Origin of the sequence: Parabacteroides distasonis ATCC 8503 (assembly GCF_000012845.1) — a bacterium.
GTDB lineage: Bacteria > Bacteroidota > Bacteroidia > Bacteroidales > Tannerellaceae > Parabacteroides > Parabacteroides distasonis.
In genome coordinates this window covers 1,127,915-1,589,287 of record NC_009615.1, presented here as the reverse complement: position 1 = coordinate 1,589,287, position 461,373 = coordinate 1,127,915, and the positions used below count along the sequence as shown (strand labels likewise).

Genomic DNA, 461,373 nt, shown 5'->3' with positions numbered 1-461,373 from the left:
TAGAAACTACCGGAGACGAGCCATTCGCAAAGTGTCCGTACGAGCCGGGGAAGTGAAGGTATCAGCTCCGGTTGGTTGGCTATAACGGCGAATAGTTGCCATCCCGCCAAGAGGATAGCGGTAGCGACTATCGTAGTGATTGTTTTTCGCAATCTCATTGTTTTTCGGGGATAAATCCGGCATCGGGAAGCCTCCCGCCGACGGCCTTGGGTTCATACTGTTCGATGAGACGTAGGAAACCCATGACGGCGTCTTTCGCCTCGATAGCTGATAAATAATAGATTTTACACCGCTCGATACTCTTAGGAGTTAAGGCCCCTTGGGCGAAGATTCCATGTTCTTCCAAAGAATGGATGGTCTCTTTCGGATATCGTACGGCTTTTTGGCAGGAGGCTCGTAAGGCATCCTCAAAAGCGATACGATATTTCTCCATCGTCGGGGTGTATACGACCGCTGTTTGGGCGAATCCGAGGGTATCGTTGTCTGTTAAGTGATTCAAGTCCGCGGTTATTCGTAAGCTGCTGTCTTTCCGTAAAGCGATGCTTAGAAACGGTTCCCCGAGCACGGCACGATTTACTTTTCCGGCTAAGATGCCTTGGGTGATTTCCCCGGCGGTATTGAAGGCGTAATTCAAAGGATAATCTAATCGTTGGCGGCCGAGATAGTACCGGGTAAGGATATCGGGAGTCGTACCGTTGCCGAATACATACAATGCCGGTTCTTTCAAGGGAGTTTTCTCAACGAGGTAAAGGGTTCCCCAGATCGGGCACCCCGCTAGTTTGATCTTGATCCCTTTATTGTACAAGTTCGCCGCATTGATCATGGGGAGTACGGCTATGTCGGTCTCCTGCTTGATCAGTAAGGCTTGCGCCAGATCAGGCGAGTCTACCACTTTTACTTGTACTTTTTTGTTATCTATAATTGGAGGATTCTCAAGCCAATCGGCGAATGCGATAACGGATGGACCACGAAGTACCGAAACCTTGATTACGGTATCTTCCGTTTGTGCGTGCCGGCAACCGGAGCAACAAAGTATGAATAGTAGAAAAATGTATTTAATCATATCTAGACCTCTATAAAACAATTAAGGATTGCCTCCCGGCAACCCCTAACCAACTTTGTTAACCTTAAATCTAATACTATTATGAAAAAACCACAGTGCAAATGTACTGTTTTCTATATATCTGTCAATAGAATAAATGCTAATTAGTGTTTTGAGGTTCATAAGAAAAGCTAAAAAGCCTTCTTTTGAGTCGCTAGGCTAACCAAAACAATCGTTATCGCCGATAATGGCAAAGCAAATAAGATCGGATCTATCGCATGCCACGGATATACATCGATCAAGACGTCTTGTCCGAATAAAGCCTTGCAAAGTCCTACCGGAGCCGCTTCCGCCTTATGAAGGAACAACATGGCGAATAAACTGGCCAAGCCTCCTACCCATAAGCTGGCCAAGGCCCCTTGCCGGGTAGCCCCTTTCCAATATAACGAGCAGAAATAGGTAGGTAGGAATGTAGCCGCGCAAATACCCATGAACAAGGCGGTGCCTCGTGCGATAATACTCGCGCTTAGCGTATAGCAGATAACGTAGCTGACCAAGATAGAGCATAGCACGCCGATACGTACACCTAATGTAGAGTTCGGATTTTTGCTACGTCCTAGTTTGGGGAATGCGTCTGCCCCGAAAGCCGCTCCCATGGTATGAAATTGTGCGCTAAGGGTAGACATACTGGCAGAGAGAATACAAAGCATGAAAACCGCCCCGAACCACTCCGGCATCGCTTTATTGATAAATAGGGGGATGATCTTGTCCATATCTTTTACCGCCTCGGAGGCGACTACACCTTCCGTCTTGAGGAAAAACAAATTAGACAAGGCTCCCACGTGATAAATCGCCCCTACCGTGACAATCAAGAACACGCAACCGATCAATACGCCCCTGTTGAGTTGCTTGGTACTTTCCACCATCATGAAGCGTACGACTAGTTGTGGCTGCGCTAAGCAACCGATTCCTACGCCAAGGATCAATGAGGTAACCAATGTATACCATTGTGAAGAGCCTGAGATGGGCATAGCTGTCCATCCTTGATGTCCCAAGGCCTTGAAGCGTTCGGGCACCATGGGGGCGATATCCGTCAACTTCTGGTTTGCCTCGATAAAGCCCATGTCCATGATATGGTAAAACCAAAATAGCAGGAATAGCATACAAGCGAACATGATAACCGCTTGCAACGCATCCGTATAAAGTACTCCCTTGATTCCGCCCGTAATCACGTAGGCCGCTACGATCAAGGTGAAGATCAACAAGGCCAGATGAAGGTCGATGTGAAACATCTGTTCGATGAAGACGGCTCCTCCCTTCATCACCACGGCGGTGTAGAGGGGCATGCCGATGAAAATGATCGAGGCGATGAAGATCTGTATAGACCGGGACTTATAGTGTAATCCCAATAATTGCGGGAAAGTCCGTGCGTTATGTGCCTCGCCTAACTTCCGGGTCCTTCGTCCGAAAAAGATAAAGGCTACCACTACGCCCATGAACATGTTCAATAAGCAAAGCCATTGAATACCCATGCCGAACGTAGCGGCTACGCCACCGAAACCAACGATCGCCGATGCCGAGATAAAGGTCGCCCCGTAAGACAGGGCCATGATAATGGGGTTTACTTTTCGTCCGCCTAATAAATAATCACTGGCGTTTTTCGTCTGCCTGTATCCGAGATACCCTAACCAAGCGATTACAAACATGTAAATAATGACAATAATGCCTAATGTTAGCGTACTCATTTTCGTGATTCTTTAGTAGGGTTTGTTTTTTCGTCGTCTTCTTTATTCCAAGTGGTTATCCCGAACCAAATAGAAAATAGGAGGCAGGCGAACGCTAGAAGGTAAGCCAGCCAAATACCGGGGTCGCTGATTCCGAACATATATCCGTGCCTATTAAAGTTTTATTAGATCACTTTCACAGATATACTCGAGATTCTGATGGCGGATTACCTCACGGGCGCTTTCCCGGTTGTTCGTACGCAAGATCAAGATCGCTTTTTCCCGGATGGAGAAACAATACATATATTCTATGCTGATGCCCGCTTTCGTGAAATAAGATAATGTATTGGCAAAACTTCCGGCGCATGAGCTGGTTACGATCGCTAATACGTCGGTCAGGTTTGCGCTGACGTTGTTTTCTTTTAATATCTTGTATGCCTTCTGGGGATCGCTTACGATGATACGAAGGATTCCATACTCGGAGGTGTCGGCTACGGTGGCTGCGATGATGCGGATGCGCTCTTCCGCCAATAACGCTAATATCTCGCTTAATTTCCCGTACTTGTTTTCTAGGAAAATAGAAATTTGATTGACTGTCATAAGGTGTTATTTTAATTGTTTATTTAACAAAGCTTGCGATGATCTTTCACTCGTACCGCCTTGCCATCTGTGGTTGGCAAAGATCCCTTGGCTACCAGCTTGATACGTGGTGTAAGTAATAATTCGTCCTTCAACTGACGGGTGATACCTTTCGTCAAACGCTGTAAGGCTGAATAATCATCGGTGAATAGGTCGCTCAACTCTACCTCGATCAACATCTCGTCGCTGTTGCCGATCGTTTCGAGGGTGATCAAGTAATTGCTGCCCAATTCCTTGAATTGCATCAATATCTTTTCGATTTGGATGGGGAACAGGTTCACACCCTTCAAAATTATCATATCGTCGCTACGTCCTTTGAAACGGGCTAGGCGTTTATGGGTACGTCCGCAAGGGCAATCGCCCGGTAAGATACAAGTAAGGTCACGGGTACGATAACGGAGTAAAGGCATCGCCTCCCGGTTGATGGTGGTTAATACCAATTCTCCGACCTCTCCCTCGGGCACCGGTTGCAAGGTAACCGGGTCTACGATCTCTACGATCACGTTGTCTTCCCAGATATGCAAGCCGTTCTGCTCCGTACATTCGAACGCTACACCCGGCCCGTTCATCTCCGACATACCGAAACAGTTGTAAGCCTTGACACCCAGAAGCTGCTCGATGCGTTTACGTTGTTCTTCCGAGTGAGGCTCGGCACCGATACATACGGTGTGTAGTTTGGTATCCTTTCTGGGGTCTATTCCCTCCTCATACATAACCTCGGCCAAACGAGTGGCATAGCTCGGTATGATATGTAAACAGGTGGTGCCGAAATCGGTGATGAACTTAATCTGTCGTTTGGTATTACCGGCCGCCGCAGGCACTGTCAACGCACCTAATTTTTCTGCTCCATACTGGAAACCGAGGCCACCGGTAAACATGCCGTAGCCGGATGTATTCTGGAATACGTCCGTATCCCTTAGCCCTACCATATACATGCAACGAGCTACTTGGTTAGCCCATTGGTCCAAGTCCTTGGCGGAATGTAAGACAACGGTAGGATTACCTGTCGTTCCACTGGAAGAGTGGATACGTACGCATTTCTGTAATGGGATGGCAGCCAATCCGAACGGATAGTTATTTCTAAGATCATCTTTCGTTGTAAACGGAAGTTTTTGTAAATCCTCCAAGGACTGAAAACTGTCCGGGGTAATTCCTTTCTCTTTGAATATCTTATGGTAAAAAGGGGAGTTGCCCGCTAGTTCTATGGTTTGTTTCAGTCGTTCCAGTTGGAATTTTACCAGATCTTTACGATCCATGGTTTCTATTTCTTTCTGCCAATACATCATCGTTTTTTCAATTAGAGTGTGTTTAATTCATGAAATTAGATTGCAAATGTATCTTTTATTTTGGATAACGCCATGCTTTTGTGTCAAAATATTAGTAATGACCTTTTGAAAATAAGAATTATTAGGCGGTAAGCCGTTGTAAATAAAAAAATAATAGTTATTTTTGTCCATTACGCAATTTAACTTTATGTATGGGCCATGGGAAAATATGACCACCTTTCCAAAGAAGAGTTGATTCAAAGGATTGAGAGACTGGAAGCCGATCTGGAAAAAGCCACTTTGACACCATCCGCGAGCGATAACGAACTTGAGATGCGCCAAAGCCAGCATACGATCAACTTCTTAAATATCTTGATGGATACGATCTTGTCGAACGTATTTGTGGAGATCACGGTGAAAGATATTTTCAACGGTTTCCGGTATATCTATTTTAATAAGGCGGCGGAGGAATTTACGGGGGTCAAGGCGGAAGATATCTTAGGGAAGACGGATTTCGAGCTTTTCCCTGATTCCCGGCGGGCGCATGAGATCTGAACGGAAGATTACCATACGATCAAGACGGGACGTATGGTAAAGGAAATGGTCGAGTATGAGAAACCGAATGGAGAGGTGAGAATCGTAAATATCGTACGTTTACTGATCACGAATCCGGACCCGGGAGCCTCGCCTCTGTTATTGGTCATGCTGAATGATATCACGGAGCAGCGTCAGGACCAGTTGGCGCTGATGAAAGTGCAAGAGGCGGATAAGATGAAAAACGCTTTTATCGCTAATATGAGCCATGAGATCCGGACTCCGCTGAATGCTATCGTTGGCTTTGCCCATCTCGTGACGGAAACGACTAATGCCAGTGAGCAAAGGGAATACTTTTCGATTATAAATAAGAATTGCGATTTATTGTTGAAACTGATTAACGATATCTTGGATTTGTCGAAGATCGAGTCCGGTCGGTTAAACTATAACGTGTCGGAAGTTGAGTTGAGGGATATTTGCCAAGAGGCCTATGTGGTACAATCCTTGAAGATGACTTCCGATGTGGCATTATTATATAACTCGGTCGCCATGCCTTCTGTTCGTCTGTGGATCGATCCGCACCGGGTAGAACAGGTCTTGTTAAATCTCTTGTCTAATGCCATTAAGTTTACTTCCAAAGGTTTTATCTCGCTTTTTTATGAGGTGGAAGATATGTTCGTACGTGTCTCTGTCATGGATACCGGAATCGGGATATCAGAGGAAAAGCTGGAGTCTGTTTTCGAGCGTTTCGTGAAATTGGATGATTTTTATCAAGGGGCTGGTTTGGGACTACCGATCTGCAAGATGATTGTAGAGCAGTTGGGTGGTGAGATCGGTGTGCGATCTGAGCTTGGCAAAGGTTCCACTTTCTGGTTCACCTTACCATTGGTTGTTACGGATAAGGCTGTTGTGGAGAAGGATGATCCTTCTGTTTTAAGTGAATGTCAACTATATTAAATAAAAAAGAAATGAAAAATGCGGTTGTCTTTTTAGCGACAGGCTTTGAGGAAATAGAGGCCTTGGGTACGATTGATGTCTTGAGGCGTGGTGGTGTACGGGTTATGATGGTATCTATTACGGGTGACCGATTGGTGATAGGAGCTCATGATATTCCGGTAATGGCTGATTATCTGTTCGAGGAGGCGGATTTCAGTTGCGTCGATGCCTTGATCTTGCCGGGTGGAATACCCGGAAGCAACCACTTAAATGCGCATGCCCATTTGAAAGAATTAGTCAAGGAGAAAACGGAGGAAGGCGTATTAATCGGTGCTATCTGTGCCGGACCGATGGTTTTAGGTGGTCTTGGATTGCTAAAAGGGAAAAGGGCTACCTGTTTTCCTTTCTTCGAGCCAACAATGGTAGGCGCTATCCCTACGGATAATGGAGTAGAGCAGGATGGAAATATCATCACAAGCAAGGGGCCGGGTTTTATGTTTGAGTTTGGTTTGACGATCTTGAGGAATCTGAAAGACGAGGAAATCGCTTTGGAAGTGGCGGATGCCTTATTATATGACGCTTTGTTGCATGGGACAAAGCATTAATGTGCTTGAAATTAAAATCCCTTGAGAGAATGTCTCTAAGACATTCTCTCAAGGGATTTTTGTTGTAAAGAGTTTTCCCTTTCCTAAATTATTTCTGGAAAGATTTTTTCATACGTGCGATATCTGTCAAATAGTCTTGCAGATCTTGCTCGTGTTCTTCTTCCTCAGCTAAGATATGCTTAGCGATATCACAAGTCGTGAAGTCGATGCCGTCCGTGAATTTAGCGATTTCTTGATAACGCAAGATGGCGCAACGCTCGGAGGCGACATTCTGGTTCAGAAGGCTTACTACGTCAAAGTCTGTCGGTGAATCATATTTGCATCGGGCTAATTCAAACCATTGTTTCGGATCAAGTACCGGAACTCCTTCCAATTCGATGATCCGGTCTGCCAATAATTGGGCGTGATGCCTTTCTTCCTCGGCATGTTCCTCGAATTCACCTTGTACGTCGGAACGCATGGCTCCTTCAACGACCAAGGCTCCTACCCAATATTGATAGTATGCTAGCCATTCTTCCGCTAACGCGGCGTTTAGTTGAGATAATAAATTGTCGACATCCAATTTCCCTCTTAAAATTTTGACGCTTTCTTTTGCCATAGCTGTATTAATTTAGAATTAAACGTATTGTTCGTTTTTTATAGTTCTAACAAGCTTACTAGGGCATTGTTTATTGTTTGTCAAAATTTTAACGTTATGCTGCGATTGTTACAATTTAGGTAATTCCCAAGGTGCCCGGTAATAGGCTTTCGACAAGGCGGTAGCCTCGTTATCGCCGACAAACAAATTGTTTTTATCATCCCAATGAACTTCCCGTTGAACCCGGCAGGAGATATTCGCCAGATGAGCCATCTTCGCTACACGGGCACCGATAGCGACATCGGCGTTCGGAAGCTCACGGCTTTTAATGCAGCTCAACATGTTTCCCACATGATTATAAAGTCCTTTGCCTTCTCCTTTCTTGAAAGGAACGGCTTCCATGCGGGCTACGTTATTGGATACGACTGGTATGACTTCCCAACCGGCCCTGTCGAGTACCATCGTACCATTCTCCCCATAGAACGCTAATCCTTCCTTACGGTTATAGAGTCCGTGATTGATTCCACAGGCGTGATCCCAGATGATATTAAAATCATCGTAGGCATAAGTCGCCATTAAAGTATCGGGTGTCTCCATAGCGTCGTTCGGATAGGCGAACTTGCCACCGCCTGAGAATACACGGCTGGGAAGGCCCGCGTTCATACCTTCTAGGGCATAATCCAGTAAATGTACACCCCAGTCCGACATCAAGCCTCCGGCATAATCCCAGAAAAAACGGAAATTATAATGAAAGCGATAAGGATTGAACGGACGTTTAGGAGCCGGGCCTAGCCACATATCGTAATCCACACCGGCGGGAGCGTCGCAATCCGGTTTAACCGGAAGTGTCGGCTTGCCGTCTTGGTAAGCCCAGACCTTGACCGTACGGATCCGTCCGATATTTCCGGCTTTCAAGAAATTAGCCGCCTCGTCCCAATGCGGGTCGCTACGTTGCCATTGGCCTACCTGTACGATCCGGTTATATTTACGGGCGGCTTTTTCCATCAGGTTACATTCCTCGATCGTATTGGAGAGCGGCTTCTCTACATATACGTCTTTTCCCGCTTGGCAAGCCCAGACCGTCGGAAGGCAATGCCAATGGTCCGGCGTACCGATAATGACTACATCTACGTCTTTATTATCGATTACTCGTCGCCAGTCCTTATATAAGTGAGGTACTTTTTTCCCTGTTTTCTTCTCAACGTCGGCAGCCCGTTTGTTTAACCATTCGTCATCGACATCGCAAAGAGCCACGCATTCCGTCTCCGGATAATCAAGAAAAGTATTCAAATCCCCGTATCCCATGCTACGGCATCCTATGAGGGCTACCTTTACTTTGTTGCTAGGGGCGGTTTGTCCGTATATGGAGGAATACGATTTACCGATAAGCGGCGATAAAGTAAGTCCGGACATGATAAGTCCGGTTTTTTGCATAAAAGTACGTCTGTTCATGATATTAGTTTTTAATACTGTTATAAATATATTCCATATCCACGTGCTCCCTTACGAGGGCGGCGAGTTTATCATACTGCTCTTCCTTAAAAGCGGCATAATCGAAAGGGCCTGTAGTCGTTTCCGTGTCAAAGCCCTCAGCTAAGTTGTCCAATACGGCCGGATTATCAAGGATACCATGCATATAACTTCCCCAGCATCGGTTGTTGAGGTAATATCCGTCCGTTCGTCCGTCTTCCAGTCGGGCTACGGGCTGTTCGGGGGCGTCGCCCAATAAGGTGGTTCGTCCCATATGTATTTCGTATCCTTTACAATCCTTATTCTCCGAGGAGGGGAGGAAAGCAAAGTCGCTTTGTCTCGTGATCTTCTCCTGCTCGATGACTGTGCATTGAGGCAGAAGACCGAGACCGGGAATCGCCGGGATATTTCCCTCGATACTTTCCGGATCTTCCAAGCGGACTCCCATCATTTGATAGCCACCGCAAATACCGATCACCTTTTTACCCGCTTTATGCGCCCGGATAATCGCCATCGCTATCCCATTGGCCCGCAGGCTTTGTAAGTCCGATAACGTATTCTTTGAGCCGGGGAGCAGGATGATGTCGGCTTTCTCTATCTCATCGATATTGTTGGTATAATACGGATTGAAACGGGGGTCCATCTCCAATACATCAAAATCCGTGAAATTAGACATTCGTTTCAGCAGGATGATAGCTACATTGATTTTCCCGTCTTTATAAGTGTTATTTTTCATATCCAACGCTACGGAATCCTCTTCCTCTATCTTGATATCCCGAAACCATGGAATTACGCCGACCACGGGAATCCCAGTCAATTCCTTTAATAGGCTCCGTCCTTCTTCGAATAAAGAGGCGTCTCCACGGAACTTATTGATGATAACCCCTTTCATTAACACTCGTTCCTCCGGTCGTAATAAAGCGATCGTTCCATATACAGAGCCGAATACGCCCCCACGGTCTATATCCGCAACTAAATAGGTAGAGGCTCCGGCAGCGATCGCCATACGCATATTGGTGATATCCCGGTCTCGCAGGTTTAGTTCGGAGATGCTTCCGGCTCCTTCCAATACGATCGGGTTATAGCGAGCTTCCAGACGCTTGAAGGCTTCGATGGCTTCCTTAAATAGCTCCTCCTTCTGGTTTTGTATCCCGAAATAATCCTTGGCGGACATATTGCCGACTGGCTTTCCGTTTAATACGACTTGCGAGCTTTTATCATTTGTCGGCTTTAGTAATATCGGGTTCATATCCGTATGCGGGGAAATACCGCAGGCCTCCGCTTGTACGACTTGCGCCCGGCCCATCTCGCCGCCTTCCGGGGTAGAGTAGGAATTGAGGGACATATTTTGTGCCTTGAACGGTGCCGGTTGATAACCATCTTGCTTGAAAATACGGCAAAACGCCGCATTGATAACGCTTTTACCCGCATCAGAGCAGGTTCCGACAAACATAATCGGTCGTAGGTGTTGCTTCATCTGTATAGATTTTATTTACACAGTGTACAAAGGTAGTATTTTTGGCCTTTTTATTAAGGAGAAGATATGAAAAAAGAAGAAGATTTTGTTATGGGCCTGTCCATCTACATGGCTTGTCTGCGTGAGAAAAAACGGTATTCCACGGCGAAGAGTTATCAAGATGCCTTGAACTCGTTCAAGTGCTTTTGCGGTATGGAGGCGATTCCTTATGCCTATATTAATAGGAACAGGCTTTTGTGCTATCAGTCATGGTTGTTGGACAAGGGCCGTTCGTTGAATACGGTGTCTACCTATATGCGTCGGATTCGTCACATTTATAACTTGGCCGTGGAGGCGAACGAGGCTCCCTTTGTACCCAACCTGTTCAAAGATGTCTTCACGGGCGTTGAAAGCAAGCGGAAGAAGGCGTTGCCGCGAGAGATGCTGGAGCGTATGTTTAACGCCCCGTTGGAGGATCCGTCCTTGCGGCGTGTACAGTTGACCGTTCGGTTGATGTTCGCGTTCAGCGGGATAGCGTTTGTGGATCTCACGCATTTGAAATGGGAGAATATCCGGGATGGGATATTGCAGTATCACCGACAAAAGAGCGGGTCTCTCATACAGCTGGAGATTCCCTCCGGGGCGTTGCGGCTGTTGGATGAGTTGTCCGCTTGTACGGCAAAGGAATCCCTTTATTTATTTCCTTTTTTGAGTGGAAGGAGAACCGGTGAGGCGGCCTACAAAGAATATAACAGGACCTTGTCCCGCTTTAACCGTGACTTGAAGTTGTTGGCGAGATCGACAGGCGTTACGCTTCCGGTCACCTCATATACGATCCGTCATTCATTCGCCTCGTTCTTGAAGGAACAAGATGTATCGATCGAGGTTATCAGTGAGTTGTTGGGGCATAAGTCTATTAAGACAACACAGATCTATTTGAAGAGCTTCTCGTTGGAACGTTTGTCGACAGTGAACCGGAATTGTTTTGAGAGCGTGTGTAAACCGATACCCAAAGTGGGGTAAGAGGCTTGCTACTTGGGAAGTAGCGTATTCTTTCACGGCGCAAAAGTAATAAAAAATAACAAATAACAAGCAATCATAAGGCTTAGTTTGTTCATTAGTTTGTGCTCCGACCTTGATTCTCCTTAAATCTTCGTTCTTATTCCTAGTGCATAGACATGGCAATAGAGACGAAATGATCTCGTATTTCCTACATCATCACGTCCCTCCTAAAAATCGAACATACATTCTTGTAGAGACGGGGCGTGCCCCGTCTCTACAACTGGGTAATAACCATTCTCCTACCTTTTAGGCTACTTCCCAAGTAGCTTAATATTTCAAGCGATGGTGATTTTCAGAAAAGCCATTTTTTAAAACATAAAGTGTTGTTTATCAGGAGTAAATAGGGCGCTCTTGGTAGGGCTTTGAATTGTCGTGAGGCTTGAGTGGAGATCTTGATATAATCTTAGGAAAAGATAATCATAATGATGAATGTTTTGAGAGACGGTTGCTCGGAGAGGGGTACGGCGCGAGTTGGCAAGCATCATGACTTGAAGACTGTACGCTGGTACGTGCTCACGCTTCCTACTACGGGTGTGGCGCGACGTGACAAGATCAGCCCCGCTAAAAGCTTGGATGCCGAGCTTTCCCGGCGCAAGCGTCGTGGGGAGACGTTGTTCGAGTATTTCGCCCCCTCCTATGTGGAGGTGAGGAAAGTGGATGGCAAGATGGTCAACACGAAGCGGCCCCTGCTGTTCAACTACGTGTTTATCCGGTCCTCGGTGGAGGAGATCTTCCAGATGAAGCGCACGCTTCCCCTATACAATTTCCTTCCCCGGGTCTCTTCCGGAGGCATGACTCATTTCCCTTATCTCTCGGATAGTGAGATGGGAAACTTGCGTTGGGTGGCGGAATCTTATTCCAACGAGCTTCCGGTGTATGTGCCGGACAGCAATCGCCTGCTAAAAGGTGATCGCGTGCGTATCACGTCCGGTTATTTTACCGGTATGGAGGCGGAGGTAGTGATCCAGCCGGGTGGCGGGCATAAAGATGTGATGGCGCGTATCCTCGATTGCATGTGGGTCCCCTTGTTGGAGGTGAAGCCGGGCGAGTATGAGCTGATCGAGCTGAACACCAAGGGCAAGCACGCCTATACGCACCTGGACAACGACCGCTTGCGGGAGGGCTTGCACGACGCATTGGGCCGTTATCACACCTCCGGTAGCGTGGCTGAGGAGGATACCCGCTTGGCGTGTGAGGTATTGAGATCCTACGGTTCGCTCCGTGCGGAGACGGACGTGATGCGTTGCAAGATCTACTCATTGCTTCTTTCTGCCTACAAGTTGTTGGGCGATGAGGAGGAGTTCACACGTTTACATGACACGATGCGTGGTATGCTCCCGGTGGTGAAAGCTCCGCAATCCCGTGCCTTGTTGCTGGTGACGCTCTACGGTTGCACGGACAGCGCCCTTTACCGGCAGATGGCGCATGAGGTGGTGGATCCTTGGCGAGGTGAGTCCTCGCCCAAGAAAAGCAAGTTATCCTTGATCCGCCGGCTGGACGATTGCGATCGCTGGCTGAGACATAATGAATAATGAATAATGAATAATGAATAATTCAAAAACCATGTCTTCCCTTCCTTCTGGCGTTCGTTTGGTGGCGTTGCTGAACGAGCATTTGGGTGATATCATGAGCCGCGAGCGAACGAACACTGCTTCCATCCATTTGTATTGCACGGGTCCTTATTGGGTGGCGTTCGAGTGCTCAGCCTATCAGTTGCGCCGTGCGTTCCCGGACAGCGAGGTTACGCCGATGCGCTTGTTCGGCTACCCGTTTCCTGTGGTGATGGTTTCCGTGACGGATCGTTCGCTCCGTGCGTATGCCCGCAAGCACATCTTGCGAAGAGACGATAAGGATTACAAACAGTTGACCGTCCCCGGGTTTTCCCTGTCTGATTACCAAGGCTGGCATAAGAGAGAGGTGGAGGGATTGCCATTGCTAAGCGAGACCGTATGAGTGTGGCATACGTATAAGGGCATCGTTTTACACGTATATCGACGTCGCCCCACACATATATCGGTGTAGGCCTATACGAACGTAGGCGTGAGTCGATGCCGATATACGTACGGGATGGAACCGATGCCGGGGAAAACAGGTGCAAGTAATGCAAGTAATGCAGCACCTTTTTCCCACACACGCACGTGTACATTATATATGTCGAATCAAACTTTCATACGGCTATCCAGCGTTTCTCATCCGGATCGTTCCATGCCTTGTTTGCGATCGTTTAGTGTAAAATTCTTGTTCTATATCTTGTTTTATATAATGTACGCACGTGTGTGGGAAACAGGTGCTGCATTACTTGCATTACTAGGGCCTATCCATAAGGACATAGATGTATAAAAATAATAACAAACCAGACATGTATCACAGACAATCATTTCCCCGTTTGGGCGATTACATCGCCACGGTTTTACAAGTCACCAGACTGACCAAGTCCATTATCCGCGTAAGCGGAGGCATTGGCAGTGACACTTACAATTCTTTTAAAAAGGCAAGGACATGCACTTTAGCGTTTACTATCGTTTGGTAGATCTCCTTTGGGACCATCTGTCGGACGAGGAACTTTTCCGCCGTCTGGCACGTGAGGCCTTGGAGCGGTATATCGATTACAAGAAAGAGGAGGAGAAAAATAGAGGAAAGGAATAAATTAAGCCATGCTTATAAAAGAGAGTGTTGATAAATCTACTGATTTTATCCCGGATGGGATGACCGCCTTCGAGCGTAACGTGAAGCGTATAGGGGATTGTCTTTTGGCCTTTATCGCCTTGGTCGTATTCTCCCCCTTGTTCTTGATCTGCTACATCGCCGTGAGGCGCGAGGATGGCGGCCCTGCCATTTTCAGGCAGGAGCGGATTGGCCGTTTCGGCCATCCGTTTCATATCTATAAGTTCCGCAGCATGCGTTTGGACGCAGAGAAGTTCGGCCCCGCCCTTTACAAGGGAGGCGCTGATCCCCGTATGACGCATGTGGGCAAGTTCCTGCGCGAGCATCATTTGGACGAGCTTCCCCAATTATGGAATGTATTCATCGGTGATATGGCCTTCATCGGTCCCCGTCCGGAACGGAAGTTCTACATCGACCAGATCATGGAACGTGATCCCCGCTATCGTTTCTTGTACCAGATCCGTCCAGGGGTGACCTCTTACGCCACGCTCTACAACGGCTATACGGATACGCTGGAGAAGATGCTCCGCCGCTTACGCTATGACTTGTTCTATCTGGAGCACCGCTCGTGGTGGTTCGATTTCAAGATATTGGTGAAGACGTTCTTGAACATTGCGTTCGGGAAGAAATTCTAGATAAGGATAACCGAGGAGAGCAATTCTGCCCTCCTTTAAATCAAGAATACCATGAAGAAAGTATTGAAAGGCTGGCTTATCGACAATTCGGTGACCACTGACAATAAGACCGATAAGATCTTGTTATTGGCTTCGGCCGGAAGTTTAACTTTGGATGATGTGCTGGAGGAGATGTACAAGCAAGACACGGGGTTGCGCCCGGAGACGCTTCACCATTCAGTGACGCTCTATCACCGTGTGCTGATGGACTTGATTTTGAACGGTTACAGTGTGAACACGGGCCTGTTCCGTGCCGTTGCCCAACTGACCGGCGTGATCGAGGGCGGTGTGTGGAACAAGGAGAGAAACTCCATCTACGTCTCTCTCACGCAGGACAAAGTGCTGCGCGAGGAGATCGCCAAAACCTCGGTTGAGATCCTCGGCGAGAAGTCGAACATCATGTACATCCTCGAGACTGAGGATAAGAAGACGGGCTTGAAGGATGGTAGCGCTACGGCGGGCCGCAACTTCTTCGTGCGCGGCGCCATGCTAAAAGTGGTTGGCGACGACGAGTCGGTAGGCGTTACGCTGACCAATGCGGCGAAGGCTGTCACAAAATTAACGGACGATCTGATCACGATCAATAATCCCTCCTCGCTCACGTTGCTCCTGCCGGCTGATCTGGCGGAAGGTGAGTATACGCTGACGGTGACGACGCAGTATTCCACATCAAACCGTCTCTTGAAAACGCCCCGTAGCGTAAGCGTGCCGGTCTGGATCGGTGGTCGCCCTGCTGATGGCGGTAGTGATAGCGAGAGTCCGGACGAGATTTAAAGGAAGGGGCACGGCGAGCCTTCTCTCTTCATAAAAAGGGATTGGCTCGCTGTATGATCCCTTCTCCAGCCTTGTATAACCATCTTATGCAGTGCTGTATGAAGCCCTTATGCAGGGTTGAATGATGGGATTATACAAAATAGGTTGGTGTAGATGTTTCAAGTAACTTGCTCTAAATAAAGAAGTGCTTTATGTTATAAGGTGTTTTTATTGGAACAAATAGGAGATATAGTGATTATATGTCAGAATCCATAAAAAAGAAAGCATTGCGAGGTGTCGCATGGAGTGCTGTAGAGAAATTCCTTCGGCAAGGTCTCATGACATTGTTCTCAATCCTTATTGCTCGTCAATTATCACCGTCTGATTATGGTTTGGTTGCGATGCTTACAATTTTCTTGGTGGTGGCGCAGGTCTTTGTGGATTCTGGTTTCGTGGAGGCTCTTATTCAGAAACAAGACAGGACAGAGGTTGATTTTTCCACGACGTTTTGGTTCAATATAGGGGTATCATTATTGATATATGCCGTATTGTTTTTGTGCTCACCCTTCATCGCCAGTTTTTATGATGAGCCTCTATTGGAGGAATTATTGGTATGGATGGCCTTGATATTTGTTATCAATGCGTTCCGTACGGTGCAACAAGCGAAATTGAATATAGCGATGGATTTTCGTAGACAAGCTTGGATTTCTATTATCGCCATATCTGTGAGCGGATGCGTGGGGATTTGGATGGCTTATCATGGTTTCGGTGTCTGGACATTGGTGTGGCAACCGCTTTTACAGAATTTCTTGAATGTGGCGTTGCTTTGGGTATCGGCGGGTTGGATGCCCTCATTCGTTTTCTCCATCCGTTCCTTTAAGGGATTATTTGGTTTTGGATCGAGATTGTTGATGAGTCGGACTTTGCATGCTATTTATGCGAATGGAAGTTTTTTGTTGATAGGAAAGTTTTATTCATCAGCAGCGACAGGTTTGTATAGCCAGTCCACACAGATGACAAGTTTTGTCCCGACGGCTGTTAACGATGTTGTAGCCCGTGTAGCCTATCCGATAGAGTGTGAGCTGCAAGATAATGAAGAGGAGTTGCAACGGCGTTTTTTCCAGATGCTGCGCATGACTTGTTTCGTCCTTTTCCCGTTGATGATGGGATTGGCTGCCCTGGCGGAGCCGGTGGTGCGATTATTGTTGACGGACAAATGGATAGAGACTGTTCCCTTGATACGTATTCTTTGCTTCGCTTGGATTTGGTGGCCGGCCTCGAACATGAGCTGGCAGTTGTTGAACGCAAAGCACAGGAGTGATTATTGTCTGAAGGCAGAGATAATAAAGAAAGTGATCGCTATCTCTATCTTGGTATTTTCCCTCTTTTGGGGTATCAAGGTGGTTTGCATAGGAATGTTGCTCTATTATGTGGCAGATGTCTATGTGATCACTGTATTTTCGGCACGTGTACTGCCCGGAGTGACCTTCGCATCTGAAATGAAGTCCATGCTGCCGATACTGGCGTATGCGGCGGTCATGGGTACGGGCGTTTACCTGTTAGACCATATGATAAGCTCCGATGCGGTGTCGCTCGCCGCGGGAACAGCCGCAGGGATCGTGCTTTACATGGCGGTAACGTTGCTTACCGGATCCCGGGAGGCTTGGTATCTATTGGAAATGATAAAGAAAAGGCGATGATATACCTGATTGTTTTCATTTACCTGCTGTATCTGTCTGTCCGCTATGATATTCTTGGGCGGGAAGATTATAGGTGGACGCATTACAGGATAGCTGTAACTCTGCTGATACTGGTGGCGGGGCTTCGCTGGAGGGTAGGCTCAGATACGGTTTCGTATGCGTCTGATTTTTATTTTAGTCATGACTTGTTCCATTTGGAATGGAGCGATTTTGAATCAGTGATGAAAATGCCGCTATGGGTTCTGTTGCAAGCGACCTGCAAGACGATTTGGAACGATTTTTTACTGTTCCAATTTGTTGTGGCGGCTTTCGGTATAGGGATGATAGCATATTTCATAAAAAAAGTGTGTCCCTCTCTATGCTTTTTCATACTTCTCTGTTTTTTCATAGGCCGTTATACGGCTACGAGTATGGAACATATGAGAGGATCCTTATCCATCATTTTTTTCTTGTTGGGTATATTAGCCGTCAATGACGGGAAAACCAAGAAGTTCCTGCTATATTTCTTGGTTGCAGTCCTGTTTCACGTGTTCACGATTTTCGCGGTTTTCCTGTTTGTTATCGGTTACTACCTAATTCCACGAAAGCCTGCTATTTACTGGCTCCTTTGTGTAGCGATGATTGTCCCGATACTTGTCGGAAAGGATTTTATGACTCCTATAGCAGAGGGTGCGTCATTGTTTCTCCCCAGTGAAGATATGGCTTCACGTATAACAGCGTATGCCACAAGTGAGTGGTTTGGAAACAAAGACTTGAGTATAATCAACTATGTGTGGATGGTTGCGCAGTTGATCGTTTATGTATTCATGCTTCATAAAACGCAGGTGATATATCCCCAGTATATCCGCTTGAAGCAAGATCTGTTTCAAACGTGTGTATGTATAGCTCTCCTATTGGTATGTGCAAGATACAGCCTTATGATCCTGTATAGAATGGTTGATTATTTCTATTTCTTCACGCTTTTCTTATCCGTCATGTTCGCCAAAGGGATATTGATCGACCGTATTGTACGCAGACAGAAAATCCTTGTTTTCTGTGTATTACTCCTATTCCCTCTGTTTTTTGGAGCTAAAGCTTGGTTGAATGAAGATATTATAGGAGGAAGCTACACTTATTCACGTTATTATCCATACAGTTCCGTATTTGATAAGTCCCTTGATCCTGAAAGAGAAAAACATCATCAGTTAAGAGGGAGTGGATGGTCGGTGGAAAATGATTATTAGATTATTTTTTAATAATGTTGCGTTTTATTTTATTAGATAGTGTTGTTCTTGTATTTATTATAAAGTGATTATGACTAGAAATGTTGCGATAATATTATCCGGTGGATCTGGATCTCGTATGGAGTGTGATATACCTAAACAATATTTGAAGATACATGGAAAAATGATAATATCTTATAGTTTAGAATGTTTTGTGTGTAATAAGCACATAGATGGCCTTATTATCGCTATAGATCCGAAATGGAAACGAATTCTGGAAGATGAAACTAATAGTTTTGATATCCCTATTCATTTTGCTATTTCAGGAGAAAGTCGGCAATATACGATATTCAATGCGTTAAAGGTGGCAGAAATGTTTTATGCCCCATCTGATATTGTTATTATTCATGATGCAGCACGCCCACTTGTAACAGATGTACTTATTGATGAATGTATCAATGTATGCCAAAAATATGATGGGGCTATGCCTGTTTTACCAATGAAGGATACGATATATGAAAGTTATGATGGACTGAGCATATCTTCTGTCCTTAATAGAGATATATTATTTGCAGGACAAGCTCCTGAAGCTTTTAAATTAGGGAAATATATAAATGCTTGTAAGTCTATGAATAGGGAAGAATTGTTACTGGTGAGAGGAAGTGCAGAAATAGCTTATAAGGCAGGAATGAAAGTAAAGTTAATAAAAGGTGATGAACGAAATTTTAAAGTAACGGTACCGGAGGATTTAGTTCGTTTAAAATTATTGTTGGAAAAATGAAAGCAAATGTGTTATTTGGTATAGGTGATTTAAAGTATACGAATATACCACTGCCTAGATTAAAATCAGATGAAGTATTAGTTAAAGTTAAGGCGGCTGGGATTTGTGGATCGGATATTGCTAGAGTATTTAAAACTGGAACATATCATTTTCCTACTGTTATAGGTCATGAATTTTCAGGTGTAGTTAGTGATATTGGAAGTTCAACATATTTATCTTGGTTGGGTAAGCGAGTGTCTGTTTTCCCTTTGAAACCTTGTTTTAAGTGTAATAATTGTAAAAATAAGGAATATGAATTATGTTCGAATTATGATTACTTAGGATCAAGATGTAATGGGGGTTTTGCGGAATATGTTGCTGTTCCTGTTTGGAATCTCTTGGAGATTCCGGATTGCGTTTGTTATGAAGAAGCGGCTATGCTAGAACCAGCAGCGGTTGCCTTACATGCATTAAAACGATCTGGTTTTAAAAAAGGAGATACAGTTGTTGTTATCGGTCCAGGAACAATTGGGATGATATTATCTCAAATGGTAAAACTTTTGGGAGCATCAAAAGTGGTATTAGTAGGTAGGACTCAAACAAAGTTGGATTTTGCAAAGACTTATGGGGTAGAGAATATCTGTAATTCTACTACTTCAGATGTATCTGAATGGGTATCAAGGAATATAGATAGCTCCGGAGCCGATATTGTTTTTGAGGGGACTGGGGCATCTATGTCGTTCAATACTAGCTTGAAAATAGTGAAATCTTCGGGTACTATTGTTGCTTTAGGTAATCCAATTGATGATATGACTTTAGAGAAAGATTTTTATTGGAAACTATTGCGAAAGCAATTGCAGATTTATGGTACTTGGAACTCTAGTTTTGGCATCAATGATAATGATTGGACTCAAGTTTTATATTGGTTGGAGAATGAAAAATTGGATCTCAAAAGATTGATTACCCATCGTTTGGATTTTAGCCAGTTAATGGAAGGCTTGATGCTTATGCGTGATAATTCTATTTATTCAAATAAAGTAATGTTGGTAGATCATGAATAGAATATCTAAATTATCCGTTTCGCTTATGTGTGCTGACTTGGTAAACTTGGAGCGTGACATCCATATTTTAGAAGAAAATGGAGTTGATTATTTACATGTAGATATAATGGACGCTGCATTTGTCCCAAATCTTACATTTGGTCCTGATGTGGTTAATTCTATTCGAAAGATTACGGGTCTTCCAGTTGATATTCACTTGCTTATGGAACATCCTCGTACAATTATCCGTTCAATGGACATTAGAGATGGGGATATTGTATCTATTCATAGTGAATGTAAAGAAAGTGTTTTGGAGAATGCGGCTTTTATTAAACAGAGGGGTGCGAAATTTGGATTAGCCTTAAATCCGGATACTTCTATAGATGAGGTACGTAAATATCTCCCTTATGTTGATGTTATATTATTGATGCTTATTGTACCCGGATTTGCTGGAACAATGATGATTCATGGAATGATGGAAAAAGTAGGTGAAACTCGTCAATATTTGGATCAACATAATTATGGAAATGTAGAAATATGTGTAGATGGAAGTGTCAGTACTGAGAGAGCGAAATATATGCGTCAATTGGGAGCCTCTATTTTCGTGGGAGGAACAGCCGGAATTTTTAAACAAGGATGTATTCTACAAGATACGATTCCTTTATTTATGTCATATATAAAATAGTAATTTATGATACTTAAGCTTTGTGTAAAAGAAGTCTTACGATTTCTCTTGCGTGTATTCTATGTGTTTAGAGTAAAGTCAAATAGGGTGTTATTTGAAAGTTATTCAGGTGAAAGAATTTGTTGCAATCCATTTTATATTTATGATAATATTGAGAAAATAGTAGGTAGTAATGTTGAGATTGCTTGGAGTGTTAAGCCGAAATGCAATAATGAATATGCTGATATTAAGTGTGTTAAGAGATTTTCTTTAAGTTATTTTAAATATTTAATGACTGCAAAAGTTTATATAACAAATATTGGAGGATATGATTATATTCCTTTTCGAAAGACCCAAATAGTTATTAATACTTGGCATGCAGGAGGAGCGTATAAGAAAATAGAAAAAGATTTTTATGACATTGGAAGATGTCAGTGGTTATATAATAGATCAATTTTGCATTTCTCTAAGGCTACTTCTTATTTTTTATCATCGAGCTATTCTACTACAAAATGTATGAGTTCTGCGTGGAATTTGCATGAGGATAAATTTGTTAAATTAGGATTACCTAGAAATGATGTGTTTTTTAGTGCTCAAAAAATGAATGAATTGTCAAATTGTATTCGTGATAGATTTAATATTAAACAATCTGATTTTGTCGTATTGTATGCACCAACTTTTAGAAACACGACATCAAGTCCGTCTTATGATTGGAGTTTGAAAGAAAATGAATTATTGGAAGCTGTAAAAAAACGCTTTGCTGCAAAAAGAGTCATTCTATTTTTAAGATATCATATGTGTTTATTTAATAGTCTTTCGTTTAATTCAAAAATGCATGAATATACGTCCACTGTAAGAGATGTTTCAGACTATCCAGAAATGCAAGATTTGTTATGTACTGCAGATATGTTAATAACAGACTATTCATCGAGCGTTTGGGATTATTCATTTACCTATCGCCCTTGTTTTCTTTTTACTCCTGATTTAGAAGAATATAAGAAAAAAACAGACTTCTATACACCTATAGAAGAGTGGGGATTCCCTATTTGCAAGACAAATGAGGAATTGAGAAAACAGATAGAGGCTTTTGATGAGAATAAGTTTAAGCAAGCTATGATACGACATCATGAAAATCTAGGTTCTTATGAGAAAGGGACAGCCACAGAGGAGGTCGCTAAAATTATACTTTCACATATTGATCACTAACTTTATTATGAGAGTTAAAGAATTATTACAAAGTGTCCTTTGTAGATGTGTGATAGAATCGGATCTGAATCGGATAAAGAAAGCGATCAATAAATACTCTGTGATTTCTTTTGATATTTTTGATACTCTTTTACAAAGGAAAGTATCAACTCCTTCAGATGTATTCGACCTAGTGGAAAAAGAATATAATAAATTGAGTTCAATTCCGATTCGGGGCTTTAAGCAAATAAGAATAGAAGCTGAATTGAAATCCAAAAAACAATCTTTAACTGAGGAAACGAATATCTATTCCATTTATAATATGCTACCTTACGATAAAGAGGTAAGAGATTTGTTGCTCCAATTGGAATTGAAGATAGAACGCATTGAGCTTTCAGCAAGGCAGGAAATAAAAGCCTTATATGATTATGCTGCCTTTTTAAGGAAAGAAGTTATTATTATTTCGGATATGTATCTTCCTGTTGGTTTTATAGAAGAAATATTATATGCCAATGGTTACCGGTATCATTCTAAATTATATGTTTCATCTGCTACTGGTGTATTGAAATCTACAGGTAATATGTTTCGGTTTGTTTTGAAAAATACAGGCTATAGAACTCAGGATGTTCTTCATATAGGAGATAATATATTGGGAGATTATATTTGTCCTAAATCATTAAAAATTAAATCTATATGTATTTAAAGTACTTTACGTTGTTCTGCGTCCCCTTGGTCTATTTGTTTCGGACAAGGCCTCATGCGGTCGTATCGTTGTTTTTTACCCATCTGCTGCCCATCGTCTTTTTGTACGGAATGCAAACGGGTTTTACCGTTCAGACGTTGGCTTTGTCATTATCAACGCTGCTAATAGTAGAATGTGTGTATGAAATAGGCTATATTCAGAATGATACGGAGACAGTCAAAAGGGATGACAGTCCGACATGGAGACTCAACGGGACGGAACTGGATTTTTATTATCAGCATAAGCGAGTGGTGTATATTTCCCGTATTATCCAGACAATTGCATTTTTAACGATGCTCCATTTCTTTTTCCCCCATGCGCACACTATCTATTTTGCCGTGGGGTTATTGGTGTTGCTCATCTCGTTCTTGCTGTACAATAGTCTTAGTGGATATGTAAAGATGTTTTTGTACTTCATTCTTTCAAGTTTGCGTTACATTATCCCTTTCCTGTTGTTTCCCGAGAACATATCCGTTTCTCTATTAGTGTTATTATTGCTGATACATTCATTTGTACGAACATTAGAGTTTAAATCGTCCAAGCCTCCTTATATAACAACCAATATTTGTTTTCGGAAATATATTATCCGCTACGATGTATCCAGATTGTATGGATTCAGAGTCATCGCTTATTTTCTGCTGCTTTTGGTTTCAGCTGTTTTGTATAGAATCTCATTCTTCCCTTTTTACTATTTACTGATTATGCTTTATGTTCTGTCATTCAGAACAGCGATATATATGTTTAACAAACTAAGAACCCGATAGATTTATTATGAACATCTATTTCATCAATCCCCCTTTCAAAGCCGAATTCGGGAAGTTCTCCAGAGAATCCCGTAGTCCGGCAATTACGAAAAGTGGGGCTTTATATTATCCTCTATGGCTGATTTATGCGGCTTTGTATTCAAGCAAACAGGGACATAATGTCTCTTTTTTGGATGCTCCAGCTAAACAGTTAAATGAGGAACAGTCTTTAAACATTATTCGGAAGACGGATAATGAGCATTCATTGTTTGTTTTAGATACAAGTACGCCTTCCATTAAAAGTGACGTTGCTTTTGCCGGGAAGCTGAAGGCATTGTATCCTCACTCGTTTGTCGTGCTTGTGGGGACTCATCCTTCGGCTTGCGCAGAAGAGACGTTGGGTTATTCGAATGCGGTGGATGCGGTCGCTATTGGGGAATATGATTGTATCGTGAATGAGCTAGCGAATGTTCTGGACGCAGGAAAGGATCTGCGGGAGGTTCGAGGGCTTTGTTTTTGGGACGGGAAGGAGTTTGTACGAACCGCGCCTATGCCACCGATGAAGAATTTGGATGATCTTCCTTTCGCTTCTCAATTTATCAAGGAACATTTAAATGAGAGGGATTACTTTTTCGCTGCTGCCACATATCCCTCTATCCAGATATTTACCGGGCGTGGATGTCCCTTCCGTTGTAATTTCTGTGTCTACCCGCAAACGATGCATGGGCATGCTTTTCGGGCACGATCCGCAGAGAATGTGGTGGCCGAGTTCGAATACATTGCCGCTAATTTCCCAGATGTGAAGGAGGTAGTAATCGAGGATGATACATTTACAGCCAATAAGAAGCGAGTATTGGACATTTGTCGTTTGTTAGTGGAAAAGAAATTGAATAAACGGCTGAAATGGTTATGTAATGCTCGTGTGGACCTTGATTTGGAAACGATGTTGGCTATGAAAAAGGCCGGATGTCGTTTGATTATTCCGGGTATAGAGAGTGGTAGCCAACAGATATTGGATAACATCAAGAAAGGAACGAAGGTGGAATATTTCTATCAGTATGTTGCCAACGCTAAAAAGGCGGGCTTGTTAATACATGCTTGTTATATGGTCGGTAACCAAGGCGAAACCCGGGAAACCATGGAAGAGACTCTTCGGTTAGCGTTAAGGTTGAATACGGATACCGCCCAGTTTTTCCCGTTGATACCTTATCCCGGTACGGAGGCTTATCAGTGGGCGAGGGAAAATAACTATATAGAGACGGATTATGAGAAGTATTGTTTGCCGGATGGTACACATAACACCGTATTGTCTTTACCGGATCTTTCCGCAGGGGAAATGGTTGATTTCTGTAATAGGGCACGGAAGAAATATTATTTACGTGCCAGTTACATTTTACACAGGCTGAGAGTCGGTTTGCGTAATCCTTCAGACTTGAAACGTTCGCTTAAGGCATTCGCTAAGTTGAAACGTTATTTATTTAAATAATCATTTGTATTTAACGTGTTGCCTCTTGTATCCATTATAACCCCGTGTTATAATGCGGCTCCTTTTATATCCCAAGCGATTGAGTCCGTATTGGCTCAATCGTTTGGGGATTGGGAGATGATTATTGTGGATGATTGTTCTAGTGATGATTCACTCTCAATCATTCAAAAGTATGCGAGAATAGATTCCCGTATTCGATATTTACGGACGGATAAACCATCCGGTTCGCCTACGTTACCCCGTAATATGGGAATAAAGGAAGCGAAAGGACGGTATATTGCTTTCTTGGATAGCGATGATATATGGTTACCGAATAAGCTAAGCGATCAGTTAAAAGTCTTCGAGAAATCCGAGGTCGCTATTGTTTTCTCTAACTATGAGAAAGTAAGTCTAGGCGGAGAGCGATGCGGGCGTGAGGTAATAGCTCCTTGTGAGGTTGATTATCGTTTGTTGTTGAAAGGGAATTGTATAGGATGCTTGACAGCCATGTATGATTCAGCCTTGACGGGAAAGATATTTTTCAAGGAAATTGGGCATGAGGATTATGTATGTTGGCTTTCTATCTTAAAGCAAGGGTATAAAGCGCAGAACACAAATACGGTGACGGCTCTTTACCGAGTTAGTGACCATTCGGTCTCTTCGAATAAATTAAAAGCCATGCGTTGGCAGTGGAACATTTTGAGAAATGAGATGGATTTGCCGGTGTATAAGGCTGTTTATTATTTTATTCATTATGCGATTAGAGCTTTTGCTAAGGCTATGAGGTGATCTTACTCAGTGAAATATTTGTATGCCTTAGATCTAGTGCTTACTCATAGACAAACTGTCTTGTAAAATAGAGGGCGATATTCTACTTCCAGCTTATGGAAAGTAAAATATCGCCCTCTATTAGTGTAGAAAAAATTGAGTATTTCATAGAGTGAAAGCTAAAATCGGAGACTTGTTCCGGAAAAAAGTTCTATCTTTGTTCGACAACAGGTGTAGTAAGAAAAAAGGTTATGACGACTATGCGTAAATTACCGATAGGAATACAGAGTTTCGAAAATATTCGGAATGAGAACTATTTATATGTGGATAAGACTGCCTTGATTTACCAATTGGTGACGAAAGGTAAGCCTTACTTTCTGAGTCGTCCTCACCGTTTTGGGAAAAGTTTATTGATATCTACGTTAGAAGCCTATTTCCAAGGGAAAAAAGAACTGTTTAAAGGATTGGCTATCGATCAGCTAGAGCAGGATTGGAATGTTTATCCGGTATTGCATTTGGATTTGAACGCACGCAAATATGAGTCGGAGGCAGATTTGGTGGCTATATTGAACCAATATCTTGAAATGTGGGAGGCTGTTTACGGCGATGAGATGAAATTGCGAGCTCCGGAAGAACGTTTTTTTTACGTGATTCGTCGTGCATGGGAACAAACGGGCAGACAAGTAGTAGTCTTGATTGACGAATATGATAAACCTCTTTTGCAAACGATTCATAACGAACCCTTGCAAGAGGCGTATCGACATATCATGAAAGCGTTTTATGGAGTGCTCAAGAGTGCGGATCGTTATTTACGTTTTGTCTTTCTTACCGGAGTTACCAAATTTGCGCAAGTGAGTGTTTTCAGTGATTTGAACCAACTCAATGATATAAGTTTAGACTATGACTATGCGACACTTTGCGGGATTACCCATGCGGAGTTGGTCGATAATCTAACACCGGAATTAGAGCAGTTGGGACAGATGCAGTCCTTATCAAGGAAAGAGACCGTGGAGACAATGGTGCGGCAATATGACGGGTATCATTTTCATCCGAGTCGAGAAGGTGTCTTTAATCCATTCAGCGCATTGAGTGCCTTGCGGAAGAGAGAGTTTGGCGATTATTGGTTTCAGACCGGTACGCCTACGTTTCTTGTCGAATTATTAAAGAAAAGCGAGTTTGATCTGCGTATCCTGATTGATGGCGTAGAGACACAAGCTTCGGCCTTTACCGAATACTGTGCGGAACGGAATAATCCGATCCCCCTTCTTTATCAGAGTGGATATTTGACCATAAAGGAGTATGATCCCCGTTTTAAACTTTATAAACTCGAATTTCCCAATGAAGAGGTTCGCTATGGTTTTCTGAACTTTATAACTCCTTTTTATTCATCTATATCTGATGAGGAAAGAAGCGTACGCTGAAAAACTGGAGGCTAAATGCGAGGGGAAAGATTAGGAGCGTCTTTTATGTCAAATCCCATTCGTATGTAAGTGAGTTTGAGTATATTTGTGTTGACTTTAAATGTAAATAGATTATATGGAAAAACAAAAACAACAACCCCAGCGGTTGCAATCATTGGATGCCCTTAGGGGTTTTGACATGCTCTTTATTATGGGCGGTGCTTCTTTATTTGTCGCTTTGGCGACATTGTTTCCGAATCCTTTTTTTCAGGCGATAGCCGGGCAGATGGAACATGTGGAATGGAACGGATTGGCGCATCACGACACGATCTTCCCATTGTTCCTCTTTATTGCGGGTATCTCGTTTCCGTTCTCACTAGAGAAGCAACGAGGAAAAGGTATGACGGAAGGGGCGATTTATAAGAAGATCGTCCGTCGGGGGATTACCTTGGTTTTCTTGGGATTGGTATATAACGGGCTATTGTCGTTCGAATTTGACCACCTGCGTTGTGCGAGCGTGCTGGCGCGTATCGGGTTGGGATGGATGTTCGCAGCCTTGTTGTTTGTCCGTTTCGGTTGGAAAGTGCGTGCGGGGATAACGGTTCTTATTTTGGTTGGCTATTGGCTGGCGATGGCTTTTGTGCCTGTGCCGGACGCCGGTGGAGCGGGGCCATTCACGCTCGAGGGAAACTTGGTAGGGTATATTGACCGCCTGTTTCTTCCCGGACGTTTGCACGAGACTGTTTTTGATCCGGAGGGTTTATTCTCCACCGTCCCTGCGATTGCCACGGCAATGTTGGGTATGTTCACTGGTGAATGGATTAAGTTACGGAAAGAGGGGCTGACCGACCGAAATAAAGTGCTTTGTTTAGTAGGAGCGGGAGCTGTATTGTTGATCGTCGGCTTGTTATGGAGCTTGGTCTTCCCTATCAATAAGAAGCTATGGACAAGCTCTTTTGTCTGTGTGGTAGGTGCTTATTCCGTTTGGATGTTTGCTTTGTTCTTCTATATCATAGATGTATTGGGGTGGCGTAAATGGACCTTGTTTTTTACCGTGATCGGCATGAACTCTATTACGATCTATTTGGCACAGCGTTTCATCCGTTTCTCCTATACTTCCGAGGCTATATTCGGAGGGTTGGCGAAATTGATGCCCGAGACCGCCCAGCCTTTGGTTAGCGCTATCGCATATATCGCTGTTTGTTGGGGATTCTTGTATTTCTTATATCGCCAACGTATTTTCTTGAAAGTATAATAGACGGATGGAGAAGAAGAAATTAAATCGGTTGGAGTCATTGGACGTACTCCGTGGCTTCGACCTTTTTTGCTTAGTGGTGTTGGAGATGGTGTTGCATCCGCTGGCCCATGCGATTGATATGCCTTGGTTTAATTCTTTTATGTGGGGATTCTCGCATGTGGAATGGGAGGGATTTTCTACGTGGGATCTCGTGATGCCCTTATTCTTATTCATGGCGGGAGTTTCCATGCCTTTCTCTTTGTCTCGTTATAAGGATATGCCCGATAAGATGGCGGTATATCGGCGGATCGGGAAACGGGTGCTACTGCTTTGGGTCTTCGGTATGATGTGCCAAGGTAATTTATTGGCTTTGGACCCAGACCGGGTTTATCTGTATTCAAATACTTTGCAGTCGATCGCTATGGGGTATTTGATTGCTTCCTTGTTATTCTTGTATGTAAGGATACGGGTACAGATCGGTATAGCGGCGGCTCTTTTATTAATCTTTTGGGGAGCGATGGAGTTTATTACGGTCGGTAACTATGGGGGAGGTTCGTACACACCGGATAGTAATTTGGCCGAATGGATCGATCGCACCGTACTGGGACGTTTCCGGGATGGGGCGACGGTGGAGAACGGGGAGGTGATATTCGCTACTTGGTATCGTTATACATGGATACTGAGCAGCTTGAATTTCGGGGTAACCGTGTTGACCGGGTTGTTCGCCGGATATATCCTAAAGAACAAATTATATTCCGAGCGGCTCAAATTACGGATGTTATTCGGTATTGGTCTGGGTATGGTTATCGCCGGATGGCTTTGGGGTATCGAGCTTCCCGTTATTAAGAAACTGTGGACCAGTTCGATGGTATTGGTGAGCAGTGGGTACTGTTTCTTGCTTATGGGGTTGTTCTATTATTGGATCGACTATAAAGGGCATCGAAAGTATACGACTTGGCTGAAAGTGTACGGCATGAATTCAATACTGGCTTATATGCTTACTAACGTGGTAAGTTTTAGGTGTATCGGCGAATCCTTGTTTTTCGGAACCCAGCAATATTTAGGAAATTATTATCCGGTGCTCATTGCCATGTGCAATGTATCGGTAATTTATGTACTTTTGTATGCGTTTTATAAACATAATATTTTCCTTAAAGTATAGAAACAAGAAAACTTAGATCGAAGAAAGATGGAATCAATCAAACAAATATACCGGATGGGTCATGGCCCTTCAAGTAGTCATACTATGGGGCCGATGCGTGCGGCACAAATGTTCTTGGAACGTAACCGGGGCGCTGTTCGTTTTAACGTAACCTTATATGGTAGTCTGGCGGCTACGGGAAAAGGCCATATGACGGACGCGGCTATTCTTGAGGTATTACAGCCGGTCGCGAAGACAAATATTACTTGGGAACCCAAGACTTTCTTGCCGTTCCACCCGAACGGGATGTTGTTCGAGTCGTATAATGAGAGTGGCGAGGAGCTGGATACGTGGACCGTATATAGTATCGGCGGGGGAACCTTGGCGAACGAGTCTTTCAATGAGTTGAGGACGGAGCAAGTATACGATATGCATACGATCAAGGAGATACAGGCTTGGTGTGAGAAGACTGGCCATTCCTATTGGGAATATGTCGAGCAGCACGAAGGCCCTTCTATCTGGGATTATCTGGCTGAGGTATGGGAAGTGATGCAGGATGCGGTTCGTCGTGGTCTGGAAGCGGAAGGCATCTTGCCGGGAGGTTTGGGCATTCGTCGTAAGGCTTCCGATTATATGATCCGTGCGAAAGGTTATGGCAGCAGTATCAAGAGCCGGGGAATGGTGTATGCCTATGCCTTGGCGGTGTCTGAGGAGAATGCGTGCGGTGGGAAGATCGTGACCGCTCCGACTTGTGGTTCTTGCGGTGTAATGCCTGCGGTCCTTTATCACTTGAAGGAGACGCGTGAGTTCCGTGATTCCCGTATATTGCGTGCGTTGGCTACGGCAGGCTTGTTTGGAAATGTGGTGCGTACGAATGCCTCCGTATCGGGGGCAGAGGTAGGTTGCCAAGGTGAGGTTGGCGTGGCTTGCGCTATGGCTGCCGCTGCCGCCAGTCAGTTGTTTGGTGGTACGCCCGCGCAGATCGAGTATGCCGCCGAGATGGGATTGGAGCATCACTTGGGATTGACTTGCGATCCTGTTTGTGGCTTGGTACAAATCCCTTGTATCGAGCGAAACGCTTTTGCCGCCGCCCGTGCACTTGACGCGAATACGTTCTCGAACTTCTCCGACGGAAAACACCGGGTAAGTTTTGATCAGGTGGTTGAGGTGATGCGCCAGACAGGTAATGATTTGCCCAGTCTTTATAAGGAGACCTCGGAAGGTGGTTTGGCGAAGAACATGGAGAACTCGAATAATTAAAAGATACTATTTGATTTACTAATAAATAATCTACTATTGATGATAAACGGAAAGAAAAGCCTGTTTTACACAGTATTGATGGCCGGTGCCTTGATGTCCTGCGGGGGTCCTAAACAGGCTCCAAGCGAAGAGGTAGCGAAGAGTGGTAATCCTGTATTCGAGGGTTGGTACGCCGATCCGGAGGGAATTATTTACGGGGATACCTATTGGATTTACCCGACTACGAGTGATTTATATGAGAAGCAAACCTTCTTCGATTGCTTCTCTTCCAAGGATTTGGTGAGTTGGACTAAGCATACCGCCATTCTTGATACGGCAGAGGTGAAATGGGCGAAGATCGCTATGTGGGCTCCTTCAGTAATCAACAAGGACGGTAAGTATTATCTTTTCTTTGGGGCGAATGACGTGCACGAGGGAGAGATCGGAGGTATCGGTGTTGCCGTGAGCGATCGTCCGGAAGGGCCTTATAAGGATTTGCTGGGTAAGCCGCTGATCAACGAGATCGTGAATGGGGCGCAGCCGATCGACCAGTTTGTTTTCCACGACGCTGACAATGATGAGTATTATATGTATTACGGTGGTTGGAAGCACTGCAACATGGTACGCTTGAATAAAGACTTTACCGGACTTATACCGTTTGAGGACGGAACGATTTATAAAGAGGTAACTCCCAAGGATTACGTGGAAGGCCCGTTTATGTTTAAGAAGAATGGTAAATATTACTTCATGTGGAGTGAGGGTGGCTGGACCGGACCGGATTACAAGGTCGCTTACGCCATCTCCGATTCTCCTTTTGGCCCGTTCAATCGTATCGGGGAGGTCTTGCGGCAAAATTTCGATATGGCAAACGGAGCGGGTCACCACTCGATCATGCATGTGCCGAATTCGGAAGATTACTACATCGTGTACCATCGCCGGCCGGCCGGGGTCAAGACACGTGACCACCGGGAGACTTGTATCGAGAAGATGACGTTCAACGAGGAGGGATTGATCAATCCCGTGGAGATTACGACCGAAGGAGTTGAGGCTCGCACGATCCAATAATTACTTCCGATAGAAATGAAAGGCGGGTTCGAAGGGAATCCGCTTTCCTCTCGAAAGGAATCGTATTTCCTCTCGAATGAAAAAAAGAAGGATTACATAGCAAGAAAACTTAGGTTTTACTTGCTATGTAATTTTTTTATACTATTTTTGACGCATGTGTCAAACAATAATGACAAACAATGGTGACAAAACAAAAAATAACATTTTATTATGGAAGCGAAAGATATGAATGAGATGGAGCCTCGCATCATAGAAGCGGCGAAGCGAGTGTTTGTCCGAAAGGGGTACGAGGCGGCTACTATGAGTGACGTGGCGGCAGAAGTGGGTATTGGCAGGACGGCCTTACATTATTATTATAGGACGAAAGAGATTCTGTTCGACGCTATTTTCGGGCAATTGCTTTCTTCATTGTTGCCGAACATCGATCGGGTTTTGGATGAGAAGAGTACGATGCTGGAGAAAATGCCGGTGATCGTTGATCTGTATATGGGAATTGTTCGTGCAAACCCGATGTTCCCGAATTTTGTGGTGGGCGAGTTAAACAGAGATCCAGAACGTTTATTCCAGACCGTGCTGAAAGATCCGAAAAAAATACAGCCCATCTTGCGTCTTCGTCGTCAGATAGAGGAGGAGATGGACAAGGGGCTTCTACGGAAGATGCCGGTCATAGATTTGGTTTCGACCTTGGTGAGCCTAGTGGTCTTCCCGTTGTTGATCCGCAAGCCACTAGCGGCGGCTTTTTTGGATAACGATATGGGGCGGTTTGAGGAATATATGGATAGGCGCAGGGATTTGATCGTCGAGGTAATAACCCAGCTGATGGTCCCGGATGCCAGATGATGGATTTGTTCAATTTAATAAACATATCATAGAGTATATGAGAGGTGTATATGTATTATTGTTAATTAGCCTGTTGGGTTATGCCGGAAGGGTTAGCGGACAGGAATCGGTCACGATCACCCAATGTTACGAATGGGCGAGGGCGAATTATCCACAGATTCATCAAATGGGTTTGATCGATCAGACGGAGCGTTATAGCTTGAGCAATGTGGGCAAGGCTTGGCTTCCCCAGCTCTCGGTAAGCGGTAAGGCAAGCTATCAGAGCGACGTGACGAAGTTGCCTTTGGATGGCGATAAGATCTCCTCGCTTCTTCCCGGCTTTGAGATCCCGAGCTTGAGCAAGGACCAGTATCAAGTCGTGGCGCAGGTGGACCAGACGATTTGGGACGGCGGTAGCACCCGTTCGGCCCGTGCCTTGACTCGTGCCGAGGCGATCGCCAACCGGGAACAATTGGAAAGTGAGTTGTATGCGCTGAACGACCGGGTGAATCAAATCTACTTCGGTTGCCTGCTGCAAGACGAGTTGATACGTCAGAACGCTTTGCTTCAAAAAGAGTTGCAGGTCAATATCGAGCGTATCAAGGCGATGATGGAGAATGGCGTGGCGAATCAATCGGATCTGGAAAGTATGGAAGTGGAACTGCTGAATGCCCGCCAAAATGAGATTGAGCTAAAAGCGTCTCGTACGGTATATCGGCAGATGTTGGCGACCTTTATCAATAAACCACTGACGGATCAAGTCGTCTTGAAGACTCCGGAGTCACCCGAGCGTTCATTGTCCACGCAAATCAACCGTCCGGAATTACGGGCCTTGGATGCTAAGAGCGAATGGATCGAGACGCAAAACAAGCAGGTAACGGCGGGCTTGATGCCTCGTATCGGAGCTTTCGTACAAGGTGGTTACGGCCGGCCGGGCTTGAACATGCTGGAGGATAGTTTCGAGCCTTATTATGTGGCCGGTGTCCGTCTTTCTTGGAATCTGGGGAAGTTGTACACGCTGAAGAACGACCGGAGGAAGATCGAGGTAAGCCGTCGCCAGATTGATGTGCAACGGGAGACCTTCTTATTCAATACCCGCCTGCAACTTTTGCGGCAAAACACGGAGATAAAGAAAATGACGGACCTGATGCGTGCCGATGACGATATCATCCGTCTGAGAACAAGCATCAAGCAGGCAGCGGAGGTGAAGCTGGAGAATGGCGTGATTTCCGTCACGGACCTGATCCGGGAGATCAACGCCGAGGACATGGCCCGGCAAACCGCCGCGGCGCACCGTGTACAGCGCTTGATGACCATTTATAATTATATGTATACAACGAATTAAATAGAGTATGACAAATACAATTGATTTATGAGACATTTGATTTTTATCAGCTTATGCAGCCTTCTATGGACGGCTTGCGGTAATACAGACAATGATTTTGACGCTTCCGGTACCTTTGAGGCAACCGAGATCTTGGTATCTTCGGAAGCCAACGGAAAGATCATGGAACTGAATATCGAGGAGGGCGATCGCTTGGATGCCGGCGCCATCGTGGGTTACGTGGATAGTACCCAGCTTTTTCTGCGGAAGATGCAACTCTCTGCCAGCCTTCGCTCAGTAGATATTCGCAAGCCGGATATCCGCAAGCAGATCGCCGTTCTGGAACAACAAATCGCCACGGCCAAGACCGAGCAGCAGCGACAAGAGAACTTGGTGCGCGCCAAAGCGGGTAACCAAAAGCAACTGGACGATATCGTGAATAACATCAAATATCTCCAGAAACAACTGGATGCCCAATACTCCTCTTTAAGCAAGACGACGGGAGGTGCCGACGCCGAGGCGGAAGGCCTGCAATACCAGATCATGCAATTGGATGATCAACTGATGAAAAGCCGTATCCTCAATCCCCAGACCGGTACGGTATTGGTGAAATACGCCGAGCCGGGAGAGGTGACGGCGGCAGGCAAACCGCTTTACAAGATCGCCGATACGGACTTGCTTTATCTCCGCGCCTATGTGACGGCGGATCAGTTATCCCACCAGAAACTAGGGCAATCTCTCAAGGTCTTCGCCGACTATGGGAATGATCGCCGGGAATACCCCGGTACGATCACGTGGATCTCCGATAAATCCGAGTTTACCCCGAAAGGTATCCAGACGAAGGACGAACGGGCTAATTTGGTATATGCCATCAAGATCGCCGTCCGCAACGATGGTTATCTGAAGATCGGGCAATATGGGGAGATTAAATATGAATAATGAGATTCATATAAATCATATCACCAAGCGTTATGGCGATGTCGAGGCCCTGCGGGATCTGTCGCTGGAGATCGGCTCTGGTGAGTTGTTCGGGTTAATCGGTCCGGATGGGGCGGGAAAGACCACCCTGTTCCGTATCCTGACCACGTTGTTGCTGGCCGATAGCGGTACCGCCTCTGTCTGCGGCTTGGACGTGGTGAAAGACTTGAAGGAGATCCGTCGGCGGGTAGGATATATGCCCGGCCGCTTCTCGCTCTACCAAGACCTGACAGTAGAGGAGAACTTGAACTTCTTCGCTACGGTCTTCAATACGACGATCGAGGAGAACTACGATCTGGTACGGGATATCTATAGGCAGATAGAGCCGTTCAAGCATCGGCGGGCGGGGAAGCTGTCCGGTGGTATGAAGCAGAAGCTGGCTTTGAGTTGCGCTTTGATCCATCGTCCGGATGTCTTGTTCTTGGATGAGCCTACGACGGGGGTCGATCCTGTCTCCCGCTCTGAGTTCTGGGATATGCTGGATCGTCTGAAACGGCAAGGCATTACGATACTTGTCTCTACACCTTATATGGATGAGGCCTCCCGTTGCGACCGTATCGCTTTGGTGCGTTCTGGGGAATGCCTGTCTATCGATACGCCGGTAGGTATCCGTACCTCATTCGATAGGCGGCTATACGCGGTGCGATGCGCATCGATGTATAAGTTGTTGGGAGACTTGCGGGAGTTCCCGGATACAAACTCGTGTTTCGCTTTTGGAGATGCTCATCATCTTACGTTGAGGAGGGATGGGGAGGATGTCATGAGGCGATTACAGGAATATCTGAAAGGCAAAGGTTACGCAGATGTAAGCATCGAACGCCTTGAGCCAAGCGTTGAGGATTGTTTCATGGCCTTGTAAGAGAGGGGATGTGTCGCATTTCCCCAAGATTCGACCTCGCGTCGGGTGCGAAGTCGAATCTCGGGAAAATGCGGGGCTTGCGTCAGGCGCGAGGTCGAATCGCGGAAAAATGCGAGGCCTCGCGTTGGGTGCGAGGTCGAATCTCGGGGAAATGCGGGGCTCGCGTCGGGTGCGAGGTCGAATCTCGGGGAAATGCGGGGCCTCGCGTTGGGCGCGAGGTCGAATCTTGGAGAAATACGGCATTGTAATTATGAAATAAGGATAAATAATGAAAGCGATAGAAGTAAAACAACTGACCAAACGTTTCGGCACCTTCACCGCCGTCGATCATATCAGTTTCGAGGTGGAGCCGGGCGAGATATTCGGCTTCCTCGGGGCAAACGGGGCAGGGAAGACCACCGCCATGCGTATGCTCTGCGGCCTGTCGGTCCCGACATCCGGCGAGGCCCGGGTAGCCGGTTTCGATGTCTACCGGGAGAGCGAGTCCATCAAACGGAATATCGGATACATGAGCCAGAAATTCTCCCTATACGGCGATCTAAAGGTATGGGAGAATATCCGTCTCTTCGGCGGTATCTACGGCTTGTCTAAACGGCAGCTGTCCCAGAAAACGGATGAGTTGCTGGATATCCTCGGGCTGGAAAAGGAGCGGAATACCTTGGTCGATTCCCTGCCCTTGGGGTGGAAACAGAAGCTATCCTTCTCCGTGGCGATCATCCATGATCCCAAGATCGTTTTCTTGGATGAGCCTACCGGAGGCGTCGATCCCGTCACCCGCCGCCAGTTCTGGGAGTTGATCTATGAAGCGGCTGCCCGGGGGATCACGATCTTCGTCACCACCCATTATATGGATGAGGCGGAGTATTGTAACCGTGTCTCCATCATGGTAGACGGAAAGATCGAAGCGTTAGACAGTCCCTCCGCCTTGAAGCGGGATTTTAAGACAACGAATATGAACCAAGTCTTCCACGCCTTGGCTCGAAAAGCAACGAGAGGAGAATAAACGATGAAACAATTCATATCCTTTGTTAGAAAGGAGTTCTATCACATTTTCAGGGACGCACGCACGACAATGATCCTCTTGCTCATGCCCGTCATCCTGATCATCTTGTTCGGATATGCCATCACGACCGAGATCAAGCGTGTGCCGATCGCTATTTTCGACCAAAGCCGGGATGAGCTGACACTGAAGATGGCAGACCGCTTGAATGCCAGCGAGTACTTCGAGCTGTATACGACCGTCGATAGCTATGAGGACGCCGGGGCCTTGTTTCGGCAAGGAAAGGTACACGTCATAGTTGTCTTTCCCCCTCAATACGCTTCCACGGCCGATGCCCAAGTACAAGTCTTGGCGGACGCTACCGATCCGAACGAGGCGACTCAGCTAATCGCTTATTGTTCGGCGATCATCGCGGAGCAGTTGAAAGGCGAGTCGGCGGTTGAGAGTAAAGCCGTGACCCCGGTTACCACTTTGCTCTACAACCCTCAAATGAAAGGCGCCTACAACTTCGTGCCCGGCGTAATGGGTTTGATCTTGATCCTTATATGCGCCATGATGACCTCGATCGGCATCGTGAAAGAGAAGGAGATGGGAACGATGGAAGTCCTGCTGGTCTCCCCGTTGAAACCCATCTACATCATTCTGGCCAAGGCGATCCCATACCTATTGCTGAGTATGGTGAATATCGCTACGATCTTGCTGCTATCCTATTTCCTGCTGGACGTTCCGATAAAAGGCAGCCTGCTGTTGCTGGTTTCCGTGTCCATCCTGTATGCGATCGTATCCCTCTGTCTGGGCCTGCTGATCTCCACGGTAGCCGATACCCAGCAGGCGGCTATGTTGATCAGCGGTATCGCCTTGATGCTTCCGATCATGTTGTTGAGCGGCATGATGTTCCCGATAGAGAATATGCCGGATATCCTGCGATGGTTCTCCCATATCGTTCCGGCCAAATGGTATATCATCGCCGTGAAGGACGTGATGATCAAGGGGCTTCCCGCCGTGTCGATCTTGAAGGAGATCGGGATACTGTCGTTCATGGCGGTCGTGCTGGTATTCTTGAGTGTGAAACGTTTTAAAATACGATTATAAGCTATGTTACGATATTTGTTAGAGAAAGAGTTCAAGCAGATCCGTCGGGACCGGTTCATGCCGAAGATTATCTTCATCATCCCGATCATGCAGTTGATCATCTTGCCTTTCGCCGCTAATTTCGAGATGCGAAATATTAACCTTAGCATCGTGGACAATGATCATTCCGTCACCTCCATGCAATTGGTAGATAAGGTACTATCCTCCGGATATTTCCGCCTGACAGACCGGTCGGATCGTTACGACGAGGCGCTGACCTCGGTGGAGAGCAATGAGTCCGATATCATTCTGGAAATCCCCTCTGATTTCGAGCGGGACTTGGGGAAGGAGGGCAGGGCGGACGTGATGATCGCCGCTAACGCCGTGAACGGAACCAAGGGCGGCTTGGGTAGCTCCTACCTCTCCTCGATTATACAGGATTTCAATAGGGAGAAAGGTTTCGCCTCTATGGGATCGGGCAGGGGAGTGGCTTCGATTAACCTGTTCAATCCCCACTTGAGCTACAAGATCTATATGGTTCCCGGCATCATGGTATTCTTGCTGACGATTATCGGGGGATCGATCTCCGCCTTGAATATCGTGAGCGAGAAGGAGAAAGGGACGATCGAGCAGATAAACGTCTCGCCCGTACCCAAGTCCCTGTTCCTGCTGTCGAAGCTGATCCCTTTCTGGGTGATAGGCTTTGTCCTGCTGACGGTGGCGATCCTCATCGCTTGGCTGATCTACGGCTTGGTGCCGGAGGGGAGTTTCGGGGTGATCTATTTGTTCGCCGCCGTATATTTGATCGCTTTTACGGGATTTGGCTTGGCGATCTCCTCCTTCTCGTCCACGCAGCAACAAGCGATGCTTACGGCGTTTTTCTTCTTGATCATTTTCGCCTTGCTAAGCGGATTGTTCACGCCGATCAGCAGTATGCCGGAATGGGCGCAGAAGATCACGCTGGCGAACCCGGTGCGTTATTTCGTGGAGGTGATGCGTATGGTCTATTTAAAGGGGAGCGGCTTTGCCGATTTACGGGGACATTTTGTGATTGTCTGTCTATTTGCTGTTTTTTTTAATCTGTTAGCGGTAATTAGTTATCGTAAAAAGGGGTAGTTCGGAAATAAATGTTTTCTTTGTATCCCGTTTACGGATTATAAACTAATACAGCGAAAAAACATGTCATTTATCATTGTCGTACTTTGTTTGGCCTTATTGATTGTCTTGATATCCTACTTTAAGGTGGATGCTTTCATCGCGTTTCTGATCTCCTCTATCTTGGCGGGCATCGCTTTGGGCATTCCGTTGGAGAAGCTGCCGGACTCGGTGAATAACGGTATCGGGAGTATCTTGGGTGGGTTGACGTTGATTATCGTATTAGGCGCTATGCTAGGCAAGTTGGTGGCCGAGAGCGGAGCGGCACAGAAGATCGCTTCCGTGATGGTGTCGCTTTTTGGTACTAAGCATATACAATGGGGGCTGATGGTGACAGGCTTTGTCGTGGGTATTCCGTTATTTTATGGGATCGGATTTGTGTTGTTGGTGCCATTGATCTTCTCGATCGTGTATAAATACAAGCTTCCGGCGGTCTATATCGGGTTGCCGATGTTGGCGGCGTTGTCCGTGACGCATGGATTCCTGCCCCCGCATCCGTCTCCGGTAGCCTTGGTGGTACAGTTCAACGCAAATATCGGCCTTACGCTGATCTATGGCTTGTTCTTGGCGATTCCAGCTATCATTATCGCCGGGCCGGTGTTCGGCAGTCGGTTGAAACATATAAAATCCGGTCCGGTCACGTTGTTCGAGCAGAAAGAGGATAGCGGGAGATATAGCATGCCGGGCAAGGCGAATAGTTTTATCAGCGCTACGTTGCCTGTCTTTTTACTGATTATCGTGACGGTTATTCCTTATTGCTTTAAGGATATGGGCGAGATGGCGAGCGGGATAGTCTCTTTTATTGGTGCTCCTTCCATTGTAATGCTGATCGCCTTGTTGTTCGCTACATATACGCTGGGCATCCGGCAGGGACGTAGTATCAAGTCGGTTATGGCAGTCTATGGGGAGGCCGTGAAAGATATCTCTATGATCCTTTTGATCATCGCGGGTTCCGGTATCTTCAAGCAGATCATGGAGGATAGCGGGGTAAGCAATGAGCTGGCGACAAGCCTAGAGCAATTGCCCGTTCATCCGTTGATCTTGGGTTGGTTGATCTCTGCCGTGATCCGTTTGTGCGTGGGATCGGCTACGGTGGCGGCGTTGACGGCGGCGGGCGTGGTGATGCCTTTAGTTACGCAAACGGGTGCGAACCCGAACTTGATGGTTTTATCTTTAGGAGCGGGTAGCTTGATGTTCTCGCATGTCAACGATTCCGGTTTCTGGATGTTCAAGGAATATTTTAACCTAAGCATAAAGGATACGATCTGCTCATGGTCTATCATGGAGACGATCGTGTCGGTCGTAGGATTGATCGGGGTAATGATCTTAAATATGATTGTATAATAAAAGAATGATTGAGCAATGAGAAAGAGATGGCTGCTTAGTATCGTTATTATGCTTTTCCCTTTCGTCGCCTCGTTTGCGGCGGACCCGGAGGAAGGTACTTATCCAACGGTCGGGAGGCTTTTTCATATAGCACGAAGCGTGAATAAGAACTTGGTTTGTTACGATGTGAATCTGAGGGATGGTAAGCTGGATACACATGATCCCTTGAACGTTTATTGGGTCAATCGGGAAAAGCATCCGGGGGAAACCAATGGCTTGAGCTATATCCAACGGAAAATGGCTTATGGGTATAAACTGATCTCGGCGAGTGATAATGCTTGTGTATGCTCATTGACCGCTTATCCCTCCCGCCAGTTGACGATTACCAAACGTGATTCCCGCTATGTATGCTACATAACGATCAACAACCAACAGGCGATTCTCCAATCCCTCTACGTTAAAGCCAGCTCCAAGAATCCTTTAAGCGTCGAGTATGTAGAGCTACAAGGAATCTCTGTCGCCACGAATCAACCGGTAACGGAAAGAGTCAGGAAATAGATCAATATATTTTTTTACTAACATATAAATGAAAGAAATTATGAGCATGATTAACGCAGATGAGAATTTTGAGAAATTAGGGTTGACCTTACCTCCCGCACCGGCTCCGGCCGGAGTTTACAAGCCTTGTGTGATAGATGGCAAATACCTGTATCTTTCCGGTCACGGGCCTGTGCGGAATGATAAGTCCTTGATCATCGGACGTATCGGCAAGGACTTGACGATGGATGAAGGCAAACTCGCCGCCCAGCAAGTAGGACTTACCATGTTGGCGACCATCCAGGCGAACCTTGGTAGCTTCAACAAGATAAAGAGAGTGATCAAGGTATTGGGTATGGTAAATTGTACGCCCGATTTCGGAAAGCATCCTTATGTGATCAATGGCTGTAGCGAGTTGTTCGCCGCCGTATGGGGGCCGGATAACGGTGTAGGTACCCGTAGCGCCGTAGGATTCGGTTCTCTTCCCGATAATATTCCTGTAGAGATAGAGGCTTTGTTCGAATTATACGAATAAGCCATGGACGATTGGTACGTCATAAGTAATGTAGACCGGATAGACTCGCCAGCCTTGGCGTTCTATCCGGATCGTATTTCCGGCAATATCGAGTTGGCCAAGAGGATCATAGGCGATACGAACCGGCTTCGTCCGCACGTGAAGACGAATAAGGCGGCTGAGGTATCCCGCATGCTGCTGGATGCCGGAATCCGGAAGTTCAAGTGCGCTACGATTGCCGAGGCCGAGATGCTGGGGCATATGAATGCCCCAGATGTATTATTAGCCTATCAGCCGGTAGGTCCGAAGATTTCCCGCTTATTAGATTTGATAAAGGCATATCCCGCCACCCATTACTCCTGCTTGGTAGATCAAGCGGAGAATGCCCGTGCGATCTCGGCTCTTTGCGAGGCCGGGAATATCACCTTGGATGTCTTTATCGATCTGAACGTGGGAATGAATCGTACCGGAGTCCTCCCGGAGAGAGCGGAGGCGCTGGTGGATGCCATTCTGCCGCTGAAGTCTCTGCAGATTATCGGGTTGCATGGCTACGACGGACATATACATGACGCGGAGCTATCGGTACGTTGCCAAGGCGCGGATGCAGCGTACGCCTTGACCGAACGTGTGTTCCGGGAGATATCCCGCAAGTTTGCCTATCCATTGGTAAAGGTGATGGGAGGTACTCCTACATTCCCGATGTACGCGAAGCGGAAGGATTGCGAATGCAGTCCCGGCACGTTTGTGTTCTGGGATTGGGGGTATGGAAACGCTTATCCGGATATGCCGTTCAAGGTAGCTGCCTTATTGATAACTCGGGTCATTTCCGTGCTGGATGAGCATCATGTTTGCGTAGATCTTGGTTACAAGGCGGTAGCCTCGGAAAGTCCTTTGCCCCGTGTGTTTTTCTTGAACCATCCGGAGGCGAAACCTATCTCCCAGAGCGAGGAGCATCTGGTCTTGGAAGTCCCGGACAGTCGGCTCTATCCATTAGGTTCCGTATTCTATGGCATTCCCGTTCATATTTGTCCTACGGTCGCTTTATACGACAAGGCTTATGTGATCCGGGATCGTGAGGCGATCGGCGAATGGCCTATCATTGCCCGTTCACGTCGCATCACCTATTAACGGTAATCAAATTTTCAATTATCAATTATCAACTCTCAATTAATAAAATGAATAAGCCATTTATTATCGACGCTCATCTCGACCTTAGCATGAACGCTTTGGAGTGGAACCGGGATTTGCGTCAACCCCTAAAGGAAATAAACCGGAGAGAAATCGGTATGACCGATAAGCCCGACCGTGGAAACGCCACTATATCGTTTGAGGAACTGCGTAAAGGAAACGTCGGGTTGGTAGTCGCCACCCAGATCGGTCGCTATGTAGGGCCGGATAATCCACTTCCCGGTTGGCATTCCCCGGAACAAGCTTGGGCGCAGACCCAAGGCCAACTTGCTTGGTATAAGGCGATGGAAGAGGAGGGCCAGATGGTCATGATCCGGGATAAGAAGGCCTTGGATACGCATCTGGCTCTTTGGAAAGACGGTGAACCCGCCGACAAGAAGCCGATCGGTTATGTATTAAGTATCGAGGGAGCCGACTCGTTCATCACGGTGAATCATGTGGAAAGGGCGTATGCTTATGGCTTGAGGGCGGTTGGCCCGGCACATTACGGCCCCGGAAGATATGCCAACGGTACGGATTCTACCGGTCATCTGAATGCCATGGGGAAAGAGTTGTTGCGTACCATGGATCGCTTGGGTATGATTCTTGACGTGACCCATTTATGTGATGAGGCTTTCTGGGATGCATTGGATTTGTATAAGGGACCGATTTGGGCGAGCCATAACAACTGTCGGGCCTTCGTAGATCACAACCGCCAGTTTAGCGACGAGATGATCAAGGCGTTGATAGAGCGTGGCGCCGTGATCGGTATCGCCCTAGACGCTTGGATGATGGTACCGAACTGGGTGCGAGGCGAGTCTACTCCAAGAGGCATGAACTGTGGTATGGAGATTATGGCGAACAATATCGATCATGTCTGCCAATTGGCCGGAAACGCGAACCATGTGGCTATCGGCAGTGATCTGGATGGTGCTTTCGGTACGGAGCAATGCCCGTATGACCTAGTAACGATCGCCGATCTCCAAAAGATATTCCCGATCCTTCAATACCGTGGCTTTACGGACGATGCTATCAACCGTATCGCCTCTGGTAACTGGATTGAGTTCTTACGGAAGCATTTGCCGGAATAAGCTACCGCAACCCGGGTTGCAGTGATACCGCGATGTGGATGCAGTGTTACTGCAACCCGGATTGTAGCGTCACTGCATCCGCATCGCGGTAAAAAGACAAACAAAGTGAGTCTATTTTATATCTGCAATACCAAGACGAACCGGCATCCCTTCTTATATTCCTTATCGATAGATAGGGTTCCGTTTAATTTACTAGCCATCAGTGCGCAGATGGGTAATCCCAAACCATCGCCTTGTGCTAGATCCTTCGCCTCATTGAATGGCTTGAATAAGTTCTCTTTTAGATCATCTGGTATGCCTGTACCATTATCGGTAATGATAAATTGGCAAACATGAGCGCCTTTCCGTTTAAATTCCAGACGAATGTTACCGCTGGAAGTATATAATGCGGCATTCTTTAACAAATGCAATAAGACTTGTTCCAGATGCTCGGCGTTCGTCTTAATCTCCAATTGGGGCACGTCTGTTACGAGGTTGACCTCCGGCTGAATATCCCCTTTAACCTTCTCCACGATTTTCTTACTGAAGTTTCCTACATTAAAAGAACTAACCTCATACGGTTCCATCAACGTATTCTCCAAGGAGGAAAGCTCTTGGATATGAACCGTAAACTGTTTCAAAGCCTCTACCCGTGTCCATACATCCTCGGCCTGCTTCGGAGCTACCGCCTGTAATTCCTTGGCGGATGCGCTAAGCTTGTTCAAGGTAGGCTCCATCTGAACCGATATGTTTTGGATGAATTGGGCTTGTTGTTCGCTATGCTCGTTTGTCGTCTGGATGATTTTCTTTAATTTCTTGTTCAGCACGATGAAGCGCAGCAAAAGGAATCCTAAGAAAAGTAAGGCGGCTATAAGGATTACCACGAATGTAATAAGTCCAACAATCATATATTGCTTAACAGACAATTTATCGTCTTTCTCCTGTATTGTCTGTAGGCTCTGATCGTATTTTTGTTGTAATGCCCCTAGCTTATCCTCTGCCGTAAGAGCCTTTACGGAATCCGTCCATACGATGTATTTGTCGTAGGTACGTTCCATCAGTGGGGCGTTGTTTGCCTTACGAGCGATAGAGATCAGGTTCCGGTAGCAATCGTTCACCTTGTCGTATTCTTTTTTCTCCTTATACTGGTTGATCAGTTTCTGGAAAGCAGCGTCCCCCTGCTCGTTTTGCCCGAACGTATAATAATAACCCGCTTGGGTATATAATAAATTGTTCGATAACTTCTCATCACCCGCTTGGCTGGCCAGATTATCTAATGTATTGAGTTGAACTTGCGCTTGGGCGGCGTTCTTTAGCTTAATATACATTTCCAACCGCTCTTTCGTTACTTGGAAGCGTTGCTCATAGAGCGATTTTTGCAACTTCAGTTCCTCGGTTAAGATGAATTGGTTCATCTGGCGGCAAAGATCGAATGCCTCTTGGTAATAATTCTCGCAATAATATAGATAAGCCGCCTGCGTACCGGCATCGATTGCCTGTTTGTAATCACCTTGTTGGGATAAGCTCTTGTAAGCTTGTAAAAAAAGATAACGAGCTTTGGTGTAGTCTTTTTTTTCCAGGCTGCTTTGTGCCTGTTTCATAAATTGATTCGTCGTATTTTGCGCCTGCATGACCGGACAGAAACAAAGCATAAAAGATAGTAAAAGATAAATGACCCTCATAACTTAAATTTTTTTTGAAGTAAAAATATGTATTTACTGGGATTCATACAAAATATATCAGGGGAAAAATAATAGATATTTTATTTTAAGATACGATTTGTGTGTCAATATTCATATTTATTTTGTCAATTCTGAAAGTTCTGAACAAGTGGAATGTGCTATCTTTATCACATTTATTAACTTTAAGAATTGTGTTTATGAGTATATCCGTATTAACAAAAGGCATGTCGTGTCTATTCTTTTGTTTTTGTGTTTGTTGTATGAATGCGCAAGTAAGAAACACTGATCCTGTACGTCACTTGAGGATATCCGGTTATTTGGGGCAACGGATCGACGCTTGTATCGAGTATCGAGTGAAAGCTCAAGATGTGGATCATTTGGTGGAACCTTTCCGGCATAAGGAAGAGACCTTGCGCTGGCAATCGGAATTTTGGGGAAAATGGATACAAGGGGCGATCGCCTCATACCGTTATGATAAAGATCCTGAGTTGTACAAGATTATTAAGAATGGAGCGGAGTCGTTGATGGAAACCCAATTACCGAATGGGTATATCGGTAATTATTCCGAGGAAGCGCAGTTGAACCAGTGGGATATATGGGGGCGGAAATACACGGCTTTAGGTTTGATCGCTTATTATGACTTATCCGGGGATCGAAAAGCTTTGGATGCCGCCTGCCGGGTGATCGACCATTTGATGACGCAGGTGGGACCCGGAAAAGTGAATATCGTGACGACCGGTAATTATATAGGAATGCCAAGCTCTTCGGTACTTGAGCCGGTGATGTATCTGTATAATCGTACCCGGCAAGATAAATATCTGGATTTTGCCAAGTACATCGTAAAGCAATGGGAGACTCCGGAAGGCCCTCGATTGATTAGTAAGGCGATTGCGGATATTCCTGTCGCCGGACGTTTTCCACATCCAAAGGTTTGGTTCTCTCCGGAGAATGGACAAAAAGCATATGAGATGATGTCTTGTTATGAGGGCTTGTTGGAACTTTACAAGGTCACTAAGAATCCATTATATTTATCTGTGGTGGAGAAAACGATGAATCATATTATCAATGAGGAAATCAATGTGGCTGGTTCCGGTAGTGCGTTCGAGTGCTGGTATGGGGGCAAGGCGTTACAAACTTATCCTACTTATCATACGATGGAGACTTGTGTGACGTTCACGTGGATGCAGATTTGTGACAGGATGCTCGGACTAACCGGAAATTCCTTATATGCGGACCAGATCGAGAAGGCTATGTATAACGCTTTACTAGCCTCGCTGAAAGCGGATGCCTCTCAAATAGCGAAATACAGTCCGTTGGAGGGCTGGCGGCATGAAGGAGAGGAGCAATGCGGTATGCATATCAATTGTTGCAATGCGAATGGACCTCGTGCTTTCGCGATGATTCCGCAATTCGCTTATCAGATAAACGGCAGACGTATCGATGTCAACCTATATGCGGCTTCGAGCGTGGAGGTAGAGTTGGATAAAAAGACGAGGGTGTCGATGACACAGGAGACGAACTACCCGATAGACGGGCAAGTCCGGATTGTGGTGGAACCGGAGAAGACGAGTGATTTTACGATCGCCTTGCGTATCCCGGCGTGGAGTGAGCGAACTGTGGTGTCTGTCAATGGTGAGCCTTTAACGGATCTGTTGGCTGGAGCATACCTACCGATTCATAGGACTTGGGAGAAAGGGGATGAAATTACGGTGGAGTTGGATATGCGGGCTCGCTTGGTGGAGCTGAACGAGGCTCAAGCGATCGTAAGAGGCCCTTTGGTGCTGGCTAGAGATAGCCGCTTTAAGGATGGAGATGTGGATGAGGCTTCCGTGATCGTCAGCAAGGATGGTTATGTGGAATTAACTCCGGTACAAGCCCCCGATTTCGCTTGGATGGCTTTTACCGTTCCTATGGTTTTAGGAACGGATTTGGAAGGAAACGGCAAGGCTCGCCCGATTCATCTGTGCGATTTCGCATCAGCTGGTAATACGTGGAATCAGGCAGAACGTTATAGAGTGTGGCTACCAAAAACATGGAATGTCATGCGTACGCCTTATAAACCTTATTGAGCGGTTCACTCCAGCTCAATGCGTCCGATCCCTGAATTCCGAGGGTGTAACCCCTTCTTTCTTCTTAAAGAATGTGGAGAACTGGCCGGCATTCTCGAAATGCAGGCTATAGGCGATCTCGGAGATCGTCAAAGGGGTGCTAGTCAGAAGCTCTTTCGCACGAAGGAGCTTCTGTTGTAATTGATATTGGGCGGGGGAGACGCCGGTGTATTCCTTAAACATCCGGCGAAACCATGAATAACCTAAACCAAGACGGGCAGCGATCTCTTCCGGACTTAATGGGTCCTCGATGTTCTCCTTCATTAATATACGTGCCTCGTTGATTTTATCTACGACATAGGTGTTCGTGAAGGAGTTGTTCTTTTCCTTATAATATACGGAGCCTAATATATGAAGCACGATACTGGAGATCATCTGTTGGTAACCGGATTTCTCCTCCGAGGCGAACTTCAGTATATCCTCATAAAGTCCGACGATCGTAGCGCTCAGCCCGATCCGGTGTAGCGGCTCTTCCTTGGTAAAGAATTTCTTCTCCACACGTTTATCGATATGAATACCCCGAAAACCTACCCAATACTCATCCCATCCCGTTTCCCGGTCCGGATAATAACTATGCCATTCCCCGGGGAAAAGGAGGATCATCGTCCCTGCGTTTATCTTTTGCGATTTACAAGACTGGGAGGAAAAGTACCCGCTACCTTTCGTTATATATACCAATTGATACTCATTCAGGATGCGCCCGGTCTGAGGCTTGAAATTATACTTCTCCGGATGCCGGGAAAGTGGATAGGCGCAACCCGGCGGGATGAATTGATATCCGACCGTCGTGACGACGATTCCCCATTCCTCATCCGTAGCGCTGATCGTCAAGTAACGTAGTAAATCATTCCGCAGTTCGTTCATGTCAGATTTGAAAGGTTTAAAATCATTTTCGTAAGCAAATATAGCAATAATGCTTCTACTTTTGCTTTCGTCAAACAAATAACTTTGTTAAGCCATGAAGGAATATAATTTTCTAGCCTTTGATATAGGGGCTACCAGTGGACGGGCCGTGCTCGGGACCTTAAAGGATGCCAAATTTGAAATGAAAGAGATCCATCGGTTCCCGAATCCGATGGTGGAATTACACGGACGGTTTTATTGGGATATCTATCATCTTTATACTTCTCTTATAGAAAGCTTGACGATATGCGCCCGGCAAAGAATCCGGTTGCACTCGATCGGAATAGATACATGGGGGGTGGATTTTGGGTATGTGGCTTTGGATGGCTCTTTATTGGGCTTACCTCGTGCTTACCGAGATCCTTATACGGACGGCGCTCCCGAGGACTTTTTCAAACGGATTCCCAAGGAAGAGGTCTATAAGCGGACAGGTATTCAAGTGATGCCGTTTAATAGCTTGTTCCAGCTTTTCAGGGCGGGGCAAGACTCGTTTATACCGCAGGAAGTGGCGGAAAAGATATTATTCATACCGGACCTTTTGGCTTATATGTTGACGGAGCGTATGGTATGTGAATATACGATCGCTTCCACGTCTCAATTATTGAACCCGGAAACCCATAAATTCGATTACAAGCTCTTGGAGGCCGTAGGTGTATCTCCTACTTTGATGTGTCCGGTGGTGATGCCGGGGACGTTGATCGGGCGGTTGAGCGAGTCGATCGCCCGTAAGACAGGAATCGGGGAAATCCCGGTAATCGCCGTGGCTGGTCACGATACGGCGTCGGCGGTAGCCGCTGTTCCTGCTTCTTCTCCTAATTTCGCTTACTTGAGTAGTGGTACTTGGAGCTTGATGGGTATCGAGGTGGAGAAGCCGATCATCAACGAGGTATCTTTCAAGAATAATTTCACGAATGAGGGGGGTATCGAGGGTACGACTCGCTTTTTGAAGAATATTACAGGTATGTGGATCTTGGAACGTTGCCGGGAGCAATGGAAGCGGTCCGGATTGGATTATTCGTACGATGATATGGTTCGGATGGCGGAGTTGAGCGAATTTACTTCTTTGATCAATCCGGATGATCCTCGTTTCGCCAATCCTGAGAGTATGCTACGTGAGATCACGGCCTATTGTGAGGAAACCGGACAGGCTGTTCCCGCTTCGGACGCCGATTATGTACATTGTATATTTTATAGCTTGGCGAATCGTTATAAAGAGGTGCTGGAAATACTCAAATCGATGTCGCCACATCCGATTGAACGATTGCATGTGATAGGTGGTGGCTCTCGGAACGATCTGCTGAATCAGTTGACAGCCAACGCTATCGGTATTCCCGTATTGGCAGGCCCGTCTGAGGCGACTGCCATTGGAAATTGCTTGATACAGGCTAAGTCGGCAGGATTACTGACGGATTGTTGGGAGATGCGAAGACTGATAGCCACCGCATTCCCTCCCAAGGAATTTTATCCGGAAAGGTGATACACTTTCAAATCATATAAATTTAAAAACATCATACCATGACAAAAGACAGTTTAATTCAACAGGCATTTGAAGTAGCGGCAGAACGCTATGCGGCCGTAGGTGTAGACGTTCGTAAAGCTTTAGAGGATATGAAGAAAATATCCCTATCCCTGCATTGCTGGCAGGCCGATGACGTAAGCGGTTTCGAGAACCAAGGCGGCTCCTTGACTGGTGGTATACAAGTGACCGGCAATTATCCGGGACGTGCCCGTACTATCGACGAGTTGCGCCGGGATGTATTGAAGGCGAAATCCTATATCCCCGGTAATCATCGGCTTAGTCTGCATGAGATCTACGGGGATTTCCAAGGGGAGAAAGTAGACCGTGACGAGGTAGAACCCCGTCATTTCGAGAGCTGGATACAATGGGCGAAAGAGAATGATTTCAAGCTAGACTTCAACAGTACCTCTTTCTCGCACCCTAAAAGCGGAGATTTGACCTTGGCGAACCCCAGCGAGGATATCCGTAACTTCTGGATCGAGCATACGAAGCGTTGTCGCTGGATCAGCGATGAGATGGGCAAAGCCCAGAACGATCCTTGCATGATGAACCTTTGGATACATGACGGGAGCAAGGAAGTACCGGCCAGCCGCTTACGTTATCGCCGTATCTTGGAGGAATCGCTGGATGAGATATTCGCTACCGAATATAAATGGATGAAAGATTGTATCGAGGCGAAACTCTTCGGTATCGGTCTGGAAAGTTATACGGTAGGTTCCTATGATTTCTATTTGGGTTACGGGGCGAAAAAGAACAAGATCGTTACCTTGGACACCGGCCATTTCCATTTGACGGAAAGTATCGCCGACAAGGTTTCCTCGTTATTGCTGTTTACGCCCGAGATCATGTTGCACGTAAGTCGTCCGATCCGTTGGGATAGCGATCATGTCGTGATCTTGAATGACGATGTGCAGGATTTAGCCCGTGAGATCGTGCGTTGCGACGCCTTGGACCGGGTACATATCGGTTTGGATTATTTCGACGCTACCATCAATCGTATCGGTGCTTATGTCATTGGTAGCCGTGCTACGCAAAAAGCCTTTATGCTCGCTTTGCTGGAGCCGATCGCCTTGCTTCGCCAGTACGAGGATGAGGGTAAGTATTTCCAGCGTCTTGCCTTGCAGGAGGAAGCGAAGAGTCTGCCTTGGGGGGCGGTTTGGGATATGTATTGTCTACAAAGTGGGGTCCCCGTAGGAGAGTCTTATATCGCTGAGATCGAGAAATATGAGTCCGACGTTACCTCAAGACGGCAATGATAGAGATCGGGATCGGGTTGTTGATCATCGCGATCGGCAGTTTCGGGCAGAGTAGCTCGTACGTGCCGATCAATAAGATCCGGGATTGGAGTTGGGAAAGCTTTTGGTTGGTGCAAGGTATCTTCGCTTGGTTGGTTTTCCCTTATCTCGGGGCGATGTTGGCGGTACCGGAAGGGAGTACCTTGCTGGAGCTATGGTGTTCGCCGGGTAGCTTGGGAGCGGTTATCTATGGCATGCTCTGGGGTGTCGGCGGGTTGACTTTCGGGTTGAGTATGCGTTATCTGGGCGTAGCTTTGGGACAGAGCATCGCCTTGGGTACATGCGCCGGTTTTGGTACGCTCTTCCCGGCTTTGTTCGGTGGAACGAATCTGTTTGAGGGAACCGGATTGATCCTGTTGACCGGTGTTTGCATTACCTTGGCAGGTATCGCCGTGATCGGTTACGCCGGAAGCCTGCGGGCCCGGAATATGAGTGAGGAGGAGAAGAAAGCGGCGGTGAAGGATTTTGCCTTGACCAAGGGCTTGGCGGTAGCCTTGCTTGCCGGCGTGATGAGCGCCTGCTTCAATTTGGGTTTGGAATCGGGAAACGAGGTGCTGGCGAAAGCGAAAGAGGCGGGAGCTAGCGATCTGTTCGCCTTGAACCCCGTGATACTGTTGGTTACTTTGGGCGGCTTTTGTACGAACGCTGTGTATTGTATTTTCCAGAACGTGAAAAACGGGACGGGCAAGGATTATTTCTCGGTATCGGGAGGTACATTGCTGAATAATGTCTTATTTTGCGCTTTGGCAGGCGTGCTTTGGTACTCGCAGTTCTTCGGGCTGGGGATGGGAAAGAGCTATTTCTCGGATTCCCCGGTTATGCTGGCTTTCTCGTGGAGTATCCTGATGTCGTTGAATGTTATTTTCAGTAATGTCTGGGGCATCTTATTAAAAGAATGGAAGGGCGTGGATCGCCGGACGATCGTGGTATTGATTACCGGCATGTGTATCTTGATCCTTTCCTTATTATATCCGAATATAGTTTAATTAAAATAGACATGATAATACTAAGAAACAATGAACGCCTGATGGCGGAAATAGATCGTATCGCCGAGGTCGCCGGCTATTTGTGGACCAAGGGTTGGGCTGAGCGAAACGGCGGGAATATATCGGTGAACCTGACTACTTTATTGAGCGAGGAGGAGAAGGCGTTGCCGGCTTTGGTTTCCTCGATTCCCTTGCAAGAGGCGATGACGGCCTTATGCGGGCACGTCTTTTATGTGACGGGTACCGGAAAACGGATGCGTTACGTGGCGAAAGATCCTTTCGCCAACGGCTCTTTGATCCGTATCGCCGCCGATGGGAAATCGTATGATATCCTAGCGGAGCAACCGATCCAACCGACTTCCGAGTTGCCTTCCCATTTGTTGATGCACAATTTCTTGCGTGCGAAGGGACGGGATAACCGGGTGGTATTGCATACGCATCCGACGGATATTATCGGCATGACGCATTGCAAGCCATTCTTGGATTCGGACAAGATTACCCGCACGTTATGGAGTATGATTCCGGAATGTCGGATTATCGTGCCGAAAGGGGTCGGTATTGTTCCTTACGAGATACCGGGCACTTTGGCGTTGGCGCACGCTACGATCCGTCAGTTAGAGGAGCACGACGTGGTGTTCTGGGAGAAGCACGGTATCCTTGCCGTCGGTGAGGACCTGATCGAGTGCTTCGATGCGATTGATACGTTGAGTAAATCCGCCCAGATCTATTTCAGTGCCCGCATGACCGGTTACGAGCCGGAAGGTATGACGGATCAGCAATTGGATGACTTGGTTCCGGCTTTTGGACTCTAGCGTATGCGAAAGAAATTAATCATTCTATTCATAGGGATCGGTTCGTTCACGTTGTTCGCCCAGCAGCGAGACCATCGGACACGGGAGTATATCGCTCCGGTCCGTATTGTCTGGCAGCAAGATAGTTCGCGAATTACGGGAGCGAACCATTTGCTTGTTCCGGGCAACGGACAGTCGGATTTGGCGAATAATCGGTTGTGTGTGTTGAAAAGTACGCCAACCGAACATCCCGCTTTGCTGCTTGATTTCGGGAAGGAGTTGCAAGGCGGCCTTCAGCTGGTGACCGGTATGCCGCCGTCTCACGATCCGGTTTCCGTGCGGGTTCGTTTCGGCGAGTCCGTTAGTGAGGCTATGTGCGAGATAGATGGCGCGAACGGGGCGAGCAACGATCATGCGATGCGGGATTTCGTGGTATCGCTCCCTTGGCTGGGCGTGCAGGAGATCGGTAATTCCGGTTTCCGTTTCGTGCGTATTGATGTATTGGGTGATTCTACGGAGTTGCAATTAAAAGAGGTCCGTGCGATCTCCACGTTCCGGGATATTCCTTATCTGGGCTCTTTTCGTTGTAATGACGAGCGGTTGAACCGGATCTGGAAGACAGGTGCGTACACGGTCCACTTGAATATGCAGGAATATCTATGGGACGGCGTAAAACGGGATCGTCTGGTCTGGGTGGGGGATTTACATCCGGAGGTAATGACGGTCAGTACCGTCTTCGGTTATAATGAGGTGGTTCCTAAGAGCTTGGATTTGATTCGGGATATTACGCCGCTGCCTAGTTGGATGAACGGTATCAGTTCGTACTCGATCTGGTGGTTGTTGATTCAGCGGGATTGGTATTATTACCAAGGGAATCTTGCGTATCTACAAGAGCAACGCTCTTATATGACTGCTTTGCTGCGTCACTTGATATCGAAGGTTGACCCAAGCGGAGAAGAGAGACTGGATGGGAACCGTTTCTTGGATTGGCCTTCCAGTGAGAATACACCCGCTATCGATGCCGGCCTTCAATCGCTGATGATACAAGCCATGCGTGCGGGAGAGGAGTTATGTACCGTTTTAGGCGAGGATGCGTTGGCCTCGGAGTGCCGTGCGGTAGCTTCCAAAGCTATTGAGTTTTCCCTTCGGAAGAAATCCCGGTTCCCTTCGGAGAAAGATCGGATTACGCCCGGGGATAAACAGGCCGCCGCCTTGATGGCTCTGGCGGGTATCATGGATGCTAAAGAGGCGAACGAGCGTTGCTTGGCAGTGGACGGGGCGAAAGGCTTCTCTACGTTTTACGGGTATTATATGCTACGGGCGATGGCGTTGGCTGGTAATTACCAAGGTGCGTTAGATGTGATCCGTACGTATTGGGGAGCTATGCTGGATGTAGGCGCTACGACGTTTTGGGAGGATTTCAATATGGAATGGCTTCCTGACGCAGGGCGTATTGATGAGCTGGTCCCCGCCGGAAAGAAAGACATTCATGGGGATTATGGGGCGTATTGCTATCAAGGTTTCCGCCATAGCTTGTGCCATGGATGGGCTTCGGGCCCCACATCGTGGTTAAGCGAGTACGTATTGGGCGTACAAGTGGTGGAACCGGGTTGCCGTACGGTACGTATCATCCCACATCTGGGAGATCTCGAATGGGTGGAAGGTACGTTTCCCACGCCTTACGGGGTGATCGAGATCCGACATGAGAAAGGTGCGGACGGTAAGGTGATAAGCTATATCAACGCTCCTGAAGAAATCCGTGTTTGTATGGATTAAAACCAAATATGAATAATAAAATAAACGATGCTACTATGCGAATAAAACAGTCTATTTATATCTACGCTTTCGCCGCCCTCTTATTAGGCGGTTGCAAAAGCAATAATGAATTAACGATACCTACGAATCTCCGTACGGAATACCTTACGGAGCCTATCGGCTTGGATACTTCGTCTCCTCGCTTTACATGGGAATACTCCGGAAATGAGGAGGGCTTTAAGGCTTCCCGCTATGAGGTACGGATCGGTACGAGTCCGGACGACTTGCGGCCCTATGCGGAGGGAATGGCCCTGAAACCTCATACCCGTTATTACTGGAATGTTACGGTATGGGATGGTGAAGGGCGTCCGTGCGCTACCTCGGAGACGGCTTCTTTCGAGACCGCTAAGTTCGATCCCTCGGATTGGTCCGCCTCTTGGATTACCGATCATAAGGATAAGGAGTTCGAGCCTGCCCCTCTGTTCCGCAAGTCTTTCCCGGTAGGCAAGGAAGTGAAGGATGCCCGTGTGTACGTAGCATCCGCCGGGTATCATGAGCTATTCATCAATGGCGAGCGGGTCGGAACGAATTATCTGGACCCGGGGTATACGCATTTCGATAAACGTATCTTGTACGTGACGCATGATGTTACCTCTTTGCTGAAGCAAGGCGACAACGCCGTGGCCGCTGTTCTGGGAAACGGCTGGTACAATGAGCAGTCCGTGGCGGTCTGGAATTTCCATGAGGCACGCTGGCGGGATCGTCCCCGCCTGCTATGTGAGTTACGTATTACCTATACGGATGGTACGACGGAGGTGATTGGCTCGGACGAGACTTGGAAGACTTCCACCGGGGCCTATACCTATAATAATATATACAGCGGCGATAAATTCGATGCCCGGCTGGAAGAGGCCGGATGGAAAACCGCTCATTTCGACGATAGTAAATGGGAAGCGGCACTTCCGGCGCAGGCTCCGGCACCTCTGTTGGTAGCCCAGCAAATGCCGGGAATCCGTATCACGGAAGAGGTGAGACCCGTGTCTATGAAACGTTTCTCCGATCAATTATACGTATATTCTTTCCCGAAGAACATGTCCGGCCTTTGCCGCTTAAAGGTGAAAGGCGAGGCGGGAACCCGTATCACGTTAAAACATGGTGAGTTGTTGAAGAAAGACGGTCGCTTGGAGCAAGGCAATATCAATGTATATTATCATCCGGTCAAACCGGACGAGGTATTCCAGATGGATGTCTTTACCTTGAAAGGTACGGGAGAGGAGGAGATCTTCATGCCTTCCTTCTCTTATCACGGTTTCCAATACGTGGAGGTGGAGAGTAGCCGTCCCGTTACTTTAACGGAAGAGAACTTGACCGGCTTGTTTATGCATACCGATGTCCGTCCGTCCGGTTCCTTCGCTTGTTCGAATCCTCTATTGAATAAGATATGGGAGGCTACGATGCAGGCTTACCGCAGTAACCTGCACAGTATCCCGACCGATTGTCCGCAACGGGAGAAGAATGGCTGGACAGCCGACGCACATATCGCGATCGACCTCGGTTTGCTGGGCTTCGATGGTATCACGCTTTATGAGAAATGGATGGATGATATTATCGATAACCAGCGTGAGGCGGGTGAGATTTCCGGTATCATTCCTTCCAGCGGTTGGGGATATGGCGAGTGGCCGGGTCCGGTTTGGGACGCTGTCATGTTCATCATACCGAACGCCTTGTATGATTATTATGGCGAGTCTCGCAGTATAGAACGCTTATATCCTACGATGCTGCGATATCTGGATTATTTGAAGACGAAAGAGAAAGACGGTTACTTGCCGTTTGGCTTGGGTGACTGGGTGTATTGGAAAGCTACGACGAATAATGAATATACCTCTACCGCCTACTATTATCTGGATTATAAGTTGATGGCTCGCTTCGCCTCTTTGCTGGGCAAGGACGCCGCTCCTTATCAAGAGAAAGCGAATACGCTCAAATCCTTGATCAACCAGAAGTTCTTCAACGCCGAGACCGGTGTGTATGCCGAAGGAACCCAAACGGCGCAAGCCTTGGCCTTGTATCTGGGACTTGTACCGGAAGGAAAGGAACAACTTGTGGCGGATAAGCTGCGTGAGGTGGTAGCGGGAAATAACTATTTCTTGGATTTTGGTCTATTAGGCAGTAAGACCGTTCCGGCCATGCTTACGAAATATGGCTATATCGAGGATGCCATGAAGATGATCACGAAGACCGAGGCACCTTCTTGGGGATATTGGGTAGAGACGATGGGTTATTCCACATTGCCGGAGACGTGGACACTTAGTCCGAAGTTTGCCGACGCTTCCTTGAACCATGTCTTTATGGGAGATGTCTCCGCTTGGATGATGAACCAGCTGGCCGGTATCAATCATGACGACTCGGCTCCGGGCTTCCGTCATATCCGTATCACGCCTCATTTCGTGAAAGAACTGGATTGGGCGAAAGGTGAGTACCATTCCGTACGCGGCCGTATCGCCAGCGAATGGAAACGGGAAGGGGATAAGGTTATGCTTACCGTGACGATTCCGGCTGATTGCTCCGCCGATATCGTGGTAGGCGATCAGACCGAGACCGTATCCGCCGGTACGCATACATTTACATATCCCGCTTAATATACTTAGTTGTAGAGACGGGGCGTGCCCCGTCTCCCACCGGCTAATAGTATCTTTAAGTTACCTTTTGGGGGGATGAGACGGGGCACGCCCCGTCTCTACAACCAGATAATTATAAACTGTTGAACTTTAAAGATTAAATTTATGAATAAGCTACTCATTGCCTTCTTTTTGTTCCTCTTGCCTTTCGGCTGGATAAAGGCGACAGCTTCATCTCATCCCGAATCCTTCCCTTGGAAAGCCCAATGGATCAATACCGAGCGTTGCCAAAGCGCTACGAATACTTGGTTGATCTACCGTAAATCATTCGCTGTGACGAATGTCCCGAATCAACTCATCGCCCGTATCGCCGCCGATTCCAAGTATTGGCTTTGGATCAACGACCAACTGGTTGTCTTCGAGGGGGGCTTGAAAAGAGGACCTTCTCCTTCCGGGACTTATTACGATCCGGTAGATATCGCCCCTTACCTGACAAAAGGCTCGAACACCATCGCTATCTTGCTCTGGCATTTCGGGAAAGACGGTTTCAGTCATATCAACAGCGGGAAAGCTGCCTTATTGTTCGAGGCGATCGCCCCGGGGTTGGAGATCGTCTCCGACGCGAGCTGGCAGTGTGCCTTGTATGAGGCCTATCAGAATACCGAGGCCCCTTTCCCGAATTACCGTATGCCGGAGAGTAATATCCGCTTCGATGCCCGTCAAGCGATAACAAACTGGAACCGTACGAGTTTCGAAGGTTCCCTTCCGGGGGCGGTCTGCGTCGGTAAGGCGGGGAAAGCTCCTTTCGGGGAGCTGGTGGAACGTCCGATACCCCAGTGGAAAAACAGCGGCCTGTTATCCTATGTATCCGTCCGGGAATCCTTGAGAGGTGATACCCTGTTCTGTCGTTTGCCCTATAATGCCCAGATCACTCCGTATCTAAAAGTAGAGGCGGAAGCCGGGAAGACTATCCACATCCGGATGGATAATTACGAGGGAGGAAGCGAGCGCAACGTACGTGCCGAATATATCACCCGTGAGGGTGAGCAGGAATACGAAAGCTATGGCTGGATGAACGGCCATGAGGTTTATTACATCATCCCCGAGGGCGTGAAGGTGCTGGATGTGAAATACCGTGAGACCGGTTACAACACGGACCTCGCGGGCTCTTTCCATTGTGACGACCCGTTCTACGACGAGCTTTGGCAACGTTCTGCCCGCACCTTATACATAACGATGCGTGATAATTATATGGACTGTCCGGACCGTGAACGTGCCCAATGGTGGGGTGACGAGGTGAATGAGCTAGGCGAGGCTTTCTACGCCCTTTCTCCGTCCGGGCAGAAACTAGCCGTAAAAGGCATCCATGAATTAATGAATTGGCAGCGGGAGGACGGAACGCTCTACTCTCCGGTTCCGGCGGGTAATTGGGATAAGGAGCTTCCTTTACAGATGTTGGCGTCTATCGGTTGGTACGGTTTTTATACGCAATATTATTATAGTGCCGACAGTAGTTTCGTTCCGGTGATATACGACCGGATGCGCCGTTACCTGCACGAGGTCTGGCAAGTCGATAAGAGTGGCTTGGTGATCGAGCGTCAAGGCGCTTGGAGTTGGGGCGACTGGGGCGAGCACGTCGATATGGGTGTATTGACCAATTGCTGGTATTATCTGGCCTTGAAAGCGGAGCGAGCCTTCGCCCTGCAACTCGGCAGGGATAAGGATGCCGATGAGATCTCCCGGATGATGCGTAGCATAGAACGTTGTTTCGACACGAAGTTCTGGACAGGTTCCGCCTATCGCTCCCCCGGCTATAAAGGGGAGACGGACGATCGCTCCCAAGCCATGGCGGTTGTTTCCGGGCTGGCCTCGAAAGATAAGTATCCGGCGCTGACGAAGGTACTTAAAAAGGAGTATCACGCCAGCCCTTATATGGAGAAGTATGTCCTAGAGGCCCTTTTCCAGATGGGCGAGCCGGCGTTTGCCTTGGAACGGATGAAGCAACGTTACACCCGTATGCTGGATTATGCCGAATACACGACCTTGTTCGAGGGATGGGGCATCGGAGCCGAGGGCTTCGGTGGCGGCACGATCAATCACGCTTGGAGCGGTGGCCCGCTTACCTTATTGAGCCAGAAGGTCTGCGGTATCGAGCCAACCTCTCCCGGCTTCCGTACCTTTAAGATCTCGCCTCAATTGGGTTCCTTATCGGAAGCCTCTGCCAGCCTAGAGACTCATTATGGAACCATCCAAGTAAGTATCAAGAAGAAAGGCAAGCGAATGAAGTTCGATCTCCAAATCCCGGAAGGCACCTCCGCCGAACTGATAAAGCCAAATGGTACCCGCAAGCATCTCGGCCCGGGGCACCATCAAGTGGATTAGTGATCTGTGTGTTTGTTATATTTCTCAAAAACAGAAGCAAAGAATAAATATTTTGGTAAAGAACGGAATTTATCCTACATTTGTAATATATAAGTATTATATCGAAGGATATGGAAAAAGAGAAAAATAGCAAGATTACCAGAGAAGAGGCTTTGCGTCGGTTGGAGACCGCACGGAAGCTGAAGCGAGAGTATGTAGCTAAACTGGAAAAAGAGATGAAAGAAGAGTTTAAGAAACGTACAGGGCAAGAAGCTACTTATTTTGAAGTATGGTAAGCCTTAACCTTGAACGTATAAATTCTAATTCTCCTTATGCGGTAACAGCTCTTAGGGATTCTATGTGTTTCCGGTTTGTTACGGACTTTGGTGTGATTTATTATGCAAGCAGAGTATGCGCAATCGCCTTTTTGAGTTTTGGTTTCATTCCTCGCCGCGTAAATCTGATTTCGCTTTCATGTCTGCGGACATCCGAGATGCAGATGGGATACAGAATTATGCGGCGATTATTATTCGACTCGATAATCCCAATTTGAAGTCTATAGTCGCGGAGTTTACTGAAACAATACAAATGCTTAGTCAAAAGCCGGAGTAAAATGTATGTGTTTTCTCCGGCCCGGGGCACCATTGGGTGGATTAGCGATCGCCCTCTGTTTTCCTGCGGACATACACCCGGTGGCTTCCATAACCCGATATGGTGAGCCCACTCGCCGGATCGCTGCTGAGTCGTAGTAGCTCCCGGTTCGCACTACTGCGTTTTAGTCCGGTGATAGCCATGTAGTCTTGTATGCGCAAGAATGGGTGTTCGTGAAGGTAATCCAATGCCCGCATCCGGCGCTCCTCTTCGGTGAAGGGCGATTTCCATACACGGCTGATACCTCCCCGTCTTAAGTCGCAACGCAGGTTAGTTTCCCGTACCAGTTCCTTGTCGGCCCGGTAGTTGATGCCATTCACCTCGATGCTCCGTGCGTTACGCTTCGGTTCGTCACCATCCAGCGAGTCGATCTCCTTGTCCTTCGCTACGCCTAGGCGGGGCGTGAACGTACCGATGCCATCCAACGTGACCGACTGCCCTTCCGCCATGCAATAGGCCAGATGTTCCGCTACTGTCGTCATCACCTGTATTACGCTACCCCTGCTCAAGCCCGATCCGGGGTAGGTGATCCGTTCCACGAAATCCTCCATATCCATGTTCCGTTGTATCTTCATCCGATAATACACCGGCTTTTCCCCCGTCCCGTTCAGGTCGCACATCTCTTGCTTGATATATTCTGCCATAACTGCTACTAGGTATAATTGTTCGTATCTTCAAGTTAAAAACATTCTTCTTACTATATACAAATATACTTATTACTTGATCTATTTCCAAATTATCACTGTGGAATGTATAGACCGCGTCGTGATTTGTATATTCCACGTCTTGATCTGTACAGACCACGTCGTGGTTTGTAGAATTATACAGTATGCGAACAAGAATTCATCTGCTACCGATAAGGTATTTATGCGGTATCGGAGCGTTATTTACTTAGGGAGAAGCGGGCAACCCTCACGTTTCCTCTGCCAAGTACGTCGACCAACCCTGCGGGATTCTCTATCTTCCCTAAACGGGTATAGCTGTAAGACGAGGAAAAGGTCTCGTAGAAAAGGACTACCGTATTCGCTCCCCATAGAAGTAGGTCGCTTGTATGGATTATACCCGAACGTATTGGTCGCGATCAAGAGTATTATACTCGTTTTCCCTGCTCGTATGCTTGCCTCAAGGTCGGGTTCCCTTCGATCTCGCCCACGTGCCACACACCACCACAGAATAGCGTTCCTTTCACGGTCGGGTTCTCCAGACAGTCGAGGAATCCCATAAAGTTGGCCACAATGCGATCCATGATGCCGTTATCTTCTTCAGCGGCCGTGGCGATGAAGTAAAACTCCTTGTTTTTCATTTCGGTATAAGGACCGCAGCAACGGTCTATCAGCGTCTTCATCTGTGCGCTCATGGCATAGAAATAGACCGGCGTAGCCATCACGATCACATCGGCGGCAAGCATCTTTCCGATAATCTCTGCCGCGTCATCTTTTTGTGGACAAGGCTTCTTGTATTGGCTGCACACGCCGCATCCCGTGCAGGGGTGAATGGTCTTGTCTCGCAGAAAAACCTTTTCCACACGATGACCGCTTTCGATCGCCCCTTGCATAAACTCATCGCATAGCGTATCGGAATTGCCTCCACGACGGGGGCTGGAAGATAAAATCAATACATTTTTCATGTTTACTGTTATTTATTAGGTTCTACATTCATTTTTAGGATACAAAAATAGCGAGATAATCCCTATCTTGCGGTAGACAAATTACGGATGTTATGACCCTAATTACATAATAATACGGAAGAATGATCACAACGGACTCCGGTGAGCAAGTCGAGGCACTTGCTCCCATCATCATTTCGGCCAGCCGGTCAACGGATATTCCGGCCTTTTATGCCAAGTGGTTCTTTAATCGTTTGGCCAAGGGGTATTGTGTTTGGTATAATCCGTTTAATCGGCGGAAGATGTATGTGTCGTTTGAGCGGTGTAAGGCAATCGTGTTTTGGACAAAGAACCCGAAGCTGATATTGCCTTATTTGCATGAGTTGGATAGGAGGGGTATCCATTATTATTTCCAGTTCACGTTGAATGACTATGTGAGCGAAGGCTTTGAGCCGAATGTGCCGAGCGTTACGCAACGGGTGGAGACATTTCGGGAGTTGTCGGAAATGATAGGGAAGGAACGGGTGATCTGGCGATTTGATCCGTTGATTATGACTCCATCTATCACGCCTCGTGTCCTGCTTAGCCGTATTTGGAAGATCGGCAATCTGTTGAAAGGATATACTGATAAGCTCGTGTTCAGTTTCGTAGATGTAAAGGCGTATCGTAAGGTACAGAATAACCTTATAAAAGAGACGAATTGCTTTACGAAAGAGGATGTGGAAACCGCTGAGATGAATGCGACGCAACGTCAAGAAACTGTAGAGGGATTGGTGAAGTTGAGGGAAATTTGGGCTTCTACTGGTTGGAATGTGACACTCGCTACTTGTGCCGAGGATATTGACCTTACGGTTTATGGCATTGAACATAACCGGTGTATCGACGGTGATTTAATGGAGCGTGTGTTTGAGGAGGATTATGAATTGGTTTATTATCTTCGAACAGGCCAATTACCTGAACCGGATCTTTTTGGTACGTTTCCCGCTTTACCCGACAAACGCAAAGACCTAAAAGACAAAGGCCAACGGAAAGCCTGTGGTTGCATGATAAGCAAAGATATCGGTAGGTATAACACTTGCCGCCATTTCTGTGTCTATTGTTATGCCAATACAAGTAGGGAATGCGTACAAAAGAATGCGGTACACTATTCGGACGATAGTGAAAGTTTGATTCGAAGTTAGATTTGAAAGCAAGGTCAAATTAAGCGGCGTATTAAATTAAGCCGTCTTTTATAGTAATCGAGACCAATACTATCCTAGAATTGTGTTGTATAACATGCCGGATTTATCTATTTTTGCGCCCAATACGAAAGGTTAAGAATAGGAAGTTTTAGGTATGGCAAAAAAGAAAGGTAAGCCTCAACCCCGGAAAAGCAAGAAGAAGCGGGCATCATCATTCATGTCTTCTGTAAAGAAGATGCTTCTTGGCGTTTTTGCGGTAGTTGTTTGTTTTATCGGTGTATTATTCATATATAACTGGTTTTATCCGGTATCCAAGACACGGCTTGTAGAGAAGAAACAGGATCGGGCGGAGGCAATAGTCCGTCCGAAGATCTCGGACAAAGGCGGCTCCGGAACATCGGGTAAGAAAGCCGCACAAGCGACGAAAAACAAGCAAACGACGAACCCAAAGAAAGAGACCTCCGCTTATACTTTTCAAGGGGGAGCTGAGATACCGAGACTAAAGAATAAACAAAAAGAGCAGGTTATAAAGCATGAGGGCTATACGGTTTCTTATAATTCCGATTATAAGATCGCCAATTGGGTAGCCTATGAACTGACCTCGAAAGAGGCGACAAGTAAGAAGAACGAGCGGTCTAATAAGTTCGTCTCGGACCCCATGGTGAAAGGGGCTAGCGCCACGAACGAGGACTATACCCGTTCCGGCTATGACCGAGGACATATGGCGCCTGCCGGCGATATGAAATGGTCCGCCAAGGCCATGCGGGAATCGTTCTACCTAAGTAATATCTGTCCGCAAAAGCCCGGCTTGAACCGGGGTATCTGGAAAGATCTGGAAGAGCAGGCTCGTTTGTGGGCGAAAGAGAATGGCTCTTTGTTGATCGTGACCGGCCCGGTGATCACGGACGACCTGAAACGGTTAGGCAAGAATCGGGTGGGAATCCCGAAGACCTTTTATAAGGTAATCTGTACGATAACGAACGGTAAACCGGAAGGGGTAGGTTTTCTGTTTGATAATAAAGACTATGGAAAGACTCCGTTGAAATCGATGATGATCCCTATCGATAGCGTTGAGAAGGTTACCGGAATTGACTTTTTCCCTTCTTTGCCTGATTCGATAGAAAATCCGATGGAAGCATACGTGAATGATGGTAGTTGGTCTTTTTAAGGCACGTTATGCTCAACAATCTCTAGGCGAGAATGTTTTATATTTACTGTGAAGAAAAAGAAATCATAATTAAATAACAAAATGCAAGTTATCATGAAAGGAAAATTAATCCCTGTGTTTGTTTTGGCAGCATTGGTTTCCTGTAGTCAACCACCCGTTAAGGAGCAAGGTCCTCGTCCAGTTAAATTGGCGGACGTTACTTCGCTGAACATGGTTGAGAAATCATTCAGTGGAGTGGTATCGCCCGATCAATTCAGTGATTTGGCGTTTAAGATGTCCGGCCCGCTGATCTCATTAAACGTGGACGAAGGCCAGAAGGTCCGTACGGGACAGATCGTGGCCGAGATCGATCCGCTGGACTTTAAATGGGAATATGAGGCGAAGAAAGCGTCTTTCCAGACCGCTGAGGCGCAATTGCAACGTGCGAAGAAGTTATTGTCCAAGCAAGCTATCTCCAAGCAAGAGTATGAGTCTACGGAAGCCTCTTACTCAAATGCCAAGGCGGCTTTCGAGTATGCGCAAAACACATTGAACCAGACAAAGCTTCGTGCGCCGTTCGATGGATTTATCCAGAAGAAATATGTGGAGAATTACCAGAAGGTACAGGCCGGACAAGGAATCGTTTGCTTGATCAACCCGAATAAGTTACAGGTCGTGTTTACGATGCCGGAGAGTAATATCAATTACTTCTCTTCTCCTTATTCTGTTTATGTGGAATTCGATAATTACAAGGGCGTTCGCTTCAAGGCGAAGGTGAAAGAATACGTGGAAGCCTCTCCGGATGGTTCCGGCGTTCCCGTATATCTGTATATCGACGATCCGAACTTTAATTTAGAGAAATATAAGGTAGCCGTAGGTTTCTCTTGCCGTGTGATCTTGAACGTGGATAGCGAGAGTTTCACGCAAGGCGCCGTATTGGTTCCGCTAGCCGCTGTCGTGGCTGACGATGCCAATAGCGATAAGTATGTGTTTGTTTATAATGGGCAGTCTCAAAAGGTTGAGCGTCGCAAGATTACCGAGTCTATGCTGATCGGCAAGGATGGCGTGATCGTAACGGATGGCTTGCGACCCGGCGAACAGGTTGTCTCAGCCGGAGCCACTCGTTTGGTGGATGGACAACAGGTAAAAGTATTAACAGATTAAGAGATAAACAATGAATATTCCAAAATATTCCTTAGAGAATCAGAAGATTATATACTTTTTCCTAGCGGTCATGCTGATAGGAGGTATATATTCTTTCTTTAAATTGCCGAAGAAGGAAGATTCTCCCTTCGTGATCAAGCAAGCGGTTTTGGTTACCCAATATCCGGGAGCGACACCTCAGGAGGTGGAGAAGCTGGTGACTGAGCCGATCGAACGGGAGATTCAGGCTATGTCGGATGTGTTCCAGATCAAATCTGAGTCTTATTTCGGTATGTCCAAGATTTCTATTGAGTTGCAGCCTACCTTGTCTCCGGATTATATGCCGGTCAAGTGGGACGAGTTGCGTCGTAAGGTGGCGAATATACAGCCCCGCCTTCCGTCTGGCGCCTCCTCGATATCCGTTAGTGATGACTTCGGTGACGTATTCGGAATTTATTATGCCTTGACGGCCGATGAGGGATATACTTACGACGACCTGCGTAATTGGGCGCAAAAGATCAAGACGGAGCTATCTCCTGTACCGGGTGTACAGAAGGTCTACCTATTCGGTGAACAGACACAAGTTGTCAACGTAAAGATCTCTATCCCGAAACTGGCTAACCTAGGTATCGACCCGAACGCTATCCAGCAGGTGATGCAAACGCAGAACTTGTTGGTGAATACGGGAGATATCAATACCGGTAATTATCAATTGCGTTTGCGTGCGGAAGGTACGTATAAGGATATACAAGATATCCGGGACCAATTGATCGTGACGAAAAGTGGCGGTGAGGTTCGTTTGGGAGATATCGCTACGGTAGAGCGTGGTTATATGGACCCTCCCTCGAACCTGATGCGTGTGGACGGTAAGCGTGCCATCGGTATCGGTGTCGCTACCGGTTCGAAAGACGATGTGGTTGCCGTGGGTAACGCCGTGGCGGATCATTTAGCGGAGATGGAGCAGCTGTTCCCGGTGGGTATGGACCTGAAAACGATTTATCCGGAGAACAAGATCGCGGATGAGGCGAACAACGGTTTTATCTTGAACTTGATCGAGTCGTTGTTGATCGTTATCGTGATTATCTTTATCGTGATGGGGTCCCGTGCCGGTATGTTGGTCGGTAGTTCGTTGTTGTTCTCGGTAGGTGGTACCTTATTGATCATGTTGATCTGGGGTGTCGGCTTGAACCGAACCTCGTTGGCGGCCTTTATTATCGCTATGGGTATGTTGGTGGATAACGCTATCGTGGTGACGGATAATGCCCAAGTCGGTATCAAGCGGGGACTTTCCCGTTATCAGGCGTTGATCGATGGCGCGACGAAACCGCAGTGGGCGTTGTTGGGCGCTACCTTTATCGCCGTATGTTCTTTCTTGCCGATGTACTTGGCACCGGCATCCGTGGCCGAGATTGTGAAACCGTTGTTTATCGTATTGGCGGTATCCTTGGGATTAAGCTGGGTCTTGGCCTTGACGCAAACGACTACCTTCGGTAATTTTATTTTGAAAGAGGCGAAACCGGGTGAGAACAAAGACCCGTACGATACGAAGCTGTACCATAAATTTGAGTCGGTATTGGGCCGTTTGATCAAGCGTAGATATGTAACGATCTCTACCGTGGTAGCTACGTTATTCCTTTCCTTGTTCGTGATGAGCATCATGCCGCAGAGTTTCTTCCCGATCATGAGCAAGCCTTATTTCCGTGCGGACTTGATCTTCCCGGAAGGATATAGCATCTACGACGTGGAGACGAACGTGAAGAAGATAGAAGAGGAATATCTCAGCAAGAATGAGAATATCAAATCATACTCGTTTACCTTGGGAGGTTCGCCGGTACGTTATTACTTGGCCAGTTCTTCTATCGGCCCGAAGCCAAACTTCGCCAATGTGTTGATCGAGACACAAGATCCGGAGGATGCGCAAGCGGAAGAGGGTAAGTTCTACGATTATATGGTCGCTAACTATCCGAATATATTGACCCGTTCGGCTTTGTTCGCCTTGTCTCCGGTTCCGGATGCGGCGATCGAGATCGGTTTTATCGGCGATAACGTAGACACGTTGGTTGCCTTGACGCAAAGGGCGCAGGAGATCGCCCGGAATTATGATCAGGTGATGGAGGTTCGCAATAGTTGGGGTAACAAGGTTCCGGTATGGAAGCCGCTATATTCCCAAGAGAAAGGTTTGCGTCTGGGTATTACCCGTCAACAGGTGGCTTATTCCTTGCGTTCGGCTACGAATGGCGTACCTTTGGGTGAGTATCGTGAGGGCGATGTGTTTATGCCGATTTTACTGAAAGATGCGGATAAGGATTCTATCAGTCTGAATGATATAAAGACTTTGCCGGTTTATAGCGCTAAAGGCCGTTCGGTAAAAGTGGAGCAGGTGATCGATGATTTCTCGCTGGATTATGAGTTTAACGTAGTGAGACGATTCAACCGTGAGCCGTGTATGCTTATGCAGTGTGAGCCGAAGCGTGGCGCCAATACGATGGCTGCTTTCAGTCATTTGTGGAAAGAGGTACAGGAGAAGATTCAGGTGCCGGAAGGATATAAGATGACGTATTTCGGTGAGCAATCCGAGCAAGATAAAGGTAATAAGGCGATCGCCGCTAATATCCCGTTGATGTTCGGTTTGATTTATGTCACCTTGTTATTCTTATTCCCGAAATATTACCGGAAACCGGTATTGATCATGGCGATGCTGCCGTTGATCTTCATTGGTGTGGTATTGGGATTGTTGGTGTTCGGTAAGTCCCTCGACTTCTTTGCTATGCTGGGTCTGTTGGGCTTGATCGGTATGAATATCAAGAATGCGATCGTGCTGGTGGACGAGATCGGTTTACAATTGAATGCAGGCTTGTCTCCGGTGAATGCCGTGATAGAGGCAACGAAAACCCGTATCGTTCCGGTGACGATGGCTTCCGGTACGACGATCTTAGGTATGTTGCCGTTGTTGGGTGACGCTATGTTCGCCGGTATGGCGGCTACCATCATGGGTGGTCTGTTCGTATCTACGATCTTGACGATCTTCGTGCTTCCGGTTACTTATTGTGTTTTCTTTAAGATTAAATCAGAGTAAAAGGTATGAGAAATAAAATAATCATAGGTTGTTTATTGTTGGGTGCCTTGTCCGCTAAAGCGCAAGACACCCGGCTATCGGCTGTGGAATATAAGGAACGGGTCCTTGAATACAGCCGTCAGATCAAGCAAAGCTCTGAGGAGCGTATCGCTATGCAGCATGCGATCAAGGCCGCTAAGACCGGTTTCTTCCCTTCGGTGGACTTCTCCGGCAGTTATCAGTATCGTATCAATAAATATGATTTGGATTTCGGACCGGGCATGTCCGTAGAGATGGACCATAATACGTATAGCCTAGGCGCTACGGTGAGCCAGCCCATCTATGCCGGTGGACAGATCTATAATAACTATAAGGCAGCTCAGGTACAAGGCAAGATCACCGAGCAAGCAGAAGAATTGACAACGGATAATATCGTTTATTCCGCCGATTTGAACTATTGGACGGCCGCCGCACGTAAAGGTATGTACGATGTGATGTGTCAGTATGTAGACATTGTCGGGGAGTTGGCGAACGTGTTGACGATCCGTTTCAATGACGGCCAGATCAGCAAGACCGATTTATTGCAAGTGGAGTCCCGCTTGAAAGAAGCGGAATTGAATAAAAGCTCGGCTTATAAGGAATATCAGATCGCGTTACAGAACCTGAACTCATTGATGGGTGTGTCTCCGTTAGACCCGATCGAGGTGGAAGATTCCATTACGACCTATCTGGCTTTGCCGTTGCAAGTAGGAGAGGATGTAGCTCTTCGGAATCGTCCGGACTACGCTATTTCCGAGTTGAACATAGAGTATCAAAAGAGACAGATCAATTTGTCGAAGGCGAAATATAACCCGTCTTTGGCGATCGGTTTTCAAGGTACTTGGGGTACGCCGATGTTGAACGTGAAAGGTTCGGACCAGTTGTGGACTCCGGCCGTCTTCGCTTCCTTGAAGATACCTTTGTTCCGTTGGGGAGCCCGTTTCAAGGAGGTAAATTCCCAGAAGGCCATCCTTCGTAGTAAGGAATACGCCTTGGACAATACGCGTGATAAGATCGCTCAAGAGGTAGCGAACGCATGGACAAGCCTAACCGAGTATACGAAACAAATTACCGTCGCGGAAGAGGCTTGTAAGATTGCCGAGGAGAACCTTGATTTGAATACCTTCAGCTACAACGAGGGTAAACTACCGATCTTGGATGTGCTCTCCGCCCAATTGTCATGGATTCAGTCTTACAGTAGCTTGATCCAGACTTGGTATCAGCAAAAGGCTTCTTTAGCCCAATATAACAAGGCTATAGGTATCCGGCGTTTGCAGTAAAAGAAACATATTTATACTTAGAAGACAAGGTCCCTTATTTTGGAAACGAGATAAGGGACCTTCTTTATGAAATAAAACATCCTTTATTCCGTTAGGTAAACTGAAGATTGCTACATTTGCATACAATCTCGTCTGTTTGGGACACTCCTTGGAACCCGGACTTTTAAGTAGAATGATGAAATAATAAGATGTATACAAAGTTACTAGATAAACAAACGAAACTTGCCCTAATCGGACTAGGATATGTCGGGCTTCCTATCGCGATGGAATTCGCTAAACATGTTTCCGTTATCGGATTTGATATCAACGAGGATCGCTTGGACAAGCTTCGGAACTGTATTGATCCGTGTGGTGAGCTTCCTACTGAGGTATTTGAACATAAAGATATCACATTTACTTCTTCTATAGAAAAGTTGCGGGAGGCTTCCTTTTACGTTATAGCTGTTCCTACCCCGATAGACAGCCATAACGAGCCGGATCTATCCCCTTTGTTGGGTGCGACCCGCACGGTAGGCAAAGTCCTTAAACGAGGCGATTATGTAGTATACGAATCTACCGTATATCCGGGATGTACGGAAGAGGATTGCATCCCGATCTTGGAGGAGGTTTCAGGGTTGAGAGTAGGAGAGGACTTTAAGGTTGGATACTCACCGGAACGAATCAATCCGGGTGATAAGGTACATACCTTGGTAAATACCGTGAAGATCGTTTCCGGCTGCGATGCCGAAGCTTTGGAAACGATATCGGAAGTCTATAAGCTGGTCGTTCAAGCGGGGTTGCACCGTGCGCCTAGTATCAAGGTAGCCGAAGCCGCCAAGATTATCGAGAATACCCAGCGTGACGTGAATATAGCCCTTATGAACGAGCTTTCCATTATTTTCGATCGAATGGGGGTAAATACGTTTGATGTATTGAAAGCCGCCGGAACGAAATGGAATTTCCTGCCTTTCTCTCCCGGATTGGTAGGTGGGCATTGTATAGGGGTAGATCCTTACTATCTGGTGCATAAAGCCAAAGAATTGCAATATCACACGAAGATGATCAACTCCGGTCGCTACGTGAACGATTCCATGGGACGGTATATCGGAAAGAAGGTCGTGAAAAAGATTATCTCGCAGGGGAAAAATATCCTAGGAGCGCATGTGTTGGTGATGGGTATGACTTTTAAGGAAAACGTATCGGATATACGTAACTCGAAAGTAGCCGATATTATCAATGAGTTTAAGGACTTCGGAGCCGAGGTCGATGTGATGGATCCGTTCGCTTCCCCTTTGGAAGTATTGCAAGAGTACGGTATCCGGTTAGTAGAGAGGCCCGGGAAGAAATATGATGCGGTAGTGGTAGCTGTCGCTCATACGACTTATTTGAAGCTGGATGAGTCCTACTTCATGTCGATCACGAATGAACATGCCGTGTTGGCGGACGTGAAAGGAGTCTATCGAGGTAGCATCCATCAGATGATCTATTGGAGTCTGTAATTGTTAAAAAGTAACACAAGCTGCAAAGAAGTTTCGATAAACTTAAAAAAATGTGTTGTACAATATCTTTTTTTATTTGCTCAATTATATTAATTAGCCCATCTTTGCATGCAGATAACCTAAACAATCTTTTTGCCTTAAAGACTAATACCTATTAAAAACCTATAAAGAGAGCCTTTGCGAAAAGGCTCTCTTTATGATTTTCAGGGGATTAGTAGTTCGTTTCCTCTATCTTTGAGGTGATTCTGCTAATAGCCTCATTCAGTTTGTCTTCGGGTAATATTACGTTAAAATCTCCCCAGAAACCCTCGTCGTAGTTGAAGTGAGTATCCGAGAAAACCGTGCGGGTTGGAAGGGATTCAATGCGTGAGAAGCGGTTCACATTGGCTGTATCTATCTTACAGGTAACCATTTCGAACCAAGTATGTAAAATATTTGTGTTAAAAAGTTGTCTTCTTTTTTTAATTTTAAAATGCAGATCTCCCCGGATATGGTTAATGTAGTAGGTGCCATTCCATTGCTTGTAAGATACCGTATAGGCTACTTTCTGGGGCGTGATCCGTAAATTCCGGCTTTTTCTCTCGACGAACATGCCGGCCGCTTGCTCGATATATTGGGGATTGACCTCAAAGTCCACCCTTAATAAGGCATTATTTTCCATGTCGATATATATCTGTCCCCGATAAAGCGGTTCATTGATACTCTTTCGTTGCTCGAAAGAGATGACGTTAGCAAGTCGATCATCCACTACCGTGATGTCGGTATGGGCGTATGTATAGGGTGAATCCGGGCTAGGATCCAGAAACTCCGGTAACTGTTTCATCAAGTCCAAGACAAGGCAGGAGTAGATACCCGACTTCATTTTTGTGATCAACGTGTCCTTTTCCTGCTCGTTACTAATGCGGCGCATCTTTAGTAGTTTCACTTGATCGGCCAAGGCATTGCTGTGGTAAGATGCCTTATATACCTTAAAAACAGCCTCGGTCAGTCCTACGAGTCCTTTTTTACGTTCAACGCCTTCTCTGTAAAATGTGGTAAGGTAAATCGGGTGCTGGGAATAATTGCTTCTTCTCTTGTCCAGCATCTCCTGTAATAAGCGTTTCGGATTGGTTAGACGCACGATAACTTCTTGGATAGAGATTACTTTAGGCTCTAGAGATAAGACGGTATGTTTATCTATTAACTCCCGACTATCTATCTCTTGGGGAAGATAGCCGATATGAGAGAAACGTACCTTGGATAACCGGAGTGAGTCCGGTAATTTCAATCGGAACTCTCCATTCTGGTTGGTGATGGTGCCAATAGCGGCCTCACCGATTCCTACCGATCCGAATGCGATTGGCTCATGGGTATATTGATCCTGTAAAGAACCTTCTATCGAGAAATAGGTTTGTATGGAATCGGGAGTTACGGATGCGCTTTTAGGAGCGGAGGGACTCTCTGGCAGATAAAGCAAGAGATGGTTCTCTATCGCACGGATCGCCAGATTTTTATTACCGGTAATAGCGTATATAGCTTCTTGTATCGTATAATCTCCACCTTTTATCGATGTTGTTTGTTCATTATCGATAATCTTACTGTCGTATATAAAAAGATAGCCGGAACGTTCCGTGACGAGTCCCAGCAATTGGTAGATATTTCCTTTTGATTTAGGCAATCGTATGACCTGTCCCAGTACGTTACCATTCTGGGCATTCATAGGGATGAGAGCTACGAGTAACAGCAACCATCCTACGATCAGCTGTCTCAAGGTTCGGAAATCATCCATATATTATTTTGTTGCGTACATTTTAGTTTTAACGCCGCGCAGATCAGTTCAGCCATCGTTGCGGGTGAGTTATTATAGAAACTAACGGTCAGCCGTCTATTCTCTAAATCAGCCGTTGTCTTCAATGGCATCATCGGATACTCTAGATTAATTACATGCAAGATATCTCCTAAGCGCTCATCCTTAAACTGGATACGGCGGGTGTAATCGGAAAATTGTTCGTTATCTTGAGTCGGAGCTACTTGTAAACGGTTGGAGAATAAGGATACGGTTTGACCGGCCTTTACCAGCGTTTGTTCTCCGTTCTTCTTGAGTGTCACTTTCACTAATCCCCGGCGAACGGCCAATTCAAAGGCGCTTTTATCCGAGCTTTTGATATTGAATGAGGTTCCCAATACCTCGATCCGGGCCTGCTCTGTCTCGATTAGGAAAGGACGTTCCTTATTCCCGCTTACATCAAAAAGGGCGTTTCCTAGTAGAGACACCTCTCTTTTTTCTCTTTGGAAATGTTCCGGATAGCTTAACTGACTGTTATCGGCCAGATAAACGATAGACCCGTCTTCCAAAGTCGTGACCAAGGTGGTGGAAGCCTCGTTATTATGCAGGGTGAGCAGAGTGGTTTCCGGTGTCCGTTCTTGTCCAAGGAAAATAGCCGTAGCTACCGATACACAGAGTATAACGATAGCGGCGGCCCATTTCATAAGTCCGATCCGGTATGGGATTTGTGTACCGGAAATTGGCTTATCCAGCAGCCCGTCTTGCTCCAAGCGAGTGTATAATTGTTCCCATGCTTGGTCTGTCTTCAATTTATTTTTTTCTATTTGATTCATAACTGTTAGGTATAATTCTCGATTTCTTTTCTTAGTGTTTGTAGTGCCTTGGTCATTTCCGCTTCTACTGTCTTTATGGACAATGAGAGGCTGGAGGCTATCTCCGCGTATTTCATTCCTTCGAAACGGTGCATCCGAAAGATCCGGAGGCGGCGTTCGGGCAATTTACCTAATGCCCGGTTGACCAAGGATTGCAATTCTTTGTACTCAAGTTGATCTTGCGGGGTATACGATTCGGATTCCGGATTCTCTCCGGCTAAAACCGTATTCCGGTATCGGTATCGTACTTCCCGATGCTCCAGATATTGTAAGGACCGGTTCCGGGTAGCTCCATAAAGGTAGTTCTTGATGGAACGTAAGATTGGAAGAGATTCTCTTTCTTTCCAGAATACATAAAACAAGTCCTGAACTATCTCCTCTGCGACTTCCTGCTCTCCTGTTATACTGGTTGCGTACAGGCAAAGAGGGGTATAATAAAGCCTGAAAATACTTTCGAATGCTTTAATATCCCCTTCCTTGATCTTTTTGAGTACGAACAAATCCATAATAATTTGGTTTCAACAGATAATTGATAATAGACAAAGATAATGATTTGTCCATATCATTGTCGATAGTATATTTACACGGTCAATTTTTATGTTGCTTCTTTAATTTATATACCGCATTCTCCAAAGACTCGGTAGGCTCGATAATGTTGTAAGCTCCCCAGAAGTTCTCGTCGGCGAAGTCCGATACCTTGTCGGATAGAGACTGATCCGCTTTAAAAGACATCCGGTAGGGGATGGAGTTATTTTGTTCTTTACCATCGGTAACGACCATCTCGGATACGATCGTGTAGTTGGTAGAGAAAAGTTTTCGTTTCCAGTCGCATTTAAAGCGAACCTCATTGCGGATATAACTCAGATAGCTCATGCCGTCACGTTCTTTGTAAGTTACGAGGAAAGCTACCTCCACGGGTTTAAATCGCAAGCCAAAAGGCTTTTTGCGGAGGATGGCCTCGGTAGCCTTATTCCGGTCATCCATGCTGAGGGCGAATTCCGCACGGCTGAAGGAAAGCCGTTCCTTATCGATATACAATTTACCGTAATATAAGGCGTAAGGCAAGATCGCTTGAGGTTGGAAACTGATTACGTAATGCGGTCGGTCGTTTAACATCACGCTTTCTTCCATACGGAAGGCGTAATAAGGTAAGATATTCGGGTCGAGCAATAAATCCGGATTCTTCACCACATCCACGTAAACGGATAGGTTAGGGCCTCCCAATAATTTCACGGCTAATGTGTCGCTAGCCTTCTCGCTCAATAATTTACGTCCTTTATAGATCTGTACCCGATCCCGTTCCACGTTCCTGTCCTTATAGGGAGTTTTGTAAACATCGATAACCGCTTCCGATATATTGATATAGCGACGGCCTTTTTGTGCGGTCTCCCGGTAGAACCCAGTAAGCATGCTACCCGTGGTAATGTAATTCTTATTTACTTTCTCAATCGCTTCCTCTACGATATATCGAGGATCTCCGGCCCGGATAATGACTTCGCTGAGCGTATTCATGTTCGGTTCGAGTAATACCGTACATTCTAATATGTCCTTATCGTTTACGGGGATCAAGCCATTCAAATATCCGATATGCGATACTTCTACTTGTCTGGCATGGAGGCCGTTTTTCACTTTGATAGAGAACTCACCGTCATTATTGGTGATCGTTCCCACGTTGGTTCCCGGAATAGAGATATTTACGTATTCCAGTTTTTTTCGTGTTTGCTTGTCTTTTACTACACCGCTGACAGTGATAAACTCATCGTCTGCGCTATCCTGTGCCTTTATAGAGGTTACACCGCAAGCCAACAGTATCATCAGGATAAATCCCATAGTTTGTTTACAGAGCGCTTTCATATTTGTATTGTTTTAATGGTAAATAATCACTTTGTACTTATATGATCGCCCAGGAAAGAAATACCCTATGGGATTTATCAAAAAAATCACACAACCTTTTGTCCGGGCTGCAAAGTCAACATTTCTTTAGGTACCGCTTTCTTGATGCTCTCTATTAAAATACCCGCTACGGTATGCCGGATAAAATCTTTACGGGTGACAAAGACGATCTCCCGTGTCGGCTTGGGAATGGCGAACGGACGTACCAATTCTTTCTGCTCTTTACTTAACTGCAGGGTAGCCAATTCCGGGATGAACGTAATACCGTTACCGCTTTCCACCATACGCATAAATGTCTCTAGGCTACCTAAACGGTAAGCGGCTTGGCGAACCTTTACCTTCTCCATCTGGCAGAAACGCATCAGCTGGTCACGGAAGCAATGTCCCTCGTCCAACAGCCACAACCGCTCGTCGTTGATATCGGCGGTACGGATCAAATCCTTTTTGAATATAGATTCGTTGTGAGCCACGTATCCGAAGAATTGCTCATAATATAATATATCTCCTTGTAAATTGGATTCAGTGGGTTGGTTCGCTATGATAGCGGCGTCGATTTCCCCGTTTTGCAGGGCGGCCATAGTGGGAGCGGTTTTCATTTCCAGCATACGGATGTCAAGATCCGTATGCTTTTCCGATAATTGCTGGAAAAAGCGAGGTAGTAAATAAGGGGCGATAGTCGGTAGCACCGCTAAGCGGAACGTACCTTTCAATGACTGTTCCTCCTCGTTCACGATATCTTTGATAAGAGAAGCCTGATAGAGGACATTTCTCGCTTGCTCAATAACCTTACGTCCGGCAGGTGTGGGGCGAACGGGTTGTAGGTTTCGATCGAACAATTTAATACCTAGTTCGTCTTCCAGCTTTTGGATCATCATACTCAATGTCGGTTGTGTCACCCTACAATGCTCTGCTGCCTTTGCGAAATGACGATAAGTATCCACCGCTAGGATATATTCGAGTTGCTGTATATTCATAGTACTTAATTTTACAAGCGTTAGAAATTAATGAAGACAAACTTACGGAAAAACGCTGGAATAATCGAATAAAAGTGGAAGAATAAAGCAACTTAATTTGAGTATTAGGCATTTAGGGGGAAATCGGGGAAGTTGGGTGAAAAGCCAAAATACATTTGCTTATCATGGAACAGACGAATGGGCTAACTGGATGATAGATTTACACAGAAAAAATATGTAACTTTGGAGAGTAATTTACAAATGGTTTACAGTCGTATATATAATGAGCTAAAAATTAATTGATTAAAGTATATGTCAGACAGTATCGTCATTATTCCTACATACAACGAGAAGGAGAATATTGAGAATATCATTCGTGCCGTGTTCGGGCTGGAGAAAGTGTTTCATATCTTGGTGATCGATGATGGCTCTCCGGATGGGACGGCGGCTATCGTGAAGGGCTTGCAGAAGGAGTTCCCGGAGCGTCTTTTTATCGTGGAGCGTAAAGGGAAGCTGGGATTGGGTACCGCTTATATCCGGGGTTTTAAATGGGCTATCGAGCATAAATATGATTTTATTTTTGAGATGGACGCCGATTTCAGTCATAATCCCAATGACCTGCCGAAGCTATACGCCGCTTGTACCGGGCAGGGTGCCGACGTAGCCATCGGGTCGAGGTATTGCAACGGGGTGAATGTGGTGAACTGGCCGTTGGGCCGTGTGTTGATGTCTTATTTCGCCTCGGTGTATGTCCGTATCGTCACGGGTATGAAGATACAGGATACGACGGCGGGTTTTAAATGTTACCGCCGTGAGGTGCTGGAGACGATCGATCTGGACCGTGTCCATTTCAAGGGATACGCCTTTCAGGTGGAGATGAAGTTTACGGCTTATAAGTGCGGCTTTAAGCTCGTGGAGGTGCCGATCATCTTTATCAACCGTGCCTTGGGTGTCTCCAAGATGAACTCTTCGATATTCGGGGAGGCTTTATTCGGCGTCCTTCAATTGAAATGGTGGAGTTTCTTCAGGAAGTATCCGAGGAAACATGCGAGCCATGCCTAATGAAAACAGAGTTTGACAATTTATAATAGGATAAGAAAGATGAATAAAATATTAATCCAAAATCCGAGAATCATCAACGAGGGCCGTTCTTTTATCGGCTCGGTGTTGGTGGAGGGGGATAAGATCGCGGCGGTGTTCGAGGGGGAGGTTCCCGGGAACGTGCGTGCCGAGGCGAACCAAGTGATCGACGCTACGGGGAAATGGTTGATACCGGGCGTTATCGACGATCAGGTGCATTTCCGGGACCCCGGGCTTACCCATAAGGGGGATATCGGGACCGAGAGCCGTGCGGCCGTGGCCGGTGGCGTGACGACCTTCATGGATATGCCGAACACGAAGCCACAGACCACGACGATCGCCGATCTGGAATGGAAATTCAACCGTGCCGCCGAGGTCTCCCGTGCGAATTACTCCTTCTTCTTCGGTGGGACAAACGATAATATGGACGAGATCCGCAGGCTGGATCGTAGCCGTGTGCCGGGACTGAAACTCTTTCTCGGCTCGTCTACGGGAAATATGCTGGTGGACAAGAAAGACTCGTTGGAGCGTATCTTTGGCGAGGCCGGTATGCTGATCGCCATCCATGCGGAGAAAGAGGAGGTGATCCGGCGTAATATCCAGTATTACACGAACCTGCATGGCGAGGATCTGGATATCTCTTTCCATAGCAAGATCCGTAGCGAGGAGGCCTGCTACCAATGCTCGGCCGAGGCGGTTGAACTGGCTACCCGCTTGGATTCCCGTTTGCATATCCTGCATCTCTCCACGGAGAAGGAATTATCGTTGCTCAGTAACCATCTTCCCTTGAGCGAGAAAAAGATAACCGGCGAGGTCTGCGTGCACCATCTGTGGTTTCATGACGGCGACTACGCCCAATTCGGTAATCGTATCAAGTGGAATCCTTCTATCAAGACGATCGAGGATCGCGCGGCGCTGCGTGAGGCGGTCAATAACAATACGATCGATATCGTGGCTACCGACCATGCCCCGCATCTACCGGAGGAGAAGCAAGGCTCTTGCTTGAAGGCGGCTTCCGGAGGACCGCTTATCCAGCACTCCTTGATCACGATGTTGGAGCTGGCGATGGAAGGCCGTTTCACGTACGAGAAGGTGGTCGAGAAGATGGCGCATATGCCGGCGGAGCTGTTCCGTATCGATAGGAGGGGATACATCCGTCCCGGATACTACGCCGATATCGTATTGATCGATCCGGAGAGGACTTGGACGGTATCGAAGGAGAATATCTTGTACAAATGCGGTTGGTCTCCTTTCGAGGGCTATACGTTCCACCATGGTGTATGGAAGACTTTCGTGAATGGCGAGTTGGCCTATGGCGATGGAGAGGTGAATGACGCCGTGAGAGGTAAAGAAGTCCGTTATCTATAGCAGTAGAGACGGGGCATGCCCCCGTCTCATCCTATCTATTGGATATCGATCAGTTTATGGGTTTGCAGACTTAGTCTCCACCGGGGATGCCGGAGGATGTAATCCACTACCTCTTTCGTATTTTGGCAGGAGCAGGGTTGCAGGAAATGGTACCGTGCGGGGATTTCGGCGTATGCGGACAGGTCTTGCCCGGTATAAACCACCTTTATCTCGTCGACTCTTTCCAATACCACCGGGGCGTTCTCCTTGGGCGAGCAAGTCACCCAGTCGATGCCGTCGGGCAGGGGGCGTGTGCCGTTGGTCTCGATACAGACCTGTTTCCCCGCCTCACGCAAGCGGGATATGAGCGACTTGTCGATCCAGAGGCTAGGTTCTCCTCCCGTCAGGATCACCATCCGTGCGGGAAAGGAAGATACCTTCTCCACGATCTCCTCGTCCGTCATCATCACGCCCTCCTCGTGGCGGGTGTCGCAGAAGCCACATCTCAGGTTGCAACCGGAGAAGCGGACGAATACGGCGGGAGTCCCCGTATGGAACCCTTCGCCTTGCAAGCTGTAGAATATCTCGTTAATCTTCCTCATAGATCGCCGTATTACCCTCAGACTCTTTTACCTCTACCTTGAAACAAGACGGGATCTGCTCGTATACCCAAAAGGCTATGTTCTCCGCCGTCGGGTTGAAAGGCAAGATATCGTTCAAGTTCTGGTGGTCCAACAGGGATTTCACCGATCTCTTGATATGGCTGAAATCGACTACCATGCCATCGGCGTTTAATTCCTTGGAGCGGCAATAAACCGTGATCATCCAATTGTGACCATGTAGATTCTCACATTTGCTGGGGTAGGACAATCTCAAGCTATGGGAAGCGGAGATCTCCATACGTTTAATTACGGTATACATACGATAATAATGTTTATACGATAAATAATAATGTACCTAATGTCACCTCGGCACACAAAAAAATCCCGGATATTAATCCGGGATGCAAATATACGAAATATTTAGTTTGTTTGTACGACACTTGTCTACGATCGGTAGGGACAGGCGGTACGTCGATCGGCTATGCCTCTTGGTTCAGCGCCTTCATCGAGAACAGGAAGGTCGTTCCTTTGCCCTCGCCCTCGGACTCGAACCAAAGCTTTCCTCCATGAAGCTCCACGAAGTCCTTGCAAAGCATCAATCCCAGACCGGAGCCTTTCTCGTTCTTCGTCCCGTAGGTCGTGAAATGCGAGTCTTGTTTCAAGAGCTTGTCTTGATCCTCTTTCTTGATGCCCTTGCCGGTATCTTTCACGCTAACGGTTACGAAATCCCCCTCGGAGCGTGAGGATAAGGTGATCGTGCCCCCCTCGAAACTAAACTTCATGGCGTTAGAGATCAGGTTACGGATAATCGTCTTGAGCATATCGATATCGACCAAGCCTACCAGCTCTTTATCCAGATTTTCTAGGATAATCTTCACGCCTTTTTGCGCCGCCATCGGGACATACATCTCGGCGGTACTGTCGATGATACTGTTTATGTCGGTCTGTTGCTTATATACGTGCTGCTTGTTCAAGCGGTTCTTGGCCCATTTCAGCAGGTTGTCCAGCAAGAGGAAGATCTCCTCGGAGGTCTTGTTCATCATCTGGATCATCTCGTACACCTCGTCGCCTACCCGCTCCTTGTCCACCATCATCAAGATGGCGTTATTCATCATTTTCAACGAGCCTAGCGGGGAACGCAGGTCATGGGCGATAACGGAGTATAGCGTATCCCTAGACTCGATCGTGTTCTCCAGCTCGGCCTTGATGCGCTTGATGCTGTAAAGCTCGTAGCGGTGGGCCACCCTCTTCACCAGCTCCTCACGTTGGAAAGGCTTTGTGACGTATTCGGTGGCGCCCAATTGGTAACCTTTCACGATGCTTTGCATATCGCTTAGGGCGGACATGATAATCACGGGTATATCCGTAGTCTCGGGATTGCTTTTCAGATGCTGGAGGACCTCATATCCGTCCATCTCAGGCATCATGATATCGAGTAATATCAGATTTGGGTGTTTCTCGTTAGCTATGCGTAGTGCTTTTGTCCCGCTGTCGCAAGTCAAAAGCGTATATCCCTCTTTCTTCAGTATGGCTTGTACTAGCATGACGTTTGTAGGGACATCATCTACGATAAGAACTTTATACTCTGAGGCCAATTTATCCATTGTATCTAAATTGTGTTCTAGTTTTCTTGATATTCAAATAGTATCAATAGCGCAAAAGTATTAATTAAAGTCGACATATAACGACTATTTATCCATCTATTTTTTTATTTTTTTATCCCGCGCCTCGTTTGGCTTTTTCCCAAGCGCCTGTGCCTTTATGCTTAGCGAGATAGCTATACCCTCGTATGACATTGATATTCATGAATAAAAAGTAATAAGGAATGAATAATAGCTTGTTCCGGATGTTCCGTTTTTCCATTTTATACCCCAAGTATCCCAGCAGGTAAAACGCTAATTGCAGGGCAAGGATGACCGTGTAAAGGGTATGCCCGGTACAGGCTAGGAGAAGGTTGAGGGGCAGGAGGGCGAAGAGCACGACCGGCGTCAGCGTCCAGCGCAGTACCCGGTGGCTGATGTATTGGAAGCTCAGTATCCCGTACCGGAAGATATTCAATAATCCCCGTAGCCGCCATACCGATTGCAATCCTCCGGCCGATATGCGTACTTTACGTTTCTCCTCCTCCCGCATGTTCAGGGAGGCGCTCTCGAGGGCGTACGCCTCTTTGCTGTAGGCGATCTTGTAGCCTCTCATCGCTATGCGCAGGGAGAGGATGAAATCGTCCAGCAGGGTATCCGGGGGCATCTGCTCGAAGAGGGAGGTACGGATGGCGAAGAGCTCGCCTGCCGCTCCGACGGTGGAGTATAACCGGTAGTCCAGTCGCTTGAGGGCGGACTCGTATTTCCAGTATATGCCTTCTCCGGCGGTGGCTCCTTGCTCGGCTTGTATCTCTACCCGTTTCTCTCCGGCCACGCAGCCTACCCGCGGGTCGCTGAACTGGCGTATGATCTCCTTGATGGCTCCCTTGTTCAGCATCGTGTTGGCGTCGGTGAAGATCACGTAGGGGGTCTTCACGTAGGGGATGGCCCGGTTCAAGGCGGCTGTCTTGCCTTGTCGCCGTGGTTGGTACAGCACGGTGACCTCCGGGTACTCTTTTAATCTCTCATTCGTGTTGTCATTGCTTCCATCGGTGATCCAGACCAGTCTCAGCTTATCCGCCGGATAATCCAGTTGTCTGCAATTCACCATCTTGCTCGCCACGATCGCCTCCTCGTTGTAGGCGGCTATCAGCAACGTGGCCTCCGGCAGCGGCTCTGGAAGGCGGGGGGACCGGGGTTTTACGAACAGCTCCTTGATCTTGACCATAAGGTATAATACGATCCCATACCCCAGATAGGTATAGAAAACGATCCCGATCCCGATCCAGAAGAGGATCTCAATGACTTGACAGCTCTTTTCCATAATTCATATCCTTGTTGATTGCGATTAATCCGTTTATTAATCCCTTGCCTAGCGCCCCGATCAGCCGGAATTTCCCTTTTACGAGATAGATCGAGAGGCGTTTCGGGAAAGCCACTAGGGTTTGGTAGATGTATGCGTAAATCCTTTCATCCCTTTTATCGATCGATCGTTTGGCGAATAAAAGGCGGTTGCGGGTATGATAATAGACCTGAAGCGGACTTTGTTTCCCTACGCTCATGCTCTCCTTATGATAGACGGTGGAGGTAGCCTCGTACCAGATTTTCAGCCCGGCCCGCCTTATTTGCACGCACCAGTCCAGCTCCTCGTAGTAAAGGAAATAAAATTCCGGCATCATCCCGAACTTCTTGATATCCGTGGTCCGGATCATCATGGCCGCGCCGTGGGCGAATGCCGTATAGCGGGATTTATTGAATTGTCCCGTGTCGGTTTGACCGAATCCGATATTCTCGTTGCGGAGGGTAACCGGGCTCATCGGGGTGGAGCCTGAGTACTGTAGCTGCTTCTTCTCAGGCCAGCACGCTATCTTGGGGGAGACACATCCTATTTGCGGATTGTTGTCGAGAGCCCTTGCTAGGTTCTCTAGTATCGGTTGGTTGATGATCGTGTCGTTGTTGAGAAACAGGATATAATCACCGTCGGCGTATGGAATCCCTAGGTTGTTCCCGCCGGCGAACCCGAGGTTCTTGTCGCTGCGAATCACTATTGGCTTGGGGCTATATTTACTGAGTACATGGTGTTCGCCGTAATTTTTCGAGCCATTATCGATGATGATAATCTCATAAGGATAGGTTTCGTACCGACCGAACGACTCGATTAGGTCTACGGTATCATCCTTCCCATTGTAATTGATGGTGATGATGGATACTTTTTTAGCCATTATTTTCTTTATTTTTTATCGTTATGTCATGAGGAGTACTCTGGAAGCTGGTGTCCTTCTCCTTCACCCGGCGCAAGGAGGCTATATATCCTTTTATCAAGACGCAAAAGAGAAAAGGGAGCCTCGACAGATTCCTGTAAAGTTTCCGTGTATGCATCTTGCGGGGAATGGCCAGCGTATATGTCAAGATGCTGATTAATATCAGTCCATACCATTTCAGGGCAAGCGGGAAAGCCGTGAGACTCCATGCCAAGGCGAGGATGAGTGGGATGATCAGTTTTAATATTCTTGGGAGCGGGAACCATTGGACCGCCTTGTCTATATAATTCCAGTTGAGGGTACGGAGGTCAAGATGCCGTATGATCAAAGAGAATGCCAGCAGTTGGGCGTGGAACCAGCGGGATCTTTGCCGTGCCATGACCTCTTGGCGTGAGGTCTTCTCGTCGTACACGAGGATGTCCTCGGCGTAATCGACAAAGATATTTTCCGTGGCGAGATAGATCTCCAGCTCCTTGTCCTCGGCGAAAGTGCCGCATTGGGGCATGTGGGATTTCAGCCATCCGAAGTCGAATACCATGCCGGAGCCTATCAAGGAGGAGGAGATCCCGACATTGACCCGCCCCTTGCGGAAGATGGTGTTGTTGATCTCCTCGGAGATACCGTCCCATACCGCTATCGGCGTATTGTCGTTCTTGAGGGTACGGTGCGCTTGCAGGGCGATGTTGTCTTGCGTGATATCGTTGATCCGGGTCAGGAAATCCGTATCCGTGAGGTTGTCGGCATCGAGGATGACGACTTTATCGATTCCCTCTTTTAGGTATTCCAAGGCGTAGGTGATGGACTTATGTTTCATGCTATGCTCGAAATCCGGCGTGAGGAGCTCGATCGGGAGCTTGGCGAGCGCTTGGTTCGTCTCCTCCCGCATATGGTCCGATACCACGATCACCCGGTATTTGTCCGCCGGATAGTCTTGCAGGAGGATGCGCTCCACGGATTCCTGTATGACTTGGTCTTCCTTATAGGCGGCGAAGATGACGGCGAACTTCTGGAGCCGTATGCTCCGGTGTTTCCGGTGCCTCCTCCGAAAAAAGGACGCCAACGTAAAAAATAGGTCATAGCCTATGAAAAAGGCGATGAAAATGAATAGGGCGATATCTATGTAGATTAACAAGTGCATTCGCTTTTTTTTACAAAAGTACTTATAATTTTCAATAAGAGTTTGATTCTGCCGTTTTTTTCTCACCTAAGGAGGCCATATCTTTCCCAGCGAGCTCAGCGCCGCCGAGAGTATCAGCCCCCAGCCCAGCAGGTTCAAGGGGCCGGGCGAGGGGTGGACGAGAGCGAGAGTATCGCCCCGATAGCCGCCAGCGCTGCCTCCCGCATGTCTAGCAGGAGGGAGAGTGCCGCCAGCAGGAAGAGGCTGGCCAAGGCGAGCAGGCGGAAGTGGGGGAAAGGGGGGCGTGGGCTCCGTGGGAGTGTCGGTCGTGTCATGGGGCGGTTGTTTTTGGGGCGTGTGAGATCCTAGGTTTAGCAAGAAATCCAGCAGGCTGCGGACGAAGGCAAGTATTTGTCGTATCTTATTCATATCAATTGTTGTTTTTTAGGGATGAGTAAATCGGTTCGATCTCGTGGCAGAGCTGTACCAGCGTCTCCCGGTAGCGCTCCCGGTTGTCGCCGTTCAGCTCGCTGATGTAGGGGCTGTAGGCGATGGCCTTGGCGTAGTCGGCGGGGAAACGGCTCATGGCGGCGGCCTGCGGGTAGGAGCAGACGAGGAGGCGGGCGAAGTCGAGGTAGGAGTTGCGTGCCGAGTCGTAGCGGCGGAACAGCAGCTCGCCCCGCTTGTATCGGGCGATGACACGGCCCCCGTGCCAGAAGGCGTTGCTCGCCCCGTAGCCGGTGATGCCGAAATGGTTGTTGGCCTCACGGGCTAGGCGGGAGGTGCCCCAGCCGCTTTCTAGGGCGGCTTGGGCAAGGAGGATGATGGGGTTTAGGTGGAAGCGGGCGCCGGCGGACTGGGCGTCGGCAAGGTGGGTGGAGATATAGGCTTGTTTCATGATATATACGATGAATTATGGTTTGATTTTTCTTGGAAAATTAATATTAAATTACTATCTTTGAATAAGTTAATAAATAAACAGCATCAGTATGGAAAAGCGGGAGACCGGTGTCGGCGCCTATTATTTTTGTGATATAGCGATGAGTTATTTTCCCTTATTGTCGAAGAAGAAAGCCTCGGATAAGCTGTCCCGGTGGATACGTGTCAGCGGGAAGTTGATGGAGCGGCTGGAGGAGTGCGGATGGCATCCCCGCCAACGGATCTTATCGCCCCGCCAGCGGGAGTGCATCGTGTCGCACCTAGGGGAGCCCTGATTTAGATTTCGTCGGGGGATTCGCTGTCGCTTCCTCCCGGGGCGGGTGCGTCGGGCACGATCTTCTCGAACTTGACGAGGCTGGTGACGCTCTTTAGCGTCACGCTCGGACGGAAGACGATCCGAGGACGTTTGATAAGGGAGGCGTTGAAGTCGGACTCCAGCTTGGTGCCCTTGCTGCCGATCACGGCTTGGAAGTGGCCGAGATCGCCTAGCTGGACGGTCTCCCCTTTCTGGAGGCGTTGCTTGAGGATGTAGAGGAGGCCGTCTACCACGACGTGCACGTCGCCCCGGGAGGCGGTGCTGCGGTCGGCGATCTGGTCGCACAGCTCCTCGAAATCGCAGGTGCCGGTGGACTTGTTCACGGCGTAATACAACTTGGAGTCGGCGGCGGCTCCCTTGGTCATGTCTTTTCGTAAGACTAATCGGTACTTGATCGGCATAATGTCTGGTGTTTTTTTGATTACGTTGTAAAGGTACGACATGCCGCCGGTGGGATTCCGGTTAACGGGGACGAAGGGGGGCGAGGTCGGGTGAATGGGGGTAAAGAGTTGGATTTAGGGGGGATAATGCTTGTTTGTCAAGAAAAATAACCGTATGTTTGCCTTATCAAAATTCGATTGACATGAAAAATTTACGGTATGAAAGAGAAAGACAAGCGGCGAGACGTGAGAGGTGAGTCCCGTGAACGGGCGAAGTGCCAGCGTGAGACGTTGGGCAAATATTTTTATGATTTGTCAAAACTGACGTTCACGGCGTTGGTGCTGGGAGGGGCGTTGACCTTCTTCCAAGGGTATGAGTTCAATGCTACGGTAATAGGGATGGTCGTTTTCGGAGTCGCTGTTTCGCTGGCATTGGTCTGGTTTGGTAATAGAATCTTAAAATGAGATAATTATGAATGCGGGATTATTTATCTGGGGAACTTTAGCCTTCATTTCCGTAGGCTTGGTTATTTGGTCGTACACGCCATCCGGCAAGCGTTGGTTGGATAGCATGAAATAAAAGGACTATCGTGTTTCCGGTCCGAACACTACTGTGTTTGGCTTCGGATACTACTGTGTTGGCCTCCCGACACAATAGTGTTCGGTGCCAAGCACAGTAGTGTTTTTTTGTGGGCGGCTGATGGTTGGCGGGTCAGCCCTCCACCCGCCTCACGCTCTGGCTTCCCAGCGCCCTCCCGATCCGGTCGCTCAAGGCGAAACAATCCCTCAGTTCCTTCAGGCATGTCGCCCGCTCATCGGTCGAGGTAGCGGAGCGGAGGTGTGCGGCCGTGCGTTGTAGCCGGTCGTGTATGAAAGGCTCGGCGTAGAGGAAGAGCTGGCGTTCGGCCTCGTCGGGCAAAAGTTCGTCGGGGAGCCTTTCCGGCGGTCCCTCCTCCGGGTAGGAGGAACGGAGGGAGAGGATGAGGGCGGAGAGAGACTCGTCCGTGATCCCGTCCGGATGGCCGCTTCCCGAGAGGAGAGCCAGCAGGTCGAGATGGGCGGGTTCCGTCAGGGGCATCCCGCCGGCGGACAACTCGGAGGCGACCCATGCCGGGAGGGAGATACCGCTACCATCCCCGGCGTAGAACATCCGGTCGTGGTTGGCGAGGCAGAAACGCAGCAAGGCCCTTTCCCGGAGGCGTGCGGGAGGGAGGCCCGTCACTACTTCCGCCGGCCCTGTCCGGACAGGCTCGCCGGGAGAGGCGGACAACTCCTCACGCAATACGTCGAGGGGGATACCCGTAGCCTTGGAGAGTTCCTCCACCCGCTGGTACACGGCCAGCGGAGAGCCTACGAGACGGATCTCCCCGAGCACCTCCCGTATCCCCCCGGCGTCGGGTCCGCCTTTCCGCCCCGCCGCCTTCCGGATGCGGTGGCTCAGGTAATCCACCGCCTCTGTCCGCACGAGCCTGCGCAGCGCCTCGGCCCCTTGCCGGCGGAACATCTCGTCCGGGTCCATGCCACCGGGCAGGGGAAGGAGGCCCACCTCGCATCCCTGTGCCAGCAAGAGACGGGCGGAGCGGAGGGTGGCGGCCTGTCCCGCCGGGTCCGGGTCGAGGGCGAGCGTGACGTGCCCCGTCAGCCTCCGTATCATCCGCACGTGATCCTCGGTGAGCGCCGTGCCGCAAAGCCCGGCGGCGTGACGGATACCGGCGGCGTGGAAGGCGATCACGTCCTTGTAACCCTCGCACAGCAGCACGTCGCCCTCGGTGCGGACGGCCCTCACCGCCTCGTACAGGCCGTAGAGGATACGTCCCTTGTTGTACGCCTCGCTGTTGTCGGAGTTGACGTATTTGGCTGTTCCCGCCCCCTCCGTTCCCCGGTACCGCCCGGCGAAGCCCGCTATCTGTCCCCCGGTGGTCCTTACCGGGAAGACAAGCCGCCTCCGGAAGCGCCTGAAGCCCTCGGGGGCGTCGGGCGGGCAGATACCTACCCCGAAGTGGGAAAAGGCTTCACGGAGCGCCCTGCGGTCTTCTTCGCCGTTCTCGTCCTTACCAGTTATCCCCTCGGCGGGATCGTAGGGAAGGAGGGAGCGGGCGAAGTCCTCGTTGCCGCGTAAGATCGCCTGTCGTGCCTCGTGCCGTCCGGCCTCCTCCGTGCCCCGTTCCTCCTCCACCTCGATGCCATACTTGCGGGCCAGCAGCCGCACGGCCTCCTCGAAGCCGCATCCCTCCATGTGGCGCACGAGGCGTATGGGGTCCGCTGCCTCGCCGCAACTGAAGCATTTTCCGATATTGAGCGCCGGGCTGATCCGGAACGAGGGGTGACGCTCGTCGTGGAAAGGGCAGAGCGCCACGAGACCCTTGCCGGAACGCCGTAGTGTGAGGTACCCGGCCGCTACCTCGTCGATGCGGGCGGTTTCCCGTACCCGCAGTAAAGTGTCATGCGTGATCATCCGAACAGGTCTTTATCCAGTTCTGCTTTCGCCGGTCTGCGGTCGTTCGGCACCGGCGTGCGGTCATCGGTGAACCGGGTTACCCCCTTGTTGTGGCAGAAACGCACCTCCCCGGACTCCCCGTGCCGGTTCTTGGCGATCGAGAGGGTACCCCGGCCCTCGGTGGAGAGACGGGTCTCCGGGTCCTCGTCGATGTTCATCACGGAGAGGCGGCGGAGGAAGAATACCGTATCGGCGTCTTGCTCGATGGAGCCGGAGTCACGCAGGTCGGACAGCATGTTCTTCAGCGTGGGTCTCGCCTCGCAATTCCGGTTCAGCTGGCTCAGCAGCACGACGGGGATGTCGTTCTCCTTGGCGATCAGCTTTAGCTGCCGGGTGATGGCCGATATCTGGTCGTTCGTGCTCTTGCGGTCCTCGGAAGGCGAGAGCATCAGTTGGAGGTAGTCCACGATCACCATCTCGCACCGCCCCTGCTTCCGCCGGAGCGAGATCTGGTAACGCAGGTCGGCCACGCTCAGGTCCGTGCGCTCGTCGATCCATATCGGCAGTCGCTCCAGCTCGTCGGAGGCCCTTTGTATCCTCTTCATCTCGGGGGCGGAGAGGGTCCCTTTCAGGATCTTGGAGGGCTCTATGTCCGCTATGCATCCCAGCAGCCTGAACACCAGCTGCTCCTTCGACATCTCTAGGCTGTAGAGGCAGACCGGGTGCCCGTTCCTCGCTGCGTTCAGCGCCATGAAGAGGGCGAAGGCCGTCTTGCCTACCCGGGGGCGTGCGGCGATCACGTTGAGCGTGCCCGGCATCATGCCGCCCGTCATCCGGTCCAATCCCTCCAGGCCGGTATGTATGCCCGGCGTGCGTCCTTCCGTCACCCTGCGTTGTATCTCCAGCATGCGCTCCTTGGCCAGCAGGGTGGCTTCCTTCATGCCTATGCTGTTCGTGGCGTGCGAGAGCCGTTCCATCAGCCGGCCCACGTGCGAGTCCATCTCCTTCAGCAAGGCCTCCGTGTCACGATCCGGCCGTGAGGCTTTCAAGGCCGAGTCGTAGCAGCTCAGCATGAACTGCCTCGCTACGTAGGCCTCCCGCAGGTGGCGTGCGTGGGTAGGCATGTACTCGTCGCCGGTTTCCAGATACCGTCCGCCCAGCGCCAGCTGGTACAGGTCGGTGGCCAGCGTCTCCTTATCGGGCGCTATCCTCCGCAGCTCCTTCTCCACGGAGAGGGCGTCGGCGCTCTCCCCCCGGTTGTAGATGTTCAGGTACGCCTCGAAGGCCATCGCCACTTGCGGTAGCGTGAACATCTCCGGCAGCAGTTGCGCCGCCAGCGTGGGCATATGCCGATGGGAGGCCATAAGCCCCGATAAGATCGCTTTCTCGATCTCCTGCTCCTGCGGGAGGGCGAGGCCGTCGGGCAGTGTCGCCGGGCGGTCGTTCTTGTTTTTGCTCGTGTTTGCCATGCTTTACTCCTGTTCTTGTTTGTCGTTATCTTTCTGTATCTTCTCCTCCTTGATGAAGAGGGACTTGTAGAAGGGTACCTTGATGGCGAGGCCGTTTCCTGCCTTGATCTTATGGATCATGTTTTCCTCGGCCAGCTCGTTCAGCGCTTTCCTCGCCGCGTATAAGGAACATCCCAATGCCCTGGCCATGGTCGTGATATGGATGATGCACTGCCCCTCGTAGATAGATACCCGCTTGCCGCCGGCGTATCGATAGTTGTAAGGCTTGTTGGCTAGTTTACCGAAAATGTATATGAACACGCCGATCTTAAGGCGTGTTTTGTTCTTCGGATAGTAATCTTGCAGTAATAGGTCGATAAATAACCTCGGAAAACGTGTGTAACCTCCACTTTTTAACTCTTTGACGCTAACTGTCTGTTTCATTGTACTTTGTATTGTTTTGAATGGTGAAAATAAAGAATCGAACCTAGTTTCGAACCCCCGATCGAATGGGGGGTTTAAGGATTAACAATCTGTTAAATAGTGGTTTGTCTTGAATAGGTGTCTATTTTTCGAATGCCCTTTTTAACGTCATTTCGCACTATATAAGATATAAATAGGTATTTATAATAAAAATAAAAGAATAGAAAACGAAACGTTTCCTTCTTTTTTTGAATTAATAATTATTTATTTTGTATCTCATTAAATCAACTTATTTGTATTTCCTACTTTCTTTACAAAGGTAAGGTTATGTTTTGGTTTATGCAAGCATTATTATTGGTTAATTATTTTGTTTTATAACATGGTATAATTTTTTCTAATGTAGGTTTAAATGATTAATTTGATTCTTTATTATGACTAGATTGGGGTGAGTAACCTTTTGCTTAAAAATGAATTTATTATCTTTAAAAAATTATGTTTGTTATAGAGACGGGGTATATCCCGTCTCTTATTATATGATAATGTTACTTATTTAATTAAATTAGATTCCTCGTCTTGATACTTTTCTTGTTTGGTGAAAAGCTGGTGTATGTTCCTTAACGCTTTGTATACCCTTACTTTTAGGCTATTGAGCAAGGAGCCGTCTTGACCCACCGTTCCGTACCCTGTGACGGCCCTCGCCTTGCGATCGTGAATGAATACGATCTTACCTACTTCTCTTAGATGCATGGCTAATGTACCGTCTTCTCCTCTTTTTATATCTACCCGAATCCCGATTCTCCGGGCCGGCTCTGTATGATAGGCGAAAACGAGCCCTCTTACGCTTAGTTCCGGGCGCTTGAATGATAGAAAGTATAGATAGATATCCCGTGACAACTCGTAGAAGAACAGGTCGAGCCTTGAGTGTCGCTCATCCGGGATATAGCTCCATGAGGAGCAGCAGGCTACGTTTCCCGGAATCCGCAAATGATCTACTAGGATCTGGACGTATAGGGGAGGGTACATGGTATCTGCGTCGATATTGATATGGTACCTGCCTCGTGCGTGGTCTAGTCCGCATTGGCGGGCATATCCACAACTATGTCGTTTTTCCAAATAATGCGGGAGGCCTACGAGACGGAATATCTCACCGGTCCTATCGGATGAATCATTGTTTACGCCGATGATCTCCACGGGATATTCGCATCTCATCTCACTCAGCGCCCATAGGCAAGGCAATAAATGCCTCTCCTCATTGTAAGCTATGACGGATACGGTAACCACGGGCTCGTCGCTTTGTACCTTCGCTAGTTTTTGCTTGATTTCTTGAATGATCCCCTCCTGGACGTTGTCTAGGGGTTGATTGTATATGGATATGTATTTTTTTGCCCATTTCATGATAATTATCGTTTTAATAGCATCTTCTCCAAAGACCTTACGGCCTTGTATCCGAATATCTTGATGAATAATGTCCGTGTACGGTAGTAGGCGAAAGCCTTATGCGAAAACCATGAGTTTTGGTAATGATGAATCGCATGGGTCTCAGGGGTGAGGAATACCTCTCTCGAATCGAATACCTTAGGCGAGAAGTATTCCTTGGGCAAGACATAGACAGCCTCTCCTAGGTCTTTTTTCTTCAGATCGTCGATATTGCTACCGCTGGGCATGTTTATGACGGGCTTTAGACGGAGTATGGTCTCGTTCAGGATCTCCGGTAGCATACGGATATCATAACTTCCGTCTTCACGTATGAAATTTCGTCCTTCATAATAATCCAAGCAGCATTTGATCCAGTCACAACCTTTTTCGGCTCCTAATATGGCCGCCTCAATCGTACCGGAAGTTTCCGCCCCGACGAAATAGGGCAGCTCAAGAAAGTTATCGAGGCTCTTCAGTATCTCCACGTCTGAGTCTAAGTAGATTCCTCCATGGTGGTAAAGAGCGTACAACCGGATGTAATCGGCGGCGAACGCATATTTCTTGGTGTTGAACGCTTGCTCTACCCATGGGACTTCGTGGATGTTAAAACGTTTCGTGTCCCATAAAATGATCTCGTAGCTAGGAAGGTGTTTTTTCCAGCTATCAAGGCAGTCTTGTATTTTCCGTGGATATGGATCACCACTTAACCAACAGAGATGTATGATTTTAGGAATCATGGCTTATTCTATTTTTTGTTTTCTATATCAATTTCACTTAATACTTTACTCATTTGGCTCTCCCACGAAAGCGATAGGACGGACTCCCTGATCTGGCAGGGAGATAGCGTTTGCCCCCTATGAAATTCCAGGATAGCGGGAATCTCGATCGGGCTTTCATCTGCTTTGGCTTTCAGTATATAAGGCTTTCCCTCGAAATCACTGTCCATCTCGGAGTAAATGAAAGGGAGCCCTCTTGCTGCGTACTCTCTGTTTTTCAGTGTTTTGATGTGGGTGATGCCGCTTCTATGGCGTGCGAGGCTCCCTATGCCCATATCGGCCTGTTCGAAGAGCTCATCCAATTCTTCCCCGTGTCTCATCCCGTGTAGGATCACATATCTCTCTAAGTTATATTTCTTGATGAGTGGGAGAATATCGTTCTCTTCCCGTTTCGCCGCGAAATTGCCGACGATGTGGAAATATACATTATATCCGGAGTTTGCTTGGTAATAATTGACTAAGCCTTTTACTAGGCGGTCGAAGCCATGCCAGTAATGGATTTCCGCCACCCCGATCAAGTGGAGCTCATGGCTCGTGTCGTTTATGTGTTTCTTTAGCTTGATTTGTTTGAAGTCTATCCCGTTCGATATTTGTATGGTACGGCTACCGAATATTGTTTGGTAATCGGAAAAGGTGATGACCCCGCTTAACCGCTTAGCTAACGTATGGCGGAAGCATTTGTCGATAAGCAGCGTTGCCTTACGGGAGAAACCGATATATTCTTGATCATAGGGGTATGTAGGTATCTCCATGACCACTTTCACGTGGTTTTTACGCATCTGCCATACCATGTGGAGCGTGAAAGGGTTCGCGTTATTGTTTGAGCGCATATAGACGAGGTCGATACCTTCTTTCCTGACGTATTCCACTATAGAGGAATACTCGATTCTTTTAAGGATCTTGCCTTTTATGCCAGTTCCGTAATCCCGTAAAATCTCGGAGTCGATCATGCGTAGTTTCCTGCCAGCTGGTTCTCGCATGTAGCAAAGCCTTGTATCCACTCCGCATGCCTGTAAAGCGTCTACTTGATATTGTATCTTCTTGCTGATCCCGTTCGCCGGGTTAAATCCATGGAATATAAGGAATAGGGCTTTCATCTTTTTATCTTTGATTTTAGGAAGTTAATTATGTTATATACGCCACTCAATTGAATATATATGCAGGAGATGAGAACGGCAATAACCGCTTTTATGAACAAGTTTGCCAGCTCCGGTAATATAATGGATGATTGGTGGATAGACCATAGGCATACTATCAATATACCCACGAGCGGAGCCGGGGAAATAAGTTGTCTGATTAAAGACGCTAGGCTGCGTTTTAGCGTCACTTTATACATCCATACATAACATTGTATGAAATTGATGGCGAAGGTCGCACATATACACCATGCGACAGCTTCGAGGCTCTTGAATATGAATATGCCAGCGAGGATGCCTGATACGTTCAATAGGGCTGAGAATACGCCACATATGAACAGGCTTTTCGTATCGTTGGCTGCTTGGTAGATGGAGCCGGAGGTGGACAGGATGATCTGTATGCCTACGGATAAGGATAGGATCTGAAATACGGGAACGGATGGCAGCCATTGGTCTCCGAATAGGATGAGCGTAATCTCCTTGGCGCAAAACCATAATAATACTGATAATGGGAACCCGATGAATGCTAGGATGCGGATGACTTTCTCGTAGGAGAGGGCTAATTTAAGCGGATCATCTTGAAAATTGGAGAAGACGGGATGCATGACTGGTGATATGACATGTGTTATGTTTTGCAACGGGAGCATCATCAAGCGGTACGACTTCTCGTAATATCCTAAGGAATTCATACTCATATACTTTCCTATTAATAATTTATCAAGGTTTCTGCTGAAGTAATTTATCACATTAAACATGAATTGATATGCGGAATAACTGAATATCTCATGAATGGATTTTGATCCAAATGTGTATTTTAATTTCTGGGGCTTTTTTCTTATGGAAATAATGAATATAAGGATGCTTGAGAATATAGGATTGATAATTAAGGCATATAATCCAGCTCCTGATATAGCTGCTAAGATTGCTATGATTCCTCCAATGCATTGAACAAATAAACTCCTGTATGCTATAAATTTAAATTCTTTGTCCTTGAATAATAGTGCGTTTGGAACGATGTTGGCTGAGGCAAAGAATAAGTTGAAAGATAATAAATGACATATGGATAGCAATGAACTCTGTTTGTAAAATAAGGAGATTGGCCATGATGACAAGAAGAATAAAATGGAGATCCCTATCCCGGTCCATAGTGTAAAAGAGAATATATCGTTAAGTTTATCCTCTGTTAAATGCTTGTTTTGAATGATAGCTGGAGCGATCCCTAAATCACTGAAAATACTGAAAAATGAAATGATGACGGTGGCGATCGCTACGACCCCGAATTCCTCTGGATCGATCAGCCGGGCCAGTACACCTGCCACGGCTAAAGAAATGATGATTCCTGAGTATTTTGATATAGCTGTATAGATTATTCCAGATGCCAACTCTTTTTGTATTGATGCCATATTTTTCTAGTAGAGGTGTATTATTCTCCTAATAGGCAAATATATGTTTTTTATTTAAATTATTCATGAGGTGTTCCTTATTTTCGATAAAAATACATACCTTTACATTAAAACAATAAAATTAAATGAGAGTCCTATTTGTCTATAAAGAGAAAAATGGGGATAATTTATTTGTTCCCGTGATTCGAACGAGGCTTTCTGTTCATGGAATAGAGGCTATCAGCTCAGTTGATGAGTTTTGGAATCCATCCCGGTCTTATGATATCATCCACATTCATTGGCCTGAGGAAGTGGTGGGATGGAATGTGAATGACGTGGATATCGATAAGCGGCTGGAGACCCGGCTGAGATATTTTAAGGAGAAGGGCTCTCGGGTTTATTATACGTGCCACAACTTATCCCCTCATTATGGAAGTCCTTTGCATCAAGCTTGCTATAGAGTGGTAGAGAGAATGGCTGATTGCATGGTACACCTCGGTAACTATAGTCTAGGCAAGATGGCCGGTCTATATCCTGATTGTAGGCATGTCCTAATTCCTCATCCGATTTATCTGGGCGCTTATGACGATACTCTGACGAGAGAGGCGGCAAGAGAATATTGGGGCATTGACCGGAGGACTTTTGTGGTTACGGCGTTTGGCAAATTCCGGAGGAGAGATGAGGTCTGGATGACGTTGAAAGCTTTTTTCTCTTTGCCTCGAAGGAAGAAGCTCTTGCTGGCCCCAAGAATGCTTCCGGGGAGTTATCCGAAGCCTTTATTGTCCGTAATACGTTGTTTATTACATCTTTTAGGGGTACGAACGGAGAATAATGAGCGGATTATATCAGATGAGGATTTACCGTATTATTTTGCGGTGTCTGATGTTGTCTTTATACAGCGTTGCGTTATCCTTAATTCCGGAGTAGTTCCGATGGCTTTCTTGTTCGGGCGGGGTGTCGTTGGCCCTGATAGCGGGAATGTGGGTGAATTACTGAGGGTGACAGCGAACTTGGTCTTTTCCCCCTCGGATCAAGGGTCTGTCAATTCAATGCTTCGCTCTGCCATGAATATGGATTTGGACGATTTAGGAGCTAAGAACCGGAGGTATGCCGACAAGTATCTTCATCCCGATAAGATAGCCGGTCTTTATGCGAAATGTTATCATTTTGAGGAATCGCATTGATCCCTTTTATCGGGTTCGTTTCCATTGCTGTCCGCATGGGTCATAATGTTTGACAACTTTAGCAGGATTGCCTACGGCCACAGAGTAATCTGGTATATCTTTTGTGACGACACTGCCCGCGCCGATCACGCAGTGCTTGCCGATATGTACGCCTGAGGTAATGACCGTGTTCGCTCCTATCCAAGTCTCATCTTCTATGATCACAGGGGAGGTAGTTATGCCTTGTTTTACGATTGGTTTAGAAATATCATGGTATGTATGGTTGAGCCCGGATATAGTGATGTTCTGAGCCAAGATAACTTGATTCCCAATAAAAACGGGACCGATGATCGTATTATGTATGCCTATGCGTGAATGATCACCGATGTGTACGTGGCCTACCCCGTTGTCTATCGTGACGTAATGCTCAATTATACTTTCCTGTCCAAGTATGAATGAGTTAATGGGACTGACATTCATTATAGCAGATCTTCTGATCTTGCTCCGTTTTCCATAGGTTAACATAAATGGATTGACAAACCATTTAACCCATAATCTAGGGCAAGAGCCTCTTTGATTCATTATTAAGTAATGAACCGTTCTCTTTAATCTGTCATTTTTCTTTATCTTTTGTTTAAGATCGCTGATATTCATTTCTTTAAGGATTGAATGACTTCCATATAAACTTGCAATAGTTTCCTAGCCGTATGATTCCATGAGAATAATCGGGATCTTTGTAATCCATATTTTATTTGTTCATCATGGAATGCTTGATCTTCTTCTAGCCGCAGCAATAAGGAAGCTACTTCTTCTTCGTTGAAAGGATCTGCCAATAATCCTCCCTTTCCGGCGATCTCAGGCATGGCCGAGGTATTCCCCGTTATCACGGGTGTACCGCATGCCATAGCTTCTAGCATGGGGATACCGAAGCTTTCCCTTAGGGAGGTGTATAGGAAGACGAAGGCCCCATTGTACAAGTATGCCAAATCCTTGTTGGAGATGTAACCTGGGTAAGACAGGTAAGGCTTGATTTCCTCTATATGCTGCTCTCTCAATATCATATCCAGCTTGTCTTCGCGTAAGTCCGCTATTAATAGAGGACGCTTTCTTGATGAGCGCTTGAGATACAGACTGTATGCCTTCAAGGTGCGGGGTACATTTTTCTTAGGGTCCGTATTTCCTAGGAAGAAAAGGTAATCGTCCGAATGAATGTATTTATGGGTGATGGCGGATATGCCTGATAGGGGATGAAAATGCTGGCTGTATCCATTGTAGATCGCCATGATTTGTTCTTTGGGCAGACATAAGGCCTCTCGAATCCGATCACGTTCAAAATGAGATACGGTAATGATTCTCTTACACTTAGGGAGTATACGGGGAACTACTAAACGTCGGTAGTGCCAACCCATGTTTTGGTACCATGATGTATTACCTCCCTGCTTGGGCTCAAGGAAGATGATGTCGTGCAAGGTCAATACCAATGGGACGGGGCAATGAATCGGAGCCGTGTTACTCGTACAATGCAATAGGTCTGGCCTTATCTTGGCTACAGCCCGTGGCAACGCCACCTGCTCCCAAAGGGGGTAGGTGGGGCATTTTACCTCCACGATGTGCGTATTGCTTGTTTCTTCTAGGCAATGATCTTCTCCCGGACTTACGAATATGAAATATTCATTTTCCTTGTCGATTTTCTGTAGCTCTCGAATGCTCTCGAGCGCTACAAAATCCATCCCGTGCTTATTCGTACGGAAAATTCGCTGGGCTTCAATGGCTATCTTCATGATTTGGAGAATGTTTGGTGTGAGAGAATGTATGCTTTTTCCCTATTCGGAACGTGTTTAGGAACATGAGGAAGAATAGGATGGGAACACTGGCGATCGCCTTCCTGAATTTTTGGTCCACTAAATAGTCTGGAACCGCTACGCTAAAAGTGATGCCTAGCCATATCAAGAGGAACCACCATTTAATGGAGATTATGATATCAAGTGGACTTAGGATGGCGGCAATTAACGTGATAAACCCTAGCAATAAGACACGAGGGGGCATCATCCATTGAAATAATTTATCGCAATAGTCCCAATTTCCTTTTATTAGTGCTCCCGGTATCTGGAGAATCCCTGAGAGTAAGTTGTGGAATTGTGTGGCAAGCCAGCGCTGTCTTTGATTATAGAAGTCTTTCTTGCCTCTTACTTTCTCGTCGTATGTATAGACATCTTCAAGATATTCGATATATATATTTTGGAGTAACAGTTTTCGCTCCATGTACTTATCTTCCCCGATATCGTTGCAACCTTGTATGATATTCTTGAAAAGACCGTATTCGAAAGCCATACCCGAGCCACTTAAGGCGGACGAGAAACCTAGGCGGGTATGTCCTTTCCTGAAAATAGAGTTGTTGATCTCCTCGCTAACGGCGTCGAGCACCGCTATGCTGCTATCTCTGTTCTTGGCTACCCTATGCGTCTGTATGGCTGAACAACCTGCATAAATAGCATCGTTTATTTTCTCTATATAATTGTTTTTTACGATATTATCGGCGTCAAGGATAATCACGTTGTCATATTTTGTTTTTCCTTCTTCAATGTAACGGATGGCTGCCTTGAGGGCCTCTATTTTGGTACTTTGTGGGTTCTCCATTTTTATAATCTTTACGGATAATGACTTTAGCCTATCGAGGGTTTCCTGACGCATTTGGTTGGCTATCACGATAATATCATATAATTCTCTTGGATAGTCTTGCTGAAGGAAACTTTTGACGGAGTCTATAATTACCTCATCCTCCCCATAGGCCGGAAATAAGGCCGCAAAACGGTATTTTTTCATAGTCGTAGGGTATTTATAAGTCGATTTCCTTTTAGAGTAAACGGCGAATACGAATAAATACAGTACGCATACCATAAAACATAGGAATACGATGGCGTCTATCAATTGAAATAGATACTCCTCCTTGTCTATCCAATTTTCTCCTATTTGAAAGAATTGCTCAATCATGGTGTTTTATATTTGAATCAGTTGATTTTTTTTCTTGTATTTCTTGATCTAGATAGGGTCCTACCATTATAAAAGTAAGTCCCGTAAAGGAAATTACCATTGTCGGGAATTGTCCCCAGAAAGAGTTCCCGTATGCATTGATAAACATTCCGAATATGCCACAAAGTAACCCTGTCAGTAGCCCTTTCAGCTCCGGATCTCTGAGCCGCATGGCTATGATCCATCCTCCCCATCCAATGGATAGAAAGATCATGCTTAGGTAAAGTGTCAAGCCAACCGCTCCTGTCTCCACCCAGATTTTGACATACCATGAATCTGTTGGAATGGAGGTGGTAAAGCGTTTTGATATTCTCTCTCCAGCCCTGTCACCTGATAATCCCAGCCCTTCTCCAAAAGGCTTGTATTTCATGTAGGATGCCAATTTCTTTTGATTTTCTTTTCGAACATTGAATGAGGCGTCTTCTGTCGGGGTGAATGCGGTACGCATCCTTCGGATGGTAGCGTTGCTATTTCCTATAGTAGTAAGGGCAAAAAAAACATAAGTAAGCAATAATAAGGTCGAGCTTGTGATAATGGTTTTGGTTTGTTTACTGACGAATGTATAAAGTGCCAATCCTGCTAATGGAACGATCATGGCCCCTCTTGTACCGGAAAGGAACATCGCGTAAATGGCTAGGATAGCTATGCTTAAATAATATATTCTACATAAATAGGAGCGCATGTGGAATGCTGCGATCCCAAAGAACATAGTGGCGGCTCCCATATTCGCCCCCATATTGCTAGCGTCGGTGAAAAAAGAGAAATAGCGGACTCCGGACCATATGATATGAGTCGTAGCTCCCCCTTCATTAAGCCATTTGGTCTCGAAACTGTCAAATCCAATATATTTTTGCATGAAGGTTTTAGTTATAGCTAAAAGGGTGAATAGGGATAAACAAAATATCAAGGATTTTAAAAAAGAGTAACGAGTGCATAATAACGATGTAATAATAACAATGATAAACCCATTGAATATCAGTCCTCTTGATAATATCCAAGCCTCAAGTACTCCGGAGGGGTTAGCGATTTCAAAGATACAATATCCCATCCATATACAGCACATGACGCTTAAGGGGTGAATTGCTCTTTTCCATTCGATGTTCTGATAAAGGGCCGCATGAATGGATAGTAATACTAAGGCTGTTACGTATAGGATATCCATGATTACGCTAACGCCTTCTATTGGAATATATCGGGTAATACCCAATATGAAATAGTTGATCGTAAAAATGACAAATAGTATGAACCAAGGATATTTCAATAATAGGATACAGGTTATACATAACAAAGGCAAAGCTATTATCATCCCGAAAAGAGGGATGTTATTAAATAGTAAAGCTCCTCCTATTCCTACTAGTCCTATGACAAGGATTAATAGGGTCATATTGAAAGAAGAATCCTCTTTTATCTCTCTTGAAGTATCCATGAGCTTCGCTATTTTATGGCCGAATTGGTTGCGGTTAACCCCATATACATCATACGGTTCGTGAAAGAGCGCATGGAGGTCTGAGGGGGCAATTGCCCGGTGAAATCTTCTACGGCTTCTCGTGAGGCGTTATTCAAGTATAAATACAAAGATGTATTTTTAGTTATCTCACGCAAATAACTAACAAATTCCTTATCGCTATTTTTCCATACTCTGCGTACATTAGCTATTAGAATATTAACTTGACTTGAGCTTAGCAAATGTGGAGGCACACTGTTTCCTTGAATGGAAGGATATTCGATTAATACAATGTCTGGTTGACTTTCGGCTTTAATATACTCTTCTATATTTTCTGTGGTGAATAGTGACGATTCAATGTTTATCTCTTCTCCGATCCTTATATATCGTACTTGGAAACCTAGCTCTTCCCAACGTTCTTGAAAATATTTGGCAACGAATGTCTTCCCTTCTCTTTCTTCTATACTTAATATATTTATGTATAGAGTCTTATTTTTTTGCAAATAAGGAGCCAACCGATTGCAAGCGTATGCGGCTGATATTCGGTTACAGGTCTTTACAAATCCCCTGTATTTCAATTGGGAGTTGCGTCCGTTGAAGGCTCCTAATATATTCATTCCTGTGAGGCGTTTAGCCCGTTCTGCATCCCGGAGGGTACGGTCTAGTAATTCAATGACCAAATTTAGGGCTATAATGAAAATTAAACTACCGATAAAAGCGGCTATGACTAAAAACATGCGCTTACCTTTGTCACTAAACAATGGATAAGCGGCCTCTGAGATAGTTGTTAAGTTTGATGAGGTTAATTGTAAGTTCACCTGTTTCATCTTAGCCATATTTAAGGCATGGAGAACTTGTAGATAAGACTGTTCAGTGACATTGATCTCTCGTTCTTGCTGGTTGATCTTAGTCCCAATGGGAGAATAATTCTTATACTGCTCCTCGAAATCGTGCTTTCTTTTGTTTAAAATCTCTAAGTCTGCCTTGGATTTCACTTGTATCAAGGTCTGTGACAACCATTCTTGTACTAATCCGTCAATAGCGATTCCTTCTTTACTTTCTTTATAGCTATTAATTTTATCTGTCAGTAATGCTATTCTCTTCTCGACATCTTTCAGTTGATCTTGATATCGTGTTAATTCTGTATCCTTGTTTAATGCGTTTTCAGAGGTGAAAGTCTCTATCTCGGTGATTTTACCACTGATGCGGGAAACATCTTCCAATGCGTTGATAAACTCTTCATTCGTTTTGACAAGTTTAGTACGAACTTCCATATATTTCTCTAACTCGTTGATGATTTTGGTTGAGCTCTCGTAACTTCGTTGTGTTTCTTCGTAACGGTTCTCAAAATCAGCAAAAGAGTTTGCGATAGATTTTGTTTGTTCTGTATAATTTATGACGCTGTTTTGTACGTTATAATTTGTAAGATCATTTTCTTGTTGATTGAGTTTTGTCCTTAATTTATTCAATTCCTGCTCATAATATTTTACGATATCATTTGCTGTTTTATATTTTAAATTATCGTAAGAATATTTCATTTCTTCGCTGACTAACTTAACCGTATTCCATGTGATTCCGGGATCTGAGCTAGTGTAGGCTATCTCTATCAAATCGCTATTACCTTGGCGTCTAATAATTATGCTGGATAAAGCTGCGTAGCTATAGAATGCAGCTCCTCCGTTGAGCAATTCATGCAAATAATTGCGGCTATCAATGTTTTTATATTCTTTAAATCTGTTTATAGTGTTATCGAGAGAAGCCGTGTCTATTAAATTTATTATTTCTTCAGGTATAGATGCTGTTAATTTCTTGTAATTGTCAGCTGTTATATAGAGATTATCTATTTCAGGATTTCCTTGTGTTAGGTTTAATGCTAATAATTTTAGTGATACGTTTTCTAGGGTTCCTCTTGATTTTGTTAAATTAACCAAGTTATCATATGTGTTGTTTACTGCCTGCCAATCAGGTTTTGTCTCTTCATCTAAACCCGTGTTGGAGGTAATACCTGTGTAGATCGAAGTTGTCACGGTGTATTTTTTCTCCATGAATTGACTGAAATAGGCAACCAATGCTGTTACAATAAGCGTTCCAAATATCAGTTGGTGACGAATTCTATATAAAAAACGGGATATGTATAGTGTAATATCCATAAATTATCGATTTATGATTTTTACATTTGTAAGCATCTCTAATAGGGTTACCGCATTGTGTAAGGTAGCTCTACCCTCTTGATAAGAGATTACGGCTCCAGAACGACGTCCTCTTTCCATGGCCAAAGTCGTAATGTCAATTTTACCGTTGATGAAGTCTTGTTCCGATATTTTCATTTGGGCGTTGTAAAGGGCAGCAGCGTCTGATTTAGCTTTCAAAGTAGCTAAAGCTTGCAATACGTTATTATAAGCTTCCAATATTTTTAATTTCCGTTCTTCTATTGAGATCTCATATTCATAATCTAATTGCCGGAAACGAGCTTTCCGAGCTCGTACCTTTTGGCCACGGCTAAATAGGTCACCAAATGGGATAGACACCGATATGCCTGCGCTATAAGTATGTTGATTACTACCCAGACTTGTGAGATATTCAGGATATTCTACGGTTTCATGAGAGGATAGCTGCACTAATCGTCCATATTGGTACTGTCCGTATACCCTGAAATAATCTAGCCATTCTCTTTTGGTCACTTTCATTTCAGCATTAGCTTCATCTTTCTTAGCTTCGTAAATCTTGATCGAAGGGTGATCATATACTGATTCTAAAAAAACAGATAAAGGTGGTAATTGGATACGTTCATAATCATCTAGCATCGCTTGAATAGAGTCTGAGCCAGATGTTACTTCCACGGTTGTAGCTTTATCGAAATAGGTTTTCTTTTTCTGAGCTATAGCCGAAAGGATACTGAATATGAATAGGATGATAAATAAGTTCTTCATACGATTTATTAATGGATCTATACGTCCTCTTTCTGTACGAACGCCGTAAAGGTCTTAATGATGATCTTCATGTCCAGCCAGAAAGAAAATGTATGAGCGTATTTAATATCTAATTGTTTACGTTCCTCGGCGGACATACTACCAGAATTGCCACGTTTCTCTACTTGCCAGAGGCCTGTAAGGCCGGCAGGAGCCATGAAGCGTTGTATGTATTCGTCACTGGTCAGTAGCTCAGCCTCGTATATGGGAAGAGGGCGGTTACCAACTATTGACATGTCTCCTTTTAATATATTGAATAGCTGGGGGAGTTCGTCAATGCTGTATTTCCGGATAATATGGCCGATCTTTGTTATACGGGGATCATTCTCTAATTTGATGAAAGCGTTGGAACGTTCGTGACGTTTTACTTTTAAATAGTCGTTTTCAGGAGTAGCGTCATTATCAGAATATAAAATGATATTTTGTTTATTCTCTTTAAAAAAAGAGGTCGCATTCTGTGAATTCACAGAAGTTGCTGAAGAGGCTACAGCCTCTTCAGCAATAGATTCCGTATACTGATTAAGCTTTTTATACTCTGTTATGCGCTTGTCCGCGTCCATATACATAGAGCGGAACTTATAAAAATCGAAAACCTTATAGTTGCTGCCTACTCGTTTCGACTTGTAGAAAGCGGGGCCTTTGTCCTCCAGCTTGATCCAAATCACCGTGATGATAAAGATAGGGGAGAGGCAGAGGAGCGCCATGGATGAGAAAATGATGTCGAAGACCCTTTTCCATAAAGGCAGCTTGAAAATGGCGAGATCAGGCTCTTTTATTTGAGGCTTACGCGCTTTTTCCATTCTCTTGCATTTCTCGGCGATACTCAGTAACTTCACTAAATCTTCCTTAGAGGTGGATTCGGAGATGACACAGTCCGTTCCGGCTTGCAAATAGGATATTTTCTCCTCCCGGGTCATTTCCGGGGCGATTAATACGATATAGATATTTTGAAACGTCTTATGCAAATGCATGATCGCAGGAATGTTTAACGTAGGATCTGTTTTCTCGATGAATACACAATAATCCATTTCCTCGGCAGGAAGAAGCGTGTTTTTCATCTGCAGAAGCGTTATACATTCTATGACCCCGGTGCCTAATGCCTTACGTAAACGTTCGGCCAACGGCACGTTATTACCGAAAAAGACATAATTCATTATCTTAATATTCGTTTTACCCTTACCCTTAATTCCTCTGGATTGAAAGGCTTCAAGATAAAGTCTTCCGCCCCTTCCTCAAACAAACGTATTCTATTTGAGCTGCTCTCTACGCTCGATAGGATCAAGACCGGTATATGGCTGAACATATCGTTCGCTTTTAAATAAACCAAGAATTCCTCTCCGGACATTTCTGGCATATTCAAGTCAGAGATGATCAAATCCGGTAAATTGCCTTCTTGAAGCCAAGCGATCGCTTTCAAAGGATTTTCTTTATAGGATACCTTGTAAGTACTTGATAAATAAAGCATGATTATCTTTGCGATTTCTTGCTTGTCATCCACTAAAAGAACAGATTTCTCCATAGAGTCGTATAATATTGTCGTCTTTTGTTTTATCTATTATGTAAATTTAGGATATTAAATTGAAAAAATCTATGTTTTTCAATTGTTTTTTTGAAAAAACAGTTCGGACTTTGAAAATAGGGGAAACTGCGATTTTTTGATTAAGTTTGTACGCACATAAATGAGATGAGTATTCGAAGATGCGTTGGAGGAAATATATAGATTTTGATGTTATTCATTTATTGGTTGGCGCTATTGTCGGGATGGGCTTGTCCTCTTGCCAGCCGGAGATGCCGGTGATCTCTACGATAACCGTGGAGGCGGATGGCCTGACGGTTCCCGTGAACCCGGATCTGTATGGTTTGACCATTGAGGAGATTAACCATGGGATCGATGGGGGGCTGTACGCCGAGCTGATCCAGAACCGGAGCTTCGAGGATGGCGTGCCACCTTTGAACTGCCCTTACGACGCCGCCCGGAACGTCTTGATTACCCCGAATGGATGGACGATCCCTTTCATGCGGGGAGATTCCGTACCGGGATGGAGGCGGATCGTCCCTAATACACAGATATACCCGGATATGAAGGAGCTGGTGAATGATAAGAACCGGCGGTCGTTGCTCGTGGCCGTATCGACTTCCGGGGAGTCGGGGCGCGGAGGCGTGATAGCCGAGGGATACCGGGGGATACCGATCCGGAAAGGGGAACGATACGATCTATCGTTTTTCGCCAAGGGGGCGAATATGGTGCCCCGTACCATCCGGGTGGCCTTGGAGGACTCGATGGCTAATACGGTCTTGAGCGATGTGTTTCAGGTAGCGCCGCTATACGAGTGGAAACGATACAGGCATACGTTTACGGCTACGGAGGACGCGCCGAACGCGGTCTTGACGATCACGGCCGATACCTCCGCCGTGTTTTGGCTGGATGTGGTATCGCTCTTCCCGGAGGATACGTGGAAGGGACGGAAGAACGGGCTGAGACCGGACTTGGCGGCGCTGGTCGATTCCTTGGCCCCTCGTTTTATCCGTTTCCCCGGAGGCAGTTTCGTGGAGGGGTATACGGCGGGTACGTACCCTATCTGGAGGGAGACGCTGGGCGATATCTCGGAGCGTAAGCATTTCTGGAACGTATGGGCCTATGGTACGACGAACGGCATGGGCTACCACGAGTACTTGCAAATGTGCGAGGATATGGGGGCGGAGCCTATCTACGTTATTAATAGCGGGATCACGAGCCAAAGCCGCCGGCCCCGCTACGAGGATATCACGGCGATGGATAAGCTCACGGGAGATGCCTTGGACGCTATCGCCTACGCGAACGCCCCGGCGGATTCCCTGCCGGGCGCCCTGCGTGCGAGGAACGGGCATCCGGAACCTTTCAACTTGAAGTATGTCGAGATCGGCAGCGAGAACTATGGCGGGGAGTATTTCAGGCGCTTTGAGCTTTTCCGCAAGGCGATCAAGGAGGCCTATCCGGAGATTACCGTTATCAGCAGTTCGCCCCTCACGAAGCGAGGCCGTAGCGAGTGGGTGGATTCCCATTATTACGCCGGGGAGAATTTCTTCCTATCGAACTCCGGCCGGTTTAATAGCGACCGGTATTCCCGACGTTCGCCGGCGGTGTTTATCGGGGAGTTTGGGACGACGGAGCGACCCTTGGCCGGTACGCTCCGGGCGGCGGTGGCCGAGGCCTGTTTCTTGGTCGGCGCGGAGGAGAACCCGGATATGGTACGCCGCTTGGCGTATGCCCCGGTATTGGGCAACGCCGGGTTCGAGAACCAGCGCCATCCGTTGATCTCTTTCAACACCCATCAGGCGGTGGTCTCTCCTTCCTACCATTTATTAAAGATGTTTACCCGCCATCGGGGGGATGAGGTGCTGAAGACGATCGTGGATACCTACGAGAAACCACAGGTACGTACGGGCCGGGCGGGCGTAGAGATGTTTGATAATAGCTATGAGTTCAAGGACGTGCGGATCGACGGCGTGCCCGTATCGGATATATCCGTGATGAGCGGGGGATGGAAGGTCCCGGAGGCTGGTACGTTGGTGCCGGAGGCCAACCGGTGGAACCATGTATTGTTCGGCGACTCTACGAGCTACGCCTATGAATATACGGCTACCGTCCGGCGTACGAAAGGTAGCGGGCAGATACAGCTTCGCCTCCGCGACAACGGGTGGACGGGCGAGCAGGCGGATTATATCGCCCTGACGATCGGGGCGGGAACGAGCGAGCTGTACCATCAGGTAGGTGGCGTGAAGGATAGCTTGGTCTCTCCCGTGCGCTTCCCTTTTGAGAGTAACCGGTGGTATACGGTTCGCATGACGTGCGAGTACGAGCGCGTCCGTTGCTATGTGGACGGCGTATTGCTGCATGAGGTGGATATGCGTCCGATCCCGTCGTTGGTATCCGTCGCTACCCTCGACAAGGAGAACCGGGTGATTTACTTGAAGGTCGTGAATACGACCCGCCACGAGGAGAAGACCTCTTTGCGTATCGAGGGAGTGAATATCCGTAACGAGGCGGAGCTGATCCAATTGAGAGGGGAGCCGGAGGCTCGTAATACGTTTGAGAACCCGGGGGCCGTAACGCCTGTCACCGAGCCTATCGTATTCCCGATGAGCGGCCCGTTTATCTATAATTTCCCGCCTAATTCAGTGACGATCTTGAAATTATACATGGAGTAGGTCAGATAGGGCAGGAGGGCCGGTACACTTTATCTGTATTTATCCTAACTTCGCGGCGACTTTAACAAAAAAAATGTGTTATGGAACCAATGCATAAGATAAACAAGGTAGAGCTCCGGAGCTTGCAGCTTGAGGACTATACGCAGTTGTCGCAATCTTTCAAGAGGGTATACGCCGACAAGGATGTTTTCTGGACCCGCAAGCAGATCGAGACGTTGATACGGATATTTCCCGAGGGACAGGTCGTGACGCTGGTGGATGACCGGATCGTAGGATGCGCCCTCTCCATCATCGTGGATTATGACATGGTGAAAGGGGATCATACCTACGCCAAGGTAACGGGTAACGAGACGTTCAACACGCATAACCCGAACGGGAATATATTATATGGTATAGAGGTGTTCATCCATCCGGACTACCGGGGCCTCCGGCTGGCCCGCCGTATGTACGAGTACCGGAAGGAGCTGTGCGAGAAGTTGAACCTGAAGGCGATCATGTTCGGCGGACGTATCCCGAACTATTATAAATACGCCGATCATATGCGTCCGAAGGAATACATCGAGAAGGTGCGCTCACGTCAGATCTACGACCCGGTGCTCACCTTCCAGCTCTCCAACGATTTCCACGTGCGGAAAGTGATGATGAACTATTTGCCGAACGACGAGGAGTCGAAGCATTGCGCTACCCTGCTGCAATGGGATAATATCTATTACCAGCCGCCTACGACGGATTACGTGGATAAGAAGACAACCGTGCGTGTCGGTCTGGTACAATGGCAGATGCGGCCTTATAAGACACTGGATGACGTGTTCGAGCAGGTGGAGTTCTTCGTCGACGCCGTGTCCGATTACAAGAGCGACTTCATCCTTTTCCCCGAGTATTTTAACGCTCCGCTGATGGCTAAGTTCAACCATCTGGGGGAGGCGCAGAGCATCCGTGGGCTGGCCCAGTACACCGAGGAGATCCGTGAGCGATTCGTGAACCTTGCCATCAGTTACAATATCAATATCATCACCGGTAGTATGCCTTTGCTGAAGGAGGACGGGGCGCTATATAACGTGGGATACCTGATCCGTCGTGACGGCTCCTACGAGATGTACGAGAAGGTACATGTCACCCCGGACGAGCAGAAGAGCTGGGGACTCTCGGGCGGGAAGATGGTGAAGACGTTTGACACGGATTGCGCCCGGATCGGCGTGCTGATCTGTTATGACGTGGAATTCCCGGAGCTTTCCCGTATCATGGCCGACCAAGGGATGCAGATACTCTTCGTGCCTTTCCTTACGGATACGCAGAACGGTTACTCTCGGGTTCGTGTATGTGCCCAAGCCCGGGCGATCGAGAATGAGTGCTTCGTGGTGATAGCGGGCAGCGTGGGCAACCTGCCTCGTGTGCATAATATGGATATACAGTACGCCCAGTCGGGTGTGTTCACGCCTTGCGATTTCGCTTTCCCTACCGATGGCAAGCGTGCGGAGGCAACCCCGAATACGGAGATGATCCTTGTATCGGACGTGGACCTTGATTTGCTCAACGAGTTGCATACGTACGGTAGCGTGCGTAACCTTCGGGACCGTCGCCACGACTTGTATGAGTTGAGGGTAAAAAAACAGTAGTGTTTGCGGTTGAACACAATAGTATTCATGGCTGAACCCAGTAGTGTTCGCTATTAAACACAATTATATTCGCCGGAAGAATGCAGTAGGGGCGGGATCTGTCCGCCCTCCCGTGTATGCGTGGGAGGGCGGACGAATCCCGCCCCTGCGGTTTATATGGGGGAGGATCGCTCGCTTCCCCCCTTCGGAAATGATCTTAATGACTTAGCATCTCAGCCGTGATCGGCGTGAATTTCTCGGCATCCGATTTACGGAGTTGTACGCTACCGTCGTTCCAGTTGGAAGGCCAACCTCCGATGATGTGTCCGAGGAATACCAGCTTGATCTCGTGCAAGCCTTTTGCCAAGGCCGCGGAGGTGTCATGACGGGAGAAGCGTTTTACCTCGCCACCGTTGTTAACCATCAGCTTGCCGTCGATCCATACCTCCTCTAAATCGGAAGAGATGTAATAAACGCCATCCTCCGGGATATTCACGTAGCCGGTAGCGATAGCGGCGTATTGCTTCACGCCTCGCATGGATTCGGGGGCGGGCACTTGGTTGGTCAGCTCACGGGTCGTCTTGATGACCTGTTTCTTGCCGGTCTTCTGAGCGGCCTCCAGATTATTTACGCTTAGGTACATGCCATCGAATACCTCCATGTCGAGGCCCGGGGTCGTCTTGGCTACCTCCTTGGCGGGAGCCAGCGTTTGTTTCTCCACGAGGATCGTGCGAGGCTTGCCCATCTTGCCGGAAGGCAACACGGAAGCGATCTTCACGGTCGTAGTCTCGGTGATGTCGAAAGGAGCCGTATATACGGTAGATTCCGGGGTAGGCTCGGTGCCATCCAGCGTGTAGACCATCTTCATCGGACGGTTCGTGGTGAATGTCATGGTAGCCTTGTCCGTGAAAGCCACGAAGTTGCAAGAACCGTTCGGTTGCTCGGGCTGCGGGATGTAGTAGTTGATACCATGTCCGTCTAGGCGAACCTGAGCGTTGTCCAGACGGCGTTCGAAGTCCTTGTAATCCTTCCGGTCCAGCGGGCTCCAAGCGATCTCGGAGAGGGCTAGGATACGAGGATAGATACGGTACTCCATGATGTCCGTGTTATAAAGGTACTCACTCCATACGTTGCATTGCACGCCCTTGATGAAATGCCCTTTACCGGCCGCTGCCAGCGTGTCGGGGACGGGGTTGTACTTATAGACCCGCTCCGCCGTGGTGAATCCTCCGATAGATACCGGGTTGATCTTGTAGTCGCCTTGGAACTGGTCGATATACATACCCTCGCTTCCCGGGGTCATGATCACGTCGTGGTTCATGCTAGCGGCAGCGATACCGCCTTCCTCACCTCGCCAAGACATTACCGTGGCCGATGGAGCCAGACCTCCCTCAAGGATCTCGTCCCATCCGATCATCTTCTTGCCGTGCTTGTTTACGACCTTCTCCATGCGTTGTACGAAATAGCTCTGCAATTTCTCCTCGGCGGAATGTTCCTTGTCGCCTTTCAAGCCTTCCTTACGGATACGGGCCTGACAAAGCGGGCATTTCTCCCAGCTCGTCTTCGGGCACTCATCGCCTCCGATATGGAAATACTCGCCCGGGAATAGGGGAGCTACCTCGGCGATCACGTCCTCGAAGAACTGGAAGGGTTCTTCCTTCCCGGCGCATAATACGATGTCTTCCACGCCCCAGATGATACGGGGAGTACCCTGCTTACCCTCGCAAGACAGCTCCGGATAGGCGGCGATAGCGGCCATCTCGTGTCCCGGAAGCTCTATCTCGGGAACGATCGTGATGAAACGATCCGCCGCGTATTTAACGATATCCTTCACCTCCTCTTGGGTATAGAAGCCTCCGTACTCGGTACCCTCGCCATCGATGCGCTTAGAGCCGATCTCGGTCAGTTTCGGATACTTCTTGATCTCGATACGCCATCCTTGGTCGTCGGTCAGGTGCCAATGCATGCGGTTGATCTTGAACAAGGCCAATACATCCAGCTGCTTCTTGATATTCTCTACCGGGATGAAATGGCGGCAGGGGTCTAGCATGATACCACGGTAGCCGAATCGAGGCTCGTCCTTGATAGATACGGCCGGAGCGGTCCATGCGATACCTTTCACGGCGGAAGGACTCTCGATCTCGGCGGGCAGCAATTGCAAGAACGATTGCATACCGTAGAAAAGACCTTGAGGGGTCTTGGCTTTGATACGAACGCCGCTGTCGGCTACGTCGAGCGTGTATCCCTCGTCGTTTACGTCCAGAGAGCCGTCGATAACCAACGAGATACCGTCGGAGGTCTCTTTGTCGGCGGTAGCTATCTGGTAGCCTGTCGCCGTGTTCATTTTAGCCGCGAAGAACTCGGCTACGGTTTTCGCCTCCGGGGTGGAAGCGTAGATCCTCGTGTTTTTGTTTAGCTTGAAGTTTCCTTCGTTCTGCGTAAGGCTGACCGGTGTCGGGATGATGTTGATACCTTGGTTGTAAGCTTTCGCTTTACCGGGAGCATCATCACATGAGGCCATCAGGCCCAAGACAGCGCCGGCGCAGATTGTAGCAAGGAGCTTTTTCATAGAATTAAAAATTGAAAGTTGAAAATTGAATATTGTTTAGATGTTTTTGAGAGTTTAAAAAGAGAATTGAGAGTTGAAGATAAGATGCCGTTTGGCATCCTTTTCAATTCTCAATTCTCAATTTCCTATTTACCATGCGAAGATAGGATATTCCTTCATGATACCGTTCACCTTCTCACGAACGGCACCGATGGTCTTATCGCATTCGGGAGCGGCCAATACGGTGTCGATCAGTTCCACGATCTCGCCCATAAGCGGCTCTTTAGCGCCACGGGTCGTGATAGCGGGCGTACCCACACGGATACCGGAGGTCTGGAAGGCCGAGCGGCTGTCGAACGGAACCATGTTCTTGTTCACCGTGATGTCGGCGGCTACCAAGGCTTTCTCGGCCACTTTACCGGTCAGGTCGGGGAACTTCGTGCGCAGGTCGATCAGCATGCTGTGGTTGTCCGTACCGCCGGAGATGATCTTGTACCCTTTGTCCGTGAAGGCCTTGGCCATAGCGGCGGCGTTCGCTTTCACCTGTGCTTGGTACGTCTTGTATTCCGGCTCCAAAGCCTCTCCGAAGGCTACGGCCTTGGCTGCGATCACATGCTCCAGCGGACCGCCTTGGATACCCGGGAATACGGCGGAGTCCAACAACTGAGACATCTTCTTGATCTCGCCTTTCGGTGTCTTCTTGCCCCAAGGATTCTCGAAATCCTTACCCAGCAGGATGATACCGCCACGAGGACCACGCAGGGTCTTATGCGTCGTAGACGTTACGATGTGAGCGTACTCCAGCGGGTTGTTCAGCAAACCGGCGGCGATCAGGCCTGCCGGGTGGGCCATATCGATCATCAATAAGGCGCCTACCTTGTCGGCTATCTCACGCATACGTTTGTAATCCCAGTCACGGGAATAAGCGGAACCACCGCCAACGATCAATTTCGGTTTCTCACGAAGGGCTACTTCCTCCATCTGGTCGTAGTCCACCCGTCCGGTATCTTCCTTTACATTATATTCGGTAGCGTGATAGAGAACGCCGGAGCTATTTACTGGTGAACCGTGGGACAGGTGTCCGCCATGCGACAGGTTCAACCCGAGGAACGTGTCGCCCGGATTCAATACGGCGAAGAATACGGCTGCGTTGGCCTGCGCCCCGGAGTGAGGCTGCACGTTGGCCCATTCTGCGTTGAATAGCTTTTTCAACCGTTCGATAGCGATCGTCTCACTTTGGTCTACTACCTCGCAACCCCCATAATAACGCTTGCCGGGATATCCCTCGGCGTATTTGTTGGTCAGACAGCTTCCCATGGCCTGCATGACCTGGTCGCTGACAAAGTTCTCGGAAGCGATCAACTCAATGCCTTTCAATTGGCGTTGGTGCTCCTTCTCGATAATGTCAAAAATGATGTTGTCTCTTTTCATTACCTCTTAAATTGGTTATTGCAATGATATGTTCCTCATTGAAAAGGAATCCTCGCGAATGTACTATATTATTTTAATACTATTTAAAAGATTCCGTTTAATTATTACAGATGCGCCGGAAACGGCTCCGCTTACCACTTGGTGAGGGTTACGTTTCTGAACTCAACCTCCTTACCCTCGCTCTGTAGCCCGATATGGCCTTCCTTCACCTTGTTGGTTCCGGTGTTCTGGTATACGCCGTTGATGTAAACGGTGATGACGCCGTCTTTCACGAAGATGTTCGCCTCGTTCCACTCTCCGGCGGGCTTCTCGCTGGACGGGTTCACGTTCTTTACGACAGGGAAGAAGGGACGTTCCTCTCCCGGGCGTTGCTGGTACTCGACAAGGTCGGAGCCTCCCAGCAGTACGAACAATCCGGCCCTCCCGGCTTGCAGATTACACTCGATCCCGTTCGGGAAGGGGTTCTTTAGGTCTGCGATATGCAGGAAGATGCCGCTGTTCGCGTTGGAATCCCCATTCGGCCAACGCCATTCCACGTGCAATTTATAGTCGCTGTATTTCTCCTTGGTGTACATATAGCCGAAAGGCTGGCCGGTGATGAAGATCTTACCGTCGCGTACGGAATAGACCTGATCGGCGGGGACGGAGTTTTTGTCGACTACGAAATTCCAGTTAGACAGGTCTTTCCCGTTGAACAGTTTCTCGGTCTTCTGTGCGTTCGCCCCATTGGAGAAACAGAAGAGGGAAGCGGCTAATACAGCCAAAGATAGCATTCTTTTTTTCATGGCATTAAACTCTATTTATAGTATGATTAATCAACGATTAGTTTGCGATAGCGTACCCGTTTCGGCTCGGCGTCGCCCAAGGTCTTACGTTTGTATTCCTCGTATTCGGAATAGGTCCCTTCGTAGAAGACCACGTTGGAATCACCCTCGAACGACAGGATATGCGTACAGATACGGTCCAAGAACCAACGGTCGTGAGAGACGACGACGGCGCAACCGGCGAAGTTCTCCAGCCCCTCCTCCAAGGCACGTAGCGTGTTCACGTCGATATCGTTGGTCGGCTCGTCGAGCAGCAATACGTTTGCGTCCGCTTTCAGCGTCAGCGCCAGATGCAGGCGGTTACGCTCTCCTCCGGAGAGTACGCCGCATAGCTTCTCTTGATCCGCTCCTGCGAAATTGAATTTAGACAGGTAAGCGCGTGCGTTCACCTCCTTGCCGCCCATACGGATGAATTCTTGTCCGCCGGATACGACTTGGTAAACGGTCTTTTTCGGGTCTATATCCTTATGGGTCTGGTCGGCGTAACCTACTTGTACGGTCTCGCCCACCTCGAAGGTCCCCTTGTCGATGCTTTCCATGCCCATGATCATCTTGAATAAGGTCGTCTTACCGGCACCGTTTGGCCCGATGACTCCCACGATACCATTCGGGGGAAGCATGAAATTCAAATCATCGAACAGCAGCTTATCGCCGAACGCCTTCGCCACGTGCTGTGCCTCGATCACCTTATTGCCCAAGCGAGGGCCGTTCGGGATGAAGATCTCCAGCTTAGCCTCACGCTCCTTCTGGTCCTCGTTCAAGAGGGCCTCGTACGAGTTCAGACGTGCCTTACCCTTGGCGTGACGGGCCTTCGGCGCCATATTGATCCATTCCAGCTCACGCTCCAAGGTCTTACGGCGCTTGCTGACTTGCTTCTCTTCTTGAGCCATACGCTTCGTCTTCTGGTCTAGCCAAGAGGAGTAATTACCCTTCCAAGGGATACCCTCGCCACGATCCAGCTCAAGGATCCATCCGGCCACGTGGTCTAGGAAGTAACGGTCGTGCGTGATGCAGATAACGGTACCGGCATATTGTTGCAGATGTTGCTCCAGCCAGTCGATCGACTCGGCGTCCAAGTGGTTGGTCGGCTCATCCAACAGCAATACGTCCGGCTGCTGGAGCAGCAATCGGCAAAGGGCCACCCGGCGACGCTCGCCTCCGGACAACGTATCCACCACCTGATCCTCCGGCGGACAACGCAAAGCGTCCATGGCACGTTCCAGACGGCTGTCGAGGTTCCATGCGTCCGTAGCGTCGATCTTGTCCTGCAACTCCGCCTGACGGTTGATCAAGGCATCCATCTTATCCGGATCTTCCAGCACCTCCGGATCGCCGAATCGCTCGTTCACCTCCTCATATTCTTTCAAGGTGTCCACGATCTCCTGCACGCCTTCCTGCACGATCTCCTTCACGGTCTTGCCCGGCTCCAACTTAGGATCCTGCTCCAGATACCCTACGGAATACCCGGGGGAGAAGACCACCTCTCCCTGATAATCCTTATCGATACCGGCGATAATCTTCAGCAACGTAGATTTACCGGAACCATTCAATCCGATGATTCCGATCTTCGCCCCATAGAAAAAGGACAGATATATATTCTTTAAAACCTGTTTTTGAGGCGGAAAGATCTTGTTCACGCCTACCATCGAGAAAATAATCTTCTTATCGTCTGCCATATAATTTTTTGTGTGTTAATTGGTTCCTTAACTTAAAATAATGGTGTACAAATCTACGTAAATATCTTTTATTTTACAAATTAACAAAGATCATAGGTATCAGATATCTACCGATTGCCAAGTTTGGCGTGTGGAGATTACTCGGTTCAATTCTCTTGTGCAAGAAGCCGGTAGATATGCTATTCCTCGGAAGTTGAGTTTTAGCGTTATCATAAATGAAGGGTAGGAGAGGTTGTGCGGCGTTGTGGTTAGGACTGTGCGATCATGTGGCTTTAGGTTGTGTGATCCTAACGATTTAGGATTGTGGTTCGTCTTCGTCTCGTGAAGATATGTAACCGGTTTATGCATGATGTAATACGTGATGTAAAGTGCTTATATCTTGTTTCTTGCGTTTGCTCCCCATGAAAAAACTAAAATTTACCCCTCTTGAAATTTGTATAATAAAATAAAACCCCCTATCTTTGCACTCGCATTACAAAAGTAACGCACAGGATGATTCGCTAGCTCAGCTGGTAGAGCACAACACTTTTAATGTTGGGGTCCTGGGTTCGAGCCCCAGGCGGATCACTGAAAACAAAAGAAAAATCAAGCAAATCCCTGATAATCAGACATTATCAGGGATTTTTATTTTCCCCAAATACTGCATTTCACCGCAAAAAACAGTGATGATCACAGGTGAAATAGGTGGACTTGACATCTACCTGAAAAAGTCCACCGAATTAGATCATATTTCATTGATTTTCCGAATTTTGCGTGGTTCGAAACCGACTCGTAAAAATTAATTTTGTAACATCATTTTTTTGAGTATGGCTATGCAGAGAAACTACTTTACGATTCTTTTCTTCATCAAGAAGTCTAAACTCCTAAAAAACGGAGAGGCACCCATTTGTATGCGTATAACGGTTAACGGGCAACGGGCCGAGATACAGATTAAAAGAAGCGTGGACATTTCCAAGTGGAATTCCCAAAAGGAATGTGCCATAGGTAAGGAAAGGAAATCTATGGAGTTGAACCATTATCTGGATACGGTCCGTATGAAAGTTTTACAGATCCACAGGGAACTGGAGCAGGACGGGAAGCCGATCACGGCCGATGTCTTAAAAAGACGTTATTACGGGGAGGGGGACTCTCCGAAGATGCTACTGGAGGTTTTCCGGGAACATAACCGAAAGTACAGGGAGTTGATGGGCAAGGATTATGTCGCCGGGACTGTCCTGCGCTATGAACGGACCGCGAAGTATCTGGGTGAACTGCTGCAAAAGGAATACAGGATTAACGATATACCTTTGAAAGAGATAAACCATGAGTTCATCGCCCGGTTTGAGCACTATATAAAAACAGAAAAATCATGTGCCCAGAATGCCACGGTAAAATATCTGAAAAACTTCAAGAAGATAATAAAAATGGCGCTTGTGAACAAATGGATAACGAACGATCCTTTTCTGGAGATTCATTTTAAACAAACAAAAACGAACCGGGCGTTCCTTACGGAAGAGGAATTGAACATACTTCTGAAAAAGGAATTCACCATTCCCCGCCTGCAAACGGTCAGGGACATATTCGTGTTTTGTGCGCTGACCGGGCTAGCCTTTACCGATGTACAGCACTTGCGATATGAACACATAATAAAGGATGTCAATGGCGAGTACTGGATAAGAAAAGCCCGGGAAAAGACGGACAACATGTGTGACATTCCACTGTTGGACATTCCACGGATGATTTTGGAGAAGTACAAGACACATCCGGAATGCCTGAAAAAAGGAGTGGTCTTGCCGGTACCCAGTAACCAGCGGATGAACAGTTATTTGAAAGAGATCGCTGACATATGCGGTATCAATAAACCACTGAGCACGCACGTAAGGAAACATAGTAAAATTTATATCTAACTAATAAACAGCTATTTATAATATACTATTCTATTTATAGGTAACGATTTAGAAACGAGCGAATTACTATATTCAGTTTTCTTTTGCATTAATCAAAGAACGATTTTAACGCTGCAAATATACATTTAGCCAGCGATAAAAGCAAGTATTTCCCGCCGCATAAATATCTCAAAACCTGCTATGGACGAAGGAGGGCTGATTTCACGTCTCCCCTATCCAATGAGTAAAGCACTTTCCTTCCGGCAAAAAGCGGCATTACATCCCCCTTTTTTATATTTAGTCATCATAAGATTCTTATTCTCTGAAATACAATGTTTTGCGTAAACAGGCAAGTGATTGTATCTGATAATTTTGCATCCTGTAAAATTTTAAATCAGAGAGTTTATGGCTACAGTAAAAATTAAATTCAGACCTTCCTCTGTGGATGGCAGAGAGGGAACGGTTTATTATCAAGTGATTCACGGGCGTGTGGCAAGACAGATCAACACTTCCTATAAGTTGTTTCCTGCCGAGTGGGATAAACGTCATTCCCGGATTGTCATCATTTCGCCGGATAAGGACAGACAACAATATCTCTTGTCATTAGATAAAAAAATAACGGAAGATATTGACCGGCTGGAGAATGTCATCACTGTCTTGGAACGGAAGGGAGGTGCTTTCACTGCCGATGGCGTAACTTCCGCCTTTCACGGCGAGCATCGCGGGCTTTTCTTTCTTGTTTTTATGCGGGAAGTAATAAATGGCCTGAAGTATCTGGGAAAAGTACGAACCGTTGAGACCTATAACTCCGCGCTCAACAGTTTCATGCGATTTATGGGTGGGAAGGACGTGCCGCTCAGGGATATGGATTTCGATCTGATAATTGCATACGAAGCATGGCTGAAGTCTAAAGAAATCTCCATGAACACGATATCCTTTTACATGCGTATTTTGCGTGCGACCTACAACCGTGCCGTAGAGAAGGAACTCGTCACCCAGCGTTTTCCCTTCAAATATGTCTATACGGGAGTCGAGAGGACAACGAAGCGGGCCGTTCCACTGCGTGTGATGAAACAGCTCCGAATGTTGGACCTGTCAATTTATCCGGCTAAAAGATTTGCGAGGGACATGCTGCTTTTCAGTTTTTATACAAGGGGGATGTCCATGGTCGATATGGCATTCTTAAGGAAGAAGGATCTTGATAACAGTATCCTTACATACCGGCGGAAAAAAACCGGGCAGCGACTTTTTGTAAAATGGGAGCCATGTATGCAGGAGATCGTGGACCGTTACAATATTCCTGAGTCTCCATATCTTCTCCCCATCATCGTCAAATCAGGTGTAGACGAGAGAAAACAATATATCAATGCCTCCCATCGTATCAACAGACATTTGAAAACTATAGGAAAAGAATTAGGCTTATCCGTTCCTTTAACTCATTACGTAGCGCGCCATTCCTGGGCCAGCGCAGCCCGGAGTAAGAATATTCCGATCTCTGTAATTAGTGAAGGTATGGGGCATGACTCGGAAACCACTACAAGGATCTATCTGGCCTCATTGGATACTGCCACTATAGATAAAGCGAACAGTCTGATTCTAAAATCCTTGTGCAGAGAGTAGCATATTGGGCGAATGTACCTCTCTTTTCAAGAGAGGTACAAAAAAGAAATATCCTAAATAAGGGATACTTGTTCAAGGAATGATCTTAGATATGGGAATGTTTAAGGATGATAATAATGTTGAGCAAAAATTATGGTCTCTTCATAAGAGATGAATAATGCGACGCAAAATTACATAAAATATTGAAAACGATTACAAAAATGAGCAAAAAAAGATAATACAGAATGGAATGATTCTTGAAACAGCAAAACAATTTGTTGAGCAAACAGGAACTAATAAAAATCAAGCCCCTTATTATCAGGCTATTTTGTTCATATATATCGTATTACTCATCTCTTATGAAGAGAGGTACATTTACCATAGGGAATTGTGGAGTAAATATGCCTAAATCATGGGAAGGCTGCTTGTAAGAAGTTGAAGGTATTTTGTAAAATACTATAATGTTTTTTATAGAAGTATATACTCTCCACAAAATAAACAAATGATGCTTTTTCTCCTAGAGATGTATTGATAAATTATATACAAATATGGAATCAATATGAAAGCGAGAAAAATCTTACTTGTATTCCTGATATTTTATGTAGGCCACATTCAGGCACAAGAGATACAGGATTCGGTAAAAATCTATTTCAGACAAGGGTATTCCGTATTGGAACCATCCCGTAGAAATAACAAAGAAGCGTTAGACCGGATTGCGGACAGTCTACGGACAAGCTATGCGGATTCCGTTTATCAATTGAAACGTATTCAGGTAGTAGGTGGTGCATCCCCGGAAGGTAGTATCCCTCTGAATAGACGTTTGTCAGTAAAGCGTGCCAATGTGTTGTTCAATTACCTTTCACGCTATGGAGAATTACCTGATTCTTTGAAAACTAATGTGTTCCTCGGAAGAGACTGGAATGGTCTGATCCGTCTTGTGAGCGATGACAGGAATCTGCCATACCGGAAAGAAACGCTACATTTATTGCATGAACTGGCAGAGGATGCGGCAAATGACGATCTTTCGAAAGGTGACCAGCTGCGGCGGATACAGCAACTGCGTGGTGGAGTGCCCTATTGGTATATGTATAAAAAACATTTCCCGGAATTGCGTGCCTCCCGGTTGTATCTATGGTATAAGAAAGTATGGAATCCTATCGCTCCTATGTCAATGCCTCCCATTGAACTGCCTGTACCCGAGCCCGAACCGGCAGGACCTCTACCCTTTGTCCCATATATGCCTCCGCAGCCACGGAACCTGTATTTTGCTGTGAAGACAAATATGTTGTATGATGCATTGCTCGTACCGAATATCGGTGTGGAGTTTTATCTTGGCAAAGACTGGAGCGTAGGTGCCAACTGGATGTATGCCTGGTGGAAAACAGATCGGCGACACTGGTATTGGAGGACTTATGGTGGTGATATGGTCATTCGTAAATGGCTCGGTAAAGCCGCCAAGGAAAAGCCTCTTACCGGACATCATCTGGGCCTATACGGGCAGATTTTTACTTATGATTTTGAGACAGGAGGAAAAGGCTATATGGGGGGGAAACCCGGAGGGACGCTTTGGGACAAAATGAACTATTCCGCCGGTGTGGAATACGGTTATTCGCTGCCGGTGGCATATAGGTTGAATATTGACTTTACTATTGCCGTCGGGTATTTGGGAGGAACCTATTACGAATATACTCCCGTAGACAACTGTTACGTATGGCAGGCTACCAAGGAACGGCACTGGTTTGGCCCTACTAAGGCGGAAATATCGCTGGTATGGCTGATTGGCAGAGAAAATTTCAACAAAGGGAAAGGAGGCAGACGATGAAAACCGGCATACGAGTGACTGTTTATGCGCTGTTGGCCATGATTCTTTTCTCATGCGAGCACAAGGAACTTTGCTTCCATCATCCGCATATGGTTACGCTCAGAGTGGATTTTGACTGGAAGAACGCCCCGCAAGCCGATCCGGAAGGAATGTGTGTGTATTTCTATCCTGAAGAGGGTGAATCTCCGATTCGGTTCGATTTTGCGGGGAAAGACGGAGGGTCGGTAGAGATTAAAGAGGGAAGATACCGGATACTCTGTTATAATAATGACACGGAGTCTTTACTGTTCAGAGGAATGGAAGGATTTGACACCCATGAGGGATATACGCGGGATGGCAACGTGTTTGAGAGCATTTATGGGAACGGTGCCCATTATGCGCCTCCGGCTAAAGGTTCGGAAGACGAGCGTGTCGTTATCTGCCCTGACATGATGTGGGGAAGTTGCGCCCGAAATGTGGAAATTACCGAATTAGGACTAAGTTACGAATGTATTTCTTTTGCGGACAAAGACAAGGTCGAATGGATAGAGAGTAGCGAGCATGTCATTACGCTTTATCCAGCTGAATTGATATGTACCTATACTTATGAGGTCCGTAATGTCAAGAACATGGAATATATGACGCAAGCCTGCGGGTCATTGTCGAGCATGGCTCCCTCCATGCTGTTTGCCAACGAAGAACTGGACAGGGAGTGTGTTACTGTTCCCTTTGAGACAGAGCTCCACCTCGAGAGCTCGAAAATGACCGGTAAATTCTACACGTTCGGTCATCACGAAGAGAATGCCCGTCCGCACAAAATGATGTTTTATGTATGGTATTCCAATAAGGAAAAATTCTATACAACCTTTGACGTGACCGACCAAGTGCATAAGGCTCCGGATAGAAAGCATGTACATATCATCATTGATAATGCGGGCTTCCCAGAACCGCTTCCGAACGAGGATGGATTTGATGTAGAGGTTGATGATTGGGTGGAAGTAGAAAATGATATTATTATGTAGTCTTTATATTTTTAATCTTTTTGATATTATGCAAGCGAAATCAATTCTGATGGTACTATCGGCCATGGCATTGGTAACGGCATGTGCCAACGACGAAACGATAGAAATAAACTATGGTGAAAGCATCAGCTTGAGTGCGGTAGCGGGAAAAACAACCCGTACAGGAAGCGAAGCCACCACAACCAACAGTATAAGAAACTTTCATGTATTGGCCTTTACCCAAGGAGCTACATACATGGATTGCGATGTGCGGAAGCAAGGAAATGTATGGTCGTATGGCGATACCAAGTTCTGGCCGGAAACAGATGTGGACTTCTATTCGTATAGTCCGATGAATACGCAGAATGGCAATGTTAGCATCAAGGTTGAAGGCGACAAGAAAATTGCAAACTATAACGTACCCGGCGATGAAGACCTGCTTTATGCCTTGAACCAGGCTGAAAAGAAAAACGAGCATGAGGGTGAACGACCAGTCATGGTCAACTTCCGCCATGCCCTGTCACAAATTGTATTCAGAATCAGGAATACCAGCTCTAACCTGACAGTGTTCGTAGACGCAGTGAAAGTGGAGGGAATAGAGAAACAGGGTACATTCTTCTGGCCGACTTTGAGCACTACTACTCAATGGCAGGGAACTGAGAAAGACACGGAAACTGACAACTCATGGGGAAGATGGAATATTGTGTATAACAAAGAGAACGCAAAGCAGAACAACTATGCCGCTGAGATTATTCCGATAATGGAACAAGGTTTTGTAGGTTCCATAGATGCATCTGTGCGGGACTTGACTGTTAAAACAGACAATGGCTATAAGGGATTGCTCCTTTTACCGCAGACATTGAATCCCTGGATTACGAAGACCGGCGGAACAGATGAAAATCCGGAGTACAAAATCACGGGGACAGCGCGAGTGCTTGTTAAATGCAAGCTGGTGGATACGGTATCTAATGTACAGTTGTGGCCGAACACGAACTCACACGAGGAAACCACATGGGTGGGTGTCTCCCTGGTAGGAGAACCCAAAGACATAAACGGAAAAACCGAACAAGTCTGGAAGCAAGGCAAACGCTATGTTTATACTCTTATCTTTGGTGAGGGTGGCGGCTTTAACCCTGATCCAGATCCTGAAAATCCAGATCCAGAACCTGTATTGGTTCCTATTACATTCGCCGTAACTGTGGATGATTTCGTTGAATATCCTCAGGACCTCGATGCCAGTGTTCCTAATTCAAACTCTGGACAATAACACTGAACAACCGCAGACTTGTCTTTTCCATTTATCAAGTTGTGGAAATATAATAAGCCGGGCGGGGTTGAATGTTCCCTTCCCGGTTACTATTTATTGTACAAAAAATAAATGCCTATGCGACTTAATTTAAAAAAGGATTTCCTTCTTGTCACGACCATGCTGGTCGCTGTCGGCTGTTCCGATAGCATGACGGAAGAAAGCGATTCGGAGCAACGGATACCGATTGTCTTTGGCACACAAGTTGCCACTCGTGCAGTGGTGGAAAATAACAAGGAGGGTATGGATAATTTCACATTGTGGGGATGGGTACGGGAAAGCGACGGACCGAAATTGTTTTTCGATGCTGTTCCGGTTACTCCATCGGGAAACTATGGCGAGAAACGTTTTTGGGCTGTAGGTAGGCCTTATGGCTTTTATGCGGTGCATCCGGAAAAGATGAAAGAGAATAATATTGCCACAGAGGTCTCCTGCAACGATAAAGGTGAACTTAGGGTTACGGGGTTTGATTCTTCCGAGATGGGGAAGGGTGCTGTGGATCTGATGACAGCAGCAAAGACGGATGTGGTTTATGAGGGGGGCGGAATGATGGCGCCTGTGCTTTTGGCATTCAAACATGAATTGGCACAGGTGAAATTTACTGTCTGTACAGGGGAGAAGCAGGCGGAAGTGTCGGACATCAGACTTTTGGGGGTGGACTATAAAGGTGACTTGCTGTGGACACCGGAGGAGTCGACATGGCAAAACCGGATAAACTGCACGGAAGAAGGAACCCCTTTCGTACGCAGCGAGAGCGTGCGGATAGAAGCTGGAAGCAGTGTTACCGTGCTGGATAGCGTATTGCTGTTGCCGCAGCCGGTGACGGAGCATGTGGCGGTAACCTTTAAGTATGCCTATGCCGGCAAACCGTTGTCGGAGGCAAAAGAAGCGATGGTATACCTGGATGTGGCTCAAACAACGGAATGGATAAAGTCGAGCACTTACCATTATAAAATAACGCTGCCTGCTGGCGATGCCGATATCACTGTCAAAGTGAGCGTGGGAGATTGGGACAGCCGGGATATTTCGGCAGATTGGTAATCTCATAAACAGGAAATAGCAAGATATGAAAATTCGAAAATACTCATATATATTATGTATGTTTGCCGCAATGGTGGGGATAATGACGGCTTGTGCATCGGACGAACAGGAGGAGATGTTTCCCGGAGAGGGAGAACCGGTGACGGTGAAGCTTTCAATTGATACAAGGGCGGCAGGAGCGGATGATTTCGAATCGCAGGTGAAGACACTCAGAGTGTATGCTTTTCACAACGGTAGTCTGGTAGGGTATTATTATGGTGGTGAGGATGTGCAACCCCATACTTTCAAATGGAAGCTGCCACAAGGAGAAGTCTGGTTTTATGCGGTGGCCAATGAACAAGCGGCAGGAAAGCTGCTTAGCGAAAACAAGGGAGACATTTTTGTACTGCCCGGTGAGACTGTCGGGGGAGTACGTCCGGTCGAAGGCTTGGAAGTTGCGCCGGACAGACTGGAGTCTTTGACTTTCAGCCGGCTGCCGGAAGCGGAATATATGTCGGGCGGAACGGAAACAGACAAGGATGAAACGGGAAAAAAATACCGCTCTGCCATTGTGCCGATGACCTGTAAGTATCGTGGAACAGTTACGCACGATAATCAGGAGATAAACCTGGAACTGAAACGCAGCATAGCGAAACTACAGCTTTACTTTGCCAAGGCGGATGTGGCAGACGCCGGAGAGGGGCAGCTCTATATGGGGCGCGGGTTGTATCTCTACAATATGCCGGAATACGGGTATCTGTTTCCGAAAGAGAAGTACGAATATACGGGAGATTTCAATTGTCTGGAGGGAGCCGGTGAAAGTTCCGACTCGAAGAATCAGAAGAACGGCAAGGTAATTCTGAGTGCGGGATGGCCGGAGGAACCGGAAACCGCTCCGCAAGAAGGGACACCGGAATATGAGGTGTATGAAAAGAACTTGCTGGAGAAGACCCATATCAACGAGATTAAGGCTTTGGCACATGCCGGGAATACAGGCACGAAAAACTTTCAGTGGATGCCAGCCAAACCGATTTATCTGTTTGCCAACTCCAATGAAATTGCAGACCGTTATCCTGAGAATCCGTCAGCAGAGAGTTCAAGGGGATATTATCTGAAAATACTGTCGCATGAACATAAAGTGGGAAGTGACGGTACGGAAGGCCATGAGGCTGATATGCAATATGTGGCTTTGCCCGAAGTGGAAGCCAACATGAACCTGCGGCTGTTTTCCGTTATTTCCATGCATGGACACGTGGCTATGACAGCACATTGGATGATTGTTCCGTGGGAAGCTGGAGGCGGAGATGTGGAATTTAATTAGGCAGACGAATAACAGATAAAAATATACAGCATGATGAAAAAAACAGTGAATCATATTCTGGCGGCGGGACTGTTGGCGCTCCTGTCGCTTGCATCTTGCACCGATGAGTTCATCGAAGGAAACGACTTGCAGGGAGTAGACCGTGACAAGCGGGTGGAGGTGAGGCTTCCGTTCGGTGTGGGACGTGGCATCACTACCACGATTACAACCCGTGCGGCAGGTGGAGAGATTGATTATGACTCCCAGCTTTCGGGCGTGATGGCTTTTGTATATGAAGCGAAGAGCGACAATCCGGAAGAAAATGAGTTGTTAGCCTATCATCTGTTCTCCAATCCGTCCAATAAGCCGCTGGAAGGCGCTACCGGCGGATGGATTGCCGATAATGACGACCCTACGTGCGGTGAAATCAAGTTCTATGTTCCGGTGGGCGATGTGTATATCTATCTGTTGGGCAATGCGCAAAGTTCGTTCCTTAATTTCTTTCCGGGAGTATCGGGTGGGGATGCGCTGGGCACTCAGGCGGAGTTTTTTGAAAAAGCAACCCCGAAGTGGAACGGAAACATACACAGCGTAGACGGTTATCTGCCGCTTACGGGTATGGTGAACAACAATACAGGATTATGTCATGTGAACGAACAGGGACAAATCAGTTATACGGATGAAGAGGGAAAAACTCATACGCTGTTGCCGGACGGTAAACACGATGAAGACAACTCGTTTGTGCTGAAACGCCTGATGAGCAAGATTACAATGAATATCAGGGAAGGTAAAGGAGTGAAGTTTACGGCGCGAGATTACACGGTTCGCCATATACCTCATTATGTGTCGCCCACCGCACAGGCGTGGACGGAAGAAGAGCGGGACCGTATCCTGGTGGAAGATGCCAAGCCGGTGAATTTCGGTTTACTGGATTCTCTCACTTTTACTATATACCTGCCGGAGAACATACGCAAGGTAAGATCCGGCGTGGAGATTACCGAATACAGGCAGCGGGATAAGGTGGTGAAGACTGCCGACAATAAAAATACGGAAGAGACCGCTCCCGATGATTTTCATGCTGATAATGCCGATAATCACAAAGGGCACTACAAGTTTGAGTTTGCTCCGAAAGCTTCTACTTATATTGAACTGACCGGATGGTTTGAAAATGCAGACAAGACGGTTGCTGCCGATGTCCGTTATTATATCCATTTGGGTAATTTCGGGAAAGACCTCAATCACTTCAGCGTGGAGCGCGACCATCACTATACGTATAATGTAACCATCAACGGAGTGGATGATATAGTGGTGGAAGTGGAAGATGAGAACGAAAAGACTCCGGGAGCGGAAGGAGTGGTGTTCAAGCATGAGGCTTTCGCACATATCGATGCCCATTTTGACCAGGTGGAGATGAAATTCATGCGGAAAGACATTGAGAATGGTGTCTATCTGTATACCGACACACCTTTCGGGGTCATGGGGGTGATGTATTATCCTAAAGGTACCCCAGACGGAGGTTCGGAAGGCAAATGTGTATCCGTGAGCAGTTTCGGTATTACCAAAGAGGTGGCACAAGGCTATCTGGCGTGGCTGGAGTTTGCGAAAGAGACGCAAAAGGATAACTATTTCTATAATGGAACAAAACCGGATAAGGAAAGCCCCTATCTCCTGGAATACTATTATCCAGGCAAGGTGAAAAGTGTGTTCGATGCGCTCGATGAGTTTTATGCAAGTAAGGAGGATTCGGCGTACTACACCTGCTTTGTGGATGAGAACTTTTATGAAAGACATCCCGACCCGCGCATTACGGTACCGGTGCATCTGAAAGATTTTATCAACTGCAAGGACCGTATCTTCTCGCTTGCTACCGACCTCGAGTTCAGCCAAGATGGTAAGAGCGCGGTGTCGCAGTCGGTTTATACGCTGAAACAACGTTCCATTGCCTGCTTCTATGATATGAACGATGAGACTCTCAATAAATTCGGCTTGGAGTCGGTGGAAGAGCAGAAGCACATCCTGTATGAGCCAGAACCGGGCGAGAGGGAAGTTTGGGACGGCAGAAAGAATACTTGGCAAAAGCTGGATGGTCAGGTTGGAAATTGTAATATGCATGGTATGGAATGGGGGCTTAAAAAATCACCTTTCCTATCCGGTTTTATACTGAGGAAAGATGGAAGTCTGAAGGAATCCCGACCGATTAGCGGACAGGCCGACGATCCGGTTATCATGCTGATACGTAACCGTGATTTGAACGGCAACGGCTATCTGGACGAGGAAGAACTGCGCTGGTATGTACCTGCCATAGGGCAATTGGTGGGTATGTGGCTGGGAGAGCCTGCCATGGCAAAAGAAGCTGCCTTGTGGAAATCGTCTTTCGATATATATATAGGAGCAGACGGGAAAAAGATAAACAAGGATCCCGTACAGGGATATACGGCCAGTACATACGGTCCTTATTCCACAATATGGTCGGAACTGGGAGGATACATAAGTCATACGTATCTGAGGCACATGATTAGTGTGAGGAGCTTGGGAAGCGGAGTCGTGAGTGGCAGGATGGACAGGGAAGTTTCGTCTCCTTATTACAAATACGATGAAGCAAGCCGTACACTGGAAGTCTTTTTGGCGGACGAAGCCATGCGCTCGTTCAGTTACCGGGAGCTTCAGCCCCATAACGAACGCGATACGCAGAACCGTCTGTACAAGAAATTCCAGCTGGCACAAGAACCCATGCTGATGGATACGATTGCGAAATTTGAGTGCACTGACCCGAGTCACCTGAGATTTGATAAAGATACTCCCAGTAAGGTAACATGGACAGGTACGACATTGAAACTTATTGAGATAGACAATGCCAAACGAGATAAGTTTACCATAGCCCAAGACTATCACGAAGCAGGAGACGGAGTGACCCCCGCCGGAGCGTGGCGCTTGCCCAATGAACGCGAGCTGACATTGATTCAGCTGGCATTCAACTTCTTCCAGGATGAGGACAACCTGCCTTTCTCGCCCATGGTGAAGCCGGGAGACAAGGATGCCGTAGGTGATGCTTACGGCTGGTACAACCCACTCAGTCTGACATGCGATTTAAGTGATAAAAGGAAGCATAATTTTAAGCACCGGCTTTGCGCCATGTTCCATTGCCGTACGGCGTATTCTTACAGCCGCTATTATCCCGGTAGACACGAATATACGCCTACCGGCTACATACTGAACTATTGGAAGACCGATTCGGAAATGGAGTTGCTGAAAATTCGCCGGGTAGAAATGCACATGATGCCCTACTATTCAGATTGGAGAGGCATGGTGGAGGATACCGATGAAGATCGGGAAAAATACGGCAGAGCCGGTGTGTTCTGTGTGCGCGATGTGAGATACTGATCCGTAGGAATGACCGGATAGTTTTCCATTTTTCCGTTTAGGCGAATCTTATTTAGGGGAACACCTAAGGATACAAACAAGCCGGCTAATTCAAATATTTTTAGAATGAATTGGCTGGCTTGTTTTTTGTCATTTAACATGAATTCGATATAAGAAAGTGTTTTGATTGTTTTATAAACAACCAATTTTGTTATTTTCCTGTTGTTTTCGTCTATGTTTTGAGCGTTTTGGAGGCATATTCGCTTCTCTTATCCAGATAGCTTGCTATCTTTCTCATCAGAGAAATGAATCTGGTCCAAAAACAGATCCCCAATCAAGAGGCAGAAAAATCAAAACAGTTTCTTTGTCAATATTATATAAATACATATTTTTATATAGACATTAAAATAAGGTTATTTGCCTTATCCACAACAGATGTATCTAAAGAGCTAAGATAAATTCGGGTGGTTTGTTCCGAATTATGTCCCAATGCTTTACTGATGACAGATAGAGGGACATTTTTACTTTGGGCAATACTGGCCCATGCATGGCGCGCGACATAAGTAGTAAGCGGGATATCCAAACCAATCAGCTTGCCAATCTGCTTCAGATTTCTATTGATACGATGAGCCGCATTCTGGTATTGATGCCACTCGTCCACACCATTGTTTCGAATAACCGGTAGCAAATAGGGTGTATCAAAGGTATCATATTTATCGATGAGTTCCTGCATGGTTTTTTCCCTTTTGATAAATAACTGCTGACCTGTCTTATTTCTCCGATAAGCAAGAATCCCATTTTGCAGGTCTTGCTTTTTTAAAAATGCCATATCTACAAAGGACATTCCACGTGTATAAAAGCTGAATAAAAAGATATCCCTGGCGAAGACCAGTGATTTTTTCGTCAATTTTAAATCTCGTATTTCCCGGATCACATCCAAAGAAACAGCACGTTTCTTTGTTTTATCAATACCGGTATATACATGCTTGAAAGGATTTTGCTGGGTAACAAAACCCTGTTCCACCGCACGGTTATAGATAGCTCTGAGATTACGCATATAATAGGAACTGGTATTTGGACAAATACCGGTTCCTTTAAGCCAACTTTCATAGGCTATCATCAGATTGGAGTCCATGGCTTCCAACGGGATGTCTGCTTGGTCATTCAAAAAGCGTTCAAAACTGCCCAAGGCGTTCCGATAGGTATCGGCAGTACGTACTTTTCCTATTTTCTTCAATTCAACCAACAATCCTTTCCCATACAAAAGAAAGGTATAACTTCCTTCATGAGTAGAGTAAAGTTTTACGATGCGGTCGGCTGTATAAGTTTTATTTTCCTGTTTCAAACGGTTGATACATTCTTTTATTTTGAACAGATCTGTATCAATGTGCTTTTTCAATGCTGTCAGATAGAGTCTTCGCTCTTCATTCTTTCCAGCCGAAACATTTATTCGTTTCAAAACTGTATTCCACTCGTTCGGGAATAGCCTATAACCGGTACGAAGTTTCCGTACCTCACGATGATGGATTATTTGATAATGTAGAGTCCCTTCTTTTTGGATGGTAGAAGACGGGCGGAATTTTACTTTTATACTAGTCATATGCATTCAGATTTAAATTTTATATAGAGTTTATAAACAGACGAACTAACCACATGCGTTTCAATCTGTTTTGTGATTTCAGATGAATTATAGTTAGATATGCAAAAAGCGACTCCGGAGTTTTTACAGGGATGGTTTGGCGGAGTTTTCGCCGTTAAACCGTCCGGTTTTCGTTAAACGAAAAAACAAGACTACAAAACAGAAGAAGAAAGCATAACGGTGTAACTGATTCATTTACAGAAATGAAAGTCTTTTATAGTCCTTTCCTGTCCGACATTGGTTTGGCAGAATAAAGCGGATAAAGGCAAACGTTCCGTTTCTTATCCGTTACCCATTTCAGGGAGTGAAAAGCGGTGCAGAACGTTGTCCGAAAATGACCGGGAAAGTCCTTATTTGTCTGTGTTTCACATTGTTCTAAAACTCACGAAAGCAGTAATTTTACAAACTTAAAAATGAGTGATTATGAACAACGAACTGAAAGTGTCCTTTTACATCAAAAGGGAAAAGAGCGCAACCAACGCCTGCGGCATTTATCCGGTGATTGGCAAAATCATTGTCGGCGGTACGTTAGCCCAGTTCAGCAGCAAGCTGAAAGTCGATGAACGCCTGTGGGATGTCAAGTCAGGACGTGCGACCGGAAAGAGCAGGCAAGCCGTTGAGCTGAACCGGGCGATAAACAGGATAAACCTTGCCATTCATGCCAGCTACAAGGACATCTTGAAGCGGACGGGCAAAGTCACAGCCGTGGAGGTAAAGAACGCCTTTCAGGGTGTCGCAACCGCACAGACGACTGTCATTGCCCTGTTTGAGGAAATGATGCGGGATTTCAAGGCGAGGACGGGCATAGACCGGGCGGAATCGACTTACAAGCAGTACGAGGTGCTGCACGACCAACTGAAAGACTTCCTGAAAATACAGTACCACGCAAGCGACATACCGTTTACAGAACTGGACTTGCCTTTCATCGAATCTTTGGACTTCTATTTCAGGGTAAGGCGCAAAATGAAAGCAAGAACCGTCAAATCAAGGCTCGTGCTGTTTAACAAAGTCGTCCTGCTGGGATAGTAAAAAGAAAGAGAATTTGAAAGCTGAAATCAGCAATTTGATAAATACATAAGACTATGCACATAGACTTTGCCTCGCCATCGAACGGAACATATAACAATGCAGGCAGTAGCCGACAGTTGGCAAATTACCTCGAACATGAGGATTTAGAAAGGATAGAAAAGGGTATCTATACCGAAGGATTTTTCAATCTGACAGATAATAATATCTATAAATCAAAGGTCATAAAGGATATAGATACAAATATCGGCCAACTCCTAAAAACAGATGCCAAGTTTTATGCTATCCATGTCAGCCCATCGGAAAAGGAGCTTCAAGTGATGGGTGACACAGAGCAGAAGCAAGCCGAAACTATGAAACGTTATATTCGTCAAGTGTTTATACCTGAATATGCTAAGAACTTCAATAAAGAACTATCCGCTTCGGATATAAAGTTCTATGGTAAGATTCATTTTGACCGTAGTCGTTCGGAAAATGAACTGAATATGCACTGCCATTTGATTGTGAGCCGGAAAGACCAAGCCAATAAAAAGAAGCTATCACCATTGACTAATCATAAGAACACCAAGAATGGAGCAATAACAGGTGGCTTTGACCGTGTGAATCTGTTCCAGCAGACAGAACAGGGATTTGATAAACTGTTCGGTTATAACCGACAACAATCCGAATCGTTTGATTACCATAACACAATGAAGAACGGTTCTATCTTCGAACAACTTGATTTACAGGCACAAACCTTTATTGGCGAAAAGAAAAAAGATACATTCCAACCCAGTGAAAAAGAAAACAATATTTCTTGCAATCTTGATAGCAAGATACAGAACAAACATTCTTACAATCAACAAAATAACAATGGCGGTGATTCTTTGTTATCTATCTTTTCGTTAGGTGATGGCAACAGTTATAATGCTATACAAGCAGAGGAATTACAAACACAGAGACGCAAGAAGAAAAAAAAGAAAAGACGTCAGCTGTAATTCTGTACTCTAATAAGTAAAATGATAAAATTATAGCTTATATACTTAATTAAACCAATAAAATTTCTTTTTACTACATAATATGAACGTCCATACTATTTGAAAAACGAAGTGATCAACAAGTTCTTAACTGTTTATGCTCAACCTCTTGTTTTTTACATTTCTTTTATTATATTTGCAGAATAACCAATAAATTTAATTCAAATGGACAAATATACTCACAAAAATCAAAAAGAACAATCAAAGAAAATCAGATTGTACAATATCGCTATCTACCCAGAAGAGTGTCAATCCCCAGAAAGATACACTGAGTTATTTAAAGCAGTAAAAGAAAAAAAATCCGTATAAACACATATTCAGATAAAAATACAAGGATAAGGACTTTGTATGAGCATGATGGATTAATCTATGGTTCATTAATTAACTATACAAAACTAAATGAAGAAGGGTGGTTTAATGAGGAAACAGAAGAAATTGAAGATGTAAATATCAATCCTAATCTAAATCCCAACTCAAAAGAATGGGAATATTTCTTCTTGCCACAAGCACATCGTTTAGCAATATTTGAAGATGCCAATACATCTTCATCCCAAATAGCCTATTTTTTTGAAGATGCATTAAATAAAGTTACAGATAAGAACAAAGGTGAGAATGTAAAAGTTAATATTGTAGCAACAGAGGATGCTATTGAAAAGATCTTTAATGCAGTGCAATTAACCAATTTAGAAATCAAAGTATCATATACAAACAATGATAATAATGATGAATGGGAAGCCATCATAGACGAGCAAATGAAAGAAAGCGAAGTATCTGTCGTTTCAACAAAAGTATCAGGGACCAAAAAGAAACCTATAAAATTAAAGAAAAAAACTTTTTTAGGTGGTATGTTGAAACTTAGTAGGGAAAACGGATATGCCAAAGCTACCGCATATTTTGATGGGAAACGAGATGTTATTAACACGAAAGAGCATCCTTTAATTGATGAGGTTCGATATGAAAATGAAGATTCTCTGTTAGATAAAATAAAGAGTCGTATATTATCATTATCAAAAAGACATGAGTAAGAAAAAAGTACAGGCTGGAAAATAGTATGGGAAATATACCCTTTCTGCAATTTATGTAAAGGATGTATTAAGCCTATAATATTAACAGCCTTAACACTAATTCCACTTCTATTTTCAAAAAAAACACCTTTTGAACACATAGAAATAGTAAGCACTTTAATCACAAGTGCTTTTCCTAGTATTATAGGATTTGTGCTAACAGGATATGCTCTTATTATTGGATTTAGTAGTTCCGAAATAATAAGTTATTTGGCGAAAGACAGAAATGAGAAAAAATATTCACTATTTCAAATTGTAAATTCAACATTTGCTATAGTAATGGGTGCTATTATTTGCACTTTTTTATATGGGACTTTTTGTCAATTCATTCAAAAGGCACAAGTACCATTCCTATTTGGCAAAGGATTTGATTGTTTTAATTACTTAGTCCTTTTCTTATTGCTTTTTTCTCTCTATTATTCTATTTGCTCATTATTAGACATCGTTATTAATATTTTCAACTTGGGTCAATTTGCAAATACTCTTGCGAAAAGAAAGTATCAAGAGAATGAAAATAAAAAAAACATCACTGTAAAGAAGAAAAGTTTTTTTGAGAAAATAATAGATTGCCTTTTTACAAAGAAAACACATGATTAAAAATAAAACTTTATCATGCCTATTATTTGTAATATATAAAGCCTTAAAGATTGCCTTGCAATTTTTGCAAAGTATCAGAAATTTTCTATCTTTGCCCTCAGTATTCTCCATGAGCAAACTACTGCAAAAGCAAGTAACAAATTAGTGGGATAAATCATGGGATATGCTTGAAGCAAGAAATATAAAGTTTTAAATATCAGCGTGGTAACTCAACAAGGAGAATCCCAGGCGGATCACATAAGAACAAAGCCAAACGGCGACAAAAAAGAGACAAGTCCTACAATATCAACGTATTGTAGGACTTTTTTTATTGTTTCAGTCTTGCTTAAAAGACAAAAAAGGGGCACGAAAAGACACGGTTGAGTATCCAAATCGTACCCCCTTCCCCAAAAAACGATTAGGGGGTACGATTGTCGGAAATCACTATCTATGCAGAAGGTTTCAATCTCTGTATTGATTTTAGATATTATCATCTGAAACCTGTTTTACTGTGATTTTTTTATTAATGGTGGTTGAATTCAGTTGTTTACTTGAATACCTTTCTTCCATTTAAGAATAGCAAAGCAATACAAAAGTCATTCTGTAAAAGTATTTCAAAGTCCAAAACAGATACAGACACGATTTTTGTATATTTGCAGGATACAGATAACACCTAACAAGTATGAAAAAAGAAATCCTATATCAAGAAATAGCGAGAACTATTGCCTGTCAAATTAAGAAAGGCGTGTGGAAAGCTGGTGAGAAACTACCTTCTTTACGCACTATTAGCAATGAAAATGGTGTAAGTCTTAATACGGCAATTCAGGCATATTATGAATTGGAAAAAGACGGATTTATAATATCACGCCCAAAATCAGGGTATATTGTCAATTACAAACCCATACGCCTATCTGTTCCAGCGACAACACAACCGTCTGTAAAGCCTGAGAGCAAAGAGGTGGTAGATTTGATTGCTGACGTATACAGCTCGTTAGAAATAGGAGATAAATCGATCACTCGATTTTCATTAGGAATGCCCGAAGATATTTTATTACCAATTGCAAAACTTAATAAAGAACTTATAAGAGCTATGCAGGCACTTCCGGGTAATGGAACCCGGTATGATGAAACACAGGGAAATATGCGATTACGTAAATCTATAGCTCGTTTTACGTATAGTTGGAAGGGAAACTTGACAGAAGATGATATAGTGACAACTGCCGGAGTTACTAATGCGGTTGCTTTAGCTTTATCTGTAATTACTAAGGTAGGAGATACTATTGCGGTTGAAAGTCCGGTCTATTTTGGAATGTTACAATTAGCCAATAGTATGGGGTTACGTATATTGGAATTACCTACCAATCCAGTAACAGGGATTGATCCAGATGCGCTGAAAAAAGTTTTACCACAAATTAAAGCTTGCCTGCTTATAAGCAACTTTAATAACCCATTGGGAAGTTGTATGCCTGATGAACATAAAAGGGTAGTTGTTGATATGCTGGCCGGATATGATATACCTTTGATCGAGGATGATTTATATGGTGATTTATTTTTTGGAAATTCACGTCCTAAGCCCTGCAAGGCTTTTGACAAGAAGGGGCTTGTTTTATGGTGTGGTGCGGTATCTAAAACATTAGCGCCGGGGTATCGGGTAGGATGGATTGCTCCCGGCAAATTTAAACATGCTATTATTCGCCAAAAGAATATTCACCTTATTTCTACGCCTGCGCTTAATCAAGAAGCGGTTGCCAATTTCATGGAGAATGACAGATACGAAAACCATTTACGTAAACTGCGACAAGAATTATACGCAAACAGTATTCATTTTGCCCATTCCATCATGGATTACTTCCCCGAGAATACAAAAATTGTTACTCCACAAGGAGGATTTATGCTTTGGGTGGAATTAGACAAACAGATTGATACAACAGAACTTTATTATCGGGCTATGCAGCGAAAAATAAGCATAGCCCCCGGACGTATGTTTACATTACAAGAGCAATATACCAATTGTATGCGTTTAAGCTATGGACAACGATGGACTCCACTTCTTGAAGAACGCTTAAAACAATTGGGGGATATAATTAAAAATCACTTTAACTGATGTATGTATTCTTTTAGTACTTCCCCTATTACTTGAAGTCCTTTCATGATTCTATCTTCTGGCATATTAGAGTAATTTATTCTAAAAGTATTTTCTTTGTGCTCAACAGGATAAAATGAACTGCCGGGTACAAAGGCTATTTTCTGTTCAATGCATTTTTGCAGGATGTCATGCGCTGAAATATTTTCGGGTAATTCAATCCAAGTAAATAACCCGCCTTGAGGATGAGTATATTTTATGTCATTAGGAAAATAGCGTTCAATACATTCTAAAGCTATATCTCTGCGTTTTCTGTAGACTTCTACTATTTTGCTAATATGCTCATCAATATCATATCGTTTTAGATATTCGGCAATAGTCATTTGAGCTATTGTGTTACACTGCAAATCAGTGCCCTGCTTAACTAACACATACTTGCGGATAATATCTTTATCACCTGCAATCCACCCAATCCGAAAGCCCGGACAAAAGATTTTAGAAAAACTACCAGTGCATAAGATATTACCTACCTTATCAAAAGACTTTATAGAGGGTAAAGACTCTCCTTCAAACCTTAATTCTCCATAAGGGTTATCTTCAATAACAGGAATATCATATAAAGCAGATAGTTCAGCCAGTTTTTTTCGTCTTTCCAAACTCCATGTTTTTCCAGTGGGATTTTGAAAGGTTGGTATTACATATATTAGTTTTATATTTTGAGTATTATTCAGTACCTCTTCCAAAGTAGCCATATCCATGCCTTCTTCATCTGTTGGAATTTCAATGAAGCCACTCCCATATGATTTGAATGCGCTAATTGCTGCTAAATAGGTGGGGCTTTCACACAATACGATATCACCATCGTCCAGAAATACTTTTCCGGATAAATCTAATCCTTGTTGCGAACCGTGAGTTATAAGAATATTATCCTTATCGAACGATGTCCCTAAGCGTTCATTCATTCGTTTGGCAATCCATTCACGTAAAGGATAATACCCTTCAGTAGTCGTATATTGAAGAGCTTTTGCTCCTGCTTCTTGCAAAACGACCTGATTCATTTTGTTAATTTCATCTATGGGGAATAGCTCAGGGGCAGGTAGTCCACCAGCAAATGAAATAACATCTTCCCGTTCTGTAACTTTGAGTATTTCTCTTATTTCCGAAGCCTTTATATAAGACATTCTTTTGGCAAATTTCAACTTCATAATCATTAAATATATTTGAAAACTAAAATAATGCAAAGTAAAGCATAATAGATAAATGAGAACAGATACAATTTGCACAATATCAGCGGGTACAGATTTTCGGAACCAAGTATTATCCCGATTGTATCGCCTACCGAAAGAATCAAACGGACAGTTATCAATAGAAAGACAGGACTGATACTTGCGTCGACAGTTATTCTAGCCGAACCTCAATTAACCAAGCGTGAGAAAGAAATACTAATATTAATTCGGCAAGGTTTTCTGAGCAAAGAGATCGCTTATAAGCTAAATCTTAGTATTTATACGGTAAATAATCACCGAAAGAATATATTGGCAAAGCTAAATGTAGATAATGCGATCGAAGCTATCAATAAGGCGGAAAATTTCGGTATTCTCTATTGATTACGATATCCAATCCAAACCACTAGCTAATATTGATATGATTGCGGTTATATTTCATCCTCTGGGGCTGAATCCATTTGTGCGATGCGCTATGAGTGAATTATACAATCATTTTTCTGCGGAAAAAGTAGTGCGGGTATCGTATGTAAAGAATACCCGCACTTTCTATTTATTTTGAAAAACGTAATTTTATAGTTCAAGATTCACTTCATTCATATTGATTTCAAGAGAGCGCCGCTATACCTGTTCCTATCAAGTTTGCGTTATTCATATTGTTGATATGGATTTCGACATCCGCTAATGCGGATTCATTAAGGAGTTCTTGTAATTTCTCCAGAACAAGAATGTTATAGTTTTTATCTTTTCTATTCTCGCTCCAAAATAGACTGCCTTCGGCTACTAGACAGATTTTTTGTATATCTTTATTATATGATCTCAGTAACTGAATAAGGCCCAGTAGCGATGCGGCGACTAATTGTGCTGATCTGTTGTAGATCCAATGAGCTACATCTACATATACGTCCTTGTGAATATCCGGATAGTTCATGATAGCGGTCAATTTTTGGGCATCGAATTTATTCTCAAACTCATCCAAAGGGAAAGTTGCTTTCAATATATCGCCTAGATACATACCCGAAACCGCTTTCTCAAACCGCTGTTTTCCAAGGCTGCCTGAAATGGCGTCAACCGTATCATCGACTGTCGTGAGGAATGGAGGATGGAAGTTACCCGACTCTAGGTTGACAGGGACTAAGCCTTGTATATTATAGCTCGGATCTAATTTCTTTATTTTATCCGCCGGAATGAAAGTGGCCATGTTGGTGCCTGTTCCTACGATCAGACCGATATAGGCGTCATAGCTATTGTCGGTTAGGCCGGCAAACAAGCTGGCGATAGTATCGTTTAATACTTTAATACCTGTAAATTTGATTTTACAATGTTCGTTTAGGTAGTCGAGAAGTGGTTTGCCTACTAATTGCCCTACCATTTCTTTAATGTCGACTCCTTTTGTCCAACGTAACAATTTGGCGTCTCCACTGAGTACGGATTCTGCTGGATAAGAAAAACAATAGCCGATTGGCATTTCCTCATCCCGTTTTATCCCGACAATCATATCGGCTAATTCTTTAAATAGCTCCTCACGAGTATATCCCGGTGATTTCATGATCGACATGTCTTTTTTCCACCCATTGTTGGGATGGATGGTTGGTGATCCTTGTCCAAGATCGACGGTCGCTACTCTATAGTTGGTTCCTCCTAAATCGAGAACCAATGCTTTTCCATTAATATCAGAGGTTTTGGGAGAGATAAAAGTCGGTATGCATTGTATCTCCGCATTTTCATGTTTTAATCCCTCTTCAACCTTTTCCCGAAATGAACTGGCTATCTCTTTGAGTTGGTCATTTTCTAACCAGAAAATATTTTTCTCCATAAGATTGATTTTTTGATTTTGAAATATCCTTGTTAGTGAATAACAATTTAGAAAGGGATTTGACTATCCTTATTGGTTGATTAAGTTAAGGGGATAAATTTCGATACTGTAAAATTTGTTGTGTTAAATTTAAATTTTGTATAAACAAAAGGGTGACGATGTCTGTTTAAAACACCAAACAGATGATTTTATTTATTAATCTAAATTAAGATATATGATACCGAAAGTGGAGATAGAAGCAGGCAAGGCGGATTTAATCCGTGAGATTTTAGGCGTTAATGATTTGCAGGACATTAACTTACTTGATGAGTACCGTGATATATTTATAAAATCACAAAAGTCTGTGTATGAGAATGAATCTGTTAATGATATTAATTGTACGGATTGAATTCTTTGATAGAGAGATTCCAACTTCTTTTATAGGATGAGGAAATGTTTATTCAATATATTGTTTACTAGTGTATTACAGTTTTATCGTAATTCTACCTTATGAAACTATAGTTTTTTTAGCAGAAAACTGTAGTTTCCCAAGGAGGGAACTACAGTTTCCATAGGAAGAAACTGCAGTTTCTTCCTATGGAAACCGGAGTGTCTTTTAGGCTCGGTTTGTGTAAACGATAAGGAAAATTTACTACTTATCATTTACGGCCTTCCCATATTCCTCATCACTTACCGGCTCAAGCCAAGTATTTTTGTTGGTTTGGGGATTGCATTCTACGGCGATATGCGAAAACCAACTGTCCGGTGAGGCGCCGTGCCAATGCTCTACGTTTGGTGCGATTTCGACAACATCCCCGGGTAGTAAACGACGGGCGCTTTTACCTCGTTCTTGATAATAACCCACACCACCTACGGCGATGAGTATCTGCCCTCCTGTATGCGTGTGCCAGTTGTTTCGGCAGTTAGGTTCAAACGTTACGTTAAACATTGGTACGTTTAAATCCTTATTGCTTGTTAATGGCGCTAGCCAAGACTTCCCCGAGAAATATTGTTCAAACCCGGTGTTTTCATTTCCTGTAGGGAATTCACTAATTTTTGGAATTTCAGTTTTCATTTCTTGTGCGTTTATATTGCCAATAGAGATTAATGTGATCAACATGGCAATGGTTATTTTCTTTATATTCATATTTGTTTTCTTGATTTTATCCATATCACAAAATTATTTAAGATATTCCATTACTTTTGTATACCAATTACTGATAAGTGTAACAGAATTACTGATTTTACAATCTATAGAATCTTGAAGTTGATGGCTTTTAAACAAATATAGGGGAAATCTCAAATTGGCGAGATTGGACAATTGTCAGTCTGTTGGGATTATGTATTTTTGTCATCATAAGAATCTATAGGATGAAGCCTGATACGGAAAACATATATCAACGGAAAATCAATCAAGTAATTGATTATATCAATGCGAATTTGCATCTCCCTTTACGACTGGATATAATAGCCGGGCAAGTAAACGTGTCCGAGCGGCAGCTACTACGTATTATGAAAGGAGCCTTGAATGAGTCATTATATGCTTATGTGGCGAGGCAACGTGTAGAGCGAGCGGTTCTATATATGCATACGGAAGATATGAGTCTGGCAGATCTAGCGAGTCGGGTAGGCTATGATAACCCCCAATCTTTCTCGAAAGCGTTCAAGAAACAATTCAGCGTATCTCCGAAAGCTTATATGGATAAGTTGCGAGCACGTCTGAGAGAAGAGACCGAGAAGTGGAGTAATGCTTCGGTCGGGAAGGAGATTATTCCATCAGGGATGTTCGGTACGATTCGTTTGCAGAAAGGAAAATATGCGGTTTATACCTTAAAAGGTAGTTATGCGGGATTACAAGAACTATATAATACTATAAATATAGATTTCAATTATACCAAACGGCATGGAATGGCGTTTGAGGAATATGTGAGTTATTCGGAAGAGGATGACGATACCCAAGTGACAAAGATTTATATACCAATAAAATAAATTAGTATGGAAACAAAATTTTGCCAAAGCTGCGGTATGCCGCTGCAAAAGAATGAGGAGTTAGGAACGAACCATGACGGAAGCAAGAATGAGGAATATTGTTGCTATTGTTATAAGGACGGGGCCTTCACGATGGCTTGTACGATGGATCAGATGATCGATCATTGTGCCCAGTTTGTCGATGAGTTCAATAAAGATGCGGACTTTCATTATACGAAAGAGGAGGCCGTAGCGAATATGAAATTATTTTTCCCGACATTGAAGCGCTGGGCGGTGCGATAAGCCTCTATAAAAAGCGTCTATCTGCGCTTCGGCCTGCTGGATTAATTTCACTGGAATGCGGGGCTTCTTCTCGAAAAAGTCCATTTCTATTTGAATGGTGTTTTTTTTAATGGAGCGGCTCCAATTACCTATTATCTTTCCGTTATACAAGATAACTGGGTAGAAGGTACCGAATCGGTTGAACGCTTTTGGATGATGTTCTAGCGGCAATACGTCCGTGCGGTTTTTGTAACTGATCAAGTATTCATCGAAGGCGGGGAGGAGACGCAGTACAGGTTTGCTCTCATTTTTTCCTTTCCATGATTGGTGGATGAAATATTCACGGGAATCGAACGTCTCGGTTATTAACTCCGTCTTGATCAGATTGATAGCGAGCCTACACTCGGTAGCGGTTAGCCCGGACCACCAAACAAAATCCTGTAACTGGGCAGGGGAGTGGCTTTGAAAATATCTGGATGCCAATCTCGCCAGAGCCTCTTCCCTGCAAAGTTCACGAGTAGGAGGGACACGTTCGTCCAATAAGGCGTAAGTCGTTTTCTTTCCTTTATCGATCCCGCTACAGACGATGCCTTCCACCTCACCCCATGTAAGGAAAAGGTTTACGTGATCTATGGTGGGCAAAATCCCGGATTTTTGCAATTCCGTCGTTACTTCTTGTTTGGTCAGGCTTTTGTATCCTTCCAGTATCTTTCCGATCTGATCTAGGTATCTTGTGAACAGCGTTTTTTCTATCTTCCCGAAATGTCCCTTGGCGTACGACATAACGGCAGCCTTGATACGCTCGGAAGATAGCATAAGCATCCAACGGATATCCTCGGCGGCCACGAAATGCCAAGTAGGACGCATCACATGGGTACGTAGAATATCACCTTTGTACAAAGCCTCATTTACCTTTTCAAGGGAAGAGGATCTCAAGCGAATACCGATCGCCCATTTGGCCATCTCATACTCCTGCGCCTGGATAGCGCCCATCCAAGAGACCAACTCTTTCGGGGACTCGAATCGGGGTTGTTCCAATTGTTGGCTAGCTACTCGTATATGTGTTATCATAATATATGAATATAAACGCAAATGTACGAAATAAAGCGTTAAACATCCCATAATCTTGAAGATATACTCATTCTTTTTGTACCTTCACGCTAGAAACAATTAGTGAAATTTATGACGATAGCGTATTTAAATGTGGCTACGGACCGGCAACACTTGGATATTCAAAGGGAAGAGATCTCTTCTTTTGCTGCGGCCAAAGATATCCATGTGGATAAATGGGTCATGGAAGTATCCGGAGAGAAAGCGAAACAGCCGGGACCAAAGTTAAAACTTGTTCTCGAACGCTTGAAGAAAGGGGATGCCTTGATCGTATCGGATATTACCCGTTTGTGTCTTACCTTATATGAGTTGATGGGGATACTTACCGTTTGCATGGAGAAGGACGTGACGGTCTATTGTATAAACGACCGTTATATATTCGATGACCGGATGGATCGCCAATTGATGATTAATGTCTTCAAGCAAGTAGACGAGATTGATCACAGTCTGGTTTCCATACGTACAAAAGACGCCTTGGAACAGGTGAAAAGTACGGGAAAGCGGTTGGGACGTCCTAAAGGCTCGGAATCCAAGTTGTTCTTCTTGGATGCCCATAAGGGGGAGATCATGAACATGTTGGAGCGGGGAGAATCGGTAGGATCGATTTGCGAGCATTTCAACGTCTCTAAGAATACTTTTTATAAGTATAGGAAGAAATTCTTCAGATCGTAAGGATTGGTTTTAATACCAATCCTTTCGTTTCATATATAGCCAAGTCAATACTCCGGTAGCTATCATGACGGCCCAAGCGATGAAATAACCGTAACGCCAATCCAATTCCGGCATTATCTTGAAGTTCATACCCCATACGCCCACCAAGAATGTCAAAGGGATGAAAAGGGTGGAGACAATCGTCAGCCGTTTCATGATGGCGTTCATCCTAAGATCGTTATTGGATATATAAAGATCGACAAGGGAAGAGGTGATTTCCCGGCAGCTTTCCGTTGTTTGGATAACGAATTGGAGTTGGTCTTGCAGGTCATTATAGATCGGTAGGATATCCGGGGTGATAATCCCGTTCTCTGTTCGTAATAGTTTTGAGAATTGATCTTTCAGCGGTAGGCTATTCTTACGGATAATCATGTACTCATGGCGGTGTTGTTGGATTAGGGAACCCATATTACCCTGATCGTTCTTAGGATCGAGCAAAGTCTCTTCTATATCCTCTAGTATCTCTTCTACCTTTGAGGCGGATTCTACTAGATTCGCTATGATGGTGTTTAGAAGGAAAGCGAGCAGCAATCCACTGCCTTTTTTCCGGATGTTCAGCATGTTGGATAGTAGCGCTTTATGAGCGGCCTCGAATACGGGGTTGTTGCTTTCCGTAAAAGTGATAACCGTATTGTTAGCTACCAGTATGCTGATGTGCTCAGACCGCATCTCGTTATTGACATCGTAATAGCAGGAGTTTAATACGATAAGCATTCGTCCTTTGTATTCCTCTACCTTGACCACGTGTTGGGGAGTCAAGATATCCTTAGCGTCCAGATTATGCAGTCCGAAATCTTTTACGATACGGGTAATGGCATCCGCATTGGTCAATCCGCTAACCTCGAACCAATTGATCTGATTCGAGTCGGTTAGTTTGCTGAAAGAGGTGTCGGTTATCCGCACCTCTTTCGTATGCAAAGATTGTTCGTTGTATTGAGTGAGACGGATGCCGGTTGCTGTCTCATGTTCGCCGGCGTAATAATACTTGTCCGATAAATGCCGGTTGGATATATGTCTTCTCCTGTGTGTATATTCATTCCGTCTCATAATAAGGATCTCTTTTTAATCAAACTCAACAACGGTGATACCGGCGCCTCCGAACTGCACATGCTCGTCTTGAAAGCGACGGACACCGGGAACCGTGCGCAGATAATCCCGGATTAGCTGACGTAAGATACCCGTACCGGTTCCATGTAAGATGCGAACCTTGCCTGCCCCGACTTGAATGGCGTCGTCGATAAAATAAGTCACGCTTTGCAATGCCTCATCGCCCCTCATTCCTCTCACATCGATTTCTTGCTTAAAGTTTATCTTCTTCTCATGCATATTGTCAGTGGTCTGGGAGCTGACGAACGTGCTTTTCTGGATTTCCCGTTTGATCTGGCCTTTGCTTACCTTTTCCAACTGCTCCAGCTTAACCGTGCTTTTGATCATCCCGAATGCTACTACGGCCTGCTTTCCTTGTAGTTCCATAACGGTTCCGGCGGAAACCTGCCCTTTAAGGCGTACATTGTCGCCGACCTCTATCACCTCTTTATTAAATATCGGCTGGGCCGTCACTTTTTGTTTCTGTTTCTTCCGTTCGTTCCGTTCCTTGAGCTTCGCCATCTTGCGTGCGATCTTATCGTCTTCTTCTTCGGTCGCCATGACGGAGTTCTTGAACTCTTCCAAGGCTTTGCGGGCCAGTTTGGTCTGTTCTTTTTCCGCTTGGGCCTCCTTGATCTCACGGACGGTATTCTCGATCTTGGCGTTAGCCTCCGCTAGAATACGTTGGGCCTCGGCCTTTGCCTCCCGGATGATCTCTTTCCGTTGCTTGTTTACGGCTTCCAAGTCTTGTTCATAACGGGAAGTGACATCTTCCAGTTTTTTCTCCTGCTGACGGATATTCTGCCGTTTGCTTTCCCAGTACCGTTTATCGCGTACGATATCTTGCAGGTATTTGTCCATATTGATATAATCCGCTCCGACGTTCGCGGAAGCGTCGGCTATCACGTCCTCGGGCAGACCGATCTTGCGTGCGATCTCTACGGCAAAAGAGCTACCCGGATTTCCGATAGAAAGCTTGAACAAGGGCTGCATCAAATGGCGGTCGTACAACATGGCACCGTTTACGATACCTTCCGTATCCTCGGCGAAATGCTTCAAATTCTGGTAGTGGGTCGTGATTACCCCAAAGCTATGATTCCGGTTGAAGCGATCCAATAAAGCCTCGGCGATAGCGCCGCCAATCTGGGGTTCCGTACCGCTACCGAACTCATCGATTAGGATAATGGTCCGCTCGTTACAATTCTTCACGAAATACTTCATGTTGGTAAGGTGGGAACTGTAGGTACTCAAATCGTTCTCGATGCTTTGCTCATCGCCTATATCGATGAATATATGCTCGAAGATCCCGGTTCTTGATCGCTCATGCAAAGGAATCAATAAACCACATTGCAACATGTATTGAAGTAATCCGACCGTTTTCAGGCAAACGGATTTACCACCGGCGTTCGGACCGGATATGATCAAGATCCGTTTTCCCTCGGTCAGCTCGATATCGAGGGGAACTACCTGCTTGCCCTGTTTCTGTAAAGACAGGAATAAGAGCGGATGCACGGCACGTACCCAATCCATTTGTCGCTTATCCTCCACGATCGGCTTGATCGCCTTGACTTGCTCCGCGAATAACGCTTTCGCACGAATGAAGTCAATGTCGGCAAGAAACTCGTAAGATTGTAGGATATCCGGAGCTAAAGGACGGATCACGTTCGTGAATTCCGTCAGTATCTTAATGATTTCCCGGCGTTCTTCCCCTTCCAGTTCCCGGATGCGGTTATTCGCTTCCACGACCACCTCCGGCTCTATAAAGACCGTCTTGCCACTGGCGGACTCATCATGTACGATACCTTTTATCTTTCGTTTGAAGGCCGGGGCTACCGGGATCATCAAACGACCGTCGCGCATGGTCGGTGTCACGTCCTTATCGACAACCCCGTCCGATTGTGCCGCACGGAGGATGGATTGCAGGCTGCGGGAAATACCGCTCATCGTGATCGTCATTTCCCTGCGGATTTGCGATAGGGTGGAGGAAGCACTGTCCTTGACCTTGCCGAATTTATCGAGGATACTATCGATCTTTCCAATCAATTGGGGGAAGACAAAGATATCTCCCGCCAATTCAGTCAAGGCCGGATACTTGATTTCCTCATCGTCCATAGGCTTGAAGAAGCGTACGATGTCATTGATCGTTTGCAAGGAACGTTTGAGGTCGAACAACTCCCGTTCATCCAGCCAAGTACCTTCCGGCCGAATCCGTTTCAAGGAATAGCGCACGTCGAAGAAATAACTGGCAGGGAATTCCGTGTCTCCGTGTAGGATACGGATAAACTCATCGGTTTGTTCCAATCGCTTGGATACGACCTCGAAATCGGCGGAGAATCCCATCTCCGCTACCCGCTCTTCCCCGAGCGGGCTTAAACATTTTTCTGTGATTAAGTGACGGATCTTATCAAAGCCCGTCTTTTGTTCAAAATTTTGTGGATATATCACGTGTTTGTAAAATCTTTATTTGATCTCTACCGTCACTTCAGAGCGAATGGTAGGACGGATAATTACTTCTAATTTTGTCTTGCCACGCTTTATATTAAATGTACAGGCGTTGTTGCCGGACGGATTAATATAAGGGGCGAAATAGTATAAATAAGAGAACGCCGGCAAGTAATCGGAGCTTTGCGACGCATCCGCTATTTGGGGATATTTGAATACGTCCCAGAACATGCAATACTTGAAACCGTTCGCATCCGTAAACATCGTCTTCGGATCACGATATTGCATCGTGTTCGTGATAAAGCGTTTGTAGGCGGATGAGAACTCCTCTGCCGAATGATCCATCTTATGGCGGCCGATCTTTTCTATAATGTCACGGGGACGGATGCCTGCCGCATAAGCGGGAGAGTTACGATCTACGTCAACCACTTGATCCAATTTATCGATATCGTAGCTGATCCCCGTATAATTATAGGTCTTCTTGCTCACCTTGAACGGTACGTTACGTCCGTATTTCGTGTATGGGTATTGCATACACATCAACGGGACATGCACCCGGGCGTATTCGTCTAAACGATAAGAGTCTTCCAGCAACTCGTTCGCCTCACATTCCCAGAGTACACGTCCGGGGATATCTTTTTGATCGATGATACGGATACCGAATTGCAACAGATATTCGGCTTCCGCTTCGGCGGCGGCGTAATTCAAGAACGGGAATTTCTCCATCTTACTGTGCGAGAAGTTGTACCGGTAAGTCGGTTCTTTTTCTACCAATACTTTATTCGCTCCCAGATAGTTCGGGTTCTTATCGAAAAAATAGAAAGTCTGTATCAATAAATCCGGCTTCGCGATATCAACCGTAAGTCCTTTTTTGGTCAACTCGTTCTCGATGCATTCGTTGATGACCGTTTCCAGTTTACGGTTATTCTCGTCGATGGTCGAGAAGGCGAATGTCTTGAAGTTACCGAAATCTACGCCGTCGGATGTGACGGTAGTCTTGAACGGGCATACGAATTCTTGCTCATTGGTTGTCTCCAAGCTATACATCGCATAGGCGGACGCCAGCTGGTCTTCCGTGATGGCGTTACTTTTCTTGCAGTCCTTCTTTACCAATACTTGTTTAGAAGGAGAGGAAAGGTTGCTGATAGTCAATAGGACATCGTTTCTTCCGGCGGGATTCAGCAGTTGAGGGATCTCGTCGACAGATACCTCCGTCACGGGTACCCCGTTGATCTCCTCGATCACGTCATATTTCTTAATACCTGCTTGCTCGGCGGATGAATAAGGGATGATACTTTTAATGACCGGCTTGTTGTTTCCCCAGTTCTTGCTCTGGCTGATATCGTATGTGAAGCCTAGTCGGCAGATGGATGTATTCCTGTTTTGGGCGGAAACCGTACAGACCGCCAATACTAATAGCAACGTTGATAAAATCACACTTCTCATCATATTCTGGAATTTTATTTACTCTAAAAATACCTGTTTCGTTTAAAACATAGGCAAAGGTAAAGATATTTTTGATGTGGTGGAATAGTTGGCAATATATTTGCTGCTATAATAGTGTATGAACTTGATATGGATGCTGTGTATATACTTTTTAAGGGTATTTATGTGGTAACGTATTTCGCTTACAATTAGTTAGTAATGAAAAAAATCAGATAGATTATGAGCAAGATGAATCCAAACGAGAAAAAAGAAAACGCTTCAAAAAACGAAAACGTGAATAATGAGGAAGCGACAAATTTGCAGGAAGAACAGTCAAATGCGGCAGATGAAGCTGCCGGCTCTGACAATGTGTCGGGTGAGGTGGAAGCCTTGCAAAAGAAATATAACGAATTGAACGATTCCCACCTGCGCTTGATGGCAGAGTTTGACAATTACCGTAAACGTACGATGCGTGAGAAGGCCGATTTGATCAAGACTGGCGGCGAGGGTGCGTTAAAGAACCTTCTTCCTATTATCGACGATTTCGAGCGTGCCTTGCAGAACGTCCGTGCGGCGGAGGATGTAGAGGCCGTTAAAGAAGGCGTGGACTTGATTTTCGGTAAGTTCATGGGCTATCTGTCTCAGCAGGGCGTGAAGCCGATCGAGGCCATAGGCAAGCCGTTCGATACGGAGGAGTTTGAGGCTATCGCTACGATTCCCGCTCCGGAACCGGACATGAAGGGCAAGGTATTGGATTGCGTACAAACTGGATATACCTTATTTGACAAGGTAATACGTCACGCTAAAGTAGTAGTGGGAGAATAATCGGAAAATCGGCAAATAACAAATACAAGGATGGCTAAAAGGGATTACTATGAAGTGCTGGGCGTTGAGAAGAATGCTTCGGCGGATGAGATAAAGAAAGCGTACCGCAAGAAGGCGATACAATTCCACCCGGATAAGAACCCGGGCGATAAGCAAGCGGAGGAGAACTTTAAGGAGGCGGCTGAGGCATACGACGTGTTGAGCGATCCGCAAAAGCGTCAGCGTTATGATCAATTCGGTCATGCGGGTGTCGGCGGGGCTTCACAAGGTGGCGGCTTCGGTGGTGGTATGTCCATGGAGGATATTTTCTCACAGTTCGGCGACATCTTTGGTGGACATTTTGGCGGTTTTGGTGGCTTCGGTGGTTTCGGCGGTTCTCGTGGAGGACGCCGTGTGAACCGTGGATCGGACTTGCGTGTGAAGGTGAAGCTGAACCTGAAAGAGATCGCTAACGGCGTGGAAAAGAAGATCAAGGTGAAGAAGTATGTGCCTTGTTCGCATTGTCACGGTAGCGGGGCGGAAGGCTCGGAGGGTGTGAAAACGTGTGATACGTGTAAAGGTAGCGGTGTCGTTACCCGTATCGCCAACACGATCCTAGGGCAGATGCAGACGCAGACGACTTGCCCTACTTGTGGTGGCGAGGGCAAGATCGTTGTCAAGAAATGTACGGAGTGTAATGGTGAGGGCGTCGTTCGCGACGATGAGATTATCACGATCAATATCCCTGCCGGTGTAGCCGAGGGCATGCAACTCTCCATGAATGGTAAAGGCAACGCCGCACGACATGGTGGAATCAACGGTGACTTATTGATCCTTATCGAGGAGGAACCGCATCCGGAGTTGATTCGTGATGAGAACGATCTGTTATACAACCTGCTATTGAGTGTTCCGCAAGCAGCCTTGGGAGCCACGGTAGAGGTCCCGACCATTGACGGGAAGGCGAAATTGAAGATCGAGCCGGGTACGCAGCCGGGTAAGGTGCTTCGTTTGCGTAATAAAGGACTTCCTTCCATCAATAGTTATGGTACGGGCGATCTGTTGGTGAACGTGAGTGTATATATCCCCGAGACTTTGTCGTCTACGGAGAAAGAGACGCTGAACGGATTGGAGAATTCACCGAACTTCCAGCCTAATAAGACGATGAAAGAGAAAATCTTCAGTAAGTTTAAGCACTTCTTTGATTAACGAATAGAAAAGACTACTGTGTTCGTGTGAGAACACTATAGTATTCGTGGATAAACACAGTAGTGTTTGAAGATGAATACTATAGTGTTTATCACCGGAATACGGTAGTCTTTTTTCATAAGTCCTAAAATGAGTATCCTATGAGAATATATACCCGTGGAGGAGATAAAGGAAAAACCGGCATACATGGCGGTGAGCGTGTCGATAAGGATGACATCCGTATCGAGGCGAATGGGACGTTGGATGAGTTGAACGCCGAGATCGGTATTGTCCGTACGTTGCTGCCTCCCGATCATGAATGGCAGGTGTTGCTGGGTAGGATACAGCGTGAGATGATGGCCGTGATGTCTCATGTGGCGACACCATCGGCGATCCGTGATCAGAATCCGAATCCGCTTCCCGATGATTTGACCGTCTTTTGTGAGTCCCATATCGATGATCTATCCGCCCAGATGGAGGATAACGGGTATTTTATCCTTCCGGGAGGCACACCTGTTTCGGCGCACCTCCAATTGGCCCGTACGATCACCCGCAGGGCCGAACGCCGCTTGTGGACATTGAATCGGAAAGACCCGGTTCCTGCCGGGATCATGGCGTTCGTGAATCGTTTATCGGATCTGTTCTTTACGATGGCACGTTATGACATGTTTCGTCAAGGGAACGCCGAGGAGCGTTGGCAATCCTTTCTGTATAAGCGGAAAAATAAATCCTAGAGGGCGATATCTTGCCATTTGCCTTTCACGAGCTCACGGGTGGACTTGAAGCCGGCTTGCTTTAGCAACTCAAAAACCTCCTTGCGACCGTCGTTCACCAAATCCGGATAATGGCAATCGGAGTTCACCATGACAGGGATATTCATTTTCCGCATCCGTGATAGGTATTCCACACGGGGGTAAAGCTCTTTTTTCTTGGTCCAGTTCTTGGTGTTGACCTCTACCATCAATTCTTTCTCCTGAACCAGATCCAGACAAGCCTCAAAAGGCTTCCGATACCAATCCTCTTCAAAATTGAAGATCTCGTATTTCTGTCCGTTCATATAGATCTTGTCGATATGTCCGACGATATCGATGCCTCCGGCCTCTATCATTTTCATCGTGGTATCGAAGAAACGCTTGACAAGCAACCGGACATCTCCCTCGAAATGCCGCTCCACGGAGTGGGCGTATTCCCTGAATGAGCCGTCTATACAGACCATGTTCTCTTCGGCCAGACGCTCTGATACGGGCAGGAAATGGATGGAACCGATCCGGTAGTCCAAGGGCAACTCTTGGAAATAGGGGATCGAGGCGTTATAGGTCTCGTCCAGATAATCAATCTCCAGACCGGCATATATTTCCAGTTGATCGCTGTATTTCTGTTTCAGTCGTTTTATCTCTTGCAGATACTCCGGCATATCGTCTTTAGACATATTCCAGAAAGTCTCGAACGGAAGCGGCGAGTGGGAGGAAAAACCGTACGCACGGAACCCGTGTGTTATGGCGAATCTCACGAAATCCTCCGGAATACTTCTTCCATCACAAAAAGTACAATGACTATGGTAGTTACTGAGTTGCATGATTGTTCTTAGTGATTAAAAAGCCACATCCAGATCATCTTGCCCGGATGTGGCCTTGTATGATGAATGAGAGAGGTGTTATTTGATAACGCCTAGCTCTTTTCCTACCTTGATAAACGCTGCGATAGCCTTGTCCAGATGCTCAGTCTCGTGGCCGGCGGACAATTGTACACGGATACGAGCTTGTCCCTTCGGTACTACCGGGTAATAGAAACCGGTTACGTAAATACCCTCTTCCTGCATCTTGGCGGCGAAATCTTGAGACAACTTAGCGTCGTACAACATAACGGCGCAGATAGCGGATTGAGTCGGCTTGATATCGAAACCGGCTGCCAGCATCTTGTCGCGGAAGTAGCTTACGTTGTTCATTAATTTCGTATGTAAAGCGTCGCTCTCCTTCAACATCTTGAACATCTCCAAGCTTGCGCCTACGATGGCCGGAGCCACGGAGTTGGAGAACAAGTAGGGGCGAGAACGTTGGCGTAACATATCGATAATCTCCTTCTTTCCGGTCGTGAAGCCACCCATGGCACCACCGAACGCCTTACCCAGCGTACCCGTGAAGATATCTACACGTCCGTAAACATCAAACTGCTCGGCTACGCCATGACCCGTCGGGCCTACGACACCGGCAGAGTGAGACTCGTCCACCATAACCAATGCGTCATATTTCTCGGCAAGCTCGCAAATCTTGTCCATCGGAGCGACATTGCCGTCCATGGAGAACACGCCGTCCGTGGCGATGATACGGTGACGTTGGGCCTGCGCCTCTTGTAGGCAACGTTCCAAGTCCGCCATGTCGGCGTTAGCGTAGCGATAACGTTTCGCCTTGCATAAACGAACACCGTCGATGATAGAGGCGTGGTTCAAGGCATCCGAGATGATAGCGTCTTCCTCGCCAAACAACGGCTCAAACAAACCACCGTTAGCGTCGAAACATGCGGCGTAAAGGATCGTGTCCTCTGTCTTGAAATAGTCGGAGATGGCTGCCTCCAATTGCTTGTGCAAATCCTGCGTTCCACAGATGAAACGAACGGACGACATGCCATAACCGTGTGTATCCATGGCTTCTTTCGCGGCCTTGATCAGTCGTTGGTTATCGGACAGGCCAAGATAGTTGTTGGCGCAGAAGTTTAAAACATCACTTCCGGCATTTACTTTGATGTCGGCTCTCTGCGGCGTAGTAATGATACGCTCGTTCTTGTATAAACCAGCGGCTTTGATGCCTTCAAGTTCATTTGTCAAGAATTCTTTAAGTTTTCCGTACATAAAAACTTCGTTTTTTATTAGTATTTAGATGTGAGTAGTAGCTTCGTTGTCAAAGCGACAGACAAAGGTCTGTTTTTTTTTTGAATTTTAATACTAAAAAAGAGAAGAAATTCATGTCTAAACTGTTTTATTCTCTATACCTTTGCCGACGGAAAAAAACTTAAATCTCATTAAACGCGATGAAGAATGTATTAGTAATTGGTTCTACCGGTCAGATCGGATCAGAGTTAACCATGAAATTAAGAAGTATCTACGGTGGGAACATAGTAGCGGGTTATATCCCGGGTGCGGAGCCTAAAGGCGAGTTGTTAGAATCGGGACCTTCCGCTATCGTGGATATCACGAACGAGCAGCAGATCGCTGAGACGGTATCAAAATATAATATTGATACGATCTACAACTTGGCGGCTCTTTTGTCGGCTGTAGCAGAGGCTAAACCTCAGTTGGCGTGGAAGATCGGAATGGGGGGCTTGTTCAATGTGCTTGAGGTGGCCCGTGAGATGCACTGCGCCGTATTTACGCCGAGCTCTATTGGCGTTTTCGGTAACAATACCCCGAAAGACAAGACTCCTCAAGATACGATCCGTAATCCTCGTACGATGTACGGCGTGACGAAGGTATCCGGCGAGTTGTTAAGCGATTATTATAATATCCGTTTCGGCGTGGACACACGTTCGGTTCGTTTCCCCGGATTGATCTCTTACGTAACACCTCCGGGTGGTGGTACGACGGATTACGCTGTCGATATTTACTATTCGGCCGCTAAGGGCGAGAAATTCGTTTGCCCGATCGCAGCCGGTACTTTCATGGATATGATGTACATGCCGGACGGCTTGCGTGCCGCTATCGAGATTATGGAGGCGGATTCTACGAAGTTCGTTCATCGCAACTCTTTCAACATTGCGTCGATGAGTTTCGATCCGGAGATCATCTTTAATAATATCAAGAAATATATGCCTGAATTCCAGATGGAGTATGAGGTAGATCCTTTGCGTCAGGCTATCGCCGAGTCGTGGCCGAATTCCTTGGATGATACTTGCGCCCGCCAAGAGTGGGGCTGGAAGCCGGAGTATGATTTGGATGCCATGACAAAAGACATGTTAGCTAAATTGAAAGAACGTTTCAATAAATAAGAGTGATGTTGTAGCCATGATTGTTTGTGGATAGAGGGGCCGGGGTATCATCGGGGGGGATGATCCCCGGCCTTGTTTTTTAACGCTGCTATTTCAATAAATCCGGCCGGAGGCGTGCCGTACGCTCTTGTGCTTGTTGCAAGCGCCATTCTTCGATCTTGCGCTGGTGCCCGGATAATAGTACCTCGGGTACTTTCCAACCTTTGTAATCGGCGGGACGTGTATAAACAGGCGGGGCCAGTAAGTCATCTTGGAAGGAGTCGGAGAGGGCGCTTTGCTCGTCGCCGATCGCTCCCGGTATCAAGCGTACCACGGCGTCGGTTATGATAGCGGCGGCCAGCTCTCCTCCGGTAAGGACATAGTCTCCTACGGATATCTCTTTCGTTATCAAATGCTCACGGATACGATAGTCGATCCCTTTATAGTGCCCGCAGAGGATAATCATATTATTTAGTAAAGACATGCTGTTGGCCATGGGCTGGTTGAGTGTCTCGCCATCCGGGGAGGTATAGATTACCTCGTCATATTCCCGTTCGCTTTTCAACGCTGAGATCGCCCGGTCTATCGGTTCGATCTGCATCACCATTCCGGCCTCTCCTCCGAACGGATAATCATCCACCCGCCTCCATTTATTAGTGGTGTAATCCCGTAGGTTATGTAAATGAATCTCCGCTAATCCTTTATCTTGCGCCCTCTTGACGATAGAGCAATTAATCATCCCCTCGATCATCTCGGGAAGTACGGTAAGTATATCTATACGCATAAAAAATAGTTGTAACGTTAAAACCTCCCGCAAAGGTACATCTTTATTCTGACTCATCGTAAAGTGAGTCTCTATTATCTATGATTCGCGATAGAAAATTAAGAATGAATGAAACGCATGCGTTGGCGCAGTTAAGAGTTCGTAGAAGTTCATGAGGATATTTTTGTATCGTTTGAATTATTATTCGTACTTTTGTCCGTCAATTCGGCGGCTATCAATAGAGGCCGTGTCTTTAGAGAATAAATTTTATAGCGATGAATATATCTTACAATTGGCTGAAAGAGTATCTTGATTTCGATCTGGAGCCAGAAGAAGTTGCTGCGGCGCTTACCTCTATCGGTTTGGAAACCGGTGGAGTAGAGGAAGTTCAAACCATTAAGGGCGGACTTGAGGGACTGGTTATCGGTGAAGTGTTAACTTGTGAGGAACACCCGAATTCTGACCATTTACATATAACGACCGTAAATGTAGGTGGCGAGGCTCCTTTACAAATCGTATGTGGCGCCCCGAACGTGGCTGCCGGACAGAAAGTGGTCGTAGCCGTGAACGGCACGAAACTGTACGACGGTGATGAATGCTTTACGATCAAGAGATCCAAGATCCGTGGCGTTGAGTCCAACGGTATGATTTGCGCCGAGGACGAGATAGGTATCGGTACCGACCATAACGGTATTATCGTACTTCCCGCCGACGCTGTTGTAGGTACGTTAGCTAAAGATTATTATAATGTAAAGAGCGACTACGTGCTGGAGGTGGATATCACCCCGAACCGTGTAGACGCTACTTCCCATTTCGGTGTCGCCCGTGACTTGGCCGCTTATTTGAAGCAAAACGGCAAGCCCGCCGAATTGAGACGTCCTTCGGTAGACGCTTTCAAGATCGACGACGAGACACCGGGCGTAGAGGTCGTGGTAGAGAATACGGAGGCTTGTCCCCGTTATTCCGGTGTTACGATCAAGGGCGTTACGGTGAAGGAGAGCCCGGAGTGGTTACAAAACCGTTTGCGTGTGATCGGCCTTCGTCCCATCAATAACGTAGTGGATATAACGAACTTTATCCTGCATGAGTTAGGGCAGCCTTTACACTCTTTTGACGCGGGTAAGATCAAAGGAAATAAAGTGATTGTCAAGGCAGCCGAGGCTGGTACGAAATTCGTCACGTTGGATGGCGTGGAGCGTACGTTGACCGATCGTGACTTGATGATTTGTAACGTCGAGGAACCGATGTGTATCGGTGGCGTGTTCGGCGGTTTGGATTCCGGCGTGACGGAGGAGACCACCGACGTATTCTTGGAATCCGCTTGTTTCCATCCGACGTGGATTCGCAAGACCGCCCGTCGTTTTGGCTTGAATACGGACGCTTCTTTCCGCTTCGAGCGTGGTTTGGATCCGAACAATACGATGTATGTATTGAAACGTGCCGCCTTGTTGATACAAGAGTTGGCGGGAGGTAAGATCACGGGTGCCGTACAGGATGTTTATCCTGCCGTGGCGGAACCGTATACGGTTGAGGTGACTTACGAGAAGATCAATACGTTGATCGGTAAGGATATTCCGGTAGAAACCGTGAAAAGTATCTTGGCAAGCCTTGAGATGGAGATCGTATCCGAGACTGCCGAGGGCTTGACTTTGCATGTTCCCGTATATCGTATCGATGTGCAGCGTGATGTAGACGTGATCGAGGACATTCTTCGTATCTACGGATATAATAACGTGGAGTTCAGCGATAACGTGAAGTCCAATTTAAGTTACCAGACTCCTACGGATCGTAGCTGGAAATTGCAGAACTTGATCTCGGAGCAACTTTGCGGTTGTGGTTTCAACGAGATCATGAACAACTCCTTGACACGCTCCGCTTATTATACGGATCTGTCTGTTTATCCGGAAGCGCATTGTGTCATGTTGATGAACCCGTTAAGCGCTGATTTAAACTGCATGCGTCAGACCTTGTTGTTTGGCGGCTTGGAGAGCATCGAGTATAACATGAAACGTAAGAAAGGCAATATCCGTTTCTATGAGTTCGGTAATTGCTATGATTATAATATTGATAATAAGAAGGAAGATGAGACCTTGGCGCAGTTCAGTGAGGATTACCGTCTAGGCATCTGGGTAGCCGGCAACCGAGTGGAGAACAACTGGGCGCATCCGGACGAGAAATCTTCCGTTTATGAGTTGAAGGCTTACGTAGAGAATATCTTGGTCCGCTTGGGCGTGGATATGAAACGGGTTATTTTCGGTAACTTGACGAATGATATCTATTCTTCGGGCCTAAGCATCACGACCGGTTCCGGACGTCAATTGGGTACGATGGGTATCGTAAGCAAGAAACTTCGTAAGATGTTGGATATCGATATGGAGGTTTATTACGCTGAGTTGTCGTGGACCCAATTGATGAAGGAGATCAAGAAGGCGAAAGTAACCTTCTCCGAGATTTCCAAGTTCCCGGCCGTTAAACGTGACTTGGCGTTGTTGCTTGATAAGAGCGTACAGTTTAGCGAGGTCGAGAAAATCGCTAAGGATAGCGATCGCAAGCTATTGAAGGAAGTATCTCTGTTTGACGTTTACGAGGGCAAGAATCTTCCGGCGGGCAAGAAGTCGTATGCCGTAAGCTTCTTCATGCAAGATGAGAGCAAGACTTTGAACGATAAGCAGATCGACGCTATCATGAAGAAGATCCAGACGAATCTGGAACAAAAGCTAGGTGCTCAATTGAGATAAGAATTTAATTACATAAAATAAAGATAAACTGATAAACATATGGGAAGAGCGTTTGAGTTTCGTAAAGCGAGAAAGTTTAAGCGTTGGGGCAATATGGCCCGTGTATTCACGAAGTTAGGTAAGGAAATCACGATCGCGGCAAAACAAGGTGGGCCGGAGCCCGAGAATAATCCTCGTTTACGTGTGTTGATGCAGAACGCCAAAAAGGAGAATATGCCGAAGGAGAACGTGGAGCGTGCCATTAAACGTGCCGTATCCAAGGATTTCACGGATTATAAGGAGATGAACTATGAGGGATATGGTCCTTTCGGTATCGCTATCTTCGTTGAGACCGCTACGGATAATACGACTCGTACGGTAGCCAACGTTCGTAGTTATTTCAATAAGAACGGTGGTTCTCTGGGAACATCCGGTAGCTTGGAGTTCTTGTTCGACCATAAATGCGTATTCCATATCGCCAAAAAAGAGGATCTTTCTTTAGAAGACCTAGAGTTGGAGTTGATCGACTTCGGTGTAGATGAGGTTGAGGAAGACGAGGACGAGGTTGTTCTTTATGGTGAGTTCGCGCAGAATTCGGCGATCCAGAAATATTTGGAGGAGAATGGTTTTGAGATCTTGAGTAGTGAGTTCGTACGTATCCCGAACGATTTGAAGGAGGTTACTCCGGAACAGCGTGAGTCTATCGAGAAGATTATCGAGAAATTAGAGGAAGACGAAGACGTTCAAAACGTATTCCATAATATGAAGGAAGACGATTCTGAGGAGGAATAACGTACGCTTATACGTAAAATAGTATACTTTATCCGTAAAAAAGCGACATCGAGGCAAATTCGATGTCGCTTTTTCTTTTTTACAACGAATGTTTCATGTTTTTTATTTATTTTTGTGAGTCTAGGGTGAATAACAATTTAACTTATATGGTGAAAATGAAAAGACTATTTCTTCTTTGTGCGTTCGTGAGCATGTTTGCGACGTGTAATTTTATCTCAGCTCAAAAGGAGTTAGGGATTTTCAATTCTGTTTCGGCAGGAGTGGGTGTTGGTTTGACGGGTGTAGATGTGGAAGTCGCTACTCCTATTACGCCTTATCTGGCGTTGAGAGGTGGTCTTACCTTTATGCCGGGTTTCAGCATTAATACGGACGTGGATGTAGATGTTAACGATCCGCGAGCGGGTGTGTATAATGATACATACTCCATGGATGTCAAAGGTAGCTTGAAACGTACTTCTGGACAGTTGTTGGTGAATGTTTACCCGTTTCCTCACGCTTCTTCGTTCTTCGTTGCGGCCGGCGCCTATTTCGGTGGTTCTTCCTTGGTGAAGATAGAAGGACATAGTGATAAGCTGAAAGACCTGATCGCCCAAGGAGAAAGTGCGGGCATAGTTATCGGTGATTATACGATTCCGGTGGATAATAACGGTAATGTATCCGGTGGATTGAAAGTGTCCGGTTTTCGTCCTTATCTAGGTCTTGGATTCGGTCGTGCGGTTCCTAAGAAACGGGTTGGCGTGATGTTTGAGCTGGGTGTGCAATTCCATGGCAAACCGGAGGTGTATACGGATTCAGGGGATGTAAAGGACTTGTTGAATGAGATAGACGAGGATGATACCTTTACGAAGATCATGGACAAGCTAACGGTTTATCCGGTCATGAAGATTCGTATTTGCGGAAGAATATTTTGATTGTCAAAGATAGTATAAGCTAAGAGTGGCGTTAATAATACGATGCCACTCTTTTTTTATGGCTAAACTTTCATTTATTTTGTTTATTTTTATGCGCTGTTAGGGTCATAATTTTGATAAAAATAACTTTATATGAAAAACAAACATTTGGTGATGCTATTGCTATCTTCTTGCTGTTTAGCGGCATGTGTGGATAGTAAGTATGATTTAAGCGATGTCAATACGGACGATGCGGTAATGGGTGAGTCTTGGGTAGCTCCCCTCGGTATGGGTTATGTAACGTCGGATGACGTTGTGAATGTAGAGAAAGTCCCTTCCATTCGGGAAGTCGACGGGGCTTACGTCATGATCTATGATGGAGAGATGAAGATTAAGGGGAAAAGCTTACGGGCCGCCTCTGATAAAGTGGAGATCGCCTCGGAAGATATAACGACTGGGGATATCGATGGCTTGTTCGATGGCGATTTCGTTTTGGCGTTAACGAACCCCCACATTACGTTAAAGTCGAATGTAAAGAATGCCTCTTTGGATTGTAGCTTGTCTATCGAGGCTGAGAACACAAGTAAAAAGGAGGCTACTTCCTCTGATTTTACCTTGTCAACGGTGTCTCCTAATATTTGGATCGGCCCTCTTGATCCGAAGACGGATGCTTTTAAGTTTGTCAAGAACGAGAAGTTACCGGGAATCGTACAGATTGTTCCTCAAAAAATACATTTGTCTTTGTCCGCTGATAGCAAACAATGGACGAACGCTCCTGCGGATGCCTTGAGTGAGTTACGTTATGCGGTAGAGCTTCCGTTGACTCCGGCACCGGAATTTAGCGCCGTATCCGTCGAGCGGATCGAGGACGCTTTTGATGAGGATTTCGTAGACTATATTTTCTCGGACGGAAGCGCGAGGATCTATGGAGAGGTTACGAACGAGATGCCGTTCGATATGTCTATCGAGATGGTGATCATGGATGAGAACAATGTACCGGTAGATATCCAATTCCCGGCACAAGAGGTAAAAGGACAATCTGGAGAGGTTATCTTCGAGATCACGAAGGAGGATATGCCGAAAATGAAGGATGCACGTCATATAGACCTAAATTTACATTTAACGGGTAGAGATCAAGGCGAGGCTTTGAAGAAAGGCCAGAAAACGACCTTCAACTTGAAACTTAAGAAAGAAGGTGGTATCTCCATTTGATCCCAGTACTAACCATTTAAATTACGAAAAAGAAAGATGAATACTATATATAATATGTATAAGAGAGGTCTGTGTGCTTTATGTTTATTGACCACTGTGGGAATGTCGGTATCCGCCCAGCAAATACGAACTTCTTACTTCATGCAATCTTCTACGGCACGCACGACGATGAATCCGGCGTATCGTCCCGAGAGAGGCTATGTCTCCATTCCGGTATTAGGTGCGGTTGGCGCTTCGTATGGTACGAACGGAATAGCTGTGGATAATTTTATTTATCCGAAGAATGGTGAGACCGTTACGTTCATGGATAACTCCGTGAATACCGAGTCTTTCCTGAATGGCTTGAAGGATGAGAATCAGGTAAACATGGATTTTGGCACGCAGGTTCTATCCGGTGGCTGGTACGCCGGCAAGGGATTCTGGACGGTTGATGTTTCTATCAAGGGCTTGGCGAATATTCGTGCTCCGAAGACATTGTTCGAGTTCATGAAAAAGGGTAATGGATCTCAGAGTACCTATGATATTCGTAATATCAGGGCGTACGCCGAGGCTTATTTGGAGACAGGTGTAGGATATTCTCGTCCTATCACGGATAAGTTGACAGTCGGAGGTAAGGTTAAATTGTTATGGGGCGTAGGTTCTATGGACGCTACGATCGATCAGATGCATGCTGAGATGGGAGAGACTAGCTGGAAAGTTACCTCTACCGGTACCTTGCAGACGAATATGAAAGGCTTGGTCCCGGAAATGGAAGTAGACGAGCAAGGCCGTGATTATTATAATAGCTTTGATTTCGATTCTCCGGGTCTTAGCGGTTTCGGTATGGGAGTGGACTTGGGTGCTACGTACCAATTGACCGAGAATATCATGTTGTCCGCCGCTGTCCTTGATTTAGGTTTTATCAGTTGGAGCAAAGGAGGGAGCACGGTAGGTAAGTTGGATGGAACTTTCGACTTTAACGGCTTTGATCTGGCTATCGGCGAGAATAACGGTGATATACCGAGCATGGGCGATCAGTTTGACGCTATCAAGGAAGATTTCGAGAACTTGCTTCATTTCAAGAAAGAGGGTGAGTCCGGAAGCACTACCCGTCTTCGTTCGACAATCAATATCGGTGGCGAGTACCGTTTGCTGGAAAACAAGTTAGGTATCGGCTTATTGTCAAGCACTCGTCTTTATTCCCCGAAAGCCTATACGGAACTGACATTGTCCGGTAATTACCGTCCGGTGAAATGGTTTGAGGCTACGCTGAGCTACTCATTTATCCATAGTAAGTTCAAGACGTATGGTATCGCCTTGAATTTCTCACCGTCTTGGATCAATTTCTTTATTGGATCGGATTATATGTTGACAAAGGTAACTCCACAATGCTTACCGGTAAGCGGTAACGCCATGAATCTTTACATGGGAGTAAGTGTTCCTTTGAAATCATTCGCTAATTAATAGGGAATACTCAGAATAGAGTCTGTATCATAAAGGAAAAGGCTGTCCGGGTTATATACCCAGACAGTCTTTTCTTTTTTATTAGGCTCGTTTTATTAGGTTTTTTATCTTTGTGGACTGATTGAAAGGAAGAAATTGGATATGAGATTAAAGACTTTAGCCACCCATCCGGTATGGAGAGAGCCCCGGACTGTATTCGGGGTATGGATGCTAACCGGTGTTATTTTTGCTATTGTCAAGTTGTTGATTGGAAAATATAATAATTATAAGATATTTGAAGGAGTCTATTGGCATGCTATCGAGGGGTTAACCTTATATGGGGATCATTATCCGGAATATTATGATTCAAATCATTATGGAATCTTATTTAGTCTTATCATAGCTCCTTTCGCCCTGTTACCGGAATGGTTGGGTATAATCTTATGGATAGCGGGTAATACCGCCCTATTGTTTTATGCGATTAGCCGATTGCCATTGTCGAGTACCCAAAAAATCATTATTTATTGGTATTCGTATTGTGAGTTGATGACGGCTCAAGGAGTACAGCAACTCAATATATCAGTAGCGGCCTTTATCTTATTATCGTTTGTCTTGATACTGGAGAAAAAGGATTTCTGGGCGGCAGGCATTATTATGCTCGGAACATTTATCAAGATCTATCCGATCGTGGGATTGGCGTTCTTTTTCTTCTCAAGGCAGAAAGTGAGGTTATTAGCCTCTTGTCTTTTCTGGGGATTGGTTTGCTTTGTGATCCCGGTGCTTTATACACTGGGGTTTGAGTATGTGATCTCTCAGTATATAGATTGGTTTGAGCGATTGAAGGTGAAAAATATGTTGAATATGTTCGCTGATCCACAAAATATATCATTATTAGGAGTGGTTCGAAAGATATCCGGGAATGCGGAGTATAGCGATATGTGGCTTATCATACCGGGCTTGATTTTATTCTGCATTCCATATTTAAGGATCTCTCAATATAAATATCCGGCTTTTCGCTTTATGTTGTTGGCTAATGTTTTATTATTTGTCGTATTATTCAGTACGGGAAGCGAGGCGAGTGGATATATCATAGCGATGATAGGAGTCGCTATCTGGTATATATGCAGTGTATCGCCCCATAAGAAATATACTTATTGGCTTTGGATAGCTACCTTGGTGATTGTTGGCTTATCCACTACAGAGCTGGTTCCATCTATTGTCCGGAATGGACTGATCCGTCCGTATGTGATAAAAGCTTGGCCTTGCATTGTGGTGTGGCTGACCATTTGCTATGAGATGTGTTTCTTGGATTTTAGTCATTCTCCCTATAAGTATATCACGACTTAGGCAGAGTGAATATCGCCTGTTTTTTAATAGAAGGTTACATAATAAAACGAGACTACTCCCGACAGGCGATGAGAGTAGTCTCGTTTTAAACTACTTTTTATCGATCTCTTTCAGCAATTCATTTACCGCTGTTCTCAATTGCGTATCTTCCCCTTTGACAACAGTTTCCGGAGAATTAGCGACTTTAACATCCGGTTCCAGCTGTGTGTTCTCTAAGTAACTACCGTCCGACAGGCGATAACCGGTAATAGGTGTGCCGAATACCAGCGTTGGATCTTGCAGGGTTTCCCAAGAGACGGTAGTCATTGTTCCCGGTACGGGCATACCTACCAAACGTCCGATGTGTTGATGCTTATAAACCCACGGGGTTCCATGTGCGTTACTATAATTAGCCTCGCATTGGAGCATGATGGAAGGTTTATTCCAGCGGCGGCTAGGCATATCGCAAGCCTCCCGGCCACGTGTCACTTGGGTGAGGTATTTCTCTCCGCTGAACAAGATCTCGATATCCTCATGCAAACGTCCACCACCATTAAAGCGGGTATCGATGACGATTCCCTCCCGGTCGTTATACTTACCTAGGATATCGGAGTAAACGGAGCGGAAACTAGGGTCTCCCATGGATTGGATATGGACGTATCCCAATCGTCCGTTCGACCATTTATCCACGTCGGCGGCACGTTGCTTCACCCAGCGGGTATAAAGCAAGCCATTTAAGTCTCCATTACTGATAGGCAAGACTACCTCTTCCCAGCGTTCCTTGGTTTGTGGATCGTAGAGGGAAACCAAGGTCTTCTTTTTGGCCTTATTGTTTAATAGCTTGGAGTAATCCATATCCGGGGTTATTTCTTGCCCGTCTATTTTCTCCATGACGGTACCGGCTTTTACTTTGGAACGTGCGTGATCGAACGGGCCTTTTTCCACTACCTCAGCGATTAATAAACCTTTGCCGCTATGGTTCCAATCGAAAAGTAGGCCTAGGTTGGCGGTAATATTGCCGCTTGTTTGCGGACGGAAGCGGCCTCCGGTGTGAGAGACGTTGAGTTCTCCCAGATATTCGCTTAGCAACTCTGCGAAGTCATAGTTGTTATTAATATGTGGCAGGAATTTACGGTAGGCGGCGGTCATAGCGTCCCAATTTACGCCGTGCATATTCACGTTGTAGAACCGTTTTTGCTCTTGTTTATAGACATGGTCGAACATATACTCACGCTCGGCGGCCAAGTCCATTTTTAAGTTCGCTTGGTAATGAATCGGTGTTAGTTTTTCCGATCCCATATCCATCTTTTGCATGGAATTGCTACCCAATAAGAACAGGTTCTTACCTTCTTTATCCATTTCCATGTTCGCCCATCCGGTATTCATCTTGTGGAGTAACTTGGTCTCTTTCTTGCGCAAGTCCATTTTCCACAGGTCGTATTTATCTTCGAAAGCCGAGAAATAATATAAGGTCTCGCCATTCTTCGAGATAACGGCGCTACCCATTTCGGAGGAATTAGGAGTAAGGCGTAGGATACGATCTTGGATTCCTTTCAGTTCCACTACGATATCCTTGGGCATTTCGTCTTTCTTTTCATCGGCTTTATCTTCTTTTTTCTTGTCGTCGGTTTTGTCTCCGGTTACCTCTTTCTGCTCCTTTTCCAGTTCCTTTTGCAACTCATAATCCTCTTTGCTCAAGCGGAATTTATCATAAGCGTCTTGATTCATGAATACCAGCATGGCATCATTCAAGGAACCCCATGAGGCATGCGCACGCATTCCGTAACGCTCTGTGGTGAATAGGATGGCGTTTCCATCCAGTACCCATTGTGGGGAGGTGCTGGTGTAACCGCTATTGGTCAGGTTGGTGATCTCCCCGCCTTGCGCGCTAACCAAGCCTATATCCGAATAAGGATCGTGCTTGTTTCCGATAAACCGGAGCGTGAACCATTTACCGTCCGGCGACCATGAGTAATCGAAACCGCCGGCTGTGCTATACCATGTGGAACCATCCGTGACTTGGCGTACTTTCTTCGTCTCAAGGTTGACTACCATCAGCCGCATACGGTCTTCTATGAAAGCGAGTTCCTTACCATCCGGTGAGAATTGAGGATAATTACGCTCTACGGTCTTAGAAGGTAAGAGAACTTCCTCTTCGATAATCGTTGCGTTCGGGAAATTAGCTTCTTCCTTACGTGCGATCTTAGCCAAGTAAAGTTGCCAATTACCACCACGCTCGCTGGCATAAGCCAAGGTACGGTTATCCGGCGAGAAGCATACGCCTGTTTCGGCGGCCGGGGTATGGGTGATTTGTTTGGTCGTGTTGTAATCGGCCGAGGTGACGAATACCTCGCCTCTTAGGGTTAAGGCGATCTGCTTGCCATCGGGGGATACGGTGGCTGAGGTAGCTCCTTTGCTGGAATTCAGATCGCAGATTTGCTCTTGATCGTCACGTATCAAGTCGATCCGCACTTTCTGCGGATTGCTTCCCGGACGTTGTGTATAGATCTCGCCATCGTATGTGTAGCACAATGTCTGGTCGCTACCTGTAGAGAGGAAACGTACGGGATGTGTCTTGAACTTAGTAACCGCCGTTATAGATTGTGGGGTGTTGAGAGGGAATGAATATACATTGAAAGACCCTCCGTTGCGTTCGCTCAGAAAGTAAACCGTCTGTCCATCCGGGGTAAATACGGCGTTCCGGTCTTCTCCCGCATGGTCAGTCAAATTGGTATGTTTTCCTGTTTGCGTATCGTACATCCATATATCCCGGGTAACGGATGAGGTATGATGTTTACGCCATTCATCCTCGAAGCCCTTACGATCTTGGTATAAGAATGTCTTTCCGGATTTATCGAAGCAAACCATCTCGGCGGGTGTTCCCAATACTTGCTCCGTGCGTCCGCCACCAACCGGCACTTTATAGAGTTCCGTCATGGCCGAGGTCGGGAATAAGGCGCTCTGTGCCGGATCTTGTATGGATGCGGAGAAGAGTACGTATTTGCCGTCGGGAGTAAAGGCCGATGGAATCTCGGAGGCGGAATGAGTGGTGAGGCACTGTGCCGTTCCACCGTTGGAGGGCATTACGAATAAATCGAAATTGCCGTTACGATCGCTGGCGAAAGCGATTTGTTTTCCGTCCGGAGACCAGATTGGCGTGCATTCATACGATGCTTGGGTGGTAAGTTGTGTCGCTGTTCCTCCTTTGGCCGGTACTTTATAGATATCTCCTTTGTAACAAAACGCTATCTCTGTTCCATCAGGAGAAATTTGTACATCACGCATCCACAAAGGGGTTACAGCGTAGCTGGTAGTCGCAAAGCCCATGGCAATGCAGGTTAAAAGTTTTTTCATGTACTTAATGCTTTTTTAGAATGGTACGAAGATACATATTATTTTGTACCCATCAGTCTGCTCTCTATTGAAATATTAACTGGATTTACCCTTTCAATTTCACTATAAATAACACGAGGCTTTCCCCTTGGGCCTGTGCGGGGAAAGTATTTCGCAGATCCTCTCCGGATTTGCTGAAACAATAGGAATGGCAATAGGGATCGATAGGGTCCATTCGTCGCACATTACCGGTTTGATAAAAATTATCTTTTAATCCTTCTTTTACCTGCCAGCATTCTTCCTTCTCCGTATCATAACAGAAGGTGTAATTTCTGGACTCATCCTCTGCGTTATAGTATGTAGATACCCAGAAACGGCTGCCCATGCGGATCGGTAGCAAAGGGAGTGTATTCTTTCCGGCAAGGTTCTCCAAGGCTTGGCTTTGCCGCTTTTGCTTAATATATAAAGTGTCCCGTAATAAGTTCCCGGGTTGATAGGAGGGGGCGTAGGCATAAACCGTTCCGCTTTCGAGCTCCACGGCTACTTCCGGGGCGAGACAACCGATCGGGCATGCGGAACGTTCCAGATCGACCGGACGGATCGTATGAGATTGTAATTTATGGAAAGAGGAATCGTATTCAACGATCTGTTTCTCAATCGTAGCGGTTTGCCCTGCTGTATCCCCATGAACACATTCCTCGGTGGTAAATATCCGGTTATTGTGCATGGATATGGATAGCATATGCCTATTCTCCGGAAGGTCGCATTTCAGTTTCTTGCGGGTAAGGAGATCACCATTGAATGAGTAATAGAAAATATCGTCCGTGTTTCCAAGTACGATCAGCTGCTGGTTGGCCGGGTTCACTACATACCCCGCTACCCATATGTCATCCGGATGGGTGATGCGACAGATAAATTCTCCCTTGCGATTGAAACGGTAAAGCGTCTCATTGCTGATAAGGAATAGGTTATCTCCCTCTTGACGGATATACTTGGCCTCCCTGATCGAATGCGTCCCTGAGTCCTGTAATGGAATGGCGATTACCTCATCCGCAATGTCAGACAAGGCTCCGGTAGGGTTGCTGCGGATCGATTCATTCGAGATTAACAGGTTATAGGCTTGCTTTCCGCAAACCAATAGAACAAGTAGTAATAAATATGTAAAGGTTCTTTTCATATCACCGCTAAATTAAAGAAGGATAAACCTTTTTATGATTTTTACGAATTGTTTTTATAAAACGTAGATCATCTGATTTTATTGGATAAGCCTAGAATTATTCTTGTAGAAATACCCAATTATCCCCCTCGGACATGGATTCTTTATAGGAAAAGCCTTCCCATGTGAATGCTTTTAATGCCTCCGGGTCAGAAATCCGGTTCTTTATGAGATAGCGGCTCATTTGTCCCCTGCACATCTTGGCATAGATCACGATCGTCTCCGCTTTGCCGTTCTTCCAGATCTTGAACTCGGGCGTGATGATCCGGACGGATCGCTCCACCTCCTTCCACTGGAAAGAGGGTTGGATATCCAAGCTGGCTAGATTCAGTAGGATTCTGTCTCCCTGTCGGACGTCATGGATTAATGTATTTGTTTGCCTGTCCTTCCAGAAGGCGTACATATTCCCGTCGCCTAGTTCCGGGATTTTTACGTCGAACTCCATCCGGTAAGGCTTGATAAGGTCTAATGGGCGAAGTAACCCGTAGCATCCCGATACGAAACGCATATGTTCTTGCGAGAAAAGAAAATCCTCCTCCGTGAAGTCTTTCGGGCTGATATTCTTGAATACGACACCGGTATAGGCGAGTATCGCTTGCAAGGGCTGTTTGTCTTCCGCATGAAAATCTTGGTATCTGCGGTAACATTCCGCCGCCAGTTTCGGGCTGAGCTTGAGGATACGACTTAATTCGTCAATGGGAAATTGGGTCATATGCAGGGCGATCTCGTTCGCCTCTTGCTGGAAACGTGGAGTCGTGCCTTGCGGCGCTTTTATCTTGGATGTCCCGGTCATTGTCTTAGCCGGAGATAATAATATCAACATATCTATATTGGATTTGGATTGATCGCATAAAGGTAATCCATATTAAGATTCAAATAGGGTATAAGTATCCCAATAAATCTTAAAGTATCTCGACTCGAATGGGGGTTTCGATAGAGGAATGAGTCTTGGTGATAAAAATGTAATGAGGATTATGAAGATGAGAGACGTGAAGATGCGACCTATATTCCTTTTGATAGTATCCATCCTACCTATGATGGCCCATGCGCAGTGGACGGAACAGGATTCTTTGCGCCTGCAAGAATTTTTATCCGGCAAGGAGGAGATACGTTTGAATCCAGAGTTTCAGAAGGCGATAGAAAGCGGAACTTTTCTACGACCCGATCAACCGGGAACCCATATGTTATCCTCGCCAAGTGAGTTGCCGATTACGAAAGACTTCTCGGAATATGTACAGTTAGATACTTTACGTAGGTTGACTAATTATGATTCGATTACCCCAGTCCTATTCATGTTGCTGAATTTTAAGTCACCTTCCCGTTCATTGGCCATACAGAAGCAAGCGCACACGATTAGGCTCCCTAAGAATCAGGATTGGAAAGAGTTTAAGGTAGGTAAGGTTCCTATGGCTGCCAACGTAAAACTGACTAATATATACTCGGATGTCGTGAAGGATGGCCAGCGAAGGGGAGGGGTACTCGCTACCATAAGAGTCTATTTCGACGCAGAGGATTTACTAGAGACTATTTTCTGGAAAAGTGCCCGTGACAAGAAGAGAAACAGGAAACGGGAGAATACGTGGAAGTATTATAATGACTATCCGTAAATTGTTGGATTTATAGGATATAACCACTCGAAAAAAACACGTACGTGAATTTCAAAAAACATGTACGTGTTTCCGGAAAAACTCGTACGTGTTTTTTTGAGAACATTGACTGTTTTTACCTAGATACTGTGTGTTTACTATCAAAACTTTTTTCTCTCTCTTTTGTTCTTTCTGAAAAGATACGTCCGAATGACATCCGAAATGGACGGTTTGACGGGGAGTTCTCTATTCTGTTTTATAATATTAAGACAAAATGTCATATTTTCGTTTTGGTATTTCTTTTGTAAGGATATAAGTGTAAAATAAAATTAGAAAAGAATATAAGAAAGGAGCTTAAATACATGAATTTAAACAATTTTACAATCAAGGCGCAGGAGGCTGTTCAACAAGCCGTACAGTTGGTTACTAAAAATAACCAACAGGTTATCGAACCTGTTCACTTGTTGAAAGCTGTCATTATGACGGGTGAGAGTGTTACTAATTTTATCTTTCAAAAATTAGGGGTAAACGCTCAAAACCTGAATATGGTACTGGATCGCCAAATCGAATCTTATCCTAAGGTTTCGGGAGGCGAACCCTATCTCTCTAGCGAGTCGAACGCTGTCTTACAGAAGGCGATCGATTATTCCTCTAAAATGGGGGATCAATATGTATCGTTGGAGCCGATCATCTTGGCGTTGTTTACGGAAAAGAGCACCGCTTCACAGATATTGAAAGACGCCGGCGTGACAGAGAAAGAGTTACGTCAAGCGATCGAGGAATTGCGTAAAGGAAATAAGGTGACAAGCCAATCCGCCGAGGAGACTTACGATGCCTTAGGAAAATACGCCATCAATTTGAACGAGCGTGCCCGTAGCGGTAAGCTAGACCCCGTGATCGGACGTGACGAGGAGATCCGCCGTGTCTTGCAGATATTGAGCCGCCGTACGAAGAACAATCCGATCTTGATCGGTGAGCCGGGTGTAGGTAAGACTGCTATCGCTGAGGGGTTGGCCCATCGTATCGTTCGGGGTGACGTTCCTGAGAACTTGAAGTCTAAACAGATCTTCTCGTTGGATATGGGCGCGTTGATCGCCGGAGCTAAATATAAAGGCGAGTTCGAGGAACGTTTGAAAGCGGTGGTGAACGAGGTTACGAAATCCGAGGGCGAGATCATCCTCTTTATCGATGAGATCCATACCTTGGTAGGAGCCGGTAAAGGCGAAGGCGCCATGGATGCCGCTAACATCTTGAAACCGGCCTTGGCTCGTGGTGAGCTACGTTCGATCGGTGCCACGACGTTGGATGAGTATCAGAAGTATTTTGAGAAGGATAAGGCGCTTGAGCGTCGGTTCCAGACCGTTATCGTAGACGAGCCGAGTGAGTTGGATACGATCTCCATCCTTCGTGGTTTGAAGGAGAAATATGAGAATCACCATAAAGTACGTATCAAAGATGATGCGATTATCTCTGCCGTACAGTTGTCTACCCGTTATATCACGGATCGTTTCTTGCCGGATAAGGCGATCGATTTGATGGATGAGGCCGCTGCCCGTCTGCGTTTGCAGATCGATTCCGTACCGGAGTCGTTGGATGAGGTTTCCCGCCGTATCAAACAGTTGGAAATCGAGCGTGAGGCGATCAAGCGTGAGAACGATACCTCGAAGTTGGAGCAACTCAACAAAGAGATCGCCGACTTGAAGGAGGAGGAGACCAAGCAAAAGGCTCAGTGGCAGAGCGAGAAGGAGCAGATCAATAAGATCCAGCAAAATAAGATCGATATCGAGAACCTAAAGTTTGAGGCTGATAAGGCGGAGCGTGAGGGTGATTACGGCAAGGTCGCTGAGATCCGTTACGGTAAGATCAAGCAAAAGGAAGAGGAGATCAGGGAGGTACAGGCTAAGTTGAAGACGATGCAAGGTGCCGCGGCTATGATCAAGGAGGAAGTGGATAGCGACGATATCGCCGATGTGGTATCCCGTTGGACTGGAATTCCGGTCAGCAAGATGATGCAGAGCGAGAAAGATAAGTTATTACGTCTGGAGTCCGAGCTTCATACCCGTGTGATTGGTCAGGAAGAGGCGATCAACGCTATCGCCGATGCGGTTCGTCGTAGTCGTGCCGGCTTGCAGGATCCGAAACGACCGATCGGTTCTTTCATCTTCCTCGGTACTACCGGTGTGGGTAAGACGGAGTTGGCCAAGGCATTGGCCGAGTATCTGTTCGATGACGAGAATATGATGACCCGTATCGACATGAGTGAGTATCAAGAGAAATTCAGCGCGACTCGTTTGATCGGTGCGCCTCCGGGATATGTGGGCTACGATGAGGGTGGACAGTTGACGGAGGCGATTCGCCGGAAACCTTACTCGGTTGTCTTGTTCGATGAGATCGAAAAGGCGCATCCGGATGTATTCAATATCTTGTTGCAAGTCTTGGATGATGGACGGTTGACGGATAACAAAGGCCGTGTTGTCAACTTCAAGAACACGATCATTATCATGACAAGTAACCTAGGTTCTTCCTTGATCCGTGAGAACTTCGAGAAGATGACACCCGCCACGCATGACAAGGTGGTAGACGAGACGAAGATCCAAGTACTGGAACTGTTGAAGAAGACGATCCGTCCGGAGTTCTTGAACCGTATCGACGATATCATCATGTTTACTCCGCTGAACGAGGAGGAGATTCGCAAGATCGTATCCTTGCAGTTGAGCAGCGTGAAGAAGATGTTGGCTACGAACGGTGTCGCCTTGGACTTCACGAACGAGGCCGTGGACTTTATCGCCGACAAGGGCTTCGATCCTCAATTCGGTGCCCGTCCGGTAAAACGTGTCATTCAGAAGTATGTCTTGAACGAGTTGTCAAAGGCTTTGCTGGGTGGAACGGTAGACCGTAACCGTCCGATCGTGATCGATAGGAAAGACGATGGTCTGGAATTTAAGAACTAAAGTAGACTTGAACGCTTGACGTTAAGCGTGGTGTTTCTATAAAATAATGAAGGTGGAATGATCCTATGTGAATCATTCCGCCTTTTTATTTTTCACTAATAGGTAGATACGGCTTGGTGCGATTATTTCCGGGTGGGAACCGTGCACCAAAATGTAGATCCTTTTCCAACGCTTGACTCCACGCCGATCTCTCCACCTAAATGTTTAATGATTAATTCACAGATAGACAGCCCGAGCCCCGTACCTTGGGTGAAGGAATCTAATTTAGCGAATCGATCGAAAACACGGGAGATATTTTCTTCCGCTATCCCTTTTCCCGTATCGGTAACAAAGAAATAAATATCGTCTTTCCTTATTTCATATCCGATCGTTATCATTCCCTCGAAAGTGTATTTGCAAGCATTATTGATGAAATTAGCCAGTACTTGGGATAAACGGTTTCTCTCAGTATGGATAATGTAGCTTTCCGCAGGCAGTTCCGTGCGGAATTCTACTCCTTCCTTGATCTTGAATCGGTAACTCCGCCATAGGGTTTGTATAAGCTCGTTAATCTCTACTTCCGTATAAAGGAAATCCAATATACCGGCTTCTATTTTTGACATATCGAGTATGTCATTGATTAAATTAAGGAGTAGCTCATTGTTTGCGTGAATGATTTTAGCGAATTCTTTGATCTCCTCTTTATCCTCACTTTCGCTGATAAGGGTCGAGAAACCTACGATCGCATTCAATGGGGTCCGTATCTCATGGCTCATATTGGCGAGGAAAGCACTTGTCAACCGGTTTGATTCTTCCGCCTTCTCACGTAAGCGGATCACTTCTTCGGCCATATTTCGTTCGGTGTCAAGAATGTCTTTCTTATGCCGATGTTCCCTCATCGAAAGGAGGATAAGTAGAAAGGCGATAAGGGCTATCGCCACTATCTCGAATGGGGACTCTATCATGAAACTCGGGACTACTACGAGGCTCATTTGCTTAAAGGTAGAAATAGGGTAAAGTTTGGGGTTGATTGTTGACGTGGAATGGCCGTATGCTTGATCGGTTTTAGACAGGAATGATTTGTAGGCACCTTTCATGGAATGTTTAAGATCGCTTGGCGTGATTGGACTGATTACATATGAGGCCTTGAATAAGTAAGCCTTGATAGGCCCGATTTTGCTCCGGAGAGCTCGGGTACTTGTGGTACTTTGTATTTTAGGTTCCATTGTAATCATAATTTAATACATTTACTGAGTTCTAAAAGAACTTGAGTATCAAATGACTATATGTAAATAAATGATGGAGTGTATTTTGATTTTAACACAAATAAGACTGGCTTTAGTGTTTTTTGTGATCCATAAAGATATTGGAAGTCTCTTTGGGGTACTCGGTTGGAAATATATTCTTTCAAAGAAAATATCATGCGGAACAGTAAATTACCCGGAAGCTATAAAAAATAATAGGTCTATATGATAATCAAGTATTTTTATTACCTTTGCTTCCTATAAAACCTAAGCTCTTTTAGAACTATGTTCAAGTAAGGGCATTTGCTTTTGTTAAGTCACGTCCGTAAATAAGCTTAATTGTTTTTGGGATATAAAATCAAAATATTTCCGTACATTTGCCGCTATTCAAACCAATTAAACAAGATTAATTATGAGCACGAACAATGACGAGCTACTTTACGACGAGGATGATTCCGTAAAATTTATCCAGAATTATCTTCCCCAAGAACTGAAAGGAAAGTTCAGTAATGACGATATCAACTATATCGTAGACTTGATCTACGACTTCTATGAATCTAATGGCATGCTAGATGATGATGGCGACGATGAGATCGAGATCGATGAGGAAGAGGTTGTAAATTATGTAATTAAGAACGCCCAGAAAGACGGCGTAGGCAAATTCGAACCGGAGGAAATCACTTTTATAGTACAAGGAGAACTTGAATATTGCGATTCGATCAACATGTTTGATTGATATTTGTTATATATATAAAGTTGTTTAAGTGAAATTGTAGAAGATGATGAGGAACATTAAATTATTATCTGTTTTACTGCTATGTATGGCAGTGGTGTTTACGAGTTGCGGAACGTGGAATAACACGGCGAAGGGTACGGCGATCGGTGTAGGCGGTGGTGCCGCTGTCGGAGCTGGTGTTGGTGCCTTGGCCGGAAATACCGCATTGGGTGCCGTGATCGGTGCGGCCGTAGGTGGTACAGCCGGTGCGTTAATCGGTAAGAAAATGGATAAGCAGAAGAAGGAGCTGGAAGCTACCCTGCCTGAGGACACGAAGATCGAGAGCGTGAACAATGGTGAGGCCTTGAAGGTTACTTTTGACTCCGGTATCTTGTTTGCCACGAACTCAAGTACGTTGAGCGACGCTTCCAAGAGTGCCTTGCGTAACTTCGCTACCAGTTTGAAGGCCAATCCGGATACGGATATCCGAATCATCGGCTTTACGGATAACACCGGTAAGGTGGATTATAACCAGACCTTGTCCGAGAAACGTGCGAAGAGCGTTTACGATTACCTGATGATGCAGGGGGTAAGCACGGATCGTATGGTTTATGAAGGTAAAGGTATACATGATCCTGTGGCTAGCAATGACACTCCCGAGGGTCGTTCGTTGAACCGTCGTGTTGAGATCGTGATCTTGGCTAATCAGAAAATGATCCAAGAGGCTCAACAAGGAACGCTTCGATAAGTTTTTTTAAGCTATCCCTGCCGGAAGCGGACAGGTTATAGGGTATGAATTGGGGGACTGTCTTTTCGGGATAGTCCCTTTTTTGTTTAAATCGCAGGATAGGAAGGATGAAGAAGTTGATATATATTTTATTTGTGTTGATTACGATCGCTTTTGTCGTGGCGGCCATAGCCGGATTCGCTACCGGACGTATTAATCCGGAAGGGAAGGAGTGGATCTCGTTTCCCGGATTGGTGTTATTACCGGTATTGGCGGCCAATCTATGTCTTTTCTTGATGTGGTGTGTCTTTAGGAGTCATTGGTGCTGGGTACCTTTGGCGGCGTTATTGTTGAACTGGGAGTTTTTGATATCGATGTTCCAGATACGGGTCTTCCCAAAAGAGATTCCGATAGGGAAAGAAGCGGTTAAGGTGATTACCTATAACGTGAATAATTTCAATACGGACGGAAAGAAACAGCTTCCTAATATAGCGGATTGGCTGAGAAAGGAGGACCCGGATATCGTTTGCCTCCAAGAATGCCCTGTTGAATCGGCCCTGCGGATGGATTCTGTCGCCAAGACCTTATCGTTCCTACCGTATTATTGCTCTACCCGTTCGGCTACGAAAGCGGCGGGCAACGCTATTTTCAGTAAATATCCGATCCTTCGTTTTGAGTCTATCCTATACCCGGAGTCTAGCAATAAATCCTTGTTTGCCGTCATGGATATCCAAGGGGATAGTGTTCGTGTATTTAATAACCATTTCCAAACGACTAGCGTGAATGCCGTAAAGCCTCGTCTTTACCAAGCCCATGCAGAGGGTAAACAATTGGAGGAAACCGAGGCCGCCTTCCATATGGCTTTTCAGATGAAGAAGAATTTCGTGAAACGGGCGACTCAGGCGGATTATATCCGTCAGATGTTGGATGCCGGGGAGGGGCCCGTGATTATTTGCGGTGATTTTAATGATACACCGGCCTCTTATACGTACCGTACCGTGAAAGGTGATTTAACGGATGGGTTCCGTGACTGCGGCTCTGGTTTCGGGTACACCTTTCGTCAATTAAAGCGTATATTTCGAATTGATTACATAATTTATTCTCCTGATTTTAAGGGTGTAACTTATGATTCTCCTAATTTAGACTACAGTGACCATAAGCCCGTCGTATGGTTAGGATATGTTAATTAACACACCCAAAAGGATAGTTTTAGAACCTTTTTCAACTCATGCTGTTTTAATAGTGACTTATATATAAGCACAAATAATAGTATAAACTGTTTTAAACGTTAAAATGAGATGAAAAAGATTTTTCCTTTTTTTCTGTTAGTTCTTCTGTTGGCTTCTTGCCAAAAGGACCCGGACATGTCGAAATTGGACAATGATTTTCTGGTGTTCACGAATCACGATAAGGACGCGAAATTCGAATCGTTCACTACGTTCTACATTCCGGATAGTGTATTGGTTATCGGCACAAGCGAGAAACCTCAGTTCTGGACAGCCAATGAAGCAGACGATATTATCACTACATTGGTGAATAATATGGAAAGCCGCGGTTTCAAACGCACGCTAGACAAAGATAACGCCGACTTAGGTCTGCAAGTTTCTTACGTACAAAGTACTCAATATTTCGCTGACTACAACGATGGCTACAACTACCCGTACTGGTGGTGGAACTATCCGGGATATTGGAGTCCGGGTTACTGGGGACCAGGTTGGGGAAATTGGTATTACCCGTATCCTGTAGTGTATAGCTATAGTGTAGGTTCCTTGTTGACAGAGTTAGTGGATTTGGATACTCCTGCCGCTTCTAAGGCAGACGCTAAACTTCCGGTTCTTTGGACTGCTTACATGAGTGGCTTGTTGTCTGGTTCCGATAAATTCGATACTCAGCTGGCTGTTCGTGCTATCGAGCAAGCATTTGTACAATCTCCGTACGTAAAGAAATAATAATTCGAATGATTAAAAGTTTGAGATTCTATGAAAAAGATAAATAAATCAATCAAGTTAATCGCTTTACTCGTAGTTTGTATGGCGATGCCTACTCTGGCTGGCGCCCAGGTTTTGAAAAACGCGTATTTCAATGTAGACTGGCAAATCAACTCTCCGTTCGGTCAAGACTTTTCTAAGAAGACCAGCGGTTGGGGTGCTCACGCTGAGGGTGGTTACTATGTGATTCCTAATTTCGCTATAGGTGCGTTCATCTCTTATCATACAAATAATGAGTATGTGGACCGCCAGACGATTCCGGTAAACTCAACATCCGTAATCACTTCCGATCAACAGCATTCTATCTTCCAGTTGCCTTTTGGTGCGGCTTTCCGTTATAACTTCGCTCCGGAAGGACAATTCCAACCGTATGTTGGCGCTCAGTTAGGTGCTAGCTATAGTGAGATGTCTACCTACATGAACGTGTTGAAGGTTTACGATCGTAACTGGGGATTCTATGTAGCTCCCGAGATCGGTATGACCGTGTACTTCACACCTCAGAAACAGATCGGCGTACATATGGCCGCTTATTATAACTACGCTACCAACAAGGGTGATGTCCTCAGCTATCATATCGATGGTTTGAATAACTGGGGTATCCGCTTAGGTCTAGCGTTCTGATAGACAACGTTTGTTCTTTTAAGTGTTTTATGTAGTTTAGGGAAACGGAGGGCAGTGAATGTCTTCCGTTTCTTGCTTTTATAAGATCTGTAGTTTCACCCCGAATGAAAGGCTTAAATAATCTTTTGGCTTCAAGTAGCTGTTGCCGATAGCGTTTATTATATACAAATCGCAAGTGCTTAACTCATAGAAGAAGCTGATGGATTTATGCCAGCTACTATTTGGATTCAGTTTGAGTGTGATCCGCTCCCCGATAAAGATATGGTTACGGATGCGGGTGGAGAACCAATAATATCCCGGGGGATACTTATTCGGTTGCTTGGCCCAGAAATCCCGGTCAAATAGGAAATTTACGTAGATACCGCAACAAAGAGGCTCGAAAGATACTTTTTCTCCCAGATCGATATTCCAAGGAAAATAGTTTTGTTTCAAGGTGAAAGTCACGTTTGCGTGATCATTTGCGTTGCGGGGGACGATACCCAGCAACATATCCGTTTCCCAATGATTCCGGTAATAATTCCAACCGGTACCCACGGATAGCATCGCCATGGAACCTGCGAATTGTACTTTTGTATAGCGGGGGATGACCCGTTGCCATGCGTTCTCGTACCGTTGCACTCGTTTCGTGTATTTATCCTCTTGCGCATGGAGTGTAAGGGAAAAGACACAAGTTAAGAGGAGAAGCTTAAAAATTGACCACTTCATACATATAATCGTCAGGGGTTAAGGTAAAAAGAAGATAACTTCGTTTGGCGATATTGGCGCAACCGTAGTAGATAATGCCATCCTCAAACAAATCAGCTGCCGATACGCAATGATTATGTGCATGCAAGCAGAACATTAAAGATGGTAATGTCTTGATATAAAGTTGGAACACGTCTTTCACGTTATTGTCGAACTGTTCGTTCCCGGGAGGGGCGTGCATGACTACGATCGTGCGTTTATTACGGGTACTATCCGCTATCTCATTCTTTAGGAAATTAAAATCGGGTACCGGATGGGAATAATCATACTCGATAGCGTTCGTATTGAGGCATACGAATTTCACGTCGCTCACGACAAACGAGAAGTTCTCATTCCCAAAGATTTTACGAAATACTTGGTCGCCATTACCGATCACGTCGTGATTACCGATCAACCCTACGTAAGGCACTTTTAGTTTGGACAAGATATCATCGTTCCACTCGAATTCCTTCTTTAAGCCGAACTCCGTATAATCTCCTCCATGGATAATGAAATCGATGCTATCTAATTGATTAACGTACTTGACGAAATCTTCCGTCTCATTATAACTCCGCTGGGTATCGCCCATAAAAATAAAACGGATCGTGTCCTTCCCTTCGCAGACTTTCTCGATACGCTCGATATTGGTCGGGTTGATCTCCCGGGAAGTATCGGAATCCAGACGACCGTCATACGGATGATAGTCGATTAAGTCGCAAGCCGTGAGGAGTGTAGCGGCAGAAAGCCATATGTATTTCTTTAAAAACATAGCATCCTAACTTTTTTATATGCAAAGTTAGGATGCTATCAGTACCAAAAAAGGTCATTTCTGAGCTTATACTGGTCTAAAATGTATATTCTATAAAGCGAATACTTGCTTTATTTCCGTGAAGTCGGATAATACGATATCGGCAGTCTCATTTCCTTTATAAGCGCTCCAACCAATACTTTTTAGCCAGATTGTCTGGCATCCGATCCGGGTGGCGGGGACGATATCCTTATCATAGGAATCACCTACGACAACAATCTCGTCGGCGGGAAATCCCAGTTTATCCACTCCTAATCGGAAGATCGCCGGGTCCGGCTTACGGATACCTACGACCGCCGATTCCACGATAGCGCCGAATAAATGATCCAAACCGAAATCTTTCAACACGGATTCTATGTTCCCATAGAAGTTCGATACCAATACCAATGGGTAACGTTCCGCTAATTGCTCCAGAATGGGGCGGGCGCTATCGATTGCCTTCCGGGCGTATTCGTAACACCAATCCGCTAATTGTTCCGGTAACTCCGGGGTAACCGCCTCGGCGGATAAATGCCCGTTCTCTTTCAGCCATTGGATTTGTAAATCGCTTTTCAAGCGCAGCATATCCAGAAACGTATGATGAGGCTTCACGATCGGATTCTTTCCAAGCGTTCTTTCTCCATGTACATAAGCATCACGGAAAACCGCTTTGGATACGGGAACCTTCAAGGCCTCATACGCCATCCAGATCACCTCTGCCCAGTGCATGCCGTTACTGTCTATCGTTCCGCCGTAATCAAAGAGGATTCCTTTTACTTTGTCTAAATTGAACATAATCGAATGGGGTAAAAAACGTTATAACTGTTTGCTGAAATCTTCACAAATATGCTCATGCTTTTTGATCATATAGAGCAACATCGAGTTTAATACGGTCAGCTCGAATACGAAATACAGCCAAGGCATGTCGATGAAAAGGCTGACAAACAAAGCGATCACCCGGGTATTGAATGATAGCATATTCGTATATTTCATTAATGGCAGGCTCTGTGTTCGAAAAGCCTTACGGAACCATTCCGGCGCTTGTCCGTTGTATTTCTCACGGATGATGTTCATCATGTGTTGGAATTTAGGTGTCCATGCTTCTTGACCTACCGTATAATTAATGTAGAAGGTCTCGAACAATTTATAGATAAAGTCATGTTTCCAACTCATCTTCTTATAATTCTCCTTCAATTGGGGAGAGTGGGAGAGCTCGCTACCCGATTTACCTTTCAAGAACAACAAGTGAATATTGCGATAATAATCCGCCATGGCCGCTTGCTTGCTATGGAAGAATCCCGTCGTAGCCGCCAATAGCCAGATCCATATTCCCCATTCCGGCGTGAGGCGTAAGCAGATTGCCGCGTAGATAGCGATAAACCAGAAATCGCCGGCGGCACCGTCCAAGATACGTCCCAAGGCACTTTTCTGTCCGGTCATACGGGCCAATTGTCCGTCTGCGCTATCATATGAGTTTGCCCAGATTAACAGTAACATGCCGATCACGTTGATAGCGAGGCTCTGGAAATAGAAACAGATACCTGCCGCTATGCCGATAAAGATGCTGGCGATCGTGATACTATTGGGCGATACCCCCAATTTATTAAAGAACAAAGCCCATTGGTAGCCAATAGGACGATAGAAATGAATATCGATAAACTCCTCGGTGTCCAAAGATTTTAAGGTTGACTCCAGACTGGGAGTAGACTTAGTCTCACTCATGATTGATTTTGTTAAAACGATTTAGATGTGTTCTCGCATAAGATCCCAGATACGACGTGCGATGTTTGGAGCCGCTTCTTCCCGGCAAGGGGCGAAACTAGGCCAATCATTGAAATCGATAATTCGCATGACACCATCCTCGGAGACGATGCAATCTCCCCCGTAAATATGTATGCTCAATACCTCGGCTGCCTTGTGGCAGAGCAGACGAAGCTGCGCTTCGTCGAAGGGGATCCCCTTCGCTGTACCATTGATAACTTCTAAACCAAATTTACTATGATGCATGTTCGATGGATAGAACCAATAAAAGAAATCGGTTCCAGCTACCCCGTAAAATTTCACCAAATCGCCTACCAGATGCTCATTGATTACCGCCGACGGGATACCACGGATGGCGTATTCCTTCAGTATGCTTCTCGCCTCTTCCGGATTTCTTACGTAGGTGACGTCTTCCCTATGAATGGCGTGGAAATCTCCCCGTTTGATCCAGCAATTAAAGAAACCGGCTTTTTCTAGGGCTTCTGTCGGATCCTCATCTGTCCGTAAGATTAAGCTTTCCGGATGGGAGATATGGTTGGATAATAGGAGGCGGGTCATTTTCTCACGGGTACAATTCTCGATCCCGTAACCTGAGTTCACCACGAAATAATTTTTATCCTCTAGTTCTTGCAGCTTATGGATGGACTTCCAGTCTCTTACCATATTAAAGATACCCTTTTCTTTCGGGTCTTGCAGCAGCAGATCCGATTCGATATATTCGTTTACATCGCATCCCAATTTTCGTAAATGCTGGGCTGTCAAGGCGAAGATCGCTGCGTCGTTGCCGATATGATTGGGGGAGAATTGATTTCCTCTGCGGATACCTGCTAAAGTTAATTTACTCATTGTTAGACAGTATTCTTTATGACTTTAAAAATGATTCGGCTTTCAAAATGTCATCGGCGTGATCCACGTCGATGATCTTGCTGAAAGGATAGGCCTTTAGCCTCAACCCCTCGGCGATGAGCTGCCGTTGATAATTGCGCATTCTCGACATTCCCTGCGAGATGGCGTTGTTCAATACACCCAGAGCCGGACGCCTCAAGCAATAGATACCTCCCGATATGTAACGGCAATCACCGTCTGCCTGATCTAGGAAATTCCGGATGTAAAGTTCGTTGTCTGTTTCTACATATAAGGGTTTCTCGTCATCAATAAAATCAGTGACGGCCATCAATCCGTCCAGTTTATCCTCTTGGATGAACTGTTGGATATAGCCGCTGAACTCTTCTTCCTTGAAGATCGTGTCTACAGTAGTTAAACAAATCTTATCACCGTCCAGATAATGACTCAGCTCGTAGAAGCTGTGCATAGAGCTGGGGGTGGATTTTACCAATAGGTAAAAGGGTATAGGTAGTCGCAGGGCCTTCAGGTAATCCTGTACCTCGGTCATCTCCTCGTTTACGATGATACTGATAGAGGTTGCGTTATTTTTCAAAAAAACGTCTATCAACCGGTCTATCAGAGCGACACCGTTGAGTCTAACCAGAGGCTTTGGCCACTTAACACCTTCTTGCGCCAAGCGGGAGCCTTCGCCGGCGGCAATGATCGCGTAATCCATAACTTTTATTAGTTCAAATAATAATTTTGCAAAGTTACGAGATTTCTGAGATAGTTTTAGGCTATATCGTTGATATAATTGGTCAAAATTTCTATAAATTAGGACTATTTGACTAGAACAACAAAGACGTTATAAAGAGCTTGAATGTTTTTTTGAAAATAATTATCGTTTTATAGTTGCTAATTCAAATAGAATGCTTTCCTTTGTGCCATGAACAAAAGATAGTTTGTATAGCTCTTTTATCTTTTAGCATTTATTCATCAGCGATGATAATACTTTCTTTTAGAGATTGACTTCACCAACCATCCTTGTTTTATTATTAATTTTTATTTTTTTATATCATTTTCGTATGAATATTTACATTGGAAACCTGAATTATCGGGTAAGAGAATCAGACTTACAACAGATTCTGGAAGAGTATGGTGTTGTAGACTCAGTTAAAATCATTGTTGACCGTGACACAAAACGTTCTAAGGGCTTCGCTTTCGCTGAGATGCCTAACGCTGCAGAGGCTCAAAAAGCTATCGAGGAGTTGAACCAAGCTGAGTACGAAGGTCGTCAGATGGTTGTTAAAGAAGCTATCCCTAGACGTTAAATTTTAGAAGAAAGAGATTTTTAAAATAAGACGAAAAAGCGGGGAAACGAGGTGAAAACTTCCGTTTCCCCGCTTTCTTTTTTCAGTGTATTTTGTTTATGTTCGCGAGAAATTTTAAGAGTGATGAAGAATATAGGTGTTAGGAGTTTCATTGTGGGTCTTTGCTTGATGGGATTGGGGAGTTGGTCTCCCTCGCTGAAGGCGCAGATCGCGGATCGTGTCTATAAGACGGATTATCATATCGACCCGGAGAAGGCCCGGGAGTTGTCCGTAGAGTTGGATAATATTAGCTTCTTCAAGGATAACGAGTATACGGGTAAATTTACCAAAGGGTATTCGTTGCCGGGGCTTTGGGTACAAGGCAAAGCGGTTTATTATCCTTTGCGGAATATCAAGTTGGAGGCGGGTGTCCATATGTTGATCTATCATGGGGCGAATAAATATCCGAGCATGGCTTATCAGGATATCGCTTATTGGAAGGGAGACCAATACCAAAAAGGGGTACATGTGTTGCCCTATTTCCGGGCGCAGATGGCTCTCTCGGATCATGTGAACATCGTGCTGGGAAATATTTACGGCGCTTCCAACCATAATTTGATAGAGCCTCTTTATAATCCGGAGTTGAATTTGACCTGCGATCCCGAGGCGGGCTTGCAGTTGTTATATGACTCGAAGGCTTTCGACTTGGATGTGTGGGTGAACTGGCAGAGCTTTATTTTCCGGGAGGATGTGCATCAAGAGGCGTTTACCGTCGGGATCTCTTCACGGCTAAAGTACAACGACCCGGCTTCCCGTTTCCATTTCTATACGCCGGTGCAAGGATTGGTGCAGCATAGGGGAGGCGAGATCGACACGATCTTCAACAATTCCGTGCAAACCTTGATGAATGGTGCGATCGGTGTCGGAGGTGTATGGAATACCGGACATCGTATTTTCAAAAACTTGAACGTGGAACTGGATGCTACCGGTTATTATCAGCAAGCGGGAGAGATATGGCCCTTTGACAGCGGATATGGCTTGTATGCCCGTGCTTCCGCCGATATCTATGATTTCCGGGTGAAAACGTCGTATTGGACCTGCGAGGATTTCATCTCTATGTTTGGTAGCCCGTTTTTCGGGGCGGCCTCGATGATTGATGAGGGGGTTACGTTCGACCGTCCGCAAATGATCTATCTGGGGGTGGAATATTCCCGGCAACTAGCGAAGGGTTTCTCGATAGGGGTAGATGTGGACGTTTTTCATCATCTCTCCGGAGATATGAATGATGCGGATGGAGTAAAACAACCGATGGGAAGCGCCACGAGTTTTACGGCAGGGGTTTACATGCGTATCAATCCGTCTTTCTTGATTAAAAAATTCTGATCATTACCTTCATACATAAACACAGTAGTATTCGATTGTGAATACTACTGTGTTTTTCTATGAATACTATTGTGTTCAGCCGTGAATACAATAGTGTTTTTATTCAATTACTAAATCAATCTTTTTCAGTGTCTTATCGTCCGAGGAACCTCCATATAGGATTTGGTATTTACCCGGGCGAACCTCCATGGTCTGTGTATTGTCATTGAAGGATTGGAAAGCTTTCGGTTCCAATTGGATGCTAACCGGTTGTTCGCTGCCAGCCTTCACGTTCACACGTTTGAATGCTTTCATCGCTTTTAGCGGTCCGGCGGGATCGTTCGGGTTCTTGATGTAGATCTGAGCGACCTCGTCACCATCCATCTTGCCTGTATTGGCGATATCGAAGGAGAGGGTAACCGATTCGTTGGAAGCGATCTTATCCTTTGACAACTTAGCGTTCTTATAATCGAATGTTGTATAGCTCAAGCCATAACCGAACGGATAAAGCGGAGTCTGCGTCATGTAACGATAGGTACGGCCTTTCATGCTGTAATCTTGGAAGTCCGGAAGCTGGTCTACGGATTTATAGAACGTGATTGGCAAGCGTCCGGCCGGGTTATAGTCTCCGAATAAAACGTCGGCCACGGCTGTTCCACCTTCTTGTCCGCCATACCAAGCGTTCAAGATAGCGTTTACATGATCGTTCTCCCAATTCAACGCCAATGCGCTACCCGTACATACCACGTATACCACAGGCTTTCCGGTGGCTACCAAGGCTTTGACCATTTCCTTTTGTACGGCCGGGATCTCGATATTCGTGCGGTCGCCTTTTCGGAAACCTTCAGCGTCTACCGGCATTTCCTCACCTTCCAGACGTGGAGAGATACCACCTACGAATACGATGACATCAGCGTCTTTAACCTTGCTGGCCGTAGCTTGGAAATCTACGGGTGTGCGTACGCCTACCGTAAAGTTCAGGTCAGCGCTACCCGTGCGTTGCATATATTCGATCTTTATGGGATATTTCTCACCTTTCTTAGCGTTTAGCGTATAGAGTTTTTCTGCTCCATATTCGTTTTCCCATACTTCGGCGACTTTAGCCGTATCGATATACAGGCGGAATGCGTCGTTTCCGGATAGTTTGAACTCGACCGGACCATCTATCGGAGACTCGAACTCGCCCGTAAAGCGAGCCGTGAAGTTTGTCAAGTTTACGTTCGGGGCGAATTGGGTGTTACCTCCGGTGGTATAATGAAGCTCTTTCGCTAATCCCTTGTAGGCGGGGGTACCCTCGAACTCGGTATTGTTGAAGAATTCGGAGGCGAAGCCTTGTCCCGCCGTGGAAGATACGTGGCTACCTAGGTCTGTCACGACAAAATCGGCGGTATGGTTGCAACCCAGCTCGTAGATAACCTCTGCGTTCGGGACTTTATTGCGGATACCTTCCACGATCGTGACGGTCTTGGTCGGGAAGCCGTTGTAGTTGGCCCATAGCATGGTCGAGTCCGCTGCGTTCGGTCCGACTACGGCGATCTTCTTGATATTCTTGTCCAGAGGAAGCATATTATTCTTGTTCTTCAACAAAACGATACTTTTACGTGCCATATCCAGTGCCTTGGCGATATGCTCCGGGCTCTCGACTACGCTGTAAGGTATCTTAGAATAAGGAACCCGCTCGTCCGGATCGAACATACCTAGCTCGAAGCGACCTTTCAGCAGGCGGCGTAAGGATACGTCCAGATCTTTCTCCGAGATCTTACCGTCGGCCAAGGCTTTGTTTAGCGCACGGTAGCTACCGCCACATTCTAGGTCGGTACCGTTCAATACGGCGTCGGCGGATGCGCTCTCAGCGTCCGGGTGCGTCTCATGGCGAGGCGTATTTTTGTCTTTTCTCCAGAAATCATCGATAGCACCGCAGTCGGAGAGGATGATATTGTCGTATCCCCAGCTATTACGCAAGATATCGATCAATAATTTGTCGCTGCTACAGCAAGGTTTGCCCTCAAAACGGTTATAGGCGCACATTACCTCTTGTACATCGCCTTCCTTAACTAATGCCTCGAAAGCCGGAAGGTAGGTCTCGTACAAGTCGCGAGGGGTAGCTTCAGCGTTGAATTCGTGGCGGTTCCATTCCGGACCGCTGTGTACGGCGTAATGCTTCGCGCAAGCGTGCGTCTTGTAATAATTAGGATCATCGCCTTGCAATCCGCGGGTTACGGCTACGCCCATCTTCTCGGTCAGGTAAGGGTCCTCGCCATAGGTTTCCATACCCCGTCCCCAGCGAGGGTCACGGAAGATATTGATATTTGGGGTCCAGAAAGTAAGGCCTTTGTAACGGTCGTACTCCTTGTCTTTCTGGTATTGGTGGTATTTGGCACGGGCCTCGTCGCTGACCATCGTGAAGGTCTCGTGAACGGCGTTATCGTCGAAGGTAGCCGCCATGGCGATCGCTTGTGGGAATACGGTCGCACGTCCGGCACGAGCCACGCCGTGAAGAGCTTCGTTCCACCAGTCGTAAGTCGGGATTCCCAAACGCTCGATGGCGGGGGTTACGTTCATCATTTGGCCGATTTTCTCCTCCGGTGTCAGTCGGGATAGTAAGTCGTCGATACGTTCTTCCAAGGGAAGATCCGGATTCCGGAAAGGGTAATCTTGTTGTTTTTCACTACAAGAGGCGGTGAGTAGGAGGGTGATCATCGCTACTGTCAGTTGTTTCATTTTCATGTTATTAAATTTTAGATATTGTTTATCTTACATTATTACTTATTGTAAACTATTTTAAGATAGATCGTTATCTTTGATATTGATGGAGCAAAACTACGATTTTAGAAGCATTTTTTCAAACAGGAACACTTAAAATAGGTTACTTTAGTGGTTATTCATTTAAAAGCCCTATTTTTGCCGTAACAGATTAAAACACGAAAGAATGATGAAGAAGTATCTATTTTTGTTACTAATAGGGGCCGCTAGCCTGACGGCCTGCGGAGACGATGACGATCCCGTTGTTCCGGAATTGAATAAGCTAACGAAAGTTTCTTGTTATAAAGACGGAGCTTCAAGCCCGCTTTTTACCGCTGATATCAATTATACGAGCGATGGCAAGATCTCAAATATAAATTTGGGAGTGGATAAGTTATTGTTCATTTATTCGGATGGTAAATTCTCTGTCACAGGCATTCATTCCGGTGAGGTTATAGAGGAATATACGTTAAGCGGAAATGTAATTACAAGTAAGAAGATCTCTCAAGAGAATCCATACGCCAGCAACGAGATCTATGTAAGCGATGAATATTCCTATCGTTATTCAGGCTCGAATTGGGTGTTGACTTCTTGGAATGCCCGTTGGCCGAAAGAGTTTGGGACGGGATACGAGGAGAGAAGTTATCCGGAGTACGAGAAATATACATGGGAGAACGGCAACGTGGTTCTATATGCCCAGTCATTGGATAGCCGGGAGATGAGGTACGAGTATAGCGTGGCGGAGGCTCCTAAGAACTTCCCTCTGCGAGTGATCGGTTCTTTCTCGCCGGTTGGCTTTGAGTCTGTAACACCTCTGAACTTGTTATATGGTATCCAAAACCGGAATCTTCCGATCCGTGCCTACACCTATACGATCCCTAACCAGAGCGAGGTGAAAGCTGAGTACAAATACACCTATACCACCGTGGGAGATTATATAACGGGTATGACTATCGATGAGAATGACGGAGGAACCGCAAGCTCTTATAAGTATACTTTCGAGTATAATTTCGCCGTGAAGTAAGGAGACATGCCTTGTTTGGTTTAATTAACATACACATATGCAGCATTTCCGCCCTAAAACGCATTTCTAATTTTATAGAATTAAAAGGTTGATTAGTTTAATTGATAAACTTAGAAAGGAAGTATTATGAACGGATTCTTTAATTTTAGGAAATTAGTTGTAGGTGTAATGGCGGCTACTTGTTTTATGGGGTTTCAATCTTGCTTGGACGATGATGATGATTATCCTTACAGTAAAGTGTTGCCGAATGCGTTGGTGACGGTTAAGCCGGTCGATGATGGTTCATATTTTCTTCAATTGGATGATAGCACGACCTTGTTGCCTGTCAATATGACCTCTTCTCCCTTCGGGCAGAAGGAGGTGAGAGCGTTGGTGAATTTTGACGAGACGAACGAGTCTAGCGGAATTTACAGCAAGGCCGTAAATATTAATTGGATCGACAGTATCCTTACAAAACCAATCGCTCCGGATTTGGGGGTGACTAGCAACGATTCGATCTATGGCTCCGACCCTGTGGAGATCGTGAACGATTGGGTTACCATCGCCGAGGACGGATATCTGACACTCCGTTTCAGGACGATCTGGGGAGACCGCAATAAGGCTCATTTTGTAAACCTACTGACAGGCAAGGACCCGGAGAATCCTTATGAGGTAGAGTTCCGCCATAACGCTTATGGCGATGTATATGGCGCATATGCGGATGGACTGGTCGCTTTTAAATTGGATAGCCTTCCGGATACGAATGGTAAGACGGTTAAGTTGAAATTAAAATGGAAGTCATTCGATGGCGATAAGTCTGTGGAATTCAATTATTGTTCCCGCAAGTCTACTCCGGCAAAAGCATCTATAGCTGCCGAGAGAAGCGCCTTAAATTTGAAATAGGTCGGTTTGATCGTTTAAATAGATGGGGATTTGGCAGGGAGTGAATCTCCCTTGCTTTTTGAAAGTTCTTTCCTAGTGATAGGGAAGGACTTTTTTTATGGATAGAAACAAAAAAGGACTCTAAGAAGAGTCCTTTTTATTCGTGGGCAGTGATGGATTCGAACCACCGAAGGCGAAAGCCAGCTGAGTTACAGTCAGCCCCATTTGGCCACTCTGGTAACTGCCCATTCCAATATGTTTTATTGAGCCTCTTGTCGGATTCGAACCAACGACCCCGAGATTACAAATCACGTGCTCTGGCCAACTGAGCTAAAGAGGCATCTGTTATTCGTTTGCGGGTGCAAAGGTAGTAATAATATCTTACGATGCAATAGCTGGAGGCATTTTTTTTCAAAAGGGAACGAAAAAAACCGTCCGGGAAAACTCTCGGGCGGCTCTTCTCTACACGTAACTTACATCAAATTAAATCAATATCTCTTACCAACGGTTTCCCAGTCGATAATCCTCCACAATGCGTTCAAATGATCCGCACGGCGGTTCTGGTAATCCAGATAGTAAGAATGCTCCCATACATCGAATCCCATGATCGGAGTCAATCCCTTAACGACCGGGTTACTACCGTTGGGTTCTTTGGTAATTGAAAGTTTGCCGTCTTTATCTTTAGCCAACCATACCCATCCTGAGCCGAACAAGCCTGTACCGGCGGCCACGAACTCTTTCTGGAAGTTCTCGAACGATCCCCACGTAGACTTGATAGCCTCGGCTAGCTTACCCGTAGGTTCGCCACCTCCGTTCGGGGAGAATTGGGTAAAATATAGATTGTGATTCAATACTTGGCCGGCATTGTTGAAAATGGCTCCGTCAGACTCACGAACGATCTGCTCCAGCGGAGCGTTCTCGAATTTCGTGCCCTCAATCAGCTTATTAAGGGTATTTACATAGTTCAATAAATGTTTTCCGTAATGGAAATCAATTGTTTGTTTGCTGATAACTGGTTCTAAACCGTCGTTTGCGTACGGTAACTGGATTAACTCGAATTTCATAACTTCTTCTTTTTTATCTGTTATTTGACTATTTGTGATCATTAATAATAAACTTAAACATAATGTAAGCATTGTCTTCTAGTTTTTTATGTTGATTTACTATATAAACAGAGCCGAGGGGATGAAAGTTCTGGGTTCGGTGATGATTTTTTAGTGAAAATATGTTTGCGGCTAAAGTTTTATAGGGAAAACTATGTGTTATATATCGCAAAAGTTTCTATTTTTGTGCGCTCTTAAGCTTTTATTAATAAGTAAAACATATTTGTAGATGGTAAAGAAAGTTGGGAATTTAATTCCAAACACCTTTTTTATTACAAAAGGAAGTGGCGAATCAGACTTGGAGAAACACGCTGGTTCTTACCACATGGCTCTTTATGACGCCGGTATCTCTGATTTTAATATCATGACGTATTCGTCGGTGATACCCGCTACGGCACATCTGGCAACCATGGATGAACTAGACCTTCCTCCATTTGGTTCGGAAATGAAAACGATCATGGCTGTATCCCATGGATATCAGGATGAGTTCGTGTCTGCTGGTGTGGTTTACGCATGGATGTATAAGGATGAGAACTTTGATGAGAAGGTTGGTGGCCTTGTGTGTGAGGTCAGCGGACGTTACCGCATCGAGGAGCTTGAGTCTCGTCTGATCCGTGTTATTAACGATCTTCATCAGAAGACGTATGGGAAGTATTATCTTGGAGAGCTTAACTTTATCACCGAGGGAATTACGATCGAGAAACGCTATGGAACGGCGTTGGCCGCCCTTTGCTTCGTGGATTTCCTTCAACCGGAGATCGAGGAATAAGTCGTGTTGAGTATTTTTTGTGATATTTATAGAGCCGGTTCCTTTCAAGAGCCGGCTTTTTTGTTAACTTTGAGCAACAAAAAACATATAAATATTGTTTTCGTGATATGAAAAAGATAATTAATCCGTGGGAAGGGCTGGACGGTTATATGTGTTTCGGTTGCGCTCCGAACAATCCGCTGGGGCTGCATATGGAGTTTTTTGAGGATGGTGACGATATCGTGGCGTTCTGGAAGCCGCAAGGTACTTACCAAGGATGGCTACGTACGTTGCACGGAGGTATACAGACTACGCTGATGGATGAGTTGGCCGGCTGGGTGGTCTTGAGGAAGTTGCAGACCTCCGGGGTGACCTCACGCCTCGACGCCAAGTTTATGAAGAGTATCTCTACGGACGAGCCCCAACTGATGATACGGGGACGGATGATAGACCGGAAACGGAACGCCATCTTCATAGAGACCGAGATCTATAACTCGGCGAATGAGTTGTGTACCCGTGCCGAGATGGTTTATTTCATCACCCCGCAAGAACGTGCGATGGAGGAGTTTGGTTTTTGTGGGTGTAAGACTGAGGATGAAATTAGTATAAATAAAAAGAAAAGTTAGGTTATTATGAAGTATGTTGGGGCTCACGTGAGTGCGGTCGGTGGGGTTGAGAATGCCCCCGTTAATGCCCATGAGATCGGTGCGAAGGCTTTTGCCCTTTTCACCCGGAATCAGAGGCAATGGAAGTCGCAGCCGTTGAAGGCGGACAGTATCCATTTATTTAAGGAGCGGTGTGAAGCGTACGGTTACGATCCGGGATGTATCTTGCCGCACGATAGCTATTTGATCAATCTGGGGAACCCGGACGCCGAGGGATTGCAGAAATCCCGTGACGCTTTTCTGGACGAGATGACACGCTGCGAGCAACTGGGACTGAAAATGCTGAATTTCCATCCCGGAAGCCATTTGGGGAAGATGGAGGTGGATACCTGCCTGTCTCGCATCGCCGAGTCGATCAATATCACGTTGGCTCAGACGAGTGGCGTATGTGCCGTGATAGAGAATACGGCGGGGCAAGGCTCGAACTTGGGATATACCTTCGAGCAGATCGCCTATATTATAAATGAGGTAGAGGATAAGAGCCGGGTGGGAGTATGCCTCGATACGGCGCACACGCTTGCCGCCGGTTACGATATAAAGACACCGGAGGGATTTGCCGAGACATTTCGTCATTTCGACGAGGTGGTCGGCTTTTCTTATTTAAGGGGTATGCACTTGAACGATTCTAAAAAGGAGCTGGGATCACGTGTGGACCGGCATGAGAGTATCGGTAAAGGCTTGATGGGCCTTGATACCTTCCGCATGATCATGGTGGACCCCCGTTTCGACAATATGCCCTTAATCCTAGAGACCCCGGACGAGGCGCTTTGGCCGGAGGAGATACAGCTTCTATATAAACAATTAAAATCTTGATTATATGTTCATTTTAATGCCTGTCATTTTTGTCTTAGGAATCCTCGCTATTGCCTTGGAGGATAAGATCAAAATAAATAAAGCGGCCATAGCGTTGTTCATGGCTATCTCTATGTGGATGATATTGATGTTCGATGCCTACAATATTTTCGTCGAACGCTCCAGTACGATCTTTCAAGAGTTCTTGACCCAGAACCCGGAGATGGCCAGCTTGCCCCCGCATGAGCAATTTATTAATTTTATATCGAACCGTGCGATTGTTTATCATTTAGGAAACGTCTCCGAGACGCTTTTCTTCGTGATGTGTTCCATGTTGATCGTGGATATCGTGGATAAGCATGGTGGTTTTAGGGCCGTGACCGGGTATATCCGTACGCCGAATAAACGTAAGCTGTTGTGGTATATAAGTTTCGCTACTTTTTTCTTCTCCGCCTTATTGGATAACTTAGCGGCCGCTATCGTGATCATGGCGGTGTTGCGTAAGCTGGTACCGGATCGTACGGATCGTTTGAAATATGCCTGTATGGTGATTATAGCGGCGAACGCCGGCGGCTCATGGTCGCCGATTGGTGATGTGACGACCATCTTGCTTTGGGTCGGAAAGAATATCTCGGCGATGCACCAGATCTCTCACGTGTTTATCCCCGCTTTGGTTAATATGTTGGTGCCGTTGACGATCGCCCATTTCTGGTTGTTCAAGAAAGGATCTACTTTGCGTGTGTTGAGCGAGGAGGAGCAAGGCGACGAGTACATACCGGAGATACCGAACCGTTCACGCCGGATGATCTTCGTGATCGGTGTGCTTTCCTTGGCGTTGGTGCCTGTCTTCCAGATGGTGACGAACTTGCCGCCGTTCTTGGGCGTCTTGCTGGGATTGGTAATCCTCTGGTTCTATACGGATTTGATGTATAGTAAGCTGCACATGCATGAGTCCCAGAAACTCCGTATTTCCCAATTGTTGCCGAATATCGATTTGGCTACGATCTTCTTTTTCTTGGGTATCTTGATGGCCGTGGGAGCGCTGGAGACCTCCGGGCAGTTGGGTATCATGTCCGCTTTCTTGGATAAGCATGTACATGAGCCGTATCTGATCAGCTTCGTGATCGGTGCCTTGTCCTCCTGCGTGGATAACGTAGCCTTGGTAGCTGCTACGATGGGTATGTACCCGATCGTGGAGCAGGTGGCCGACTTATCGCCTTACGCACAGTTCTTTGTATCGGACGGTGGTTTCTGGACCTTCTTGGCTTATTGTGCCGTGACGGGGGGTAGCATCTTGATCATTGGTTCGGCCACGGGCGTTACGGTAATGGGATTGGAGAAGATCGATTTTATGTATTATACGAAACGGTTCTCTATCTTGGCGTTGATCGGCTATTGTTGCGGCGCCGGTGTATATATGCTTTTATTTGCTTAAAACTTTATTTATATGAAGAAGAGTTGGATTTTATTAACCGCTTGCGCCGCCCTGTTATCTGGGGTGGAGGCTATCGCCTGTACCGGTTTGCTGGTGGGCAAGAAGGCTTCGACAGACGGTTCGGTAATGATTAGTTATGCGGCGGACTCGCATTCCCTGTATGGGGAGATGTATCGTTGGCCCGCCGCTACATGGCCGAAGGGCGCCATGTTGGAAGTGAAGGAATGGGATACGGGAAAACCGCTGGGCAAGATCGCCCAAGTGGAGAATACCTATTCCGTAGTGGGTAACATGAACGAGCATCAGGTGGCTATCACGGAGAGTACGTTCGGCGGACGCCATGAATTGGTGGATACGACGGGTATCATGGATTACGGTAGCTTGATCTACATCGCTTTGCAACGTTCCAAGTCGGCCCGTGAGGCGATCAAGGTCATGACGGACTTAGTAAAGGAATATGGCTATTACAGCAGTGGCGAGACGTTCTCTATCGCCGATAAGAACGAGGCTTGGGTGATGGAGATGATCGGTAAGGGACCGGGTAACAAAGGTGCCGTTTGGGTAGCGATCCGCATCCCGGACGATTGTATCTCGGCGCATGCCAACCAGTCCCGTATCCAGCAGATACCGTTTGACGATAAGGAGAATTGCATATACTCGCCGGATGTGGTTTCTTTCGCCCGTGAGAAAGGATATTTCAAGGGAAAGGACGCTGATTTCAGTTTCGCCAAGGCTTATTGCCCGTATGATTTCAGCGCCTTGCGTGGATGCGAGGCTCGTGTATGGTCTTTCTTCCGTAAATATGATACCACGATGGATCAGTATACGGATTTTATCAAGGGTGATCCTTCCAAGGAGCCGATGCCTTTGTATGTGAAGCCGAATCGTAAGCTTTCCGTTCAAGACGTACAGAATGGCATGCGCGACCATTACGAGGGAACGGATCTGGATATGACGAAAGATGCCGGTGCCGGCTCGTATAAGGTTCCTTACCGCTGGCGGCCGATGACGTTCGAGGTAGACGGGCAGGAATATACGAATGAACGTGCCATAGCGACGCAACAAACGGGCTTTGTGATTGTTCCACAAATGCGTAACTGGTTGCCGGACGCTATCGGTGGTATCTTGTGGTTTGCCGTGGACGACGCTGATATGGCGGTCTTCACTCCTGTATATGCGTCGGTAACGGATGTTCCGGAGTGCTATCGGGTGGGAAACGGCGATTTGCTGAACTTCTCTTGGACTTCCGCTTTCTGGATTCATAACTGGGTGGCTAATATGGCTTACCACAAATATAGCTTCATGATTCAGGATATCCGTAAGGTACAGCAGGAGTTGGAGAATGGTTATCAAGAGACCGTACCGGCTATCGATAAGGCGGCTCAGGAGTTGTATGCCAAGGACCCGGCGGAGACTGTCAAGTTCTTGACGTGGTATAGCACGACTAATTCAGACTCCGCTACCGCCCGCTGGAAGCAATTGGGTGAGTATTTGCTGGTAAAATACATCGATGGAAACGTGAAGAAAGAGGTGAACGGACAGTTCAAGCGTAATCCGTACGGCCAGCCCGCATCTCCCGATTTTCCCGGATATGACGAGGACTATTACCGTAGCATCGTGAAGAGTGCCGGCGATCGACTGAAAGTAAAATAAATACCAATAATAATCTAATGTTGAACTAAACGAAAGAAAGCGTATGAAAAAGTTTGTAATGATGCTGATGTTAGCAGTCTTTAGTCTGGGAGCTTATGCGCAGACGCAGCAAGGACAATCTGCCGTGGGATTTAACATCGGTTATGGATTCGATTCGAAGAATGCCACGTTAGGAGTTGATTACCGCTATTGTATCACGGATGCGGTACGTTTGAGCCCGTCTCTTACTTATTTCGTAAAGAATGACAATCACAGCACTTGGGCGATCGACTTGAATGCTCATTATGTAGTGAAGTTAAGTGAGATGTTCGGTTTTTATCCATTAGCGGGGCTTAGTCTGTCCTTTTGGAATTGGGATGCGGGCCATGGCCTTTCTCATAACGAGACTCGTCTGGGAGCCAATATCGGTTTAGGCGGTGAGGTTTATGCTACCGACAATCTTTCGATAGGATTGGAGGTGAAGTATAATATCATCAAGGATTTCGATCAGGCCATGCTGGGCGTTCGCGTAGGATATAGTTTCTGATCCCAATATAGTCACAGCCCCACGGCAGTACTGCCGTGGGGTTACACCAGTACTGCTTCCGGCTCTCGCCGATACTGGTGTAGCCCATTGCCGGTACAGGCGTTTCCTTTATTCCTTCATTCCTTCACCGGCTCCTACACACACACACGCACGTATACGCATACGCGTATTATTAATGTACGCATACATGTGTGTGGGTGTGTGTAAAGGGGTAGGTGAAGGAATGAAGGAAATAATCATTTCCTTTTTCTCGATTGCTTACCATCTCAAATAATCCTCGAACGTGACTTTCTCGAAATTGGGGATTACCTCATATACTTTATCTCTTAAAGATTCCGCCGGATTCGTCGTACTTAACCCGATGACACGCATCCCTGCGTCCTTCCCGGACTGTATGCCGTTGAAAGAATCCTCGAATACGATACAATCCTCGGGAGATACGTTCAAGTCTTTCGCCGCCAATAGATAACACATCGGATCGGGCTTACCTTGCGTGATGCGGTCGGCGGTCACTAGGGTATCGAATAGATTGTCCAGATGTAGAAGCCCGAAAGCCCGTTTCACCTTCGCGTTATCCGAGCTGGTAACCAAGCCTATCTGTACGCCGTGCTCCTTCAGCATACGGATGAACTCGATGGAGCCGGGCATGGGAGGCAAGGGCATCGTCTTCTCATACTCTGTAGATTCTTTGGTCACCATTTGGCGGAACTCCTCCGTATATCCGGAAAAATACTTCTCCAGAATATACGGTAGGGTCGTACCCTTTATAATATCAGCGAAATTATCGATACCTAAGCCATAACGTTTAGCGGCATCGTTCCAGAATAAATCGTAAATAGGTTCCGTATCTACTACTACGCCGTCAAAATCGAACAAGGCGGTCTTTAGCTGTTTCATATAAATAATCATTTAATATTTATATCGCGAAGATACGTCTATTTTTTATGAAATCAATTATCTTTGTGGACGCACACATAGCTTGATTATATATATATTAAAAATAAATAAGACATGAAGACACTAGTAATTTGTACCGCCATGAGCGCTATGATCCTTTGCGCCTGCGGTGGAAAAAACACGCAAAGCACGGAAGAGACAGCTAAGGTAGTACCGATGGCCGTAATTACACCGGCGATCAATCAATTGACCGACCAAGAGAAAGCCGAGGGTTGGGCGCTCCTTTTTGATGGTAAGACAACGAAAGGCTGGCGTGGAGCGCACAAAGACGCTTTCCCGGATCACGGATGGATGGTGAAAGATGGCGAATTGATCGTGCAGAAATCCGACGGTAGCGAGTCTACGAACGGAGGCGATATCGTTACGGAGGGTGAATATTCCGCTTTTGAGTTCAGCGTGGATTTTAAGATCACCGAAGGGGCCAACAGCGGTATTAAATACTTCGTGACCGAGCAAGAGAAGCAAAAAGGCTCCGCTTACGGCTTGGAGTTTCAGCTATTGGATGACGCTAAGCACCCGGATGCCAAGCTTTACACGACTTTCCCCGGTAGTCGTACCCTTGGAAGCTTGTATGATCTGAAGAAAAGCGAGAACATCCATTTCAACGGCGTAGGAGAGTGGAATACGGCCGTGGTGAAGGTATTCCCGAACAACCACGTAGAGCACTGGCTGAATGGTGTGAAGGTATTGGAGTACGAGCGTGGCAGCAAGGAGTTCCGTGATTTGGTGAAGGGCAGTAAATACGCTGATCCATCTTATAATGCGGGTGGTGCTTTCGGCGAGGCTCCGAAAGGACACATCCTTTTGCAGGATCATGGGGATGAGGTAGCGTTCCGCAATATCAAGGTGAAGGAGTTGAAATGATCGCCTCGTGACTAATTTTTCGTAACAAAAGGGTGCCGATTTAAAAAAAGTTGTTACTTTGCGGCGGATTTAGACTACTAACTTTAAAAGATAACAGACAAATACCATGATTTGGAACGAAACTATTGAATGTATGGACCGTGAGGAAATGCGGAAACTACAGAGCCTACGGTTGAAAAGAGTTGTTGAACATGCTTACCATAACTCCCCGTTTTATCGCAAGAAAATGCAGGAGATGGGCATTGCTCCCGACGATATACAGACAATAGATGATATAACGAAATTACCGTTCACGGTAAAACAAGACTTGCGTGATAACTATCCTTTCGGCTTGATGGCCGTGCCGATGTCCGAGATCGTCCGTCTGCATGCCTCTTCCGGTACGACAGGTAAGCCTATCGTCGTGGGATATACCCGTAAGGACTTGGGTATTTGGGCCGAGGTGGTGGCTCGTTGCCTGACCGCCTATGGTTTGACAAAGAACGATTCCGTGCAAGTATCCTATGGTTACGGAATGTTTACCGGAGGCTTGGGTGCCCATGCCGGAGTGGAGAATATCGGTGGTACGGTGATCCCGATGAGTAGCGGTAATACCCAGAAACAAATCCAGTTGATGCACGACTTCGGGGCGAAGGGTTTGGCTTGTACGCCTTCTTACGCTTTGTATCTGGCGGAGACTATCCACCAGTCCGGTATTCCCTTGGAGGAATTCCAGCTACGTGTCGGAGCGTTCGGTGCCGAGCCTTGGACGGAGAATATGCGTAAGGAATTAGAGACGAAACTAAATATCAAAGCTTACGATATCTATGGCTTGACGGAAATCTGCGGGCCGGGCGTCGGTGGCGAGTGTGAGTGCCAGAACGGTACCCACCTGTGGGAAGACCATTTCTTCCCGGAGATCGTGGACCCGAATACCTTACAACCGGTGGAACCGGGACAAGTAGGAGAGTTGGTCTTCACCACGCTTACGAAGGAGGGTATGCCGATGCTTCGTTACCGTACACGTGATTTGACCTCGCTGACTTACGAGAAGTGCGCCTGTGGACGTACGGCAGTTCGTATGGGACGTATTTTAGGTAGAAGTGACGATATGTTGATTATTCGTGGCGTAAATGTTTTCCCGTCTCAGGTAGAATCCGTAATTTTGGAGCTGCCGGAGTTCGAGGCGCATTACCTGATCGTGGTGGATCGTATGAACAATACCGATACCTTCCAGATACAGGTGGAGGTTCGCCAAGAATACTACTCGGATGAGATGAACAAGATGATCGCCTTGAAAAAGAAGATCGCCGCCCGCATGCAGAGCGTGATCGGTTTGCAACCGGACATCAAGATCGTGGAGCCGCGTAGTATCGAACGTAGTATGGGTAAGGCAAAACACGTGATCGATAAACGTAAGTTAGTATAACCTCTAAAAGATTAAGTACTATGTTAATAAAACAATTATCAATCTTTCTGGAAAACAAGAAAGGCCGTTTTACGGAAGTCGCCAAGATATTAGGGGAGGCAGGGGTCAATATGTCCGCTTTCACGGTAGCCGAGAATTCCGATTTCGGTATCCTTCGCCTAATCGTATCCGATACGGAGAAAGCGATATCCGTGCTTCGTGAAAAGTTATACGCTGTAAGCGTGGCCGACGTGGTATGCTTGCATTGTCCCAACCAGCCGGGAGCCTTGGCAAAGGCGATGGATATCATTACCTCGGCCGGGATCTTCATTGAATATATGTACGCTTTTTCTCAAGGCGACGCTGCTAACGTGATCATCCGTCCGGACGATGTCAATAAGTGCGCGGAGGTTTTGAAAGCGAATAAATTGGAATTGATCGCTGCTAGCGATTTATATAAGTTGTAAATATTAACGTTTTGGGTTTCATTTATTCGCCTAAAAGCACTAATTTTGCACGCTAAAAGTATGTGAATGAAAAAGGTTGTATTTTTACTGATGATGATGACAGTACTATTATCCTCTTGTGGAGAGTATAATAAGATACTGAAGAGCACGGATTACGAATTGAAATATTCGTACGCGAAGAAATACTTCAACGCGAAGCAATACTCGAAATCCGCTACTCTGCTGGATGAACTGGTTACAATCTTTAAAGGAACAGCTTATGCCGAGGAGTCCTTGTACTTGTTGGCGCAAAGCTATTACGGTCAGAAAGATTATCAGACGGCTTCGCAATACTTCGAGACCTATTATACGACCTATCCGAAAGGGGAGTTTACGGAATTATCCCGTTTCTATTCCGGTTATGGTTTGTATCTGGACTCTCCGGATCCCCGGTTAGACCAGTCGCAGACGTATAAGGCGATCGAGCAGTTGCAACTTTATTTGGAGTATTATCCGCAAAGTGAACGGGCCGAGGAAGCGCAGAACATCATGTTCGAGCTTCAGGAGAAGTTGGCTTACAAGGAATTGATGGCCACCCGCTTGTATTTCAATCTAGGTACCTATATGGGGAATAACTTCCAGTCTTGCGTGATCACGGCGCAGAACGCCTTGAAGAATTACCCGTATTCCAAGTATCGTGAGGAATTCATGTTCCTTATCATCCGTGCGAAGTACGAGTTGGCGCTAGTATCCGTAGAGGAGAAGTTGCAGGGCCGTTACCGGGATGTGGTTGACGAGTATTACAACTACATGAACGAGTATCCGGAAGGTAACTACGTAAAGCAGGTAACGAAGTTCTACGACTATGCCAGCAAGCGAATTACAGATGCATATTAAGCGAATTTAATCAATAAAACGAAAATGGATTACAGAAAATCAAACGCTCCTACCAATACGGTAACCCGTGACATGATGAAGTTAAGTGAAGAAACGGGTAACGTATATGAGACAGTCGCTATCATTTCAAAACGGGCGAATCAGATTAGTGTTGAGATGAAACAAGATCTGGAAAAGAAACTTCAAGAGTTCGCTTCTTACAATGACAACTTGGAGGAAGTCTTTGAAAACCGTGAGCAGATCGAGATTTCACGCTACTATGAGAAACTTCCGAAATCAACGTTGATCGCCGCTCAAGAGTATGAGGATGGCAAGGTTTATTACAAGAATCCTGCTAAAGAGAAGAATAACTTCTAAGAAGAAATATTTTTGAACATCGGAAAGGCTGACCCTCAAATGAGTCGGCCTTTCCATTTAAAACGAACTAATTACCATGTTACAAAGAATACAAACTGTTTACCTGCTAATTATCGTGGTGCTTACGGTCGCTACCTTATTCTTGCCGTTGGCCGTGTTGCAACAAGGAGACGCTCTCTTCTCGTTCGATGCTAGCGGGTTGAGCACGATGATCGGTGAGCCGGAATTACTATACCCGGCGTGGGGCTTATTTGCCTTGACTGCTATCATCGCTATCATTGCCTTGGTGACGATCTTCTTATATAAGAAAAGAATCCTGCAAATCCGTCTTTGCGTGTTCAACGCATTGCTGATATTGGGCTTTTATGGTTTCTTCGCCTTCTTGATCTATTCCTTGAAGGGGGATATGGAAGGTGCCAGCGTAAGTGTTAAGATCGCTCTTTCCTTCCCGTTGGTCAATCTGATCTTGGATTATCTGGCGATCCGTAATATCGGGGCCGATGAGGCGCTGGTACGTTCTTTGGATCGTTTGCGTTAAGGCTTTCCAGATAAATCATTGGGTATAAGATATTAGGTAAGGGACTCTTTTTGTCAAGGGCCCCTTATTTTATGTCCGGAAAAGTATAATACATAAGACAATATTATTTTGTATATGAAACAATATTGTTTTTCGGTGAAATATATCTACTTTCGTAGAATACAAATATCCGTTACCAATCATGAAGAAGACTCAGCTTATCCCCATCGCTTTATTGTCGGTATCGGCGGTAGCGAACGCCCAGAATACCAGTTGTCCCCCGAATATTATCCTGTTCTTGGTGGATGATATGGGATGGGAGGATACGTCCTTGCCTTTCTGGACTCAAAAGACGCATTATAATGAGGTATATGAGACCCCGAACATGGAACGATTGGCGAAAGGGGGTATGATGTTTACCCAAGCCTACGCTAGTAGTATCAGCTCGCCTACCCGTTGCAGCTTGATCACGGGGACGAACGCCGCCCGTCACCGGGTTACGAACTGGACACTTTTTAAGGATAAGACGACCGACCGGGAGAGTGATGTGCTTACCCTGCCGGATTGGAATTATAACGGCGTGGCCCAAGTGGGCGGGACGAATAATACGTTTGTGGGTACTTCATTCGTGCAGATATTGAAGAATAACGGATATCACACGATCCATTGCGGCAAGGCGCATTTCGGGGCGATCGATACCCCGGGGGAGGACCCGCATCATTGGGGATTCGAGGTCAATATAGCCGGGCATGCCGCCGGAGGTCTCGCCAGTTACCTCGGCGAGAATAATTACGGGCATACCAAGGATGGTAAACCTTACGCTTCGAACGCTATCCCCGGATTGGAAAAGTATTGGGGAAGCGGCACCTTCGCTACGGAGGCCTTGACGCAGGAGGCGATCAAGGCGTTGGACAAGGCTAAGAAATATAACCAGCCGTTCTACCTATATATGTCACATTATGCGATCCATATCCCGATTGATAAGGACAAGCGTTTCTACCAGAAATATATCGATAAGGGGTTAACGGCTAAAGAGGCGGCTTACGCTGCCTTGATAGAGGGAATGGATAAGAGTCTGGGCGATTTGATGGACTGGTTGGAGAAGAATGGCGAGGCGGATAACACGATCGTGATCTTCATGAGCGATAACGGCGGTCTTTCCAGCGAGCCCGGATGGCGTGACGGAGAGATCCATACGCAAAACTATCCCTTGAACAGTGGTAAAGGCTCCGCCTATGAGGGAGGAGTCCGTGAGCCTATGATCGTGCGTTGGCCGGGGGTGGTGAAGCCGGGAAGCAAATGTGATAAATACTTGATTATAGAGGATTTCTATCCAACTATCTTGGAGATGGCAGGCATAAGGGGGTATAAGACCGTACAGCCGATAGATGGCGTCAGTTTCATGCCTTTATTAAAAGGTACGGGAGATCCTTCCGTGGGACGTAGCTTATTCTGGAACTGCCCGAATATATGGGGTAATGACGGGCCGGGAATCGGTCCGACTTGCTCGGTCCGTAATGGAGACTGGAAACTGATCTATTATTACGAGACGGGGAAGAAGGAATTGTTTAATATCACGGAGGATATAGGGGAACATAATGACGTGGCAAGGCAGCATCCCGATATCGTAAAGCGTCTGTCCGGGGAATTGGGTACGTATTTACGGAAAGTGGACGGGCAACGTCCGTCGTTTAAGGCGACAGGTAAACCGGTTCCTTGGCCGGATGAGATATAATAATTAAAAAAAGAAAGAGCATATGGAGTTTTACAAAGCGGAAGAGAATCGCTATGCGGATATGATATATCGGCGGTGCGGACGGAGCGGTATCTTATTGCCGGCCGTTTCCTTGGGATTGTGGCACAACTTTGGTAGTGTGGACGTGTTCGGTAATTTTATCCAGATCGCTCACGCCGCATTCGATCATGGCGTGACTCATTTCGACTTGGCGAATAATTATGGCCCGGCCTACGGATCGGCGGAGGAGAATTTTGGCCGGATATTGAAGAAGGGCTTGGGCGCTTATCGGGATGAGATGATTATCTCTACGAAGGCGGGCTACGATATGTGGCCGGGACCGTATGGGAACTGGGGAAGCCGTAAATATTTAATGGCTAGCTTGGATCAGAGCTTGAAACGGATGGGACTGGAATACGTGGATATCTTTTACTCCCATCGTCCGGACCCGGAGACTCCGATCGAGGAGACGATGGGGGCCTTGGCCGATATTGTCCGGCAAGGAAAGGCTTTGTATGTAGGTATCTCCAACTATGACGCGGACCAGACCCGTAAGGCCTTGGCCGTACTGAAAGAACATAAGGTGCCTTGCTTGATTCACCAAGCCCGCTATTCGATGTTCGATCGTTGGACGGAACCGGATTTATTGCCTGTATTGAAGGAAGAGGGTGTGGGTATGATAGCGTTCTCGCCGTTGGCGCAAGGCTTGCTTACGGATAAGTATTTGCGTGGAATTCCGGAGAATTCCCGTGCGGCGAAATCGACCGGTCATTTGCAGACCTCTCAAGTTACCCCGGAGGCCGTGGAAAAGGCCCGTAAGCTAAACGAGGTAGCCGCCCGCCGTGGACAGACCTTGGCGGAGATGGCGCTCGCTTGGTTATTAAAGGACGAACGGGTAACTAGCGTATTAATTGGCGCTAGCTCTGTCGCCCAATTGATGGATAACCTGAAAGCGTTAGATAATATCTCTTTCTCCGGGGAAGAATTGCAGGAGATAGAGAACATCTTAATATAACGTGAATCGTATCCGATTGTAGAGACGGGGCGTGCCCCGTCTCTACAGCCTGTACAAATTTTTGAATAAATGAAACCGTTCTTATATCAAGTAGCGTCTCTTTTTTACGAGAAATGGGGAGCGGAGGTCAGTCGTCTGGCCTTTGTTTTCCCAAACCGGCGTACGGGACTTTTCTTCCAGAAATATCTCTCGGAGGTAGCCGATATTCCCCTTTTCTCTCCGACAATCCTTACGATCAACGATCTCTTTATCCAGTTGAGCGGAAAACAATCCGCCGACCGGATCAGTATGCTTTTTACCCTGTACGACATCTACATCCGCCAAAGCGGTTCCACCGAGACTTTCGATGAATTCCTGTATTGGGGCGAGATGTTGCTCAACGACTTCGACGATATCGATAAATACATGGCAAATGCCCGCATGCTATTCAGTAACGTGACGGACCTACGGGAGATAGAGAATGATTTCGATTTCTTAAGTGATGAGCAGATCGCCGCTATCCGTAGTTTCTGGTCCAGTTTTTATCCCCGGGGCGATACGCCGAACCAGCAACAGTTCTTGGCGGTCTGGCAAGTGCTATACGATCTCTATGAGGAATTCCGTGCGACCTTGGCCGCCGAGGGAAAAGGCTACGAGGGCATGATCTTCCGGGAGGTCGTGGAAAGCATGGAACGGGGCGAGTCTCCGGATTTACCTTACGAGCAAATTGTCTTTGTCGGTTTGAACGCCTTGTCCGTATCGGAAGAACGTTTCTTAGCCCAGTTGCAGAAGCGGAAGATAGCGGATTTCTATTGGGATTATGTATCCGATAAGGTAACCGATCCGGATAATAAGGCCTCTTATTTCGTCTCCCGTAACCGGAAGAGCTTCCCTTCCTCGATGAAATTACCCCCCGAGGAGAAGGTAAAGACCGAGATCGAGGTGATCGGCATCCCTTCCGGTATCGGGCAGGCCAAGCACGTCTACACCCTGTTGAGCGATTGGTGCAAGGAAGCGGAGATGAGTTCGGAAGAAGCCCTGCGTACGGCGGTGATCTTGCCCGATGAACATCTGCTGATCCCGGTGCTGAACGCCATACCGGAGCAAATCCGGCGTATCAACGTCACGATGGGTTATCCCTTGGCGGGAACCCCGGTCGCCTCGTTGATCGAGTATATCTTGGCGTTGCAGAAGAACGTACGCTACATAGACCGGAATCCGTTGTTCTATTTCCGCGACGTGCTGCCGGTATTGAACCATCGCTACATCCTCTCCACCTCACCGGAGATTATTTCCTCCTTGGTGAAAGAGATCACGGAGAACAACAAGATCTATATCTCGCATACGGAGTTAGGGAAAACGCCTTTGCTAGAAATCCTGTTCACGCCGGTGACCGGGGTGGAGGCCTTCTCGGACTATCTGATCAAGGTGTTGGAAGAGCTGAACAAGGTTATGTCCGCCCTTTCCGATGAGGAAGAGGAGGACGCACCCCAGCGGACGAACGATTTGGAGCAAGAGTTCATCTTCCATTATTTCACCACGGTAAACCGCATGAAAGAGGTAATGAAAGACGCTCGTATAGAGATGAAAATAGATACCTTCTTCCGCCTATTGAAGCGGGTGACTGATACGATCACGATCCCCTTCCACGGCGAGCCGCTTTCCGGCCTCCAGATTATGGGTGTGCTCGAGACCCGTGCCTTGGATTTCGACCGTCTGATTATCTTATCCATGAACGAGGGTATTTTCCCGCAGCGGAAAGCGGCGAACTCCTTTATCCCTTATAACCTACGCAGGGGTTTCGGGTTGCCTACCTACGAGCATCAAGATAGCGTATGGGCCTACCATTTCTATCGTTTGATAGAGCGTGCCAGCCACGTGAGCCTTTTATACGATACCCGCAGCAACGGATTGCAGACGGGAGAGGTAAGTCGCTTTGTTCACCAGCTGCATTATCATTACGAGGTGCCGATGCGAGATAAATTGGTGGTCTATAACGTATCTTCCTCCAAGACCCCGCCATTGGCCGTGCCGAAAAGGGAGGATATCATGCGCCGTTTAGACGCTTACCGGAAAGGGGGGAGCAAGGCGATCTCGGCGAGCGCTATCAATACGTATCTGGATTGCCCGTTGAAATTCTATTTTTCCGTTGTGGAAGGCATTCGAGAGGAAGAGGAGGTGAGCGAGACGATCGAGAGCGATGTATTCGGAAGTATCTTACATAAAGTGATGGAGGAGCTTTACAAGCCGTTCCAAGGGAAGATGGTTACTGTGGATTTGCTGAAAGCGATCCGTAAGGATACGGCCTTGCTTACCGGAGCTATCGCCCGGGCTTTCGCCAGCGAGTTTTTCAAGACAGAGGTGGTTCGCTCCCTTACCGGACAAAACTACCTGATCGGCGAGATGATCCGCAAATACGTGGAGAAAATCTTGGAGCGTGACGGCAAGCTGACCCCTTTCGTTTACATCGAGTCCGAGCGTAAGATAAACGGTCTGATCAGCCTTTCCGACTATTCCGAGATCCGGTTGAAAGGCTTTATCGACCGTGTGGACGAGGTTCGCGACGCTATCCGTATCATCGATTACAAGAGCGGTAGCGGAACTACGACTTTCAGTAGTATCGAGAGCCTATTCAACAAGGAGGAGAAAGATCGTGCGAAAGCCGTGATGCAGGTATTCATGTATTGCTGGATGTACGCCCATCTCACCGAGAACAAAGGAAAGACGATACAACCGGGCATTTATTACGTCCGTTCCCTTTTCGCCGATCCGTTCGACCCATCGGTCTACCACCGTATCGAACGGGGGAAGTCGGAGAAGGTAGAGGATTTCTCCGGTTATGCCCAAGCGTTCGAGGAGGGGCTGCGGGGCTGCTTGGACGAGATCTTCAATCCGGAAATTCCCTTTACGCAAACCCCTACGGGGAAGGCTTGTTCTTATTGTCCATTTAAGGGTATTTGCGGTAAGTAGCATTTGTCCCGGTACTTCAGGGAGAGTACCGGAGTACTCCTTGCGAAGTACTGTGGTATTTCTTCGGAGAGTACTGGAGTACTCCTTACAAAGTACTGCAGTACCTCTTAGGCAGTACTACAGTACTTCTTGGGAAGTACTGAGGCGAGGCTTACTGATGAGGAAGCAATTCCACTATCTTTTCCAAAAAGATCTGATCAGTCTCATCGAAACTATCCGGTTGATCACTGTCTATATCAAGGACAGCGATTACCTTATCCGCCCATATCACGGGAACTACGATCTCAGAGCGTGACGCCGAGCTACAAGCGATATGTCCCGGGAAAGCGTCTACATCCGGTACGATGATCGTACGGGTCTCCTTCCAAGCCGTGCCGCATACCCCTTTTCCGTATTTGATTCGTGTACAGGCGATAGGGCCTTGAAAAGGCGCTAATACCAACTGATTGTCTATGACCCGGTAGAAACCCACCCAAAAGAAACCGAAAGTTTGCTTGAGTGCTGCGGCGACGTTCGCCATGTTAGCGATTAGGTCGGTCTCGTTACCTACCAATGAGGCGATTTGCGGGAGCAACGTCTCATACATTTCCTGTTTATCACCATTTTTAATCCGTAGTTCCTCTGCCATATTTAAACTATTATAAGGTCGCGAATATACGAAACTTGTTTACATATGAATGATTTTTGCAGAAATAACTAAGCGAAATTATATGTCAGTGTCAGTGACTTTAAAAAGTTATTTTTACGAAGTACTAATCCCTTCGTCGCAGAAGAACACTTCAAGTCCCATAGAAGATATACTTCATCACGTAAGTATATCTTTTATGAAAAAGCTTGCGCTTTACAAATGTTTCAATCCACGCACCCACACGGGGTGCGACGAGATGGACAGGGCACAACGACCTCAAGGCCATGTTTCAATCCACGCACCCACACGGGGTGCGACTTGAGCCTATATCAGCTTAAAAAGGTACTGGAGGTTTCAATCCACGCACCCACACGGGGTGCGACAATAAATAACATTAAAAACTAATATCATGGCAAGTTTCAATCCACGCACCCACACGGGGTGCGACCTATCAAGGCAAGGAATATACCCCGAAGACATTGGTTTCAATCCACGCACCCACACGGGGTGCGACACTGTGCAAAGTTACATATTATAAGTCAATAAATTAGACCTATTAATATGCGAATTCTCATTTTTATTTCAGCTTAATGGCTGCAATCGCCTTAAAGACGGGTTAATCTGCTAATTATTAAGGGGTGCGAAAATACTACTTTTTTCGTAATACTCTACATTCGCATAAATTATATGATAAGAGCATTATTAACTTTGTAAGCAGTTTCAACACCTATCACTTTTACCCTTTTATTCTCGTTTTTATTGAGAATATAAAATCTAACGCTATCAAGAGACATATCAATAATACGCTTGATTCGTTCAATCAAGAGACAATATTGTGCTTCTGTCACCTCACACTCAAAGACAGAATTCTGTACCCTTTGGCCATAATCTATGCAAGCCTTAGCCACATGTCGTAGGCGGCGAGCTCCTTCTTTGCTCGTAGTATCCACATCATAAGTCACAAGAATATGCATAATCGTAAATCATTTTATTAGAAATACCGGATAATTATCAATATCTTGCCTGATATATCTTGCCATCAACATGGCCTGTACATAAGGCAGAAGCCCTATCTCTATTTTTTCATTAAGATAAGGATGGATTATCACCTCCCTTTTCCTTGCCTGCCATGCGGAAATAAATGTCTTTTTCCCTTTATCCGTCATAACAACCCCATTATCACCTTGAAACAAAAAATCCTTGGATGTTATCTGTCTTTTATTAATCAACGACAAGACAAAACGATCACCAAGATAGGCTCGCAATTCTTCCATCATATCCAATGCTAAGGATGTACGTCCCGGACGAAGTGTATGGAGAAATCCTACGTATGGATCAAGGCCAACTGTTTCGAGTGCGGCAGATGTATCATTAGCAATCAAAGTATAAGCAAAAGACAACATGGCATTCACTGCATCTTTAGGAGGACGGCGATTCCGGCCATGAAACGGGAAATCAGCCTTCTGATTAAGTATCAAAACAGGCAACACTTCAAAATAGGCATTTGAAGCCATGCCTTCATACCCTATTAGGGTCGTCTTATCTTGGGTCGCCAAAGCTTCACGCTTGGCATGTTCCAACACTTGTACCGCCCGATTAATGTTTTCATTCTCTCCATAATCACGAATATATCTCTTTAATATATTACGATAGTTTTGAATCTTACCACCAATCATCAGTCGTGCCACATGTAATGACCAGGATTCATCATCCGACAATTGATATTGTCTCTTGCGTAACAGTACATTCCCTTTCGTTGCGCTCTGTACCCTGCTGATAAATCTGCCATGAGGAGATAGGAATGTAAGTGATATGCTATTGTCACTACACAATTTCATCACGCCCGGACTTGCGCCCATATATCCGAACGTCACAATGCCTTCTATGTTTATCGCAGGAATACGGAACACTTCCTCTTGCTTGACTGATACTACGACATTCTGCCCATCCTTACTCAGATAGGCTTCAGGTGTCGTCACATACAAAGTATTCAACAATTTTCTCATGTATATAAGTGTTTATTGAGGTAAGTATCTACCGTGGTACAATTCTTGGCTATCGTCGGCATACAGATTTCTTTCAATGAGCATTTGTCGCAATGTCGTTCATATTTTGCTTTTGGGATAACAGCCTTACTGAATATTTCATGCATATCCCTGGCGCATTGTCTGACGATATTGCGCAACTCATCTGTTATAGCCACCTCTATCCGATGACGAAGTTCTCCATAAAAGAACACACCGTAGGGTATATGGATTGCGTACATTTCTTCAAGACACATCGTTTGTGCCGCCAACTGCACTTCATCCACTTCATCCTTTTTGGGTCTGCCATGCTTATACTCCACAGCCACCGGTCGCCAACGTCCTGGATATTTAGGATGCAAGATCGTATCTTCCAAAGATGGAGAAGGTAGCAACTCTATGGCATCGGAAATGCCATAGAGCCCCAACTCACGCGAAGCGATATTCACTGCACGCAATGTTATTTGATCTCCACATTTCTGTCTATAGAACGGGTCATCCACATGTTTATGCAGAATCTGTCCCTCTATGGTGAGACGGTTATCATCCCATTGCTGCTCAATGTGAATCAAAGCCCATTGCCGGGGACAGAACCTGAAGTGCTGAATCCCCGACAACATGAGCATATCGTCTTCGCTATACATTGTCTTTTGTTTTATATCAGTTCCTCTACAGTAACATTTGATGGGACATGTTCCTTGTCTATCGTGACATGGTAATCACCGAATGAACGTGGTGCTCCATCGCACACCTTCTCTACCTTAACCAAGTCAAATAGTTTGTTGGCAGGGGCATTACCCAATACAGAATCATGTTTGAAAACAATCAATTTCTGTGCACTCATCAATCCGCGTGCAGCCGAACGATCCATATCGAACATGTTCTTCAGGGCTTCCCAGAACAGCGCAAGGTCTTCTTCTGAAAAGCCTGTTTGTTGGGCAAGGTTGGCAGAAATGAAGCCGTGACAGATGTAGAGACCGTAAGGTACGGTAGCTTTACGTCCCATTGTGCGGTTGTCACCACTTTGTTTCTTAGCTTCAGCGTCTGTTGCCACAGCCATACGGGTTATAGAATGTTCTGCCGCAGCAATTGGATCTACAGAACGGGCAAAGGTAAACTGGATTGGGCCACGTACCTGCCCTGCATTCTTGCCGGTTGACATCACAGCACCAAATGTTCTAACATCAAAATAGTTCTTGCACATAAAACGACGTGCAGCATCAGTCTTATCTTTAGCATTTTTTACCTCAGAATCATCATGCGCTTTATCAATCAAAGTGTTTAAAACAGCCTTCTCCTTAATGAATATATCGTAGCCATCTTCCAAACCTTTTGCCACTTGTACATAATTACGTACCTTACGTTTAAGGCAAACATCTGTAACAAGCCCCATACCCGTTTCTGCATCTACACGGGGAAGATTACCTGCATCAGGGTCTCCATTCGGATTACCGTCTTGCACATCAAAGATGTAAACGAAATCGATTCTGTTCTTAATTTCTGACATAACTGTATATTTTTAATTGTTTGTTATTACTCTTCTGTTTCTCTGTTCTCTTTACCCATGAAGAACGCTTGCCGCTGATGATAATATCCTACAAAAAAGCGCCCTTGGTCTTGAAGATCTAGATGTGCAGGAAAACCGTTTGCGTCAAGTTTGGAAATGATTTCCTGTTTCAATTTCTCATAAAACACCTGTTTACCCTCATTCAGCTTCTCCTGATGATGAGTGGAAAGATTTAGGATAGTGGCAAAAATCATAGCCGGAGTGGCCGATGCGGAATTCATGTAACGCTCACGAATGGAATGAATGTTATTTGCGTCTTCCTGTATCTTGTCGAGAACAGCAAACAACCTTCCACAAAGATACCCTTGATTTTGATTTTCTTTGTCTAACATAATATCGAGTTTTTTATTGTTATTATTATCATTTAATCGATTAAGATAAGCCTTGATGATGGCTGCACGACCAATGTTGACTGATTGTTCAGCACGTATGCGGCGAATGCAAGCCTGAAACAGAGAAGCCGGATACGGAAGTCCTTGGAAGATGCTTTTCACTACAGCATCTGGAAGATTGGGCGTAGCATCGCTTGACTTCCCTCCAAGAGTAACATTTCCGAGGATGGAATGTAATCCTACATACGGTTTCTTGTCTTTACGTGTATCAACAATCTCCATATCTGCGAAATGTTTACTGATTAAGCCGGCAAACTCACGCAATGGCAATTCATTCCAATACACCACCGCTATTCGGGCTGAATTGGGAGCCAAACCTAATATAAAGAATTTGTCATCTTTGTTTGCGAACAATACTCCGTTATAGATAGACATGAATGTACGTCGCACCAATTTTATGAGCATGTTAGGATCATCGTTTTCTTCTGTACGCCCCAACAAAGCAAACAAACTATCTTCAGATTTCTTTGCAGCCTCACTATCAGAAGAAGCCCAAAACAGGTATGTGCGTGAACCTACCATAAATTTATTATGCGAATCAGAACGCAATAAATGATTCAATGCTGTAGTATAAGCAAATTCAGCCTCTTCAGATATAGGAGCATTATGCCCCTTTGACTTACCATACGAATCATATCCGGAATTGACTTGAAAAGCGACAAGTTTAGCTGTAGCCTGACTTCCCGGAATCATTGTAGCGGTTGTAACCTCTACGGTTTTTGAATGTTTGCCTATTACTAAACAAAGACCTCCACCAACATCATTACCACCCGATTCTAAGTTTATTAGTTTGCGCTTAGAAGCCACTATTTCCGTATCTCCTTCTATAAGAAAAGAGAAAGTGGAATATTTTTTATTGAGATTCTTGTTTATATCATCCCAAAGAGAATCATTCTGCATGGCTTCAACTATATCTGAAGGCTCTTGTTGATAAAACGCATAAACAGCCTGCATGGTTTCATTATCTGAAAACATGTCGTATATTTCTTCAACCTTCGCTTTGAATGTATCAAAATACTTGCGCATGCTTTCCATGTCCCCTTTGTCGGAATAACCAAATACATATTGGCTATTGTCGTACAAATAGTTTGCAACAGGGGCACTTGAACGACCTACACTCTTCTTAACAAGAAACTGTTGCGCAGACTTTTTGTCTATACGCCTGTCTTCAAAACGTAAGAAATTACCACACTTATCAATAACGATGATAAAACCTATTTCCTTTAACTCCATTCCCATAATGGGTAAATTACCACTCCGATGGTAATAATCATACAATGCTTTTAGTATCATCTCAGCACCTCCTCGCTATCTTTATCTGGTACGACAATCACACCTTGCTCCATTCTTACACGATAAAACATGGCATTAGGTTTCTGTACATTCCCTTCAAAATCCATATCATAAAGCATGATACCCAAATCCCTATCTTCAGCCAAAGGAGGGGCAAGTTGTTCCGTATTATCAATATACTTCCAATTTGCGGCAAACTCACGGCAACCAAGATACGGCTGGGTGAAACATTGTCCTTGCGATGCTCTGCGTTCAAACATCTGATAATATTTCATCGGATTCTCATCATCACTTGGCTGATGTTTGATAAAAGCCTCCTTTGGTCGATCTTTTACCGGAATAAAAACCAGCTTTGCGTGAATACGATAGCGCACACCTTGCAAAAGCAAAGAATTCTTCTGTTGTCGTTTATCTTCAATAAAGATTGAGGACTTACCCGCCAATGCTCCTACCTCATTTCTCCTGATGGTAGTCCACTTGATAGGATTAAGAACTTCTATTTTCGTCACTTGCCAACGCATGGCATAGCGTTTGAAAAGTATTGCTTCAAAAATGGCACGTGCCGCAGAAGGTGTAATAACATCATAGCTCACACGCTCTACTTTCAATTCAGGGCGACTGAAACAAGCCCAGTCACCCCATACTTCCAAGCAATATTCTTTATCTGTATAGTCCATATTATTCATTTTTTTTATATCATTAATAGCTCTTCCATCCAGTGGTTATCAAGGCTAAGACCCGTATTTTTGTCATACTGTACCCTGTCTGTCAACACATAGATACCCTCTAATACTTCTTCAATAGCACCATAGCTGACCAACTTGTCAAAATCGGAACTATGAACGCCTACTGTAAATTTAGCCAGTTGCTTCATCAAGGGATAGGTACAGCCAGATTCTTTCAGTTTTTCCACAAGCTCCATGCTGTTCCCCCAATTTACAATGATATTCATACAATCATCATCAATCAATCTGAACTTCTTTGATGCCGTTTCAAAACATAACTCATTAGGGTTATAAAGATAATGTTTCATATCCTTATCGTCAAACGTGTTTTTCCTGCAATACAACTGATAAAAATACTCTGTCATCGTAGAAGGGTCAAACCAATCACTATTTGCAGGCAAATTCAATCGTGCATTGTTTGCAGCCTTCATTGCCCCAAATGGAATACGTTTCTCTGCGGCGAGACTGAACACAAATGTGGTACCAACAGTATTTCTTCCTTCACGGTTACAACGCCCCGCTGCCTGTAAAATAGAGTCAAGACCTGATTCCTGTCGAAATACAACAGGGAAATCTATATCCACCCCTGCCTCTACAAGCTGGGTAGCTATCACTCTGACAATCGGATGTGATTTATCTTTCAGCAATGCCTTGACCTTCCGTATGGTTTCACTGATATGGGCGGGACACATCATTCTCGATAGATGGAGCTTTATTCCTTCATTAGGTAAACGGTCATACAGTTCCTTGGCATCCTTTCGGGTATTTACGATACATAATACCTTATTATATATAGCAACTTCGGCGGCAATCTCATCGTATGTCTTTCCTGTGTTGTCTATTACTAACTTCACACGACGAAGCTTGTCATGCAAAGCAAACTCATTCGGTATGATTTCAATAATACGGTCTATTCCCTCAAAATTGGCCTTAGGATTAGTTCCTTCTATCAGTCCGCTAAGTACCGGCTGACTGGCAGTGGTAAACAGTACCGACACTCCGAATATTTTCTGATATGCTTTAAGTGCATCCACTATCGGTTGTAAGAAATCAGTCGGCAATGTCTGCGCTTCATCCAAAATAAGAACTGAATTCACGATATTGTGCAATTTACGGCAATCGGACGGTTTGTTGCTAAACATTGACTCAAACAGCTGAACATTGGTCGTAACGATAATCGGATAATCCCAGTTTTCCGTGGCCAGCTTTGCCTTCTCACGTACCTCTTCATTCTTTATCTCATCAGGATTAAAGTTACTATGATGCTCCAGTACGTGCTCTTCGCCGAAGATTTCTTTCAAGAGGCCTGCCGTCTGCACAATAATACTAGTGTATGGGATGGCAATGATAATACGATTCATACCGTGATTTACAGCATGCTTCATGGCCCACAACAACGATGAAAGAGTCTTGCCGCCTCCCGTTGGTACCGTAAGGCTATAGAATCCTTTCTCTTCAGAAGAAGCTTTACGGCATCGTTCCTGTACTTTCTTGCGAATGTGGTTCACTTCTGTATCGGGTGCATACAATTGCAGTTCACGTAAATGCGCCTCCAATTTTGGCAATAAGTCAGTGAGTGTAGACGAGCATCCCCGTTTTTCCCACGATTCTACATCCATAAATTGCTCTGTATTGAGTCTGTCGGCATCCACAAGACAGGAAAAAAGCATGCGGGAAAGGTGATGAAAATGCTTCATGTCCACCTTAAGTTTAGAAAAAGGAGATTCAAGAAGTTCTTTTCTCAACTGGGGTATATTCAGAGCTATGTCCCCTTTGTTTATCTCTTCGGGAAGTTGCCTTTTCTCTATGACGCTCTCCGCATCTACATAATCATGTAGGCCTGTATGATGAGAGATTATCTGGTTGGCAAGAAGATTGAATACACTCTTCCCCATAAGGTTCGTTACCAATATTCCACCTACAAACGCATGATGATGCTCTCCATACGATTTTTCGTCAGTCACAGGCAGACCGCTTGTCGTACGGATATATTGCTGAAATGCATCACGCTCTTTTCCTTTGTCGTGAAGCATTCCAAGCGTATGCCCCCAAGATGGAAGTCCGAACAGTCCAGAAAAGGAGGTTGCCATTTCTGCAACACCCCTTTGATGTTCATCGTTGGTTTGTATTATCCATTTTCCATTTTCTTTGTTTTGGTATAAATGGGATATCAACTGTTTCTCTGTTTCCATTTGATTAGATTCATAAGGTTATACCTTACAAAAGTAGGAAAATAAATCGAAATATCCGTATCTTCGCGGCATGGCAAAACAAAATTCTCCATTGGTATTAGGGACCGAGCCTATCGGTAAATTACTTACGCAATATGCGATTCCTGCGATTATCGCTATGACAGCTTCTTCTTTATATAATATGGCCGATAGTATTTTTATTGGCCATGGAGTGGGGGCGTTAGCGATTTCCGGCCTAGCCTTGACCTTTCCGTTGATGAACTTGGCGGCCGCCTTCGGTTCGTTGGTGGGAGTCGGCGCCTCTACGTTGGTTGCCGTGAAGTTGGGGCAGAAAGATTATGAGGGGGCGAATAAGGTGTTGGGGAATGTGTTGATCTTGAATGTGGTTTTGGGCGTCGCTTTCACGATCGCTTTCTTGTTCTTGCTTGATCCCGTACTGTACTTTTTCGGTGCTAGTGAGAACACGATCTCATATGCCCGTGATTATATGCGGATTATTCTGTATGGCAATGTGGTTACGCATATGTATCTGGGATTAAACGCGGTCTTGCGCTCCTCGGGGTTCCCGAAGATGGCGATGTATGCTACGTTAGCGTCGGTCGTTATCAATTGCGCCTTGAATCCGTTGTTTATCTTTGGGTTTGGATGGGGTATCAAAGGGTCGGCTTGGGCGACGGTGATCTCGCAGGTGATCTCGCTTACCGGGCAGTTGATTCATTTCTCGGGACCAAAGCAACTCCTTCATTTCAAGAAAGGTATTTATAGGCTGCGCTCGGAGATCGTGAAAGGTATCTTGTCGATCGGTTTATCTCCGTTCTTGATGAACCTTTGTTCCTGCTTGATCGTGATCCTTATCAACCGGGGATTGAAAGAGCATGGGGGAGATATGGCGATTGGCGCTTATGGTATCGTGAACCGTATCGCTTTTCTTTTCGTGATGATTATCATGGGATTTAATCAGGGTATGCAACCGATAGCCGGTTATAATTATGGTGCCCGACTCTATTCCCGGGTGACGGACGTGACCCGGCTGACGATGCGCTGGGCGGTAGGAGTGGCTACGCTGGGGTTCTTGCTTTGCCAGTTGGTGCCGTCGTGGATCGTCCGTATGTTTACGAGTGACGGGGAGTTGATCAGTGCCGCCTCTTATGGCCTGCACATCGTCTTCGCCGTATTCCCGATCGTGGGCTTCCAGATGGTGGCGACTAACTTCTTCCTTTCCATCGGCATGTCTAAGAAAGCGATCTTTCTCTCCTTGACCCGGCAGATGCTTTTCTTGATACCCTGTTTAATCCTCCTCCCCCCGTTATTCGGAACTCTCGGTGTCTGGATCAGTATGCCTATCGCCGATACGGTGGCGGCGATCGTGACGGCGATCGTGCTTGTGAAACAATTTAAACAATTCAAATATGGAACATAACGTGATATTACCTGCGGAATGGTATCCGCAAAGTGCCGTGCAGCTTACGTGGCCGCATGAGAATACGGATTGGGCCCCGATATTGGACGAGGTGATTCCTTGCTTCGTGGCTATCGCCAAGGAAGTGATCAAGCGAGAGAAGTTATTGATTGTCTGTCCGGACGAGACCGCCGTACGTGAACAATTGGGTGAGGTTGATTACGACCGTGTCATTTTCCGTGAGATGGATACGAACGATACGTGGGCACGGGATCACGGGGGGATCTCCGTCTTCGATGAGGGAACGCCCATGCTTTATGATTTCGTGTTCAATGGCTGGGGAATGAAGTTCGCCGCCAATCATGATAATTTGATTACCCGTAATCTTTGTCATATGAAGACCTTCTCCGGTGAGGTGGTGCCCGCTAATATGCAACCTTTCGTGCTGGAAGGCGGTAGTATCGAATCGGATGGGAAAGGTACGTTGATGACTACCGTTGAGTGTCTGGCATCCGTAAACCGTAATGAGTATTTGCAACAGGAGGAATTGGAACGTTATTTGAAAGACGTATTTGGCTTGGATCGTATCCTTTGGATTACCAGCGGTTATTTAGCCGGAGACGATACGGATAGCCACGTGGATACGCTCGCCCGTTTCTGTAGCGAGGATACGATCGCTTATGTCCGTTGCGAGGATGAGGAAGATGAGCATTATGAGGAATTGAAGGCGATGGAGGAGGAGATCAAGGAGTTTACTAGGGCGAATGGTGAGCCTTATCGTCTGATTCCACTTCCGATGGCCGATAAGGTGGAATGGGAAGGGGAGCGCTTGCCCGCTACCTACGCTAATTTCCTGATCATGAATGGGGCCGTATTGGTTCCGTTCTATGACTCACCGAAAGATGAGATCGCTAAAGCTGCTTTGCGGGAAGCGTTCCCGGACCGTGAGATCGTGGGTATCAATTGCCTTCCGCTTATCAAGCAACACGGTTCCCTGCATTGCGTAACGATGCAGTATCCGGAAGGTTTTATCGAATAACAACTACAACCAATTAAATATGAAAGTAGGATTAATACAACAAAAGAATACCGCTGACAGAGCGGCGAATATAGAGAAGCTAAAGGTAAATATCCGTAAGGCTGCCCGGGAGGGAGCGGAATTGGTCGTCTTGCAAGAACTGCATAACGGCCTGTATTTCTGCCAGACGGAAGATACGAGTATGTTTGACTTGGCAGAGACGATCCCCGGCCCATCGACGGAAACCTTCGGTGCCTTGGCGAAAGAATTGGGTATCGTCTTGGTACTTTCCCTTTTCGAGAAGCGTGCCCCGGGCCTGTACCATAACACGGCCGTCGTCTTGGAGAAAGACGGTACGATCGCCGGAAAATACCGCAAGATGCATATCCCGGATGACCCCGCTTATTACGAGAAGTTCTATTTTACCCCCGGTGATTTAGGCTTTGAGCCTATCGATACCTCTGTGGGGCGTCTTGGTGTGTTGGTTTGCTGGGATCAATGGTATCCGGAAGCAGCCCGTTTGATGGCTATGCGTGGCGCCGAGATGTTGATCTATCCGACCGCTATCGGCTGGGAAAGTAGCGATACGCAGGAAGAGAAGGACCGTCAGCTGGGTGCGTGGGTGACCATACAGCGGGGACATGCCGTGGCGAACGGACTCCCGGTCATTTCCGTAAATCGTACCGGGCATGAGCCGGACCCTTCGGGACAAACGGGCGGTATCCGGTTTTGGGGAAACAGTTTCGCGGCCGGTCCCCAAGGTGAGCTATTAACCGTATTCCCGAATGACGAGGAGGAGGTACGTGTGATAGAGATCGACAAGACTCGCGGTGAGAACGTGCGTCGTTGGTGGCCTTTCTTCCGGGATCGCCGTATCGATGCGTTTGGTGGTTTGACAGAACGATTTTTAGTATAATGACCGAATACACGCAAGAAGAGGCCATCTTCCGCATGAACGAAATGGGGAAAGCGGGACGGCCTTTCCTTTTTATCATTGATTATAAACGAGAGCGGATCTACGTGGAGAGTCCGGAAGAGATCGCTCCCTCCGAGTTATTGTACGATTTGAACGGCTTTACGAATATAAATCACGAATGTAACTTGCGGGATTCCTCTCATCTTATATCCGGAGAACCTGTTGAATGGCAACCCTCGTATGTTTCTTTCGAGGAGTATGTCCATTCATTCGAGACCGTTTCCCGGCATATCCATGCGGGTAATTCTTATTTGGTAAACTTGACATGCGCTACTCCGGTATATACGAACCTCTCCTTGAAAGATATCTTTTACCATTCCAAGGCGATGTATAAGCTTTGGATGCGGGATCGTTTCGTGGTATTCTCGCCCGAGATATTCGTGCGGACGCGGGATGGTCTCATCTATTCGTATCCCATGAAAGGTACGATTGACGCTACGCTGCCCGATGCCCGGAGACGTATCCTCGATGATCCCAAGGAAGCGGCGGAGCATGCCACGATCGTGGATTTGATCCGGAATGACTTGAGTATCCTAGCCTCCGAGGTTTGTGTTCCCCGGTATCGTTATATCGATGAATTGCGTACGCATAACGGAAGTTTGTTGCAGGTCAGCTCTGAGATAAGAGGCCGGTTGCCGGAGGGATGGAACGGACATGTCGGGGAGATTTTGTTCAGCCTCTTGCCTGCCGGCTCCATCACGGGCGCTCCCAAGAAAAAGACCTTGGAGATCATCGCCGAGGCGGAAACCTATGAGCGGGGCTTCTATACGGGGGTGATGGGGTATTTTGACGGCCAAGATTTAGACAGCGCCGTGATGATCCGTTTTATGGAACAAGTCTCTCCCCGTTCGTTTGTTTTCAAGAGCGGTGGGGGAATCACCTCTAAAAGTGATGTGAGATCGGAGTATAACGAGATGAAACAAAAAGTATATGTGCCCATCTATTGAGACCTTATCAGGGAGTCCGTTTGTGGAGACGATCCGTATCGAGAGGGGACGGATACATAACCTTCCGTACCATAATGCCCGTATGAACCGTACCCGCAGGGAGCTATTCGGAGCGAGAGAAGAAATTGATCTCGCGGGTTATATTCATCCGGGGCCTCATCAAGAACGTACCAAATGCCGGGTGGAATATACCCGCGAGGTCTTACAGGTAGAATACGTTCCTTACCGTATGCGTCCGGTTCATTCCTTGCGATTGGTTACATGCGATGAGATCGATTATTCCTATAAGAGTACGGATCGCCAATGCTTAAATGATTTATTCGCCCAACGAGGGGGGCATGACGATATCCTGATCATCCGTGACGGTTTGCTGACCGATACTTCCATTTGCAATGTCGCCCTTTGGAATGGCACCTCTTGGATCACTCCCGCACGCCCTTTGTTATGTGGTACGATGCGTGCTTACTTATTGGATAAAGGCTTGGTACAGGCCGAGGATATCCCGGTAGAGGATCTGCCTAAGTATACCCGGATCCGTCTGTTTAACGCCTTGATCGGGTTCGGCGAAATCGATGAGATCACACGTATATACGTATGACACTACGCGAGTATCGGCGTGGCCCTGTGCCTATATAGGTAAGGGGTTACGCCGATATCCGTGTGGCCTCTTACCTATATAGGCATGAATCAAGGTGTTTCCTAGAACAATATATCCACCTCCATATTGCTGATCCATTCTACCGGACGGCCGGCCACCTTATTGCAAGTGACGGCGAATTTCAAGGGGAGGATAATTCCCAACGGGATGCGTAACCATCCCGGCATATTGAAATTATGGACACCGATCAGGGAACCTAGCTGGATACCGACCGAGGGAGCTACCAAGAAACGGGTCTCGTCATTACGGCGGTCTATACCCATCTCGAAATAACTATACAGGCCGAGGAAACGTTTCGGGGAAACGAATATATCCATGTTATAATTGGCGCCCGCCTTCACGTTCCAGTTCTTGATCGTGTAGGAGGAGGAAGGGGCGTGCATATAATAACCGGAGATCGTAGGGGATACCCAATGAGCGATGTCGCCCGGCTCCATGATCATGCCTTTCCCTTTCCCGAACTTATGCCAATTGATCATGCTGACGTTCAAGCGACCGCCATACGTCATGACACCATCCCGGTTGCTATGGATCGGCGTGCCGATCAGGAACATGAAGGAGTTGGCTACCCTCGACCGGATAAAGTTGCGGGTAAAAGGCTCTTGTACGATCAGCTGTAGCTCATCCTTGCGGTCGGCGACGGAAGCTTCCAAGGGGATGTCATCCAAATTCGTCCCGAAGGGGATCGGGAAATCCTTGATTACCGGGAAACGATCGTAGACGAACTGAGGTAGGTCGTCTCGTTCGGAAGGGATCTCGTTCAAGATATTCTCGTCTGATCCTTCCAAGGCATTCTGGTAGGCTTTCCAGACTTCTACGATAGACTCGCAGGTGGCGGTCACGACTTGGTAGAATACCTTCGTCTCCCGCTCGTAGCTATCGCCTTTCTCCAAGGAATAAGGATGTTTCTCCGTTACCCGGATATGCCGGTAATCATCGGCCTCGTTGTACTCCATCATGTTTTGGTTCAGACGTTTATCGCCGTAAGCACTCCATGTCTCGCCTTTTAGGTTAGCGGTCTGTACGGGGATGGTATTGTAGAAATCGTGCAGGCTCTTATTGTTGGATACGGCGGAGGCGGAGAAGCCCCTACGTACCATTTGGTGTCCGGAGGCGAAGGAGTCTTGTAGGAAATGCTCGGCGAAAGCCTCGTACATCGTGGCGTAGAACATAAGGTTGCTCGCCGTTTGCGTATCTCCTTTACACATCTCTTTGCCTGCCTCTTGTGCTAGATAGATGGCGAAGATGTGGATGCAGAAATACTTGCTCATGGAGGGCAACTGATTTAATTTATCGAAGACCTTGTTTACTTCCGAGGGGCGTTGAAGGCGGCGGATCAGCTCGGGGCCGATCATCTTCAGATGCTCGTTCAATCCCTTGCCATAGGCGTAGAAGTGGGAGAGGTCCTTGATCGCTAGGATACCGTAAGCCAGATTGATGTCGAGCAACTCCTTGCTGTTGGCTCCGGTGAGGAACTCGTTCATGGCTTGTGTCTCCAAAGCCAGCGTACGGTTCGTCTTGGAGAAATGGGTCTGCAGGCCTGTCTCCAAGAGCATGGGATTTTCCACATGGTCGCCGGCCAATCCGCAAAGCGTACCGTAGGTCACGATATTCGGCAACTGCGTCAGCTCATTCATGACGTAGGCGTTCGAGCCGGGCATATGCGACATGTTGAGGATCTGCAGCAAGGCGCTATCAGCGACGGCCTCGTTGGGGAAGATCCCATTTTCCACCAGATAACGTGGGAGAAGGCTCATGGCACGGTCGCCGATCTTACGGTGCTCGGCGAAATCCCATGCGAAGGCCGAACTTGTTATTGCGCTGATACCCATAAGTAGGCATCCGCGGTGAAGAAGTTGTTTAATAGTGTTTCTCTTGTTCATATCTATACTTGTTTATAATTATCTGAATAACTCAAGCGCGAACTTCAACCCGACGCTTTGATACTTGAACTCCTCGAAGCCTAGGAAAAACGCTATATGAAAAAGGTCGCTACCGATACCATACCCGAGCTCGCTGTAATTCGGCAATACGGGAGTCCATAGCTGGCTGAGGTAGAAACGTTCGGACACGAGGTATTTATGCGCCTTGGGATTGGGCTTGAGGAATCGCAATAGAATGAATGGGCTCTCGTACATGAGGTGCCCTTGAATATATTTGTCGGAGGCATTGTACCAATCCCCACCCAGATTATGAAAGATCCCGCCAAACCGGTCGCCCCAAGGCTCGGGGAAATAACGTTTGGCGAAATAGCTGAAATCGGCGAAGTACATGTTATGCTGGTTAAAAAAGAGTCCACCGCTCAGGTTGTAACTCAGTCGTTCGGATAAGCCCAGCCGTACGGTCTGGTTCATGCCGGCCTCCATCCGCCAGTAATTTCCCGTACAGCCGAGTAGGTCCGGTATGCTTCGTGCCAGCTCAATCCGGAAGGTCGGGTAATGGGAATGCAGGTACTCTTTCCGGTAGCCGTCCATCCAGTAATATTGCCGGGGCGTGTAGGTAAGGCCGATAACCGGGGTGAACTCATTATGATCCTTAATATCCAATCCGGTATCCTTGTTCTTTTTCATGGGCGTACGATAGTGGTATGCGAGTCCGGCCGAGAGCCGGAAGCCGTTCATCAGTTCTATCTGGTTCATCAGCTTGGCATAGTAGTGCTGGAAATACTTCAAGTTGAGATCGTCGAAACGGATTGGGGTATCTTTTAGGATCTCGTTGATCTGGTGGATCACTTCGGAGGAATAGCTTTGGTTGTCATTGGCTATCGTGAGGTTGAGGATGCCTTGACGCTCGGGGTGATACTCCCAGTCGGTTGTTAGCCGTAGGCGTAGCTCTTTCTCCTTGAATAGGAAACCGATCTCGGGGTGGAAGCGTAGCTGACGGTCATGCTCGAATGTCTTACTGATACGTGCTTCTTGCTTATAGGTGATCCCGTTGCTTCCGAAAGATAGCTGGAACGGGTTGAGAAGGCCGGAATACTTCACGCGAGTACTCTTGTAATCCTTGTTGACCGTGCTGGTGAGCCGCTCGCCGAGTTGGAGGTAGCGGGTGAGAACGCTGCTGTCCGCTTCCGTCCTCACCGCGTTCGTTCCGGTGGTGTACAAGGCTTTCTCGTCGGTAGTGAGCGGCTTGTCCCTCCGGCTGTTCCAATAAGCGCTGTCTTGGGTAAAGGAGAGTGTGTCGGAGGTGATCGTATAGTATTGGGTTTGATCAAGCGAGTATAATTTCCTGCTCTCATGGTCTTCCTCTACCCAAGAGATCGATTTATAGCGGAAAGCGGCGTGGATGTCGCTCTCTATCCGGTTGCCTAGGGCATGGTAGCAGACTTGCAGGTCAGCCTCTTCCGGGAGGATGAAATGCTTCTCGTCACGGTTGAAACGTATGCTTAGGTTGAACTCGGAGAAAGAGGAGTGCCCTTGTATCTCGATACGGTCGATGGTCCAGAGTTCGTCGGTTACGTACAGGTTTCCGGATAGTAGTTTCTGGCTCCATTGGCGAGGGGTGAAACGGATGTTATACACAAGGGTGCCGGAGATCGTGTCCGTGCCTTCCTGCCGAAACGTGTAATATTTGAAAGCATCGGGCGAGAGTGGCATGATCATTCCCTTATTGTAGATCGTGGGAGAGTAGACGTTCAAGTTGACGAACGAGGCTATCTCCTTGTAATGCCTTCCGGCGGCGAGATGGCTGCTGTTGATGGTTACGATCTCGTTGCGATAATGGTTGGGAGCGTCGTAGCGGGTGAGGCCACTCATCTCGAAGAAGGCATCGCGGGGATGACGCTCTATCGGGAAGACCAGATAGGCGTATCGTAGCAGCTTGTTCTTCCGGGGAACGTGCGTACGGCCTTTCACGTAGGTCTCCGCTTCATAGCTCTCGAGGACGTGCTCGTAGATGGGGGCTTGATGGATTACCTGCCGCATGATGGAGTCGGCTCGTGTGACGGGTGTCTTCTCTTGTGCCCGCAGGTCTGAATGGACTAGCGGGCACAGAAGAAGTATGGATAGTAGAATAAGGTGTCCCGTCTCGATCCTCATCCTGTCAATGTATGGCGAAGGTTGGGCATACTAATGCGCAAAGATGGCAGCCGACACATTTTTGCTCGTCTATCACCGGTTTGCGCATAGAGGTGAAACGGATAGCTTGATGTCCACCGTCGTTACAGGAAACGAAACAGCGTCCGCAGCCGAGGCATAGGCTGTTATCTACTGTCGGGCGGTGTATCTGCGTACGTTCCAGTTTCTCGGGGGGTACGATGTTCGGTAAAGCGATACCTATGAGGTCGGATAGGGTTTTATATCCGTTCTCTTGCATGAACAGTCGTAACCCTTCGCATAGATCGTCGATGATCCGGAAGCCGTATTGCATCACGGCGGTACATATCTGTAGGTTCGTGCAGCCTAGTAGCAGGAAATCGAGGGCATCCCGCCAAGTCTCTATACCGCCTATCCCGCTGATAGGCATCTTGCCGGCAGAAGGATCGCTCGCCAGCTCATGTATGAACCGGAGAGCGATAGGGCGCACGGCTTTCCCCGAATAGCCGGACACGCTGCTCAGTCCGCAGACAACGGGCCGGGCCGTAAGTGCTTTCTCATCGATACGGGTGATACATTTGATGGTGTTGATGGCGGCTATCCCGGTGGCTCCTCCTTCGTGGGCGGCGAGCGCCACGGGTGTCATCTGCCCGATATTCGGTGTCATCTTCGCTAGTATCGGCAGATGGGTACCCCGGCGTGTGGCGGCGGTGAACCGGCGTACCAGTTCCGGGCTTTGTCCTACGTCGCTGCCCATCCCTTCTTGCGTCATTTGTGGGCAAGAGAAGTTGCACTCAATGATATCGGCCCCAGCCTGCGTGGAATATTGGGCAAGCCGTGTCCACTCATCGTCTGTCCGTCCCATAATGGAGGAGATGATTAATTTGTCAGGATAGCGTTGCTTGAGGCGATAGAGAGTATCGAAATTCTCTTCGACAGAGGCTTCCGACAATTGTTCCATGTTCTTGAATCCGATGAAAGGCACGCCATCCACCTCCATTTGGTCGAAGCGGGGGGATACCTCATGGCTCGGATAGAATGATATCGTCTTGAAGCAGATACCGGCCCAACCGGCTTCGAGGGCCCGGACGCACATCTCGTAATTATGGGCTACGGGCGAGGAGGCCAGTATAAAGGGGTTGGCGCAGCGGATGCCGCAAAAGTCGATCGCCAAGTCCGGAGACGAAGTGAGGGGAGAACTATCCGTCGGGTTTGGCATATCTTGCAATTGCCGTACGATTTGAGTGATGGATATCGCCCGGTCGGTTCGTCCGCGGAGGCAGGCCTTCTCGCAAGGATACCCGTCGCAATCCCTGCAGGCTTCCATCTGGTAGGCCCGGAGGATAGCTCCCGCTAGGTTGTCCATTTTACAGGCCCGCAGCAAGCGGCCCGGATCTAGTCCGGGCTTGCATGCCTTTGTGCAGACAGGGGCATCGCACAGATAACAGCGATTCGATTCTTCCGTTAGGAGGCGTTTTCTCTGGAGGAGGTTTGTCTTCATGGCTTCTAACTGTATTATCTCACTACTTTCTGTACTTTCCGGTAACGTTCGGTCACGACCTCCACGGTGTACAGGTGTCCGGGCAGGCTGAAGATTGCTTTTCCGGATACCGCTTGCTGGTGACCAGCCAACGTGCCGTTCATGCTGTAGACGTTGACGGTGGCTCCCGGCAGGCAATCTACCGTAAGCATGCCGTCGAGGAAGCGGATAGACAGGGGCTCGTCGGTCGTTACCTCCTCATTGCCAGTGGCGCTCACGTCACCTCGTACATAGGTGATGTTGTTGATGTCCCACGCCAATACGAAGGGTTTGTCGCTGTTTACCATGAAGGGAAAGGTATCGGTGCCGAAGCTAATCTTCCGTTCGGGTAGCTTGGGGTAGTACTGGTCACGGAGCGTGTTCGACTTCTCGGCAGTGAGCAGATAGAGGGTGGATGAGAAGGACTCGGCTGTCTCTTCCGGCCTGACGTGCTTGTCCGTGCGTCGTATCTTCGAATAGGATGCGCTGATACCCTGCGAGGTTGTCGCTGTGGTCTGGTCTGTCCATTCCCAAGAACTTTGGTTCTCCAGTTGGAAGAAGGGGAATTTCAAATCCATAAGGCTGATGGCACCTTTGGTCTGACTGTCGGAGATTGTGCCGCTGGTTTCCAGCGTCATGTCGATCCGTTCGGAGTTGAGGCTGAAGTTGACGGACTTGCTGACATTTGGCTCGCTGGCGGTCATGGTGAGGATCTCACGGGCCTCCCAGTCTCCAAGTTTGCTTGGATTGTCTATGCGGAAAGGCTCTAGGTCGAGAGGCACTTCTACTTGTTTGATACTCTGCCGTGTCATGTAAGTATAGCTGAATATGGGCATTCGTACACTCTGTCTCCGGGTGGGGGAGAGGTATTCTAGGTCGCAACGGGTCAGAATGGGTACAGAGTAGAGGGCGATGGCCCGGTAGTCTGCTGTGTCGTTTGCTTCGAAGGTAACGGTGATGGACTCGGACTGGCTTGTTACTTCCTCGTGTTGTTTCTGGAAGGAGTATCCGCCGCCGAATGCTGCCGTGAGTTTATCCGTATGCGGTCCGAAGGAGCATTTGAGGTCGCTTTTATAGAGTCGGCTCACGGAGTTGCTGGTGCCCGATCCCATGGTGAAGGCAAGGCTTGAGGCTACGCCGAGGTCGCCGAACCACTCGTTATTATCCACTACCGTTGGAGGTGGTCCTTCGATGATGCCGACGAGGCGCACGAGATTGCGTAACTCGCTGTTGCCGAATAAGGCCTTCTCGTCGTTGAAAGAACTGCGTCTCTCCACGATCTCGTTAGATCGGATGGAGGCGACGTAGGAGTGCTTGAACCAGTGGTATGGTTGCTGGTTACCCCGTAGTAGATAGATATATTGCTTGTAGTAGAGTCCTCCGCCGGGAGCTGTCTCAGTGGTAGGATCTGCTGCGGTGGCTACGGCCGTGTAGCCGTAGGGCAGGTCGGTGTAGATGGGTGCGTCGGCGGCGAAGCTGTTGCTGCCGGGGTAGAATTTCTTTAGGAAGTGTTCACCCGTCCCTTTGCCATCATAGGAACAGTAGCTGAAGATTAGGGGATTTGAGGAAGCTTTGTAGCCATCAGTATTGTCGGCCGCATAGCCTTCGATGTCGGCTTGGATGAGCTTGAGTGAGAAGGTCTTCGAGCGGCCTATGTCGTGATGTGCGTATTCTTCCCAGTTGGAGGGCCATGTGTTATCCTTGCCATATTCGCCGCTGTAGCTGAATGCCTCGAAGGTACCGCTCTTGAGTCGGCCTACGATGAGTTTCTCCACGTTCTTTTTCTCGGTGTCGTCGTAGCCGTACCACGAGGTGGCGTCCCAGTGGTCGTCGGGATCGTATTCCATTGATATGCCTGTTGAGCCTTTTAGCTCGATATTATCGTGTCCGGCGTTGCGCACGGTGCCGCACCAGTCCCAGCCGCTGTTCAGCTCGGGGTCGCCGTATTGGTAGACTTGCAGTTTCTTGTTGGTGCGGCGGTGTAGGATGACGCAGATCTTGTCACGGTAGATGGTGGCGGCGAAGTTGGCGTAAGTTTTCCCGTCATCGAGCATACGAGTTTTCTTGTATTCTCCCTTTTTCATATCCACCTCGCCGATCCATATCTGGCCATTGGTATTATTCTTCCAGAGCACGTAGAAGCGATTGCGGTATACGATGATCTCGGCATCTTGGTATACGCCGAAATCATTGAGAAAGATCATTTTCTTACCGGTGTCGCCAACGGTGGATTGTTCCATTGTCCGGGTCTCGCCGTTCACCTCGAAAGCGATGAGGCGTATGGATGAGGGGCCGTTATTATCTATGTAGACCCCGTAGAGCTTCCCTTGGTAGTATTGTGCGTCGGTGAAGCAGTAATAGGCACCTCCGTCTTTATCCATATTGTGGAATTCTTTCACCTTATACAGTTCGGGATGTTGGCTGATCTGTGCCTTGACGATGGTGGTAGAGGCACAGATAAGCAAAAATATGGCGATCAGCCGTATCGCTTGTGCTTTGAGTGTCGTTCTCATGTATATATCTGTTTAAGAGGTTTAGAAACTGATATTGAATTGTAACTGTACGGACTGCCTGTTGCCGAAGCTTCCGTTTACTCCGAGCGAGATGTTGTCAGCGAGGAAATAGTTCACCCCAGCCAAAGCGTACAGCTTGTGACGGGCGTGGAAAGTCTCGTCGATACGAACGGTATAGTCCTCGCCGGCATATGTCTTGGTGAACTCGTACCGGTCTTTCATCGTGTAGTCCTTGTAGAGGATGCCGGCATAGGGCACGAAATTCCCCAGTGCGTATCCGGCCACCACGGGCACGGCCCACTCTAGGTAACGGCGGTTGAGGCTGAGGTCTCGCAAGGGGATGGTCTTGCCTTGGTAATACACCTCGGTGGTCATGTTATCGCTGTTGGCATAGCGCACGCCGGGTTGGGTAGACATGAAAAAGCGGTCGGTGAAGGCATGGCCGTAACCTAGCCCTCCGCTGTAGATGGGTACCATGTTCTTGCTGAAGATGGTACTGCTTAGGTCGTCATCATCTCGGAAAGTCTCCTCGTGGGTGAAGTTGGTGGTGCCAATACCTGCCCATAGGCTGAGATTATCCCATATACGGTAGGAGAGACGCAGGGAAATACTGTTCATAATGAGTCGGTGACTTACCGACTGATTGTCCTCGTCGATTTGTTCGGATGTCCAATTCTCCGGGTTTCCCATCTGCCCATCTTCATCCACGCCAAATGACGTGGTGGAGAGCCAAGGGGTACTGGTATCGTGACTTCCGTTGATCTGTAAGTTGAAACGTTTTTCCCCCGTAGGATATTTGTCTAAGGGGATCAATATATCCGCCTTGGCTTGATGGACAGTAAAAACGGATAAGAGTAGAAGTGTAAGATGTCTCATATCGCTACTTATTTAGTTGAATGATTTACATTGTCGTAATATAGGTTGGCAAAGTACTCAATGGGGGTATTACCCGTCACCTCCTTAAACTGGCGATAAAAAGAGGTACGGGAGGTAAAACCTGCCTTCTTGTATAGCTCCTTAGGTTCTTGTGTGAGGCATTTGGAGAACTCCCGTATAAGATGCTTTACCCGATAGTTGGCTAGCCAGCGACTGAAGTTCATACCCGTCTGATTGTTCAAGGTGGAGGATAGCCGGGTACGGTTCGTGCAAGCGAGGTTGGCCAACTGGCACAAATTGAACTGTGGATCGAGATAAGGCTTCTTATCCTCCATGATTTGTAAGATGCGGGCATATAGCCTGCGTTCGATTAGGGATGGCTTTTGCTTTTCTTCCATATTGGTACTATCTTGAGTGACCCGCATAAAAGGGATTTGCGAGATCAAATATAGACAGTCCCATTTGGTATACCAAAGGAAGGGAAAAGATGCGAACGTATTGAAACTTGATCCGAACGATCTGGTACACCAAGGGCCGTAAAGCCCCTGCATCAAAGGCTAGACACGTACTTTAACAGATTATTTGTCGGTCTCTTTTCGTACGTTTCTGTATTGGTTGGGCGTAAGTCCGGTGACTTGCCGGAACTGCCGGAAGAAGGAGGTTCGGGAGGTGAAGCCTGATTCGGAGGCCAGTGCGGTGATGTCACTGTCGGGGTGTAGGGTGACGAGCGAGAGGAGGTGGTGTACCCTGTATTCAGCCAGCCAACGGCTAAAGTTCATTCCCGTCTGCCTATTGAGGGTGGTGGATAGTTGTGTTCGGTTAGTACCCACTAGACGGGAGAGGGTCACAAGGTCGAGATTAGGATTTAAGAAAGGCTTTTGCTCTTTCATAACTGATAGGATTCGTTGATATAGGAGATTATCAGCTTTTGTTGCGACCTCGGTGTTTGCCTCTGAATGATCTGGTAACTTTATTTGTGGCCGGGAGATTAGCGGAAGTGGATCGTGTATTAGCAACCAAGCTGCATGATGGCTTATCAATAAATCGAATAACTGGCGTAGGCTACGGCGATGATTTCTCCACCAAAGATATCCTCCGGTTAGGATAGCCATGAGTAAAATAATGATTCCGGTTAGGATATACTGGATGAGCCGTGCCTGTTCCGCCTCCACCTTCTGACTTTTTAAGCGGGTGGATAATAGTTCGTTTTGTAGGCTTTCGCTGATCATCTTTCTGCGTATGTTCATTTGCTCTTGGGCATAATGGGATTGTAGGGAGTCAGCCCGGTTTGCCTGTTGGATGGCTTCCGATTGATTTCCGGTCGTATAATAGCATTCGGACAACATACGTGCCACACGCACCTTATATTCCTCGATATTGTCTTTGTTCCTCAAGAGAGGCGTGGCGACATTATTGAATGAGACTCTGTCTAATTCCTCCAATACGGATAGTGCCTCTTTGTTTTTTCCATGTTTCCGGAGAGAGACGGCGTATTCCATGAAGAGTTGATATTGCAGATAGCTGATCGTGTGTATTTGGTGTTTCGCCTGAAAGTGGCGGATATCGGTAATGCATCGTTTGGTCCATTCCTCCGCTTCGGCGGTCTTTCCCGTACGGCTTAATGCTATAGCTTTTACTAAGTGAGGAGAGCTTATCACTTTATATTTCAAGTTCACCAATGCTGAATCCGCATAGATGAGTGCTTGGGGATATAATCCACATTCAAGACAAGCGTTAGCCGCCGTGATATACCAGTTTTGAGGATTTATATATGCATATTTTCGTGCCTCGTTTATCCATCGCTCGCATTCTGCGGGTTGGCGTGTCTGTGCGTGAAGAAATGCCATACGCAGGTGATTCATGAGAAGGTGCTTGTCTTTTATGCGGATGGCATAAGGTTTCATGCGGTCGAGTAGCATTCTCGCATGAGCCGTGTCCTGTAATCTGCAATAGCGAGTGTATATGATTTGGCGGGTTGCCAGCAAAAGCGAGTCATTCCCTATTTCTTGGGCATGGGTTTCTATCTCTTCGCATAGCTGGTCGTTCAAGCGACCGCTCAACAAAGAATAATCATTCAGTTGCGCTATTTGCTGATCCAATTGCTGCTTGGGTGGAAGAAGAGAGTGGGAGTCGCAGGCGTAAAGGACTGACAGTAGGAATATGTAAAGTATGCTTGTTTTCATGATGTCATAGTTTTATTTGTAATTCCAGACCGAAAAAAGGCTGGGTATTTTGTTGAAGGTAAGATCTCGTGCTGGCTGAATAGCGAGTGGGGCGTAAATCGGCGAGGTTGTTGGCAAAGAATGCCAGCGTGATGTGCTCTCCGAAAGCTTTGTTTACCCGAATATTCAGCATACCATATGGTTTATAAGAGTTTGGTAGGAATCGTTCCGGTGCGGTGGTGGAGAGTAAAGGCGCAAAGGCTGGATCCTCTTTCTGTGCCTCGGTGAACGGATGTATGATTCCGTCTGTTCCACACCAATATAGGGGCCATACATTCTCGCCAGTGCTACCGTTGTAGAGCGTACGATATTTATAGAGCCATATCATTTGCCACGTAAGGGTAGTGACCAGTCCGATTCTGGGGATGCGGGTGATGAAACGGAAGTTCGTGGAGATGATCTCCGAACGACTTTCATTTCCCGGTCCGCCTTGCCTGTCGTAAAAACCTACGTAGGGGTATTCTGTTTTATCTGTGTACTGGATCGGCCAGATCCCGTTAAGGACCGTATTCTTTTCTCGTACATATAACCAAATCCCGTCTACGATTAGGGAGGTACGCAAGGGTGAGAAAGTCCCGAGGTCCGCTACCATCTCAATCCCATGTTTCTTCCTATGGAGTGTATTGACTGGTACAGATACCGGCGTGTAACTATATTTCTCTTGATAAGGGACAGCCTTACCGTTCACCCATACCTGTCCATCTTTGTATTCAGGACGAAGTTGGGCGGTTGATAGATAATCATATTCCCGATAGCTGAACGGAATATATTGCGCCGAGGAGGAAAAGCCATCCGTTTGTTTCTCGAAAAAAACGGTCATGTCTAGTCGGATGGCCGGAGTCTTCCCTATAAGGCCAACCTCTATCTTTCGATTTACGGTAGGTTTTAATTTCATATTTCGTTCCATTCCGGGGGCATGTGTCGTGAGAATACCAAGGGTGTTTCCACTTTCATTGCTATCATTATAATAGAAAGAGACCTTATCATTATAAATAGCTTCCGGGTAGAGTTTTTCCAATGTCGGCATGAAACTGATCCATCCGACCCCGGCTTTTAAACTCAATGTATAGCCGGAGGGAGAGGAGCAGAGAGACCATAAGAGATTCAGGCGAGGTTCTGTCTGATAGATTAAGGCATAATCCCGGCTTTTCAATCCTTGATTTCTTAATCCGGCTTCTACATGGAGGTTGGGAGTCCGGTATGTGGCCTCAATGAAGCCACCGAACGTATGCAAGGATGGGATTTCCCGGAATGAGCGGGGACGGATAGATGTGGAAGGAGGCCTTTGCCGATCGAAATCCCTGCCTCGCCCTTCGTTGCCCTCACCACGCCATGAGAATCCGGCGGCTAAGCTGATTTCACGTCTCTGCCGTAGCGGAAATGAGGTAGACGCCAGCATCTCGGTTTCTACATAAAAAGGTCGGCTTTCATTGACTAATGTGTACATGTAGTTTGAGGATAAAACATGGGCTTCCCATTCGCCGCTCTCTTTCTGGTCTGTATAAAGCTGGCTAGAGGCATTGTTGACCTGACTCTTTGTTTGTTTGCTTTTTTGAAGGGAACCGTCTATTCTCAGAGACAGCTTCTTGAGCCAACGTCGGTCGGGTTGCCATTCCCCTTGTATGGAAAATCGCTGATCCAATCGTTGTCTTTGTGTATGATTCTGCTCGTTGACGAATTGCTTTTCCTTTCCTATGCGAGAGGTGTAAGTAAGGCTTAATTCTAGTTTTTTCCCTGCGGGCAACCAATGGTAAAGGTTTGCCAAGCGTATGCCGCCGGTATGGAAATCGCCTTGGCTGGTATAGTCCGCTAACAGGTTGAGCGTATGGCCTTGTGGGGAGATACAGAAGCCTTTTCCAAGCATATATTGTTTCAGTTTCGGATTGTAACGTATGCTGGTGGAGAGAGGCATTCTACCTTGATGAGTCTTGAGTAATAATACGCTATTTGTTAAGTTTCCGTACCGGGCAGAAGGTATTCCCCGGATGATTTCCGCCTCTTTCACTTGGTTGAGAGATAGAAAACGGGCATCATATCCTTCGTAAGGCTCGTTGATGCCGGTGTTGAAATGAAGAGGAGAGCCGTCTACCCATATTTGGGCACCCATAGCTGCGTTTTTATGAAATTGGTTTACCCCGTTCTTTAAAGAAACCTCCCGCACTGAGAAATATTGTGCGTCTGTCACCCCAGAATTATTGGTGAGACCTCCTGGTAATAACTGTGTCAGATCAGCGATCGTGATCGGTTGCGTGTGTTCCAATGTTGATGCAGGAAGCAAGGAAACCGTACCCGGAGTCTTAGACTCGATGGCTGTTACCAAAATGTTGGGTAAATAGAAGGACAGAGTATCCGGTTGCTCTTGCCCGTGAAGGTAATTGCCCGGATGAAGTGATGATAATAAGAGAAATATCGTCACGATCCTTATTGGTATTTTGTACAAAGTTGAGTAACGCATAGTATTAGACCTATTTATAGCCAGATGACAATACTGAAGTTTCCACCCCCTCCGAGGGTCGATTGAGGACTTGTCGTTTGTTCGAGACTACCCTTTAAACGAAATCCCGCTGATAAGGCGGAATGAATGGGATGCCGATATTCCATTTCCGTACCGATACCCAGACGGGTTGCCGTGCGAGCAATAAAATCCTCGTTCACTTTTTGCATGTTCTGCTCTAGCTTGATTTCTGCTGAGCCATTCTCATCCTTCTGCGTTTCCTTCTCCCATTTGATCTCGGTACCATAGCCCGATACGATATACACGGACGGGCGGATACTTAGCTTGTTTTCTTTAGGTAGGCGGATTTGTCGAAAAAACGCAATCTCTCCGTGGAAGAGCCCTGTATATTGTTTGACCGTAAAAGGATATATGTAGAAATCATTTTCCAAACGATTCCATCCGACAGTCATTTGCCATGTGGATGCCTTTCCGCCCGAAGTATCATTCTTTGTCGCCTCGTAACTTAGTTGGGTAGATAACATCCGTTGCCTTGCTAGGCGATAGGTGGCGAATGTAGTCCATATGGCAGACGAGCTTGTGGTGGGATTCCGTTGTAATATGCGGTTGGCCGTAGTTTGGTTGAATCGGGCTGTGGGCGACCAGATATGCGTCCACGATTTATTCGTTCGGGTAAAACGACCTTGGTAACAGATTTGGTGCAGCCGTTCTTCCCAGCCTCTCAAGTTGCCGGAGTTATTTGGATTGTCCGCTAATTGCTGGGTCTCGTAGGAGAGATCATGGAAAAGACTCCAATGCTCTTTTAGGGTTTCCGTTTGCAAGGAAACACCTAGGCGTTTTCCTTGGCTGCGAAACAGGAAACTTCCCGATAATTCTTGCATCGGAAGCCAATAACCCAGAGGAAATGTATAAAGTTTATCTTTACTATCCGTATCATACGTTAATTCCTCTGTTCGATGGGTATAATGGATCGAGGCTCCAAAACGTCTGCGTACTTGTTCGTAAACGATACCTCCTGATATCCGGATTAAGTGTGCCATCCCATGGTAGATATGGTAAGAGGAGCGATCCTCGTTGCTTGTAGCTGTATAGTCTCCATCTATCCCGACCTTGATTTTCGGGGATAAGACGTAAGCCGCTTGTCCGTAGATCCTGTATTTCTCGATGCGTTGTGGCTCTCCCAAGGAATCGCCGGCCGTAATCAGATAGTCCGGTTGCGATAATAAATTCCATTTTCTCCCTTCCAGTAGGCTTTGCGACCAATCGATACCACCCGCCAGCCAAAGCAGACCCAGCTTTCGGTTACCGGATACATAAGCCCTATAGGTCTGTGTTTGATCCGGCTGGTCGCTGGCAGGTAAGGAGGCTTGATGGATCAAATAACTTAAACCAGCTTCCATAGCGCTGTCCTTAGGTACATAGCTGATGCTGACAGGATTGGCGGATAAAGCCCATGCGCTCTCTTGTTGAGCCCATGACCGTGAGGCATAGACAGATAGTGATATCATATATAGAATGATAGTGATCTTCATAGAGGCTTACCGTTTTAAGGAAGGTGGAGTTTTCTCGAAATCCTCGGCGGTGTTATTGGAATCTTTCCAGCGGAAGCGTTTCCCCTCTTGCTCATATTTCCGACGCATTGCCAGGCCGGAACCGCCGGACGTGGCTATACCCGGACTCACATCCATAGAAGATGGGATACGTGTGTAAGCTACCGTAGAGGTTGAAGAGACGAAATTCGCGATATCCAGCACCCAATCAGCGGGTATATGGAGGTATTTTAGCGTATTGAAACTCTCTGGTTCTTTTTGGATGTGATCCGGATTGGCGATCCATTCTCTTAAGTCCGTTTTGGGACGGAACAAGAGGATCGTCGGGCCGTTCATGGAAAACAGATAGGAGAAACCAGTGCCACGCCATACCAAGTTTAGAGGTTTTACACCGGCGGAGATTTGGCTTCCGGTCAAGATAGGATCCCAAAAAGCCCATTCCACGCTGGATAAATCGAGCGAGGCCGGAACTCCCACTTCGCTATTGGTATGGTTTATGGCGTTAATCGTTATTGTTTGTCGCTCCCCCGGTTGAATGGGATATTCGGTTCCCGTTCCCGGAAACTCCCAGCACATCATGAATAAAGGTATTTCTTTCATATCGGTATGGAGCATCCATCCGGAAGGCTTTGTCACGCTTACGGGTCCTGCTTGTGCGATACATAGGCCATCTAGGAAAATCAAGTCATCGGAGTTATTGACCAACGTGAGGTATTGATCTTTGTTATAGACATTTTTCCCGTCAGGCCAGAGACAACCGCTGAAATAAATCTCGCTAATCAGTAGACGGCCTCGTTCGGACACTTCCAAAGGTATTTCCACGGATCGTTCTTCTCCATTGGCCTCGAACTGGATATTGGAGAGGCTACCACTCAATATATAATCCCTGTTGCCAGTCGTGGTTTCCTGATTTGCGGAGATTGCGCATATGCCAGCGGTTAGTTCAAATAGAGCTAGTCCATTTGTGTCGGTGGTCGTGGTGTAGACACAGCCTATACTTTGATTGATTAGTGTGACCGGGATATTCGCCAAGGAGATATCTACGTATCCGGAAGGTTTCTTCAATTGGATATGGATACTCCCCGTTTTGAAATACTCATTCTCGCATCCTGCCAGAAAACACAGACAGAGCAGGTGGGTGAGGAGAGAAAAATGTTTGTCTATCATGAATATGAGGCATTGTGCTTAATAATTGTAGACAAATATATGTGATTTTTTTATATTTCCATTTAGGAGCTAAAAACATTAACATGTGTTCTTCTTATTTCGGTAGCTTCAGCACGAACCGGATCAAGGCCACGAACACCTTCCCATACCGGTCCAGCTTGATTTGCCCCACGCCCCGGATGTCGCTGAACTGGTCCAAGGTGACCGGTTTCTTCTCCACCATGTCTTCCAAAGAATCGTCGGAGAAGATGATATAAGCCGGCGTATGCTCTCGCTCGGCGATTTGCTTGCGAAGTTGGCGGAGGGAGTCCAGCAAGGTCTCGTCCGTAGAGGCGGACCGGATCGGCCGGATCGGCTGGGCCTTGAAGGAGGATTTCCGCTCGCCTCTCCGGACGGGGCGTGTCAGCTCATCCGGTTCCCGATAGATGACGAGCTGGGCCTTTTGCTCCCCGTACAGGACACGCCTGCCTAGCGGGGTCATCCGCAAGACACGCTCGGCGGCGTAGTCGATCTCCATGTACCCGAGTTGGATCATCTGGTAAATGTACTCCTTCCATTCTTTATAAGAGAGATCCCGTCCGGCTCCGTACGTCTTTAGCTTATCGTATCCTCTCTCCAGCAGCTCCGTGCGGGCGGAGGCACGGAGTATGTCGATCAGCATCTGCATGCCCACGTGCTCGCCGGTCCGGATAACGGCGCTCAGCGCCTTTTGTATCAAGACACTGCCGTCGAAACGTTGCGGAGGGTTCTTGCACACGTCGCAGTTGCCGCAATCATGGTCCGCCTCCTCGCCGAAGTAACTGAGCAGGACACGGCGGCGGCACATATCGGACTCGCAATACCGTCTCATCCGGTTTAGCTTCTCCAAGTTCACCTCGCTTTGGCCACTCTCCTCGGCGAAACGACGAAGTACGATCAAGTCGCTCAAGGAATAGAACAGGAGGGTATCGCTTTTCATCCCGTCCCTTCCGGCACGGCCGATCTCTTGGTAGTAATTCTCGATACTCCCCGGCATGCTGTAATGCACGACCCAGCGGACATTGCTCTTGTCGATACCCATCCCGAAAGCTACCGTGGCGCACACCACGTCCACCCGGTCGTTGATGAAGTCGTTCTGGGCCTGTTCCCGTTGGGCGGGCAGGAGGCCGGCGTGGTAGGCGATCGCCTTGATATTATACATCGCCAACTCATCAGCCAGCTCGGTCGTATCGTTGCGGCGCATGCAATAGATGATACCGCTCTGCTCCCGGTGCCCCCGGATGAAATGGACGATGGCGGCGATCTTCTCTTTCTTGTTAAGCCCCCGGCGTACCGTGAGGGAGATGTTCGGGCGGTCGAATGACGATATGAACGTTTGGGGCGTGCGAAGTCGTAACTGCTCTAGGATATCCTTCCGGGTGATTTTATCGGCGGTAGCGGTCAGGGCCACGACCGGGACTTTCGGGAAACGCTCCTTCAAGATCGCCAGTTGCGTGTATTCCGGACGGAAGTCATGTCCCCAATGCGATACGCAATGCGCCTCGTCGATAGCGATGAGCGAGATGTCCAGCCGGGGCAGGAACCAGTCCGCTTCCATCTTGATCCGTTCCGGGGAGATATACAATAATTTGATCTTGCCCTGCACGCAAAGTTGCTTCACCTGTTGTTGCTCCTCTTCCGGCATCATACTGTTCAACGCCGCCGCAGGGATGCCGTTGGCGATCAACCCCTCTACTTGATCCTTCATCAAGGCGATCAAGGGGGACACCACCAAAGCCGTACCCGGCAGATAGATAGCCGGTAGCTGAAAACAGATCGACTTGCCTCCACCCGTGGGCATCAGCACCAACGAGTCCTCTTTCTGTAAGATACGCTGTATGATGTCCGCCTGCAAGGGACGGAAGGAGGTATATCCGAAGAACTTTTTCAGTAGTAGTAATAATTCTTTCATATCGCTTTACGGGCATAAAAAGCGCAAAGATAGTTTATATCATAAAGTTTTACTACCTTTGCCCACATTATTTACATAACGAGCCGTGATGGCTCACCCTATTTTAGAATGACATTTGAAGATTTAGATTTGATAGAACCGATACGTAAGGCTCTTGTGCAAGAAGGTTATACGACTCCAACACCTATACAATCAGAAGCGATTCCCATCGTTTCGCAAGGTTATGATTTATTGGGTTGCGCCCAGACAGGAACCGGTAAGACGGCGGCCTTCTCCATCCCGATTATCCAGCGGTTATATCTCCAGAAGAAGAAAGGTTACAAACGGGGTATCAAGGCATTGATCCTTACGCCTACCCGTGAGCTTGCCATCCAGATCGGAGAGAGCTTTGCCGCTTACGGCCGTTTCGCTGGATTACGCCATACGGTGATATTCGGGGGAGTAGGGCAGAAGCCCCAGACGGAAGCCTTGGAAAGAGGCATCGATATATTAATCGCTACGCCGGGACGTCTGCTGGACTTGATCGGACAAGGATTCATCCACTTGGATACCTTGGAGTATTTCGTCTTAGACGAGGCGGACCGTATGTTGGACATGGGCTTTATCCATGACATCAAGCGTATTTTACCGCTATTGCCCAAGAAACGCCAGTCCTTGTTCTTCTCCGCTACCATGCCCCCTGAGATCGAGCGCTTGGCAGGTACGATCTTGAGCGAGCCGCAAAAGGTGGAAGTAACCCCGGCCTCATCGACCGTGGACGCGATCGACCAATCCGTTTATTTCGTCGAGAAGGCCGAGAAGATCAACTTGCTGAAAAGCTTGTTGGAGAACCCGGAACTGGAATCCGTATTGATCTTTACCCGTACGAAACACGGGGCGGACAAGGTGGCCCGTGTCTTGTCGAAAGCGGAGATAGGGGCGGAGGCGATCCATGGCAACAAGAGCCAGACTGCCCGCCAGCGTGCCTTGACGAATTTCAAGGATCATACGACCCGTGTGCTGATCGCTACGGATATCGCCGCCCGTGGAATCGACGTGGATCATCTGACACACGTCATTAACTATGAGCTTCCTAACGTACCCGAGACTTATGTACATCGGATCGGGCGTACGGGTCGTGCGGGCCGTGAAGGTGTGGCGTTCTCTTTCTGCGACGCCGAGGAGGTACCTTTGTTGAAAGATATCCAGAAACTGATCGGCAAGGAAGTCCCCATAGCCGGTGGCCATATGTATGAGACCAAGGAGGTGAAAGCCGCCGTAGCCGAGAAGAAAGAAGCGATCAAGCAAGAGTCGAAACGCCGTAATATGTTCGGAAGCAAACGTGACGGTAGTTACTGGCGTAACAAGAAGCGTGCCGCCAATTCTTCTAAGTAATCTAAGTTGTTGTATTGTAACGACGTATAGTGCCAGTCATTTCCATAGCATTGGCACAGTCGTGCCATGCTGGTGGCATAGCCGTGCCACAACGATGGCAAGGGCGTGCCATAAGGATGGCACAGCTATGCCACCCATATGCCACCCGGTTCGTCACCTAAGTATCCAAACAGTCCGCTTTAGCGAGCTGTTTGGCGCTATTACCCTATACTTTCTTTTAAAATGAGGTAATCTCTGGAATATTTCATTATTTTTGTGATTCAATTGTGAGTGAAACTTAAGGGTTGACGTTTGTGCTGATTGTAAAGGAGGACATAATATCTCGGATCAATAATGGCGATGCCAAAGCATTTGAACAATTATATACGACCTTCTACGTGTACTTGTGCGCCGTAGCGACTAAATATGTCTATAATTCGGAGGCGGCACGTGAGATCGTTAATGATGTTTTTATGAATGTATGGAATCACCATTCGGCGTTAATACATCCGGTAAACGCTTATTTAATTCGCTCGGTACGTAATTATTGCCTGAATTATTTAAGAGATAAACGTCAGCAAGAAGTCCCTTTATCAGATGTACAAGAAAACTTATTGTCGATACAAGAGTTGCAGATAGACGCCGATCCCCATCCGTTGGCTTATCTGGAGAATAAGGAATTCGAGGAGAAAATCTATCGTGCCGTGGATTCCTTGCCCGCTAAATGCCGGGATATCTTCGTGCAATATCTTTACCATAACAAGACCTATGAGGAAATAGCGATAACAAATCATATCAGTTCCAGTACGGTACGAGTACAGATCAAGATCGGTTTGGCGAAGTTGCGTGAACTTTTAGGCGATCTTTACCCTCTTTTCTTACTTATATTTAATTTTTTCGAAAAATAATTGGAATCTCCTTAAACGGAATCTCTAAAACAGGTGTATATAATAGAAACCGGGTTGAAAACCGGCTCCTTTGTTAATATCATGGAAATAGAGAATAAACACATAGAAGATTTAATTTATAGCTACCTCATGGGAGATATATCCGAGGAGGGGCGAAATGAATTACTACAATGGTTGGAAACGGATGACGCTCATAAACAGTGCCTTTCCGAGATGGCAGATTGTTGGGCGACGGCGCATGTACCTTTGTTTGCCTCTGATATGAAAGCCGATTTCCAAAAACATTTCGGGACACTTATCGATCCCGCTATTCCTTCTGAAAAGAATCATTGGCTAAATTTTCGGTTTTTAGGAAAAGTTGCCGCCTCGGTCTTGATCGTGGTATCGGTGGGGACTGCCTCTTATTATATAGGTACGAGACATAATCAGCCGAAATCTGCCGCCTTGGCTTATTTTGAGACGACAACTCCTATGGGAGCCCAAACGAAAGTCGTTTTGCCGGATCAATCCGTGGTTTGGGTCAACGCAGGTTCCACGTTGAGATATGGCAGTGATTTCAATACGAACGGACGTAGCGTACAATTGGATGGTGAGGCTTACTTCGAGATTACCCGGGATTCCCTTAAGCCTTTTATCGTAAAATCAAAGAGATTGGATATCAAGGTTCTAGGAACTAGCTTTAACGTAAAGGCTTACGGAATGGATGAAACGACCGATGTCACTCTGGTGTCGGGAAAAGTAAACGTGAGCTTGCGGGATGAGGTTGCCCATGCGGGCGATGTGACCTTGACTCCAAACCGGAAACTAAGCTTTAATAAGCAGACCAATAAGGTAAGAGTCAGTGAGGTGGATGCCAAGGATGCTCTCTCTTGGATGGACGGTAGCCTGAAATTCTCCGAACAACCTTTCATGAGTATCGCCAAGGATTTGGAACGTAAGTTCAACGTGCGTATCCGCGTTGAGAGCGATCCTTTGAGAAAGGAAATCTTCTCCGGTAGCTTTACGAAAGATTATTCGTTGGATAAAATCCTTCGTGAGGTGGACGTGGATCACAAATATGTGTGGACTCGTTCGGGAGATGAGATTATTATAAAAGATAAATAAAAATACAAACCTTAATCCTAAGGTGTAAGTGTGGAAAATAGTATAAACGAGAAAATTATTTATTAAATCTAACTTTAATGGAAATGAACTATTTCAAGAAGACCGGTAAGATGATGGTAGCCGCATGTATGCTTGCGGGACTGCCGTTTATTCCCGGTACGGTTTCAGCGTCCGAACTTCAGACACAAATGATGTCTGTTCAAATGGAAAGTACGACATTAAAAGAACTTTTCGATTTGATCGAGGAAAAATTCAATTACACGTTCCTTATCCGTAACAATGACATCAATCTGAATGAGCGTATCTCAATCGACATGTCGAACCGCTCGGTCGAGGAGATTTTGACGACGGCGCTGAAAAATCAGCATGCTGATTTTGTTGTAAACAACAATAGGATTGTTGTTTACAAGTCATCTTCTAATCCAAATGAATTGAGAAACGCGGAGAGAATGGTGGCGCAGCAGACGATTACGATTTCAGGTACCATTGTTGACGCGGTGACGGGTGAGCCGGTAATCGGTGCGAATGTGCTCGTGAAAGGCACTACGAACGGTACCAGTACCGATTTCGATGGAAAGTTTAGTTTGGAAGCTCCGGCCGGAGCTACTTTGGTCGTTTCTTACATCGGTTATGTGAACCATGAGGTTAAAGCGACTAGTGCTCCGATGACTATCCGTATCAAGGAAGACACTCAGAACCTTGAGGAGGTGGTTGTTGTTGGTTACGGCGTGCAAAAAAAGGAAAGCTTGACGGGTGCCATGCAGGTGGTGAGCAACGAGAAATTGTTGGATGCCACTAGCCCTACGGTCGAGAACTTATTGTCTGGTAAGGCTCCGGGCGTGCAGGTTACTTCGGGTGGTGGTCAGCCGGGCGCTGCCGGTAAGGTGGTGATCCGTGGTAAGTCTACGGTAAACGGTAGCACGGACCCTCTTTGGATCGTGGATGGCGTAATCGTCGGTACGGATGCGGGTAGCTTGAACCCGGCTGATATCGAATCCATGTCTATCTTGAAGGATGCCGCTTCAACCGCTATCTATGGTTCTCAAGGAGCGAACGGTGTTATCGTGGTGACTACGAAGAAAGGTAAGATCGGAAAAGCTACGATCAACGCTTCCGTAAAGATGGGTGTGAACCAGTTGCACCGTGGAAACATGAATATGATGAACGGCGAGGAATTATATGATTATTATAAATCTTTCGCTAATCAAGACGCCCTTCCGAGTTATTTTACGGAGGATTTGCGCAACCGTAACTTCGACTGGTGGAAAGAGGGTACGCATCTGGGCTTCGCTCAAGACTATAACGTATCTGTTTCCGGTGGCTCAGAGAAGATCAAGACGTATACATCCGTTGGTTACTATAATGAGGATGGTGCCGTGAAAGGATATGACTACAAGCGTTATAACTTGCGTTTCAATGTGGATTACCAAGCGACGGATTGGTTGACTATCAAACCTAAAGTATGGGCTACCCGTAGCGACGTGATGGACCAGCAGCAAGATCTAGGCGCTATCATGTACGTTAATTTCCCTTGGGACTCCCCGTATGACGAGAATGGCGACTTGATCCAGCAATACAGGCCGACCGATTGGGTGAATAGCGATGCTACAAATTACTTGTATGACCTGCAATGGAATTATGAGAAGAAAACTTCCTATGAGTTTATGGGAAACTTTGACTTCGATATCAAGTTTACCGATTGGTTGACTTTTGCGTCCGTGAATAGCTATAAATATAATAACATTCTTTTCAAAGGCTATAACGATCCTCGCTCTAAGGCAGGAGAGGCCGACAATGGATTGTTGCAAGATAAGACCACAACTTCTTATCGGGTATATAGCAACCAATTGCTTCGTTTTAATAAGGTGTTCGATAAACATTCCATCAATGCGATATTGGCTTATGAGTGGAACTCTTATACCCGGGAAATCAAGGATCAGACAGCGGCTAGTTTCGCTCCGGGTTTCTCCGTGGCAGATGTAGCGACAACTCCTAAGACAATAAAAGGATCGCAAGAGGAATGGGCTGTACAATCCTATTTGTTCAATGCCAATTATGCGTATGACAATCGTTATTTATTGTCTTTCTCTTTCCGCCGAGATGGTGCCTCAAACTTTGGTGAGGATGCTAAATATGGTAATTTCTTCTCTGTTAGTGGTGGTTGGAATATCCATCAGGAGGAATTTTTCAAGGCAAAGGATTGGGTACAGCAATTGAAGTTGCGCGCTAGCTATGGTTCTGTAGGTAATCGTCCTACTGAGCTGTATTCGCAGTATACTTTGTATGCTATGTCTACGGGATACAACGGTGATCCGGGTGCGGTAATTGCTCAAAAAGAAAATAAGAACTTGACATGGGAGAAAACCTATACGGCGGGTGTAGGTATCGACGCTATCTTGTTCGATCGTCTGACTATTAATTTGGATTATTACAATAAGAAAACAACCGATTTGCTTTATAAAGTGCCTCTGCCCGGTGTGACAGGTATCACGGGTATCTATCGTAACGTTGGTTCTGTTAAGAATAATGGTTTCGAGGTTTCATTAGGTGTGGACATCTTGAAAGGTGGTGATTGGAATTGGAGCGTTGCCGCTAACTTGGGCTTGAACCGTAATAAGATCACAGAATTGTATGGTGGTAAGAGCGAGATTATTACTGCCAACGCAGGAACAAGCTATTACATCTATATGGATAAGATCTTGACTCCGGGTCAGGATGTGGATACTTGGTATGGAACTGAATGGGCTGGCGTAGATCCGCAAACAGGAGCTCCGTTGTGGTATACAACAAATGAGAAAGGAGAACGCATAACAACTTCTGATTATAGCGAGGCTTCCAAGCACCAGACTATATTAGGAAAATTAAGCCCTGACTTCTACGGTGGTTTCTCTACAAATCTATCTTGGAAGAATATCGATTTATCCGCAGTCTTCGGTTATTCGGTAGGAGGTGAGATTTACAATTATGACCGTTCTATGTATGATAGTGATGGTGCTTATGTAAACTATAATCAAATGAATTTAAGGGATGATTGGAATCGCTGGGAAAAACCGGGCGATATCGCTACCCATCCAAAAGCTGAATATGGTAATAAGAGCCAATCCAGCAAGGGATCTTCCCGTTACTTGGAGGATGCGAGCTATTTACGTTTGCGTAGCTTGACATTAGGCTATACGTTACCTTGGAAGATCCAATATGTAGACAATGTCCGTCTTTCTTTCTCGGGTGAGAACTTGTTTGTTCTTTCGGGGTTCTCTGGAGTGGATCCGGAACTTCCCGCTGAGGTAGGAAGCCAATACAAGGCTGGTTCGGTTGGTGTGGCCATTTCTCCGTACCCACAAGCCCGTAAATTTATGTTTGGTTTAAATGTTACATTTTAATTAAAGGAATAAGAATGAAAAAAATAGCTATAGTGGCTCTTGCGGCAGCGGCCACATTTATAACAAGCTGTGATATCGAACGTATGCCTTATGATAAGTATACGGAGGACAAGATCATGGAAGATAAGGATGCTGCGGTTGATGTCTTATTAAACGGTTGCTACGCTAAATTGAAAACTGCATCTGAGCATTTACACTATTGTGGAGAGTTCCCCGGGGATAACGTTTGCAAGGATAAGCCGACCACAAATCCATTCGGTACTTACTTTACTTATCAGCATACCGTTAATAATGGTGGGCTTTCTACGGTTTGGAACAGTGCTTATAATATCATCTCGCAGACAAGTTCTTTAATGAAGATGATCAATGAGAATGAATCTCCAGAGTTGAACCAAAAGTTGGGTGAGGCCTATTATATGCGTGGCATGATGTATTTTTATCTGTGTCGTGTGTTTGGCCGTCCTTATTATCAAGAACCGGAGAAGAATCTGGGTGTACCTATTGTGAATGGTATGCCTGAGGATATGGATAACCTGGATCTTCCGGATCGTTCTTCCGTGAAAGATACGTATGAGCAAGTTCTGTCTGACTTGAAAAAGGCAGAAGAGTTGATGTCTGATTTTAAGTCGCCCGCCTATGCCTCAAAGTATGCGGCTCAAGCCTTGTTGGCCAAGGTTTATATGTATATGAGTGGTACTTTTGAGAATCCGAATAAGGAATACGCTCAATTATCTTATAATTATGCGAATGAGGTAATCGAGAGTAATCAATTCTCCTTATTGAGTCGTTCGACGTTTATGACATATAATGAGCTTGCTCCGGATGCGGCTTCTCAAACGGAGACTATTTTTGCCGTGAAATTCATTGCTTCGGATTGGGATGATTGGGGTAGCCCGTTAGGTAGTATGTATGCGGAGATTGATGGTCAAGGCTGGGGTGAGGTATACGCTAGCGCTAAATACATGGATTTGCTGCATGAGACAGGTAAAAATACGGATGCCCGCGAGGCTTTTATCCATCCACAATATAAGAAGAATGATGCGGGAGATCAAATTCCGGCTTTCCGTTTCGTCGCTAACTTGTATACGGACGGAAAGATTTCCGGTTATGTATATCGTCAGGGTGAGACAAAGGAAGTAGGTGGTAAGTTAATCGCTACCGTGGATGATGAAGAGTACACATTAACTCCCGTAGATGTGGATAATAAACGTTATTCTATTAGTTATAAGGGAAAAACTTATGTCGGTGATTATGATTACCTGATGTTAGAAAGCCAAGGTAATCCGAAATTCTATAGTTATAAATGCTCTAAGCAAGAAGGTTATCCCCACCTTTATTCACCGGTTATCTCTCGCTTAGGTGAGTTATACCTGATTCGCGCCGAGGCTAGCGCTAAATTAGGAAACTATACAAAAGCATTAGCCGATTTGAATACCGTTCGTACCCGTTCCTTACCTAACGCCGGATATAAATCTTTGGATGCGACAAACGCTCATGAGCTTATCATGAAAGAACGTCAGTTGGAATTAGCTTATGAGGCTGACCGTGGTTTTGATGTATATCGTGTAGGCGATACGATGAAACGTCATTACCCGGGATTCCATGACGGCGTGCCTGAATATCCTGCTACCAGCCCGTTGGCTATCCAGTATATTCCGCAGTCTGAGATTAACGCTTATCCGGGTACATTAACTCAGAATCCGTAATAAGCGATGAATAAGTATTGTATAATGAGTGTGTTGGCAGGGTTTTCCTTGCCAACAACTTTAATAGTTCAATCAGCTCCCCGGCAACCTAACGTGGTGATCATCGTGGCCGATGATCTCGGGTATGGTGATCTAAGCTGTTACGGGGCTCATCGCATACAGACTCCGGGAATGGATCGTATCGCAAATGAAGGCATACGCTTTACGCAAGGTTATTGTACGGCGGCTACTTCTACCCCCAGCCGGTATTCCTTGCTTACCGGATTATATCCTTGGACAAATAGGGATGCCAAAATACTTCCCGGCAATGCGGCTCTGATTATCAATACTCAACAGGTTACCTTGCCGAAGGTGATGAAGCAAGCGGGCTATGTCACCGGCTCGGTCGGCAAATGGCATCTAGGATTAGGTGACGGGGTGGTAGACTGGAACAAGCTGGTTTATCCCGGAGCGAAAGAGATCGGTTACGACTATTCTTTTATCCAAGCTGCTACTAATGACCGGGTTCCCTGTATCTTTATCGAGAATGGGAGAGGTGTAAACCTCGATCCGAACGATCCTCTCTATGTCAGTTATAAGGAGAATTTCCCCGGGGAACCGACTGGGAAGGATAATCCTGAATTACTGAGAATGCTCCCGAGTGTCGGGCATGCCGGCGCTATCGTAAACGGTGTACCTCGAATTGGTTTCCAGAAAGGAGGCAAGACCGCCCAATGGAAAGATGAGGATATGGCAGAGTTGTTCCTTGAGAAGGCGAAAGGTTTTATGAAAGAGAATAAGGATAAACCTTTCTTCCTGTACTATGGCTTGCATCAACCGCATGTACCTCGTGTTCCGAACGAGAGATTCGCGGGTAAGTCGGGGATGGGACCTCGTGGAGATGTTATCTTGGAAGCGGATTGGTGCGTGACCGAATTCTTGAAGGAAATGGATAAGTTGGGGCTAACGGAAAATACGTTAGTTGTTTTCACTAGCGATAACGGACCGGTTCTGGATGACGGTTATCAAGATCAAGCCGTGGAATTGGTAGGGGATCATAAGATGGCCGGACCGCTTCGTGGAGGAAAGACGAGCTTGTATGATGGTGGGACCTGTATCCCGTTCATGCTTCGTTGGCCTGCGGAAGTTAAGCCGGGCGCTGTGTCGGATGCCTTGGTTTGCCAGATGGATTTGTTAGCCTCGCTGTCGGCGTTGATCGGACAGACCTATTCTGATAAGGTAGATAGCCAAAACACCTTGCCTGTCTTCCTAGGAAAAGGTGGTAATGGGCGAAAGGAACTTGTCTTGGAAGGTTATTTCAATTATGCGCTACGTGATGGTGATTGGGTCATGATCCCGCCGTATCCGGATACCTATGGCGACGCGGAGGAGGCTGCCTTTGCCGGAAATAGTAACTGTTATCAATTATATAATGTAAAGGAAGACATCGGTCAGCAAGTTAATTTGGCGGAAAAAGAACCTAAAAGACTTCGACAGATGATGATGACCTTCGAGAGGCTAAAAAGGGAAACCGGAAAGATAACGAACTTTTAGTCTTGGACTCTTTATTTTTCAAAATACTCAATAACGTTTTGATTGAAAAAATATTTTTTTAATTTTGTATCCTCAAAACACAAACTAATTTATAAAATATATGGAAAACACTCGTCGTTCATTCCTTAAGAAAGTATCTGCCGCTGGTATTGGTGCCGCAGGCTTGGCAATGGCTGGAAACGCCGGAGCTACAACAACTGCCGCTGAACCCCAAAAGAAAAAAACAGCCGGTAAAGATGATGGTAAATTACGTTTCGGTTTCATCGGAACGGGTTCTAGATGCCATGAGCATATTAATAATGTATTGGCGATCCCCGGTAATAAGATCGTAGCGATTTGCGATATCCAACAGGGCCCGATCGATAGTACCTTGAAACATATCGCTAAATTTAATGTCCCTGCTCCGAAAGTTTACAAAGGGGGTGAACGTGAATTTGAGAATATGTTGAACAACGAGGAGTTTGATTGCGTGATCATCGCAAGTCCTTGGGAATGGCACGTACCGATGTCTGTCGCCGCTATGAAGGCTGGTGTTCCTTATGTAGGCGTGGAGGTTTCTGCGGCTAACACGTTAGAGGAGTGCTGGGATTTGGTAAATGTTTCGGAAGCAACCGGAAGCCATTTGAATATCATGGAGAACGTATGTTATCGTCGTGACTGTATGGCTGCGTTGAATATGGTCCGCCAAGGTTTGTTCGGCGAGATCTTGCATGGTGGTTGTGGTTATGAGCATGACTTGCGTGAGGTGAAATTCAACGATGGAACTCATTACAACTATGTACCGGGTAGTGGTGATCTTCGTATGGGTCCGACGGCTTTCGCCGAGGCTCAATGGCGTACGAACCATTCCGTACATCGTAATGGCGATATCTATCCGACTCACGGTATCGGACCGATAGCTCATTGTATGGATATCAATCGTGGTAACCGTTTCCTTTCTTTATCCGCTATGGCTACTCAATCTCGTGGATTGCATAAGTTTATCGTGGATAATGGGGGTGAGAATCATCCGTTGGCGAAGGTCAACTTCAATTTGGGAGATATCGTGACTTCTATGATTAAGTGTTCTAATGGACAAACGATTATCGTAACCCATGATACCAATTCTCCTCGCCCTTATTCATTAGGTTTCCGTGTTCAGGGAACTGAGGGTTTATGGATGAATGATGGCGATCATGTATATGTACAAGGAAAGTCTAAGCCTCATCGTTGGGATGATTCCGATGAATGGTTCAAGAAATATGATCATAAATTGTGGGCTTCCTTAGAGTCTCAAGCTGCTGAGGCCGGACACGGTGGTATGGACTATATCATGATGTACGACTTGATCGACGCTATCCGTAATAAGAAACCGGCTCCAATGGACTGCTATGACGCTGCCGCTTGGAGCGCTATCTCCGGCTTGTCGGAGATGTCAATCGCTCGTGGCGGTGCTTTGGTAGACTTCCCGGATTTCACCCGTGGGCAATGGATTCACCGTCAACCGCAATTCGCTTTGTAATAGATTTTCATAAAATACTAGGGAAGGATGTCTTTGTTAAAGGCATCCTTTTCTTTTTTATATACATTTTTCTTGTCTCTTCGAGTATTATGATTATTTTTGTCACTCAAGTTAATCTATTCTATCTAAATTTTAAATTCGTACTATGAAGACAAACAGAAGAGACTTCCTGAAGACTCTTGGAGGAATCGCGGCATTTACGATTGTACCGCGCCACGTGTTGGGTAATGGATTCATCGCTCCAAGTGATCAATTAACAAAAGGAATTATCGGTACAGGTGGTATGGGCCGTGGACATGTGGACTATGCCGGGACTCGTCTTGTCGCTGTGTGTGACGTCGATAAGAATCATCTGGAGCTAGGTAAACAGTTGGTAAAGGATAAGATTGCCGCATACCATGATTTTCGTGATTTGATTCTAGATCCCAATGTAGATATCGTTCATATAGCTACGCCTCCTCACTGGCATGGTATCATGTCTGTCGAGGCCGCTAAAGCAGGAAAAGATATTTGGTGTGAGAAGCCTATGACCCGTACGATCGGGGAGGGTAAACGGGTAATGGAAGCGATGAAGCAATACGGACGTATGTTCCGCTTGAACACTTGGTTCCGTTTCGCTGACCCGTTCTATGGACTGGGCACTCCAGTGAAACCTTTGAAGAAACTGGTTCAAAGTGGTATGTTGGGCTGGCCGCTAAAGGTAACGATCAGCAAGCATACCGGTTTCGACTGGAAGTTCTATTGGGTTGGTAAAGAATATCTGGAACCACAATCGGTGCCTAGTGAGCTGGATTATGATTTCTGGTTGGGTCCGGCTCCTTACAAACCTTATAACCCGCATCGTGTGCATCAGACATTCCGTGGATACTGGGATTATGACGGCGGTGGTTTAGGGGATATGGGACAGCATTATATTGACCCTGTACAATATTTTCTAGGAAAAGATAATACCAGCCCGGTTAAGGTAGAGGTGGATGCTCCGCAACAACATCCGGACGCCGTGGGTACTTGGCGCTCGATTACGTATACCTATGAGGATGGTTGCCAGATCGTACTTTGGGGAGGTGATTACGGGGATCCGAACACACCTTATATTTCCGGACCGAACGGGAATGTTTATAAGAATTTCGTATGTGATATCCCGGATTGGGAGAAAAAGTTATCCGATTATCCCGAACCTGAGCCACAGGTTACCGACTTTATCGAGTGCGTAAAGACTCGTCAGCCTTTTGCCTTGAATGAGCGTAATGGCTTCCGTTCCGCTACGATCGTGAATATGGGTGCCGTAGCCCTTCGTTTGAATCGTACGCTTCACTTTGATCCCGTAAAACTGGAATTTATTAATGATGAGGCCGCTAATCGTTTGTTGGATCAGCCGATGAGAGCGCCTTGGAACATTTAAATACATACACATATGAAAAAAGTATATATATCAATTGCCAGCTTATTGTTGTGCGGTAGTATGTTAATGGCTCAAAGCCCGGCTAATCGTACATCGAAGACGATCGTTGCCGATGTACTGGCACAGATGCCGGCGGAGCAACAAGCTGAATATAACAAATTAATTAATGACTTAAGCTCCACTGGCGAGGAAGGGGTCTTGATGTTGATTAACAAGATTAACGCTCCGGGAAAAGGCAGTAACTCGAACGTGGATTATGCGTTAAGCGGATTGACTCACTACGTGATGGCGAAAGGTGAGGAAAATGCCCGTCTAGCAACAGCCAACGCATATTTGAAAGCCTTAGATAAGGTGAGCGACCGGGAGACAAAGGCTTTTATTATCCGGCAGCTTCAATTACTGGGAAAAGATGAGTGTGTGGATACGCTGGCTAGCTATTTGAACGATGAGAGCCTAAGCGGTCCTGCTGCCCGTGCGTTATCCGCTATCCGTACCGATAACGCTAAGAAGGTTTTGGTGGCTTCCTTGATGCGTCGTTCCGGTACTCCGAAGACGCAAAAGGATATTATCCGTGCGATCGCTGACGTGCAAATCGCTGATGCGGAAAATGTATTGAAAGTGATGCTTGGTTCCAGCGATGAGAATATGCAGAAAGAGGTTCTTTATGCGTTGAGCCGTGTAGGTTCTAAAGCTTCTCTGAGTGATTTAGCCGCCGCTGCCGAGAAAGCCGGTTATAAAATGGAAAAGACCGGGGCGAATGAGGCGTATATCGCTTTGATTAAACGTGTCCTTGAGCAAGGCGATACCAAAGACGCGGAGAAAGCGGCGAATGATTTATTGAAGAAGTCTACGAAAGCGGGCATGACACAGACCCGTGAGGCCGCTCTTCAGATTCTATTGGCCGCTAAGCCGGAAGCCGCTACGAAGAATTTATTATCGGCTTTGAAAGATACGGATAAAGGATACCGTAATGCGGCTTTGAACTTCGCTTCGGGTTTCGCTGATCAAAATGTTTATATCGAGGTCATGAAACACATGTTAAAGGCGAAGCCGGAAGTCAAGGTAGATATCTTGAACTGGATAGGCCGTGAAAGCAAATGCCCGTCTAAACATGACGTGATCAAGAATCTGGAACTTCGTTTTGATCTACCAGCGAGACAAGTTCTTTTGGATCAATTGAAAGATAAGGATTTCTATGTGCAACAGGCCGCTGTTTGGGCCTTGGTTAAAATCGGTGATAAGAGTGTCATTCCTGTGCTGGCTGATTTGTTGAAGAGCAATGACAAGCAAGTGATTTTATTGGGTCAAGATGCTTTGATGGCATTTAACGGCGATATTGATCAAGCAGTCGCTAAAGTGATCCCGTCCGCTTCCGATGCCGGAAAAATCGCTGGTTTGGAGCTGTTGGCGATACGTATGGCCGATGCGAATCTAAATACGGTACTGGATCAGATTAAATCCGGCTCCTCAGAGGTGAAGAAAGCCGCTTATACCGCATTGAAAGATGTAGTATCCGAGAAAGATTTCACTTTATTGTGCGGAATGTTGGAGACTGCGGAGGCTTCAGCTGTCGCTCCGCTTCAAGATGCGATCATTGCCGCCATCTCTAAACAACCGGCGGCAACTCAAGTATCTAACGTGAATCGTCGTATGATACAAGCGGGGGACAGCAAGAGATATCTTTATTATAAGGTCTTATCAGCGACTGGCGAGAAAGAGGCTTTGGCTACGATCGTGGAAGGATTGAATAAAGGAAATGGAGCGGCCAAGGATGCGGCTCTTGACGCTTTGTTGGCTTGGAAGGGTATTGAGGCTGCCGACGAACTATTTAAGGTTTGCCAATCAGCCGCTTCCGATCAAGTATTCGACAGGGCGTTAAAGCGTTATGTGCAGTTGGTATCTAATCCGGCATTTACGAGAGAGAATCGTTTGTTGAGCTTGCGGAAAGTCATGGAGATTGCCCGGACGAGTGAGCAAAAGGCTCTTATTTTACGTCAGATCCAACGGGCGGATACCTTCTTGGCATTGATGTATGCGTCGGAATTCTTGGATTCAAGCGATGCGGCTGTTCGTTCTGCGGCTGTTTATGCGGTTTGGAATATCGCTCGTAACCATCCGGAATATAAGGGTGACAATGTGAAGGCTATCTTGAAACGTGTTTTGACCATGTTTGACGGGGAAGACGCTCGTTATGATATCGATGCCTTGAAGCAACATTTGGATGCGATGCCGGACGAGGTCGGATTTGTCTCTATCTTTAATGGTAAGGATTTAACGGGTTGGAAAGGTTTGGTCGAGAATCCGATCGCCCGCGCGAAAATGAAACCGGCTCAATTGGCGAAAGCGCAGGAGCAGGCAGATGAGAATATGCGTCGTGACTGGAAAGTAGAGAACGGCCTGTTAGTATTTGACGGTACTGGGTACGATAACCTATGTACGGAAAAGCAATATGGTGATTTCGAGATGTATGTGGATTGGATGTTGGATCCGAAAGGCCCTGAGGCTGATGCCGGTATTTATCTGCGTGGTACTCCTCAAGTCCAGATCTGGGATACTTCTCGGGTAAATGTTGGTGCGCAAGTAGGTTCCGGTGGCTTGTACAACAATCAGGTAAACGAGAGCAAGCCTTCGAAAGTGACCGACAATAAATTGGGTGAATGGAATTCCTTCTATATTAAGATGGTTGGTGACCGTGTGACGGTTGTCTTGAACGGAGAAAAAGTGGTAGATAACGTGATTCTGGAAAACTATTGGGATCGCAAGCTTCCGATTTTCCCGGTAGAGCAAATCGAGATGCAAGCTCATGGCAGCAAGGTCTATTACCGTAATATCTACGTAAAGGAATTGGAAAAACAAGAACCGTTCAAATTATCGCCGGAAGAGGAAAAAGAGGGCTTCAAGGTTTTGTTTGACGGAACGAATATGCATGAGTGGACTGGAAACACGGTTGATTATATCTTGGAAGATGGCTGTATCTCTATGGTCCCAAGCAGTAGTTTCGGTGGTAATCTGTACACCAAGAAGGAATACGGAAACTTTATCTATCGTTTTGACTTCCAGTTAACCCCGGGAGCTAATAACGGTGTCGGTATTCGTACGCCGATGGAAGGAGATGCAGCATATGTAGGTATGGAAGTGCAGGTCTTGGATTGTGAACATCCTATTTACCAAGGAAACATCACTCCGCTGCAACATCACGGTTCCGTATACGGTATCATTCCCGCCCGTGAGGATCATCCGAAAGCGTTCAAGCCGGTTGGAGAATGGAATACGGAAGAGATCATGGCGGATGGCGATCATATCCGTGTGACGGTGAATGGAGTAGTAATCTTGGATGGAAATATTCGGGATGCCGTGAAGAATGGTACGCCTGATGGAAAGGAGCATCCGGGTTTGTTTAACAAAAAAGGTCATATAGGTTTCTTAGGGCATGGTTCCCCTGTCAAATTCCGCAATATTCGTATCAAGGAATTGAAATAATTTATATTAGGCTTTGAATATAGAAAGAGATTGTCTTGAGTTATTCGAGACAATCTCTTTTTTATTATAGAGGATTTATACTATTTAAATTATATCTTTGTGAAATCATAGTGTAATTTTATCGGAAGGGATATTTTTATGGAGGATATACAGACTCAATTGGATCAATGTAAATTGTTATTGGATAGGGCGGAAGTTGGCTTGTGGGAAGCCGATTTTGTTCAAAGAAGTTATATCTGTTCCGATTATTTAATGAGTATATTTGGGAAGAAGGGGAATAATCTCTCTTTTTTTGAATTTTACTATATAATCCGGGAAGACTTTAGGGATCTGATTACTACGGATTTTTTATCGATCCAATCTGTCGATACGTATGAGCAAATATTTCCGATAATAACACCGACTGGGGAAAAATGGGTACGCTCCAGATTATGTGAGCGTAAGTTGAATAACGGAGTGTGCGTAAAAGCGTTGGGCATATTACAGATTTTACCTAATTTCAAACTGAAAGAGGAAAAGATTAGTAAGATGATCGATCATAATGAAATGATCTTCCGAAAGCTGTATGTAAATTTACCTGTGGGAGTCGAGCTTTATGACAGGGACGGTTACTTGATTGATCTGAACGCAAAGGATATGGAGATATTCGGTATCCGGTCAAAGAAGGACGTTTTAGGAGTCAATATTTTTAGCAACCCGATTCTGCCTAAAGATGTGATCAAGAAACTCAAGGAGAATAAATCCGTGAATTTCCGGCTGAATTATTCGTTTAAGAAGGTCGATGATTATTATAACACCTCGAAAGTAGGCGAGTTGGATATCGTTACCAAGGCCAGTATTTTATATGACCAAAGAGGTGAACCTTCCAGCTATTTACTTATTAATTTGGATAATACGGAAAAGATGATCGCCTATAACCGTATTTCTGAGTTTGAGAATGTATTTACCTTGGTCAGCGTATACGCTAAAGTCGGTTATGCCCTTTATGACTTATATACCTTTGAGGGCTATGCCATTAAGCAATGGTATGAGAATATGGGAGAGAAGGATGGAACCCCCTTGTCCCAAATTATTGGGATTTATTCTTATATTCATCCGAACGACGCTGGATATATAAACTCATTCTTTGAGGAGGTGAAACAGGGTAAAGCGCATCATTTCCGTAGGGAAGTGCGTGTGAAGTCTGGTGACGGATGGAAATGGATTTGCGCCAATATCACCCGTAACCCTCAAAGCGTAGACCCGAATAAACCGGAGATGATCTGTATTAATTATGATATCACGGAGTTAAAGGACTCTCAATTGAAAAGGGAAAGGGCGGAAGAACTGGATCGTTTGAAGTCTGCCTTCCTAGCGAATATGAGTCATGAGATTCGTACGCCATTAAATGCCATTGTCGGTTTTTCTCAATTATTGGCGGAAACGGATGATCCCGAGGAGAGGCATGAGTTTGTGGAAATCATCGATAGCAATAATCGGATGTTGCTTCAATTGATCAGTGATATTCTAGATTTGGCAAAAATTGAATCTGGTACGATGGATTTCAAGTTCGCCGATATGAGCATAAAAGAGGTGATCAATGAGATCGTGACCTCTTTCCGTATTAAGATGCCCGATAACGTAGCTCTGATTGCTCCCAAAGATTCACCGGAATGCCAAATCTATAGCGATCGTATGCGGCTGACGCAGGTAATTTCCAATTTCCTTAACAATGCGATCAAGTATACGAGCGAAGGTTGTATCATCTTAGCTTACGAGATCATAGGTGATGAGATAAAATTCTCCGTGACTGATACGGGGGATGGCATGAGCCAAGAGATACAAGCCCATATCTTTGATCGTTTCTATAAAGGAAATACGTTTAAACAAGGTACGGGCTTGGGGCTATCTATTTGCGAGACCATCGTAAATAGACTAGGTGGTCGGATCGGTGTAAATTCCGAGTTGGGCAAAGGCAGTACGTTTTGGTTTACACATCCCTATTCCTTCTCGCCGAACGCTAAATCTCCTGCATCGCCTAATCCGGGAACGATATAAGAATGATCGTCGAGGTCATTATCTAATGCGGCGATCCAGATTGTAGTCTTGTCATCCGGCATTTTCTTCTGCAAGTATTCCAAGGCTTGTTTGCTTGAGATGATGGAGGCTACGTGTACATGGCCGGGTACTCCTTTGGTCAACAGGGCCTCATACGCCAATTCCATAGAACTTCCGGTGGCCAACATCGGGTCGGATATGATCAAGGTTTTACCTGTTAAGCGAGGAGAGGCGATATATTCGATATGAATATCAAAATTCAAACGGTCTTTATATTTGCGGTAAGCGGATACGAAAGCGTTCTCCGCATTATCCAGATACCGAAGGAAACCTTGGTGGAATGGAAGCCCGGCACGCAAGATCGTACTAATCACGATTTGATCGTCCGGCGTATTCATCGGGGCTATACCTAGCGGGGACTGGATGTCTTTCGTACTGTAATGAAATTCCTTACTGATCTCGTAAGCCATGATTTCTCCGATACGCTCGACATTGCGACGGAAGCGAAGGCTGTCTTTTTGTATATCTACATCTCTAAGTTCGGCTACGAACTTGTTTAATATGGAATTGGTGTCTCCAAGATTAACGATTCTCATGAGTCTTTTTTGAGCCCAAAAGTAATCATTTCCGGACACTAAAAATCATAAGTATGAAATTTTTCATTCATACTTATAAATGAAAGATTTCATACTTATGATTTTTTATCCCCTTACCGGGGATATTTTTACTACGTTTTCGGTGACTTTATTATTTCAGGTGGGCATTCATCGCCTCAAGGAGGAATTTACCCGGTTTGAATTTTACGGTCGTACGAGCGGGGATCATTACCGGAGTACCTGTTTTAGGATTTCTGGCAAGACGCTGTGTTTGCGGTCTTGGGATCAGTGTTCCAAATCCGACAAGTACGATTTCCTCATTTTCAGACATACGCTCAGTTACGATCTCGATGTAAGCATCCAATACTTTCTTTGCTTCTTGCTTTTGTAACCCGGTCTTGTCTGCTAAAGCCTCTATAAGTTCTGCTTTGTTCATAAATGCAAATTTTTTAAATTGTTAAACACTACAAATGTACACTTTGAAGCTGGTTTTATAGTTACGTTTTGCAAAGATACATTTGCATTTGAGTTTCTTATTAAACAAGGCCTACAGATGTTTGTTACATTTTTAAGAACAAAAAATGTTAATAATGTGTCTGTTTGCGAATTTCGAAACATTTATTGAATCTTGATATACCCGATTCGTGTGTACTTGATAGTACGGGATTCTATATGTTTTAAGACTTTAGCGGAAGTCAAAGTCAATTTTTCCCCTACTTGGAAAGCATGAGCGCCCGGTGGCAACGTTTGCGTGGTAAGACTACGATCTTTCGCTTTTATCCTCAATAAGAAGTAATTTCCGGCGATGTCCACGGCCGTGAGCAATTGATCTACATAGAAATATTCGGTACCACGGATAATCTGTGTCTTGTAAGAATCGTCTTCAATGCGGACTTTTGTGATTGTTAACTTTAAATCGCTCAATTTTTCTCCCGGTGTTCCTACAAAGCGGCTTACAGGCATTTTATATTTTTTACGGGTCTGTAGGTCGAGATAGATTTTACTGTAGGTCACCGCTAACTCTTTAAAACGCATCTCGCTTTTTACGTGAGGTTCATATTTATCGGCTATCCAAACGACGTATCGGGGATCGATCGTATAGATGTCATGCAAATGGTATCCTCTGTATTTACCGAAAGAAATAATATCGTCTCCATTATCGGGAGAGTCTTTGATATCTGTCGTTATAAATAAAGGTAGAAAGGAGTTGCTTACCATCTTAATCGCCTTATTCACCGAGCTGATGGCATTCAAGTCGAGATTCGCCAAATAGACCGTCGGATGATAAGTGGCCGAAGGCGTAAAGAACCAAAGCGTATAATATAAGGTCTTTGAGGTAGGCAAAAGAATGTAGTACCGCCCTTTGTCTGACGTTTTTCCTCGATTGAACGTGTTTAACTTGTCGAGGATCATCTTCTGTATTTCACCGGATATGCCGGACGTGTTCTCATCCATACGATCAACTCTATATACAAATCTACTGAAAAAATCCGGAACTACATAATTTGCGGATGAGTTATTTATGACTACTTTTGCCCTAAAAATAAAATAGACGATGAGAATAGAGCAGAATTATTCGTTGGAGAAACACAATACGTTCCATCTCCCAGTAAAGACACGTTGGTTCATGGAGTATGAGACGGAGGAGGAGTTGCAACGAATCTTACATGATGAATACTTTCAGGAATGTTTATCCTTGCATATAGGAGGCGGGAGCAATCTATTGTTCATCAACGATTATAATGGCATTATCATCCATTCCCGAATCAAGGGGATTTCTATCTCGGCGGAAACGGACGAGTATGTATCGCTTCGTGTCGGGGCTGCGGAGATCTGGGATGATGTCGTGGCATACGCCGTATCGAAAGGTTGGGGAGGTATAGAGAATCTTTCTTTAATACCCGGTGAGGCGGGCGCTGCCGCTATCCAGAACATCGGGGCTTATGGCATGGAGATCAAGGATGTGATCGAGAGCGTGGAGGCTTATAACCAGTTGACATTCGAGAAACGGACTTTTACGAATTCGGATTGTGAATATGGATATCGTAATAGTTATTTCAAGAATGAACATCATGACCCCCACATCATAACTTATATCACGCTTCGACTATCCAAGAACCCTGGTTTTTCAGTTAATTATGGGAACTTAAAGGAGGAGTTGACGAAATATCCGGAAGTTACTTTGGAAACGATCCGTGAGGCTGTCATAACAATTCGCAGGCAGAAGCTTCCCGATCCTGAAGTATTAGGCAACGCAGGCAGTTTCTTTATGAACCCGATAATTACGGCAGAGCATTTTGAGAAATTGAAAAAGCAATTCCCGGAAATCCCGTCTTATCCCGCTTCGGAAGGAAAGATCAAGGTTCCGGCCGGTTGGTTGATCGAGCAATGTGGGTTTAAGGGTAAAAACCATGGGTCGGTAGGTGTTTACGAGAAACAAGCGTTGGTATTAGTGAATTTAGGAGATGCCCGGGGGGATGAGATCGCGTTGGTCGCGGAGAGCATTCGTACCGCCGTAAAAGATCGTTTCGGTATAGAGCTTATGCCTGAGGTTAAATATGTCGGATAATGAAAATCGTTTTTTTAGGAACAGGAACGTCTACGGGCAATCCTGAGATAGGTTGCCAATGTGAGGTATGTACTAGTAAAGACCCCCGTGATTGGCGTCTACGGGCCTCGATCTTGGTAGAGACGGAAGGGAAACGGATATTGATCGATTGTGGTCCGGACTTCCGTTGGCAAATGATAACCAATAAGATTTACCATTTTGACGCCGTTTTAGTAACCCATGAGCACTACGATCATGTAGGTGGCTTAGATGATCTACGTCCTTTTGGTCGGTATAAAGATGTGGATATTTATGCGGAAGACAATGTCGTGGAGGCGATAAAAACTCGCATTCCTTATGTGTTCCGGGAGCATAAATATCCGGGAGTGCCTAATTTGGTATTGCATACGATCGGGACGAAACCGTTTGAGGCCGCCGGTGTCATGATCACTCCCATTCGTGTAATGCACGCTAAGCTGCCGATCTTAGGTTTCCGTATCGGCAATATGGCTTACTTGACCGACCTTAAATATCTTCCGGAAGAGGAGTACGCTAAGTTGGAAAACCTTGATGTATTGGTTATTGATGCTCTTCGGAAAGGAGAGCATCAATCGCATGAGAGTCTGGAGGAAGCCTTAGCGAATATATCCCGTATCCAGCCCAAGGAGGCCTATTTAATCCATATGAGTCATCGCATAGGGTTGCATGCGGTCGTTGAAAAAGAGTTGCCTCCGCATGTACATTACTCATATGATGGATTAACGGTGACTTTTTAAGCCATATATTAAAAAGATTCTTTATCTTTGCCAGCTGAAAATCTAGAGAATAGCTGCTTTTTTTAAGTTAGTCGCTTATAGCAGGGGTGGTATATAATAAAAAACAATAATAGACTGTATGAATTTATCGTTTAAGAACGTACTATGCGTATGTTGCTTATTGCTGTCGGGATCTGTGTATGCGCAGGTTCCGCAAGACTTGATTGACAAGGCGAAAGCCGCTGGAATGTCGGATACGCAGATACAGCAGGAATTAGCCAAGCGTATGAAACAAGAAGGGGGATCTGTCGGATCTCAAGCTACCGCTACCGATGCGAAGGTTAGCGACCGGGTAATGCCGGTAATCGATGAAGGACAATCCTTAGAAGCCCAACGTAGAAATAATCTTCCTGCTTCAGCCATGGAGAATACCGTATTCGGGCATGAAATCTTCTCAAACAAGAACTTATCTTTTGCCCCAGATTTAAACATCCCTACACCTAAGGATTATGTGCTTTCCGCTGGTGATGAGTTATTGATTAATGTATGGGGAGATTCCGAGCTAAACTTGAAATTAAAGATCTCTCCGGACGGTACGATCCTTGTACCAAATTTAGGTCCGGTGTCGGTCAGTGGATTGACGATCGCTGGCGCTGAGACTCGTCTGCGTCAGGAGTTGAGCCAGATTATGTCTACGCTGTCTGGTTCGGGAGAGGGGAATACCTTTGTTTCCGTCAGTTTGAGCCAGATTCGTAGCATGAAGGTGAATATTGTCGGCGAGGTAGTCGCTCCCGGTACGTATACATTACCTTCATTCGCCACATTATTTAATGCGTTGTATGCCGCCGGTGGTGTGAATAAGATTGGTTCTTTGCGTAGCATCAAGGTATATCGTAATAGCAAGGAAATCGCTAATCTCGACGTATATGATTATTTATTGAACGGAAAGTACACAACGAATGTCCGTTTGGAAGAGAACGATATGATTATGGTAGGCCCGTACGACCAGTTAGCGGTGGTTCGAGGTAAGGTGAAACGTAATCGTATTTTCGAGTTGCGCAAGGGCGAGACCTTGAAGCAATTGCTGGATATGGCTGGCGGATTTACCGGCGACGCTTATACGAAGGACGTACAAGTGAAGCGTAAATCAGATAGTCGTTACCAGATCTCTACGGTTTCGGAGGATAAGTTCGCTTCTTTCGTGATGCAGGATGGCGATTCTTTGCAGGTAGATTCCGTTATTCCTTTTTATGAGAATCGTTTGGTCGTGACGGGAGCTGTATGGCGTCCGGGAGAATATGAGTTAAGTCCGTCGGTTCGTACGGTAAAGCAATTGGTAAAACAGGCCGCAGGTCTTAAAGGAGACGAGTTCGCCGGCCGTGCCTTGATTACCCGTTTGAATCCGGATTTCACGACTACGATGATCGCCGTGGATATTCGTGGTATCTTGAACGGTACCGCTCCAGATGTGGAGTTGCAAGCGGAAGACCAATTAAGCATTCCTTCCCTATTCGATTTGCGCGAACCTTATACGATCAAGGTTGGCGGAGCCGTGAATTATCCGGATACGGTGCTTCCGTATCGTCATAATTTGACAATAGAAGACGCTATCATGATGGCAGGTGGTTTAAGAGAGTCCGCTTCTTCTATTAATGTAGAGGTAGCCCGTCGTGTGAAGGATCCTAGTTCCAATCAGAATGTCAACCGGATCGCCGATGTATATAACTTCTCGTTGAGTGAGGACTTCAAGTTGAATGCGGGAGATACGATCTTCACATTGGAGCCGTTCGATGAGGTTTATGTTCGTTTCTCCCCGGGGTATCATGAGCAACAGGTCGTGAAGGTGAACGGCGAGATCACTTTTGCCGGTAGCTATGTATTGGCTACGAAGAACGCTCGCTTGAGTGATATTATCGCGAAAGCGGGAGGAGTTACCCCAGAGTCTTATGTAAAAGGTGCTAGCTTGAAACGTCAGTTGACAGAAGATGAATTGAAACGCATGGAGACCCTTCTGGCTTTAAGTGAGGCGAATAAGCAAAGCCGGGATTCCATCGGTGTAGCGTTGATGAATGTGAAGGACTATTCCGTAGGTATTGATTTAGAGAAAGCGTTGGCAAATCCGGGTAGTATCGATGACGTTGTGCTTCGTGACGGCGATGAGCTTTATATCCCGCAGATGCAAAGTACGGTGAAGATGAGCGGAGCCGTGACTTATCCGAACAGCGTAACTTACACGAAAGGTATGTCGGTTATGGATTGCTTGTCTCAAGCCGGTGGTTATAATGATATCGCACGTAAGTATCCGATCGTAATATATATGAATGGTAAGGTCGCTACGACGAAGCGTACCGCTATCTTTTTCAAGCGTTATCCGAAAGTGGAGCCGGGCTGTGAGATCGTAGTTCCGACGAAAACGCAACGTGAGCGCCGAAGCTTGGCTGAGATCATGAGTATCAGTAGCTCCGCTACCTCTATGGCTGCGATGATTACCTCTATTGTTAACATGATTAAAAACTAATCAGGCATGGATACGATAAACGAGATAAAAAGACAAGAGTTACCTGAGGAGCAGGAGATCGATTTAATCGAACTGGCGCAAAAACTGTGGAAAGAGCGTAAGTTCTTATTGAAAGGCTGTGGTATTGCGGTGGTAGTAGGTTTGATTGTAGCTTTCAGTATTCCCAAGGAATATACAACTACGGTGAAATTGGCACCAGAGACACAGGATGCGGCAAAAAAATCTAGTCTTGGCGGTTTGGCTGCTATGGCTGGGATTAATCTGAATGCCGCTACCGGTGCGGACGCGATCTCTCCGGATTTGTATCCGGATGTGGTGCAGAGTACCCCGTTTCTGTTGGAATTGTTTCCGGTAGAGGTTACCGATAAGGAAAAGGAGTTAAGCACTACATTGTATGATTATATGAGTGAACATCAACGTAAGGCTTGGTGGGGATATATTGTCTCCGCTCCATTCAAGGCGTTGGGTGCGGTAATGAGTTTAATCTCCGGTGACGAGGAAGAGTCTGAGGGCTTGAATCCTTACCATTTGACAAAGGATCAAGAAGAGGTGGTGAAGGCCTTGCAGGAGCGGGTTTCTGTTTCCGTGGACAAGAAGACCTTGGTTATCACGGCTTCCGTACAGATGCAGGACCCGGTTATTTCCGCTCAGATGACAAAGGTCGTTTTGGAAAACCTCCAGAATTATATTACGAATTATCGTACGCAAAAAGTAAAGCAAGATTTGGAATTTACCCAGAAGGTATTTGGCGAGTCACGTGACGCTTATTATAAAGCGCAACGTGCGTACGCTGCTTTCGAGGATGCCAACCGTAATATTATCTCTTCCAGCTACCGTACGGAGCAGGAACGTTTGAAGAATGAGATGACCCTTACGTTTAATGTTTACAATACGTTGGCGCAGAAGTTGGAGCAAGATAAATTGCGTGTACAGGAAGAAACTCCGGTGTATACCGTAATCGAGCCGGCTACCGTACCTTTGAAAGCATCTTCTCCTAAGAAGGCACTTATCTTGGTCGGTTTTGTCTTCCTCGCTTTATTCGGATGTATCGGATATTTATTCGTAAAAGATATGTTTGTGGCAGCTTTCAAGAAAGAAGAGACTGGAGCTTAATTCCCGCAAACCGTAAAATATGCCACGGCCTCGTCATGACTGACTTGTGTCGTGGTTTTTATTTGCGGGAATAGCCGATTGATCCGGGTGGTTATCGTATCGCATAAATTGGGGTAAAAGTTCTCCAAGGCTTTCTCATAGGGTTGCTCGTTGAAGCAGCAAAGGCTTCCTTCATTATAGAATAAATCCATTGCCAACCATTGATTTTTCATTCTCCACTCCGTCGAGTCATTCATTTGTACCCGTAAATGTAAAGGGGCGCTTTTGATGAAGAGATTCATTGCGCCACGCTTGCCTTTTTTACGAATCAGATCTGTTAGTTCCGGAATGACATGTGCGGGGTATGTCTGTTGCCTTTCCACCGTCTCTACCAATAATCTTCGGTTGTAGGACGCTACGAATATACCCTCGTGGTAGTAACAACCTAGAAAATGCTTATCAACATCAGGATAATATCTAACAGGAACGGAGGTTTCCTCTCGTTGCTGGGCCGGAAAAGTGAAAGAGACGTCCAGTTGCTTGAAAATACGCTCTGCCGTATGACTATCCATAGGGGCGTACAAGACATCCCCTTGTGGATAATAAGCGATTAGGAAAGACGATAATTCCAGATTTTGCCGTATTAAAGAAAGGAAAATAGCGGGGGTATGATCTGAGAACGCCTTGCGTATATTCTCCATGGGTAGTATCATCTTCTCGAATACAGGAGGACGATTGATGGCAAAAATTGCCGTGGGGCTTGGAACGACCAAACTATAGGGATCTACCGTAGCGACAAATTGCTCGTCGTTCATATGCTTGTAAAAGTACCTCACGCATACGATCGTACCCAGAAACAAGACAAAAAATGCCGTTATGTCTTTCTTGCTGATCCTCATGTTTGCTTTAGGAAGTGTTTACACCAAGGCTTTAATCCGCATTCCTCACATTTCGGTTTCCGGGCGAGGCAAACATATCTTCCATGCAATATCAACCAGTGATGGGCGATGGGGATCAATTCTTCCGGAATGTTCTTCACCAACTCCTTTTCCGTTTCCAAAGGTGTCTTGCTATTATTGGTCAAGCCGATCCGGTTGGAAACACGGAATACGTGCGTATCCACCGCCATGGCCGGCTTGTCATATACTACGGATGCGATTACGTTCGCTGTTTTTCTTCCTACGCCCGGCAGTTTTTGTAGCTCATCAATATCGGAGGGAACCACGCCTTTGAAATCCTCTATCAGCATTTTCGCCATACCTACCAGATGTTTAGCCTTATTGTTCGGGTAAGATACGCTTCGTATGTATTCAAAGACAACTTCCGGTGTGCTAGCCGCCATTACCTCGGGAGTCGGGAAAGCCTCGAACAGGGCAGGTGTGATCATATTCACTCGCTTATCCGTGCATTGTGCGGATAGGATTACCGCTATCAATAGTTGATAGGGGTCGTCATAATGTAGTTCAGTCTCGGCTACCGGTACGTTTTCCTTAAACCAGTTTAATACGCCTTTATACCTTTCTTCTTTTCGCATTGCTTTTTCGGTTTCTGTTTTTCGCATCCTAAAGGTATAACTTTTAATAGGAATATACAAGCGGAGATGTGCCAAAAATAAGATACACCCGAATTGTACGAATAAATAAAAAAGTACCGATCTCCTTCTTCCATCTAAGAGAGAAAGAAATCGGTACTTTTTTATTTATTATTCCCTAACGATCTGGTGGATATGTATAGATTCTTTTCCTATTGTGGTGATTTCTAAAGAAGAGAAATCCTCGAACATGGTTTTATTTAATTTGATGTAGCCTACGTTTCCTTGATAGACGATGTTTTTCTCGCCATCTTGGGAGAGGCCGGTGATGGATACCAGATTCTCGTTACTTCCGGAGAGGAAGAAAGATACGGCGTTGATATCATCACATTTTATATGAATCATTTCTCCCGGGTTCAAGTTCTTATACGTATCTAGGTTCATATCGTACATCATAAGAGCCTCATTGATTTGCGGGTCTTGTTTGGTTGTCGCCGTGAATCCTAGTACGTATAGCTCCATTTGCTGATCCGAGTTATTTCGCATACGGATATAACGGGCTTTCGGGTCGATGGTGCGGATCGTATCTTTAGCGTTTTCCGTGGAGACATGAGGGATTAGGCTCCAGCTCTTTCCGTCGGCGGACCACTCGAATACCCGTCCGGGTTGGTTGCTTTTCGGAAGATTGAAACAGAAGGATTCCGCTTCTTTCTGGATTTCCCAGCCGATACCCAGATATTGGTTAGGTTGTACCTTGACTACCTCGAATAGGGGAACGTAACCGACCGTATTGTCACCCTCGGCACAAGGCTGGCTCTTTAATTGGTCGATATTCGTGAATATGGAAGGGATGCTAACCTTCACCTCGTCCGGGGCGATACCGTCCGTAGATAGCAGGTTACGACCTGTCTGGCGGTATAAGTCTACGATGAAAGGGTGTAAGACTTTCGATCCGACTTTCACGCCTTTAGGCTGCGCCTTCTGGTTCAGCGTGCGGTTTATCAGTTTCATGCTATCTAGCAAAGCGGATGTTTCCAGATAGCGTTGCCACGTATAAGACCGGTCTTTCTCATACCAAGCGTGCGCCATATGCAGAGCGCTTGTTCCGGCTTTTCCTAAGAACTCGAATTGGATAAGCCATGGATTGATTTGCTCGATCAAGCGTTTATTGGGACTTTGGCTATAGATCATACTCGGGGAAGCCGTGATTTGAGCGAATAAGGTTCCCAGAAGATTCGCGCTTTGCTCCGGGAACGTGTTTTTCTTATATCCGGCGAGGAATGTCTGGATAGGAGCCACATAGTTAGCGGACTCTTCCCGGCGGTATTGATGTCCGTTCGGACCCGGATCGCAGTTATGCTCGCAGAAAATGCGGAAAGCCATGGAGGCCTCCGGCATGATGAAGTCGCAAGCGTCTTTCCATGCCTGTGTAGGATCGTAATTCTCGATATTCCAAGTGTACATTCCAACGCCGAATATAGCGACCTTGGAAGCCTCGGCGTATTCCATAGGATTGGATACGAATCCGGTCATGGTGCCGGCGGCTTGCGTATCTAGGCCGTAGGCGGGTCCCATCAACAAATGATCTTGGCAATAATCGCTTACGGGGAAGTTCCACCAGATATAGGCGGGACGACGGATACGGTTGTTTACCCACTCGACACCTTCTTTCGTGATATCGGCTACGACACGGTCTCCGGTCCACATGATTTGGATGGCGGGGTCGAGTTGGGTACCGAGGATATCCAGATAATCGGTCTTAGCCCATGAGCGGTTGTATTCGGTAGGGCACATGATCAGGGGCTGCACGTCGCTTTTCTTGCGGATAAACTCCTTATGGATGTAATTCAATAAGCCGGCTTGCTTTTCCGGGCGGGCTCCCTCTCCGGATATATCATCGAAGAAGACGGCGAAAGAGCGTACGCCCAAATCGTACATTTTCCCGAATTTGGAAAGGATGTTCATGCTGTCCGTCTGGTTCCATTGAATATCTTGTCCCGGGTGGATGGCCCAAACGAAGTTTACTTTGTTATGGGCGGCCTCTTTCGCTAGTTCCTTGATATGCTCGGCTTCCTCGGCGGGATACGGTTTGCGCCAGTTGGGGGAGCTGTGATAAGGATCATCTTTCGGACCATAGATATAGGTGTTCAGCTTGATCCTTCCGTAAAAGCGGATTTGCTCGATACGGTCGGCGTGGCTCCAAGGCTGTCCGTAGAAGCCTTCCACGGTACCCCGGAATAATACGTCCGGATAGTCCTTGATCGAGCAGAGAGGCAGGATCTTCTTACCCTCGTCATACTTGACCAATTGCTTGAGGGTTTGGGCGGCGTAGAACAAGGAATTATCGTCTACGATCCCGATCGTGATACCTTTTTTAGTGATCGTCAGCGTATAGGCACCCGAGCGTTGCATCTCCGGGGCTTTGTCTTTTAGCTTCTTGATCTCTAAGGGGAGGGATTTGCCGGATTTAGCGAAAGGTAGCGCTTCTTTAAGTAGTCTGACTGCGTCTGCGTCCGGATTATTTATGCCTCGTAGGGCGTATCCATGGGGCGGCGCGTATGTCTGGCTGGAGATAGTTACCTCTTGGGGCTCGGGGAAGATTCCTAGGGATAGCTTTTGGCTATGCGTTAGGTTACAAACGCCTAGAAGGAGCATGGTGGCGAGTAAATACTTTAGTGTCTTCATATACGATATGATTTAATGTTAACGTTCGTAAATGTATGAAATAATTAAACACGGAGCACACGGAATACACAGATTTGTTCCGTGCCCTCCGTATTTAGATCTTATAGGGAGAATAGCAATACCCGGTTATCCGGATTTGTCCATTCATGGATCAAGCTACGCACGTCGCTATATTCGGCGGGAGTGAACTGTTGCTTGTTCAACTCTATCGTACGTACCACCTCGATCGTATTTCCTCTTGGTGTGATCGTGCGGGTTACTTTACCAAAAGGCTTGCTTATCACTTGCTCTTGCGTGGAGGTCTGCAACTTCATGCCCTCGGCGGGAGTAACCGTGTATGTTACCTCTTCCCTGATTAGGGAGGGGAGTTCGAATAAGTTGGAACGCTTGCTGTTCAAGGCACTCATGCCCCAGCTATCGATTCCGGCGGAGATGGCTGGCAATACGCAGATGGCGAAACCGTCTTTTGCTTGATCGGCGGAGATGGCCACGGATCTACTTTCCTTAATCTGAATAGGTGTGGTCTCAATCTCAATGGAAGTTCCGGAGAGGGAGACTACCTTATCTAGTCCGCCACGATTTGTCAGCGGGGAGGCGGATAGGTATTGGTCTTTCCCATCGACAGTGGCTTTTACGGCTAGTGTCTGGATGGCAGCCAGCCCGCAAGCGTCCGTATCGAGATGGCCGGGATAGACGGCGAGGACTTCCGACGGGATTCCGGCGGCATTCAACATCACGTTCAAGAGCTGTGCGATCTCTAGCGGCGTACCGTAAGCACTGCGGAGAACGGTATCGATGTCACGGACGGTATAGCCGGTCATCGCCATGGGGATAGGACAGGTACTGAGATTGTTGAGTATATGGTCTCGGATGATGTTCACCTTCTCTTGTTCGTTACCGCTTTTATCGGTGAGGAATTGGGCGAAGGTTTTGCTCTCGTATCCCTGCGATTCCTTTAAGCGCTTATCCAAAGTGGCTAAGGCCGCTTTACCTGAAGGATAGGTAGAGGCTACCAAGTGGGGTGAAGCCTCACGGTTCTTTGGTTGGAAAGCCTCACGGGAGGAAGCGGGAATGTTCCGTAGTGTCCAGTGTACCTCCTTTATACCGTCATGGCTCTCTTCCACGGCTTTTACGGGGGAGCCGTATAGACCGCAAGCCAAGGGGGTCCCTTCCGGTACGGAAATAGAGACCTTGCATTCCTTCACGGGAGAGGTCTCTTGTAGTCGCTCGTTGATATCCAGAGCCGGATAGTAGCCCGGTTTTGTGATAATAGAGTAATCCAAGTAAATCGTGGCCCCAAGTTCTAGGCCAGTGTGTACCACGACCATTTCCTTGAGTTGGTTATAGGCCGGAGCGTCGGCGGCGAAACGGGGCAGGACCTCCACGAAGGCGTTATCGGGTGTCTTTACGATCGTACCGTCTTTCTGCCTCGTATAGGATGAGTGAATCTTCAGTGTTTGGAAATCGGGATTGTAGACGATAAAACTCTCGCCATACGTGCTATTCATTGCGGTATGCGTGAAGAGCGTCAACTCCATGGAGGATCGATATTCTTGGCTGCCGTCGGCATGCAAGGTCCAAGCTTTCGATACTTTCCCGTACTCAGCCTCCGATGCGGCGAATGAAGTAACCGTCATCGCTAACAAGCTTAGGAGAAGAATCAGTTTATAGGTTATCTTAATCATTGTCTTTCTTTTTTTATTTCTTGATAATCAAATAGTCACCATAACTCTTATAGGCGTTCACGGCGGAACGGAAGCCTTTCCAGTCGGCTGCGTCGTAGACACGCTTCTTCAACGCTAGCTTCTGGCGCAAGACGATGTTCCGGTCGCCTTCCTGTGAAAGGGAACCTTCGAAATCGGCCGCATTGCTTCGCAGGGCGTCATTCTTCGGGGCGTTCAGGAGGGTATAGCCTTTGGGGAGACGGATGGTCTCATCTTGTTCTACCAAACGGGAGCAAGCGTCCTTGAATCCATACGCACGGTTTTCCGGTTTCGTATCGATACGCAAGAAACTCTTCACTTGATTGTAGAGGTTATTCATGACTAGCGGCTTGATAAGCATCTGGTCTCCGGCGATGATCGCATAATCGGGGATCTCATAAGAGAACGTGATCTTGATAGGGGCCGCTTGATAGTTCTTCGGGTCCTTACCGTAATCTACACGAAGCAGTTTGGCGTTGGGGGATACGGCCAGCAATTGCTTCTCCATCGTGTTCTGCCAGTCGGATTGCCATCCGGTGGTGAAGATGCGGCGGATATTGCTGTCGGACTGTCCCTCGGCGGTGATCGTGAATTGTCCGCGGAGCGTGCCTTTCTCGTCTAGGCGGTTGTCAGCGTGGATGCGGACGTAGTGGTTTTCTGGGGCGGAGACAGGGGTCAGGCAGAGGTCGGAGCCTTCGGGCACACCCGGGAGGTAGTTCTGCTGTTGCTCGGCGCTACTCCATAATTCTCGGCAGAAAGGAACCCAAGTCGGGTCGAGAGGCATATACGTGCCGCTAGCCAGTTTTACCACCGCCACGCAATGGTTGAAATGGTCGGCGGGGATGCTTTCTACACGGCTTCCCGCCATGGTCATCGCCGGGTAAGCCTCGAATCCGGCCATGCGGAGGAAGGCGATCAACGTACCGGCGATATCCTTGCAGACACCGCAACGATCGGTATAATTCATCTTTAGGTTGTGAAGCGTGAAACCCTCGCCTTTACCCATCGAGATTCCGGAGTAACGGATGTTATCGGCTACCCAGTGGGTCAATACGGCTATCTTCTCCATTTCCGTCTTCTTGCCTTTGATCAGCTCGTCTACCTTCCTTTGGGCTTCCGGGATCGCGGTAAAGCTTCCGTAATCCTCGTTAACCTTATTGAACCATACGGATTTATCTTCCCAGCGGGGCGTGCTGGACATCATGAGCTTCGGGGCAGCGTCGAATAGGTCTACCATATTCGGTTCCTTGGCGAAAGGAAGGATATCGTCGGAGGCGAAGGTATATACTTTCCGTCCATCCTCATATCGCATGGAAGAGGTACATTCGCCTTGGTAGAACTGGAATTGCAACTCTTTCTCCATCGGCATGGATACCCGGTATACCTTACGCACGGTAGGCTCGGTAGCCCAGAAGGGGACGATATCGTAAAACTGTCCCCGCATAGGAGGGATGAAACGCTCGTCGTCGCCCGCCGTCAGCAAGGCGTAGGTGAAACCTTTCTTGGCGATCTCGTACTCCACGACATCTCCCGGTTGCAGGCGGCCCACTTCCAGCATGATCTGCCGGGCGCCCCAGTAGATGGCACGTGCGGGGGCGGCATAGTCGCAAGCCCCAGTCACGTCGAGATTGATCACGTCGCCATTCGCACGGTAGATCGTGGCGTAACGAAACTCGGCATGCGCCGTCAGCGGGTCGTAATCGTATTTGATGATACGGTTGGCGACGGCTCCCTTGGGAGTCTGTACCTTAAAAGCCTTGCATACGGCGAAAGCCCCCGAGCCGGTAGGTTGTACCGTGACGGCGGTGCTGTCCAGCAAGGTGACGCAGTCGTATCCTGCGTAGGCTTGCGATTTCTCCAAGGTAGGATCTTGCGGGTATCGGCAAGAATCCTGCCCGTACATAGGCGATAAGGCCAATAGGGAGACCGCGGTGATTGTTAGAATCCTTTTCATGTTTATAGTGTTTTTGTGATGATATTTCTCGCTAGCTCCCGGCAGGCGGCACGATCGATCTTGCCGCTTCCGGTTTGGGGGATCTCGCTTGCCTCTATGACGTGCCTTGGACGGAGGTACTTGGGCAGGCTGGCGAGAGCCACTGTCGATACCTCACATGATAGCTGCGCGGAGTCGCTCATGATAGCTTTCATGTGTGGTGTCACCCGAGGGGGTGATACCGTTTCACATGACCTTGGGGCGATTAGTAAGACTACCGCCTCTCCCAACCGAGGGTCGGGGGCGGCGGTGATGGCATAGGGGAGGTCTAGGTAGGGCCGTAGCCGCTCTTCCACCTCCTCGATCTGTATCTTGATACCTCCGCTATTGATGATATTATCTTTCCTTCCGATAATGGCGAAACTCCCGTCCGGCAGCAGGCGGGCGACATCGTTCGTCACCAGCCGCTCGTCGCAAACCAATGGGGCGTCTATCACCAAGGTATTGTCCGGCGACAAGGATAACGTCACCGAGGGGAAGGGATGGTAATAGGGCGAGGCTTCCGGCCCGTTCAGCCGGCGCAGGGCGACGTGAGACAGCGTCTCCGTCATTCCGTAGGTGGAATAAACCGTGTTTGGCATCTGCCGTATCTCCTGTTCCAAGGCCGCGTCGATCGCCCCGCCGCCGATAATCAGGATATCCGTTTGCTCCAGCCGTTTACGTTCCTCGGGTACTCGCAACGTATTGTAAACCTGCAAGGGGATCATGGCGGCAAAGCGCAGGGGCGTATCCCCCCAATCCGCCAACGGGTGTCCGGAGGGCTCACGCACCTCCAGATCCAGTCCGGCGTATAGGGAGCGGACCACCATCATCTTTCCGGCTATATAGCGCAGGGGCATACATAACAGGGCCTTGTCGCCCTTCTTAAGACCCAGATAATCGCAGGTAAGCCGGGCGCTGTTCAGCATCCGGTCCTTGCACACTCTCATCCGCTTGGGCGTACCGGTGGAGCCGGAGGTCTGGACTTCCAGAAAAGGGGAGGGATCGTGCCATTCAGCTAAGAATGCCTGTAAATCTTCTTGTATCGGCATAGGTCAAAGGTCGTTAGTGAACCAGATGGTGTCTCCTTTTCGTTGGATCAACGTATGTTTATCATCCCTGAAAATCTCGCCGGTTCCCAGACCTTGCGGTAGCGGGTTACCTAGCGTGGCGCACCATTGGGCGATAGCGTTCAGTCCGATTTGCGATTCCAGAGCGGAGGTGACCCACCATTTAGGTTGTTCAGGGGTACTCCCTAAGATAGTTTCCGCTAAGTGAATCCATTCCGTACATCCGGAGATACCTCCGTGGAGGGAAGGCTTTAATATAATGTATTGGGGATGGATCGTTTCCAACAACCGCCGTTTCTCGTCCGGGGCGTTACAGCCGATCAGTTCCTCGTCGAGAGCGATGGGAAGGGGTGACTCTGCCGCAAGGCGTGCCATCTCTTCCAACTGCCCGGCACGGATAGGCTGCTCGATGGAATGCAAGTCCATCTCGGCGAGCCGCTTCAGTTTGTCCATCGCCTCCGAGGGTGTGAAAGCGCCGTTGGCATCTACCCGAAGCTCTATTTCCTTGGCAGAGAAATGCGCACGGATGTGTTTCAATAAAGAGAGTTCCCGGTCGAAATCGATAGCGCCGATCTTCAGCTTGACGCAGCGGAAGCCCTCCTTCATCTTTTCCTCTACCTGTTCCAGCATGTACTTATAATCGCCCATCCAGATCAGTCCGTTGATGGGGATGCCCGCCTGCCCCTGCGAGAAGGGCGTGTCGTAATGCCGCCAACCGCCCTGTTCATAATGGCGCATGGCCGTCTCCAGCCCGAAAAGGATGGATGGGTAATGGCGCAAAGATTCGGTATCAACATGCCCCTTCTGTTCCAGATCGAGGCAAGCCTTGGATAACGTGATCTCGTAATCCACTCCATAATCGCAACTGAGATCCGGCAGGGGGGCACATTCTCCGATACCAATAACCGAGGGTTCGTCTTCCTTGCGGATTCGGACCTCCCACAATTTCCGGGTCGTGTAAACCCCCCGTGAGGTTCCTGCCGGTCGCTTGAAAGTCAAGCACCGGGGAACCACCTCTGTCTTATAAAACCTCTCCTTCACCATTCATTTTCAATTTTCAATTCTCAATTCTCAATTCTCAATTCCCTTTACGGGAACTTCGGGTAATCCTCGAAGCGGGGACGGCGTTTCTCCAAGAATGCCTTACCGCCTTCCTGCGCCTCGTCCGTCATATAGTAAAGCATGGTAGCGTCTCCGGCCAACTCCTGTATACCGGCCTGTCCGTCCAACTCGGCGTTTAAGCCCGCCTTGATCATGCGCAAAGCCAACGGGCTAAGCAACATCATCTCCTCGGCCCATTGAACGTACTCGTCCTCTAATTTATCCAAGGGGACTACCTTATTTACCAGACCCATATCCAAAGCCTCCTGTGCATTGTACTTGCGGCATAGGAACCAGATCTCACGGGCCTTTTTCTGTCCGACCACACGGGCGAGGTAAGAAGAGCCGAACCCGGCGTCGAAGCTACCCACACGAGGGCCTGTCTGTCCGAAGATAGCGTTCTCGGAAGCGATCGTAAGGTCGCAAACCACGTGCAATACGTGTCCGCCGCCGATAGCGAAACCGTTCACGGCCGCGATGACGGGTTTCGGGAGAGAGCGGATCTGCTTTTGTACGTCCAATACGTTCAAGCGAGGTACGCCGTCTTTACCCACGTAGCCGCCACGTCCTTTCACGTTCATATCGCCTCCCGCGCAAAACGCCGTATCTCCGGCTCCTGTCAGAACGACTACGTTAATGTCCGGACGTTCCCGGCAGATGTAAAAGGCGTCGCTCATCTCCGTGGTCGTAGTCGGGGTAAAAGCGTTGCGATACCGTTCCCGGTTTATCGTAATGCGGGCGATGCCGTTGTAGAAATCAAATAAGATCTCCTCGTATTCCTTGATGGTTGTCCATTCTCTTTTCGTTTCCATATATTATATGTTTTGTGCTTGGGATGAATTTTTTAGTTGATGATAATATTCCTTGAGCAATCGTACGTCTTCCGCTTTGTCCGTGAAAACCTCCATGAATAGGGGATGTTCGCTCGGTTGCTCCGTTTGGGTAAAGGCGCTCATCGCAGCTGCCAACTCCTCGGCGTTATGAACGGCGGAGTAGGAGAATCCCCTTTCCGTGGCCCATCCCTCCGCTGAGGTCTGGTGGGAGGCGGTGACGTAACGGTGCGTACGCTCGTTCATCTTGAATCCTGGCAAGGCTTGGAAGATCTCACCACCTCCGTTGTTCAAGAGCAGGATACGAAGGTTATTGTGCAAGTTTCCGTTCCACAACGCATTCATATCATAGAAGAAACTAAGATCGCCTATAACGATAAAGTTTAGTTTTTGCGAGGCCGAGGCGTATCCGATAGCCGTAGACAAGGAGCCTTCGATCCCGCTCGTACCTCGGTTACAACAAACCTCAACCGTCTCGGGTACGGTGTACAATTGTGCGTAACGTACGGTGGAGCTATTCCCCAGATGCAAGGCCGATTCAGCCGGAAGCGAACGTATCAAACCACCGATCGCCGCCATTTCGGAGTAAGCGAACTCCGGCTCCGGCAGATTCCGGGATTTATATTCCCAAGCCTTCGGATATTCAATCTGCCTATTCTCCAGCATATAAGCGATTTTCTCCAGAAACTCGAAAGCGTCCATCTCGATCACCGTGGTCAGGCTACCGAATAAATCCGCTACCTCCCCATCCAATGAGACATGCCAATGCTCCTTAGGCGGGTGTTTCCGCAAAAACTCTTTCAGCCGCTTGGAGACAATATGGCCGCCGTAGGTGATCACGAGCTCGGGAACCAGCTTCTCTTTTTCCTCCTCTGGGGTAGCGTACAGGATGGCGTCGAAATTCTTGATCGGCAATCCCGGTACGATACGGTTGCCGATGTGCTCGGAGAGCCAAGTGAAATGTTTGTATAGTAACTTACATATTTTCTTCTCGAAGAGATAGATCAAGCTCATTTGTCCCGCTATCATCATTCGCTTGCTATATTTGTTCAAACGCTCGATCAGATCGTCATATTTCCGGTCGTACACGTTTAGGCCTTGATAACGGGTGATTACCCGTACCTTCGGCAATTCGGGTGTCGTGAACTGAAATAAAGGCTCGGAGATCGGGACGTTGATATGAACCGGCCCTTTGCCGTGATGGTTCAGTTCCAACAAAGCCTCGTTGATCAATCGATTACAATACCATTCATCTTGATCCGTATGTATTTCCGGTAGCTGTACCGATTTCTTCACCAGCGAGCCGAACACCCCGGGTTGCGGCAAGGTCTGTCCGTCCATTTGCCCGATCCATGCGGCGGGGCGGTCGGCGGATATCACGACAAGCGGAACTTTCTGATAGAAAGCCTCCGCTACCGCCGGATGTATATTCAGCAAGGCCGTGCCCGAGGTACAGCAAACAGCCGCCGGCTTACCTCCGTGCAACGCTAGCCCTACGGCAAAGAATCCCGCGCTTCGCTCATCCGTCACGGAATGGCAATTGAAGAACGAATGGTTTGCCAATGTGTGCACAATCGGAGAGTTCCGGCTCCCCGGACATAGCACGATATTACTTACGCCGTGCTCTATCAGCAAGGCTACCAATTGAAGGATGTTCTTTTTATCGCTATACATTATATGATATAAAATTATAAATTACCCACTATTCTCCGCATCGTATCTAATTTATCCTCTGTCTCCTGCCACTCATCCTCTAGCTGCGAGGCCGCCAACAGACCGCCTCCGGCATACAGCGTAAAGGTTTGGGGGAGGATATTCATGCAACGGAGGTTTACGTACAGATCTGTTTTGCCTTTGGGATCCAGCCAACCGATGAAACCGGAGTAATAGCTACGATCGTACCCCTCATTCTCGATGATGAAATGATAAGCCTCCTCCTTGGGAAGACCGCAAACGGCTGGAGTAGGGTGTAATAGTTGAAGGACATCACCCAGCTTCTCGGGATTCGGCAAGGAGAAGAAGAAATCGCTTTTCAAATGGGAAACCTCTCCGGCCCGGGCTGAATAAGGCCCCTTCTCCTCGGGAGTAATACCCAAGGTGGACAGCTGGCGGCGTATATAGGAGGCGACTAATTGCTGTTCTCTCCAATTCTTATGGTCCCAGCTTTTCGGTAATTTCCCGTCTCGTAAGGATTGGGTTCCGGCCAAAGCTACCGTTTGCCAGTCGCCTTTCTCGCCGGATAACAAGATTTCCGGTGTCCCACCCATCCAAGTTCCGGTTTCCGGGGTATGGCAAAGGTAGACATAGGAGCGGATATATCGTTCTACTGCGGCGAAGAATGCCTTGCCGGGTGAGAAAGAGGGATCTTTCCGGATCGTTTTGCTACGGGATAGGACTAGTTTATCTTGGCTTCCTTTTAGCAAAGGGCTGGTAAACAGGGAGAAATGGTAAGCGTATCGTTCCTTCTCCTCGGATTCGGACGGGATTTCGATTTCATTCGAAGGGAATTCGTTTTTCTCTCGAGAGAAATCCCAATCGGATTCGGAGGGGATTTCAAAGCAATCCGGTTGGATTAAAACGATAGGTCGTTCCGCTGTCACCTGAAACGGAGCGATTACAAAACCGCTCCGTTCATTTAAGTCTTTTATGTCGTATAATAGGCAAGGAGAGCCGGCGCTTTGCATCCTGAAATGGAGCCTATCCTCACCGGGAATACGCCAAATAGCGAAACTCCGGCCTTGCTTGATCAACGTGTCTATTATTTCGTAAGAATCTCTTGGAATCATTTCTTCTTTAGTATGCTATTGATTACCCGTACCGAGGAAACCAGTTTGTCGGTAGAGGTGAATATGTCTACGTTCCACACATGGGATGAACGGCCTTTGTGGATAATCGTCCCGACGGCACGTACCGTGTCTCCCTCGTGGGCGGACGACATATGGCTGCCGCTAACTTGCATGCCGACTACCATCTCGTCCGGTTTCGCCAGAATCATGGAACCTAGTCCGGCCACGGTCTCCGCCAAAGCCAGCGTAGCGCCTCCGTGCAAGATACCGAAAGGCTGGCGGGTCCGTTCGTCTACAGGCATGGTCGCTTCCACACGATCCTCCGACGCATAGGTATATTGAATGCCTAGATTACCCATTAAGGCATGTTTGGCCCGTGCGTTTAGTTGATCTAACGGAACCTCCGTGGGTTTGATCGTGGCAAGGATCGCTTTCTCGATCGCTACCGCCACACCATCCATATTATTAGATAAGGTCGTGAAATCGGCGCAAGCCTTTACGGAGTCGCGTGCGTTACCCATCGCCACGCCGGTACCGGCTAATTGAAGCATGGATACGTCGGCTACGCCATCACCAATAGCGACAACCTCTTCGGTCGTGATATTCAGCATCTCCATCAATACCGCCAACGTATTTCCCTTATTGATGAAATGAGGAGCTACCTCCAAGAAATAGTCCTCGGAGCGGAAAGCTTCCAATACCCCGTCCAGACGTTTCTTCCAATGATTTTCGAGACCCACTAGATTGTTCTCGTCATCGCTGGTAAGAATACACTTACAGGGTGCGAAATCCACCGCTTCCGGGAAATTCTCCACACCGATGATGCGCATCTTATTGAGTTCGGCCTCCTCTTGGACATGCTTGTTTTCCGGGCTATCGGTCAGGATATAGTCCTTGTGATACGTGAAGATAGCAAAACCGTTTTCCTTCGCCTTCCGGTTCAAATAAGGAATCATGGCCGGATCGATTCGTTTCTCGAACATCAATTCTCCGGTCTGGGCATTGATGATCTGACCTCCGTTATAAGATAATATGAAACCACCGTAATGATTCAATTCAAGGGCCTCCGCCAAGGGTTGAACCCCGTTGGTGGGTCGGCCGGATGCCAATACAACATGAACTCCCATCTGCTGAGCCTTTAACAGGGCGGCATGGGTCCGGGGAGTTATCTCTTTCTTGTCGTTAAGCAACGTCCCATCTACGTCTAAGACTAATAATTTGTACTTCATGGCGTCTTATTTTATGGTTTAGAATACAAATGTACATAAAATAGTTGATAGTTAGAAGACATTTCTATGAAAGGAATTTACGTATATCGGCGCAAGCTCACGCCTATATTGGTGTAGCCTTGCGGCGATATACGTACAGGCTTATGCCGATATAGGCATTGGCCTGTGTCGATACTGGTGTAAATGTCTCTGAAAAAACACGTACGTGTTCTCGCGAAAACATGTACGTGTTTCTCGGAAAATACGTACGTGTTTTTTTCAAAGCAATTCTTGGATGAAACGAGCCACTCCATCCTCATCGTTCGTGTATTGGGTGATGCGGTCGGCATTGGCCTTGACAGGGGGCTGGGCGTTGGCCATAGCGACTCCCAATCCGGCGAAATGGATCATGGATACATCGTTGAAACCATCGCCGATAGCGATCACTTCCTCCTGTTTTATCCGGGTTCGCTCTAGTAAGCGGGATAATGAGGCGGCTTTGTCGATACCTTTGGGGACAAGCTCCAGATAGAATGCCTCGGAACGATATACGTTGATACGTTTCCCTAATTCTTGGCGGAGCTTCTCTTCCAACGGTACCAACATCTCCGGTTCGCCTACCACCAAGCATTTATCGGCAGGTTGATGTAAATCCCGCAGGAAATCGTCGGTAGCCTTGATCTTCATCTTTGTTAGGAATGATTCGTATTGTACGTATTTATTTTCCGGGTGCTCGCTTAAGATATATTTACCGTTGTAGGAAAGGATAGCCAGTCCCGCTTCTTTGGAGCGGTTGTATAAAACAGGTACGATATCGGGTGGCAAAGCCTGTTCGAAAAGTACTTTGTCTGTCATCAAGTCGATCACCTTACCGCCGTTGAAGGAAAGGATAAAACCACCATATTGCTTTATGTTCAGTTCCTCGGCTAAAGGCACGATACCGTAGGTGGGCCGGCCGGAGGCTAAGACCAGATGCAATCCTTTTTCCTGCGCTTGCAGAAGGGTTTCCCTCGTAAACGGGGTGATCTCTTTTTTACTGTTTGTCAGTGTACCGTCTAAATCCAGTACCAATAATTTATAGTTCATGCTCTTGTTTCGTGTTGATCGTGATTATTTTACCTCTTTGGGAGATATAATTATAGAGTTCTTTATAAAATGCGTGCCGGGTAAGGGTGGAAGCGTCTCCCAAGATCATCAGTTTCATACGGGCACGGGTGATCGCTACGTTCATGCGCCGCAAGTCGTTCAAGAAGCCTATCTTTCCATCCTCGTTGGCCCTTACCAAACTGATCAAGATGACATCGCGTTCTTGCCCTTGGAAACCGTCTACGGTATGTACGGTAATCAGTCTGCGTAAAGGCTTGAAGAAAGCGTCCTGTTTGATTAATTTACGGATGTATTGTACCTGCGCCTTATAAGGGGAGATCAATCCGAAGTCGATATTCTCCTCCAGCACTCTCTCCTTGGATATTTTCTGTATATAGGAGCGTAATTGTTCCACGAGCAATTCCGCCTCTTGCCTGTTGACACGGCTCATGGTCTCTTCTCTCGTATTTTCCGTGAAATCGCACTCGGACGTATCGAACCATACGATGGGAGTGTCCAGTCGCAAGATTCCCCGCCCACTTACCTCGGGAGCGGATTCGAGTTCGTTATGATAGAACCATTGGGAGGAGAAGCGCATGATATCCTCGTGCATACGATATTGGATCTTCAGGAGAGAGACCGTTTCCGGTTTCGTGTGGGCTATCTTTTGCATCAAGGTACGTCCTAAGCCTTCTCGTTCCGCTTCTATACATTTAATAGTAGGGGGCAATTGGTGATGATCGCCCGCTAGTATGACCCGGTCCGCCTTGCTGATCGCTATCCAGCAAGCAGCTTCCAAGGCTTGGGCGGCCTCATCGATAAACAAGGTCGTGAAGTGCCGGTTCATCATGACCCGGTTTGCGGAGCCAACCAAGGTGCAAGCAACGACACGAGCCTCGTCGAACAGCTCTGTATCGATCTTGACTTCCAGTTCGGTCGCCCGGAATTTCAAACGGGAGAGGCGGTTTCGGATCGTATCCCGTTCCTCCCGGCTTTTCTTTCGCATATTGGATTGTATATCCCGTATCGCTTTCCGGATGCTCCATAATTCGGGATAATCCGGATGCGATTCGAAACGGCGTTCATATGTGAAAGAGAGCATCTTGTCATTGATACGAGTGGGGTTCCCGATGCGCAGGACGTTAATGCCTCTATCTACCAGTTTCTCCGAGATGCAGTCTACGGCGGTATTGCTTTGAGCGCAAACGATCACTTGATTCTCCCGGTGAAGGGTCTCGTAAATGGCTTCCACCAAGGTGGTTGTTTTCCCGGTTCCGGGAGGGCCGTGTACGATAGATACTTGTTTCGCTCCCAATACCTTATTTACGGCTTCTTCCTGCGAGCGGTTCAACCAAGGGAAGCGGATCGGGAATAATTCCCGCTGTCCCGGTTTTTCCTGTCCCAGCAATACATCCCTTAGATGAGAGAGTTGGTTGTTTTTTGCCCGCATCACGTCCGAGAGAGCGGAAAACATCGTTTTATAGCTGGTCTCGTCGAAGTAGAGTTGCACGCCGAGATCATTGCTTTTTCCTTGTATATCCATCAAGGCGGAAGGAGTGGGGAGAACTACCACCATCCGGTCCTCTTGCACGTAGCTGATCGTGGCGGAGAAATCCAGATACTTAAATTTACCACTGATATCTGCCGTAAAGAAGCAAACCGGGCGCCCGTACTCAAAATTATGCTCGATCTCCCGGTCTTCTGTCCTTTCGATCTCGATCACCAATTGGTTTAAGGAGTTATAATAACTGCGTCCCGGAGTGACCGGATACCAACAGAGGCCCTGCGCCACTCGTTTTCGCAAACCCGTACGCTCGGATTGCTGTCGGTATGTTTCCTTCTCATATTCATATTCTTTCTGCAGGAGATCATATTGATTTTGCAAATCAACAAGCGGCGATGAAATTCCCATTCCTTTATCAATTCAATTAATCGGATAAATACAGCCCGGGCGTTCTAGGTCCCGAAGTAGGCGACAAAAGTACTAAAATTATCGTTCCGTACCCAAGTTGCGGTAAGTAAAGAAAAAGAATACCGCTAACGTTGGTAGTGTCTATAAAATTCCTAATTTTGTACGAAAACTAATATCATAAAAAAATGAATGAGAACGATGCTTTTTATAACGCATTAATAGATGTAGCTGCTTGGGATAAAGAGAATACCTTAGATCGTTTTATGAATAGTGATAGCCTCTTCAAAAAGTTTCTATATAAATTTATTACTACAGATGGTTCGTATGTGAAATTACGGAGCTCTTTAGTAGAGCGGGATTTGGAGAATGCCAAGCTATATTCGCATACCTTGAAAGGGATAGCCGCTAATTTAGGTCTGGTAAATCTATTCGATGTATCGAATAATATACTATCGCTGTTGAGAGAAGGGAATCTGGAAGAAGCGTTGCGTTATGAAGATGCATTGGGAAAACAATACGATGCCTTGCGAGATATCGTTGTTGAGTTTTGTTCTTAATCTATTGTATATTAACTATCTAATTCTAAATAAAGACTATCAGTATGGATACTATCATAAAAACTCAAATTATAGATTTGATTCACAGGGAGGTAATCCCTGCTATCGGATGTACGGAACCTATTGCCGTGGCTTTGGCGGCCGCAAAAGCGGCAGAAGTGCTGGGGCGTAAGCCAGAGAAGATAGAGGTTTATCTGAGCGCCAATATCCTGAAGAATGCCATGGGAGTAGGAATCCCGGGGACTGGCATGGTGGGGTTGCCTATCGCTATCGCCTTGGGATCGATCATCGGTAAGTCCGCTTATGGGCTAGAGGTGCTGAAAGACTTGACTTCGGAGGGATTGAAAGAAGGTAAGGAAATGGTCTGCAAGAAATGTATCGGTATAGACCTGAAAGAGAATGTAGATAAACTTTATATCGAAATTATAAGTTCAGCAGGGAACGATCGTTCAAGGGTGATCATTTGCCATGAGCATACCCATATAATATATGTAGAGAAAAACGGGGAGGTATTGACTGATTTACGTACGGCAAACGCTTCTGGCGAGGAAGTATGTGAGAATAAGGATTTACGTCTTTCCTTCTCTATGGTCTATGAGTTTGCCATGGAAATGCCATTGGATGAGATTCGTTTTATTTTAGAAACAGCTGAGTTGAATAAGAAAGCCGCCCAAGCTTCCATGAAAGGCAATTATGGACATACCGTAAGCAAGACGGTCTCGGGTGCTTTCGGCCGTAAGTTCATGGGAGATTCCGCTTATACGCATATGTTGATCATGACTTCCGCCGCTTGCGACGCTCGCATGGATGGCGCTATGATCCCGGTGATGAGTAATTCGGGAAGCGGTAATCAAGGAATCGCCGCTACGCTTCCGGTTCTTTCTTTCGCCGAGGATATCCAATGCTCGGAAGAGCAACTGATCCGTGCGTTGATGTTAAGCCATTTGATGGTGATCTATATCAAGCAAAGTCTGGGACGCTTGTCCGCCCTTTGCGGTTGTGTGGTTGCCGCTACGGGAGCGAGTTGCGCTATCACCTATTTGATGGGAGGAAATAAGGCGCGGATTTCTTATGCGATCAAGAATATGATCGGTAATATTACCGGAATGATCTGTGACGGTGCCAAGCCGAGTTGTGCGATGAAAGTATCTAGTGGCGTATCTACGGCGATGCTTTCCGCTTTGATGGCCATGGAGGATAAGGTGGTGACTTCCGTGGAAGGTATCATCGATGAGGATGTGGATAAATCGATCGCGAACTTGACCGCTATCGGTTCTAAAGGAATGGAGGCGACGGATCGTCTGGTGCTGGACATCATGACCGGTAAATCTTGTTAATGGGATTCTATGGAGGAGGCACCAAAGGCGAGGAAAAAAGAGATTATGCGAGTGACACTTTTAGGGTCATTCGCTAATTTTGTTTTATTGGTATTCAAGTTCGTGGCGGGTATCTGGGGGCATAGTAGCGCTATGATCGCCGATGCGGTACATTCGTTATCTGATTTCGTAACGGATATAATCGTACTTCTTTTTGTCAATATATCTTCCAAGCCAAAGGACGAGAGCCATGATTACGGGCATGGTAAATACGAGACTTTGGCGACTTCAATTGTTGGTATCGTCTTGCTTTGTGTAGGTTTTGGCCTTTTCTGGGAGGGAGCGAACAAGATTTATGACTTTTATTTCAAGGGGATTCCGTTGGAAAGTCCGGGAATGATCGCTTTAGTTGCCGCTCTTATCTCCATTGTGATCAAGGAATTACTGTATCATATTACGGTTTGGGTAGGAAGGAAGCAGAATAGTCAAGTCGTTATCGCTAACGCTTGGCATCATCGCTCGGATGCCTTTTCCTCGATCGGTACGGCTTTAGGTATCGGAGGGGCGATTTTGTTGGGGGATAATTGGCGTGTGCTGGACCCGTTGGCGGCTGTGATTGTCAGTTTATTTATCGTAAAAGTAGCCTTACAACTAGTGATCCCGGCGATTAATGACTTATTGGAGAAATCTTTGCCGAAGGAGGTGGAGGATGAGATCTTGGCGATCATTAGTGAGATTCCCGAGGTAAAGAGCCCGCATAATCTACGTACCCGCCGCATCGGTAATAATTTTGCTATCGAGGCGCATATACGGGTGGACGGACAGATAACCGTGACTCGTGCCCATGACTTGACGAAAGAGATCGAACAGAATCTGCGTGATAAGTTCGGTCAGGCTACGCACATCGCTTTGCACGTGGAACCAATTAAATAAACGAATTGTTATTTGACCATGATGAAGAACTTATATAGGGGAGAAGTGCTCTATTTGATCGCTTCCCCGCTGGATCATGTGGAGGCTTACCGCTATTTTGAGGATGGGGGACTGGCTGTTGTTGATGGAAAGATTGTAGAGGCGGGGCCGTTCGAGGCGATGCGTTCCCGTTACCCGGATTTCCCGGTGACAGACTATTCCGGTAAATTGATTACACCCGGCTTTATTGATTCCCATATCCATTTCTCCCAGTCGGAGATACAGGGAATGTATGGCAAGCAACTTCTGGATTGGCTGGACGAATATACGTTTCCCGCCGAGGAAGCTTTCTCTTCCATGGAATATGCACAAGATATCGCTCGCTTTTTCGTGAAGGAACTGGTAAAGAACGGAACTACGACTTGTGCCGCTTATGCCACGGTTCATCCTGCTTCCGTAACCGCATTATTTTCCGTGGCTACGGAGTATAATATGTGTATCTTGGCTGGAAAGGTGATGATGAACCGGAACGCTCCGGATTATCTGATGGATACCACGCATCAGGGTGAGTTGGACTGCCGTAGCTTAATCGAGGATTGGGACGGGAAAGGACGGAATCACTATGTGATCACGCCCCGTTTCGCCATAACCAGTACGCCGGATCAATTAAAGTCTGCCGGTCGTTTACATGCCGAATATCCCAGTACCTATATACAGACACATCTTTCGGAAAATCTGGGAGAGATTGAATCTGTCTTATCGCTCTGTCCCGGTCATGCGGATTATCTGGAGGTCTATGAGCGTGCCGGATTGTTGACCGATCGTTCGATATTCGGGCATTGTGTCCATCTAACCGATCGGGAATATAAGCGGTTGGGAGAAACGGGAGGCATTATCGCCCATTGCCCGACCTCGAACCTTTTCCTTGGAAGCGGATTATTCGATATGAGGGAAGCGAACCGTTACGGCGTACGTACTACCTTGGCGACAGATGTCGGTGCGGGTACATCTTTCTCTATGTGGCGTACGATGGGAGAGGCCTATAAGGTACAACAGTTGAACGGTTATCCGATGACAGCATTGGAGGCTATCTATAAATGTACGCTAGGCTCTGCACGGGCCTTATCGTTGGACGACCGAATCGGAAGTTTCCTCCCTGGCCGTGAAGCGGATTTCATAGTCGTGGATTATGCCGCTACCTCTGTCCAGAAATTGCGTATGGAGTATCTTCGTTCGAGAGATAAATGGACGATCGAGAATAAGCTGTTTGGCCTGCAAACCCTCGGCGATGACCGGAATACGGTATGTACTTATATAATGGGCAAGCAAGTATACGGCTCAGATTCGTGCGATCATCAAGAAGCAAGTATGTAATACGACCGTTACGACGATCCATAGGCGCTCGGCAGTAGTCGGGCGCAATCCCGGGAAATGATATTCTATAGCCCCGTGCTTGCAAGCGGAGAGGCAATCTCCGCAATAGGTACAGGTATAGCCGATCTTTCCCTTCTCGATCTCTTCTTTATGTAGGGCATCATAACGGCAAGCGTTTGTGCAAGCCATGCAATGGCAACAATCCGTGGTCAGTCGTACCCGGAAAGGAGAGAGGTATTTGAGGAAAGACACTAAAGTCCCGATCGGACAATAACTACTGCAATGCACCATCTTCCGTCTCTTTCTGGAAAACAATAGCATGACAAGTAGGCCGATAACTCCGACCGCTATTCCAAAAGCGGTGGCTATCCTGCCACTCGCCCCGAATATTCGGAGTAGGATGGCCCCCAACATAACCAGAAATAATATGCTGTATCGCATTTGCTTGTGATAGGGGAACCTTTTTCGTTCCAATTTTCCCCGGGCACTCCATGCGTCAAATGCCCCGAAGTAACAAAGCTGGCTACACCAAGCGGGACCGGATAGTAATAAGGTGCTGATAAAAAGTATGGGCATGAATAATCCCTCGAAGCGATAAAGCGGTCCGGCCAAGATTACCGCAGGGATCGGTAAATGCAGTTTTCCGGTCATAAGGAAAATAGGATCGGCAAAAATCCCTAGAGCAAGTTGCCCGAAAAAAACGATCGAGAATAACAACCACGCTCGTTTTCTCCATTTGGGACGTTCTTGCCGATCTTGCATCTTATAGCAGAGCCAACCACCGTATAGCATGGCAAGTATCACTTGTATCCATCCTCCATACGGAAATAACCTTTCGCCTATCAATAGTGGATTTTTAGGCATGACTTGAACGATCGAGAGAAGTCCCCCGACTAATAATACGGTACTGATAACAATACGTCTCGTTTTCATGCTCAATTATTTTATGCGTAAAAGTATGCCTTTTACGCGAATAATTATAGCACGGGCATTGTATTTCTGATACTTGTTACACCGATTAAACGATCATACCGTGCTCCCATCGGGCAATAATAGACGTAAATGCTATATTCGTTCTCCGTCTGGAAGAAATTACCCTCGATAGGGCCGGTCTGTCCTACGGTCTGTCCGTTAGGGACAAAGAGGTACTGATAGTTGTAACTGCCTTGTTTCAGTAAGACGGATTTCTCGTATTGATGCGTCTCCGGATTATAGCCCATCTTACTTTTCTCGTCCAATACATTATTATATAATTCGCCGTTCAAATACACGTTTCCATCGGGAATTAAGTCCATGGCGAGGGTAAAGTGAACGATGTAATAGTCCGCTTCCGTATCCGGGTCGTTACAATTACTGCAACGGATGAAAAAACGGCCGTCTTGGTCTTGATCGTATTGATACGATAATTGGTCACGCCGATAGTCCGTCATCAACTCTACATGGTAGTATGGATTATGGAACGAGATACTTTCTACGTGCATGCCATTGTATTTGTTGCTCAAAAATTCCATACGGCGATATTCGTTTCCTGCGGGAAAGATCAAGTTCTGATTGTTCGTATAAGAGATCTGGTTTTCTAAAATAGTCATAGGCTGAAGACCTGTTACGGCATTATCCCTGCGGTTATTCTGATAAACCCAGATTTTCAAGTCGGTCTGAGGATAGGTGATGGGGAAATTCTTGTTATTGATCGCAAAGCTGACTTGTTGGTGTGACTGATTGGTATCGATATCCGTATTTCCGCTCACCGTAGCGGCGACACTAACCATCGGCTCGAAAATAGAAAAGCAAGCGGTAAATACGATCTGGGAGGGATCATCCTCGTTATATACTTGCAAGGCATAATTCCCCGAGACCTTCGGTTGAACGTCATCGTTTGGGAAAAGTAATCGGTAGTTGGTGTATTGCACCGTAGTACCCATCGCATTGGCGAAATCCTCGATCGTGCTCCCTTGGAAACCATTCATATACTCAATCGGGGAAAGATTCGATTGCGTCCAATCGGCGTTGCAATGAACCAGATTATAGGCGTATCGCCCGAAGCCCGGATTAAAAGCATCGAAATTAACTTCGATACGGTTTTCACCGCCCAGTTCAATGAATGGATCGGAGAACATCTCGCCGGCAACCTTCACTTGGAGGGTCTTTATTTGCTTATCGCTAACGTTGGTGAAGTAAGTCACTTGAGCGTTCAACGGTACTAAAACCGTGATAAGCAGCAGAAATAGGATTTTAAAAACTTTCATTTTCTTATTACTTTCTTTAACGACGCAAAATTATGGAATTATTTCTCTATTTATTTGCCTTTCCCTGCTCTAAAGCATGAAAAAATGTTTACTTTTGCAGGAAAATTACATATAAACAATTTTAGTTGTATCATGGCAAATGTGATTAAGATTAAAAAGGGTTTAGACATTAATCTGAAGGGCAAAGCTTCGGATGTACTGTTAAACGGCGGCAAGAGCGAGTCTTACGCGATCGTCCCCGATTATTATAACGGTATTCTCCCCAAAGTTGTTGCGAAAGTAGGAGAAAAAGTCAAAGCCGGTTCTGTACTGATGATTGACAAGAACCGCCCCGAGATCAAGTTTGTTTCGCCGGTCAGTGGCGAGGTAACTGCCGTAAACCGAGGAGAGAAGCGTAAGGTGCTAAGCATCGTTGTGAAGCCGGATGCGCAGATCGAGTATGAGGAGTTCGGTAAGAAGAACGTAGCATCCCTACAGGGAGCAGAGGTGAAAGAGGTACTTCTGAACGCTGGTATGTGGCCGTTTATCAAGCAACGCCCATACGATATCGTTGCCGCTCCATTAGATACTCCGCGTGATATCTTCGTTTCGGCTTTTTACTCCGCTCCGTTGGCTCCAAACTTCGATTTTATCGTAAAAGGTCAGGAGGCTGATTTCCAGACTGGATTAAACGCCCTAGCTAAATTAACGAATGGAAAAGTGTATGTGGGTGTAAGAAGTGGTTCTGTCGTGAGCGGAATGAAAGGTGTGGAGATCGTGGAAGTAGAAGGTCCGCATCCCGCAGCGAACGTTGGCGTGCAGATCAATCATATCAAGCCCGTTAACAAGGGTGAGGTAGTTTGGACGGTTAATCCGGCAGACGTGATCGTTATCGGACGTTTGTTCAACAAGGGTGTCGCCGATTTCAGCCGTATGGTTGCTATTACCGGTTCCGAGACTACCGAGAGAGGCTACGTTAAAACGATTTCAGGTTGTACGATTAAGAGCTTGGTTAACGGTAAAGTGTTAGGACAGGAACATATCCGTATTATCAGCGGTAATGTTTTGACAGGTACCAAGGTGAATATGGATGGTTACCTAGGCGCTTATGATAACCAGATCACCGTGATTCCGGAAGGTGATGAGACGCATGAGTTCTTAGGTTTCGCTATGCCTCGTTTCAACCAGTTCAGCGCTAGCCATAGTTACTTTAGCTGGTTAGGTACTAGCAAGGAATATGTGATCGACGCCCGTATCAAAGGTGGTAAACGTGCCATGATCATGTCTAATGAATACGATAAGGTGTTTCCGATGGATATCTATCCGGAGTATTTGTTGAAAGCGATCATTGCGTTCGATATCGACAAGATGGAGAACTTAGGTATCTATGAGGTGGCTCCCGAGGACTTCGCTCTTTGCGAGTTCGTGGACACTTCCAAGATCGAGTTGCAAAAGATCGTTCGCGACGGATTGAACCTGTTGTATAAGGAAATGAATTAATAACATAAAAAACTTATAATACATTGAAAGCGTTAAGGAATTATCTCGACAAGATTAAGCCTAACTTTGAGGAAGGCGGAAAGCTGGCGATGTTCCGTTCTGTTTTTGACGGTTTCGAAACATTCTTATTTGTTCCGAACGAGACCTCTAAAACGGGCGTACATATTCATGACTGTATTGATTCAAAGCGTGCCATGACCGTGGTTATCATCGCTTTGTTGCCTGCTTTGCTTTTTGGTATGTATAATGTCGGTTATCAGCACAATTTAGCTGTGGGGGCTGATCCGGGATTTTTGATGACTTTTATTTTTGGATTTTTGGCGGTATTGCCTAAGATCATTGTTTCGTATGTGGTAGGTTTGGGTATAGAGTTCGCTGTCGCCCAAGTGAAGAAGGAAGAGATTCAAGAAGGATTCTTGGTTTCCGGTATCTTGATTCCGATGATCGTTCCGGTCGATACTCCGTTATGGATGATCGCCGTAGCTACTGCTTTCGCTGTTATTTTCGCGAAAGAGGTATTTGGTGGTACGGGATATAATATATTTAATGTAGCATTGGTTACACGTGCGTTCTTATTCTTCGCTTACCCGGCAGCAATGTCTGGTGATCAAGTGTTCGTTCGTACGGCTGATACGTTTGGTATTGGGGCTGGCCAAGTGGTTGACGGCTTTTCCGGAGCTACTCCGCTGGGACAAGTCGCTATCGCTGGTAAGGAGATGATCGGTTCTTTCCAAGCTGTTGACGTATTAGGCAACCCGATCTCTACTTGGGACGCGTTTATTGGTTTGATCCCGGGCTCTATCGGTGAGACTTCCGTATTGGCTATTTTGATCGGTGCGGTTATCTTGTTGGTTACGGGTATCGCAAGTTGGAAGACAATGGTTTCCGTGTTCGTGGGTGGTGCTTTCATGTCATTGATCTTTAATATGGTCGGTACAACGGTCGCTATGTGCGTATCTCCGCTGGATCACTTGTTCTTAGGTGGTTTCGCTTTTGGTGCCGTGTTCATGGCTACAGACCCTGTGACTTCCGCTCGTACGGAGACAGGTAAATATATCTATGGTTTCCTTGTAGGTGCTATGGCCATTATTATTCGTGCGTTGAACCCGGGTTATCCAGAGGGTATGATGCTCGCTATCCTGTTGATGAACGTGTTCGCTCCGCTGATCGACTATTATGTTGTGGAAGCTAATATCTCTCGCAGATTGAAACGTGTAATAAAATAAAGTAAGAAGGAATATGGCTAAATATAAATGTAAGGTATGTGGCTATGTCCACGAGGGAAATAAGGCTCCTGACACTTGCCCGGTATGTTCCGCTCCTGCTTCCGAATTTGAGGAAATCAAGGAGGAGGGCGCCGCTAAGAAAGGCATAAACCGGGATAGCAATGTTTATACGGTTGTTTATGCGGCTGTGATGGTTGTGCTAGTGGCTGTCGTATTGGCGTTTACTTCACAATCATTGAGAAGTTTTCAGAAACAGAACGAGGATAACGATAAGAGACAACAAATTCTGCGTTCTATCAACGTAAATGTTTCTTCTTCTGAGGCTGAGACCAAGTACAACGAGTTGATCAAGGAAGCTTTCTTGGTAAACGAGAATGGTGAGAAGGTTGAAGGCGACGCTTTCGCTACGGATGTAGTTAAGGCTGCCACTGAGCATCAATATCCGGTTTTCGTCGCGAATGTAGATGGTCAACCGAAATATATCATGGCTTTGCATGGAGCAGGTCTTTGGGGTCCGTTATGGGGTTATATCTCTGTAGATAGTGATAAGAATACTATTTATGGTGCTGACTTCAGCCACCAAGGTGAAACTCCGGGTCTGGGAGCAGAGATCTCTAAACCGGTGTTCAGCAATGAGTTCAAAGGTAAGAAGATCTTCATGAGTGGAGAATTCAAGTCTGTCGCTGTTGTTAAGCCGGGTAAGAGCGTAGCGGGACAGGATTATGTAGACGGTATCTCAGGTGGTACAATTACCAGTAAAGGTGTGGATGAAATGTTATTCAACAGCTTGAGCGGTTATGTTAAATTTTTGACCTCACAAAATTAAGTAGAAGATGGGATTATTATCTGAAAAGAATAAAGAAGTTCTGTTAGGCCCGTTGAGCGCTAACAACCCGGTTGTCGTTCAGATGTTGGGTATTTGCTCTGCGTTGGCTGTAACATCAAAACTTGAGCCGGCCATCGTGATGGGTATCTCGGTGACGGCTGTCGTGGCTTTCGCTAACGTGATCATTTCATTGATGCGTAATACGATTCCGAACCGTATCCGTATTATCGTGCAATTGGTGGTAGTTGCCGCTTTGGTGACAATCGTTAGTGAGGTGTTGAAAGCTTTTGCTTATGACGTAAACAAACAGCTTTCCGTATTTGTCGGTTTGATCATTACGAACTGTATCTTGATGGGACGTCTGGAAGCGTTCGCCTTGGGTAACGGCCCATGGGAATCGTTCTTGGATGGCATAGGTAACGGTCTGGGATATGCGATTATTCTTATTATCGTAGGTTTCTTCCGTGAATTGCTGGGATCTGGTACCTTATTGGGTTTCCAAGTGATTCCGCAGGCATTCTATGATCTGGGTTACGTGAACAATGGTTTGATGATCTTGCCTCCGATGGCGTTGATCGTGATCGCTGTTATTATTTGGGTTCATCGTGCTAAGAACAAGGAACTTCAAGAAAATTAATGTTAACGATTAAACGAATAATAGAATGGAACAATTATTAAGCACATTCGTCCGCTCGATCTTCGTTGACAACATGATCTTCGCATACTATTTGGGTATGTGCTCTTTCGTGGCTGTCTCAAAGAACGTGAAGACCGCTTTAGGATTAGGTATAGCAGTGACATTCGTACTTTTCTGTACGTTGCCGATTAACTATATGCTTGAGAATTATGTATTGAAAGAAGGTGCGTTAAGTTGGTTAGGCCCGGAATATGCGGAGGTGAACCTTAGCTTCTTGGCGTTTATTATCTTTATCGCCGTTATCGCTTCTTTCGTGCAGTTGGTCGAGATGGTAGTCGAGAAATTCTCTCCGTCTTTGTATGCTTCCCTTGGTATCTTTTTGCCGCTGATCGCTGTAAACTGCGCTATCTTGGGTGGTTCTCTGTTTATGCAACAAAAGGCGTTCCCTAATGTAGGTGTCGCCACTGTTTATGGTTTAGGATCTGGTATCGGTTGGTTGCTGGCTATCGTAGGTATGGCGGCTATCCGTGAGAAATTGTCTTATTCAAATGTCCCCAATGCCTTGAAAGGCTTGGGTATTACTTTCATCATCACGGGTTTGATGGGTATGGCATTCATGTGTTTCTCTGGTCTGAAGATTTAAGTATTAACGCATTAAACAAAATATAAAGATGACTTTATTAATGTCGGGCGGACTTACGATTGGTGTCAGCGCAATAGTATTCTTATTGATCACGCTGATCTTGGTCGGTTTGCTTTTGTTCGCCAAAGCAAAATTGGTGCCTTCAGGGAATGTAAGCTTGAAGGTTAACGGAGAGAAAGATATAGAGACCCCGATTGGTGGAACTTTGCTAGGTGCGCTACAGAGCGGTGGCATCTTCTTGTCTTCCGCTTGTGGTGGTGGTGGTAAATGCGGTCAGTGCCGTGCTCAAGTTATTGATGGCGGTGGTGAGATCCTACCTACTGAGAAAGGTTTCTTCTCTCGTAAACAAGTGAAAGATCATTGGCGTTTGGCTTGTCAATGCAAGGTGAAAGAGGATATGGTCGTTCAAGTACCAGACGAGGTATTTGGCGTTAAGGAATGGGAATGCGAGGTTATCAGTAACAAGAACGTCGCTACATTTATCAAGGAGTTTATCGTTGCGTTGCCTAAAGGTGAGCACATGGACTTTATTCCGGGTTCTTACGCTCAGATCAAGATTCCTACATACTCAATGGATTATAACAAGGATATCGATAAGAGCTTGATCGGCCCCGAGTATCTGCCGGCTTGGGAGAAATTCGGTTTATTCGGTTTGAAGTGTAAGAACGACTCACCGTCTATCCGTGCCTATTCTATGGCTAACTATCCTGCTGAGGGTGACCGTATCATGTTGACCGTGCGTATCGCTACGCCGCCGTTCAAACCGAAACCACAAGTTGGTTTCATGGATGTGATGCCGGGTATCGCTTCTTCTTATATCTTTACGTTGAAACCGGGTGATAAGGTGACTATGAGTGGTCCTTATGGTGATTTCCACCCAATTTTCGATTCTAAGAGAGAGATGATGTGGATTGGTGGTGGTGCTGGTATGGCTCCGTTGCGTGCCCAAATCATGCACATGACGAAGACGTTGAAGACTACGGATCGTAAGATGTCTTACTTCTATGGCGCACGTGCCTTGAACGAAGTGTTCTATTTGGAAGATTTCTTGGAAATAGAGAAAGAATTCCCAAACTTTACGTTCCACTTGGCGCTTGACCGTCCTGATCCTGCCGCTGATGCTGCGGGTGTTAAATATACGGCTGGATTCGTTCATCAAGTAATCCATGATACTTACTTGAAGGATCACGAGGCTCCGGAAGATATCGAATACTACATGTGTGGTCCGGGCCCGATGTCAAAGGCCGTGGAAAATATGCTGGATAACTTGGGTGTACCTCGTGAGATGTTGCACTTCGATGATTTCGGTGGATAAAATAGGATTTCTATATCTGCAGATAGAAGGCGGGGGTTAAGATCCTCGCCTTTTTATTTTGGCCTTGAAACTCCTCTTTACGAAGATATACTTCAAATGCTATAGGATATATACTGCATGTGTCATAGGATATATACTTCATTAACGAAATAAGTCGTACTTCTATGTCGGCACATTAAAAATGTAATTATTTTGAAATAATATGCAGCGTTTATCGTTTTATAAGCATCTAAGCTTATATAGTCATAAAAACAAGTTAGACATGAAGCCATTGATTTTATCTTTTTTTGCGGTTTTATTAGGATACTCATTCTTTTTCGATAAAGATGATGAAATAAAATTGCGTAATGTTGACCAGATATCGTTGGAATCTAATTCTACGATGCCTGAGAGGGGTGATTCTGTCACTTTGTATGCGAAAAGGCTCCCTAATACTCCGGAATATATTTTACGAATCGCAAAACCGGAGGATTATCTCTTTACGAAATAAAATTTTCGTGTTAAAATATTTGTTTATTTGACGAATATTGCTATGTTTGTGCCCATGTAACTTTTAATGCGTGGGATATGGATTTGAAATCTACTCAATATATAGAAAAAACAGGAAGTGTCGCAAAGGCATTCCTGTTTCTTTTTCTTCTCTTTCTATCAAGCATATATAATCTGTTTAAGTTTGCCAGCCTTGAAAATGAGGAGGTAGAAGTATCAGATATGGTGCTACCTTCTAAGACTTCCGGTGATGTCGAGTATATAGAACAAGATGACTTATCTGCAAGCTGTAAATTCCTGATCGATAGAACTACTCACTGGTTGGGCTGAGTAAGCCCTTATCTGATCCGTGCGAGTGCATAGAAGGATAAGGGGGACTTATTTTAGATAATTAAACGATTTTCTCCAATAGATTGTATTCCGGTATATCTTCGAGGAAAGCATACGTCTGTTTCTCATAGTCAATTTTGCAACAAAAATGACGGATGCCGTTGCTTACGGTTAAGTATTTTACGTGTAAGACCATGTTATAACGTACGATTTGATCGAATACAGCGCTTGTTATCTCGATATGTGGAGCTTTATATTCAATAATCATTAGAGGTGCTAGAAACCGATTGTATGCAACGGTATCGCATCGTTTGGATGTTCCGTTTAGTTTCACCGCTACTTCATTCGCTAAAAGTTCTTGAGGATAGTTTTTTTCCGTGACCAAATAGTTCACGAAATGTTGTCGTACCCATTCCTCTGGCGTTAATGCGACAAATTTTCGGCGTACAGGATCCCAAATAGAAGGCTTTCCTGCTTTCTCCGTAACTTTGACTGAGAATTTTGGTAGATTTAATGGGAGCATTTGCTATATTTGCTATTTATATTCTAACTAAAATGCACCTCAAAGGTAGTTATTTATGAGAACAAAACAAGAAATCGTAGAAAATTGGCTGCCTCGTTATACCGAGCGAAAGCTAGAAGACTTCACTAAGCACATATTACTCACTAACTTTACTAAATATGTCGAGATATTTGCGGATCATTTTAATGTCCCGATTTTGGGATTGAAAAGTTCGATGCCCAATGCCTCGGCAGAAGGGATTACCATTATCAATTTTGGGATGGGAAGTGCGAACGCTGCTACAATCATGGATTTATTATCAGCAGTCATGCCCAAAGCGGTGCTTTTCCTCGGTAAATGTGGAGGATTAAAAAGAGCGAATGTATTAGGGGATTATGTATTGCCAATAGCGGCGATCCGAGGTGAGGGAACGTCGAATGAGTATTTACCACCTGAGGTACCTTCATTGCCCGCTTTTTCAATGCTTCGTGCCATTTCTTCCGCCATACGTGATCATGGAAAAGATTATTGGACAGGTACGATTTACACGACAAATCGCAGGGTTTGGGAATACGATAATGCTTTCAAGGAATATCTTCGTAGTACGCATGCCACTGGTATCGATATGGAAACCGCAACCTTGCTTACTGCCGGTTTCGCTAACCAAATACCTACGGGTGCATTGTTGATGATATCGGATAAACCGATGGAAGAAGATGGTGTAAAAACAGAAGCGAGTGACCGGAAGGTAACTCAACAATTTGTAGGAGAACAGGTAATGTTGGGAGTTGAAGCTCTTCAACAGATTTTGGATGGTAAGAAAACCATCCGTCATATCCGTTTTAGTTGGTAATAGCGAAACCTCATAATTTATGGCAAAAAAAGAAATTACTTTCGAGGAGATTTGTAGGGATATAACAGCAAGGAAGTTTCAGCCTGTTTATGTGTTAATGGGCGAAGAGCCTTTCTTCATCGATCAAATAACAGATTTGTTATTAAAAAGCGTATTAGAGGAATCTGAGAGAGATTTCAATCAGATTATTCTATACGGCGCAGATACAGATGCTATTTCTATTATCAATGCGGCACGTCGTTTTCCGATGATGTCCGAATATCAATTGATCGTTGTTCGAGAGGCTCAATTAGTGAGAGATATAGAGTTGCTGAGCAGTTATGTGAAGAATCCTTTGTCATCAACTATTTTGGTCATAAATTACAAATATAAGACTTTAGATCGCCGTCGTGCGTTAGCGGCCGCAACCGATAAAAACGGTATTTTATATGAGTCAAAAAAGATCCCGGATTATAAAATGCCGAGTTTTATCACCTCTTTGATGCAACAGCGTTCTATCGGTATCGATCCAAAAGCCGCTCAAATGCTCTCAGATTTCCTTGGAAACGATTTAAACCGTCTCAATAAGGAATTAGATAAGCTGGCAATTATCTTGGCTGAAAAGGCCTCAAAACGCATCACACCGGAATTGATCGAGCAAAATATAGGGATTAGTAAAGAATACAATAACTTTGAGCTGATAAAGGCACTTGCCATGAAGGATATATTAAAGGCTAACCGGATCGCTCAGTATTTTGAGAAAAACCCTAAAAGTAATCCGATACAGATGACACTTCCTGTATTATTTAACTATTTTTCAAACTTGCTGATTTGTTATTATTCAAAGGATCGATCGGAATCAGGATTGATGACCGCACTTGGTTTACGGGGAACTTATCAAGTAAAGGACTATCTTTTGGGGATGAAAAATTATCCAGCGATGAAAGTTTTTAATTTGATCAGCGATATCCGAACGACTGACGCAAGATCTAAGGGAGTGGAAAACTCTTCAGCGACAGATGCAGATTTACTAAAAGAATTACTTTACAAAATTTTACATTAAACAGAAATCATAGACTTAGTGCAGGCAAAAGGGCCTTTTTTCCTAGAATGATGAAAAAGTCAAACTGGAAAAAGAGGCCTTTTTGTTTATTTATCAATTAATTACGCATATTTTATCTCTCTGAGATTTTAAAATTTATTCAATCACGTACTTCTTCCTCAAAAATTCCAAGAAATCCATACTTAAAGCTATAATCGGTATAGCCATAGATTGCCTTCATTATCCGTTAAAGGAAAAATAGACAAGTTGGCAGTAAAATAAATAGAGTAAAATTATATTGTATACAAATATAACCGAGGAATGGATGTTTACAATCATATATACAATAAAAGTATTTGAGTAGATTACAAATGTTGGTGGTTTTTGTAATCATTATATAGACGTTACAAATGTATCATGTTTACATTACTAATATAAATCATGGATTACTATATATTTCTTTATCCACGTAAGATTTGCTATAAATTATAAATAACCAGTTTTTTATATAGAAATATTGATTGTTTACATTAACTAAACATGTTTTTTCGTCTACAAACGTATAAAAACCCCCTAACTATACATTATATGTATTATTATATTTACATATAGATCAGATATATATGCTATTTTTCTAAAGTTTTTCTAAATACTCTATACCTCCTTCTTGAACACGGTTTACAGTTCTACCCATCACATATGTATCGGTGTGACACATATGTATCAATTTAGTTTTATAAAAATAAATTGCACAAATGGAAATATTGATTTATCTTTGTATCCAGTTTACTTTATGGACATTTATCTTAGTAAACGGTCATAATGGCAGTATTCTAGTAAGAATTTAAGATATATATGAATATGAGAGATCGTATTTTAAAAATAATGGAACGTGAAGGACTTACCCCTTCTAAATTTGCCGAATCGATCGGTATACAGCGTTCGGCAATGTCACATATTATATCTGGGAGAAATAATCCGAGTTTGGATGTTCTGCTAAAAATACTGGAACGGTTCACTTATGTTGATTCTGACTGGCTATTGTTTGGCAAAGGCGAAATGATCCGAGAACATGTGTTAACTGAACCTAATTTGTTTACAAATATGCTTGAAAATCGTCCCAATGTACAAGTTGTTGCCGAAAATCGCAAGGAAATTGGGGTTGAGACACCTGTAAACATCCAGAAACAACCTGTTGTAGAGCAAGTTATATGCCAAGAAAAGCCTTCTAAAAATGTTAGTAAAATAATGATATTTTACTCCGACAATACGTTTGATACTTTCGTCCCTGAAAAAAACAAGAAAGACTAAGGTAAACTGTTCGGTATATACGTTATATTCATGTATCTTTGCGGATAAATTGAGTAATCGTGTATATGAAGAAGTACATCTTAGACATGAAGGTGACTGAAAACTGTCACCTTCATAAAAATTATTGCCTGCTAAAGTTAACCTCGGATGGGAATCTTCCAGAGATGCTTCCCGGACAATTTGTAGAGGTTCATGTAGAAAACTCTCCTACAACATTCTTACGTCGTCCGATTTCTGTCAACTATGTAGATAAGTCTAAAAATGAGTTGTGGTTATTGATTCAACTTGTTGGTGATGGCACGAGAAAAATGGCAGAATTCCGTCCCGGTGATATTGTAAACATAATGCTACCACTGGGTAATAGTTTTACAATTCCTTCCAAGGAACAGGAGAACAAAAGACTTTTGCTGATTGGTGGTGGTGTTGGAACCGCTCCGATGTTATATCTAGGAGCTTGTTTAAAAGAAGCCGGTTTTGAGCCTACTTTTCTACTTGGAGCTCGTTCTAAGGATGATGTATTGCAATTAGATGAATTCCAGAGATTTGGTAAGGTTTATATCACAACCGAAGATGGTTCGCTAGGCGAGAAAGGGTATGTGACTAACCATACGATCCTTAAAGAGGTCCGATTTGACCAGATTTATACTTGTGGTCCTAAACCAATGATGGTGGCGGTAGCGAAATACGCAGGTGCGGAAGCTATTTCTTGCGAGGTTTCTCTTGAGAACACGATGGCTTGTGGCATAGGTGCTTGTTTGTGCTGCGTAGAGAAAAACAAGGAAGGTCATAATGTGTGTGTATGTACAGAAGGTCCCGTATTTAATATTGAGAAATTGTCATGGCTGAATTAAATGTAAACATTGGGAATTTACCGTTGAAAAATCCGGTAATGACAGCATCCGGCACGTTCGGATATGGTATAGAATATGCTGATTTCATGGATATTTCACGTTTGGGGGGTATTTTCGTGAAAGGTACCACTATCCAACCTCGTGAAGGTAATGATTATCCAAGAATGGCGGAGACTCCTTCCGGAATGTTGAATGCCGTGGGGCTTCAGAATAAGGGCGCCGATTATTTCGCTGAGCATATTTATCCGAAGATCAAGGACATCAATACGAATATGATCGTAAACGTGAGTGGGTCTTCGGTTGAAACGTATGTCGAGTGTGCGGAAAAGATCGCAGAGTTGGATAGGATTCCCGCTATCGAACTGAACATTTCTTGTCCGAACGTAAAGCAAGGTGGTATGGCTTTCGGCGTTACTACGTGTGGTGCGGGAGAGGTTGTTAAGGCTGTTCGTAGGGTTTATCCAAAGATACTTATTGTAAAACTTTCTCCTAATGTAACTGATATTACGGAGATCGCTAAAGCTGTTGAAGCGGAGGGTGCGGATTCTGTTTCGTTAATTAATACGATGCTTGGAATGGCCATCGACGCAGAGAAACGTAAACCTATATTATCTACAATAACTGGAGGTCTTTCCGGGCCTTGCGTAAAACCTGTAGCTCTACGTATGGTATGGCAAACGTATCATGCGGTAAAGATTCCAATTATAGGTTTGGGAGGTATTTCAAATTGGAAAGATGCCGTGGAGTTCATGTTAGCTGGGGCTAGTGCTATCCAGATCGGAACTTATAACTTTGTAGATCCAACTGTTTCTATCAAGGTTATTGATGGATTGAATGACTATTGTGACCGACATGGTTTTAAATCAGTAAAAGAGTTGATCGGAGCATTGGATATTCAGAGATAATCTAAGTTCATTTATAGACTTTATTTCCATTTTTTCAATAATAAAAAAGGATGTGTTCGCTTACGCAAAAAGAACACATCCTTTCTTTTTATTATGAAAAATTATTCGATCTCTAATACGGCCGGACAATGATCAGAATGTACGGCATCGTTTAATATATAAGCGGCTTTAACTTTCGGCTTCATATTGTCGCTAACCATACAATAATCAATACGCCATCCTTTATTTTTAGATCTGGAATTGAAGCGATAACTCCACCATGTATATTCTTGCTTATCCGGGTTCAAGAAGCGAAATGTATCCGTAAAACCTGCGGATAAGAAGCGAGTCATCCATTCCCGTTCTTCCGGAAGGAAACCACTGTTCTTTGCGTTCCTGATCGGATCATGAATATCTATCGGCTCGTGGCAAATGTTGTAATCGCCACAGAGAATTAAGTTCGGACGGGATTTCTGTAACTCAACGACATATTTCTGGAAATCTTCCAGCCATATCATCTTAAAATCCTGCCGTTCATCCCCACTAGTCCCGGAAGGATGATAGACACTTACGATCGATACATCCCCGAAATCAGCACGGAGGAAACGTCCCTCATTATCATACTTCTCGATCCCCATTCCATACTCGATATGATCCGGTTCCTGTTTCGTAAGAATGGCCACGCCACTATATCCCTTCTTTTGGGCACTAAACAAATAAGACTTATATCCTAAAGTCTCGAATGTTTCTGACGGGAACTGGTCTGGTTGCAACTTTGTCTCTTGGATACATAACACGTCCGGCTGTTCTTGAGCCAACCATTCGGGCAAGCCTTTACCTACGGCAGCCCTTAATCCATTTGTATTGTACGTTATTATTTTCAATTTTTCTAAGTTTAGAGGTGAATGACTTTTATTCTGTCTCAAAGATACAACTTTTGACGATTTTACATTGTTTTCATTCCATAATCGGTACATAGAAATTTTCTATATTTGTATAACTTAGAATGAATGACAGACTATGCTGGAACATTTGAACGATATTTTAGAGAATACTCAGATAACGGCCTCGACCGCCGCCGTACGATTAGCTATCAGCTTCGTGCTTGGCGCTATTATTGGTGTAGAAAGACAATTTCGCCGTAGGGACGCTGGTATGCGGACCTTTACCTTGATCTGTATGGGATCTGCCGCCGCCATGTTGATATCTATCTGGATACCACAAACCTATCCGAATTTCTTGAATGGAGATCCGGGGCGTATCGCCGCCCAAGTCCTTACAGGTATTGGTTTCTTGGGAGCAGGAGCTATTATTCAAAGTCATGGAAGCGTGCATGGACTCACTACGGCGGCTTGTATTTGGGTAATGGCTGTAGTCGGTTTGGCCGCTGGTGCCGGCATGTTCTTGGCCGCTTCTATCACTACGGCATTTACCTTGTTCGTATTGGTTTCTTTAGAAAGGCTGGAGCGACGTATGTATTTGGATGGTGTTAATAAAATACTTACGATAAATTGCTCAACCTCGACTCCCGATCTTAAAGGTATCCGGAAAATCTTGGAAAATAGGAGCATATTTATCGTAAGTCTTTCTTATGAGCATAATTACGACAAGAATACGTCGACAATTACCTATAAAGTCAATGTGAAATCCAAGTCCTCTTACAGTGAGTTATTCACTGAGATTCGAAAACTTGGTTATATTTCACAAATACGTCTTCTAGCTTGACAATGCCGTTTATTCAAGTTCACCCTTTAGCATATGCCCGGCGATACGAGCCGCTTCCTTAACGTATTTACCGCAAGGACGTTTGGCATAATACTGTTGCGTGCGTGCGGAAGGAGAGGGATTCGTCGATGTCTCTTCCGGAGGAAGAAGGCTACGGCAAATGATCGTCCCATGCTTCTCCTTGAATAAAGCCGCCATTTTTTGTACCATGCCATAGTTGCGGGCACGCGCCTCTTGATCTAGCGGATCAAATACCGGATACTTAAATCCGGCTAACATCGCCATTGCGTTTACGGTACCACAAACCTCACGCATGCGTCCGACACCTCCTCCAAAAGATACAGACATCTTTTTCGCCAGCTCTAAATCCAACTCGAAGACATCCGAATAAGCGAGGAATACAGATTGAGCACAATTATATCCGGACTCGAAGTTGTGGACCGCTTGGTTCACACGCTCCTCTATATCAAAGGATTTCATAGTCAACACAAGCTCTGTCCGCCTTTACCGGGCCAATAATTCCTTTAGCGACCGCTACATGTTCCGGATGATTAGCGTACGTATTTACATCTTCCAAGGTAGGCAATTCAGTAGTTAAAATAATATCCCAAGTCTCCGCCGGATTACAATTAAAATCTACACGGATCATTTTCAATACGTCTATCTTATTGATTAAGGCTTCCAGTTTATCCTTAATTTCTTGCATTTTGGCTTGCTTCTCAGCCGGAGTTTGAAACTCCTTCAACTTAAACATTACAATATGTCTGATCATAATCGCTATACATTAATTATATATATTACATCTGTTCATCCAAATACGAATCCTTGTATCCAAGGAAATATAAGATACCATCGAGGCCAATCGTAGAGATAGATTGCTTGGCGGTCGCCTTTACCTTCGGTTTGGCATGGAAGGCGATACCTAGACCGGCGATACTAATCATCGGCAAGTCGTTCGCCCCGTCGCCAACCGCTACGGTCTGGCGAATATCCACGTTCTCCACTTGCGCGATCAGGCGTAATAATTCCGCTTTCCGCTTCCCATCTACGATATCGCCCACATGATTACCCGTTAGCTTGCCATTCTCGATCTCAAGCTCGTTGGCGTATACATAGTCGATATTATATTTTTGTTTAAGGAAATTACCGAAATAAGTGAAACCTCCGGAAAGGATAGCGATCTTGAAGCCCACCTTTTTCAAGATACGCATCAAACGGTCTACACCTTCTGTGATCGGTAGATTCTCGGCGATCTCCTGCATCACGGATACGTCCAACCCCTTTAATAAGGCACAACGCTGGCGGAAGCTCTCGCAGAAATCGATCTCTCCACGCATGGCTGCCTCTGTAATCGCTTTTACTTGATCGCCAACTCCGGCACGTATCGCCAACTCGTCGATAACCTCCGTCTCTATCAAGGTAGAGTCCATATCGAAACAAATCAGACGGCGCATACGGCGATACATGCTATCCTCTTGGAAAGAGATATCCATCTCAAGCTCCGTGGAAAGTTTCATGAACTCCGCTTTCATGCACTCCTTGTTTTTCGGGGTACCACGTACGGAAAACTCCACGCTCGCCTTGGGGGTACGGGCATTCTCGTCCAACGGGATACGTCCCGTGAGCCGCTTGATATCATCAATATTCATATCTTGCTCCGCTACGATCCGGGAAACACCCGCGATTTGCTTGGCTGTAAGCTTTCGGCTTAATATCGTGATGATATATCGGTTCTTGCCCTGCATACCTACCCATTTACTATATTCTTGCTCTGTAATGGGATTGAAACGGATATTGACGTCTAATTCGTAACTCTTGAACAGTAGTTCTTTCAATATATCGCCGGAATTTCCTTCCGTGCTTTGAAACAAGATACCCAATGATAAATGGTTATGGATATCCGCTTGACCGATATCGAGGATAACAGCGTTGTTCTTGGCTAGAATCTCCGTAAGAGCCGCCGTTACACCCGGACGATCCGCTCCATTGATATTTATCAGTATTATTTCGTCGTTTTGTGCCATATTTGTCATTCTATTAGGCAAAAGTACGTAAGAATTATCGAAAAAGAGTATAATATATTAAACATTTTTGCTTATATTTGTTTTATCGTATTAACGACAAAATGTTTAATGAGAACCTGGCAACCTTAAAAAGTCCTGACCGGCAGGCGAAATGTATGAGAATCCAATTTGAAATCAAGGAAAAGTTGCCCGACATTATTTCTGAAATACTTCATTCAGATAAGTGGCTGACTTTAGTGAGAGATGAGAATCATGGATTACGACGTGTGACGATTAAAGATCCCTACTTTGATTCAGAGGCATGCGTCGATATCTGGGAGCATGAGATTCATGTAACGACAGCTTGGTCTAACTACACCTATCGAATCTATCAAAAAGGTAATTCTGTTTGGTGCGAATACATTGGCGCTTATAGAGGATTGCTGGAACAAAACCTTTTGCCGACGATGACTCCGAAAGAAAATATTCTGGATTCGGAAGTATTGAACAGTTCTTTGTTTGGTGACAGAAAGGAGACCTTGAGAAATTACAGCGCGGAAAACCTTAAGCTGAAGAATTTTAGGCGGGATAATTTCGCCGCGGAATATCAACTGGCTTCTCCGCAAGACCATCCTAAGATCGTATATGATGAGTTTATTAAAGAAGGGGTTCCAATTCCCCCTCCTGAAGATAGAAAAGAAAAGTCCGGTAATTAATACCGGACTTTTTTTATTTGAGGATCATCGCATGATACCCGAATCCTCGTCACTATTCCAAAGTTTCTTATTGGCCTCCTTGAACTTGCGGCCGAAGTCAAAATTCCAAGAGAAGGTTAGCATCAACATTCGGCTGAAGTCGTTCGCGTACATGTTCGTACGGCTGGGAGCGTAAGCGTTCCGATTTTCCTCTACCCGTTTGTACTGGCTGGAGAAAGGCATCATCAATCCGGCTCCAACGGCGAATTTACCTTGATTGTACCGGAACATAAACATATGGATATTCTCGCCGCCATGCAATAATTCGCCGACAAACGTATTATAGCTACTTTGTATCTGGAACATAGCCATGAATTTCTTGTACATAGCCATGACGGAAGCCCGGTAATACCAATTGTTATAGGTATGCGAGTAACTATTTCCTTCGCTGATATAACGATTGACTCCACCTGTCACGGATAGGCTTATGATCCGCTTGATGATAGGGCCGACACGTAATGTCAAGTCACCGCTTAGTTTCTGCCATCCTTTTTGGTTATCGGTAATGCGAATGAACTTATTATTTTCTCGTATCACTTCCTCCATGATCTGGTCCGGGCTATTACTGTAATAAAAGTTTAAGTCTCCGGTGAATATTCCTTTTTTATATAGATAATTGGCTTGCATGTCATAACTCTTATAGGGTTTCAGATAAGGATTTCCCCGGCGTATCTGTAGCGTATCGATATATTGCTCGATGGCGCTTAGTTCCGATAGGCTAGGTGAGACATTATTTACGCTACCGTTTACCCGGAAATACATATTATCCGTAAAGTTATATTGTAAGGATACCTTTGGGCGGAACGTATAATATTGATAATCTTCCTCGCCTTCTTGCTTGAACCATGAGCGGGAGACACCTATTCCGGCGGTATAATTCAACTTCTTGACACGTCCGCTGAATTCCGTATAGAGATACGTCTCCGACTGTTTCATCTTGGTTCGTCCTCCAACCGTTCCGCTGTAGGTGTTATCCGTCCACGATTGGGTGTGTTTCAATCCTCCTCCCAATCGACCGGCCTCGAATTGCCGTTCGTAGATTCCCTCGCCGATGATGGAATATTTGTCTCCGTCCACGTTCGACAAGATATCCGATAAGAGGATATCGTTTTTCCATTCTTGATACATTTGGTTTGCGTTCGTATGTATGTACGTACCTACCATATTAAGTATCAATGTCTGCTTATGTGGTAAGGAGCGTTGGTAATAAAGGTCGAGGGAAGGACGTTTGGTAGAGTTGCTATTTGGATTCCAAGCGTATGTCTTATCCTCGGGATTATTGTTGGTATACAGGTTCTTGCCGCCACCTTTATCCTCGTCTGATAAGAAATAGCGTAGCGTAGCATTGAAATAATAATGGTCGTTATCTACCAGATTATAATTAAGAGAGAGGTTATGAGCGGTCTCGGACATTCCTCTTGGCAGACCTTCCGAGGTACGTTCCATCGTCTCGCCACTCTCAAAGCGGAAGGTCTCGACTCCTTCCGTCCAGATATGATACGGATTCCGGTAACGGACGGCGTATTGCAATCCGAACTCCGATTTCTTATGATTGAACTTCGTCGATACCTGATCGTCTCCAAAAGAGGTGGTCGGTGAATTACTAAGATCCAGATTGACAGAACCGCCGCTAGTTTCCCTCCGGACAATGTAGTCGAGTACGACAGAGGCGTTACCGTAACGTAAGCCCGGATTATCATGATATTCTACCCGGATTACCTCCTGTGGCGATAAGCCCCGGATATCGGATAGCTCCACCTTGATACCGTTGATGCAGAATTGAATAGTCCCTTCATTCGGTAGCGATACGCTATTCCGAATCGGGTCTACTTCCAAACGAGGAAGCATCAAGGCGTTCAATAGGTTGATGCCATTGCTGGAAGCCGCTTTTTGCTCAGAGGTAGGGAACGTGATCTTACGGTCCGCCGTATTGCGGATAGCGGAAGCGTTGACCGTGACTTCATCTAAGGATATAGAGGAGGATGCCAATGAGATCGTACCGAGATCTATAGGCTGGGAAAGTCCCAGCACGGAGACTACCGAGGTCTTGTAACCTATGGAGGAAACAGATACTTGATAATCTCCGGCCTTGACTTTCTCGATCCGGAAAAGTCCTTTACTATCCGTCGTCGTCCCTGTGATAAATGCGGAATCGGCTGTTTGAAGCGTGATATTCGCAAACTCAAGAGGAGACTTGTCGGATAGATCAATGACTTTCCCCCTGATCTGTAATTGCTGTGCCCGGATACCCCAAGAAAAAGATATAAGAAGGGCCGCCATAATGATTTGTTTCATTATAGTACGATTTAATGATTAAGAAATAATGTGTGTATGTGATTGTTACCTAGTCCAAATCTCTTCTCCGTTCAGACGGATCTTCTGGATATTGTTGATACGGATATGCAACGTGAGATTTTTATCTTGCCCGGCGCCCCTCGCCCCGCTAACCAATAATAGAGAATCGTGGCGGCTGACTTCCGGCAAATACCGTTTCATTCCCTCGTAATAGAGTAACGACCGGTCCTTTGCTTCCAGTATTTGCCCCCGGGGAAATTCGGAGGCGGTTCTCGTATCGACTTTTATGTTTTCCGCTTTCAACTCCGGATTATCTATCTGGATAATCTGAAACTTTTGCGTGAAACCTGTAAGGCATTTTTCCGACGTAAACTGGGCAGCGCCGAAAGTGAGGGCTGGAACGATATATAATGTCGCTATCAAGGCGATAAACACGCGATTACTTTTTTTCATGATTGTCTTTATTTAATGGTAGATATATATAATGTATAGGCTTTCGTAAGCTCGTCGATACCTACGCCTAGCAGGTGCATCTCCTTGAATACAGCGGGAAGCACCTCTTCCACGAACTGGTTATGGCGCATCTCACGGATTTTCCGCTCGGCGTCGGAAGCAACGAAGTAGCCGATCCCACGCTTGTTGTAAATAATCTCATTCGCTTGCAGACGTTCGAAGGAACGCATGACCGTGTTCGGATTCACTTCCATCTCTACCGCCAGTTCCCGTACCGAAGGGATACGGCTATCGGCTTTGTAATTACCACTCAATACCCGGTCGCAAATCCGCTCGGCTATCTGGATAAATATGGATTGATTCGTATTGTAGTTCATCTTAGTTCCTTTTCTTTAAGTTTTAGATAAGCGACGTATAAGACCACGAGGGTAGCGATGAGAAATGCGGGTGTAAAGGCAAAACTTAGCCAATACACGGCGGTATAAAGTGGGGAAGACTCATAACAGAACCTATCCATACCCGGCTGGATGTTCAACGTGCTTATGCATAGATAGACAATCCCTATGATAGAGGCAACTATCAATATATATCCGCCACAAGCGATTCCTAAAGCATACTTCTTGAATGTAACGTAAGAGAGGAACATCAAGGAACCGACAAACGCCAGCATGGTGAACTCTTGCAAGGGCATGGTAATGTCCTTGAATGCTACAGGCTGTATATGAATGAGCATTGAGGCTATTCCCGTCCCAGTCCAGAACGTGACTTGGTATGTTAAGAATACCACGATGCCTTCGATCAAGATAGCGGCAAATTTCTCTTGGTTGCTCGCGGGAAGCGTTAAGAACAATCCTCTAGGACGGTGTATCATTAAGTTTACGTAGCTACAGAAAGCGATAAAAGTCCCCAATGATCCCAATACATATAATGTAAGGGTACGGAATCTCGTATCCCATAAAATGGAGGATAACAGGAAAAAGAAGAGGACTCCGAGGATGACCAACACCCCATAAGCTAATTTCTTCTTATTCTCTATCCAATCTTTGCGAAGTAAAAGATTGATGCGTTGTATACTAAAATCTGTTTTCATGTCTATGTGTATTTAGGAGTTCATGATTCTTTGGATCTCTTTGGGATACGTTATCGCCGCGTTAAAGAGCAACTCTAAGGATACGGCCGTCTCTTCCTTGCCATCCCTTGCGGTGACGCCTATTGTCCCTTGCGGGGTAGGCTCGGAATAAAGAGCTTTCTCTTCCGGCAGGAGTGGTCCGAAATAAAGTTTCTCGCCGATCTCGTTCAACGTCTTATTCAATAGGATTTGCCTTTGGTCTAAGATCAATACCGTGTCGATCAAGCTTTCCAGATCCCTGACCTGATGCGTGGAGATAATAACCGTCTGATTGTCATCTATCAAAGAGGCTACCAGTCTGCGGAATGTCGCTTTCGAGGGAATGTCCAGCCCATTTGTTGGTTCATCCATTAGAAGCAGGGGCGTATGAGCGGCCAGCGCCAAGGTTATCGCCACCTTTTTCCGTTGTCCTTGAGACATTTTCGACAGGCGATCGGATAGATTGATCTCAAACGATTCTACGCAAGCCTTGCAGATATCGTCCCTAAATGTCGGATAAAAAGGCGCGTACATCTTTATATATTCTATGGCGGTGACCTCAGGCATGGAGATTTCCTCCGGCAATAAGAAGATCTGCTGCAAGAAACGAGCGTTTCTCTCGGAAGGAATTTCTTCCAATGCGAGGCAAGAACCTTGATCCGGAAAGATCTGTCCGCTTAGAAGGTTTAGAAGCGTAGTCTTTCCTTCACCGTTCTTTCCCAATAAGCCACAGATGTGTCCCGATCCAACCTCAAGATTGATACGATCAAGTACCTCTTTTTTGCGGCTATAGCTGAATGAGAGTTCTTTTAATGTAATCATATGTTTTGCTGCTTTAGTGTATTAGTTTAATAGTACACTGCAAATGTAGTGGAAGTTTTTGAATAAACAAGAGGGAAGGGTGTTTTTTTCCTTTTATTTTTCAAGATGGCAGTACAAGGTGATTAAAGGGAATCTCTTAATGCTATTAGCCTCTTTTCCAAGAAGGATTAGCGGTTTGCTCTTGAAGCATTGCTAATTTTTCAGTTGGTGCATGATCTTCTAACGGCTGTTGGAAGATCATGCACCAACTGTTAGATGATTATGCAACAGCCGTTGGATAATCTATACTTAAAGATGAAATCGCTAAGGATTCCCTGTTATCGGTCTAAAGGTAGGGGAGCGGGAAGCTAATGATTCTTGATGATTTTGCGGTTCTCTCGGGGAGAAAAAGGTACTCTACTTCTAAATTTATGTTGCAAAACAGTTAATTTTTTATCGATATGTGCGCTAAAACATATAAAAAAGCTTGCTAATTTGCAGAAAATCGCTATATAATTTGGTAGAAAGAAGTATTTGGTTTTATATTTGCACCCGTTAAAGGCAAGTTAGTGTCTCTTTAGCGAAAGAAACATGCTTGTTTACGATCCTGAAAATCAGGAGTCGGGAGTTTGTCCCCCGGGAGATTCCCCCGATTAAGTTTAACGTAAAATTGAAAATATGAAGGTAAGAGCTTATGTTCTCATCGCATCGGTAGCGTTATTAGGAATGTCTGCCGGTTCGAAAAAGGCGAAACTTACCGAGGGTGTGAACCCCGGTGATCTAGCTCCGAGAATAGAGTTTTTGGGAAACGACGCTAAAGCCAGTTTCCACAACCAATTAGGACGTTATACATTGCTCAACTTTTGGGCGGCTTACGATGCGGAATCGCGGGCTCGTAACGTGCAATTGGCGAATGAGGTTAACAAGTTTGGTCCGGACAAAATTGCGATGTGTTCGATCTCTATGGATGAGAAAGAATCTATTTTTACCGAGACGGTAAAGATTGACAAGTTGGATCTGTCAACGCAATTTCACGAAGGACTGGGTAAAGAGTCAGAGTTGTACAAGAAGTATGATTTAAGAAAAGGTTTCAAGAACTTCTTGATTAACGACGAAGGAGTGATAATCGCCGCCAACGTCACCCCGGAAAAACTGACCGAGATTCTGAAAGCAATTTAATCAGTATTATTTAGCAAAGAGGGCTGTTCCACTTCAAGATGGGACAGCCTTTTTTATCGATTCACGAGTTTTCGTTTCGAGATGATGAAATAGCATGTATAGTCTGAGAAGGAAATGTGCGCTTTCTTTTTAAGTCCGTGTTTATTATTAACTCTTTTTGATTTATTAACCCTAATGGATAGGGTGATTGAGAAGGTCCTCTGTCTTTACTGTAAATGAACAGCTAACATCCTGTAATAATGAGATCTATACTTTTCTTTATTTGTTTGATCTTTACCTTTGGGGGACAGGCGCAAGAGGAAGAAAAATCCCATATGTGGAAAGTAGAACTCTCCGGTGCCTTGAATAATAATTCAGCATGGGAGGTAGAGCCATCTGTTACTTATCTACCGATTCCTTATGTGGGAATTACTATGGGGTTGCTTTTCTGTAATACGATTGAGAAAGATAGTTATACGGGGTTTTCAAGAGATAATCAGTGGTTCTGGGATTCAGATGAGAGTAATCCGGGCTGTCATTTCTTTGCGTTACGTCCGGCCATCCAGTTAGTAACTCCCGCTTTTAAATTCGGGAAAGACAAGGATACGGGGCTCTCTTTGGTCGTTTCACCCGGATTAACCATTCCTTTGCCTGTCAATCAAGAGTTTAATATAAGCTATGTTCCAAACACTCCCGGGATATGGATACCTCAAAAATTCGATCATATAAAGAACAAGGGAGGTAAATCGTTATTTTATCATATTAAAAGTATGTTGAGTCTCGATATAGACCAGCGGTATATATTCTCTTTGGGGTATATATTTTCGAATTTTGATTTATATAGTGGAGGGCGAAACTTCATTGTAGAGGGGAAAAGGCTTAGTATGCCTCGGATTCGTTTTATGCATTCATTCTTTCTAAGTATCGGATATCGGTTTTAAATCGTTTCATACATTGTCTTTCTCGTTTAGCCCAAAAAGGGAGAGCTGTTTTTAAGGCTCTCCCTTTTGCATAAGCTTATATATAATAATGTATAGGATTTATCGAATTGCTTCTACTTCTTCCGTACGCAAAGGGATCTTCTTTCCTAATAGACGAGCGCCGTTCTCGGTAATCAGATAGTCTTCCTCGTTACGTATGCCACTGAAATCTTTATATGTAAACAACTTCTCGTAATTGATGAATTCGGTGAACTTGTTCTGGCCTCTCCATAAATCCATTAATTCAGGGATGAAGTATACACCCGGCTCGATGGTCAAGACAAAACCCGGTTCCAGCTTACGTCCCAAGCGCAATGACTTACGTCCGAATTCCGTACTCTTCGGCTGTCCGTCATAACCAACGTATACCTCTCCCAGATTCTCCATATCATGTACATCCAATCCCATCATATGGCCTAAGCCACAAGGCATAAACATGGCGTGAGCACCGGCTTTTACGGCTTCCATCGGATCTCCTTTCACGAAACCAAGGTCCTTTAAGCCCTCCATGATCACTTTACAAGACAACTCATATACATCCACGAAAGGAATACCCGGGCGCAAAGCCGCTACGGCAGCTTCATGGGCGGCTACTTGAATATCATAGATGTCTTTTTGACGGGTCGTGAACTTAGAGTCGGCTGGGATGGTGGACGACATATCTCCGGCATATCCCATCTCAGTCTCGGCACCGGCGTCCAATAATAGCATATCACCGCTCTTAATCATATGACTATGATCATGGTTGTGCAAGGTCTGCCCATTGATCGTGGCGATGATAGGGAAGGAGAGCTGGTAATTGTTGGCGAAAGCGACTTCCGCAACGGCAGCCGCTACATCCGACTCCCGGATTCCCGGACGTACGGTACGCATGGCAGTCAGGTGCATATCGGCGGTTACGATACAGGCTTTCTCGATCTCGGCAATTTCTTCCTCGCTCTTGTAATTCCGTTGGTTTACGACACCCATGATAAAAGGCACGGAAGGTTTCTCCGCACCGGGTACGATACCCAACCATTGGAATAACTTGATCTGGTGTTCCGCACGATACGTCGGCAGATAATGGATTGGCTGGCCTTTTTGCTGGGCATTCTTCAAATAAGTCTCGATCTCCTTAAAAGGACGGACTTCCTTGATACCTGCGGCCTCGCTCTTCTCTTTTAGGGTGGGCTGCGTACCCATCCATACAATCGCGTCTATAGTCAACTCATCGCCAAAGATGATCTCCTTATCGTTATCGATATCGATGATAGCGGATAACCCGGCGTATGGCAATCCGAAGAAATACAAGAAGGTAGAGTCTTGACGGAAGTGATACGTATTATCGGCGTAGTTCATCCCACTCTCGTCGTTTCCAAGGAATAGCAACAAACCGGAACCTATGGTTTGTTTCAGCTTAGCCCGGCGGGCCATATAAGTTTCTTTACTGAACATAAGGATTATTTTTTGTTAGTGTACCAAAGATAGTAATTAATGTAATATACTAGGCCGACATTCGAAATTATTTCTTACATTAGCCCATGTAAAATGTAACCTCTGGTACCTTATGAAGATTCAAAGAATTCAAGAACTTACCGATGCCTCCATCGTCTGTGGCTCAGAGAAACGGGAGAACGATGTGCAGTGCGCTTTTGCCAGCGATCTGATGAGTGACGTGCTTACGCTGGATTGTGGTGATGTGCTGTTGGTGACAGGACTTTGTAATTTGCAAACGATCCGTACTGCGGAGATGGCGGAAGTTTCTTATATACTTTTCGTGCGAGGGAAGAAAGTAACCCCGGATATGCTGGAGCTGGCTCGTGAGAACAATATGGTTCTTCTGGAGACGGATCATTCTATGTATCATACGGTCGGAGAGCTTTATAGCGCGGGGCTCCTTCCTATATATTGAGAAAGGAGGTCGTGAGATATGCTATTTAAGTTTGAGTTAGAGGGCGGTAATTTCTCGAAGGCGGGTTATGCGTCTAGCCAGATAAAGAAGGTCTTGAAGCAATTGGCTATCGATCCCCGGATCATTAAGCGGGTGGTCGTGGCGCTTTATGAGGCGGAGGTGAATATCGTGGCTCACGCTTGGAGAGGAACGGTTGTCGCTGAATTGGACGCTGATAAAATATCTTTGGAACTGAAGGATGAAGGGCCCGGAATCCCGGATATATCGCTAGCTATGCGTGAAGGGTATTCGACGGCATCCGAGGCCGTGCGTGAGATGGGATTTGGTGCCGGAATGGGACTTCCAAATATGAAGAAGAACGTAGATGAATTAACGATCGAGAGCCAAGTAGACGTAGGTACCACGGTACGTATGGTCACATGGTTTAATAAAGAAGGAGCGTAGACCATGGAGGAAGCTAATTTTTATCATGCCTTGAAGATTGACAATGACCGCTGTATAGGCTGTACGCATTGCATGAAAGAGTGCCCTACGGGAGCGATCCGTATTCGGGATGGTAAGGCTTTGATCCATAAGGATTGGTGCGTGGATTGCGGCGAGTGCTTGAAATCGTGCCCGACAGAGGCTATCTATGTGGAGCAGGATGACTTCCAGCGTATATTTGATTATAAATGCAGGGTAGCGTTGATGCCCACGGTATTTATCGGGCAGTTCTCAAAGTACACGACCGAGAAGGAAATTATCAGTGCCGTTATGGAACTGGGCTTTACCCATGTTTTCCAAGTAGAGTTTACCGCCGATATGATCCATAAGGAAATGGTACGGCAGATGGAAAACGCCGAGGAAAAACCGGTGATCAGTTCTTTTTGCCCCGCTATCGTCCGGTTGATACAAGTCCGTTTCCCTGCGCTGGTGGATAATATCTTATTGGTGAAAGCGCCGGTAAACGCCTCGGCCACTTATTATCATAAGATATTGGAAGGGCAAGGTGTTCCCTCGGAAGAGATCGGTATCTTTTATGTTACGCCTTGCGCGGCGAAAATCGCGGCGTTGAAGGGAGCGGAAGGTTATTCATCTACGATCAAAGGCGTGATAAATATGGATACCCTATATAATAAGGTATACCATATTCTTAAGAATCGCCCGAGAGGATATGAGCCGGAATGTGAGCTTCCTCCGCCATTAACGAAAAAAGAGATGCGATGGAGCCAGACAGGAGGGGAGGCCAAACATTTCTCCGGTCGTTGCCTCGCGATCGATGAGATCCATAATGTGATCGATTTCTTGGAACGAATGGAAACGACCAGCGAGGTACGTAACGTAGACTTTCTGGAACTGAGGGCTTGCGACCGTAGCTGTGCCGGAGGTGTATTAGCCGTAGCGAACCGTTTCCTCACGGCCGAGCGTATCATGAAGCGATCCATGAACCGGGATAAAGTACCGATGATATACGCCGCCGATAATTTCGAGGCTTTATCCTATTTGAGGCAGCATATTACGATCCGTCCGGTGCAACCGAATCCCAAACGGTTGTACGATGGAACGATCGATGAGATGCTGAAGAAAATGGAGCAAGTGCGGAAATTGATGTGCTACCTACCGGGAATCGATTGTGGCGCTTGCGGTAGCCCGAACTGTCAAAGCTTGGCTGAGGATATCGTACGCCACGAGGCTCAATTCAGTGATTGCGTATTTATGCAACGTAATATGGAGAAGCACGGTAAACTAGACCAAGAGCATGCCTTCCGTATCGTTGAGAAGACATGGGGGAAAGATCGTTTAAATAAGGATTGTTATAAGAAAGGAGCTAAATATGAAGGTTTGTGATTTAGTGAAGATGTTGAATCTTACTGTATTTTGTGGAGAAGAGGGCCTTGATACAGAGATAACCGGAGGCTATACGAGCGATTTATTAAGTGATGTCATGGGACATATCGAGGAGGGTATGCTATGGATTACCATGCAAACCCATCAGAATATACTGGCCGTGGCTACTTTAAAAGACGCCTCCGCTGTATTGATCGTGAACGGAACCTCTCCGGATGATGAGACCTTACAAAAAGGTAGGGAAGAGGCTGTCCCTCTTTTAGGAACTACACGCACCGCGTTCGAGGCTTCCGGTATGATTTACCGCTTATTACAGAATGAGAATGGATGAAACAGTATTTAGCTGATTTACATATCCATACTTGCCTGTCGCCATGTGGCAGTCTGGAAATGAGTCCATCGGAGATCGTGCGTCGTTCCTTAGCGAAAGGTTTGGATGCTATTGCCATTACGGACCATAATACGACCTTACAATGCCCGGAGATTCAATCCCTTGGCGAGAGATTCGGACTAAGGGTCTTTGCGGGCGTAGAAGTTACGACCCGTGAGGAAGCGCATTGTCTGGTTTATTTCCCGACCGATGAATCCCGTAAGCGATTCCAACGATATTTAGAAGAGCATCTCCCTCCAATTCCAAATGATCCGGAACGTTTTGGCGATCAAGTTTGGGTGAATGCGGAGAATGAGATTCTAGGAGAAGTACCCTATCTTTTGCTCTCCGCCTTGGATCAAAGCGTAAACCAAATAGCCGCTCAAGCACGTAAGGTGGATGCTCTATTTGTAGCCGCCCATGTAGAACGTCCGTCATTCAGCTTGATCAGTCAATTAGGTTTTATAGACCCCTGCTTATCTTTAGATGCTATTGAATATAATAATCAGCAAAGATACAGTAAGTTATTGTCTATTCACGGGTATTTGAAAGAGCAGACTCAATACTCAGCCTCGGATGCCCATTACCCCGAACAAATAGGTACTCAGCCCTCCATTTGGCAAACGGAGGAATTAACCTTCGATGGCTTACGAAAGGCTTTTGATCAAAAAGACAATCACTTAATTTTCGCCTCTCATGGATAATCTCTCGTTTCATATCACGGATATAACCGCTAATAGTATTAGAGCAAAAGCTTCTGATATAGAGATAGATATACAGATAAAGGACACATCCATATGTATTCGTATCGCGGATAATGGCTGTGGTATGGATCCGGAAACAGTCTCTCTGATCCGTAATCCGTTTTATACGACTCGCACGACACGAAAAGTGGGTCTAGGCTTACCTTTCTTGATACAAAACGCGGAGCAAACAGGCGGGAATGTGGAAATATCTTCCATACAGGGAAAAGGTACGGTAGTTGTTGCTTGTTTTGTCTCATCTCATATTGATTGTCCGCCTTTGGGAGATTTGGCGGGTACAATGGCTATGCTTATAGGCAGTAATCCGGACATAAACATTCATTTCTCATATCATTCAGATCTGGTTTCATTTGATATCAGTACGCGAGAGCTTAAAGAAATCCTAGAGGACATGCCATTAAGTCATCCGAAAGTCATGCTTTATTTGAAGGAGTTAATAGCGAATCAAATAGTTGCGTCAAGCTGAATTAATCTTTTCATATAGGTGATCTGATCTTTTCACAGCTGTGATACGATCTTTTCACATCCATGAAACAAACGTTTCACAGCCGTGAAAAGATCTGTGTCTTTACTCAAAGCAGCTACAAGCTTTGCTTGAATGCACTAATTTATCCTTATCTTGCTATTAATTTTATAATTCCCATTATGTTTAATAGTATTATGAACGATCAAAAAATGACTACTCCGATACATGATACACAAATAAAAAACCGCCTAGTAACCTTATATTACTAGACGGTTCCATTTATTCTGAAAGAAGAAATTACTTATTCATCTCTGCTTCAATAGCATCGAATTTATCACCCATATTCAAGTTGTAGTAAATACCTCTTAAAGCAGTCATATATTCTCTTTCTTCTGGTTTCATTTGGTGAGCTTTCTCAAAGTAAGGAAGAGCTTGCTTAAAAAATTCCTTAGCTTTGCCTAATTCCTCTTGATATTGTTTTGCGTCGTTGATCATATTAGCCTCACCTTGCTTGTTTACACCTTGGTTGTAATATACACGACCTAAGTTAGAGAGAGATTCGATATAGTCCGGATTGATCGCCAATGCTTTCTTGAAATACTCTTCAGCTTTAGCGTAATCTTTCAAACCAGTCTCATAAACACGGCCCATTACATCGTAAAGCTGTGGATTGTTGGAATCCTTAGCGATAGCTGTGTTCAAATATTCAATAGCTTTCTCATTTCTATTAGAATAGATGTAATTGTTTATAAGGCTCATTAAGAAATACTGTTCCTCGGGGAATTTATTCAAACCTTCTTCCAAAGTCTTCTCTAAATTCACGGTATCCTTAGCTTGCTCATACTCATAGCATAAGTATTGATATACCTCGCTTGCTCTATAATCCGTATTTTTAGCACGCTCTAACGCTGCGATAGCTTTTTGAGAATCGCCAAGTTGGGTCGCTGCTACAGCGGCATAGAACTGAACTGTCATGAAGTTTGAATCTCTTTCAGCGACAGCCTCACCTTTAAACATCGGCATATCAGATATTTTCAGGTATTGCTCGAAGAAATCGTAAGCTTTGTTATAATCTTTCTGATCGAAATAGTAAGCACCACCATTGATGTAATATACGTGGTTTGCTCCTAGGATACCTTTGATATCTTTCGTGAACTTAGGTTTAACTTTTCCTTTTTCATTAGGAAGTTGATCTAACTCATATGCTTTCTCAAAGTATGGCAAAATACTACCCAATGCCTCGTACATAACAGGCTCGTCCGGTTGTTGGCCCAAGACTTGTTTAGTTCTTTCGTTGCTGAACTGTTGATCCTCGATAAAACCGGCAACATACCAAGTTTTAGCGTCATCCTTTGTTTCTGGATTTTCCAAAGCTCCTTTAATAAGAGTTCTAGCTTCCGAGAAATCAGGAGTCGAACCCTTAGCTATACTTTGAGCCTCATTTACAGCTTTTTTCTGTGCAAAAGAGACCGATGCTGCGACACATAGTGCCACTGTTAATAATACTCGTTTCATTGTGATAGTAATTTTGAGATTAATATTTCTATTTGTTTAAAATTATTCAGTTATTTCTTCGTTATCATTTTGTTCGTTATCCTCCTCTGATTCCGGTAGATCAACATCAGTACCTAGACTAGCTTGATTCTCACTGAACTCTCTTCCCTCATTCTCTTGTCTGGCTTCTTGTTCCGCTTTTTGCTCGGCTATCTCCTCTTCACTCTCAGACAATACTTTACATACAGAAGCGATTTCGTCGTTGCGCTTTTCTAGATTAATCAAACGAACACCTTGAGTAGCACGTCCTATTACGTTTAAATCGGCCACTTTCATACGGATAGCGATACCCGACTTATTGATAATCATTAAATCGTTCTCGTCCGTAACATTCTTGATGGCAACTAATTTACCGGTCTTCTCCGTGATATTAATGGTTTTTACGCCTTTACCGCCACGATTCGTTATACGATAATCCTCGATAGAGGAACGTTTTCCATATCCCTGCTCTGATACGACGAGTACGGTCTCTTTTTCCTTGTCCTTGATACAGATCATACCAACGACTTCATCGGTATTATCCTCGTCCAAAGTCATACCTTTCACTCCGGAAGCCGTACGGCCCATTACACGTACCGCGCTTTCATGGAAACGGATCGCCCGGCCGTTACGGTTCGCTATGATCACCTCGTTGTTACCATTCGTCATACATACTTGGATCAAGCCATCGTCTTCACGCAATGTAATAGCGTTCACACCGTTTTGACGAGGACGGGAATAGGCCTCCAACAAAGTCTTTTTGATCACACCTTTCTTCGTACAGAATAATAGGTAATGAGAATTAATGAATTCCGTATCGGTGGTTAATTTCTTAACACGTATAAAAGCTTGTACCTTATCATCCGGCTCGATATTCAGAAGATTCTGGATCGCACGTCCTTTAGCGTTCTTAGCCCCTTCCGGAATCTCGAATACCTTCAACCAATAACATTTACCTTTTGCCGTGAAGAATAATAAGGTCGCGTGCATGGATGCCGGATAGATATACTCAACGAAATCCTCGTCTCTAGTCTCGGAACCCTTCGCTCCTACACCACCACGGCCTTGCGCACGGAACTCACTCAACGGGGTACGTTTGATATATCCCATATGAGATACGGTAATGATCATCTCATCATCCGCATAGAAATCCTCCGGATTTAATTCCTCAGAGGCGTAAACGATATCCGTCTTACGTTCGTCGCCAAATTTATCCTTGATTTCCAATAATTCATCTTTGATAACCTTCATACAAAGGTCCTCATTCTCCAGAATCTCATTCAAATAAGCGATCAACTTCTCGATCTCCTCATATTCCGCACGCAATTTGTCTTGTTCCAGACCTGTCAACTGACGAAGTCTCATCTCTACAATCGCACGTGCTTGAAGCTCAGATAAAGAGAAACGTTCGATCAAACGCTCGATAGCCTCTTGCGGGCTCTTGGAAGACTTGATAATCGCGATTACCTCGTCTATATTATCGGAAGCGATGATCAAGCCTTCCAATATATGGGCTCTCTCTTCCGCTTTCCTCAATTCATATTTTGTACGCCGGATAACGACCTCATGACGGTGCTCAACAAACGCCTTGATTAAGTCTTTTAAGTTAAGCAACCTCGGACGGCCGTTCACCAAAGCGATATTATTAACGCTGAATGAGGATTGCAGAGCCGTAAGCTTATACAATTTATTCAGTACGACACTCGAGTTCGCATCACGTTTCACGTCAACTACGATACGCATACCGCTACGGTCGGACTCATCATTGACATTGGAAATGCCATCGATACGCTTCTCGTTTACCAGGTCAGCGATATACTTGATCAACTCAGCCTTATTTACCAAATAAGGAATCTCGGTAATAATAATCTTCTCATGATTATTCTCCACCTCAATCTCGGCTTTACCGCGAAGGATGATACGTCCCCTACCCGTCTCGAAAGCGTCTTTCACGCCTGCGTAGCCATAAATTGTAGCGCCTGTAGGGAAGTCCGGAGCCTTGATATATTGCATTAAGCCCTCTACCTCGATATCTCCCTTGGCATCGATATAAGCGATACAACCATCTAATACCTCGCTCAAGTTATGAGTTGGCATATTCGTAGCCATACCAACGGCGATACCCGATCCACCATTTACAAGTAAGTTAGGAACACGAGTCGGTAATACGGTCGGCTCCTTCAACGTATCATCGAAGTTAAGCTGGAAATCTACCGTGTCCTTATCGATATCCCGGAGCATTTCTTCGGCGAGTTTACTCAGTCGTGCCTCTGTATAACGCATAGCGGCAGGACTATCACCGTCCACTGAACCGAAGTTACCTTGTCCGTCTACTAACGGATAACGCATAGACCATGTCTGGGCCATACGAACCATGGCGAAATATACAGACGAGTCGCCATGTGGATGATATTTACCTAAAACTTCACCAACTATTCTCGCAGATTTTTTATAAGGTTTGTCGGATGTGTTACCCAGTTCATTCATTCCAAATAAAATACGGCGGTGAACCGGCTTAAAGCCATCCCTAACATCAGGAAGAGCACGTGAAACAATGACAGACATTGAATAATCAATGTATGCCGATTTCATTTCCTCTTCGATGTTAATCTTAATAATTCTGTCTTGATCAACCATTTAGTTTTATATTAATTACACTCAATATCTCACCTCTGAAAAATTGCACTAAGGTAAGGTTTTTCCGTATACTACGAAAGAATTTGTCTTGAAATTTTGAGCCTTCGGGCTTTTCAAGGCTTATTAAGGAATAATGGCACGAAATTTGATGATAGTTGGAATAGATTATGTAACTTTGCGTAATCAGTACATATATAATATAGTATGAAAAATTATTCGAAAAGATTGATTGACGTGATTGAGTATAGCCGTGAAGAAGCGGCTAGGCTCCAGAATAGCTATATCGGGCCGGAACATTTGATGCTAGGCATCATCCGGGAAGGCGAAGGCGAGGCAATGCGTGTCTTGCGAGAGCTACATACCGATCCGATGGATATTAAACGCAAGATTGAGCAAGAAATAAAGAACACATTCGATTCTGAGGATTCTGTCCAGCATGAGATCGCTATAAGTAAGACTACAGAACGTGTCTTGCGTATGAGTATGCTGGAATCTCGTTTATTCAAGGAAGATGAGACCGATACGGAACATCTTCTATTAGCGATATTGAAAGAGGAGTTTAATGTTGCTGCCAAGGTGTTGAACGATGCGGGTATTACTTATCGTTCCGCATATAATATATTAGTAAGCGGAACCGGTTTGAACAATATGGAGGAATTCGACGAGATCAGCGACGGATATACGGATGATGACGAAGATGACGAGGACGAAGGTTTCTCTTCTCGTCGTGAGGCATCTCGCCCCTCTTCCGGTACTGGAGCGGGAGCCGCTCAACCGAAATCCCCTAATGATACACCTGTTCTGGATAACTTCGGAACGGATATGACACGTGCCGCCGCAGAAAACCGTCTAGATCCGATTGTGGGACGTGAGAAGGAAATTGAGCGTTTGGCCCAGATATTAAGCCGTAGGAAGAAAAATAATCCGGTATTGATTGGTGAGCCGGGTGTGGGTAAGTCAGCTATCGTAGAGGGATTGGCTTTACGCATTATTCAGCGTAAGGTTTCCCGGGTGTTATTCGATAAGCGTGTGATTAGCTTGGATATGGCTTCTATTGTCGCTGGTACAAAATACCGCGGACAATTCGAGGAACGTATTAAGGCCATCTTGAATGAGTTATCGAAGAACCCGAATATCATCCTCTTTATCGATGAGATTCATACGATTGTTGGCGCTGGTTCCGCTTCCGGATCTATGGATGCGGCGAATATGCTGAAACCTGCGTTGGCTCGTGGTGAGATTCAATGCATTGGCGCTACTACTTTGGATGAATATCGTAAGAATATCGAGAAAGACGGTGCGTTGGAACGTCGTTTCCAGAAAGTGATCGTTGATCCGACTACGGCGGAAGAAACTTTGCAGATCTTGCGTAATATCAAACCTCGTTATGAGGAGCACCATAACGTGATCTATACTGAAGATGCTTTACAAGCGTGTGTAAAATTGACAGAAAGATATATCAGTGACCGTAATTTCCCAGATAAGGCGATCGATGCTTTAGACGAGGCCGGTTCCCGTGTACATATATCTAATATCATTGTTCCGAAAAGTATCGAAGAGCTTGAGGCAAAGATCGAGGATACGAAGAATGAGAAATTAGCGGCCGTGAAATCTCAGAACTTTGAGTTAGCCGCAAGTTTCCGCGATAAGGAGCGTCAGTATTTATTGCAACTGGAGGCTGCGAAAGCTAAATGGGAACAAGAGCTTCAAGAACATCGGGAGACCGTTGATGAAGAGAAGGTCGCTGAAGTTGTTGCCATGATGTCCGGTGTACCTGTTCAACGTATCGCTAAGGCAGAGAATGTCAAGCTTCTGGAAATGGCGGACGTATTGAAAAGTAAGGTGGTTGGGCAGGATGATGCTGTTCAAAAGATCGTAAAGGCAATTCAACGTAACCGTGTTGGCTTGAAAGATCCGAATAAGCCGATCGGAACTTTTATGTTCCTAGGACCGACGGGTGTAGGTAAAACTCACTTGGCCAAGAAGCTTGCTGAATATCTATTTGATTCGGCGGATTCTTTGGTACGTATCGATATGAGTGAATACTTGGAGAAATTCGCTGTTTCCCGTTTGATCGGAGCGCCTCCCGGATACGTTGGTTACGAGGAAGGTGGTCAGTTAACGGAGAAAGTACGTCGCAAGCCCTATTCGGTGGTCTTATTGGACGAAATCGAGAAAGCGCATCCGGATGTATTTAACTTGCTGTTGCAAGTCTTGGATGAAGGCCGTTTGACGGATAGTCTGGGTAGACGTATTGACTTCAAGAATACGATCTTGATCATGACTTCCAATATCGGTACCCGGCAATTGAAAGATTTTGGTCGTGGCGTTGGTTTCAATACCCAGATGGCCGGTGAGCCGGATAAGGATTTCTCCCGTAGCGTGATCCAGAAAGCGTTGAATAAAGCGTTTGCTCCAGAGTTCTTGAACCGTGTGGATGATATCATTATGTTCGATCAGCTTGATAAAGCCGCTATTCATAAGATTATCGATATTGAGTTACAGGGTCTGTATCAGCGTGTATCAAATCTGGGCTATGAGTTGTCGATCACAGACGAGGCAAAAGATTTCATTGCCACAAAAGGCTACGATGTCCAATTCGGTGCCCGTCCGTTGAAGCGTGCGATCCAGAAGTATCTGGAAGATGAGATGGCGGAGATGATTATCCGTGCTTCAGTAGGTGAAGGCGATACGATTATCGTAGACTTTGATAAGGAAGAGCAGAAAATCACGACTTCGATAAAAAAGAAAGATGCTGAATAAGTTTGTCTATGAATATAGAAGCCGGGCGTGAGTCCGGCTTTTTTTATGTTCGTCCATCTTATTCGTCTGTCATTTTGACACACAAAAAAAGCATGACCTAATTGAATAGATCATGCTCTTATTTCTTTTTTTACTTAAGTACGCAGGATGAGACTTGAACTCACACGCCGTAACCGGCACTACCCCCTCAAAGTAGCGTGTCTACCAATTCCACCACCTGCGCATTTTAGAAAGGGTGCCCAGAACAGGACTCGAACCTGCACGATCGCAAAACCACTCGCACCTGAAACGAGCGCGTCTACCAATTCCGCCACCTGGGCAATCAATACGAGAAAGAGCGGAAGACGGGACTCGAACCCGCGACCCTAACCTTGGCAAGGTTATGCTCTACCAACTGAGCTACTTCCGCATATGCAACCGCTTTGTTCTCGATTGCGAGTGCAAAGGTAGTGATTTCATTGAAACCACCAAGCCTTTGCGCTACTTTTTTATTAGATTTTTTTGACCAATTCCCTAAATAGTTGTGTCATAACAGATGCTGCTTTATTAGCCGCTACGATAACATCGGCACCATCATTTACAAAGTCGTCAGCGAAGTGATAACCTTCGTTCGTGATGACAGACATACCGAATACACGCAAGCCCGCATGACGTGCCACGATTACTTCCGGTACCGTACTCATGCCGATCGCATCTCCCCCGACTTTTCCATAGAAAGCGTACTCGGAAGGAGTCTCGAAGGAAGGGCCTGTCAAACCTACATATACACCTTTCTTTAACGGGATAGATCGGGAGGCGGCTATTTCTTCCACATAGCGGATAAATTCACGATCATAAGCACGTGTCATATCCGGGAAACGAGTGCCGAAATCCTCATTGTTCGGACCGATCAATGGGTTCGGCATCATATTGATATGATCCCGGATGATCATCAGATCACCTACCTTGAACGTATTATTGATACCTCCGGCGGCGTTCGAGACCAAAAGGTTCTTGATTCCTAAGAGTTTCATCACACGTACGGGGAAAGTCACCTGTTGCATCGTGTAACCCTCATAGTAATGAAAACGGCCTTGCATAGCCAAGACTTGCTTATCCCCTAGTTTGCCACAAATAAAATTCCCCTTATGCCCGGTAGCGGTAGATTTCATAAAATGTGGGATCTCCACATAAGGTATCACTATAGGGTCTATTATTTGATCGGCAAAAGAGCCTAAGCCACTACCAAGGATAATGGCGGTCTCCGGGTTACCTTCGATCCGGCTAGCTAAATAGGCGGCCGCTTCCCGATATTGTTCGGTTTTAATCATTTCCATATTTAATCAATTTAACGTTTCATCAAGTTATAAGCTATCTCTGCCGCTTTCTCCATAATCTCGTCCTCTCCCGGTACCTTCTTATTCTCCATCAATATTTTACCATCACAGATAACGGTATCCACGCAACTGCCGTTGGCGGCGTATACAAGATTTGAGACGAAATTGAAGTTTGGGGTAAAAGCGGGGGTGTTGAGATCTATCAAACATAGATCGGCTAAATACCCTTCCTTGATCTGCCCGGCTTTTAAACCGAACATAACGGCTCCTTCCGCAGTAGCGGCTTGCAGCATCTCATTTGCGGTCAAGGCTTCGGGATCCTTTCGCCAAGCTTTTCCTAACAGGGAAGCCAGCTTCATCGCCTCGATCATATCCAAGTTATTGGAAGAGGAACAACCGTCCGTTCCCAATCCCACGGTAATACCCAATTGGCGCATTTCCTTGAACTTAAAATGCATGCCGGAAGCCAGTTTCATGTTTGAGGCCGGGTTATGTACGACTTTCACCTCGTGATCGGCCAACATACGAAGCTCGTCATCATCGATGTAAATTCCATGAGCGATGATCAAACGTGGAGAAAGCACACCTAACTCATATAAATAACGTACGGGAGTGAGTCCGAATCTATCGAGAGAGTCTTTCACTTCCCCCTCTGTCTCTGCCAGATGCAGATGGATAGGGATTTGGTGTTCCATGGCGAACTGATGCGCCCATTTCAGAAGCTCACCGGAAACGGTATAGATAGCGTGTGGCCCGATCGAGAAGCGAACCCGTTTGCTGTAGTTATCCACATCTTGGATCAGTCGTTCGTTATGGCGTTTGCATTTCTCCGCCTCTTCTTTATCAAAACCATCGAAGCAAACGCCGGCTATGATACCTCGCAATCCCATCTCTTCCGTCACATCGGCCGTGACACGAGGGCGTTGATACATGTCGAAGAAAGTGGTCGTGCCACTTTTTATCATTTCCAAACACGCTAATTTCGCTCCCCAATATACATCCTCACGGGTCATTTTCGCCTCATTCGGCCAGATCTTTTGCTCAAGCCACGGCATAAGCGGCATATCATCGCCAAAGCCGCGGAACAAAGTCATGGCAGCATGCGTATGAGCGTTCACGAAACCGGGAATGACGGCTTTACGGCTACCATCCAGTATCTTATCGGCAGGAAAGGACAGCCCCGCTCCTATTTGCTTGATCTCTTTTCCTTCGATATAGATATCAATCGTTTTATCGTTAAACAGGACATTCTTTATTAATATACTCATCTTCTTCCTTCTTATTTATATAAACGGTAGAATTCCGCTACCGACTCGATTCCCTTGAAGAAGATATCCAACTCCTGACTCTCGTTGGGCGAATGGATCGCGTTTTGCTCCAAGCCGAATCCCATCAGTACGGTCTTGATACCTAATACCTGCTCAAATGTAGAGATAATAGGAATGCTACCTCCGCGACGAACCGCCAACGGCTTCTTCCCAAATGCGATGCCAACAGCCTTTTCTGCCGCTTGATAAGCCGGCAAGTCGATCGGACAAACATATCCTTGCCCGCCATGGCTGGGCGTAACTTTCACTTTCACATAAGGTGGAGTCACACGAGTTATATACTCCTCAAACATTTGGGAGATCTTGGCATGATCTTGGTGTGGAACCAAACGAGTGGAAACCTTGGCATAAGCCTTTGAAGGCAATACCGTTTTGCTTCCTTCCCCCGTATATCCGCCCCAAATACCACAGATATCGAAAGAAGGCCGACAACTATTACGTTCTAGCGTAGAATAGCCTTTCTCTCCGAAAAGAGAGTCTACCCCGATCGCTTTCTTATATTTTTCCTCGTCGAATGGGATTTGGGCGATCATCTCCCGTTCCGCGGAAGATACATCCTCCACGTCGTCATAAAAACCCGGGATCGTGATGCGTCCATCCACGTCGGTGATATCTGCCATCAATTTGCAAAGTACATTGATCGGATTCGCTACGGCTCCGCCAAAATGACCGGAATGCAAATCGCGGTTCGGTCCGGTTACTTCTATTTCCCAGTAAGCCAAACCACGTAAGCCTGTCGTGAGCGACGGTGTTTCAGCGCTGACCATGCTTGTATCGGAAACGAGGATTACATCCGCTTTCAATAATTCTTTATGTTCCCGGCAAAAATCTTCCAAGCTAGGAGAACCTATCTCCTCCTCTCCTTCGAAAATAAACTTCACGTTACACTGTAACAAACCTTCTTTAATCGCTGTCTCAAAACCTTTTACTTGAATCATGCCCTGTCCCTTATCATCATCTGCTCCACGGGCCCAAATGCGTCCGTCCCGGATCACCGGCTCGAAAGGTTCACTCTTCCACAGTTCTAGTGGTTCGGCAGGCATTACATCGTAATGAGCGTAAACCAATACGGTCGGAGCATTGGGAGATACCATTTTCTCGGCGTATACGACAGGATTGCCTTTCGTAGGCATTACCTCGGCCTTATCTGCACCGGAAGACAGCAGCACCTCTGTCCAACGTTGGGCACATGTCAACATGTCCGGCTTATTCTCATGCTTGGCGCTGATTGACGGAATGCGGATTAAAGAGAACAATTCTTCAAGAAAACGATCCTTATTGGATTCGATATAAGATTTTACTGACATAGCGTTTTATTTTATGTTTATAAATTGTAGCAAATATAACGAAACAGATGGGGATTGCAAGAAGTTTTATGGTATTTTAGCCGTGTTACTGCAATAGGCGTGCAGTAACACGGCAAGGCGGATTGCAGTATACGAGAGAGTTTCATCCCATGATCCATTTAGCTCGTTCACCTAATATACGGTACATGAACCAAGTAAACGCCCATGAGATTATGAAAATCAAAAGTGCCATTATGGGTACTTGCAAAGGTATCGGTAAATCAAACTTCCCGATCAAGATAAAGATCGGACCTACGACAAAGTAATGTACGATATAGATTCCGAAACCATATTTGGATATTTTCGATAGTTTTTTAGCTATGAGAGTATTATGAATACGTACCTTTTGAAGAAGAATAAATACAGCCGCCGTCATTAAGACTACATTCGGACTACAGAAGGTGAAAAATAACTCCATATCCAATTCTGTTGCCTTGGGATTCGCTGCGGCCGAACTGAATCCACTATAGGTTATGGCATAACCAACCACAAACATGGCTGCGCAAATAGCGAAGGTTTTCCAAATATTCCAATTATTACCTTGTTTTAAGTAATGTCCTAATAGGAGATATCCGTTGAATCCTGCGAAATAATAAAACATGCCGAATTGATTCCACGTCGCTTCCCCGTATAAATATTTGCTGATATAGGCAGACATATAAGGCAAGAAAAGAGATACGAACCATATCCCTAAATAGACCCTCTCTTTGGAACGATCCGCCTTCTCGATCCATGCGGAGAAGAATGGCATATACAGATACAATCCGATGAGTAAATAAATGTACCACATATGGTTTTCCTTAAAACTGAAATTGAACGGGATCATGGCGATGTCTTTCAATGCGTCGGATAAGGATTGTGACTCATTTCCTTGCACATAGCAGAAAAACTCACCGATTATCTCTTTCGGCAAACCTAATAGCCCTGTAACCCAAGGGAATATATTGTATAATACAGACCATATCAAAAAAGGAAATAATACCCTATATATTCTCTTTTTATAGAAAACACCTAAAGATTGTTCCCGTATAGGCAATAGTAAAAGTCCCGTCATCATAACGAAAAGAGGAACAGAGGGCCGTAAAAGAGAGCCGTAAACAGCGGCCCAATGTTTATATTCCGGTAAACTTCCGAGTGTAGGTGAGATATAAAAAGGATCTATACAATGTACTCCGATAACCATCAGCATAGCTACGGTTCGTATTACATCGAGCCACACGATATGTGACTGTGTTGTTGCGTTGTTCATGGATTTATGTGTTAAATTTAAAAGATGGGTGACAAAGATAGAGCTTAGTATGAGAATTTTGTTTATCTTTATTGTTAATTTATTGTATCAAGTATTATGGTCAAACGAATTATCATTATTGGCGCTACCTCCGGTATCGGCTATGAGGTTGCTAAGATTTATTGGAAACGAGGATATCAACTGGGATTGGCTGGCCGTCGGGTTGATCGGTTGGAGGAGTTTCGTAAGCAAGATCCGGAGCATATCCGGATAAAGCAGTTGGACGTGACCGCCGAGGATGCCGCTGATCGTTTAGACGAATTAATCCGTGATTTAGGAGGAATGGACATCTTCCTGCTTAGTTCAGGGATCGGCAACCAGAATAAATACTTAGATACTTCCATTGAACAAGCTACGATACAGACGAATGTGACGGGTTTTACACGTATGGTACTAGCTGCTTATCGTTATTTTTCCAGTCAAGGTGGTGGGCATATATCTGTAATCAGCTCTATTGCCGGAACCAAAGGATTAGGTGTCGCTCCCTCCTACTCGGCTACCAAACGATACCAAAATATTTATATAGACGCTTTAGCCCAACTTTCCCGTATGGAGAAACAGCCTATTACATTTACGGATATCCGTCCGGGATTTGTCCGTACGGATTTATTGAAAGACGGCAGGAATTATCCTATGCTGATGTCTCCCCAATACGCCGCCTTGCGTATCGCTAACGCTATAGACCGGAAAAAGAGAAGGGCGATCATCGATTGGAGATACGCTATCCTTGTCTTTTTCTGGAGACTGATCCCTGAATGGCTTTGGGAATGGCTGCCAATACGGAATTAGGATCGGGTATGTTAGAGATTTATCTTTTTTGCTTCTACATTAGATTTTCTCTTGCGCCGGGAGCATGCTGAAGGACTGCGCCGACTATCTGGCAACTATCTAATTCATCACAATCGCCACATGTATTAAAGCCTTTTCCGGATACACATTTGCGTATTTCACAATAATCACTGCAATACGCAAATTTCACTCCGTCCGCACGACACCCCATACAGTTTATAGTTGCGGCTGTAATTTCGGGCGCATTGTTCATGGCGCTCCACTTTTGGGCGGTTTTTTCTCTTAGCTCATCATCATTCTTAACTGTGGCTATGCGGGCATCGCAACTTTCGCAATCTAATCCGCAACAGGCTATCAATTGTTTCATTATTTAGTTGTCAGTTTATTTTCTTGTTTGTTTCTGTCCTTGCTTTTACTTTTCGGCAAACATAATAAAAATTCCTACCTTTGCGCCCAATTACTAATTTTTTAATCTATACAGATGGGTTTATTTATTAAGAAGCCTTTAGCGGATTTGATGACCGAGGCAAATGATTCGGGCAGTAAATCGCTGAAGCGTATCCTTGGCCCGTGGAGTTTGATTGCCTTAGGTGTCGGTGTTATTATCGGTGCCGGATTGTTCTCCATTACGGGTGCGGTGGCCGCCGGGTATACGGGGCCTGCCATTACTTTATCTTTCGCTATCGCCGCCTTGGGCTGTTGTTTCGCCGGGTTATGTTACGCCGAGTTCGCATCCATGATCCCGGTGGCAGGTAGCGCATATACCTACTCGTATGCCACGATGGGTGAGTTGGTCGCTTGGATTATCGGTTGGGATTTGGTGCTCGAGTACTGCGTGGCCGCTACGACCGTTAGCATAAGTTGGAGTCGGTATTTGGTCGTTTTTCTGGAAGGATTCGGAGTACATTTACCGCAAGCCTTGACAGCTTGCCCTTGGGATGGCGGTATCGTGAATATCCCGGCTTTCGTGATCGTGGTGTTAATGAGTATCTTGTTGATACGAGGAACGGAAGGCAGTTCTATCTTTAATGGGATCATCGTATTCTTGAAAGTCTCCGTAGTCTTGGTGTTCGTAGTCTTGGGATGGAAATATATCCGTATGGAGAATTATACGCCTTATATCCCCACTAATACAGGGACTCTAGGCGAGTTCGGATTTTCCGGTATCCTACGAGGGGCGGCTATCGTATTCTTTGCTTTCCTCGGTTTCGACGCTGTAAGTACGGCAGCGCAGGAAACCAAGAACCCGAAACGGGATATGCCGATCGGGATCTTGATGTCATTGGTGGTTTGTACTATATTATATATGCTGTTTGCCCACGTGATGACCGGAGTCGTACATTACTCCGCTTTTGCTGGCCAGAATGGAATCGCTCCTGTGGCAATAGCTATCGATCATATGGGACAAATGGATGCTTCTGGTGTGATTCGTCCGGATTACCCTTGGATGAATCGGGCGATCGTAATAGCTATTTTACTGGGGTATTGCTCGGTTATCATGGTAACGTTATTAGGACAGAGCCGTGTATTCTTGAGTATGAGCCGGGATGGGCTGCTCCCTCCCCTATTTTCCCATATCCATGAGAAATTCCGCACGCCGGCACGAAGTAATTTCCTGTTTATGTTATTGGTCGGTACATTGGCTGCTTTCGTTCCGGCGAGCGTAGCGGGCGAGATGTGTAGTATCGGGACTTTGTTCGCTTTTACGCTAGTTTGCGCCGGGGTATTGATTGTCCGTAAGACAATGCCGGACGCTCCCCGGTCTTTCAAGACCCCGTTGGTTCCGTTCGTGCCTATCGCCGGTATCATAACTTGTCTGGTGATGATGCTTTTTCTCCCGGCTGATACATGGATTCGTTTGGTATTATGGATGTTAATCGGTCTGGATATATATGTCTGCTATGGAATCAAACATAGCAAACTGGAACATATGCAGAAACATCGCTCGGGACAGACCACATTGGATATGATCGGTATTACCCTATCCGTGCTTTGCGTGATTACGGGGCTTTGGCACCAGCAAACCGTGGGATGGGGCGAGAGCAAAGTCTTATTGATTATCTCATTCGTATTCGCTTTTACGCATCTAGCTTTCTATCTTTACAGACTCGGGAAGCAGTTTACGAGCCTTACCCGTTAGCGATTCAGCACGATTATGTCTCGATGGCTCACGCGACTAGTCCCGATGGTCAACGCCATTAGTGGTGAAGGCTTATGCGAGTAGTCGCGTTGACCTTCACCACTAATGGCGTACTATACCACTTCCTTTGATACGATTTATCGGATTCTAGCTCTTAAAAGTAAGCCTCTTATTCATCATAAAATTAACGGCTCCGTAAACGAAAAGTCCAAGGAACTGACCCAAATATTCATTTAGATCGATCACCTCCACCATTAAAAGCAAGAATATGAATTGAGTAGCGTAAGCGCAACCAAAAGCGATTAGGAATAAAGGAATCTCCTTCCAGAAATTACCTTTCCCGGAAGAAAATACCCAGTATTTACTCCAAAAGAAGTTATTCACCAAGGCAGCCACATATCCAGCCATGTTCGACCACAAGTAATTACAATCCAGAATATCCATTAATATCCAGATTACCAATGCGGTGATCAAAGCGTTAGAAGAACCTACAATGGCGAAACGAAGAATACGAACAGATTCCTTCATGCTGTTAATTATACGTTTCGAATGACAAATATACGGGTTTATTTCTATATTTGTGCTGTACTTTTGATCAAGTATGTAACATTCTTAAAACAATTATGAGTATGATTAGACTAAATGTATTTATTCAAGTAAGTGAGGAGAATCGTCCCGCCGCATTGGAGACTGCGAAAGAATTGGTTGAAAAGTCTTTGAAAGACAATGGCTGTATTGCTTATGATATTTTCGAGAGCGCTACCCGTAGTGATGTATTGATGATTTGTGAGACGTGGAAAGACGCTGAATCCTTATCAGGTCACGAAAAAGCGGAGCATTTCGTAACGTTGGTTCCTAAATTGCAAGGATTAGGTGCGATGAAACTTGAGAAATTTACATTTTAAGGGTTTTATGTAGGATCTTATTATAAGCCTGAGCATGCTAAAAAATCATAGTTATGAATCCTTCAACTTATAACTATGAATGAAAGAAAACATAACTATGATTTTTTTAGTGTTATCGCTCGTTGATTGAGATATATTCCCTATCGTCCAAAACGTTCTTGTAAGCCGGACGGATGATGCGTTTTCCGTCAAAGTTCAACTCCTCGATACGGTGAGCGGTCCAACCCACGATTCGGGCCATGGCGAATAAAGGCGTATAGATTTCCTGTGGCAAACCGATCATCTCATAAACGAATCCGGAATAGAAGTCCACGTTCGAGGAAACCCTTTTCTTAGTTCCTTTATGCTTGGCGAAACATTCGATCGCTCTTTCCTCTAATAACTCAAGGAAGGCGAATTCCTCAGAGCGACCTTTCTCTTTTGCCAGATCACGAGCTAGTTCCTTTAATACAACCGCACGGGGATCGGAAATCGTATAGACCGCATGGCCGATACCATAAATCAAGCCTGTCTTGTTATAAGCCTCTTTGTTAAGCATCCGCATGAAATAAGTATCGATCTCGTCCACGTTCTTCCAATCCGCGATATTCTCTTTCAAATGATGGAACATATCTACTACCTGAATATTGGCACCTCCGTGCAACGGGCCTTTCAATGAGCCGATACCAGCTGCGATAGATGAGTACGTATCCGTTCCCGTAGAACTAGTGACGCGTACCGTGAACGTAGAGTTATTACCACCACCATGTTCTGCTTGCAATACCAAGAGCAAATCCAACGTACGTGCGTCCAGATCCGTGAAATCACGTTTCAGCATGTGAAGGAAATTTTCTGCGATCGATAAGTTCTCGTGCGGATGACGGATGTGTAAAGAACGCCCCTGTGTGCTATGACGATAAATATTGTAGGCATAAGCGATAATCGTCGGGAACTTAGAGATCAATTCAATAGATTGGCGCATTAAGTTATCTCGGGAGGTGTCGTCCGGGTTTGCGTCGAAGGTATACATCTCCAATACGCTACGAGCCAATATATTCATGATGTTCTGTCCTTCCAGATCCAGAATATTCATCTTGGTCTTTTGCTCCAAGGGCATATTATCGTTCAACAGTTCTTTAAAGGCTGATAATTCCTCTTTATCGGGGAGTTTACCAGAAAGTAATAAATAAGCCACTTCCTCAAAACCGAACCGTTTTTCCTTGATGAAATCATGCGCTAAATCCTCTACGTCGTAACCTCTATAGAATAACTTACCGGGGATCGCTTTAAGACCGCCCTCTGGCAAGCGTTCGTATCCTACTACATTACCGACTTGGGTCAATCCTACTAACACGCCGCTACCATCCTCGTTACGAAGGCCACGTTTCACATTATACATCGGGAAAAGTTCGTTGTCAATCTTGCAAGCCTCTCTGGCAGCCTCGGACAATTTGTAAATTAAATATTCTTTCTTCAACATGACTATACTAATTTAATTGTTTCGATAATAGAGATGATACGATCACCAAATTCTTTGGTGCCGAGAGATTTGCCGTTCGGCATAAAACGAGCCAAGTCATGAGTGGCCTCTCCAGCGGAGAAAGCTTGCTCCATAGCAGATGTAATCAGGTTAGCCGCATCACTCCATCCCATATATTCCAGCATCATCACGGATGATAATAATAAGGAAGAGGGGTTTACGAGATTCTTTCCCGCGATATTCGGAGCGGTTCCATGTGTTGCCTCGAAGATCGCATGACCACTGTTATAGTTGATATTAGCGCCGGGAGCAATGCCAATGCCACCTACCATCGCCGCTAATTGATCGGAGATATAATCGCCGTTCAGGTTCAAGGTAGCGATCACGGAATATTCTTCCGGAATTAATAGAGTGTTTTGCAAGAAAGCATCGGCTATGACATCCTTGATAATGATTTTACCGGCCTTTGAAGCTTCCACTAAGGCGGTATTGGCCGCTTCCTCGCCTTGCTCTTTCTTGATCTTCTCATATTGAGGCCATGTGAAAGTGAAATCCGCAAACTCCCGTTCCGCTAAAGCGTATCCCCATAGTTTGAAACCACCTTCCGTGAATTTCATGATGTTACCTTTGTGTACCAAAGTCACGCTCGGTAACTGATGCAATATCGCGTATTCGATAGCGGCACGCACCAGACGCTCCGTACCTTCCACAGAAACCGGCTTGATGCCGAAAGAGGAAGTTTCCGGGAAACGTATTTTCTTCACTCCCATTTCCTCGGTGAGGAACTTCAATAACTTTTGTGCCTCCGGAGTCCCTTGTTGCCATTCGATTCCGGCATAGATATCTTCCGTATTCTCACGGAAGATATACATATTCACTTTTTGCGGCTCCTTTACCGGAGATACGACTCCTTTAAACCAACGTACCGGACGGAGACAAACATATAAATCCAACGTCTGACGGAGGGCCACATTTAATGAACGGATACCTCCACCAATCGGAGTTGTCAACGGTCCCTTAATACCGACGATGTATTCACGGAATGCTTCCATAGTCTCATCGGGAAGCCAACTTCCGGTTTGCTTAAACGCCTTTTCACCGGCTAAGACCTCTTTCCATTCAATGGAACGGGTTCCGTTGTAAGCTTGCTTGATGGCAGCGTTTACTATCTTTTGGCTAACGGGAGTGATCTCATGCCCCACGCCATCTCCTTCAATATAAGGGATCGTCACGTGATCCGGAACGAAAATATGATTACCTTTCTTTGTTATCTTACTCATGATATCAAGATTTTTTTGTTTGTCTTAGTGAGCTGTATTTAAAGCGGAACCCGCCTTGAACCATTTAATTTGTAAATCATTATACGTATGGTTAACCGGGAATGATTCTTGCGTACCATCCGCATGAAGAAGAACGGCCGTCAACGGTTTGCCCGGCTGAAAATCTTTCAATCCGATGATCGAGATATGGTCATTCTCGCGGATCTTGCTGTAATCCTCCTTATTGGCAAAAGTCAGTGCTAACATTCCTTGTTTCTTCAAGTTTGTCTCGTGGATACGGGCGAAACTCTTGGCTAGGATCACTTTTACATTTAGGAAGCGGGGCTCCATGGCTGCATGTTCCCGGGAAGAGCCTTCACCGTAGTTTTCTTCCGCTACGACGATCGAGGAAATACTATTTGCCTTGTATTGTTTCGCTACGGCAGAAACTGCTTCATATTCATTGTTCAGTTGATTCAATACAGAGTTTGTCTTCCCGTTGAAAGCGTTTACGGCTCCCATCAACATATTATCCGATATATTTTCCAAATGCCCACGGAAACGTAACCATGGACCGGCCATCGAGATATGATCCGTCGTACATTTACCTTCAGCCTTGATAAGAAGGGGCATATCCGTGAAATCCTCTCCATTCCAAGGAGCGAAAGGCTTTAATGCTTGTAGGCGGTTGGATTCCGGATCGATGTTCACCACTACGTTCTTACCCGTAGGTGCCAGATAGCCGTTATCCTTTACCTCGAAACCTTTCGGCGGAAAATCCGAGCCTTTCGGTTCTTTCAGTTTCACAACCTTACCATCCTCTGTCTTCAAGGTATCGGTCAAAGGATTGAAACATAGATCACCTGCGATGGTCAAGGCCAGTGTCAGTTCCGGAGAAGCGACAAAAGCATGTGTATTCGGATTACCGTCCGCACGTTTAGCGAAGTTACGATTGAATGAAGTAACGATCGAATTCTTACGGGTATTATCATCCGTATGACGTTTCCATTGTCCGATACAAGGACCACAGGCATTCGCCATAATGGTTGCGCCAATCCGTTCAAAATCACCGATAATACCATCTCTTTCTGCCGTATAACGGATTTGCTCGGAACCCGGGTTGATGATCAAGGGTGCCGCTACCGGTATTTTATCCTCATAAGCTTGGCGAGCAATAGATGCCGCACGGCTTAGATCTTGATAAGAAGAGTTGGTACAGGAACCGATTAATCCGACCTCCATCTTTCGGGGATAGCCATTCGCTTTTACTTTTGCGGCAAACTCCGAGATAGGCGTAGCTGCATCCGGCGTGAACGGACCGTTGATATGCGGCTCCAATTCGGAAAGGTTAATAACGATTACACGATCGTAAAACTTATCTGGCTCGGCACGAACGTCCATATCCGCTTCCAGATATTCACCGATAGCTTCGGCCCAGCTCGCTACCTCGTCACGTCCCGTGGCACGAAGATATTGAGCCATTGTATTATCGAATGGGAATAAGGAAGTAGTCGCTCCTACCTCGGCACCCATATTACAGATCGTAGCTTTTCCGGTCGCTGAGATTGAGGCGGTGCCCGGACCGAAATATTCGATGATAGCGTTCGTTCCACCTTTTACGGTTAAGATGCCCGCTAGCTTAAGAATCACGTCCTTCGGCGAGGCCCAACCATTCAAACTACCAGTTAACTTAACACCAATTAGTTTCGGCATCTTCAGTTCCCATTCCATTCCGGTCATGACATCCACGGCATCGGCTCCTCCTACTCCGATAGCGACCATTCCAAGTCCTCCGGCATTCGGGGTATGTGAATCAGTTCCTACCATCATACCGCCGGGAAACGCATAATTTTCCAATACCACTTGATGGATAATGCCTGCTCCGGGTTTCCAAAAACCGATTCCATATTTATCGGAGACCGATTTCAAGAAATCATAGACCTCGCTATTGCTCTTGGTAGCCGTATCGATATCCGTTTTGGCTCCCATATTCGCTTGGATCAAATGGTCGCAATGCACGGTAGCCGGTACTGCGGATTTTTCTTTTCCGGCGTTCATGAATTGTAAAAGCGCCATCTGAGCGGTGGCATCTTGCATAGCCACACGGTCGGGACGGAAATTCACATAATCCTCACCTCTTTTGAAAAGGCGAGTCGAGCTTTCATCGTATAGATGCGCATATAAGATTTTCTCGGCCAAGGTCATCGGGCGACCACCGATACGTTCGCGGGCTGTGTCCACTCTTCTGGGGAAATTCGCATAGAAATTTCTAAGCATGTCAATGTCGTACACCATAATTCATATTCGTTTTTTATTGTAAGCCTTTTCGCAAATATATTTATCTATAACCAGCTAAAATGTAATAAATAAGACATCTGCCAATGAGTCTTTGTTTTTATTATCAACAAATATATAATATAATGAAATACAATTTGTTCGATAATTTCTATGAGGTTATAGAGGTTATTTATAATCTCCCGGATAACTTAGAAAAACGGGCTAATCGCACGTTTATTAATAAAACGTACCATTAGCCCGTTTTGTTCAAGCCTTGGAGCTGTTTTTTCTACTTATCGAGACTTTCTTTCCATCTTTGGGCATAACTATGCAAAATAGATGCGATACCCTTTCCGATCCGGACATAATCTTCCCGTTTAAGGTTGGCTAAAGATGCGCGGATAGACCACTCGGGAGCATCAAAACCTCCTCCGTTCAGTAAAACCAAGGAAGTTTCCTGTGCCAGACGGAAAACGACATCCAGAGGTTCGTAATTCTTTTTTAGATATTCCACGAAATCATCCCCATAGAATTTCTTAGCCCAGACAAGCATATCGATCTCACTATAATATCCCGCACGCAAAGGGTCGTCTAATAAGGTGAATCCGGTGCTTTCCCACAATGTGTGTAAACGCTCGTGGATCATATCCTGCATCCTTTTCTTATAGGTATTTTCCGCATCTAATAGAGCGAAAGACGCAAACAGAGACATTTGTGTTTGTTGTGGCAAGGAAAGACCGGCCGTATGATTCAAGGCTACTTGACGGCTATCGGCTACCATACGATCAATAAAGCGGATATCCTCGGGATGTAAGGATAGACTGCTATATCGTTTTTTTAGAAGCTCCTGTTTATCTCTTGGCAATTCACGGATCATCCGGTCGTAAATATTATCTTGATGTAAAGCGATTATCGCCAATCTCCATCCGGTTGCCCCGAAATATTTGGAGAAAGAATAGACACATAACGTATTCTTTGGTAATTCGGCCATCATCGAGCGAAAATGCGGAATAAATGTCGCATACACGTCATCCGTAATAATCATAAGGTTGGGATTGTCGTTCCGTACGATCTCAACGATCCTATTCATCAATGCTTTTGTCAATCCGTATGAAGGCGGGTTGCTCGGGTTTGTTATGAAAGCGGCTTTCACGCTAGGATCTTTTAGGACATCTAAATCCTTTTCTTGATATTGCCACGTGTGATAGCCGTCTTTTGTCATCTTCAAAGCTTTTATCTCTATGACATTAAAAAGATAACGGGCCTGTTCCGGAATCTCTATATAAGGAGTGAATACCGGAGCGAAAAGGACGATCTTGTCTCCCTTATTCAACAAGAAATTCTGCTGCAAGGAATCGAAGATGTAACACATGGCGGCAGTTCCGCCTTCGGTAGCGAAAAGGTCGAATACTCCCTCGGGGGGCCGGTTGTCACATAATTCTTGGTCTAAATAATCCCGCACGAGCATTTCCGTATATTTCAAGATACGATCGGGAACCGGATATTGATCACCAATGACACCTTCCGCCCATTCATATACAAGCTCATTCTCATCTACACCTTTTTCCGTGACCAGATATTCATAGGTACCCTTCAATAAAGTAGCGCCGGGAGATTGCGCATGTTTCTTTAGAAACTGTACGAAGCGAGACGCGATCCTTTTGCGGTTGGGAACCCCTGCGGCTCCGGCCATCTCATCCTGCCAATTCGGCTTCCCGCTGGCATTCCTCCAAGGCGAACTGCCCTAATAGGAAGAATGCCTCCCGTGGAACCGTACTGATCCAGTTTGGATTTCCCCTTCCTGCGTTCAGCATGATGTGCGTACTTTTACGAGCGCTCTCATCCGCTAACTCTATCAAGATGTTCTTTAGCTCGAAAGGGCTAATCTCCGACATCTTTTTCTCATATTCTCTCGTGACATGTATTTTCTTCTTGTCCATACATTATATATATTACATGATTAGCACAATAACGACACCCCAGATGATTAATAAAGTATTACCCACCGCATAGGTAACGGTATAGCCTAAGGCTGGAGTCTCACTTCCTACGGCATCTTCCACCGCTCCTAATGCGGCGGTTGTCGTACGTGAACCTGCCGTGCAACCTAAAGTGATAGCCGGGTGGAACTTAAAAACGTAACGTCCCATCAGAATACCGATGATAAGCGGGATAGATGTCGCTAAAGCACCGATAATAAATAAACTTATACCGACTTCCTTCAATCCGGTCACGAAACTGGGACCCGCAGTGATACCGACTACGGCGATAAACATATTCAGTCCCAAATTATTTAATATCCAGACGGAAGGCTCTGGAATACGCCCGAAGGTCGGATGCTTGGAACGAAGCCATCCAAAGACGAGTCCGGCTATCAAAGCGCCGCCACTCGTACTCAGGCTGATCGGGACACCTCCGAAATGAATCGCAAGCGAACCTAAAATTCCCCCTAAGAAAATACCGATACCCACGAAAATCAAATCGGTCTGATTGGTTGGGCGATCGGGATATCCTAAAGTCGTAGCCGCTTTATTTACCTCTGATTTCATACCCACCAATTCCAACATATCACCGGAATCTATCACCGTAGCGGCCAAGACCGGGATATTGATACCCGCACGCCTTATGGACTTGACGCTAACACCGTGCATGAACGATTGATTGCGTAAATAGCAGATCTTTTTCCCCACGTATTCCTTATGGATCACTAGTACGGGTAACGTCTCTGCCGGAAAATCGAGCAATTCAATGTCATTGACCTCGTCGCCAATCCAGTTCTCCTCTCCGATCACGAATTCCCGGCGACCGCTTAGGACAACCTCATTTCCGGTATGTAAAACCAAATCCGGTTTAACATCGGTTAGTACATTATTAATACGGACACGCTCCACGAACAAATGCCGTCCTAATTGGTCCAGATATTCCTCCAACTGCTTTACGCTTTTACCCTCCTTGAACCATTCATTACTAATCTTATAGGCCCGGAAAGTTACCGGACGGGCGGCAGGCATAAAGCCCGGTTGCTCGCTCTCGTCGTTATTTCCCATTTTAGCCTCTAGCTCTTTACAGGCTTTTTTCACGTAGTCGAGTCCTCCTAAAAGACGTGGCCCGATATCACTCACCAACCATGCGGATCCTGCCGTACCGAAAATATAAGTTACCGCATAGGCCACGGGCATCACGTTGACCATAGCGCTTTTATCCGTATCGCTAATATTCATCTGTCCGATCGTATCTTCGGCAACTCCTAATACTGCCGACATCGTCTGGGAGCCCGCCAATAATCCTGCGGCCTCGCCTGCGTTATATCCCATAAGTTTCGCCAGTAAAAAAGGAGCGATCAAGCAAAACACACACATGACGGCGGCGAAAAGCATTTGAGGAAGACCTTCCTTTTTCAATCCCCGGAAGAACTGTGGCCCAACACTATATCCTACAGCGAAGAGGAACATCAAGAAAAAGACGGACTTTAACGGTCCGCTTATATCGATTTTTAATTGCCCGATCAATACACCGACCAATAATACGCTGGTAACCGTTCCCAGCGTGAACTTCTTTATCTTAAACTTGCCAATCCAGAAACCGAGAGCTAAGGTTATGAAAATAGCTAGCTCCGGATAATGTTGAAGTAAATTAGTTATCCATTCCATATCTATTTATTTGATGTTAAACAAAAAAGATGCTATTGAAACAGGGATTCTTTGAAAGATGTTGTTACTTTTCGGGATTATTTATATAAATTTGCGACCGCTTAGGTGATAGAGTTTGTCTACCGACAATTCTATAAAAGGGAATCCGGTTAGAATCCGGAACAGTGCCCGCTACTGTGAAGCTCTTGAAAAGGAAAGCGTTCTGCTATGCCACTGTCTTAAGAAAGATGGGAAGGTTGCTTTCCGAGCCAGTCAGGAAACCTGCCAAGCGAAGTAATGATTAATTCCTCCCGGGGTCAGGAGTAATTAAGAGGATAGAAATATCACCTATATCTAAAAGATGTTGGAGACGGAATAATACGTTGTCTCCGTGGGATTGATATGTAATCTAATTATTAATATATTCATATGATGAGGAAACACTTACTATCTTTCTTCCTGCTGGTCATCAGCCTAGTTTGTCGTGCGCACGATGGCGAGAATTTTGTAGCATCCGATTTATTCGCCTCTTTACAACCGGGCGATAAGGCCGCTTTATTGATGGTACATTTTGGAACAACCCATGATGATACCCGTGCCTTGACAATCGACGCGATCAATCAAAAAGCGAAAGAAGCTTTCAAAGATGTTGAGTTGCGTGAGGCATGGACTTCTCGCATTGTAATGCGCCGCTTAAAAGCTCGTGGCGTAGAGAAACTGAACCCGATCGAGGCCTTGGAAAAATTAAAGACTGATGGTTATACACATGTCTTGATCCAATCCACGAATATAATCGAAGGTATCGAGATGGAATCCTTACGTAAGGATGTTGCCACCATGAAATCTTCTTTCAAGGAGATTCGTATCGGTAATCCTTTATTGTATACACCGGAGGATTATGAGGCGGTAATCGCCGCTATCATAAAAAATGGGGCGAAAGAAGGCGCTACTTTATTGGTAGGCCATGGCACTTATACACCGGCGACGGCCCAATATGCTATGTTGGATTATATGTTGAAGGAGAAGGGATTCAAGGATTATTCCGTAGGAACCATCGAGGGCTATCCTACTTTTGATACGATGGTAGCCCAAGTAAAGGCCAATGGAACGAAGAAAGTCTTGTTGATGCCATTTATGTTTGTTGCCGGAGACCATGCGAAAAACGATATCGCCGGTGATTGGAAAGAGGAATTGGAAAAGAAAGGCTACGAGGTAAGCGTATTTATGGAAGGTCTGGGACAGAATCCGGATATCCAGAAGATCTTCATCGAACATGCCCGTTTCATGGCTAAACATAAGATGATCGATATCGTTGATAAGAAGAAAGCTTATGCGGTAGAGAAGGACTAAAAAAGTTCACTACACAATGTTTTTTATTCCTTTCGGAAGAAAAAGTAATTCCTTCCGAAAGAAACTAAATTTTCATTCGAAGGAAAATGGAATTTCTTTCGAAAGGGATTTCACATGCATACAATAAACAGTTATAATGCTAAATATATGAAAAGAGTTTTGACAATCTTACCGTTGACGGCCTTATGTATCAGTACGATGCAGGCACAACACAAGAATGAGTACACGAATTTCGCCGATACGACATTCAATATTCAAGAAGTCGTAGCGACCGCCGCACGCAAGCCACGTCCACAAATCACGAAGTTGGACGTACCTATGAAATATCTTCCTATTTCAATTAATAGCATTACGGCGAGTAGTTTGGAGTTGCGAGGTATCCGTAATATCCAAGATGCGGTACGCTTTATGCCGGGCGTACGATTCCAGACATCTTATGGCGCATTTCAACAATTGTCGATCCGTGGTTTCGATCATTCTATCATGATGATAGACGGTATCCGCGATGAACGTTCGGCAATAAACAACTCTTATCCCGTACCCGATCTATCCTGTATCGAGTCTATTGAATTATTAAAGGGACCGGCTTCTGTACTTTACGGACATTCAGCCGTAGGTGGAACCTTGAATATCGTTCGTAAATCCCCGTCAGAGAAACAGAGCGTTAACGCCCGATTGGCCTATGGTAGTTACGAGAATAAAGAGGCGACGCTTGGCATGGGCGGTAAATTGGTCGGTCCGGTCAATTATTACGCCAATGTCAACTTTTCCGATCAAGAGGGCTGGCGTGATAATGGCAACCGTCGCTTTTCCGGTTATCTGGCATTGCAAGCTAAAATGACGGAACGTGACATATTAGATGTTCGTGGAGGTTTTAACCGCGACTTCTATGGGACGGAGATCGGTCTTCCCGATTTAATGGCAAATGATGTATATAATGTGCAAACAGGACAGTTATATCTCCATAAAAATGATATGCTACCGGGACTTGACCGTGAGGCTCGCTACAATAACGAGTCCGACTTTATGAAGAATCATGCTTGGAACATATCGACGCAGTATACACATACTTTTTGGAACGGCGCAAAACTAACAGATCGCCTTTCTTACAATAACGACGATATCAACTATTTTGGGACGGAAGCCCTCGACTATCTCGAAAGTGATGATCCGATCTATGATCATTATTATATGAAAAACGGCCAGAAAAAATATATCTGTTTGGACAGTGTATATCTTTCTTTCCCGCTTCGCTTCTCCCATATAGCCAAGACGGTAGCCAATACGCTCGAGCTAAGCGGTAAATTCAGGACGGGTGAGATAAAGCATACGTATATGGGAGGTTACTCTTTCGTCGCCTTGAATCGTACCAGCTATTCGGGCTATAATTTAGGGGATGATGTTCAGGGTCCCGGCCTTTATTCGCATGTATCCGTTTATGATCCGCATAGCATGGGATATATGACCAGTAAATTCTCGAAAGCGACGGTTACGCATCATTATTCCAACAGCCTTTATCTTCAAGATATGGTTGAGTTCAACGAGCAATGGAAGGTATTAGCCGCTCTACGTTACGACTTTTTCCGTTATATGTCCGCCAGCGCTACAACTCCTACCGGACGACGTGAGTATGAGGAGCATTCAAGCTTCAATATGATAAAGAATAAGGCGTTGACTTATCGTTTCGGAGCGGTCTATCTGCCCCATCCGAATACATCCATTTATGCGTCTTTCGCCTCTTTCTTCAAGCCGATCCGTACGTTCTATCAAGATAACGTCATTTATGTAGGAGGTGATGGAAATCGTTTCGAGCCTGCTCGCAATGAGGAAGTATTTAAGCCGGAGAAAGGATACCAAGCCGAGGTGGGGCTTAAATATCAATTGAACAATATATTAAGCGCCAATGCCAGCTTGTTCTATATCCGGAAGATGAACAGTACGGCTACGTTGACCAACAACTATCAAGTGGAGGTAAACGGCGAGACTACCACGATGAGCGTAATCGGACAGGTGGGTGTACAAGATTCCAAGGGTTTTGATTTTGATGTCACTCTTTCTCCGGTAAGCACCTTAGCGCTGACGATCGGTTATGGATTGAACGACTCCAAGATCCGGGAGATGAAAGAAATAAAGGATCCGGAATTGATCGAGGCTATCTATGGCAATAACCCGGATGAGACAAAGCAACAATTGAATAGCCAAGAAGGAAACTGGCAGAGCAACGTACCGAACCAGACTTTCTACGCATACGGCAGTTATACCATCCCTCGGGGTGTCTTGAAGAATCTGGAATTTCACTTGAGTAGCAGTTATACCGGTAAAGTATACCGTAATACGTCAAACAACTCTTGGTTCGATCCGTATTGGGTAACCGATTTCGGTATGTCTTATTTGTTGAACAACAATATTCACCTTACATTCAACTTGAATAACTTGTTTGACAACAATTATTATAACCAAGCGCTCGGACAACAGATGGTGCCAAGCATGCCTCGTAATTTCCAAGTGGCTATCTCCTATACATTATAATATATAGAACATACGCTCATGAATCTATTGACAAAGATCACGCTATTTATACACAGGATACTGGGCACGGCGTTCAGTATCCTGTTTCTCGTTTGGTTCCTATCGGGATTGGTAATGATCTACCATACGTTCCCGCGAGCGGACCGGGCCGATAAACGGGCGAAGATGGATATTCTCTCTCTGGAGAATCTTCCTTCGTTAGACCAGATAGAGAAACGTTTACCGCAGAACGAGCGGATAAGCCATGTTACCTTAAACAGCTATTTGGGACAAACTGTTTTTCATATCCGGACGGAGAAAGGGAGCTATGATATTCCTGCCGACTCGACGGAAAGATTACCCGTAATCGACTGGAATCGTATCCAACGTGTGGCATCACAATGGAATACCTCTTCCATAGCGAAGGTAGATTCCTTGTACACCTTGGACCAATGGATTCCATTCGGTCGTTTAAAAGAGGAATTTCCGATCTATAAATTCCATTTCGCCGATCCGGAACGACATGAATTATACATATCCTCTAAATCCGGGGAGGTTTTGCAATATACGGATAAAAACAGTCGTTTCTGGGCTTGGCTCGGGGCGATCCCTCATTGGGTTTATTTCACTTCCTTGCGGCAAGACGCTGAATTATGGATAAAGGTAGTTGTCTGGTTATCCGGCATTGGATGCGTTATGTGTATCGCTGGGATCTATTTAGGAATACGGGATTTCCGGTTAGCGAGGAGACGTCATTTGATTTCCCCTTATAAGAAGTTCTGGTATAAATGGCATCATATTCTTGGGGTGTTATTCGGTTTATTCGTCCTCACCTTCTGCTTTAGTGGTATGATGTCTTTGGCTCGTGTACAGGATTGGGGGTTGAAAGCCAAGCTCGATACAAACCCGGTTCAAGAACTGCGGAAGATGGCTCCTTCCCCACTCGATTATCCGTTGGATTACAGGGCGGTCGTACAAGCCTATCCCGGCCAGATCCGTCAATTGGAATGGAGTAGTTTTGGTGATATACCCTTTTACATCGTACAAACAGACACGAAGGATATTGTCGTGAACGCGAATAAGAGCGACAGGATATCTTTATTGAACCTGCGACCGGAAGAAATCCGTTCCGTATTGTCTCAGATACATGGTATCGGGACCACGGCTGATATCAAGCTGTTGGATACGTATGATACATATTATATCTCACGAAAAAGGAATTTAGAACTCCCGGTCTGGAAAGTATCCATTCAAGACGTGGACAATAGTTGTTATTACATTAATCCCCGTAATGGACAATACCGTTATGTAAATACGCCGTCTCGTTGGAACCATTGGATGTATCCGGCATTGCATAGCTTGAATCTGAAATTCTTGGTAGATCATCCGGTCTTATGGAATATCGTGATGTGGGGAACCATGTTGGGAGGCACGTTCGTTTCCTTATCCGGTGTATGGCTTGCGATAAAATATATCAGGCGAAAAGCGAGAAGAAAGAAGTAAAGCCTGTATATTTGTATTATATTTATTGAGAACATTGTATTATAAAATAGATTTGAATGAATAAAGGCAAGATTATAGTCGCCGGAATCGGCCCCGGTAGCGAGGCCGATATAACGCCTGCGGTTTTGGCCGCTATCCAAAGCTCGGATGTCATCATAGGATATAAATATTATTTCCGTTTTATCACCCACTTGCTTCGTGAGGGAACGGAATGTATAGATACAGGTATGAAACGTGAGCAAGCTCGTGCCGAGCAAGCTTTCGCTTATGCCAACGAGGGAAAGACGGTTTGCGTGATCAGTTCCGGTGACGCCGGTATTTATGGCATGACTCCTCTGATTTATGAGATGAAGAAAGAATCCGGAAGCGAGATCGAGATCGAGTCGTATCCGGGCATCAGCGCTTTCCAGAAAGCTGCGTCCTTGCTTGGCGCTCCTATCGGACATGATTTCTGTGTGATTTCCCTCTCAGACTTGATGACTCCTTGGGAACTGATCGAGAAACGGATTCACGCGGCGGCCATGGCCGATTTTGTTACGGCGATCTATAATCCAAAAAGCGAGGGACGTTATTGGCAACTCTATCGCTTAAAAGAATTGTTCCTGCAAGAACGCAAGCCGGAGACTCCGGTCGGTTATGTACGTCAGGCCGGACGGGAGGAGCAAGAAGTATTCGTCACTACGCTCGCAGATCTGGACCCCGAGCAGATCGATATGTTTACGGTAGTCTTGATCGGAAACTCACAAACATATCTTTCCGGGAATCATATGATCACTCCCCGGGGATATTATGGCGAGATCAAACAAAAGAAAATGGATACGGGTATCGGACAGGACATCATGATCCGTAGTTTCCGTACGATCGAGAAGGAATTGAAAAACCAAGAGATCCCGTTGGATAAGAAATGGGCGTTACTCCATGCCATTCATACGACGGCCGATTTCGATATGGAAAATATCCTTTATGCCGACCCGGATGCTGTCTCTACATTATATAATAAGATCAGCGGCGGGGAAGTTCCTACGATCATCACCGATGTCACGATGGCTGCTTCCGGCATTCGTAAGGGAGCTCTGCAACGTCTGGGTGTCGAAGTGAAATGTTATCTTCAAGACGAGCGGGTCGCTGAGATGGCTTCGAGCAAAGGAATTACCCGTACCCAAGCCGGTATTCGTCGGGCCGTGGAAGAGCATCCGACCGCTCTGTTTGTCTTCGGGAACGCCCCGACCGCCCTTATGGAATTATGCGATTTAATACGTAAAGGTAAAGCCACTCCAGCTGGCATTATCGCGGCTCCGGTAGGTTTTGTACATGTGCAGGAATCCAAACATATGGTGAAACCTTTTATCGGTATACCGAAACTAATCGTGGAAGGTCGTAAAGGAGGTAGTAATTTAGCGGCTACGCTAGTGAATGCCATCCTTTGTTTTAATGACGCAGAACAATTAAAGCCGGGAAGAGATGTATGAACCGATTTTATGTCATAGGGCTGGATGATAATATGCGGCAATACTTTCCGCCGGAGATATTGGAGATAATCTCGTCCCACCGGGTGTTCTCCGGAGGCGTGCGGCATCATGAGATTGTACGTTCGCTCTTGCCCGAGAAAGCGGACTGGATCGATATAAAAGTCCCGTTGGACGAGGTCTTCGATCGCTATCGTTCGTACGACGGTCGGGAAAGCATCGTTGTATTCGCTTCCGGAGATCCTTTGTTTTTCGGATTCGCCGTTACGATTCAAAACCGATTGCCGGATGCGCAAATCCGCCTGTACCCGTCATTTAATTCCTTGCAACTCTTGGCACAAAATCTATTGATGCCTTACCACGATATGCGGATCGTCTCCCTTACCGGACGGCCTTGGCACGAGTTCGATCGTGCCTTGATCGAAAGTGCGTCTAAGATAGGCGTGCTCACGGATCGGGAACATACGCCTACGACTATCGCTCGCCGGATGCTGGAATACGGCTATGATAATTATACCATGTTCGTGGGAGAACGGTTAGGAAATACCGAACGGCAGAGCATCCGCCAATTCAGTATACAAGCCGCGGCAATGAATAATTTCGTTCATCCGAATTGCTTGATCCTAAAGAAAGAGCGTGACGGGCATTCCCGTAAATTCGGCCTGCCGGATTCCGCGTTCGAGCATTTGAACGGACGGGAGAAGATGATAACCAAAATGCCGATCCGTTTGTTATCTTTAAGCATGCTGGATCTGAGAAACCGGGAACGTTTTTGGGATATCGGCTTTTGCACGGGTTCTGTCTCGATAGAGGCTAAATTGCTGTTCCCGCATTTGCATATCACGAGTTTTGAGATCCGGGAAGAGGGACGAAAGTTAATGACTGAGAATTGCCGTCGTTTTGGGACTCCGGGTATCGAGGCTATAATCGGAGATTTCTTATCGGTGGATTTATCAGCGTTGGAGGCTCCGGATGCAATCTTTATCGGCGGACATGGCGGGAAATTAGTGGAGATCCTTATGGTAGTTTCCAAAAAGATGAAAGAGAACGGTGTCATCGTCTTCAACTCCGTATCCGACGAAAGCAAAGCGCTTTTAGAGGAAGCGGTCCGCCAAACCGGTCTTCGGATATCCGCCCAAACCCGTATCACGATTGATGATTTTAATACGATTACCGTGAATGTTATTTATAAATTATGAGTACAATATCAATTATTCCAATATCCGATAGCAGCCGGGTGCTTGCTGAGCGAATTCTTGCTTCTTATCCTGAGGCGAAGATCTTACCATTCGGCTCTTTCTCAAAAGAGGTTTTTCACGAATCCAGTAGTTTGGTATTTATAGGAGCGATGGGAATTTGCGTACGCAGTATCGCTCCCTTCGCGGAAGATAAACATACCGATCCGGCCGTGGTTTGTATAGATAGTACCGGCAAATACGTGATTCCTGTCTTATCCGGACATATCGGTGGAGCGAACGATCTTTCCAAAGAGTTAGCGAACCTATTAGGAGCCGAAGCGATTATTACGACACAAAGCGACAACGCAAACCTATGGGCGCTCGATACATTAGGGAAGAAATACGATTGGACCTTGATCGCCAAAGATAGCAATGCCGCCATCTCCACTTTTGTCAATGGAAAACCGACAGCGCTACTCCTTGATATACGAGATAAAGGAACGGATTATTTGGAGCGTACGGTCCCGTCTCATGTCTCTATCTTTTATTCCTTCGAGGCGATACCGCAGCAAGACTATGAGTTATTGATGATCGTCAGTCCCCAACAATACGATACATCCATCCCTACGATCACCTATATACCGAAAGTCCTCCACCTAGGAATGGGTTGCCGCAAGGATATGCAAGGCGATCCTACGGTCGTTTACGAACATATTAAAGATGTATTGCGTGATAAACGCCTATATCCGGAAGCTTTGGCGGATGTAAATACAATCGATTTGAAGAAATGCGAACCGGTGCTGACATTATTGGCTTATGGAGTTATGGAATGCCCTTTCCACACCTATACATCGGAGGAGCTGAAAGATATCCCGGTACCCAATCCCTCGGAGAAGGTACTGGAGGTAACCGAATCCCCAAGTGTATCGGAAGCTTCCGCCATTTATGCGGCTCATGGCGGTCCGCTTTTGGTCGAGAAGCAAAAAGCGGATTTAGGGAAAGGAAATGAATATACCTTTGCCGTAGCGTTAGATCGGGCGGCCTGCCGCAAGGGACATATCGAGATCGTAGGAGCCGGTCCCGGCGATCCGGACTTGATCTCTATCCGCGGACGGCAAATGTTGGAGAAAGCGGATTTGATCCTGTATGCAGGAAGCCTCGTCCCGAAAGAACTTACCTTATGCGCGAAGGCAGGCGCTACGGTGCGAAGCTCGGCGGATATGAATCTGGAAGAACAGTTCGCGTTGATGAAAGAGTTTTATGATAAAGGATTGTTTGTCGTTCGTTTGCACACGGGCGATCCTTGCATCTATGGAGCTATTCAAGAGCAAATGAATTACTTTGATCAATACGGGATGGATTATCATATCACTCCGGGTATCTCCTCTTTCCAAGCCGCCGCCGCCGCTCTTTATTCTCAGTTCACGATTCCGGAGAAAGTACAAACGATCATCCTCACTCGTGGCGAAGGACGTACGCCCATGCCTGAGAAAGAGCAACTGCACAAACTGGCTCAAAGCCAAAGTACGATGTGTATTTTCTTAAGCGCCGGTGTCGTAGAGAAGGTCCAAGAGGAATTATCGCGACATTACGCTCCAACCACTCCGGTAGCCGCTTGCTATAAATTGACATGGAAAGACGAGCGGATCTACCGTGGGCAACTGAAAGATCTCGCGAAAATCGTAAAAGAGAATCATCTTACACTGACAACATTACTTGTCGTCGGGGATGCCATCGATAATCGCAAGGGTCTATCCCGCTTATATGCGGATGAATTCAAACATCTTTTCCGTAAGTAATGATACTGATCCTTGGAGGAACGACAGAAGGTCGTGTGGCTGTGCGGGTAGCGGACGAGGCAGCCGCTACCTATTACTATTCTACGAAAGGAACTTTGCAATCCATTGAATGTGCGCATGGAATCCGTTTGACCGGAGCCATGAATGCGGAGGAAATGGAGTGTTTTTGTCGTGACCACGCGATTAAGCTATTGATTGATGCGGCACACCCTTTCGCTCAAGTGTTACACCAAACGATCGAAAAAGTATCGAAATGTTTACAGATTCCGGTGATCCGTTACGAACGTCGGTATCCACCTCGTGATGAGGACTTGATTTGGTGCGATAGTTATGCAGACGCAATTCACCAAATGGAAAACAAAGGTATCCAACGGCTACTTGCCCTCAGTGGCGTGAACACCCTTGCCCCGCTCCGCCCTTATTGGCGATCGCATACCACTTGGTTCCGTATATTGGAGCGGGAGGAATCTTTGTCGTTGGCCGAAAAGCAGGGCTTCCCCCAAGAACGTCTGGTTTTCTATCGAGAAGGTGAGGATGAGTTAAAGTTGTTGGAGCAACTCCATCCGGATGCGATCTTGACAAAGGAAAGTGGTTTCTCCGGCTATTTTACGGATAAAGTGAACGCTGCCCGCCAATTCGGAATACCAGTATTTGTCGTGAAGCGTCCCGCATTACCGGAAACTTTCTACCGAGTGTATGGTGAAGACGGATTGCGTAAACAAATTGAACGCCTATTACCAGAATTCTTTCCCTTGAAAAGCGGATATACGACCGGAGCTTGTGCTACCGCCGCCGCAAAAGCTGCTTTATTGGCCTTATTATCACGGAAGGAACAAACAGAAAGCCAGATAACATTACCCTCGGGAGAACAGATAACGTTGCCGGTAGCCTATACCGAATGGGCCGGGTGTTCCTCCGCCACCTGTACCGTGATCAAGGAGTCTGGGGATGATCCGGACGTGACGAATCATAGCCGGATCCGGGTTACTGTTCAATTATCTCCCGATGCATCCGGTTGTGCCACGGTAATGGCACAAGAAGAACATTGTCAAGAAACAGAAAGCGACGATACGGGAAGAGTCATCTTCCAAGCAGGTGAAGGAGTCGGAACCGTGACCCTTCCGGGACTCGGCTTGAAAGTCGGTGGCCCGGCTATAAACGCCACGCCCCGTAAGATGATCCGGCAAGAGCTGATTCCACTCCTGCCCTCACCCGATTCCGTCGCTATTGTCACGGTCTCGGTTCCCGGTGGCGAGGAGTTGGCGAAACGTACCTTCAATCCGAAACTTGGAATTATCGGGGGAATCTCTATTATCGGGACATCCGGAATCGTGCGTCCTTTCTCATCGGACGCTTTTATCGCCTCGATACGGAAAGAAGCCAGTGTCGCCAAAGCGATAGGTTGCGAGACGTTGGTTATTAATTCCGGGGCGAAGAGTGAACGCTACCTTCGGAGCTTATACGCTTCTTTGCCTCCACAATCATTCGTCCATTACGGGAATTTTATCGGAGAGACGCTAAAGATCGCTGCCGATTTAGGTTTCAAGCAGGTTATCTTAGGCATCATGATCGGCAAGGCGGTGAAACTTGCGGAAGGTTTCCTGGATACACACAGCAAAAAAGTCGTCATGAACAAAGGCTTCCTTCAAGATGTAGCGAAAGAAGCGAAATGCGAGGAGGCGACCGTAGATGCAATCAATCGGATTACGTTGGCCCGTGAATTATGGGAGCTTCTTACGGAAAAAGATCAAAATCGTTTCTTCCCATTACTTTTACAAAAATGTAAATCGTATTGCGCTCCTATCCTTCCCGACGGCGAACTAACCTTGCTGTTAATATCCGAAGAGGGCAAGGTCTTATACCAATCTTAGCTTTAGAGACGCAGCACGCACGCTACGTCTCTACACCCCCCAGACTGTAATAGCATTTCTTTTTAGCTGTTTATTCTTTTTTATTAGGGATTCTTTAAGAATACATATTAGGAGGATTTCGTACTTTTGCCCTCTAAATATTGATTAAAATAATGTTTAGATATCTTTTAATTTATATGGCCTGCCTTCTATTCGCCTTTTCCGTAAAGGCGCAAGGTATTTCCAATGACACGATTCCGAAAGAAGTGCTGATGCTGGACGGTAAGCCTATGACCGAAAAGCAAATACAACGTTATCATAAACAATTACATAAAGACTCCATACGGGCCAACAAAAGGATCTGGTGGTCTATCCTTGGCGGACCGTCTTACACGCCGGAAGCCTCCTTTGGCGTAGGTGGTGCGGTTTTGGCTAGCTTTCGCTTAAACAAGAATGATACGATATCCCAACGATCGTTTATCCCTGCGGGATTTAACATCACCTTAAACGGGACGTTCGTTTTTGCCGGTGCTGGTACCTTATTCTTCAACGAGAATCGCTTCCGTATTTATATCAGTTACGGTTATCGGAACGAACCTTCGCATTATTTCGGGAAAGGCTATGAGACGATCGAGCAAATCGAGAAGAGCGACTCGACAACGAAATTCCATAAGAGTTCTTTCCAACTATATCCCCGTTTCGTATGGGAAGTTAGGCCTCATTTATATACGGGTCCTCTTTTTGATATTAATTTCAGCAAATCAGATGATATCAACCCGGTGATGGCCGAAGATCCTTATTTCAATAAGTTCAAACGAGATTATGTCAATATCGGTGTCGGCGGCTTGATTCAATACGATACACGAAATGATGTGGCGACCCCAAGTTCCGGTATGTTACTAAGCGCGATCGCCAAGGTGTACGGAAAGTATTTAGGCGGTGCATATAATTATGAGATGTTCGAACTGGAATACCGCCAATTCCAGCAAGTATTTCGTCCTCGTAGCACCTTGGCATGGATCGCCAAGACACAAATCGGTGTGGGGAACGTTCCTTTTACGGAGCTTCCTTCATTTGGTTCCCCTTTCGATCTTCGCGGATATTATTGGGGGAAGTACCGTGACAAGACCATGGCGTATGGGATTCTGGAGTATCGTCATATGTTCGGCAGCGTGGAGAAATATAAGAGCGGTAATTTCTGGGCGAAGTGTGGTTTTGTAGGTTGGGTTGGCACGGGTACGATCGGAAACGCTCCTATCGTAGACTGGAATAAGTGGAAATTCAACTACGGCGTAGGCCTACGTATCCAAATGCAACCCGGCAAGAACTTCCGCCTAGACGTAGGCAAAGACCCGAACCAAAAAGGAATGGCGGTTTATATGAATATGACGGAAGCCTTCTAAAACCAGAAGGCTCCCGTCTACGATCTATGGAAGTATAACCTTGCGTTAAAATTATCGTTTAAAAGCCGGAAATATCTTAATATCGATTTTTTTCACTAAGTTTGCGTCGTCGAAGGGGTGCCATACTATATGGGCTGAGATCATACCCTTACTACTTGATGCGGGTAATGCCGCCGTAAGAAAAACGAATGTTAGATGGATAAAAATGAAATGTACCGTTATCCGGTAGCTTTAACGATCGCGGGCTCTGATAGTGGCGGTGGTGCCGGAATACAAGCGGATATTAAGACTTTTTCCTCGCTGGGGGTTTTTGGAGCCTCGGCGATAACGGCTATAACCGCTCAAAACACACAGGGAGTGCGAGGGATCCAAGCGATCTCTCCCGAGATTTTGAGAGGACAAATCGAAGCTATTCTTGAGGATTTCATCGTAGATGCCGTAAAAATAGGGATGCTACATAACAAGGATGCCGTAAAGGTTGTATCTGAGACTTTACCTTCCTTCCGACGAACTTCTATCATTTTAGATCCAGTGATGATATCCACGAGCGGAAGTAAATTATTGGAGGATGACGCCATCCGAACCATCATGGATGAGTTGTTCCCTAAAGCGACACTGCTTACTCCGAATATTCCCGAGACGGAATATCTTTCCGGTATAAAAATCAATAACGAGGCGGATATCTTATGTGCCGCCCGGAAATTGCAGGAAAAAGGATGTAACGCTATATTGATCAAAGGGGGGCATATTCCCGGAGTAGAAACGGTGGATCGGTTATTTATCAATGAGAATAATCCGATTTGTCTGGCCTCGCCAACAGTGGAGACCTTCAATACCCATGGAACGGGCTGTACGCTATCGTCCGCCATCGCCGCTTATATGGCACTCGGCCATTCATTGGTGGAAGCCGTACGATTAGCCAAGGAATATATGAATAACGCGCTCGTTCACGGGGCAAATGTATGCATGGGAAAAGGGCACGGACCTGTAAACCACTTCTTCTCACCCTCTGCCCTTCATAAAATCCGATGGAATCATGAATAAGCTGGTCGTAATTACTACACCTTATTTTTTCGCGGATGAAGCTTCTTTGATCGAACTTCTATTCGCGGAAGGAATGTCTCGTTTACATCTACGTAAACCGGATTGTAAACGTGATGAATTGGAGGGCTTATTGGATAAGATCTCTCCGGCTTATTACGACAGGATCGTTCTTCATGATTGGTTTACCTTGGCAGAAGAAAGGGCTTTAGGAGGAATCCATTTGAACAAGAGGAACCCGGAAGCTCCACCTTTATATAAAGGTAGTATAAGTCGTTCTTGCCATAGTCTGGAAGAGATTATCGAGTATAAACCGGTATGCGACTATGTGTTCCTTAGCCCGATCTTTCAGAGTATATCCAAAGAAGGATATGGTAGCGGATTCTCCTTAGATGGATTGCGAAATGCGAAGGGCATCATCGATGATAAGGTGATTGCCTTGGGAGGAATCTGCCCGCGGACAATAACGAAATTAAAAGATATCCCCTTCGGCGGTGTCGCCGTTCTCGGGGCCCTTTGGGGAAACGATCCCTCCCTTTTTGTTGCGGATCAACTCATAAAACAATTCAAACGATTACAAGTATGGCCTTAAATTATTATTTCGGATATGATGAGAATGGAAGAGTCGATCGGAGAACAACCGGATTACGCCCCCCTTTTGGTGGAAACAATCGCTTGATGTTTATAACGCATCGTACGCCTAAATATACGGAATGCGACGAGGTAAGCATGGCAATCCAAGGAGGGTGCTCATGGATACAGTTGCGCATGAAGGATGGGATTTATGAGGATACCGTACGTACATGTGCAACTATCTGCGCGGAAGAATGTGAGCGAATCGTGGATTTCTGCGTAAACGATGATCTGGAGGCTGCCGTGACATGTGGCGCTACGGCTTGTCATCTGGGTAAGAATGATATGCCCTTGGATATCGCTTGGGAAGTACTGAGAGACAAGTTAGATTCCAATGCCATCTTCTATATCGGGGCTACGGCGAATACCTTTGAGGATATCCGGCTGGCCGTAGAGCGAGGCGCCTCGTATATCGGACTAGGGCCGTATCGCTTTACGGGTACCAAGAAGAATTTGAGTCCCATCTTAGGCTTGGATGGTTATCGTAAAATAATCGCTCAATGCAAGGAGGCTGACATTGATATTCCTATCTTCGCGATAGGTGGTATTACGCTGGAAGACGTAGGCCCTTTGATGGAGACAGGTATAACCGGAATCGCTGTTTCGGGCGCGATTATCAATGCTTCCGATCCCGTGGAGGAAACCCGCCGGTTTATAGAGGAAATCAATAAGTACTAAACTAAATACATATGGCTAATAAAAAGAATATGCGTATTTCCTATCCGTCCTCGGAAAAGATTTATGTCCCGGGCGAGATCAATAAGATCAAGGTTGGTATGCGTAAGATTAAATTGTTGGACACGGTAACCTTGGATGAGCATGGAGAACGAATCTTCAAGAAGAACAATCCGGTAATCGTTTACGATACGAGCGGCCCGTATTCCGATCCCAAGATATCGATTGATATCGCTAAAGGACTTCCTCGTATACGTGAGGAATGGTACGGTAAGCGTAAAGATGTGGTTCAATTGCCGGAATTGACTTCCGCTTATGGCCGTGAGCGATTGGCGGACGCGAGTCTGGATTCCCTGCGTTTCCCCAAGCGATACTTGCCTTTCCGGGCTAAAGAGGGTAAGAATATCACCCAGATGTATTATGCGAAGAAGCGCATTATCACTCCGGAAATGGAGTACGTGGCGATCCGTGAGAACCAGCAAATCGAGGCTTTGGGACTGAAGTCGTATATCACGCCGGAGTTCGTCCGCAAGGAAATCGCCGCCGGTCGCGCGATCATCCCGGCGAATATCAATCACCCGGAAGCCGAGCCGATGATTATCGGTAAGAAATTCTTGGTAAAGATCAATACCAATATCGGTAACTCCGCTCTTTCCTCCGGTATCGACGAGGAGATCGAGAAGGCTATATGGAGTTGTAAATGGGGCGGAGACACGTTGATGGATCTCTCTACCGGCGATCATATCCATGAGACGCGCGAATGGATTATCCGTAACTGCCCGGTTCCGATGGGTACGGTTCCTATTTATCAAGCCTTGGAGAAAGTGAATGGTAAGGTAGAGGATCTTTCTTGGGAGATCTATCGGGATACGTTGGTCGAGCAGGCGGAACAGGGCGTGGATTATTTCACGATCCACGCGGGTTTGTTGCGCAAGCATGTGGAGCTGACGGCGACTCGCCTGACGGGGATCGTATCCAGAGGCGGATCGATCATGGCCAAATGGATGCAGCTTCATGACGAGGAAAACTTCCTGTACACGCATTTCGCCGAGATCTGCGAGATACTGAAGGCATACGACGTGGCGGTCTCTATCGGAGACGGGCTTCGTCCCGGTTCTATCTATGACGCGAACGACGCGGCACAATTCGCCGAGCTTCACACGATGGGAGAACTGACGAAAATAGCTTGGGAGCAGTTCGTACAAGTGATTATCGAAGGCCCGGGCCATGTTCCCATGAATAAGATTCATGAGAATATGAAGGAACAACAGTATGCCTGTCATGGAGCGCCGTTCTATACGCTGGGCCCGTTGACGACCGATATCGCTCCTGGATACGATCATATCACGTCGGCTATCGGTGGCGCGCAAATTGCTTGGCATGGGACGGCCATGATCTGCTACGTTACGCCGAAGGAGCATTTGGGATTGCCGAATAAGGAAGACGTGCGTAATGGGGTGGTCGCTTATAAGATAGCGGCGCATGCCGCTGACTTGGCGAAAGGGCATCCCGGCGCTCAAGTACGTGATAACGCGTTGAGCAAGGCACGTTTTGATTTCCGCTGGAAAGACCAGTTCAATTTGTCCTTGGACCCGGAAAGGGCTTTACAGTATTATAAGGAGAGTGCTGTTACGGATGGAGAGTACTGTACGATGTGCGGTCCTAATTTCTGCGCTATGCGGTTAAGTAAGGATTTGCAAGGTTGTAAATAAAATACTGTTTTGAGGGGATGAGACGGGGCATGCCCCGTCTCTACAATTGAGTGATTTGTTTTCCGCATTCGTAGCCTTCCTCATATAGTTCTTCCAGTTTCTTTGTGTCGCTTCCGGTACGGCCGACTTTAATCGGGCTTTGCGGACGGATGACGAAGGCTTTTCCTTCGGCCTCCAGTTGGTCTATGTAATCCAAGACCTCGTTGTACCGCCGGTATCGTAGTCGCAACTGTTCCCGGATCGCCGGGTATTTGTTATAAATAAAGCCGGGAAGGTAAAAATCTTTCTCTTCTTTCCGATAGCCTTTGTTACGGGTAAGGATGATGACGTTCTTGGAGAAGCCGTCGGCGATAGCCCGTCGGATAGGGATGGCATCGCATACGCCTCCGTCGACCATCGGTATCCCGTCTACATACGTAATTGGACAGAGGATCGGTAAGGTGCAAGATGCTTTACAGATATCCACCAAACGTTTCTTATCTTTCTTCTCCTCGAAATATTCCGCTTTACCCGTCAAGCAATTGCTCGTGACCATAACGAACCGATCCTTGGACTTGAAATAGGTATCGTAATCCAACGGATAATACAAATCCGGATAGACATAAAACAAGAAATTCAGATCGATATATCCCCTTCCCCGTAAGAAATGACGAAGACCTATGTAATTATATTTCTTCAATAGGTCGATATTGCTAAAACGAGAGCGTCCCCGCTGGCGGGAAGCATACGAGATTCCGTTACTCGCGCCCGCCGATACTCCGATCGTATAAGGAAACCAAATATCATGATCCATAAAATAATCCAATACTCCCACCGTAAATATAGCACGCATTCCGCCACCTTCCAACACCAAACCTGTCTGACTATCTATTTCCATATATATACCTCTGAATTAAAAAAGCCATTGCTGGGTTCCCACCAAGCAATGGCCACAAAAATATAATAAATCAGCGATAAATAATAGTTCCTTTTTAGAATTTACTTGGTCACTTCGTTCACTAAGGGACGGCCTTCCTCGAAATCCTTGATGTTCCGCAAGGTAGTATCGGCGATATTATGCAGAGCCTCTTTCGTGAAAAACGCCTGATGGGAAGTAACGATCACATTGTTGAACGAGAGTAGACGGGCCAAGACATCATCATCGATAATCTTATCCGATTTATCCTCGTAGAAATAGTCTCCTTCCTCCTCGTAGACATCCAATCCAGCGGCGGATACTTTCTTGGTCTTCAATCCCTCGATCAAGGCGTTGGTATGGATCAGTAACCCGCGTCCCGTATTGATAATCATTACGCCGTCTTTCATCTTGGCGATCGAATCGTCGTTGATCAGATAACGAGTCTGGTCAGTCAACGGGCAATGCAAGGAAATGATATCGGACTCTTTGTATAACTCGTCTAAAGAGACATAGGTGATCCCTTCCTCCTTGGCGAATTTCTCATCCGGATACAGGTCATTTGCCAATACACGCATCCCCAATCCTTTTAAGATATGAATCAATATCTTGGCGATCTTTCCGGTACCGATAATACCGGCGGTCTTGCCATGCATATCAAATCCCATCAAGCCATTCAAGGAGAAGTTGCCATCTCTCGTACGCCAGTATGCCCGGTGTATCTTACGGTTTAACGATAACATCAAGGCCAACGTATATTCAGCGACCGCATAAGGTGAGTAGGCCGGTACGCGTACGACCGGTAATTTCCCCCTGGCGGCATTCAAATCCACATTATTAAAACCGGCGCAACGAAGCGCCAACAGTTTCACACCATTGGCAACCAAAGCGTCTATTACGGCGGCATCAGCCGTGTCGTTCACGAAAATACATACAGCGTCTACCCCTTGGGTTAAGACGACATTATTGATATTCAAATGTCCTTTATAGTAACGAATATCGAACTCATACCGCTCATTGATCTTATCGAAAGAAGCGATGTCGTAGGGTTTAGCACCAAAAAACGCAATCTTATACGCCATATAACTTTAGTTTTTTAATATAACTAAATTAAGCCCTTGATTGTTTATCGAAAAAGAAATCCATTCGTTTAATTATAGTACTTTTGTCCGCTGGGTAACAATATAGATGAGCATGAATCAATCCCATAAAAGATCTTTTATAGCAGTTCTTATTTTTATTGGCTTTCTCTTGTTTATGGCATTTTGGGGCATCGACCTGATCTTAGGGGCGTATGCGGGACATAAATTGAGTAAACTTGCCGAAAGGCATCATCTTGACATACGCTATGATAAGATCCGGTTGATAGGGCTGAGTACCGTACGTATGGAGGGATTGACCGTTATCCCGATTGATGCTGATACGTTGATACATGCGGACAGGCTTCAAGCGAAACTGGAGCTTGGCAGATTATTGCTACTTACCCCTGCCATAGAGAGTGTACAAGCGGATAATTTGCATATTCATTTTATTAAGAAGGGAGAGAGAGCTAATTTTGATTTCCTTTATAAACCATCGAATCACCTAGGTGAGCCAGAGGAAACAGCTGTAGATGATAAGGAACAGGATTACGCACGCAAGGCTGAACGCTCCCTTAGTCTCCTTTTCAATTTATTGCCCGGAAATGCCTTGGTACATGATTTATGTGTTTCTTATAGTAATAAAGGAGATGAACTAATACTAGAGATACCCGAACTCAATCTTACTAACAATCAATTCTCTACGCATATAAACAGCACGGAGAACGGAGTTCGCAGCGAATGGATTTGCGAAGGCTCTCTCTCTGATAAGGAGCGACTCGTGAAAGCCCGTCTCTACGCCGACGAGCATACGAAGATTCCTCTTCCTTTTCTGGAATATCGTTGGGGGGCATCGGTACGTTTCGACACCTTGGCCTTCGAGCTTAAGGGACCTAAAATAGAAGAAGACATACAATCCTTACTCGGAAGCGCCTATGTGAGCGGGCTTACCATCCACCAAGAGCGTATATCTCTGGACACGGTCTTACTGGATAAAGGCTCTATACACTACCGGACAAACATCGGTAAGAACTATATCGAATTAGATAGCGTCAGTGATATCCGGTTTAATCATCTGGATTTCCATCCTTATCTGAAGATCGTTAAAGATACCAGTTGGCAAATCACGGCCTCTGTGAATAAAAGAGATTTCCCTGCGGATCAACTGTTCTCCTCCCTGCCTAAAGGCTTATTCTACAATCTGGAAGGCCTGAGAACAGAAGGTACCCTCTCCTATCATTTCCGATTGGATTTGGATTTCGGACAGGTAGACAGCTTGATCTTGGAGTCTACCTTGAAAGCGAAGGACTTCCAGATCCTTGCCTATGGGAATACGGATTTGCGGAAGATGAATGAGCCATTTGAATATACTGTCTATGAGCAAGGCGAGCCGGTACGCTCTTTCGAGATCGGTCCGGCGAATCCCTCTTTCCGCCCGTTCAACGCCGTATCCCGTTATCTTCCTTTAGCGATCATGCAGAGTGAGGATGCCGGCTTCTTTTATCACAACGGTTTTATTCCAAGCGCTATCCGGGAATCGTTGATACAGGATATCAAGGAACGACGTTTCGCCCGTGGCGGCAGTACGCTTAGCATGCAATTGGTGAAGAATGTATTCTTGAGCCGTAATAAGACGATCGCCCGCAAGCTGGAGGAAATGTTAATCGTATGGCTGATCGAGAGCGATCATCTGACCTCTAAAGAGCGGATGTTTGAGGTTTATCTGAACATCGCCGAATGGGGTCCCATGATTTATGGAGCCGCCGAGGCCTCACGTTATTATTTCGCGAAGGAACCTTCCCAATTAAACCTTGCCGAGTGCATTTTTATGGCCAGCATTATCCCCAAGCCCAAACAGGTCCGCTATTGCTTCGACGGGTTGCGGTTGAAGCCGTATTATGAGGATTTTTACAGGGTAATACTGGATCGCTTGGTAGATCGTGGACTTATATCTTCGGAAGAGGCGATAGGGGTAACGCCGGAGTCTGTCGAAATAACAGGTCCGGCTAAAGAATACCTGACGGCTACCCAAAGTCGATCTCCACGCTCGTCCCAACCCCTAGATCAGAAATAATATTCACCTTCGCCCCATAGGTGCTCAATATGCGTAGCGAGAGGCTTAGCCCGACACCATGCCCGGCGTATTCCCGGGTATTGCTCGCCCTGTAAAAGGGTTGGAAGATTCGTTTCAATTCCTCGGGAGGAATGCCGATACCTCGGTCGGATATGGTCAAGACACTGCCTCGAAGCCGCATCTCTACCGATTTATCGTCCGAATACTTACAGGCGTTGCTCAAGATATTCTTGATCGCTATCTTCAATAAATAGGGATTGGCACTGATCATATAAGAGAAATTATCCGGGGAGAACGAGATCCGGGCCGAGGAGAACTGCATCAAGAAGTCCGCTAGGAAGATCGTCTCCATCGCGCTTTTCTGGATCTCCTTATCCCCGTGCGACAGGAACAGCAGGTGTTTGATCAATTGTATGATACGGCTCGTCTCCGTGGCGATACGTCTTAATGCCGCTTGGTATTCCTCCGGGGAGCGCTCTTTCAGCAGGCTGATCTCGCATTCGCCTTGAATGGCTGTCAGTGGATTGTTCAACTCATGCGAGGCGTTGCTGATAAACGCTTTCTCACTTTGGTAAGCAGCGTCGATCCGGTCTACCATCCGGGTCGCGTATAGTCTGCCGACAAAATAGATCAATACCGAGCTAACCAATATCAATCCCAGCAACAGCCAGCCGATCCGATGCTGGATATCCATCCCATACTGATTCCCGGAAAGGACAATCACGATGAAATTCCCCTCGTTGTCGGGATAATACAAAGCCGCTCCCATTTGCGTATCGTGCTTGAAGTGAACGATATCCTCTTGGTATAGAGATCTCACCTGCGTGGCGTCCAGATAACGGGACAGCACTTGCCGGGTCTCCAAGCTATCGGCGTTCAGCAATATCTCGGTAGCGACGGGAAGGGTTTCCTCGTAACGCTGTTGGATACGGGCATAGCTCTCGTCGTCGGTCTCGTCCTTCTCCCAATGCTTCTGTGCCGTGGCATAGGCTTTTTCCGTCAGGTAAGAATAGTACAGGCGAGAGATATAGCTCGTGGAAACCCAATAGAAGACAAGCGTCACGACGGCTATCACGCCTATGGTAATGGCCGAGTAAAAGAGAGCGATCTTGTTTCCTGTCTTCATGCTTCCATCATATAGCCCACGCCCACCACGGTATGGATTAGCTTAGGTTCGAAGTCCTTGTCTATCTTCGTGCGCAAATAATTCACGTAGACATCAACCACGTTCGTATTGGTATCGAAATCCTTGTCCCAGACATTCTTTAGCAAGTTCATCCGGCTCAGGGCCGTTCCTTGGTTCTGTATGAAATATTCCAAGAGCCTATATTCCTTTACCGTCAAATCGATGACCTGCCCATTCCGTATAGCCCGATGGCTTGGAGGATCTAAGACCAGATCCCCGCACCGAAGAGCCATATGGACGGATTCGTTTCCCGATCGACGTAATAACGCCTTTATGCGGGCCTCGAGCTCTTGGAAGCTGAAAGGTTTTACCAGATAATCATCCGCCCCGGCATCCAGCCCACTAACGATATCCTCGGTGGTTCCCAAGGCGGTCAGCATGATCACGGGAGCATGGTAACCGAACCGTTGCCGGTACTGTTTGCAAAGTTGCAGGCCGTTCATCTTCGGCATTATAATATCCAGAATCAGCAATTGGAAATCGTTCTTCTGTGTCAGTTCCCAACCAGCGGCACCGTCATAAGCGACATATACCTCATGCCCGAACTCCCGCAAGCCTCTTTCTATAAAAGAGGCGATGTTTACCTCGTCTTCTACTAATAATATCTTCGCCATTGTATCGTATGTATTAATAAGAATGTCCATCATTAATAATGCGTACTTAGGGTGATGCTAATCGTATCACAGAGGTGAAACGTTCTTTTCACGGTTGTGATACGATCGTTTCACCTCTGTGATATGATCTTTTCACAGCCGTGAAAAGATCAGTAAGTATAATCCTTTCGCATAATAACTCCAGTCGCCCTCCCTAATAGTTCCGGACTTTCTTGCTACAAATATAGCAATTACAACCTACGTTGCACTAATTTACCGTTCTTATCGTAAAGCATTCGTCGATAAAAAGCCTCCACCATCAACGGAAAGACAAAGAGGGTGAAGAACGTGGCTCCTATTAATCCGCCAATGATCACGATCGCCAAAGGACGCTGGCTTTCCGATCCGATACCGTGGCTCAAGGCGGCCGGAAGCAGGCCGATAGCGGCCATGGAGGCGGTCATTAATACGGAACGTACCCTTGATTTCACGCTCATCTTGATCGAATCTTCCAGAGGATGCCTCTCCCGCAGGTTATTCTTGATGTCCGATATCATGATCACGCCATTCTGTATACAGATACCGAAGAGGGCGATAAAGCCGATACCGGCGGAGATCGAGAAGTTGAAATTCGTGATTAATAGGGCCAAGATACCTCCGACAGCGGCGTAAGGCACGTTCAATAAGACCAGTCCGGCATCCCGGGCGTTGCCGAAAAGGACGAATAGGATCACGAAGATGATCGCTATACTTACGGGGACGACTTGGGCCAAGCGTTTGGTAGCCCGTTGTTGGTTCTCGAAATCTCCGGTCCATTTCAAGGTATAGCCTTCGGGGAGCTTTACCTGCCTCTCCACTTTCCGCTGGGCTTCAGCCACGGCGCTACCCATGTCGCGGCCCCGGACCGAGAATTTCACGGCGCAGAAACGAGCGTGGTTATCCCGGTAGATAATCAACGGGCCGGTAATCGTATGGATATCCGCCAGCTCGCGGATAGGAATCATGGAACCATCCTTTGCCGGAACCAGTATCTTGCCTATCTCATTCTCGCTACGGCGGAAAGCGGATTCGTAGCGGACCATGATATTGAACTTACGCTCGTCCTCATAAAGCAGGGAGGCGCTCTTACCTCCTATCGCCATCTCGATAATGGATTGTACATCCTCCTTGGCCACGCCGTAGCGGGCTAAACGAGACTCGTTCAACTCGATCCGTAGCTCCGGCTGGCCGATATTCCGGATAACGCCCAGATCCTCGATACCGTCTACGGTCTCCAAGACCTTGAAAACTTCTACCGCTTTTTTCTCCGACTCGTATAGATCCTTACCGAAGACTTTCACGGCGATGGAACCTTTCACGCCGCTGGCCGCTTCCTCTACATTGTCCGAGATAGGCTGCGAGAAGTTAAAATCCACGCCCGGATAGATCGCCAGATCCTCTTGCATCTTCTCGATCAGGCCCGCTTTCGAGCGTTCGCTTTCCCACTCTTTCTCGGGATATATATCCACATGGAACTCGATGTTGTAGAAACCTGTCGCATCCGTGCCATCGTTCGGCCGGCCAGTTTGCGATAAGACCTGACGAACCTCCGGATAAGCCGCCAGCTTCCGGCGCATCTGGTTGGCCAACGTAACGGATTCATCCAAAGATATACTTTGCGGTAAGGTCGCACGGATATAAATAGAGCCCTCGTTCAGTTGCGGGAGAAACTCGCTGCCCAACAAGGTGAAGCACCAGATACCTACGGCGGCTACCAGCGTGGCGAACGTGATTGTCCGCTTCTTACGGGCGTGGCACCAGTCGAAAATACCGATCGACTTCTGATTGATCCATGCGAGGAACGGATTATGTTTCTCACGCACCTCTTTCTTTAATAGCATGGAAGAGAGGACGGGTACCAATGTCAACGTAAAGATCAACGCTCCCAACAAGGCGAACCCCAAGGTATAAGCGAGCGGGCTGAACATCTTTCCTTCCACCTTCTGGAAAGAGAAGATCGGGACCAAGGCGGTGATGATAATCAGCTTAGAGAAGAAAACCGCTTTCGCACGGTCCTTCGCCGTATGACGGATAATACCCATCTTACTCATCAAATTGAAAGCGGGCATGCCTACTTCACGGGCTTTCCGGTCCAATGCCACGAAAAGCCCCTCCACCATCACGACGGCGCCATCGATAATAATACCGAAGTCGATCGCTCCCATAGATAAGAGGTTGGCGCTCATCCCCATCGCCCGGAGACAAATAAAGGCGAAGAGGAGTGCCAACGGGATAATGATCGACACGATTACCGTCGTACGCCAGTCCGCCATGAAGATTAATACGATGAAAGTTACCAGCAGAATACCTTCCGCCAGATTATGTGTTACGGTCTTGACCGCCAGATCTACCAGATTCTCACGATCGTAGAACGATACGATTCGCACGTCTTCCGGCAAGGCGTTTTGTTGGATATCCTTGATCTTATCCTTCAAGGCGGCGATTACCTCGCCGGGGTTCTCCCCTTTTCGCATGACAACGATGCCTTGTACGACATCATCTTCCTCCATGCGGCCCACTTGCCCTAGGCGGGGAAGACTGGATTCGTGTACGGTAGCCAAGTGCTTGACAAGGATTGGCGTGCCATTGATATTTTTTACGACGATGTTCTCGATCTCTTTTACATCGTTAATCAAGCCGATACCCCGCACGACATAGGCTTGCGAGCTTTTCGTGATCACGTCGCCGCCTACGTTGATATTACTTTTTGCGATAGCGTCATAAAGTTCCAAGGTCGTTACCCCGTAACTGATCAGTTGATTCGGGTTGACGCTAACCTCGAAAGTCTTTACTTCTCCTCCGAAGCTGACGATATCCGCTACACCGGGTACGGCCCGCAACTTCCGCTCGATCACCCAATCCTGCAAGGTCTTCAATACCCGGACGGAACGCTTATCGCTACGTAATGTATAGCGGAAGATCTCGCCGGTCGGACCATATAAGGGCTGCACTTCCGGTGTGACCCCTTCCGGCAGGTCGGCGTCGTTCAAGAGATTATAAACTTGCTGGCGGGCGAAGAAATCATCCACCTTATCTTCGAACATCACGTTGATGACGGAAAGACCGAAAAGGGTCGTGCTCCGGATATCCGTCTTTTTCTGTACCGGGTTCATGGCGATCTCGATCGGGATCGTGATAAACTTCTCGATCTCCTCGGCGCTCCTGCCCGGCCATTGGGTGATAATCGTCACCTTCGTATTCGTCACATCCGGAAATGCGTCGATCGGCGTATGGATAAAGCTGGTGATACCGGCGATTACGGCGATCGTGGTACAAAAGAAGATAAAGAATTTGTTCCGGAGGGAGAACGTTATGATATTATCTATGAATGTGTGCATATCGTCCGGTTACTTTAATTCGTTATACACCAAGAGAGCGTTCCGATCTACGATCCGATCCCCATCCTTCAAGCCGGATCGCAGGTAACAGAACTTCTCGGTTTGCTTATACACCGAGATCTCATGCATTTGCAAATATCCCTCCTTCGAGACATAGACAACGTATTCTTTGCCATCCTCGAAAATAACGGCATGGGCGTTTACGCAAGGCATACTTTCTCCTTTTACCGCGCTCTGTACATATACGTTCGTAAACATTCCGGGTTTAAGCATATACTTCTCGTTCCTTAATTTGACTCTTACGCTCATGGTCTTACTTTCTCGGTCTAGCATATGATAGACCTTATCGATCGTTCCCGTAAACTCCATATCCTTATAGGCCAAAGTGGTGATACGAACGGTTGCCCCCTCTTTTACCTTGCTGATATCTCCCTCATAGACATCGGCCATCACCCAGACATCGTCGAGACCGGAAATGGTAAACATCTCCTCCCCTTGATCGGAACGGATCTGCATATCCCGGTTTATATTCTTATCGATGATAAAGCCGGAGACCGGCGCTTTCACCACATAGGTGGATGGGGCTGTTATGTTATAAATGGAATACATTTCTTGGATACGTTTGGTCTCGGCCTCGGCATCGGCTTGCTCTTGCTGGGCTTGCAGGAAGTCCCGGTCGGAAGCCATACCGCTCCGGGCCATATCTTGGGTAGCCTCCAAGTTACGGTTAGCGATAGCCAGTTGATGCTCGGCCTCCTTTCGCTGCTTGTCGATATCAGCGATCTCGCCGCTCCGGATCACTGCTAGGACATCTCCTTTCCCTACGTAATCGCCAACTTCCGCATGAATGGAGGTGACATTTCCACCAAATATCGGATACACATGAGCCACTCGCTCCGGATTGAAACTGACACGGCCATTGAGCAATAACTCGTTGGTTAATGGTGTGTCACGAACCGTATCCAATGTTATAATCTCCTGTAAACTGTCATTTAATAGTAAAGGTTCCCGGGTATCGACCGAGGTGGTCGCCTGTTTCCCACAGGAACATACCAAGGGTACTAAAAGGATAAATGTAATTAGATGCTTATTCATATCATTTGATTTGCTTTTAATAGTTGAATACATGGCTACCCGTTACGGTGTTTACCTCCTCCAAGGCCAGTAACACTTCTTTTTGGGTTTGGTAAAGTTGCAAGCAGGTTGTTTTGTAGGTCTCATAATAATCGATAAACTCAAGGAGACTGATATTCCGTTTTTGGAAATTCAAGTTCACGCCTTCGATAATCAAGGCGAAATCCTTCTCCAATCCATAGTTCGAGGAACGATAAAGCTGAATCGCCTTTTCCAACCGGGCATAGCTGGTGAATAATTCATTCTCGGCTTGTCGACGGGCGTATTCTTCCTTATGGGCCTTTTGAGCGACGGATATTTTCGCCGCCCTGATATTCCCTTGATTCCGGTTAAATATAGGGAGAGAGACGCTCAAGCCGATCGCCCAATAATCATTGATAAAGTTACCCGCCTTATCATACGTACCCTTTACGCTCACTTCCGGGAAAGCGAGGGAACGTTGTAATCTCACGTCCGCCTCCGAAGCCTTGACGCTTGCTTGCGCCAACTTAAGATCCGGACGTTCGTATAATAAAGAGGTCAATTCAGAGAAAGGAACGGAGTCCATATCGATCTGGTTCAACACAGACTCATCGAATATCGGCTCGAAGGTATCATTGCCGGATATTCCTAGTAAAAGCCGCATGTCTCCTTGAAGGGAGATAACTTGGTTGGCGATATCATTCCGCTCTTGCCGTAAAGAGAGTAATAGGGCCTCGATACGGGACTTCTCTAATAAAGAAACATTCCCTTTCTCATTCTGCTCCTTGAGAACCACCAACAGATGAGCCAATGAATCAATCTCACGATCGTAAATAGATTGGGATTTCTGGGTGAAATAAAGCGCTATGAATTTCTCCTTCAACTCGCTCCGGAGGGTTCTCAATACCTCTTCGAATTGGTAAAGGGCCATTTCCTTATTGATTTTCTCCAAACGGACACGTTTGTTTCGCTGTCCGGCAATATAGATCAACTGTTCCACCTCTACGATCGTTTCCCCTTGTTTCCCGAAATCAAAGTAACGTCCGTTCAACCGGTTATAAACATTTTGCTCCAAAGAGACCACGGGATTCTCGAAAAGTTTGGCCTGTACTACTTGGGCCTCGGCTATATCGATATTATACCGTTCGGCTATCACTTCCAGATTGTGTTCAGAGAAACGTTGCTCGGACTCTTTCAAGGAGAGGGAGACAACAGAGGCTTTCGCCCCAGAGAAAAGAAGAGATAAAAAAAGTAAAAGAGTGACTCGTCTGTCCATTTGCGTTAAATTTTACGCAAAGGTAGAAGTCACTCTTTTATCGCTTATGAATATTTAGTTAGAATACTCTTAGGCCAAATTAGAAATTTATTAGAGAGATTTAAAGTATAATATTGTTTTCTTTAATCCTTCCTCCAAACAAACCGTAGGTTCCCACCCATCTAATTTCTCTTTGGCCAACGTAATATCGGGCTTACGTTGCTTGGGATCGTCTCCCGGCAACGGGCGGTATACGATCTTAGAGGAGGAGTTTGTCAAACGGATCACGATCTTGGCCAACTCGTTCATCGAGAACTCTCCCTGATTTCCGATATTTACCGGGCCGGTAAAATCATCCGAGGTATTCATCATGCGAATCATCCCCTCGATCAAATCGTCTACATATTGGAAACTACGAGTTTGGTTTCCATCCCCATAAATCGTAATGTCCTTATTTTGTAATGCCTGTATAATGAAATTAGAGACGACACGGCCATCGTTCGTACTCATATTAGGCCCATACGTATTAAAGATGCGGATGATTTTAATGCGAACCTTGTTTTGGCGATGGTAATCCATAAATAAGGTCTCGGCGCAACGCTTGCCCTCGTCATAACAAGAGCGAGGCCCTATCGGGTTGACATTTCCCCAATAGCTTTCCGGCTGCGGGTGTATCATGGGATCTCCATACACCTCACTGGTAGATGCTTGTAATATCTTAGCGTTCACCCGTTTTGCCAGACCTAACATATTGACCGCTCCTAACACGGATGTCTTGATCGTCTGTATCGGATCTATTTGATAATAAACTGGAGATGCGGGACATGCCAAATTATAAATCTCATCGACCTCGGCTTGGAACGGTATAGAAACATCATGCCTGATCAACTCGAAATGTGGATTTTTCAGCAGAGGAATCACATTCTCCTTACTTCCCGTAAAATAGTTATCCAGACAAATTACTTCATTTCCTTCTTCTAAAAGACGGGCACATAAATGAGAACCGATAAAGCCGGCGCCCCCGGTGATAAGTATTTGCTTCATTATATTAAATTTATTTCGTGAATTTCACCCTATAAGGTGGATCCGGACGTAAATAATCTATATCCAGATAAGGAATCTTAGGATAGATCAAGTCCAGATAGCGGAGGTCTAAGGGGCCGGGAACGACTTCTATCCGTACCTTAGCGACACCTTTATCGATAAAATCCAATATCTCGGCGGCGCTCGCTGATACATCAATGATTCGTTTTCTATAACGAGGTCCACGATCCGTTACGCATACAATGGTACTTTTCATATTCTCCAAGTTCGTGACTCTTAAAAAAGTACCAAAAGGATACGTACGATGCGCGGCGACTAATTCTTCTTTATCATGAACCCTTCCACTGGATGATTTCCTGCCGTGGAAACGATGATGGTAATACGAAGCAAGTCCTTCCTCCTGTGCCCATATTCCTTCTCCACACTTAACTGCGGCAAATATAAGTAATATGTAGAACAAGCGGAAGGACATGTACCTTTTTTTAATCAATTATTGAAGCATTTTTCCATTATATTCTCCGTTCAAAGTCCTTAGAAAAACAACGATTTTTTCAACTTCTACATCATTGATCTCCTTTCCGATCTGGAACTCATGCATGATACGGATCGCATCCTCTACAGAGGCTACCGTTCCGTCGTGCATGTACGGATAAGTCAGCATCACGTTACGAAGTGTCGGGGTTTTGAACTTATGACGATCGGATTCTTTCTTAGTCACGGCATAGCGTCCGTTATCACCGTCCGTCAACCCTGTATTCCGGTAATCGAAATAGCTGTTCTTGATACCCATGAACTCGTAAGATTGACCACCGACATTTACACCAACGTGACAAGTAGCGCATTTATTGTCCTTGAATAGTTGATAACCCTCTAATTCTTCCGCTGTAAGCGCGTTTTTATCTCCCATCAAGTATTTGTCGAAACGACTCGGCGTAAGCAAGGTCTTCTCAAACTCAGCGATAGCGTCCGTGATCGTAGATTGAGAATAACCTTCCGGATACACTTCCGTGAATTTCTTCGTGAAATCCTTATCTTGCGCTAAAGCCTCGCAAATCTGGTCGAATGAGGTACAACCCATTTCCACTGGGTTCAATGGAGGACCAGCCGCTTGCTCTTTTAGGTCTGCCGCACGTCCGTCCCAAAATTGAACGAAATTAAGCGCCGCATTATATACGGTCGGAGCGTTAACACCACCGAACTGTCCATTAATACCTTCCGAATATTGCTTACGGTCTACACCACCTGTGTTCAATCCGTGGCAAGTAGCGCAAGAGATCGTATTGTCCGCAGACAAACGAGTATCATGATACAGGGCAAAACCCAACTCTACCTTCGCCGGATCTGTAGGCAAGCTCTTCATTAGAGGCTGAAGAGGCTCATTCTTAAATTCTTCCGCTACGGTTTCGGTCGTGAAACGATCTTTACGGACATTCTTCGCCCATGAGATGATCACCGCTTTCTCATTGTCGTCAAGGCTGGTTCCCCAGTGCATCGGCATATGGGAATACTTAGCCGGGGGCATAGAGCCGCTTAGGGCCGTATTCTCCACCTTCGCCAAATCAACCTCTGAAACGGGCTGCCCGTTCTCCAAGGCTTCCACCATAGCAGTCAAGTCCACATAGTGAACGGCCTCCTTCATGTCTGCCTGTACTACGGGACCGATCAACGGTAAATTACCGTAAAATGGCAGAGGCGCATTTTCAGAGTGGCAGGCCAAACAGTCGTTTTCCCGCAGGATAGAGGCCACTTGCTTACCTTCATTGTCGGCAAATTTCTTGTATTCGGAAGAACCGCACGAGGTAACCGCAAAGGCTAAAGCGCAGAGTCCTACCGGTAATGCCGCCATTTTAGCATAAATTGTTTTACGCATAACTATATTTATTTAGATTTATTAAGTGCAAATATAGAACAATTCACTTACATGTACCCTAAAAGCCTTGGATTTCATTGATCAGTTTTATCTATGGGAAGATAAATAGAATCTATGCGGTAGGCTTCCATCCGCAGCATTGCGGCAAGCTCCTTCCTATAATGCCCAGTATGAGGTTCTAACAATGGGCAATATAAGGATGTTACAATGCCCATTATAAGCAGCTAACAATCGCAGTTATAAGCAGCCGCCAATCGCTATGTGGATAATCCGATTTTTTTATATAGCTTTGTCTCATTATGTATAATCAATAAATTATAAGGCAAAGATGTTTAAGAACAAAGTTGTATGGATTATCATCGCTATCGTAGCGATATTATTCTTTTGGGTGAAAGGCGTGTATAATAATATGGTAACTCAAGACGAAGGCGTGAAAACCGCATGGAGCCAAGTTGAGAACCAATATCAACGCCGTATGGATTTGATCCCGAATCTGGTAAATACGGTAAAAGGATACGCCGCGCATGAGAAAGAGACTTTAGAAGGTGTGGTCAACGCTCGTGCCGAGGCGACGAAGACTACGATTGATCCTTCTAACCTTACTGAGGAATCCTTGAAGAAATTCCAGTCCGCACAAGGTGAGTTAGGAAATGCCCTCTCCCGTTTGATGCTTGTTTTAGAGCGTTATCCAGACTTAAAAGCGAATCAAAACTTTATGGAGCTTCAAGCGCAATTGGAAGGGACCGAAAATCGTATCTCAGTAGAGCGTAAACGTTTTAATGAGGTAGCTCAGTCTTATAATACCTATATTCGCCAATTCCCGAACAATATTTTGTCCGGAATGTTCGGCTTCCAATCGAAAGCTTATTTCGCCGCTGAATCCGGTGCGGAAAAGGCTCCTAAGGTAGAATTCTAATAGCCATTCGCTGAATGAGTGAGATAAAGAATATAAGATCTAGACGCAAGTGTCCGGTAAGCCTTTTATGGATCAGTTTATTGCTGGTTGGTTTTGCCTCCTCTATTTTCGCGGCAAAGGATTATTCGATCGAGACCATTCCGAACGTACGTCTTTCCAACCGGTTGAACCATGTCAGTAATCCGGATGGTATCATTACCCCGGATGATGCGGCACGTATCAATCAATTATTAAATGTAGTGGAAGATAGTCTCGGTATCGAGGTAGCTGTCGTTGCCGTGAATAGCATCGGTGATCATGATGCCCGGATGTTCGCTACGGATTTATTCAAACATTGGGGATTGGGACAAAAGAGCAAGGATAATGGTTTATTGATCCAGTTGGTGACGGAACCTTCCCAACGTTCGGTCGTTTTCGAGACGGGATATGGCATCGAGGGTGTCTTACCCGACGCGATTTGCTACCGGCTCCAGCAGCGGTATATGATGCCCGATCTAAAGGCCGGGGATTATAGCGCCGGCATGTTGAAAGGAGTCATGGCGGTTACCAAGTATTTAATGTCCAGCGACTATGAACGGGCAGGCATGACTGGCAACCGTTCTTCTTCCTCGTCCGATGATGATTTTATGTGGATATTCGTGGTGGGGATTATCGGGATGATCGGTTTCTCGGCATTTATCGCATACTTAAAGTATCGTCCGAAGGCATGTCCCCGTTGTGGAAAGAAAACCTTTGTGTATATGGGGCAGCAGGTGATCCGGGAAGCGACTCGTTTCTCGGAAGGTCTGGCCGAAGATGTATACCGCTGTAAGAGTTGCGGGTATACAGAGAAAAAAAATCGTACCATCGACCGCATACACCGAGGAGGAGGTGGCCCTATTATTATGGGTGGCGGTGGTGGTTTCGGAGGTTTTAGCGGAGGCGGCTCTTGGGGAGGTGGAAGCTCCGGGGGTGGCGGTTCGATCAGTCGTTTCTGAAAATACGATTATTCGCATTATTTTATACAAGCGGTCACGTAAAACTTTATGTGACCGCTTGTGTTTTCGTATCTTATTGCTCTTTCAGATAGTAGTCGGAAAGTATATCCCGTACCTTCTCGGGAGTAACCCTTCCATAGACCTTCCCGCCGATCATGACCACCGGAGCTAATCCGCAAGCACCGACACAGCGTAAGCAATCCAAGGAGAACAAACCGTCCGGTGTAGTCTCTCCTACCTTTATTTCCAATTGACGTTGCATTTCTTCCAGAACATTTTCTGCGCCACGCACGTAACAGGCCGTTCCCAGACAAACAGAGATGGGGTATTTCCCTTTGGGGGTCATCGTAAAGAATGAGTAAAAAGTAACTACGCCATATACCCTTGAGACCGGGATATTCAATTCGGCGGCGATAACCTGTTGGACTTCCGGTGGTAAATATCCGAACAAGCCTTGGGCGGCGTGCAAGATATTGATCAACTCCCCGGGATCGTTGTTGCGTTCAGCGCATATCGCATGTAGCTCCGCTACTTTTGTTTTAGGCAAATGTATCTCATTCATGGCTTATTTACTTTTTTCGGTTTCTATATACATACCGATTACTTCCTTACGATCTATGTAATGGGTATGCAGTAATTTATGGGCTTTCGGTCCGCAAGGCTCTCCCAAATACTCGCTGTATAATTGCTGGATATACGGATTCTCATGGCTCTTGCGAAGCGGTTTGTTAGCGTCTTCCCGGTAAAGAGCGGAAGCACGCCGGCGAAGTACCTCCATACGGCCTCGGTGGAACGGTTGTCCACCACCGCCGATACAGCCTCCCGGACAAGCCATCACCTCGATCGCATGATAAGGAGAGGTACCGTTCTTCACCTCCTCGATCAATTTGCGGGCATTCCCCAGACCATGAGCGATACCGATCTTTACCGGAGTCCCATTAAAATCGATCGTAGCGCTACGAATACCTTCCAGCCCGCGTAACTCCTCGAAGTCCACTTTATCCAGATTTTTCTTCGTATATAATTCATAAGCTGTACGGCAAGCGGCCTCGATAACACCGCCGGTAGTACCGAAGATCACGCTCGCTCCGGTAGATTCACCCAACGGGCTATCGAACTCACCATCCGGCAGTTCATTGAAATCTATATTCGCATAACGGATTAAACGGGCTAACTCACGGGTATAGATCGAATAATCTACATCGGGATTACCTTCCACGCTAAACTCCGGGCGGCTAGCCTCATACTTCTTCGCCAAACAAGGCATGATAGATACGACTACCAAATCCTTACGGTCCACTCCCAACTTCTCGGCGAAATAACTCTTGGCGATCGCTCCGAACATTTGCTGCGGGCTCTTGGCTGTAGATAAATTATCCCGTAACTCGGGGAAATGTTGTTCCACAAAGCTAACCCAACCCGGACAACAACTCGTCATTAACGGTATTTTCACCTCTTTGTCTCCATTTAGGTAACTACCTAGGCGATGTAATAATTCCGTACCCTCTTCCATAATGGTCAAGTCGGCGGCAAAGTCCGTATCGAATACATAATCAAAACCCAATTGACGCAAAGCTGAAACCATCTTGCCTGTAACCAATGTACCCGGCTCATACCCGAAATCACGTCCCAACGCTGTGCGAACCGCCGGCGCTGTCTGGGCGATAACAATTTTAGTAGGATCGGCCAAAGCGTCCAAGACCGGCTGTTGCGTATTACGTCCGCTAAGCGCGTTTACAGGACAGACGGATACGCATTGTCCACAATACGAACAGGTACTTCCGGCCATATCCCGTTCAAAAGCAGTCGATACGGCCGCGTTAAATCCACGGTTCACGGCAGTCAAGGCGCCAACTGTCTGTATCGTATTACACATGGTCTCACAGCGGCGGCACATGATACATTTGTTCATGTTCCGCACAATGGAAGGGGAACGGTCTATCGTAAATGTGGACATCTCTCCCTTATACCGGATCTCACGGATTCCTAAGTCATGTGCGATCTTTTGTAACTCGCAATGTCCGTTGCTGCTACATGTCAGACATTCCGCCGGATGATTCGAGAGGATCAGCTCCATCACCGTCCTACGGGCATTCATCACCCGGGGGGTATGTGTCCGTACGACCATGCCTTCCGTACATTCCATCTTACAGGATGGGGCTAGATTTCTACGTCCCTCGATCTCTACGACACAAATACGGCAAGCTCCCGGATTATTCTCGTAGTGCAAGTCCTCCAGTTTCATATAACAGAGTGTCGGGATGTGGATACCTACACTTTTTGCCGCATCTAAAATGGTGGTTCCTCTCGGCACTTCCACCTCTTTATTATCTATGATTAATTGAATTGTTTCCATGCTTATAAATAAATTTAGTGGACATAAATCGCTCCGAACTTACACTTCTCCATACAGGTACCGCAACGGATACAAGCTTGCGGATCGATAATATGAGGAATTTTCCGTCCACCTGTAATCGCATGCACCGGACAAACACGGGCACAGAGCGTACATCCTTTACATTTCTCCGGATTGATGAAATATTGAGTAAGTTCCCGGCATTGATGAGACGGACAACGATGCTCCCGGACATGCGCCAGATATTCATCGTAGAAATTATCCATCGTAGATAAAACCGGATTCGGAGAAGTCTGTCCCAAGCCGCATAAAGCGGTATCCTTAATCACCATCGCCAGATTCCTTAGACGGGTCAAATCCTCTTCGGCTCCGTTTCCACTCGTAATTTTCTGCAATATCTCATGTAAGCGTTTATTACCGATACGGCACGGTGCGCATTTACCGCAAGATTCCTCGACCGTAAAGTCCAGATAGAACTTAGCCATGGCTACCATACAATCATCCTCGTCCATGACGATCATACCTCCGGAACCCATCATGGAACCAGCGGCAAGCAAATTATCATAATCGATAGGAAGATCAAGATGCTTTTCAGTCAAGCAACCTCCTGACGGGCCACCGGTTTGCACAGCCTTAAACTTCTTTCCATCCTTGATACCTCCCCCAATTCCAAAGATAACCTCACGCAAAGTCGTACCCATAGGAACCTCGATCAGCCCCACATTGTTTACCTTTCCAGCCAAGGCGAACACCTTTGTTCCTTTGCTTTTCTCCGTTCCGATACTACTGAACCATTTAGCGCCTCTTAACAAGATCACCGGGATATTTGCGTAAGTCTCTACGTTATTTACATTGGTCGGACAACCTTTATACCCGTGTTCACTAGGGAACGGCGGCTTTACGGTAGCCTCGCCTCGCAAACCTTCCATACTGTGGATCAAAGCAGTCTCCTCTCCACAAACAAAAGCTCCGGCACCGTACCGGATCTCGATATCGAATGAGAAATCAGTCCCAAATATATTCTCGCCCAGCAATCCATATTCTTTCGCTTGCCGTATGGCGATTTTCAAACGTTCCACGGCTAGCGGATATTCGGCACGGATATATACCAAACCTTTGCTAGCTCCCGTACAATATCCATTAATCGCCATAGCCTCCACAATCGAATGCGGGTCGCCCTCCAATATGGAGCGATCCATAAAAGCGCCCGGGTCACCCTCGTCCGCATTGCAAACCACGTATTTTTGAGGTGCTTGTACCTTACGGGTAATCTGCCATTTCAAACCTGTGGGGAAACCACCGCCCCCACGACCCCGTAAACCGCTATCCATGATTTCCTTGATTACTTCCTCGGGAGTCATTTCCACAAGGGCTTTTCCTAACGCTACATAGCCGTCACGAGCGATATACTCATCGATATTCTCAGGGTTGATAAAGCCACAATTTCGAAGGGCGATTCGTAGCTGTTTCTTATAGAATCTGATATGCTTGGAGTCCGGAACCAGCTCACGGGTCTCTGGATTCATATAAAGTAACCGTTCCACTTTACGGCCTTTTACCAAATGCTCCCGTACGATCTCGTCCGCATCCGATGGTTGAACTTGTACGTAAAAAGTGTTATCGGGGATCATCTTAACCACCGGACCCTTCTCGCAGAAACCGAAGCATCCGGTACGGATCACTTGTGTATCCTCTAATCCGTATTGCTCGACGGCGGCTCTCAGATTCTCGATGATCTGCTCGCTTTGTGATGCACGGCAACCTGTGCCACCGCACACCAATATATAATTCGTGTATTGTGCCATTTATGTAAGATATTAAATTTCTTATTCGGGTTTTACGGTGGTGTAAGTTACAGGAATGATGCCGTCTACCAAGATACCCTTACGGATATACTTATCTATGATCTCTTCTACTTTTGCCTTATCAACATAACCGAATACCAACGGCTCCTGACCCGGAAGCTTGATTTCGATAGTCGGTTCCGCATAACAATAGCCCATGCATCCGGTTTGAGTTACCAACGCATCGATTTTCTGCCGGTCTAAAACCTCGATAAAATAACTCATTATCTCCTTGGCTCCGGCAGCTATACCGCAAGTGGCCATAGAAACCTTAATTTGTACGAGCTGATCAGGGGTATTGCTTTTTTCACGCAGATCCAAAGACGCACGAAGAGATTCACGCATTTTCTTGAGATCATCTAATGTCTTTACTTTGTTCATGGTCATATTCTATTATTTAAGGAAAACACCGTAATGTCATTTGCACAAACATACGGAATCTCTTTCAAATAATATCATATTTCCGTGAATTTTTCTTCGACACGTGATTGAGATATCTTGGAATTGGGAGGTACACTATGGGTGAGCCAGATGTTACCCCCGATAATAGATCCTCGGCCAATAGTGATCCGTCCTAATATGGATGCGTTGGAATAAATGGTCACATAATCCTCGATGATCGGATGACGGGGTAAATCTATCGGAAGTCCTTCCTCGTCCAGCGTAAAACTCTTAGCTCCTAACGTCACACCTTGATAAAGGCGGACATGGTTTCCGATAATGGCGGTTTGTCCCACGACAATACCCGTTCCATGATCGATACTGAAATATTCTCCGATCTGCGCCCCGGGATGAATGTCGATCCCGGTTTGCGAGTGTGCCATTTCCGTAATGATACGCGGGAGTACCGGTACGCCTAGCTCGAATAATTCATGAGCGACCCGTTGATGTAAAAGCGCGTAGACCGCCGGATAACAGAATATAATCTCACTCACGCTCTTGGCTGCCGGATCACCATCCAAGATGGCCTTTACATCGGTGGACAGTAAATATTTGATATGAGGAATCCGGTTAATAAAAGCGATCGAGATCTCGGAAGCCCGGTCCTTGGAATCACAACAACGCTCTACCTCAAAACAAAGTCCATTATATATTTGCTCTTGCAAGAGATCATAGATCTTTTCCAAATAGACTCCCGTATAATATTGGATAGAGCCTAATTGAGCCTCTTGTTCCGTACCAAAGAATCCGGGGAAGATAACCGTACGTAATAGGCGCATGATCTCATGCAACGTAGCGACTGAAGGCGATGGCTTCTGATGCAACGGGATATATTTGTATTCCGGTAGATCAGGAGCCGACAGCCGTTCTACGTTCTTCTGTATCTGTTCTAAAATCGCTGTTCTATTCATCTTTAATTATCCCAAGTAGGATCGTAACTGATTAATGAGTTAGAGGCATTGCCCAAACCGATATAGATATAATTATCCAAGACATACATGCAATGTACAGACCTGTTAGCCGCTGGTAACTGGGATTTCTGGCTCCAGTTCTGAGAGTCCGGATCATAGCGCCAAATATAACCGTCCCCGTCTACGCCATATACGTAATTACCATAAGCGATAGCACATAAAAGCATCCTTCCGGGGAACGAAGCCTCCTTTTCCCAAGCTACAGCGTTCTTGTCTGTAGACCAAAACTGTGTCGTATATTCCAAAGAAGGATCCGCTTTATTAATAATCCCCAGTCCGGCATATATACGGTCACCAATTACAACGGATATTCCGCCGTATTGTTTAATCGGGAAATTAGATTTCTTGCTCCAAACGAAAGCGCTCGGTTCATAAGTCCAGACTTCATCGATTAGTTCGTTACCTCTACGTCCACCTATGAGGAACGCCTGATCTTCCATTCTGCAACATGCCGTCCGATACATACCTTTAGGCCGTTGCTGGTCTGTTTGTACGGCGCTCCAAGAATTATCGGACGTGGAGTATACATATAAACTGTCACATATCTTTCCCGTGTTATCTAAACCACCAAAAGTCCATAGGCCAAATCCGATACTGAAACATGCTTGGCCCGATAATTTCTCAGGCTGAGACCTTAAGGGCAACCATTCTTTCTTAGAGGTCATATATCCCCAAAACTCATCGGTGTATTCCCTACCCGTGTCACCGCCTAATAAGAATCCCGTGCTATTAGCCAAGGTACAGAAAGAGGTAGATCCCGGTATCCGGAAAGCTCCCTCAAACCTTGCCCCTACTCCAAATATATCCGGAGTTTGGAAGCGAACTTCCTCTCCGTAAGCGATACCATTCTTATTTTTAGCGTAAGCTCTTAAATAATAGCTCGTGCCTCCTCTCAATTCCTTTATCGTACCCGTAAACGCTTGTGTACCGGAAGAAAGAGCTACCGCTCCTTCACAATTACCAAAGGCCGGACTAGGACTAGTTCCCCAACATACACCAGCCTCTGTAACCGGTGAGGCACCTTCGGCTAAGACCTCTCCTCCTACCCATGCGGTACCGTTTTTAATAGTAGACACCTCCTTTGTATTGACTGTAGGCAACTCACTTTCCAGAATCGTATGGATACCTTCGCCTGCGCTATAGGTAGTACCTAAAGCGTTTGTCGCATAAGCACGTACGTAATACCCTTTCTGCTGTTGCATATCATAGATTTTCCCGGCAAATTCTCCGATACCCGCTCCGCAAATAATCGTATCCCCATTTTCTATTGTCGGTGATTTATCAGTACTAAAGCAGAAACCACATGCCGTGATCGGAGAATCTCCCTCGCTTATTATTTCCATGGAGAACTCCGCATAGGTAAACTCTGTCGCTATTTTCTTGAATTTGTTATCATCTAATACAGGACGACCATTCGTAGTCTTAAAGGTCTCGACTTTCGCCCCGTTATACTCACCATATTTACTTTTTGCGTAAGCTCTAACGTAATAGGTAGTTTCCGGTTTTAAATCGGAGATCGTACAATAGAACGAATCGGCTTCCATGTCTATACGAATCGTGGAGTCAGATGCTGAAGGCTCCGGATTCAGCATTAAGTAAATACCCCTTTCCTCGATTTCGGCTTCTCCTTGTTTGGTTATCATACCTCCGCATTGAACGGAAGTAGACATCACGTTGACTGGAAATAAGGTCTTAACGCTTCCTAATCCATCTTTCGTCTTAAAAGGTAAAATCTCTCCATAAGCGGTATCTACCGCATTGATCGCATAGGCCCGGATATAGTAATCCAGATCATTGGTTAAGCCCTCGATCGTAGCCTCATATTTTACCTTACGCTTGGATACGGCTTTTTTATTTTTCTCTATCACAGTAAAGGTAGATTCCGTGCTCCAACAAAAACCGGCCTCTGTCACGGGAGCGCCGTTTTCTTGCAGGACCTCCCCCGATACTGTCACTGAACTAGCCGTGGACTTCAATATCTCGTCTGTCTTAACAGACGGTTTTTTAGCGTTTCGAATGCCACCATCTATATCCGGATCATTCACGCATCCGGCCATTAATAAAGCCGCAAATAGAATAGAGAAGAGTGAGTATATATGTTTCATAAATAATCAATATTAAAAGAATACACCTAAGCCAGCGTTTAGATCCAAGTACTTAAAATTAACCGTGTTGCATCCAACGCTAATAAATACAGAGTTCGTTATTTTCATCATCAAGTCAACCTCGGCAGCGACCCCTTTGTATGAGGAATCAATATTCCGGCACCATACCTCTCGTGTACTGTCGTAGTTTTCATAGGAATGGGTCGTGAACGAATGTAGTAAAGCTCTTTCACCATATCCCAAACCAACGGAGGCATATAACCACGGAAAGCATTTTACGATTAAACCGGCCGTTCCGGCTATACTATTTGTCTTCGAGGATTTACCTGTATTAAGCTCATAAGATTCCCCTTCCGAATTAGAGAACTTAATAATCTGCCCTTGGTTATTACATTCGTCCGTATAATTCATAAAAGACATATTCGTCTTGAAACGGACATACCAACCGAAGCGTTGCCCCATACCTCCTACCGTGATTCCATAAGGAGATTCGATCGAATACGAGTATCCCGCGAAAAACTCCATTCGTTTCTTAGGGGATACCGCCGCGGAATCTATTGGTTGGGCCGCCGGTTCCGCCGGCTTTAACAATATCTCTTGGTATTCTTTCCAATAGGTTGCTAGCTCCTCACTTTTAGGGGTTCCGATACCTTCCGAATAATAAATGATTAATTTAGAGATGGCATCCGGATCATCTTCCGTAGCTTTGACCGTCAGGCAGTTTAAACATTTATTCATCAAGCTACGCATGGAAGGCCGCATTCGCTCGTTGGAAAGCCAAATCGTAGTCAGCTGATCAATACTGTATGCGTCGCATTGCGATACGCCTTCCTCGTACCACATTTTAGCGTCACTATAATCAAGACGTTTCATCGCTTCATCTCCCTTACGGTTGTATTCCGTACGCTGTTGCGCCAGCAGTCCGAGGGGAAATACCGCACATATCATCAATATCCAAAGTCTTTTCATATAATAGGTAAATACATGTTTAGTTGTTCATAATATTACAATCAATAATAAGTAAGGCCTTCGCTAATCAATGATCCGTCAGAATTATAAATATCAAACAAATTGTCTTCCCGTTCGAATGCCCGGCCGTTATCCGCGATACCGACACTTAGGTATTTGCAAGGAATACGTTCCTCGGCTTTCGAATCGATCGCCCCGTATCTGTTATTTGACTTCTTGCGTACGATCTTATATCGTCCGAAAGCCATTTTCTCCTCATACAGGGCCTTTTTGTCCGCTATACGTTTCTCCTCGGTTTTCTCATCGCAAGCGATGATCAACCGGACTACCTCTTCCGTAAGTTTCGTATCCTTTGCCTCCGACAAATCTTTCTTAGCTCCCGAATAATCAGCTTTGGCCATTTTTTCCTTACCGGAGGCGATTAACGAGTTATATTTCTCATTCATCTCATTTTCCGATGGCTGATCCGGGAGAACATTCTCTTCTGTCGTATGCTCTGTTTCCATAGGTCGTTTCTCTTCCACTTTAGGCTCTTGTTTCTCCGCTTTCTTTATCTCAGAGATAGGAGGTTCCGTATGTAGAACTGGGTGATCTGGCATTTCTACTTCTTTTGAGACATTGCTATCCGGCTCCACAGCTGAAGGTAAATCAATACTCTCGACAACCTCTTTTGTGGGCCTATTGCTATGCACTAAAAGAGCCGTAGCGGATCCTACAACGACAAATATAGCGATTCCGATAGGAATTATTTTCTTTCTGGAATTATTCTTTTCTGTTATTGGCTCCACGGCAGGTGGATTAGCCACATTGACAACAGTCTCTTCATCATCCGATCCTACTAATTTAGAATCTACAGGTGATGAATAAACCACCGTTGTTTCCTCATTCACAATCTCGGGAGATGGACTTGGGACAACCTGAACTTCCTTTTCCGCTTGAGAAAAATCCAAAGACGCCAACATCTCGCCCACCGTCTCAAAGCGATCCGCAGGAATGATTTGCATCGCTTTTATGATAACAGCCTCTGTTTTCGGGCTGATCGCCGCATTGATTTCAGAGGGGTTTCGCAAAGGACGTGCGGCACGTAGTATAGATTCTGTAGGGATTGTTCCCGTTAACAGATTATACATCGTGGCTCCCAAGGAATAAATATCCGGACGGGGCGAGAACACTTGTGTTCCTTCGTTATCGTATTGCTCTATGGATGCGAATCCTTTAGAAAGGGTTAACATCGTAGTGCTGGTCTCTTCCTGCTCGATATCGTAACGTTTGCTGACTCCGAAATCGATCAAGCGGGCGTTCCCGTTCTTATCGATCAAGATATTGCTAGGCTTGATATCCAGATGCAAGATACTCTTATCATGAACGAATTGTAACGCCTCGCCAATTTGCCGTACATATTTAAGGACCGTAGCTTCGGGCAATATCCCGTTTTTCTCAAGCATATATTTTAGCGAGAAGCCGGAAATATACTCCATGGCAATATAAGCCGTATTGTTTTCCTCGAAAACCTCCAACACGTTTACGATATAGGGATGGTGAACTTCCGATAGGATCTTTGCCTCTTTGATCAGTTTTTCCTTGAACTTGTTAAATAAGACCTTTCCCGTCTCCGAATGTACTTTTACGGCTTGGGAACCGGGTTCTCTATAACAATAATCCTTGAAGAAATATTCCTTGACACAGATAGGGACCTCCGTCTTTACGGTACCTAAAGATCCTTTAACCTCTGTGTACCAAACTCCTCTGTAGGTTATGCCAAAACCACCTTGACCAACCACATGAGTAAGTCTGTATTTTCCGTTTTGAAGAAGATGTCCGTCTGGCAGATTCATAACCTTGAATAATTCCATTTAATCTGCCAAAAGTACGTTATTTATATAAAAGAATAAAGAAAAGAGAGAATATTTTGCTTAAAACCCATGCTATCTTCCACTTTTTGAATAGTTATGATATAAAAAGAAAAATTATCCCGAGTCTTGCCGTCACAGGCTTCCATGAGAGCGTCCTTTATTTCCGGAACAGATAAACGACCATTAAATATCTCTGCAATCTTTTCATTCTTCAGTCTTTCAAGAACCCCGTCCGTACAAAGAAAGAGGAAATCGTCGGGTTGAATATCGTTCAAGGTAATAATGTCCGCTTCTGTTGGAGTATGAGTGCCTTGTATAGCCCGGATAATCACATTCCGCTGGGGGTGGGTTAACGCTTCTTCCGGAGTGATCTTACCTAATTTAACCAACGAATTTACCAATGAATGATCTTCTGTTTGATATAAAATCTCCCCCTTCCTCAGATGATAGATCCGGCTATCTCCGATATGAGCCAATACGATTCCGGAAGAAGCGATATAGGCCATGGTGAGCGTAGTAGCCATACCCATCGCTTCCGGATGCTCTTGAACATAGGAGTCGAAACAGACTTCCGCATAATGTACGGCTTTATGGATAAACTCTGGCGTGGGATCATCCTTTAGGAACGTAGAAAAGAAAGTTTGTATGGACTCGCAAGCTAATGAGCTGGCTACCTCCCCTTTCTCGGCTCCACCCACACCATCGCAAACCATAAACAATTTTTGGTCAAGGGTCACTTGTTCGGGAAGCGGGTAAATGGAATCCTCGTTATTCGATCTGCCTCCTTTTTCCGTAATAGCACATGGCTTACCGATCGTTATAATCATAACAAATGAGTTTTATTCATTAAAACGTAAGACGGTGCGACCAATAATAATCTCGTCATTATCATTGAGCACGACCACCTCGCCATTCTCTAGGTAACTGTTATTATATAACGTATGGTTTTTACTATTATTGTCGGTAAGGAAATGTTTATATCCACCTTTTGAATCTTTTTTCACCTCAATGCAAATATGCTCGCGACTCATCGTGCGATCAGCCGTGATAATTGGCATCGTAGCTTGTGAGGCGTTCGACTTCCGGCCAATGACAACCTTCCCTTCGTGAAGAGGAAACGCTTGTTCAGGTGTATCGGCGTCTGGAAGAACCGTCAGTCTGCCGATTCCAGTCTTGACAGGTGTCACTAAAATCGTATCGGAATCGACTTCCTGATGATTACTTTTCTCGGATAATAAGGACAAAGGAATAGGCTCTTTGCATTTCGGACACTTAAAGGAGGTAATGCCGAGGGGAATCTTCCCCTCGGCTACCTTTAATCCTACATGGCAATGTGGACATTTAACTGCGATCATACGATAAACGAAATATCTGCGCCATCCATATCCGTAGAGTACAGATCCATCATATCTGTATCGGAAAGCATAACCGTATCGTCCGCCAATGTTATAAAGTCTGAATGATCGAAAGACTCGATGCTACTATCGTCTATAACTATGGCGTCGCCTAGGTCGACACCTCCTCCTTCCACGTCTATTATGACAGCATCCGCTGGCATGACGTCATTGCCGTCTAAAGTTACGAATGTATATTCCTCTTCTTGCATAACCTTTGTTCCTAATATATTAATATTCCGAAAACAAAAGTACAAAAAGCAATGGATTAATAAACTTGTTATTCTCTCTTATAATCAAACATTTGGGTTTCATGTACAAAAGAGGCTGTTTTACTATACGAAAAGAAAAGGCTCATTCTCTCACCCATTTGGCCTTACAGGAAGAAACTGGGCATTGCTTTCGGTTTTTCAATGATTCCCAAGGGATCTCACCCAAGAATGTCCCACATTTCGGGCAAACATAGTCTATCTTAAATTGATTGGCGATATCCTGCAATTGCTGGGGAATCTTGGCCGACTGCTTGGCTCCTAGATAGATTCCTACCGTAGGGGCACAAATCGTTATCAGGAGGCTGATGCCGAATAGCTCCGGGCTACCTTTCCCTAAGAAGCCTATCACGACCCCCACTATTCCGGGCAAAGCAAATGGTAAGGATTGAAATAATCTGGTCTTAAACTGATTAGAGGATTGAATCTTAACTTTTGCTTGAATATAATCATCGTAGACTTTTTTCAATGCGGCAAATTCATCGCTATAATCATTATTGTATTTAAGCACCTCGGAAAGATTTAATACATAGCTATCCCCCAAGCGAATATGATCCGTAGGAGTAACACGTTTCTTTACGATCTGGGCACCATTCACGAACGTACCGTTAGTAGATCCCGTATCCTCCAATAATAAGTTGCCACCATCCTCACGTATCAGACGGGCATGATGGCGGCTTACATGAGGATCGTTTGCAATAAAATCGTTGTCTTTTGCTTTTCCTATCTTTATAATCATCGTCTTATTCCTTTTCCTCTTCCTCTTGAGGCTTTCCCATCTCCTTCTCAAGATTATCTTTCAGCACTTTCAACGGATCCTTGGATATTACCAACTCTTTAGGCTTACCCTCTTCCGTCAATAATAATAAACGCTGCTTAGGGAGATTTATTTGTAAGATATGATTTTTATTTATGATATGACTTTTTCCGACACGCATTAATATCTTGTTACAACCAGCGACCTGCTTCTCTAAGATCTCTTCTATTTTTCCGATATTTATAGCGAAGGTAAATTGGATGCCATTTGACAACAATAGTTTCGTATAGTTCCTGTCTGCTTCAAAATAAAGGATCTGACCAATCTTAATGCGCAACAACTCATCCCTTGTTTTTATAATTAAATACCGCTCCATACGTAGAAATTGTTTTTTCGTTTCTCTTTCAAAAACAAATATACGGTATTTTCTTTATTTAATAGGTATCTTTTGGGGGAAAGATTGGTAAAGTGCACCAAAAACAAGAGCCTTTTCCCTGCTCAGAAGAAACACCGATACGCCCTCCCAGCCTTTCAATTATATTTTGGCAGATAGAAAGTCCAAGCCCTATGCCTTGCTTTTGGTTTCGTCCTTTATAAAAACGATCGAACACATGAAGTTTTATTTCCTCCGACATTCCTTCCCCCGTATCGGTCACGGATAACAGAACCTCGTTCTCCATGGCTTGATATGACAAGATGATGCTACCTATAGAGGTGTACTTAATTGCGTTTGTTATAAAATTGCCAAGAACTTGTTTCAAACGGATACGGTCGGAGCGTAATAAAAAGGAATCCAAAGATGCCGGATAGGTCAAAGCTACTCCTCTCGGTACTTTGATCTGGAAAGAAGCTACCGTTTCTACAATAAGTTGTCTTAGATCAAATTCCATGAAATCAAAGGTCATGGTACCAGACTCGAGCTTAGCCAGATCCAATACATCATTAACGATACCCAATAATAACTCATTATTGGTCTGAATAAGATTAATATACTCTTGTCTTAGCTCACCATCCTCTTCATCCCCTAAAAGAGAAGAGAATCCGACAATAGCGTTTAATGGCATGCGGATCTCATGGCTGATGTTTGCCAAAAAGGAGGATTTCAAACGCTCTGATTTCTCGGCCTTCAGCATTCGTTCTTCCATCGCTTTCAGTTCAGATATATCATAATTCATCAGTAATAGGATGGGGCTTGATTTCTCCAGACCCGCCTCCATTATATCCAGACGAATCCATTTCCATCCCTCGCCATCCTTGACCCGGGCTTCCCGTTGATCATGATCAGTTTCTCCGTGGACAAGTCGGCTCAAGGAAGTTTTCAAGCATTCACGGTCTTCTGGCTTGACATTGGAATATATGCCTACTATCTGGCTCAATGGAGTTCCCGGAACTTCACCCATATTCAGATACCATTGTTCCATCGCCACTCCTTCCCCAGTGGACAAATCATACTTTGCGCAGCCGATCTTGGCACGATGACTTATCTGAGGAAAAAAAAGCTCGAACTCTATGCCTAATGTCGTTTTCATATATATCCGTTCTCATTATATTTATGCAAAAAGAGGGTTTAGCCATAAAAAACGAATGAATTAATCGTTCGTTTTAATTAGTCGTTTATATCGATTATTTTATAGGGAACATATAGGTTTAGTAAAATACCCCAAAAACCGCATCAAAATTATATTCTAAAGTCTTTTTGACTTTCATGAGTAAATGTTTTTTGCGATATTTGCAAACGACTAATTAAAACGAACGATTAAACTAGTCGTTTTGTTGCCTTCCCCACCACTTCAATATCCTGATATATAAGATTATACCATATGACTATAAAAAAATAGAGGGTAGATTGATCACTCAATCCACCCTCCTGCCTATCGTGTGCTTAAACTATTAAAAATCAACCCCTTGATTAGTCTTCTAGAGCCGCTTGCGCCGCTGCGATACGAGCGATGGGCACTCTAAAAGGTGAACATGATACGTAATTCAAGCCAACTTTATGGCAGAACTTAACGGAAGAAGGCTCACCACCATGCTCGCCGCAAATACCACATTTCAAATCCGGACGGATGGCACGACCTTTCTCAGTTGCCATACGAACCAGCTGTCCTACACCATTTTGGTCTAGTACTTGGAACGGATCGACCTTCAAAATCTTCTTCTCTAAGTAAACCGGTAAGAAGGAAGCGATATCGTCACGAGAGTAACCAAATGTCATCTGAGTCAAATCATTCGTTCCGAATGAGAAGAATTCGGCGCTGGAAGCGATACGATCCGCTGTCAATGCCGCACGAGGAATCTCGATCATCGTACCTACCTTGAATTCGATACGATCGCCAACTTCCTTGAATAGCTCTTCGGCCGCGGTACGGATCACCTTCTCTTGTTCCTTGAATTCATATAAGATTCCTGTTAATGGTACCATGATTTCCGGTTTAGCCTCAATACCTTCTTTCTTCAAATCCAAAGCGGCACCTAAAATGGCCCGAGTCTGCATTTCCGTAATTTCCGGATATGTATTACCTAGACGGCAACCACGGTGACCCAACATCGGGTTATGCTCGCAAAGAGATTCCACACGTTTTTGGATCTCCTTAACGGACACGCCCATTGTCTCAGCCATTTCCTCTTGACCTTTCAAATCGTGAGGAACGAACTCATGCAAAGGAGGATCGAGCAAACGAACGGTAACAGGACATCCGGCCATAGCCTTGAAGATACCCTTAAAGTCCTCTTTCTGATAAGGAAGGATCTTCGCCAACGCTTTCTTACGACCTTCAGCGTCCTCGGCCAAGATCATCTCACGCATAGCTTTGATCTTCTCACCTTCGAAGAACATATGCTCCGTACGGCAAAGGCCAATACCAACGGCACCGAAGCTACGAGCGATCGAAGCGTCGTGAGGCGTATCAGCGTTTGTACGAACTTGTAATTTTGTATATTTATCGGCTAAAGCCATTAGCTCCGCGAAGTCACCTGACAACTCTGCCGCTTTCGTCTCGACCTGTCCTACATAGACTTCCCCGGTCGTACCATTGATAGAGATATAATCACCTTCTTTCAAGGTTACGCCATCGACGTCTACAGTCTTGTTCTTATAATCGATATTCAAGGCACCAGCGCCGGATACACAGCACTTACCCATGCCACGAGCCACGACAGCGGCGTGAGAAGTCATACCTCCACGAGCGGTAAGGATACCTTCGGCGACAGCCATACCGGCCAAGTCTTCCGGAGAAGTCTCAATACGGACCATGACAACCTTTTTGCCATCGGCATGCCATTTAGCGGCATCATCAGCGAAGAATACGATCTGTCCGGTAGCGGCACCCGGTGAAGCCGGCAAACCTTTTACCCATACTTTCGCCTGTTTCTCGGCTTTTTTATCGAATACTGGGTGAAGCAACTCATCCAGTTTATTCGGCTCGATACGGTTCAACGCTGTTTTCTCGTCGATCATGCCTTGATGCAATAAGTCGATAGCGATTTTCACCATAGCGGCACCGGTACGTTTGCCGTTACGGGTTTGCAAGAACCAAAGTTTACCCTCTTGTACGGTAAACTCCATATCTTGCATATCCCGATAATGATCTTCCAATTTCTCTTGGATAGCGTCTAATTGCTTATAGATTTCCGGCATGGCTTCTTCCATGGACGGATATTTAGCAATACGTTCTTCTTCTGAGATTCCGGCACGTTCAGCCCAACGTTGTGAACCGATCTTCGTAATCTGTTGCGGGGTACGGATACCTGCTACAACATCCTCACCTTGAGCGTTAATCAAGTACTCACCATTGAACAAGTCCTCACCATTACCCGCGTCACGAGAGAAACAAACGCCTGTAGCGGAAGTATCGCCCATATTACCGAATACCATGGCTTGTACGCTAACCGCCGTTCCCCACTCGTCTGGAATACCTTCCATCTTACGATACAGGATAGCACGCTCATTCATCCAGCTATTGAACACGGCACAGATAGCGCCCCACAATTGTTCATAAGCGCAAGTCGGGAAATCCTGTCCGGTCTGGGCCTTAACGGCTGCCTTAAATTTAGAGACCAATGTTTTCAAATCTTCAACGTCAAGCTCGTTATCTAACTTAACGCCTTTCGCTTTCTTTACTTCCTCGATGATCGCCTCAAACGGATCGATATCCTCTTTGCTTGTCGGTTTCATGCCTAATACGACATCTCCGTACATTTGAACGAAACGACGATAAGAGTCCCAAGCGAAACGAGCGTTGCCCGTCTTACGAGACAATCCTTCCACTACCTCGTCGTTCAAGCCAAGGTTCAATATCGTATCCATCATACCTGGCATGGACGCACGGGCACCGGAGCGAACTGAAACTAACAGAGGATTGGCAACATCACCGAACTTAGAGTTCATTAACGTTTCGATATTAGCGATCGCCTTCTCAACATCCGCTTTCAGCAACTCTACGACTTTATCTTTGCCTAACTCGTAATACTCTATACAAACTTCTGTTGTAATCGTGAATCCCGGAGGAACCGGTACACCAATCAGATTCATCTCGGCAAGGTTAGCGCCTTTACCACCCAGCAGATTTCTCATATCTGCCTTACCTTCGGCTTTTCCATTTCCGAACGTGTAAACTCTTTTTCTTTCCATATTCGACAGTATTGAATTTAGATTCTAGTTTTGTTGATTTCAACTGTTATATTGCTATCTCAACTTTGCAATGCTGCAAATATATGCTATTTCTACTTTGCAAGCACGAATAGCGTTAAAGATTTTTACATGTTTTACAACTATTCTTTACCATTTATATCCAGCAAATGCTTACATTTGCGTGCGGAAGTTTGTTGACGCTTCCATTTCCCATCGGATTTCCCGCCTATCTCTTTGCCCCTTACATATAATTATATGATCTTTTTCTTTTATTTGTGTCTATTTATTTCCAATAGGAAGACTCAGGAGTTTTTTGCTGAAGAAACTTTAGTTTCTACAGCATGAAACTAAAGTTTCTCCCTAGTGGAACTAAAGTTTTTCTATAGCAAAACAAAAGTTTTCCTTATAAGAAATTTTAAGAAACTGCAATATATTGATTTATAAACACATACTATACATCCCTTTCTGTCCATAATCATATCTTCATCAATCTTGATAGAATAACGAGAACTGTTTGCCGGACTCATTTAAGTATATAGAACGAAGCTCTTTGTTCTTAGCGGAATTGTAAGTATTTTCGCGAAGCGAATTTAAAACTTAACGACATTGGCAAGAAAGAAGAAACAGTTGCCTATATTAGAAAAGGTAACCATTACGGACGTAGCCGCCGAGGGCAAGGCTATCGCGAGAGTGAACGATATGGTGGTATTTGTACCCTTCGTCGCTCCGGGAGACGTGGTTGATATTCAACTGACCCGTAAGAAGAATAGTTATGCGGAGGGGAAACCTGTATATTTCCATGAGTACTCGGCCAAACGTGCGGAGCCGTTTTGTGAGCACTTCGGTGTCTGTGGAGGTTGCAAGTGGCAACATCTTCCCTATGAGGAACAACTTTACTATAAGCAAAAACAGGTCTACGATAATCTTACCCGCATCGGGAAAGTCGAAATGGAAGAGAAACTTCCGATCTTAGGTTCCGAGCGCACGACTTTCTACCGGAACAAGCTTGAGTTTACTTTCTCAAACAAGAAATGGCTTACGGAGGAAGAGATCCAGTCCGGTGCTTCTTTCGATTGCATGAATGGTGTCGGGTTTCATATACCGGGGATGTTCGATAAGGTATTGGACATCCATAAATGTTGGTTGCAAGATGATATATCGAACAAGATCCGTCTTTGCGTCAAGGAATATTGCCTATCTCATGAGGGATATCCTTTCTTCGATTTACGGAACCAAGAGGGATTCGTTCGTACGTTGATGATCCGTACGGCATCCACTGGGGATTTGATGGTCGTATTGGTTTTCTTCCATGAGGATGTAGAGCGCAGGGAAGCGTTATTATCTCATCTGGCGGAACGATTCCCGGAAATCACGTCCTTGATGTACGTCATCAACGGCAAATGTAATGACACGATCACCGACCAAGAAGTTCTCGTATTCAAGGGAAAAGATCATATCATCGAGGAGATGGAGGGGCTTCAATTCAAGGTAGGTCCTAAGTCTTTCTATCAGACAAACAGTGAACAGGCTTATAATCTATATAAAGTGGCTAGAGAATTTGCGGGTCTTACCGGAAATGAGATGGTGTACGATTTATATACCGGGACAGGTACGATCGCAAATTTCGTCTCTCGCCAAGCAAAGAAGGTTATCGGCATCGAATACGTACCGGAGGCTATCGAGGACGCAAAAGTGAATTCCGCCTTGAACCATATAGAGAACACGCTTTTTTATGCCGGTGATATGAAAGATATCCTTACGCAGGATTTCATAAACCAACACGGACGTCCGGATGTTATTATTACCGATCCACCACGTGCCGGTATGCATGATGATGTGATCAACACTATTCTCTTCGCCGAGCCGGAACGTATCGTTTACGTTAGCTGCAATCCTGCTACGCAAGCCCGCGATTTGAGTTTGTTGAGCGTGAAATACTCCGTCAAGAAAGTCCGTCCGGTCGATATGTTTCCTCATACACATCATGTGGAGAACGTGGTTTTGCTTGAGAAAAAATAAACATATAATATAATGTATAGGAAATACGTCCCCTTTCTGCTCTTTTTGTTCTTCTTGTATGGTTGCAACGGTAACAAACAAGAGGAGAAAGAGGACGTTTCCGTTTTCGTGGATTTACCGCAACTGAAAGCGGAAGGCGAGATCACGGCGGTGACTTTATACAGTTCTACCTCCTACTTCCAATATAAGATGCAACCCATGGGTTACGAATACGATCTGATAAACGATTTTGCCAAGAGCCAAGGTTTGAAATTAAACATCAAGGTCGCCGAGAATCCTGCCCGTCTGATCGAGATGCTAGAAGCCGGCGAGGTCGATGTTGTAGCCTACCCTATCCCAATCAATAACAAGCTGAAACAAGAGGTCATTTATTGCGGCCGGGAGGATATCTCCAGTCAAGTATTGATACAACGGGCCAATAAAGGCGATAAGCTTCTTACCGATGTCACTCAATTAATCGATAAGAATGTTTACGTAAAGCCTAACACCAAATACTCCGAACGACTGAAGAACTTGGATGAGGAACTCGGCGGAGGAATCCATATCCAAAAAGTGGAAAATGACTCCATTGCTACCGAAGATCTTATCGAGATGGTCTCCTTGGGCGAAATTCCCTATACGATCAGCGATGATAACACCGCCCGCCTAAACAAGACTTATTATTGGAATATCAATGTCGACCTAAAGGTTAGTTTTCCCCAACGTTCTTCATGGGTGGTAAGGAAAAGTAGTCCGGACTTGGCGAAGGCGATCGATGAATGGGCTTCCGATAAAACGGGTAAACATTCTTTCAAGGCAGTTACTAAGCGGTACTTTGAATTAAGCAAGCAACCTTTTACCGCAGATATTCCGGAGGTAAAGAATGGACATATTTCCCCGTATGACCCTTTATTCAAGAAACATGCGAAAAACATCGGATGGGATTGGCAGCTGCTGGCGTCTATTTCCTATCAAGAGTCTCATTTCAATCCTACGGTTGTATCGTGGGCCGGTGCCGAGGGGCTTATGGGAATCATGCCAAATACGGCGAAGGCATTAGGTGTCACCCCGCATGAATTGAAAGATCCGGATACGGGAATCCGTACGGGAGTAGATTGTTTACGGCGCTTCCGTCAAGGTTTTTCTGAGATTACGGATCCTGAAGAAAAAGTCAAGTTTACCCTAGCGGCTTACAACGCTGGGATCGGACATATTTACGATGCGCAGCGATTGGCCCGAAAATATGGAAAAGATCCCAATAAATGGGATAATAATGTAGCGGAATATATTCGTTTGAAAAATGATCCCGAGTATTATAACGATCCTGTTTGCAAGCATGGATACTTGCGTGGCTCAGAAACATATAATTACGTGCGGGAAGTGTTGGAGCGTTATCATTACTACAAGAAAAAGTCATAGTTATAAAAAAATTCATAGCTATGAGTGAAAGTAGTCATAACTATGAATTTTCTGCAAGTAAATGCCACTTAAAAATTATAGGCGACACCTATGCCTAATATTTCCTTGAACTGGACCTTCGCCCCCCGTTTCTCTCCATTATCCTCAAAAGTTTTCACGTCGTTATCATATTTAAGCGTCGTATTGAGTGTAGCGGACAGGAATTTATTAATCTTCATGCTTATCAATACATCCCAATTGACATCGATATTTCCGAATTGATCGCTATAAGGAGTGAAAAAGTCCGCAGTCGTAATCAAGTTCACGTTTTCCATCACGGTTAATTCCGCACGAGCTTTCAGGTAAGCTCCCCATTCCATTCTGAAGCGATCTCCCGGATCGACCCCGAAAGCTCCTAACTCAGAAAGGTAATCATCCTCCACGAAAGTCATCTTCGTGGAAGCCGGAGAAAGATAAACCGAGTAATTGCTTTTGGGACGATATTCCATACCTACGGAGATATTCGAATACGCCGGCGCAAAGAAGTTCGATATATAATGTGTCTTATCCGGATAATTATATCCTTTGGCAAACTGGGTGTTTAAATCTCCCATCAACGTATAATACCATACATTATTGGTGGAATATCCTAATTGGGTAGACAGGGTTATATTATCGGTACTTTTCCTCATTCCCTGCGATTTAGTCTTTGATAATCCGTAATCGAGAGCGAGATTGGTTACCCATAACCAGTCACCGCTTTTATGTGTTAATGCCCCATTCAGATACGCATTTCCGGCAACAGAGTTCTCACCGCCAGCCGACCAATTCGACATCGCCGTTTGCGACAAGTTCAAACCTGTCACACCTTTCAGTACCCATTTGCCTTCCTCATATCCTTTATCATCCGTTTGACTATATGTGATTGTCGTTAATGCGACAAACAATGTCATGAAGAATATACGTTTCATATTGTGATATATTTTATTTCTTAAAAAATAAGACGTCCTATCATTTAAACAGGTTTGATTAATTTTTGTTTAGAAAAGCCTAAAGTTGAAAGGGTGTCACATTTGTTACACCTTTATACGGATAAACCCCTTATTTTTGTATCCGATAATTAAGTAATTTGATTTATGGAACAGTTACATGCACACGAAGTCCTTCATATGATGGAGGGTAATAGTTATTCAGAAGCTTCTTTAAAAGAAGCGATCGTTAAGACTTTTGGTGAGGATCAGCGTTTCTATACTTGTTCGGCGGAAAATATGGATGCGGATGAGTTAATCGTATTTCTGAAACAAAAGGGGAAATTCATGCCTGTCGAAAATGGTTTCACGGTAGATATTACAAAGGTTTGTAATCATTAAAGATTCTACGACACTATCAATGACTTTAGGCTAAATTCTTTTGATTTAGCCTAAAGTTAAAAAAGACTTTCGATTCTACTCAATGGACAATACTATTCCTATAAATAATCGCAAATAATTTTTGCATCAATTCATAATCTTTATCAGAGACATAACTTAGCCTACGGTTACCCGCATGATTTATCATCCAGACAAAAGACTCTATATACTTTAGTATCTTACTTGAATTATCACTTTTTATACGTGACAAATAATCCATTTTTCCTAAAAGATAATTACTCACTTTAAGAACACTCATCTTATTACAAGTTTTGTACTATCAGGTTGTTTTTTATCCATGATTGATCCTATACGGGTAAAAGTGTGAGTCCGAAAACCTACCATACCTGCGGGCCTTCCAACAAACATTCTATAGGCCTTTTATGTTATGGTTATAAAATGGTCTATTTATGCTTACTGTTTTTTTAAATACCTTAGCGACAATAATAAGTGTGACAAGCCTTCTGATTGTCACCTATGGTGCATTAATCGGAGTCATCTCATTTTTCAGAAATGAGCTTAAGCGACTTACTGGTAATTATTCCATTACTAACATAAGAAAACTAAGAGCTGTATTCGGTACATACTTACTTCTCGGACTAGAATTTTTGATAGCGTCAGATATCTTAAAAACAGTATTGGAGCCAACACTTAATGAATTGGCCATTTTAGGTGGAATAGTCGTGCTGAGAACAGTTCTGTCTGTCTTTCTGAATAAAGAGATCAAGGAACTAGAAACTGAAAATAAAGATACCGAGTAGATCCCATAAAGTTTTCAAGGGAAAGTACAGAAAAATGGCGCTTAAGTCTTGCATGAACAGGATTTAAACGCCATGAAGTAAAGTTAGAAAACCAAACCGCTCGGCCTTCACAGGTGAAGCGGAAGTGGATATATTGCCTTAAACTAATACCTTATATTATTACAACCAGATTAAAGGTCATAATGTTTATGCTTTTGATGAATTTCAATAGCCAAAATAAAACAGAAAATAAAAATCCGCATCCAGCGTCACTGCTACATGCGGATCCAAAATAACAAACTCTTACAAGAGTTAGGCACTACATAAAGTTGTATTATACTAATAAGCAGACTGAACCGCATCAAAGTGTTGATTCCTTATGTTGTTTTTTTCTCATCATTTACATATTCCAAAATGTCGCTTGGCTGACAGTCTAATGCTCTACAAATTGCCTCTAGGGTACTAAAACGAATTGCTTTCGCCTTTCCCGTTTTTAAGATAGAAAGGTTAGATAATGTCAAACCAACTCTTTCAGAAAGTTCGTTCAAAGAAATCTTCCGCTTTGCCATCATTACATCTAAGTTTACAATAATAGGCATAATTAAACTGTTAAGTCATTCTCTGATTTCATATCTATCGCATTTTGCAATAATTTTTCAAATACAGCCACGGCTGTCGCAACTACGATAGCGACAAAAGTAGTTACGATACAAATGGCAAGAAAACCTGCGGGGTCATCTTCTGTATTATGGGTCAACCTTATAAATAGTCCTGCCACCACGATTAAAATACTTAGTAAGATCGCACAATGCTTTATGTTCTTTAAATTCTTTACAGAGTTTGTTGAAAATACTTTATTTTGCCCAATATAACCGAGCAACCTAAAAGCATTGTACAACGCAACAAAAAAAGCCATTGACGCTCCATATCCATATAAGATAAATGGATCAGCGTAAGTACTAAATAAATCTAGGTGTGTGGCTCGTCCCTCAGTTAAGGGAAACCAAATCAAAATAATAAGTGCCACAATACCGATAAGAACAATAACTGTTTGAAGAAATGCTGTTGAAATTCTTTTCATGACGTATGATGTTAATTTTAAACGACGTTGCAAATGTAACAAATATTTATTGATAATCAATAAATAAATACCGAAATTCAAAAAACAGTCCCTTTCTCAAGCTAATTAAAAAATCTGGACTTGAATCGCCAGTGTAGTGTCGAAGTACAATGATCTCCCATTTGGAAGGGAGAATGGGAATAGAAGAAAAAAAGAACGCCTACCTAAAAAGTGGTAGACGCTCATTGCATACGGTTATTGGGACAAATATAGAGTATCTTGGATTATCTTATTCATTAATAACTACTTCATCTCTTCTCCCTTTTCATTAAAGATAGCGATAGCCTCCTTGCCCTCGATTACCAAAATCACCTTAAAGAGTTTCCCTTTAGTCTTTTCCGCAACATATACCTCTTGGATCACTGAATCCGGATAAGATTTCTCTATGGATTGCGTAACTACTCCCGGAAGATCCTTTACCTCGACCTTAACAAAGTCATCTTGATTAACCTCACAAGCGATTACCACTGAATCAACACTTGTCTCTGCGGCAAATGCGCTGAAACTACCAATACCCATCATCAATACTACTGCAACTAATACCTTTTTCATGACTCTTGATTTTTAATTAAACAATCTATTCATATTAACGTAATCAATAGATATAGAACAACGGATATGCCAAATTTCGCCTATCTACAGATAGTCATGACACACAACATCTTATATTTTAGCATTAACATATGAATTGGGATATTACGGGATTTTATGGGACATTTTTGGGTAATTATGCCCCAAAAGTCCCAATTCATTGCCATAACCCTTGTAAAACATTTGTGAAACAAATTATCTGTTTTTGAGCAAACAGAGTTAGACAAAAACGATATATTTAGCCATCTAAATTCTATTGAAAGCCAGATTCCATGCGGAAACAAATAAAAATCCGCATCCAGCTTCACAGCTACATGCGGACCAAACAAATAACAAACTCTACTTATATGAAAAAACAAATACTACTAACAAATTATTATACGATGACTACTATCAAGGTGACTTCTGAGTCATTTTATAGTATAACAGAAGATTGTTTGAAAAGGTTCACCAGTAATTTCTTTTAGTCTGAGAGCTTTTCTTTTTATCGACTGTTTGAATATAAAACATTTCAAGCTGCAAATTGTTTTACAAACAAAGATAAAAATGATGATTGATCGGTTTGAGGCATGATTAAGAAGTTATTTTCTATATTATTGTTTATGATAATGCTTTTTGCCTTCCGGATGAATGCGGAAGCGGATGAGGAACACTTTTCTAACGGTTCCTATCGTTAGCGCACTAGAATTAACATTAAATGAAAACGCTTCCGACGCTATGGTTGGTGGAGCGGTTACTCAAAACGACAAATTTCAAGTAAAATACGGCGATTACTCCTAAATCTTTAGGGATAATCGCTTTTTCATGAATAGATTTCAAGTAAAATTAGGACATTTATCCAATTATATCCGTAATTTTAGCCCAATTAAATCAATAGCAATTATGGAAAGAATCGTTAATCATCCTATTTTAACAATTCCACAAGAGGGAGAACACACTTTTTTATTCAATGGCAAACCCGTAACGGGAATGAAGGGTTTTACCATCGCCGCCGCCTTACATCAGGCCGGCTATCCAGTACACAGTCATAGCGTAAATGGCCGCAATCGTTCGCTGAATTGCGGTATCGGTAAATGTGGCGCCTGCGAAATGCTGGTAGACGGAGAAGTAAAGCGTATCTGTATTACGAAAGTAGACAATGTAAAGGAAGTATCGGAAATAACAGTACAGAATTATACGACAGATTCCCAAATAGAACCCAGAGAAGAACCGGTAGAGATCTATCGAACAGATGTGGCCATCATTGGTGCCGGCCCCGCTGGATTAGCTTGTAGGGAAACCTTAAAAGAACTAGGCTTGAACAGCATCGTAATCGATAGCAATGATAAGATCGGCGGTCAATTTTTGATGCAAACCCATGCATTTTTCTTTTTCGAGAAAGAGCGGCGCTTTGGGGGTATGCGTGGTTTCGATATCGCGAAAACTTTAGCCGGAGACGACCACTCTGGTATTTTCTTACATTCTACGGTCTGGGATATCCTACAAAATAAGCGTATCGCCGTAAAAGACATGCTTAACCATAAAAATTTCTATGTAGAAGCTCAAGCCTTGATAGTCGCTACCGGTGCGGTTCCTTTTATGCCGACCTTCGAGAATGATGATGTGCCCGGAGTTTATACAGCGGCAGTCGTACAGAAAATGATGAACGCTGAATTCACGTTACTCGGCAAAAACATATTGACAGTAGGCGCCGGTAATATAGGTTACCTAACGTCCTACCAATTGATGCAAGCCGGAGCGAAAGTCAAGGCTATTTTAGAGGCGATGCCCCATGAAGGTGGATTTCCGGTACAAGCGAATCGAATTCGCCGCCTTGGCATACCTATTTATACCTCTCATATGCTTTTGAAAGCCATTCCAAACCTGGATCGGACAGGTATCACCGGCGCGGTTGTCTGCGAATGCGAGAACTTCAAGCCAATCCCGGGAACAGAGAAAGTGATCGATGGTATTGATGTCATTAATATATGTACAGGATTGATTCCCGACAACCAATTGCTAACCAAAGGCCAATATACATTTGGAAAACGTTGTGCCGGCGTAGGTGATGCCGTACGGATCGGAGAAGGTACTACCGCCGTACTAAGAGGAAAGCAAGCCGCTTATGAGATCGCCCAAGAGCTAGGCGTACGTTTCAACTACAACGATTACTTACAAATATCTAAGGAATACATCGACTCCCAGCAACATCCGATCCGCATCAAGGAAGAGTCCCCAAGGCCCACTCCCGAGCGTCAAGCCCAACGCCCTTTCGTTCGCTTGGATTGCTTATACGGTTTCGCTTGTAACCCTTGCTCTTTCGCTTGTCCTCAAAAGGCAATCACCAAAAGCTCCACCAGCGTAACGCCCGAGATCGATTACGAAAAATGTACCGGCTGTATGCAATGCGTATCCCATTGTCCGGGGCTGGCTATTTTCGGCTACGATACCCGGAAGCAAAACTTATTCTTACCGGTAGAATACGAGGTAGAAGTAGGTGCCGAGGTGTGGCTTGTCGATGATAACGGGAAGAAACAAGGCGAAGGTATCATTGAGAAAGTATTAAAGAAGCCGACAAAAACAAACGTGGCCCGTGTGAAAGCGGCAGGAATGGAAAACGATGCCTTATTGAATATCACAGGATTCATCGTAAAAGAAAACTATCCGGAGGAGATCGACTTCAAGCAAGAGCCGGAGTGTGAGTCGGAGACCTATGTTTGCCATTGCGAGGACGTATCTTTGGACGAGCTACTTTCCGCCATTGGGGATCGTAAATATATCTCCGTCGACGAGGTAAAACATATCACCCGCCTAGGAATGGGGCCATGCCGTGGAAAACGCTGCATACCCCGCCTACGCATGAAACTAAGGGAAAAAGGTATCGAACTGGTAGGCGACGCTACCCCCCGTGCTCCCCTATCTACTCGCTTCGTCCTAGGGGAAATGTATCCACAGCGTCAGATAGCGGATACCTATAAAGTAGATTCTGGAAAGCAGGTTCGTAAGACGGAAGTCTTAATCGCCGGCGGAGGTATAGGTGGTAGCGCATTGTTCCGTTATTTTGCGGAAGCCGGTAAAAAGACCGTGCTTATTAATGCGGATCGAGGATCATCATGGCGTAATATCGGTGGTGGTCGTCCAGCGTTCTCGATCCCCGAATTAGCGGAGATCGCCCGTAATAACCAAACGATATTCGAGGAGACACAAAAAGAATACGATATCCATTACCGTGAGATACGCTATATCACGTTCGCCCACGACGAGGCTACCTACAATGATCTGGAACGTTCCTGCGGTTGGTCCAACGCTTATTTGATCGACAAGAAAGACTTTCAGAAAGAGGTATCCCCCTACTTCAACACGAACCAAAACACCTATTTCGCCGCACAAATCTCCCAGCATTGTTGGCAAGCTACCCCGGGGCGTGTGATAGACTTTATACGAAACAAAGGCAAAGAGCGGCAAGGTGAGGTTTGGGAAGACACACACCTAGTGGAAGTACACAAAAACGGTAGAAAATATCACGTCTTATTATATACGCATGATAAGCGATACATCGAATACGAATGCGATCATTTCGTGAACGCCCTCGGTTATAGCGCCGAGCGTTTCGCCCGCATGCTAGGCCTTTACACCGGCCTCTATCCGGTCAAGCACCAAGCGTTGATTACCCATCGCCTACCGAATCTGGGTAAAAACGGGGATATCCTCGATATGTTGATAGACCGCCGGAAACGTAACGACTTCTCCGCTGTCTACGGTCAGCAATTCGCCGAGACCGGACAGATTATCGCTTGCGCCTCCCCCGCTGTCGACGCTAAAGCGGAGATCAGCAACTTTGATGAGTTGAAGTTTAATACCCGTCGTTTCATGGAGATCATCTCCGAGGTGTTCTGCGATTGGATTCCATCGTTAGCCACAGTACCCGTACAAGCCACATGGTCCGGTTATTATGTAGAGCCTCGCTACATTATCGATCCGGATAACGGACTATTCGTAGGTTTGCAAGGTCACGGCTTCATGCTCGCTCAATACTTGGCTAAACTATACGTAGATAAAGCGTTAGGCCGTACCGTTCCGGATTATATGGAGCGATTGAGGCTCGATGGAGACGGAATTAGTGAGAAAGCTTTCAAATAAACTATAAATAAAATAAAGCCTCCTCTACCACAATTGGTAAGGGGAGGTTTTGATAAAACCAATCTTTTCTATTTTCGTTATTCTATATCCATAAATAGTAATCATATGAATATAGAAACAACAGACAACTCTCCTTTGCTACAGGAATGTATAGAAGAATTGATCAATAGTAAAATCGATGAGGGGAAAGGAAGAACCGCTGGGAATTATCGAAGCGCATGGAATAAATTATCCACCTTTTTAGGTCCGAGGGTAATGGAATTTATATTTGCCGACTTAACGACCGATTTTCTTCATCACTATCTTTTATGGTTGATGCAAGGGGAAGACGGGAAACAGGCTCCCTTGAAACCGGGTAGTTTGGACTTCTACATTCGTAATCTAAAGACAATGTACAACAAGATCGCCCAAGATAAACAAATGGATGTTCCGAGAGAAAGCCCGTTCTCTGGCCTGCAGATAAAGGTCCCACCCACCCGGAAAAGGGCTTTGCCAAGTCTCGACCTACAAAATCTGGCGACTCTTGAGCGGCCCAAAAACCCATACGCCTGTACGGCCCTTCACTTGGCTCTTTTCTTATTTTACGCTAGAGGTATGTGCTTCGTGGATGTCTTTAATCTGCGACACAGCAATATAAACGATGATTATATCCACTACGTACGTAGCAAGACTGGCGTAGCGATGCAAGTAAAGATCACCCCCGAGATAAAGAACATCATATTCTCTTATCGGCGTTTCAATAACCCGTGGATATTCCCTTTCTTACACGAGAAAATCAGCGGAGAGGGAGAAGTCACGGCTCAGTCCGCGCTTCGGAGAGTGAACCGCCACTTAAAGAAAATGGGAGAGCAATTACACTTCGAACAGCCATTCACTACCTATGTGATGCGGCATAGCTGGGCTTCCATGATGCTGGAGGCGAATTCAGAAATCGGCATTATCAGCCAATCCTTAGGACATATGTCCCTACGGACTATCGAGATCTATCTTGGCCGGATATCAGTATCTAAAATAGACAGGGCCTCCGATAATATGTTGAACAATTTGGTTCGCAGCTCTTCCACTCGACAAAGAAGTAAAAATAAGGTGATGGCTTTAAGAGACAATCGGCAAGAAATGCAAGAAGCTCATTTCCTCGATTGCCTCTAAGTTATTCTCATTTATTTAAGATAGTTCATGCAGGAATGCCAAAGGGTAGATTCGTCAAGGCATTCCTGCACAGCCCTTAGAATGGATACTATTTCTCTTCACCAAAATTAACGGTATTCTCGACATTGTCCACATCATCAAAGACAGCCACGTTGCCGTTTGTTATCGTTACACGGAGGTCGGCACTATTAGGGCCGGCGATATTCACCGTCAGCTTATAATGATAATCTTGATAGATATTGTAATCGGTCACCAAGTCACCCCAAGATAGAATTTATACTATTTATCCGTCATTCTGAGAGTTGTCTCTTTCTGCGTAAGAAAGAGACATTTTTTTTCTCCATACTTCTTTATTCTCAATCACTTCTGTTTTTCGATTCATTTTACATTATCGTTTATTTTACCGTTTGTCTCTTTACATCTCACTACTCATTTAACATTTAGGACTTACTGTCCGAAACGGCACGCACGAGGTAGCACGATTCCCGACGGGGGAACCGTGTAAAGATCCATACATGCAAACTTCATATTGTTACATGACGTTGAATTGATAAGGACTAGGAAATACGAAGGCGCAGACATCTTGCCGTTATGTCCGTGCCTTTATGATTGACTAAACCGTGATCGCAATATTACGATCCGTGGTTTAAATGTCTAATTGTTTCGATTTTGTCTATATTCATTAGGTGTAACCCCAACCATTTTCTTGAACCAACGGCTGAAATGTTGCGGATATGGAAATCCCAATTCGTAGGATATCTCGCTGATGGATTTGGTGACATCGAATACACGCTCTTTCGCTATATCGAGCATCTTCTGCTGGATATGTTTCAACGCAGAAACACCGGTTTCCTTTTTCAGAAGGTCGCTTAGATAGTTAGCCGACAGGCAAAGCTTGTCGGCACAATACTGCACGGTGGGCGTACCTTTACTTATGGGAAGATTGGACGCAAGATAATCATCCAGCGTTTGCTCAAATCGGGCTAAGATGTCAAGATTCACATTCTCCCGCGTTTCGAATTGACGGTCATAGAACCGCTCACAATAATCAAGTAGGAGTTTTATATTGTCTGTAATCAGTGATTTCGTATGCTTGTCTATGGGATGGAGCAATTCTTCTCTGATTTTGCACATGCAGTCAATAATGGTTCGCCTTTCCTGTTCAGACAAGTGGAGTGCTTCATTGGCGGAATAGGAGAAGAAACTATAGTTTTTGATGAATTGGGCTAACGGAGTGTTACGTACCAGTTCGGGATGAAAAGCGAGCAGCCATCCACCGGGTTGATGCAACTGACCGTCATCGTCAGACCCCATGACCTGCCCCGGAGCGAGAAAAAGCATCGTGCCTTGCTGATAGTCATAGATGCTACGACCATATTTGAGAGTACCACAGTCCGGGTCTTTCATCAAGATAGCATACAAATTATAGAGTTTCGGACAGAAATGTACCGGATTAGCCTCTCGCGCATCGATGACCGTAACCAGCGGATGCAACGTTTCCATACCGAAATAATCGTTGTATTGCTGCACAGTGTCTATTCTCTTTATCTCATTCATCTTCAATTGTATTTGGCTTCGATTGCAAAGATAACCTTTTCTTTCATACGTTTCTCACCGTCCGATGAAATTGGTTATTATATCTGTGGAATTGATACAGTCTACACCCCAAATAACCGCTATTTTTGTAACTAAAAACTTTTAAATAATAATTATATGGGAACAAGAAAAATTATCTGTATGGGAAGCTTATTCTTCTTGTCTGTAGCCATTCCCTACGAAAGGCAGACAAGTATTAGGGGTGGCTGTTCCCGGACCATTTGATCAAACTGAAATTGAAAAGCGAGAAGATGTGTTGGTATATACAACACCTGTACTCCACACAGCCGTAGGAGTGACAGGAATGGTGGAATTAAAGTTGTATGTATCTTTCAAGCAATTACAGGAAAGTCGACGAAGCTAGCTTACTTTAAAACAATGGATGTAAATGGAAAAAATTCATAACTATGAATGAAGAAAAACATAGTTATGAATTGAAAATTTCATAGTTATGATTTTTCAGTATCAAAATAGGCAAGTAATTCTTCTATCGTTTGGGTGATATAGGTACCGCCGGAAGTCTCATGGATGATAAAGTGGGTGGTCTTTAAATCGCCAGTCTCAATCCAAATATTCGATTCCACTTCCCGATTCGCCAAAATTCCGTTTCGCTGGAGCCCTTTACGCACCATAGCGTATTTCTGTCCATGTCCAACGAGGCGAATCTGTCGAGAGAATTGATTATCTATACGGAATAATCCGGTATCCTTATCGAAAACAATCCCTTTCCGGGCGAAAAAGTTGCTTAGATGACCACTCAATGCCAAATCCTCGGGAGTACCGGTAGAGATACCATTCGCTTTGTCCATTAACCAGATCTTATCCGATATCTGAAGAGCCAGCTCCAAATCGTGAGTGGACATAAATATCGTCTTATTCGTTTTCCGGGTTAGATGATGGAGTAATTGCATAATCTCTACCTTGCTGGGGAAATCAAGGAATGCGGTAGGTTCATCCAAGTAAATAACCGGAGTCTCCTGAGCGAGCGCCTTAGCGATCATCACTTTCTGGCGTTCTCCATCCGATAAGGTATGGACCATGCGGGATGCTAGTTCCTCAATGCGGACAAGGGCGATGGATTCTTCCACGATCCGCTTATCATCCTTGCTCAACTTACCCCAGAAGCCGGTATACGGGCTACGTCCCATCCCGACCAATTCCCGTACCAACATATTCCGGATCTCACATTTATCGGTCAGCACGACACCGATCGTGGTGCTCAATTCCTTATCGGAATAAGTATCTATATCTTTTCCTAGGACCAATATTTCCCCATCTAATTTAGGTTGGAAAGCCGATAACGTGCGCAATAAAGTAGACTTCCCCACCCCGTTAGCACCCAGCAAACAGGTTAATTCACCACTATAGATCGTAGAGTGTATACCTTTAGCTACCAGCTTTGTACTACTCTTAGAATGGTAACCGATCGAAAGTCCGTTAATATGAATCGTATCTTGTTTCATCTTGCTCGTTCAATTCATTCTTACGTTTTCTAAATAATACTGAGGCCACTACTGGAGCACCTACTAAAGCGGTTACCGAGTTGACAGGTAACGCTCCCTCGAACCCCGGCATACGGGCGATCAAATTACAGATCAACGCCAACGCCGCACCGGCGAATAAGACCGCAGGCATTAAAATCCGATGGTCGGAAGTTTGAAATATGGCCCGGCATAAATGCGGAACGGCTAGCCCCAAGAAGATAATAGGTCCGCAATAAGCAGTGACAATCGCCGTAAGGACCCCAGCCGAGGTGATAACCAACAAACGGGCCCGCTTGATATTAAGTCCCAAATTGCGTGCGTAGCTATCCCCAAGAAGCATCAAGTTCATGGTCTTGATAAGCAGGAACGAGAGAGGGATCAAGATTGTCATAAGAATCACGAACAACGTCATCTGATTACCGGAAACACGGGCGAAACTACCCAATCCCCAAATCACGTATGCACGGATATCCTCCTCGACGCTAAAGAATTTAAGTACACCGATCACGGCGTTTGCCACGTAACCGATCATCACACCGATAATCAACAACGTGACATTTCCTTTTACCTTTTGGGAAACATACACGATCAGCGCCATCACGGATAAGGAACCGATCACGGCCGCTATCGATAAGGCGATCTCCCCCATAAAACCAAGTTTACTCAAGGCAACGCCCCCTAAACTACCGCTTAACAACACCACGAAAGCGACACCCATGCTCGCTCCCGAACTGATACCTAAGACCGAAGGTCCGGCCAATGGATTACGGAAAACGGTTTGCATCTGTAAGCCGCTGATGGATAAGCCAGCTCCCGCTACCAACGCTGTCAATGCCTGTGGTAGTCGGGATTTCCAGATAATATTCTGCCATGTAATAGGCTCATTTCCTAAATTCCAGATAATATGCCAAACCGATTGAAGAGGAATAGAGACTGACCCCAACACCAAATTCAAAAAGATTAGAACAAAAATAGCCGTGACAATCGCCAGCATCCATAGGGTATTTGAATGTCTCATCAGTGTTCCTTATTTAAGTCGAGAATAATAGACCGACTCATGATCCGGTAATAAATCCGGATGAAAGATATGAAGCAAATCCGCTAGGACGATCTCCGGTTCTGTCGGCATACTCTCATAAAACGGCGTGTTCTTCATATTACAATAGATAATTCCTTTCTCCCGGAACGCACGGAAATCCTCATAACGAGGATCTTGCTCTTTCAATGCCTCATAGCTGAACGTTCCCGGGAAACTATTCACGATACGCCAATAATCAGCGTCGTCCGCTTGGTTATAGACCGTCTCGAAGTCTAATGTAACACCACCGGATCGCTCATCATCTTTCAAGAAATAATCAGCGCCGGCATCCTTGAAAAGTTGCGCTAAGAAGCTCTTTCCTCCTACGGCATACCAGTTTCCACCCCGTAACTCGCCACTAAAAACGATCGGACGTTTTTTAACCTTACCATCCGCCGTAAGTTCCTTTAATTCATTATACCTCTTCTCGATGGTGGCGAAACGCTCATTGCCATCTTTCTCTATCCCCAACAGCAAGCCTACGAACTTGATCCACTCGGCCTGTCCCAATGGCGTAGTCTCCTTATAACCCAAATGGGGAATCAAGGGAATACCCACGTCTTTCAGCATCTCATAGCCTCCCCGCTTGAATGGCGATACAAGGATCAAATCAGGATTCACGCTCATGATAACCTCGTTATCGAAATTCCCCTCGATACCGATCTTAGCGGTTTTACCTTCTTTCAGGCGTTCGTTCATCTCTTTATTGAACAAATGCCGTGTACTGGTAATCCCAACGACCCTATCCAAGGCACCCAATTTAATAAAGTTCGATAATTGCAGGGAAGTCATACAGATAACGCTTCGGATAGGAAGCTCTATCACCGTATAATCAGCGGGAATCCCCGTGGGTTTCGCACCTCTTTTCACGAACGCATAATGAAACGTGGTGCTTTCCTCATTTTGAGGATCTTGGATATCAGCCAAGAGATATTGATCCGCATAGGTAAGCTTGAATCCTTGGGCGTATAAAGGCTTAACCTGCTCTTGCGAGAACGCAGATTGCTCTACGGAAGCCGTCTTCCCTATTTCTCCTTTTTCACGGATACCTGAAGTACATGATAAAGTCAATACCGATAAAAGCAAGCATCCACCCGCTATAAACTTATTCATAATCCTTGTTTAATTGACAGTTGATCATTGACAGTTACTCTCGTCCTGCTCCACGGGACAGCAACATTTATTTATGAACCGGCAGGTCTTCTGACTTACTTCCATTCAGGACGCCTTCCCGATTACAAAACCAGTGGCCAAGGTATTGTCCGAATGTTTAAAAGTTCACAGCAGCGTGGTCTGTCCGGGATTCTCACCCGGTTCCCTTTTAATCCGCCTCCCGGAAAAAGAGATAAGCGGAGCCTGTTACAGTGACAAAAGTAGTAAGAATATTTGTATACATCCACAATTTTAAGGACTTTTGCGTTTCAAATAAAAACAGATACACATGAATCATCCTATTCACTTCGTCTCATTAGGTCCCGGTGATCCGGAATTAATTACGCTGAAAGGGCTTAAAACATTACAAAAGGCTGATATTATCTATTGTCCTGCTACACAAGGCAAGCATGGAATCATATCTCGGGCGACGGATATATTGAAAGCTATTGAGGTAGACGAATCCTTGATCCATCCGTTTATTTTGCCAATGAGTAAGGAACGGACAGATGCGTTAAACGCTTATAACGAATTGTTTCTGGATGCCCAAGCTGAATATTTGAAAGGGAAACAAATCGTGATCGTCGCCGAGGGAGACGCTGGTTTTTATTCATCTATACAATATGTATACGATAAATTCGAGGAAACAGGAATCCCGGTAGATCGAATCGCAGGAATTCCGGCATTTATAGCGGCAGGTGCCTTGGCCGGGATACATATCGTAAAACAAGAGGAGCAAATTAACGTAATCCCCGGGACTGCGTCGTTCGATGAACTTTCGGCAAAAATAGAAAATGGAATGATCATCGTCATCATGAAATTACCGGGTTGCCAAGAGGCTATTCATACTTGTATCCGGCAGTATGCGGATAAGGCGGTTTTTCATTATTTCGAGAATGTAGGAACAAGAAAAGAATATTATACTACTGATATCGCCACTATACATTCCAAGGATTTCCCCTATTTCTCCCTACTGATTATCCAACCTCGCTAAAAGAAGAAGGCTGCCCGGAGAGTAACCAAACCCGGACAGCCCATCTTATTACGCTACATGCAATATATGCTTAAGCTGATCGATATGGAAACGAAGTGTATCCATATAAGGTTTCACTGAATTATGGTACATGACCGCTTTTGCGTGCATATCTTCCAACTCGCTTACTTTACGGTTCGCCTCACGCATTTTACAAGCGTTGTAGCGAATACCCGATACATGTCCTTTGATATCCTCGATCGCTTGGTTTCCCCGGTTGAAGATAGACTCTGCTTCTTCCGGAGCGTATACCGTATAGGCTTGGGCAACGTCATCCAGTAACGCCTGTTGATAAGAGCCGGCTATCGGGAGCAATTGATGGATCGCATGATGACATAAAGAATGAACCTCGTTTTGAAGCTTCTTCAATTCTACTTCCCACTTTGATTCACATACTTCATCCAATTGTTTGACTTCCGCTACGACACGACCGCTAAACAATTCCACTACCATCTTTTCCCATGCTTCTGCTACCCACGATTTAGTAGCAAATGTAACCTGACTAAATCTTACTGTTGACATAACCTTAAATTTACATATTATATTGCTAATGTTATTAGTCTCTTATCTGTTTCAATTTATCACACTCAAACCATTTTAGGTTTCTTTTTATCGTTGTGACATCACAAAATTAATCAAATTATTACAGATGAATAATTTTAAAGACTATTTTATAATTCTTTAAAAGTACAACAAGCAAAACGTATGATTTTTGCAAAGCTCACTTTACAAAAAGTTTAATTTCAAGCCTGACAGCTATCACAAAAAGCAAGATCCTCGCCATCTTCGCACAAAAATATCAAAATAACACAATCTTATTATTCCATAAAGGGGGAAAACCTTGTTCCGTATCATTTTGTTATTATAATAAATTAGATTTACTTTGTTCAAACTATATAAACTTACATAAAGCACATGAAATCGGACATTGAGATAGCAAGAGAAACAGACTTGCGTAAAATTAAGGAAGTTGCGACAACGTTAGGTATCCCTCGTGAGGAAGTACAAAATTATGGCAGGTATATTGCCAAGGTTCCTATCCATTTGATCGATAAAAAGCAAATGGACCAGCATAATTTAATTTTAGTGACCGCTATCACTCCCACTAAAGCGGGAATCGGAAAGACTACGGTTTCGATCGGTCTGGCTTTAGGGCTGAATAAAATAGGGAAGAAAGCGGTGGTCGCTTTACGTGAGCCGTCTCTTGGCCCGTGTTTCGGCATGAAAGGTGGTGCTGCCGGAGGTGGATATGCCCAAGTGCTTCCCATGGAAAACATCAACTTGCATTTTACAGGGGATTTTCATGCGGTTACTTCCGCCCACAATATGATTACCGCTTTATTGGATAACTATATTTATCAGACCCGCAACACCTGCGAGGGATTGAAGGAGATCAAATGGAAACGGGTTCTTGACGTAAACGACCGTAGCTTACGTAACATCGTATCGGGTCTAGGCGGCTCGGCGAACGGTGTCCCTACCGAGACCGGATTTGACATCACTCCCGCTTCAGAGATCATGGCGATCCTTTGCTTGGCTACGGATATAGAGGATTTGAAACGACGTGTCGGAAATATTTTATTGGGTTATACAAACGAAGATAAGCCTTTCACGGTAAATGATCTTGGCATAGCCGGAGCTATTACCGTATTGCTAAAAGACGCATTACTGCCGAACCTTGTACAAACAACGGAGAATACTCCCGCATTTGTACATGGAGGTCCTTTCGCTAATATCGCCCATGGATGTAATTCCATATCGGCCACCCAAATGGCTCTTACTTATGGAGATTATGTGATTACGGAGGCTGGTTTCGGCGCTGATCTGGGCGCAGAGAAATTCTTTAATATCAAATGTAGAAAAGCGGGGCTTTCACCGAAACTGACAGTCATCGTAGCGACTGCCCAGAGCTTGAAACTTCATGGTGGCGTTCCGGAGAAAGAAATCAAGGAACCGAATATCGAAGGATTAAAGAACGGATTCGCTAACTTAGATAAACACATTGAGAATATGAAGAGCTTCGGCCAGCAAGTAATCGTTACTTTCAACCGTTTCGCTACCGATACGGACGAGGAGATTGCGTTAGTGGCTGAGCATTGCGAGGAGAAAGGGGTTGGATTCGCCATGAATAACGTTTTCGCCGAAGGCGGTGAAGGGGGTACGGAGCTTGCCCGCTTAGTGGTTGATACGATCGAAAATCATCCTTCCGCTCCTTTACAATATACATATGATCTGAATGATCCGATCCGTACGAAGGTACAAAAAGTGGCCCAGAAGATATACGGAGCTTCTTCGATTGTTTATACGACTTTGGCCGATAAAAAATTGCGTCAGATCGAAAGCTTGGGTATTTCCCATTATCCGATCTGTATCGCCAAGACTCAATATTCATTCTCTTCCGATCCGAAAGCTTATGGGGTCGCCAAAGATTTCGAACTAAAAGTACGAGATGTAATCATCAATAACGGAGCCGAGATGATCGTTGTCGTCATGGGCGAGATCATGCGTATGCCGGGACTCCCGAAAGAGCCGCAAGCCCGAAAGATCGATATCGTGGATGGCATGATTGAGGGATTGAGTTAATAGACAGTAAAACGATTCAAATAAAAAAGGTGCGCCTCACACATTCAGTAAGGCGCACCTTACTTTTGCTTATTTATGAATAAACTTTATAGAACCTCTAGCTGTATTTAGCAAATAGATTCCTGCTGGCAAGCGAGAGATGTCAATACGATTCGACTTACTCTCTGCCATTTTCCCTCCAGTTATCGCATAAATAGAAATCCCGCTTTCCGTTCCTTGTACTTCCAACACATCTCCATAAATATGAAGTTTCAGTTCGTTCTCCTCTACTACAGGAGCGATAGAGGTTGTTCCATTGAAATAGTCATGTGTCTTTCCTGAATATTCCCAGCTTGTCTCAGCGGGGAAATACATTTTCTGATAATTTTTCGAAATCATCGGGTTTCCCGCGTCCACGATCTCCGTCTTGCTTTCTGACATAAGCATCCAACTACCACCGAAATCAATGGAAGACGAGGTTTTCGTGACATTCTTATCGTAAGACCACTCCATTTTCATCTTGAACGTCTCTCCCTCAGCCGTACCTGTCATGAGTATCGAGACCGGATATTTATCTTTGTTGAAAGTGGCTTCTATATCCACTTTCGCCTCGGCTTTCCATGCGCCTCCCTCAAAGCTGGAGGAAGTGACGGAGAACTTCTCATAGCCATTTCCGGTATAAGTGTATTCTGTTTTCTCGCCTGCCACGTCGGCTGCCGAATAAGAGATAGCGACCAAAGTGCGTCCTTGGTTATCATTCTCCATCACGGTCTTGCCATCATATACCCAATCAGACGAACTTGAGTTCCATTTATAACTGTCTATACGAACCACGCTTTTATTACCATCGCATATATAAACATCTTTCTGTTCCTGCGCATCGTTCTTGTCATAGGTAATACTATAGTCCGGACATCTTCCAAACAAATACCCCGGAAGAGAGAATGATTGCGCCATCAATGAAGAAATACCTACTAAACAGGCTACCAATGTAAATAATACTCGTTTCATATTCTTGATTTTTTACGATTAAACTTAAAAACTATAACCTTTCTCCGCAATTCCCGCAAAATGTAGCGGTCGGAGCTAATTGCATTCCGCATTGAGGGCAAAAGCGGCTTTCCGGCGTTGAGACCTGTCCCGGTATCTGCGGTCGCAAAGGATCTTGTGCTGCGGAAGTAGCGGTGGGATTCGGTTGCGGCATCTCGTTACCTTTCTTGAAAAGCTCCTTGAACTTACCGGACAAGCCGCTCAACTTACCATACAGATCGAAAGTAACTTGCGTGGCGGGAGCTACTTGCATATAGCTGCTCATCATTTTCACCAAGATCCAGCTATCAATAAAGGCATACTTTACTGTATAGGCGAACAACAATGAAATAATGAAAGCCATGAAACCGCTCCAGCCGAACAAGCGGAACAATCCACCGAAGAGGATAAACGCAATCAACGTAACCACCACGAACGATAAGATGACCATCCCCGTTGTCTTCGCCGCATCCTTGAGCAACGTCTTCCACGTTCTGAAAATAGATAATGACACCATCTGCCGCCGATTTATAAGGGTTTTGAGCCGGATGGTAAAAGGTGTAACCTAAGCAGCACTCGTCCACATACCCCAACGAGATATCGAGAAACATGTTGGTGAGGCTCTTTATCCCGTCAGCTCCGGGGAGCGCCCCGAGCAAACTGTCCGTAACACGTCCCAACGTACGTTGTAACTGTTTAATGGAACCCGCCACAAGTTTATCCAAGGCAAAATACACGTTAGATGTACCGAAACGTTCCTTTACCATCGTCTTTCCCATCTCGAAGGGTTTGGCAGGTACATAGCCGGTTTGATACGCCATCGCGATCACGGCCACATGCCCGGCTTTTACGAGATAACCGATGTAGTGATTCAAGAAGAAATTCACTACCCCTATAAGTCCCAACCAGATGAAAAACATGATCGCTACCACTCCGTCGCTATTGAACAGGACCGATATGCCCATCAAGATAGCGAAGAGCAGCACGGCTATCAATATATTCAGCAATCCTAATCCTAGTTTTATCCAACCGAATTGCAGGGTCTTGAAGAAAATCTCTTTTGCTGTCATAAAGTATACATTTATGGGTTATTATGCTATTTCAACAGACGGTATTTACCGATGATAGGTAATTCCTTAGCTCGCCCGTTCAGCGCGTTAATGATACCGATGACTGCCAGTACCGTAAACACGATGTAAACGAGGTTCAATACCGTACCGCAAAGAGAGTAGATGCTCCATAAGCCCAATCCCCTCCATAGGATCGCCCGCAAGAGGGCGGTCAGAACGGAGTCCGCTATGATCCAGCCAAACATGGCGATGCATAAAAGCAAGCCTTGGTTGGCATGGAACCGGGCGAATTTCGAGTCCTTGGCCGCAAGGATCGGGATCAATACCAGAATCCCGAAATAAGCAAGGATAGCCATTACCTTATTTTGCTCTACATCGGCTTTATCGAACTGGTCGGTCAGGTCCGCGGTCTTGTTCATACCACTTAATTTGTCGCTCAAGGCATCGGCCGTGGCGGTAGCCTTAGCCATTGATTCCGCATCGGTCGGTTGTACCGGCGGAGGTGTCTGTTGCCTGTTCGGTTCGGCGGCAACTATTTGCATAGGTGATCCGCAGGCCGGGCAAAATCTCACGCCTTCATTCACTTGTTGTCCACATTTTCCACAGAATGCCATAATTTGTTTCCTCCTAATTTTAGTATTGTTATTATTTGAGTAGATCTCCGAAAGCTTCCATCAAGCTGTCTATCTCGCTACCGAACAGCATCCGTACGGCGAAGAACATCAGCAACGACAAGACCGAACCGATTATCATCATGATCAGCATCGCACGGGCGAAGTTCGCCTTGTTCACCTTCTGGCAGCCTCCGCAGGCCCAGATAATGAGTAGGATGAGATTGATCAACGGAAGAAGCATCAACAGGAAGATACCGATATACCCACCCGTCGTGATCGGTTCATACTTGCTTCCCGGGGGAAGCGGAGCGTTCGGATCGCCCGCCGGAGCCACGTATCCCGGTTGAGGTTGTGCGTAAGCCGGTTGCGATGGCGGGGCATAAGCCTGCTGCGGTAGTGGCTGAGGCGCAGGTTGCGGCTGCACATAGGTTTGCTGGGGCGGTGGCGGGGCTTGCGGTTGTGCCTGTACCGACATCGGCGTACCACATGAGGTACAGAATTTTATGCCATCCGGGACATTTGTCCCGCAGTTTGTACAAAAAGCCATGATTTCTCCTTTCTTTAAAGTAACTGTTATACATCATTCCATTTTTGTTCCGCAACCGCTGCAGAAACGATGCCCGGCGATAACTTCCGTGCCGCAGTTCGGGCAGAAACGTTTCGCCGCAGGCGCTTGTTGCACGGGTTGCGTCAAACGGGTTCCACACTCTTGGCAAAAGTTGGTTCCCTCCGGATTATAGGCCCCGCAATTGGGGCAGCTATGCTCCTGCTCCTCGGCTTCCCGGCGGGCACGTTCCTCGGCCTCGGCACGTTCGAAGGCGGCTTTCCGCCGCCTGCTTGTTGGCTGCGAGTAAATCTAGCTCTGCCCTTATCTCCGGATAGTTCTCGCCGCCATCCGTCTCATATACTTGCCGTCCGAGACGGGCATAGATCTTTCCCTCCCTTTCCGAGAACTCTTTCATCTCGGTCTGGGCATTGAATATCTTCACGTCGGGATCATCCTGCAGCATGAATCCGGACAAGCCTTTTACGATTCCTGTTAAAATATCTCCCATACCACCTTACTCTTTCTTAGTTCCTTTCGCCTTATCCGAGAAATCTCCCATATCCAGATTCTTTATCCCGACCTTCGTGGCCAGCGCCGTCAGTTTCGTCACCTTGGCGATTATCTTGATCTTGGTGACACCTCCCACCTCGTTGTCTTCTATCGTTTTGTTCAATACGCTAACGGGTTCCTCCAAGTCTTTCATGATGGCATCCATCTCGTCCTTGGTCATCTTATCTCCTTTTTTCTCCAGCTTTTCAATGGCATCATCCAGTTTTGCCAAGGCTTTATCTACCGGCGAACCTCCGCATGCCGTCATAAGCACGAGGCTTATGATGAACATGAATGTAAATAATGTCTGTTTCATGATACGTATGTTTTTAATGGTTTACAATCCTTCTATTGAAACTAGCTCTTGGCTTGTCATCAGTTTTCCCTTCTTGTTATACATGTTTGTCTTCACAGGGCCAATGCCGTGGCCATACCAGATCTTCTGGATAGTGGTCTGCTTGATACCGATCACTTTCGATACGGTAGTGTTCTCAATCACGACGCAGTCGATACTCGTCCCGTTCACGTCGAGGGTTTCCTCGGCCACGGCCTTCACGCCCGTCACCTCCGTATTGGTCTTGATGCCGGCCAAGTTCAAGGTGATGGTATAGTCGCCGAAGGTATCGCCTACCTTGACATTGGAGGGAAGTTGGAAGGGTGTTCCGGTCACGGTTACTTGCATGCCCTCCATGATCTGTCCTACCAACGACTTGGGATCGTAGGTCACCGTGCCATTCTTCACCTCGAATGTCTGTGTCATCGGTTGCTTGAGCACCGGGTTCTTTTTATTGTCCATCACCATCATCGAGTAGGTAACGGTGCAGTTGTCCGCGTCTCCCGTCACCTTTGTAGCGGTAGTCTCCGTGTAACTGTTGATCTTTCCTTTCTTGTCCTTGTCGGCGTAAGTCAGTTTCACGCCTTCCTTATGTAGGAAGAAAGGTTCTTGCGCGCTCATTCCCAATACCGTCAGCAAGGAAACGGCGATCATAACTAGAAATCTAATGTTCGTTTTCATAATCGTTGTTATTTTAAAGTGAATAATTTTTCTCTATTTCTTCTTCTGTCCGCCCAGCATCTCGAGCAAGGCCTTCATCCGTTCCTCGTCGCTCTTGCTCTTGTCGTTGACCTCTTTCAGTTGCTCCTTGATCTGCTCATTGGATTTTTGGATGGCATCGCGTGTCTCGTCCACTTTTTGGGTGTTCTCCTCGCACGATTTCCCCGTCATCATCTCCAGCAGGCCGCCGGCAGGCATCACAGTCATTTGATACCCTTCGGGCACTTGGAAGAGGTGCGCCGGTTGCGGCCCCATCTTGACGCGGCGAAGCACGATGGTCCTGTCCATCACATACACCGTATTGTCGTGGGCGATGCAGCCGTTGTAGTTCGATACCTTCATGGGCGAGTAAATCCATTCGTGATAGCCGGCGCCATCCTTGCCGCCATCCTTGTAGATCGATTCGCTCTTGACATAGTAGTGGGCACACTCCTTACCGTCTATCTCCTCCATGCCCAAAAACTCTCGGGAGGTAGAGTGAGACACTTCCCAGTCGTAACCCACCAGCTTATTGGTGGATAACTTGTCGATCTCCTCCATCACCATGCAGGTCTTCCGGGCCTCGTTCATCACGTAGGCTTTCTTTTCCTTCATATCGAAGATCATGATGGTCTTTTCGCCACCCCCTTTCCGGCACCACTCACCATAGAAAGAAATTTGCGCCTGCGCCGCCGTCGTTACGTACAGCGCGCATATCAATAATAAGATTAACCTTTTCATGTCCATTCCTTTTAGTGTTGTTAGTAATCATCGTCCCGGGCTAGCTTGGAAAGCGAGCCGCATTCTCTCCCTTTGTCGGGCAGGATATCCACCCTTGTATCTACGTCCACCAGCCGGGAGAAGGCTTTCAGGTCCTCATTGCTGAGGCGTATGCAGCCCATCGTTATCCGTCCGGGTATCACTTGGGGGTTGGCGGTCCCGTGTATGCCGATGCCCGTGAAGCCGGGTGTTTTCAAGCGGAAGAAGCGGGGGCCGTATATCTCGCCGGGAGTTTCTTGCCTCGTCGAGTCTCGCGGCCAAAGGGAGGTATCTTCCACGGACTCTATCACGAAATGCCCTTCCGGTGTCCGGAAATCCCATTCCTGCTGCTTGTCGCCGTAATTGCGTCCGCAAGCGATGGGAAAAACGGCGAGCGTATCGCCTTGCGGACAAAGAACGGTTATCCGCATATCCTGTTTGGATACTATCACCCGGTTCGTGCCGTCCGCTTTTTCTTCCTGCGCCCGTAGCGTCGCCATCGGCACTCAGAGGAGTGCCAATAGCAACAACACGATCCGGCGTATATGGCAAGAGAAAATGTTCATCCCGTTCCTGTTTTAATGGTTACCTTAAATCTCACCCGGGCTTTCCGAGTCTCCGCCGCCCTCCGGGACACCTTTGGCCAAACGGTAATCGGCTATAGAAGCGTAGCTGATGTCGTCCTCCAGTACGCCGCCGTCCTCGAACGTAAGGCCGCTGAGCACGCTCTCCCGCAATTCTTTCGAGGGAGTGAATACGATCCGGACGTTCTTGATCATGCTGTTCGCCCGGAAACTGTTAATATCTTCCACGCCATCGCTCTTGAAGGTGAGGCGAAAAGTACCCAAGCCCGGTATCTTCACCGTGTGTCCCTGCTGGAGTTGTTGGGGCACGAACTTGGCCAGAAGCTCCAGCGAGGCCTCCATCTCGATGGGAGCAGTAGTGGTGTTGGCGGTGGCGGCGCACGTCATCGCCTTGCCCGAGAGCGGGGTCTCGCTTTTGGGGGTCGCGTACCATTTGCCAGGTTCCTGTCTTTTCTGCGGATTCACTTTCTTAATTAACTTGTACTTTGCCATCTTGTTTTGTTTTAAATTGTTGATAATGTGATAATTGTTATTTCTCTCTATTCTCGTTGCCGGTCTTGCAGGCGTGAGGCTCTAGGTGTCGCACGTGTGAGGCAGCTGATGTCATACGTGTGACACCGTTAACGTCGCACGATGGTCTTGCTCGTCGATGACTCCCCAGCGTTCCCCTCTGGCCACCGTCGCCCGATTCGCCTTGCATTTGTGCGGGTGTTTGCTTCGTCTCGGTGTTTAATTGATTCTCCATAAGCGTATTATACTCTTCCCAGAGGATATTGAACCGCTCTTCTCAACGACGGGCATCCGCACGAGCTTCACCTGCGCCCACGATACCTCCGTCGCCCAAAGAAGGCAGAGGGCGATGGCGGGAAGGAATCCATATTTACCGTAATTGGCCATAGTCATTCTTTTTATCGTTCGTTTCTTTAATTCTTGTCACTTCATAAGGGGAAGCCGGTGTCGGGAATCGGATTCCCCGGAAGCCAGAGGGAAGGAATCCCTGCGCTTCCGGAGTCTCCGACGGGTCTACCAGAATCTATCCCCGTTTGTGTCTTGCTTTCACATAGTGCTGGAACGATTTGAAGGGAGGGAAATAAAAATCATTCCAGCATGTCAGAGAGCTATCTTGTAATAAAAGACCGCTATCTCGGAATAAGCGTAACGCTTCGTTCCGGGAGTCGGTATGAAATCAGTATGGTAGAAGCGGCGGGCGCTTTTGCTACGGATGCGCTCGTAGGTGCCGTAAAACGAGGCGTTGTAGGCGGTGGAGCAAAAGCGGACTTGCTCGATATCCTCCTCCTCGGCCAGTTCCGGGAAACGGCGGTATAACAGTTTCAAGAACATGGCCAGATAAATACATTGCCAGTTCCGGTCGTCCAGCCGGAGTACGCATATGCGGTGGGCCTCCAACGTCTCGGAGAGATCGAAATAGATCCCGTACTCGTGTCGCCATTCCGTTCGCATCCACTGTCGTTCCAGATCCTCCACGAAGGAAGGCTTCATCTGGAAGCGGCCAATGGAGAAATCGGCTCCCTTTACCCCCTTTTGCTGGTAAAGCGCCTTGACGGCTGTTGTCTCCATAAAGTCCATCAAGGCCGAGTAACGAACCAATTCGGGGAAGACAACCGCCACGGCCAACTCCGTCCGGATACCGAACTCCGGGAAGATCAAGTTCCAGACCTCCCGTTATCCCGCCACGTACTTATCAGCTTCTATCCATTCCTTTTCAAAGATCTTTTGGTAATCCTGCGCCAAGGCGGTCGATCCGCTGAGAGCTCGCGCCAACAACGCAACGAGGAATACCGCTATAGTTTGTACGTGCATTTTTCAACACCTGCAGACGAGGCGATGATCCACACCAGCCTGTCGCTCTCCTTCTTGAAAGCCAGCGGATAGAAGGAGGTGCCGTCATGCAGGGTAAGCGATCCGTCGCGCGTGTAGGTCACCTTGCGTGTGCCGCTAGCCGAGGTCCAAGCTCCGTAGGTGGGTTCCGTCCGTGCCCCTTTCGCTTGGAAATCGCCGGGATCGTTCGGCCCCAGTTCCCGCTTCTTGCCGTTTTCGTAAAGGTATCTCTTGCCCGCATTGTCGGCGGTGTAGACGCGGCTGTTGTTCAAGAAGCCGTCGACCGACGTGGCGAAACCACTCTCCGCGTAAAACAGGTGCTCACCCTCGGGAATCTCAATGATCGTCTCCATGTAGACCGGCAACACCCGCGGTTGCGGGAAGTCGCAATACGCCTTGTGCAAGATATTGGTGTAATTGGTCACGGCGTTGAACGAGGCACGTTTCTCGGCGCAGGCCGGGATGATTCCCTCCTGCATCATCTCTTTCTGCAACTTCACGATGTCCGGATACATGGCCTTTACCCCATCCAATTGGGTTTGCAGGCTGTTGCGCCAGAGCTTGGCGGCACGGAGGCGATAGTTTTTCATCCGCTCGTCGGCACGGGCATAAAGTTCCTCAACCTTCTGGCTGTCGTCGGTCTCATAGATCTGGGCATAGAGGGTCTTTAATTCCGATTCGTATTCCCCGGCGATCTTCTCGCAACTCGTGATCGCGCCATCGCTCGCCTGTAGTATCTTTTTCATCTTCTCGGTTTGCTGCACGGTCATTTGTTCCAGCTTGACGAACTTGGCGTTGAAGGCTGTCGTTTTCTCGTTCGTCGCCTGCATTTTTTCCATCATGGAACCTAGGTCGCTCAGGTTGCCTTGGTTCTCCGCTAAGAAGGCCATCTTCTCCTCGTTGGTCAACTTGCCTCCTTTGGCTGCCTCACGTTTCTCCAGATCGGCGCCCATGGCCTCAAGCCCCCGGGTATCGCCTACCAAGGCGTTCTTCATCTTCTCGATCAAGCGTTCCTTTTCCGCTTCGGGGAGGTTCGGGTCTTCCAAGCTTTTCATTTCCTCCACCGTAATCCCGTTGATATCGGCCAACTCTACATAGAACTTATCCCGGAGGGCGATCATCTCCTCGTCCGAGCAGGTATGTATCGAATCCAGTTCCGTTATACGCATATCCACGGCTACGATCTTGCGGTAGTAGGTCGCACGGGCGGTTTCCTCCGGGTAGACGATGCTCTCGACGGAAGGCAACGGGGGAAGCTCGTTCAGCAAGGCCTCCGGCGAGTTGGCTCTGCTGGGAGCGATCATCTCGTCCCACGTGGCGGTAGCCGTGCGACGTTTTTGTAGCTTATCCGTGGGGGTGACAGATCGTGTCGGCTGATCGCCATCTCCACCGACGAAAGGCTCCTCTCCTATCTCGGCGGTATCATCCTTGGTACCTACTACGTTGCCCACTTTCTGTTTCAGTTTCTTCAAGAAACTCTGGCCGTGCACCTCCACCGGTATCCTGCAGAATATCGCAAGGGCGATTGCCATGATGTTCAAGATCTTTCTCATCGTTGTATTTGTTTATAAGGTGAATATTCTGTCGTCTATTCGTATCGGATACGCTCCCATTTCTCCACGTCATCCAAGCTTTGATCTATATGTATCTGGATGCTCCCGTCGGGCTTGCCTCCGAATCCCTCCTTGGGGATCGGGTCGTTCACGCTACCCTGGCTGCGGAAAGGGATCGTTCCCAATCCGCTGATGCTAAGCCCGTCGTTTATGTTCCCATCGATGACGATGAAATCTCGCGTGGCGTAATAATTCAGGTAGTGATCGGCTTTGAACGATATTCCCTCATCGCTGACCGTACCGGATACCGCCACGTTATGCTGCAACTGGAAATAGGTCTCGATCTCTGGCTGGGGCTTGTCGCCCGGCATCCATTCCCTGTCTCCCATGAATACTTCCGTGCTGGCGTAAACAGATTTGGTCGGTTTCTTAGGCATATTCACCACCACCTTCACCGGCAGGCGGTATATGTTGTGGGCCTGCGTGGGTTTCGTGCTGTGCTTGAAGCCAAGGCCCCAGCTCTCCGCCCATAGTTTCATATACGACTGGTTTATCCTTATATCGGAGGCGAACATCGGGGCGTCTCCAACGATCGTTGTTTGTCCGAAACGTAGCAGTTCCTTATCCACAAAATAGTGCGCATCCCAATTCTGCATACAACACCTCGGCGTCCAGCCACCCGATGTACTCACCAGCGAAAGTCCCGTAGAACTGCTGCTCCGTCAGTTTCTCGTTGGCCCCGTGATAACTCTTCTCCAGCTTCATCTTGATCTTCCATTGCTGTACGCACATCTCTCCCTCATAAAAGAAAGGAGCGTTGGCCGAACCGTTCATGCGCAGCACCCACGTCTGTCCTTTCGTTTGCGCGATCTGCCACAAGCGGTTGTTGGCGATGCGATAGAAACGGGCGAGCGAGACCAGATTGTCCTCGGCCACGCAGTTGATCCATTTCTGCTTATCCCGTTCTCGAGCGTTCAAGAAGATCTCGATACGCCCTTTCAGGCTGAAGATCTTACCCACCGTGCTGAGTGTCTTATTCACCAAGTATTTGTACGCCTCGCTCTTGAGCCGTCCCTGTATCCTCTCCGCCTCGTAATACTTGTCGCGATCCTTCACGCCGCTGATCAGCGCCAACGCGTCTCCCGCCAGGCCGTTCAACCCGCTCATGCTCACGAGGTCGTCCCAGAATTGCTCGTTCGTTATATCGTTCGGCTTGGCTTGCGCCGCCCTTTCGATCACTTGCCGCAGCGTGGCGAAATTCCAGCCCAGGTCGCTTAGGGCCCGGTTTACCGCCTCCTTCTTTTCTTTCAGGTCGATGGATCTGGTGCAGACCAACTCTCCCCCGAAGATGATGGGGCGCTCTATATCGTTAAACGACTTAACCTTAAACGGGTTGACTCCGTAATACATGGTATAGGTCAACGAATGGCTTCCCGGCTCGCAAGGCAGGTTGATCAAGTCGAAGTTTATCAAGCTCCAATCCGATTGCGCTATCACCCGGGAAACAGCGGACAAGCAGAATAGCGTTATCACGGTAAATATGAATCCTATGCGTTTCATTTGTGTCCTCCTTTCCATACGTTCAGTAATGTTTGCAATCCTTTATTCTCCGGATCTATCAGCAGCCCCTCGTTCAGGTAGTAGGCGGCCTTTACGCTATCGCCGTTCTGTACGCTCAGCAACGAGGCACCGGCGAAATTGCGTGCGTTGAAGGGGTTCGCCTGTACGGCCGTCTCATACAGCATGAGCGCCGCTCCCACGGCCGTGGGTAATACGACCAAGGTGTCGGCGGCTTTCGCCGTCAGGTAGTCATCGTCGAAATTAAGGTAATGGTGCGGGCAGCTATAGGTGCTCAGGTGAAAATACTTGCGGTATTCCTCCTCCTTGGGGAGCAGCCTGCGGGCAATGGCCCTGAGCTCGCCGCTCGTAAGGTCCTGCCAATAGGAGAAATCCCATACGGTGGACGGGAAAGCGGGGTTGCACATCGCGTTGGCGTAGCATTCTCTCGCCTTATCTTCCTTTCCCTTGTAATCCCACGAGATGGCCTCGAAGAAGTAAGGGTAAGGCGACGCTATGCTTTGGGTAGCCAACAAGTCCCAAGCCTCGCTCCGCTCGCTGTCCTCATCCAATTCCATATTGACAAGCTCCTGGCTCAGTTTTTCGGTCATCGTATCCAGCTTCCCGATTAGGTTGGTAAGCGCAGTAAGGAGTCCTCCCTCATCTTCCCATCCCCAATCTTCCATATCTTCCTCGTCCTCCTTGCGCTGTTTCTCTTCGGCGGCTTTCTTGGCGGCGGCCCTCTCGTCGCGCTGTTTTACGTAGATCAGCTCGCTCAACCCGTAGCGAAGGCTGGCCACGGCTACCACGGCTTGCCCGTAATAGTAGTTCGCCTGTAGCATATAGCCTTGCTCGTAAAGCTTGTTCCCTTTTTGGAACATCTCTTCGGCCTCGGCCATAAAAGCCGTTTCCGTAGGATAAGCGCCACTTTGCCCGGTGGGCAAGGAAGGCAAGACGAAAGCGAATGCTCCCATAGCGGCAAGACTGAGTAGTAGAATCGATAGCTTCTTCATGGCTTTCTTATTTGAGCGTGTTATACATTCTATATTATATGAATACCTATTTCACCAGTTTATAGCCCTCCTGAGAGGTCGGTATCAACGACGGATCGGGCGAGAAGGTGAGCAACGTGACGGAGGGTTGCGGTTTCATCCGTTCCGCATAGTTACCCATTCCGGCTCCTCCTTTCACGGAGAACTTGCGGTGTACCACAGCTCCGCTATTCTTTTCAATCCAGACGATGTCGGTCGTCTCGATATGTTTCAAGTCTTTAATCGAGCTGTCCATGCTGGATTTAGTGCCAAAGAGGTCTCCTATGGCTTTCATCCCGGCACTCAGGTCGTTCTCGGTACCAGTGACACGGGTGATCTTCTCACAATCGAAGCCGCCCCAACGCACGTCCTCTACCCCGACAGATTCTTGCGTGCTGGACTGGACAAAGCTATCGTCCTGTTCCACCTTTTTCTCTTTCTGAGCAGTATGGACAATGCCATACACATTCCCTATCTTGTCGCAAAAGAACGCATAATAGTCCGAGTCGGAAGTCGCCTTTAGCTGCGCCACCTTGTTTTTAGACGAAATCTGGTAAATCTTATAATCGCCTTCGTCAAGCAGGATAAGCGTCTCGACATTGCCAGAGTTGTTCCAGAAATGGTAATAAAGGATTTTGCCCGACTTTTGTATTTCCACGTTCACCTTGTTCCCCATTGACTTAGCTGTCAGTTCCATACGGAAGTTGCGAGCGAACCACGGATTCTCCTTGTCGAGCGCCTTACGCTGGGCCGGCGTGAGCGACGGATCGACAAAGGCACCGTTATCCGGCCTGTCGCCTTGTTTATCCATTTCCAGATCGCTCCCCTTTTCGGAGGCGGCCGCTTCCTTCCGCTCCTTTACGGCCTCGGTAGCCGCACGGAGCTTCTCCTTGATCTTCTCCTTGCCGCCGCAAGCCGTCACCATCAAGACGAGGCTCGCCAAGCACATCAGTATGTAGAATTTCTTTTTCATATCGCTCACTTATTCGTTACATCTTGACAAACTCCACCCGCCGGTTCTTGGCACGACCCTCGTCCGTTCCGTTATCGGCGATGGGAGATGATTGTCCTTTGCCGGAAGCGGAGAGGCGATCGGCACTGATGCCCAGTTCAACCAGTTTACCTACGATGGCGTTGCTGCGGGCCTCGCTTAACGTCTGGTTGGAAGCCTCGTTGCCGGTGCTATCGGTATGGCCTTCTACGGAGAATCTCAGGTCGGGGTTATCGGTCATTAATTTGACGATACGATTGATCTCACCCATACTCTCTGGTTTGATGGTGGACTTGCCGACATCGAAGGTGATGCCATACGTGATGAACTTACCGTCGCTCATCATGCGGTCGTACAATGGCACTGCGCCTTTGGCGACACGTATGTTGCGGATGGAAGTGTTATTCGTAAAATATCCACCGCCTCTATAAAACTGTATGTCAAAATGTCCGGGTGCTACCGTATTCGGAATATTGGCATAGCGGATACCATTTATGTAAACTTTCATTGCCCGTTGATTGAAGGACAGTGAGAAGTGGTTCCATGAGTTCGGGATAGTCCGAAAAGAGTCATCGCTTCCGCTACGGCTGTTCTCCCCAGAGGAAGGAATAAAGTCCCATCTTAGGCGTGTACGATGGTCTGAAGCACTATAATACCAGTCGTCAAGATTGATAGTTTGAACACGACTTCCCGATTCGGGTTTGTAAAAACGTACGATATAGCAATTTTCCGGCTCATCATCTCCCTTTTTTGTAAAAGGCCCTACCCAAAAGTCAAATTCCAGCGTGAACTTTTCCGGCAAATAACTTTTCATATTATCGAATAGCGGCGCAATGACCGGATCATCCTGACTCACGCAAAGTATCACCTTATCGCCATTGATTTGAGCGATCTCAACAGTACCTTTTAATAAATCCCACTGGCTGGGGAATTCTCCTATCTGTTCCCGGGTCACATCATCCTCAAAAATAATCTCATCCCCCGGCACGAAGTCACTCTTGGCATACGTCATTTCGAGTGATTGCTGTGGTTGTTGCTGTTCCTGCTGTGCCACATCTTCCCCATCATCCATAGTTTCAAAATTCCCTTGTGAATTTGTACTTGTTGGTGGCTCCTCCTTTTCATTATTATTATTCCCTTTCCCCGTCACCACATCCTCCGCTCCCTCGAAAGCCTTGTCTACGGTCTGTTCCACTTTCCGTTCCACGTTCCTCTCCGTTGCCCGTTTGGCACTCTCACCCGCTTTCTTGAGGAGTTTCTTTCCCCATTGGGCTTGCACGTCCATTGTCCCGATTAGGAGCAACATGGCAGATAAAATAAATACTAGCTTTTTCATTTCCTTTAATTCATTAGATTAATAATTCATTCCTATTTATTTACCGAAACACCTTCTGATGGATCGGTCCAGATTTATCAAGGATCTCCGAAAAAAGCGAGAAACCTTCTTACGGCACGATATCCCTTTTTTACGTTCTTCTTCCATTTGCTCGGCCACTTCCTCGACACGTTTGATCCGCTCGTCGGCAGTGGCAGGCTCGTCACGCGAGATGCGCTCATCGATGACCTCGATCACCTCCTCATAAGAAAGCAAAGGCTTCTTGTGTTTTTCTTCTTCCATACTCGAACCAGATTTGGTGAAACGTCCGATTTCTTTATTCGCAAAATTAGCCCCGAGAGCGATCGCCCGTGAGGAGAAATGACGCATTCTTATAGGATAATCGACGCATTTCACTAGGACAAACCAAGAGAATCTGCGCATTGAAAATAATTAACTAATTAAAGAGCAGTCGATTAGAAATGCTAGCTGGCCGAATCGCCTCCGATAGAATCTATGGAAGAATAACAATGGGCATTATTAGCTCCTTATAATGCCCATTGTAAGCACGTCACGTTGCCCATCGTAACAGACGCTCTATAAACAAGAGTTATTCTTGAGGATGGATTGTACCCGGATTGGTTTATAATATATTTCCATGTACAGCCGACGCCACCCGACCTATCCCGGTGATTTACCAAAGTGGCTATCTGACCATCAAGGATTTCAATCCGGAATTCAATATCTATACCCTCGGATTTCCCAATGATGAGGTTAAATATGGATTTCTCAATTTCATAGCCCCTTTCTACACGGAAGTACCCGCTACACGGAATCATTGAATGAGGCTTTTCCTGTATTGTGAGGGCGTTACATTGAAGATCTGCTTGAAAAGGCGGGCGAAATAATTGGCATCCTCGAAGCCGCATTTAAGGGCGATGTCGCCGATCAGTTCCTCGGTAGAGGCCAAGAGGCGTTTGCTCCTCTCCATGCGCATCTGCAGGATATAGGCAGAAGTGTTGTAGCCCGTGATGGCACGGACCTTGCGATTCAATTGGGATCGGCTCATTCACATCTTATCGGCTACCATGTCCGAGTTCAAGCCATGGTTGGACATCAACGCATATATATAATCATTCAGGTGAGCCAAGAAGTCTTGGTCGGCAGGGTTTAGTTTTACATTCAGTTCCGTCCCCTCACGCATAGCCTTGGAATACTTCTCACGCAGCAAACGACGCTGTTCCAGAAACTTTGTTATCCGGATATTCAGCTCTTCCGCATTGAAAGGCTTCTCCAGATAAGCGTCCGCCCCGACTTCTAAGCCACAGACACGTTCCTTTCCTCCTGATTTCGCAGTAATGATAATGATCGGAATATGGTTCAACACCTCGGATTCACGTACCCGCCTACATAACTCATAGCCATCCATCTCGGGCATCATCAAGTCGGTGAGGATCAAGTCCGGCATTTGCTCCGCCGCTATCTCCAACCCCTCCGCTCCATTTCGTGCGTATACTATTTGATACGCACCATTAAGCAGCCGGCCGATATAATAAGAGTCGCCATGTCTCAATGGCAACATCACGACAAACTCAGAACCAACCCCGGCCCTCCATGCTCCTCACCATCTGCCGTACCAAAGAAAGGCCGACCCCCGTGCCCATCGTGCCTGCCCCTCCGGTCTCACCTAGGTAAAAAGCCTTGAAGATATGCGGCAAGTCCTCCTCGGCTATACCGCAGCCCGTATCCGCCACATGCGTGACAAGCATACTCCCCACACACTCCATCGTCACGACAACCCTCCCACCTCTCGGCGTGAACTTGATAGCGTTGCGGAGTAAGTTATCCATGATCCTCCGGAAATACTCGGGCACGAAATCCATGCTGATAATCGTCTCCGAAGGAGTAAAACAAAGGTCTACCTGCCCTTGGCGGGCATACGCCCGGTTATCTTCCACGATCATGCTCGTATAAGCTACGATATCTCCAGTCCTCCATTCCGGATCGCCAATCTCAGATCTCACTTTCGCCACTTCCAATAATTGGTTCACCAATTCCAGCAGGTTCTTTCCCTGCCGTCCAATCATATTCAGCCCGGTCTTGAGTTCCTCCTCGCCTATTCCCCCTTTCCGCAACTCTTCCGACACACCCAAGATAACCGTCAGCGGCGTACGAAACTCATGCGTGACATTCGTGAAGAAATTGGCCCTCACCTCCTCCATGCGCCGCATCACCTGCTGATTGCGGGACTTCATCCGCAAGGCATACCATAAAAAGCCCATCGCTACCACCGTAAGGAAGAGTACGATCAAGCAAGCGATCAGGAAAATATTCTTGGTACGCTGCCCCATCTCATAATTCTTCTGTATCAATGAAAGCTCCCGGTTGCTCCTCTCTTTCTCGTAGTCCACACGGAGGTTCTGTATATGGTTCATATTCTCAGTATTTCGCATGCTATCAGCATAAGCGAGACTTGATGTATAAGCGTTGAGGGCATTCTTATAATCACCCAGCTTCTCATAACGCAAGTAATCCAGATGATACACGCTCGACAAATGCTTCCACGCCCGCGTCACCTTAGCGGCACCCTCCGCATGCTCCAAAAAAGCCTCCGCCATTCGCAGATCTCCCTTGTAGATATTCACCCGTGCCAAGGCCAGGCACGATTCCAGCCAATGATACAGATCGTTGTCCGCTACCATAAGGTCGTATGCGTTACGATATTCGCGTATCGCCTGATCCCATTGTCCCTTTTTCTCGAACAAGCGTCCTATATGGTTATGGCAAAGCGAGATGCCGACAACAGACCCGGCCGCACGATTATGCTCCATAGAATAATTGTAATAAACAAAAGCGGAATCCATCATGCCACGCATCTCGAAGATAGAGCCAAGGTTCGCGTAGTTCATGGCCAAGCCGAGATCACTGTCCAAGGTACGTTCCTCTTCCAGCGCTATTCGGAAAATACTGTCGGCCATCTCGCAATTTTCCAATGTTAGATACACGTTTCCGATACCACTCAAGGAAATGGTCCGGTTTTTTCTTGCCTTATAGCTTTCCTTATCGCCCAGTCTCTCGCACAACGACAATGCCCTATAATGATAATTGGAGGCCTCGTCCATGATACCTAACCGCCGGAAGTTCGTACCGATATTATTCAAGGCCTGTATGACCTCCGAGGTATCTTTCCGTTGCATAGCCAATCGCAAGCCTTCCCGGTGGCATCCTATCGCCTCATTAAAACGGGCCGCTTCCCGGTAACGTACCCCTAATTCCTTATAGGCGAGTATCACTCCCAGCTCATTTGCGGTTCTCTCGAAATACCTTAGGCATGATTGTAGAGAATCGATGTCCGGACAGGCCGAGACCACACTATCTATACCCACCTGATCATTTTGGGAAAGACCAACCTCTCCCTCTCGATGACAAGAAGGTATCAGCGAGAGTATCCACATCAATAAAATGCATATAAAACAAAAATGCTTTATATACAAAGAGTGATTTCCTACGTATTTAACAAGACCAATCATCACAAATACTTTCAGAAGTAAACAAAGAGATTCAATCGATACCGCAAAGAGAGTGTTTATTTCCCGAATCACCTAAAACAAGATGTTTAGAGAAGTCCGAAAGCTGTATATTCAGACTGATTTCATGATGAAATGGAGTAAAATCATTAAAAAGAAAGAGAAACGTGGTAGATATTTTTTCATAATGCCTCGAAGATGTACATCCGGTAAGTCCCGATCCGGATAGTATTAATATGAGGAAAGCGTGGGACTATTAACTTATTTAAGAGATAGGCTCTGGTAAACCCGTACGGTAAATAAGCAACAGCCCACGCCCTTTGTCCATATACGTATAGCATATAACAATGACGTGAAGAGTACAGCTTATTCTCCCGTGAAAAATTTACCAGATTTTATCTCTGAGAACGAAGCTAAACACTTTCCTTGTGTCTAAATATGTCCGCTATCTGACGATAGCGACACAAATATAGTAATAAAATCAGACCCGGAAAGAGTTTATGTACTCTTTTTAGCTGTTGCGTTTATTGATCCGTATGTTTTTTTACCGAATTAAGCCACTGGGCGGGAGACAAACCCTCTACCTTTTTAAATGCCAAGAAGAACGTGGAACGAGTCCGAAAACCACATTCCTCATAAAGGCTATCTACCGTATGACCAGCATTCTCCGGCAGGAGCAACCTTCGCTTGGCTTCCCCCACTCGCATCTCGTTGATAAGCTCGAAGAAGTTCTGTTTTAAGTATTCGTTGATCGACCGAGAAAGTAATTTTTGGTAAATACCGGTCTCTCTCGATAATATGGATAAGGAAAGGTCCTTTCGCAGGAAAGCATTTGTTGTCTCCAGATACTCTTTCACTTGGGAACATATATCTCTCATTTGTTCCTCGTCTGGTATAGACTGAAACCCTACCGTCTCATCCTTAACGAGCATCCGTGACGTTCCTTGGATATAAGGAACAGTTGGATGAGCAATAAAATTATAGACGAGGAAGCTCATCGCCATCACATTCAATATCTGTATCAACCAAGCATCAGTCCGAGGCCAAATCGCATAACAGGTCATCACGGTGACAAACAAGGCAGCGAACAGGATCATAAGTTTCGGAATCCATTCCTTTTGCATGTATTCGGCATCAGACCAATTATCCTTTATATACTGCTTCTTCCGGTAAAGATAAATAAAGATAGCGACAAAATAACCGATCATCTGCGAGGTAATCACGGCAGCGTTAAAATCACCGATCCAAGTATCATCACCGGTGACCTCATGAAGTATACTCTCCATACGCTTCCGCATAGGAATGGATAACACGATAACGACACAGACAATCGCCGGTAAAAAATGCAACAATTGGACAGGCTTGAAACGAGGATCAAGATCAAAGTTGCGGCGGGTAAATAACCACAGCAACGGCATCAACAGCGTATTGACCGAATAACTGATAGGGAAAAAGAACAACGTTATATCATGCCAACCAAGCATGCGGCTCATGTTGTAAATATAAACAGGGATGTTAGGAAGAACGATAATCGCTGCGGCATAACCACTCTCGCCACGAAACCGAGTGGCAATCAATAACAACATCGCCAATAACACCAAGATAATGATGCTACTAAAGTTAACGACAAGTATAAATTCGTGGTAGCTCATTTTCTTAGAGAGGGATGCCCTTCGGTTAAAGCATCCCCCATTTTATTTCATCTTTTAGCATAACAATCAATAAGCTCTGGCGAACAGTACCCGACAAGCCGACGGTTTACCTGTCACCATACACTTACCCGGAGTCTTATCTCCAGCTAAAGGAATACAGCGGATCGTAGCTTTTGTCTCGTTCTTGATCAATTCCTCTGTCTCTGGGGTTCCATCCCAGTGAGCCATGATGAAGACGCCATCCTCGATCTTCTCCTTAAATTCCTCATACGTATCTACGTTTATGATGTTAGCCTCACGGTGATCGTACGCTTTCTTGAAGATATTCGCTTGGATTTCCTCCAACAGATTCTTCACGTATTCCTCAATGCCATCACAAGTGATCGTCTCCTTCTCCAAAGTATCACGGCGCATTACTTCGATCGTATTATTCTCCAAATCACGACCACCCATAGCCAAACGCACGGGAACACCTTTTAACTCGTACTCAGCGAACTTCCAGCCCGGCTTCTTGTTATCAGCGTCATCATATTTCACGGAAATGCCTAACGCTTTCAATTTAGCCACGATACCAGCGACCTTCTCGCTGATCTGCGTCAATTGCTCAGCGCTACGGTAGATCGGTACGATCACAACCTGTATCGGAGCCAAATGTGGAGGCAATACCAAACCGTTATCATCAGAGTGAGACATAATCAACGCTCCGATCAAACGTGTGGAAACACCCCAAGAAGTAGCCCAAGCATAGTCGCTCTTACCGTTCTTGTCGATGAAAGTAACGTCGAAAGCCTTACCGAAGTTCTGCCCCAAGAAATGGGAAGTTCCCGCCTGCAAAGCTTTTCCATCCTGCATCATCGCCTCGATCGTATAGGTATCCAAAGCACCGGCGAAACGCTCGCTCTCAGACTTCACGCCCTTTATTACCGGCATTGCCATATAATTCTCTGCGAAGTTCGCATAAACGTCTTGCATCTTCTTAGCTTCTATCTCCGCTTCTTCACGAGTAGCGTGAGCGGTATGGCCTTCCTGCCACAAGAACTCAGCCGTACGAAGGAACAAGCGAGTACGCATTTCCCAGCGCATCACGTTCGCCCATTGGTTGCACAAGATAGGCAGGTCACGGTAAGACTGAATCCAGTTACGGTATGTATTCCATATAATGGTCTCCGAAGTCGGGCGAATGATCAATTCCTCTTCCAGTTTAGCTGCCGGATCTACGACAACCCCCGTACCGTCATGATTTGTCTTCAAACGATAGTGAGTAACCACGGCGCACTCCTTGGCGAATCCTTCCACGTGCTCAGCTTCTTTGCTTAAGAAAGACTTCGGGATCAGCAAGGGGAAATAAGCGTTCACATGACCGGTTTCCTTGAACATATCGTCTAGGATACGTTGCATCTTCTCCCAGATAGCATATCCGTAAGGCTTGATCACCATACAACCACGCACGGCGGAATTCTCCGCCAAATCTGCCTTAATTACCAAATCTTGGTACCACTGCGAATAGTTTACACTTCTCGGTGTAAGTTCTTTCAGCTCTTTTGCCATTTCTTTATATTTCTAAATTATACTGTTTTCCTTAATCTGAATAAGTAATGGGTTGCAAAGGTAAGAAATAATCGTATATCTTTGTAAAAACTATATATAGATAATATCATGAATATACACAAGATCACACGTTACTTACTTATGTTATGTGCATTTACGTTCTTAACTCTCACGGCGAAAGGGCAAGATGGAGAGCCTTTGCGACTGGCCGTGGCAGGAGTATCCCACGGACATCTATGGGAGGTGATAAGCCGTTTGGATAGAGGCGATTTCAAGATTGTAGGAGTCGCCGAGAAAGATGATTACTTACGGGAACATAACGGTCTGCGGGATAAGCTGGATCCTAACCTATTCTATGCGGACCTTGGCGAGATGCTGGATAAGACCCATCCGGAGGCAGTCATCGTATACGAGCCGATCCACGACCATCTTCGTGTGGTAGAGGCTTGCGCACCGAGAGGCATACATGTTATGGTAGAAAAGCCATTGGCCGTCAATAATGAACATGCTACCCGAATGGCATCGCTCGCCCGTGAGAAAAATATCTTGTTGCTTACCAACTACGAGACTACGTGGTATAATACCAACCATGAGGCATTCCGCCTTATCGACAGCGGTGCTATCGGGAAGATCGATCGTATCAACGTATACGACGGGCATCAAGGTCCCTTCGAGATCAACTGCGGAAAAGAGTTCACGGACTGGTTAACCGACCCCGTGCTGAATGGCGGCGGGGCAGTTATCGATTTTGGATGTTACGGAGCCAACTTAGCCACCCGTCTCATGAAAGATGAAAAGCCTCTTAGCGTATACGCCGTACTACGGCAGAATAAACCGAATCTTTATCCCAAGGTAGACGATGACGCAACTATTATCGTGGAATATCCTTCCGCAACCGTCCAGATCATGGGATCATGGTGTTGGCCGATGGGTAGAAAAGATATGCATATCTATGGCGACAAAGGATATATTTACCAAGATACGCCTAAGGAAATGCGAATTTATACCAACGGAAAGGAGCGCCAAGAAATAGCACCTTCCTTGAACGCTCCTTATAATGATTCCTTTTATTTCTTGAAAGCCGCTGTCCGTAAAGAGATTGACGTACCTCCCACGGACCTTTCCTCGTTGGAGAATAACCTAATGGTAGTGCGGATATTGGACGCTGCCATTCAAAGCGCGAAATCTAAAGCGGTTATCCAGCTCTTTTGAGAGTTTAAAACACCTCTTTCCAATGTTTTAGATTCGTATCGATGGTATCCAAGACCTCCTTGCTTCGCCCCTCCATCATTAACTTATACATGGTCTGGGCAAAACCAAGCATTTGGGAGAACTCAATCTTGGGAGGCATCGCTAATGCGTTCGGATCGGTCATGATGTTAACCAAGGCCGGTCCGTCAGCGTTAAACACTTTCTGCAAAGTGGGGAATACATCGTCGGGGTTGATCACGTTGTAGCCCGCCATTCCCATTGAAAGGGCGACCCGGGCGAAATCCGGGTTCAGCATCGTGGTCTGCCAATCCGGCAGTCCGGCCACCTCCATCTCAAGTTTTACCATTCCTAGGGAACGGTTATTAAATACGATTAATTTAATCGGCAAATGGTATTGCACGATCGTAGCAAGGTCGCCCAACAACATTGAGATACCTCCATCACCACACAACGCCACGACTTGCCTGCCGGGATAAGCCAATGCCGCCCCTATCGCTTGCGGCATGGCGTTCGCCATCGAGCCATGATTGAATGATCCCAACATCTTCCGCATACCCGTAGCTTGCAAATAGCGGGCACCCCATACACAAGTCATACCCGTATCCACGGTAAATATGGCGTCGTCCGAGCTAAGCTCGTCTACGACCGAGATCACGTACTCTGGCTGTATCTTCTCTTCTTTCCCCCGGACAGTGGCGGCAGAACGGAGATTTTCCCGAACTTTCTCATATTTAGCCAACTGTTCCCGCAAGAAACTATTATCTTCTTTCTGGTGAATCAACGGAATCAACTCATCCAAAGTATCCTTCACATCGCCACAAAGCCCCATTTGTATCTTGGCACGACGCCCCAGACGATTCGGATTGATATCCACCTGTACGATCGTGTTGCTCTCTGGCATGAATGCCTCGTATGGAAAATCGGTTCCCAACAACACCAACACCTCTGCCTCATGCATACTATAATAGCCGGAAGGCATGCCCAATAGACCGGTCATCCCCACCTCGTTCGGATTATCGTATTGGATCTCCATCTTACCCTTGAAAGAATAGGCTACCGGAGCATTCAGTAATTTAGCCAACTGCACCAATTCCGGATGGGCATCTTTCGCACCTATTCCACAATAAAGTGTCACTTTCTTTGCGTTATTCAACAAATCCGCTAATTCCCGGATTTCCTGTTCGGCGGGACAAACCCGTTGTCGCGTAGGAAAAGAAAAGGTAGAGGACAAACCCGCTGTAGCATTCTCTGCCGCCAAGTCACCGGGAAGTCCGATCACCCCGACCCCACGTGATGAGATCGCCGCTTGCATAGCGCCTTGAAGCATCCGGGGAAATTGTTCCGGCGTAGTGGCTACTTGGTTATAATAGCTACAATCATCGAATAATTTGATCGTATTTGTCTCTTGGAAATATTCCGTACCAAACTCCCGGGAAGGGATCGTGGAAGCGATCGCCAAGACCCGTGCTCCGGATCGTTGGGCATCATACAGCCCATTAATTAAATGTACATGCCCGGGGCCACTACTACCTGCGCAACAAGCCAACTCGCCTGTCAACTGGGCCTCCGCCGCAGCGGCATAAGCCCCCGTTTCCTCATGACGGACATGAATCCACCGCAATCTGCCGTTTTTCCGAACAGCCTCGTTCACCTCATTCAGGCTATCGCCTGTCACGGCGTATATACGTCGTACGCCTGCTTTTTCCAGCGTATCCACTAACTGGTCCGCAACTTTCTTCGCCATAGTTTAAACTCTTCTTTTTATTTTATAAGAAAACTATCAAGGGCTGGAGAAAGTTTTTGGAAAGACTGATTTTTATTTGATGCAATCCGTCAATGTTCGTAAAAAAGCGACAATCGCAGTCTCCTCTTCCTGAGATAAACCTAAGTTCCCCAGTTCATCCTTATTTACGGTCTCGGGATATTCCGCCGGGGGGAAATCCTCTACATCCCTTACGTTATAAAAATGTACGATCTCCTCCAAGGTCTTGAAATATCCATTATGGCCATATGGAGCTGTCAGAGCGATATTGCGGAGCGTAGGCACACGGAACTTCCCGTATTCTTCCGGATCACGCAGTCGTGAGCCCAAGCCAAGATCCATCGTATCCTTACCACACGTATTATAGGGAGCCGAAACCTTAAAGAATGGATTGCCCGGATTTGAGGGAATCCCCAGATTATCATAGGTATGATCGGTGAATAGCACCTTCCCGGCCCGTTCGTCGGGATCCAAGATATGGCACTCGGCACATAGCCCTTTTTCCTTGAAAAGCTCATAGCCTAGTTTCTCCTCTTCTGTTAATTGACATTTGCCGGCTTGCCAAGCATCGAACTTCGAGGAGAATGGATTCATCTCGGCGGAACGCTCGTAGAGGGCGATCACCTCGTTTATATAGTAAACATATCACCAAATGTACGATTTATTTCTCAAGATATATGAGCGATGGCCTCTATTTATGGAGAGACATCCCCATGTAGATACCGATGCAATAAGGAATTAACCAGATGAACCACACAACAATGCTAAATCTGTTGAAATGCTGTTTGGCTTTTAACGAACCTTTAAAGTAAGTCCAAATCGCCCAGATCGCATGGATCAGCATCAAGCAAATAGCGATAATTCCCGTTACGGTATGTACCGTATCATGTAAATGGGTCAGTTGGGCGATATGCTCCATCAAGCCCGTTCCAATAGCGTCCGCATAAAGTCCTAATACAAAAAACCAAAGATGCCACGCTTTTAACTGTCCTTGGAAACGCTCGCCCCAGACCCCGATCGTATAGCATATCAAGGCGGATGATATGACACAAATGGCCGTAATCAGTAAATGAATATCAAGTTGATTGAATACCATATTTTTCCTTTTTCAAAAAGAACAGAAGCTTCCTAAAAAAGTTCAGGCTATTGGCAAAGAATTCATACATTCGCGTGTCTAAATAAAAACGACAGGGCAATCCCGTTGAAAAATATGAAACAAAATATACTCGCTCTCTATCTGATCAAGTTTTCCAAATGGTTCTCGCTCGTAATGCCTATCATTGTCCTATTCTACGAGGATCATGGTTTAGGACTACAAGACGTGTTTATTTTGAAGAGTGTCTACTCGGTCGCCGCTGTCACTTTGGAGATTCCCTCGGGCTATCTGGCGGACGTATGGGGGCGTAAGAAATGCTTGATTCTAGGTTGTATACTTTTCTTTGGAGGGTACCTATGTTATTCTTTCACCTCCACTTTCACGGCATTTCTCTTCGCCGAGATTTTGTTGGGAACCGGGCAAACCTTGGTAAACGGAGCGGATTCGGCGCTGCTCTACGATACAACCGTACGATATAAAAAAGAAGAACTTTATTTGCGGTATGAGGGACGTATCACGATGATCGGTAATTTCGCCGAGGCCATCGCCGGGATATTCGGTGGATTGCTGGCCGCCTATTCCTTGCGATTGCCGTTTTACGCCCAAGCGTTTGTCGCCTTTATCGGCATTCCAGCGGCGTTCGCCTTGCAGGAATTCAATACTAAGAGCAAGGTGCAGAACCCGGTTTCCGAGATTCTCCGCATCTTGAAATATTCCTTGGTCACGAACCGTAAGCTATGCTATAACATCATGTTCTCCGGTATCATCGGAGCCGCTACATTAACGATGGCATGGTTCGTGCAGCCCGTATTGATGAAGTTGGAAACCCCGACCTCCTATTACGGTGTCATTTGGACCGTGCTCAATCTGACTGTGGGATTGTCCGCCCTCTATTCTGATCAGGTAGAGCGGTATTTCGGGATGCGTAAATCAAACACGTTTATACTACTTATAATCGTAGGTGGATATATATCGCTCGCTTATAACCTTACTTATTGGGGATTAGCGATCTTGTTCATTTTCTATATAGTCCGGGGCTTCGCCACACCGATTTTGAAAGGTTACATTAATCAAATGACCTTCTCGGAGATGCGGGCTACGGTCTTGTCGATCCGTAACTTTGTGATCCGCTTGATATTCGCTGCCATCGCCCCATTTATAGGTTGGCTAAATGATTTCTATTCTTTACGTGTCGCCCTGTTAGTTTCCGCCGGAATTATTGCCATACCCGGAATTTTATTCTTAGTTTTGCAATTCCGTAAAGCAGATTAAAAATATAATAGCATGAAAAGACAACTTATGACCGGACTGTTTGCCGCTTTGGCTTTCACAGCGGTAGCCCAGTCGAATGAGTGGCGAGACCCCGAGGTCAACGCCGTAAACCGTGCCCCGATGCACGCCAATTTCTTCGCCTACGAGACCGCCGAGGTGGCAGCGAAGGACGCCAAGGAACAATCCCAGAACTTCATGACCTTGAACGGTCCTTGGAAATTCTTTTGGGTAAAGAACGCTGACGCTCGTCCTACCGATTTCTGGCGGACCGATTACAACGACAAAGGATGGAACAATATGCCTGTGCCCGGTGTATGGGAACTGAACGGATATGGAGATCCTCTCTACGTAAACGTTGGTTACGCTTGGCGTGAGCAATTCAAGAACAACCCGCCCGAGGTCCCTACCGTTAATAACCATGTGGGTTCCTACCGTCGTGAGATCATGGTTCCTGCCAGCTGGAACGGAAAAGAGATCATCGCCCATTTCGGTTCCGTTACCTCCAATATGTATTTGTGGGTAAACGGGAAGTACGTAGGCTATAGCGAAGACAGCAAGCTGGAAGCGGAGTTTAACTTAACTCCTTACTTGAAACCCGGACAAAAAAACCTGATTGCTTTCCAAGTATTCCGCTGGTGTGATGGCACTTATCTGGAAGACCAAGATTTCTTCCGTTACAGCGGTGTCGGACGTGATTGTTATTTATACGCCCGTAACCCAAAGCAACAGATCGCCGATATACGTGTGACTCCGGATCTGGACGCTCAATACCAAAATGGCTCGTTGGCAGTCAACCTGACCATGAAGGGTAAAGGTACAGTAGAGCTTGAACTATTGGATGCCCAGAATAAAGCTGTCACTACCCAATCCTTGAACGCTTCCGGAAAGGTCAGCACGACGATAGAAGTCTCCTCTCCCCACAAATGGACTGCGGAGACTCCCTATCTATATACTTTACGGGCTACTTTAAAAGAGGGAGGCAAAACAATCGAGGTAATCCCCGTAAAAGTAGGTTTCCGTAAGATCGAATTAAAGAACGCCCAGATACTCGTGAACGGGCAACCGGTTCTTTTCAAGGGTGCCGACCGTCACGAGATGGATCCCGATGGCGGTTATGTCGTTTCACGCGAACGCATGATACAGGACATACAGATCATGAAGAAATTCAATTTGAACGCCGTTCGTACCTGCCACTATCCCGATGACAACTTCTGGTACGATCTTTGCGATAAATACGGTATCTATGTCGTAGCCGAAGCCAATATAGAGTCTCACGGAATGGGATACGGCGAGGAGACGTTAGCCAAGAACCCATCTTATAAGAAAGCGCATCTGGAACGTAACCAACGTAACGTCCAACGTGGCTTCAACCATCCGAGTATCATCTTCTGGTCCTTGGGTAACGAGGCTGGATACGGTCCTAACTTCGAGGCCGCTTACGACTGGATCAAGAACGAAGACCCCAGCCGTGCCGTACAATACGAACAGGCCGGAAAGAACGGAAAGACCGATATCTTCTGCCCGATGTATTACAACTACGAGGATTGCGCTAAATACAGCGAGGATAACTCCATGCAAAAGCCTTTGATACAATGTGAATACGCTCATGCCATGGGTAACTCTCAAGGAGGTTTCAAGGAATATTGGGATTTGATCCGTAAATACCCGAAATATCAAGGGGGCTTCATCTGGGACTTCGTGGATCAATCCGTGCGCTGGACCGGCAAGAACGGGAAAATGATCTATGCTTATGGCGGCGATTTCAATAAGTTCGACGCTAGCGATAATAACTTCTGCGATAACGGCTTGATCAGCCCGGATCGTGTTCCGAACCCGCATATGTACGAGGTGGGGTATTATTACCAAGATATCTGGACAACCCCCGGCGATCTGTCGAAAGGTGAGATCAAGGTGTACAACGAGAATTTCTTCCGTGACCTTTCCGCTTATTATCTGGAATGGGAAATGCTGAAAGGTGGCAAGGTTGTTCGTAGCGGACGTGTCGATGACCTGAAAGTAGCTCCCCAACAAACATCAACGATCCGATTGGATCTAGGCGAGACTTGCCAATGCACGGAATGGTTGCTGAATGTATCTTATAAACTGAAGAACCGTGAGGGCTTATTACCCGCCGGACATACCGTGGCCAAGGATCAGCTGACGTTGAACCCGTACAAGGCTCCATCTATGGATTTGAAAAACGTGGAAACAACCAATATCGAAACCAAGGCTCCAGCCGTACAAGATAACGACGCCAATTACCTGATCGTGGAAGGTTGTGGTTTCCGTACCGAATTCAACCGTGAGAATGGTTACCTGATCAAATACGAGGTAAACGGCCAAGACATGATCAAGGAAGGAGAGGCTTTGACTCCTAACTTCTGGCGTGCGCCGACAGACAATGATTTCGGAGCTGGCCTACAGAAGAAGTACGCCGCATGGAAGAATCCGGAAATGAAGCTGACTTCTCTTAACCAACGGATGGAGAACAAGCAAGTGATCGTAGAGGCCGTTTACGATATGCCGACCGTATCCGCCAAGTTGAACTTGACGTACGTGATCAATAACAAGGGTGCGATCAAGGTTACCCAGAAAATGACAGCAGACAAGAATGCCAAGGTATCCCCCATGTTCCGCTTCGGTATGCAAATGCCGATGCCGAGATATTTCGAGAATATCGAATACTACGGCCGTGGTCCCGTGGAGAATTATATCGACCGCAAGGGTAACGCGGACTTGGCTATTTACCGCCAGACCGTAGACGAGCAATTCTATTCGTATATCCGTCCGCAAGAGAATGGAACGAAATCGGATATCCGCTGGTGGAAAATGCTGAACGAGGCTGGCAACGGTATCGAGGTCGTAGCCTCTGCCCCATTCTCCGCTTCCGCTTTGCATTATACGATAGAGTCTTTGGACGACGGTGCCCGAAAGGATCAAAGACACTCTCCAGAAGTAGAGGAAGCCGACTTGACAAACCTTTGTCTCGATAAGGTACAGATGGGATTAGGCTGTGTAAATAGCTGGGGAACTATCGCACTCCCGGAATACCAGATTCCTTACGGCGACTATGAGTTCACGTTCATTCTTACTCCGGTAAAACATAGCATCGAGATCGAGTAAAACGAATCTTTTATCTAGTGAGAGATATATGAAAGAAGGGGAAAGCAATAGATGTTTTCCCCTTCTCACGTTTTCTATCATCACTATTCTTTAACAGGCACAGCCTACAAAATCCCTGAACAGCTCCACCCCCTTTATCAGCGAGGAACGTGGACAAGCGATATTCCAACGCATGAAGCCTTCGCCTTCTGCTCCATACATCGTTCCGGCATTGAGCCATAGCTTCGCTTTCTCGATCAGCAAGTGCTCCAATTCTTCCGATGATTTACCTAACTTACGGCAATCCATCCATACAAGATAAGTGCCTTCCAACAAGGTTATCGGAAAGTCCGGCAGATATTTCCCGCAAAAATCTTTCATGTATAAGTAATTCTGCCATAAATAATCGATCAGTTGCGACAGCCATTCCTCTCCCTCATTATAGGCCGCTATGGTAGCTATTACACCAAAAGGATTCACATCGCATACCTCGTTGATATTGATTGCCCGGTCTATCTTCCGACGTAGGTTCTCATCGTAACACACGATATTGGCGATTTGTAATCCAGCGATATTGAAAGCCTTGCTAGGCGACAGGCATGTCACGGAATGCCGTAGGAATTCTTCTGAGATAGATGCAAACGGTGTAAAAGTATATCCCGGAAATACGAGTTCGCAATGTATCTCATCTGATACGACTATTAGGCCATTACGGATACAGATCTTGCCGATACGACTTAGTTCCTCACGTGTCCATACCCTTCCAGCGGGATTATGAGGATTACACAACAGCATGACCTTTACCTTCGGATCAGCGGCTTTTTTCTCCAAATCCTCATAATCAATCGTGAATGTATCATGGGCATAAGACAAAGGGGTGCGGATAATCTCACATCTGTTATTGCGGATGGACGAGAAAAAACAGTTATAAACCGGAGTCTGCACCAGTACTTTATCACCCGGCTCGGTTAGCGCCTTGATAACGGCAGAAATTGCCGGAACAACTCCGGAGGTACAAATCATCCATTCTTTTCGTATTTGCCATCCATGCCGACGTTCAAACCAGCCTGTCACCGCTTCGTAATATGCATCCGGTACTCGAGTATAACCGAAAATACCATGTTCTACACGTTGCCGTAAGGTTTCGATAATAACGGGTGCCGTACGGAAATCCATATCGGCCACCCACATCGGTAGAACATCCGTATCCACAGCGCTATCCCATTTATAGGAGTTCGTACCGGTACGAGGCACTATTTCATCGAAGTTATATCTCATATTCTTTATGCGGAAAAGCAAGTACGTTCATTCCATAGCCTCAGTTGGCAATTACCCGGAGCCTTAATGTTCTCGTCGAGGATTACCTCACCATAGCTTCCGGCGGTGATGCTTCCCGTACGGGGATTCTTCACGCTACGGATCGGGCTATTGATAGTCGCCTGCACGGAACTGTATTCAAAGGCTAGATCGCAATCATCTGCCATCGTACAGTTCTCCATCATAAGATCGTGGGCGTAACAAAGCGGCTGTGTACCCGAGATTTTGCAATTTACCAAACGCAGGTTCTTCGAGTGCCATCCCAAGTACTCGCCGTTAATCTCGGAATCGTATACGGTAACATTCTCCGTATCCCAGAAAGCGTCTTTCGAGTTGATGACCGCATTACGGATTTCCACGTTCTTACAATACTGGAACGAGTAGTTTCCATTTTGAGCGTAGTTCCGGATTTTAATGTTCTCGCCGTGCATAAATAAATAATCAGCATGATCTATTTGCACATTTATCAATTCCACGTTCCGGCAATGCCAAAGGGTTTCTTGAGCATTGGGTAGTTGTACGTTTTCCAGTCTGATACCGTCCATCTCCCGAAACATCTTTGGGGCTTCCACCCGTGTATCCGTCATCACTAGATTTTGGGAGTACCATAACGCAGCACGTCCACCTTCGGTAAACAGGCTATTCTTGATGGTGAAGCCATCCACGTGCCAGAACGGATATTTACCCTCAAAACGACAGCCTATGGCTATGATATTGCTACACTCTTTCAATGCCGACTCCCCGGCATGAATAACGACATTGTCTAATTGTAAATCGTGAGAGGCGAACAAAGGACGCTCACCACTAAATTCCATATCCTTTATCTGTTGCATAATGAATCTTATTTAAAGTTTTCTACAAAGAACCGTTCAATCTTATCGAAGGGAATGACACTCATCTGATCGTATAAATCGACATGATTCGCTCCGGGTATAATTAGCAATTCCTTATTGTCACCTTTCAGTTTCTTGAAAGCATCCTCGCTGAAGTAACGTGAATGCGCTTTCTCTCCATGAATAATCAATACGGCGCTACGAATCTCGTCACTATACGAGAGTATAGGCATATTGATGAACGATAAAGCCGAGGTCTTGTTCCATCCGCCATTCGAGTTGAGCGAACGCTTGTGGTAACCACGCTTCGTCTTGTAATAAGCGTAGTAGTCTTTCAAGAATTGGGGCGCATCGTCGGGTAACGTATCGGGCAAACCTCCCGCAAGGGCGTATGAGCCGTTCTTTGTGTCAGCGGTACGCTGTTCATTGAGTTGCTTGCGCAATTCATAACGTGCGTCGGCATCCATCGCATCGAAGTAACCATTAGCGTTCACACGGCTCATATCGTACATCGTAGAGGTTACGGTCGCTTTGATACGAGTATCGATAGCCGCCGCATTAAGAGCCATGCCTCCCCATCCGCAGATACCGAGGATACCGATATGTTCCGCATCCACATCATCACGTGTCGAAAGGAAATCGACGGCCGCACAGAAATCTTCCGTATTGATGTCGGGAGAAGCTACATAACGAGGCTCTCCGCCACTCTCGCCTGTATATGACGGATCGAAAGCGATCGTCAGAAATCCACGTTCTGCCAATTTCTGGGCATATAAACCCGAGGATTGTTCCTTCACGGCACCGAACGGACCGCTAATAGCGATAGCAGGCAATTTTCCATCCGCATGCTTGGGTTTGTACATATCGGCGGCAAGCGTAATGCCATAGCGATTACGAAAAGTAACTTTACTATGGCTCACCTTGTCACTCTGTGGGAATACTTTATCCCAATCCTTAATTAGATTCAAATTCTTGTCCATTGTATGATCGGTATTAATTTGATTGTCTGTAGCGAACAGATTTCCCGTAGCGCAAAAGCATATGGCTATTGCCGTACATAATTCTCTTAATGACTTCTTCATGTCGTTCCTTATTTATTTTTACGAAGGCAAAGATAGAGGCTCAAATAGCATCCCTTTGTAGACAAATTACGGATGTCATGACCTCAATTACAGGTTTTGTGGAATCAGCCAGAAAGCCTGTAAATACACATAATCCGTAACAATGGTTATATAATCCGTAATTAGGGTTATAACTATATATGAATTATCCTCTATTTTTGCGTACAGAATTATTGATTAAATACGTACGGCTTATGGATAAGATACTTAACTTAGATAGTGTAGACCTATATAACAAACTATACGGCCTCGAAACCCTAAATCCGCTTGTCAGTGTCATAGATTTGAATAAAGCGACGAGTAGTGTAGATCTCATCCGCTTCAATTACGGCATCTACGCACTGTATCTAAAACTAGAGAAAGCCTGCGATATCAAATACGGACGCCAGACATACGATTACCAAGAAGGCACGATCGTTTGCTTCGCCCCCGGACAAACTGCGGAAACAAATCCGACAACCGATAAAGTCCAAGTAAACGCACATGGTATTCTTTTCCATCCCGATTTACTGCGTGGAACGTCACTCGGAAAGAATATAAAGAAATATACGTTCTTTTCTTACGAGGTAAACGAGGCGTTGCATCTCTCGGAAGAAGAAAGATCTATCGTGATGGATTGCCTGAAGATCATCCGTATGGAACTGGAACATGGCGTGGATAAACATAGTAAAACCTTACTTGTAAACCATATCGAACTGCTGCTTAATTATTGTATGCGTTTTTATGAAAGGCAGTTCATCACCCGAGGCAAGACAAACCGGGATGTGCTGACACGTTTCGAAAACCTGTTGGATGAGTATTTCGAAAGTACACTCGCCGAACAGGACGGATTGCCTACGGTGAAATACTTTGCCGACAAGCTTTGCCTCTCATCGAACTATTTCGGTGACATGTTCAAGAAGGAAACCGGCAAATCACCGCAGGAATACATCCAAGAGAAAGTAATCGAGCTAGCCAAAGAACGTATCTCCGGCACGGCGGACACAGTCAGCCAAATCGCATATTCCCTCGGTTTCCAATATCCGCAGCACTCCTGTCGGCTATTCAAGAAACGGGTAGGGTACACGCCAAGTGAATACCGTGCGCAGATCGGTCTATCAACGAATCTATAGAAGGCGTTCAAGAAGATGTTAGATATTAAGACTGTATATGAATGTAACCGGTGCTTGGGATGCAAGACGCTGCACCCACAAGTAAGCCTCATCAATCTAGAGAGCCCGAACCTAGAGCAAGAGGCCGTAAAGTTCGAGTTCTACGCGATCCTCTTGATAGAAGACTGCCCGGACGGTTGCTATTGTTGCGGACGTAAGTATTACGATTATTCCAACGCTACGATGGTGTTTCTTACACCCGGTGAGATTTTCCGCATGAGCGAGAATAATACGCTACCCAACAAAGGGTACCTTTTAGCGTTCCATCCCGACCTATTGTTCCACACGTCATTGGACAACCCTATTAAGAACTATACCTTCTTCGCTTATCACAAAGAAGAGGCTCTGCATCTCTCTCAACGTGAGACAGCCAAAGTTACGTGTTGTCTGGAAAACATCGAGGACGAGCTTCACCATGCCATCGATACGCACAGTGGTACCATTCTATCCCGCCACATTGAATTATTATTGGATTATTGTACACGCTATTATGAGCGACAGTTCATTACCCGGGAAAATAAGAACAAGGCTATCTTGGAGAAATTGGAAAGGCTCCTCGACGAGTATATCATTTCCGGTAAATTAGAGAACGGCCAGCTACCCACCGCCGAATATTGTACGGCAGAACTGGACCTTTCTGTCGCTTACTTCAACGACCTGTTAAGATTCGAGACCGGCAAAACACTGGAGGAATATTTTCAGTTCAAACGATTGAGCGTGGCTAAGACAATGCTACTGAAAAACGGTAATACTCCCGCTTTGGTAGCACGACAATTAGGTTATCCGAACGTACAGTATTTCAGCCTTATATTTAAGAAGATCACAGGCATCGCTCCCTGTGAATATCCATATGCGCAAAACTAAGAAACGGAAGGAATGACCTCCTTCCGTTTCTTAGAATGACATTATTTTCCTAGCTTCTTTTCCAGCATCTTCATAAAATATCCCCCGACAACCGAACGGGCTTGAAAACCTCGTTGCGTACCATCGGAAGTAAAATGCCAATCGCTTAGAGGAACACGTGAAGTCGTCTCGTTGGCGTAGTTCCAGACCGGAACCATCAGCGCATTGAAATCCTCCATCGATCCGGTCAAACAAGCGGACCATAAAATCCAGTCGGACTTCGTATAATCCTCCCGGTTATCCAACGGCAAACCATATTTATTTTGTTTTGTCTTGTAATAAGCCATTTCCGTAGCGGCAACCTCTTTTGGGAAGATATTCAAGCCCAGCAAGCGATCCCAGACCAGATTATATTTTTGGCTCCAAGTGCCCGGCTTATCGAAAGTCAGGCGGTAATGATCACCATCGTTCGCCATCTTCACCCACTTAGCGGCCATCTCACGGGCGACTTCCGTATATTGTCTAGCGATATCGGCCTTACCTAACATCTCCGCCAATTTTCCGTAGCCGGCAACTCCCATAATTGCCTTGATGGACAAGTTCGTGTTATGGGCGAAATGTCCGGCAAAATCATCCGTACAAAGTTGGTTCTTCGGATCAAGGCCTTCCTTCAACAAGTAATTCGCCCATGTAGTCAAGACCTCCCAATGTTGGGCGGCATAATCAGCATTGCCATCCACTATTGCTATAGCGGTCGCTAGCACAAGCATATTACCACTTTCTTCCACGGGCATATCGCCACCATAGGTTTGACCGTTCGCAACCGGATAGGTACCCACATCGTGAGCCGGAAAAGGTTTCTTCCATTGTCCGCTCTCGCTATAATAGAAAATGGGATTCATCATTCCCTTCAATAAATCCGTGTTGTATACTAAGAATAAGGGGGCGGAAGGATACGTAATATCCACTGTTCCGATAGAACCGTTACTGAAATTTTCTTTCGAAAGGAATAAGAGAGTCCCTTCCTTATCAGTCACCAACTTATGGGCGGCGATCGCCTGCCGATATGCGATAGCGCATAGCTCGGCGTATTTCTTCCCTCCTACGGCACTCGTCTCGCTCATCAAAGAAGAATCGAAGGAACCGCAACGCCGCATCAGATCCTCGTAAGAAGCCTCCCCTTTTTCGAACGCCTGATGAATATCCACCTTTCCGTCGTGCTTCCAATAAGGCATCCGGTTGTCTTGGAAATACTGGATCGAATATAAATCATCGTAACCGATCATCAAATGTCCGGAGACGGTTTCCTTGGAGACCTTGCCGATCGGGTCCGTATAAGCGAGGACTGTCATTTGCTCACGCATATCCGAAGAGAGACTTTGCGATCCAGCCGGTAAATTACCAGTAGTCATGAAAGCTTTCTTCGTAGCATAATACTCGTCGATCGTTGCGGAGACTCCCGGTTTCTTGGGGATAGCCAAATAGAAATATCCCCAGTCAATCCGTACATCATCCCCGGTTTTCGCCAGAACCTCTTGATCGATTGTTCCTGTCTTCAGGTAAATTAAATCAGGGGTTTCCGTTTTCTCGAAAGTCACCTCTTGATCGATCGTATTCACGGCCCATTGCGGCGTGGCTTCCATGTATAGTTGCACGTCGTGATCTTTACCGTCGATGGAACGGACTTGATAGGTTATATAATTAAACGGAGAAGTCATAGCCTCCAGATCATTCAGCAAGAAAGGAGCCGTGAAAATCAAGTCCAGACTCACGCCACCGCACTCAAAGGTATAGAATGTTTGCGTAGGCATCACGTTCATGGATTTCTGGATCGCTTTCTCATCGAACGTATCTCCTCGTTTCACCTTCCGCATGATTCCCATATCCACATAAGCGCCTCCCCCATTGTTCCGGCAATGAGCGGCCAACACGTTACCCGTAGGCTTCAAGCTCTCCGCCACCGCTTCCGGTATCTCTTTCAGCAAATCATAGTCCAGACCGTTCCCTGCCACGGCGATTTGCTTTCCATTTAGATACACCTCGATATTATCATCATGCGAATATTGGAGGTAGAGGGCATCCTTTTGCTCATCCGAAGGCCAGTCAAACGTACGACGTACCCAGATATCTCCTGTAGACCAAGGCGTGGAACGATTCGGATTATCTTCCGTTCCGAAAGCGGCTTTTCCCCGCTTCCAACTTTTCGGATCATAAGCCTCGGCGAACCAATCGCCGGCAGGCTGAGACATCGTATAATCGGCCTCCCATAAGCCATCCGAGGCCATACCGATCACCGAGGTCACCTGTATATCGTCCATTCCCATGAAACGGTATGACTTACCATCTACTCGTATACCGCCTAGAAGCGGATAATCACGGCCGGTCCAATGCCGTACCGACTCATCATTCAATTGATCGGCAAACGACCATGCGCTTGTATAGGGGTCGATCGTGACCAAAGGAACGGCCGGAGCACGTAAAGAGTTCTCTGCCGCCGCCGTATATACCTCGGAAACTTTCACTTGCGTACAACAAGATAAAGCCATACAACAAGATAAAGCCAATAAATAGTTTCTCATCTGCTTACTTCACGGTTTTATGAATGGCCTCCAGCACGATCTTCTCCATGATCTTATAGCCTTCCAAGGTAGGATGCACACCATCTTTCGACAGGTTAGCGGGCAATCCGTTTCGCTCATCTTTCATGGCGGAATGATAATCCACGTATGTCAAACCATTCTTATCCGCATACTCCTTGATCCATTTATTGAGCTGGATAACCTTATCGGCCGGTTGCATACCCGGTCTCCAAGGAAAATCATAAGCCGGCAATACGGAGCAGAAAATCACCTTGATATGATTTGCCTTCGCCAATTCTGCCATAGAGACCAAGTTCCCAAACACGTTTTCCAAGGCGATCACACCGTTATTGTGAGCGATATCATTGATTCCCGCCAAGATCACCACGGCTTTCGGTTTCAAGTTAATAACGTCTTGGCGAAAACGAACTAGCATCTCCGAGGTTGTCTGTCCGCTGATCCCACGGTCTACGAAGTTATTCCGGATAAAGAAAGTCGAATCCGCCGGCCACCATCCGTCTGTAATGGAGTTCCCCATAAATACCACGTTCGAAGGAACTTTCACGGTCTTGTTAGCCTCCGCATAACGACCAAACTGAGCCCAGTCCCCTTTCTCGGTCTGGGCAAATAACGTAGTGGTAGCCAATAAACAACCCGCTACCAGTAAAGCTTGTTTCATGTTTTTCATATTACTTGATTATAAAATACAAACCAACGATCTTGTTTTCATCAAACAAAAGTAATCAAAATTGTCCACTCACCCATTCACACAAGAAAATATCTTATATTTGCTGTCATTGAAAAATAAAAACATCCGAATATGCTGAAAAAGATTCTTTCCAACACGATCGTACGGTTGATACTGGCCGTCTTGATCGGACTTCTGGTTGGGCTTGCCGTAAACGAGTCTGTGTTAAAAGCGGTCATGATCGTAAAACAAATTACGGGACAGATTATTTTCTTCTTGGTTCCGTTGATCATTCTAGGATTCGTGGCGCCTTCTATCGCCCGCTTGAAAAGCAACGCATCCAAAGTCTTATTATTCGCTTTTAGTATCGCATACCTGTCATCGGTTGGCGCCGCTACCTTTGGCGCCGTTGTGGGTTATGAATTAATACCGCATTTGCATATTCAAACCGCCTCGGAAGGTCTAAAAGACATCCCTCCCATGTTGTTTAATCTAGAGATTCCGCCAGTGATGAGCGTTATGTCGGCATTGGTATTGGCCGTGATGCTGGGACTTTCTACCGCATGGGTTAAATCCGAGGAGATGGAGAGGTTGCTGGAAGTATTCCAGAACATGGTACTTAAATTGGTAGAACGGGTCTTGATGCCGGTCCTGCCGCTTTTCATCGCCGCAAATTTCTGTGTCCTTAGTTATGAGGGGGCGATTACAAAGCAGTTGCCTATCTTTTTATCCGTCCTGTTGATTGTCATCATTTGCCATTACATCTGGTTGACCTTACTGTATGTAGTCGCATCGATCTACTCCCGGAAAAATAGCTGGGGCGTATTGAAATACTACGGACCCGCTTATTTGACAGCCTTAGGCACCATGTCATCCGCCGCCACCTTGGGCACGGCCTTGACCTGCGCCAAGAAAAGCAAGATCTTGCGAGAGGAAGTAATTGACGTGACTGTCCCCCTGTTTGCGAACATCCATCTATGCGGCTCTATCTTGACGGAAGTGTTTTTCGTATTGACCGTCTCGCTAATATTATATGGCAGCATGCCGGACTTCACGACGATGTTCGTATTTATCATCTTGCTTGGTTTCTTCGCGATCGGCGCTCCCGGCGTACCGGGCGGTACGGTGCTCGCCTCATTGGGCCTGATCATCGCTATCCTAGGTTTCGACGAGGCGGGAACGGCATTATTGCTTACGATATTCGCTTTGCAAGATAGCTTCGGTACGGCTTGCAACGTGACGGGAGATGGTGCTCTTACCTTAATCACGGATACGTTCGATCAAGGGCAAACGGGAAAAGCTTCCACAGCTTTATAAGGACAAAACCTCATGGCTATTTTACTGCAACCCGCCTTGCAGTAAGTGGTATCACTTCCTTTTCATTCGATACTCTATGGGTGACTCCCCCGTATGCTTCTTGAAATACCGTCCCAGATAGGATTGGCTGGGAAAGTTCAAGTGGTTCGTTATCTCCTGCACGGTCATTTCCGTGGTACGCAACAACACCTTTGTCTCCAATATGATATGCCGGTCTATAATGGTCTTCGCCGACTCGCCCGCCACTTGCCGGGTGATAGTGGAGAGATAACGGGGAGAGATACAAAGCTCGTTCGCATAGAAAGAGACCTCTTTCTGGTCGAGATAATGGGCATGGATGCAATTGATGAACTTATGGAACAACTCCTCCCCACGGTTGCACCCATTTTGCTGGCGGCTCGAAAAGGAGTACCTTGTCTTATCATACATATTAAGGAAGAAGCATTGCAACTGGTTTTTCACGATCATATCACGGTACACGTTATTCCGATCCATGTAAATCAGCCAAAACAGCCGGATGATCACATTTATGGTCTCCTCCTGATCGGCGGGATGCGTATAGCAAGGGCTATCCTTTATGAAGCGGAAAAAGGGCGGATCCAGCCGGAATACGGCCTCGTCGAACAAGACCTTCGAAAAGGATATATATTGTACCTTGAAATCCTCGCTACTCGCATTCAACGTCAGGATCGTATCCGGTATCAATACGATCACCGTGTTGCGCCGGATATCCCATCGGCTCAAATCGACGGATATATTCGCCGTTCCTTTATAGCAAAATAAGATCATGCCATATCCGCTCTTGTAAGGACGATCCAATAACTCCCTCAAATCGGAATCGCCTATTATGAACGACTCTCCTCTCTCTATCTCAAATGGATTCATATGTCTACTATTTTGCCCGCGAATATAAGAGATCATTAGCATATAACGGATCATTCCATCTCAAAATGAACAATCATCGCCTCATTGTGGAAACAATGGTTCGCCGATAAGCGAGTAGCTTTGCATCCGAAAATATAGGTATTAGTTAAGATGAAAAAGCAAAATCGATTGATGAAGACTGCGATCGCCTTATGGTGTATCGTAGCTGTTGGGTGTAAACAAAGCCCTGTAATCCAACAAAGTTCAGGGTATACGACAATGACCGTATTCACTTCGGAGAAAACTTTATCCAATAATTACTCGGCGAGTATACGAGGAAAACAGGACATCGATATTTATCCGCAAGTATCCGGCTTTATTACAAAGCTCTGCGTAACGGAAGGCGAGAGTGTAAAAAAAGGACAAGTCTTATTTATTATTGATCAAGTTCCTTATCAAGCGGCCTTAAACACCGCCATTGCGAACGTAGAGGCCGCTAAGGCATCTGTAGCGACAGCGCAACTGACCTACGACAGTAAACAAGAATTGTATAAAAACAAAGTAGTTTCCGAGTTCGACCTAAAGACCGCCTACAACACTCTACTCTCGGCAAAAGCCCAATTAGCCCAAGCGGAGGCACAAGAGATAAACGCCCGTAACAACCTTTCTTACACGGAAGTGAAAAGCCCCTCGAACGGCGTCATCGGAACCCTGCCTTATCGTGTAGGCGCATTAGTAAGCGCAAACCTGCCCAAACCGCTCACCACGGTATCGGACAATTCCGAGATGTATGTGTATTTCTCCATGACCGAGAATCAGCTATTGGCCTTGACCCGTCAATACGGCTCGAAAGACAAAGCCTTGGAGAATATGCCCGAGATAGAGCTTCAACTGAACGATAAATCGCTTTATCCCCAAACGGGAAAGATCGAGACGATCAGCGGCATTATCGATCAAAACACCGGAACAGTCAGCTTGCGTGCCGCATTCCCGAACGAGGAGCAATTATTGAATAGCGGGGGCTCCGGGAATGTGATCATTCCGGTTACATACGATAACTGCGTCGTAATTCCCCAAGCCGCCACGTTCGAGATCCAAGACCGGGTATTTGTCTTCAAGGTAGTGGACGGCAAGACGCAATCCGCCCCCGTAGAAGTGACCCGTGTGAACGGAGGACAAGAGTATATCGTAAACGCCGGATTGAATAGCGGCGACGTGATCGTAGCCGAAGGCGTAGGTTTATTGCGTGAAGGAACACCGATTGAAGTAAAACAAAATTAAGAACAATGAAAGTTAGCACATTTATAGAACGCCCCGTACTGTCCGCCGTAATTTCCATCACGATTATGGTTGCGGGTATCATCGGGCTTTTCACCTTGCCCGTAGAACAATATCCGGATATCGCCCCTCCTACCGTTATGGTCAGTACGACTTACTTCGGGGCGAATGCCGAGACCATGCAGAAGAGTGTCGTAGCCCCTTTGGAAGAGGCGATCAACGGCGTGGAAGATATGACCTACATGACCTCCACGGCTACCAACTCCGGTACCGCCACGATCACGATCTATTTCCAACAAGGAACCGATCCGGACATGGCCGCCGTAAACGTACAGAACCGTGTATCGAAAGCGACCGGGCAATTGCCGGCCGAGGTTACCCAAGTGGGTGTCACGACTTCCAAGCGCCAGACCAGTATGTTACAGATCTTCTCGCTCTATAGCCCGGACGGTTCTTATGACGAGAACTTCCTCAGTAATTACATCAGCATCAACCTAAAACCAGAGATACTCCGTATCTCCGGAGTCGGCGAGTTGATGGTTATGGGTGGCGATTACAGTATGCGTATCTGGATGAAGCCCGACGTTATGGCCCAATACAAATTGATCCCCTCGGACGTGACCTCCGTGTTGGCCGAGCAAAATATTGAGTCCGCCACGGGTTCTTTAGGCGAGAACTCGGACGAGACGTATCAGTACACCATGAAATATAGCGGACGCCTGCTTACTCCGGAGGAATTCGGCGATATCGTGATCCGCTCCACCGAGGATGGAGAGGTATTGAAGCTAAAAGAGATAGCAGACATTGAGTTAGGAAAGGAGAGTTATGCCTATATCGGACAAACAAACGGTAAGCCGGGTATCTCCTGTATGGTTTTCCAGACAGCCGGATCGAATGCCACGGAGGTGAATAATAAGATCGACGCTTTTCTTGAGGAAGCCTCGAAAGACTTCCCGAAAGGTATCGAGGTCGTAAAATTGATGAGTACGAATGATTTCTTGTACGCCTCGATCCATGAGGTTGTAAAAACCTTGATAGAGGCCATTATCCTCGTTATCCTTGTGGTATATGTCTTCTTGCAGGATATCCGTTCTACGCTGATTCCGTTGGTAGCGATCGTAGTTTCCTTGATCGGTACGTTCGCCTTTATGACGGTCGCCGGATTTAGCATCAACTTGATCACTTTATTCGCTTTGGTATTGGTGATCGGTACGGTGGTGGATGATGCGATCGTTGTTGTAGAGGCAGTCCAAGCTCGGTTCGACGTTGGATATAAGTCCTCTTATATGGCTAGTATGGACGCGATGAAAGGATTGACATCCGCCATCGTCTCTACTTCATTGGTATTTATGGGCGTGTTTATTCCGGTATCCTTCATGAGCGGTACATCCGGTACGTTCTATACGCAGTTCGGCTTGACGATGGCAGCGGCCGTAGGTATCTCTACCGTTAACGCATTAACGTTAAGTCCGGCACTTTGCGCTATCTTATTGAAGCCTTACATCAACGAGGACGGTACCCAAAAGAATAACTTCGCCGCACGTTTCCGTAAGGCGTTCAACGCCGCATTCGATTCGGTCATCAAGAAATATAAGCACGGGGTATTGTTCTTTATCAAGCGGAAATGGCTGGCTTGGTCTTTATTGGCATGCTCCATCGTATTACTTATCGTCTTGATGAACACGACAAAATCCAGCTTGGTGCCCGATGAGGATCAAGGTACGGTCTTTGTCAACGTAAGTACGGCCTCCGGAAGCTCCTTGGCTACGACTAACAAGATCATGACGAATATCGAGCAACGGATCAACCAGATTCCACAGCTTCAATCTTATTCCAAGGTTTCCGGTTATGGTTTGCTGGCCGGACAAGGTAGCTCTTTCGGTATGTTCATCTTGAAACTAAAACATTGGGATGAGCGCCCGGACAAGGAAGATAACGTACAAGCCGTGATCGGACAGGTATATGGCCGTACGGCAGATATCAAGGACGCTACGATTTTCGCCATCGCCCCGGCCATGATCCCCGGATATGGTATGGGTAACGCATTGGAAATGCATACGCAAGACAAGGCCGGTGGAGACTTAACGACCTTCTTTAACACGACCCAGCAATATCTCGCGGCCTTGCGTGAACGGCCCGAGATCGCTACGGCTTACTCTACCTTCGATATCAAGTACCCGCAATGGCGCATGGATGTGGACGCGGCGAAATGCAAACGGGCCGGAATCACTCCGGATGCTGTTCTATCAACCCTTTCCGGTTATTACGGAGGGCAATATGTGTCGAATATCAACCGTTTCTCGAAGGTGTATAAGGTGATGATACAGTCTGATCCTAAATATCGTCTGGATGAGGCCTCCTTGAATAATACGTTCGTACGCATGTCGAACGGCGAGATGGCACCGCTTAGTCAGTTTATCACATTGACCAAAGTCTATGGGGCTGAGTCTTTAGCTCGTTTCAATATGTATAATTCGATCGCCGTCAATGCCGTACCGGCCAATGGATATAGCTCCGGGGATGCTATCAAGGCGGTAAAAGAGACAGCGGCCACCTCACTCCCGAAAGGATACGGGTATGACTTCGGTAGTATCACCCGTGAGGAGAACCAGCAGAGTAATACGACCATTATCATCTTCGGTATCTGTATCTTGATGATTTATTTGATCCTAAGTGCCTTGTACGAGAGTTTCCTTGTTCCTTTCGCCGTGATTCTTTCCGTGCCGATGGGTTTGATGGGTAGTTTCTTGTTCGCCAAGTTCATGGGATTGGAGAATAACATTTATCTGCAAACCGGTCTGATCATGTTGATCGGGTTGTTGGCGAAGACCGCCATCTTATTGACGGAGTACGCTACCCAGCGCCGCTTGTCCGGCATGAGCCTGACCTCGGCCGCTCTTAGCGCAGCGAAGGTTCGTCTGCGCCCGATCTTGATGACCGCTCTTACGATGATATTCGGTTTGCTGCCATTGATCGTTTCCAACGGCGTAGGCGCTAATGGAAACCGCTCGTTGGGAACCGGTGCCGTTGGCGGTATGTTGATCGGTACATTGGCTTTGTTATTTATCGTGCCTTGCTTATTCATCACGTTCCAATACCTGCAAGAGAAACTACGCCCGATCCAATTCGAGCGTTCCCTTGATTGGCAGGTGCAAGAAGAGGTAAAAGAGGCCGCCGAAGAAAGAAAAGAATATTTAGATAGCAAGAAATAATCTATCCAGTTGTATATATATAATGTATATGAAGAATAACATCATACTCTTTGCCGTAGCGACGCTAGCGTTGAATAGCTGCGGCATTTACAAGAAATACGAGCCTGTCGCCACCCTCCCGGAGAATCTATATCGGGAGGAGATAGCCCCGGCAGATACCTTCTCCATCGGGAATATCAGTTGGCGGGACCTATTCACCGATCCGGCCTTGCAATCCTTGATCGAACGGGGATTAGCCAATAATACAGATCTGCGGATTGCCCATCTAAAGGTGCAAGAAGCCGAGGCGGCGTTAATGACCTCCCGCCTCTCCTACCTCCCGTCGCTCTCCCTAGATCCGCAGGGCACGACAAGTAGTTTCAATAAGGCAAAAGCGTCGTGGAC

393 protein-coding genes, 6 tRNA genes, 4 pseudogenes, 1 CRISPR repeat array and 3 riboswitches (2 of these 407 only partly in view) are annotated in these 461,373 nt (G+C 46.0%); of the genes and pseudogenes, 196 read left to right on the top strand and 207 right to left on the bottom strand.

Features of this window, described 5'->3' with window-relative positions; translation table 11 throughout:
* The 6 genes from BDI_RS06845 to BDI_RS06825 form a co-directional block, all read right to left on the bottom strand.
* Nucleotides 1–158 carry the 5' end (the start) of an ATP-binding cassette domain-containing protein gene (locus tag BDI_RS06845; protein WP_011966425.1) on the bottom strand. The gene continues 1,201 nt to the left of window position 1, outside the view, so only the first 158 of its 1,359 coding nucleotides appear in the window; its start codon is at nt 156–158; the stop codon falls past the left edge of the window.
* On the bottom strand, nt 155–1,063 hold the full coding sequence (locus BDI_RS06840; RefSeq protein ID WP_009017879.1) for an ABC transporter substrate-binding protein: 909 nt from the start codon (nt 1,061–1,063) through the stop codon (nt 155–157). Before BDI_RS06840 ends, BDI_RS06845 begins: the two co-directional genes overlap by 4 nt.
* A 170-nt stretch (nt 1,064–1,233) precedes the next feature.
* Entirely contained in the window at nt 1,234–2,787 is a 1,554-nt protein-coding gene (locus tag BDI_RS06835) for a sodium:solute symporter family protein (RefSeq protein ID WP_011966424.1), read from the bottom strand.
* Nucleotides 2,784–2,927, bottom strand: a complete 144-nt coding sequence (locus BDI_RS21405) for a symporter small accessory protein (RefSeq protein ID WP_005856393.1) — start codon at nt 2,925–2,927, stop codon at nt 2,784–2,786. The genes BDI_RS06835 and BDI_RS21405 overlap by 4 nt, the downstream gene beginning before the upstream one ends.
* Nucleotides 2,928–2,940: 13 nt before the next feature.
* Entirely contained in the window at nt 2,941–3,366 is a 426-nt protein-coding gene (locus BDI_RS06830) for an amino acid-binding protein (RefSeq protein WP_011966423.1), read from the bottom strand.
* Between the two features lie 23 nt (nt 3,367–3,389).
* Nucleotides 3,390–4,691, bottom strand: coding sequence for a phenylacetate--CoA ligase family protein (locus BDI_RS06825; RefSeq protein WP_005856399.1), 1,302 nt, complete (start codon nt 4,689–4,691; stop codon nt 3,390–3,392).
* Nucleotides 4,692–4,889: 198 nt separating this feature from the next.
* Here BDI_RS06825 and BDI_RS21170 point away from each other — a divergent pair, with 198 nt between their 5' ends.
* Genes BDI_RS21170 through BDI_RS06815 form a run of 3 tightly spaced genes read left to right on the top strand, consistent with a single transcriptional unit; the run spans nt 4,890 to nt 6,745 of the window.
* The gene (locus BDI_RS21170; RefSeq protein ID WP_227742543.1) at nt 4,890–5,225 is read left to right on the top strand and encodes a PAS domain-containing protein; all 336 of its coding nucleotides are present in this window, start codon (nt 4,890–4,892) and stop codon (nt 5,223–5,225) included.
* A 33-nt stretch (nt 5,226–5,258) separates the two neighbouring features.
* On the top strand, nt 5,259–6,161 hold the full coding sequence (locus BDI_RS06820) for a sensor histidine kinase (RefSeq protein ID WP_011966422.1): 903 nt from the start codon (nt 5,259–5,261) through the stop codon (nt 6,159–6,161).
* Nucleotides 6,162–6,172: 11 nt separating this feature from the next.
* On the top strand, nt 6,173–6,745 hold the full coding sequence (locus BDI_RS06815; RefSeq protein WP_005856403.1) for a DJ-1 family glyoxalase III: 573 nt from the start codon (nt 6,173–6,175) through the stop codon (nt 6,743–6,745).
* Nucleotides 6,746–6,833: 88 nt separating this feature from the next.
* Here BDI_RS06815 and BDI_RS06810 read toward each other — a convergent pair whose 3' ends face one another.
* From BDI_RS06810 to BDI_RS06800, 3 genes are all read right to left on the bottom strand, one after another.
* Nucleotides 6,834–7,343: a ferritin-like domain-containing protein gene (locus tag BDI_RS06810; RefSeq protein ID WP_005856408.1), complete on the bottom strand. Its 510-nt coding sequence runs from the start codon at nt 7,341–7,343 to the stop codon at nt 6,834–6,836.
* A gap of 108 nt (nt 7,344–7,451) precedes the next feature.
* Nucleotides 7,452–8,774, bottom strand: a complete 1,323-nt coding sequence (locus BDI_RS06805) for a Gfo/Idh/MocA family protein (protein WP_011966421.1) — start codon at nt 8,772–8,774, stop codon at nt 7,452–7,454.
* 4 nt (nt 8,775–8,778) lie between these two features.
* Complete coding sequence (locus BDI_RS06800) at nt 8,779–10,269, bottom strand: cobyric acid synthase (RefSeq protein ID WP_005856411.1); 1,491 nt, start codon at nt 10,267–10,269, stop codon at nt 8,779–8,781.
* Between the two features lie 66 nt (nt 10,270–10,335).
* On the opposite strand from BDI_RS06800, the gene BDI_RS06795 reads away from it, so the two are divergent.
* From BDI_RS06795 to BDI_RS06640, 32 genes and pseudogenes are all read left to right on the top strand, one after another.
* The gene (locus tag BDI_RS06795; protein ID WP_008781222.1) at nt 10,336–11,271 is read left to right on the top strand and encodes a tyrosine-type recombinase/integrase; all 936 of its coding nucleotides are present in this window, start codon (nt 10,336–10,338) and stop codon (nt 11,269–11,271) included.
* Between the two features lie 461 nt (nt 11,272–11,732).
* Nucleotides 11,733–12,842: a transcription termination/antitermination protein NusG gene (gene nusG, locus BDI_RS06790; protein WP_011966420.1), complete on the top strand. Its 1,110-nt coding sequence runs from the start codon at nt 11,733–11,735 to the stop codon at nt 12,840–12,842.
* A gap of 31 nt (nt 12,843–12,873) precedes the next feature.
* Complete coding sequence (locus tag BDI_RS06785) at nt 12,874–13,263, top strand: hypothetical protein (protein WP_041525567.1); 390 nt, start codon at nt 12,874–12,876, stop codon at nt 13,261–13,263.
* Nucleotides 13,264–13,809: 546 nt separating this feature from the next.
* Nucleotides 13,810–13,956, top strand: coding sequence for a hypothetical protein (locus tag BDI_RS21010; RefSeq protein WP_172580097.1), 147 nt, complete (start codon nt 13,810–13,812; stop codon nt 13,954–13,956).
* A gap of 8 nt (nt 13,957–13,964) precedes the next feature.
* Nucleotides 13,965–14,609, top strand: coding sequence for a sugar transferase (locus tag BDI_RS06780; RefSeq protein WP_011966417.1), 645 nt, complete (start codon nt 13,965–13,967; stop codon nt 14,607–14,609).
* Nucleotides 14,610–14,660: 51 nt separating this feature from the next.
* Nucleotides 14,661–15,422, top strand: a complete 762-nt coding sequence (locus tag BDI_RS06775; RefSeq protein WP_011966416.1) for a DNA-binding domain-containing protein — start codon at nt 14,661–14,663, stop codon at nt 15,420–15,422.
* A 239-nt stretch (nt 15,423–15,661) separates the two neighbouring features.
* On the top strand, nt 15,662–17,101 hold the full coding sequence (locus BDI_RS06770; RefSeq protein WP_011966415.1) for a lipopolysaccharide biosynthesis protein: 1,440 nt from the start codon (nt 15,662–15,664) through the stop codon (nt 17,099–17,101).
* On the top strand, nt 17,098–18,324 hold the full coding sequence (locus BDI_RS06765) for an EpsG family protein (RefSeq protein WP_011966414.1): 1,227 nt from the start codon (nt 17,098–17,100) through the stop codon (nt 18,322–18,324). Before BDI_RS06770 ends, BDI_RS06765 begins: the two co-directional genes overlap by 4 nt.
* A 70-nt stretch (nt 18,325–18,394) precedes the next feature.
* The gene (locus tag BDI_RS06760) at nt 18,395–19,084 is read left to right on the top strand and encodes an IspD/TarI family cytidylyltransferase (protein ID WP_011966413.1); all 690 of its coding nucleotides are present in this window, start codon (nt 18,395–18,397) and stop codon (nt 19,082–19,084) included.
* Nucleotides 19,081–20,124: a galactitol-1-phosphate 5-dehydrogenase gene (locus BDI_RS06755; protein WP_011966412.1), complete on the top strand. Its 1,044-nt coding sequence runs from the start codon at nt 19,081–19,083 to the stop codon at nt 20,122–20,124. Before BDI_RS06760 ends, BDI_RS06755 begins: the two co-directional genes overlap by 4 nt.
* Nucleotides 20,117–20,788: a ribulose-phosphate 3-epimerase gene (locus BDI_RS06750; protein WP_011966411.1), complete on the top strand. Its 672-nt coding sequence runs from the start codon at nt 20,117–20,119 to the stop codon at nt 20,786–20,788. The genes BDI_RS06755 and BDI_RS06750 overlap by 8 nt, the downstream gene beginning before the upstream one ends.
* Before the next feature lie 6 nt (nt 20,789–20,794).
* On the top strand, nt 20,795–21,973 hold the full coding sequence (locus BDI_RS06745) for a CDP-glycerol glycerophosphotransferase family protein (protein WP_011966410.1): 1,179 nt from the start codon (nt 20,795–20,797) through the stop codon (nt 21,971–21,973).
* A gap of 7 nt (nt 21,974–21,980) precedes the next feature.
* Nucleotides 21,981–22,655, top strand: a complete 675-nt coding sequence (locus BDI_RS06740; RefSeq protein ID WP_102949687.1) for a hypothetical protein — start codon at nt 21,981–21,983, stop codon at nt 22,653–22,655.
* Between the two features lie 810 nt (nt 22,656–23,465).
* Complete coding sequence (locus tag BDI_RS06730; RefSeq protein WP_011966407.1) at nt 23,466–24,923, top strand: B12-binding domain-containing radical SAM protein; 1,458 nt, start codon at nt 23,466–23,468, stop codon at nt 24,921–24,923.
* Between the two features lie 15 nt (nt 24,924–24,938).
* On the top strand, nt 24,939–25,691 hold the full coding sequence (locus tag BDI_RS06725) for a glycosyltransferase family 2 protein (protein ID WP_005856427.1): 753 nt from the start codon (nt 24,939–24,941) through the stop codon (nt 25,689–25,691).
* Between the two features lie 230 nt (nt 25,692–25,921).
* Nucleotides 25,922–27,079 (top strand): annotated as a pseudogene (locus tag BDI_RS06720) (AAA family ATPase); the annotation flags it as partial.
* A gap of 127 nt (nt 27,080–27,206) precedes the next feature.
* Entirely contained in the window at nt 27,207–28,325 is a 1,119-nt protein-coding gene (locus BDI_RS06715; RefSeq protein WP_005856429.1) for an acyltransferase family protein, read from the top strand.
* A 7-nt stretch (nt 28,326–28,332) separates the two neighbouring features.
* Nucleotides 28,333–29,469 carry an acyltransferase family protein gene (locus BDI_RS06710; protein ID WP_005856430.1) on the top strand — a complete coding sequence of 379 codons (1,137 nt, stop codon included), beginning with the start codon at nt 28,333–28,335 and terminating at the stop codon, nt 29,467–29,469.
* Between the two features lie 27 nt (nt 29,470–29,496).
* Entirely contained in the window at nt 29,497–30,708 is a 1,212-nt protein-coding gene (locus BDI_RS06705; protein ID WP_008771936.1) for an L-serine ammonia-lyase, read from the top strand.
* Nucleotides 30,709–30,747: 39 nt separating this feature from the next.
* A complete protein-coding gene (locus tag BDI_RS06700; RefSeq protein WP_011966405.1) occupies nt 30,748–31,752 on the top strand; it encodes a glycoside hydrolase family 43 protein in 1,005 nt (334 codons plus the stop codon).
* Nucleotides 31,753–31,962: 210 nt separating this feature from the next.
* On the top strand, nt 31,963–32,592 hold the full coding sequence (locus BDI_RS06695) for a TetR/AcrR family transcriptional regulator (protein WP_005856435.1): 630 nt from the start codon (nt 31,963–31,965) through the stop codon (nt 32,590–32,592).
* Between the two features lie 37 nt (nt 32,593–32,629).
* Nucleotides 32,630–33,916: a TolC family protein gene (locus BDI_RS06690; protein ID WP_011966404.1), complete on the top strand. Its 1,287-nt coding sequence runs from the start codon at nt 32,630–32,632 to the stop codon at nt 33,914–33,916.
* Nucleotides 33,917–33,943: 27 nt separating this feature from the next.
* Nucleotides 33,944–34,834 carry an HlyD family secretion protein gene (locus BDI_RS06685; RefSeq protein ID WP_011966403.1) on the top strand — a complete coding sequence of 297 codons (891 nt, stop codon included), beginning with the start codon at nt 33,944–33,946 and terminating at the stop codon, nt 34,832–34,834.
* Entirely contained in the window at nt 34,812–35,732 is a 921-nt protein-coding gene (locus BDI_RS06680) for an ABC transporter ATP-binding protein (protein ID WP_008778292.1), read from the top strand. The genes BDI_RS06685 and BDI_RS06680 overlap by 23 nt, the downstream gene beginning before the upstream one ends.
* A gap of 268 nt (nt 35,733–36,000) precedes the next feature.
* Nucleotides 36,001–36,735, top strand: coding sequence for an ABC transporter ATP-binding protein (locus BDI_RS06675; RefSeq protein WP_005856443.1), 735 nt, complete (start codon nt 36,001–36,003; stop codon nt 36,733–36,735).
* Nucleotides 36,736–36,738: 3 nt separating this feature from the next.
* Nucleotides 36,739–37,824, top strand: coding sequence for an ABC transporter permease (locus BDI_RS06670; protein ID WP_011966402.1), 1,086 nt, complete (start codon nt 36,739–36,741; stop codon nt 37,822–37,824).
* Between the two features lie 3 nt (nt 37,825–37,827).
* Complete coding sequence (locus BDI_RS06665; RefSeq protein ID WP_008771944.1) at nt 37,828–38,919, top strand: ABC transporter permease; 1,092 nt, start codon at nt 37,828–37,830, stop codon at nt 38,917–38,919.
* A 63-nt stretch (nt 38,920–38,982) separates the two neighbouring features.
* Nucleotides 38,983–40,302, top strand: coding sequence for a gluconate:H+ symporter (locus BDI_RS06660; protein ID WP_008780488.1), 1,320 nt, complete (start codon nt 38,983–38,985; stop codon nt 40,300–40,302).
* Between the two features lie 18 nt (nt 40,303–40,320).
* Complete coding sequence (locus BDI_RS06655) at nt 40,321–40,842, top strand: DUF4833 domain-containing protein (RefSeq protein WP_005856451.1); 522 nt, start codon at nt 40,321–40,323, stop codon at nt 40,840–40,842.
* Nucleotides 40,843–40,882: 40 nt separating this feature from the next.
* A complete protein-coding gene (locus tag BDI_RS06650; protein ID WP_005856453.1) occupies nt 40,883–41,356 on the top strand; it encodes a RidA family protein in 474 nt (157 codons plus the stop codon).
* A 3-nt stretch (nt 41,357–41,359) separates the two neighbouring features.
* Nucleotides 41,360–42,463, top strand: coding sequence for a D-TA family PLP-dependent enzyme (locus BDI_RS06645; RefSeq protein WP_008780489.1), 1,104 nt, complete (start codon nt 41,360–41,362; stop codon nt 42,461–42,463).
* A 47-nt stretch (nt 42,464–42,510) separates the two neighbouring features.
* A complete protein-coding gene (locus tag BDI_RS06640) occupies nt 42,511–43,593 on the top strand; it encodes a dipeptidase (protein ID WP_011966400.1) in 1,083 nt (360 codons plus the stop codon).
* Between the two features lie 116 nt (nt 43,594–43,709).
* On the opposite strand, the gene BDI_RS06635 is transcribed toward BDI_RS06640, so the two are convergent.
* Entirely contained in the window at nt 43,710–45,254 is a 1,545-nt protein-coding gene (locus BDI_RS06635) for a sensor histidine kinase (protein WP_009017898.1), read from the bottom strand.
* Between the two features lie 197 nt (nt 45,255–45,451).
* On the opposite strand from BDI_RS06635, the gene BDI_RS06630 reads away from it, so the two are divergent.
* On the top strand, nt 45,452–47,323 hold the full coding sequence (locus BDI_RS06630) for a glycoside hydrolase family 127 protein (protein ID WP_011966399.1): 1,872 nt from the start codon (nt 45,452–45,454) through the stop codon (nt 47,321–47,323).
* Nucleotides 47,324–47,338: 15 nt separating this feature from the next.
* Here BDI_RS06630 and BDI_RS06625 read toward each other — a convergent pair whose 3' ends face one another.
* Entirely contained in the window at nt 47,339–48,226 is an 888-nt protein-coding gene (locus BDI_RS06625; RefSeq protein WP_005856470.1) for an AraC family transcriptional regulator, read from the bottom strand.
* A gap of 94 nt (nt 48,227–48,320) precedes the next feature.
* Here BDI_RS06625 and BDI_RS06620 point away from each other — a divergent pair, with 94 nt between their 5' ends.
* From BDI_RS06620 to BDI_RS21165, 9 genes are all read left to right on the top strand, one after another.
* Entirely contained in the window at nt 48,321–49,742 is a 1,422-nt protein-coding gene (locus tag BDI_RS06620) for a rhamnulokinase (protein ID WP_009017900.1), read from the top strand.
* Nucleotides 49,743–49,780: 38 nt separating this feature from the next.
* Nucleotides 49,781–51,040 carry an L-rhamnose isomerase gene (locus BDI_RS06615; protein WP_011966398.1) on the top strand — a complete coding sequence of 420 codons (1,260 nt, stop codon included), beginning with the start codon at nt 49,781–49,783 and terminating at the stop codon, nt 51,038–51,040.
* Nucleotides 51,040–52,065 carry an L-rhamnose/proton symporter RhaT gene (rhaT, locus tag BDI_RS06610; protein WP_085931216.1) on the top strand — a complete coding sequence of 342 codons (1,026 nt, stop codon included), beginning with the start codon at nt 51,040–51,042 and terminating at the stop codon, nt 52,063–52,065. Before BDI_RS06615 ends, rhaT begins: the two co-directional genes overlap by 1 nt.
* 11 nt (nt 52,066–52,076) lie before the next feature.
* Entirely contained in the window at nt 52,077–52,877 is an 801-nt protein-coding gene (gene rhaD / locus BDI_RS06605) for a rhamnulose-1-phosphate aldolase (RefSeq protein WP_011966397.1), read from the top strand.
* A gap of 3 nt (nt 52,878–52,880) precedes the next feature.
* Nucleotides 52,881–54,632 (top strand): alpha-L-rhamnosidase C-terminal domain-containing protein, encoded by a 1,752-nt coding sequence (locus BDI_RS06600; RefSeq protein WP_011966396.1) that lies wholly within the window; start codon nt 52,881–52,883, stop codon nt 54,630–54,632.
* 35 nt (nt 54,633–54,667) lie between these two features.
* Nucleotides 54,668–57,250: a family 78 glycoside hydrolase catalytic domain gene (locus BDI_RS06595; RefSeq protein WP_041525565.1), complete on the top strand. Its 2,583-nt coding sequence runs from the start codon at nt 54,668–54,670 to the stop codon at nt 57,248–57,250.
* A 144-nt stretch (nt 57,251–57,394) separates the two neighbouring features.
* Nucleotides 57,395–59,611: an alpha-L-rhamnosidase C-terminal domain-containing protein gene (locus BDI_RS06590; protein ID WP_011966394.1), complete on the top strand. Its 2,217-nt coding sequence runs from the start codon at nt 57,395–57,397 to the stop codon at nt 59,609–59,611.
* A 110-nt stretch (nt 59,612–59,721) separates the two neighbouring features.
* Nucleotides 59,722–59,886, top strand: a complete 165-nt coding sequence (locus tag BDI_RS21005) for a hypothetical protein (protein WP_005856488.1) — start codon at nt 59,722–59,724, stop codon at nt 59,884–59,886.
* 115 nt (nt 59,887–60,001) lie between these two features.
* Entirely contained in the window at nt 60,002–60,202 is a 201-nt protein-coding gene (locus BDI_RS21165) for a DUF6169 family protein (protein WP_224202317.1), read from the top strand.
* A 41-nt stretch (nt 60,203–60,243) separates the two neighbouring features.
* Here the strand turns inward: BDI_RS21165 and BDI_RS06580 are convergent, their stop codons facing one another.
* From BDI_RS06580 to BDI_RS06575, 3 genes are all read right to left on the bottom strand, one after another.
* Complete coding sequence (locus BDI_RS06580) at nt 60,244–60,885, bottom strand: hypothetical protein (RefSeq protein ID WP_011966393.1); 642 nt, start codon at nt 60,883–60,885, stop codon at nt 60,244–60,246.
* A gap of 239 nt (nt 60,886–61,124) precedes the next feature.
* A complete protein-coding gene (locus BDI_RS20860) occupies nt 61,125–61,298 on the bottom strand; it encodes a cyclophilin-like fold protein (protein ID WP_309568411.1) in 174 nt (57 codons plus the stop codon).
* Between the two features lie 33 nt (nt 61,299–61,331).
* Complete coding sequence (locus BDI_RS06575; RefSeq protein ID WP_005856494.1) at nt 61,332–61,868, bottom strand: flavodoxin family protein; 537 nt, start codon at nt 61,866–61,868, stop codon at nt 61,332–61,334.
* Nucleotides 61,869–61,990: 122 nt separating this feature from the next.
* Here BDI_RS06575 and BDI_RS06570 point away from each other — a divergent pair, with 122 nt between their 5' ends.
* From BDI_RS06570 to BDI_RS06545, 6 genes are all read left to right on the top strand, one after another.
* Nucleotides 61,991–63,028 (top strand): DUF1848 domain-containing protein, encoded by a 1,038-nt coding sequence (locus BDI_RS06570; protein ID WP_011966392.1) that lies wholly within the window; start codon nt 61,991–61,993, stop codon nt 63,026–63,028.
* Nucleotides 63,029–63,182: 154 nt separating this feature from the next.
* Complete coding sequence (locus BDI_RS06565; protein ID WP_011966391.1) at nt 63,183–64,196, top strand: DNA/RNA non-specific endonuclease; 1,014 nt, start codon at nt 63,183–63,185, stop codon at nt 64,194–64,196.
* A gap of 93 nt (nt 64,197–64,289) precedes the next feature.
* Nucleotides 64,290–65,339 (top strand): efflux RND transporter periplasmic adaptor subunit, encoded by a 1,050-nt coding sequence (locus BDI_RS06560; protein ID WP_008778321.1) that lies wholly within the window; start codon nt 64,290–64,292, stop codon nt 65,337–65,339.
* 10 nt (nt 65,340–65,349) lie between these two features.
* A complete protein-coding gene (locus BDI_RS06555) occupies nt 65,350–68,394 on the top strand; it encodes an efflux RND transporter permease subunit (protein ID WP_005856503.1) in 3,045 nt (1,014 codons plus the stop codon).
* A 5-nt stretch (nt 68,395–68,399) separates the two neighbouring features.
* Complete coding sequence (locus BDI_RS06550; protein ID WP_005856505.1) at nt 68,400–69,692, top strand: TolC family protein; 1,293 nt, start codon at nt 68,400–68,402, stop codon at nt 69,690–69,692.
* 188 nt (nt 69,693–69,880) lie between these two features.
* Nucleotides 69,881–71,170 (top strand): nucleotide sugar dehydrogenase, encoded by a 1,290-nt coding sequence (locus tag BDI_RS06545; RefSeq protein WP_009017917.1) that lies wholly within the window; start codon nt 69,881–69,883, stop codon nt 71,168–71,170.
* A gap of 211 nt (nt 71,171–71,381) precedes the next feature.
* On the opposite strand, the gene BDI_RS06540 is transcribed toward BDI_RS06545, so the two are convergent.
* The 5 genes from BDI_RS06540 to BDI_RS06520 form a co-directional block, all read right to left on the bottom strand.
* Nucleotides 71,382–72,938: an STN and carboxypeptidase regulatory-like domain-containing protein gene (locus BDI_RS06540; protein ID WP_011966390.1), complete on the bottom strand. Its 1,557-nt coding sequence runs from the start codon at nt 72,936–72,938 to the stop codon at nt 71,382–71,384.
* A complete protein-coding gene (locus BDI_RS06535) occupies nt 72,917–73,768 on the bottom strand; it encodes a FecR family protein (protein ID WP_009276021.1) in 852 nt (283 codons plus the stop codon). The genes BDI_RS06540 and BDI_RS06535 overlap by 22 nt, the downstream gene beginning before the upstream one ends.
* A 5-nt stretch (nt 73,769–73,773) precedes the next feature.
* A complete protein-coding gene (locus BDI_RS06530; protein WP_005856513.1) occupies nt 73,774–74,313 on the bottom strand; it encodes an RNA polymerase sigma-70 factor in 540 nt (179 codons plus the stop codon).
* Between the two features lie 82 nt (nt 74,314–74,395).
* The gene (locus BDI_RS06525; RefSeq protein WP_005856515.1) at nt 74,396–75,661 is read right to left on the bottom strand and encodes a carboxypeptidase-like regulatory domain-containing protein; all 1,266 of its coding nucleotides are present in this window, start codon (nt 75,659–75,661) and stop codon (nt 74,396–74,398) included.
* A gap of 86 nt (nt 75,662–75,747) precedes the next feature.
* Nucleotides 75,748–76,674, bottom strand: coding sequence for a hydrogen peroxide-inducible genes activator (locus tag BDI_RS06520; RefSeq protein ID WP_005856517.1), 927 nt, complete (start codon nt 76,672–76,674; stop codon nt 75,748–75,750).
* A gap of 291 nt (nt 76,675–76,965) precedes the next feature.
* Here BDI_RS06520 and BDI_RS06515 point away from each other — a divergent pair, with 291 nt between their 5' ends.
* Together BDI_RS06515 and BDI_RS06510 are read left to right on the top strand one after the other, a co-directional pair.
* Complete coding sequence (locus tag BDI_RS06515; protein WP_005856519.1) at nt 76,966–77,715, top strand: polyprenol monophosphomannose synthase; 750 nt, start codon at nt 76,966–76,968, stop codon at nt 77,713–77,715.
* A gap of 39 nt (nt 77,716–77,754) precedes the next feature.
* Nucleotides 77,755–79,101: a dihydroorotase gene (locus BDI_RS06510; protein WP_011966389.1), complete on the top strand. Its 1,347-nt coding sequence runs from the start codon at nt 77,755–77,757 to the stop codon at nt 79,099–79,101.
* A gap of 35 nt (nt 79,102–79,136) precedes the next feature.
* Here BDI_RS06510 and BDI_RS06505 read toward each other — a convergent pair whose 3' ends face one another.
* The 7 genes from BDI_RS06505 to BDI_RS06470 all read right to left on the bottom strand — a co-directional run bounded on the left by BDI_RS06505 (nt 79,137) and on the right by BDI_RS06470 (nt 85,538).
* Nucleotides 79,137–79,682 (bottom strand): 7-carboxy-7-deazaguanine synthase QueE, encoded by a 546-nt coding sequence (locus BDI_RS06505; protein WP_011966388.1) that lies wholly within the window; start codon nt 79,680–79,682, stop codon nt 79,137–79,139.
* Nucleotides 79,669–80,001 carry a 6-pyruvoyl trahydropterin synthase family protein gene (locus BDI_RS06500; RefSeq protein WP_005856525.1) on the bottom strand — a complete coding sequence of 111 codons (333 nt, stop codon included), beginning with the start codon at nt 79,999–80,001 and terminating at the stop codon, nt 79,669–79,671. The genes BDI_RS06505 and BDI_RS06500 overlap by 14 nt, the downstream gene beginning before the upstream one ends.
* Before the next feature lie 160 nt (nt 80,002–80,161).
* Entirely contained in the window at nt 80,162–81,286 is a 1,125-nt protein-coding gene (locus BDI_RS06495) for a hybrid sensor histidine kinase/response regulator (RefSeq protein ID WP_005856527.1), read from the bottom strand.
* A 112-nt stretch (nt 81,287–81,398) separates the two neighbouring features.
* Complete coding sequence (locus tag BDI_RS06490; RefSeq protein WP_005856528.1) at nt 81,399–82,586, bottom strand: glycosyltransferase family 2 protein; 1,188 nt, start codon at nt 82,584–82,586, stop codon at nt 81,399–81,401.
* Entirely contained in the window at nt 82,561–83,484 is a 924-nt protein-coding gene (locus tag BDI_RS06485; protein ID WP_005856530.1) for a glycosyltransferase family 2 protein, read from the bottom strand. Before BDI_RS06485 ends, BDI_RS06490 begins: the two co-directional genes overlap by 26 nt.
* On the bottom strand, nt 83,477–84,661 hold the full coding sequence (locus BDI_RS06480) for a glycosyltransferase family 2 protein (RefSeq protein ID WP_005856532.1): 1,185 nt from the start codon (nt 84,659–84,661) through the stop codon (nt 83,477–83,479). Before BDI_RS06480 ends, BDI_RS06485 begins: the two co-directional genes overlap by 8 nt.
* A gap of 409 nt (nt 84,662–85,070) precedes the next feature.
* On the bottom strand, nt 85,071–85,538 hold the full coding sequence (locus BDI_RS06470; RefSeq protein WP_005856537.1) for a glucosaminidase domain-containing protein: 468 nt from the start codon (nt 85,536–85,538) through the stop codon (nt 85,071–85,073).
* A 91-nt stretch (nt 85,539–85,629) separates the two neighbouring features.
* Here BDI_RS06470 and BDI_RS06465 point away from each other — a divergent pair, with 91 nt between their 5' ends.
* A complete protein-coding gene (locus BDI_RS06465) occupies nt 85,630–85,854 on the top strand; it encodes a DUF4248 domain-containing protein (RefSeq protein WP_005856539.1) in 225 nt (74 codons plus the stop codon).
* A 1-nt stretch (nt 85,855) separates the two neighbouring features.
* On the opposite strand, the gene BDI_RS06460 is transcribed toward BDI_RS06465, so the two are convergent.
* Complete coding sequence (locus BDI_RS06460) at nt 85,856–86,296, bottom strand: HU family DNA-binding protein (RefSeq protein ID WP_005856541.1); 441 nt, start codon at nt 86,294–86,296, stop codon at nt 85,856–85,858.
* Nucleotides 86,297–86,494: 198 nt separating this feature from the next.
* Between BDI_RS06460 and BDI_RS06455 the strand changes: the two genes are divergently transcribed.
* Complete coding sequence (locus tag BDI_RS06455) at nt 86,495–86,740, top strand: DUF6722 family protein (protein ID WP_005856543.1); 246 nt, start codon at nt 86,495–86,497, stop codon at nt 86,738–86,740.
* A gap of 247 nt (nt 86,741–86,987) precedes the next feature.
* Here the strand turns inward: BDI_RS06455 and BDI_RS06450 are convergent, their stop codons facing one another.
* The 7 genes from BDI_RS06450 to BDI_RS06420 all read right to left on the bottom strand — a co-directional run bounded on the left by BDI_RS06450 (nt 86,988) and on the right by BDI_RS06420 (nt 95,314).
* Nucleotides 86,988–88,730: a DNA primase gene (locus tag BDI_RS06450; RefSeq protein ID WP_005856547.1), complete on the bottom strand. Its 1,743-nt coding sequence runs from the start codon at nt 88,728–88,730 to the stop codon at nt 86,988–86,990.
* Complete coding sequence (locus BDI_RS06445) at nt 88,727–90,181, bottom strand: replicative DNA helicase (protein WP_011966386.1); 1,455 nt, start codon at nt 90,179–90,181, stop codon at nt 88,727–88,729. The genes BDI_RS06450 and BDI_RS06445 overlap by 4 nt, the downstream gene beginning before the upstream one ends.
* Nucleotides 90,182–90,184: 3 nt before the next feature.
* A complete protein-coding gene (locus tag BDI_RS06440; protein ID WP_011966385.1) occupies nt 90,185–90,604 on the bottom strand; it encodes a hypothetical protein in 420 nt (139 codons plus the stop codon).
* Nucleotides 90,605–91,129: 525 nt separating this feature from the next.
* On the bottom strand, nt 91,130–91,978 hold the full coding sequence (locus BDI_RS06435; protein ID WP_005856553.1) for a glycosyltransferase family 2 protein: 849 nt from the start codon (nt 91,976–91,978) through the stop codon (nt 91,130–91,132).
* Between the two features lie 5 nt (nt 91,979–91,983).
* Complete coding sequence (locus tag BDI_RS06430; RefSeq protein ID WP_005856556.1) at nt 91,984–92,736, bottom strand: glycosyltransferase family 32 protein; 753 nt, start codon at nt 92,734–92,736, stop codon at nt 91,984–91,986.
* Between the two features lie 8 nt (nt 92,737–92,744).
* Complete coding sequence (locus BDI_RS06425) at nt 92,745–93,872, bottom strand: glycosyl transferase (protein ID WP_011966384.1); 1,128 nt, start codon at nt 93,870–93,872, stop codon at nt 92,745–92,747.
* On the bottom strand, nt 93,869–95,314 hold the full coding sequence (locus tag BDI_RS06420; RefSeq protein ID WP_005856560.1) for a lipopolysaccharide biosynthesis protein: 1,446 nt from the start codon (nt 95,312–95,314) through the stop codon (nt 93,869–93,871). Before BDI_RS06420 ends, BDI_RS06425 begins: the two co-directional genes overlap by 4 nt.
* 125 nt (nt 95,315–95,439) lie before the next feature.
* Here BDI_RS06420 and BDI_RS06415 point away from each other — a divergent pair, with 125 nt between their 5' ends.
* Nucleotides 95,440–96,477, top strand: coding sequence for a hypothetical protein (locus BDI_RS06415; protein ID WP_005856561.1), 1,038 nt, complete (start codon nt 95,440–95,442; stop codon nt 96,475–96,477).
* Between the two features lie 6 nt (nt 96,478–96,483).
* On the opposite strand, the gene BDI_RS06410 is transcribed toward BDI_RS06415, so the two are convergent.
* From BDI_RS06410 to BDI_RS06375, 8 genes are read right to left on the bottom strand one after another with little or no spacing between them, the layout of a single operon-like run.
* On the bottom strand, nt 96,484–97,110 hold the full coding sequence (locus tag BDI_RS06410) for an acyltransferase (RefSeq protein WP_011966383.1): 627 nt from the start codon (nt 97,108–97,110) through the stop codon (nt 96,484–96,486).
* On the bottom strand, nt 97,107–98,237 hold the full coding sequence (locus BDI_RS06405) for a glycosyltransferase family 4 protein (RefSeq protein WP_011966382.1): 1,131 nt from the start codon (nt 98,235–98,237) through the stop codon (nt 97,107–97,109). The genes BDI_RS06410 and BDI_RS06405 overlap by 4 nt, the downstream gene beginning before the upstream one ends.
* Entirely contained in the window at nt 98,221–99,447 is a 1,227-nt protein-coding gene (locus tag BDI_RS06400) for a glycosyltransferase family 2 protein (RefSeq protein ID WP_005856568.1), read from the bottom strand. Before BDI_RS06400 ends, BDI_RS06405 begins: the two co-directional genes overlap by 17 nt.
* Nucleotides 99,440–100,912 carry an O-antigen ligase family protein gene (locus BDI_RS21400; RefSeq protein ID WP_009276009.1) on the bottom strand — a complete coding sequence of 491 codons (1,473 nt, stop codon included), beginning with the start codon at nt 100,910–100,912 and terminating at the stop codon, nt 99,440–99,442. The genes BDI_RS06400 and BDI_RS21400 overlap by 8 nt, the downstream gene beginning before the upstream one ends.
* Before the next feature lie 8 nt (nt 100,913–100,920).
* Entirely contained in the window at nt 100,921–103,080 is a 2,160-nt protein-coding gene (locus BDI_RS06390; RefSeq protein WP_011966381.1) for a GumC family protein, read from the bottom strand.
* Nucleotides 103,081–103,083: 3 nt separating this feature from the next.
* Nucleotides 103,084–103,860 (bottom strand): TolC family protein, encoded by a 777-nt coding sequence (locus BDI_RS06385; protein ID WP_005856573.1) that lies wholly within the window; start codon nt 103,858–103,860, stop codon nt 103,084–103,086.
* Between the two features lie 17 nt (nt 103,861–103,877).
* Complete coding sequence (locus BDI_RS21370) at nt 103,878–105,053, bottom strand: sugar transferase (RefSeq protein ID WP_011966380.1); 1,176 nt, start codon at nt 105,051–105,053, stop codon at nt 103,878–103,880.
* Entirely contained in the window at nt 105,053–105,418 is a 366-nt protein-coding gene (locus BDI_RS06375) for a response regulator (RefSeq protein WP_005856577.1), read from the bottom strand. Before BDI_RS06375 ends, BDI_RS21370 begins: the two co-directional genes overlap by 1 nt.
* 179 nt (nt 105,419–105,597) lie before the next feature.
* Here BDI_RS06375 and BDI_RS06370 point away from each other — a divergent pair, with 179 nt between their 5' ends.
* Together BDI_RS06370 and BDI_RS06365 are read left to right on the top strand one after the other, a co-directional pair.
* Nucleotides 105,598–108,087, top strand: coding sequence for an alpha-L-arabinofuranosidase C-terminal domain-containing protein (locus tag BDI_RS06370; RefSeq protein WP_011966379.1), 2,490 nt, complete (start codon nt 105,598–105,600; stop codon nt 108,085–108,087).
* Nucleotides 108,088–108,167: 80 nt separating this feature from the next.
* Nucleotides 108,168–109,703, top strand: a complete 1,536-nt coding sequence (locus tag BDI_RS06365; protein ID WP_011966378.1) for a carbon-nitrogen hydrolase family protein — start codon at nt 108,168–108,170, stop codon at nt 109,701–109,703.
* 196 nt (nt 109,704–109,899) lie between these two features.
* On the opposite strand, the gene BDI_RS06360 is transcribed toward BDI_RS06365, so the two are convergent.
* The 4 genes from BDI_RS06360 to ettA all read right to left on the bottom strand — a co-directional run bounded on the left by BDI_RS06360 (nt 109,900) and on the right by ettA (nt 116,161).
* Nucleotides 109,900–112,251 (bottom strand): family 20 glycosylhydrolase, encoded by a 2,352-nt coding sequence (locus tag BDI_RS06360; RefSeq protein ID WP_011966377.1) that lies wholly within the window; start codon nt 112,249–112,251, stop codon nt 109,900–109,902.
* 129 nt (nt 112,252–112,380) lie between these two features.
* The gene (gene glyA / locus BDI_RS06355) at nt 112,381–113,661 is read right to left on the bottom strand and encodes a serine hydroxymethyltransferase (RefSeq protein ID WP_005856586.1); all 1,281 of its coding nucleotides are present in this window, start codon (nt 113,659–113,661) and stop codon (nt 112,381–112,383) included.
* Nucleotides 113,662–113,792: 131 nt separating this feature from the next.
* Nucleotides 113,793–114,446, bottom strand: coding sequence for a 3-keto-disaccharide hydrolase (locus tag BDI_RS06350; protein ID WP_005868394.1), 654 nt, complete (start codon nt 114,444–114,446; stop codon nt 113,793–113,795).
* A gap of 26 nt (nt 114,447–114,472) precedes the next feature.
* Nucleotides 114,473–116,161, bottom strand: a complete 1,689-nt coding sequence (gene ettA / locus BDI_RS06345) for an energy-dependent translational throttle protein EttA (RefSeq protein WP_005856590.1) — start codon at nt 116,159–116,161, stop codon at nt 114,473–114,475.
* A 494-nt stretch (nt 116,162–116,655) separates the two neighbouring features.
* Between ettA and BDI_RS06340 the strand changes: the two genes are divergently transcribed.
* The 9 genes from BDI_RS06340 to BDI_RS06300 all read left to right on the top strand — a co-directional run bounded on the left by BDI_RS06340 (nt 116,656) and on the right by BDI_RS06300 (nt 129,434).
* A tRNA-Lys gene (locus BDI_RS06340) sits at nt 116,656–116,728 on the top strand.
* Nucleotides 116,729–116,967: 239 nt separating this feature from the next.
* Nucleotides 116,968–118,047: a site-specific integrase gene (locus BDI_RS06335; RefSeq protein WP_011966375.1), complete on the top strand. Its 1,080-nt coding sequence runs from the start codon at nt 116,968–116,970 to the stop codon at nt 118,045–118,047.
* A 384-nt stretch (nt 118,048–118,431) separates the two neighbouring features.
* Nucleotides 118,432–119,646, top strand: a complete 1,215-nt coding sequence (locus BDI_RS06330; protein WP_011966374.1) for a tyrosine-type recombinase/integrase — start codon at nt 118,432–118,434, stop codon at nt 119,644–119,646.
* A gap of 538 nt (nt 119,647–120,184) precedes the next feature.
* Nucleotides 120,185–121,447 carry a DUF3575 domain-containing protein gene (locus tag BDI_RS06325; RefSeq protein WP_011966373.1) on the top strand — a complete coding sequence of 421 codons (1,263 nt, stop codon included), beginning with the start codon at nt 120,185–120,187 and terminating at the stop codon, nt 121,445–121,447.
* Nucleotides 121,444–122,448, top strand: coding sequence for a DUF5119 domain-containing protein (locus BDI_RS06320; protein ID WP_005856599.1), 1,005 nt, complete (start codon nt 121,444–121,446; stop codon nt 122,446–122,448). Before BDI_RS06325 ends, BDI_RS06320 begins: the two co-directional genes overlap by 4 nt.
* A 28-nt stretch (nt 122,449–122,476) precedes the next feature.
* Nucleotides 122,477–123,694: a fimbrillin family protein gene (locus BDI_RS06315; RefSeq protein ID WP_011966372.1), complete on the top strand. Its 1,218-nt coding sequence runs from the start codon at nt 122,477–122,479 to the stop codon at nt 123,692–123,694.
* Nucleotides 123,695–123,811: 117 nt separating this feature from the next.
* Nucleotides 123,812–124,774 (top strand): fimbrillin family protein, encoded by a 963-nt coding sequence (locus BDI_RS06310; RefSeq protein WP_005856603.1) that lies wholly within the window; start codon nt 123,812–123,814, stop codon nt 124,772–124,774.
* Between the two features lie 25 nt (nt 124,775–124,799).
* Nucleotides 124,800–126,074 (top strand): FimB/Mfa2 family fimbrial subunit, encoded by a 1,275-nt coding sequence (locus BDI_RS06305; protein ID WP_005856606.1) that lies wholly within the window; start codon nt 124,800–124,802, stop codon nt 126,072–126,074.
* Between the two features lie 30 nt (nt 126,075–126,104).
* On the top strand, nt 126,105–129,434 hold the full coding sequence (locus BDI_RS06300) for a DUF4906 domain-containing protein (protein WP_227742539.1): 3,330 nt from the start codon (nt 126,105–126,107) through the stop codon (nt 129,432–129,434).
* A 370-nt stretch (nt 129,435–129,804) separates the two neighbouring features.
* Here BDI_RS06300 and BDI_RS06295 read toward each other — a convergent pair whose 3' ends face one another.
* Nucleotides 129,805–131,013 (bottom strand): site-specific integrase, encoded by a 1,209-nt coding sequence (locus tag BDI_RS06295; protein WP_011966370.1) that lies wholly within the window; start codon nt 131,011–131,013, stop codon nt 129,805–129,807.
* Between the two features lie 462 nt (nt 131,014–131,475).
* Between BDI_RS06295 and BDI_RS06290 the strand changes: the two genes are divergently transcribed.
* The 5 genes from BDI_RS06290 (at nt 131,476) to BDI_RS06265 (ending at nt 136,838) form a co-directional block, all read left to right on the top strand.
* Entirely contained in the window at nt 131,476–132,078 is a 603-nt protein-coding gene (locus tag BDI_RS06290; RefSeq protein ID WP_005856613.1) for a phage integrase SAM-like domain-containing protein, read from the top strand.
* A gap of 56 nt (nt 132,079–132,134) precedes the next feature.
* Complete coding sequence (locus BDI_RS06285; protein ID WP_011966369.1) at nt 132,135–133,055, top strand: DUF5712 family protein; 921 nt, start codon at nt 132,135–132,137, stop codon at nt 133,053–133,055.
* Nucleotides 133,056–133,438: 383 nt separating this feature from the next.
* Nucleotides 133,439–134,119, top strand: coding sequence for a DUF4747 family protein (locus BDI_RS06280; RefSeq protein ID WP_005856619.1), 681 nt, complete (start codon nt 133,439–133,441; stop codon nt 134,117–134,119).
* 249 nt (nt 134,120–134,368) lie between these two features.
* Nucleotides 134,369–134,755 carry a hypothetical protein gene (locus tag BDI_RS06275; RefSeq protein WP_011966368.1) on the top strand — a complete coding sequence of 129 codons (387 nt, stop codon included), beginning with the start codon at nt 134,369–134,371 and terminating at the stop codon, nt 134,753–134,755.
* A gap of 661 nt (nt 134,756–135,416) precedes the next feature.
* Nucleotides 135,417–136,838, top strand: coding sequence for a PLP-dependent aminotransferase family protein (locus BDI_RS06265; RefSeq protein WP_005856628.1), 1,422 nt, complete (start codon nt 135,417–135,419; stop codon nt 136,836–136,838).
* Here the strand turns inward: BDI_RS06265 and BDI_RS06260 are convergent.
* The gene (locus BDI_RS06260) at nt 136,826–138,022 is read right to left on the bottom strand and encodes a PLP-dependent aminotransferase family protein (protein ID WP_005856630.1); all 1,197 of its coding nucleotides are present in this window, start codon (nt 138,020–138,022) and stop codon (nt 136,826–136,828) included. The genes BDI_RS06265 and BDI_RS06260 overlap by 13 nt on opposite strands.
* A gap of 117 nt (nt 138,023–138,139) precedes the next feature.
* On the opposite strand from BDI_RS06260, the pseudogene BDI_RS06255 reads away from it, so the two are divergent.
* A pseudogene (locus tag BDI_RS06255) lies at nt 138,140–138,424 on the top strand (response regulator transcription factor); the annotation flags it as partial.
* Between the two features lie 223 nt (nt 138,425–138,647).
* Here BDI_RS06255 and BDI_RS06250 read toward each other — a convergent pair.
* Complete coding sequence (locus BDI_RS06250; RefSeq protein ID WP_005862069.1) at nt 138,648–139,856, bottom strand: hexokinase family protein; 1,209 nt, start codon at nt 139,854–139,856, stop codon at nt 138,648–138,650.
* A gap of 214 nt (nt 139,857–140,070) precedes the next feature.
* Between BDI_RS06250 and BDI_RS21000 the strand changes: the two genes are divergently transcribed.
* The gene (locus tag BDI_RS21000) at nt 140,071–140,244 is read left to right on the top strand and encodes a hypothetical protein (RefSeq protein WP_172580098.1); all 174 of its coding nucleotides are present in this window, start codon (nt 140,071–140,073) and stop codon (nt 140,242–140,244) included.
* Between the two features lie 243 nt (nt 140,245–140,487).
* Here BDI_RS21000 and BDI_RS06245 read toward each other — a convergent pair whose 3' ends face one another.
* Nucleotides 140,488–141,006 (bottom strand): cupin domain-containing protein, encoded by a 519-nt coding sequence (locus BDI_RS06245; protein WP_005856638.1) that lies wholly within the window; start codon nt 141,004–141,006, stop codon nt 140,488–140,490.
* A 200-nt stretch (nt 141,007–141,206) separates the two neighbouring features.
* Here BDI_RS06245 and BDI_RS06240 point away from each other — a divergent pair, with 200 nt between their 5' ends.
* On the top strand, nt 141,207–141,824 hold the full coding sequence (locus tag BDI_RS06240; RefSeq protein WP_005862072.1) for a helix-turn-helix domain-containing protein: 618 nt from the start codon (nt 141,207–141,209) through the stop codon (nt 141,822–141,824).
* A 6-nt stretch (nt 141,825–141,830) separates the two neighbouring features.
* Nucleotides 141,831–142,106 (top strand): zinc ribbon domain-containing protein, encoded by a 276-nt coding sequence (locus tag BDI_RS06235; RefSeq protein ID WP_005856642.1) that lies wholly within the window; start codon nt 141,831–141,833, stop codon nt 142,104–142,106.
* Here BDI_RS06235 and BDI_RS06230 read toward each other — a convergent pair.
* Nucleotides 142,068–143,156 carry a winged helix DNA-binding domain-containing protein gene (locus BDI_RS06230; RefSeq protein WP_011966366.1) on the bottom strand — a complete coding sequence of 363 codons (1,089 nt, stop codon included), beginning with the start codon at nt 143,154–143,156 and terminating at the stop codon, nt 142,068–142,070. The genes BDI_RS06235 and BDI_RS06230 overlap by 39 nt on opposite strands.
* A 111-nt stretch (nt 143,157–143,267) precedes the next feature.
* Between BDI_RS06230 and BDI_RS06225 the strand changes: the two genes are divergently transcribed.
* Entirely contained in the window at nt 143,268–143,867 is a 600-nt protein-coding gene (locus tag BDI_RS06225; RefSeq protein ID WP_005856646.1) for a recombinase family protein, read from the top strand.
* Nucleotides 143,868–143,876: 9 nt separating this feature from the next.
* On the opposite strand, the gene corA is transcribed toward BDI_RS06225, so the two are convergent.
* From corA to BDI_RS06210, 3 genes are read right to left on the bottom strand one after another with little or no spacing between them, the layout of a single operon-like run.
* Nucleotides 143,877–144,953: a magnesium/cobalt transporter CorA gene (gene corA / locus BDI_RS06220; protein WP_005856648.1), complete on the bottom strand. Its 1,077-nt coding sequence runs from the start codon at nt 144,951–144,953 to the stop codon at nt 143,877–143,879.
* 15 nt (nt 144,954–144,968) lie between these two features.
* Nucleotides 144,969–147,437 carry an endonuclease MutS2 gene (locus tag BDI_RS06215; protein ID WP_008772073.1) on the bottom strand — a complete coding sequence of 823 codons (2,469 nt, stop codon included), beginning with the start codon at nt 147,435–147,437 and terminating at the stop codon, nt 144,969–144,971.
* Between the two features lie 15 nt (nt 147,438–147,452).
* Complete coding sequence (locus BDI_RS06210; RefSeq protein WP_005856652.1) at nt 147,453–148,883, bottom strand: DUF4136 domain-containing protein; 1,431 nt, start codon at nt 148,881–148,883, stop codon at nt 147,453–147,455.
* Between the two features lie 216 nt (nt 148,884–149,099).
* Between BDI_RS06210 and BDI_RS06205 the strand changes: the two genes are divergently transcribed.
* From BDI_RS06205 to BDI_RS06195, 3 genes are all read left to right on the top strand, one after another.
* The gene (locus BDI_RS06205; RefSeq protein ID WP_008772074.1) at nt 149,100–149,684 is read left to right on the top strand and encodes a nucleotide exchange factor GrpE; all 585 of its coding nucleotides are present in this window, start codon (nt 149,100–149,102) and stop codon (nt 149,682–149,684) included.
* Nucleotides 149,685–149,714: 30 nt separating this feature from the next.
* On the top strand, nt 149,715–150,869 hold the full coding sequence (gene dnaJ, locus BDI_RS06200) for a molecular chaperone DnaJ (protein WP_005856657.1): 1,155 nt from the start codon (nt 149,715–149,717) through the stop codon (nt 150,867–150,869).
* A 140-nt stretch (nt 150,870–151,009) separates the two neighbouring features.
* Complete coding sequence (locus BDI_RS06195) at nt 151,010–151,582, top strand: cob(I)yrinic acid a,c-diamide adenosyltransferase (protein WP_005856659.1); 573 nt, start codon at nt 151,010–151,012, stop codon at nt 151,580–151,582.
* Here BDI_RS06195 and BDI_RS06190 read toward each other — a convergent pair.
* Together BDI_RS06190 and kbl are read right to left on the bottom strand one after the other, a co-directional pair.
* Nucleotides 151,579–152,424, bottom strand: coding sequence for a histidinol-phosphatase (locus BDI_RS06190; protein ID WP_005856662.1), 846 nt, complete (start codon nt 152,422–152,424; stop codon nt 151,579–151,581). The two genes, BDI_RS06195 and BDI_RS06190, sit on opposite strands and share 4 nt — an antisense overlap.
* Nucleotides 152,425–152,502: 78 nt before the next feature.
* Nucleotides 152,503–153,693 carry a glycine C-acetyltransferase gene (gene kbl / locus BDI_RS06185; protein WP_005856664.1) on the bottom strand — a complete coding sequence of 397 codons (1,191 nt, stop codon included), beginning with the start codon at nt 153,691–153,693 and terminating at the stop codon, nt 152,503–152,505.
* A gap of 179 nt (nt 153,694–153,872) precedes the next feature.
* Between kbl and BDI_RS06180 the strand changes: the two genes are divergently transcribed.
* Complete coding sequence (locus tag BDI_RS06180) at nt 153,873–154,826, top strand: NAD-dependent epimerase/dehydratase family protein (protein ID WP_005856666.1); 954 nt, start codon at nt 153,873–153,875, stop codon at nt 154,824–154,826.
* Between the two features lie 88 nt (nt 154,827–154,914).
* Here the strand turns inward: BDI_RS06180 and trmD are convergent, their stop codons facing one another.
* Nucleotides 154,915–155,589, bottom strand: a complete 675-nt coding sequence (trmD, locus tag BDI_RS06175) for a tRNA (guanosine(37)-N1)-methyltransferase TrmD (protein ID WP_008772076.1) — start codon at nt 155,587–155,589, stop codon at nt 154,915–154,917.
* 254 nt (nt 155,590–155,843) lie between these two features.
* Between trmD and pheT the strand changes: the two genes are divergently transcribed.
* The 6 genes from pheT (at nt 155,844) to BDI_RS06145 (ending at nt 163,948) form a co-directional block, all read left to right on the top strand.
* A complete protein-coding gene (gene pheT / locus BDI_RS06170; protein WP_005856670.1) occupies nt 155,844–158,306 on the top strand; it encodes a phenylalanine--tRNA ligase subunit beta in 2,463 nt (820 codons plus the stop codon).
* 39 nt (nt 158,307–158,345) lie between these two features.
* Nucleotides 158,346–159,077 carry a YebC/PmpR family DNA-binding transcriptional regulator gene (locus BDI_RS06165; RefSeq protein ID WP_005856672.1) on the top strand — a complete coding sequence of 244 codons (732 nt, stop codon included), beginning with the start codon at nt 158,346–158,348 and terminating at the stop codon, nt 159,075–159,077.
* A gap of 146 nt (nt 159,078–159,223) precedes the next feature.
* Nucleotides 159,224–159,988: a hypothetical protein gene (locus tag BDI_RS06160; RefSeq protein WP_005856675.1), complete on the top strand. Its 765-nt coding sequence runs from the start codon at nt 159,224–159,226 to the stop codon at nt 159,986–159,988.
* 132 nt (nt 159,989–160,120) lie between these two features.
* Entirely contained in the window at nt 160,121–161,179 is a 1,059-nt protein-coding gene (locus tag BDI_RS06155; protein ID WP_011966365.1) for a DUF4621 domain-containing protein, read from the top strand.
* A gap of 36 nt (nt 161,180–161,215) precedes the next feature.
* Entirely contained in the window at nt 161,216–162,622 is a 1,407-nt protein-coding gene (locus tag BDI_RS06150) for a DUF5723 family protein (protein WP_005856679.1), read from the top strand.
* A gap of 141 nt (nt 162,623–162,763) precedes the next feature.
* Nucleotides 162,764–163,948 carry a glycosyltransferase family 87 protein gene (locus tag BDI_RS06145; RefSeq protein WP_011966364.1) on the top strand — a complete coding sequence of 395 codons (1,185 nt, stop codon included), beginning with the start codon at nt 162,764–162,766 and terminating at the stop codon, nt 163,946–163,948.
* 90 nt (nt 163,949–164,038) lie between these two features.
* On the opposite strand, the gene BDI_RS06140 is transcribed toward BDI_RS06145, so the two are convergent.
* The 3 genes from BDI_RS06140 to yaaA all read right to left on the bottom strand — a co-directional run bounded on the left by BDI_RS06140 (nt 164,039) and on the right by yaaA (nt 169,299).
* Nucleotides 164,039–167,281, bottom strand: a complete 3,243-nt coding sequence (locus BDI_RS06140) for a S41 family peptidase (RefSeq protein WP_011966363.1) — start codon at nt 167,279–167,281, stop codon at nt 164,039–164,041.
* 85 nt (nt 167,282–167,366) lie between these two features.
* Nucleotides 167,367–168,437 carry a 6-bladed beta-propeller gene (locus tag BDI_RS06135; protein WP_011966362.1) on the bottom strand — a complete coding sequence of 357 codons (1,071 nt, stop codon included), beginning with the start codon at nt 168,435–168,437 and terminating at the stop codon, nt 167,367–167,369.
* Nucleotides 168,438–168,534: 97 nt separating this feature from the next.
* Nucleotides 168,535–169,299, bottom strand: coding sequence for a peroxide stress protein YaaA (gene yaaA / locus BDI_RS06130; protein WP_011966361.1), 765 nt, complete (start codon nt 169,297–169,299; stop codon nt 168,535–168,537).
* Between the two features lie 151 nt (nt 169,300–169,450).
* Here yaaA and BDI_RS06125 point away from each other — a divergent pair, with 151 nt between their 5' ends.
* Nucleotides 169,451–170,083, top strand: a complete 633-nt coding sequence (locus BDI_RS06125) for a DUF4858 domain-containing protein (RefSeq protein WP_011966360.1) — start codon at nt 169,451–169,453, stop codon at nt 170,081–170,083.
* 341 nt (nt 170,084–170,424) lie between these two features.
* The gene (clpB, locus tag BDI_RS06120) at nt 170,425–173,013 is read left to right on the top strand and encodes an ATP-dependent chaperone ClpB (protein WP_011966358.1); all 2,589 of its coding nucleotides are present in this window, start codon (nt 170,425–170,427) and stop codon (nt 173,011–173,013) included.
* A 122-nt stretch (nt 173,014–173,135) separates the two neighbouring features.
* Here clpB and BDI_RS06115 read toward each other — a convergent pair whose 3' ends face one another.
* Nucleotides 173,136–174,218, bottom strand: coding sequence for a sensor histidine kinase (locus BDI_RS06115; protein WP_011966357.1), 1,083 nt, complete (start codon nt 174,216–174,218; stop codon nt 173,136–173,138).
* Nucleotides 174,219–174,648: 430 nt separating this feature from the next.
* On the opposite strand from BDI_RS06115, the gene BDI_RS06110 reads away from it, so the two are divergent.
* From BDI_RS06110 to BDI_RS06090, 5 genes are all read left to right on the top strand, one after another.
* Nucleotides 174,649–174,972, top strand: a complete 324-nt coding sequence (locus tag BDI_RS06110; RefSeq protein ID WP_005856696.1) for a hypothetical protein — start codon at nt 174,649–174,651, stop codon at nt 174,970–174,972.
* Nucleotides 174,973–175,018: 46 nt separating this feature from the next.
* The gene (locus BDI_RS06105) at nt 175,019–175,699 is read left to right on the top strand and encodes an OmpA family protein (RefSeq protein ID WP_005856698.1); all 681 of its coding nucleotides are present in this window, start codon (nt 175,019–175,021) and stop codon (nt 175,697–175,699) included.
* Nucleotides 175,700–175,806: 107 nt separating this feature from the next.
* Entirely contained in the window at nt 175,807–176,868 is a 1,062-nt protein-coding gene (locus tag BDI_RS06100) for an endonuclease/exonuclease/phosphatase family protein (RefSeq protein ID WP_008780547.1), read from the top strand.
* 108 nt (nt 176,869–176,976) lie between these two features.
* Nucleotides 176,977–177,627 (top strand): DUF4136 domain-containing protein, encoded by a 651-nt coding sequence (locus BDI_RS06095; RefSeq protein WP_005856702.1) that lies wholly within the window; start codon nt 176,977–176,979, stop codon nt 177,625–177,627.
* 30 nt (nt 177,628–177,657) lie between these two features.
* Nucleotides 177,658–178,287, top strand: a complete 630-nt coding sequence (locus BDI_RS06090; protein ID WP_005856704.1) for an outer membrane beta-barrel protein — start codon at nt 177,658–177,660, stop codon at nt 178,285–178,287.
* 78 nt (nt 178,288–178,365) lie between these two features.
* On the opposite strand, the gene BDI_RS06085 is transcribed toward BDI_RS06090, so the two are convergent.
* The 6 genes from BDI_RS06085 to BDI_RS06060 all read right to left on the bottom strand — a co-directional run bounded on the left by BDI_RS06085 (nt 178,366) and on the right by BDI_RS06060 (nt 183,119).
* Nucleotides 178,366–178,992 (bottom strand): hypothetical protein, encoded by a 627-nt coding sequence (locus BDI_RS06085; protein WP_005856706.1) that lies wholly within the window; start codon nt 178,990–178,992, stop codon nt 178,366–178,368.
* Nucleotides 178,973–179,779 (bottom strand): metallophosphoesterase family protein, encoded by an 807-nt coding sequence (locus tag BDI_RS06080; RefSeq protein WP_005856708.1) that lies wholly within the window; start codon nt 179,777–179,779, stop codon nt 178,973–178,975. The genes BDI_RS06085 and BDI_RS06080 overlap by 20 nt, the downstream gene beginning before the upstream one ends.
* 90 nt (nt 179,780–179,869) lie before the next feature.
* On the bottom strand, nt 179,870–180,592 hold the full coding sequence (locus BDI_RS06075) for an HAD family hydrolase (protein ID WP_009275990.1): 723 nt from the start codon (nt 180,590–180,592) through the stop codon (nt 179,870–179,872).
* Between the two features lie 21 nt (nt 180,593–180,613).
* Complete coding sequence (locus tag BDI_RS06070; protein ID WP_009275989.1) at nt 180,614–181,519, bottom strand: CDP-alcohol phosphatidyltransferase family protein; 906 nt, start codon at nt 181,517–181,519, stop codon at nt 180,614–180,616.
* A 21-nt stretch (nt 181,520–181,540) separates the two neighbouring features.
* Nucleotides 181,541–182,404 (bottom strand): hypothetical protein, encoded by an 864-nt coding sequence (locus BDI_RS06065; RefSeq protein WP_008780551.1) that lies wholly within the window; start codon nt 182,402–182,404, stop codon nt 181,541–181,543.
* A 16-nt stretch (nt 182,405–182,420) separates the two neighbouring features.
* Nucleotides 182,421–183,119 carry a nucleotidyltransferase family protein gene (locus BDI_RS06060; RefSeq protein WP_005856716.1) on the bottom strand — a complete coding sequence of 233 codons (699 nt, stop codon included), beginning with the start codon at nt 183,117–183,119 and terminating at the stop codon, nt 182,421–182,423.
* Nucleotides 183,120–183,468: 349 nt separating this feature from the next.
* Here BDI_RS06060 and BDI_RS06055 point away from each other — a divergent pair, with 349 nt between their 5' ends.
* Complete coding sequence (locus tag BDI_RS06055) at nt 183,469–183,714, top strand: RNA recognition motif domain-containing protein (RefSeq protein ID WP_005856718.1); 246 nt, start codon at nt 183,469–183,471, stop codon at nt 183,712–183,714.
* A 123-nt stretch (nt 183,715–183,837) separates the two neighbouring features.
* On the top strand, nt 183,838–185,076 hold the full coding sequence (locus BDI_RS06050; protein WP_011966356.1) for a hypothetical protein: 1,239 nt from the start codon (nt 183,838–183,840) through the stop codon (nt 185,074–185,076).
* 99 nt (nt 185,077–185,175) lie between these two features.
* Here BDI_RS06050 and xyl3A read toward each other — a convergent pair whose 3' ends face one another.
* Nucleotides 185,176–187,782, bottom strand: a complete 2,607-nt coding sequence (xyl3A, locus tag BDI_RS06045) for a xylan 1,4-beta-xylosidase (protein ID WP_005862132.1) — start codon at nt 187,780–187,782, stop codon at nt 185,176–185,178.
* A 205-nt stretch (nt 187,783–187,987) separates the two neighbouring features.
* Between xyl3A and BDI_RS06040 the strand changes: the two genes are divergently transcribed.
* Both BDI_RS06040 and BDI_RS06035 read left to right on the top strand, forming a co-directional pair.
* A complete protein-coding gene (locus BDI_RS06040) occupies nt 187,988–188,821 on the top strand; it encodes a DUF5032 domain-containing protein (RefSeq protein WP_005856724.1) in 834 nt (277 codons plus the stop codon).
* A gap of 126 nt (nt 188,822–188,947) precedes the next feature.
* Nucleotides 188,948–189,703, top strand: a complete 756-nt coding sequence (locus BDI_RS06035) for a NigD-like protein (RefSeq protein WP_005856726.1) — start codon at nt 188,948–188,950, stop codon at nt 189,701–189,703.
* 143 nt (nt 189,704–189,846) lie between these two features.
* Here BDI_RS06035 and BDI_RS06030 read toward each other — a convergent pair.
* The 3 genes from BDI_RS06030 to BDI_RS06020 all read right to left on the bottom strand — a co-directional run bounded on the left by BDI_RS06030 (nt 189,847) and on the right by BDI_RS06020 (nt 190,818).
* A tRNA-Tyr gene (locus tag BDI_RS06030) sits at nt 189,847–189,929 on the bottom strand.
* A gap of 19 nt (nt 189,930–189,948) precedes the next feature.
* A tRNA-Thr gene (locus BDI_RS06025) sits at nt 189,949–190,022 on the bottom strand.
* Between the two features lie 148 nt (nt 190,023–190,170).
* Nucleotides 190,171–190,818: a superoxide dismutase gene (locus BDI_RS06020; RefSeq protein WP_005856728.1), complete on the bottom strand. Its 648-nt coding sequence runs from the start codon at nt 190,816–190,818 to the stop codon at nt 190,171–190,173.
* A gap of 196 nt (nt 190,819–191,014) precedes the next feature.
* On the opposite strand from BDI_RS06020, the gene BDI_RS06015 reads away from it, so the two are divergent.
* The 6 genes from BDI_RS06015 to BDI_RS05990 all read left to right on the top strand — a co-directional run bounded on the left by BDI_RS06015 (nt 191,015) and on the right by BDI_RS05990 (nt 196,604).
* Complete coding sequence (locus BDI_RS06015; protein WP_005856730.1) at nt 191,015–191,554, top strand: pyruvoyl-dependent arginine decarboxylase; 540 nt, start codon at nt 191,015–191,017, stop codon at nt 191,552–191,554.
* Nucleotides 191,555–191,661: 107 nt separating this feature from the next.
* Nucleotides 191,662–192,159 (top strand): PaaI family thioesterase, encoded by a 498-nt coding sequence (locus tag BDI_RS06010; protein WP_011966355.1) that lies wholly within the window; start codon nt 191,662–191,664, stop codon nt 192,157–192,159.
* 6 nt (nt 192,160–192,165) lie between these two features.
* Complete coding sequence (gene nfo / locus BDI_RS06005; RefSeq protein WP_011966354.1) at nt 192,166–193,011, top strand: deoxyribonuclease IV; 846 nt, start codon at nt 192,166–192,168, stop codon at nt 193,009–193,011.
* 4 nt (nt 193,012–193,015) lie between these two features.
* The gene (gene nhaD, locus BDI_RS06000) at nt 193,016–194,425 is read left to right on the top strand and encodes a sodium:proton antiporter NhaD (RefSeq protein WP_005856736.1); all 1,410 of its coding nucleotides are present in this window, start codon (nt 193,016–193,018) and stop codon (nt 194,423–194,425) included.
* A 12-nt stretch (nt 194,426–194,437) separates the two neighbouring features.
* Nucleotides 194,438–196,078, top strand: a complete 1,641-nt coding sequence (locus BDI_RS05995) for a dipeptidase (RefSeq protein ID WP_011966353.1) — start codon at nt 194,438–194,440, stop codon at nt 196,076–196,078.
* 43 nt (nt 196,079–196,121) lie between these two features.
* The gene (locus BDI_RS05990; RefSeq protein WP_008772096.1) at nt 196,122–196,604 is read left to right on the top strand and encodes a porin family protein; all 483 of its coding nucleotides are present in this window, start codon (nt 196,122–196,124) and stop codon (nt 196,602–196,604) included.
* A 258-nt stretch (nt 196,605–196,862) separates the two neighbouring features.
* Here the strand turns inward: BDI_RS05990 and BDI_RS05985 are convergent, their stop codons facing one another.
* Nucleotides 196,863–197,501, bottom strand: a complete 639-nt coding sequence (locus BDI_RS05985) for an HAD family hydrolase (RefSeq protein WP_005856741.1) — start codon at nt 197,499–197,501, stop codon at nt 196,863–196,865.
* A 114-nt stretch (nt 197,502–197,615) separates the two neighbouring features.
* Between BDI_RS05985 and BDI_RS05980 the strand changes: the two genes are divergently transcribed.
* The 9 genes from BDI_RS05980 to BDI_RS05940 all read left to right on the top strand — a co-directional run bounded on the left by BDI_RS05980 (nt 197,616) and on the right by BDI_RS05940 (nt 207,728).
* A complete protein-coding gene (locus tag BDI_RS05980) occupies nt 197,616–198,425 on the top strand; it encodes a 3-keto-disaccharide hydrolase (protein ID WP_005856744.1) in 810 nt (269 codons plus the stop codon).
* A 106-nt stretch (nt 198,426–198,531) separates the two neighbouring features.
* A complete protein-coding gene (locus tag BDI_RS05975; RefSeq protein WP_005856746.1) occupies nt 198,532–199,833 on the top strand; it encodes a phenylacetate--CoA ligase family protein in 1,302 nt (433 codons plus the stop codon).
* Nucleotides 199,834–199,853: 20 nt separating this feature from the next.
* Nucleotides 199,854–200,279: a hypothetical protein gene (locus BDI_RS05970; protein ID WP_005856748.1), complete on the top strand. Its 426-nt coding sequence runs from the start codon at nt 199,854–199,856 to the stop codon at nt 200,277–200,279.
* Between the two features lie 66 nt (nt 200,280–200,345).
* A complete protein-coding gene (locus BDI_RS05965) occupies nt 200,346–201,155 on the top strand; it encodes an outer membrane protein assembly factor BamD (protein ID WP_005856750.1) in 810 nt (269 codons plus the stop codon).
* Nucleotides 201,156–201,179: 24 nt separating this feature from the next.
* The gene (locus BDI_RS05960) at nt 201,180–201,512 is read left to right on the top strand and encodes a DNA-directed RNA polymerase subunit omega (protein ID WP_005856752.1); all 333 of its coding nucleotides are present in this window, start codon (nt 201,180–201,182) and stop codon (nt 201,510–201,512) included.
* A gap of 76 nt (nt 201,513–201,588) precedes the next feature.
* Nucleotides 201,589–202,050 (top strand): DUF4293 domain-containing protein, encoded by a 462-nt coding sequence (locus BDI_RS05955; RefSeq protein ID WP_011966352.1) that lies wholly within the window; start codon nt 201,589–201,591, stop codon nt 202,048–202,050.
* 181 nt (nt 202,051–202,231) lie between these two features.
* Nucleotides 202,232–203,764: a sulfatase gene (locus BDI_RS05950; RefSeq protein ID WP_011966351.1), complete on the top strand. Its 1,533-nt coding sequence runs from the start codon at nt 202,232–202,234 to the stop codon at nt 203,762–203,764.
* Between the two features lie 22 nt (nt 203,765–203,786).
* Nucleotides 203,787–204,779: an L-glyceraldehyde 3-phosphate reductase gene (gene mgrA, locus BDI_RS05945; protein ID WP_011966350.1), complete on the top strand. Its 993-nt coding sequence runs from the start codon at nt 203,787–203,789 to the stop codon at nt 204,777–204,779.
* A gap of 69 nt (nt 204,780–204,848) precedes the next feature.
* Nucleotides 204,849–207,728 (top strand): PD-(D/E)XK nuclease family protein, encoded by a 2,880-nt coding sequence (locus BDI_RS05940; protein ID WP_011966349.1) that lies wholly within the window; start codon nt 204,849–204,851, stop codon nt 207,726–207,728.
* 151 nt (nt 207,729–207,879) lie between these two features.
* Here BDI_RS05940 and BDI_RS05935 read toward each other — a convergent pair whose 3' ends face one another.
* The 8 genes from BDI_RS05935 to BDI_RS05900 all read right to left on the bottom strand — a co-directional run bounded on the left by BDI_RS05935 (nt 207,880) and on the right by BDI_RS05900 (nt 216,549).
* The gene (locus BDI_RS05935) at nt 207,880–208,356 is read right to left on the bottom strand and encodes a GAF domain-containing protein (protein ID WP_011966348.1); all 477 of its coding nucleotides are present in this window, start codon (nt 208,354–208,356) and stop codon (nt 207,880–207,882) included.
* A 221-nt stretch (nt 208,357–208,577) separates the two neighbouring features.
* A CRISPR array of direct repeats spans nt 208,578–208,870; the repeat unit is 32 nt; unit sequence GTTTCAATCCACGCACCCACACGGGGTGCGAC.
* Nucleotides 208,871–209,039: 169 nt separating this feature from the next.
* On the bottom strand, nt 209,040–209,330 hold the full coding sequence (gene cas2, locus BDI_RS05930; protein WP_005856765.1) for a CRISPR-associated endonuclease Cas2: 291 nt from the start codon (nt 209,328–209,330) through the stop codon (nt 209,040–209,042).
* A gap of 9 nt (nt 209,331–209,339) precedes the next feature.
* The gene (cas1c, locus tag BDI_RS05925; RefSeq protein ID WP_005856767.1) at nt 209,340–210,362 is read right to left on the bottom strand and encodes a type I-C CRISPR-associated endonuclease Cas1c; all 1,023 of its coding nucleotides are present in this window, start codon (nt 210,360–210,362) and stop codon (nt 209,340–209,342) included.
* Nucleotides 210,359–211,024, bottom strand: a complete 666-nt coding sequence (gene cas4, locus BDI_RS05920) for a CRISPR-associated protein Cas4 (protein WP_011966346.1) — start codon at nt 211,022–211,024, stop codon at nt 210,359–210,361. The genes cas1c and cas4 overlap by 4 nt, the downstream gene beginning before the upstream one ends.
* Nucleotides 211,025–211,035: 11 nt before the next feature.
* A complete protein-coding gene (cas7c, locus tag BDI_RS05915) occupies nt 211,036–211,887 on the bottom strand; it encodes a type I-C CRISPR-associated protein Cas7/Csd2 (protein ID WP_011966345.1) in 852 nt (283 codons plus the stop codon).
* A 26-nt stretch (nt 211,888–211,913) separates the two neighbouring features.
* Nucleotides 211,914–213,632, bottom strand: coding sequence for a type I-C CRISPR-associated protein Cas8c/Csd1 (gene cas8c / locus BDI_RS05910; RefSeq protein ID WP_041525563.1), 1,719 nt, complete (start codon nt 213,630–213,632; stop codon nt 211,914–211,916).
* The gene (gene cas5c / locus BDI_RS05905; protein ID WP_011966343.1) at nt 213,629–214,309 is read right to left on the bottom strand and encodes a type I-C CRISPR-associated protein Cas5c; all 681 of its coding nucleotides are present in this window, start codon (nt 214,307–214,309) and stop codon (nt 213,629–213,631) included. Before cas5c ends, cas8c begins: the two co-directional genes overlap by 4 nt.
* A gap of 14 nt (nt 214,310–214,323) precedes the next feature.
* The gene (locus BDI_RS05900) at nt 214,324–216,549 is read right to left on the bottom strand and encodes a CRISPR-associated helicase/endonuclease Cas3 (protein WP_011966342.1); all 2,226 of its coding nucleotides are present in this window, start codon (nt 216,547–216,549) and stop codon (nt 214,324–214,326) included.
* Between the two features lie 70 nt (nt 216,550–216,619).
* Here BDI_RS05900 and BDI_RS05895 point away from each other — a divergent pair, with 70 nt between their 5' ends.
* From BDI_RS05895 to BDI_RS05875, 5 genes are read left to right on the top strand one after another with little or no spacing between them, the layout of a single operon-like run.
* Nucleotides 216,620–217,969, top strand: a complete 1,350-nt coding sequence (locus BDI_RS05895; RefSeq protein ID WP_011966341.1) for an MATE family efflux transporter — start codon at nt 216,620–216,622, stop codon at nt 217,967–217,969.
* Nucleotides 217,959–218,987, top strand: coding sequence for an agmatine deiminase family protein (locus BDI_RS05890; RefSeq protein ID WP_011966340.1), 1,029 nt, complete (start codon nt 217,959–217,961; stop codon nt 218,985–218,987). The genes BDI_RS05895 and BDI_RS05890 overlap by 11 nt, the downstream gene beginning before the upstream one ends.
* A gap of 19 nt (nt 218,988–219,006) precedes the next feature.
* Nucleotides 219,007–219,882 carry a carbon-nitrogen hydrolase gene (locus BDI_RS05885; RefSeq protein ID WP_011966339.1) on the top strand — a complete coding sequence of 292 codons (876 nt, stop codon included), beginning with the start codon at nt 219,007–219,009 and terminating at the stop codon, nt 219,880–219,882.
* Entirely contained in the window at nt 219,882–220,889 is a 1,008-nt protein-coding gene (locus BDI_RS05880) for an aminodeoxychorismate synthase component I (RefSeq protein ID WP_011966338.1), read from the top strand. Before BDI_RS05885 ends, BDI_RS05880 begins: the two co-directional genes overlap by 1 nt.
* Complete coding sequence (locus tag BDI_RS05875) at nt 220,873–221,487, top strand: aminotransferase class IV family protein (protein ID WP_009017484.1); 615 nt, start codon at nt 220,873–220,875, stop codon at nt 221,485–221,487. The genes BDI_RS05880 and BDI_RS05875 overlap by 17 nt, the downstream gene beginning before the upstream one ends.
* A 101-nt stretch (nt 221,488–221,588) precedes the next feature.
* Here the strand turns inward: BDI_RS05875 and BDI_RS05870 are convergent, their stop codons facing one another.
* The 11 genes from BDI_RS05870 to recQ all read right to left on the bottom strand — a co-directional run bounded on the left by BDI_RS05870 (nt 221,589) and on the right by recQ (nt 239,813).
* A complete protein-coding gene (locus tag BDI_RS05870) occupies nt 221,589–223,430 on the bottom strand; it encodes a hypothetical protein (protein WP_011966337.1) in 1,842 nt (613 codons plus the stop codon).
* 18 nt (nt 223,431–223,448) lie between these two features.
* The gene (locus BDI_RS05865) at nt 223,449–225,584 is read right to left on the bottom strand and encodes a DUF5686 family protein (RefSeq protein WP_011966336.1); all 2,136 of its coding nucleotides are present in this window, start codon (nt 225,582–225,584) and stop codon (nt 223,449–223,451) included.
* Nucleotides 225,585–225,588: 4 nt separating this feature from the next.
* Nucleotides 225,589–227,082, bottom strand: coding sequence for an NAD-dependent dihydropyrimidine dehydrogenase subunit PreA (gene preA, locus BDI_RS05860; protein ID WP_011966335.1), 1,494 nt, complete (start codon nt 227,080–227,082; stop codon nt 225,589–225,591).
* A 14-nt stretch (nt 227,083–227,096) separates the two neighbouring features.
* A complete protein-coding gene (locus BDI_RS05855) occupies nt 227,097–229,613 on the bottom strand; it encodes a hypothetical protein (protein WP_011966334.1) in 2,517 nt (838 codons plus the stop codon).
* A gap of 21 nt (nt 229,614–229,634) precedes the next feature.
* Entirely contained in the window at nt 229,635–230,489 is an 855-nt protein-coding gene (locus tag BDI_RS05850) for a hypothetical protein (RefSeq protein ID WP_008780566.1), read from the bottom strand.
* A gap of 8 nt (nt 230,490–230,497) precedes the next feature.
* On the bottom strand, nt 230,498–230,887 hold the full coding sequence (locus BDI_RS05845) for a helix-turn-helix domain-containing protein (RefSeq protein ID WP_034527586.1): 390 nt from the start codon (nt 230,885–230,887) through the stop codon (nt 230,498–230,500).
* A gap of 180 nt (nt 230,888–231,067) precedes the next feature.
* Complete coding sequence (locus BDI_RS05840) at nt 231,068–232,672, bottom strand: helix-turn-helix domain-containing protein (protein WP_008780568.1); 1,605 nt, start codon at nt 232,670–232,672, stop codon at nt 231,068–231,070.
* Nucleotides 232,673–232,676: 4 nt separating this feature from the next.
* Entirely contained in the window at nt 232,677–235,166 is a 2,490-nt protein-coding gene (locus tag BDI_RS05835; protein ID WP_011966333.1) for a TonB-dependent receptor domain-containing protein, read from the bottom strand.
* 14 nt (nt 235,167–235,180) lie between these two features.
* Entirely contained in the window at nt 235,181–236,698 is a 1,518-nt protein-coding gene (locus BDI_RS05830) for a DUF6850 family outer membrane beta-barrel protein (RefSeq protein WP_011966332.1), read from the bottom strand.
* A gap of 6 nt (nt 236,699–236,704) precedes the next feature.
* Complete coding sequence (locus BDI_RS05825; RefSeq protein ID WP_011966331.1) at nt 236,705–237,883, bottom strand: DUF4876 domain-containing protein; 1,179 nt, start codon at nt 237,881–237,883, stop codon at nt 236,705–236,707.
* A gap of 94 nt (nt 237,884–237,977) precedes the next feature.
* Entirely contained in the window at nt 237,978–239,813 is a 1,836-nt protein-coding gene (recQ, locus tag BDI_RS05820; protein WP_011966330.1) for a DNA helicase RecQ, read from the bottom strand.
* Between the two features lie 108 nt (nt 239,814–239,921).
* Here recQ and BDI_RS05815 point away from each other — a divergent pair, with 108 nt between their 5' ends.
* From BDI_RS05815 to BDI_RS05770, 10 genes are all read left to right on the top strand, one after another.
* Nucleotides 239,922–241,187, top strand: a complete 1,266-nt coding sequence (locus tag BDI_RS05815) for a DEAD/DEAH box helicase (RefSeq protein ID WP_005856813.1) — start codon at nt 239,922–239,924, stop codon at nt 241,185–241,187.
* Nucleotides 241,188–241,471: 284 nt separating this feature from the next.
* Nucleotides 241,472–242,074: an RNA polymerase sigma-70 factor gene (locus BDI_RS05810; RefSeq protein ID WP_008772119.1), complete on the top strand. Its 603-nt coding sequence runs from the start codon at nt 241,472–241,474 to the stop codon at nt 242,072–242,074.
* Between the two features lie 81 nt (nt 242,075–242,155).
* Nucleotides 242,156–243,178, top strand: a complete 1,023-nt coding sequence (locus BDI_RS05805) for a FecR family protein (protein WP_011966329.1) — start codon at nt 242,156–242,158, stop codon at nt 243,176–243,178.
* Nucleotides 243,179–243,255: 77 nt separating this feature from the next.
* Entirely contained in the window at nt 243,256–246,558 is a 3,303-nt protein-coding gene (locus BDI_RS05800) for a SusC/RagA family TonB-linked outer membrane protein (protein ID WP_011966328.1), read from the top strand.
* Nucleotides 246,559–246,572: 14 nt separating this feature from the next.
* Complete coding sequence (locus BDI_RS05795; RefSeq protein ID WP_005856821.1) at nt 246,573–248,264, top strand: RagB/SusD family nutrient uptake outer membrane protein; 1,692 nt, start codon at nt 246,573–246,575, stop codon at nt 248,262–248,264.
* A 6-nt stretch (nt 248,265–248,270) separates the two neighbouring features.
* Nucleotides 248,271–249,797 (top strand): sulfatase family protein, encoded by a 1,527-nt coding sequence (locus tag BDI_RS05790; RefSeq protein WP_011966327.1) that lies wholly within the window; start codon nt 248,271–248,273, stop codon nt 249,795–249,797.
* A 100-nt stretch (nt 249,798–249,897) separates the two neighbouring features.
* The gene (locus tag BDI_RS05785; RefSeq protein WP_005856826.1) at nt 249,898–251,298 is read left to right on the top strand and encodes a Gfo/Idh/MocA family protein; all 1,401 of its coding nucleotides are present in this window, start codon (nt 249,898–249,900) and stop codon (nt 251,296–251,298) included.
* Between the two features lie 145 nt (nt 251,299–251,443).
* On the top strand, nt 251,444–252,700 hold the full coding sequence (locus BDI_RS05780; RefSeq protein ID WP_005856828.1) for a Gfo/Idh/MocA family oxidoreductase: 1,257 nt from the start codon (nt 251,444–251,446) through the stop codon (nt 252,698–252,700).
* A gap of 12 nt (nt 252,701–252,712) precedes the next feature.
* Nucleotides 252,713–256,180: a DUF1080 domain-containing protein gene (locus BDI_RS05775; RefSeq protein ID WP_011966326.1), complete on the top strand. Its 3,468-nt coding sequence runs from the start codon at nt 252,713–252,715 to the stop codon at nt 256,178–256,180.
* A 138-nt stretch (nt 256,181–256,318) separates the two neighbouring features.
* A complete protein-coding gene (locus BDI_RS05770; RefSeq protein WP_008780578.1) occupies nt 256,319–258,217 on the top strand; it encodes a PAS domain-containing sensor histidine kinase in 1,899 nt (632 codons plus the stop codon).
* On the opposite strand, the gene upp is transcribed toward BDI_RS05770, so the two are convergent.
* From upp to BDI_RS05755, 3 genes are all read right to left on the bottom strand, one after another.
* A complete protein-coding gene (gene upp, locus BDI_RS05765) occupies nt 258,160–258,813 on the bottom strand; it encodes a uracil phosphoribosyltransferase (protein ID WP_008780579.1) in 654 nt (217 codons plus the stop codon). The genes BDI_RS05770 and upp overlap by 58 nt on opposite strands.
* A gap of 151 nt (nt 258,814–258,964) precedes the next feature.
* The gene (locus BDI_RS05760) at nt 258,965–259,249 is read right to left on the bottom strand and encodes an HU family DNA-binding protein (protein WP_005856836.1); all 285 of its coding nucleotides are present in this window, start codon (nt 259,247–259,249) and stop codon (nt 258,965–258,967) included.
* A 182-nt stretch (nt 259,250–259,431) separates the two neighbouring features.
* Complete coding sequence (locus BDI_RS05755; protein WP_005856838.1) at nt 259,432–260,268, bottom strand: hypothetical protein; 837 nt, start codon at nt 260,266–260,268, stop codon at nt 259,432–259,434.
* 100 nt (nt 260,269–260,368) lie between these two features.
* Here BDI_RS05755 and murB point away from each other — a divergent pair, with 100 nt between their 5' ends.
* The 4 genes from murB (at nt 260,369) to BDI_RS05735 (ending at nt 265,747) form a co-directional block, all read left to right on the top strand.
* Complete coding sequence (murB, locus tag BDI_RS05750; RefSeq protein WP_008780580.1) at nt 260,369–261,382, top strand: UDP-N-acetylmuramate dehydrogenase; 1,014 nt, start codon at nt 260,369–260,371, stop codon at nt 261,380–261,382.
* Entirely contained in the window at nt 261,382–262,137 is a 756-nt protein-coding gene (locus BDI_RS05745; protein WP_005856841.1) for an MBL fold metallo-hydrolase, read from the top strand. Before murB ends, BDI_RS05745 begins: the two co-directional genes overlap by 1 nt.
* Before the next feature lie 118 nt (nt 262,138–262,255).
* On the top strand, nt 262,256–264,634 hold the full coding sequence (locus tag BDI_RS05740) for an SLBB domain-containing protein (RefSeq protein ID WP_005856843.1): 2,379 nt from the start codon (nt 262,256–262,258) through the stop codon (nt 264,632–264,634).
* 6 nt (nt 264,635–264,640) lie between these two features.
* Nucleotides 264,641–265,747, top strand: a complete 1,107-nt coding sequence (locus tag BDI_RS05735) for a Wzz/FepE/Etk N-terminal domain-containing protein (protein ID WP_011966325.1) — start codon at nt 264,641–264,643, stop codon at nt 265,745–265,747.
* Here BDI_RS05735 and BDI_RS20855 read toward each other — a convergent pair.
* The 13 genes from BDI_RS20855 to BDI_RS05670 all read right to left on the bottom strand — a co-directional run bounded on the left by BDI_RS20855 (nt 265,744) and on the right by BDI_RS05670 (nt 283,610).
* Nucleotides 265,744–266,625: a hypothetical protein gene (locus BDI_RS20855; RefSeq protein WP_005856848.1), complete on the bottom strand. Its 882-nt coding sequence runs from the start codon at nt 266,623–266,625 to the stop codon at nt 265,744–265,746. The genes BDI_RS05735 and BDI_RS20855 overlap by 4 nt on opposite strands.
* Nucleotides 266,622–267,260, bottom strand: a complete 639-nt coding sequence (nth, locus tag BDI_RS05725) for an endonuclease III (RefSeq protein ID WP_008772131.1) — start codon at nt 267,258–267,260, stop codon at nt 266,622–266,624. Before nth ends, BDI_RS20855 begins: the two co-directional genes overlap by 4 nt.
* Nucleotides 267,261–267,428: 168 nt before the next feature.
* Nucleotides 267,429–269,942, bottom strand: coding sequence for a beta-N-acetylglucosaminidase domain-containing protein (locus tag BDI_RS05720; RefSeq protein WP_011966324.1), 2,514 nt, complete (start codon nt 269,940–269,942; stop codon nt 267,429–267,431).
* 101 nt (nt 269,943–270,043) lie between these two features.
* Complete coding sequence (locus BDI_RS05715; protein ID WP_008780583.1) at nt 270,044–271,627, bottom strand: DUF3858 domain-containing protein; 1,584 nt, start codon at nt 271,625–271,627, stop codon at nt 270,044–270,046.
* Nucleotides 271,628–271,640: 13 nt separating this feature from the next.
* On the bottom strand, nt 271,641–273,599 hold the full coding sequence (locus BDI_RS05710; protein ID WP_005856856.1) for a DUF3857 domain-containing protein: 1,959 nt from the start codon (nt 273,597–273,599) through the stop codon (nt 271,641–271,643).
* Between the two features lie 2 nt (nt 273,600–273,601).
* Nucleotides 273,602–274,669: an AMP-binding protein gene (locus BDI_RS05705; RefSeq protein WP_011966323.1), complete on the bottom strand. Its 1,068-nt coding sequence runs from the start codon at nt 274,667–274,669 to the stop codon at nt 273,602–273,604.
* Nucleotides 274,670–274,672: 3 nt separating this feature from the next.
* Nucleotides 274,673–275,731: an o-succinylbenzoate synthase gene (locus tag BDI_RS05700; protein WP_011966322.1), complete on the bottom strand. Its 1,059-nt coding sequence runs from the start codon at nt 275,729–275,731 to the stop codon at nt 274,673–274,675.
* A gap of 44 nt (nt 275,732–275,775) precedes the next feature.
* Nucleotides 275,776–276,600, bottom strand: a complete 825-nt coding sequence (gene menB / locus BDI_RS05695) for a 1,4-dihydroxy-2-naphthoyl-CoA synthase (protein ID WP_005856861.1) — start codon at nt 276,598–276,600, stop codon at nt 275,776–275,778.
* 3 nt (nt 276,601–276,603) lie between these two features.
* A complete protein-coding gene (gene menD / locus BDI_RS05690; RefSeq protein WP_005856863.1) occupies nt 276,604–278,292 on the bottom strand; it encodes a 2-succinyl-5-enolpyruvyl-6-hydroxy-3-cyclohexene-1-carboxylic-acid synthase in 1,689 nt (562 codons plus the stop codon).
* A 14-nt stretch (nt 278,293–278,306) separates the two neighbouring features.
* A complete protein-coding gene (locus tag BDI_RS05685; protein ID WP_005856865.1) occupies nt 278,307–279,404 on the bottom strand; it encodes an isochorismate synthase in 1,098 nt (365 codons plus the stop codon).
* Nucleotides 279,401–280,633 (bottom strand): Cof-type HAD-IIB family hydrolase, encoded by a 1,233-nt coding sequence (locus BDI_RS05680; RefSeq protein WP_005856867.1) that lies wholly within the window; start codon nt 280,631–280,633, stop codon nt 279,401–279,403. Before BDI_RS05680 ends, BDI_RS05685 begins: the two co-directional genes overlap by 4 nt.
* A 258-nt stretch (nt 280,634–280,891) precedes the next feature.
* Nucleotides 280,892–281,698 (bottom strand): Cof-type HAD-IIB family hydrolase, encoded by an 807-nt coding sequence (locus BDI_RS05675; protein ID WP_005856869.1) that lies wholly within the window; start codon nt 281,696–281,698, stop codon nt 280,892–280,894.
* On the bottom strand, nt 281,688–283,610 hold the full coding sequence (locus BDI_RS05670; RefSeq protein ID WP_011966321.1) for an AAA domain-containing protein: 1,923 nt from the start codon (nt 283,608–283,610) through the stop codon (nt 281,688–281,690). Before BDI_RS05670 ends, BDI_RS05675 begins: the two co-directional genes overlap by 11 nt.
* Before the next feature lie 185 nt (nt 283,611–283,795).
* Between BDI_RS05670 and BDI_RS05665 the strand changes: the two genes are divergently transcribed.
* The 4 genes from BDI_RS05665 to guaD are packed head-to-tail and all read left to right on the top strand — an operon-like array spanning nt 283,796 to nt 287,769.
* Nucleotides 283,796–284,167 carry an Hpt domain-containing protein gene (locus BDI_RS05665; protein ID WP_005856873.1) on the top strand — a complete coding sequence of 124 codons (372 nt, stop codon included), beginning with the start codon at nt 283,796–283,798 and terminating at the stop codon, nt 284,165–284,167.
* Nucleotides 284,168–284,211: 44 nt separating this feature from the next.
* On the top strand, nt 284,212–285,504 hold the full coding sequence (locus BDI_RS05660; RefSeq protein WP_008779903.1) for a serine dehydratase subunit alpha family protein: 1,293 nt from the start codon (nt 284,212–284,214) through the stop codon (nt 285,502–285,504).
* Nucleotides 285,505–285,513: 9 nt separating this feature from the next.
* Nucleotides 285,514–286,416, top strand: a complete 903-nt coding sequence (locus BDI_RS05655; RefSeq protein ID WP_005856877.1) for a cation diffusion facilitator family transporter — start codon at nt 285,514–285,516, stop codon at nt 286,414–286,416.
* Nucleotides 286,417–286,428: 12 nt separating this feature from the next.
* The gene (gene guaD, locus BDI_RS05650; protein ID WP_005856879.1) at nt 286,429–287,769 is read left to right on the top strand and encodes a guanine deaminase; all 1,341 of its coding nucleotides are present in this window, start codon (nt 286,429–286,431) and stop codon (nt 287,767–287,769) included.
* Here guaD and BDI_RS05645 read toward each other — a convergent pair.
* Both BDI_RS05645 and BDI_RS05640 read right to left on the bottom strand, forming a co-directional pair.
* Nucleotides 287,734–288,702, bottom strand: coding sequence for a 4Fe-4S binding protein (locus BDI_RS05645; RefSeq protein ID WP_008779900.1), 969 nt, complete (start codon nt 288,700–288,702; stop codon nt 287,734–287,736). The genes guaD and BDI_RS05645 overlap by 36 nt on opposite strands.
* Nucleotides 288,703–288,746: 44 nt before the next feature.
* Complete coding sequence (locus BDI_RS05640; RefSeq protein ID WP_005856883.1) at nt 288,747–290,015, bottom strand: DUF5103 domain-containing protein; 1,269 nt, start codon at nt 290,013–290,015, stop codon at nt 288,747–288,749.
* 132 nt (nt 290,016–290,147) lie between these two features.
* Here BDI_RS05640 and BDI_RS05635 point away from each other — a divergent pair, with 132 nt between their 5' ends.
* The 8 genes from BDI_RS05635 (at nt 290,148) to BDI_RS05600 (ending at nt 296,960) form a co-directional block, all read left to right on the top strand.
* A complete protein-coding gene (locus tag BDI_RS05635) occupies nt 290,148–291,494 on the top strand; it encodes a Na(+)-translocating NADH-quinone reductase subunit A (protein ID WP_008772142.1) in 1,347 nt (448 codons plus the stop codon).
* Nucleotides 291,495–291,517: 23 nt separating this feature from the next.
* Nucleotides 291,518–292,720: an NADH:ubiquinone reductase (Na(+)-transporting) subunit B gene (locus tag BDI_RS05630; protein ID WP_005856887.1), complete on the top strand. Its 1,203-nt coding sequence runs from the start codon at nt 291,518–291,520 to the stop codon at nt 292,718–292,720.
* Between the two features lie 13 nt (nt 292,721–292,733).
* Complete coding sequence (gene nqrC, locus BDI_RS05625) at nt 292,734–293,546, top strand: NADH:ubiquinone reductase (Na(+)-transporting) subunit C (protein WP_011966319.1); 813 nt, start codon at nt 292,734–292,736, stop codon at nt 293,544–293,546.
* A gap of 7 nt (nt 293,547–293,553) precedes the next feature.
* A complete protein-coding gene (locus tag BDI_RS05620; RefSeq protein WP_005856891.1) occupies nt 293,554–294,183 on the top strand; it encodes an NADH:ubiquinone reductase (Na(+)-transporting) subunit D in 630 nt (209 codons plus the stop codon).
* Nucleotides 294,184–294,208: 25 nt separating this feature from the next.
* Entirely contained in the window at nt 294,209–294,826 is a 618-nt protein-coding gene (gene nqrE / locus BDI_RS05615; RefSeq protein WP_005856893.1) for an NADH:ubiquinone reductase (Na(+)-transporting) subunit E, read from the top strand.
* A 40-nt stretch (nt 294,827–294,866) separates the two neighbouring features.
* The gene (gene nqrF, locus BDI_RS05610) at nt 294,867–296,141 is read left to right on the top strand and encodes an NADH:ubiquinone reductase (Na(+)-transporting) subunit F (RefSeq protein ID WP_010182986.1); all 1,275 of its coding nucleotides are present in this window, start codon (nt 294,867–294,869) and stop codon (nt 296,139–296,141) included.
* 262 nt (nt 296,142–296,403) lie between these two features.
* A complete protein-coding gene (locus tag BDI_RS05605; RefSeq protein WP_010182987.1) occupies nt 296,404–296,631 on the top strand; it encodes a hypothetical protein in 228 nt (75 codons plus the stop codon).
* Nucleotides 296,632–296,708: 77 nt separating this feature from the next.
* Nucleotides 296,709–296,960, top strand: coding sequence for a hypothetical protein (locus BDI_RS05600; RefSeq protein ID WP_009017466.1), 252 nt, complete (start codon nt 296,709–296,711; stop codon nt 296,958–296,960).
* 61 nt (nt 296,961–297,021) lie between these two features.
* On the opposite strand, the gene BDI_RS05595 is transcribed toward BDI_RS05600, so the two are convergent.
* Nucleotides 297,022–297,483, bottom strand: a complete 462-nt coding sequence (locus BDI_RS05595) for a type I restriction enzyme HsdR N-terminal domain-containing protein (protein ID WP_005856901.1) — start codon at nt 297,481–297,483, stop codon at nt 297,022–297,024.
* Between the two features lie 55 nt (nt 297,484–297,538).
* Between BDI_RS05595 and BDI_RS05590 the strand changes: the two genes are divergently transcribed.
* The 5 genes from BDI_RS05590 (at nt 297,539) to BDI_RS05570 (ending at nt 302,403) form a co-directional block, all read left to right on the top strand.
* A complete protein-coding gene (locus BDI_RS05590) occupies nt 297,539–298,315 on the top strand; it encodes an AMP nucleosidase (RefSeq protein ID WP_005856904.1) in 777 nt (258 codons plus the stop codon).
* Nucleotides 298,316–298,334: 19 nt separating this feature from the next.
* Nucleotides 298,335–299,357, top strand: coding sequence for a DNA polymerase III subunit delta (holA, locus tag BDI_RS05585; RefSeq protein WP_005856906.1), 1,023 nt, complete (start codon nt 298,335–298,337; stop codon nt 299,355–299,357).
* Between the two features lie 840 nt (nt 299,358–300,197).
* Nucleotides 300,198–300,647 carry a helix-turn-helix domain-containing protein gene (locus tag BDI_RS05580; protein WP_005856911.1) on the top strand — a complete coding sequence of 150 codons (450 nt, stop codon included), beginning with the start codon at nt 300,198–300,200 and terminating at the stop codon, nt 300,645–300,647.
* Between the two features lie 65 nt (nt 300,648–300,712).
* The gene (locus tag BDI_RS05575) at nt 300,713–301,498 is read left to right on the top strand and encodes a dihydroorotate dehydrogenase electron transfer subunit (RefSeq protein WP_005856914.1); all 786 of its coding nucleotides are present in this window, start codon (nt 300,713–300,715) and stop codon (nt 301,496–301,498) included.
* Nucleotides 301,486–302,403 (top strand): dihydroorotate dehydrogenase, encoded by a 918-nt coding sequence (locus BDI_RS05570; protein ID WP_008779897.1) that lies wholly within the window; start codon nt 301,486–301,488, stop codon nt 302,401–302,403. Before BDI_RS05575 ends, BDI_RS05570 begins: the two co-directional genes overlap by 13 nt.
* Before the next feature lie 101 nt (nt 302,404–302,504).
* Here the strand turns inward: BDI_RS05570 and BDI_RS05565 are convergent, their stop codons facing one another.
* The gene (locus BDI_RS05565) at nt 302,505–303,266 is read right to left on the bottom strand and encodes an exodeoxyribonuclease III (protein ID WP_036628709.1); all 762 of its coding nucleotides are present in this window, start codon (nt 303,264–303,266) and stop codon (nt 302,505–302,507) included.
* A gap of 136 nt (nt 303,267–303,402) precedes the next feature.
* On the opposite strand from BDI_RS05565, the gene BDI_RS05560 reads away from it, so the two are divergent.
* The gene (locus tag BDI_RS05560) at nt 303,403–304,107 is read left to right on the top strand and encodes an MgtC/SapB family protein (protein WP_005856919.1); all 705 of its coding nucleotides are present in this window, start codon (nt 303,403–303,405) and stop codon (nt 304,105–304,107) included.
* 9 nt (nt 304,108–304,116) lie between these two features.
* Here the strand turns inward: BDI_RS05560 and BDI_RS05555 are convergent, their stop codons facing one another.
* Genes BDI_RS05555 through serB form a run of 3 tightly spaced genes read right to left on the bottom strand, consistent with a single transcriptional unit; the run spans nt 304,117 to nt 306,131 of the window.
* A complete protein-coding gene (locus BDI_RS05555; RefSeq protein ID WP_011966318.1) occupies nt 304,117–304,587 on the bottom strand; it encodes a C-GCAxxG-C-C family protein in 471 nt (156 codons plus the stop codon).
* Nucleotides 304,574–304,879, bottom strand: a complete 306-nt coding sequence (locus tag BDI_RS05550; RefSeq protein WP_005856923.1) for a Dabb family protein — start codon at nt 304,877–304,879, stop codon at nt 304,574–304,576. Before BDI_RS05550 ends, BDI_RS05555 begins: the two co-directional genes overlap by 14 nt.
* Nucleotides 304,880–304,904: 25 nt before the next feature.
* Nucleotides 304,905–306,131 carry a phosphoserine phosphatase SerB gene (gene serB, locus BDI_RS05545; RefSeq protein ID WP_005856925.1) on the bottom strand — a complete coding sequence of 409 codons (1,227 nt, stop codon included), beginning with the start codon at nt 306,129–306,131 and terminating at the stop codon, nt 304,905–304,907.
* 101 nt (nt 306,132–306,232) lie between these two features.
* On the opposite strand from serB, the gene BDI_RS05540 reads away from it, so the two are divergent.
* Nucleotides 306,233–306,826 (top strand): hypothetical protein, encoded by a 594-nt coding sequence (locus BDI_RS05540; RefSeq protein WP_005862283.1) that lies wholly within the window; start codon nt 306,233–306,235, stop codon nt 306,824–306,826.
* Nucleotides 306,827–306,850: 24 nt separating this feature from the next.
* Here the strand turns inward: BDI_RS05540 and BDI_RS05535 are convergent, their stop codons facing one another.
* From BDI_RS05535 to BDI_RS05515, 5 genes are read right to left on the bottom strand one after another with little or no spacing between them, the layout of a single operon-like run.
* Nucleotides 306,851–309,160 carry an outer membrane beta-barrel protein gene (locus BDI_RS05535; RefSeq protein WP_011966317.1) on the bottom strand — a complete coding sequence of 770 codons (2,310 nt, stop codon included), beginning with the start codon at nt 309,158–309,160 and terminating at the stop codon, nt 306,851–306,853.
* A 45-nt stretch (nt 309,161–309,205) separates the two neighbouring features.
* A complete protein-coding gene (locus tag BDI_RS05530; RefSeq protein WP_008772152.1) occupies nt 309,206–309,613 on the bottom strand; it encodes a hypothetical protein in 408 nt (135 codons plus the stop codon).
* Between the two features lie 8 nt (nt 309,614–309,621).
* Nucleotides 309,622–309,990 (bottom strand): GntR family transcriptional regulator, encoded by a 369-nt coding sequence (locus tag BDI_RS05525; RefSeq protein WP_005862289.1) that lies wholly within the window; start codon nt 309,988–309,990, stop codon nt 309,622–309,624.
* Entirely contained in the window at nt 309,987–310,703 is a 717-nt protein-coding gene (locus tag BDI_RS05520; RefSeq protein ID WP_008772153.1) for a hypothetical protein, read from the bottom strand. The genes BDI_RS05525 and BDI_RS05520 overlap by 4 nt, the downstream gene beginning before the upstream one ends.
* Before the next feature lie 12 nt (nt 310,704–310,715).
* Entirely contained in the window at nt 310,716–311,543 is an 828-nt protein-coding gene (locus BDI_RS05515) for an ABC transporter ATP-binding protein (protein ID WP_011966316.1), read from the bottom strand.
* 657 nt (nt 311,544–312,200) lie between these two features.
* Here BDI_RS05515 and BDI_RS05510 point away from each other — a divergent pair.
* On the top strand, nt 312,201–312,701 hold the full coding sequence (locus tag BDI_RS05510; RefSeq protein ID WP_005856939.1) for a thioredoxin family protein: 501 nt from the start codon (nt 312,201–312,203) through the stop codon (nt 312,699–312,701).
* Between the two features lie 239 nt (nt 312,702–312,940).
* Nucleotides 312,941–313,621 carry a hypothetical protein gene (locus BDI_RS05505; protein WP_011966315.1) on the top strand — a complete coding sequence of 227 codons (681 nt, stop codon included), beginning with the start codon at nt 312,941–312,943 and terminating at the stop codon, nt 313,619–313,621.
* A gap of 99 nt (nt 313,622–313,720) precedes the next feature.
* Here the strand turns inward: BDI_RS05505 and BDI_RS05500 are convergent, their stop codons facing one another.
* Nucleotides 313,721–315,094, bottom strand: a complete 1,374-nt coding sequence (locus BDI_RS05500) for an aminopeptidase P family protein (protein WP_005856943.1) — start codon at nt 315,092–315,094, stop codon at nt 313,721–313,723.
* 112 nt (nt 315,095–315,206) lie between these two features.
* Between BDI_RS05500 and BDI_RS05495 the strand changes: the two genes are divergently transcribed.
* The 6 genes from BDI_RS05495 to BDI_RS05470 are packed head-to-tail and all read left to right on the top strand — an operon-like array spanning nt 315,207 to nt 318,978.
* Entirely contained in the window at nt 315,207–315,551 is a 345-nt protein-coding gene (locus BDI_RS05495; protein ID WP_005856945.1) for a hypothetical protein, read from the top strand.
* An 18-nt stretch (nt 315,552–315,569) separates the two neighbouring features.
* Nucleotides 315,570–315,995 carry an ATP-binding protein gene (locus tag BDI_RS05490; protein ID WP_005856948.1) on the top strand — a complete coding sequence of 142 codons (426 nt, stop codon included), beginning with the start codon at nt 315,570–315,572 and terminating at the stop codon, nt 315,993–315,995.
* 3 nt (nt 315,996–315,998) lie between these two features.
* On the top strand, nt 315,999–317,378 hold the full coding sequence (locus BDI_RS05485) for a [Fe-Fe] hydrogenase large subunit C-terminal domain-containing protein (protein ID WP_005856950.1): 1,380 nt from the start codon (nt 315,999–316,001) through the stop codon (nt 317,376–317,378).
* The gene (locus tag BDI_RS05480; protein ID WP_011966314.1) at nt 317,365–317,709 is read left to right on the top strand and encodes a DRTGG domain-containing protein; all 345 of its coding nucleotides are present in this window, start codon (nt 317,365–317,367) and stop codon (nt 317,707–317,709) included. Before BDI_RS05485 ends, BDI_RS05480 begins: the two co-directional genes overlap by 14 nt.
* Nucleotides 317,706–318,452: a PHP domain-containing protein gene (locus BDI_RS05475; protein WP_008779888.1), complete on the top strand. Its 747-nt coding sequence runs from the start codon at nt 317,706–317,708 to the stop codon at nt 318,450–318,452. Before BDI_RS05480 ends, BDI_RS05475 begins: the two co-directional genes overlap by 4 nt.
* On the top strand, nt 318,445–318,978 hold the full coding sequence (locus BDI_RS05470) for an ATP-binding protein (protein ID WP_011966313.1): 534 nt from the start codon (nt 318,445–318,447) through the stop codon (nt 318,976–318,978). The genes BDI_RS05475 and BDI_RS05470 overlap by 8 nt, the downstream gene beginning before the upstream one ends.
* 297 nt (nt 318,979–319,275) lie before the next feature.
* Here BDI_RS05470 and BDI_RS05465 read toward each other — a convergent pair whose 3' ends face one another.
* Together BDI_RS05465 and gyrA are read right to left on the bottom strand one after the other, a co-directional pair.
* On the bottom strand, nt 319,276–320,493 hold the full coding sequence (locus BDI_RS05465) for a tetratricopeptide repeat protein (RefSeq protein ID WP_005856958.1): 1,218 nt from the start codon (nt 320,491–320,493) through the stop codon (nt 319,276–319,278).
* Between the two features lie 42 nt (nt 320,494–320,535).
* A complete protein-coding gene (gyrA, locus tag BDI_RS05460; protein WP_005856960.1) occupies nt 320,536–323,148 on the bottom strand; it encodes a DNA gyrase subunit A in 2,613 nt (870 codons plus the stop codon).
* A gap of 204 nt (nt 323,149–323,352) precedes the next feature.
* Between gyrA and BDI_RS05455 the strand changes: the two genes are divergently transcribed.
* Nucleotides 323,353–325,911 (top strand): ATP-dependent Clp protease ATP-binding subunit, encoded by a 2,559-nt coding sequence (locus BDI_RS05455; RefSeq protein WP_005856963.1) that lies wholly within the window; start codon nt 323,353–323,355, stop codon nt 325,909–325,911.
* Nucleotides 325,912–326,050: 139 nt separating this feature from the next.
* Here BDI_RS05455 and BDI_RS05450 read toward each other — a convergent pair.
* The 7 genes from BDI_RS05450 to BDI_RS05420 all read right to left on the bottom strand — a co-directional run bounded on the left by BDI_RS05450 (nt 326,051) and on the right by BDI_RS05420 (nt 331,150).
* A tRNA-Leu gene (locus BDI_RS05450) sits at nt 326,051–326,134 on the bottom strand.
* 13 nt (nt 326,135–326,147) lie between these two features.
* A tRNA-Leu gene (locus BDI_RS05445) sits at nt 326,148–326,231 on the bottom strand.
* A gap of 16 nt (nt 326,232–326,247) precedes the next feature.
* Nucleotides 326,248–326,320: transfer RNA gene (locus BDI_RS05440), tRNA-Gly, on the bottom strand.
* An 82-nt stretch (nt 326,321–326,402) separates the two neighbouring features.
* Nucleotides 326,403–327,227: a purine nucleoside phosphorylase I, inosine and guanosine-specific gene (locus tag BDI_RS05435; protein WP_008779883.1), complete on the bottom strand. Its 825-nt coding sequence runs from the start codon at nt 327,225–327,227 to the stop codon at nt 326,403–326,405.
* A gap of 11 nt (nt 327,228–327,238) precedes the next feature.
* A complete protein-coding gene (locus BDI_RS05430; protein ID WP_008779882.1) occupies nt 327,239–328,495 on the bottom strand; it encodes an amidohydrolase in 1,257 nt (418 codons plus the stop codon).
* An 11-nt stretch (nt 328,496–328,506) separates the two neighbouring features.
* Complete coding sequence (locus tag BDI_RS05425) at nt 328,507–329,862, bottom strand: dipeptidase (RefSeq protein ID WP_008779881.1); 1,356 nt, start codon at nt 329,860–329,862, stop codon at nt 328,507–328,509.
* A gap of 142 nt (nt 329,863–330,004) precedes the next feature.
* Nucleotides 330,005–331,150, bottom strand: coding sequence for an acyltransferase (locus tag BDI_RS05420; RefSeq protein ID WP_008779880.1), 1,146 nt, complete (start codon nt 331,148–331,150; stop codon nt 330,005–330,007).
* 96 nt (nt 331,151–331,246) lie between these two features.
* Here BDI_RS05420 and BDI_RS05415 point away from each other — a divergent pair, with 96 nt between their 5' ends.
* Complete coding sequence (locus tag BDI_RS05415) at nt 331,247–331,978, top strand: SDR family NAD(P)-dependent oxidoreductase (RefSeq protein WP_008779879.1); 732 nt, start codon at nt 331,247–331,249, stop codon at nt 331,976–331,978.
* 34 nt (nt 331,979–332,012) lie between these two features.
* On the opposite strand, the gene BDI_RS05410 is transcribed toward BDI_RS05415, so the two are convergent.
* The gene (locus BDI_RS05410; protein ID WP_008779878.1) at nt 332,013–332,345 is read right to left on the bottom strand and encodes a DUF3795 domain-containing protein; all 333 of its coding nucleotides are present in this window, start codon (nt 332,343–332,345) and stop codon (nt 332,013–332,015) included.
* A gap of 114 nt (nt 332,346–332,459) precedes the next feature.
* Between BDI_RS05410 and BDI_RS05405 the strand changes: the two genes are divergently transcribed.
* A complete protein-coding gene (locus BDI_RS05405; RefSeq protein WP_008779877.1) occupies nt 332,460–334,118 on the top strand; it encodes an amino acid permease in 1,659 nt (552 codons plus the stop codon).
* 147 nt (nt 334,119–334,265) lie between these two features.
* Here BDI_RS05405 and BDI_RS05400 read toward each other — a convergent pair whose 3' ends face one another.
* Nucleotides 334,266–334,646 carry a GtrA family protein gene (locus tag BDI_RS05400; protein ID WP_005856979.1) on the bottom strand — a complete coding sequence of 127 codons (381 nt, stop codon included), beginning with the start codon at nt 334,644–334,646 and terminating at the stop codon, nt 334,266–334,268.
* A gap of 101 nt (nt 334,647–334,747) precedes the next feature.
* Here BDI_RS05400 and BDI_RS05395 point away from each other — a divergent pair, with 101 nt between their 5' ends.
* Entirely contained in the window at nt 334,748–335,023 is a 276-nt protein-coding gene (locus tag BDI_RS05395; RefSeq protein ID WP_008779876.1) for a putative quinol monooxygenase, read from the top strand.
* Nucleotides 335,024–335,135: 112 nt separating this feature from the next.
* On the opposite strand, the gene BDI_RS05390 is transcribed toward BDI_RS05395, so the two are convergent.
* The 5 genes and pseudogenes from BDI_RS05390 to aspT all read right to left on the bottom strand — a co-directional run bounded on the left by BDI_RS05390 (nt 335,136) and on the right by aspT (nt 343,668).
* Nucleotides 335,136–336,479 (bottom strand): citrate/2-methylcitrate synthase, encoded by a 1,344-nt coding sequence (locus BDI_RS05390; protein ID WP_029257178.1) that lies wholly within the window; start codon nt 336,477–336,479, stop codon nt 335,136–335,138.
* 5 nt (nt 336,480–336,484) lie between these two features.
* A complete protein-coding gene (gene icd / locus BDI_RS05385) occupies nt 336,485–337,762 on the bottom strand; it encodes an NADP-dependent isocitrate dehydrogenase (RefSeq protein WP_011966312.1) in 1,278 nt (425 codons plus the stop codon).
* A gap of 24 nt (nt 337,763–337,786) precedes the next feature.
* Nucleotides 337,787–340,036: an aconitate hydratase gene (locus BDI_RS05380; RefSeq protein ID WP_011966311.1), complete on the bottom strand. Its 2,250-nt coding sequence runs from the start codon at nt 340,034–340,036 to the stop codon at nt 337,787–337,789.
* Between the two features lie 271 nt (nt 340,037–340,307).
* Nucleotides 340,308–341,958 (bottom strand): annotated as a pseudogene (locus tag BDI_RS05375) (bifunctional aspartate transaminase/aspartate 4-decarboxylase).
* A gap of 12 nt (nt 341,959–341,970) precedes the next feature.
* Nucleotides 341,971–343,668, bottom strand: a complete 1,698-nt coding sequence (gene aspT / locus BDI_RS05370) for an aspartate-alanine antiporter (RefSeq protein WP_008779873.1) — start codon at nt 343,666–343,668, stop codon at nt 341,971–341,973.
* Nucleotides 343,669–343,753: 85 nt separating this feature from the next.
* Nucleotides 343,754–343,951, top strand: a riboswitch (cobalamin riboswitch).
* Between the two features lie 128 nt (nt 343,952–344,079).
* Here aspT and BDI_RS05365 point away from each other — a divergent pair.
* The 12 genes from BDI_RS05365 (at nt 344,080) to thiC (ending at nt 360,765) form a co-directional block, all read left to right on the top strand.
* Complete coding sequence (locus BDI_RS05365; RefSeq protein ID WP_005856993.1) at nt 344,080–344,997, top strand: sirohydrochlorin cobaltochelatase; 918 nt, start codon at nt 344,080–344,082, stop codon at nt 344,995–344,997.
* 147 nt (nt 344,998–345,144) lie between these two features.
* Entirely contained in the window at nt 345,145–347,526 is a 2,382-nt protein-coding gene (locus BDI_RS05360; protein WP_011966307.1) for a TonB-dependent receptor, read from the top strand.
* 18 nt (nt 347,527–347,544) lie between these two features.
* A complete protein-coding gene (locus BDI_RS05355) occupies nt 347,545–349,008 on the top strand; it encodes a PepSY domain-containing protein (RefSeq protein WP_011966306.1) in 1,464 nt (487 codons plus the stop codon).
* Between the two features lie 56 nt (nt 349,009–349,064).
* Complete coding sequence (cobJ, locus tag BDI_RS05350) at nt 349,065–350,477, top strand: precorrin-3B C(17)-methyltransferase (RefSeq protein ID WP_005862324.1); 1,413 nt, start codon at nt 349,065–349,067, stop codon at nt 350,475–350,477.
* Nucleotides 350,474–351,673, top strand: a complete 1,200-nt coding sequence (locus BDI_RS05345; protein ID WP_011966305.1) for a bifunctional cobalt-precorrin-7 (C(5))-methyltransferase/cobalt-precorrin-6B (C(15))-methyltransferase — start codon at nt 350,474–350,476, stop codon at nt 351,671–351,673. Before cobJ ends, BDI_RS05345 begins: the two co-directional genes overlap by 4 nt.
* A complete protein-coding gene (cobM, locus tag BDI_RS05340) occupies nt 351,670–353,451 on the top strand; it encodes a precorrin-4 C(11)-methyltransferase (protein ID WP_011966304.1) in 1,782 nt (593 codons plus the stop codon). Before BDI_RS05345 ends, cobM begins: the two co-directional genes overlap by 4 nt.
* Nucleotides 353,451–355,322, top strand: a complete 1,872-nt coding sequence (cbiD, locus tag BDI_RS05335) for a cobalt-precorrin-5B (C(1))-methyltransferase CbiD (RefSeq protein WP_009017437.1) — start codon at nt 353,451–353,453, stop codon at nt 355,320–355,322. The genes cobM and cbiD overlap by 1 nt, the downstream gene beginning before the upstream one ends.
* Nucleotides 355,323–355,474: 152 nt before the next feature.
* Complete coding sequence (locus BDI_RS05330) at nt 355,475–356,704, top strand: BamA/TamA family outer membrane protein (RefSeq protein WP_005862328.1); 1,230 nt, start codon at nt 355,475–355,477, stop codon at nt 356,702–356,704.
* 103 nt (nt 356,705–356,807) lie between these two features.
* Nucleotides 356,808–356,905, top strand: a riboswitch (TPP riboswitch).
* Nucleotides 356,900–357,748 carry a bifunctional hydroxymethylpyrimidine kinase/phosphomethylpyrimidine kinase gene (gene thiD, locus BDI_RS05325; protein WP_011966303.1) on the top strand — a complete coding sequence of 283 codons (849 nt, stop codon included), beginning with the start codon at nt 356,900–356,902 and terminating at the stop codon, nt 357,746–357,748. Its footprint overlaps the riboswitch before it by 6 nt.
* Nucleotides 357,741–358,337, top strand: a complete 597-nt coding sequence (locus BDI_RS05320; protein ID WP_011966302.1) for a thiamine phosphate synthase — start codon at nt 357,741–357,743, stop codon at nt 358,335–358,337. Before thiD ends, BDI_RS05320 begins: the two co-directional genes overlap by 8 nt.
* Nucleotides 358,328–359,056: a thiamine phosphate synthase gene (locus tag BDI_RS05315; RefSeq protein ID WP_011966301.1), complete on the top strand. Its 729-nt coding sequence runs from the start codon at nt 358,328–358,330 to the stop codon at nt 359,054–359,056. The genes BDI_RS05320 and BDI_RS05315 overlap by 10 nt, the downstream gene beginning before the upstream one ends.
* A gap of 11 nt (nt 359,057–359,067) precedes the next feature.
* Nucleotides 359,068–360,765 (top strand): phosphomethylpyrimidine synthase ThiC, encoded by a 1,698-nt coding sequence (gene thiC, locus BDI_RS05310; protein ID WP_011966300.1) that lies wholly within the window; start codon nt 359,068–359,070, stop codon nt 360,763–360,765.
* A 40-nt stretch (nt 360,766–360,805) separates the two neighbouring features.
* Here the strand turns inward: thiC and BDI_RS05305 are convergent, their stop codons facing one another.
* Together BDI_RS05305 and BDI_RS05300 are read right to left on the bottom strand one after the other, a co-directional pair.
* Entirely contained in the window at nt 360,806–361,642 is an 837-nt protein-coding gene (locus tag BDI_RS05305) for a patatin-like phospholipase family protein (RefSeq protein ID WP_005857012.1), read from the bottom strand.
* A gap of 101 nt (nt 361,643–361,743) precedes the next feature.
* The gene (locus BDI_RS05300; RefSeq protein WP_005857013.1) at nt 361,744–362,742 is read right to left on the bottom strand and encodes a 2-hydroxyacid dehydrogenase; all 999 of its coding nucleotides are present in this window, start codon (nt 362,740–362,742) and stop codon (nt 361,744–361,746) included.
* Between the two features lie 112 nt (nt 362,743–362,854).
* On the opposite strand from BDI_RS05300, the gene BDI_RS05295 reads away from it, so the two are divergent.
* On the top strand, nt 362,855–364,813 hold the full coding sequence (locus BDI_RS05295; RefSeq protein WP_011966299.1) for a biosynthetic peptidoglycan transglycosylase: 1,959 nt from the start codon (nt 362,855–362,857) through the stop codon (nt 364,811–364,813).
* Here BDI_RS05295 and BDI_RS05290 read toward each other — a convergent pair.
* The 8 genes from BDI_RS05290 to BDI_RS05255 all read right to left on the bottom strand — a co-directional run bounded on the left by BDI_RS05290 (nt 364,764) and on the right by BDI_RS05255 (nt 375,233).
* A complete protein-coding gene (locus BDI_RS05290) occupies nt 364,764–365,939 on the bottom strand; it encodes a sensor histidine kinase (protein WP_009017429.1) in 1,176 nt (391 codons plus the stop codon). The two genes, BDI_RS05295 and BDI_RS05290, sit on opposite strands and share 50 nt — an antisense overlap.
* On the bottom strand, nt 365,936–366,613 hold the full coding sequence (locus BDI_RS05285) for a response regulator transcription factor (RefSeq protein WP_005857016.1): 678 nt from the start codon (nt 366,611–366,613) through the stop codon (nt 365,936–365,938). Before BDI_RS05285 ends, BDI_RS05290 begins: the two co-directional genes overlap by 4 nt.
* A 230-nt stretch (nt 366,614–366,843) precedes the next feature.
* Complete coding sequence (locus BDI_RS05280; protein ID WP_011966298.1) at nt 366,844–369,969, bottom strand: efflux RND transporter permease subunit; 3,126 nt, start codon at nt 369,967–369,969, stop codon at nt 366,844–366,846.
* Nucleotides 369,970–369,978: 9 nt separating this feature from the next.
* A complete protein-coding gene (locus BDI_RS05275) occupies nt 369,979–371,064 on the bottom strand; it encodes an efflux RND transporter periplasmic adaptor subunit (RefSeq protein ID WP_011966297.1) in 1,086 nt (361 codons plus the stop codon).
* A gap of 16 nt (nt 371,065–371,080) precedes the next feature.
* Entirely contained in the window at nt 371,081–372,340 is a 1,260-nt protein-coding gene (locus BDI_RS05270; RefSeq protein WP_011966296.1) for a TolC family protein, read from the bottom strand.
* 90 nt (nt 372,341–372,430) lie between these two features.
* Complete coding sequence (locus tag BDI_RS05265) at nt 372,431–373,363, bottom strand: UDP-glucuronic acid decarboxylase family protein (protein WP_008779858.1); 933 nt, start codon at nt 373,361–373,363, stop codon at nt 372,431–372,433.
* 10 nt (nt 373,364–373,373) lie between these two features.
* A complete protein-coding gene (locus BDI_RS05260; RefSeq protein WP_005857026.1) occupies nt 373,374–373,835 on the bottom strand; it encodes a septal ring lytic transglycosylase RlpA family protein in 462 nt (153 codons plus the stop codon).
* A gap of 18 nt (nt 373,836–373,853) precedes the next feature.
* Nucleotides 373,854–375,233, bottom strand: coding sequence for a cytochrome c peroxidase (locus tag BDI_RS05255; RefSeq protein ID WP_011966294.1), 1,380 nt, complete (start codon nt 375,231–375,233; stop codon nt 373,854–373,856).
* A gap of 328 nt (nt 375,234–375,561) precedes the next feature.
* On the opposite strand from BDI_RS05255, the gene BDI_RS05250 reads away from it, so the two are divergent.
* Entirely contained in the window at nt 375,562–376,149 is a 588-nt protein-coding gene (locus BDI_RS05250) for a LemA family protein (RefSeq protein ID WP_005857030.1), read from the top strand.
* 14 nt (nt 376,150–376,163) lie between these two features.
* Nucleotides 376,164–377,126, top strand: coding sequence for a TPM domain-containing protein (locus tag BDI_RS05245; RefSeq protein ID WP_011966293.1), 963 nt, complete (start codon nt 376,164–376,166; stop codon nt 377,124–377,126).
* Nucleotides 377,127–377,199: 73 nt separating this feature from the next.
* On the opposite strand, the gene BDI_RS05240 is transcribed toward BDI_RS05245, so the two are convergent.
* From BDI_RS05240 to ppdK, 15 genes are all read right to left on the bottom strand, one after another.
* Nucleotides 377,200–377,688: a complex I 24 kDa subunit family protein gene (locus BDI_RS05240; RefSeq protein ID WP_005857033.1), complete on the bottom strand. Its 489-nt coding sequence runs from the start codon at nt 377,686–377,688 to the stop codon at nt 377,200–377,202.
* 3 nt (nt 377,689–377,691) lie between these two features.
* Entirely contained in the window at nt 377,692–379,482 is a 1,791-nt protein-coding gene (locus tag BDI_RS05235) for an NADH-dependent [FeFe] hydrogenase, group A6 (protein ID WP_005857035.1), read from the bottom strand.
* 14 nt (nt 379,483–379,496) lie between these two features.
* Entirely contained in the window at nt 379,497–381,287 is a 1,791-nt protein-coding gene (locus BDI_RS05230) for an NADH-ubiquinone oxidoreductase-F iron-sulfur binding region domain-containing protein (protein ID WP_005857037.1), read from the bottom strand.
* A gap of 21 nt (nt 381,288–381,308) precedes the next feature.
* Nucleotides 381,309–381,707 carry a (2Fe-2S) ferredoxin domain-containing protein gene (locus tag BDI_RS05225; protein WP_005857039.1) on the bottom strand — a complete coding sequence of 133 codons (399 nt, stop codon included), beginning with the start codon at nt 381,705–381,707 and terminating at the stop codon, nt 381,309–381,311.
* 74 nt (nt 381,708–381,781) lie between these two features.
* Nucleotides 381,782–382,678: a serine O-acetyltransferase gene (locus BDI_RS05220; protein WP_005857041.1), complete on the bottom strand. Its 897-nt coding sequence runs from the start codon at nt 382,676–382,678 to the stop codon at nt 381,782–381,784.
* A gap of 2 nt (nt 382,679–382,680) precedes the next feature.
* Nucleotides 382,681–384,843 carry a Kelch repeat-containing protein gene (locus tag BDI_RS05215; protein ID WP_005857043.1) on the bottom strand — a complete coding sequence of 721 codons (2,163 nt, stop codon included), beginning with the start codon at nt 384,841–384,843 and terminating at the stop codon, nt 382,681–382,683.
* A gap of 12 nt (nt 384,844–384,855) precedes the next feature.
* On the bottom strand, nt 384,856–385,812 hold the full coding sequence (locus BDI_RS05210) for a hypothetical protein (RefSeq protein WP_008779854.1): 957 nt from the start codon (nt 385,810–385,812) through the stop codon (nt 384,856–384,858).
* A 41-nt stretch (nt 385,813–385,853) separates the two neighbouring features.
* Entirely contained in the window at nt 385,854–387,647 is a 1,794-nt protein-coding gene (locus BDI_RS05205; protein WP_158303811.1) for a serine/threonine-protein kinase, read from the bottom strand.
* Between the two features lie 41 nt (nt 387,648–387,688).
* Entirely contained in the window at nt 387,689–388,492 is an 804-nt protein-coding gene (locus BDI_RS05200) for a PP2C family protein-serine/threonine phosphatase (RefSeq protein WP_005857050.1), read from the bottom strand.
* A 12-nt stretch (nt 388,493–388,504) separates the two neighbouring features.
* Nucleotides 388,505–389,020 carry an FHA domain-containing protein gene (locus BDI_RS05195; protein ID WP_005857052.1) on the bottom strand — a complete coding sequence of 172 codons (516 nt, stop codon included), beginning with the start codon at nt 389,018–389,020 and terminating at the stop codon, nt 388,505–388,507.
* A complete protein-coding gene (locus tag BDI_RS05190; protein WP_005857054.1) occupies nt 389,017–389,271 on the bottom strand; it encodes a hypothetical protein in 255 nt (84 codons plus the stop codon). Before BDI_RS05190 ends, BDI_RS05195 begins: the two co-directional genes overlap by 4 nt.
* 142 nt (nt 389,272–389,413) lie before the next feature.
* On the bottom strand, nt 389,414–390,067 hold the full coding sequence (locus tag BDI_RS05185; RefSeq protein ID WP_005857056.1) for an FHA domain-containing protein: 654 nt from the start codon (nt 390,065–390,067) through the stop codon (nt 389,414–389,416).
* 4 nt (nt 390,068–390,071) lie between these two features.
* Nucleotides 390,072–390,461, bottom strand: a complete 390-nt coding sequence (locus BDI_RS05180) for a LytTR family DNA-binding domain-containing protein (RefSeq protein ID WP_005857058.1) — start codon at nt 390,459–390,461, stop codon at nt 390,072–390,074.
* A gap of 58 nt (nt 390,462–390,519) precedes the next feature.
* Entirely contained in the window at nt 390,520–391,614 is a 1,095-nt protein-coding gene (locus BDI_RS05175; RefSeq protein ID WP_009017419.1) for a PAS domain-containing sensor histidine kinase, read from the bottom strand.
* Between the two features lie 380 nt (nt 391,615–391,994).
* The gene (gene ppdK / locus BDI_RS05170) at nt 391,995–394,715 is read right to left on the bottom strand and encodes a pyruvate, phosphate dikinase (protein ID WP_005857062.1); all 2,721 of its coding nucleotides are present in this window, start codon (nt 394,713–394,715) and stop codon (nt 391,995–391,997) included.
* 606 nt (nt 394,716–395,321) lie between these two features.
* Between ppdK and rlmD the strand changes: the two genes are divergently transcribed.
* Nucleotides 395,322–396,734, top strand: a complete 1,413-nt coding sequence (rlmD, locus tag BDI_RS05165; RefSeq protein ID WP_005857064.1) for a 23S rRNA (uracil(1939)-C(5))-methyltransferase RlmD — start codon at nt 395,322–395,324, stop codon at nt 396,732–396,734.
* Nucleotides 396,735–396,746: 12 nt separating this feature from the next.
* Nucleotides 396,747–398,132, top strand: a complete 1,386-nt coding sequence (locus BDI_RS05160; protein ID WP_011966290.1) for a transglycosylase SLT domain-containing protein — start codon at nt 396,747–396,749, stop codon at nt 398,130–398,132.
* Between the two features lie 68 nt (nt 398,133–398,200).
* Here BDI_RS05160 and BDI_RS05155 read toward each other — a convergent pair whose 3' ends face one another.
* The gene (locus BDI_RS05155; protein WP_011966289.1) at nt 398,201–399,082 is read right to left on the bottom strand and encodes a DUF3078 domain-containing protein; all 882 of its coding nucleotides are present in this window, start codon (nt 399,080–399,082) and stop codon (nt 398,201–398,203) included.
* Nucleotides 399,083–399,247: 165 nt separating this feature from the next.
* Here BDI_RS05155 and BDI_RS05150 point away from each other — a divergent pair, with 165 nt between their 5' ends.
* Nucleotides 399,248–399,481: a YecH family metal-binding protein gene (locus BDI_RS05150; protein WP_005862370.1), complete on the top strand. Its 234-nt coding sequence runs from the start codon at nt 399,248–399,250 to the stop codon at nt 399,479–399,481.
* 449 nt (nt 399,482–399,930) lie between these two features.
* The gene (locus tag BDI_RS05140) at nt 399,931–400,281 is read left to right on the top strand and encodes a DUF1622 domain-containing protein (protein WP_011966288.1); all 351 of its coding nucleotides are present in this window, start codon (nt 399,931–399,933) and stop codon (nt 400,279–400,281) included.
* A 356-nt stretch (nt 400,282–400,637) separates the two neighbouring features.
* Here the strand turns inward: BDI_RS05140 and BDI_RS05135 are convergent, their stop codons facing one another.
* From BDI_RS05135 to BDI_RS05125, 3 genes are all read right to left on the bottom strand, one after another.
* The gene (locus BDI_RS05135; RefSeq protein ID WP_005862373.1) at nt 400,638–400,859 is read right to left on the bottom strand and encodes a helix-turn-helix domain-containing protein; all 222 of its coding nucleotides are present in this window, start codon (nt 400,857–400,859) and stop codon (nt 400,638–400,640) included.
* 2 nt (nt 400,860–400,861) lie between these two features.
* A complete protein-coding gene (locus BDI_RS05130) occupies nt 400,862–401,341 on the bottom strand; it encodes a DUF2975 domain-containing protein (RefSeq protein ID WP_010183028.1) in 480 nt (159 codons plus the stop codon).
* A 282-nt stretch (nt 401,342–401,623) separates the two neighbouring features.
* Nucleotides 401,624–401,932 carry a hypothetical protein gene (locus BDI_RS05125; protein WP_011966287.1) on the bottom strand — a complete coding sequence of 103 codons (309 nt, stop codon included), beginning with the start codon at nt 401,930–401,932 and terminating at the stop codon, nt 401,624–401,626.
* Nucleotides 401,933–402,613: 681 nt separating this feature from the next.
* On the opposite strand from BDI_RS05125, the gene BDI_RS20710 reads away from it, so the two are divergent.
* The 3 genes from BDI_RS20710 to BDI_RS05115 all read left to right on the top strand — a co-directional run bounded on the left by BDI_RS20710 (nt 402,614) and on the right by BDI_RS05115 (nt 407,239).
* Nucleotides 402,614–402,751, top strand: coding sequence for a sodium ion-translocating decarboxylase subunit beta (locus BDI_RS20710; protein ID WP_143707255.1), 138 nt, complete (start codon nt 402,614–402,616; stop codon nt 402,749–402,751).
* Nucleotides 402,752–402,853: 102 nt separating this feature from the next.
* On the top strand, nt 402,854–406,090 hold the full coding sequence (locus tag BDI_RS05120; protein WP_011966286.1) for an FAD-dependent oxidoreductase: 3,237 nt from the start codon (nt 402,854–402,856) through the stop codon (nt 406,088–406,090).
* 105 nt (nt 406,091–406,195) lie between these two features.
* Complete coding sequence (locus BDI_RS05115; protein WP_009275185.1) at nt 406,196–407,239, top strand: tyrosine-type recombinase/integrase; 1,044 nt, start codon at nt 406,196–406,198, stop codon at nt 407,237–407,239.
* 88 nt (nt 407,240–407,327) lie between these two features.
* On the opposite strand, the gene BDI_RS20995 is transcribed toward BDI_RS05115, so the two are convergent.
* The 5 genes from BDI_RS20995 to BDI_RS05095 form a co-directional block, all read right to left on the bottom strand.
* The gene (locus BDI_RS20995) at nt 407,328–407,495 is read right to left on the bottom strand and encodes a hypothetical protein (RefSeq protein ID WP_008779843.1); all 168 of its coding nucleotides are present in this window, start codon (nt 407,493–407,495) and stop codon (nt 407,328–407,330) included.
* A 398-nt stretch (nt 407,496–407,893) separates the two neighbouring features.
* A complete protein-coding gene (locus BDI_RS05110; protein WP_005857092.1) occupies nt 407,894–408,796 on the bottom strand; it encodes a helix-turn-helix domain-containing protein in 903 nt (300 codons plus the stop codon).
* Between the two features lie 488 nt (nt 408,797–409,284).
* The gene (locus BDI_RS05105) at nt 409,285–410,298 is read right to left on the bottom strand and encodes an ABC transporter ATP-binding protein (RefSeq protein ID WP_005857094.1); all 1,014 of its coding nucleotides are present in this window, start codon (nt 410,296–410,298) and stop codon (nt 409,285–409,287) included.
* The gene (locus BDI_RS05100) at nt 410,273–411,337 is read right to left on the bottom strand and encodes an iron ABC transporter permease (protein ID WP_011966285.1); all 1,065 of its coding nucleotides are present in this window, start codon (nt 411,335–411,337) and stop codon (nt 410,273–410,275) included. The genes BDI_RS05105 and BDI_RS05100 overlap by 26 nt, the downstream gene beginning before the upstream one ends.
* A 9-nt stretch (nt 411,338–411,346) precedes the next feature.
* Complete coding sequence (locus BDI_RS05095; RefSeq protein ID WP_011966284.1) at nt 411,347–412,510, bottom strand: ABC transporter substrate-binding protein; 1,164 nt, start codon at nt 412,508–412,510, stop codon at nt 411,347–411,349.
* Nucleotides 412,511–412,573: 63 nt separating this feature from the next.
* Nucleotides 412,574–412,772: riboswitch (cobalamin riboswitch) on the bottom strand.
* A 66-nt stretch (nt 412,773–412,838) separates the two neighbouring features.
* Between BDI_RS05095 and BDI_RS05090 the strand changes: the two genes are divergently transcribed.
* Nucleotides 412,839–413,543, top strand: coding sequence for a precorrin-2 C(20)-methyltransferase (locus BDI_RS05090; RefSeq protein WP_005857099.1), 705 nt, complete (start codon nt 412,839–412,841; stop codon nt 413,541–413,543).
* Nucleotides 413,544–413,591: 48 nt separating this feature from the next.
* On the opposite strand, the gene BDI_RS05085 is transcribed toward BDI_RS05090, so the two are convergent.
* Entirely contained in the window at nt 413,592–414,104 is a 513-nt protein-coding gene (locus BDI_RS05085; RefSeq protein ID WP_005857102.1) for a hypothetical protein, read from the bottom strand.
* A gap of 393 nt (nt 414,105–414,497) precedes the next feature.
* On the opposite strand from BDI_RS05085, the gene BDI_RS05080 reads away from it, so the two are divergent.
* Nucleotides 414,498–416,165, top strand: a complete 1,668-nt coding sequence (locus BDI_RS05080; protein WP_005857104.1) for a formate--tetrahydrofolate ligase — start codon at nt 414,498–414,500, stop codon at nt 416,163–416,165.
* Nucleotides 416,166–416,234: 69 nt separating this feature from the next.
* Here the strand turns inward: BDI_RS05080 and BDI_RS05075 are convergent, their stop codons facing one another.
* From BDI_RS05075 to proS, 27 genes are all read right to left on the bottom strand, one after another.
* Complete coding sequence (locus BDI_RS05075; protein WP_005857106.1) at nt 416,235–417,155, bottom strand: hypothetical protein; 921 nt, start codon at nt 417,153–417,155, stop codon at nt 416,235–416,237.
* Between the two features lie 31 nt (nt 417,156–417,186).
* Nucleotides 417,187–417,462 (bottom strand): zinc ribbon domain-containing protein, encoded by a 276-nt coding sequence (locus BDI_RS21150; RefSeq protein ID WP_227742552.1) that lies wholly within the window; start codon nt 417,460–417,462, stop codon nt 417,187–417,189.
* A 19-nt stretch (nt 417,463–417,481) separates the two neighbouring features.
* Nucleotides 417,482–418,243, bottom strand: coding sequence for a hypothetical protein (locus tag BDI_RS05070; protein WP_011966282.1), 762 nt, complete (start codon nt 418,241–418,243; stop codon nt 417,482–417,484).
* Nucleotides 418,244–418,269: 26 nt separating this feature from the next.
* Nucleotides 418,270–418,857, bottom strand: coding sequence for a DUF4870 domain-containing protein (locus BDI_RS05065; protein ID WP_005857110.1), 588 nt, complete (start codon nt 418,855–418,857; stop codon nt 418,270–418,272).
* A gap of 31 nt (nt 418,858–418,888) precedes the next feature.
* A complete protein-coding gene (locus tag BDI_RS05060; protein WP_005857112.1) occupies nt 418,889–419,404 on the bottom strand; it encodes a zinc-ribbon domain-containing protein in 516 nt (171 codons plus the stop codon).
* A 33-nt stretch (nt 419,405–419,437) separates the two neighbouring features.
* A complete protein-coding gene (locus tag BDI_RS21455; RefSeq protein WP_080504965.1) occupies nt 419,438–419,713 on the bottom strand; it encodes a zinc-ribbon domain-containing protein in 276 nt (91 codons plus the stop codon).
* Entirely contained in the window at nt 419,616–419,912 is a 297-nt protein-coding gene (locus BDI_RS05050; protein ID WP_041525562.1) for a hypothetical protein, read from the bottom strand. Before BDI_RS05050 ends, BDI_RS21455 begins: the two co-directional genes overlap by 98 nt.
* A 6-nt stretch (nt 419,913–419,918) precedes the next feature.
* Nucleotides 419,919–420,269: a hypothetical protein gene (locus BDI_RS05045; protein WP_005857116.1), complete on the bottom strand. Its 351-nt coding sequence runs from the start codon at nt 420,267–420,269 to the stop codon at nt 419,919–419,921.
* A 21-nt stretch (nt 420,270–420,290) separates the two neighbouring features.
* Entirely contained in the window at nt 420,291–420,968 is a 678-nt protein-coding gene (locus BDI_RS05040) for a TapB family protein (RefSeq protein WP_041525561.1), read from the bottom strand.
* A 33-nt stretch (nt 420,969–421,001) separates the two neighbouring features.
* A complete protein-coding gene (locus tag BDI_RS05035) occupies nt 421,002–421,727 on the bottom strand; it encodes a DUF4412 domain-containing protein (protein WP_011966278.1) in 726 nt (241 codons plus the stop codon).
* A gap of 20 nt (nt 421,728–421,747) precedes the next feature.
* Nucleotides 421,748–422,245 (bottom strand): L,D-transpeptidase, encoded by a 498-nt coding sequence (locus BDI_RS05030; RefSeq protein ID WP_041525560.1) that lies wholly within the window; start codon nt 422,243–422,245, stop codon nt 421,748–421,750.
* A gap of 90 nt (nt 422,246–422,335) precedes the next feature.
* Nucleotides 422,336–422,821 carry an HU family DNA-binding protein gene (locus tag BDI_RS05025; RefSeq protein WP_005857125.1) on the bottom strand — a complete coding sequence of 162 codons (486 nt, stop codon included), beginning with the start codon at nt 422,819–422,821 and terminating at the stop codon, nt 422,336–422,338.
* A gap of 237 nt (nt 422,822–423,058) precedes the next feature.
* The gene (locus BDI_RS20990; protein WP_005857127.1) at nt 423,059–423,226 is read right to left on the bottom strand and encodes a hypothetical protein; all 168 of its coding nucleotides are present in this window, start codon (nt 423,224–423,226) and stop codon (nt 423,059–423,061) included.
* 213 nt (nt 423,227–423,439) lie between these two features.
* On the bottom strand, nt 423,440–423,997 hold the full coding sequence (locus tag BDI_RS05020; RefSeq protein ID WP_005857129.1) for a hypothetical protein: 558 nt from the start codon (nt 423,995–423,997) through the stop codon (nt 423,440–423,442).
* 15 nt (nt 423,998–424,012) lie between these two features.
* Entirely contained in the window at nt 424,013–424,150 is a 138-nt protein-coding gene (locus BDI_RS20850) for a hypothetical protein (RefSeq protein ID WP_154394869.1), read from the bottom strand.
* A complete protein-coding gene (locus BDI_RS05015) occupies nt 424,132–425,721 on the bottom strand; it encodes a hypothetical protein (RefSeq protein WP_005857131.1) in 1,590 nt (529 codons plus the stop codon). Before BDI_RS05015 ends, BDI_RS20850 begins: the two co-directional genes overlap by 19 nt.
* 35 nt (nt 425,722–425,756) lie before the next feature.
* A complete protein-coding gene (locus tag BDI_RS05010; RefSeq protein WP_005857133.1) occupies nt 425,757–426,377 on the bottom strand; it encodes a hypothetical protein in 621 nt (206 codons plus the stop codon).
* On the bottom strand, nt 426,343–427,299 hold the full coding sequence (locus tag BDI_RS05005) for a hypothetical protein (protein WP_011966275.1): 957 nt from the start codon (nt 427,297–427,299) through the stop codon (nt 426,343–426,345). The genes BDI_RS05010 and BDI_RS05005 overlap by 35 nt, the downstream gene beginning before the upstream one ends.
* Nucleotides 427,278–428,291: a hypothetical protein gene (locus tag BDI_RS05000; RefSeq protein WP_005857137.1), complete on the bottom strand. Its 1,014-nt coding sequence runs from the start codon at nt 428,289–428,291 to the stop codon at nt 427,278–427,280. The genes BDI_RS05005 and BDI_RS05000 overlap by 22 nt, the downstream gene beginning before the upstream one ends.
* A 46-nt stretch (nt 428,292–428,337) precedes the next feature.
* Nucleotides 428,338–429,282, bottom strand: a complete 945-nt coding sequence (locus BDI_RS04995; protein WP_011966274.1) for a hypothetical protein — start codon at nt 429,280–429,282, stop codon at nt 428,338–428,340.
* A 16-nt stretch (nt 429,283–429,298) separates the two neighbouring features.
* Complete coding sequence (locus tag BDI_RS04990) at nt 429,299–430,636, bottom strand: OmpA family protein (protein ID WP_005857141.1); 1,338 nt, start codon at nt 430,634–430,636, stop codon at nt 429,299–429,301.
* A gap of 36 nt (nt 430,637–430,672) precedes the next feature.
* Nucleotides 430,673–430,918, bottom strand: coding sequence for a hypothetical protein (locus BDI_RS21145; RefSeq protein ID WP_226768328.1), 246 nt, complete (start codon nt 430,916–430,918; stop codon nt 430,673–430,675).
* A gap of 532 nt (nt 430,919–431,450) precedes the next feature.
* Entirely contained in the window at nt 431,451–431,684 is a 234-nt protein-coding gene (locus tag BDI_RS21140) for a helix-turn-helix transcriptional regulator (protein WP_227742534.1), read from the bottom strand.
* Nucleotides 431,685–432,197: a response regulator gene (locus BDI_RS21135; protein ID WP_227742533.1), complete on the bottom strand. Its 513-nt coding sequence runs from the start codon at nt 432,195–432,197 to the stop codon at nt 431,685–431,687.
* A 10-nt stretch (nt 432,198–432,207) separates the two neighbouring features.
* Entirely contained in the window at nt 432,208–434,070 is a 1,863-nt protein-coding gene (locus BDI_RS04975; RefSeq protein ID WP_227742532.1) for an ATP-binding protein, read from the bottom strand.
* Between the two features lie 596 nt (nt 434,071–434,666).
* Entirely contained in the window at nt 434,667–435,794 is a 1,128-nt protein-coding gene (locus BDI_RS04970; RefSeq protein WP_005857147.1) for an AraC family transcriptional regulator, read from the bottom strand.
* 66 nt (nt 435,795–435,860) lie between these two features.
* Nucleotides 435,861–437,342 carry a proline--tRNA ligase gene (gene proS / locus BDI_RS04965; RefSeq protein WP_005862574.1) on the bottom strand — a complete coding sequence of 494 codons (1,482 nt, stop codon included), beginning with the start codon at nt 437,340–437,342 and terminating at the stop codon, nt 435,861–435,863.
* A gap of 108 nt (nt 437,343–437,450) precedes the next feature.
* Between proS and BDI_RS04960 the strand changes: the two genes are divergently transcribed.
* Nucleotides 437,451–438,554 carry a Gfo/Idh/MocA family protein gene (locus BDI_RS04960; RefSeq protein ID WP_011966272.1) on the top strand — a complete coding sequence of 368 codons (1,104 nt, stop codon included), beginning with the start codon at nt 437,451–437,453 and terminating at the stop codon, nt 438,552–438,554.
* 4 nt (nt 438,555–438,558) lie between these two features.
* On the opposite strand, the gene BDI_RS04955 is transcribed toward BDI_RS04960, so the two are convergent.
* The 3 genes and pseudogenes from BDI_RS04955 to BDI_RS04945 all read right to left on the bottom strand — a co-directional run bounded on the left by BDI_RS04955 (nt 438,559) and on the right by BDI_RS04945 (nt 441,412).
* On the bottom strand, nt 438,559–440,298 hold the full coding sequence (locus BDI_RS04955; protein WP_011966271.1) for a ubiquinone-dependent pyruvate dehydrogenase: 1,740 nt from the start codon (nt 440,296–440,298) through the stop codon (nt 438,559–438,561).
* Nucleotides 440,299–440,370: 72 nt separating this feature from the next.
* Nucleotides 440,371–440,928 (bottom strand): annotated as a pseudogene (locus tag BDI_RS04950) (cytochrome-c peroxidase); the annotation flags it as partial.
* A gap of 79 nt (nt 440,929–441,007) precedes the next feature.
* Nucleotides 441,008–441,412 carry an HsmA family protein gene (locus BDI_RS04945; RefSeq protein WP_005857157.1) on the bottom strand — a complete coding sequence of 135 codons (405 nt, stop codon included), beginning with the start codon at nt 441,410–441,412 and terminating at the stop codon, nt 441,008–441,010.
* A gap of 114 nt (nt 441,413–441,526) precedes the next feature.
* Here BDI_RS04945 and BDI_RS04940 point away from each other — a divergent pair, with 114 nt between their 5' ends.
* On the top strand, nt 441,527–442,684 hold the full coding sequence (locus BDI_RS04940; protein WP_011966270.1) for an MFS transporter: 1,158 nt from the start codon (nt 441,527–441,529) through the stop codon (nt 442,682–442,684).
* A gap of 12 nt (nt 442,685–442,696) precedes the next feature.
* Entirely contained in the window at nt 442,697–445,807 is a 3,111-nt protein-coding gene (locus BDI_RS04935; RefSeq protein ID WP_005857161.1) for a glycoside hydrolase family 2 TIM barrel-domain containing protein, read from the top strand.
* A gap of 90 nt (nt 445,808–445,897) precedes the next feature.
* On the opposite strand, the gene BDI_RS04930 is transcribed toward BDI_RS04935, so the two are convergent.
* From BDI_RS04930 to BDI_RS04920, 3 genes are read right to left on the bottom strand one after another with little or no spacing between them, the layout of a single operon-like run.
* Nucleotides 445,898–447,064, bottom strand: a complete 1,167-nt coding sequence (locus tag BDI_RS04930) for a MalY/PatB family protein (RefSeq protein WP_011966269.1) — start codon at nt 447,062–447,064, stop codon at nt 445,898–445,900.
* A 5-nt stretch (nt 447,065–447,069) separates the two neighbouring features.
* Nucleotides 447,070–447,936: a DUF3737 family protein gene (locus BDI_RS04925; RefSeq protein WP_011966268.1), complete on the bottom strand. Its 867-nt coding sequence runs from the start codon at nt 447,934–447,936 to the stop codon at nt 447,070–447,072.
* Between the two features lie 8 nt (nt 447,937–447,944).
* The gene (locus tag BDI_RS04920) at nt 447,945–449,018 is read right to left on the bottom strand and encodes an alpha/beta hydrolase (protein WP_011966267.1); all 1,074 of its coding nucleotides are present in this window, start codon (nt 449,016–449,018) and stop codon (nt 447,945–447,947) included.
* A gap of 233 nt (nt 449,019–449,251) precedes the next feature.
* On the opposite strand from BDI_RS04920, the gene BDI_RS04915 reads away from it, so the two are divergent.
* Complete coding sequence (locus BDI_RS04915; protein ID WP_011966266.1) at nt 449,252–450,169, top strand: helix-turn-helix domain-containing protein; 918 nt, start codon at nt 449,252–449,254, stop codon at nt 450,167–450,169.
* 15 nt (nt 450,170–450,184) lie between these two features.
* Nucleotides 450,185–451,072, top strand: coding sequence for a helix-turn-helix domain-containing protein (locus tag BDI_RS04910; protein WP_005857170.1), 888 nt, complete (start codon nt 450,185–450,187; stop codon nt 451,070–451,072).
* A 41-nt stretch (nt 451,073–451,113) separates the two neighbouring features.
* Here BDI_RS04910 and BDI_RS04905 read toward each other — a convergent pair whose 3' ends face one another.
* Nucleotides 451,114–453,630 (bottom strand): glutaminase domain-containing protein, encoded by a 2,517-nt coding sequence (locus tag BDI_RS04905; protein WP_011966265.1) that lies wholly within the window; start codon nt 453,628–453,630, stop codon nt 451,114–451,116.
* Nucleotides 453,631–453,634: 4 nt separating this feature from the next.
* Entirely contained in the window at nt 453,635–454,318 is a 684-nt protein-coding gene (locus tag BDI_RS04900; protein ID WP_005857175.1) for an SGNH/GDSL hydrolase family protein, read from the bottom strand.
* A 132-nt stretch (nt 454,319–454,450) separates the two neighbouring features.
* Between BDI_RS04900 and BDI_RS04895 the strand changes: the two genes are divergently transcribed.
* Nucleotides 454,451–455,635 carry a dicarboxylate/amino acid:cation symporter gene (locus BDI_RS04895; RefSeq protein WP_011966264.1) on the top strand — a complete coding sequence of 395 codons (1,185 nt, stop codon included), beginning with the start codon at nt 454,451–454,453 and terminating at the stop codon, nt 455,633–455,635.
* 51 nt (nt 455,636–455,686) lie between these two features.
* Here the strand turns inward: BDI_RS04895 and BDI_RS04890 are convergent, their stop codons facing one another.
* Nucleotides 455,687–456,520 (bottom strand): helix-turn-helix domain-containing protein, encoded by an 834-nt coding sequence (locus tag BDI_RS04890; protein ID WP_005857181.1) that lies wholly within the window; start codon nt 456,518–456,520, stop codon nt 455,687–455,689.
* Between the two features lie 150 nt (nt 456,521–456,670).
* Between BDI_RS04890 and BDI_RS04885 the strand changes: the two genes are divergently transcribed.
* The 3 genes in view from BDI_RS04885 to BDI_RS04875 are tightly spaced (at most 28 nt apart) and all read left to right on the top strand, a layout consistent with a single transcriptional unit that may run on beyond the window.
* Entirely contained in the window at nt 456,671–457,780 is a 1,110-nt protein-coding gene (locus BDI_RS04885) for an efflux RND transporter periplasmic adaptor subunit (protein WP_011966263.1), read from the top strand.
* Between the two features lie 5 nt (nt 457,781–457,785).
* Entirely contained in the window at nt 457,786–460,989 is a 3,204-nt protein-coding gene (locus BDI_RS04880) for an efflux RND transporter permease subunit (RefSeq protein ID WP_011966262.1), read from the top strand.
* 28 nt (nt 460,990–461,017) lie between these two features.
* Nucleotides 461,018–461,373, top strand: the 5' portion of a protein-coding gene (locus BDI_RS04875) for an efflux transporter outer membrane subunit (protein WP_011966261.1). It continues 1,009 nt past the right edge of the window; only the first 356 of its 1,365 coding nucleotides appear in the window; it begins with the start codon at nt 461,018–461,020; the stop codon falls past the right edge of the window.

Coding starts and splice junctions, on each gene's coding strand:
- BDI_RS06840 (WP_009017879.1), bottom strand. CDS start 1,063: ATGATTAAATACATTTTTCTACTATTCATACTTTGTTGCTCCGGTTGC.
- BDI_RS06835 (WP_011966424.1), bottom strand. CDS start 2,787: ATGAGTACGCTAACATTAGGCATTATTGTCATTATTTACATGTTTGTA.
- BDI_RS21405 (WP_005856393.1), bottom strand. CDS start 2,927: ATGTTCGGAATCAGCGACCCCGGTATTTGGCTGGCTTACCTTCTAGCG.
- BDI_RS06830 (WP_011966423.1), bottom strand. CDS start 3,366: ATGACAGTCAATCAAATTTCTATTTTCCTAGAAAACAAGTACGGGAAA.
- BDI_RS06825 (WP_005856399.1), bottom strand. CDS start 4,691: ATGATGTATTGGCAGAAAGAAATAGAAACCATGGATCGTAAAGATCTG.
- BDI_RS21170 (WP_227742543.1), top strand. CDS start 4,890: ATGGGAAAATATGACCACCTTTCCAAAGAAGAGTTGATTCAAAGGATT.
- BDI_RS06820 (WP_011966422.1), top strand. CDS start 5,259: ATGGTAAAGGAAATGGTCGAGTATGAGAAACCGAATGGAGAGGTGAGA.
- BDI_RS06815 (WP_005856403.1), top strand. CDS start 6,173: ATGAAAAATGCGGTTGTCTTTTTAGCGACAGGCTTTGAGGAAATAGAG.
- BDI_RS06810 (WP_005856408.1), bottom strand. CDS start 7,343: ATGGCAAAAGAAAGCGTCAAAATTTTAAGAGGGAAATTGGATGTCGAC.
- BDI_RS06805 (WP_011966421.1), bottom strand. CDS start 8,774: ATGAACAGACGTACTTTTATGCAAAAAACCGGACTTATCATGTCCGGA.
- BDI_RS06800 (WP_005856411.1), bottom strand. CDS start 10,269: ATGAAGCAACACCTACGACCGATTATGTTTGTCGGAACCTGCTCTGAT.
- BDI_RS06795 (WP_008781222.1), top strand. CDS start 10,336: ATGAAAAAAGAAGAAGATTTTGTTATGGGCCTGTCCATCTACATGGCT.
- nusG (WP_011966420.1), top strand. CDS start 11,733: ATGATGAATGTTTTGAGAGACGGTTGCTCGGAGAGGGGTACGGCGCGA.
- BDI_RS06785 (WP_041525567.1), top strand. CDS start 12,874: ATGTCTTCCCTTCCTTCTGGCGTTCGTTTGGTGGCGTTGCTGAACGAG.
- BDI_RS21010 (WP_172580097.1), top strand. CDS start 13,810: ATGCACTTTAGCGTTTACTATCGTTTGGTAGATCTCCTTTGGGACCAT.
- BDI_RS06780 (WP_011966417.1), top strand. CDS start 13,965: ATGCTTATAAAAGAGAGTGTTGATAAATCTACTGATTTTATCCCGGAT.
- BDI_RS06775 (WP_011966416.1), top strand. CDS start 14,661: ATGAAGAAAGTATTGAAAGGCTGGCTTATCGACAATTCGGTGACCACT.
- BDI_RS06770 (WP_011966415.1), top strand. CDS start 15,662: ATGTCAGAATCCATAAAAAAGAAAGCATTGCGAGGTGTCGCATGGAGT.
- BDI_RS06765 (WP_011966414.1), top strand. CDS start 17,098: ATGATATACCTGATTGTTTTCATTTACCTGCTGTATCTGTCTGTCCGC.
- BDI_RS06760 (WP_011966413.1), top strand. CDS start 18,395: ATGACTAGAAATGTTGCGATAATATTATCCGGTGGATCTGGATCTCGT.
- BDI_RS06755 (WP_011966412.1), top strand. CDS start 19,081: ATGAAAGCAAATGTGTTATTTGGTATAGGTGATTTAAAGTATACGAAT.
- BDI_RS06750 (WP_011966411.1), top strand. CDS start 20,117: ATGAATAGAATATCTAAATTATCCGTTTCGCTTATGTGTGCTGACTTG.
- BDI_RS06745 (WP_011966410.1), top strand. CDS start 20,795: ATGATACTTAAGCTTTGTGTAAAAGAAGTCTTACGATTTCTCTTGCGT.
- BDI_RS06740 (WP_102949687.1), top strand. CDS start 21,981: ATGAGAGTTAAAGAATTATTACAAAGTGTCCTTTGTAGATGTGTGATA.
- BDI_RS06730 (WP_011966407.1), top strand. CDS start 23,466: ATGAACATCTATTTCATCAATCCCCCTTTCAAAGCCGAATTCGGGAAG.
- BDI_RS06715 (WP_005856429.1), top strand. CDS start 27,207: ATGGAAAAACAAAAACAACAACCCCAGCGGTTGCAATCATTGGATGCC.
- BDI_RS06710 (WP_005856430.1), top strand. CDS start 28,333: ATGGAGAAGAAGAAATTAAATCGGTTGGAGTCATTGGACGTACTCCGT.
- BDI_RS06705 (WP_008771936.1), top strand. CDS start 29,497: ATGGAATCAATCAAACAAATATACCGGATGGGTCATGGCCCTTCAAGT.
- BDI_RS06700 (WP_011966405.1), top strand. CDS start 30,748: ATGATAAACGGAAAGAAAAGCCTGTTTTACACAGTATTGATGGCCGGT.
- BDI_RS06695 (WP_005856435.1), top strand. CDS start 31,963: ATGGAAGCGAAAGATATGAATGAGATGGAGCCTCGCATCATAGAAGCG.
- BDI_RS06690 (WP_011966404.1), top strand. CDS start 32,630: ATGAGAGGTGTATATGTATTATTGTTAATTAGCCTGTTGGGTTATGCC.
- BDI_RS06685 (WP_011966403.1), top strand. CDS start 33,944: ATGAGACATTTGATTTTTATCAGCTTATGCAGCCTTCTATGGACGGCT.
- BDI_RS06680 (WP_008778292.1), top strand. CDS start 34,812: ATGGGGAGATTAAATATGAATAATGAGATTCATATAAATCATATCACC.
- BDI_RS06675 (WP_005856443.1), top strand. CDS start 36,001: ATGAAAGCGATAGAAGTAAAACAACTGACCAAACGTTTCGGCACCTTC.
- BDI_RS06670 (WP_011966402.1), top strand. CDS start 36,739: ATGAAACAATTCATATCCTTTGTTAGAAAGGAGTTCTATCACATTTTC.
- BDI_RS06665 (WP_008771944.1), top strand. CDS start 37,828: ATGTTACGATATTTGTTAGAGAAAGAGTTCAAGCAGATCCGTCGGGAC.
- BDI_RS06660 (WP_008780488.1), top strand. CDS start 38,983: ATGTCATTTATCATTGTCGTACTTTGTTTGGCCTTATTGATTGTCTTG.
- BDI_RS06655 (WP_005856451.1), top strand. CDS start 40,321: ATGAGAAAGAGATGGCTGCTTAGTATCGTTATTATGCTTTTCCCTTTC.
- BDI_RS06650 (WP_005856453.1), top strand. CDS start 40,883: ATGAGCATGATTAACGCAGATGAGAATTTTGAGAAATTAGGGTTGACC.
- BDI_RS06645 (WP_008780489.1), top strand. CDS start 41,360: ATGGACGATTGGTACGTCATAAGTAATGTAGACCGGATAGACTCGCCA.
- BDI_RS06640 (WP_011966400.1), top strand. CDS start 42,511: ATGAATAAGCCATTTATTATCGACGCTCATCTCGACCTTAGCATGAAC.
- BDI_RS06635 (WP_009017898.1), bottom strand. CDS start 45,254: ATGAGGGTCATTTATCTTTTACTATCTTTTATGCTTTGTTTCTGTCCG.
- BDI_RS06630 (WP_011966399.1), top strand. CDS start 45,452: ATGAGTATATCCGTATTAACAAAAGGCATGTCGTGTCTATTCTTTTGT.
- BDI_RS06625 (WP_005856470.1), bottom strand. CDS start 48,226: ATGAACGAACTGCGGAATGATTTACTACGTTACTTGACGATCAGCGCT.
- BDI_RS06620 (WP_009017900.1), top strand. CDS start 48,321: ATGAAGGAATATAATTTTCTAGCCTTTGATATAGGGGCTACCAGTGGA.
- BDI_RS06615 (WP_011966398.1), top strand. CDS start 49,781: ATGACAAAAGACAGTTTAATTCAACAGGCATTTGAAGTAGCGGCAGAA.
- rhaD (WP_011966397.1), top strand. CDS start 52,077: ATGATAATACTAAGAAACAATGAACGCCTGATGGCGGAAATAGATCGT.
- BDI_RS06600 (WP_011966396.1), top strand. CDS start 52,881: ATGCGAAAGAAATTAATCATTCTATTCATAGGGATCGGTTCGTTCACG.
- BDI_RS06595 (WP_041525565.1), top strand. CDS start 54,668: ATGCGAATAAAACAGTCTATTTATATCTACGCTTTCGCCGCCCTCTTA.
- BDI_RS06590 (WP_011966394.1), top strand. CDS start 57,395: ATGAATAAGCTACTCATTGCCTTCTTTTTGTTCCTCTTGCCTTTCGGC.
- BDI_RS21005 (WP_005856488.1), top strand. CDS start 59,722: ATGGAAAAAGAGAAAAATAGCAAGATTACCAGAGAAGAGGCTTTGCGT.
- BDI_RS21165 (WP_224202317.1), top strand. CDS start 60,002: ATGCGCAATCGCCTTTTTGAGTTTTGGTTTCATTCCTCGCCGCGTAAA.
- BDI_RS06580 (WP_011966393.1), bottom strand. CDS start 60,885: ATGGCAGAATATATCAAGCAAGAGATGTGCGACCTGAACGGGACGGGG.
- BDI_RS06575 (WP_005856494.1), bottom strand. CDS start 61,868: ATGAAAAATGTATTGATTTTATCTTCCAGCCCCCGTCGTGGAGGCAAT.
- BDI_RS06570 (WP_011966392.1), top strand. CDS start 61,991: ATGATCACAACGGACTCCGGTGAGCAAGTCGAGGCACTTGCTCCCATC.
- BDI_RS06565 (WP_011966391.1), top strand. CDS start 63,183: ATGGCAAAAAAGAAAGGTAAGCCTCAACCCCGGAAAAGCAAGAAGAAG.
- BDI_RS06560 (WP_008778321.1), top strand. CDS start 64,290: ATGAAAGGAAAATTAATCCCTGTGTTTGTTTTGGCAGCATTGGTTTCC.
- BDI_RS06555 (WP_005856503.1), top strand. CDS start 65,350: ATGAATATTCCAAAATATTCCTTAGAGAATCAGAAGATTATATACTTT.
- BDI_RS06550 (WP_005856505.1), top strand. CDS start 68,400: ATGAGAAATAAAATAATCATAGGTTGTTTATTGTTGGGTGCCTTGTCC.
- BDI_RS06545 (WP_009017917.1), top strand. CDS start 69,881: ATGTATACAAAGTTACTAGATAAACAAACGAAACTTGCCCTAATCGGA.
- BDI_RS06540 (WP_011966390.1), bottom strand. CDS start 72,938: ATGGATGATTTCCGAACCTTGAGACAGCTGATCGTAGGATGGTTGCTG.
- BDI_RS06535 (WP_009276021.1), bottom strand. CDS start 73,768: ATGAATCAAATAGAAAAAAATAAATTGAAGACAGACCAAGCATGGGAA.
- BDI_RS06530 (WP_005856513.1), bottom strand. CDS start 74,313: ATGGATTTGTTCGTACTCAAAAAGATCAAGGAAGGGGATATTAAAGCA.
- BDI_RS06525 (WP_005856515.1), bottom strand. CDS start 75,661: ATGAAAGCGCTCTGTAAACAAACTATGGGATTTATCCTGATGATACTG.
- BDI_RS06520 (WP_005856517.1), bottom strand. CDS start 76,674: ATGAATATACAGCAACTCGAATATATCCTAGCGGTGGATACTTATCGT.
- BDI_RS06515 (WP_005856519.1), top strand. CDS start 76,966: ATGTCAGACAGTATCGTCATTATTCCTACATACAACGAGAAGGAGAAT.
- BDI_RS06510 (WP_011966389.1), top strand. CDS start 77,755: ATGAATAAAATATTAATCCAAAATCCGAGAATCATCAACGAGGGCCGT.
- BDI_RS06505 (WP_011966388.1), bottom strand. CDS start 79,682: ATGAGGAAGATTAACGAGATATTCTACAGCTTGCAAGGCGAAGGGTTC.
- BDI_RS06500 (WP_005856525.1), bottom strand. CDS start 80,001: ATGTATACCGTAATTAAACGTATGGAGATCTCCGCTTCCCATAGCTTG.
- BDI_RS06495 (WP_005856527.1), bottom strand. CDS start 81,286: ATGGATAAATTGGCCTCAGAGTATAAAGTTCTTATCGTAGATGATGTC.
- BDI_RS06490 (WP_005856528.1), bottom strand. CDS start 82,586: ATGGAAAAGAGCTGTCAAGTCATTGAGATCCTCTTCTGGATCGGGATC.
- BDI_RS06485 (WP_005856530.1), bottom strand. CDS start 83,484: ATGGCTAAAAAAGTATCCATCATCACCATCAATTACAATGGGAAGGAT.
- BDI_RS06480 (WP_005856532.1), bottom strand. CDS start 84,661: ATGCACTTGTTAATCTACATAGATATCGCCCTATTCATTTTCATCGCC.
- BDI_RS06470 (WP_005856537.1), bottom strand. CDS start 85,538: ATGAAACAAGCCTATATCTCCACCCACCTTGCCGACGCCCAGTCCGCC.
- BDI_RS06465 (WP_005856539.1), top strand. CDS start 85,630: ATGGAAAAGCGGGAGACCGGTGTCGGCGCCTATTATTTTTGTGATATA.
- BDI_RS06460 (WP_005856541.1), bottom strand. CDS start 86,296: ATGCCGATCAAGTACCGATTAGTCTTACGAAAAGACATGACCAAGGGA.
- BDI_RS06455 (WP_005856543.1), top strand. CDS start 86,495: ATGAAAGAGAAAGACAAGCGGCGAGACGTGAGAGGTGAGTCCCGTGAA.
- BDI_RS06450 (WP_005856547.1), bottom strand. CDS start 88,730: ATGATCACGCATGACACTTTACTGCGGGTACGGGAAACCGCCCGCATC.
- BDI_RS06445 (WP_011966386.1), bottom strand. CDS start 90,181: ATGGCAAACACGAGCAAAAACAAGAACGACCGCCCGGCGACACTGCCC.
- BDI_RS06440 (WP_011966385.1), bottom strand. CDS start 90,604: ATGAAACAGACAGTTAGCGTCAAAGAGTTAAAAAGTGGAGGTTACACA.
- BDI_RS06435 (WP_005856553.1), bottom strand. CDS start 91,978: ATGAAATGGGCAAAAAAATACATATCCATATACAATCAACCCCTAGAC.
- BDI_RS06430 (WP_005856556.1), bottom strand. CDS start 92,736: ATGATTCCTAAAATCATACATCTCTGTTGGTTAAGTGGTGATCCATAT.
- BDI_RS06425 (WP_011966384.1), bottom strand. CDS start 93,872: ATGAAAGCCCTATTCCTTATATTCCATGGATTTAACCCGGCGAACGGG.
- BDI_RS06420 (WP_005856560.1), bottom strand. CDS start 95,314: ATGGCATCAATACAAAAAGAGTTGGCATCTGGAATAATCTATACAGCT.
- BDI_RS06415 (WP_005856561.1), top strand. CDS start 95,440: ATGAGAGTCCTATTTGTCTATAAAGAGAAAAATGGGGATAATTTATTT.
- BDI_RS06410 (WP_011966383.1), bottom strand. CDS start 97,110: ATGAATATCAGCGATCTTAAACAAAAGATAAAGAAAAATGACAGATTA.
- BDI_RS06405 (WP_011966382.1), bottom strand. CDS start 98,237: ATGAAGATAGCCATTGAAGCCCAGCGAATTTTCCGTACGAATAAGCAC.
- BDI_RS06400 (WP_005856568.1), bottom strand. CDS start 99,447: ATGATTGAGCAATTCTTTCAAATAGGAGAAAATTGGATAGACAAGGAG.
- BDI_RS21400 (WP_009276009.1), bottom strand. CDS start 100,912: ATGGATACTTCAAGAGAGATAAAAGAGGATTCTTCTTTCAATATGACC.
- BDI_RS06390 (WP_011966381.1), bottom strand. CDS start 103,080: ATGGATATTACACTATACATATCCCGTTTTTTATATAGAATTCGTCAC.
- BDI_RS06385 (WP_005856573.1), bottom strand. CDS start 103,860: ATGAAGAACTTATTTATCATCCTATTCATATTCAGTATCCTTTCGGCT.
- BDI_RS21370 (WP_011966380.1), bottom strand. CDS start 105,053: ATGAATTATGTCTTTTTCGGTAATAACGTGCCGTTGGCCGAACGTTTA.
- BDI_RS06375 (WP_005856577.1), bottom strand. CDS start 105,418: ATGGAGAAATCTGTTCTTTTAGTGGATGACAAGCAAGAAATCGCAAAG.
- BDI_RS06370 (WP_011966379.1), top strand. CDS start 105,598: ATGCGTTGGAGGAAATATATAGATTTTGATGTTATTCATTTATTGGTT.
- BDI_RS06365 (WP_011966378.1), top strand. CDS start 108,168: ATGGAACCAATGCATAAGATAAACAAGGTAGAGCTCCGGAGCTTGCAG.
- BDI_RS06360 (WP_011966377.1), bottom strand. CDS start 112,251: ATGAAAAAGCTCCTTGCTACAATCTGCGCCGGCGCTGTCTTGGGCCTG.
- glyA (WP_005856586.1), bottom strand. CDS start 113,661: ATGAAAAGAGACAACATCATTTTTGACATTATCGAGAAGGAGCACCAA.
- BDI_RS06350 (WP_005868394.1), bottom strand. CDS start 114,446: ATGAAAAAAAGAATGCTATCTTTGGCTGTATTAGCCGCTTCCCTCTTC.
- ettA (WP_005856590.1), bottom strand. CDS start 116,161: ATGGCAGACGATAAGAAGATTATTTTCTCGATGGTAGGCGTGAACAAG.
- BDI_RS06335 (WP_011966375.1), top strand. CDS start 116,968: ATGGCTATGCAGAGAAACTACTTTACGATTCTTTTCTTCATCAAGAAG.
- BDI_RS06330 (WP_011966374.1), top strand. CDS start 118,432: ATGGCTACAGTAAAAATTAAATTCAGACCTTCCTCTGTGGATGGCAGA.
- BDI_RS06325 (WP_011966373.1), top strand. CDS start 120,185: ATGAAAGCGAGAAAAATCTTACTTGTATTCCTGATATTTTATGTAGGC.
- BDI_RS06320 (WP_005856599.1), top strand. CDS start 121,444: ATGAAAACCGGCATACGAGTGACTGTTTATGCGCTGTTGGCCATGATT.
- BDI_RS06315 (WP_011966372.1), top strand. CDS start 122,477: ATGCAAGCGAAATCAATTCTGATGGTACTATCGGCCATGGCATTGGTA.
- BDI_RS06310 (WP_005856603.1), top strand. CDS start 123,812: ATGCGACTTAATTTAAAAAAGGATTTCCTTCTTGTCACGACCATGCTG.
- BDI_RS06305 (WP_005856606.1), top strand. CDS start 124,800: ATGAAAATTCGAAAATACTCATATATATTATGTATGTTTGCCGCAATG.
- BDI_RS06300 (WP_227742539.1), top strand. CDS start 126,105: ATGATGAAAAAAACAGTGAATCATATTCTGGCGGCGGGACTGTTGGCG.
- BDI_RS06295 (WP_011966370.1), bottom strand. CDS start 131,013: ATGACTAGTATAAAAGTAAAATTCCGCCCGTCTTCTACCATCCAAAAA.
- BDI_RS06290 (WP_005856613.1), top strand. CDS start 131,476: ATGAACAACGAACTGAAAGTGTCCTTTTACATCAAAAGGGAAAAGAGC.
- BDI_RS06285 (WP_011966369.1), top strand. CDS start 132,135: ATGCACATAGACTTTGCCTCGCCATCGAACGGAACATATAACAATGCA.
- BDI_RS06265 (WP_005856628.1), top strand. CDS start 135,417: ATGAAAAAAGAAATCCTATATCAAGAAATAGCGAGAACTATTGCCTGT.
- BDI_RS06260 (WP_005856630.1), bottom strand. CDS start 138,022: ATGAAGTTGAAATTTGCCAAAAGAATGTCTTATATAAAGGCTTCGGAA.
- BDI_RS06250 (WP_005862069.1), bottom strand. CDS start 139,856: ATGGAGAAAAATATTTTCTGGTTAGAAAATGACCAACTCAAAGAGATA.
- BDI_RS21000 (WP_172580098.1), top strand. CDS start 140,071: ATGATACCGAAAGTGGAGATAGAAGCAGGCAAGGCGGATTTAATCCGT.
- BDI_RS06245 (WP_005856638.1), bottom strand. CDS start 141,006: ATGGATAAAATCAAGAAAACAAATATGAATATAAAGAAAATAACCATT.
- BDI_RS06240 (WP_005862072.1), top strand. CDS start 141,207: ATGAAGCCTGATACGGAAAACATATATCAACGGAAAATCAATCAAGTA.
- BDI_RS06235 (WP_005856642.1), top strand. CDS start 141,831: ATGGAAACAAAATTTTGCCAAAGCTGCGGTATGCCGCTGCAAAAGAAT.
- BDI_RS06230 (WP_011966366.1), bottom strand. CDS start 143,156: ATGATAACACATATACGAGTAGCTAGCCAACAATTGGAACAACCCCGA.
- BDI_RS06225 (WP_005856646.1), top strand. CDS start 143,268: ATGACGATAGCGTATTTAAATGTGGCTACGGACCGGCAACACTTGGAT.
- corA (WP_005856648.1), bottom strand. CDS start 144,953: ATGAGACGGAATGAATATACACACAGGAGAAGACATATATCCAACCGG.
- BDI_RS06210 (WP_005856652.1), bottom strand. CDS start 148,883: ATGATGAGAAGTGTGATTTTATCAACGTTGCTATTAGTATTGGCGGTC.
- BDI_RS06205 (WP_008772074.1), top strand. CDS start 149,100: ATGAGCAAGATGAATCCAAACGAGAAAAAAGAAAACGCTTCAAAAAAC.
- dnaJ (WP_005856657.1), top strand. CDS start 149,715: ATGGCTAAAAGGGATTACTATGAAGTGCTGGGCGTTGAGAAGAATGCT.
- BDI_RS06195 (WP_005856659.1), top strand. CDS start 151,010: ATGAGAATATATACCCGTGGAGGAGATAAAGGAAAAACCGGCATACAT.
- BDI_RS06190 (WP_005856662.1), bottom strand. CDS start 152,424: ATGCAACTCAGTAACTACCATAGTCATTGTACTTTTTGTGATGGAAGA.
- kbl (WP_005856664.1), bottom strand. CDS start 153,693: ATGTACGGAAAACTTAAAGAATTCTTGACAAATGAACTTGAAGGCATC.
- BDI_RS06180 (WP_005856666.1), top strand. CDS start 153,873: ATGAAGAATGTATTAGTAATTGGTTCTACCGGTCAGATCGGATCAGAG.
- trmD (WP_008772076.1), bottom strand. CDS start 155,589: ATGCGTATAGATATACTTACCGTACTTCCCGAGATGATCGAGGGGATG.
- pheT (WP_005856670.1), top strand. CDS start 155,844: ATGAATATATCTTACAATTGGCTGAAAGAGTATCTTGATTTCGATCTG.
- BDI_RS06165 (WP_005856672.1), top strand. CDS start 158,346: ATGGGAAGAGCGTTTGAGTTTCGTAAAGCGAGAAAGTTTAAGCGTTGG.
- BDI_RS06160 (WP_005856675.1), top strand. CDS start 159,224: ATGGTGAAAATGAAAAGACTATTTCTTCTTTGTGCGTTCGTGAGCATG.
- BDI_RS06155 (WP_011966365.1), top strand. CDS start 160,121: ATGAAAAACAAACATTTGGTGATGCTATTGCTATCTTCTTGCTGTTTA.
- BDI_RS06150 (WP_005856679.1), top strand. CDS start 161,216: ATGAATACTATATATAATATGTATAAGAGAGGTCTGTGTGCTTTATGT.
- BDI_RS06145 (WP_011966364.1), top strand. CDS start 162,764: ATGAGATTAAAGACTTTAGCCACCCATCCGGTATGGAGAGAGCCCCGG.
- BDI_RS06140 (WP_011966363.1), bottom strand. CDS start 167,281: ATGAAAAAACTTTTAACCTGCATTGCCATGGGCTTTGCGACTACCAGC.
- BDI_RS06135 (WP_011966362.1), bottom strand. CDS start 168,437: ATGAAAAGAACCTTTACATATTTATTACTACTTGTTCTATTGGTTTGC.
- yaaA (WP_011966361.1), bottom strand. CDS start 169,299: ATGTTGATATTATTATCTCCGGCTAAGACAATGACCGGGACATCCAAG.
- BDI_RS06125 (WP_011966360.1), top strand. CDS start 169,451: ATGAAGATGAGAGACGTGAAGATGCGACCTATATTCCTTTTGATAGTA.
- clpB (WP_011966358.1), top strand. CDS start 170,425: ATGAATTTAAACAATTTTACAATCAAGGCGCAGGAGGCTGTTCAACAA.
- BDI_RS06115 (WP_011966357.1), bottom strand. CDS start 174,218: ATGGAACCTAAAATACAAAGTACCACAAGTACCCGAGCTCTCCGGAGC.
- BDI_RS06110 (WP_005856696.1), top strand. CDS start 174,649: ATGAGCACGAACAATGACGAGCTACTTTACGACGAGGATGATTCCGTA.
- BDI_RS06105 (WP_005856698.1), top strand. CDS start 175,019: ATGAGGAACATTAAATTATTATCTGTTTTACTGCTATGTATGGCAGTG.
- BDI_RS06100 (WP_008780547.1), top strand. CDS start 175,807: ATGAAGAAGTTGATATATATTTTATTTGTGTTGATTACGATCGCTTTT.
- BDI_RS06095 (WP_005856702.1), top strand. CDS start 176,977: ATGAAAAAGATTTTTCCTTTTTTTCTGTTAGTTCTTCTGTTGGCTTCT.
- BDI_RS06090 (WP_005856704.1), top strand. CDS start 177,658: ATGAAAAAGATAAATAAATCAATCAAGTTAATCGCTTTACTCGTAGTT.
- BDI_RS06085 (WP_005856706.1), bottom strand. CDS start 178,992: ATGAAGTGGTCAATTTTTAAGCTTCTCCTCTTAACTTGTGTCTTTTCC.
- BDI_RS06080 (WP_005856708.1), bottom strand. CDS start 179,779: ATGTTTTTAAAGAAATACATATGGCTTTCTGCCGCTACACTCCTCACG.
- BDI_RS06075 (WP_009275990.1), bottom strand. CDS start 180,592: ATGTTCAATTTAGACAAAGTAAAAGGAATCCTCTTTGATTACGGCGGA.
- BDI_RS06070 (WP_009275989.1), bottom strand. CDS start 181,519: ATGAGTGAGACTAAGTCTACTCCCAGTCTGGAGTCAACCTTAAAATCT.
- BDI_RS06065 (WP_008780551.1), bottom strand. CDS start 182,404: ATGAGTAAATTAACTTTAGCAGGTATCCGCAGAGGAAATCAATTCTCC.
- BDI_RS06060 (WP_005856716.1), bottom strand. CDS start 183,119: ATGGATTACGCGATCATTGCCGCCGGCGAAGGCTCCCGCTTGGCGCAA.
- BDI_RS06055 (WP_005856718.1), top strand. CDS start 183,469: ATGAATATTTACATTGGAAACCTGAATTATCGGGTAAGAGAATCAGAC.
- BDI_RS06050 (WP_011966356.1), top strand. CDS start 183,838: ATGAAGAATATAGGTGTTAGGAGTTTCATTGTGGGTCTTTGCTTGATG.
- xyl3A (WP_005862132.1), bottom strand. CDS start 187,782: ATGAAAATGAAACAACTGACAGTAGCGATGATCACCCTCCTACTCACC.
- BDI_RS06040 (WP_005856724.1), top strand. CDS start 187,988: ATGAAGAAGTATCTATTTTTGTTACTAATAGGGGCCGCTAGCCTGACG.
- BDI_RS06035 (WP_005856726.1), top strand. CDS start 188,948: ATGAACGGATTCTTTAATTTTAGGAAATTAGTTGTAGGTGTAATGGCG.
- BDI_RS06020 (WP_005856728.1), bottom strand. CDS start 190,818: ATGCTTACATTATGTTTAAGTTTATTATTAATGATCACAAATAGTCAA.
- BDI_RS06015 (WP_005856730.1), top strand. CDS start 191,015: ATGGTAAAGAAAGTTGGGAATTTAATTCCAAACACCTTTTTTATTACA.
- BDI_RS06010 (WP_011966355.1), top strand. CDS start 191,662: ATGAAAAAGATAATTAATCCGTGGGAAGGGCTGGACGGTTATATGTGT.
- nfo (WP_011966354.1), top strand. CDS start 192,166: ATGAAGTATGTTGGGGCTCACGTGAGTGCGGTCGGTGGGGTTGAGAAT.
- nhaD (WP_005856736.1), top strand. CDS start 193,016: ATGTTCATTTTAATGCCTGTCATTTTTGTCTTAGGAATCCTCGCTATT.
- BDI_RS05995 (WP_011966353.1), top strand. CDS start 194,438: ATGAAGAAGAGTTGGATTTTATTAACCGCTTGCGCCGCCCTGTTATCT.
- BDI_RS05990 (WP_008772096.1), top strand. CDS start 196,122: ATGAAAAAGTTTGTAATGATGCTGATGTTAGCAGTCTTTAGTCTGGGA.
- BDI_RS05985 (WP_005856741.1), bottom strand. CDS start 197,501: ATGAAACAGCTAAAGACCGCCTTGTTCGATTTTGACGGCGTAGTAGTA.
- BDI_RS05980 (WP_005856744.1), top strand. CDS start 197,616: ATGAAGACACTAGTAATTTGTACCGCCATGAGCGCTATGATCCTTTGC.
- BDI_RS05975 (WP_005856746.1), top strand. CDS start 198,532: ATGATTTGGAACGAAACTATTGAATGTATGGACCGTGAGGAAATGCGG.
- BDI_RS05970 (WP_005856748.1), top strand. CDS start 199,854: ATGTTAATAAAACAATTATCAATCTTTCTGGAAAACAAGAAAGGCCGT.
- BDI_RS05965 (WP_005856750.1), top strand. CDS start 200,346: ATGAAAAAGGTTGTATTTTTACTGATGATGATGACAGTACTATTATCC.
- BDI_RS05960 (WP_005856752.1), top strand. CDS start 201,180: ATGGATTACAGAAAATCAAACGCTCCTACCAATACGGTAACCCGTGAC.
- BDI_RS05955 (WP_011966352.1), top strand. CDS start 201,589: ATGTTACAAAGAATACAAACTGTTTACCTGCTAATTATCGTGGTGCTT.
- BDI_RS05950 (WP_011966351.1), top strand. CDS start 202,232: ATGAAGAAGACTCAGCTTATCCCCATCGCTTTATTGTCGGTATCGGCG.
- mgrA (WP_011966350.1), top strand. CDS start 203,787: ATGGAGTTTTACAAAGCGGAAGAGAATCGCTATGCGGATATGATATAT.
- BDI_RS05940 (WP_011966349.1), top strand. CDS start 204,849: ATGAAACCGTTCTTATATCAAGTAGCGTCTCTTTTTTACGAGAAATGG.
- BDI_RS05935 (WP_011966348.1), bottom strand. CDS start 208,356: ATGGCAGAGGAACTACGGATTAAAAATGGTGATAAACAGGAAATGTAT.
- cas2 (WP_005856765.1), bottom strand. CDS start 209,330: ATGCATATTCTTGTGACTTATGATGTGGATACTACGAGCAAAGAAGGA.
- cas1c (WP_005856767.1), bottom strand. CDS start 210,362: ATGAGAAAATTGTTGAATACTTTGTATGTGACGACACCTGAAGCCTAT.
- cas4 (WP_011966346.1), bottom strand. CDS start 211,024: ATGTATAGCGAAGACGATATGCTCATGTTGTCGGGGATTCAGCACTTC.
- cas7c (WP_011966345.1), bottom strand. CDS start 211,887: ATGTCAGAAATTAAGAACAGAATCGATTTCGTTTACATCTTTGATGTG.
- cas8c (WP_041525563.1), bottom strand. CDS start 213,632: ATGATACTAAAAGCATTGTATGATTATTACCATCGGAGTGGTAATTTA.
- cas5c (WP_011966343.1), bottom strand. CDS start 214,309: ATGGACTATACAGATAAAGAATATTGCTTGGAAGTATGGGGTGACTGG.
- BDI_RS05900 (WP_011966342.1), bottom strand. CDS start 216,549: ATGGAAACAGAGAAACAGTTGATATCCCATTTATACCAAAACAAAGAA.
- BDI_RS05895 (WP_011966341.1), top strand. CDS start 216,620: ATGGCAAAACAAAATTCTCCATTGGTATTAGGGACCGAGCCTATCGGT.
- BDI_RS05890 (WP_011966340.1), top strand. CDS start 217,959: ATGGAACATAACGTGATATTACCTGCGGAATGGTATCCGCAAAGTGCC.
- BDI_RS05885 (WP_011966339.1), top strand. CDS start 219,007: ATGAAAGTAGGATTAATACAACAAAAGAATACCGCTGACAGAGCGGCG.
- BDI_RS05880 (WP_011966338.1), top strand. CDS start 219,882: ATGACCGAATACACGCAAGAAGAGGCCATCTTCCGCATGAACGAAATG.
- BDI_RS05875 (WP_009017484.1), top strand. CDS start 220,873: ATGTGCCCATCTATTGAGACCTTATCAGGGAGTCCGTTTGTGGAGACG.
- BDI_RS05870 (WP_011966337.1), bottom strand. CDS start 223,430: ATGAACAAGAGAAACACTATTAAACAACTTCTTCACCGCGGATGCCTA.
- BDI_RS05865 (WP_011966336.1), bottom strand. CDS start 225,584: ATGAGGATCGAGACGGGACACCTTATTCTACTATCCATACTTCTTCTG.
- preA (WP_011966335.1), bottom strand. CDS start 227,082: ATGAAGACAAACCTCCTCCAGAGAAAACGCCTCCTAACGGAAGAATCG.
- BDI_RS05855 (WP_011966334.1), bottom strand. CDS start 229,613: ATGAGAACGACACTCAAAGCACAAGCGATACGGCTGATCGCCATATTT.
- BDI_RS05850 (WP_008780566.1), bottom strand. CDS start 230,489: ATGAGACATCTTACACTTCTACTCTTATCCGTTTTTACTGTCCATCAA.
- BDI_RS05845 (WP_034527586.1), bottom strand. CDS start 230,887: ATGGAAGAAAAGCAAAAGCCATCCCTAATCGAACGCAGGCTATATGCC.
- BDI_RS05840 (WP_008780568.1), bottom strand. CDS start 232,672: ATGAAAACAAGCATACTTTACATATTCCTACTGTCAGTCCTTTACGCC.
- BDI_RS05835 (WP_011966333.1), bottom strand. CDS start 235,166: ATGCGTTACTCAACTTTGTACAAAATACCAATAAGGATCGTGACGATA.
- BDI_RS05830 (WP_011966332.1), bottom strand. CDS start 236,698: ATGAAGATCACTATCATTCTATATATGATATCACTATCTGTCTATGCC.
- BDI_RS05825 (WP_011966331.1), bottom strand. CDS start 237,883: ATGATAGACAAACATTTTTCTCTCCTCACCCACCTGCTCTGTCTGTGT.
- recQ (WP_011966330.1), bottom strand. CDS start 239,813: ATGAAAGAATTATTACTACTACTGAAAAAGTTCTTCGGATATACCTCC.
- BDI_RS05815 (WP_005856813.1), top strand. CDS start 239,922: ATGACATTTGAAGATTTAGATTTGATAGAACCGATACGTAAGGCTCTT.
- BDI_RS05805 (WP_011966329.1), top strand. CDS start 242,156: ATGGAAATAGAGAATAAACACATAGAAGATTTAATTTATAGCTACCTC.
- BDI_RS05800 (WP_011966328.1), top strand. CDS start 243,256: ATGGAAATGAACTATTTCAAGAAGACCGGTAAGATGATGGTAGCCGCA.
- BDI_RS05795 (WP_005856821.1), top strand. CDS start 246,573: ATGAAAAAAATAGCTATAGTGGCTCTTGCGGCAGCGGCCACATTTATA.
- BDI_RS05790 (WP_011966327.1), top strand. CDS start 248,271: ATGAATAAGTATTGTATAATGAGTGTGTTGGCAGGGTTTTCCTTGCCA.
- BDI_RS05785 (WP_005856826.1), top strand. CDS start 249,898: ATGGAAAACACTCGTCGTTCATTCCTTAAGAAAGTATCTGCCGCTGGT.
- BDI_RS05780 (WP_005856828.1), top strand. CDS start 251,444: ATGAAGACAAACAGAAGAGACTTCCTGAAGACTCTTGGAGGAATCGCG.
- BDI_RS05775 (WP_011966326.1), top strand. CDS start 252,713: ATGAAAAAAGTATATATATCAATTGCCAGCTTATTGTTGTGCGGTAGT.
- BDI_RS05770 (WP_008780578.1), top strand. CDS start 256,319: ATGGAGGATATACAGACTCAATTGGATCAATGTAAATTGTTATTGGAT.
- upp (WP_008780579.1), bottom strand. CDS start 258,813: ATGAGAATCGTTAATCTTGGAGACACCAATTCCATATTAAACAAGTTC.
- BDI_RS05760 (WP_005856836.1), bottom strand. CDS start 259,249: ATGAACAAAGCAGAACTTATAGAGGCTTTAGCAGACAAGACCGGGTTA.
- BDI_RS05755 (WP_005856838.1), bottom strand. CDS start 260,268: ATGGATGAGAACACGTCCGGCATATCCGGTGAAATACAGAAGATGATC.
- murB (WP_008780580.1), top strand. CDS start 260,369: ATGAGAATAGAGCAGAATTATTCGTTGGAGAAACACAATACGTTCCAT.
- BDI_RS05745 (WP_005856841.1), top strand. CDS start 261,382: ATGAAAATCGTTTTTTTAGGAACAGGAACGTCTACGGGCAATCCTGAG.
- BDI_RS05740 (WP_005856843.1), top strand. CDS start 262,256: ATGAATTTATCGTTTAAGAACGTACTATGCGTATGTTGCTTATTGCTG.
- BDI_RS05735 (WP_011966325.1), top strand. CDS start 264,641: ATGGATACGATAAACGAGATAAAAAGACAAGAGTTACCTGAGGAGCAG.
- BDI_RS20855 (WP_005856848.1), bottom strand. CDS start 266,625: ATGAGGATCAGCAAGAAAGACATAACGGCATTTTTTGTCTTGTTTCTG.
- nth (WP_008772131.1), bottom strand. CDS start 267,260: ATGCGAAAAGAAGAAAGGTATAAAGGCGTATTAAACTGGTTTAAGGAA.
- BDI_RS05720 (WP_011966324.1), bottom strand. CDS start 269,942: ATGAAGACACTAAAGTATTTACTCGCCACCATGCTCCTTCTAGGCGTT.
- BDI_RS05715 (WP_008780583.1), bottom strand. CDS start 271,627: ATGATTAAGATAACCTATAAACTGATTCTTCTCCTAAGCTTGTTAGCG.
- BDI_RS05710 (WP_005856856.1), bottom strand. CDS start 273,599: ATGAAAAGGATTCTAACAATCACCGCGGTCTCCCTATTGGCCTTATCG.
- BDI_RS05705 (WP_011966323.1), bottom strand. CDS start 274,669: ATGCCGATACAAGAAGATTTACAGGCATTCTTAGCTGAATGGCACGAT.
- BDI_RS05700 (WP_011966322.1), bottom strand. CDS start 275,731: ATGGTGAAGGAGAGGTTTTATAAGACAGAGGTGGTTCCCCGGTGCTTG.
- menB (WP_005856861.1), bottom strand. CDS start 276,600: ATGGAAACGAAAAGAGAATGGACAACCATCAAGGAATACGAGGAGATC.
- menD (WP_005856863.1), bottom strand. CDS start 278,292: ATGTATAGCGATAAAAAGAACATCCTTCAATTGGTAGCCTTGCTGATA.
- BDI_RS05685 (WP_005856865.1), bottom strand. CDS start 279,404: ATGATTCCAAGAGATTCTTACGAAATAATAGACACGTTGATCAAGCAA.
- BDI_RS05680 (WP_005856867.1), bottom strand. CDS start 280,633: ATGAAGTACAAATTATTAGTCTTAGACGTAGATGGGACGTTGCTTAAC.
- BDI_RS05675 (WP_005856869.1), bottom strand. CDS start 281,698: ATGAACTATAAATTATTGGTACTGGATTTAGACGGTACACTGACAAAC.
- BDI_RS05670 (WP_011966321.1), bottom strand. CDS start 283,610: ATGGGAATTTCATCGCCGCTTGTTGATTTGCAAAATCAATATGATCTC.
- BDI_RS05665 (WP_005856873.1), top strand. CDS start 283,796: ATGAATGAGAACGATGCTTTTTATAACGCATTAATAGATGTAGCTGCT.
- BDI_RS05660 (WP_008779903.1), top strand. CDS start 284,212: ATGGATACTATCATAAAAACTCAAATTATAGATTTGATTCACAGGGAG.
- BDI_RS05655 (WP_005856877.1), top strand. CDS start 285,514: ATGGAGGAGGCACCAAAGGCGAGGAAAAAAGAGATTATGCGAGTGACA.
- BDI_RS05645 (WP_008779900.1), bottom strand. CDS start 288,702: ATGAAAACGAGACGTATTGTTATCAGTACCGTATTATTAGTCGGGGGA.
- BDI_RS05640 (WP_005856883.1), bottom strand. CDS start 290,015: ATGAAAGTTTTTAAAATCCTATTTCTGCTGCTTATCACGGTTTTAGTA.
- BDI_RS05635 (WP_008772142.1), top strand. CDS start 290,148: ATGGCAAATGTGATTAAGATTAAAAAGGGTTTAGACATTAATCTGAAG.
- nqrC (WP_011966319.1), top strand. CDS start 292,734: ATGGCTAAATATAAATGTAAGGTATGTGGCTATGTCCACGAGGGAAAT.
- BDI_RS05620 (WP_005856891.1), top strand. CDS start 293,554: ATGGGATTATTATCTGAAAAGAATAAAGAAGTTCTGTTAGGCCCGTTG.
- nqrE (WP_005856893.1), top strand. CDS start 294,209: ATGGAACAATTATTAAGCACATTCGTCCGCTCGATCTTCGTTGACAAC.
- nqrF (WP_010182986.1), top strand. CDS start 294,867: ATGTCGGGCGGACTTACGATTGGTGTCAGCGCAATAGTATTCTTATTG.
- BDI_RS05605 (WP_010182987.1), top strand. CDS start 296,404: ATGAAGCCATTGATTTTATCTTTTTTTGCGGTTTTATTAGGATACTCA.
- BDI_RS05600 (WP_009017466.1), top strand. CDS start 296,709: ATGGATTTGAAATCTACTCAATATATAGAAAAAACAGGAAGTGTCGCA.
- BDI_RS05595 (WP_005856901.1), bottom strand. CDS start 297,483: ATGCTCCCATTAAATCTACCAAAATTCTCAGTCAAAGTTACGGAGAAA.
- BDI_RS05590 (WP_005856904.1), top strand. CDS start 297,539: ATGAGAACAAAACAAGAAATCGTAGAAAATTGGCTGCCTCGTTATACC.
- holA (WP_005856906.1), top strand. CDS start 298,335: ATGGCAAAAAAAGAAATTACTTTCGAGGAGATTTGTAGGGATATAACA.
- BDI_RS05580 (WP_005856911.1), top strand. CDS start 300,198: ATGAGAGATCGTATTTTAAAAATAATGGAACGTGAAGGACTTACCCCT.
- BDI_RS05575 (WP_005856914.1), top strand. CDS start 300,713: ATGAAGAAGTACATCTTAGACATGAAGGTGACTGAAAACTGTCACCTT.
- BDI_RS05570 (WP_008779897.1), top strand. CDS start 301,486: ATGGCTGAATTAAATGTAAACATTGGGAATTTACCGTTGAAAAATCCG.
- BDI_RS05560 (WP_005856919.1), top strand. CDS start 303,403: ATGCTGGAACATTTGAACGATATTTTAGAGAATACTCAGATAACGGCC.
- BDI_RS05555 (WP_011966318.1), bottom strand. CDS start 304,587: ATGAAATCCTTTGATATAGAGGAGCGTGTGAACCAAGCGGTCCACAAC.
- BDI_RS05550 (WP_005856923.1), bottom strand. CDS start 304,879: ATGATCAGACATATTGTAATGTTTAAGTTGAAGGAGTTTCAAACTCCG.
- serB (WP_005856925.1), bottom strand. CDS start 306,131: ATGGCACAAAACGACGAAATAATACTGATAAATATCAATGGAGCGGAT.
- BDI_RS05540 (WP_005862283.1), top strand. CDS start 306,233: ATGTTTAATGAGAACCTGGCAACCTTAAAAAGTCCTGACCGGCAGGCG.
- BDI_RS05535 (WP_011966317.1), bottom strand. CDS start 309,160: ATGAAACAAATCATTATGGCGGCCCTTCTTATATCTTTTTCTTGGGGT.
- BDI_RS05530 (WP_008772152.1), bottom strand. CDS start 309,613: ATGAAAAAAAGTAATCGCGTGTTTATCGCCTTGATAGCGACATTATAT.
- BDI_RS05525 (WP_005862289.1), bottom strand. CDS start 309,990: ATGAACTACAATACGAATCAATCCATATTTATCCAGATAGCCGAGCGG.
- BDI_RS05520 (WP_008772153.1), bottom strand. CDS start 310,703: ATGAAAACAGATTTTAGTATACAACGCATCAATCTTTTACTTCGCAAA.
- BDI_RS05515 (WP_011966316.1), bottom strand. CDS start 311,543: ATGATTACATTAAAAGAACTCTCATTCAGCTATAGCCGCAAAAAAGAG.
- BDI_RS05510 (WP_005856939.1), top strand. CDS start 312,201: ATGAAGGTAAGAGCTTATGTTCTCATCGCATCGGTAGCGTTATTAGGA.
- BDI_RS05505 (WP_011966315.1), top strand. CDS start 312,941: ATGAGATCTATACTTTTCTTTATTTGTTTGATCTTTACCTTTGGGGGA.
- BDI_RS05500 (WP_005856943.1), bottom strand. CDS start 315,094: ATGTTCAGTAAAGAAACTTATATGGCCCGCCGGGCTAAGCTGAAACAA.
- BDI_RS05495 (WP_005856945.1), top strand. CDS start 315,207: ATGAAGATTCAAAGAATTCAAGAACTTACCGATGCCTCCATCGTCTGT.
- BDI_RS05490 (WP_005856948.1), top strand. CDS start 315,570: ATGCTATTTAAGTTTGAGTTAGAGGGCGGTAATTTCTCGAAGGCGGGT.
- BDI_RS05485 (WP_005856950.1), top strand. CDS start 315,999: ATGGAGGAAGCTAATTTTTATCATGCCTTGAAGATTGACAATGACCGC.
- BDI_RS05480 (WP_011966314.1), top strand. CDS start 317,365: ATGAAGGTTTGTGATTTAGTGAAGATGTTGAATCTTACTGTATTTTGT.
- BDI_RS05475 (WP_008779888.1), top strand. CDS start 317,706: ATGAAACAGTATTTAGCTGATTTACATATCCATACTTGCCTGTCGCCA.
- BDI_RS05470 (WP_011966313.1), top strand. CDS start 318,445: ATGGATAATCTCTCGTTTCATATCACGGATATAACCGCTAATAGTATT.
- BDI_RS05465 (WP_005856958.1), bottom strand. CDS start 320,493: ATGAAACGAGTATTATTAACAGTGGCACTATGTGTCGCAGCATCGGTC.
- gyrA (WP_005856960.1), bottom strand. CDS start 323,148: ATGGTTGATCAAGACAGAATTATTAAGATTAACATCGAAGAGGAAATG.
- BDI_RS05455 (WP_005856963.1), top strand. CDS start 323,353: ATGAAAAATTATTCGAAAAGATTGATTGACGTGATTGAGTATAGCCGT.
- BDI_RS05435 (WP_008779883.1), bottom strand. CDS start 327,227: ATGGAAATGATTAAAACCGAACAATATCGGGAAGCGGCCGCCTATTTA.
- BDI_RS05430 (WP_008779882.1), bottom strand. CDS start 328,495: ATGAGTATATTAATAAAGAATGTCCTGTTTAACGATAAAACGATTGAT.
- BDI_RS05425 (WP_008779881.1), bottom strand. CDS start 329,862: ATGTCAGTAAAATCTTATATCGAATCCAATAAGGATCGTTTTCTTGAA.
- BDI_RS05420 (WP_008779880.1), bottom strand. CDS start 331,150: ATGAACAACGCAACAACACAGTCACATATCGTGTGGCTCGATGTAATA.
- BDI_RS05415 (WP_008779879.1), top strand. CDS start 331,247: ATGGTCAAACGAATTATCATTATTGGCGCTACCTCCGGTATCGGCTAT.
- BDI_RS05410 (WP_008779878.1), bottom strand. CDS start 332,345: ATGAAACAATTGATAGCCTGTTGCGGATTAGATTGCGAAAGTTGCGAT.
- BDI_RS05405 (WP_008779877.1), top strand. CDS start 332,460: ATGGGTTTATTTATTAAGAAGCCTTTAGCGGATTTGATGACCGAGGCA.
- BDI_RS05400 (WP_005856979.1), bottom strand. CDS start 334,646: ATGAAGGAATCTGTTCGTATTCTTCGTTTCGCCATTGTAGGTTCTTCT.
- BDI_RS05395 (WP_008779876.1), top strand. CDS start 334,748: ATGATTAGACTAAATGTATTTATTCAAGTAAGTGAGGAGAATCGTCCC.
- icd (WP_011966312.1), bottom strand. CDS start 337,762: ATGAGTAAGATAACAAAGAAAGGTAATCATATTTTCGTTCCGGATCAC.
- BDI_RS05380 (WP_011966311.1), bottom strand. CDS start 340,036: ATGGTGTACGACATTGACATGCTTAGAAATTTCTATGCGAATTTCCCC.
- aspT (WP_008779873.1), bottom strand. CDS start 343,668: ATGGAATGGATAACTAATTTACTTCAACATTATCCGGAGCTAGCTATT.
- BDI_RS05365 (WP_005856993.1), top strand. CDS start 344,080: ATGAGGAAACACTTACTATCTTTCTTCCTGCTGGTCATCAGCCTAGTT.
- BDI_RS05360 (WP_011966307.1), top strand. CDS start 345,145: ATGAAAAGAGTTTTGACAATCTTACCGTTGACGGCCTTATGTATCAGT.
- BDI_RS05355 (WP_011966306.1), top strand. CDS start 347,545: ATGAATCTATTGACAAAGATCACGCTATTTATACACAGGATACTGGGC.
- cobJ (WP_005862324.1), top strand. CDS start 349,065: ATGAATAAAGGCAAGATTATAGTCGCCGGAATCGGCCCCGGTAGCGAG.
- BDI_RS05345 (WP_011966305.1), top strand. CDS start 350,474: ATGAACCGATTTTATGTCATAGGGCTGGATGATAATATGCGGCAATAC.
- cobM (WP_011966304.1), top strand. CDS start 351,670: ATGAGTACAATATCAATTATTCCAATATCCGATAGCAGCCGGGTGCTT.
- cbiD (WP_009017437.1), top strand. CDS start 353,451: ATGATACTGATCCTTGGAGGAACGACAGAAGGTCGTGTGGCTGTGCGG.
- BDI_RS05330 (WP_005862328.1), top strand. CDS start 355,475: ATGTTTAGATATCTTTTAATTTATATGGCCTGCCTTCTATTCGCCTTT.
- thiD (WP_011966303.1), top strand. CDS start 356,900: ATGGATAAAAATGAAATGTACCGTTATCCGGTAGCTTTAACGATCGCG.
- BDI_RS05320 (WP_011966302.1), top strand. CDS start 357,741: ATGAATAAGCTGGTCGTAATTACTACACCTTATTTTTTCGCGGATGAA.
- BDI_RS05315 (WP_011966301.1), top strand. CDS start 358,328: ATGGCCTTAAATTATTATTTCGGATATGATGAGAATGGAAGAGTCGAT.
- thiC (WP_011966300.1), top strand. CDS start 359,068: ATGGCTAATAAAAAGAATATGCGTATTTCCTATCCGTCCTCGGAAAAG.
- BDI_RS05305 (WP_005857012.1), bottom strand. CDS start 361,642: ATGGAAATAGATAGTCAGACAGGTTTGGTGTTGGAAGGTGGCGGAATG.
- BDI_RS05300 (WP_005857013.1), bottom strand. CDS start 362,742: ATGGCGTATAAGATTGCGTTTTTTGGTGCTAAACCCTACGACATCGCT.
- BDI_RS05295 (WP_011966299.1), top strand. CDS start 362,855: ATGAATCAATCCCATAAAAGATCTTTTATAGCAGTTCTTATTTTTATT.
- BDI_RS05290 (WP_009017429.1), bottom strand. CDS start 365,939: ATGAAGACAGGAAACAAGATCGCTCTCTTTTACTCGGCCATTACCATA.
- BDI_RS05285 (WP_005857016.1), bottom strand. CDS start 366,613: ATGGCGAAGATATTATTAGTAGAAGACGAGGTAAACATCGCCTCTTTT.
- BDI_RS05280 (WP_011966298.1), bottom strand. CDS start 369,969: ATGCACACATTCATAGATAATATCATAACGTTCTCCCTCCGGAACAAA.
- BDI_RS05275 (WP_011966297.1), bottom strand. CDS start 371,064: ATGAATAAGCATCTAATTACATTTATCCTTTTAGTACCCTTGGTATGT.
- BDI_RS05270 (WP_011966296.1), bottom strand. CDS start 372,340: ATGGACAGACGAGTCACTCTTTTACTTTTTTTATCTCTTCTTTTCTCT.
- BDI_RS05265 (WP_008779858.1), bottom strand. CDS start 373,363: ATGAAGCAAATACTTATCACCGGGGGCGCCGGCTTTATCGGTTCTCAT.
- BDI_RS05260 (WP_005857026.1), bottom strand. CDS start 373,835: ATGTCCTTCCGCTTGTTCTACATATTACTTATATTTGCCGCAGTTAAG.
- BDI_RS05255 (WP_011966294.1), bottom strand. CDS start 375,233: ATGCGTAAAACAATTTATGCTAAAATGGCGGCATTACCGGTAGGACTC.
- BDI_RS05250 (WP_005857030.1), top strand. CDS start 375,562: ATGTTTAAGAACAAAGTTGTATGGATTATCATCGCTATCGTAGCGATA.
- BDI_RS05245 (WP_011966293.1), top strand. CDS start 376,164: ATGAGTGAGATAAAGAATATAAGATCTAGACGCAAGTGTCCGGTAAGC.
- BDI_RS05240 (WP_005857033.1), bottom strand. CDS start 377,688: ATGAATGAGATACATTTGCCTAAAACAAAAGTAGCGGAGCTACATGCG.
- BDI_RS05235 (WP_005857035.1), bottom strand. CDS start 379,482: ATGGAAACAATTCAATTAATCATAGATAATAAAGAGGTGGAAGTGCCG.
- BDI_RS05230 (WP_005857037.1), bottom strand. CDS start 381,287: ATGGCACAATACACGAATTATATATTGGTGTGCGGTGGCACAGGTTGC.
- BDI_RS05225 (WP_005857039.1), bottom strand. CDS start 381,707: ATGAACAAAGTAAAGACATTAGATGATCTCAAGAAAATGCGTGAATCT.
- BDI_RS05220 (WP_005857041.1), bottom strand. CDS start 382,678: ATGAATAGAACAGCGATTTTAGAACAGATACAGAAGAACGTAGAACGG.
- BDI_RS05215 (WP_005857043.1), bottom strand. CDS start 384,843: ATGAAACATATATACTCACTCTTCTCTATTCTATTTGCGGCTTTATTA.
- BDI_RS05210 (WP_008779854.1), bottom strand. CDS start 385,812: ATGAAAAGACTTTGGATATTGATGATATGTGCGGTATTTCCCCTCGGA.
- BDI_RS05205 (WP_158303811.1), bottom strand. CDS start 387,647: ATGAATCTGCCAGACGGACATCTTCTTCAAAACGGAAAATACAGACTT.
- BDI_RS05200 (WP_005857050.1), bottom strand. CDS start 388,492: ATGATTATAACGATCGGTAAGCCATGTGCTATTACGGAAAAAGGAGGC.
- BDI_RS05195 (WP_005857052.1), bottom strand. CDS start 389,020: ATGATCGCAGTTAAATGTCCACATTGCCATGTAGGATTAAAGGTAGCC.
- BDI_RS05190 (WP_005857054.1), bottom strand. CDS start 389,271: ATGCAAGAAGAGGAATATACATTCGTAACTTTAGACGGCAATGACGTC.
- BDI_RS05185 (WP_005857056.1), bottom strand. CDS start 390,067: ATGATTATAAAGATAGGAAAAGCAAAAGACAACGATTTTATTGCAAAC.
- BDI_RS05180 (WP_005857058.1), bottom strand. CDS start 390,461: ATGGAGCGGTATTTAATTATAAAAACAAGGGATGAGTTGTTGCGCATT.
- BDI_RS05175 (WP_009017419.1), bottom strand. CDS start 391,614: ATGAAAACGACATTAGGCATAGAGTTCGAGCTTTTTTTTCCTCAGATA.
- ppdK (WP_005857062.1), bottom strand. CDS start 394,715: ATGGAAAGAAAAAGAGTTTACACGTTCGGAAATGGAAAAGCCGAAGGT.
- BDI_RS05160 (WP_011966290.1), top strand. CDS start 396,747: ATGTATAGGAAATACGTCCCCTTTCTGCTCTTTTTGTTCTTCTTGTAT.
- BDI_RS05155 (WP_011966289.1), bottom strand. CDS start 399,082: ATGAAACGTATATTCTTCATGACATTGTTTGTCGCATTAACGACAATC.
- BDI_RS05150 (WP_005862370.1), top strand. CDS start 399,248: ATGGAACAGTTACATGCACACGAAGTCCTTCATATGATGGAGGGTAAT.
- BDI_RS05140 (WP_011966288.1), top strand. CDS start 399,931: ATGCTTACTGTTTTTTTAAATACCTTAGCGACAATAATAAGTGTGACA.
- BDI_RS05135 (WP_005862373.1), bottom strand. CDS start 400,859: ATGCCTATTATTGTAAACTTAGATGTAATGATGGCAAAGCGGAAGATT.
- BDI_RS05130 (WP_010183028.1), bottom strand. CDS start 401,341: ATGAAAAGAATTTCAACAGCATTTCTTCAAACAGTTATTGTTCTTATC.
- BDI_RS05125 (WP_011966287.1), bottom strand. CDS start 401,932: ATGAAAAAGGTATTAGTTGCAGTAGTATTGATGATGGGTATTGGTAGT.
- BDI_RS20710 (WP_143707255.1), top strand. CDS start 402,614: ATGAGGAACACTTTTCTAACGGTTCCTATCGTTAGCGCACTAGAATTA.
- BDI_RS05120 (WP_011966286.1), top strand. CDS start 402,854: ATGGAAAGAATCGTTAATCATCCTATTTTAACAATTCCACAAGAGGGA.
- BDI_RS05115 (WP_009275185.1), top strand. CDS start 406,196: ATGAATATAGAAACAACAGACAACTCTCCTTTGCTACAGGAATGTATA.
- BDI_RS05110 (WP_005857092.1), bottom strand. CDS start 408,796: ATGAATGAGATAAAGAGAATAGACACTGTGCAGCAATACAACGATTAT.
- BDI_RS05105 (WP_005857094.1), bottom strand. CDS start 410,298: ATGAAACAAGATACGATTCATATTAACGGACTTTCGATCGGTTACCAT.
- BDI_RS05100 (WP_011966285.1), bottom strand. CDS start 411,337: ATGAGACATTCAAATACCCTATGGATGCTGGCGATTGTCACGGCTATT.
- BDI_RS05095 (WP_011966284.1), bottom strand. CDS start 412,510: ATGAATAAGTTTATAGCGGGTGGATGCTTGCTTTTATCGGTATTGACT.
- BDI_RS05090 (WP_005857099.1), top strand. CDS start 412,839: ATGAATCATCCTATTCACTTCGTCTCATTAGGTCCCGGTGATCCGGAA.
- BDI_RS05085 (WP_005857102.1), bottom strand. CDS start 414,104: ATGTCAACAGTAAGATTTAGTCAGGTTACATTTGCTACTAAATCGTGG.
- BDI_RS05080 (WP_005857104.1), top strand. CDS start 414,498: ATGAAATCGGACATTGAGATAGCAAGAGAAACAGACTTGCGTAAAATT.
- BDI_RS05075 (WP_005857106.1), bottom strand. CDS start 417,155: ATGAAACGAGTATTATTTACATTGGTAGCCTGTTTAGTAGGTATTTCT.
- BDI_RS21150 (WP_227742552.1), bottom strand. CDS start 417,462: ATGATGAGCAGCTATATGCAAGTAGCTCCCGCCACGCAAGTTACTTTC.
- BDI_RS05070 (WP_011966282.1), bottom strand. CDS start 418,243: ATGACAGCAAAAGAGATTTTCTTCAAGACCCTGCAATTCGGTTGGATA.
- BDI_RS05065 (WP_005857110.1), bottom strand. CDS start 418,857: ATGGCATTCTGTGGAAAATGTGGACAACAAGTGAATGAAGGCGTGAGA.
- BDI_RS05060 (WP_005857112.1), bottom strand. CDS start 419,404: ATGGCTTTTTGTACAAACTGCGGGACAAATGTCCCGGATGGCATAAAA.
- BDI_RS05050 (WP_041525562.1), bottom strand. CDS start 419,912: ATGGGAGATATTTTAACAGGAATCGTAAAAGGCTTGTCCGGATTCATG.
- BDI_RS05045 (WP_005857116.1), bottom strand. CDS start 420,269: ATGAAACAGACATTATTTACATTCATGTTCATCATAAGCCTCGTGCTT.
- BDI_RS05040 (WP_041525561.1), bottom strand. CDS start 420,968: ATGAAAACGAACATTAGATTTCTAGTTATGATCGCCGTTTCCTTGCTG.
- BDI_RS05035 (WP_011966278.1), bottom strand. CDS start 421,727: ATGAAAAGGTTAATCTTATTATTGATATGCGCGCTGTACGTAACGACG.
- BDI_RS05030 (WP_041525560.1), bottom strand. CDS start 422,245: ATGGCGACGCTACGGGCGCAGGAAGAAAAAGCGGACGGCACGAACCGG.
- BDI_RS05025 (WP_005857125.1), bottom strand. CDS start 422,821: ATGGCAAAGTACAAGTTAATTAAGAAAGTGAATCCGCAGAAAAGACAG.
- BDI_RS20990 (WP_005857127.1), bottom strand. CDS start 423,226: ATGGCCAATTACGGTAAATATGGATTCCTTCCCGCCATCGCCCTCTGC.
- BDI_RS20850 (WP_154394869.1), bottom strand. CDS start 424,150: ATGCACGTACAAACTATAGCGGTATTCCTCGTTGCGTTGTTGGCGCGA.
- BDI_RS05015 (WP_005857131.1), bottom strand. CDS start 425,721: ATGAGAAAGATCTTGAACATCATGGCAATCGCCCTTGCGATATTCTGC.
- BDI_RS05010 (WP_005857133.1), bottom strand. CDS start 426,377: ATGCAGAATTGGGATGCGCACTATTTTGTGGATAAGGAACTGCTACGT.
- BDI_RS05005 (WP_011966275.1), bottom strand. CDS start 427,299: ATGGAAAGGAGGACACAAATGAAACGCATAGGATTCATATTTACCGTG.
- BDI_RS05000 (WP_005857137.1), bottom strand. CDS start 428,291: ATGAAGAAGCTATCGATTCTACTACTCAGTCTTGCCGCTATGGGAGCA.
- BDI_RS04995 (WP_011966274.1), bottom strand. CDS start 429,282: ATGAAAAAGAAATTCTACATACTGATGTGCTTGGCGAGCCTCGTCTTG.
- BDI_RS04990 (WP_005857141.1), bottom strand. CDS start 430,636: ATGAAAAAGCTAGTATTTATTTTATCTGCCATGTTGCTCCTAATCGGG.
- BDI_RS21145 (WP_226768328.1), bottom strand. CDS start 430,918: ATGGAAGAAGAAAAACACAAGAAGCCTTTGCTTTCTTATGAGGAGGTG.
- BDI_RS21140 (WP_227742534.1), bottom strand. CDS start 431,684: ATGAGCCGATCCCAATTGAATCGCAAGGTCCGTGCCATCACGGGCTAC.
- BDI_RS21135 (WP_227742533.1), bottom strand. CDS start 432,197: ATGTTGCCATTGAGACATGGCGACTCTTATTATATCGGCCGGCTGCTT.
- BDI_RS04975 (WP_227742532.1), bottom strand. CDS start 434,070: ATGTGGATACTCTCGCTGATACCTTCTTGTCATCGAGAGGGAGAGGTT.
- BDI_RS04970 (WP_005857147.1), bottom strand. CDS start 435,794: ATGAGCTACCACGAATTTATACTTGTCGTTAACTTTAGTAGCATCATT.
- proS (WP_005862574.1), bottom strand. CDS start 437,342: ATGGCAAAAGAGCTGAAAGAACTTACACCGAGAAGTGTAAACTATTCG.
- BDI_RS04960 (WP_011966272.1), top strand. CDS start 437,451: ATGAATATACACAAGATCACACGTTACTTACTTATGTTATGTGCATTT.
- BDI_RS04955 (WP_011966271.1), bottom strand. CDS start 440,298: ATGGCGAAGAAAGTTGCGGACCAGTTAGTGGATACGCTGGAAAAAGCA.
- BDI_RS04945 (WP_005857157.1), bottom strand. CDS start 441,412: ATGGTATTCAATCAACTTGATATTCATTTACTGATTACGGCCATTTGT.
- BDI_RS04940 (WP_011966270.1), top strand. CDS start 441,527: ATGAAACAAAATATACTCGCTCTCTATCTGATCAAGTTTTCCAAATGG.
- BDI_RS04935 (WP_005857161.1), top strand. CDS start 442,697: ATGAAAAGACAACTTATGACCGGACTGTTTGCCGCTTTGGCTTTCACA.
- BDI_RS04930 (WP_011966269.1), bottom strand. CDS start 447,064: ATGAGATATAACTTCGATGAAATAGTGCCTCGTACCGGTACGAACTCC.
- BDI_RS04925 (WP_011966268.1), bottom strand. CDS start 447,936: ATGCAACAGATAAAGGATATGGAATTTAGTGGTGAGCGTCCTTTGTTC.
- BDI_RS04920 (WP_011966267.1), bottom strand. CDS start 449,018: ATGAAGAAGTCATTAAGAGAATTATGTACGGCAATAGCCATATGCTTT.
- BDI_RS04915 (WP_011966266.1), top strand. CDS start 449,252: ATGGATAAGATACTTAACTTAGATAGTGTAGACCTATATAACAAACTA.
- BDI_RS04910 (WP_005857170.1), top strand. CDS start 450,185: ATGTTAGATATTAAGACTGTATATGAATGTAACCGGTGCTTGGGATGC.
- BDI_RS04905 (WP_011966265.1), bottom strand. CDS start 453,630: ATGAGAAACTATTTATTGGCTTTATCTTGTTGTATGGCTTTATCTTGT.
- BDI_RS04900 (WP_005857175.1), bottom strand. CDS start 454,318: ATGAAAAACATGAAACAAGCTTTACTGGTAGCGGGTTGTTTATTGGCT.
- BDI_RS04895 (WP_011966264.1), top strand. CDS start 454,451: ATGCTGAAAAAGATTCTTTCCAACACGATCGTACGGTTGATACTGGCC.
- BDI_RS04890 (WP_005857181.1), bottom strand. CDS start 456,520: ATGAATCCATTTGAGATAGAGAGAGGAGAGTCGTTCATAATAGGCGAT.
- BDI_RS04885 (WP_011966263.1), top strand. CDS start 456,671: ATGAAAAAGCAAAATCGATTGATGAAGACTGCGATCGCCTTATGGTGT.
- BDI_RS04880 (WP_011966262.1), top strand. CDS start 457,786: ATGAAAGTTAGCACATTTATAGAACGCCCCGTACTGTCCGCCGTAATT.